Annotated in this window: 380 protein-coding genes, 3 tRNA genes and 2 pseudogenes; 195 read left to right on the forward strand and 190 right to left on the reverse strand. The window is 67.0% G+C overall.

Translation table 11 applies throughout. The annotated features are described in order from the left end of the window. The 21 genes and pseudogenes from OKA11_RS06210 to OKA11_RS06310 all read right to left on the reverse strand — a co-directional run. Window positions 1–306: pseudogene (locus OKA11_RS06210) on the reverse strand (hypothetical protein); the annotation flags it as partial. Window positions 307–423: 117 nt separating this feature from the next. After that, window positions 424–921: a chemotaxis protein CheW gene (locus OKA11_RS06215; protein ID WP_267219351.1), complete on the reverse strand. Its 498-nt coding sequence runs from the start codon at window positions 919–921 to the stop codon at window positions 424–426. Between the two features lie 5 nt (window positions 922–926). Beyond that, window positions 927–3,014 (reverse strand): chemotaxis protein CheA, encoded by a 2,088-nt coding sequence (locus OKA11_RS06220; RefSeq protein ID WP_267219352.1) that lies wholly within the window; start codon window positions 3,012–3,014, stop codon window positions 927–929. Next, window positions 3,011–3,376 (reverse strand): response regulator, encoded by a 366-nt coding sequence (locus OKA11_RS06225; protein ID WP_142636047.1) that lies wholly within the window; start codon window positions 3,374–3,376, stop codon window positions 3,011–3,013. The genes OKA11_RS06220 and OKA11_RS06225 overlap by 4 nt, the downstream gene beginning before the upstream one ends. Beyond that, complete coding sequence (locus tag OKA11_RS06230; RefSeq protein WP_267219353.1) at window positions 3,373–3,678, reverse strand: STAS domain-containing protein; 306 nt, start codon at window positions 3,676–3,678, stop codon at window positions 3,373–3,375. The genes OKA11_RS06225 and OKA11_RS06230 overlap by 4 nt, the downstream gene beginning before the upstream one ends. Window positions 3,679–3,749: 71 nt before the next feature. Further along, a complete protein-coding gene (locus tag OKA11_RS06235) occupies window positions 3,750–5,435 on the reverse strand; it encodes a chemotaxis protein CheW (protein ID WP_267219355.1) in 1,686 nt (561 codons plus the stop codon). Further along, complete coding sequence (locus tag OKA11_RS06240) at window positions 5,416–7,866, reverse strand: methyl-accepting chemotaxis protein (protein ID WP_267219356.1); 2,451 nt, start codon at window positions 7,864–7,866, stop codon at window positions 5,416–5,418. The genes OKA11_RS06235 and OKA11_RS06240 overlap by 20 nt, the downstream gene beginning before the upstream one ends. Before the next feature lie 173 nt (window positions 7,867–8,039). Continuing rightward, window positions 8,040–9,698 carry an arylsulfatase gene (locus tag OKA11_RS06245; protein WP_379489319.1) on the reverse strand — a complete coding sequence of 553 codons (1,659 nt, stop codon included), beginning with the start codon at window positions 9,696–9,698 and terminating at the stop codon, window positions 8,040–8,042. Between the two features lie 218 nt (window positions 9,699–9,916). Continuing rightward, window positions 9,917–10,870, reverse strand: coding sequence for a TauD/TfdA dioxygenase family protein (locus OKA11_RS06250; protein ID WP_267219358.1), 954 nt, complete (start codon window positions 10,868–10,870; stop codon window positions 9,917–9,919). A 38-nt stretch (window positions 10,871–10,908) separates the two neighbouring features. Then, window positions 10,909–12,309 (reverse strand): MFS transporter, encoded by a 1,401-nt coding sequence (locus OKA11_RS06255; RefSeq protein ID WP_267219359.1) that lies wholly within the window; start codon window positions 12,307–12,309, stop codon window positions 10,909–10,911. A 532-nt stretch (window positions 12,310–12,841) separates the two neighbouring features. Next, the gene (locus tag OKA11_RS06260; protein ID WP_267219360.1) at window positions 12,842–15,256 is read right to left on the reverse strand and encodes a TonB-dependent receptor; all 2,415 of its coding nucleotides are present in this window, start codon (window positions 15,254–15,256) and stop codon (window positions 12,842–12,844) included. After that, window positions 15,186–16,235 carry a FecR family protein gene (locus tag OKA11_RS06265; protein ID WP_267219361.1) on the reverse strand — a complete coding sequence of 350 codons (1,050 nt, stop codon included), beginning with the start codon at window positions 16,233–16,235 and terminating at the stop codon, window positions 15,186–15,188. Before OKA11_RS06265 ends, OKA11_RS06260 begins: the two co-directional genes overlap by 71 nt. Next, window positions 16,232–16,882 carry an RNA polymerase sigma factor gene (locus tag OKA11_RS06270; RefSeq protein ID WP_267219363.1) on the reverse strand — a complete coding sequence of 217 codons (651 nt, stop codon included), beginning with the start codon at window positions 16,880–16,882 and terminating at the stop codon, window positions 16,232–16,234. Before OKA11_RS06270 ends, OKA11_RS06265 begins: the two co-directional genes overlap by 4 nt. 251 nt (window positions 16,883–17,133) lie before the next feature. Beyond that, window positions 17,134–19,473 carry a GH92 family glycosyl hydrolase gene (locus OKA11_RS06275; RefSeq protein ID WP_267219365.1) on the reverse strand — a complete coding sequence of 780 codons (2,340 nt, stop codon included), beginning with the start codon at window positions 19,471–19,473 and terminating at the stop codon, window positions 17,134–17,136. Between the two features lie 57 nt (window positions 19,474–19,530). After that, window positions 19,531–20,217 (reverse strand): response regulator, encoded by a 687-nt coding sequence (locus OKA11_RS06280; RefSeq protein ID WP_267219366.1) that lies wholly within the window; start codon window positions 20,215–20,217, stop codon window positions 19,531–19,533. After that, window positions 20,214–22,889, reverse strand: a complete 2,676-nt coding sequence (locus tag OKA11_RS06285; RefSeq protein WP_267219367.1) for a sensor histidine kinase — start codon at window positions 22,887–22,889, stop codon at window positions 20,214–20,216. Before OKA11_RS06285 ends, OKA11_RS06280 begins: the two co-directional genes overlap by 4 nt. Further along, window positions 22,886–23,494 carry a potassium-transporting ATPase subunit KdpC gene (gene kdpC / locus OKA11_RS06290; RefSeq protein ID WP_267219369.1) on the reverse strand — a complete coding sequence of 203 codons (609 nt, stop codon included), beginning with the start codon at window positions 23,492–23,494 and terminating at the stop codon, window positions 22,886–22,888. Before kdpC ends, OKA11_RS06285 begins: the two co-directional genes overlap by 4 nt. A 13-nt stretch (window positions 23,495–23,507) precedes the next feature. Further along, entirely contained in the window at window positions 23,508–25,523 is a 2,016-nt protein-coding gene (kdpB, locus tag OKA11_RS06295; protein ID WP_267219370.1) for a potassium-transporting ATPase subunit KdpB, read from the reverse strand. Window positions 25,524–25,534: 11 nt separating this feature from the next. Continuing rightward, window positions 25,535–27,238 (reverse strand): potassium-transporting ATPase subunit KdpA, encoded by a 1,704-nt coding sequence (gene kdpA / locus OKA11_RS06300; RefSeq protein WP_267219715.1) that lies wholly within the window; start codon window positions 27,236–27,238, stop codon window positions 25,535–25,537. Window positions 27,239–27,260: 22 nt separating this feature from the next. Beyond that, entirely contained in the window at window positions 27,261–27,350 is a 90-nt protein-coding gene (gene kdpF / locus OKA11_RS06305; RefSeq protein ID WP_142636071.1) for a K(+)-transporting ATPase subunit F, read from the reverse strand. A gap of 135 nt (window positions 27,351–27,485) precedes the next feature. Then, on the reverse strand, window positions 27,486–27,770 hold the full coding sequence (locus OKA11_RS06310) for a hypothetical protein (protein ID WP_267219371.1): 285 nt from the start codon (window positions 27,768–27,770) through the stop codon (window positions 27,486–27,488). A 428-nt stretch (window positions 27,771–28,198) separates the two neighbouring features. On the opposite strand from OKA11_RS06310, the gene OKA11_RS06315 reads away from it, so the two are divergent. Next, a complete protein-coding gene (locus OKA11_RS06315) occupies window positions 28,199–30,082 on the forward strand; it encodes a potassium transporter Kup (RefSeq protein ID WP_267219372.1) in 1,884 nt (627 codons plus the stop codon). 10 nt (window positions 30,083–30,092) lie between these two features. On the opposite strand, the gene OKA11_RS06320 is transcribed toward OKA11_RS06315, so the two are convergent. Further along, window positions 30,093–31,115 carry an aldo/keto reductase gene (locus OKA11_RS06320; protein ID WP_267219373.1) on the reverse strand — a complete coding sequence of 341 codons (1,023 nt, stop codon included), beginning with the start codon at window positions 31,113–31,115 and terminating at the stop codon, window positions 30,093–30,095. Between the two features lie 411 nt (window positions 31,116–31,526). Between OKA11_RS06320 and OKA11_RS06325 the strand changes: the two genes are divergently transcribed. The 10 genes from OKA11_RS06325 to OKA11_RS06370 all read left to right on the forward strand — a co-directional run bounded on the left by OKA11_RS06325 (window position 31,527) and on the right by OKA11_RS06370 (window position 44,160). Continuing rightward, window positions 31,527–33,923 (forward strand): TonB-dependent receptor, encoded by a 2,397-nt coding sequence (locus OKA11_RS06325; RefSeq protein ID WP_267219374.1) that lies wholly within the window; start codon window positions 31,527–31,529, stop codon window positions 33,921–33,923. A gap of 398 nt (window positions 33,924–34,321) precedes the next feature. Then, window positions 34,322–34,507 carry a hypothetical protein gene (locus OKA11_RS06330; RefSeq protein ID WP_267219375.1) on the forward strand — a complete coding sequence of 62 codons (186 nt, stop codon included), beginning with the start codon at window positions 34,322–34,324 and terminating at the stop codon, window positions 34,505–34,507. A 213-nt stretch (window positions 34,508–34,720) separates the two neighbouring features. After that, the gene (locus OKA11_RS06335; protein ID WP_267219376.1) at window positions 34,721–36,010 is read left to right on the forward strand and encodes an MFS transporter; all 1,290 of its coding nucleotides are present in this window, start codon (window positions 34,721–34,723) and stop codon (window positions 36,008–36,010) included. Window positions 36,011–36,136: 126 nt separating this feature from the next. Further along, a complete protein-coding gene (locus OKA11_RS06340; protein ID WP_267219377.1) occupies window positions 36,137–37,351 on the forward strand; it encodes an aromatic ring-hydroxylating oxygenase subunit alpha in 1,215 nt (404 codons plus the stop codon). A gap of 279 nt (window positions 37,352–37,630) precedes the next feature. Further along, window positions 37,631–38,116 carry a VOC family protein gene (locus tag OKA11_RS06345; protein WP_267219378.1) on the forward strand — a complete coding sequence of 162 codons (486 nt, stop codon included), beginning with the start codon at window positions 37,631–37,633 and terminating at the stop codon, window positions 38,114–38,116. Window positions 38,117–38,240: 124 nt separating this feature from the next. Then, the gene (ygiD, locus tag OKA11_RS06350; protein WP_267219379.1) at window positions 38,241–39,023 is read left to right on the forward strand and encodes a 4,5-DOPA-extradiol-dioxygenase; all 783 of its coding nucleotides are present in this window, start codon (window positions 38,241–38,243) and stop codon (window positions 39,021–39,023) included. 40 nt (window positions 39,024–39,063) lie between these two features. After that, on the forward strand, window positions 39,064–40,176 hold the full coding sequence (locus tag OKA11_RS06355) for an acetamidase/formamidase family protein (RefSeq protein WP_267219380.1): 1,113 nt from the start codon (window positions 39,064–39,066) through the stop codon (window positions 40,174–40,176). 69 nt (window positions 40,177–40,245) lie between these two features. After that, window positions 40,246–41,058: a TauD/TfdA dioxygenase family protein gene (locus OKA11_RS06360; RefSeq protein WP_267219716.1), complete on the forward strand. Its 813-nt coding sequence runs from the start codon at window positions 40,246–40,248 to the stop codon at window positions 41,056–41,058. 53 nt (window positions 41,059–41,111) lie between these two features. Further along, window positions 41,112–42,329, forward strand: coding sequence for a serine hydrolase domain-containing protein (locus OKA11_RS06365; RefSeq protein WP_267219381.1), 1,218 nt, complete (start codon window positions 41,112–41,114; stop codon window positions 42,327–42,329). Window positions 42,330–42,393: 64 nt separating this feature from the next. Then, on the forward strand, window positions 42,394–44,160 hold the full coding sequence (locus OKA11_RS06370) for a bifunctional metallophosphatase/5'-nucleotidase (protein WP_267219382.1): 1,767 nt from the start codon (window positions 42,394–42,396) through the stop codon (window positions 44,158–44,160). A gap of 202 nt (window positions 44,161–44,362) precedes the next feature. On the opposite strand, the gene OKA11_RS06375 is transcribed toward OKA11_RS06370, so the two are convergent. From OKA11_RS06375 to lgt, 3 genes are read right to left on the reverse strand one after another with little or no spacing between them, the layout of a single operon-like run. Further along, window positions 44,363–44,872, reverse strand: coding sequence for a DUF2306 domain-containing protein (locus tag OKA11_RS06375; protein ID WP_267219383.1), 510 nt, complete (start codon window positions 44,870–44,872; stop codon window positions 44,363–44,365). 15 nt (window positions 44,873–44,887) lie between these two features. Then, window positions 44,888–45,940: a class I SAM-dependent methyltransferase gene (locus OKA11_RS06380; RefSeq protein ID WP_267219384.1), complete on the reverse strand. Its 1,053-nt coding sequence runs from the start codon at window positions 45,938–45,940 to the stop codon at window positions 44,888–44,890. Further along, window positions 45,937–46,848, reverse strand: a complete 912-nt coding sequence (gene lgt / locus OKA11_RS06385; RefSeq protein WP_267219385.1) for a prolipoprotein diacylglyceryl transferase — start codon at window positions 46,846–46,848, stop codon at window positions 45,937–45,939. Before lgt ends, OKA11_RS06380 begins: the two co-directional genes overlap by 4 nt. A 185-nt stretch (window positions 46,849–47,033) precedes the next feature. Between lgt and OKA11_RS06390 the strand changes: the two genes are divergently transcribed. The 3 genes from OKA11_RS06390 (at window position 47,034) to OKA11_RS06400 (ending at window position 51,945) form a co-directional block, all read left to right on the forward strand. After that, entirely contained in the window at window positions 47,034–49,784 is a 2,751-nt protein-coding gene (locus OKA11_RS06390; protein WP_267219386.1) for a [protein-PII] uridylyltransferase, read from the forward strand. A 170-nt stretch (window positions 49,785–49,954) separates the two neighbouring features. After that, on the forward strand, window positions 49,955–51,109 hold the full coding sequence (locus OKA11_RS06395) for a patatin-like phospholipase family protein (RefSeq protein WP_267219387.1): 1,155 nt from the start codon (window positions 49,955–49,957) through the stop codon (window positions 51,107–51,109). A 53-nt stretch (window positions 51,110–51,162) separates the two neighbouring features. Further along, the gene (locus OKA11_RS06400; protein ID WP_267219388.1) at window positions 51,163–51,945 is read left to right on the forward strand and encodes a 3-hydroxybutyrate dehydrogenase; all 783 of its coding nucleotides are present in this window, start codon (window positions 51,163–51,165) and stop codon (window positions 51,943–51,945) included. A 143-nt stretch (window positions 51,946–52,088) separates the two neighbouring features. Here the strand turns inward: OKA11_RS06400 and gltX are convergent, their stop codons facing one another. After that, window positions 52,089–53,420, reverse strand: coding sequence for a glutamate--tRNA ligase (gltX, locus tag OKA11_RS06405; protein WP_267219389.1), 1,332 nt, complete (start codon window positions 53,418–53,420; stop codon window positions 52,089–52,091). A 190-nt stretch (window positions 53,421–53,610) separates the two neighbouring features. Between gltX and OKA11_RS06410 the strand changes: the two genes are divergently transcribed. Together OKA11_RS06410 and OKA11_RS06415 are read left to right on the forward strand one after the other, a co-directional pair. Further along, window positions 53,611–55,176 (forward strand): S10 family peptidase, encoded by a 1,566-nt coding sequence (locus OKA11_RS06410; RefSeq protein ID WP_267219390.1) that lies wholly within the window; start codon window positions 53,611–53,613, stop codon window positions 55,174–55,176. 178 nt (window positions 55,177–55,354) lie between these two features. Continuing rightward, window positions 55,355–55,960, forward strand: coding sequence for a homogentisate 1,2-dioxygenase (locus OKA11_RS06415; RefSeq protein ID WP_267219391.1), 606 nt, complete (start codon window positions 55,355–55,357; stop codon window positions 55,958–55,960). Here OKA11_RS06415 and OKA11_RS06420 read toward each other — a convergent pair. The 3 genes from OKA11_RS06420 to OKA11_RS06430 all read right to left on the reverse strand — a co-directional run bounded on the left by OKA11_RS06420 (window position 55,957) and on the right by OKA11_RS06430 (window position 58,396). Continuing rightward, window positions 55,957–56,346, reverse strand: coding sequence for a winged helix-turn-helix domain-containing protein (locus tag OKA11_RS06420; protein WP_267219392.1), 390 nt, complete (start codon window positions 56,344–56,346; stop codon window positions 55,957–55,959). The genes OKA11_RS06415 and OKA11_RS06420 overlap by 4 nt on opposite strands. 16 nt (window positions 56,347–56,362) lie before the next feature. Next, window positions 56,363–58,018 carry an NAD+ synthase gene (locus tag OKA11_RS06425; RefSeq protein ID WP_267219393.1) on the reverse strand — a complete coding sequence of 552 codons (1,656 nt, stop codon included), beginning with the start codon at window positions 58,016–58,018 and terminating at the stop codon, window positions 56,363–56,365. Between the two features lie 201 nt (window positions 58,019–58,219). After that, window positions 58,220–58,396 (reverse strand): hypothetical protein, encoded by a 177-nt coding sequence (locus OKA11_RS06430; RefSeq protein ID WP_165912237.1) that lies wholly within the window; start codon window positions 58,394–58,396, stop codon window positions 58,220–58,222. A gap of 180 nt (window positions 58,397–58,576) precedes the next feature. Between OKA11_RS06430 and OKA11_RS06435 the strand changes: the two genes are divergently transcribed. The 5 genes from OKA11_RS06435 to metH are packed head-to-tail and all read left to right on the forward strand — an operon-like array spanning window position 58,577 to window position 64,778. Beyond that, on the forward strand, window positions 58,577–59,587 hold the full coding sequence (locus OKA11_RS06435; RefSeq protein ID WP_267219394.1) for an ArsR/SmtB family transcription factor: 1,011 nt from the start codon (window positions 58,577–58,579) through the stop codon (window positions 59,585–59,587). Continuing rightward, a complete protein-coding gene (gene metF / locus OKA11_RS06440) occupies window positions 59,584–60,501 on the forward strand; it encodes a methylenetetrahydrofolate reductase [NAD(P)H] (RefSeq protein WP_267219395.1) in 918 nt (305 codons plus the stop codon). The genes OKA11_RS06435 and metF overlap by 4 nt, the downstream gene beginning before the upstream one ends. Then, window positions 60,501–61,565: a homocysteine S-methyltransferase family protein gene (locus OKA11_RS06445; protein WP_267219396.1), complete on the forward strand. Its 1,065-nt coding sequence runs from the start codon at window positions 60,501–60,503 to the stop codon at window positions 61,563–61,565. Before metF ends, OKA11_RS06445 begins: the two co-directional genes overlap by 1 nt. 7 nt (window positions 61,566–61,572) lie before the next feature. Next, window positions 61,573–62,106 (forward strand): GNAT family N-acetyltransferase, encoded by a 534-nt coding sequence (locus tag OKA11_RS06450; protein WP_267219397.1) that lies wholly within the window; start codon window positions 61,573–61,575, stop codon window positions 62,104–62,106. A 20-nt stretch (window positions 62,107–62,126) separates the two neighbouring features. Next, window positions 62,127–64,778, forward strand: a complete 2,652-nt coding sequence (gene metH / locus OKA11_RS06455; RefSeq protein WP_267219398.1) for a methionine synthase — start codon at window positions 62,127–62,129, stop codon at window positions 64,776–64,778. Window positions 64,779–64,964: 186 nt separating this feature from the next. Here the strand turns inward: metH and OKA11_RS06460 are convergent, their stop codons facing one another. Beyond that, on the reverse strand, window positions 64,965–65,240 hold the full coding sequence (locus OKA11_RS06460; protein ID WP_267219399.1) for a hypothetical protein: 276 nt from the start codon (window positions 65,238–65,240) through the stop codon (window positions 64,965–64,967). Window positions 65,241–65,584: 344 nt separating this feature from the next. Here OKA11_RS06460 and OKA11_RS06465 point away from each other — a divergent pair, with 344 nt between their 5' ends. Further along, a complete protein-coding gene (locus OKA11_RS06465; RefSeq protein ID WP_267219400.1) occupies window positions 65,585–66,778 on the forward strand; it encodes a cation:proton antiporter in 1,194 nt (397 codons plus the stop codon). 85 nt (window positions 66,779–66,863) lie between these two features. On the opposite strand, the gene OKA11_RS06470 is transcribed toward OKA11_RS06465, so the two are convergent. After that, a complete protein-coding gene (locus tag OKA11_RS06470) occupies window positions 66,864–67,709 on the reverse strand; it encodes an SDR family NAD(P)-dependent oxidoreductase (RefSeq protein WP_267219402.1) in 846 nt (281 codons plus the stop codon). A gap of 148 nt (window positions 67,710–67,857) precedes the next feature. Between OKA11_RS06470 and recQ the strand changes: the two genes are divergently transcribed. Then, window positions 67,858–69,645, forward strand: a complete 1,788-nt coding sequence (recQ, locus tag OKA11_RS06475) for a DNA helicase RecQ (RefSeq protein ID WP_267219403.1) — start codon at window positions 67,858–67,860, stop codon at window positions 69,643–69,645. Between the two features lie 6 nt (window positions 69,646–69,651). Here the strand turns inward: recQ and OKA11_RS06480 are convergent, their stop codons facing one another. Beyond that, complete coding sequence (locus OKA11_RS06480) at window positions 69,652–70,341, reverse strand: glutathione S-transferase family protein (RefSeq protein WP_267219404.1); 690 nt, start codon at window positions 70,339–70,341, stop codon at window positions 69,652–69,654. 92 nt (window positions 70,342–70,433) lie between these two features. Here OKA11_RS06480 and OKA11_RS06485 point away from each other — a divergent pair, with 92 nt between their 5' ends. After that, window positions 70,434–70,904, forward strand: a complete 471-nt coding sequence (locus tag OKA11_RS06485; RefSeq protein WP_267219405.1) for a YaiI/YqxD family protein — start codon at window positions 70,434–70,436, stop codon at window positions 70,902–70,904. 702 nt (window positions 70,905–71,606) lie between these two features. Here OKA11_RS06485 and OKA11_RS06490 read toward each other — a convergent pair. Genes OKA11_RS06490 through OKA11_RS06500 form a run of 3 tightly spaced genes read right to left on the reverse strand, consistent with a single transcriptional unit; the run spans window position 71,607 to window position 74,226 of the window. After that, window positions 71,607–73,007, reverse strand: a complete 1,401-nt coding sequence (locus tag OKA11_RS06490) for a sensor histidine kinase (protein WP_267219406.1) — start codon at window positions 73,005–73,007, stop codon at window positions 71,607–71,609. Beyond that, window positions 73,004–73,690 (reverse strand): winged helix-turn-helix domain-containing protein, encoded by a 687-nt coding sequence (locus OKA11_RS06495; RefSeq protein WP_207080001.1) that lies wholly within the window; start codon window positions 73,688–73,690, stop codon window positions 73,004–73,006. The genes OKA11_RS06490 and OKA11_RS06495 overlap by 4 nt, the downstream gene beginning before the upstream one ends. A gap of 44 nt (window positions 73,691–73,734) precedes the next feature. Then, window positions 73,735–74,226: a PDZ domain-containing protein gene (locus OKA11_RS06500; RefSeq protein WP_267219407.1), complete on the reverse strand. Its 492-nt coding sequence runs from the start codon at window positions 74,224–74,226 to the stop codon at window positions 73,735–73,737. A gap of 176 nt (window positions 74,227–74,402) precedes the next feature. On the opposite strand from OKA11_RS06500, the gene OKA11_RS06505 reads away from it, so the two are divergent. From OKA11_RS06505 to mprF, 3 genes are read left to right on the forward strand one after another with little or no spacing between them, the layout of a single operon-like run. Then, a complete protein-coding gene (locus OKA11_RS06505) occupies window positions 74,403–75,230 on the forward strand; it encodes an AcvB/VirJ family lysyl-phosphatidylglycerol hydrolase (protein WP_267219408.1) in 828 nt (275 codons plus the stop codon). Beyond that, on the forward strand, window positions 75,227–75,697 hold the full coding sequence (locus OKA11_RS06510; protein WP_267219409.1) for a DUF2147 domain-containing protein: 471 nt from the start codon (window positions 75,227–75,229) through the stop codon (window positions 75,695–75,697). The genes OKA11_RS06505 and OKA11_RS06510 overlap by 4 nt, the downstream gene beginning before the upstream one ends. Then, window positions 75,694–78,270 (forward strand): bifunctional lysylphosphatidylglycerol flippase/synthetase MprF, encoded by a 2,577-nt coding sequence (gene mprF / locus OKA11_RS06515; protein WP_267219410.1) that lies wholly within the window; start codon window positions 75,694–75,696, stop codon window positions 78,268–78,270. Before OKA11_RS06510 ends, mprF begins: the two co-directional genes overlap by 4 nt. Window positions 78,271–78,420: 150 nt before the next feature. Here mprF and OKA11_RS06520 read toward each other — a convergent pair whose 3' ends face one another. Together OKA11_RS06520 and OKA11_RS06525 are read right to left on the reverse strand one after the other, a co-directional pair. Then, window positions 78,421–78,702: a hypothetical protein gene (locus OKA11_RS06520; RefSeq protein ID WP_267219411.1), complete on the reverse strand. Its 282-nt coding sequence runs from the start codon at window positions 78,700–78,702 to the stop codon at window positions 78,421–78,423. A 327-nt stretch (window positions 78,703–79,029) separates the two neighbouring features. After that, on the reverse strand, window positions 79,030–80,520 hold the full coding sequence (locus OKA11_RS06525) for a L,D-transpeptidase family protein (protein ID WP_267219412.1): 1,491 nt from the start codon (window positions 80,518–80,520) through the stop codon (window positions 79,030–79,032). A gap of 224 nt (window positions 80,521–80,744) precedes the next feature. On the opposite strand from OKA11_RS06525, the gene OKA11_RS06530 reads away from it, so the two are divergent. From OKA11_RS06530 to OKA11_RS06540, 3 genes are all read left to right on the forward strand, one after another. After that, window positions 80,745–81,635 carry a DMT family transporter gene (locus OKA11_RS06530; RefSeq protein ID WP_267219717.1) on the forward strand — a complete coding sequence of 297 codons (891 nt, stop codon included), beginning with the start codon at window positions 80,745–80,747 and terminating at the stop codon, window positions 81,633–81,635. Between the two features lie 174 nt (window positions 81,636–81,809). Continuing rightward, entirely contained in the window at window positions 81,810–84,482 is a 2,673-nt protein-coding gene (acnA, locus tag OKA11_RS06535) for an aconitate hydratase AcnA (RefSeq protein WP_267219413.1), read from the forward strand. Window positions 84,483–84,761: 279 nt separating this feature from the next. Next, window positions 84,762–85,544, forward strand: a complete 783-nt coding sequence (locus OKA11_RS06540) for a hypothetical protein (RefSeq protein ID WP_267219414.1) — start codon at window positions 84,762–84,764, stop codon at window positions 85,542–85,544. 503 nt (window positions 85,545–86,047) lie between these two features. Here the strand turns inward: OKA11_RS06540 and ruvB are convergent. The 3 genes from ruvB to ruvA are packed head-to-tail and all read right to left on the reverse strand — an operon-like array spanning window position 86,048 to window position 88,310. Beyond that, window positions 86,048–87,073, reverse strand: a complete 1,026-nt coding sequence (ruvB, locus tag OKA11_RS06545) for a Holliday junction branch migration DNA helicase RuvB (protein ID WP_267219415.1) — start codon at window positions 87,071–87,073, stop codon at window positions 86,048–86,050. Beyond that, on the reverse strand, window positions 87,070–87,705 hold the full coding sequence (locus tag OKA11_RS06550; protein WP_267219416.1) for an energy transducer TonB: 636 nt from the start codon (window positions 87,703–87,705) through the stop codon (window positions 87,070–87,072). The genes ruvB and OKA11_RS06550 overlap by 4 nt, the downstream gene beginning before the upstream one ends. Beyond that, entirely contained in the window at window positions 87,702–88,310 is a 609-nt protein-coding gene (gene ruvA / locus OKA11_RS06555; RefSeq protein ID WP_267219417.1) for a Holliday junction branch migration protein RuvA, read from the reverse strand. Before ruvA ends, OKA11_RS06550 begins: the two co-directional genes overlap by 4 nt. A 179-nt stretch (window positions 88,311–88,489) precedes the next feature. Between ruvA and OKA11_RS06560 the strand changes: the two genes are divergently transcribed. Further along, entirely contained in the window at window positions 88,490–89,965 is a 1,476-nt protein-coding gene (locus OKA11_RS06560) for a glycosyltransferase family protein (RefSeq protein WP_267219418.1), read from the forward strand. Window positions 89,966–90,069: 104 nt separating this feature from the next. Here the strand turns inward: OKA11_RS06560 and ruvC are convergent, their stop codons facing one another. The 3 genes from ruvC to OKA11_RS06575 are packed head-to-tail and all read right to left on the reverse strand — an operon-like array spanning window position 90,070 to window position 91,667. Further along, window positions 90,070–90,546, reverse strand: coding sequence for a crossover junction endodeoxyribonuclease RuvC (gene ruvC / locus OKA11_RS06565; RefSeq protein WP_086492366.1), 477 nt, complete (start codon window positions 90,544–90,546; stop codon window positions 90,070–90,072). A 4-nt stretch (window positions 90,547–90,550) separates the two neighbouring features. Beyond that, on the reverse strand, window positions 90,551–90,901 hold the full coding sequence (locus OKA11_RS06570; RefSeq protein WP_267219419.1) for a DUF3147 family protein: 351 nt from the start codon (window positions 90,899–90,901) through the stop codon (window positions 90,551–90,553). A gap of 1 nt (window position 90,902) precedes the next feature. Next, entirely contained in the window at window positions 90,903–91,667 is a 765-nt protein-coding gene (locus OKA11_RS06575; protein ID WP_142636163.1) for a YebC/PmpR family DNA-binding transcriptional regulator, read from the reverse strand. 211 nt (window positions 91,668–91,878) lie between these two features. Between OKA11_RS06575 and OKA11_RS06580 the strand changes: the two genes are divergently transcribed. Continuing rightward, window positions 91,879–92,658: a CPBP family glutamic-type intramembrane protease gene (locus tag OKA11_RS06580; RefSeq protein ID WP_267219421.1), complete on the forward strand. Its 780-nt coding sequence runs from the start codon at window positions 91,879–91,881 to the stop codon at window positions 92,656–92,658. A 56-nt stretch (window positions 92,659–92,714) separates the two neighbouring features. Here OKA11_RS06580 and OKA11_RS06585 read toward each other — a convergent pair whose 3' ends face one another. The 3 genes from OKA11_RS06585 to OKA11_RS06595 all read right to left on the reverse strand — a co-directional run bounded on the left by OKA11_RS06585 (window position 92,715) and on the right by OKA11_RS06595 (window position 94,838). After that, entirely contained in the window at window positions 92,715–92,951 is a 237-nt protein-coding gene (locus tag OKA11_RS06585; protein ID WP_142636167.1) for a DUF2312 domain-containing protein, read from the reverse strand. 139 nt (window positions 92,952–93,090) lie between these two features. Next, the gene (locus OKA11_RS06590) at window positions 93,091–94,350 is read right to left on the reverse strand and encodes a methyl-accepting chemotaxis protein (RefSeq protein WP_267219422.1); all 1,260 of its coding nucleotides are present in this window, start codon (window positions 94,348–94,350) and stop codon (window positions 93,091–93,093) included. Between the two features lie 176 nt (window positions 94,351–94,526). Next, window positions 94,527–94,838: a DUF1244 domain-containing protein gene (locus OKA11_RS06595; protein ID WP_267219423.1), complete on the reverse strand. Its 312-nt coding sequence runs from the start codon at window positions 94,836–94,838 to the stop codon at window positions 94,527–94,529. 77 nt (window positions 94,839–94,915) lie between these two features. On the opposite strand from OKA11_RS06595, the gene pyk reads away from it, so the two are divergent. Beyond that, window positions 94,916–96,391 carry a pyruvate kinase gene (gene pyk, locus OKA11_RS06600; protein WP_267219424.1) on the forward strand — a complete coding sequence of 492 codons (1,476 nt, stop codon included), beginning with the start codon at window positions 94,916–94,918 and terminating at the stop codon, window positions 96,389–96,391. Window positions 96,392–96,398: 7 nt separating this feature from the next. Continuing rightward, on the forward strand, window positions 96,399–97,028 hold the full coding sequence (locus tag OKA11_RS06605) for a LysE family translocator (RefSeq protein ID WP_267219426.1): 630 nt from the start codon (window positions 96,399–96,401) through the stop codon (window positions 97,026–97,028). Window positions 97,029–97,064: 36 nt separating this feature from the next. On the opposite strand, the gene OKA11_RS06610 is transcribed toward OKA11_RS06605, so the two are convergent. Further along, window positions 97,065–97,727, reverse strand: coding sequence for a YggS family pyridoxal phosphate-dependent enzyme (locus tag OKA11_RS06610; RefSeq protein WP_267219427.1), 663 nt, complete (start codon window positions 97,725–97,727; stop codon window positions 97,065–97,067). Here OKA11_RS06610 and OKA11_RS06615 point away from each other — a divergent pair. The 4 genes from OKA11_RS06615 (at window position 97,726) to OKA11_RS06630 (ending at window position 104,904) form a co-directional block, all read left to right on the forward strand. Beyond that, entirely contained in the window at window positions 97,726–98,301 is a 576-nt protein-coding gene (locus OKA11_RS06615) for a thiamine phosphate synthase (RefSeq protein WP_267219428.1), read from the forward strand. The two genes, OKA11_RS06610 and OKA11_RS06615, sit on opposite strands and share 2 nt — an antisense overlap. Window positions 98,302–98,387: 86 nt before the next feature. Next, a complete protein-coding gene (locus tag OKA11_RS06620) occupies window positions 98,388–100,835 on the forward strand; it encodes an FtsK/SpoIIIE family DNA translocase (RefSeq protein ID WP_267219429.1) in 2,448 nt (815 codons plus the stop codon). 248 nt (window positions 100,836–101,083) lie between these two features. Then, entirely contained in the window at window positions 101,084–102,838 is a 1,755-nt protein-coding gene (locus OKA11_RS06625) for a cation:proton antiporter domain-containing protein (RefSeq protein WP_267219430.1), read from the forward strand. Window positions 102,839–103,176: 338 nt separating this feature from the next. Next, on the forward strand, window positions 103,177–104,904 hold the full coding sequence (locus OKA11_RS06630) for a sensor domain-containing diguanylate cyclase (protein WP_267219431.1): 1,728 nt from the start codon (window positions 103,177–103,179) through the stop codon (window positions 104,902–104,904). On the opposite strand, the gene OKA11_RS06635 is transcribed toward OKA11_RS06630, so the two are convergent. Both OKA11_RS06635 and OKA11_RS06640 read right to left on the reverse strand, forming a co-directional pair. Next, window positions 104,891–105,289 (reverse strand): acyl-CoA thioesterase, encoded by a 399-nt coding sequence (locus tag OKA11_RS06635; protein ID WP_267219432.1) that lies wholly within the window; start codon window positions 105,287–105,289, stop codon window positions 104,891–104,893. The genes OKA11_RS06630 and OKA11_RS06635 overlap by 14 nt on opposite strands. Then, complete coding sequence (locus OKA11_RS06640; RefSeq protein ID WP_267219433.1) at window positions 105,286–107,382, reverse strand: S9 family peptidase; 2,097 nt, start codon at window positions 107,380–107,382, stop codon at window positions 105,286–105,288. The genes OKA11_RS06635 and OKA11_RS06640 overlap by 4 nt, the downstream gene beginning before the upstream one ends. Before the next feature lie 51 nt (window positions 107,383–107,433). Here OKA11_RS06640 and OKA11_RS06645 point away from each other — a divergent pair, with 51 nt between their 5' ends. From OKA11_RS06645 to OKA11_RS06680, 8 genes are all read left to right on the forward strand, one after another. Continuing rightward, window positions 107,434–109,293 (forward strand): aminopeptidase P family protein, encoded by a 1,860-nt coding sequence (locus tag OKA11_RS06645; protein ID WP_267219434.1) that lies wholly within the window; start codon window positions 107,434–107,436, stop codon window positions 109,291–109,293. A gap of 66 nt (window positions 109,294–109,359) precedes the next feature. After that, window positions 109,360–109,761, forward strand: coding sequence for a cupin domain-containing protein (locus tag OKA11_RS06650; RefSeq protein WP_267219435.1), 402 nt, complete (start codon window positions 109,360–109,362; stop codon window positions 109,759–109,761). 186 nt (window positions 109,762–109,947) lie between these two features. Next, window positions 109,948–110,727 carry an EF-hand domain-containing protein gene (locus tag OKA11_RS06655; protein WP_267219436.1) on the forward strand — a complete coding sequence of 260 codons (780 nt, stop codon included), beginning with the start codon at window positions 109,948–109,950 and terminating at the stop codon, window positions 110,725–110,727. Window positions 110,728–110,742: 15 nt separating this feature from the next. Further along, on the forward strand, window positions 110,743–111,486 hold the full coding sequence (locus tag OKA11_RS06660; protein WP_446686310.1) for a response regulator: 744 nt from the start codon (window positions 110,743–110,745) through the stop codon (window positions 111,484–111,486). A gap of 92 nt (window positions 111,487–111,578) precedes the next feature. Next, window positions 111,579–112,991 (forward strand): ATP-binding protein, encoded by a 1,413-nt coding sequence (locus tag OKA11_RS06665; RefSeq protein WP_267219718.1) that lies wholly within the window; start codon window positions 111,579–111,581, stop codon window positions 112,989–112,991. Window positions 112,992–113,351: 360 nt separating this feature from the next. Then, window positions 113,352–114,140, forward strand: a complete 789-nt coding sequence (locus OKA11_RS06670) for an ImuA family protein (protein WP_267219439.1) — start codon at window positions 113,352–113,354, stop codon at window positions 114,138–114,140. A 34-nt stretch (window positions 114,141–114,174) separates the two neighbouring features. Next, window positions 114,175–115,617 carry a Y-family DNA polymerase gene (locus OKA11_RS06675; RefSeq protein WP_407673428.1) on the forward strand — a complete coding sequence of 481 codons (1,443 nt, stop codon included), beginning with the start codon at window positions 114,175–114,177 and terminating at the stop codon, window positions 115,615–115,617. Then, on the forward strand, window positions 115,614–118,898 hold the full coding sequence (locus OKA11_RS06680) for an error-prone DNA polymerase (RefSeq protein ID WP_267219440.1): 3,285 nt from the start codon (window positions 115,614–115,616) through the stop codon (window positions 118,896–118,898). The genes OKA11_RS06675 and OKA11_RS06680 overlap by 4 nt, the downstream gene beginning before the upstream one ends. Window positions 118,899–119,116: 218 nt before the next feature. Here OKA11_RS06680 and OKA11_RS06685 read toward each other — a convergent pair whose 3' ends face one another. Both OKA11_RS06685 and OKA11_RS06690 read right to left on the reverse strand, forming a co-directional pair. Next, a complete protein-coding gene (locus OKA11_RS06685; protein ID WP_267219441.1) occupies window positions 119,117–121,801 on the reverse strand; it encodes a M1 family metallopeptidase in 2,685 nt (894 codons plus the stop codon). Between the two features lie 4 nt (window positions 121,802–121,805). Continuing rightward, window positions 121,806–123,404 (reverse strand): helicase HerA-like domain-containing protein, encoded by a 1,599-nt coding sequence (locus OKA11_RS06690; RefSeq protein WP_267219442.1) that lies wholly within the window; start codon window positions 123,402–123,404, stop codon window positions 121,806–121,808. A 176-nt stretch (window positions 123,405–123,580) separates the two neighbouring features. On the opposite strand from OKA11_RS06690, the gene pabB reads away from it, so the two are divergent. From pabB to arfB, 4 genes are read left to right on the forward strand one after another with little or no spacing between them, the layout of a single operon-like run. Continuing rightward, window positions 123,581–125,377 carry an aminodeoxychorismate synthase component I gene (gene pabB / locus OKA11_RS06695; RefSeq protein ID WP_267219443.1) on the forward strand — a complete coding sequence of 599 codons (1,797 nt, stop codon included), beginning with the start codon at window positions 123,581–123,583 and terminating at the stop codon, window positions 125,375–125,377. Continuing rightward, on the forward strand, window positions 125,377–126,546 hold the full coding sequence (locus tag OKA11_RS06700) for a pyridoxal phosphate-dependent aminotransferase (protein WP_267219444.1): 1,170 nt from the start codon (window positions 125,377–125,379) through the stop codon (window positions 126,544–126,546). Before pabB ends, OKA11_RS06700 begins: the two co-directional genes overlap by 1 nt. A gap of 1 nt (window position 126,547) precedes the next feature. Next, a complete protein-coding gene (locus tag OKA11_RS06705) occupies window positions 126,548–127,201 on the forward strand; it encodes an RluA family pseudouridine synthase (RefSeq protein ID WP_267219445.1) in 654 nt (217 codons plus the stop codon). Continuing rightward, complete coding sequence (gene arfB, locus OKA11_RS06710) at window positions 127,198–127,614, forward strand: alternative ribosome rescue aminoacyl-tRNA hydrolase ArfB (protein WP_267219446.1); 417 nt, start codon at window positions 127,198–127,200, stop codon at window positions 127,612–127,614. The genes OKA11_RS06705 and arfB overlap by 4 nt, the downstream gene beginning before the upstream one ends. Before the next feature lie 74 nt (window positions 127,615–127,688). Here the strand turns inward: arfB and OKA11_RS06715 are convergent, their stop codons facing one another. The 5 genes from OKA11_RS06715 to dksA form a co-directional block, all read right to left on the reverse strand. Continuing rightward, entirely contained in the window at window positions 127,689–127,859 is a 171-nt protein-coding gene (locus OKA11_RS06715; protein WP_267219447.1) for a hypothetical protein, read from the reverse strand. After that, window positions 127,859–128,248, reverse strand: coding sequence for a DUF4112 domain-containing protein (locus OKA11_RS06720; RefSeq protein ID WP_267219720.1), 390 nt, complete (start codon window positions 128,246–128,248; stop codon window positions 127,859–127,861). The genes OKA11_RS06715 and OKA11_RS06720 overlap by 1 nt, the downstream gene beginning before the upstream one ends. Before the next feature lie 69 nt (window positions 128,249–128,317). Further along, the gene (locus tag OKA11_RS06725; protein ID WP_267219448.1) at window positions 128,318–129,922 is read right to left on the reverse strand and encodes an ABC transporter substrate-binding protein; all 1,605 of its coding nucleotides are present in this window, start codon (window positions 129,920–129,922) and stop codon (window positions 128,318–128,320) included. A 77-nt stretch (window positions 129,923–129,999) separates the two neighbouring features. Further along, the gene (locus tag OKA11_RS06730; protein WP_267219449.1) at window positions 130,000–130,368 is read right to left on the reverse strand and encodes a PilZ domain-containing protein; all 369 of its coding nucleotides are present in this window, start codon (window positions 130,366–130,368) and stop codon (window positions 130,000–130,002) included. Between the two features lie 300 nt (window positions 130,369–130,668). Next, entirely contained in the window at window positions 130,669–131,127 is a 459-nt protein-coding gene (dksA, locus tag OKA11_RS06735; protein ID WP_142636217.1) for an RNA polymerase-binding protein DksA, read from the reverse strand. Window positions 131,128–131,430: 303 nt separating this feature from the next. Here dksA and OKA11_RS06740 point away from each other — a divergent pair, with 303 nt between their 5' ends. Then, complete coding sequence (locus tag OKA11_RS06740) at window positions 131,431–131,766, forward strand: hypothetical protein (protein WP_267219450.1); 336 nt, start codon at window positions 131,431–131,433, stop codon at window positions 131,764–131,766. A 46-nt stretch (window positions 131,767–131,812) separates the two neighbouring features. Here the strand turns inward: OKA11_RS06740 and OKA11_RS06745 are convergent, their stop codons facing one another. The 5 genes from OKA11_RS06745 to OKA11_RS06765 are packed head-to-tail and all read right to left on the reverse strand — an operon-like array spanning window position 131,813 to window position 135,108. Next, on the reverse strand, window positions 131,813–132,949 hold the full coding sequence (locus OKA11_RS06745) for a GNAT family N-acetyltransferase (protein ID WP_267219451.1): 1,137 nt from the start codon (window positions 132,947–132,949) through the stop codon (window positions 131,813–131,815). Further along, window positions 132,946–133,686 (reverse strand): glycerophosphodiester phosphodiesterase family protein, encoded by a 741-nt coding sequence (locus tag OKA11_RS06750; protein ID WP_379489312.1) that lies wholly within the window; start codon window positions 133,684–133,686, stop codon window positions 132,946–132,948. The genes OKA11_RS06745 and OKA11_RS06750 overlap by 4 nt, the downstream gene beginning before the upstream one ends. A gap of 10 nt (window positions 133,687–133,696) precedes the next feature. Next, entirely contained in the window at window positions 133,697–134,170 is a 474-nt protein-coding gene (locus tag OKA11_RS06755) for a RidA family protein (RefSeq protein WP_207079706.1), read from the reverse strand. Between the two features lie 27 nt (window positions 134,171–134,197). Next, the gene (locus tag OKA11_RS06760; protein ID WP_267219453.1) at window positions 134,198–134,830 is read right to left on the reverse strand and encodes an HAD family hydrolase; all 633 of its coding nucleotides are present in this window, start codon (window positions 134,828–134,830) and stop codon (window positions 134,198–134,200) included. Beyond that, window positions 134,827–135,108, reverse strand: coding sequence for a DUF3572 domain-containing protein (locus OKA11_RS06765; protein ID WP_323748308.1), 282 nt, complete (start codon window positions 135,106–135,108; stop codon window positions 134,827–134,829). Before OKA11_RS06765 ends, OKA11_RS06760 begins: the two co-directional genes overlap by 4 nt. A gap of 57 nt (window positions 135,109–135,165) precedes the next feature. Between OKA11_RS06765 and OKA11_RS06770 the strand changes: the two genes are divergently transcribed. From OKA11_RS06770 to OKA11_RS06785, 4 genes are all read left to right on the forward strand, one after another. Beyond that, a complete protein-coding gene (locus OKA11_RS06770) occupies window positions 135,166–135,528 on the forward strand; it encodes a response regulator (protein ID WP_142636230.1) in 363 nt (120 codons plus the stop codon). Between the two features lie 201 nt (window positions 135,529–135,729). Next, window positions 135,730–135,969, forward strand: coding sequence for an acyl carrier protein (locus tag OKA11_RS06775; RefSeq protein WP_142636232.1), 240 nt, complete (start codon window positions 135,730–135,732; stop codon window positions 135,967–135,969). 11 nt (window positions 135,970–135,980) lie between these two features. Further along, window positions 135,981–137,219, forward strand: coding sequence for a serine palmitoyltransferase (gene spt / locus OKA11_RS06780; RefSeq protein WP_267219454.1), 1,239 nt, complete (start codon window positions 135,981–135,983; stop codon window positions 137,217–137,219). A gap of 34 nt (window positions 137,220–137,253) precedes the next feature. Next, the gene (locus OKA11_RS06785; RefSeq protein WP_267219455.1) at window positions 137,254–138,027 is read left to right on the forward strand and encodes a GDSL-type esterase/lipase family protein; all 774 of its coding nucleotides are present in this window, start codon (window positions 137,254–137,256) and stop codon (window positions 138,025–138,027) included. 138 nt (window positions 138,028–138,165) lie between these two features. On the opposite strand, the gene OKA11_RS06790 is transcribed toward OKA11_RS06785, so the two are convergent. The 6 genes from OKA11_RS06790 to OKA11_RS06815 all read right to left on the reverse strand — a co-directional run bounded on the left by OKA11_RS06790 (window position 138,166) and on the right by OKA11_RS06815 (window position 144,335). Next, window positions 138,166–138,714, reverse strand: coding sequence for an NADPH-dependent FMN reductase (locus OKA11_RS06790; protein WP_267219456.1), 549 nt, complete (start codon window positions 138,712–138,714; stop codon window positions 138,166–138,168). A gap of 361 nt (window positions 138,715–139,075) precedes the next feature. Continuing rightward, window positions 139,076–140,158: a VOC family protein gene (locus OKA11_RS06795; protein WP_267219457.1), complete on the reverse strand. Its 1,083-nt coding sequence runs from the start codon at window positions 140,156–140,158 to the stop codon at window positions 139,076–139,078. A gap of 105 nt (window positions 140,159–140,263) precedes the next feature. Further along, window positions 140,264–141,535 carry an MFS transporter gene (locus OKA11_RS06800; RefSeq protein ID WP_267219458.1) on the reverse strand — a complete coding sequence of 424 codons (1,272 nt, stop codon included), beginning with the start codon at window positions 141,533–141,535 and terminating at the stop codon, window positions 140,264–140,266. 171 nt (window positions 141,536–141,706) lie between these two features. Continuing rightward, window positions 141,707–141,943 (reverse strand): hypothetical protein, encoded by a 237-nt coding sequence (locus tag OKA11_RS06805; RefSeq protein ID WP_267219459.1) that lies wholly within the window; start codon window positions 141,941–141,943, stop codon window positions 141,707–141,709. Next, window positions 141,943–143,526 (reverse strand): phytoene desaturase family protein, encoded by a 1,584-nt coding sequence (locus OKA11_RS06810; RefSeq protein ID WP_267219460.1) that lies wholly within the window; start codon window positions 143,524–143,526, stop codon window positions 141,943–141,945. The genes OKA11_RS06805 and OKA11_RS06810 overlap by 1 nt, the downstream gene beginning before the upstream one ends. Next, a complete protein-coding gene (locus OKA11_RS06815) occupies window positions 143,523–144,335 on the reverse strand; it encodes an SDR family NAD(P)-dependent oxidoreductase (protein ID WP_267219461.1) in 813 nt (270 codons plus the stop codon). The genes OKA11_RS06810 and OKA11_RS06815 overlap by 4 nt, the downstream gene beginning before the upstream one ends. A 96-nt stretch (window positions 144,336–144,431) precedes the next feature. Here OKA11_RS06815 and OKA11_RS06820 point away from each other — a divergent pair, with 96 nt between their 5' ends. After that, window positions 144,432–144,860 (forward strand): winged helix-turn-helix transcriptional regulator, encoded by a 429-nt coding sequence (locus tag OKA11_RS06820; RefSeq protein ID WP_267219462.1) that lies wholly within the window; start codon window positions 144,432–144,434, stop codon window positions 144,858–144,860. A 79-nt stretch (window positions 144,861–144,939) separates the two neighbouring features. Here OKA11_RS06820 and OKA11_RS06825 read toward each other — a convergent pair whose 3' ends face one another. The 4 genes from OKA11_RS06825 to OKA11_RS06840 form a co-directional block, all read right to left on the reverse strand. After that, the gene (locus tag OKA11_RS06825; RefSeq protein ID WP_267219463.1) at window positions 144,940–145,950 is read right to left on the reverse strand and encodes a LysR family transcriptional regulator; all 1,011 of its coding nucleotides are present in this window, start codon (window positions 145,948–145,950) and stop codon (window positions 144,940–144,942) included. 14 nt (window positions 145,951–145,964) lie between these two features. Then, entirely contained in the window at window positions 145,965–146,885 is a 921-nt protein-coding gene (locus tag OKA11_RS06830; protein ID WP_267219464.1) for an NAD-dependent epimerase/dehydratase family protein, read from the reverse strand. 113 nt (window positions 146,886–146,998) lie between these two features. Beyond that, on the reverse strand, window positions 146,999–148,405 hold the full coding sequence (locus tag OKA11_RS06835; protein WP_267219465.1) for a sulfatase-like hydrolase/transferase: 1,407 nt from the start codon (window positions 148,403–148,405) through the stop codon (window positions 146,999–147,001). 4 nt (window positions 148,406–148,409) lie between these two features. Then, the gene (locus OKA11_RS06840) at window positions 148,410–150,863 is read right to left on the reverse strand and encodes a TonB-dependent receptor (protein WP_267219466.1); all 2,454 of its coding nucleotides are present in this window, start codon (window positions 150,861–150,863) and stop codon (window positions 148,410–148,412) included. 137 nt (window positions 150,864–151,000) lie between these two features. On the opposite strand from OKA11_RS06840, the gene OKA11_RS06845 reads away from it, so the two are divergent. After that, window positions 151,001–152,140, forward strand: coding sequence for an FAD-dependent monooxygenase (locus OKA11_RS06845; RefSeq protein ID WP_267219467.1), 1,140 nt, complete (start codon window positions 151,001–151,003; stop codon window positions 152,138–152,140). A gap of 57 nt (window positions 152,141–152,197) precedes the next feature. Here OKA11_RS06845 and OKA11_RS06850 read toward each other — a convergent pair whose 3' ends face one another. From OKA11_RS06850 to OKA11_RS06860, 3 genes are all read right to left on the reverse strand, one after another. Continuing rightward, window positions 152,198–152,911 (reverse strand): SDR family NAD(P)-dependent oxidoreductase, encoded by a 714-nt coding sequence (locus OKA11_RS06850; RefSeq protein ID WP_267219468.1) that lies wholly within the window; start codon window positions 152,909–152,911, stop codon window positions 152,198–152,200. Continuing rightward, complete coding sequence (locus tag OKA11_RS06855; protein ID WP_267219470.1) at window positions 152,904–154,118, reverse strand: MFS transporter; 1,215 nt, start codon at window positions 154,116–154,118, stop codon at window positions 152,904–152,906. Before OKA11_RS06855 ends, OKA11_RS06850 begins: the two co-directional genes overlap by 8 nt. A gap of 641 nt (window positions 154,119–154,759) precedes the next feature. After that, window positions 154,760–156,787, reverse strand: coding sequence for a M3 family metallopeptidase (locus OKA11_RS06860; RefSeq protein ID WP_267219471.1), 2,028 nt, complete (start codon window positions 156,785–156,787; stop codon window positions 154,760–154,762). A 267-nt stretch (window positions 156,788–157,054) separates the two neighbouring features. Between OKA11_RS06860 and OKA11_RS06865 the strand changes: the two genes are divergently transcribed. Further along, window positions 157,055–157,384: a hypothetical protein gene (locus OKA11_RS06865; RefSeq protein WP_267219472.1), complete on the forward strand. Its 330-nt coding sequence runs from the start codon at window positions 157,055–157,057 to the stop codon at window positions 157,382–157,384. A gap of 52 nt (window positions 157,385–157,436) precedes the next feature. On the opposite strand, the gene OKA11_RS06870 is transcribed toward OKA11_RS06865, so the two are convergent. Beyond that, window positions 157,437–158,489, reverse strand: a complete 1,053-nt coding sequence (locus OKA11_RS06870) for a S66 peptidase family protein (RefSeq protein WP_267219473.1) — start codon at window positions 158,487–158,489, stop codon at window positions 157,437–157,439. A gap of 97 nt (window positions 158,490–158,586) precedes the next feature. On the opposite strand from OKA11_RS06870, the gene OKA11_RS06875 reads away from it, so the two are divergent. Both OKA11_RS06875 and OKA11_RS06880 read left to right on the forward strand, forming a co-directional pair. Beyond that, window positions 158,587–159,462, forward strand: coding sequence for an LOG family protein (locus tag OKA11_RS06875; protein ID WP_267219475.1), 876 nt, complete (start codon window positions 158,587–158,589; stop codon window positions 159,460–159,462). A gap of 8 nt (window positions 159,463–159,470) precedes the next feature. Beyond that, window positions 159,471–160,082, forward strand: coding sequence for a GNAT family N-acetyltransferase (locus tag OKA11_RS06880; protein WP_267219476.1), 612 nt, complete (start codon window positions 159,471–159,473; stop codon window positions 160,080–160,082). On the opposite strand, the gene thiD is transcribed toward OKA11_RS06880, so the two are convergent. The 3 genes from thiD to glmM form a co-directional block, all read right to left on the reverse strand. Then, entirely contained in the window at window positions 159,979–160,728 is a 750-nt protein-coding gene (gene thiD / locus OKA11_RS06885) for a bifunctional hydroxymethylpyrimidine kinase/phosphomethylpyrimidine kinase (RefSeq protein ID WP_267219722.1), read from the reverse strand. The genes OKA11_RS06880 and thiD overlap by 104 nt on opposite strands. Window positions 160,729–160,808: 80 nt before the next feature. Next, window positions 160,809–161,033 carry a DUF1272 domain-containing protein gene (locus tag OKA11_RS06890; protein WP_267219477.1) on the reverse strand — a complete coding sequence of 75 codons (225 nt, stop codon included), beginning with the start codon at window positions 161,031–161,033 and terminating at the stop codon, window positions 160,809–160,811. 35 nt (window positions 161,034–161,068) lie between these two features. Continuing rightward, window positions 161,069–162,409 (reverse strand): phosphoglucosamine mutase, encoded by a 1,341-nt coding sequence (gene glmM, locus OKA11_RS06895; protein ID WP_267219479.1) that lies wholly within the window; start codon window positions 162,407–162,409, stop codon window positions 161,069–161,071. A 133-nt stretch (window positions 162,410–162,542) separates the two neighbouring features. Here glmM and OKA11_RS06900 point away from each other — a divergent pair, with 133 nt between their 5' ends. After that, window positions 162,543–163,829, forward strand: coding sequence for a dicarboxylate/amino acid:cation symporter (locus OKA11_RS06900; RefSeq protein ID WP_267219480.1), 1,287 nt, complete (start codon window positions 162,543–162,545; stop codon window positions 163,827–163,829). A gap of 12 nt (window positions 163,830–163,841) precedes the next feature. Here OKA11_RS06900 and OKA11_RS06905 read toward each other — a convergent pair whose 3' ends face one another. Beyond that, window positions 163,842–164,450, reverse strand: a complete 609-nt coding sequence (locus OKA11_RS06905; RefSeq protein WP_142636274.1) for an HNH endonuclease — start codon at window positions 164,448–164,450, stop codon at window positions 163,842–163,844. Window positions 164,451–164,773: 323 nt separating this feature from the next. On the opposite strand from OKA11_RS06905, the gene gluQRS reads away from it, so the two are divergent. From gluQRS to OKA11_RS06930, 5 genes are all read left to right on the forward strand, one after another. Then, the gene (gene gluQRS, locus OKA11_RS06910; RefSeq protein WP_267219481.1) at window positions 164,774–165,619 is read left to right on the forward strand and encodes a tRNA glutamyl-Q(34) synthetase GluQRS; all 846 of its coding nucleotides are present in this window, start codon (window positions 164,774–164,776) and stop codon (window positions 165,617–165,619) included. Continuing rightward, a complete protein-coding gene (locus OKA11_RS06915; protein ID WP_207079688.1) occupies window positions 165,616–165,849 on the forward strand; it encodes an HIG1 domain-containing protein in 234 nt (77 codons plus the stop codon). Before gluQRS ends, OKA11_RS06915 begins: the two co-directional genes overlap by 4 nt. 59 nt (window positions 165,850–165,908) lie before the next feature. Then, on the forward strand, window positions 165,909–166,478 hold the full coding sequence (locus OKA11_RS06920) for a cob(I)yrinic acid a,c-diamide adenosyltransferase (protein ID WP_267219482.1): 570 nt from the start codon (window positions 165,909–165,911) through the stop codon (window positions 166,476–166,478). Window positions 166,479–166,512: 34 nt separating this feature from the next. Next, entirely contained in the window at window positions 166,513–167,382 is an 870-nt protein-coding gene (locus tag OKA11_RS06925) for a 3-hydroxyacyl-CoA dehydrogenase family protein (RefSeq protein WP_267219483.1), read from the forward strand. A gap of 100 nt (window positions 167,383–167,482) precedes the next feature. Then, complete coding sequence (locus OKA11_RS06930) at window positions 167,483–167,803, forward strand: hypothetical protein (RefSeq protein WP_267219484.1); 321 nt, start codon at window positions 167,483–167,485, stop codon at window positions 167,801–167,803. Window positions 167,804–168,094: 291 nt separating this feature from the next. Here OKA11_RS06930 and OKA11_RS06935 read toward each other — a convergent pair whose 3' ends face one another. Both OKA11_RS06935 and mutS read right to left on the reverse strand, forming a co-directional pair. After that, the gene (locus OKA11_RS06935; protein WP_267219485.1) at window positions 168,095–168,316 is read right to left on the reverse strand and encodes a hypothetical protein; all 222 of its coding nucleotides are present in this window, start codon (window positions 168,314–168,316) and stop codon (window positions 168,095–168,097) included. Between the two features lie 25 nt (window positions 168,317–168,341). Then, the gene (gene mutS / locus OKA11_RS06940; protein ID WP_456094059.1) at window positions 168,342–170,975 is read right to left on the reverse strand and encodes a DNA mismatch repair protein MutS; all 2,634 of its coding nucleotides are present in this window, start codon (window positions 170,973–170,975) and stop codon (window positions 168,342–168,344) included. A gap of 175 nt (window positions 170,976–171,150) precedes the next feature. Here mutS and OKA11_RS06945 point away from each other — a divergent pair, with 175 nt between their 5' ends. Continuing rightward, window positions 171,151–173,352: an NADP-dependent malic enzyme gene (locus OKA11_RS06945; RefSeq protein ID WP_379489317.1), complete on the forward strand. Its 2,202-nt coding sequence runs from the start codon at window positions 171,151–171,153 to the stop codon at window positions 173,350–173,352. A gap of 64 nt (window positions 173,353–173,416) precedes the next feature. Here OKA11_RS06945 and trmB read toward each other — a convergent pair whose 3' ends face one another. The 4 genes from trmB to OKA11_RS06965 all read right to left on the reverse strand — a co-directional run bounded on the left by trmB (window position 173,417) and on the right by OKA11_RS06965 (window position 176,816). Next, the gene (trmB, locus tag OKA11_RS06950) at window positions 173,417–174,133 is read right to left on the reverse strand and encodes a tRNA (guanine(46)-N(7))-methyltransferase TrmB (protein WP_142636290.1); all 717 of its coding nucleotides are present in this window, start codon (window positions 174,131–174,133) and stop codon (window positions 173,417–173,419) included. Between the two features lie 164 nt (window positions 174,134–174,297). Beyond that, on the reverse strand, window positions 174,298–174,993 hold the full coding sequence (gene ctrA / locus OKA11_RS06955) for a response regulator transcription factor CtrA (RefSeq protein WP_054441077.1): 696 nt from the start codon (window positions 174,991–174,993) through the stop codon (window positions 174,298–174,300). A 175-nt stretch (window positions 174,994–175,168) separates the two neighbouring features. Next, window positions 175,169–176,590 (reverse strand): putative O-glycosylation ligase, exosortase A system-associated, encoded by a 1,422-nt coding sequence (locus OKA11_RS06960; RefSeq protein ID WP_267219487.1) that lies wholly within the window; start codon window positions 176,588–176,590, stop codon window positions 175,169–175,171. After that, window positions 176,583–176,816: a hypothetical protein gene (locus tag OKA11_RS06965; RefSeq protein WP_267219488.1), complete on the reverse strand. Its 234-nt coding sequence runs from the start codon at window positions 176,814–176,816 to the stop codon at window positions 176,583–176,585. The genes OKA11_RS06960 and OKA11_RS06965 overlap by 8 nt, the downstream gene beginning before the upstream one ends. 66 nt (window positions 176,817–176,882) lie before the next feature. On the opposite strand from OKA11_RS06965, the gene OKA11_RS06970 reads away from it, so the two are divergent. From OKA11_RS06970 to OKA11_RS06995, 6 genes are all read left to right on the forward strand, one after another. Further along, on the forward strand, window positions 176,883–178,121 hold the full coding sequence (locus OKA11_RS06970) for a TIGR04063 family PEP-CTERM/XrtA system glycosyltransferase (protein WP_267219490.1): 1,239 nt from the start codon (window positions 176,883–176,885) through the stop codon (window positions 178,119–178,121). 30 nt (window positions 178,122–178,151) lie between these two features. Then, window positions 178,152–180,554 (forward strand): hypothetical protein, encoded by a 2,403-nt coding sequence (locus OKA11_RS06975; protein WP_456094060.1) that lies wholly within the window; start codon window positions 178,152–178,154, stop codon window positions 180,552–180,554. Window positions 180,555–180,819: 265 nt separating this feature from the next. Further along, window positions 180,820–185,457 (forward strand): glutamate synthase large subunit, encoded by a 4,638-nt coding sequence (gltB, locus tag OKA11_RS06980; protein WP_267219492.1) that lies wholly within the window; start codon window positions 180,820–180,822, stop codon window positions 185,455–185,457. 16 nt (window positions 185,458–185,473) lie between these two features. Further along, complete coding sequence (locus tag OKA11_RS06985) at window positions 185,474–186,907, forward strand: glutamate synthase subunit beta (RefSeq protein WP_267219493.1); 1,434 nt, start codon at window positions 185,474–185,476, stop codon at window positions 186,905–186,907. A gap of 226 nt (window positions 186,908–187,133) precedes the next feature. Continuing rightward, the gene (locus OKA11_RS06990; protein ID WP_267219494.1) at window positions 187,134–188,906 is read left to right on the forward strand and encodes a methyl-accepting chemotaxis protein; all 1,773 of its coding nucleotides are present in this window, start codon (window positions 187,134–187,136) and stop codon (window positions 188,904–188,906) included. An 82-nt stretch (window positions 188,907–188,988) separates the two neighbouring features. Further along, window positions 188,989–189,297, forward strand: coding sequence for an antibiotic biosynthesis monooxygenase family protein (locus OKA11_RS06995; protein ID WP_267219495.1), 309 nt, complete (start codon window positions 188,989–188,991; stop codon window positions 189,295–189,297). Here the strand turns inward: OKA11_RS06995 and ung are convergent. Then, window positions 189,289–190,008 carry a uracil-DNA glycosylase gene (ung, locus tag OKA11_RS07000; protein ID WP_267219496.1) on the reverse strand — a complete coding sequence of 240 codons (720 nt, stop codon included), beginning with the start codon at window positions 190,006–190,008 and terminating at the stop codon, window positions 189,289–189,291. The genes OKA11_RS06995 and ung overlap by 9 nt on opposite strands. 94 nt (window positions 190,009–190,102) lie before the next feature. On the opposite strand from ung, the gene OKA11_RS07005 reads away from it, so the two are divergent. From OKA11_RS07005 to OKA11_RS07025, 5 genes are all read left to right on the forward strand, one after another. Then, window positions 190,103–190,726: a ribonuclease D gene (locus OKA11_RS07005; protein WP_142636310.1), complete on the forward strand. Its 624-nt coding sequence runs from the start codon at window positions 190,103–190,105 to the stop codon at window positions 190,724–190,726. A 24-nt stretch (window positions 190,727–190,750) separates the two neighbouring features. Next, window positions 190,751–191,398 (forward strand): LPS export ABC transporter periplasmic protein LptC, encoded by a 648-nt coding sequence (lptC, locus tag OKA11_RS07010; RefSeq protein WP_267219497.1) that lies wholly within the window; start codon window positions 190,751–190,753, stop codon window positions 191,396–191,398. Then, complete coding sequence (locus tag OKA11_RS07015; protein WP_142636315.1) at window positions 191,395–191,904, forward strand: LptA/OstA family protein; 510 nt, start codon at window positions 191,395–191,397, stop codon at window positions 191,902–191,904. Before lptC ends, OKA11_RS07015 begins: the two co-directional genes overlap by 4 nt. Before the next feature lie 109 nt (window positions 191,905–192,013). Continuing rightward, window positions 192,014–192,445, forward strand: coding sequence for a hypothetical protein (locus OKA11_RS07020; RefSeq protein ID WP_267219498.1), 432 nt, complete (start codon window positions 192,014–192,016; stop codon window positions 192,443–192,445). A gap of 148 nt (window positions 192,446–192,593) precedes the next feature. After that, window positions 192,594–194,360, forward strand: a complete 1,767-nt coding sequence (locus OKA11_RS07025; protein ID WP_267219499.1) for a right-handed parallel beta-helix repeat-containing protein — start codon at window positions 192,594–192,596, stop codon at window positions 194,358–194,360. A gap of 50 nt (window positions 194,361–194,410) precedes the next feature. Here the strand turns inward: OKA11_RS07025 and OKA11_RS07030 are convergent. The 5 genes and pseudogenes from OKA11_RS07030 to OKA11_RS07050 all read right to left on the reverse strand — a co-directional run bounded on the left by OKA11_RS07030 (window position 194,411) and on the right by OKA11_RS07050 (window position 200,613). Continuing rightward, window positions 194,411–195,811 (reverse strand): annotated as a pseudogene (locus OKA11_RS07030) (sugar transferase). 141 nt (window positions 195,812–195,952) lie between these two features. After that, a complete protein-coding gene (holA, locus tag OKA11_RS07035; RefSeq protein ID WP_267219500.1) occupies window positions 195,953–197,011 on the reverse strand; it encodes a DNA polymerase III subunit delta in 1,059 nt (352 codons plus the stop codon). Window positions 197,012–197,035: 24 nt separating this feature from the next. Beyond that, a complete protein-coding gene (lptE, locus tag OKA11_RS07040) occupies window positions 197,036–197,530 on the reverse strand; it encodes an LPS assembly lipoprotein LptE (protein ID WP_267219501.1) in 495 nt (164 codons plus the stop codon). Beyond that, window positions 197,527–200,058 (reverse strand): leucine--tRNA ligase, encoded by a 2,532-nt coding sequence (gene leuS / locus OKA11_RS07045; protein WP_267219502.1) that lies wholly within the window; start codon window positions 200,056–200,058, stop codon window positions 197,527–197,529. The genes lptE and leuS overlap by 4 nt, the downstream gene beginning before the upstream one ends. 78 nt (window positions 200,059–200,136) lie before the next feature. Then, window positions 200,137–200,613: a DUF3576 domain-containing protein gene (locus tag OKA11_RS07050; RefSeq protein WP_267219503.1), complete on the reverse strand. Its 477-nt coding sequence runs from the start codon at window positions 200,611–200,613 to the stop codon at window positions 200,137–200,139. A gap of 230 nt (window positions 200,614–200,843) precedes the next feature. On the opposite strand from OKA11_RS07050, the gene OKA11_RS07055 reads away from it, so the two are divergent. Both OKA11_RS07055 and phbB read left to right on the forward strand, forming a co-directional pair. Further along, window positions 200,844–201,707 (forward strand): hypothetical protein, encoded by an 864-nt coding sequence (locus tag OKA11_RS07055; protein ID WP_267219504.1) that lies wholly within the window; start codon window positions 200,844–200,846, stop codon window positions 201,705–201,707. Window positions 201,708–201,906: 199 nt separating this feature from the next. Continuing rightward, window positions 201,907–202,629: an acetoacetyl-CoA reductase gene (phbB, locus tag OKA11_RS07060; RefSeq protein WP_142636332.1), complete on the forward strand. Its 723-nt coding sequence runs from the start codon at window positions 201,907–201,909 to the stop codon at window positions 202,627–202,629. A 52-nt stretch (window positions 202,630–202,681) separates the two neighbouring features. On the opposite strand, the gene OKA11_RS07065 is transcribed toward phbB, so the two are convergent. Together OKA11_RS07065 and OKA11_RS07070 are read right to left on the reverse strand one after the other, a co-directional pair. Further along, window positions 202,682–203,116, reverse strand: a complete 435-nt coding sequence (locus OKA11_RS07065) for an HIT family protein (protein ID WP_267219505.1) — start codon at window positions 203,114–203,116, stop codon at window positions 202,682–202,684. A 25-nt stretch (window positions 203,117–203,141) separates the two neighbouring features. Continuing rightward, a complete protein-coding gene (locus OKA11_RS07070; RefSeq protein WP_267219506.1) occupies window positions 203,142–204,302 on the reverse strand; it encodes a CDP-alcohol phosphatidyltransferase family protein in 1,161 nt (386 codons plus the stop codon). Window positions 204,303–204,518: 216 nt separating this feature from the next. On the opposite strand from OKA11_RS07070, the gene OKA11_RS07075 reads away from it, so the two are divergent. The 3 genes from OKA11_RS07075 to OKA11_RS07085 all read left to right on the forward strand — a co-directional run bounded on the left by OKA11_RS07075 (window position 204,519) and on the right by OKA11_RS07085 (window position 207,353). Beyond that, window positions 204,519–205,565 (forward strand): diacylglycerol/lipid kinase family protein, encoded by a 1,047-nt coding sequence (locus OKA11_RS07075; protein WP_267219507.1) that lies wholly within the window; start codon window positions 204,519–204,521, stop codon window positions 205,563–205,565. 106 nt (window positions 205,566–205,671) lie between these two features. Beyond that, a complete protein-coding gene (locus OKA11_RS07080; RefSeq protein WP_267219509.1) occupies window positions 205,672–206,586 on the forward strand; it encodes a hypothetical protein in 915 nt (304 codons plus the stop codon). Next, on the forward strand, window positions 206,583–207,353 hold the full coding sequence (locus OKA11_RS07085; RefSeq protein ID WP_267219511.1) for a nucleotidyltransferase family protein: 771 nt from the start codon (window positions 206,583–206,585) through the stop codon (window positions 207,351–207,353). The genes OKA11_RS07080 and OKA11_RS07085 overlap by 4 nt, the downstream gene beginning before the upstream one ends. Before the next feature lie 25 nt (window positions 207,354–207,378). On the opposite strand, the gene OKA11_RS07090 is transcribed toward OKA11_RS07085, so the two are convergent. Beyond that, a complete protein-coding gene (locus OKA11_RS07090) occupies window positions 207,379–207,903 on the reverse strand; it encodes a DUF2141 domain-containing protein (protein ID WP_267219512.1) in 525 nt (174 codons plus the stop codon). A gap of 324 nt (window positions 207,904–208,227) precedes the next feature. Here OKA11_RS07090 and rpe point away from each other — a divergent pair, with 324 nt between their 5' ends. From rpe to OKA11_RS07120, 6 genes are all read left to right on the forward strand, one after another. Beyond that, a complete protein-coding gene (gene rpe, locus OKA11_RS07095; RefSeq protein ID WP_142636345.1) occupies window positions 208,228–208,890 on the forward strand; it encodes a ribulose-phosphate 3-epimerase in 663 nt (220 codons plus the stop codon). Between the two features lie 135 nt (window positions 208,891–209,025). After that, window positions 209,026–210,882, forward strand: a complete 1,857-nt coding sequence (locus tag OKA11_RS07100) for a heparinase II/III family protein (RefSeq protein WP_267219513.1) — start codon at window positions 209,026–209,028, stop codon at window positions 210,880–210,882. 109 nt (window positions 210,883–210,991) lie between these two features. Continuing rightward, the gene (gene purH, locus OKA11_RS07105) at window positions 210,992–212,584 is read left to right on the forward strand and encodes a bifunctional phosphoribosylaminoimidazolecarboxamide formyltransferase/IMP cyclohydrolase (protein ID WP_267219514.1); all 1,593 of its coding nucleotides are present in this window, start codon (window positions 210,992–210,994) and stop codon (window positions 212,582–212,584) included. Window positions 212,585–212,606: 22 nt separating this feature from the next. Beyond that, a complete protein-coding gene (locus OKA11_RS07110; RefSeq protein ID WP_267219515.1) occupies window positions 212,607–212,816 on the forward strand; it encodes a hypothetical protein in 210 nt (69 codons plus the stop codon). 193 nt (window positions 212,817–213,009) lie between these two features. After that, on the forward strand, window positions 213,010–213,159 hold the full coding sequence (locus OKA11_RS07115) for a hypothetical protein (protein ID WP_267219516.1): 150 nt from the start codon (window positions 213,010–213,012) through the stop codon (window positions 213,157–213,159). 70 nt (window positions 213,160–213,229) lie between these two features. Continuing rightward, window positions 213,230–213,691, forward strand: a complete 462-nt coding sequence (locus tag OKA11_RS07120; protein ID WP_267219517.1) for a Fur family transcriptional regulator — start codon at window positions 213,230–213,232, stop codon at window positions 213,689–213,691. 46 nt (window positions 213,692–213,737) lie between these two features. Here OKA11_RS07120 and OKA11_RS07125 read toward each other — a convergent pair whose 3' ends face one another. Then, window positions 213,738–214,220, reverse strand: coding sequence for a GNAT family N-acetyltransferase (locus OKA11_RS07125; RefSeq protein ID WP_267219724.1), 483 nt, complete (start codon window positions 214,218–214,220; stop codon window positions 213,738–213,740). Window positions 214,221–214,622: 402 nt separating this feature from the next. On the opposite strand from OKA11_RS07125, the gene dxs reads away from it, so the two are divergent. The 3 genes from dxs to OKA11_RS07140 all read left to right on the forward strand — a co-directional run bounded on the left by dxs (window position 214,623) and on the right by OKA11_RS07140 (window position 218,721). Beyond that, window positions 214,623–216,545: a 1-deoxy-D-xylulose-5-phosphate synthase gene (dxs, locus tag OKA11_RS07130; RefSeq protein ID WP_267219518.1), complete on the forward strand. Its 1,923-nt coding sequence runs from the start codon at window positions 214,623–214,625 to the stop codon at window positions 216,543–216,545. A 92-nt stretch (window positions 216,546–216,637) separates the two neighbouring features. Then, entirely contained in the window at window positions 216,638–217,900 is a 1,263-nt protein-coding gene (locus OKA11_RS07135) for an MFS transporter (protein WP_267219725.1), read from the forward strand. 38 nt (window positions 217,901–217,938) lie between these two features. Beyond that, window positions 217,939–218,721, forward strand: coding sequence for an alpha/beta hydrolase (locus OKA11_RS07140; RefSeq protein WP_267219519.1), 783 nt, complete (start codon window positions 217,939–217,941; stop codon window positions 218,719–218,721). A gap of 39 nt (window positions 218,722–218,760) precedes the next feature. Here OKA11_RS07140 and OKA11_RS07145 read toward each other — a convergent pair whose 3' ends face one another. From OKA11_RS07145 to OKA11_RS07155, 3 genes are all read right to left on the reverse strand, one after another. Then, a complete protein-coding gene (locus OKA11_RS07145) occupies window positions 218,761–220,074 on the reverse strand; it encodes an amidohydrolase family protein (RefSeq protein ID WP_267219520.1) in 1,314 nt (437 codons plus the stop codon). Beyond that, window positions 220,071–221,456: an amidohydrolase gene (locus OKA11_RS07150; protein ID WP_267219521.1), complete on the reverse strand. Its 1,386-nt coding sequence runs from the start codon at window positions 221,454–221,456 to the stop codon at window positions 220,071–220,073. Before OKA11_RS07150 ends, OKA11_RS07145 begins: the two co-directional genes overlap by 4 nt. A gap of 63 nt (window positions 221,457–221,519) precedes the next feature. After that, a complete protein-coding gene (locus tag OKA11_RS07155) occupies window positions 221,520–223,142 on the reverse strand; it encodes a peptide MFS transporter (RefSeq protein ID WP_267219522.1) in 1,623 nt (540 codons plus the stop codon). Between the two features lie 293 nt (window positions 223,143–223,435). Between OKA11_RS07155 and OKA11_RS07160 the strand changes: the two genes are divergently transcribed. The 3 genes from OKA11_RS07160 (at window position 223,436) to OKA11_RS07170 (ending at window position 224,866) form a co-directional block, all read left to right on the forward strand. Further along, window positions 223,436–223,717, forward strand: a complete 282-nt coding sequence (locus tag OKA11_RS07160; protein WP_142636360.1) for an integration host factor subunit beta — start codon at window positions 223,436–223,438, stop codon at window positions 223,715–223,717. Window positions 223,718–223,907: 190 nt separating this feature from the next. Next, window positions 223,908–223,992: transfer RNA gene (locus tag OKA11_RS07165), tRNA-Leu, on the forward strand. A 208-nt stretch (window positions 223,993–224,200) separates the two neighbouring features. Continuing rightward, on the forward strand, window positions 224,201–224,866 hold the full coding sequence (locus OKA11_RS07170; protein ID WP_267219523.1) for a PilZ domain-containing protein: 666 nt from the start codon (window positions 224,201–224,203) through the stop codon (window positions 224,864–224,866). Window positions 224,867–224,873: 7 nt separating this feature from the next. Here the strand turns inward: OKA11_RS07170 and msrB are convergent, their stop codons facing one another. The 3 genes from msrB to OKA11_RS07185 are packed head-to-tail and all read right to left on the reverse strand — an operon-like array spanning window position 224,874 to window position 227,663. Then, window positions 224,874–225,362: a peptide-methionine (R)-S-oxide reductase MsrB gene (gene msrB / locus OKA11_RS07175; RefSeq protein WP_267219524.1), complete on the reverse strand. Its 489-nt coding sequence runs from the start codon at window positions 225,360–225,362 to the stop codon at window positions 224,874–224,876. 43 nt (window positions 225,363–225,405) lie between these two features. After that, window positions 225,406–226,659 carry an ABC transporter permease gene (locus OKA11_RS07180; protein WP_267219525.1) on the reverse strand — a complete coding sequence of 418 codons (1,254 nt, stop codon included), beginning with the start codon at window positions 226,657–226,659 and terminating at the stop codon, window positions 225,406–225,408. Further along, complete coding sequence (locus OKA11_RS07185) at window positions 226,656–227,663, reverse strand: ABC transporter ATP-binding protein (RefSeq protein WP_267219526.1); 1,008 nt, start codon at window positions 227,661–227,663, stop codon at window positions 226,656–226,658. Before OKA11_RS07185 ends, OKA11_RS07180 begins: the two co-directional genes overlap by 4 nt. Before the next feature lie 44 nt (window positions 227,664–227,707). Between OKA11_RS07185 and queG the strand changes: the two genes are divergently transcribed. Continuing rightward, complete coding sequence (queG, locus tag OKA11_RS07190; protein ID WP_267219527.1) at window positions 227,708–228,802, forward strand: tRNA epoxyqueuosine(34) reductase QueG; 1,095 nt, start codon at window positions 227,708–227,710, stop codon at window positions 228,800–228,802. Window positions 228,803–229,001: 199 nt separating this feature from the next. Here the strand turns inward: queG and OKA11_RS07195 are convergent, their stop codons facing one another. The 3 genes from OKA11_RS07195 to OKA11_RS07205 are packed head-to-tail and all read right to left on the reverse strand — an operon-like array spanning window position 229,002 to window position 231,652. Then, window positions 229,002–229,994: an LLM class flavin-dependent oxidoreductase gene (locus OKA11_RS07195; RefSeq protein WP_267219726.1), complete on the reverse strand. Its 993-nt coding sequence runs from the start codon at window positions 229,992–229,994 to the stop codon at window positions 229,002–229,004. Further along, the gene (locus tag OKA11_RS07200; protein WP_267219528.1) at window positions 229,994–230,881 is read right to left on the reverse strand and encodes a tetratricopeptide repeat protein; all 888 of its coding nucleotides are present in this window, start codon (window positions 230,879–230,881) and stop codon (window positions 229,994–229,996) included. Before OKA11_RS07200 ends, OKA11_RS07195 begins: the two co-directional genes overlap by 1 nt. Before the next feature lie 18 nt (window positions 230,882–230,899). Continuing rightward, window positions 230,900–231,652 (reverse strand): alpha/beta fold hydrolase, encoded by a 753-nt coding sequence (locus OKA11_RS07205; protein WP_267219529.1) that lies wholly within the window; start codon window positions 231,650–231,652, stop codon window positions 230,900–230,902. 370 nt (window positions 231,653–232,022) lie between these two features. On the opposite strand from OKA11_RS07205, the gene OKA11_RS07210 reads away from it, so the two are divergent. Further along, complete coding sequence (locus tag OKA11_RS07210; protein ID WP_267219530.1) at window positions 232,023–233,357, forward strand: glycosyl transferase; 1,335 nt, start codon at window positions 232,023–232,025, stop codon at window positions 233,355–233,357. A gap of 114 nt (window positions 233,358–233,471) precedes the next feature. Here OKA11_RS07210 and OKA11_RS07215 read toward each other — a convergent pair whose 3' ends face one another. Genes OKA11_RS07215 through OKA11_RS07225 form a run of 3 tightly spaced genes read right to left on the reverse strand, consistent with a single transcriptional unit; the run spans window position 233,472 to window position 234,277 of the window. Further along, window positions 233,472–233,609: a hypothetical protein gene (locus OKA11_RS07215; protein WP_267219531.1), complete on the reverse strand. Its 138-nt coding sequence runs from the start codon at window positions 233,607–233,609 to the stop codon at window positions 233,472–233,474. Window positions 233,610–233,666: 57 nt separating this feature from the next. After that, complete coding sequence (locus tag OKA11_RS07220; RefSeq protein ID WP_267219532.1) at window positions 233,667–233,858, reverse strand: helix-turn-helix transcriptional regulator; 192 nt, start codon at window positions 233,856–233,858, stop codon at window positions 233,667–233,669. Further along, window positions 233,855–234,277 carry a hypothetical protein gene (locus OKA11_RS07225; RefSeq protein ID WP_267219534.1) on the reverse strand — a complete coding sequence of 141 codons (423 nt, stop codon included), beginning with the start codon at window positions 234,275–234,277 and terminating at the stop codon, window positions 233,855–233,857. The genes OKA11_RS07220 and OKA11_RS07225 overlap by 4 nt, the downstream gene beginning before the upstream one ends. A gap of 373 nt (window positions 234,278–234,650) precedes the next feature. On the opposite strand from OKA11_RS07225, the gene thrS reads away from it, so the two are divergent. Next, complete coding sequence (thrS, locus tag OKA11_RS07230) at window positions 234,651–236,663, forward strand: threonine--tRNA ligase (RefSeq protein WP_267219535.1); 2,013 nt, start codon at window positions 234,651–234,653, stop codon at window positions 236,661–236,663. Continuing rightward, entirely contained in the window at window positions 236,660–237,334 is a 675-nt protein-coding gene (locus OKA11_RS07235) for a spermidine synthase (RefSeq protein WP_267219536.1), read from the forward strand. The genes thrS and OKA11_RS07235 overlap by 4 nt, the downstream gene beginning before the upstream one ends. Window positions 237,335–237,353: 19 nt before the next feature. Here OKA11_RS07235 and OKA11_RS07240 read toward each other — a convergent pair whose 3' ends face one another. The 7 genes from OKA11_RS07240 to OKA11_RS07270 form a co-directional block, all read right to left on the reverse strand. After that, window positions 237,354–237,572: a hypothetical protein gene (locus OKA11_RS07240; RefSeq protein WP_267219537.1), complete on the reverse strand. Its 219-nt coding sequence runs from the start codon at window positions 237,570–237,572 to the stop codon at window positions 237,354–237,356. A 30-nt stretch (window positions 237,573–237,602) separates the two neighbouring features. Further along, window positions 237,603–237,944: a hypothetical protein gene (locus tag OKA11_RS07245; protein ID WP_267219539.1), complete on the reverse strand. Its 342-nt coding sequence runs from the start codon at window positions 237,942–237,944 to the stop codon at window positions 237,603–237,605. A gap of 133 nt (window positions 237,945–238,077) precedes the next feature. After that, window positions 238,078–238,965 carry a bestrophin family protein gene (locus OKA11_RS07250; RefSeq protein WP_267219541.1) on the reverse strand — a complete coding sequence of 296 codons (888 nt, stop codon included), beginning with the start codon at window positions 238,963–238,965 and terminating at the stop codon, window positions 238,078–238,080. Next, window positions 238,962–239,189 carry a hypothetical protein gene (locus tag OKA11_RS07255; RefSeq protein WP_267219543.1) on the reverse strand — a complete coding sequence of 76 codons (228 nt, stop codon included), beginning with the start codon at window positions 239,187–239,189 and terminating at the stop codon, window positions 238,962–238,964. Before OKA11_RS07255 ends, OKA11_RS07250 begins: the two co-directional genes overlap by 4 nt. 209 nt (window positions 239,190–239,398) lie before the next feature. Continuing rightward, complete coding sequence (locus tag OKA11_RS07260; RefSeq protein ID WP_267219544.1) at window positions 239,399–239,524, reverse strand: hypothetical protein; 126 nt, start codon at window positions 239,522–239,524, stop codon at window positions 239,399–239,401. Window positions 239,525–239,597: 73 nt separating this feature from the next. After that, window positions 239,598–240,578, reverse strand: coding sequence for an agmatine deiminase family protein (locus OKA11_RS07265; protein WP_267219545.1), 981 nt, complete (start codon window positions 240,576–240,578; stop codon window positions 239,598–239,600). After that, window positions 240,575–242,296, reverse strand: a complete 1,722-nt coding sequence (locus OKA11_RS07270; protein ID WP_267219546.1) for a M28 family metallopeptidase — start codon at window positions 242,294–242,296, stop codon at window positions 240,575–240,577. Before OKA11_RS07270 ends, OKA11_RS07265 begins: the two co-directional genes overlap by 4 nt. Before the next feature lie 118 nt (window positions 242,297–242,414). Between OKA11_RS07270 and glnE the strand changes: the two genes are divergently transcribed. The 9 genes from glnE (at window position 242,415) to OKA11_RS07315 (ending at window position 252,177) form a co-directional block, all read left to right on the forward strand. Further along, window positions 242,415–245,135, forward strand: a complete 2,721-nt coding sequence (gene glnE / locus OKA11_RS07275) for a bifunctional [glutamate--ammonia ligase]-adenylyl-L-tyrosine phosphorylase/[glutamate--ammonia-ligase] adenylyltransferase (RefSeq protein ID WP_267219547.1) — start codon at window positions 242,415–242,417, stop codon at window positions 245,133–245,135. Then, window positions 245,135–245,608, forward strand: coding sequence for a peroxiredoxin (locus OKA11_RS07280; RefSeq protein WP_267219548.1), 474 nt, complete (start codon window positions 245,135–245,137; stop codon window positions 245,606–245,608). The genes glnE and OKA11_RS07280 overlap by 1 nt, the downstream gene beginning before the upstream one ends. Window positions 245,609–245,610: 2 nt before the next feature. Continuing rightward, entirely contained in the window at window positions 245,611–246,486 is an 876-nt protein-coding gene (locus OKA11_RS07285; RefSeq protein ID WP_267219549.1) for a ferritin-like domain-containing protein, read from the forward strand. Between the two features lie 92 nt (window positions 246,487–246,578). Next, window positions 246,579–247,289, forward strand: a complete 711-nt coding sequence (locus OKA11_RS07290) for a M23 family metallopeptidase (RefSeq protein WP_242526310.1) — start codon at window positions 246,579–246,581, stop codon at window positions 247,287–247,289. A 143-nt stretch (window positions 247,290–247,432) separates the two neighbouring features. Beyond that, window positions 247,433–247,660: a ribbon-helix-helix domain-containing protein gene (locus OKA11_RS07295; protein ID WP_267219550.1), complete on the forward strand. Its 228-nt coding sequence runs from the start codon at window positions 247,433–247,435 to the stop codon at window positions 247,658–247,660. A 137-nt stretch (window positions 247,661–247,797) separates the two neighbouring features. Then, a complete protein-coding gene (locus OKA11_RS07300; protein WP_267219552.1) occupies window positions 247,798–249,159 on the forward strand; it encodes a M48 family metalloprotease in 1,362 nt (453 codons plus the stop codon). Between the two features lie 114 nt (window positions 249,160–249,273). Further along, window positions 249,274–250,020: a DsbA family protein gene (locus OKA11_RS07305; RefSeq protein WP_267219553.1), complete on the forward strand. Its 747-nt coding sequence runs from the start codon at window positions 249,274–249,276 to the stop codon at window positions 250,018–250,020. 107 nt (window positions 250,021–250,127) lie between these two features. After that, window positions 250,128–251,291, forward strand: coding sequence for a sensor histidine kinase (locus tag OKA11_RS07310; protein WP_142636434.1), 1,164 nt, complete (start codon window positions 250,128–250,130; stop codon window positions 251,289–251,291). Between the two features lie 88 nt (window positions 251,292–251,379). Continuing rightward, on the forward strand, window positions 251,380–252,177 hold the full coding sequence (locus OKA11_RS07315; RefSeq protein ID WP_142636436.1) for a LytR/AlgR family response regulator transcription factor: 798 nt from the start codon (window positions 251,380–251,382) through the stop codon (window positions 252,175–252,177). Window positions 252,178–252,286: 109 nt separating this feature from the next. On the opposite strand, the gene OKA11_RS07320 is transcribed toward OKA11_RS07315, so the two are convergent. Then, entirely contained in the window at window positions 252,287–253,093 is an 807-nt protein-coding gene (locus OKA11_RS07320) for a 3'(2'),5'-bisphosphate nucleotidase CysQ (protein ID WP_267219554.1), read from the reverse strand. Window positions 253,094–253,282: 189 nt separating this feature from the next. Here OKA11_RS07320 and sucC point away from each other — a divergent pair, with 189 nt between their 5' ends. The 4 genes from sucC to OKA11_RS07340 all read left to right on the forward strand — a co-directional run bounded on the left by sucC (window position 253,283) and on the right by OKA11_RS07340 (window position 257,449). Further along, the gene (gene sucC / locus OKA11_RS07325; protein WP_142636440.1) at window positions 253,283–254,485 is read left to right on the forward strand and encodes an ADP-forming succinate--CoA ligase subunit beta; all 1,203 of its coding nucleotides are present in this window, start codon (window positions 253,283–253,285) and stop codon (window positions 254,483–254,485) included. 336 nt (window positions 254,486–254,821) lie between these two features. Further along, window positions 254,822–255,568 carry an electron transfer flavoprotein subunit beta/FixA family protein gene (locus tag OKA11_RS07330; protein WP_267219555.1) on the forward strand — a complete coding sequence of 249 codons (747 nt, stop codon included), beginning with the start codon at window positions 254,822–254,824 and terminating at the stop codon, window positions 255,566–255,568. Next, the gene (locus tag OKA11_RS07335) at window positions 255,568–256,497 is read left to right on the forward strand and encodes an electron transfer flavoprotein subunit alpha/FixB family protein (RefSeq protein WP_267219557.1); all 930 of its coding nucleotides are present in this window, start codon (window positions 255,568–255,570) and stop codon (window positions 256,495–256,497) included. The genes OKA11_RS07330 and OKA11_RS07335 overlap by 1 nt, the downstream gene beginning before the upstream one ends. Before the next feature lie 94 nt (window positions 256,498–256,591). Continuing rightward, complete coding sequence (locus OKA11_RS07340) at window positions 256,592–257,449, forward strand: energy transducer TonB (RefSeq protein ID WP_267219558.1); 858 nt, start codon at window positions 256,592–256,594, stop codon at window positions 257,447–257,449. A 42-nt stretch (window positions 257,450–257,491) separates the two neighbouring features. Here OKA11_RS07340 and OKA11_RS07345 read toward each other — a convergent pair whose 3' ends face one another. The 6 genes from OKA11_RS07345 to OKA11_RS07370 form a co-directional block, all read right to left on the reverse strand. Then, window positions 257,492–258,037, reverse strand: coding sequence for a GNAT family N-acetyltransferase (locus tag OKA11_RS07345; protein WP_267219559.1), 546 nt, complete (start codon window positions 258,035–258,037; stop codon window positions 257,492–257,494). After that, window positions 258,034–259,254 carry a DUF445 domain-containing protein gene (locus OKA11_RS07350; protein WP_267219560.1) on the reverse strand — a complete coding sequence of 407 codons (1,221 nt, stop codon included), beginning with the start codon at window positions 259,252–259,254 and terminating at the stop codon, window positions 258,034–258,036. Before OKA11_RS07350 ends, OKA11_RS07345 begins: the two co-directional genes overlap by 4 nt. Before the next feature lie 96 nt (window positions 259,255–259,350). Beyond that, window positions 259,351–262,800: an efflux RND transporter permease subunit gene (locus OKA11_RS07355; RefSeq protein WP_267219561.1), complete on the reverse strand. Its 3,450-nt coding sequence runs from the start codon at window positions 262,798–262,800 to the stop codon at window positions 259,351–259,353. 12 nt (window positions 262,801–262,812) lie between these two features. Beyond that, window positions 262,813–264,030 (reverse strand): efflux RND transporter periplasmic adaptor subunit, encoded by a 1,218-nt coding sequence (locus OKA11_RS07360; protein ID WP_267219562.1) that lies wholly within the window; start codon window positions 264,028–264,030, stop codon window positions 262,813–262,815. A 348-nt stretch (window positions 264,031–264,378) separates the two neighbouring features. Continuing rightward, on the reverse strand, window positions 264,379–264,678 hold the full coding sequence (gene sciP, locus OKA11_RS07365) for a CtrA inhibitor SciP (RefSeq protein ID WP_142636453.1): 300 nt from the start codon (window positions 264,676–264,678) through the stop codon (window positions 264,379–264,381). Further along, window positions 264,678–265,013 carry a hypothetical protein gene (locus tag OKA11_RS07370; protein WP_267219563.1) on the reverse strand — a complete coding sequence of 112 codons (336 nt, stop codon included), beginning with the start codon at window positions 265,011–265,013 and terminating at the stop codon, window positions 264,678–264,680. Before OKA11_RS07370 ends, sciP begins: the two co-directional genes overlap by 1 nt. Window positions 265,014–265,186: 173 nt before the next feature. Here OKA11_RS07370 and mnmA point away from each other — a divergent pair, with 173 nt between their 5' ends. Then, the gene (gene mnmA, locus OKA11_RS07375; protein ID WP_267219564.1) at window positions 265,187–266,371 is read left to right on the forward strand and encodes a tRNA 2-thiouridine(34) synthase MnmA; all 1,185 of its coding nucleotides are present in this window, start codon (window positions 265,187–265,189) and stop codon (window positions 266,369–266,371) included. Between the two features lie 46 nt (window positions 266,372–266,417). Here the strand turns inward: mnmA and OKA11_RS07380 are convergent, their stop codons facing one another. Next, entirely contained in the window at window positions 266,418–267,311 is an 894-nt protein-coding gene (locus OKA11_RS07380) for an SPFH domain-containing protein (protein ID WP_267219565.1), read from the reverse strand. Between the two features lie 427 nt (window positions 267,312–267,738). After that, complete coding sequence (locus OKA11_RS07385) at window positions 267,739–268,110, reverse strand: hypothetical protein (protein ID WP_267219566.1); 372 nt, start codon at window positions 268,108–268,110, stop codon at window positions 267,739–267,741. Between the two features lie 31 nt (window positions 268,111–268,141). Between OKA11_RS07385 and OKA11_RS07390 the strand changes: the two genes are divergently transcribed. Next, the gene (locus OKA11_RS07390) at window positions 268,142–269,323 is read left to right on the forward strand and encodes a serine hydrolase domain-containing protein (protein ID WP_267219567.1); all 1,182 of its coding nucleotides are present in this window, start codon (window positions 268,142–268,144) and stop codon (window positions 269,321–269,323) included. 443 nt (window positions 269,324–269,766) lie between these two features. On the opposite strand, the gene OKA11_RS07395 is transcribed toward OKA11_RS07390, so the two are convergent. Continuing rightward, window positions 269,767–270,696, reverse strand: a complete 930-nt coding sequence (locus OKA11_RS07395; RefSeq protein ID WP_267219568.1) for a cation diffusion facilitator family transporter — start codon at window positions 270,694–270,696, stop codon at window positions 269,767–269,769. A 10-nt stretch (window positions 270,697–270,706) separates the two neighbouring features. Continuing rightward, window positions 270,707–271,324 (reverse strand): pyridoxamine 5'-phosphate oxidase, encoded by a 618-nt coding sequence (pdxH, locus tag OKA11_RS07400; protein ID WP_267219569.1) that lies wholly within the window; start codon window positions 271,322–271,324, stop codon window positions 270,707–270,709. Between the two features lie 235 nt (window positions 271,325–271,559). Between pdxH and OKA11_RS07405 the strand changes: the two genes are divergently transcribed. From OKA11_RS07405 to OKA11_RS07420, 4 genes are all read left to right on the forward strand, one after another. Beyond that, complete coding sequence (locus tag OKA11_RS07405) at window positions 271,560–272,525, forward strand: DnaJ C-terminal domain-containing protein (protein ID WP_267219570.1); 966 nt, start codon at window positions 271,560–271,562, stop codon at window positions 272,523–272,525. Window positions 272,526–272,602: 77 nt separating this feature from the next. After that, complete coding sequence (gene ileS / locus OKA11_RS07410; RefSeq protein WP_267219571.1) at window positions 272,603–275,503, forward strand: isoleucine--tRNA ligase; 2,901 nt, start codon at window positions 272,603–272,605, stop codon at window positions 275,501–275,503. Next, window positions 275,500–276,036: a signal peptidase II gene (lspA, locus tag OKA11_RS07415; RefSeq protein WP_267219572.1), complete on the forward strand. Its 537-nt coding sequence runs from the start codon at window positions 275,500–275,502 to the stop codon at window positions 276,034–276,036. Before ileS ends, lspA begins: the two co-directional genes overlap by 4 nt. Before the next feature lie 4 nt (window positions 276,037–276,040). Beyond that, entirely contained in the window at window positions 276,041–276,457 is a 417-nt protein-coding gene (locus OKA11_RS07420; RefSeq protein ID WP_267219574.1) for a DUF3035 domain-containing protein, read from the forward strand. A gap of 129 nt (window positions 276,458–276,586) precedes the next feature. Here the strand turns inward: OKA11_RS07420 and OKA11_RS07425 are convergent, their stop codons facing one another. Next, complete coding sequence (locus tag OKA11_RS07425; protein ID WP_267219575.1) at window positions 276,587–277,921, reverse strand: hemolysin family protein; 1,335 nt, start codon at window positions 277,919–277,921, stop codon at window positions 276,587–276,589. A 247-nt stretch (window positions 277,922–278,168) separates the two neighbouring features. Here OKA11_RS07425 and OKA11_RS07430 point away from each other — a divergent pair, with 247 nt between their 5' ends. Next, on the forward strand, window positions 278,169–278,843 hold the full coding sequence (locus OKA11_RS07430; protein WP_267219577.1) for an OmpA family protein: 675 nt from the start codon (window positions 278,169–278,171) through the stop codon (window positions 278,841–278,843). Between the two features lie 154 nt (window positions 278,844–278,997). Next, window positions 278,998–279,858 (forward strand): carboxylating nicotinate-nucleotide diphosphorylase, encoded by an 861-nt coding sequence (gene nadC, locus OKA11_RS07435; protein ID WP_267219579.1) that lies wholly within the window; start codon window positions 278,998–279,000, stop codon window positions 279,856–279,858. Between the two features lie 7 nt (window positions 279,859–279,865). On the opposite strand, the gene OKA11_RS07440 is transcribed toward nadC, so the two are convergent. After that, entirely contained in the window at window positions 279,866–280,321 is a 456-nt protein-coding gene (locus tag OKA11_RS07440; protein WP_267219580.1) for a nucleoside deaminase, read from the reverse strand. Between the two features lie 116 nt (window positions 280,322–280,437). Here OKA11_RS07440 and rpmB point away from each other — a divergent pair, with 116 nt between their 5' ends. Beyond that, window positions 280,438–280,722 carry a 50S ribosomal protein L28 gene (rpmB, locus tag OKA11_RS07445; protein WP_267219581.1) on the forward strand — a complete coding sequence of 95 codons (285 nt, stop codon included), beginning with the start codon at window positions 280,438–280,440 and terminating at the stop codon, window positions 280,720–280,722. 242 nt (window positions 280,723–280,964) lie between these two features. Here rpmB and OKA11_RS07450 read toward each other — a convergent pair whose 3' ends face one another. The 4 genes from OKA11_RS07450 to xseA form a co-directional block, all read right to left on the reverse strand. Then, window positions 280,965–281,960, reverse strand: a complete 996-nt coding sequence (locus OKA11_RS07450) for an esterase-like activity of phytase family protein (protein ID WP_267219582.1) — start codon at window positions 281,958–281,960, stop codon at window positions 280,965–280,967. A gap of 63 nt (window positions 281,961–282,023) precedes the next feature. Continuing rightward, window positions 282,024–282,905: a M23 family metallopeptidase gene (locus OKA11_RS07455; protein WP_267219583.1), complete on the reverse strand. Its 882-nt coding sequence runs from the start codon at window positions 282,903–282,905 to the stop codon at window positions 282,024–282,026. Beyond that, window positions 282,902–283,105 carry a DUF2093 domain-containing protein gene (locus tag OKA11_RS07460; RefSeq protein WP_267219584.1) on the reverse strand — a complete coding sequence of 68 codons (204 nt, stop codon included), beginning with the start codon at window positions 283,103–283,105 and terminating at the stop codon, window positions 282,902–282,904. The genes OKA11_RS07455 and OKA11_RS07460 overlap by 4 nt, the downstream gene beginning before the upstream one ends. A 26-nt stretch (window positions 283,106–283,131) precedes the next feature. Further along, window positions 283,132–284,661, reverse strand: a complete 1,530-nt coding sequence (gene xseA / locus OKA11_RS07465; RefSeq protein WP_267219585.1) for an exodeoxyribonuclease VII large subunit — start codon at window positions 284,659–284,661, stop codon at window positions 283,132–283,134. A gap of 5 nt (window positions 284,662–284,666) precedes the next feature. Between xseA and purD the strand changes: the two genes are divergently transcribed. Together purD and OKA11_RS07475 are read left to right on the forward strand one after the other, a co-directional pair. Beyond that, a complete protein-coding gene (gene purD / locus OKA11_RS07470) occupies window positions 284,667–285,953 on the forward strand; it encodes a phosphoribosylamine--glycine ligase (RefSeq protein WP_267219586.1) in 1,287 nt (428 codons plus the stop codon). Window positions 285,954–285,957: 4 nt separating this feature from the next. After that, the gene (locus tag OKA11_RS07475; RefSeq protein WP_267219588.1) at window positions 285,958–286,509 is read left to right on the forward strand and encodes a hypothetical protein; all 552 of its coding nucleotides are present in this window, start codon (window positions 285,958–285,960) and stop codon (window positions 286,507–286,509) included. A gap of 15 nt (window positions 286,510–286,524) precedes the next feature. Here OKA11_RS07475 and OKA11_RS07480 read toward each other — a convergent pair whose 3' ends face one another. The 3 genes from OKA11_RS07480 to OKA11_RS07490 form a co-directional block, all read right to left on the reverse strand. Continuing rightward, window positions 286,525–286,929 carry a hypothetical protein gene (locus OKA11_RS07480; protein ID WP_267219589.1) on the reverse strand — a complete coding sequence of 135 codons (405 nt, stop codon included), beginning with the start codon at window positions 286,927–286,929 and terminating at the stop codon, window positions 286,525–286,527. Beyond that, complete coding sequence (locus OKA11_RS07485) at window positions 286,926–287,450, reverse strand: 3'-5' exonuclease (RefSeq protein WP_267219590.1); 525 nt, start codon at window positions 287,448–287,450, stop codon at window positions 286,926–286,928. The genes OKA11_RS07480 and OKA11_RS07485 overlap by 4 nt, the downstream gene beginning before the upstream one ends. A 73-nt stretch (window positions 287,451–287,523) precedes the next feature. Further along, window positions 287,524–288,531 carry an adenosine kinase gene (locus tag OKA11_RS07490; RefSeq protein WP_267219591.1) on the reverse strand — a complete coding sequence of 336 codons (1,008 nt, stop codon included), beginning with the start codon at window positions 288,529–288,531 and terminating at the stop codon, window positions 287,524–287,526. A 128-nt stretch (window positions 288,532–288,659) separates the two neighbouring features. Between OKA11_RS07490 and OKA11_RS07495 the strand changes: the two genes are divergently transcribed. The 3 genes from OKA11_RS07495 (at window position 288,660) to OKA11_RS07505 (ending at window position 291,371) form a co-directional block, all read left to right on the forward strand. Further along, on the forward strand, window positions 288,660–289,148 hold the full coding sequence (locus OKA11_RS07495) for a hypothetical protein (RefSeq protein ID WP_323748306.1): 489 nt from the start codon (window positions 288,660–288,662) through the stop codon (window positions 289,146–289,148). Window positions 289,149–289,288: 140 nt separating this feature from the next. Further along, complete coding sequence (locus OKA11_RS07500) at window positions 289,289–290,629, forward strand: sensor histidine kinase (protein ID WP_267219592.1); 1,341 nt, start codon at window positions 289,289–289,291, stop codon at window positions 290,627–290,629. Further along, window positions 290,622–291,371 (forward strand): LytR/AlgR family response regulator transcription factor, encoded by a 750-nt coding sequence (locus OKA11_RS07505; RefSeq protein WP_267219593.1) that lies wholly within the window; start codon window positions 290,622–290,624, stop codon window positions 291,369–291,371. Before OKA11_RS07500 ends, OKA11_RS07505 begins: the two co-directional genes overlap by 8 nt. A gap of 192 nt (window positions 291,372–291,563) precedes the next feature. On the opposite strand, the gene OKA11_RS07510 is transcribed toward OKA11_RS07505, so the two are convergent. Then, window positions 291,564–291,893 carry a UrcA family protein gene (locus OKA11_RS07510; RefSeq protein ID WP_267219594.1) on the reverse strand — a complete coding sequence of 110 codons (330 nt, stop codon included), beginning with the start codon at window positions 291,891–291,893 and terminating at the stop codon, window positions 291,564–291,566. Window positions 291,894–292,177: 284 nt separating this feature from the next. Between OKA11_RS07510 and OKA11_RS07515 the strand changes: the two genes are divergently transcribed. Genes OKA11_RS07515 through OKA11_RS07525 form a run of 3 tightly spaced genes read left to right on the forward strand, consistent with a single transcriptional unit; the run spans window position 292,178 to window position 294,249 of the window. Continuing rightward, window positions 292,178–292,444, forward strand: coding sequence for a hypothetical protein (locus OKA11_RS07515; RefSeq protein ID WP_267219595.1), 267 nt, complete (start codon window positions 292,178–292,180; stop codon window positions 292,442–292,444). 46 nt (window positions 292,445–292,490) lie between these two features. Then, on the forward strand, window positions 292,491–293,375 hold the full coding sequence (locus OKA11_RS07520; RefSeq protein WP_267219596.1) for a diacylglycerol kinase family protein: 885 nt from the start codon (window positions 292,491–292,493) through the stop codon (window positions 293,373–293,375). Continuing rightward, complete coding sequence (locus OKA11_RS07525) at window positions 293,365–294,249, forward strand: metallophosphoesterase family protein (RefSeq protein WP_267219597.1); 885 nt, start codon at window positions 293,365–293,367, stop codon at window positions 294,247–294,249. The genes OKA11_RS07520 and OKA11_RS07525 overlap by 11 nt, the downstream gene beginning before the upstream one ends. Before the next feature lie 152 nt (window positions 294,250–294,401). On the opposite strand, the gene OKA11_RS07530 is transcribed toward OKA11_RS07525, so the two are convergent. From OKA11_RS07530 to OKA11_RS07540, 3 genes are read right to left on the reverse strand one after another with little or no spacing between them, the layout of a single operon-like run. Beyond that, complete coding sequence (locus tag OKA11_RS07530; protein WP_267219598.1) at window positions 294,402–295,115, reverse strand: GIN domain-containing protein; 714 nt, start codon at window positions 295,113–295,115, stop codon at window positions 294,402–294,404. 28 nt (window positions 295,116–295,143) lie between these two features. Then, complete coding sequence (locus tag OKA11_RS07535) at window positions 295,144–295,710, reverse strand: DUF1700 domain-containing protein (RefSeq protein WP_267219599.1); 567 nt, start codon at window positions 295,708–295,710, stop codon at window positions 295,144–295,146. Continuing rightward, window positions 295,700–296,080, reverse strand: a complete 381-nt coding sequence (locus tag OKA11_RS07540; RefSeq protein WP_267219600.1) for a PadR family transcriptional regulator — start codon at window positions 296,078–296,080, stop codon at window positions 295,700–295,702. The genes OKA11_RS07535 and OKA11_RS07540 overlap by 11 nt, the downstream gene beginning before the upstream one ends. 226 nt (window positions 296,081–296,306) lie before the next feature. Between OKA11_RS07540 and OKA11_RS07545 the strand changes: the two genes are divergently transcribed. Next, window positions 296,307–297,017 carry a thermonuclease family protein gene (locus tag OKA11_RS07545; protein WP_267219601.1) on the forward strand — a complete coding sequence of 237 codons (711 nt, stop codon included), beginning with the start codon at window positions 296,307–296,309 and terminating at the stop codon, window positions 297,015–297,017. 150 nt (window positions 297,018–297,167) lie between these two features. Here the strand turns inward: OKA11_RS07545 and rpsI are convergent, their stop codons facing one another. From rpsI to OKA11_RS07565, 4 genes are all read right to left on the reverse strand, one after another. After that, complete coding sequence (gene rpsI, locus OKA11_RS07550) at window positions 297,168–297,686, reverse strand: 30S ribosomal protein S9 (protein ID WP_142636517.1); 519 nt, start codon at window positions 297,684–297,686, stop codon at window positions 297,168–297,170. Then, complete coding sequence (rplM, locus tag OKA11_RS07555; protein WP_142636519.1) at window positions 297,686–298,165, reverse strand: 50S ribosomal protein L13; 480 nt, start codon at window positions 298,163–298,165, stop codon at window positions 297,686–297,688. Before rplM ends, rpsI begins: the two co-directional genes overlap by 1 nt. Window positions 298,166–298,311: 146 nt before the next feature. Next, on the reverse strand, window positions 298,312–298,710 hold the full coding sequence (cutA, locus tag OKA11_RS07560; RefSeq protein ID WP_267219602.1) for a divalent-cation tolerance protein CutA: 399 nt from the start codon (window positions 298,708–298,710) through the stop codon (window positions 298,312–298,314). Further along, window positions 298,707–299,795, reverse strand: a complete 1,089-nt coding sequence (locus tag OKA11_RS07565) for a COX15/CtaA family protein (protein WP_267219603.1) — start codon at window positions 299,793–299,795, stop codon at window positions 298,707–298,709. The genes cutA and OKA11_RS07565 overlap by 4 nt, the downstream gene beginning before the upstream one ends. Window positions 299,796–299,949: 154 nt before the next feature. Here OKA11_RS07565 and OKA11_RS07570 point away from each other — a divergent pair, with 154 nt between their 5' ends. The 6 genes from OKA11_RS07570 (at window position 299,950) to OKA11_RS07595 (ending at window position 304,433) form a co-directional block, all read left to right on the forward strand. Next, window positions 299,950–300,336, forward strand: coding sequence for a MerC domain-containing protein (locus tag OKA11_RS07570; RefSeq protein ID WP_267219605.1), 387 nt, complete (start codon window positions 299,950–299,952; stop codon window positions 300,334–300,336). A 53-nt stretch (window positions 300,337–300,389) separates the two neighbouring features. Then, window positions 300,390–300,602: a sulfur carrier protein ThiS gene (gene thiS / locus OKA11_RS07575; RefSeq protein WP_142636526.1), complete on the forward strand. Its 213-nt coding sequence runs from the start codon at window positions 300,390–300,392 to the stop codon at window positions 300,600–300,602. A 48-nt stretch (window positions 300,603–300,650) separates the two neighbouring features. Next, a complete protein-coding gene (locus OKA11_RS07580) occupies window positions 300,651–301,442 on the forward strand; it encodes a thiazole synthase (RefSeq protein WP_267219606.1) in 792 nt (263 codons plus the stop codon). Between the two features lie 143 nt (window positions 301,443–301,585). Continuing rightward, window positions 301,586–302,113 (forward strand): hypothetical protein, encoded by a 528-nt coding sequence (locus OKA11_RS07585; RefSeq protein ID WP_267219608.1) that lies wholly within the window; start codon window positions 301,586–301,588, stop codon window positions 302,111–302,113. A 192-nt stretch (window positions 302,114–302,305) separates the two neighbouring features. After that, window positions 302,306–303,250, forward strand: a complete 945-nt coding sequence (locus OKA11_RS07590) for a hypothetical protein (RefSeq protein ID WP_267219609.1) — start codon at window positions 302,306–302,308, stop codon at window positions 303,248–303,250. An 85-nt stretch (window positions 303,251–303,335) separates the two neighbouring features. Then, a complete protein-coding gene (locus tag OKA11_RS07595) occupies window positions 303,336–304,433 on the forward strand; it encodes a calcium:proton antiporter (protein ID WP_267219610.1) in 1,098 nt (365 codons plus the stop codon). Window positions 304,434–304,559: 126 nt separating this feature from the next. On the opposite strand, the gene OKA11_RS07600 is transcribed toward OKA11_RS07595, so the two are convergent. Then, window positions 304,560–306,377 carry an AMP-dependent synthetase/ligase gene (locus OKA11_RS07600; protein WP_267219611.1) on the reverse strand — a complete coding sequence of 606 codons (1,818 nt, stop codon included), beginning with the start codon at window positions 306,375–306,377 and terminating at the stop codon, window positions 304,560–304,562. 154 nt (window positions 306,378–306,531) lie between these two features. Further along, complete coding sequence (locus OKA11_RS07605; protein WP_267219612.1) at window positions 306,532–307,590, reverse strand: quinone-dependent dihydroorotate dehydrogenase; 1,059 nt, start codon at window positions 307,588–307,590, stop codon at window positions 306,532–306,534. A gap of 384 nt (window positions 307,591–307,974) precedes the next feature. Here OKA11_RS07605 and OKA11_RS07610 point away from each other — a divergent pair, with 384 nt between their 5' ends. The 10 genes from OKA11_RS07610 (at window position 307,975) to OKA11_RS07655 (ending at window position 314,770) form a co-directional block, all read left to right on the forward strand. Further along, window positions 307,975–308,436 carry an RrF2 family transcriptional regulator gene (locus tag OKA11_RS07610; RefSeq protein WP_267219613.1) on the forward strand — a complete coding sequence of 154 codons (462 nt, stop codon included), beginning with the start codon at window positions 307,975–307,977 and terminating at the stop codon, window positions 308,434–308,436. Continuing rightward, a complete protein-coding gene (gene sufB / locus OKA11_RS07615) occupies window positions 308,437–309,945 on the forward strand; it encodes a Fe-S cluster assembly protein SufB (protein WP_267219614.1) in 1,509 nt (502 codons plus the stop codon). Window positions 309,946–310,053: 108 nt separating this feature from the next. Continuing rightward, the gene (locus OKA11_RS07620) at window positions 310,054–310,548 is read left to right on the forward strand and encodes an endonuclease domain-containing protein (protein WP_267219615.1); all 495 of its coding nucleotides are present in this window, start codon (window positions 310,054–310,056) and stop codon (window positions 310,546–310,548) included. A 2-nt stretch (window positions 310,549–310,550) separates the two neighbouring features. Further along, complete coding sequence (sufC, locus tag OKA11_RS07625) at window positions 310,551–311,294, forward strand: Fe-S cluster assembly ATPase SufC (protein WP_267219728.1); 744 nt, start codon at window positions 310,551–310,553, stop codon at window positions 311,292–311,294. Continuing rightward, a complete protein-coding gene (locus OKA11_RS07630; RefSeq protein ID WP_267219616.1) occupies window positions 311,291–311,488 on the forward strand; it encodes a hypothetical protein in 198 nt (65 codons plus the stop codon). The genes sufC and OKA11_RS07630 overlap by 4 nt, the downstream gene beginning before the upstream one ends. After that, window positions 311,481–312,218 (forward strand): SufD family Fe-S cluster assembly protein, encoded by a 738-nt coding sequence (locus OKA11_RS07635; protein ID WP_267219617.1) that lies wholly within the window; start codon window positions 311,481–311,483, stop codon window positions 312,216–312,218. The genes OKA11_RS07630 and OKA11_RS07635 overlap by 8 nt, the downstream gene beginning before the upstream one ends. A gap of 32 nt (window positions 312,219–312,250) precedes the next feature. Next, window positions 312,251–313,429, forward strand: coding sequence for an aminotransferase class V-fold PLP-dependent enzyme (locus tag OKA11_RS07640; RefSeq protein ID WP_267219729.1), 1,179 nt, complete (start codon window positions 312,251–312,253; stop codon window positions 313,427–313,429). Then, window positions 313,426–313,896 (forward strand): SUF system Fe-S cluster assembly protein, encoded by a 471-nt coding sequence (locus tag OKA11_RS07645; RefSeq protein WP_142636553.1) that lies wholly within the window; start codon window positions 313,426–313,428, stop codon window positions 313,894–313,896. Before OKA11_RS07640 ends, OKA11_RS07645 begins: the two co-directional genes overlap by 4 nt. Further along, entirely contained in the window at window positions 313,896–314,405 is a 510-nt protein-coding gene (locus OKA11_RS07650; protein WP_267219619.1) for a GNAT family N-acetyltransferase, read from the forward strand. The genes OKA11_RS07645 and OKA11_RS07650 overlap by 1 nt, the downstream gene beginning before the upstream one ends. Continuing rightward, the gene (locus OKA11_RS07655; RefSeq protein WP_267219620.1) at window positions 314,402–314,770 is read left to right on the forward strand and encodes a HesB/IscA family protein; all 369 of its coding nucleotides are present in this window, start codon (window positions 314,402–314,404) and stop codon (window positions 314,768–314,770) included. The genes OKA11_RS07650 and OKA11_RS07655 overlap by 4 nt, the downstream gene beginning before the upstream one ends. A 107-nt stretch (window positions 314,771–314,877) precedes the next feature. On the opposite strand, the gene OKA11_RS07660 is transcribed toward OKA11_RS07655, so the two are convergent. Further along, window positions 314,878–316,401 carry a fumarate hydratase gene (locus OKA11_RS07660; protein WP_267219621.1) on the reverse strand — a complete coding sequence of 508 codons (1,524 nt, stop codon included), beginning with the start codon at window positions 316,399–316,401 and terminating at the stop codon, window positions 314,878–314,880. Window positions 316,402–316,825: 424 nt separating this feature from the next. On the opposite strand from OKA11_RS07660, the gene OKA11_RS07665 reads away from it, so the two are divergent. From OKA11_RS07665 to OKA11_RS07685, 5 genes are all read left to right on the forward strand, one after another. Then, window positions 316,826–317,419, forward strand: a complete 594-nt coding sequence (locus OKA11_RS07665; RefSeq protein ID WP_267219623.1) for a protein-L-isoaspartate O-methyltransferase family protein — start codon at window positions 316,826–316,828, stop codon at window positions 317,417–317,419. A 2-nt stretch (window positions 317,420–317,421) separates the two neighbouring features. Beyond that, window positions 317,422–318,876, forward strand: coding sequence for a TolC family outer membrane protein (locus OKA11_RS07670; protein ID WP_267219624.1), 1,455 nt, complete (start codon window positions 317,422–317,424; stop codon window positions 318,874–318,876). 95 nt (window positions 318,877–318,971) lie between these two features. Further along, on the forward strand, window positions 318,972–319,436 hold the full coding sequence (locus OKA11_RS07675) for a DUF2497 domain-containing protein (RefSeq protein ID WP_267219625.1): 465 nt from the start codon (window positions 318,972–318,974) through the stop codon (window positions 319,434–319,436). 74 nt (window positions 319,437–319,510) lie between these two features. Beyond that, window positions 319,511–319,942 (forward strand): acyl-CoA thioesterase, encoded by a 432-nt coding sequence (locus tag OKA11_RS07680; protein ID WP_267219626.1) that lies wholly within the window; start codon window positions 319,511–319,513, stop codon window positions 319,940–319,942. Continuing rightward, window positions 319,924–320,313 (forward strand): (2Fe-2S) ferredoxin domain-containing protein, encoded by a 390-nt coding sequence (locus tag OKA11_RS07685; RefSeq protein WP_379489309.1) that lies wholly within the window; start codon window positions 319,924–319,926, stop codon window positions 320,311–320,313. Before OKA11_RS07680 ends, OKA11_RS07685 begins: the two co-directional genes overlap by 19 nt. 15 nt (window positions 320,314–320,328) lie before the next feature. Here OKA11_RS07685 and OKA11_RS07690 read toward each other — a convergent pair whose 3' ends face one another. Next, a complete protein-coding gene (locus tag OKA11_RS07690) occupies window positions 320,329–320,625 on the reverse strand; it encodes a hypothetical protein (RefSeq protein WP_267219731.1) in 297 nt (98 codons plus the stop codon). Window positions 320,626–320,890: 265 nt separating this feature from the next. Continuing rightward, window positions 320,891–321,235: a hypothetical protein gene (locus OKA11_RS07695; protein ID WP_267219627.1), complete on the reverse strand. Its 345-nt coding sequence runs from the start codon at window positions 321,233–321,235 to the stop codon at window positions 320,891–320,893. 171 nt (window positions 321,236–321,406) lie between these two features. On the opposite strand from OKA11_RS07695, the gene OKA11_RS07700 reads away from it, so the two are divergent. The 3 genes from OKA11_RS07700 (at window position 321,407) to xth (ending at window position 323,084) form a co-directional block, all read left to right on the forward strand. Then, a complete protein-coding gene (locus tag OKA11_RS07700; RefSeq protein ID WP_267219628.1) occupies window positions 321,407–321,832 on the forward strand; it encodes a CBS domain-containing protein in 426 nt (141 codons plus the stop codon). A 149-nt stretch (window positions 321,833–321,981) separates the two neighbouring features. Continuing rightward, window positions 321,982–322,311, forward strand: coding sequence for an iron-sulfur cluster insertion protein ErpA (gene erpA, locus OKA11_RS07705; protein ID WP_267219732.1), 330 nt, complete (start codon window positions 321,982–321,984; stop codon window positions 322,309–322,311). After that, window positions 322,308–323,084 carry an exodeoxyribonuclease III gene (xth, locus tag OKA11_RS07710; RefSeq protein ID WP_267219629.1) on the forward strand — a complete coding sequence of 259 codons (777 nt, stop codon included), beginning with the start codon at window positions 322,308–322,310 and terminating at the stop codon, window positions 323,082–323,084. Before erpA ends, xth begins: the two co-directional genes overlap by 4 nt. A gap of 176 nt (window positions 323,085–323,260) precedes the next feature. Here xth and OKA11_RS07715 read toward each other — a convergent pair whose 3' ends face one another. The 10 genes from OKA11_RS07715 to OKA11_RS07760 all read right to left on the reverse strand — a co-directional run bounded on the left by OKA11_RS07715 (window position 323,261) and on the right by OKA11_RS07760 (window position 329,829). Continuing rightward, a complete protein-coding gene (locus OKA11_RS07715) occupies window positions 323,261–323,908 on the reverse strand; it encodes a cell wall hydrolase (protein ID WP_267219630.1) in 648 nt (215 codons plus the stop codon). Window positions 323,909–324,098: 190 nt separating this feature from the next. Then, complete coding sequence (locus OKA11_RS07720; RefSeq protein WP_267219631.1) at window positions 324,099–324,431, reverse strand: DUF1491 family protein; 333 nt, start codon at window positions 324,429–324,431, stop codon at window positions 324,099–324,101. 3 nt (window positions 324,432–324,434) lie between these two features. Continuing rightward, window positions 324,435–324,953: a PaaI family thioesterase gene (locus OKA11_RS07725; protein WP_379489316.1), complete on the reverse strand. Its 519-nt coding sequence runs from the start codon at window positions 324,951–324,953 to the stop codon at window positions 324,435–324,437. Beyond that, window positions 324,943–325,404: a PTS sugar transporter subunit IIA gene (locus tag OKA11_RS07730; protein ID WP_267219633.1), complete on the reverse strand. Its 462-nt coding sequence runs from the start codon at window positions 325,402–325,404 to the stop codon at window positions 324,943–324,945. The genes OKA11_RS07725 and OKA11_RS07730 overlap by 11 nt, the downstream gene beginning before the upstream one ends. Before the next feature lie 126 nt (window positions 325,405–325,530). Next, window positions 325,531–326,103 (reverse strand): ribosome hibernation-promoting factor, HPF/YfiA family, encoded by a 573-nt coding sequence (gene hpf, locus OKA11_RS07735; RefSeq protein WP_142636581.1) that lies wholly within the window; start codon window positions 326,101–326,103, stop codon window positions 325,531–325,533. Between the two features lie 26 nt (window positions 326,104–326,129). Beyond that, on the reverse strand, window positions 326,130–326,813 hold the full coding sequence (gene dnaQ, locus OKA11_RS07740; RefSeq protein WP_267219634.1) for a DNA polymerase III subunit epsilon: 684 nt from the start codon (window positions 326,811–326,813) through the stop codon (window positions 326,130–326,132). Window positions 326,814–326,863: 50 nt separating this feature from the next. Then, window positions 326,864–327,475 carry a dephospho-CoA kinase gene (coaE, locus tag OKA11_RS07745; RefSeq protein ID WP_267219636.1) on the reverse strand — a complete coding sequence of 204 codons (612 nt, stop codon included), beginning with the start codon at window positions 327,473–327,475 and terminating at the stop codon, window positions 326,864–326,866. After that, a complete protein-coding gene (locus OKA11_RS07750) occupies window positions 327,472–328,362 on the reverse strand; it encodes a shikimate dehydrogenase family protein (RefSeq protein ID WP_267219637.1) in 891 nt (296 codons plus the stop codon). Before OKA11_RS07750 ends, coaE begins: the two co-directional genes overlap by 4 nt. Next, window positions 328,359–328,967 (reverse strand): Maf family protein, encoded by a 609-nt coding sequence (locus OKA11_RS07755; RefSeq protein ID WP_267219638.1) that lies wholly within the window; start codon window positions 328,965–328,967, stop codon window positions 328,359–328,361. The genes OKA11_RS07750 and OKA11_RS07755 overlap by 4 nt, the downstream gene beginning before the upstream one ends. Before the next feature lie 16 nt (window positions 328,968–328,983). Next, window positions 328,984–329,829: a pyruvate, water dikinase regulatory protein gene (locus tag OKA11_RS07760; protein ID WP_267219640.1), complete on the reverse strand. Its 846-nt coding sequence runs from the start codon at window positions 329,827–329,829 to the stop codon at window positions 328,984–328,986. A 346-nt stretch (window positions 329,830–330,175) separates the two neighbouring features. Between OKA11_RS07760 and hemE the strand changes: the two genes are divergently transcribed. The 4 genes from hemE to OKA11_RS07780 all read left to right on the forward strand — a co-directional run bounded on the left by hemE (window position 330,176) and on the right by OKA11_RS07780 (window position 333,997). Further along, a complete protein-coding gene (gene hemE, locus OKA11_RS07765; RefSeq protein ID WP_267219641.1) occupies window positions 330,176–331,201 on the forward strand; it encodes a uroporphyrinogen decarboxylase in 1,026 nt (341 codons plus the stop codon). Window positions 331,202–331,325: 124 nt separating this feature from the next. Continuing rightward, window positions 331,326–331,769, forward strand: a complete 444-nt coding sequence (locus OKA11_RS07770; RefSeq protein ID WP_267219643.1) for a CopD family protein — start codon at window positions 331,326–331,328, stop codon at window positions 331,767–331,769. Window positions 331,770–332,010: 241 nt separating this feature from the next. Continuing rightward, on the forward strand, window positions 332,011–333,267 hold the full coding sequence (rho, locus tag OKA11_RS07775; protein WP_207079598.1) for a transcription termination factor Rho: 1,257 nt from the start codon (window positions 332,011–332,013) through the stop codon (window positions 333,265–333,267). A 52-nt stretch (window positions 333,268–333,319) separates the two neighbouring features. After that, the gene (locus OKA11_RS07780; protein WP_267219733.1) at window positions 333,320–333,997 is read left to right on the forward strand and encodes a TerC family protein; all 678 of its coding nucleotides are present in this window, start codon (window positions 333,320–333,322) and stop codon (window positions 333,995–333,997) included. Window positions 333,998–334,049: 52 nt separating this feature from the next. On the opposite strand, the gene OKA11_RS07785 is transcribed toward OKA11_RS07780, so the two are convergent. Genes OKA11_RS07785 through OKA11_RS07795 form a run of 3 tightly spaced genes read right to left on the reverse strand, consistent with a single transcriptional unit; the run spans window position 334,050 to window position 337,321 of the window. After that, window positions 334,050–335,018 (reverse strand): quinone oxidoreductase family protein, encoded by a 969-nt coding sequence (locus OKA11_RS07785; RefSeq protein WP_267219644.1) that lies wholly within the window; start codon window positions 335,016–335,018, stop codon window positions 334,050–334,052. Between the two features lie 14 nt (window positions 335,019–335,032). Continuing rightward, window positions 335,033–336,619 carry an FMN-binding glutamate synthase family protein gene (locus OKA11_RS07790; RefSeq protein WP_267219646.1) on the reverse strand — a complete coding sequence of 529 codons (1,587 nt, stop codon included), beginning with the start codon at window positions 336,617–336,619 and terminating at the stop codon, window positions 335,033–335,035. Between the two features lie 6 nt (window positions 336,620–336,625). Then, window positions 336,626–337,321, reverse strand: a complete 696-nt coding sequence (locus tag OKA11_RS07795; RefSeq protein WP_267219647.1) for a dienelactone hydrolase family protein — start codon at window positions 337,319–337,321, stop codon at window positions 336,626–336,628. Between the two features lie 121 nt (window positions 337,322–337,442). On the opposite strand from OKA11_RS07795, the gene OKA11_RS07800 reads away from it, so the two are divergent. From OKA11_RS07800 to OKA11_RS07825, 6 genes are all read left to right on the forward strand, one after another. After that, the gene (locus OKA11_RS07800) at window positions 337,443–337,721 is read left to right on the forward strand and encodes a DUF6489 family protein (protein ID WP_142636605.1); all 279 of its coding nucleotides are present in this window, start codon (window positions 337,443–337,445) and stop codon (window positions 337,719–337,721) included. Window positions 337,722–337,759: 38 nt separating this feature from the next. Then, window positions 337,760–339,052, forward strand: a complete 1,293-nt coding sequence (mnmE, locus tag OKA11_RS07805) for a tRNA uridine-5-carboxymethylaminomethyl(34) synthesis GTPase MnmE (RefSeq protein WP_267219648.1) — start codon at window positions 337,760–337,762, stop codon at window positions 339,050–339,052. A 64-nt stretch (window positions 339,053–339,116) separates the two neighbouring features. Continuing rightward, a complete protein-coding gene (gene mnmG, locus OKA11_RS07810) occupies window positions 339,117–340,964 on the forward strand; it encodes a tRNA uridine-5-carboxymethylaminomethyl(34) synthesis enzyme MnmG (RefSeq protein WP_267219649.1) in 1,848 nt (615 codons plus the stop codon). Continuing rightward, window positions 340,961–341,602 carry a 16S rRNA (guanine(527)-N(7))-methyltransferase RsmG gene (gene rsmG, locus OKA11_RS07815; RefSeq protein WP_267219650.1) on the forward strand — a complete coding sequence of 214 codons (642 nt, stop codon included), beginning with the start codon at window positions 340,961–340,963 and terminating at the stop codon, window positions 341,600–341,602. The genes mnmG and rsmG overlap by 4 nt, the downstream gene beginning before the upstream one ends. After that, window positions 341,599–342,375, forward strand: coding sequence for a ParA family protein (locus OKA11_RS07820; protein WP_142636613.1), 777 nt, complete (start codon window positions 341,599–341,601; stop codon window positions 342,373–342,375). The genes rsmG and OKA11_RS07820 overlap by 4 nt, the downstream gene beginning before the upstream one ends. Continuing rightward, window positions 342,372–343,352, forward strand: a complete 981-nt coding sequence (locus OKA11_RS07825; RefSeq protein WP_267219651.1) for a ParB/RepB/Spo0J family partition protein — start codon at window positions 342,372–342,374, stop codon at window positions 343,350–343,352. Before OKA11_RS07820 ends, OKA11_RS07825 begins: the two co-directional genes overlap by 4 nt. A 333-nt stretch (window positions 343,353–343,685) precedes the next feature. Here OKA11_RS07825 and OKA11_RS07830 read toward each other — a convergent pair whose 3' ends face one another. After that, window positions 343,686–344,168, reverse strand: a complete 483-nt coding sequence (locus OKA11_RS07830) for a GAF domain-containing protein (RefSeq protein ID WP_267219653.1) — start codon at window positions 344,166–344,168, stop codon at window positions 343,686–343,688. Window positions 344,169–344,230: 62 nt separating this feature from the next. On the opposite strand from OKA11_RS07830, the gene OKA11_RS07835 reads away from it, so the two are divergent. Then, complete coding sequence (locus tag OKA11_RS07835) at window positions 344,231–345,712, forward strand: PQQ-dependent sugar dehydrogenase (RefSeq protein ID WP_267219654.1); 1,482 nt, start codon at window positions 344,231–344,233, stop codon at window positions 345,710–345,712. Window positions 345,713–345,767: 55 nt separating this feature from the next. Here OKA11_RS07835 and OKA11_RS07840 read toward each other — a convergent pair whose 3' ends face one another. Both OKA11_RS07840 and OKA11_RS07845 read right to left on the reverse strand, forming a co-directional pair. Continuing rightward, window positions 345,768–346,595, reverse strand: a complete 828-nt coding sequence (locus OKA11_RS07840) for a DUF815 domain-containing protein (protein ID WP_267219656.1) — start codon at window positions 346,593–346,595, stop codon at window positions 345,768–345,770. Beyond that, a complete protein-coding gene (locus OKA11_RS07845) occupies window positions 346,592–348,325 on the reverse strand; it encodes an acyl-CoA dehydrogenase (protein WP_267219658.1) in 1,734 nt (577 codons plus the stop codon). Before OKA11_RS07845 ends, OKA11_RS07840 begins: the two co-directional genes overlap by 4 nt. A 49-nt stretch (window positions 348,326–348,374) precedes the next feature. On the opposite strand from OKA11_RS07845, the gene OKA11_RS07850 reads away from it, so the two are divergent. Further along, on the forward strand, window positions 348,375–349,322 hold the full coding sequence (locus OKA11_RS07850) for an L-threonylcarbamoyladenylate synthase (protein WP_267219659.1): 948 nt from the start codon (window positions 348,375–348,377) through the stop codon (window positions 349,320–349,322). 6 nt (window positions 349,323–349,328) lie between these two features. Here the strand turns inward: OKA11_RS07850 and OKA11_RS07855 are convergent, their stop codons facing one another. The 5 genes from OKA11_RS07855 to OKA11_RS07875 all read right to left on the reverse strand — a co-directional run bounded on the left by OKA11_RS07855 (window position 349,329) and on the right by OKA11_RS07875 (window position 353,927). Beyond that, complete coding sequence (locus tag OKA11_RS07855; protein WP_267219660.1) at window positions 349,329–349,670, reverse strand: hypothetical protein; 342 nt, start codon at window positions 349,668–349,670, stop codon at window positions 349,329–349,331. A 132-nt stretch (window positions 349,671–349,802) separates the two neighbouring features. Next, a complete protein-coding gene (locus OKA11_RS07860; RefSeq protein WP_142636627.1) occupies window positions 349,803–350,336 on the reverse strand; it encodes a CarD family transcriptional regulator in 534 nt (177 codons plus the stop codon). 350 nt (window positions 350,337–350,686) lie between these two features. Further along, entirely contained in the window at window positions 350,687–351,025 is a 339-nt protein-coding gene (fdxA, locus tag OKA11_RS07865; protein ID WP_142636629.1) for a ferredoxin FdxA, read from the reverse strand. A 15-nt stretch (window positions 351,026–351,040) separates the two neighbouring features. Then, entirely contained in the window at window positions 351,041–351,337 is a 297-nt protein-coding gene (locus OKA11_RS07870; RefSeq protein ID WP_142636631.1) for an RNA-binding S4 domain-containing protein, read from the reverse strand. Between the two features lie 34 nt (window positions 351,338–351,371). Beyond that, the gene (locus tag OKA11_RS07875; RefSeq protein ID WP_267219661.1) at window positions 351,372–353,927 is read right to left on the reverse strand and encodes a helicase-related protein; all 2,556 of its coding nucleotides are present in this window, start codon (window positions 353,925–353,927) and stop codon (window positions 351,372–351,374) included. A gap of 272 nt (window positions 353,928–354,199) precedes the next feature. Here OKA11_RS07875 and OKA11_RS07880 point away from each other — a divergent pair, with 272 nt between their 5' ends. The 5 genes from OKA11_RS07880 (at window position 354,200) to OKA11_RS07900 (ending at window position 358,281) form a co-directional block, all read left to right on the forward strand. Continuing rightward, a complete protein-coding gene (locus tag OKA11_RS07880) occupies window positions 354,200–355,744 on the forward strand; it encodes a M23 family metallopeptidase (protein ID WP_267219663.1) in 1,545 nt (514 codons plus the stop codon). A gap of 100 nt (window positions 355,745–355,844) precedes the next feature. Further along, entirely contained in the window at window positions 355,845–356,840 is a 996-nt protein-coding gene (gene hemB, locus OKA11_RS07885; RefSeq protein ID WP_267219664.1) for a porphobilinogen synthase, read from the forward strand. Between the two features lie 4 nt (window positions 356,841–356,844). Next, the gene (locus OKA11_RS07890; RefSeq protein WP_267219665.1) at window positions 356,845–357,420 is read left to right on the forward strand and encodes a GNAT family N-acetyltransferase; all 576 of its coding nucleotides are present in this window, start codon (window positions 356,845–356,847) and stop codon (window positions 357,418–357,420) included. 22 nt (window positions 357,421–357,442) lie between these two features. Beyond that, window positions 357,443–358,000 carry a gamma carbonic anhydrase family protein gene (locus OKA11_RS07895; RefSeq protein ID WP_267219666.1) on the forward strand — a complete coding sequence of 186 codons (558 nt, stop codon included), beginning with the start codon at window positions 357,443–357,445 and terminating at the stop codon, window positions 357,998–358,000. After that, the gene (locus OKA11_RS07900; RefSeq protein WP_267219667.1) at window positions 358,000–358,281 is read left to right on the forward strand and encodes a DUF167 domain-containing protein; all 282 of its coding nucleotides are present in this window, start codon (window positions 358,000–358,002) and stop codon (window positions 358,279–358,281) included. Before OKA11_RS07895 ends, OKA11_RS07900 begins: the two co-directional genes overlap by 1 nt. On the opposite strand, the gene OKA11_RS07905 is transcribed toward OKA11_RS07900, so the two are convergent. The 6 genes from OKA11_RS07905 to OKA11_RS07930 form a co-directional block, all read right to left on the reverse strand. Beyond that, window positions 358,271–358,909, reverse strand: coding sequence for a YoaK family protein (locus tag OKA11_RS07905; protein WP_267219669.1), 639 nt, complete (start codon window positions 358,907–358,909; stop codon window positions 358,271–358,273). The genes OKA11_RS07900 and OKA11_RS07905 overlap by 11 nt on opposite strands. Window positions 358,910–358,937: 28 nt before the next feature. Continuing rightward, window positions 358,938–359,336 carry a group II truncated hemoglobin gene (locus tag OKA11_RS07910; protein ID WP_379489315.1) on the reverse strand — a complete coding sequence of 133 codons (399 nt, stop codon included), beginning with the start codon at window positions 359,334–359,336 and terminating at the stop codon, window positions 358,938–358,940. A 67-nt stretch (window positions 359,337–359,403) separates the two neighbouring features. Next, window positions 359,404–361,008: a cisplatin damage response ATP-dependent DNA ligase gene (locus tag OKA11_RS07915; RefSeq protein ID WP_267219672.1), complete on the reverse strand. Its 1,605-nt coding sequence runs from the start codon at window positions 361,006–361,008 to the stop codon at window positions 359,404–359,406. Then, window positions 361,009–362,013, reverse strand: a complete 1,005-nt coding sequence (locus OKA11_RS07920; protein WP_267219674.1) for a ligase-associated DNA damage response exonuclease — start codon at window positions 362,011–362,013, stop codon at window positions 361,009–361,011. Between the two features lie 67 nt (window positions 362,014–362,080). Beyond that, window positions 362,081–364,450, reverse strand: a complete 2,370-nt coding sequence (gene clpA / locus OKA11_RS07925; protein WP_267219675.1) for an ATP-dependent Clp protease ATP-binding subunit ClpA — start codon at window positions 364,448–364,450, stop codon at window positions 362,081–362,083. Window positions 364,451–364,663: 213 nt separating this feature from the next. Next, entirely contained in the window at window positions 364,664–364,882 is a 219-nt protein-coding gene (locus OKA11_RS07930) for a DUF1192 domain-containing protein (protein ID WP_267219676.1), read from the reverse strand. Window positions 364,883–364,995: 113 nt separating this feature from the next. Between OKA11_RS07930 and OKA11_RS07935 the strand changes: the two genes are divergently transcribed. After that, window positions 364,996–365,973, forward strand: coding sequence for an NAD(P)H-quinone oxidoreductase (locus OKA11_RS07935; protein WP_267219677.1), 978 nt, complete (start codon window positions 364,996–364,998; stop codon window positions 365,971–365,973). Between the two features lie 269 nt (window positions 365,974–366,242). Further along, window positions 366,243–366,950: a DUF1013 domain-containing protein gene (locus tag OKA11_RS07940; RefSeq protein WP_142636659.1), complete on the forward strand. Its 708-nt coding sequence runs from the start codon at window positions 366,243–366,245 to the stop codon at window positions 366,948–366,950. A 104-nt stretch (window positions 366,951–367,054) separates the two neighbouring features. On the opposite strand, the gene OKA11_RS07945 is transcribed toward OKA11_RS07940, so the two are convergent. Together OKA11_RS07945 and OKA11_RS07950 are read right to left on the reverse strand one after the other, a co-directional pair. Further along, window positions 367,055–367,465: a bactofilin family protein gene (locus OKA11_RS07945; RefSeq protein ID WP_267219679.1), complete on the reverse strand. Its 411-nt coding sequence runs from the start codon at window positions 367,463–367,465 to the stop codon at window positions 367,055–367,057. A 4-nt stretch (window positions 367,466–367,469) separates the two neighbouring features. Then, window positions 367,470–368,603 carry a M23 family metallopeptidase gene (locus OKA11_RS07950; protein WP_267219680.1) on the reverse strand — a complete coding sequence of 378 codons (1,134 nt, stop codon included), beginning with the start codon at window positions 368,601–368,603 and terminating at the stop codon, window positions 367,470–367,472. A 348-nt stretch (window positions 368,604–368,951) separates the two neighbouring features. Here OKA11_RS07950 and OKA11_RS07955 point away from each other — a divergent pair, with 348 nt between their 5' ends. From OKA11_RS07955 to OKA11_RS07990, 8 genes are all read left to right on the forward strand, one after another. Continuing rightward, window positions 368,952–370,253, forward strand: a complete 1,302-nt coding sequence (locus tag OKA11_RS07955) for a glutamate-5-semialdehyde dehydrogenase (protein ID WP_267219682.1) — start codon at window positions 368,952–368,954, stop codon at window positions 370,251–370,253. Window positions 370,254–370,264: 11 nt separating this feature from the next. Continuing rightward, window positions 370,265–370,933 (forward strand): nicotinate-nucleotide adenylyltransferase, encoded by a 669-nt coding sequence (locus tag OKA11_RS07960; protein ID WP_267219684.1) that lies wholly within the window; start codon window positions 370,265–370,267, stop codon window positions 370,931–370,933. Between the two features lie 113 nt (window positions 370,934–371,046). After that, entirely contained in the window at window positions 371,047–371,445 is a 399-nt protein-coding gene (gene rsfS, locus OKA11_RS07965) for a ribosome silencing factor (protein WP_142636665.1), read from the forward strand. 153 nt (window positions 371,446–371,598) lie between these two features. Then, entirely contained in the window at window positions 371,599–372,024 is a 426-nt protein-coding gene (locus tag OKA11_RS07970) for a 23S rRNA (pseudouridine(1915)-N(3))-methyltransferase RlmH (RefSeq protein ID WP_267219685.1), read from the forward strand. A gap of 84 nt (window positions 372,025–372,108) precedes the next feature. Further along, window positions 372,109–372,804, forward strand: coding sequence for a sterol desaturase family protein (locus OKA11_RS07975; RefSeq protein WP_267219734.1), 696 nt, complete (start codon window positions 372,109–372,111; stop codon window positions 372,802–372,804). Beyond that, the gene (locus tag OKA11_RS07980; protein WP_379489308.1) at window positions 372,771–373,229 is read left to right on the forward strand and encodes a DUF2141 domain-containing protein; all 459 of its coding nucleotides are present in this window, start codon (window positions 372,771–372,773) and stop codon (window positions 373,227–373,229) included. The genes OKA11_RS07975 and OKA11_RS07980 overlap by 34 nt, the downstream gene beginning before the upstream one ends. 51 nt (window positions 373,230–373,280) lie before the next feature. Then, window positions 373,281–374,582, forward strand: a complete 1,302-nt coding sequence (locus OKA11_RS07985) for an MFS transporter (protein WP_267219686.1) — start codon at window positions 373,281–373,283, stop codon at window positions 374,580–374,582. A 99-nt stretch (window positions 374,583–374,681) separates the two neighbouring features. Further along, window positions 374,682–376,115, forward strand: coding sequence for a PAS domain-containing protein (locus OKA11_RS07990; RefSeq protein ID WP_267219687.1), 1,434 nt, complete (start codon window positions 374,682–374,684; stop codon window positions 376,113–376,115). 145 nt (window positions 376,116–376,260) lie between these two features. On the opposite strand, the gene OKA11_RS07995 is transcribed toward OKA11_RS07990, so the two are convergent. Beyond that, window positions 376,261–376,491 (reverse strand): hypothetical protein, encoded by a 231-nt coding sequence (locus OKA11_RS07995; protein WP_267219689.1) that lies wholly within the window; start codon window positions 376,489–376,491, stop codon window positions 376,261–376,263. 92 nt (window positions 376,492–376,583) lie between these two features. After that, a complete protein-coding gene (murA, locus tag OKA11_RS08000) occupies window positions 376,584–377,867 on the reverse strand; it encodes a UDP-N-acetylglucosamine 1-carboxyvinyltransferase (RefSeq protein ID WP_267219690.1) in 1,284 nt (427 codons plus the stop codon). 127 nt (window positions 377,868–377,994) lie between these two features. Between murA and OKA11_RS08005 the strand changes: the two genes are divergently transcribed. Further along, on the forward strand, window positions 377,995–378,876 hold the full coding sequence (locus OKA11_RS08005) for a UTP--glucose-1-phosphate uridylyltransferase (RefSeq protein WP_267219691.1): 882 nt from the start codon (window positions 377,995–377,997) through the stop codon (window positions 378,874–378,876). 45 nt (window positions 378,877–378,921) lie between these two features. Here the strand turns inward: OKA11_RS08005 and OKA11_RS08010 are convergent, their stop codons facing one another. From OKA11_RS08010 to OKA11_RS08025, 4 genes are all read right to left on the reverse strand, one after another. Continuing rightward, window positions 378,922–379,575, reverse strand: coding sequence for a lytic transglycosylase domain-containing protein (locus OKA11_RS08010; protein ID WP_267219736.1), 654 nt, complete (start codon window positions 379,573–379,575; stop codon window positions 378,922–378,924). Window positions 379,576–379,756: 181 nt separating this feature from the next. Continuing rightward, the gene (locus OKA11_RS08015) at window positions 379,757–380,872 is read right to left on the reverse strand and encodes a phytase (RefSeq protein ID WP_267219692.1); all 1,116 of its coding nucleotides are present in this window, start codon (window positions 380,870–380,872) and stop codon (window positions 379,757–379,759) included. After that, window positions 380,872–383,661 carry a TonB-dependent receptor gene (locus OKA11_RS08020; RefSeq protein WP_267219694.1) on the reverse strand — a complete coding sequence of 930 codons (2,790 nt, stop codon included), beginning with the start codon at window positions 383,659–383,661 and terminating at the stop codon, window positions 380,872–380,874. The genes OKA11_RS08015 and OKA11_RS08020 overlap by 1 nt, the downstream gene beginning before the upstream one ends. Before the next feature lie 189 nt (window positions 383,662–383,850). Next, a tRNA-Thr gene (locus tag OKA11_RS08025) sits at window positions 383,851–383,925 on the reverse strand. A 70-nt stretch (window positions 383,926–383,995) separates the two neighbouring features. Here OKA11_RS08025 and OKA11_RS08030 point away from each other — a divergent pair. From OKA11_RS08030 to fabI, 8 genes are all read left to right on the forward strand, one after another. Next, complete coding sequence (locus tag OKA11_RS08030; protein WP_267219695.1) at window positions 383,996–384,331, forward strand: hypothetical protein; 336 nt, start codon at window positions 383,996–383,998, stop codon at window positions 384,329–384,331. A 77-nt stretch (window positions 384,332–384,408) separates the two neighbouring features. After that, complete coding sequence (gene gpmA / locus OKA11_RS08035) at window positions 384,409–385,095, forward strand: 2,3-diphosphoglycerate-dependent phosphoglycerate mutase (RefSeq protein ID WP_267219696.1); 687 nt, start codon at window positions 384,409–384,411, stop codon at window positions 385,093–385,095. Between the two features lies 1 nt (window position 385,096). Next, window positions 385,097–385,582: a 5-(carboxyamino)imidazole ribonucleotide mutase gene (purE, locus tag OKA11_RS08040; RefSeq protein ID WP_267219698.1), complete on the forward strand. Its 486-nt coding sequence runs from the start codon at window positions 385,097–385,099 to the stop codon at window positions 385,580–385,582. Between the two features lie 19 nt (window positions 385,583–385,601). Then, complete coding sequence (locus OKA11_RS08045) at window positions 385,602–386,666, forward strand: 5-(carboxyamino)imidazole ribonucleotide synthase (protein ID WP_267219700.1); 1,065 nt, start codon at window positions 385,602–385,604, stop codon at window positions 386,664–386,666. An 8-nt stretch (window positions 386,667–386,674) separates the two neighbouring features. Continuing rightward, on the forward strand, window positions 386,675–387,160 hold the full coding sequence (locus tag OKA11_RS08050; RefSeq protein ID WP_267219701.1) for a dihydrofolate reductase: 486 nt from the start codon (window positions 386,675–386,677) through the stop codon (window positions 387,158–387,160). A gap of 12 nt (window positions 387,161–387,172) precedes the next feature. Continuing rightward, window positions 387,173–388,105 carry a bifunctional riboflavin kinase/FAD synthetase gene (locus tag OKA11_RS08055; protein ID WP_267219702.1) on the forward strand — a complete coding sequence of 311 codons (933 nt, stop codon included), beginning with the start codon at window positions 387,173–387,175 and terminating at the stop codon, window positions 388,103–388,105. A gap of 271 nt (window positions 388,106–388,376) precedes the next feature. Then, window positions 388,377–389,267, forward strand: a complete 891-nt coding sequence (locus OKA11_RS08060; protein WP_267219703.1) for a YihY/virulence factor BrkB family protein — start codon at window positions 388,377–388,379, stop codon at window positions 389,265–389,267. Further along, window positions 389,264–390,067 (forward strand): enoyl-ACP reductase FabI, encoded by an 804-nt coding sequence (fabI, locus tag OKA11_RS08065; RefSeq protein ID WP_267219704.1) that lies wholly within the window; start codon window positions 389,264–389,266, stop codon window positions 390,065–390,067. The genes OKA11_RS08060 and fabI overlap by 4 nt, the downstream gene beginning before the upstream one ends. A 72-nt stretch (window positions 390,068–390,139) precedes the next feature. Here fabI and OKA11_RS08070 read toward each other — a convergent pair whose 3' ends face one another. From OKA11_RS08070 to OKA11_RS08105, 8 genes are all read right to left on the reverse strand, one after another. Beyond that, window positions 390,140–390,727 carry a hypothetical protein gene (locus OKA11_RS08070; RefSeq protein ID WP_267219705.1) on the reverse strand — a complete coding sequence of 196 codons (588 nt, stop codon included), beginning with the start codon at window positions 390,725–390,727 and terminating at the stop codon, window positions 390,140–390,142. Between the two features lie 150 nt (window positions 390,728–390,877). Then, window positions 390,878–391,390, reverse strand: a complete 513-nt coding sequence (locus tag OKA11_RS08075) for a demethoxyubiquinone hydroxylase family protein (RefSeq protein ID WP_267219706.1) — start codon at window positions 391,388–391,390, stop codon at window positions 390,878–390,880. A gap of 4 nt (window positions 391,391–391,394) precedes the next feature. Further along, a complete protein-coding gene (locus OKA11_RS08080) occupies window positions 391,395–391,886 on the reverse strand; it encodes a disulfide bond formation protein B (protein ID WP_267219707.1) in 492 nt (163 codons plus the stop codon). Between the two features lie 9 nt (window positions 391,887–391,895). Further along, window positions 391,896–393,293 (reverse strand): S41 family peptidase, encoded by a 1,398-nt coding sequence (locus OKA11_RS08085; RefSeq protein WP_185928639.1) that lies wholly within the window; start codon window positions 393,291–393,293, stop codon window positions 391,896–391,898. 184 nt (window positions 393,294–393,477) lie between these two features. Then, the gene (locus OKA11_RS08090; protein ID WP_267219708.1) at window positions 393,478–394,734 is read right to left on the reverse strand and encodes a murein hydrolase activator EnvC family protein; all 1,257 of its coding nucleotides are present in this window, start codon (window positions 394,732–394,734) and stop codon (window positions 393,478–393,480) included. A gap of 102 nt (window positions 394,735–394,836) precedes the next feature. Continuing rightward, entirely contained in the window at window positions 394,837–396,363 is a 1,527-nt protein-coding gene (locus OKA11_RS08095) for a DEAD/DEAH box helicase (RefSeq protein ID WP_267219709.1), read from the reverse strand. Window positions 396,364–396,677: 314 nt separating this feature from the next. Continuing rightward, window positions 396,678–397,223 carry an MmcB family DNA repair protein gene (locus OKA11_RS08100; protein ID WP_267219710.1) on the reverse strand — a complete coding sequence of 182 codons (546 nt, stop codon included), beginning with the start codon at window positions 397,221–397,223 and terminating at the stop codon, window positions 396,678–396,680. Between the two features lie 29 nt (window positions 397,224–397,252). After that, entirely contained in the window at window positions 397,253–397,804 is a 552-nt protein-coding gene (locus tag OKA11_RS08105) for a hypothetical protein (RefSeq protein WP_267219711.1), read from the reverse strand. A gap of 136 nt (window positions 397,805–397,940) precedes the next feature. Between OKA11_RS08105 and OKA11_RS08110 the strand changes: the two genes are divergently transcribed. From OKA11_RS08110 to OKA11_RS08130, 5 genes are all read left to right on the forward strand, one after another. Next, window positions 397,941–398,017: transfer RNA gene (locus OKA11_RS08110), tRNA-Arg, on the forward strand. A 257-nt stretch (window positions 398,018–398,274) separates the two neighbouring features. Continuing rightward, window positions 398,275–398,715, forward strand: a complete 441-nt coding sequence (locus OKA11_RS08115) for an RrF2 family transcriptional regulator (protein ID WP_142636716.1) — start codon at window positions 398,275–398,277, stop codon at window positions 398,713–398,715. A 240-nt stretch (window positions 398,716–398,955) separates the two neighbouring features. Continuing rightward, complete coding sequence (locus tag OKA11_RS08120; protein ID WP_267219712.1) at window positions 398,956–399,195, forward strand: YezD family protein; 240 nt, start codon at window positions 398,956–398,958, stop codon at window positions 399,193–399,195. A gap of 159 nt (window positions 399,196–399,354) precedes the next feature. Beyond that, entirely contained in the window at window positions 399,355–401,922 is a 2,568-nt protein-coding gene (locus tag OKA11_RS08125; protein ID WP_267219713.1) for a TonB-dependent receptor, read from the forward strand. 141 nt (window positions 401,923–402,063) lie between these two features. Beyond that, window positions 402,064–402,858, forward strand: coding sequence for a sulfite exporter TauE/SafE family protein (locus OKA11_RS08130; protein ID WP_267219714.1), 795 nt, complete (start codon window positions 402,064–402,066; stop codon window positions 402,856–402,858). The last annotated feature ends 278 nt before the right edge of the window (window positions 402,859–403,136 follow it).

Here is a 403,136-nt window from a genome sequence, read left to right on the forward strand (position 1 = left end):
CGTGTTCACCCCTTGCGCCATCACCGCGAGATCGCCGTGGAAGCCGCTGACCGGGATGACCACATCGATGTCACCGCGATCATGTTCGGCCGACATGCGCGCAATGCCCGAGGCCAGTTCGCCCACCGGCAGCAGCGCTGCATCGAGCAGCCGGTTGAAGGCGGCCAGCACTTCGGCGGTCTGGCGCGTCTGCCCGCCGGAATCGAGCCGCCGCGACAGGTCGCCGCGCGCAAAGGCGGCTTCGAGGCGCGAGACTTCATCGAGGATCGCTTCGCTGGACGGCTTCGAGAAAAGGGTCAGTGGCATGGCGTTTCCCTGTGGTGGCTGCGGTCTCTGGGGCTTTGATCGGCCTAAATTCGGGGTCGGGATTCGGGGCCTAAATTCGGGGCCCAAATTCGGGGTCTGAATTCCGGGCCCGGTTACTCAGTGCTGGAGCGTGCTCGCGGCGCCGGGCACGGCGCCGAAGATGTTCGCAAGGTCGGGGATGACAACGACGTCCTCGGCCAGCCGCACCAGTTCGCGCACGTACTGGCGGCGCCAGCGCATCCCCAGCACCGGCGGCTCCGAACTGCGCGCGCGTTCGAGGATCGTCACTTCATGGACCTTGTCGGTGCGCAGGCCGATCTGCGTCGCCTCGCCGTCCAGTTCGGTCTCGATCACGACGATGCGGTTGTCGGCCGTCGCCTCCTGGATCGGCATGCCGAAAGCGACCCTGAGGTCGGCGATGGGAATGATCTTGCCCCGGAAGTTGACGACGCTGGCGACCAGCGCCGCCGCCCCCGGCACCCGCGTCTCGGGCAGCAGGTCGAGGATCTCGCGGATGCTCACCGCCTCGATCGCCAGTCGCTCGTCGCCGATGTCGAAAGTCAGCACTTCCAGCTGGCCGCTGGCATCCCATTCGGTGGTGGATCGTTCGCTCATGGCCCTCACCCGGCGGCGCGCAGCCGCTCCTCCTGCTGCTGGCCCAGCGCGACCAGCTGGACGACATCGAGGATCAGCGCGACGCCGCCGTCCCCCAGGATCGTCGCGCCCGAGAAGCTGGGGATGCCCCGGTGCAGGCACGACATCGACTTGATCACCGTCTGGTGGCTGCCGATGATCTGGTCGACCACCAGCCCCACCCGCTCGCCGCCGGTGGCGATCACCACGATCTTCTGGAAGGCGTCGGGGCGGGTGCCGGTATCGAACAGCTCGCGCAGCCGCAGGAACGGCACCAGCTGTTCGCGCAGCTGGATCATCGAGCGCCCGCGCGAGCGGATGTCGTCCTCGAGGCTGAGCTCGATGCATTCCTCGACTGCGGCCAGCGGGATCACGTACTTGCCCTCGCCCACCCGCACCAGCAGCCCCTCGATGATCGCCAGGGTCAGCGGGATGCGCAGCGTCATCACCGAACCGCGCCCGGGCTGGCTGGTGACGTCGATGGTGCCGCGCAGCGCCTCGATGGTGCGCTTGACCACGTCCATGCCCACCCCGCGCCCGGAAAGGTTGGTGACCTGCGCGGCGGTGGAGAAGCCGGGCTGGAAGATCAGTTGCAGCAGTTCGCCATCGGCCAGCACCTGCCCCGGCTGGATCAGCCCGTTCGCCTCGGCCTTGGCGCGCACCCGCTCGCGGTCGATGCCGCGCCCGTCGTCGGCGATGGTGATGAGCACTTCGCCCCCTGCCTGCTCGGCGGCCAGCCGCAGCCGCCCGCCGGCCGGCTTGCCGGCGGCAACGCGCTCCTCGGGCGGTTCGAGGCCATGGTCGCAGGAGTTGCGGATGAGATGGACGATCGGATCGGCGAGGCGCTCCGACACGGTCTTGTCGATCTCGGTGCTCTCGCCGTCGGTGACCAGTTCGATCACCTTGCCGGTCTCGCGCGCGAGGTCGTGGACGAGGCGGCGGAACCGCCCGAACAGCGTGGCGATCGGCACCATGCGCAGGACCATCGTGGTATCGCGCAGTTCGCTGGCCAGCCGCTCGACTTCCTCCGAGATCGAGCGCAGCGCCAGTTCGCCCGCCGGGCCGTTGATGCCGCCGCTGGCAAGCTGGGCGAGGCGGCTCTGGACGATCACCAGTTCGCCGACGCGGTCCATCAGCACGTCGAGCCGCTCGGCCGGAACACGCACGCTTTCGCCCGTCGCCCTGGCCGCCCGTGCCGGGCCAGTTTCGGCCAGAGTCTGGGCCGGGGTCTGGGCCGGTCTGTCCGCAGGTGTCTGGGCCGGGGTCTCCGCAGGTGTCTGGGCGGCGGCGGGTAGCGGGGGCGCCAGCGGCGCGGCGGCGGTCAGCGGTTCGAGGCGCAAGTCCATGTCGTCCATCACGAAAATGAAGACATCCTCGATCGCCTCGCGCGTGGCCGGCCCGCGCAAGGTCACCTCCCAGCCGAGATGGCACTCCTGCGCCTCCAGGACATCGAGCGGCGGGATCGCGCCGGTCTGGGCAACAACCTCCGCCTCGCCAAGATCGCGCAGTTCGTCGAGCAGGATCAGCGGGTTGGTGCCATTGGCCATGGCATCGGCGGGCAAGCGGAAAGCGATGCGCCAGCCGCCTTGCGCTTCCCCGGCATCGCCGCCGTCGCTGTTGCCGGTCGCGGCATCGCGGGTTGTGGCAGGAGGCGGCGCGGCCGTGTCGCCGATCGCGGCGTGAAGCTGCGCGAGGATCGCCTCTCCCGCCGCCGCAATGCCCGCTGCCGCAAGGCCCGCCCCCGATGCCTGCCCCTGCACCTCGACCAGCGCGCGCATGTGGTCCATCGCCGAGAGCGTGACGGCCACCAGCTCCTGCGTCGCCGGGGCCAGTCCCTTGCGCACGCGGTCGAAGGCGGTCTCGCAGTGGTGGGTAAAGGCCGCGAGGGCATCAAAGCCGAACATCGCCCCCGAGCCCTTGAGCGTGTGCATGCCGCGAAAGACGGTATCGATCAGCTCGCGGCTGCCGAGGTCATGGGTGAGGTCGAGCAGCGCCTGCTCGGTGCCGTCGAGCAGGTCGGCCGCCTCGACGCGAAACGCTGCGACCGGATCCTGCCCTTCCCCCACCCCGCTCACTGCCCCAGCACCTTGCGCACGACCCGCAGCAGGTTCTCCGGCTCGAACGGCTTGACCAGCCAGCCAGTCGCCCCGGCGGCACGGGCCTGCTGCTTGAGCCCTTCGTCGGATTCGGTGGTGAGGAAGATGATCGGCGTGCCCGCCTGGACCGGCAGCTTGCGGATCTCGCGGATCATCTCCAGCCCGTTCATGTTGGGCATGTTGAGATCGGTGATGATGAGGTCGAACTTGGCATTGCCGGCGCTGGCAAGCCCCTGCACCCCGTCGCCCGCCTCCTGGACCGTGTGCCCGGCCCCGGACAGGGCGATGCGGATCGCCATGCGGATGCTGGAGGAATCGTCGACGGTGAGGATCGTGCTCATCGGCCCTGCTCCTCGCCCAGCCAGAACGCGCGGTCAGCCGGTGAAGGCGCGGTCAGGAAGCCGCCCCGGCGCAGCAAGGCCTCCAGCGCCGCATTGGCGGGGGCGCAAAGCGCGAAGCGGCGACCGGTGCGGGCGGCATGGACGCGCGCCGCCGCGACCAGCTGGATCAGGCTGAGATCCGCCTCGACCACGGCAGAGGCATCGAGTTCGACATCGCCGTGCTCGTCGAAGGCTGCAAGCAGGCTCTCACAGATCGTCTCCGCATTGCGGATGGTCGCAGATTCTCCAAGGGGAACAAGCATCTGCCCTCACCGGGAAAGGAATGGGATAGCCCTGCAATAGCGATCAAGGGTGAGCATATCATTCGGCCCCGCTAGCGGGGTTTACGGGGATCACCGGCTGCGGTTTGCTGACGGATCAGCGTGCCGAGGTCGATCACGGTGTAGACATGCTCGCCCCGCGAGATCGTGCGCGCCAGCAGCCCCGCCGACCCTGCGCCCTGCTTCTGCTGCAGCATCTGCACGGGCGCGCGTTCCACCGAGATCAGCTCGTCGACCTCAAAACCCATGCGGCGATCGCCATCGGACGAAATCACCGAGAACCCGCTTCCCGCCGCCGATCGGCCATGGCCGATCAGCCCCGCCAGCGAGACCAGCGGAATCGCGTGCCCGCGGTGGGTGATCAGCGCCTGTCGCAGCCCCTGCCCGGCCAGCGCGATGCGGCGGGCGCTGTGCGGCAGGATCTCCTCGATCTGCTCCAGCGGCAGGGCATGACGGGCGCTGCCCAGCCGCACGATCAGGAACGGCCGGCTGGCCGCGTAGCCCCCGGATGCCGGCGCGCCCTGCCGGGCGATACCGGCCGCTTCGGCCGCATCGGTTTCGCCCGCTTCCTCCAGTCCCGCGAGCGCCAGCAAGCCCGGCCATTGCCGCAGGGCCGCCGCATCGACGACCAGCCGCAGCACCCCGCCAAATTCGTGTACCCCGGCAAACAGGTCGCCATGGGCCAGCGCGCCGGACTGGAGCGGCAGGATCTCGCTGGTGCGAAGCTGGATCATGTCGTGCACCGCATCGATGCGCAGCGCCATCAGCCGCTCTTCCACCCCGACCCGCACGACCAGGCACGGCGCCATGCCGCAGGGCTGCGCCTGGCCCAGCCCGAACAGCCGCAAGGTATCGACCACCGGGATCCGCCGCCCCTTGTGCTGCAACATGCCGATCCACACCGGGTCCTGCACCGCGCAGGGCAGGATCGGCCGCTCGGGCACGGTCGCGTCGATCACTTCGGCGGCGAAGGCGAAACCATGCTCGCCGATGCTGACCAGCAGCTGCGGCTGTCCCTTGGCGAGGCTGTCGGCCGCCGCCTGCATCGAGGAGCGGGCGCTCGGCATGCCCTCCAGCGCCGCCAGCGCCGCCGCATCGACGATCACCCCGCTGCCGAGCGCGGTGACAAAGGCCGCAGGGGTTGTCACCGCCTGCACCGAACCGACGCGGCGCAGCGGCGTGATGCTGTCGGCATCCAGCCGCACCACGCCGCAGATCTCGGAGATCACGAGCCCGAAGACATGGCCGTCGTGGCGCACGATCAGGATGACCGGCGGGCCCTGCTCTGCCTGCGCTCCCTCACCCGGGGCCTCGCTGTCCTGGGCCTCGCTGTCCTGGGCCTCGCTGTCCTGGGACTCGCTGTCCTGGGCCAGGGCCTCGGGCACGCCGCCCTCCAGCTGCAGCAGCGCCCCGAGGTCGAGCACCGGCACCACCGAGCCGCGCAAGTCGAAGGCGCCGCGCAGCTCCGGGCGGGCATGGGGCCAGGCCAGCAGTTCGGGCGGATGCGGCACGACCTCGCGGATGCTCTCGATCGCGAAGGCCGCCTTGAGCCGCCCGGCGCGGATGATCCCGTAGAGACCCGGAACCTGCGGCGCGGTCACCGCTTCGCCCGCCACTTCGGCCGCCGGAGCGGTGACCGCAGTCGCGGCGCCTGCCGCCGCCTCCCGCCGCCGCCCGGACTTGCCCGCCGCGATCGCGTAAGTCCCGGCGGCGCGTGCCTCACTGCGGGCTGGCGGCATTCGTCAGCTTCTGGATCAGCGCGACGACCTCGTTCGAGACCTCGTCCTGCGTCTTGGCCGATCCGGCGATCGCCTCGATGGCATCGGCGGTCTGGTGCACCGAGTTCTCGATGTCCTCGAAGGCGTCCTTGGCCTCCTTCGAGCGCTCGGTGCCCTGGACGATGCAGCTCAGCGAATCCTCGATCAGCCGGCTGATGTCGCGCGCCGCCGTGCTGGAGCGCTCGGCCAGACGGCGGACCTCGCCGGCCACCACCGAGAAGCCGACGCCGTGCTCGCCCGCCCGCGCGGCCTCGATCTCGGCATTGAAGGCCAGCAAGTTGGTCTGCCCGGCGATCTCGCTGATCACCTTGACGATCTCGGCGATGCCCGAGGCCGATTTCTGGATCAGCTCGATGGTCTCGATCGCCCGGCCCAGCGCGGTATTGCCCGCCGTGGCATCCAGCCGCGTCTTGCCCGCAAGGCCATGGGCCAGCTCGGTGGAACTGTTGATCGCGCAGATCGACCCGGTCAGCCGCCCGACCAGCCCGTCGAGATCCTTGGCCCGCTCGGAAATCTGCCGGTGCAGCATGACCTCGTCGGTCACGTCGTGGGCGTACTTGATGATCCGCTCCGGCTCGCCGCGCAGGTTCAGCACCGGATTGTAGGTGGCCTGGATGAAGATGTCCCGGTCATACTTGCCGACGCGGTGGAAGGTCCCCGAATGCGGCTCGCCCTTGTTGAGGATCAGCCAGAAATCGCGGTAGTCCTGGCTGCGGATATAGTCCGGGGCGCAGAACATCGAATGGTGCTGGCCCTTGATCTCGCGCAGGCTGTAGCCGGTGATGCGCAGGAAATTGTCGTTGGCGGTGATGACCTTGCCGTCGAGATCGAACTCGATCACCGCCTGCGACTTGCTGATCGCCTCGATGCGCGAGCGGAAGTCGTTGGCCAGGCACTGCTGGTCGGTGACGTCGAGCGCGTACTTGATGACCTTGATCGGCTTGCCGTTGAGGTCGAACACCGGATTGTAGCTGGCGCTGATCCAGACGTCCTGCCCCCGGCTGTTGATGCGCCGGTATTCGCCGGTATCGCATTCGCCGCGGGCCAGCTTCTCCCAGAACGCGGCATAGGCCTCGCTCTGGACATGGGCCGGGTCGCAGAAGATGCGGTGATGGCGCCCGCGCACCTGATCCAGCGAATAGCCCATGAGTGCCAGGAAGTTGGCATTGGCGTCGAGGACGTTGCCCTTGAGATCGAACTCCACCACCGCCTGGGCCCGGTCGATCGCCCGGGTCCGCCCTTCGAGTTCGATGGTGCGCTGGTTCTGCGCGGTGACGTCCGAGGCGAACTTGACGACCTTGATCGGCCGCCCGTCGAGACCGAAGATCGGGTTGTAGGTGGCGGTGATCCACAGCTCGCGCCCGCCATTGGCGAGGCGCTTGAACTGGCCGCTGACGAATTCGCCGGCCCGCAGCCGGCGCCACAGGGCCTGGTACTCGTCGGTCTTCACATAGGCCTCGTCGCAGAACATGCGGTGATGCTGACCGACGATGGCGGCGCTTTCGTAGCCGAAGATCTTGAGGAAATTGTCGTTGGCCTTGAGCACCTTGCCCGTGAGGTCGAACTCGATGACGGCCTGCGCCCGGTCGATCGCGGCGGCATGGCCGCGCGCTTCCTGCGCGGCCATGCGCCGCTCGGTGACGTCGAGCGCGAGCTTGAGAATCTTGACCGGATTGCCGTCCTGATCGAACACCGGGTTGTAGCTGGCCTCGACCCAGACGTCCGAGCCGTCCTTGCGCCGCCGCCGGTATTCGCCCTGATCTAGCTCGCCGCGCCCCAGCCGTTCCCAGAACTGGCGATAGGCCGGGCTTGCGACGTAGTCGTCGTCGCAGAACATGCGGTGATGCTGGCCGACGAGGTCGGCGGCCTCGTACTGCATGAGGGCGAGGAAGTTCTCGTTGGCGCCGAGGATATTGCCGGCAAGGTCGAACTCGATGGTGGCAAAGCCGCGCCGCAGCGCCCGGCTGATCGATTCGGCGGCGGCCCTCTCGAACTCGCGGGCCGTGACCTCGCGGGCGTAGACCAGCACCGACAGCACCTCGCCCCGCTCGTCACGGGTCGGCACATAGGTTTCCTCGAGCGAGACGCGCGCGCCGTCGCGATGCGCGAAGGCGCGCAGGAAGGTCGTTTCCTCCGCCGCCAGCACCGCGCTCCAGACCGCCTCGGGCGCGTCCTCGCCGTGGTCGTAGAGGGCCGAAAACGGCTGGCCGACCAGCGCCGCCTCGTCCTTGCGGACATAGTCGCAGAAGCGCGGATTGGCATGGAGCAGCGCGCCGTCCGGCGAGAACTGGCAGATCGCGAAAGCATGGTTGATCGCATCGAAGCGATGTTCGAGCAGCGCGGTGTTGACGGCGACCCGGGACAAGTCGCGATCGAAGGAATGGTCGGCCATGGAGTGCTTTCGCCAGCAGGAAACCTGCCCTGGCCATAAGCGCAAGATCCCCAAGGCACTCACAATCGCCATCCTGGGAAGAATACCTGACCGGCCCCGTCCGCCGGGGACGGACGGGGCCGGATGCGTCAGGGCCCGACGTCTCAGAGCCCGGCGTCCCAGAACCGCGCGCCTCAGGGCCGGTAGGGTGCCTGGTCCGGCAGGATCACGTTGTTGGCCCGGGCGTAGGCATCCCAGTCTGCGGCCAGTTCGTCGCGCTTCTGGGGATACGTGTCCGAAAGATCGCGCGTCTCGCCGGGATCATGGGCAATGTCGAACAGCCGCCACTGGCCATCGCCGATGTCGGTCACCTTCCAGTCCCCCTTGCGCAAGGACCGGCTGCCGAACAGTTCGGTGCCGAGCGGCTCGTCGGCGCCGTGGACGGACCCGGCCCTGCCCTGCAGCCAGGCCTTCGCGCTCCTGCCGGTGACGGGCAGCACCGTGCGGCCCTCGAAGCTCGTTCCGGTGGCGGGAATGCCCGCGTAGTCGAGCAGGGTCGGGGCAATATCGGCCACGCCGACATAGGCGCCCTCGATGCGGCCGGGATGCGCCAGTCCCTTCCAGTTGACGAAAGCCACCGTGCGGGTGCCGCCTTCCGAGGCATAAGCCTTGGTCAGCCACGAGGGTGCGGTGCCCGCCTGCGCCCATTCGGGTCCGTAGGTGGCATAACTGGTGCCCTTGCCGAGATTGCCCAGGCTGTTGTCGGCACCGGCGGTATAGCGGGCCAGCATCTTCGCGCCGGTGGTCCTGGCGTCGAGCGCCTCGGCGCCGTTGTCGGCCAGGAACACGATCACCGTGTTGTCGAGCTCGCCGCTTTCCCGCAGCGCCGCGATCACCCGGCCGACGTTGGCATCCATGCGCGCGACCATCGCTGCGTAGATCTCCATTGTGCGCGCCGCCTCGCGCTTGTCGGCGGCCGAGAGGCTGTCCCAGCCGCCGCGCGGCGCGCGCGGGCTGTGGGCGGCAGTGCCCTTGGGCAAGAGGCCAAGCTGTTCCTGCCGGGCCAGGCGCGCGGCGCGGATCGCCTCGAACCCGGCGTCATAGCGGCCGCGCTGGCGGGCGATGTCCTCGTCCGGCGCCTGCATCGGCCAGTGCGGGGCGGTGAAGGTCAGCAGCGCGAAGAACGGCTTGTCCGGGGTGTCCCGGCGGCTGCGGTGCAGTTCGTAGATCAGGTTTGCGGCAAAACTGTCCGAGGAATAGAACCCCGGCTCCAGCGCGGGCAGCACCTTGCCGTCGCGGGTATAGACCGAACCCTTGGCGGGATCGGTGGCCTGGTCGAGCCCGAAATGGTTCGAGGCGCCTTGCAGCAGGGCATAGCTGTACTGGAAGCCGCGCGCATGGGGGTCCTGCTCGGGCCTCAGGCCAAGGTGCCACTTGCCGGAAATCAGCGTGCGGTAGCCACCGGCGGCGAGACGCTCGGCCAGCGTGGCGACATCGGGGCGCAAGTAGCCCTCGTAGCCTGCGTGATCCTTCTGGTTGGGCGCGGTCAGCTCGGCCATGTTGCCAAGCCCGGCCAGATGGTTGTCGGTGCCCGAGAGCAGCATCGAGCGGGTCGGCGAGCAGGTCGGCGCGGTGTGGAAGCCGGTGAGACGCAGGCCGCCGAGCGCCAGCCGGTCGAGGTTGGGGGTGGCGATCTCGCCGCCGAAGGCACCGAGGTCCGACCAGCCGAGATCGTCCGCCACGATCACCAGGAAGTTGGGACGCGCCGCCGCCGGAACCGGCGCAGAAGGCGGAGACGGGGCAGGCGCGACCTCAGACGGCGATGACGCAGCAGCAGCAGCGGGAACGGCCATCGCGCCGGCAGCAAGCAGCGCCGCGGCGACAGGCACGCCGGCAAGCGGGCCGGTCAGCGCCCTGCGCAGCGAACCCGGGAACGAGGAGGCACCCGCAAACAGGCGGGAACGGCGGCTGGTCGGCATCGGGAGATCCTTGGGGAATGGCAAAAAAGGCCCGCGCCGCACATCCTGTGCGCGGCGCGGGAAGGGTACGGCCTCAGCAGAGATCGGGTAGATCAGGCCGGTTCGTAAGTGGTTGCCTTCTCCTTGCGGGTGGTGCGGCTGCGGCGGCCGTCGATGGCCACCGGCACTTCCCCGGCGATGGTCGCGCGGCGCAGGGTGCGGCGCTGCAGGCCGAAGTCGGCGACGGCGCGGTGCTGGGTCGCCTGGTTGTCCCAGAACGCCACGTCTCCCGATTGCCAGCGCCATCGCACGACGTTCTCGGGCCGGGTGATATGCTCCTGCAGGATCGCGAAGATCCGCGCCGAATCCGCCTGGTTGAGCCCGACGATCCGCTTCACGAAGTGGCCCAGCAACAGGCTGCGCTGGCCCGAAACCGGGTGGACGCGGACGAGTGGATGCTCGGTTTCGTAGACGGTCGAGGCGAAGACGCTCTTGTGCTGCTTCACGCGCTCTTCGGTGGCTTCGCTGGCCTTGGGCGTATTGGCGAGGACTTGCGCATAGTCGTAATCGTTCGAGTGCACCGCCCAGAGCCCGTTGACCAGCTGGCGCAGGCTTTCCGGCAGGCCTTCGTAGGCGGTCTCGCCATTGGCCCAGACAGTGTCGCCGCCCGCTTCGGGAATGGTGATCGCGCGCAGGATCGATCCGGCCGGATAGGCATCGGTGAAGGTCACGTCGGTGTGCCAGCTGGAGGCGGCGTAGCCTTCCTTGCTGTCGAGTTCGAGCAGGTAGCGCGAGCCTTCCGCCACCGGCACCGTCGGGTGGGCGACCGGCGCGCCGAACAGCGAGGCGAAGGCTTCGTGGCGCTCATCGTCGAGTTCGTGCTGGCCGCGGAAGAACACCACCTTGTGGCGCACCAGCGCGTCCTTGATGTGCTGCACGGTCTCGCCGCCAAGATCGCCCGAGAGCGTGACGCCCCGGATCTCGGCGCCGATCGTGCCGGTGATCGGCACGATGTCGAGCGGGGAATGGGGGTCCTTGGCATTGGCGTAAGTGGCAATCGCGGTCATGGCATTTACTCCTTGTCGTGGATGGCTTTGGAAAAGGGTCATTCGGCCGGAACGAGAGTGGCGGCGTAGACATCGTCGCGGTTCTCGATCTGGCGGCGGATGCGGGCATGGCGCGCGGCATCGAGCGGGAAGCGCCAGACCAGCGAAGCGGCCACGGTATGGGCCAGCGCCGGGCCGAGCGCGAAGACCAGCAGCAGCGCGTTGAGGGCGGCGGGCGGGTTGCTCGCGGCCTTGGGATCGAAGCCGAAGGCGGCGACGAGCGGCAGCGCGATGCCCAGCGCCAGCGCCCCGCCCAGCTTCATCGAGACGCTGAACACCGAGTAGTAGAGGCCGACGCGGTCCTCGCCGGTTTCGGCGCGGTGAAGGTCGGCGATGTCCGCCACCATCGAGCGCAGCATCAGGTTGCCCGAGCCTTGCGACAGCCCCTGCAGCGCGGCGAGCAGCAGCATCAGGCCGAAGCGGTCGGGGGTGAGCAGCACCAGGCCGAAGTTGATCGCCGCCTGCACCAGTTCCGCCGCCACCGCCGCATGGCTCTTGCCGAGCGTGAGGCCGATGCGCTGCCAGATCGGTCCGGCCAGCACGCCGAAGGCATATTGGAACAGGAAGATGCCGGCCGCCCATTCCGGGCGCTGGAAATAGAAGGTGACGATGAACAGCATCAGCGAAGTGCGGATGCCCTGCCCGGTCAGCACCGCGGCATCGGCGGCCAGCACCCGCAGCAACAGACGGTTGCCGAAGACCGCGCCCAGCGTGCGCTTGAGGTGGAACGGCTCGCCATTGTCCGGCGCGGTGCGATCGGGCAGCGCGGTCAGCGTCAGCAGCAGGCCGGGAATGCCGGTCAGCACCACCAGCACGCCGAACAGGGTCAGACGCAGCGGACCATCGCTGGGGCGCAGCTGGTCGGCCAGTGCGGGCATCAGCAAGGTCAGCACCAGCGCGCTGGCCGAAAGCAGGGTGAACTGCGAGGCGATGCGGGTGCGCTCGTTGTAATTGCCGCTGACCTCGCCCGACCAGGCCAGCAGCGCGGTCTGCGCGGCCGAGGCGCCGCAGTAATAGAGCAGCACGCCCGCCGCGACCCAGCCGAGCCCGACGCCCTCAGGCGGGAAGAACAGCATGCTGGCGCCGATCAGGAACAGCACCCCGCCCCCCGCGATCCATGGGCGGCGGCGGCCAAAGCGGCTGCCGGTGCGGTCGCTCAGCGTGCCGATCACCGGGTCGAGCAGCGAATTGACGACTTGCCCGATCAGGTAGACGAGCCCGAGACCGGCAAGCGGGATGCCATAGTCGCGGGCAAGGATCGCGGGCACGAAAGCAATGACCGGCTGGGCGGCGGCATAGATCGGGATCGACAGCGCGGTGAAGCGCAGCAGGCGCAGCGTCTCGATCCCGGCGGGCGGTTCGGCCCGCTCGCGGCGCTGGGCGAAGGCGCGGTAATGCATGCTTTGGGTCCTTCCAGGGGGCCTTCCGGGGCTCGAAAGCGTGGAACGGGGCAGCGGAAAAGCGGACGGCAGCCATCGTCCACCGCAGCGGCGCGGTGGCGGTCGGCCTCCGATGGGGAGGTCCGGGCGGGGATGTCCGGGCGGGGAGGCCGGTGCCGGACGATACCGGCGGGCCGGTCAGGTGCCGGTCGGAATGGTCTGGATCATGTGCATCGTTTCACCTCATCACCAAGAGAGGGGAACACGAGACTTGGCGTTGTCGCCCGAGCATCGCGCGCTTTAGCGGTTGGTAACGCGGAGCAAGCTGCTTCCCGATCAAATGCCGCGGACCCGGTTGGCAGGATCATGCGCGGTCGGCCAGGTCATCCCGAGCCGCGCCCTGTCTTGTCTACCTATTAAGTTGAGAAACCAAGGTCAAGCGCAAGGTTTTCTGTTGCGGCCGAAGGACAAACTTGCACGCCAAGGCGATGCGCGCGGAGCGGGCCGGCGCCGAACCCCAATTCGCCCCACCGGCGAATTCTGCATCAGACCCTCACATCGCCAGCGCGGCGGAGAGGAACACCGTGGTCGGCGCTTGCGGCGTGTACTGGTCCATCGTGCGGTACCGCAGCGGATTGCCGAAAGCGAAGACGTTGCCCTTGTCGCCCAGCAGGTTCTGCGCGGTGAGCGCCAGTTGCCAGGGGCCATGCGCCAGGTGCAGTTCGAAACTGCTCTCGACATAGTCGCCCATGTGGCGGTCGAGATCGGGATCGAAACTCATCCGCGCCGGCCCGACGTAGCGCGCCGAAAGCCGCGCCCAGAGACTGAGCGCGCCCAGCGTGAAATCCCGCCGCAGCGCCGCGCGCGCGGTATATTCCGGCACGACCGGCAGGCGGCTGTCCTCCAGCTTGTAGCCGAGCGCGTTGCGGGTGAGATGGGCATCGGTGAAATTGCCGCCCAGTTCCGCCCGCCAGCGCGGCCCCAGCGGCAGGACCAGACTGCCCTCGATGCCGAAGATGCGGGCATCGCCGGCATTGGTCGTGGTGATGAGGCCGTTGTCTTCCAGCACGTCGCTCTGCACGCCGTCCCAGCGCGAATACCAGGTGCCGATGTCGATCTGGCCGCCGCCCGCCAGTTGCTCGCGCCAGCCCGCCTCCAGCGAGGCAAGCTCGTCGCCCTTGAGCGTCGCGGCCGTGCCGTCGGCGCCGATCTCGGTCCCGCCCTGGCGGAAGGCCGAGCCGTAGCGCAGATAGAGCAGCCGCCCGTCCCGCGGCTTCCAGATCACCGCCAGGCTGGGCGTGGCGCCCGACTTCTCCTGCTCGCGCGTGACCATGCCGCTGTCGAGCTTGCGCTGCTCGCGCGCCGAGGCGACGAACAGGCGCGCCCCGCCATCGAGCGACAGCGTAGCGGTGAGCGGCAGGGTCAGGTCGAAGTAGGCGGCGGTATCGTGACTGTCGCGGTGGTCGCGGTCGACCACCAGCGTCTCGCCGCCCGCGCCCTGCAAGCTGGCGGCGAATGCCTGGCGGGCATCGAGGTGCGACAGCCCGCCCAGCCACTCGAGGCTGCCGATCCTGCCGCGCAGACGCAGCTCGCTGTCCCAGGTCCGATAGGTGGTGCGATTGAACAGGAACATCGGATCGGCCAGCCCGAAGCTGCCTGCACCGATCGTCGCGTCCAGCCGGTCGTCCACGCCCTGCCAGGTCATCGCGCTGGCCAGCGTGACCTCGGTCCGGCCGATCGTGCCGGTCAGCCGTCCGGCAACGTGGGAGAGGTCGTTGTCGTGCGGCTCGGCCAGTTGGGAGGGGCGGCGGTAGCTGTGGCGGGCATAGACGTAACGGCTGTCGCGCGAATCGATCCATTGGCCGAGCCCGGTCAGGTCAAGCCGCCAGCCGCCGACCGGCTCCACCCCGAGCGTGCCGCGCAAGCCGACGACGCGGGTGGAATTGGCATCCTCGCGCGCGCCGGTATCGACCCAGCCCGGCTCCTCGGCGCCGTAGCCGACCAGCCGCAGCGCCGCGGTGTCCGGCAGCAGCGGCAGGTTGGCCACCACCGAGCCGGAATAGCCCATCTCCCCGTGGGTGGCGACGCTGCCGCCGCCGGTCACCGCAAGGCTGGTCTCGGCAAGGTCGGCCCGGTGCGAGACCATGCGGTAGATGCCGCCCAGCGCGCCGGTGCCGTAAAGCGAGCCCTGCGGCCCCTTGAGCACTTCCACCCGCTCGATGTCGACCAGCCGCAAGTCGGGATCGGGCGCGGCATAAGTCAGGCGCGCCTCGTCCAGCACGACGGCCACGGTCGACTGGCTCTCGCCGCCAAAGGCGCTGTCGGCCACGCCGCGCAGGAACATGCGGTTGCGCCCCGGGCCAAGCGCGGTCAGCGCCAGCCCTTCGACCTGCCCCGCCACCGCCATGCTGGAGCGGCGCGGATCGTCACGGCCGAGCCCCTCGCCCGTCAGGACCGAAACCGCGGCGGGGACTTGCGACAGCGCAAACGGCTGCTTGGTGGCGGTGACCACGATCGGCGCCGCGCCCACCGTTGTCGGCACCACCACATGGGCAGGCGCAGAGGCCGGGGCGGACGCCGCGCCGGATGGCGATCCCGCCCCCGGCGCACGCTCGATCCGCCAGGCCGTCGCGCCCACTTGCCGCGCGCGGTAGCCGCTGCCGGCCAGCAGCCGCGCCAGCGCCTCGCCCACCGCGATGTCGGCATGGATCGCGCGGGTCTTCAGCGGCGGCAGCGGGCCGTCGGTGCCGATCGAGACGCGAGCCTCGCGCGCAAGCTCGGTGATCGCATCGGGCAGCCGCGCTGCGGAAATGTCGAGGCGTGCCGAAGGCGTGTCCCGGCCCGCTTCACGGCCAGTCTCGCGGCCAGCCTCCCGGGTAGCCTCCCGGGCAAGGGCCTCAGGGCTGCTCCAGACGCCAAGCGCCAGCGTGACCGCCGAGGCGCAGCCCCATGAGCTGGACCAGATCACGCAGCGCCGCATCCCCACTATCGACAATCAGGGTCCCCGAAAAACGCCTCTCCCGCAAGGCGGGTGGAACATCCACCATGACCCCGGCATAACGATGCAAATCGCCCGCGACCAGTGCCAGCGGCGCGTTGTCATAAGTCAGGCGGCCGTCCTTCCACGATCCCACGTCGCCGGAATGGACCGGCCCGACGACCGCGGTGCGGGCGCCGCGATCGTAGGCGAGCCCGCTGCCGGCGGAAAGCTGCAGCGGCCCGTCCATCGCCTCGGCGCGCACGTCCACCTTGCCCTCGACCACCGCGACGCGCACCGCATCGTCGCCGGCCTGGACGTCGAAGCGGGTACCAATATCGCTGATCGCCAGATCCCCGGCAGTGATCTCCAGCCTGCGGCCGGGATCGTGGCGGATGTCGAAAAGCGCACCGCCCGACAGCGCGATGTGCTCCTGCCCGCGCCCGGCCACGGTGAGCCGGCTGCGCGGGGCGAGCAGCACCGTCGAACCATCGGCCAGCGTGACCTGCCGCGAGGCGGCATCGGTGGCATAGACCTCAGCGGGATCCGCCCCGAACTGGCCCATGAACCGGGGCACGGCCAGAACCGCGACCAGCGATGCGGCGATGGCAAGGCCGCCCCAGCGCCAGCCGCGCCCGCCCGCCCGGCGCCGCTGCTCCGCAGGCCGGGACACGTCCTGCGGAGCAGCGGGTACTGCTTCAGACGGGGCCTCAAACGGGGTTTCAAATGCAGCCTCGGGCGAGCTCCAGAGACTGGCGCGGTGTTCGGCGACCAGACGGTCGGCAAGGGCGATCTCGTCGAGCGCGCGGCGATGGCGCGGATCGGCCTCGAGCCAGCGCGTGAAGCCGTCCCAGTCCATGGCCTCGGCCATGGCGTCGTCCTCGCTCGCCAGATGCCAGCGCGCGGCCTGCGACAGGATGGCGTCGGGCAGCGGTTCGTCCGCCTGCGGAGGTTCGGTGTCCTGGTTCATTGTCCCTGTTCCATCTGCGGCTCTCTGCCGCCTCTTGCCCCCTTGCCCGAAGACGCCGCCGTCTCGAACGATCCGCAGCCGGTCAAGGCCGAGCGCAGCCGCTTCATCGCCAGCGCCAGATGCTTTTCCACGCCGCTGCGGCTGATTCCCATGACTTGCGCGATCTCGCTCTGGCCAAGGCCCTCGAACCGGTAGAGCCTGAGGGCCCGCCCCGCCCCTTCGGGCAACGCGGCGATCTCCCGGTGCAGCACCTCGGCTTCCTCGCGGCGCGCCAGCGCCTCGTCGGCCGCCTCGCCGGGATCGCGCCGGTCTTCCACCGCCACCGCGACCCCGCCGTTCTCGGCCTCCAGCCAGACCCGCTCGCGGCGCATCGCCCGCTGGCGCCCGCGCACCTGGTCCAGCACGAGATTGTTGGCCATGCGGAACAGGTAGGCGCGCGGCGCGGCGATCGGCCCGCGTGCCTGCGCACCGACCTTGAGCCAGAGTTCCTGGAGGAGATCCTGCGCCTCGTCCGCCGAACCGCAGCGCGCGGCGAGGAACTGCAACAAGGCGCGCCGGTTCGCTTCCAGCACTTGCGCCAGCCCCGAACTGCCGGGGTCTTGCGGGTCAGCCGCCTGCGCGGCCGGCCCCTGAGGCGACGATGTCATTCCCGTCTCCGCCTGGATCACGATCAGCACCGGCGAGCGACGGGGGCCGCGCGCCGACACCTCAGCACCCCTTCATGCACGGGGATCCGTGCCGCTGTAAACCCTGGGGCAAACCGTGATGCAAACCCCGGTCGGATCCTCGCGCCGCCATGGGCGAGCGTACATTCATCGTGTCCAGCTCCTCGTTCGAGGAGAAGACGCCGCAAGGCGCGGCTATCCGCAGCAGCGCCCGCGATTTTTCCGATCCCGCCTCACTCGCTGGCGGTCGACATCGAATAGGGCCGCGCCGAGCGGGCGGTGCCCCAGGCGCGGTTGGGGCTGGCCTGCATGGTGAAGCGCAGTTCGCCGCCCGCGCGGATCTCGCCATCGCGGATGAAGGTGCGGTCCAGCGGCGCGCCGTTCAGCATGACCGATCCGACATAGCGATTGGCGTCCGACAGTCCCTCGGCGACCACGGCAAAGCGCTTGCCATCCGGCAGGTTCAGCACCGCCCGGTTCACGAAAGGCCGCCCGATCACGTATTCGTTGGACCCCGGCGCGACGGGATAGAAACCGAGCGCGGTGAACACCAGCCAGGCCGACATCTGGCCTAGGTCGTCGTTACCGGCAAGGCCGTCGGGCGAGGGCTTGTACTGGCTCTGGACGATCTGGGCGAGCCGCTCCTGCGTGCGCCAGGGCGCCCCGGCGTACGTGTAGAGATAGGCGACGTGATGGCTCGGCTCGTTGCCGTGGATGTACTGGCCGATCAGCCCAGCGATGTCCTCGGCATGGCTGTAGTCGAGCTTCGCGTTGTCATAGTCGAACATCGCGTCGAGCTTGGCGATCGCCTTGGCATCGCCGCCCAGCACGCGGAACAGCGCCGCCTGATCCTGCGGCACGAACCACGAATATTGCCAGGCATTGCCCTCGGTATAGTCCGATCCGTAGTTGATCGCGGTGGGATCGAACGGCGTGCGGAACGCTCCGCTGGAAAGCCGCGCCCGCAGCCAGCCGGTCCTGGTATCGAAACTGTTGCGCCAGTTTCCGGCACGCCTTTCGAAACGCTCGGCAAGCTCGCGGTGCCCCATGGCGCGGGCCATGCGGGCGATGGTCCAGTCGTCGAAGGCATATTCGGCCGTTTTCGAGGCCGCCTCCGGCTCCTTGTCGATCGGCACGTAGCCGCGCGCGATATAGTCGCCAAGGCCGCCATAGGCCGCATGGTCGGCGCTTGCCACCATGGCCGCAAGCGCCGCCTCGGCATCGAAGCCGCGCATGCCCTTCAGGTAGGCATCGGCGATCACCGGCACCGCGTGATAGCCGATCATCGTCCAGGTTTCCCGGCCCGCGAACTGCCAGACGGGCAGGATGCCGTCGGGGCTGTGCTGCTGGCTGGCGACCAGCGAATTGACGACATCGGCGGTCACTTGCGGCGGCTGCACCAGCGTCAGCAACGGATGCTCGGCGCGGAAGGTATCCCACAGCGAGAAGGTGGAGCGGAACGTGAAGCCCTGCGCCTGATGGACCTGATCGTCCGGCCCGCGATAGCGCCCGTCGGCATCGCCCCACACGCTCGGCGCCAGCAGCGCGTGGTAGAGCGCGGTATAGACATTGCGGCGCATCGGCTCGGGTGCGTCGATCTCGACGGCGGACAGCGCCTGCCGCCATGCCGCCTCGGTCCGGGCGTGGATCGCATCGAACGTGCCGGGTTCGGCATCGAGATTGGCCAGCGCCGCATTCTCGTCGACGCCCGAAAGCGCGACTTTGACTTCCAGCGGCGCATCCAGCACCCCGAAGTCGAGCCGGGCTTCGAGCGCCTTGCCCAGCTTCTCAGCCCGCGCATCGGTGCCGCGACCGGGGCCCTGGAAGCCCTTGTAGGGAATGCTGGGGTCACGGTCGATCAAGGCATGCCCCGCCAGCGGCGCGGAAAAGCGCATGGCGAAGAACAGCTTGCGCCCGGCCGCCCAGCCGCGCGTCTCGCGAAAGCCGGTCAGCGTGCCGTCCGCGCGCACGTGCAGGCCGGACCACAGGATCTTGCCCGGATAGTCGTAGAGCGAGGTGCGCAGGTCGAGCAGCAGGTGCGCCGCCTGCCCCGCCGGGAAACGATAGCGGTGGACACCCACGCGCATGCCCGCCGTCAGTTCGGCGGCGATGCCGCTGCCTGCCCCCGTGCCCATGAGCCTGACCGCGTAATAGCCGGGTCGCGCCGTCTCGCTGGCATGGTCGAAGCGCGCGCGATAGCCCGAGCCGGCTTGCGCCGGATCACCGGGATCGAGCTTCACCGCATCGCCCGCCTGCGGCATGACGAGGATATCGCCCAGGTCCGAATGGCCCGCGCCCGAGAAATGGGTATGGCTGAACCCCTGGATCGTCGGGTCTTCATAGCGATAGCCCGCCGCGTGGCCGTAGCACTTGCGGATCTCGCAGGTCGCGTCGGTATCGGGCGACAGCTGGACCATGCCGAACGGCGCGGTGGCGCCGGGAAACGTGTGCCCCTCGCCGCCGGTGCCGATCATCGGATCGACCGCGGCAACCGGGTCAGGGCCCGGCCCCGCAGCGGTTTGCGCGGCCGCGGAGGTGGACAGCAGCAGGGCGGGCAGGATCAGGCGTCGCATGGGCGAACTATGACAGGCTTTTCAGGGGCCTGTCCACGCCGCTCAATCCTGGGCCGCTCAATCCTGGCTGACCAGCCGGTAGCCCACCCCCGGCTCATTGCGCAGCAGGCTGGGGCTGGCGGGATCATCCTCCAGCTTGCGGCGGATCCCGCGCGCGGCCACGCGCAAGTATTCGACGTCGCTCTCGTGCCCCGGCCCCCAGACCGTGCGCAGCAACTGCGCATGGGTGATGACCCGCCCGGCATTGCGCGCCAGTTCGGCCAGGAAGCCGTATTCCTTGGGCGTCAGATGCACTTCCGCGCCGCCCTTGCGCACCAGCCGCGCCGCCAGGTCGATCTCGACGTCGCCGCGCCGGACCGGGCGCTCGGCGGCCTCGGCGGGCACGCGGTGGCGCAGCGCGGTGCGGATGCGGGCCAGCACTTCCTCGCTGTCGAAGGGCTTGGCCACGTAGTCGTCGGCGCCCAGATCCAGCGCGGCGACTTTCTGGTCGGTCGCCTCGCGCGCGGAAACGACCAGGATCGCCGCCTGTCCGCGCATCAGCGGGATCAGTTCCAGCCCGTCGCGGTCGGGCAGGCCGAGGTCGAGCAGCACGACCTCGGGCTTGTCGATCGCCATGGCGTTCAAGGCCTCGCGCGCAGTGCCCGCCTCGACCACGGCATAGCCGGCGCGGCTGAGGCCGGCATGGAACAGGCGGCGGATCGCGGGCTCGTCATCGACGACGAGGATGGTGATGGGCTGTGTCATGCTTCGGGCCATTCCCTGAGATGGGCCTTGTCGAACCGGATGGTGAAACGCGCGCCCGGCCCGTCATCGCGATTGGCGGCCGAGACGACAAGGCCCATCGCATCGGCAAACCCCTTGACGATGGCAAGGCCGAGCCCGGTGCCGCCCTTGCGGTCGGACCCCTCGATCCGCGCAAAGGTCTCGAAGATGCGCTCCTCCTCGCCCGCCGGGATGCCGGGGCCGTGATCGCTGACGGTGAGCTCCAGCCCCCCTGTAACGCGCGATGCGGCAATGGCGATGGGGGCATCGGGATCGCCGTACTTGGCGGCATTCTCGATCAGGTTGGTCAGGCACTGGTGGAACAGGTTGGGGTCGACCATGACCATCGGCGCGTCCGGCGCGATGGCAGTCTCCACCGCGTGCCCGGCGAGCAGCGCGCCAAGCTGGTGCAGCGCCTCGCCCACCGCCTCGTCGAGATCGACCGGCTCGACCTTGCCGTGCAGCGCCCCGGCCTCGATCCGCGCCATGTCGAGCAGGTTGGTGACGAAGCGGTGCAGCCGCTCGGCCTCGCCCCGCGCCGCGGCGATGGGCACGGCCTGCTGCGGCTCGCGCGCCTCGATGGCGGCCAGCGTACCCATGATCGTGGTGAGCGGCGTGCGCAGGTCATGGCTGACCGAGGAGAGCAGCGCATGGCGCAGCCGGTCCCGCTCGCGCGCCTGCGACAGCTCCGCCATCTGCCCTTCGAGCGCCATGCGCTCCATCGCCAGGCCCGCCTGGTCGAGCAGGCTGAGCAGCAGCGGCAACTGGTCGGAGCGCACCGCCGAGCGGGCATCGCTGCGGGCAAGGCCGAAGACCCCCATCACCGCGCCGCGCGCCGCCAGCGGGTGGAACAGCCATTCGGATGCGGTGAGCGTGTCCGATCCCTGTCCGGCAGGCGTATTGTTGTCGAAAGCCCAGTTGGCGGCGGCAAGGTCCAGCGTTTCCAGCCGCGCGGCACGCGGCCAGCTCCAGCGGCGCGACAGCCCCTCCTCGCCCGGCATCAGCAGCACGGTATTGCCATCGAACAGCCGCCCCACTTCGCCGCAGAGTACATGGGCCAGTTCGTCGATCGTGCTGATCCCGGTAAGCTGGCGCGCGAAACCGGCCAGCGCGCTGTTCTGCGCGGCGCTCGCCTGCGCCTGCAGGGCATGTTCGCGCACCCGCGCCGCCAGCTGGCTGGAGACGATGGCCACGGTCAGCAACACCAGCACGGTGATGAAATTGCGCGGGTCCTCGATGGTCAGCGTATGCGTGGGCGGCAGGAAGAAGAAGTTGTAGGCGAGCGAGGAGGCCAGCCCCGCCGCCACCCCGGTGCGCAGGCCATAGCGGGTCGCCGCGACCATGACCGGCAGCAGGTAAAGCAGCCCGAGATCGGTGATGTTCCCGCTCGACAGGATCAGCGTGCCCAGCAGCGTGACGGCCGCCGTCAGCCCCAGCGAGACGAGATAACCGACCGGCGACCCCCACGCCCCGCCCGATCTGCCCGCGGGCCTGCGCCCCTCGCCGCGAACCGCCGCGCGGTCCTCCTGCGCTACGGTGGGCAGGACCTGGATCGACAGCCCGGGCATCTCGCGCACCAGCCGGTCGACGATGGAGCCGTGGCGCAGTTCGAACCAGCGGGAGCGGGCCGACTTGCCGACCAGCAGCTGGGTGGCGCGGGCCTGCGCGGTGACGTTCTTGAGCCCGTCCAGCACGGTTTCGGCCGGCACGCTCGCCACTTGCCCGCCAAGCTGGGTGGCCAGGTGCAGGGCATCGGCGAGCTGCGCGTTCTCGGCATCGGTGAAGCCCGCCGCGCGCGGGGTCTCGATATGCACCGCCGTCCACGGCGCCCGCAGGGCATCGGCCAGCCGCTTGGCCGCGCGCACCAGTTCCAGCGCGCCGGGCTGCTCGCTCACCGCCACGACCAGCCGGTCGCCCGCCCCCCACACCCCCTCGATGGCATGGGCGCGCACATAGTCGAGCATCTGCGCGTCCACCGTCTGCGCCGCGAAGCGCAGCGCCAGTTCGCGCAGGGCCGAAAGGTTCGACTTGGAAAAGAAATTGCCGAGCGCCCGGGTCGCCTCGTCGGGCACGTAGACCTTGCCCTGCCGCAGCCGCTCGATCAGTTCGTCGGGCGGAATGTCGACGACCTCGATCTCGGCATCGCCCAGCACCTTGTCGGGCAGCGTCTCGCGCACGCGGACCTTGGTGAAGGAGGCGACGACGTCGTTGAGGCTCTCGATGTGCTGGATGTTGAGCGTGGACCAGACGTCGATCCCGGCGTCGAGCAGTTCCTCGACGTCCTGCCAGCGCTTGTCGTGGCGGCTGCCGGGCGCATTGGTATGCGCGAGTTCGTCCACCAGCACCAGCGCCGGGCGGCGGGCGAGCACCGCGTCGATGTCCATCTCGTCGAGCGCGTGGCCCTGGTAGGCGACCGGCACCCGCGCGATCGTCTCCAGCCCGCGCAGCCGCGCCGCCGTCTCGCCGCGGCCATGGGTCTCGACCACGCCGACCACCACGTCCACCCCGGCTTCGCGCCGGGCCAGCCCCTCGCCCAGCATCTCGTATGTCTTGCCCACGCCCGGAGCCGCCCCAAGGAAAACCTTGAGGCGGCCACGGTGCTCGCGCGCGGCGGCGCGCAGCAGCGCTTCGGGATCGGGACGCGGGTCGTTCACGGCTGCGCTTGTGCGCTGCCGGCCGCCATGCTGTCGAGAGCGAGATTGAGTTCCAGCACGTTGACGCGCGGTTCACCCAGGAAGCCCAGCAAGGGACGCGCGACGTGCTGCTCCACCAGTGCCTTCACCCGCGCCGCTTCCAGTCCGCGCGCCCGGGCGACACGTCCCACCTGGAAAAGAGCCGCCTCGGGGCTGACGTCAGGGTCGAGCCCCGAGGCGGAAGTGGTCACCAGGTCGGAAGGAACTTGGGAACCTGGGATCCTGGGAAGGGCGGAAACGTCGGCCTTCACGCGGTCGGCCAGCGCCTGGCTGGTGGGGCCGAGGTTGGAACCGGACGAGGCCATCGCGTCGTAGCCCCCTTGGGCAGCGGCGCCCGCGGCCGAGGGGCGACCGTGGAAGTAGCGGTCCTGGGTGAAGGCCTGGCCGAGCAGCGCCGAGCCGACGACATGGCCATCGCGCTCGATCAGGCTGCCGCCGGCCTGGCGGGGGAACAGCAGCTCAGCGAGGCCGGTCAGCGCCAGCGGATAGGCCAGGCCGAGCAGCGCGGCGAACAGCAGCGTCAGGGTCAGCGCCGGGCGCAGCGAGGTGGAAATGTCCTTGAACATGGGAAATCGATCCTCAGACGAGGTGGAGCCCGGTGACCGCAAGGTCGATGAGCTTGATGCCGACGAACGGGGCGATCAGGCCGCCGAGGCCGTAGACCGCAAGGTTGCGGGCGAGCAGCGGCCCCGCCGCCATCGGCCTGTAGGTCACGCCCCGCAGCGCCAGCGGCACCAGCGCGGGAATGATCAGCGCGTTGAACACGATCGCCGAGAGGATCGCGCTTTCGGGCGAGGCCAGCCCCATCACGTTGAGCACGCCGAGCCCGGGGTAGAGCGCCACGAACATGGCGGGGATGATCGCGAAGTACTTGGCGACGTCGTTGGCGACCGAGAAGGTGGTCAGCGCCCCGCGCGTCATCAGCAGCTGCTTGCCGAGGCCGACGATCTCGATCAGCTTGGTCGGGTCGCTGTCGAGGTCGACCATGTTGCCCGCCTCGCGCGCGGCCTGGGTGCCGGTGTTCATCGCCACGCCGACATCGGCCTGCGCCAGCGCCGGGGCATCGTTGGTGCCGTCGCCGCACATGGCGACAAGCCTGCCGCCCTGCTGTTCGCGGCGGATCAGCGCCAGCTTGTCCTCGGGGGTGGCTTCGGCGAGGAAATCGTCGACCCCGGCCTCGGCGGCGATGGCGGCGGCAGTCAGCGGGTTGTCGCCGGTGATCATCACCGTGCGGATGCCCATGCGGCGCAGCTGGGCGAAGCGGTCGCGCACGCCCGCCTTGACCACGTCCTTGAGCGCGACGATGCCGAGCAGCCGCCCGTCGCGGGCGACCGCCAGCGGGGTCTGGCCGCAGCGCGCGATCTCCTCGGAGATGCGGCGCAGCTCGGCCGCCTGCGGCGCCGCTGCCGCCTGCGGATTGGCGCGCAGGATCGCATCGACCGCCCCCTTCTGGACCAGCCCGGCCGCGCTCCGCACGCCCGAAATGCGGGTCTGCGCGGTGAACGGGATCACCTCGGCGCCGGCCGGCAAGCCTTCGAGGCTGAGGCCGTGCGCCTCACGCGCCAGCACCACGACCGAACGGCCCTCGGGCGTCTCGTCGGCGAGGCTGGCGAGCAGCGCCGCTTCCGCCAGCATCCGCGCCTCGACACCGGCGACCGGACGGAACTCGGCGGCCTGGCGGTCGCCCACGGTGATCGTGCCGGTCTTGTCGAGCAGCAGCACGTCGATGTCGCCCGCCGCTTCCACCGCGCGGCCGGACTTGGCCAGCACGTTGAAGCGCACCAGGCGGTCCATGCCGGCGATGCCGATCGCCGAGAGCAGCGCGGCGATGGTGGTCGGGATCAGGGTGATGAGCAGCGCCGCCAGCACCGCCACCGGGATCGCCCCGCCGGCAAAGCGGGCAAAGGCGGGAATCGTGGCGACCGCGATCAGGAACACGATGGTCAGGCCGACCAGCAGGATGGTGAGCGCGATCTCGTTGGGGGTCTTCTGGCGCTCGGCGCCTTCGACCAGCGCGATCATGCGGTCGAGGAAGCCCTGCCCCGGCTCCTGGGTGACCCGCACGCGGATCTCGTCGGAGATGACGCGGGTGCCGGCGGTGACGGCGCTGCGGTCGCCGCCCGCCTCGCGGATCACCGGCGCGCTCTCGCCGGTGATCGCCGCCTCGTTGACCGAGGCGACACCGGCGATCACTTCGCCGTCGGCCGGGATGAGGTCGCCGGTGCGCACCACGACTTCGGCGCCCTTGCGCAATTGCGAGGCGGGAACCACGCGCCCGTCCGGAAGCCGCGCGGTGAGCTCGGACTTGGCGGCACGCAGCGAGGCGGCCTGCGCCCGCCCGCGGCCTTCGGCCAGCGCCTCGGCGAACGTGCCGAACAGCACGGTCAGCCAGAGCCAGGCGATCAGCTGGAGCTGGAACCCCAGCGGCAGCGGCTCGCGGCCTGCGACCAGCAGGACGCTCAGCAGCAGCGCGACCACCGCGGTGGTGAACAGCACGGGGTTCTTCACCAGCGCGCGCGGGGCCAGCTTGCGGAAGGCATCGCCGATCGCGGGCACGACCAGGCGGGCCGAGAACATGGAACTTGGTGTCGTCATGACAGGCGCTTTCAGAACAGCTGACCCGAGATCATCGCGAGATGATCGGCGATGGGCCCGAGCGCGAGGCTCGGCAGGAAGGTGAGGCCGCCCAGGACCAGGATCACCGCGATCAGGAGGCCGATCCACAAGGGGCCGGTGGTCGGGAACGACCCGGCGGTCTCCGGCGTGTGCTTCTTGGCGGCAAGGCTCCCGGCGATGGCCAGCACCGGCACGATCACGAAGAACCGGCCGATCCACATCGCCGCCGCCAGCAGGCCGTTGTAGAACGGCGTGCCTGCGGTGAGCCCGGCAAAGGCCGAACCGTTGTTGCCGGTGCCCGAGGCAAAGGCGTAGAGGATCTCGCTGAAGCCGTGCGGGCCCTTGTTGAGCGGCCCGGCGAGCCCCGCCGGCAGCACTGCCGAGAGCGCGGTGAGGCCAAGGATGCACAGCGGCAGCACCGCGACCGCCAGCACCGCCAGCTTCACTTCGCGCGCCTCGATCTTCTTGCCCAGATATTCGGGCGTGCGCCCGACCATCAGCCCCGCCACGAAGACCGCGAGCAGCGCGAACAGCAGGAAGCCGTAGATCCCGGCGCCGACGCCGCCGACCACCACTTCGCCCAGCTGCATGTTGACCAGCGGCACCATGCCGCCAAGCGCGGTGAAGCTGTCGTGCATGGCGTTGACCGCGCCGCACGAGGCTGCCGTCGTCACCACCGAGAACAATGCGCTGGCGGCGATCCCGAAGCGCACTTCCTTGCCCTCCATGTTGCCGCCCGCGACGCCGAGGTGATGAAGCACCGGATTGCCCGCCGCCTCCTGCCAGTAGGTGACCGTGGTGCCGACCAGGAACATCGCCAGCATCGCCGCCAGGATCGCCCAGCCCTGCCGGGTGTTGCCCACTGCCTTGCCGAAGCACCAGGTGAGGCCGGCGCCGAGCGCGAAGATCGAGAGCATCTGCACGAGGTTGGTCAGCGCCGTCGGGTTCTCGAAGGGATGCGCGGAATTGGCGTTGAAGAAGCCGCCGCCGTTGGTGCCCAGCATCTTGATCGCCTCCTGCGAGGCGACCGGGCCCAGCGCGATCGACTGGCGCAGGCCTTCGAGCGAGGTGGTCTGGGCCATGGCCGACAGCGTCTGCGGCACCCCGCTGGCGACCAGGAACAGCGCATAGACGAGGCAGGCGGGCAGCAGCAGGTAGAGCGTCACGCGCGTGCAGTCGGCCCAGAAGTTGCCCACCGTCTTCGCCTCGCGCCGCGCAAAGCCGCGGAACAGCGCGAAGGCGACGGCGATGCCGGTGGCGGCGGAGAGGAAGTTGTGGATGGTCAGGCCCAGCATCTGGCTGAGATTGCTCATCGCCGCTTCGCCCGAATACCATTGCCAGTTGGTGTTGGTGGTGAAGCTCACCGCCGTGTTCAGCGCCCCGTCGGCGCCGATCCCGGCAAGGCCGCGCGGGTTCAGCGGCAGCACCGCCTGCAGGCGCAGCACCGCATAAGTGAACAGCAGCAGGACGAGGTTGAACACCAGCATGTGCAGCGCGTAGCGGCGCCAGCCCTGCTCGGCGCCGGGATCGATCCCGGCGAGGCGGTAGAAGCCGGTTTCAAGCGGGCCCAGCACACGGTGGAGCGGCGTGCGCCGCCCCTCGTAGAGCGCGAAGAGCCAGGCCCCCATGGGCCGCGCGAGCGCCAGCACAAGCGCGGTGAAAACGAGGATCAGGGTCCAGCCCTGAAGGGTCATTCCGGTGGTCATCGGCAGTCCTTCAGAACCGCTCGGGCCGCAGCAGCGCGGCGACGAGGTAGATCAGCAGGAAGAGCGCGGTGAGCCCGGCGAGGAGGAGCGGGAATGTCATGGTGATGCGATCCTCAGGCCTTCTCGCATAGGCGAGCGAAGGCCAGCGTCAGGAGGAACAGGCCCGCCAGCACGGCAAGCCAGAACAGGTCGGTCATTGTCTTTGGTCCGTTGGAATGAGGGGGCAGAAATGGCGTCAGAAGTGGCCGGGAAGCTGGATCTCGCGCAGCAGCCGGGGCCCCCAGACGCTCAGCGACAGCCCGAGGCTGAGCAGCCCCACGAACAGCGCGCAGAGACCGAGATCGGCGGGCGTGGGATCGTGCAGCGCCGGGGTGATCGCCAGCCGGTGCTCGAACAGGATCACCCGCGCCGCCGCCGCCAGGCTGACGAGGCCGGCAGCGCGCAGCCCCACTTCGGCCGGCCACCAGCGCTGGCCGCGGCGCAGCGCGGCGAGGTGTTGCCGCCAGGAAATTCGGGCCATCACACAGGCCTCCCGTCAATGGATAACGGGGGCGAGATGGGCCTTCAGGCCATTAAGGTTCCACGGGGAATTGTGCCGGTCGCATAAAGAAAGCATAAAGCCGGTGGCGCCTTCGCGCGCGCGAGACTAGGCCGTAAACTCATAAACGGCACCATCGAGGTTTGAGGCAAAATGGCTCAGCGACAGGAGGGAAGGCGCTGGAATATTGTTATATTTCAAGACTTCCCGACGTAGCGCTGGGCCATTTTGGTCAAGCGAAGCTCACCGCAAGGTAAACCCCGTAGGGGCGCCCAAATGGCTTCCATCTCGAACCGAAGCTGCCTTGGACGGGCAACCAGCCCGCCCGGCGGCAACTTCGGCCCGATCTGTTCGCCATTTGGACGCCTCGATGGTGCCGTTTATAAGTTTACGACCTAGGCTCCCGATCCATGAGTGAAACGTCCGGGCATCACGCCCCCAATGAAAGCCTCGCGGCGCTGTCGATCGGCGCCATCGGCGTCGTCTTCGGCGATATCGGCACCTCGCCGCTCTACGCCCTGAAGGAGAGCTTCATCGGCCATCACCCGCTGGTGGTGGACCGGCTGCACATCTTCGGGGTGATCTCGCTGATGTTCTGGACGATGATGCTGATCGTCACCGTCAAGTACGTCTTCATCATCCTCAGGGCCGACAACAACGGCGAAGGCGGCAGCCTTGCCCTGCTGGCGCTGATCGGGCGCAAGCTGGGCAAGAGCCGCTGGACGCCGCTGATCGCCATGCTGGGCGTGGTGGCCACCGCGCTGTTCTATGGCGACGCGATCATCACCCCTGCCGTCTCGGTGCTCTCCGCGGTCGAGGGGCTGACCGTGGTGAACGAGGAATTCGCCGAGTTCGTGCTGCCCATCGCGGTGGTCATCCTGATCGGGCTGTTCTCGATCCAGTCGCACGGCACCGCGACGATGGGCAAGCTGTTCGGCCCGATCATGATCGTCTACTTCCTGGTGCTGGCCGGGCTTGGCCTGCACTCGATCGTCCAGGCCCCCGAAGTGATCTCGGCGCTGAGCCCGCATCATGCGCTGGAATTCTTCCTGATCAATCCCAAGCTCGCGTTCCTGGCGCTGGGCTCGGTGGTGCTGGCCGTCACCGGGGCCGAGGCGCTCTATGCCGACATGGGGCATTTCGGGCGCAAGGCGATCTCGATCTCGTGGCTCTACGTGGCCTTCCCGTGCCTGCTGCTGAACTACCTCGGGCAGGCCTCGCTGGTGCTGCGCCATCCCGATGCGATCCAGAACCCGTTCTTCTTCATGGCGCCGGACTGGGCCCGCCTGCCGCTGGTCGCGCTGGCGACGCTGGCGACGATCATCGCCAGCCAGGCGGTGATCTCGGGCGCCTTCTCGGTCTCGCAGCAGGCGGTGCAACTGGGCTTCCTGCCGCGCCTCAAGATCCTCCACACGAGCGCCAAGGCGGCGGGGCAGATCTACGTGCCGCTGGTCAACTGGGGCCTGCTGATCATGGTCGTGCTGCTGGTGTTCGGCTTCCGCAGTTCGGGCAACCTGGCCGCGGCCTACGGCATCGCCGTCACCGGCACGATGCTGATCACCGCCTGCATGCTCGGCGTGCTGACGTTCGCGGTGTGGAAGTGGCACCCGCTGGTGGCCGGCAGCGTCACCGCGGGCTTCCTGTTCATCGACGCGCTCTACTTCTTCTCGAACGTCACCAAGATCCCCGACGGCGGCTGGTTCCCGCTGCTGGTGGCCGCGGTGGTGTTCACCCTGCTGACGACCTGGGCGACCGGCCGCCAGCTGATGCGCGAGCGCCTGCAGGAAGATTCGATCCCCTTCGCCACCTTCATCCGCTCGGTGGGAGAGCGGGTGCGGCGCGTGAGCGGCACCTCGGTGTTCCTCGCCTCCAACGTGGAGGGGGTGCCGCCGGGGCTGCTGCACAACCTCAAGCACAACCACATCCTGCACGATCGCGTGGTGATCCTCACCGTCTCGGGCCAGGGCGTGCCGCATGTCGCGCCGGAGAACCGCGCGCTGGTCGAGGATCTCGGCCAGGGCTTCTACCGCGTGACCTTGCGCTACGGCTTCATGGACGAGATCGACATCCCCGCCGCGCTGGCCGTGGAAGACCGGGCCGGCGGCCCGTTCAAGGCGATGGATACCAGCTACTTCCTCTCGCGCCAGACGCTGATCCCCTCCAGCCGCCCCGGCATGGCGCTGTGGCGCGAGAAGCTCTTCGCGCTCATGGTGCGCAATGCCGAAAGCGCGATGGAGTTCTTCAAGCTGCCCACCAACCGCGTGATCGAACTGGGCAGCCAGCTGGAGATCTGAGGCGGCCGGTTCAGTCCGGAACCGGCCCCGAGCCCGCGCCGGTTTCGCGAAGGACGGCAGCGATCCCGGCGCGGTCCTCGTCGGTGAGGACGAGGTTCGCCCCCGCCACCCAGCCATCGACCTGCGCCGGGCTGCGCGCACCGACGATGGCGCCGGTCACGCCGGGCACCGCCAGGACCCAGGCCACCGCGACCGCCGCTTGCGAGACGCCGTGGCGCTCGGCCACCGGCTTCATCGCCGCCGCCACGGCAAGGTTGCGCGTCAAAGCCTCGCCGGTGAAATCGCCATGGCGCGAGCGCCAGTCGTCCGCCGCGAGGGCCGCCACCCGCGCGGCCGAGAAGGCGCCGGACAAGAGGCCCGACTGCATCGGGCTATAGACGATCACCCCGGTATCGTGGGCAAGGCACCAGGGCAGCTCGCGGGCGATGGCCCCGCGTTTCAGGGCCGAAAGCGGCGGTTGCAGCGTATCGACATGGCCCAGGGCTTCCGCCGCTTCGAGCTGATCCGCATTGTGGTTGGACAGCCCCACCGCCCGCACTTTGCCCGCCGCCTGCAGATCGAGCAGCGCGCCCCAGTATTCCTCGAGCGCGGTGCCGTCCTCGGCCGGCCAGTGCATCTGCAGCAGGTCGATGCGCTCCACCCGCAGGCGGCGCAGCGAGGCCTCGCACTCCGCGATGATCGATTCCCGGCGGCCAACGCGCCGTTTCGACTGGCGGTCGGCCGGATCCCAGACCTGCCCGCACTTGGTGAAGACGTAAGGTCGCTCGGCCTGCGGCATCTCGGCGAGCGCCTTGGCGACCACATCCTCCGAATGACCGAGGCCGTAGATCGCCGCCGTGTCGATCCAGTTGACCCCGCGCGCCACCGCGTGGCGGATGGCGCGCACCGAATCGGCGTCGTCCTGCGTCCCCCAGCCGACCGCCCAGTCCGCCCCGCCGATCGCCCAGGCGCCGAAGCCGACGCGGCTGATCTCCATGCCGGTGGTGCCCAGCGGGCGGGTCACGGGCGGCGTATCGGGCGCGGTCGCAGTCATGGGCGCATCCTTGCGAGGGGAAACGGAGGGAGGGCGGATCGCCCCGGTTGTGCCCCCATGGCAGCTGCGGCGGCAGCGGTCTTGTCGCTGGCAGCGCCGATGGCTTGACGCGGAGCGCCCGAAACGCCCATCCGGCCCCGCCACGTCCGCGCACCCTACGGCCCATGCGCTGGCCTGCAAAAGACCGGGCCACGACCGCGCCGGGTGGTTCTGCCGAAAAACGGCGGATTTGCGTGATCGCCGCATTGCGCTGCCCGACGGGGTGGGTAACAGCGGTCAACTACTTATTCGCAACTGCACAAGACCGGACTGTCATCGAACCGCCAAGTTCCCCTTCAAGCGGCCAACCCAGCAACAAGCATGAGCCGCAACACCCGGGAATCGATCTTACGACCTGTTCGGGGAGCTGACATGAGAACCAAGTCCACTTTCGCCTATGCCCTGGCCACGGGCATATCGCTGCTTGCCTTCACTTGCGCCACCGCGCACGCCGCCGAGGCCGAACCCGCAGCGGCCCCCGCAGCGGCCCCCTCAGCGGCTGACGGCCAGTCCGGCCTCACCGACATCGTGGTGACGGCGGAGCGCCGCGACGTCAGCCTCCAGCAGGCCCCGCTTTCGGTCAGCGCGATCACCAACGACACGCTGAAGGCCGGCAACATCACCGACATCACCGGGCTCAACGGCACCGTCCCGGGCCTTGTCATCGCCAAGAGCGGCGGCGGCGAGCGGGTCATCTCGATCCGCGGCATCGGTTCGGAAACGCCGGAGAACACCAATACCCAGCCGGGCGTCTCCTACCACATCGACGGCGTCTACATCTTCAACTCGATCGCCGCGAGCGCCGCCTTCATCGACGTCGCGCAAGTCGAGGTGCTGCGCGGACCGCAGGGCACGCTGTTCGGGCAGGGATCGACCGGCGGCACCATCAACGTCGTCTCGATCGAGCCCAGCACCGATGCGCTCAAGGGCAATGTCAGCGCCGGCATCGGCAACTACAACTACATGGAAGGCTCCGGCGCGCTCAACGTGCCGGTGACCGACACCCTCGCGGTGCGCGGCGCCTTCCAGTACACCAAGCATGACGGCTACGCCCACGCCACCGCCGTGACCGGCGTCAAGAGCTACGATCTCGACGATCAGGACGAGACCGGCTGGCGGCTCGGCGCCAAGTGGCAGCCGCTGTCGAACCTCTCGGTCACGCTGAACACGATCCAGTTCAATTCCAGCACCAATGGCCCGGCGCAGAAGAACATCCTCGACCCCAACCCCGATGCCCGCGAACTGACGCAGGACTATCCGGGCCGTTCGAAGGTGAAGACCCAGCTCTATACCGGCGTGGTCAAGTGGGACACCGCGTTCGCCACGATCAAGTCGATCACCGGCTACCAGAAGCTCCATTCGGAGCAGGCCTGGGATGCCGATGGCCTCGACGCCGCCACCTTCTTCGCCCAGACCTACAACCCGGTCAGCTACACCGGTGTCAGCTACGACCACGTGCCGCTCTGGCAGTCGGACACCAAGAGCTGGAGCCAGGAGCTCAACCTCACCTCGAACGGCAGCGGTCCGTTCCAGTGGGTGCTCGGCGGCGTCTACCTGCATTCGAAGAACAGCCAGTACATCAACGAGTACCGCGCCTCCGACCTCGACAACATCCTCAGCCCCGCGCTGCCCGAGGATACCGCCTGGAACGATCCGCTGGTCGGCAACCTGACCTATGCCGAACTCTCCTCGATCAAGCGCGAACTCTACGCCTTCTTCGCGCAGGGCACGTATGCGCTGACCGACAGCCTGAAGCTGACCGCCGGCGTGCGCTACAACCACGACAAGTCCTCGGGCATGTACGATTCGATGTCGGGCGGCGCCTCCGACCAGACCTCGGGCGCCTATCTCCAGCCCGGTTCGACCGGCTCGCGCAGCGACCATGCCTGGACCGGCAAGGTGGCGCTGGACTACCAGTTCACCCCCAGCAACATGCTCTACGCAAGCTGGACGCGCGGCTTCAAGCCGGGCGGCATCAACTCGGCCTCGGCATCGGGCGGCAGCTATTCGATCCTGCCCAGCTACAAGCAGGAAACCGTCGATTCCTTCGAGATCGGCTCGAAGAACCGCTTCCTGGGCGATACCCTGCAGCTCAACGCCTCGGCCTTCCTCTACAACTACAAGAACATGCAGTTCCTCGAGGAAGACCCGATCCTCTACGGCGAGGGGATCAGCAACGCCCCCAAGGCGCGGGTCTACGGTCTCGAACTCGAAAGCAGCTACGCGCCCACCACGCATCTGCGCTTCGACGCCTCGCTGTCGTGGCTGGAGGGCGAGTTCACCTCGCACTATCTGGCGCTCGACCCGACCAACGCCACCAATGCCCAGAACGCGGCCGGTTATCCCGACTACCTGTTCTGGACCAACTTCTACGCCGCCGTGCTGGCCCGCGACGCGGCCCGCGAGGACATCAAGGGCAACCGCATTCCCAAGCTGCCGCGCTGGCAGGGCAACATCGCCGCCACCTGGAACGGCGAAGTCGGCCCGGGCAAGCTGACCGCCCGCGCCCAGCTGATCTATCGCGGCCAGTACCAGTACCGCCTGTTCAACGAAGGCGCGGTGGACACCACCCCCTCGTACACCCAGGTCAACACGATGCTGAAGTACGAACCGGAAGGCACCAGCACCGACATCACCCTGCGCGTGATCAACCTGTTCGACAAGAACGGCATCAACTCGCGCTTCTCCGACCCCTATGGTTCGGCGCAGGTCATGGACACCTACATCCCGCCGCGTCAGGTGATCCTGTCCGTCGGGTACAAGTTCTAAGAGCTTCGAGAGGGAGCCAATCGGGTCGCACCGTTGGTTTTAAGGGAACGCGCCGGTCGCAAGACCGGCGCGTTTCGCCGTCTAGGCGGCGCGGACAAATTCGCACGGCCGGCTTCGCCCCTTAACCAGACCTCTCCCTCCCGCTCAGGCTGAGCTTGTCGAAGCCTCCGGCGGCGAGGCGCTGCGGGCCAACTGGCTGATGGTCCGGCGTTGCGGGCGGGCTTCGACAGGCTCAGCCTGAGCGGAGCTGGGGTCAAAACCCGGCAAGGATACGTGTGCTTCCCCAAAATCAGACGATCAGGTCGGCGTGGAATTTGTCCACGCCGCCTAGGTCGTAAACTCATACACGGCACCATCGAGGTTTGAGGCAAAATGGCTCAGCGACAGGAGGGAAGGCGATGGAATATGTCGATATTTCAAGACTTCCCGACGCAGCGCTGGGCCATTTTGGTCAAACCCCGAAGGGGCGCCCAAATGGCTTCCATCTCGAACCGAAGCTGCCTTGGACGGGCAACCAGCCCGCCCGGCGGAAACTTCGGCCCGATCTGTTCGCCATTTGGGCGCCTCGATGGTGCCGTTTATGAGTTTACGACCTAGGTCGTAAACTCATACACACCAGGCGCGAGACCCTGTGCAAAAGCCGCCCTTCAAGCCCGCATAGCCCAACTCGCTTGCCTCCGCGCCGCGATCAACTATTGAGTCGCGCACCATCAAGAGTGTGCAGGTGCAGCATGTCAGCCTGCAAGGCACGATGGTCCGGCGATTCCGCGTGGACCGTGATGCCCGCAGGAGTTGCCATGTCGTCCGGACTGTCCGAGCCCCGAAGCATAGCGCGCAGCGCCCTGGTCATGTTCGCGGCCTCGCTCGGCTTCTTCTTCGTGACCGCCACGACCTTCACCTCGCTCGGCTACGTGCTCTACACCATGGTGGCCGAACTCGGCTGGTCGAAGGCGGCGGCCGGTCTCAGCTTCTCGCTGCTGGGCCTTGCCTGCGGTCTCGCCAGCCCGCTGCCGCCGCTGCTGATGAAGGCGATCGGCACGCGGATGACGATCTTTTCGGGCTGTCTGGTTCTCGCCACCGGCTTCTTGATCGCCTCGCAGATCCATCATCTGGAACTGTTCTTCGCGGCAACGACGCTGATGGGCGTGGGCTTCTCGCTCGTCGCCCCCTCGCCCGCCGTCTACCTGCTGGCGACGTGGTTCCCGCGCACCTCCTCGCGGATGATCGGCTTCTACTTCATGGCCGGCGCGGCGGGCGGCATTGCCGGACCGCTGATCGTCGGCACCATCGTCGGCCTGACCGGCAGCTGGCGCCTGCACTGGATGGTCATGGCCGCCAGCGCGCTGGTGCTGGGCGTGATCTCGCTCATCTGCATCCGCGACGCGGTGAAAGTGGAGAGCGTCGATCAGGTCAAGGGTGCGGGCCACGAAAGCGACGGCCCCGCCGCCAGCGTCTGGACCGTGAGGCAGGCGCTGATGACGCCCAGCTTCGTGATCCTCGCGCTCGCCATGACCGTGGTGCAGACCGTGGTCACCACCACCCATTCGATCCTCGTCGCGCATATCGCCAATCTCGGCCAGGGCGCGGCGCCGGGCGCCATCGCGATGAGCCTGCTGGCCTTCGCGGGCACCGGCGCCAAGGGCGTGACCGGCAGCTTGTGCGAGCGGGTCGACCCGCGCCGCATCTTCATCGCCGGGCTGGCCGTGCAGGCACTGGCCATGGCGCTGCTGTGGACGGCCGGCCACGTGCTGGTCGCCACCGTCGCCGCCGCGCTGTTCGGGATGGGCTGGGGCATGGCCTGGCTCTCCGCGCATATCCTGCTGCTGCGCTACTTCGGCGCCGGGATTGCCGGGGACATGACCGCGATGGCCACCACCGTCACCACGCTCGCCGTATTCGGCCCGATCGGCGCCGGCCGGGTGGCCGACGTGACCGGCGGCTACGGCCCGGCGCTGCTCGTCGCTGCGCTGATGCTGGCGGGCGCGACGGCGATGTCGGTGCTGTTCCTGCGCGCGCCCGCCGCGCCGCCGGTCCGCGCCGGGGAACCGGAAGCGCTCGAAGGCGCAGAGCTGGTTCCCGCCGAATAGAAAGAGTTCGTTCGCCCAGCGCCAAGAGCCGGCCGCCAAGGCTCGCTAGGGTCCTCCTGTAACGAGGGATTGCCGCAAGGCGATCCGCAGTTTGCCCGGCTACGGGCACGACACGGGAAGCCAGCAATGACGATTCTCACCGACACGTTCATCGACAGTCTGGAAAGCTCCACGCTCGGCACGCTGGACGCCGAGACGCTGCCGGCGGAATGCTACGTCGACGAGGAATTCTACCGCTTCGAGAAAGCCGCGCTGTTCGAGCATGAATGGCTCTGCGTCGGCCGCGCCGAATGGCTGGAGAACCCGGGCGACTTCTTCACCGTCACCCGCGCGGACGAGCCGATGGTGATCGCCAAGACCCGCGACGGTTCGATCAAGGCGCTGTCCTCGGTCTGCCAGCACCGCGCGATGCTGGTCGCCGAAGGCCACGGCAATACCCGCGCCTTCGTGTGCCCCTATCACCACTGGACCTACGACCTCGACGGCACCCTGGTCGGCGCCCCGGCGATGAACCGGACCTGCAATTTCGACCGCAAGGCGGCCAGCCTGCCCGAGATCCGCCACGAGATCTGGCACGGCTTCATCTTCGTCAACTTCGATGCCGATGCCGCCCCGCTGACCCCGCGCCTTGCCGGGATCGAGGAGGTCGTCGCCAACTACGAATTCGAAAACCTGCGCGGCCCCCGTCCCGAGGAACCCACCGTGTTCCCGTGGAACTGGAAGGTCATGCTGGAAAACAACAACGACGGCTACCACGCCAGCCGCCTCCACGCCGGGCCGCTGCACGACTTCATCCCGAGCGGGCTGGCGAGCTTCCCCGATGTCCCCGCGGATTCGGCGGCCTATTACCGGCTCAACGGCACGCTCCACAAGAACGCCGCCTTCAACGCCACCCAGAAGGCGGTCTTCCCGGTCTTCCCCAAGCTGACCGAGGAAGAACAGAACCGCCTGCTCTTCGTGAACCTGCCGCCCAGCCTCTCGCTGGTGGTGCTCAACGATACCGTGCTCTACCTCATCATGGACCCGCGCGGAGCCCAGAGCCATGCCCTCACCATCGGCACGCTGATGGTGAGCGAGGCGATGGACGATCCGCTCTACGAGCTCAAGATGAAGATGAACGACAGCGCGGTCGAGGAGATCGTCGGTCAGGACTTCCACGTCGACGAACTGGTGCAGCAGGGCCTGCGTTCCAAGTATGCGCCGCGCGGACGCTATTCCTGGCAGGAAGGCGCCCAGCGGCTGCTCAACGTCTGGCTGGTCGAACGCTACCGCGCCGAGTGGGATCGCCGTCGCGGTCCGCAAAAAACCTTGGCCGCTCCGGTCACGCGTCTCCACGCCTGATTTTTCAAGTTTACCGTCACCCATTCCCGACGGCTGCGGCGTCCGACTTCGGTCGGGCGCCGCCTTTTTGTTGGGTGCGCCATTCGCATCCGCGAATGGCTTGCGGCCCCAGCCCGCTCCCGCCGAGAGGTCAGCTCGAATTTTCGCCTAGGTGTCGTTCTGCTGTGTCTAGGTGCATTTGTGCAAGGACGCTGCAAATCAAGGATTCGTGCGCCCCGTGCCGCGCATGCAAACGCCCTCAGGCTAGGCCTTGGTCAAACACCAAGGGAGCCTTCCGCAATGACCAACACGCTCATCTTCGTCGATTTCGCGACCGACGATCCCGCCAAAGCCGGCGAATTCTACGCCGAAGTCTTCGGCTGGGAGAACGATGCGCGGCCGCACGGGATCTACCACCGCATGGTTCCCGGCGGCTTCTTCCAGAACAAGGACGGCACCGACAGCCAGATCGGCAACCTCCACCTCGGCGTGTTCGACGCGAACAACGCCCGGCCCCATCCCAGCCCCGAAGGCGTAGAGCCGCGCACGCTTTCGGCCGAAGGCCGCAAGGCCCGCATCTGGGTGCTCGTCTCGGACGACGACAGCCACGAACGCATTCTCGAAACTGCCGAGAAACTGGGCGGAAAGGTGCTCTGGCGCGATCATTACTGGGCCGAGTTCAACGGCTACAACCATGCCTTTGCCGATCCCTGGGGCAACGAGATCATCCTCTGGGGCAAGGCCGGCGAGAATCCCGAGATTCCGGCGAGCTACACCAGGGAATAAGCGCGTTGGCGGGGCCGCCCAACGCATGGCGGCCCCGCCAACAAGTTCTTGTGCGCGTTCCCGCAAGACCATCCGCCCCCGCCCTCCCTAGCCTTGGCCCACAGAGCAACGGAGCAATACGCGAATGAGCCGTCTTCCGATCGTCTTCTACGGTCACGGCAGCCCGATGGTGGCGCTGGAAAAGAGCGACGTGACCAGAAGCTGGAACGCGATCGCCGGCCGCATCGGCAAGCCGCGCGCGATCCTGTGCATCTCCGCCCACTGGCAGACGCGCGGCACCGCCGTCACCGCCATGGCCCAGCCGCGCACGATCCACGATTTCGGCGCCTTCCCGCAGGCCCTGTTCGACGTGCAGTACCCCGCCCCCGGCGACCCCGACCTCGCCGAACGCGTGCGCGAACTGCTGGAACCGATGCCGGTGACGATGGACGCCAACTGGGGGCTCGACCACGGCACCTGGTCGGTGCTGGTCCACGCCTATCCGGAAGCCGACGTGCCGGTGATCCAGCTTGGCATGGACCTGGCCAAGAGCCCCGCCGAGCACTGGCTGGTCGGCCGCATGCTGCGCCCGCTGCGCGATGAGGGCGTGCTGATCATGGGCACCGGCAACATCGTCCACAACCTGCCGGCGATGGACTGGGCCAACCCGCTCGCCGCGCCCTACCCCTGGGCCGAGCAGTTCAATGGCGCCATGTGCAAGGCCATCGCCGAGGACGATCCCAAAGTGGTGATCGACTATGAGGCACTGGGCGACGCCGCCCGGCTTTCGGTGCCCAGCGCGGATCATTTCCTGCCGCTGCTCTACGTGCTGGGCGCCCGCCACGAGGGCGAGCCGGCCGAGTTCGCGCCCCACTTCATCCAGCACAAGTCGCTCAGCATGACGAGCGTGCTCATCGGCGCCGAATAAGCGCCGTTTTCCCAGATTTCCCTGCGTAACAGGAGTTTCGATGGCACTGATCAGCCTTAAGCCCGCGCTTGAAAAGGACCCCGTCCAACCCAGCGCGCTGCACCACCTTCGGGCCACGCCCGAGACGGTGCACTGGGGCTATTTCTCGCCCGAGATCAAGCCGGCGCTCACCGTGAAGAGCGGCGACCTGATCATGGCGCAGGCGGTCACCCATCATGCGGGCGACGATCCGGACCTGATGTTCGACGACGAGATCCGCCGCATCTTCACCGAGATCGATCCGGCCACCCGCGCGCCGGGCTGCCACATCATGACCGGGCCGATCTACGTCGAGGGCGCGGAGCCGGGCGACATGCTGGAAGTGCGCTATTTCCAGATGAAGCCGCGCTTCAACTACGGATCCAACCTCGCGGCCAACTGGGGCCATCTCTACGAGGAATTCGGCCAGACCGAGCGGGTGACGATCTACAAGCTCGATCCCACCGCCCAGACCGCCGCCGCGCTCTATGCCTATGACGTGGAGGAAAAGTACGTCGTCCCCGGTCGTATCACCCACTGCCCGGAATGCGACCGTTCGACCGCGCTGCCCGGCATCACCATCCCGGCGCGCCCGCATCTCGGCACCGCCGGAGTGGCGCCCGCCGTCAACGATCCGGTGAGCACGATTCCCCCGGGCCTCCACGGCGGCAATATCGACAACTGGCGCATCGGCGCCGGGGCGACGATGTACTACCCGGTGCAGGTCAAGGGCGGCCTGTTCTCGATCGGCGATCCCCACGTTTCGCAAGGCGACGGCGAGATCAGCGGCACCGCGATCGAGGCCTCGCTCGACGTGCTGTTCCAGATCGTGCTGCGCAAGGACTTTGCGTTCCCCTCGCCGCTGCTGGAAACGCCGGACTGCTGGATCGTCCATGGCTTCGGCGAAAATCTCGATGTCGCCATGAAGTCCGCATCGATGGACATGCTGCACCTGCTGACCGAGCATCAGGGCCTGTCGCGCAACGACGGCTATTCGCTGATGAGCGTCGCCGCCGACTTCGGCGTGACGCAAGTGGTGGACGGCACGCAGGGCATCCACTGCCGGATCGAGCGCCGCATCTTCCCGCACAAGGGCAGCGTGGCCGATCCGGTCGCCAGGAATTCCGAGGATTGAAACGGGCCTTCGTGCCGGACGGGATCGTCCGGCACGAACCCTATGAACGTTACACTGGAGCCGCCGGAAATGGCCTATGAACTGATCGACGTGCGCCCGATGACCAAGCGCATCGGTGCGGAAATCTTCGGGGTGGACCTGACCAGGCCGCTGGGCAATCAGGCCTTCGCCGAGATTCACGACGCGCTGATGAAGCACCAGGTGGTGTTCTTCCGCGACCAGCCCATGGACCATGACGCGCACAAGGCGCTGGGGCGCGCGTTCGGCCAGCTTGCCATCCACTCGGGCGTGGCCGGGCTGCCCGACCACCCCGAGATCGTCGCCATCCACGCCGACGAAAACTCGAAGTTCGTTGCAGGCGAGAACTGGCATTCGGACCTTTCCGCCGATGCCGAGCCGCCGATGGGATCGATCCTGACGCTGCACACCCTGCCCGAGGACGGCGGCGATACGCTGTTCGCCAGCATGTACGCGGCTTACGACGCGCTGTCCCCGGCGATGAAGGCCTTCCTCGATCCGCTGACCGCCGTGCATGACGCCAATCCCGTCTACAAGGCGATCTTCCCGGATTCGACCAAGACCTATCCCTGCAATTCGCACCCGGTGATCCGCACGCACCCGGTGACGGGACGCAAGCTGCTGTTCGTGAACTCGTCCTACACGACGAAGATCAACGAACTGTCCGGCCCCGAAAGCAAGGCCGTGCTCGATTTCCTGTTCGAGCATGTGAAGGACGCGAACTTCCAGGTTCGCTTCCGCTGGGAAAAGCACTCGGTGGCATTCTGGGATAATCGCTGCACCCAGCACTTCGCGGTCTGGGACTATTTCCCCGAAGTGCGGTCAGGTTTTCGCGTCACGGTTGCGGGCGATAAGCCATTCTGAAGCAATCCGCCCATCTGTTTGCCGCCACGGTGCTTGCCCTCACGAGCCCGGCGGTGGCATCCGCGCCTGTGTCGCCCCCCAGCAAGGCGGCACAGGCGCTCCAGTCCGAACTGGACGCCATGGTCGCGGCGGGCGAACTGCCGCAGGCGCTGGTGCTGATCGAGCAGCACGGCAAACCGCTGATCCGCCTTTCGGCCGGCTATGCCGACGTGGAAAGCCGCAAGCCCATCGCCGAAGATGCGATATTCCGGCTCTATTCGATGTCCAAGCCGATCACTTCTGTCGGCATCATGATGCTCATGGAGCAGGGCAAGCTCTCGCTTTCCGATCCGGTCGGCAAATACCTGCCCGAAATGGCGGACTTGCGCGTGTGGGACGGCAGCACGAACGATCCGGCAACGACAGTGCCCGCCGCGCGGCCCGTCACCATCGAGGACCTGCTACTCCACCGCTCCGGCCTTACGTACGAGTTCATGGGCGATACGCCCGTACAGCGCTGGTACCGCGAGAACGGCGTGGCCCGCGCCACCGCCGTCGCCCGCACGAAGCCGCAGATCGCGCCTGCCGCCACGCTGGGCCAGCTTGTCGAGCGGCTGGGCAAGGCCCCGCTAATGCACCAGCCGGGCGCGCGTTTCAGCTACGGTTTCTCGACCACGGTGCTGGGCGCGGTGATCGAGCGGGTGTCGGGCGAGAGCCTCGACCATTTCCTCAAGACCCGCATCCTCGATCCGCTGGAGATGAAGGACACAACCTTTGTCGTCAGCGCCCAGCAGGCCCCCCGCCTCGTCACCGGCTACCTCGCCACGGCGGCGGGGTTGCAGGCGGTGGACCGGCCCGAAACCTCCGAATACCGCGATCCCCGGCGCCTGCGTGATGGCGGCGGCGCGCTGGCGGGGACGCTGGAGGACTATCGCCACTTCGCGCAAATGCTGGCGGAGCGCGGCGCATGGCACGGCCGCCGGTTGCTGAAGGGCGAGACCGTCGATGCCATGTATACGCCCCGCTTGCGCACCGGCGGCGGCGATCATCTCGATGTGCCGTTCGGCTATGGCCTTGCCGTCGGCGATGCCGGCACCGAGGCGCGCGGCGGGCTGCCGGCAGGGGCGGGAAGCTGGTCGGGATCGGCCAATACCTACTTCTTCGCCGATCCGAAACACGGCCTGGTTGCCATCGTGATGACCAACGAACTGACACCCGGCACCTTCGAGGCACGCACCTGGAAACTGCGCGAGGCGCTCGACCGGGCGGCATTGGCCGTGGCCGCACGGTAAACCCCTTCGCGGATGCAAGAAAATGCCCTTGGCGCGTCATCCTTCGATCCGATAGAGCCGGGCCATGACCCGATTCCGCACCGCGCGCATCACGCCGCTCGTCGCCGCCCTTCTCGTTTCCGCCTGCGCTGCCCCGCAGGCCCAACACCAGGCAGCAGTTCCCGCCGCACAGGCCCCGATCGAGATCGGCGTGATCGCCATCAACGACTTCCACGGCGCCCTTGAACCGCCGAAGCAGACGGTGGACGCGCCCGACGGCAAGGGCAACGAAGTCTCGGTTCCCGCGGGCGGCGCGGCATGGCTGGCCTCGGCGGTGGACGCGCTGAAGGCGCAGCATCCCGAAAACGTCGTGGTGGCCGCAGGCGACCTCACCAGTGCCTCGCAGCTTGCCTCCTCGCTCTATCTCGACGAGCCTTCGGTGGGCGTGATGAACCGCATCGGCCTCGAATTCAACGCGGTGGGCAATCACGAGTTCGACCGCGGCTGGCAGGAACTGAAGCGCCTCCAGGACGGCGGCTGCGCGAAGAACACCCGCTTTGAGCCCTGCCAGCTCGAACGGTTCGAAGGCGCCCGCTACAAGTACCTCGCCGCCGCCACGGTGATGCCGGACGGTTCGACGCTGTTCCCCGGCACCGGGCTCAAGACCTTCGGCAGCGGCGAGCGCAAGATCACCATCGGCTTCGTCGGCCTCTCGCTCAAGTCGATCCCCACCCTCGTCGCGCCGGACCGCGTGGCGGGCCTCAAGTTCGAGGACGAGGCCGAGACCATCAACCGCGCCGTGCCCGCGCTGAAGGCGGCCGGGGCCGATGCCGTTGTCGTGCTGATCCATCAGGGCCTGCGCACCAAGGGCGCGGGCGATCCCAACGGATGCAACGAGGCCGCTGGCGACATCCAGCCGATCCTCGACCACCTGAACCCCGGCGTCGACGTGGTCGTCTCGGGCCACACCCACTGGGCCTATGTCTGCAACTATACCGGCAATGCCGCCGCCGGCCCGATCCTGCTGACCAGCGCGGGCGTCTATGGCAAGCTCGTCACCGACATCACTCTCGATTTCGACCCGGTCACGCACAAGCTGGTAAACCGCAAGGCGCACAACGTGATCGTCCAGTCGGAAGGCTATACCTCCGCCAAGGGGCCGGTGACGACCACCACGGCCTTCCCGCAGTTCCAGCCGCGCGCGGATGTCTCGGCCTATGTGAAGCGCTACAAGGACGCCTCGCTGCAACTGGTCGAACGCCCGGTCGGCCATGTCTCGGGCCCGATGGAGAAGGAGAGCGAAGGCGGCGTCGGCGCGGGCGGCTCGCTGGGCGCGCTGATCGCGGATTCGCAGCTGGCCGCCACCCGCCAGTACGGAGCGCAGATCGCCTTCGTGAACCCCTTCGGCATCCGCACCTCGCTGGTGCCCGCCGCCGACGGCACCGTGACCTTCGGCCAGATCTACGCCGTCACCCCGTTCAACAACCAGGTGGTGACAATGACGCTGACCGGCGCGCAGATCCGCGCCACCATCGAGCAAGGCCTCGACGACAGCGGCGACAAGCAGGTCCTCGCGCCCAGCGAGGGCATGAAGATCGCCTTCGACATGCACCGCCCGTCAGGTTCGCGCGTCACCGCGATCGCCCTCGACGGCAAGCCGCTCGATCCGGCGAAGCGCTACCGCGTCTCGGTGGTGAACTTCCTGGCCGAAGGCGGCGACGGCTTCGCGGGCTTCAAGGACGGCACCGAACGGGTGAACGGCCCGATCGACATCGAGGCTTTCGAGGACTGGCTGGCCGCCGTGCCGATGCGCAAGGTGCCTGCGGAAGATCGGACAACTCAGGCAAAGTAAGGGATAAGCAGGGGGTCAACACCCCCTGCACCCCCAGTACCGTCTCCCTGGTGCCCTGCGCTATCCCTTCCGCGCCCATGGCTGCGTCGGGAGACGTATTGGCTGCGCCGCTAGGAGCGCACTACGGATAGGCGAGGCGCAGCGAAGACGCTCCGAGGGGCTGGAGGATCTCCTGAGCTTGTCGCCTCAGAACTTCCTCCTTCTATCCGCCGAACAACCACCGCCCAAGCAATCGCCCGAAGGGAAACGTGAAGATCCCCGCGACCAGCAGCGCGCCAATGACAAGGCCCCGCACGGTCCGGCGATGACGGGCGACCCGGTGGCTGCGGGCCGAAAGCACCAGCACCGGAACCATCACGATCACGAAGGCCGAGAGCAGGTGGATCACGCTGAACTCGCCGTTCCTGCCGCGAATGAACAGGCTGTCGATCGCCGTCGCCATCATCGCCCCGCTCCACACGTAGCCGAGCACGCGGTGCCATCCATCGCCGCGCCGCCGCCAGAGCAGCATCGGCGTCAGCGCCAGCGCAGTCAGCATCGTTGCCAGATGGAGCCAGACGATGCCGGGGATCTGCGCCCATTGCGCCATGCCGCGCATGACGGCGACGAGGATCACTGCCAGCATCACCAGTGACAAGAGGCCCAACACCCGTTCGAGCCGGTCAGGGCCCTTGATCTGCTGTGCGGTTACGCCCCTGACCGTATCGTGCATGTGCCCCCAGTTATTTCAGAACCCGGCGCCCTCCGGCCAGCCGGGCCCGGCCAGTGCCATCACCTTGAACAGACTGCCCATCTGTTCATCGGAAACCAGCCGGTCCAATGCGGACTTGATAGCATCGCCATGCTGCGGTGCGGAAGCGGCAAGTTTCTCGGCGCGCATCGCGATGCCGAGCGCGCTCAGGAACGCGCCTTGGGTGATGGTGCCGAGCCAGCGAGCCCCGCTCGCCTCTGCCACTTCGGCCGCCGTCGCGAAGTCGACGAGACAGGTGAGATCGGCCTCGCCGGGGCACTCGAAAGGATCGACCTTCTCGTGCGCGCGCAGCGCCTGCAGCGTCGATCCGGTCTGCTTTTGGGTAAAGCCATAGTCGATCAGCAGCGCAGTGCCGCCCTGCGCGGCAAGCCGGTGACCGATTTCCTGCACCGCCGCCGCCGCGCCCGGACAGGTCTCGAGGATCGCGCCTTCGGCAGCGTCCTGCCATTCCTCCGGCACCGCGGCATCCATCGGCTTGTCACCGGCGACCGGGCGGAAGCGGTCCTCGGCCCAGTCGACCATGCGCTCGCGCCAGCCGCTTGCCGCCTTCACCAGCTGACGCACCGGCAGCGCATCGAGAAACTCGTTGCCGACCAGCAGCAGCGGCGCGTCAGCCGGCAGCGTGCCGAGATCGTCGTGGAACTGCGCTTGGGGCACAGCCTCGCGCTGGAGCGCGCGCAGGGCAGTGGAGCCCTCGACGAAATGGACCTCGGGCGTCAGCCCGAAACGCGCCATCGTGCGCAGCGCATCGCGCGCCAGCGTGCCGCGGCCGGGGCCAAGCTCGACGTAGTGGACCTTGGGACTGCCCGCCCGGCTCCACATGTCGGCCAGCCACAGGCCGATCAGCTCGCCGAACATCTGGCTGATCTCCGGCGCGGTGATGAAGTCGCCCGCGCTGCCGAGCGGGTCCTTGCCCGCATAGTAGCGCGCGTTGGACTCGCCCATGTAGTGCAGCAGCGAGATCGGTCCGTAGTTCTGGATCAGCCGCCGGAAGATCTCGCCCAGCGGCTCGCCGCGATGCTGCGTCACGCCGCAGCCGGACGGCCGCTGGCGAGCGCCGGGCGCATCAGCGCGCGGGCGATCAGCATCAGGCCCAGCACGATCAGCGGGATCGTCAGCCACTGGCCCATCGACAGGCCGGTATGCTCGGCAAATTCGCGCAGCTGGGCATCGGGCTCGCGGAAGAACTCGACGGTGAAGCGGGCCGCCGCGATGCCGGTGGTGAAGACGCCGACCAGCAGGCCCGGACGGAAGCGCGCACGCGTCTTCCAGTACAGCGTGAGCATGATGATCATCATCGCCAGGCCCTCAAGCCCGGCCTCGTAGAGCTGGCTGGGATGGCGCGGCAGCGGGCCGCCGTCGGGGAAGACCATCGCCCAGGGCAGGTCCGGATTGGTGACGACGCGGCCCCAGAGCTCGCCGTTGACGAAGTTGGCAAGGCGCCCGAACATCATGCCGAAGGGCACGCAGACCGAGACGTAGTCCGCCACGCGGATGAGGCTCAGCTTGCCGCGCCACGAGACCCAGGCCATCGCCAGCAGCACGCCGATCAGCCCGCCGTGGAAGCTCATGCCGCCGTTCCACAGCGACATCAGCGCCTTGGGGTCGGCCCAGAGGCTGGGAATGCCGGTATCGCCGCCGGTGTAGAACGTGGCGTAGCCAAGGCGTCCGCCCAGGATGATGCCGATCGTGCAGTAGAAGAACAGGTCGTCGGCATGGCGCTGGGCGAGCGGCGCGCCGGGCGCCTTGATCATCCGCGTGAGGTGCCAGTAGCCCAGCATGATCCCCGCCAGATAGGCCAGCGAGTAGTAGCGCAAGGTGAAGAAACCGAGATCGATCCCCTTCCGCAGTCCCAGATTGACCCAGTAGATCGGCTGGTGCGCCGGAGTGCCGGGCACGGCCTGCGCGGCATCGGCGAGAAGGGAAATCAGCGACAAGTGCTCGACCTCGTATCTTGTGGCGCGTTCGGCCAGGCGGCGCGAACGGGTGCATTGCCGCGCCTTCTGGCATAGCCTTGGAGCGGTTGGTAGGCTCGTTTTAGGAACTTGCCGGCAAAATCGACGCTTGCACCGCGCTGCGCTGCCTTTCCCTGCCCCTTTGGAACGACTAGATACCGCCTGACATGAGCGTGATCCGCATCCCTTCGCCCCGTTCCGTGATCGACCGCCGCGCGCTGGTCGAGGCCATCGAAGCCGTTGTTGCCAGCGACAGCGCCGCCAAGGGCCGCAAGCAGATCGTCGACCTGCTGCGCACCGCGCTGGAGGACGGGCGCGCCGAGATCGCCCGCCGCCTCGTCGCCAAGCCCTCGGCCGGGCACGAAGTGGCCGAGGCGCAGGCCTATCTGGTCGACCAGCTGCTGCGCATCATCCACGATCACGTCTCCACCCATGTCTATCCGGCGATGAACCGATCCACCGGCGAGCGCCTGACGATCATCGCCGTGGGCGGCTACGGGCGCGGCGAGATGGCGCCGCATTCGGACGTCGATCTCGCGTTCGTCACCCCGATCAAGCAGACCGCCTGGTGCGAGCAGATCATCGAGGCGATGCTCTATTTCCTGTGGGATCTGGGGCTCAAGATCGGCCACTCCAGCCGCTCGGTGGACGACATGGTGCGCATGAGCCGCTCGGACCTGACGATCCGCACCGCCATGCTCGAAGGCCGCTACGTCTGGGGCGACCAGCATCTCTACGAGGAAGTGCGCGCGCGCTTCTGGCGCGATGTCGTTGCCGGCACCGAGCGGCAGTTCGTGGTCGAGAAACTGGCCGAGCGCGAGGAACGCCACAAGCGCATGGGCGACAGCCGCTACGTGGTCGAGCCCAACGTCAAGGAAGGCAAGGGCGGCCTGCGCGACCTCCACACGCTCTACTGGATCGGCAAGTACATCCACAAGGTGCGCGATCCCTCCGAGCTGGTCGATGTCGGCCTGCTCACGCACAAGGAATACCGCGCGTTCCGCCGCGCCGAGAACTTCTTCTGGGCGGTGCGCTGCCACCTCCACACGATCACCCGCCGCGCCGAGGACCGGCTGACCTTCGACCTCCAGCGCGAAGTGGCGATGCGGATGAACTACGCCGATCGCCCCGGCAAGAGCGCGGTCGAGCGCTTCATGCAGATGTTCTTCCTGCAGGCGAAGATGGTCGGCACCCTGACCGGCGTGTTCCTGGCCCAGCTCGACGAGCAGATCGCGAAGAAGCAGCCGCGCGGCCTGCTGGCGGGGTTCCGGGCCCGGCCGCGCATGGTCAAGGGCTACAAGGTATTCGGCGGCCGCATCATGGCCCCGGCCGACAACTGGTTCGAGGCCGATCCGGTGCGCCTGATCGAGATCTTCGTGCTGGCTGACCGCGAGGGGCTGGAAATCCACCCCGAGACCATGCGCCTCGTCTCGCGCGATGCCGCCCTGATCAAGGACGAGGTCCGCCGCGACCCGCGCGCCAACGCGCTGTTCATGGAGCTGCTCACCAGCCGCAACAATCCCGAAACAGCGCTGCGTTCCTTCAACGAGGCAGGCGTGTTCGGCCGCTTCGTCACCGAATTCGGCCGCGTCAACGCGCAGATGCAGTTCGACATGTACCACCACTACACGGTGGACGAACACACGATCCGCGCCATCGGGCTGCTCTCGCGCATCGAGAAGGGCGAGCTCAAGCAGGACCATCCGCTCAGCCACGAGATCATCCACAAGGTCCGCTCGCGCCGCGCGCTCTATGCCGCGGTCCTGCTGCACGACATCGCCAAGGGCCGCGGCGGCGACCATTCCGAACTCGGCGCCGAGATCGCGCTCAAGCTGTGCCCGCGCTTCGGGCTGGACGAGGAGGAGACGGAACTCGTCTCCTGGCTGGTGCTGCGCCACCTGCTGGTCTCCGCCACCGCGTTCAAGCGCGACTTGTCGGACGCCAAGACGATCAGCGACTTCGTTGCCGTGGTGCAGTCGGTGGACCGGTTGCGCCAGCTGACGATCCTCACCATCGTCGACATCCGCGCGGTGGGGCCGGGCACCTGGAACTCATGGAAGCGCCAGCTCATCACCGAGCTCTACGGCGCCGCCGAAGAACGTCTGCGCCTCGGCCACGTGGAGTTCGGGCGCGAGAAGCGCGTCGCGGCGAAGAAGGCGATGGTGATCGCCCGCGACCCCGCCAACCAGGCCCTGATCGACGAGCTCGGCCCGCAGTTCGCCGATGCCTACTGGATCGCCGAGCCGGACGACGTGATCGCCCGCAACCTCGCCCAGTTCAGCGCCTCGCGCAACGAGCCGCTGTCGATCCTCAGCGAATACTACCCGGCGCGCGGCGCGACGCTGGTGACGGTAATCGCCTCGGACCATCCCGGCCTGTTCTACCGCATCGCCGGGGGCATCCACCTGGCCGGCGGCAACATCATCGACGCCCGCATCCACACGACGCGCACCGGCCGCGCGGTCGACAACTTCCTGATCCAGGACCCGCTCGGCCGCCCGTTCAGCGAGGATACCCAGCTCGCCCGCCTCAGCGCCTCGATCGAGAATGCGCTGGCCAACCGCATCAAGATCCTGCCCCAGCTGGTCGCCAAGCCCGATGCCCGGCCGCGCGCCGATGCCTTCGACGTGCGCCCGCGCGTGCTGGTGGACAACAAGGCCTCGAACCGGCTCACCGTGGTGGAAGTCAACGCCCGCGACCGCCCCGCGCTGCTCAACCGGCTGGCCCACGCCCTGTTCGAGAGCAAGCTGATGGTCCATTCGGCGCATATCGACACTTATGGCGAGCGCGCGGCGGATACCTTCTACGTGACCGACCTGCTGGGCGAGAAGCTGACCTCCACCAGCCGCATCAAGGCGCTGGAGCGGCGCCTGCTGGAAGCGGCGAGCGAAGGCAGCCTGACCGAAGTGGCTGCGTAATTCGAAAATCCGCTGACAGCGGATTTTGGCGGCACCGGCCTGCAAGGAAATGCCCGGATGGGCATTTTCGACCAGGCAACAGATTCTTCCTGCTTGAAAGGAACCGCGCCCGGGCCCACTTGTTGCCCAGCTTATTGCATCGCAACATCCCCATGCGCAGGACCCTGCCCATGAATGCCAGCAAGACCGCCTCCGCCTTCGACCATCTGGGTGACCACCAGTCGGTTCTCGTGTTGCAGGGAGGCGGGGCGCTGGGGGCCTATCAGGCCGGGGTCTACGAAGCCCTGAGCGAGGCCGGCCACGCGCCGGACTGGGTGGCGGGCATCTCCATCGGCGCCATCAACGCCGCGATCATCGCCGGCAATGCCCCGGCCGAGCGCGTCGCCCGGCTGCGCGCGTTCTGGCAGGGGGTCAGCCAGGAACTGCTCTACAAGCTCGACTGCGGCAACGGCTTCGCGCGCCGCGCCTTCAACGAGGCCTCCTCGGCCTGGGCCGCGACGTTCGGGGTTCCCGGCTTCTTCACCCCGCGCGTGCCCACACCGCTGCCGGAATGGCCGAACGAAATCGGCCGCCTCAGCTTCTACGACACCGCCCCGCTGCGCCAGACCCTGCTCGAGCTTGTCGATTTCGACCGCATCAATCACGGCGAAACCCGCTTCGCGGTCGGCGCCGTCAACATGATGACCGGCAACTTCATCTATTTCGACAACCGCAGCGAACGCCGGATCGGCCCCGAGCACGTGATGGCCAGCGGCGCCCTGCCCCCCGGTTTCCCGCCGGTGGAGATCGACGGCGAGTGGTACTGGGACGGCGGCCTCGTCTCCAATACTCCGCTGCAATACGTGCTCGACAACCGCTCCCCTTGCGAGATGACGGTGTTCCAGGTCGACCTGTTCCCCTCGCGCGGGGCAGTGCCCAAGACGATGGCCGACATCGCCCAGCGCGAGAAGGACATCCGCTTTTCCAGCCGCACCCGCATGAACACCGACTTGTCCAAGCAGCTCCAGAAGATGCGCGCCGCCGCCCAGCGCCTCGCCCGCAAGCTGCCCGAAGAGCTGCGGGACGATCCCGACCTTGCCCACCTGCTCGGCTGCCGCCCGGCCGGCGCGGTCGCGGTCATGCACCTGATCAACCGCCCGCGCGGCTACGAGACCATGTCGAAAGACTACGAATTTTCACGAATGACGTTTACCGAGCACTGGGAGGCGGGCAAGGCCGACGCGCTCTGGTCGCTGGACAAGCCGGACTGGACCGGGCGCCACCTCAAGCCCGACGAGATCATGACGTTCGACCTCGCGGCCGACCGTCCGGTCAACGGACACTGAACAAGAATGCCGAGGGTGCGACCCGAGCGCGCAATATCAAGGAGAAGAGGTCAATGAAGCTGAAGGACAAGTCCTGCATCGTCACCGGCGCCGCCAGCGGCATCGGCAATGCCATTGCCCACAAGTACGCATCGGCAGGCGGCAAGGTCGCCATCGCCGACCTCAATCTGGACGCCGCGCAAAAAGCCGCCGACGACATCAAGGCCAGGTACGGCACCGAGGCCTTGGCCGTCGCCATGGACGTGACCAGCGAGGATCAGGTGAACGCGGGCGTCGCCAAGGTGGTCGAGGCCTGGGGCACGGTGGACGTCCTCGTCTCCAACGCCGGCATCCAGATCGTCAACCCGGTGGAGCAGTTCGCCTTTTCCGACTGGAAGAAGATGCTGGCGATCCACCTCGACGGTGCCTTCCTCACCTCCAAGGCGGTGCTGCCGCACATGTATGCGCAGCAGTCGGGATCGATCATCTTCATGGGCTCGGTCCACTCGAAGGAAGCCAGCCCGCTGAAGTCCGCCTATGTCACTGCCAAGCACGGCCTGCTCGGCCTCAGCCGCGTGATCGCCAAGGAAGGCGGCAAGAAGGGCGTGCGCACCAACGTGATCTGCCCGGGCTTCGTGCGCACCCCGCTGGTGGACAAGCAGATCCCCGAACAGGCCAAGGAACTGGGCATTTCCGAAGCGGAAGTGGTGAGCCGGGTGATGCTCGGCCAGACCGTGGACGGCGAATTCACCACCGTGGAAGACATTGCCGAAGTGGCGCTGTTCTTCGCTGGCTTCGAGACAAATGCGCTGACGGGGCAGTCGCTGATCGCCTCGCACGGCTGGTTCATGGAGTAAGAGAGAAGGGATTGGAGCAGGGGAATATAGCCCCCTGCACCGCAGGGCGCGCGCTACGAGCAGCAGGGCGCAACGGAGCATTTTGAAGGGTCCGGGGGATCTCCTGAGCTTGTCGAAGGGCGCCAGGACTTCCCCCCTTTTCTTCACCCCGCCGAACGCAAGCGCTCCAAAGCCGCATCCCGCCCGATCAACGGCAGCAGCGCGCCCATGTCCGGCCCATGCTCCATCGCCGTCAGCGCCAGACGCAGCGGCAGGAACAGCGCCTTGCCCTTGCGCCCGGTCATGTCCTTGAGCGCGCCGGTCAGCGCCTTCCAGATGCCCTGATCCCATTCGAGCCCGGCCAGCACCTCGGCCGCCTGCACAAGATAGGCGCGGTCTTCCTCGCCGAGTTCAGGCACCGCGACCGGCCCGGTCACGACGCTCCACCAGTCCGCCGCCTCGTGCACATGGGCAAGGTTCGGACGCACCGCTTCCCAGCCCGCCGCATCCATGCCGCCGGGCAGACGCGCCGCCACCGCCTCGAACGGCAGGGCGTGGACGACAGCGGCATTGACCCGCTCCAGCTCCGCCTCGTCGAAACGGGCAGGCGCGCGGCCGAAGCGGGCAAGATCGAAGGCCGCCGCCAGTTCCTCGGCGCCCAGCGCAGGATCGATCGGATCGCTGGTGCCGAGGCGCCCGAGCAGCGCCACCACCGCCTGCGGCTCGATGCCCTGCTCGCGGAAATGGGCGACGCCCAGCGAACCGAGCCGCTTGGAGAGCTTGCCCTCGCTACCGACCAGCAGCGCCTCATGCGCGAAGGCGGGCACCGGCGCGCCGAGCGCGGTGAACATCTGTACCTGCGCGGCGGTGTTCGACACATGGTCCTCGCCGCGCAGGATCTGCGTCACGCCCATGTCCACGTCATCGATGGCCGAGGGCAACATGTAGAGCCACGAGCCGTCGGCGCGGCGGATCACCGGGTCGCTGATCTGCGCGGGATCGAACTTCTGGGGCCCACGGATACCGTCCTCCCAGACGATCGGCTCGGCATGGTCGAGCAGGAAACGCCAGTGCGGCAGGTCGCCGGCGGCGATTCTCGCGGCCTTTTCGTCCTCGCTCAGCGCCAGCGCGCCGCGATCGTAGATCGGCGGCAGCCCGCGCCCGAGCAGGACCTTGCGCTTCAGTTCCAGTTCCTGCGGCGTCTCCCAGCAGGGATAGACGCGGCCCGCAGCCTTCAGGCGCTCGAACTCGCGTTCGTAGAGGGCGAAACGGGCCGACTGGCGCTCCTCGCCCGCCCACGCGATGCCGAGCCAGGCCAGATCGGCGCGGATGCCGTCGACATATTCCTCTTTCGAGCGCGCCGCGTCGGTATCGTCGATGCGCAGCAGGAATGTGCCGCCCCCCTTGCGGGCGAGCAGCCAGTTGTGCAGCGCCGTGCGGATATTGCCGACATGAAGGTGCCCGGTGGGCGAGGGAGCGAAGCGCGTAACGGTCATGGCCAGCGCGATTACGGCGCAGCGTGGGCAAGGTCAATTTCCCGGCACCCGACAAGGCCCATGGCCGTCAGAAATGTATAACATATGCCTTGCAGCCCGGCGGCGATGCATTACCAATGCGTCCCGGTTCGCACCCTCCCGGTCGTTGGCGGCTCAGGCCATCGGCTCCCAAAAAATCAAAGGATTGTCCATGCGGCTCCCCGCAAAGCTGGCTTTCGCCTCCCTTCTCTCGCTGGCGCTCGTCCAGCCCGCCTTCGCCCAGAAGAGCGAGGCCCCCGACGCCGAAAAGCAGCACGCCGCCAAGGCCGCCGAAGCGGTTGCCAATGGCTGGGCCAGCGCCCCGGTCGAGGAACAGGCCAAGACCTCCAAGGGCTCGGTCACGGTCGACGGCAAGGCGATCGCCTACACCGCCACCGCCGGCACGCTGACCATCCGCGATGCGCAGGGCAAGCCCACCGCCAGCCTGTTCTACACCGCCTATACCGCGCCCGGTAAGCACCGCCCGCTGACCTTCTTCTACAATGGCGGCCCCGGCTCGGCGAGCCTGTGGCTGCGCATGGGCAGCTTCGGCCCCGAGCGCGTGCGCACCGCCGACCCGGTCGCCGTCGCGCCCGCGCCCTACGATGTCGGCCCCAATCCCGACAGCCTGATCGGCAGCACCGACATGGTGTTCATCGACGCGGTCGGCGCCGGTTACTCGCGCCCGCTCGGCGATGCCAAGCCCGCCGATTTCTACGGCGTCGACCAGGACGTCGATGCCTTTGCCAAGGCGATCTTCCGCTACGTGTCGAAGAACGGCCGCTGGGGCGATCCCAAGTACATCTTCGGCGAAAGCTACGGCACCACCCGCTCGGGCGCGCTGGCCTACCAGCTCGAGGATCGCGGCATGGCGCTGAACGGCGTGATCCTGCTCTCCTCGATCATGAACTACGGCGTGCGCCAGTCCGGCTACGACAACATCTACGTCGGCTACCTGCCGACTTATGCCGCCGTCGCCTGGTATCACAACCGCGTCGCCGATCGTCCCGCCACGGTCGAGGAATTCGTCGCCCAGGCCCGCGAATTCGCCAACGGCGCCTATGCCAGCGCGCTCGCCAAGGGGCAGGACATCACGCCGGCCGAACGCGATTCGGTGGCGCAGCAGCTCAGCCGCTTCACCGGCATCTCGGCGGACTACATCAAGCAGGCGAACCTGCGCCTCGACCTCCAGCGCTTCCGCAAGGAACTGCTGCGCGGCCAGCGCGAGACGGTGGGCCGCTTCGACGGTCGCTATCTCGGCGTCGATGCCGACGCGGCGGGCGAGGGACCGGAATTCGACGCCTCCGACACCGCGATCAGCGGCCTCTACATCGGCAGCTTCCTCGACCTTCTGGGCGGCAAGCTCGGCTACAAGACCGACCTCGACTACCGCCTCAGCGCGCGCGAGGGCGGCGCCTTCGACTGGGACTGGTCGCATGACGGGCCGGGCCGCGGCTATGGCAGCCACCAGAACGTCGCCGACGTGACGGTCGACCTGTCGAGCGCGATGCGCACCAACCCGCATCTGCGCGTGCTCTCGCTCAACGGCTACTACGACATGGCGACGCCGTTCTTTTCGACCGAGCGCGACCTCAAGCACATGATGCTGCCGGCCGAGCTGCAGAAGAACCTGGAGTTTCGCTACTACCCGGCCGGTCACATGGTCTACCTCAACCCCGAGGCGCTGCACCAGATGCGCCTCGACATGCAGCGCTACTACGCGCAGGGCGCGCGCTGACGGCGCTACGCCCCGGGGCGGACACGCTCTGCGGCGAAACATCGGGGGGCGGCTGCAAGGCCGCCCCCTTTTTTTGCGCTTCCGGCGCTGCGAAGGCACGCTATATTCGCTGAAATACAGTCATTCCACGAGGCAGACAGTGCAGCAGAACCAGCCCTTGATGGTAACGGTGCCGCGCGTGAGCGACGCAGGAGCGATGCTCGCCGCGCTGCTCGCGCTGGCGCTGCCCGGCAGCGCGGCAGCGCAGGATCACGCCGCGGCGGCGCAGGATCACGCCCCGGCGGACCACGGCGCGGCGGCAGGCGAGGTGCCCGCCATCGTGCCCTCACCGATCGCCTGCCCGGCCGTACCGGCGCCGCTGCCCGGAGAACTCGCGGCATGGAACCGCCGCGTGCCGCTCGCCGCTGCGCAGGATCCGGCCGCAGCGGCGCTGCTCGCGCCGGGCGTGGCCATCGACGCCGCCCTCATCCCCTCGCCGCAGGTCCGCTATGCACTGGCGCCGAAGAAGCCGGGTGCATCGGCCAGCTTCGGCGGCCTCTACCGCTTCTCCGTCGCGACCGCAGGCCACTACCGCGTCGCCCTCGGCGCGGCGGCGTGGATCGACGTGATCCCCGCGCCCGCAGCCAGCGCCGCGAGCCTGCCCTCGATCGCCCACGGCCATGGGCCGGATTGCTCAGGCATCCGCAAGATGGTCGACTTCGCGCTCGAACCGGGAGACTACCTGCTGCAGATCGCCGCCAGCCCCGACGCCACGCTGCCGCTGCTGGTGACCCCTCTGCCCTAACCGGCCGGATCCGGCGCCCCGGGGAGCGGCGCCGCCCGCACCCCGGAGCGCAGCAGCGCGTATTCGTCCGAGGCCTCCACCTCGGCGATTCGCGCCTGCAGTGCGCGGTACTGTGCCAGCACCGCCTGCCCGGTCGCGGAAAGCCGTGCGCCGCGATCCTTGCTGCCGCCCGCCACGGTTTCCACCAACGGCGAGCGCCAGCAGCGGTTCATTGCATCGACCAGCAGCCAGGCCCGCCGATAACTCATGCCCAACGCGCGCCCCGCCGCCGAGATCGAGCCTTCCTCCGCAATGGCGGCCAGCAGATCGGCCTTGCCCGGCCCCATGGCGATTTCCTCGCCGCAATAGATCCGCGCGCGCAGCTTGAGAGTGGGGGTGGCGGACATTGGCATCCCTGTCGTTTCAGCCGCTGCGGAAGGCATGGGTAATCGGATAGCGCCGGTCCCGCCCGAAATTGCGGGCAGTGAGCTTGACCCCCGGCGAGGCCTGGCGGCGCTTGTATTCGGCGCGGTGCAGCAAGCGCTCGACCGCCTGGACCGTCTCGCGCACGAAGCCTTCGCGGACCAGCTGGTCGACGCTCTTGTCGTGTTCGACCAGCCCGACGAGGATCGGGTCGAGCACGGCATAGTCGGGCAGACTGTCCGAATCGCGCTGGTCGGGGCGCAGTTCGGCGCTCGGCGCGCGGCTCAGCGTCGAATCGGGAATGACGGCGCCCGCCGGGCCGAGGCCGATGCGCGGGACCTGCCGGTTGCGCCAGCGGGCAAGCGCGAAGACGGTGGACTTGTAGGCGTCCTTGAGCGGATTGTAGCCGCCCGCCATGTCGCCATAGATCGTCGCGTAGCCCACGCTCATCTCGCTCTTGTTGCCGGTGGCCATCACCATCGGGCCGAACTTGTTCGACAGCGCCATCAACGCCGTGCCGCGAATCCGCGACTGGAGATTTTCCTCGGCGATGTCGCGATTGGTGCCCTCGAAACTCTCGCCCAGCATCGAATCGAACCCGGCGACCGCCTCGCCGATCGGCAGCACCGAATAGCGGATGCCCAGCGCATCGGCGCAGGCAGCGGCATCGTCGAGGCTCTGGCGGCTGGTGAAGCGCGAGGGCATCATCACCCCCCAGACCCGCTCCGCCCCCAGCGCATCGACGGCGATGGCCGCGCAGGTCGCCGAATCGATACCGCCCGACAGGCCCAGCACGACGCCGGGAAACCCGTTGCGCCGCACGTAGTCGCGCAGCGCCAGCACCATCGCGCAGTAGATGTCCTCCGGGTGGCCGGCGAGCGCCGCCTGCACCCCGCGATCGCAGCGCCAGCCCTGCGCAGTGCGGGTCCAGCGGGTCTCGGCGACCTGCTCCTCCCAGTCCGCCAGCTGGACGGCCAGGTTGCCATCGCCGTTGACCACGAAGCTGGCGCCGTCGAACACCAGTTCATCCTGCCCGCCGACGCGGTTGAGATAGGCCAGCGGCAATCCGGTATCGACCGCGCGGCGCTTGGCCACCCCCTCGATCCTGAGGGCGTCCTTGTTGATCTCGTATGGGCTGCCGTTGATGCAGATGAACATCTCGGCACCGAAGTCGGCAAGATGGCGGCAGACCTCGCTGCGCCAGATGTCCTCGCAGATCGGCACCCCGATCATCGTTCCGCGCAGCACCACCGGTTCGGGCAAGGGGCCGGGCTGGAACAGGCGCATCTCGTCGAACGTGCCGTAGTTGGGCAGTTCATGCTTCAACCGCACCGCCTGGACCTTGCCCTGGTCGAGCAGGGCAACCCCGTTGTGCAGCGCACCATCGAGCACGAAGGCCGAGCCCACCAGCATCGCCGGGCCGGGCGCCGCGCTCGCCTCCGCAAGCGACTGTAGCCGCGCTGCAGCACGCTCGATCAGCGCCGGCTTGAGGATCAGGTCTTCGGGCGGATAGCCGATCAGGTGAAGCTCGGGAAAGACGACGAGGTCGCAATCCCGTGCCTGCTTGCGTGCCGCGAGCACTCCTTCGGCATTGCCGTCGAGGTCGCCGACCGACTGGTTGAGCTGCGCCAGCGTGATCCTGAGCGTATCGGGCATGGTCCGATTGATGCCCCGCGCAGGCCCCGTGCGCAACTGCCGATGCGTCTGCGGCGGGCAATAAAAAACCCTCCCGGACGGGAGGGCTTTTTCCGTCTTGCGACGGACTTTCCGGATGTTTCCCAGATCGTTGCCGATCCAGGCCGGAAAGCAACTGGGGGCCGGCGCTTCGCCGAGGCGATCGCCGGGCCCCCGGCCGGATTACTCGGCAGCCGCGGTAGCAGCGTCGGTCGCACCGTCGGTGGTAGCGGCCATGGTTTCTTCAGGAACGGTTTCAACCGATTCCGAAGTGGCGTCAGCGGCGGGCTTGGTGCCACCGCAAGCAGCGAGCGACAGAGCGGCAGCCGACGCGAACGCGGCAAAAGCAATCTTCTTCATGCGAATCCCCTTGCATTGTTTGGCGCACAGGCCAACGCTTGCAGGCAAGCCTGCGGGGCCATTCTTTAGACGAGACGTTTGTGCAACGCAAATGGGAAGTAAGGGGGGCAAAACCGGCAGAAACCCTGAGGCTTGCACACATATAAAGATATCTTTATATGACTTGCCATGCAAATTCGCATGCAAATCGACCCCCTGCTGAGGGCTCTGTCCGAACCGACGCGGCTGCGCATGATGCGCCTGCTCGCGCATATGGAACTGGCCGTGGGGGAGCTTGCGCAAGTGCTCGGGCAGAGCCAGCCGCGTGTCTCGCGCCACATCCGCATCCTGTGCGAGGCAGGTCTCGCCACCCGCCGCAAGGAAGGCAGCTGGGTGTTCCTGCGCAGCGCGGTGAAGGACAATGCGGAGCCGCCGATGGGCGCCGCCGCCGCCCGCCTGCTCGACATTGCCGAGCGTGACGATCCGGCCTTTGCCGCCCGCTGCGCCGAGGATCGCCGCCAGCTCGCCGCCATTCGCGACGCGCGCGAAGCCAATGCCCAGGCCTATTTCGCCCGCCATGCCGAGGAATGGGACACGCTGCGCCAGCTGCACGGTGCGGACGGTCCGGTCGAGGCGGCGCTGCTCGCCGCGCTGGGACGCCGGAACCTCGGCGGCCTGCTCGATGTCGGCACCGGCACCGGCCGCATCGCCGAATTGCTGGCAGGCAAGTCCAGCCACGTCACCGCGCTCGACAAGAGCCCCGAGATGTTGCGCATAGCGCGCGCGCGCTTGCAGTCTTTGCCACCGGAACGCCTCTCGCTGGTGCAGGGCGACTTCACCGCCCTGCCCTTTGCCGCAGGCGCGTTCGACACCGTACTTTTCCACCAGGTTCTGCACTATGCGCAGGAACCCGCCACGGTTCTTGCCGAAGCCGCGCGCGTCACCCGGCCGGGCGGGCGAATCGCGGTGGTCGACCTGGCCGCGCACGAGCGCGAGGATTTGCGTGAGCGCCATGCCCACGCCCGCCTCGGCTTTGCCGACCCGCAGATGACCTCGCTGCTGGCCGAGGCCGGCTTCGCGCCCGACGCTCCGGTCACCCTGCCGGGCGACCCGCTCACCGTGAAGATCTGGACCGCGCGGCGCCTCGAAGCCGCGCCCCCGGCGCCTGCAAACGACACCGAATCCAACGACAGAAAGACCGCGATCCCATGACGTCCGCTCAACGACCGGCTCTTGCCCCCGCCCTCGGGTGCCTGCCGGGCGACATTTCCGTCTCCTTCGAATTCTTCCCGCCCAAGACGGAGAAGATGGAGGAGCAGCTGTGGGACGCGATCACCCAGCTTGCCCCGCTGGCTCCCTCGTTCGTCTCGGTGACCTACGGCGCCGGTGGCTCCACGCGCGAGCGTACCCATGCGACCGTCGCCCGCCTCGCGGCCGAGACGGACCTCGTGCCCGCCGCGCACCTCACGTGCGTGGGCGCCAGCAAGGGCGAGATCGACGAGATCGCCGACCAGTACTGGGAAGCGGGCGTGCGCCACATCGTCGCCCTGCGCGGCGATCCGCCGCCGAGCCAGGGCGGCGTATTCACGCCCCACCCGGAAGGCTATGCCAGCGCCGCCGACCTGGTGGCCGGGCTCAAGGCCCGCCACGATTTCGACATCTCGGTCGCCGCCTATCCCGAAGTGCACCCCGAGGCGGCGAGTGCCCAGAGCGATCTCGACAACCTCAAGCGCAAGATCGATGCCGGTGCCAACCGCGCGATCACGCAGTTCTTCTTCTCGGCCGAAGCCTACTTCCGCTTCCTCGACAAGACGCAAGCCGCGGGCATCACCGCGCCGATCCTGCCCGGCATCATGCCGGTGACCAGCTTCGCGGCGATCCGCCGCATGTCGGGCAACACCGAGATTCCGGTCTGGCTCGAAGCCATGTTCGAAGGCCTTGACGAGCGCCCCGGTCCGCGCGCACTGGTCGCCGCGGTTGCCGCAGCCGACTTGTGCCGAAACCTCTACGAAGGCGGCGTGCGCGACTTTCATTTCTACACCCTCAACCGTGCGGAGCAGGCCTATGCGATCTGCCAGCTGCTGGGGTTGAGGCCGAAGTTGCAAGAATTGCGGGAGAGCGCATGATGAGCGCGCGTACAAAGTTTCTCGAAGAGGCGGCCAAGCGCGTCCTCATCACCGACGGCGCCTTCGGCACCGAGATCCAGAACTGGAAGCTCTCGGAAGCCGACTATGCCGGCGATCTGGGCCTCAGCCACGACCAGAAGGGCAACAACGACATCCTCGCGCTGACCAAGCCCGAGGTGCCGGAATCGATCCACCGCGCCTATTTCGAGGCCGGGGCCGACATCGCCGAAACCAACACTTTCTCGGCCAACCGCATCAGCCAGGCCGATTACGGCGCCGAGCATCTGGTGCGCGAGATCAACGTCGAATCGGCAAAACTCGCCCGCCGCCTGGCGGATGAGTACGAAGCCAAGGACGCCCAAAATGGTATTAGCCGCCCCCGCTTCGTCGCCGGCGCCATCGGACCGACCAACAAGACGCTCTCGCTCAGCCCCGACGTCAACGATCCGGGCTACCGCGAGATCGACTGGGACACGCTGGTCGACGTCTACAAGGAACAGGCCGCCGCCCTCGTCGAAGGCGGCGCCGACTTCATCCTGATCGAGACGGTGTTCGACACCTTGAACGCCAAGGCCGGGATCATGGCGGTGCGCCAGCTCGAGGCGGACCTCGGCCGGGAAGTGCCGATCATGCTGTCGATGACGCTGACCGACCTTTCGGGCCGCAACCTCTCGGGCCACACGGTCGAGGCGTTCTGGTACGCGGTGCGCCATGCGAAGCCCGTGACGATCGGGCTCAACTGCTCGTTCGGCGCCACCCAGCTGCGCCCGCACGTCAAGACGCTGTCGGAAATCGCCGATACGCTGATCATGATCTATCCCAACGCCGGCCTGCCCAACGAACTGGGCGCCTACGACGAGATGCCCGAGACGACCGCGGGCTTCGTCGGCGAATGGGCGGTGGCAGGCCAGGTTAACGTGCTGGGCGGCTGCTGCGGCTCCACCCCGGCGCATATCGCCGCCATCGCGCAGAAGGTGACCGGCATGGCCCCGCGCCACATCCCGGACCTCAAGCCCGAGACCCGGCTGGCCGGACTTGAACCTTTCGCGGTCGCGGCAGACTGAGGCGCGCATGAACGACATCCCCCTCTGGCGCATCCGCCAAGCCGGTCCCGACGATGCCGAAGCGCTGGCGCTGATCGGCGCGGCGACGTTCCTCGAAGCCTTCGCCGGTTCGGTCGACGGGCGCGGCATCATCGAGCATTGCCGCACCGCGCATTCTGCCGAGACCTACCGCGGCTACTTCGCCAGGGGCGCGAAGGCCTGGCTGGCGGAAGTGAAGCCGGGCGACGCGCCGGTGGGCTACGCGATGATCTGCGCCCCCGAACTGGCCGAGGCGCAGGAGGGCGATATCGAACTCAAGCGCATCTACATCCTCACCCGCTTCCAGGGCTCGCTGATGGCGGGCACGCTGATGCGCACGGTGGTGGAGGCCTCGGAAGGCTGCCGCCGCCTGCTGCTGGGGGTCAAGGACGACAACCTGCGCGCGCTCGCCTTCTACGCCAAGCACGGCTTCGAACAGATCGGCACCCGCCAGTTCGACGTCGGCGGCCAGACTTATGACGACCTCGTGCTGGCGCGCTCGCTCGCGCCCGCACAGGCCTAATCACCAGAGAACCCAACCCCATGACCCAAGCATCCTCTGGCACGCCCTCGGGCGCCCGTTTCGTCAACATCGGCGAGCGCACCAACGTCACCGGCTCGGCCAGGTTCAAGAAGCTGATCATGGCGGGCGACTATCCCGCCGCGATCGAGGTGGCCCGCCAGCAGGTGGACAACGGCGCGCAGGTGATCGACGTCAACATGGACGAAGGCCTGCTCGACGCGGTCGCGGCCATGACCACCTACCTCAAGCTGATCGCCTCGGAACCGGACATCGCCCGCGTGCCGGTGATGGTCGATTCGTCGAAGTGGGAGGTCATCGAGGCCGGCCTCAAGTGCGTCTCCGGCAAGCCGATCGTCAATTCGATCTCGATGAAGGAAGGCGAGGAACCGTTCCTCGAACATGCCCGCAAGTGCATGGACTACGGCGCCGCCGTCGTCGTCATGGCCTTCGACGAAAAGGGCCAGGCCGACACGAAGGAGCGCAAGATCGAGATCTGCTGCCGCGCCTACACGCTGCTGACCGGCATCGGCTTCCCGCCCGAGGACATCATCTTCGACCCCAACGTCTTTGCCGTCGCCACCGGCATCGAGGAGCATGACCGCTACGGGCTCGACTTCATCGAGGCGGTGGCCGAGATCAAGGCGCGCTGCCCGCACGTCCACTTCTCGGGCGGCCTGTCCAACCTCTCGTTCTCGTTCCGCGGCAACGAGCCGGTGCGCCGGGCGATGCACTCGGTGTTCCTCTACCATGCGATCCCCGCCGGGCTCGACATGGCGATCGTCAATGCGGGGCAGCTCGACGTCTACGACCAGATCGACCCGGCGCTGCGCGAAGCCTGCGAGGACGTCATCATGATGCGCCGTCCGGGCGTGGGTGAGGACGGCAAGACCGCCACCGAGCGCCTGATCGAGCTGGCCGAAAGCTTCAAGGGCAAGGACGCCGTTGCCGAGAAGGCCGCCGAGGAATGGCGCGGCTGGGACGTGGTCAAGCGCATCGAACATGCGCTGGTGCGCGGCATCGACGCCCATGTCGTCGAGGATACCGAGGAAGCCCGCGCCGCGATCGCCGCGCGCGGCGGCCGCCCGATCGAGGTGATCGAGGGCCCGCTGATGGGCGGCATGAACGTCGTGGGGGACCTGTTCGGCTCGGGCAAGATGTTCCTGCCGCAAGTGGTCAAGTCCGCGCGCGTGATGAAAAAGGCGGTCGCCCACCTGATCCCCTTCATCGAGGCGGAAAAGGACGCCGGCACCAAGTCCAAGGGCCGCATCATCATGGCCACCGTCAAGGGCGACGTGCACGACATCGGCAAGAACATCGTCGGCGTCGTGCTCCAGTGCAACGGCTACGAAGTGATCGACCTGGGCGTCATGGTGCCCTGGAGCAAGATCCTCGAAGCCGCCGCCGAACATGATGCCGACATCATCGGCCTCTCGGGCCTCATCACCCCCTCGCTCGACGAGATGGTGACCGTGGCCGAGGAAATGCAGCGCGCCGGCCTGACCATTCCGCTGCTGATCGGCGGCGCCACCACCTCCAAGGTCCACACCGCGCTGCGCATCGACCCCGCCTACGAGGGCCCCGTGGTCCACGTGCTCGACGCCAGCCGCGCGGTCGGCGTCGCCTCGCAGCTGCTGTCGGACACCCAGTCCGTGCCCTTCGTTGAGGCCACCGCCGAGGAATACGAGAAGGTGCGCATTGCCCGCGAAGGCAAGGGCCAGAGCGAGCTGCTGCCCATCGCCGATGCCCGCGCCAATGCGTTCAAGCCGGACTTTGCGCTCAAGCCCGCCGCGCCGGTAGAGCCGGGTCTCCACGTCTTCGAGGAATGGGATCTGGCGGACCTTGCCGCCACGTTCGACTGGACGCCCTTCTTCCGCGCCTGGGAACTGGCGGGCAACTATCCGGCGATCCTCAACGACGACGTGGTGGGCGAAAGCGCCCGCAGCCTCTACGCCGATGCCCAGGCGATGCTCGCGAAGATCATCGACGAGAAGTGGCTGACCGCCCGGGGCGTCTGCGCCTTCTGGCCCGCCAGCCGCGAGGGCGACGACGTGCTGCTGGCCAATGGCACCCGCATCCCGATGCTGCGCCAGCAGGTGAAGAAGTCACGAGGGCCAAATGGACAAGGGCGCGCAAATTACTGCCTCGCCGACTTCATCGACACCGAAAACGACTGGCTGGGCGGCTTCGCGGTCGGCATCCACGGCATCGAACCGCATCTCGCCCGCTTCCAGGCGGCGCATGACGACTATTCGGACATCCTGCTGAAGGCGCTGGCGGACCGCTTCGCCGAAGCCTTTGCCGAACGCCTGCACAGCCATGTGCGCACCAGGCTCTGGGGTTATGCACCGGACGAGCAATTCACCAACGAAGCGCTGATCCGCGAAGAGTATCGCGGCATCCGCCCGGCGCCGGGATACCCCGCCTGCCCCGACCACTCGCTGAAGCCCATCCTGTTCGATCTGCTCAAGGCCTCGGACAACGCCGGGATCGTGCTGACCGAAAGCCAGGCGATGCTGCCGACGGCGGCGGTTTCGGGCTTCTATTTCGCCCACCCGGAAAGTTCCTACTTCGGCGTCGCCCGCATCGGCCGCGACCAGCTGGAAGACTACGCCGGACGGCGCGGGGTCGATCTGGCCACCGCCGAACGCTGGCTGCGCCCGAACCTCGACTGACGGGACCCCGCGCCGATACGGTCGCCGTGCCCGTCTCTCGTGACGGGCACGGCGTACTCGCGAACGGAAACGCTCAGAGCGTTTTTCGAACGGAGTGGAACACGCCGTGACTCGGAAAAACGCGGAAAACAAAGAATTTGGAGCAGTTTCCGAGCCATCAGGTGATTCCACCTGATTGGAAAACGCTCAGTGCACCCCCGGGCGGTTCATGCCGGCGCGCCAGCGGGCGCGGTGGCGCTGGTAGGCCTCGCTGGTGGCGGTCCGGTCGATACTGGACATCACCCCGAGCGCGGCGTCGAGGCCGTGCCGGGCAAGCTGGTCGATCACCGCGCGCTCGTCATGCCCGGCCTCGCGGGCAAGCGTCTTGAGCACCCGCGCGGTCTCGGCGAACTCGATCTCGCTGAGCATCGCGACGCGGCATTCGTTGTGCGAAGTCATGGCCTCACGCAGAAGACGACCCATCAGAATTCTCCCTTAGGTAGAGCGGCCGGCAAAACGCCGTAAATCGATTGCATCCGCCGTTGAGAGCCCTCTACCAGCCGCACATCGGCCCGGCGGCTAATGGCCGGCTCCGGACAAGCACGCAGGTTTTCGGCAAGGTGGATTAGCCATGACCGCCTGCCCTGCCGCCCTGCCCTCTCCAAAATCGCCTGCGCCCCGGAAAATCAGCCACATTTCTTCCCCGGCGAAGTGCCCCCGGCCCCATCGAGGCTGTTGCGATTCGGCAATTGTGCAGCCATGCATTGGCCCAAAGAACGAGCCGCCCCCAGGGCACGGGAAGGCGGGCGGCGGGGGAAGTTGAAACAATGGGCCTGACTGAAATCTACCTGATCGCGCTGAGTGTGATCCTTGCCGTGCCATACCTGGTCTGGCGCCTGCTGCGCACCGAGCACTGGGCCCCGCTGGTGGTCGTGCAAATCATCGGCGGCATCCTGCTGGGACCGGGCGTGCTCGGCCACTTCGCGCCGGACTTCCACGGCTTCGTGTTCACCCCGCAAGTCATGACCGCGCTCAACGGCGTGGCCTGGTGGGCGGTGATGATGTTCGTGTTTGTTGCCGGGGTGGAACTGGACCTGTCGGACGCCTGGAAGCATCGCGGCGAAACCAGCCTGACCGCCGCCTGCGCGCTGCTGACGCCGCTGCTGTCCGGCTCGCTCGCGGCTGCCTTGCTGCTGAAGACCCCCGGCTGGATCGGACCAAAGGGCACCTATCCGCAGGCCGTGCTGGGCATCGGCATGGCCTGCGCCGTCACCGCCCTGCCGATCCTTGTGCTGCTGATGGAAAAGCTCGGCATCTTCCGCGCCCCGCTCGGCCAGCGCCTGCTGCGCTACGCCAGCCTTGACGACATCGCCATCTGGGGTGTGCTGGCGCTGATCCTGGTCGACTGGGAGCGCGTGGGACGGCAGGGCCTGTTCCTTGCCGGCTTCGCGGTCGCCTCGATGATCGTGCGCGCCCTGTTCAAGCGCATCAACGAGCAGGACCGCTGGTATCTCTCGCTGATCTGGCTCGCAATGACCGGTTTCGCGGCCGACTGGTCGGGCCTGCACTTCATGGTCGGCGCGTTCCTGGCGGGCGTGGTGCTCGACGCCGGGTGGTTCACCCGCGAAAAGCTCGACACGTTCCGCGAATTCCTGCTGCTGACGGTCATGCCGGTGTTTTTCCTCAGCACGGGCCTGCGCACCAACTGGGGAATCGGCGGTGCGATGGTATTCGGCGCGGCCTTGCTGTTCCTCCTCGCCTCCGTCTCGGGCAAGCTGGCGGGCGTTCACCTCGCCGGCAGGCTGCTCGGCTGGAAGCAGGGCGAGGCCTCCGTGATCGGCTGGATGCTCCAGACCAAGGCGCTGATCATGATCATCTTCGTCAACGTCCTGCTCGACAAGCAGATCGTCACCGCGGAGACCTTCACCGCGCTGCTGCTGATGGCGGTGATGAGCACGATGCTCACCGTGCCGATGGTCAAGCCGCGTCTGGCGCGGCTCGGCATCGGCGAAGATCGATAAGGCGGCATCGCAACGACAGCACCGCAAAAGGCCGGGATCACCGCCCCGGCCTTTTTCGGCTTCAGGCGCCCGGTCTGTTTCGGCCTCAGGCGCCCGCCCTTCCGGCCAGCGCCTCCGCCGCCTGCCAGAACGCCTCGACGAAGTCGGCATCGCCAACCAGCGGATGGGGCTGGCGCGGCGCCCGCTCGTACCAGTAGCCGCCGCTCGACCGTCCCGGCTCTTGTGCCGAAGCCAGCCAGATCACCGTGTCCGCCCCCTGCGCGGGCGAAAGCTTGGGCGCATCGGCGTAAGCGGCCTGCACGCTGCCGGGCGTATGGGCGAAGAAATTGCTGCCTACCGTGCCGGGATGCACCGAATGGGCGACGATACCGTCCCCTGCAAGCCGCGCGGCCAGCGCCCGGGCATGGAGCACGTTGGCCAGCTTGCCACTGCAATAGGCCGCCCCCGGACTCCAGTTGCGAAGGTTCTGGAGATCGCCGAGATCGATCCCGGGGATCATCTCGCTGCCGTCCGAAGCCGTGTTGACGATCCGCACGCTGCCCGGCGGCGCATCGGCCGCCGCCGCTCGCATCAGCGGCAGGAGCCGCGCCGTCAGTACGAAGGGGCCGAGGAAATTGGCCGCGTAGTTCGCCTCGAAGCCTTCCACGGTCATCACCTGCTCGCGCGCCATGCCGCCCGCATTGTTGACCAGCACGTCGACACGGCCGGCCATATCCGCGACCGCGTCGGCCAGCCGGTCCGCCTCGGCCAGCAGCGACAGGTCGCCGCGCAGCATCTCCACGCCGGTGCCCAGTTCCGCCTGCGCCGCCGCGCAGCGCGCCGCATCGCGGCCGATCCCGACGACGCGAAACCCCTGCGCCGCCAGGGCCCGCGCCGTTTCCAGCCCGATCCCCGAACTGGCCCCCGTCACCACTGCCACGCGCTGCGTCATGTCTGCCTCTCCCTTCATCCGGCTTGCCGTGCGGCCGCGCGATCCTGGCGAGCGGCTGGGCAAAATCGCAAGCGGATGAGGCGGAATCGGAGGAAATCATCGGCCAAGCGGTTTTCAGCGCCCCCTTCCCTCTGCCATAAGCCCGGCCGTGCCCGACGCCGATCTTCTGCCTGATGCCCTTGCCGCGCTCCATGCGACCTTCGGGTTCTCCGCCTTTCGCGGCGTGCAGGAGCAAGTCGTCACCCGCGTGCTGGAGGGGCGCTCCACCCTGGCGGTGATGCCCACCGGCGCCGGCAAGTCCCTCACCTACCAGTTGCCCGCCGTCATGCGGGAGGGGACCTGCGTGGTCGTCTCGCCGCTGATCGCGCTGATGCACGACCAGTTGCGCTCGGCCACCGCCAACGGCATCCGCGCCGCCACCCTGACCAGCGCCGACGCCGATCGCGGGCAGACCATGGACCGCTTCCGCGCGGGCGAGCTGGACTTGCTCTACATCGCCCCGGAACGCGCCAGCCAGCCCTACTTCCGCGAACTGCTGGAACAGTCGCGCGTCGCCCTCTTCGCCATCGACGAGGCGCACTGCGTGTCCGAATGGGGCCACGATTTCCGGCCCGACTACCGGCTGCTCAAGCCGCTGCTCGATGCCTTCCCCACTGTCCCGCGCCTGGCGCTGACGGCGACGGCGGATCATCACACCCGGTCCGACATCCTTGCCCAGCTCGGCATCCCGGACGAAGGCCTGATCGTCGCCGGGTTCGACCGCCCGAACATCCGCTACGCCATCCGCCCGCGCGAAAATGCGATGCGGCAATTGAAGGCGGTGATGGACGAGAACCCCGGCCCGGGCATCGTCTATGCCCCCACCCGCGCCCGCGTGGAGCAGCTGGCCGAAACCCTCGCCTCCGCCACCGGACGCCGGGTGCTGCCCTATCACGCCGGGCTCGATCCCGACGTGCGCGCCCGCAACCAGGCCGCCTTCGTCGCCTCCGAAGACATGGTGATGGTGGCCACCGTCGCCTTCGGCATGGGCATCGACAAGCCCGACGTGCGGTTTGTCGCCCACGCCGGCATCCCCAAGTCGATCGAGGCCTATTACCAGGAAACCGGCCGCGCGGGCCGCGACGGCGACCCTTCGGTGGCGGTGATGTTCTGGGGCGCGGACGATTTCGCCCGCGCCCGCCAGCGCCTGTCCGAAGTCGACCCCAGCCGCCAGCAGAGCGAGCGCCAGCGCCTCGATTCGCTGGCCGCGCTGGTCGAAACCGCCGAGTGCCGCCGCGCCGTGCTGTTGCGCCACTTCGGCGAAACGCCCGCGCAGACCTGCGGCAATTGCGACAATTGCCTCGAACCGGCCGGCGTGGTCGACGTCACCGAACTGGCGCGCAAGCTGCTCTCGGCGGTCTATCGCACCGGGCAGAGCTACGGGCTCGGCCATCTCGAAAAGGTGCTTTGCGGCATCACCGACGACCGCGTGCTGCAACGCGGGCACGACCAGCTATCGGTCTTCGGCATCCTGACCGAAGACGAAAAGCCGCTGCTCAAATCGCTCGCCCGCGCGCTGCAGGCCCGCGGCAGCCTCTTGCCCACCGAGCACGGCGGGTTGTCGCTCGGCGGCGATGCCCGCGCGATCCTCAAGGGCGAGGCCGCCGTCGCCATCGTCGTACCGCCCAAGCGCGAGCGCAAGCGGCGCGGCGGCGGCAGCGATGCAAGCGCCAACCCGGTCGGCCATCCATTGTTCGAGGCGCTGCGCGCGCTGCGCCGCGATCTGGCCCAGCAGGCAGGCGTCCCGCCCTACGTCATCTTCCACGATGCCACCTTGCGCGAGATGGCCAATGCCCGCCCGGCAACGCTTGCCGAAATGGGCGAGATCGGCGGCGTCGGCACCCGCAAGCTGGAAGCCTATGGCGAGGAATTCCTGGCAGTGATCCGCCAGCACTGAGGCCCGTCAGCCTGCGCCCTCGTACACCGCGCGCTGGGCTGCAAAGGCCCGCTGGAACGCAGGCCGCGCCTCCCCCCGCGCGACATAGCCGAGCAGCGGGCGGTTGGCCGCCAGCAGGTCCGAGGCGCCCAGCCGCCGCAGGACCTGCACCATCATCAGGTCGCCCGCGCTGAAATCGCCGTCGAGCCATTCCGAAGAGCCGAGGCGCACCGCGAGCTCGTCCAGCCGCGCGGCGATGCGCTCCTCGATCGAGGCGAGGCGGGCGGCGAACCAGGGCCGCTCCTGCTCGAACAGCAGGACCTCGGAGCGCTGGACGATGACCGGCTCCACCGTGCTGAGCGCGGCAAACATCCACATCACCGCCCGCATCCGCGCGTCGGCGTCCAGCGGCAGCAAGCCGCCCTGACGCCCCACCTGGCGCCCCACCTCGCTCTGCGCCAGATGCAGCACGATGGCCCCGGATTCGAACAGCGCGAGATCGCCCTCTTCATACGTCGGGATCTGGCCGAACGGATTGCGGGAGCGATGCGCCGGCTGCTTCAGCTCCTCGAACGAGACGAGCCGCACGGTGTAGGGCCGGCCCACTTCCTCCAGCGCCCAGCGCACCGCCATGTCGCGCGCGAGCCCTCGGCCGCGATCCGGCGAGTGGGCAAAGGCGGTGATCGTCGGCGGCTGCGGCACGTTCGGCTGCGTCATCGGCGGCACTCCGGTTCCCCGGCATGATGCTCGGGAAGCGCAATTTCGGCAACCGCGTTCGTCATTTGCGCGAGACTGGGTTATGAGGCCGCATGATCCGCATATTGATCGATGCCGACGCCTGCCCGGTGAAGGACGAAACCTACCGCGTGGCCGAGCGCACCAAAGTGCCGGTGGTGGTCGTGAGCAACAGGGCGATCCGGGTGCCGCAGAGCCCGCTCATCACGCGCAAGGTGGTGAGCGACGCCTTCGATGCCGCCGACGACTGGATCGCCGGGAACACCGCGCCGGGCACCGTCGTCATCACCGCCGACATCCTGCTGGCCGACCGCTGCCTCAAGCTGGGGGCGGACGTCATCGCGCCCAACGGCAAGCCCTTCACCACCTCCTCGATCGGCGGCGCCATCGCCACCCGCGCGATTCTGGCGGACCTGCGCGCCGGCGGCGACGCGATCGGCGGACCGCCGCCGTTCAGCAAGGCGGATCGCTCGCGGTTCCTCTCCAGTCTCGATCAGGTGCTGGTAAAGCTGCTGCGGAAAGGCTGCGTGTCCCCCACAGCCTGAGCGCGTCGAAGAGCAGGCAACCGCGCGCCGCGCCCGCCGGGGGCTTCGACAGGCTCAGCCTGAGCGGGTGGGGAGGTCTGATTTGGGTGGTTAGCTGCCGTTCCGTGTTTTACGCAGTCTAGCATACCTTTCCGGCGTTGACTGTGAGCGGTAGCGCCCTCCCGGCCGGTAAGGCGGCAACAGATCGACTAGCCTGAACAGCGCCCGGATCATCAAGCGATGAAATAGAAAATCCGCAACTAGCAGCACGACCAGAACGCTCGCACCAATCGCGATTCCCGCCGTCATGCTCAAAGCTGCTATCCTCCTACCAATCTCTACATTCCGTCAGATCGTAACGACCGCAACGGGTGGTGAGCGGACATTCGCGGATTTTGAAGAAAAGGGAAGATTCCCGGGGCCCTTCGATAAACTCAGGAGATCCCCCGGACCCTCGGAATGTCAGCGTCGCGCGCGAATAGCCGTCAGCCTCCAATTGCGCCAAAGGCGCTTTTAAGCGTCTCCCGGCGCCAATCTTGCGCAAGGCGGTTGCGAGGCGCCACGTCGACATTTCCGGGGGTCAAGGGGGCCACAAGCCCCCTTGCTTCTCTCTTCCCTCTTCTGGATTCCCACCTTCGCGGGAATGCTGAGGGGGGAGGGGGAGGCGAACGGCCGCAATGGGGCGTATCCGGAACGGCTGGTTTCGACTTGGAAATCGCGCTCCTACCCTGCCCCCAGCACCAGCCGCACTTCCAGCCCGCCGCCCGGCGCGTCGGTCAGTTCGACGCGGCCGTCGTGCAGCTTGGCCACCGCTTCCGCCAGCGCCAGCCCGAGCCCGGTTCCCGCCACCGAACGCGTCGGGTCGAGGCGGCCGAAGCGTTGCAGCGCGGCTTCGCGCTGCTCTGCGGGAATGCCCGGCCCGTTGTCGCGCACGCCGAGCACGACCTGGCCGTTGTGCCTTGCCGCGAAAACCGCGATCGCATTGCCACCCTGCGCATACTTCACCGCATTGTCGACAAGGTTGCCCAGCGCCTGCCCCATCAGCTCGCGGTGGAGCCGCACGACCAGCCCCTCCGGCGCCTCGGCGGTGAGCGCGAAGCCCTCGTCCTCGGCATAAGGCTCGTAAAGCGCGGCAAGGTCTTCGAGGAAGGGGCCAAGCGCGGTCTGTTCGAAGCGCTCGCGGCCGATCCCCGCCTCGGCCCGGCCGATCTGGAGCGCGGTGGTGAGGATCCGGGTCAGCGTGTCGGCCTCGGCCAGGGCGCGGTTCATCGCCGCTTCCGCGGCCGGATCGCGCGCCTCTACCGCCGCCTGTTCCAGCGCCGAGCGCAGCCGCGTAACCGGGGAGCGCAAGTCGTGCGCCAGTCCTTCGGCCACCACCCGCAGTTCGCCCACCAGGGTCTCGATCCGCGCCAGCATCCCGTTGATCTCGCCCGCCAGCTCGTCGAAGGCATCGCCCGAACCGTCGAGCGGCACCCGCGCGTCGAAGGCCCCGGCGCCGACCCGGTGCGCGGTCTGCGCCATGTCGTGCACGCGGCGGCCGACGAGGCGCGAGGTCAGGAACGCCACCAGCATGGAAAGCGGCAGCGCCAGCAGCAGCGCCGCCAGCAGCGCCTGCTCGAAACTGCGCTGGAGCTTGAGGTCGCGCCCGGTCTCGACCCCCGCCAGCAGGGTGGAGCCGTCGGGCAGGCGCGCCTCCACCAGCGTCATCAGCTCGGGCTGGGAAAAGTCGCTGCGGTAGAGCGTGGTCGAGAACCAGTCGCCCTGCTGCCAGTCGCCCCGCACATCGCCGCGCGGCGGCAGCGCATCGAGATTGCCGGTCACGCGCCGCCCGTCCGGCCCGGCCAGCAGCATCACCGGGGCGCGGCGGCCCTCGGCGCGCAGGCGGGTGTCGATGGTGGTGCGCAGCCCCGCCATGCCGCCATCCTCGTAGGCGGCGAGCAGATCGTCGCGCAAGTCCTCGACCAGCGCGTGCTGCTCGTCGCGCACGCTCTGCTGGCTGGATATCCACACGAAGGCCAGCACCCCGCCGGTGGCGACCAGCTGAAACAGCACGACCGGGACAAACAGGCGGAACGAGGTCGAGCGCAGCAGCCGCGCCGCCCGCCGCCGGAGCTTTTCCCTCAAGCCGAAAGGCCCAGCCGGTAGCCCGCCCCGCGCACGGTGTGGAGCAGCGGCGCGGCGCCGTCCTCGTCGAGCTTGCGGCGCAACCGGCTGACGTGGACGTCGATCACGTTGGTGCCGGGGTCGAAATGATAGTCCCACACCGCCTCCAGCAGCATCGTGCGGGTCACCACTTCGTCGACATGGCGCAGGAAATACTCGAGCAGGCGAAACTCGCGCGGCTGCAGATCGATCGCGCGGCTGCCGCGCTTCACCTTGCGGGCGAGCAGGTCCATCTCGAGATCGCCGCAGGACAGCCGCGTCTCCACGGCGCTCTGGCTGGCGCCGCGCTTCACCAGGAGCCGCACGCGGGCGAGCAGTTCGGCAAAGGCGAAGGGCTTGGTGAGATAGTCGTCGGCGCCCGACGTCAGCCCGGTCACGCGGTCGTCGGTCGAGCCCATGGCCGAAAGCACGATCACCGGCGTCTCGATGCCGCCCGCGCGCAGCGCGCCGAGCACCGACATGCCGTCCATCTGCGGAATCATCCGGTCCAGCACGATGGCGTCATAGGTGCCGTCGCTGGCGAGGAACAGCGCGTCGCGCCCGTTGCCCGCCTTGTCGACCACAAAACCTTCCTCGGCGAACCCTTTCACGATGTAGGTCGCGGTGGCCTCGTCATCCTCGACCACCAGCAGCTTGTGCCCCATGCCTTGCCTTCCCGCCTCCGCCAGCATTTGCGTGCTCCGGCAGATCAGCGATTGCCGGGCTGCGGCGAACCGGCAAGGTCGATCCTGCGAACCGCCCCGAGATGCACCACATCGAGGTGCATAGGCCGTGCCCCGCGCTCAGACAACTCCTGCGCAAGGGTGGAAAACGAGCTGGCCTGCGCCCCGTCCACATCGACGATGCGGTCGCCCACCACCAGCCCGGCATGTTCGGCATGGCCGTCCGAGCGCACCGAGGTGACGACCAGCCCGGGTTTGCCGTCGGGCAGGTCGTCGGCGGTGAAGTCCAGCACCCGGCGGCTCGCCTCGTCCTGCGCGGCGGTCTCGTGCACGGCCGCGGCATCGGGCCCGACCAGCCCGAAGTGGTGCTGCGCCCACAAGTCGCCCCAGGTCAGCGCCCCGGTCACCGCCAGCAGCGCCCCCAGCATCGGCAGGAGGTCCAGCACGCGGCGCTTCGCGTCGTAGGGGAAGCCGGGATCGACCTCGCGGCCGGTACGGACATCGTCTGCGTCGGTCATCTCTCGTCCAGTTCACGCCAGAGAGGGAGCGGGGCACGCGATCGTCGGATGCGCGAACCTTCCGCTCAAGCACACCCTTGAGCCTGACTATCGCAGGGTGACGCGGCAAAGTCACATTAAGGAAATTCCATGTTCGCTCCACCCTGCGGCAAGCCGGAAAGGCGCAGGCACGCACCATGAAAAGGGCAGCCTATTCCCCCCGCCTGACTTCCAACCTGGGCGCCTCCAACCCGGGCCGGCGCCAGCGCCGCCGCCGGACCCGCCACGCGCTGGTTGCGGCGCTGGTGGCCGTGCTCGCCGTGCTCGGCTGGCTGGCCTGGCTCGGCGCCTTCGACGCCAGCCCCTTGCGCGCGCTGCCCCCGCGCGGCGACAGCGGCGACAGCCGCAAGGACTATGCCGCCGTGCTGATCTCGGGCGACATGGGCCCGCGCGCAGGGATGGGCGCCCCGGTGGCCCAGGGGCTTGCCGACCACGGCGTCGCCACCGTCTCGATCAATGCGCTGAACTACTTCCGCGTCCGCCGCAGCCCTGCCGAAGTGAGCGCGATCATGGCCCAGGCGATCCGCCGGGCGATGGCGCTGGGGCACGTCGACAAGGTGGTGGTGCTGGGCCAGTCGTTCGGCGCCGACATGGTCCATGTCGGGCTCGAGCACCTGCCGGCGGACCTGCGCGCCCACGTGGCGCTGGTGGTGCTGACAGTGCCCACGCGCACCGTGTTCCTGCGCGTCTCGCCGCTCGAATGGCTGGACCGGACCACGCCGGACGCCATGGCCATCACCAGCGCCCGCAAGCTCGACTGGGTGCCGGTGGTCTGCATTCGCGGCCAGCAGGAGACCGACAGCCTCTGCCCGCTGCTGCACCTGCCGCACCTGACCCAGCTGGCCCTGCCCGGCGACCACTACCTCGAACATGACGCCGACCGGGTGTTCACCACCATCCGCACGGTGATCGCCGCCCATTTCCAGCCCGCGCACCTGACCCGCCTTCCGGAGCCTGCCCGATGATCCGCCGCCTGCTGACGCACAGCCGCGCCCTCACGCTCAACCTCAGCCTCGGCCTGACGCTCGGCGTGATGGGCGCTCTCGCCGCGGCCTCGCCGGCCGACGCGGTGCCCGGCATGGCCGCGCAGCACCTGCTCAACCCCTATGGCCGCTGGCTCAACCCGGCGGGCGACGTCGAGGTTTCGGTCGCGCCTTGCGGCACGCTGCTGTGCGGCACGGTGACCTGGGTCGGCGGACAGGCGCTGGCCGACGCCGCCGATGCCGGGGTCTCCCACCTCGTCGGCACCCAGCTGCTGCAGGGCTACCGGCGGCAGGACGCGGGCAACTGGCAAGGGCAGGTCTTCGTGCCCGACATGGGCTCGACCTTCTTCTCGCGCATCCACCAGCCCGACGAGGGCCACCTCAAGATCAGCGGCTGCATCCTCCACGGCCTGCTCTGCAAGTCGCAGGTCTGGACGCGGCGACCGTGAACCGGCCCGCCCCCCTTTCACAGCTGAAACCGCTGGTCCATCGCCTGGCGGTTCCCGCCCAGCTGGCGCTGGCCGTGCTGGTGCTGGTGCTGGCGGGGATGAGCCTGCGCCACATGGCGATGCGGCTGGATCTCCACGCGGTGCTGCGCGATGCCCGCGCCCTGCCGGTCTGGCGGCTGGCGGCGGCATTGGGCTTCACCGCTGCAAGCTACCTGCTGCTGACGATCTACGATGTCATGGCCCTGCGCGCGATCGGCAAGCCGCTGCCCTGGCGCGCCGCCGCGCTGGCCTCGTTCACCAGCTATACGCTCAGCCACAATCTCGGCTTCGGCATCATCACCGGGGCCGCCGCGCGGCTGCGCGTCTATGGCGCGCGCGGCCTCTCGACCGGAGATGTCGCCCGCGTCACCGCGATCGCCGGGGTCACGTTCTGGAGCGGCGTGCTCGCCTCCGCCGCGCTGGCGCTGCTGGTCCACCGTCAGCCGCTGACGGTTCCGGGCCATGTCCTGTCGCTGGCCATGCAGCACGCGGCGGGCGCCGGGTTGCTGGTCCTGCTCGTTCTCGCCGCCCTGCTCGGCAAGCGCTGGCACCTGCCCGGCCCCGGCGGCATGGCGCGCATGACCGCAGCGGCGCTGGCCGACATCTCCGCCGCCTGCGCCGCGCTCTTCGTGCTGCTGCCGCACGCGGCCCCCGCGCTCTATGCCCCGCTGCTGCTGGCCTATGTGCTGGCCATCGTCGTCGCGCTGGTGAGCCACGTGCCCGGCGGCCTCGGCGTGTTCGAGGCGACCGTGGTCGCGCTCTGCCCGCAAGCGGCGCCGGGCATGCTGCTGTCCGCGCTGCTGGTCTACCGCATCGTCTATTACCTGCTGCCGCTCTGCGCCGCGCTGGTGCTGCTGGTGCACCACGAGCATGCCCGCTGGAAGCGCCCGGCGGGCCTGGCCCTCAAGGCGGGCGAGACGATGCTCACCGCGCTGGCGCCGCGCGCAGTCGCGCTGCTGGTGTTCCTGGGCGGCGGGATCCTGCTGCTCTCCGGCGCCACGCCTGCCCTGCCTGAGCGCATGGCGGCGATCCGGGGCCTCGTACCGCTGCCCTTCGTCGAGGCCTCGCAGATCGCCGCCAGCCTCGTGGGCACCCTGCTGCTGGTCCTGGCCCCGGCGCTTTACCGCCGCCTCGACGCCGCCTTCCTGCTCACCCGCGCGCTGCTCGTGGCGGGCGCGGCGTTCTCGCTGGCCAAGGGCCTCGACTATGAAGAGGCCGTGACCCTGCTCGCCGTCGCGGGCGTGCTGCAACTGGCGCGGCGCGGCTTCTGGCGGCGTACCGCGCTCACCACCGACGTGATGAGCGCCAACTGGATCCTCGCCATGGTGGCGACGATCACGCTGGTCATCGTGATCGGCTATTTCACCCAGACCTTCCCGGCCTATCGCGGCAGCCTCTGGTGGAAGTTCGCCTGGTCGGGCGATGCCTCGCGCTACATGCGGGCGAGCTTTGCCGTCGCCGTGGCGACCGGCGCCTTCGTGGTGCTGGCGCTGCTGCGCCCCTCGCGCCACTGCGGCCTGCCCGATGAAGGCCCGGTGGACGTCGACGAGGCCCTCACCCACGCCGTCCGCTCGGAATCGATGCTGGCGCTGACCGGGGACAAGCTGTTCCTGGCCGGGCCCGGCAACCGCAGCCTGCTGATGTACCAGGTGCGCGGCCATTCCTGGATCGTCATGGGCGATCCGGTGGGCGAACCGGCGGACTGGCCCGAACTGCTCTGGCGCCTGCGCGAACGGGCCGACGCCAATCAGGGCCGGGTGCTGCTCTATCAGGTCACCCCCGCCGTGCTGCCCATCGCCATCGACATGGGCCTGCAACTGATGAAATACGGCGAGGAAGCCCGCGTCGACCTCGCCCGGTTCTCGCTCGACGGCCCCGCCGCCCGCCCGCTGCGCCACGCCGTGCGCCGCGCCGAGCGCGAGGGCGCCGAGTTCTCCATCGTCCCCGCCGCCCGCGCCGGCGCGATCATGGGCGAACTGCGGCTGGTCTCGGACGATTGGCTGCGCGCCAAGGGCCAGCGCGAGAAAGCCTTCAGCGTCGGCCGCTTCGACGAAGCCTATATCGCCCGCTGCGACATCGCCGTGGTGCGCAAGCAAGGCGCGATTGTCGCCTTCGCCAACTTGTGGAAGACGGCGGGGCGCGAGGAACTCTCGGTAGACCTCATGCGCCACCGCGCCGAGGTGCCTTATGGCTGCATGGACTTCCTGTTCACGCGTCTGATGCTCTGGGGCCGGCAGGAAGGGTATGCGTGGTTCAACCTTGGCCTCGCGCCGCTGTCGGGCATCGAGGCCCGCCGCCTCGCCCCGACATGGGCGCGCGCGGCCGGCATGCTGTTCCGCCACGGCGCCGCGTTCTACGGCTTCGAGGGCCTGCGCAACTACAAGGAGAAGTTCGCGCCCTTGTGGGAACCCCGCTTCATCGCCTGCCACGGCGGCGTCGCGACCGGCCGCGCCCTGCTCGACCTGCAAGCCCTGATCGGCGACGGGCGGAGTGCGGGGAGATTGCGCGCAGGGCAGCGCAAGACGGCTTCGTAAGCGCGGCTCCACCCACCACCCACCACCCACCCCGCTCATGCCGAGCGTGTCGAACCATGGGGAACCGCAGCGCCCGGCCCCGGGGCCTTCGACAAGCTGAGGCCGGGCGGGACGGGAAGGTCCGCAGCGGCGGCGCAACCCGAACGCCTGCTACCCCTCGCGCCGCTCGAACGAGACCGGCACCGCCAGCCGGAACGGCAGGTCGGGCGAGGCGATGCGCGATTCGCTGCCGTTGTCGTGGATCAGCACCGCACGGCCGACGCCCGGCGTTGCCACCACGGCCACCACGCTATCGACCCATTCGTGCAGCAGTGCCTTGGCGCGGGCCAGTTCGGCCTCGGCACGGGTGGTGGTGCCCGAGGCTTCGAGTTCGGCTTCGAGTTCGACGATCCGCGCGGTGGCCTCGCCGATGCGGTCGGTGTTCTCGCTCATGATCGGGGTTCCTCGGCAAACATCGTTCGCCTAGGTGGCCACCGCCGAGGCACGAGGCAAGGCCCCGGCAATCGCTCTCGCGTTGAGTGTACTGCGGGTGCGCCAGTCGCATCCGCGAATGGCTTGCGGCACCGGCCCTCTCCCACTCCCGACCACCCATAGGGTAGGATCGCCGCGAGGTCGGCGGGTGCCGCCAAAATCCGCACGAGGCGGATTTTCGAGCCTTAGAGCAGTTTCCGATCCGACTGCATCGGATCAACTGCTCTAAGATTTTGGTTTTACGCGTTTTCCGAGTCATCAGGTGATACCACCTGATTGGAAAACGCTTTAAAGCGGGTTATCCAGCTTGATGACTTCTTCCTCGCTCGCGCGCTGGGTGGTCTTGAGCTGGCGCGGGGCGACGAAGCTGTCGAGCACCGGCTTGTCGCGCGCATAGAGGTCGTTGAACGCCTTCAGTTCGCCGTCGATCGCGCGGGCGAAGGTGAAGTAGGTGAGGTAGACCGGGAAGGTCCGCGTCATCGACACCTTGGTATATTCGCCCGAGCGCGAGATCTCCGCGGCTTCGGCGGCGGTCTTCTGGGCGCCGAGGATCGCCATCGTCATGCCCAGTTCCACCGCGCGCTCGGTGCGGATGCAGCCGTGGCTGAAGGCGCGCACGTCGGCGTTGAAGTACTGCTTCGAGGGCGTGTCGTGCAGGTAGATCGCGTGCGGGTTGGGCATGTCGATCTTCATCAGGCCCAGCGAATTGGTCGGCCCCGGCTGCTGGACGACGGTGATCACGCCGTCCGCGCTCTTGGTCGCCTTGTAGCCGGCGCGCTTCGCCCAGGCCGGGTTGCCCAGCACCTTGGCGCCCAGCCCCTCACCCTTGACGATCGACTGCGGCACCGTCCAGGTCGGGTTGAAGACGACGGCGCTGACCGTCTCGGCGAGCTGCGGCGTCGCGGTGCGGCCGGGCTTGCCGACCACCGTCTTGTAGCTGCGGATGATCCGGTTCTTCACCACGAGGCGCAGCTGGAACTCGGGAATGTTGGTCATCAGGTAGACATCGCCGAGGTCGCGGGCGAGCCAGCGCCAGCGGTCCATGTTCGCCTGGATCAGCGCGCGGCGCGCCTTGTCGGCCACCGGCGTCGCATTGTAGGCGGCCTTGAGCGCGGCATAGTCCGGGTTGGTCGGCGCCAGTTCGTCGACGACGCCGGCGACATCGTGGTTCGAGAGCGCCTGCGCCATGATCTGCGCGGTGGGCATCACGTCCTGGTCGGGGTCGACCGCGAACCACTGCACGCGCTGCGTCATCGGCGTGCGGCCATCGCGCAAGTCCTCGATCAGCCAGCCGAACACCCGGCTCGCCAGCTGGTCGAGCGCATCGCCCTCACCCGCGGCGATCGCCGCCTTGAGCGCGGCGGGCTGGTAGTCGGCCGGGATCAGACCTTCCTTGCCGATATAGCCGATGGTCTGCAGCAGCGCCTTGGCATCGGCCAGCGACCACGACATCACCGGCTCGGCCAGCAAGGCATCGGACTTGCCCGGTGCCGGCGCCGCGAGCGGCACCACGGGAGCGCCCGGGCTCGTCGCGGCCGGCACCGCGGCAGGAGCGGCGGACGCGGCCACCCGCGGGGACGGGGTCTTCGCTGCCGCAGGCGCGGTGCCGGTGGCCTGCGCGGCGGGCAGGATCGAGGTCGGCGTCGAAAGCTTCTTCGCCTTCTGGCTGCTCTGGCCGGCGGCCGTGTCGGCCTTCTGCGCCGCTACCGGCTGCGCGAGGACGCCCGTCGCCGCGACAACCGCCAGAACGCTGCAACCGAACCGCTTGAAACTCGCCATCTTGTCCTGAACCTGCCTGTCGTGATGAACCCCGGGGGGACGGGGTGGGAAAGCGGTCCGCCAAGACCGCGTCAGAAATATCGCTTTGCCCCCAACTGACCCCATGTTCAAGGATTTCGCCTGACCCTGCGATGAATTGAGCGATGAATGGCGCAACGGAACAGGCTCGCCGGACGGCATGGGACTTGCGCCCGCCCCGGCATGCGGCGAGAGGCAAGGACGTGATGCACGCGCCCGCCCCTGCCCCCCGCTCCCAGTTGATGCCCGTGCTGGCGGTCGTCGCCGGGATCGCCACGTTCAGCATGATGGACGCCGCCATCAAGGGCGCCTCGCTGGCGGTCGGCGTCTATAGCGCGCTGCTGTTCCGCAATCTTTTCGGCGCCTTGATGACGTTCCCGCTCTGGCTCGCGGCCGGCCGGCCCATCCCCAGCCGCCAGGTCCTCAAGGTCCATGCCCTGCGCGCAGCGATAACTTCGGCGATGGCCGCACTCTTTTTCTATGGCCTTGCACGAATTCCTATGGCCGAGGGAATCGCGCTTTCGTTCGTCTCGCCGATCATCGCGCTCTACTTCGCGGCGCTGCTGCTGGGCGAGACGATCCGCCGGCGGGCCATTCTCGCCTCGCTGCTCGGGGTCGGCGGCGTCGTCGTGATTCTCGGCGGGAAGCTGGGCGGCGGCGCCTATTCGGACGAGGCCCTGGCGGGAACGCTGGCGGTGCTGGCCTCCTCGGTGTTCTATGCCGCGAACCTCGTCCTCCAGCGCAAGCAGGCGCTGCTGGCCGGCCCGGTCGAGGTGGCGATGGCACAGAACCTCATCGTCACACTGATTTTCCTGGTTTTCTCGCCGTGGTTCGCGGTCCTGCCCGAAGTCCGCAGTCTTGGCCTGATCGCCGCCGGCGCCGCCCTTGCCACCGCCGCCCTGCTGTTCCTCGCCTGGGGCTATGCACGCGCCGAGACCCAGGTGCTGCTGCCGATCGAATATACCGGCTTCCTCTGGGCCGCGCTGCTCGGCTGGCTGATGTTCGACGAGACGCTGGGTTTCGCCACGGTTGCGGGCACGTTGCTGATCGTTGTCGGCTGCTGGATTGGTGCAAGAAACGCAACGACCTCGACGTAGGTCTGCACCCAGCCCCCCTTGACCTCCGGCCCCGGAACGCGCATCGGCGGGGCCGCAGACTCCGCTTTGTCGCGATGCAGCACGGCACTCCTTTTCGGGACCTGGCCAGTTCGGTTCCGTCGAGGGGCCGCGCTATTGGCGACAGGCTTCATACAGAAGGGGATAAGACCCAAAATGACCCAGGTCGGACAGGATACGCTCGGTACCCGCAGCACCATGACGGTCGGCGACAAGCAGGTCGCCTACTACTCTCTCAAGAAGGCTTCCGAGAAGCTGGGCGACATCAGCCGCCTGCCGTTCTCGATGAAGGTGCTGCTGGAAAACCTGCTGCGCTTCGAAGACGGCGGCTTCACCGTCTCGACCGACCACGTCCAGGCGGTGGTCGACTGGCAGAAGAACCCCGTCACCGGTGAGGAAATCCAGTACCGCCCGGCGCGCGTTCTGCTTCAGGACTTCACCGGCGTGCCCTGCGTGGTCGACCTTGCCGCGATGCGCGACGCGATCGCCAAGCTCGGCGGCGACACCAGCAAGATCAACCCGCTGGTCCCCGTCAACCTCGTGATCGACCACTCGGTCATGGTCGACGAATTCGGTCACCCCAAGGCGTTCGAAGAGAACGTGGAGATCGAATACCAGCGCAACATGGAGCGTTACGACTTCCTCAAGTGGGGCTCCAAGTCGCTCGCCAACTTCTACGCGGTTCCCCCGGGCACCGGCATCTGCCACCAGGTGAACCTGGAAAACATCGCCAAGTCGGTGTGGACCAGCGAAGACCAGAACGGTGAAACGGTTGCCTATCCCGACACCTGCGTCGGCACCGACAGCCACACCACCATGGTCAACGGCCTGGGCGTGCTGGGCTGGGGCGTCGGCGGCATCGAGGCGGAAGCCGCGATGCTCGGCCAGCCGGTCTCGATGCTGATCCCCGAAGTCGTCGGCTTCAAGTTCACCGGCGAGCTGAAGGAAGGCGTCACCGCCACCGACCTCGTGCTGACCTGCACCGCGATGCTGCGCAAGCACGGCGTGGTCGGCCGCTTCGTCGAATACTTCGGCCCCGGCCTCGCCTCGCTGTCGCTGGCCGACCGCGCGACGCTCGCCAACATGGCCCCCGAATACGGCGCCACCTGCGGCTTCTTCGGCATCGACGACAAGACGCTCGACTACCTGCGCCTCACCGGCCGCGAGGAAGAGCAGATCGCGCTTGTCGAAGCCTATGCCAAGGAACAGGGCTTCTGGATGGAAGCCGGCGCTGCCGACCCGATCTTCTCGTCCACCCTCGAACTCGACATCTCGACCGTCGTGCCCTCGCTGGCCGGTCCGAAGCGTCCGCAGGACTGGGTTGCCCTTCCCGACGTCGACGACGTGTTCAACAAGGACATGGCCGAGACCTACAAGAAGTCGGCCACCCGCGTCCCCGTCGAAGGCAAGGACTTCGACATCGGTGACGGCGACGTCATGATCGCCGCCATCACCAGCTGCACCAACACCTCGAACCCGAGCGTGCTGGTCGCCGCCGGTCTCGTCGCCAAGAAGGCCGACGAGCTGGGCCTGAAGCCTAAGCCCTGGGTCAAGACCTCGCTCGCCCCCGGTTCGCAGGTCGTCACCGACTACCTCAACAAGGCCGGCCTGCAGTCGCACCTCGACAACATCGGCTTCAACCTGGTCGGCTACGGCTGCACCACCTGCATCGGCAACTCGGGCCCGCTCGCCGAACCGATCTCGAAGGCGATCAACGAGAACGGCCTGGTCGCCAGCGCCGTGATCTCGGGCAACCGCAACTTCGAAGGCCGCGTCTCGCCCGACGTGCGCGCCAACTTCCTGGCCTCGCCGCCGCTGGTCGTTGCATACGCCCTGAAGGGCACCGTGGTGGAAGACTTCACCACCACCCCGATCGGCGTCAGCAAGGACGGCACCGACGTGTTCCTCAAGGACATCTGGCCGACCAACAACGAAGTGGCCGAAACCATGGCCACCTGCATGGACCGCCCGATGTTCCAGGCCCGCTATGCCGACGTCTACAAGGGCGACAAGCACTGGCAGGCGATCAACGTCACCGGTTCGGAAACCTACTCGTGGCGCGCCGGTTCGACCTACGTCGCCAACCCGCCGTACTTCGAAGGCCTGGAAATGACCCCGGCGCCGGTGAACGACATCATCGAGGCGAAGCCGCTGCTGATCCTCGGCGATTCGATCACCACCGACCACATCTCGCCGGCCGGTTCGATCAAGGCCGACAGCCCGGCGGGCCAGTGGCTGATGGAGCACCAGGTCGCCAAGGCGGACTTCAACTCCTACGGTTCGCGCCGTGGCCACCACGAAGTCATGATGCGCGGCACCTTCGCCAACATCCGCATCCGCAACGAAATGGTCCCCGGCATCGAAGGCGGCATGAGCCGCTTCGGTGAAGAGGTTCTGCCGGTCTACGACGTCGCGCAGAAGTATAAGGAGCAGGGCACGCCGATGGTGGTCGTGGCCGGCAAGGAGTACGGCACCGGTTCGTCGCGCGACTGGGCGGCCAAGGGCACCAACCTTCTCGGCGTCCGCGCCGTGATCGTCGAGAGCTTCGAGCGCATCCACCGTTCGAACCTGGTCGGCATGGGCGTGCTGCCGCTTCAGTTCAAGGATGGCGACACCCGCCAGACCCTGGGCCTGACCGGCGATGACGCCTTCACGATCAAGGGCGTTGCCAGCCTCAAGCCGCGCCAGGACGTGGAAGTCGAAGTGACCCGTCCGGACGGTTCGACCTTCACCTTCACCGCGCTGTGCCGCATCGATACCGCCAACGAAGTGGAATACTTCAACAACGGCGGCATCCTGCAGTACGTGCTGCGCAAGCTGGCCGCCTAAGCCGCCAGCCGCCTTACCGGCTCAAGAAGGAAACCCCGTCCCGCGTTCGCGCGGGGCGGGTTTTTTTCGTGGCGCCCGACCGCCTGCCGAGAGCGGCCGCCTTGCCGAGAGCGGCCGCCTTGCCGAGACCGGCCGTACGCAGCGGGCACAAAAAAGGGAGAAGCGCCCCCCGACGCTTCCCCCTTCTTCCAGACCCCGCCCCCGGTCTTGCGGGGCCGCGATCCGGGCCGGCCCGTCGCAGCGGCGGCCGGATGATCTCCTGGCGGCGCTCAGCCCGCCTTGCGTCCCGCCAGCCGCTGGCGCGCCACCAGCGCGGCGGCGGCGGCGCCGAACAGCACCAGCATCGGCGGCGCCGGCACGTCGGTCGGCGGCGGCGGGCTGTCGCCCGGCGGCGGGCCGCCGCTGGTCGTCGTGGTCGTGCCGCTGCTGCCCGACGAGGACCCCGAGGTCGAACTCGAAGAGGAGGTCGACGAAGACGTCGACGAGGACGTCGAAGAGGACCCCGAACTGGAGCCGCTCGAAGATCCCGAGGACGATCCCGAAGAGGACCCCGAGGAGGAACCGGACGAGGAGGAACCGGACGAGGAGGAACCGGACGAGGAACTGGAGCTGGAACTCGACGACGACGAACTGGACGAGGAACTCGACGACGACGAGCTGGTCGTCGAGGTCACGTTGCCCGAGGTCGTCGTGGTGGTCGAAGTGACATTGCCAGAGGTCGAAGTGGTGGTGCTGACGCCGCCGGTCGTGGTGGTGGTCGTGGTCGTCGTCGAGCCGCTGGAGGTCTGGCCGTTCTGGGTATCGGTGGGCACGCCCGAAGTAGTGCCGGACGTGGTGCCCGAGGAACTGCTCGAACTCGAGGTCGTGCCGGACGAAGTCGAAGTGGACGTCGAACCGGTGGTGGTCGAACTGATCACGACATTGCCGCCGCTCGACCCGCTGCCGCCGAAGAAACCGCCGAAGAAGCCGCCGCCGAAACCGCCGCCGCTCGATCCGCCGCCGATCACCACCGGAGTGCCGCCGCAGCAGCCGGAAACCGGCGGCGCGGCGGGGGGCACGTAACTCGGCAAAGGGGCCATGTCGTAACGGGGGATCTCGCGGCGCGCGGTCAGCACCGGTTCGGGGCGCGGGATCACGCGGCGCGCCCTGCGGGGAATCGTCCGCTTGGCGGGGCGGGCGACTTTCGCCTGCTTGAGCTTGTGGTATTCGACGCCGCTCGCCTGCGTCTCAGCGACGTGGACAGCCCCGCCGCCGATGATCGCGCAGCCCGCCGCACAGGCAGACAGCTTCGCCAAGGCCATTCGAACCGACATAGCTTTCTCTCTTCGCTCCCTCCGGACCCGCCGACCGCGACCATATGTCGTGAAGGTCCGTTAGCGCCTACCAAGCGCAGATAGAGGTTAAGGGAACAATGGCATTCTCGCGAAATCGTGTCCCGGCCTGCGATAAACTCGGTTAGTTTTTGCGGTTGACAGCCATAGTGTGCCGTTGCGGGACTGTTGCCGCCGTTTTCCGTAAGCTTTGCCGAAGCTTTTCACGGATCTGCAAAATCGCCGGACTCCGGCTCAGTCCCCCTGCGAATCGAACAGGCCGCCCTGCTGCGGCGGAACCAGCCCGAGATGCTGCCAGCCCCGATCGTTGAGGCAGCGCCCGCGGGCGGTGCGGGCGATCAGGCCGAGCTGGATGAGATAGGGCTCGATCACTTCCTCGATGGTGTCGCGCGGCTCGGAGAGACCCGCCGCCAGCGTTTCCACCCCCACCGGGCCGCCCTTGTAGATGTCGGCGATCATATGCAGGTAGCGCCGGTCCTGGGCGTCGAGGCCGATCGAATCGACTTCCAGCCGGGTCAGCGCATCATCGGCGATCGCGCGGGTGATCACGTCCGACCCGGCGACATGGGCAAAGTCGCGCACGCGGCGCATCAGCCGTCCGGCCACGCGCGGCGTGCCCCGCGCCCGGCGGGCGATCTCGGTCGCCCCGCCCTTGTCCATGCCGATGCCGAGCAGCCCGGCGCCGCGCGTGACGACCTTTTCCAGTTCCTCGACGGTGTAGAACTGCAGCCTTACGGGAATGCCGAAACGGTCGCGCAGCGGGGTCTGCAGCAGGCCCTGCCGGGTCGTCGCGCCGACCAGCGTGAAGGGCGGCAGGTCGATCCGCACCGAACGCGCCGAGGGGCCCTCGCCGATGATGAGGTCGAGCGCGCGGTCCTCCATCGCCGGGTAGAGCACTTCCTCGACCACCGGATTGAGGCGGTGGATCTCGTCGATGAACAGCACGTCGCCGTGCTCGAGATTGGTCAGCAGCGCGGCAAGGTCGCCCGCCTTGGCGATCACCGGGCCGCTGGTGGCGCGGAAACCGACGCCCAGCTCGCGCGCGACGATCTGCGCCAGCGTCGTCTTGCCGAGGCCCGGCGGGCCGAAGAACAGCGTATGGTCCATCGCCTCGCGCCGCGACTTGGCGCTCTCGATGAAGACGCGCAGATTGTCCTTCGCCGCCGCCTGCCCGACGAATTCGGCAAGCGTCTTGGGCCTGAGCGCCGCATCGGCGTCCTCCGGCTGGCGGGACGAGGTGAGGATGGGGTTATCGGTCACAACGATTTGCGCCAAATATCACTAAAATTGGTCTTCGGATTTTTGCGACAAGATTCGATAAGATCGTTCCAATTCTTATCAAAATCAAATTTACTCAATGATGCCGCGCCACCCCTTCGGAGTGCAGACGCAACGAACATTCCCCGGAGCGTTTTATATATACGCAATTCCTCTCGTCGAGAAAGCCCCCTTTCGGAATCAAACCAATCCGAGTCTATAACAAATTGGCGACAACTATATTTCTCGGAAAATGCCTGAGTGTATTCGACATTTAGCTTTATCACTGTTCGAACTGCTTTGCCGGATTCATCAAGCGCAGGCGTCAACTTCCAGTTCTTCACTGCATCCACAGCCGCTTGATCCAAGATAACCGAACCGCTTGACTGCTTTACGCTAGCATCTTCAACCAGCCCAGCCTCGGTTATCACGGCACTAACCAAGACAGTCCCATTATGACCAGCCAACTTCGCATCCGCCGGAAATTCTTGAGGACCATCAATAACGGTTGGCGACTTGGCCACCTCTGCACGCGTATCGGCTGGCGGCTGCGCCGAGCTAATACTCGACAGGCCCAAAGCCGCTGCGGCGAGAACGCCTCGACAATGAAATCCCCGCATTTTCATCACCATCATCCCGCCGCCTTCTTCAGCGCCACGCGAACAAGGTCATTGAGCCCCGCATCCTCGCCCAGTTCCTCCATCGCCTTGCCGACCGCCATCGCCGCGACCGCCGGCTTGAAGCCGAGGTTCTGCAGCGCCGAGACGGCATCCGCACCGGCATCGCCCGCTGGCGCCGCCGCAGCGGCGAGGCCCGGCGCGCCGGGCACGGTGGGCATGCCGCCCGCCTTGTCCTTGAGTTCGTTGACGATGCGGCTGGCGAGCTTGGGGCCGACGCCGTTGGCGCGCGCCACCATGGCGCTGTCGCCCCCGGCACAGGCGCGCTGCAGTTCCTCGGTGGTGAGCGCCGAGAGGATCGCCAGCGCGACCTTGGAGCCCACCCCCTGAACCGCCGTCAGCAGGCGGAACCAGTTGCGCTCCGCCCCGCTGGTGAAACCGATCAGACGCTGGTCGGTCTCGGACACCTGCATCTCGGTGTGGACGACGACCTTGTCGCCCCGGATGCCGAGATGGTCGAGCGTGCGCGCCGAACAGTGGACGAGATAGCCCACCCCGTTCACGTCGATGATCGCCCAGTCGGGGCCGGTATCGTCGAGCAGGCCAGTCAGCTTTGCGATCATGGTTTGTTCCCCATGAGGCTCCTATGGCCGATGCCCGCCCGCGCGGCAAGCACGATCAGCAGCGCAATCGCCGCCCGCCCCATGACAGCGCGAATCGCCCATGCTAACCCGCCGCCATGGGGAAAGACGCCGGGGCCGCGCGGGCGGGAAATCGTTGGTCGTGGCCGGTTCTGGCGGCCTTGCCGGTTACACTCGCCGCGGTGGGACTGCGGATCGCCCATTTCTCGCCGTTCGAGATCATGCACGCCGATGAGCTGATGCAATATCTCGAACAGGGCAATCGCCTTGCCACCGGGCGAGGCTTGGTCCCCTGGGAAGCGCATTTCGGCTTGCGCAGCGCCGTGATCGAACAAGGCCTCGCCCTGTTCCTGTGGCTGGGCCACCTGCTGTCGGACCAGCAGCTTTTTGCGGTCCGCCTTGCCCGGGCCGCCTTCGGCGCACTGACCTTGCTGACCCTTCCCGCCGCCTGGCGGCTGGGCGCGCTATCCTCGCGCCGTCACGCGCTGGTCGCGCTGTTCGTCGCCTCGGTGTGGTGGGAAGCGGTGCTGTTCAGCGACCTCCTGCTTTCGGAAAGCCTGGCCAGCGCCCTGATCCTGCTCGCCGCCGCGCCGTTGCTGGCCGATGGCGACCGCTCCGCGAACGGCCGGGCGAGCGACCTGTCCCTGCTGACAAGCGGCTTGCTGCTTGGCCTCGGCGTGTTGGCGCGGCTGCAATACGCGCCCTTCGTCGCGGTGCTGGCGCTCGGCGCGCTGCGGCTGGACTGGCGGCGCTGGCGGCCGGTGATGCTGGGCGGGCTTGCCGCTGCTCTGCTGGGCGCGGCCAGCGATCTGGCCATGGGCCGCGTTCCGTTCGCGTGGGTTATGGTCAATGTCGCGATGAACATCGGCCATGGGATCGCCTCCCGCTTCGGTGTTTCGGGGCCGTTTGCCTACCTGATCGGGCTCTACACGCATCTGGCGCCGATCATGGTGCCGCTCGTGGTCGCCGCCTTGCTGGCCGGGCGGCGCTACTGGCCGCTGATGGCCGCCGCCACGGTCAACGTGCTGGTCCACAGCCTGATCGCCCACAAGGAGTACCGGTTCATCTGGCTGTCCACGCTGACCGTGCTGATCCTGGCGGCGATTGCCACGGTGCGGCTCGCGGACCGCCTGGCAGAGCGCCGGGGCGGCATTGCCGGACCGGCGGGTATTGCCGGACCGGCGGGCATTGCGATCGTCTGCCTTGCCTGGCTGGGCGCGTCGTTCGCGTCCGAATACAAGAGCGGGGGCTATCCGGCCTTTCGCGGCGGCGGCGCAGTACCGCGACTGGCGCTGCGGGCGCTGGACGATCCCAGCGCCTGCGCGATCGCGCTGGACTTCGAAATCAAGGCGCATCTCGTGCCGGCGCTGCTGCCCCGGCCGGTACCGATCCTGCTCGTCCCCACCGGCGACAGGCCGCTGTCCGGCACTCTGCCGCCGGGACTGGCACAGGGCGCCAATGCGCTGATCCTCGCCACGCCGGATAGCGCCTTACCCGGATGGCACCGCGAGGCGTGCGAGGCCATGGGCGACCAGCAGGCCTGCCTGTTCCGCCGCGAAGGGACCTGCGCCCCGGCCCCGGAATGGTCCTATCAGCGGATGATCGACGTCGATGCGGGGCTGGCGAGGCGGCCCTGACGCCGCTTAGGCCAAGCCCCTGCGGAATCCGCCTGGCGGAGTGATTGTGACATTCGCATCCGCTGGCGGATGGGATGGGTTTGCGAAATGTCGGAATCGAACCGCTAGCGATGGCTCCCAAGCATGTTCGCGTGGGTGATGGCAACGGCAAGCGCATCCGACGCGTCCTCGCCCGCCAGCTTCACGCCGGGGAGCAGCACTTTCAGCATGTGCTGGATCTGCTTCTTGTCGGCGCCGCCGGTGCCGACCAGCGCCTTCTTGATGACCTTGGTGGAATATTCCGCCACCGGCAGCCCCGCGCGCGCGATCGACAGCATGGCGACGCCGCGCGCCTGCCCCAGCTTCAGCGTCGACTGCGGGTTCACGTTGACGAAGACTTCCTCCACCGCGCCGGCATCGGGCCGGTGATGGAGGATCACGTCGGTCAGCGCCGCGTCGAGCTCGACCAGGCGCTCGGCCATGCCGGCCTTGGCATCGGTGCGGATCTGCCCGTTGGCGACATGGCTGAGGCGGCTGCCGCTCTTGGCGACGATGCCCCAGCCGGTGCAGGTGAGCCCCGGATCGAGGCCGATGATGATCATGGGATCAGACCTTGAGGCCGAGGCGCGGGCCGAGATGCACCATCAACAGGTAGAGCAGGACGGTCAGCACGCAGCCCGCCAGCAGCGAGAGCCAGAAGCCGATCCCGTGGCGCAGCAGCACCGGGATCAGCAGGAACATCGGCAGCGAGGGCAGCACGTACCAGAAGGTCGCCTGTGCATGCACCGCCATGTTCTCGGCATCGGGCCGGGCATGCCACAGGAGCATCATGCCCAGCACCGAGACCAGGGGAAGCGAGGCGACAAGCGCGCCCATCGCGGGCAGGCGCTTGCCGATCTCGGCGATCGCCACGATCATCGCGCCGGAGATCAGCGCACGGGCGATCAGGGCCAGCATGTCAGGCGAGTTTCGCCATGACCTCGTCGGAGATCTCGTAGTTGCCCCAGACGGTCTGGACGTCGTCGTCGTCTTCCAGCGTGTCGACCAGCTTCATCAGCGTGCCGGCAGTGTCGGCATCGACATCGACCGAGAGGTTGGGCTTCCAGGCGAGCTTCACGCCCTCGGCCTCGCCCAGCACCTTTTCCAGTTCGCGGGCGACTTCGTGCAGCGAATCGACCGAGACCCAGATCGAGTGGCTGCCCGGGTTCTCGTCGCCGTCGCCCATGTCGCTCTGGACGTCCTCGGCGCCGGCTTCGATGGCGGCCTCGAGGACCTTCTCCTCGTCACCCACCGAGGCGGGGTACTCGATCAGGCCGAGACGTTCGAAACCGTGCGAAACCGCGCCGGAGGCACCGAGGTTGCCGCCGTTCTTGGAGAACGCCGTGCGCACGTTGGTGGCGGTGCGATTGCGGTTGTCGGTCAGCGCCTCGACGATGAGGGCGACGCCGCCGGGGCCGTAACCCTCGTAGCGCACTTCCTCGTAGTTCTCGGCATCGCCCTTGCTGGCCTTGTCGATCGCGCGCTGGATGTTGTCCTTGGGCATCGACTGCGCCTTGGCGGCGTTGACGGCGGCGCGCAGGCGCGGGTTCATGTCCGGGTCGGGCATGCCCATCTTGGCAGCCACGGTGATTTCGCGGCTGAGCTTGCTGAACTGCGCCGAGCGCTTCTTGTCCTGCGCACCCTTGCGATGCATGATGTTCTTGAATTTGGAATGGCCTGCCATGGGGTCCGCTCTTGCTTCGCTCACCTGCCTGCCTGCTTGCGGCGATAACCGCGAGGGCCGGGCAGCGAGGTCCGTTGAATGATGTGTGCCAGATGACGCAGGGCGCGCCTTACAACAGGCCGGCACCCAAGGGCAACCGCCCGTTCCGCTTGCCTGCCCGAACAGCAACGGGCCAAAGGATTTGGCAAGAAAACTCCGCTAGCAGATCGCCATGGCCACCCGGACCCCGACTTCCGCCGCTTCCCCCCAGCCTGCGCAGGCAGAGCCCAGCGCACCGGTGCCTGCACCGATAGCTGCGCCTGCAGGCCCGCTGGCGCTGCTGCGCGAAGTGCCCGCCTTCCTGAAAAGGCCCGCGATCCTCAAGCCGATGGGCCTGCGGGCGGGCGCGGGCTGGGCCGCGCTGGGAGTGCTGAGCGGGCTCCATGTCGCGGTGCTGCTGCTGGTCGTGCTGCCGCTGATCGGCCTGTGGCAGCAGGCCATGCACCTGCCCGCACCCGATGCCTTCGACAGGCTCCCCACAGGCTGGCTGCTGCCGATCACGGTGCTGATCGCACCGATCGCCGAAGAGACGGTCTTCCGGGGCTGGCAGAGCGGACGCCCGCGCGCCTTGTGGCTGCTGCTCTGCGGCGTGCTGTTCGCCGGCCTTGCCGTCTCGGCAAGGGCGCTGGCACCGCTGGCGCTGCTGGGCGCGCTGGTGGCGCTCGCGCTCGCCGCGCTCGGCGGCTGGCTCGTGCTGCGCAGGCGGCAAGCGGCGGCGGTCTGCCGCGCGGCCTTTCCGATGATTTTCTGGATCGCGGCGCTGGTCTTCGCCGCCTTTCACCTGATGAACTACCCGCGCGTCTCGGCGGCAATGCTGCCGATGGTGCTGCCGCAGCTCTGGGCCGGACTGATGCTGGGTTTCACCCGCCAGCGCATCGGCCTGCCGGCCGCGATGCTCCAGCACATGGCCGCCAATGCGGCGACCATGGTGCTGGTGCAACTGGGCGGCTGATCGCGGACCCGCGCGCGGCGGATCCTGCCGCTTCCGGGCCGAAGCCCGGACACCCGTCAGTCGATGCCGAGCGCGGTCTTGTAGGTGTCGAGCAGCATGTCCATCTCGCGGCGGTCGTCCGGCTTCATCTTACGGATGCGGACGATCTGGCGCATGATCTTGACGTCGTAGCCGACCGCCTTGGCTTCGTTGTAGACGTCGCGGATATCGTCGCCGATGCCCTTCTTTTCTTCTTCGAGGCGCTCGACGCGCTCGATCAGCAGGCGCAGGCGATCGTCGGTGGTTTCGGCCATGGGGTTCGTGCTCCGGAACTAGGATGAATCGATTTGGCGGGGCTGATAGCGGCTGCGCGGGATTCGGGCAAAGCGCCGGCCTGTGGAAATCGCGCAAAGACTCCGCCGGCGGGACAATGCCCGCCGGCGGCAGGGCCCGTCACGCCAGCCGGAACTCGCCCGCCTGGGCGCTGAGGCGCGAGATCTCGCTGTCGAGATTGAGCGCGGCGGCCGACGTCTGCTCGACCATCGAGGCGTTGTACTGCGTCGTGCGTTCCATCTCGCCGATAGCGGTGGTCACCTGGGTGATGGCGGCGGACTGCTCGCGGTTGTCGGTGGTCATGCGCGCCAGCAGCCGGTGGACCTTGCCCACCCCCTCGACGATCTCGACCAGCGCCGAATCGACCGAATTGACCGCCTCCACCGCACTGGCGACTTCCGACTGGGTGACGCCAAGCTGCTCGCGGGCATTGCGCGCCTCTTCCTCGGCCCGCATGGCAAGCGCCGAGACAAGATCGGCCACAACCGCGAAACCGCGCCCGGCCTCGCCCGCGCGGCCGGCCTCGACCGCCGCGTTCATCGCCAGCACCCGGGTCTGGAAGGCGATCTTGTCGACCCCCTCGATCACCGTGTCGATGCCCTTGGCGCAGCCCGAGACGCGGCCCATCGTCTCCACCGTCTCACCGGCAACCGCGCGGCCCTTGCCGACCAGCGCGATCACCCCGTCGGCACTCTCCAGCGTCTGCCCGGCAGCGACCGCGGTGCTCCGGAGGCGATCCTCCATCGAGACGATCGCGGCCGAGGTCTGCTCGAGGCTCGCGGCATTGGCCTCGGTACGGCGCGCGAGGTCGTCGGAGGCCTGGGAGATCTCGCTCGAACCGGTGCGGATCGCCTGCGCGCGCACCTGCACCGCGCCGACGAGATCGCGCAGCCGCCCGATCGCCTCGTTGAAATGGCTCTTGAGCTGGCTGAACTCGCCGGTGAACTCGGCCGTCACCTGGGCGGTGAGATCGCCGCGCGCCAGCTTTTCCAGCTGGGCGGTGAACTGTTCGACCATCGCGGCCTGATCGCGCGCGGTGATCCGCTGCTGGCGCGCGGTCTCGCGGAAGGTGAACATCGCCTGGGTCATGCGGCCCACGCAGTCGCGGTAATCGGTATAGTCCACCGGGCTGTCGAGGTCGCCCGCGGCCACCCCCTCCATGCGCACGACGGTGGAGACATAAGGCACGCAGATGCCCTCGCGGCAGGCCATGCCGAAGAGCCAGGCGCCCAGCGTCAGCGCCAGGCCCAGCGGCAGGCCGTACACCCGCGGCAGCAGCGCCGCGCAGAGCACCGCCACCAGCATCGCGGCGGCCATGAGGGAGAAGGCGAGGAAGGTTTTCTGCCGGATAGGGGCATGTTTGACGAACCAGTCGACCATCGGACGTTTCTCGCTTCAGGGGGATAGCTAGAAGTATGCCTAACTCGCATTATCGTACTTATAGGCCAGAACCCCGAAAACGCGGGGCTTCCCTCTGATTTTTGGAGAAAGTTTCGTTAGACTCGCCTTATCGCCGCCCCATCGGCAGCAGACCCGTTCCTCGCGGGCCGCCCTCCTCAGTGCCCGGGGGCGTTCTTCTTCAGGCTCTCCTCCATCCGCGCCAGCTGCGCGGCGGTGGCCTCGCCCTGGTACTTGTCCTTCCATTCGCCGAACGGCATGCCGTGGATCACTTCGCGCGCGGCGGCCTTGTCGCCGGCAAAACCGGCGTCGCGGATCCAGTCGGCCAGGCAATTGCGGCAAAATCCGGCGAGCCCCATCAGCTCGATGTTCTCGGCATCGTGACGCTGCTGCAAGTGCTTGACGAGACGGCGGAAAGCCGCTGCCGCAACCGCGTCATCAAGAGCGTCTATGGAGTTGTTTTCGTGCATGGCGCGTCGCTTGGTCCTTGGTTTGTCAGACAAGCTTTGCCATAGATCGCCCCGATACAGGAAGAGGCACACTGACCTTGGCAACCACTCCACCATTCCGTCGCTCGCCCCACCACCGCGGCATCAAGCGCCAGCGCAAGGTCAAGATCCTTGCCACGCTCGGCCCGGCGAGCCGTGACCGGGAAACCATCGAGAAGCTGCTGAAAGCCGGCGCCGATGCGTTCCGCGTCAACATGAGCCACGGCGATCACGACACCCACCGCGAGACCATCGCCAACATCCGCGCGGTGGAAAAGGACGCGATGCGCCCGATCGCCGTGCTCTGCGACCTGCAGGGCCCGAAGCTGCGCGTCGGCACGTTTGCCGAGGGCAAGGCCTTCATCCGCCACGGCGCCCACTTCACGCTGGACCGCGACCCCACCCCGGGTGACGACAACCGCGTCTGCCTGCCGCATCCCGAACTGTTCGGCATCCTCGAGAAGGGCCAGCGCCTGCTGATCGACGACGGCAAGCTGCGCCTCGTGGTGATCCGCGCCGAAGCCGATTCGATCCTGTGCTCGGCCGAAGTCGGCGGCGCGATCTCCGACCGCAAGGGCGTGAACGTGCCCGACGCGATCGTCCCGGTGCCGGCGCTGACCGACAAGGACCGCCGCGACCTTGCTTTCGCGGTCGAGCAGGGCGCCGACTGGATCGGCCTCTCCTTCGTGCAGCGCCCCGAAGACGTCGCCGAGGCCCGCCGCCTGATCGGCGGGGCCTGCGCGCTGATGTCGAAGATCGAGAAGCCTGCCGCAGTGCAGTCGATCGACGGGATCATCGAGCTGTCGGACGGCATCATGGTCGCGCGCGGCGACCTCGGCGTCGAACTGCTGCCCGAACAGGTGCCGCCGATCCAGAAGCACATCGTCGCCAAGACCCGCGCCAGCGGCAAGCCGGTGGTGGTGGCCACGCAGATGCTGGAATCGATGATCAGCAGCCCCTCGCCGACCCGCGCCGAAGTCTCCGACGTCGCCAACGCGGTCTACGACGGCGCCGACGCGGTGATGCTCTCGGCCGAAACCGCCGCCGGCCAGTGGCCGGTCGAGGCGGTGACGATCATGGACCGCATCGCCGTCTCGGTCGAACACGATTCGACCTACCGCGAGCGTATCCACCTCGCCTCGACCCCGCCCGATCCGACCACCGCCGACGCGCTTTCCGCCTCCTGCGCGACGATTGCCGATACCCTGCCGATCGAGGGCATCATCGTCTTCACCGGCTCGGGCGGTTCGGCCCGCCGCGTCGCGCGTGAGCGTCCCGCCGCGCCGATGCTGGTGCTCACCCCGACGCTCGCCACCGCCCGCCGCCTGGCGCTGCTGTGGGGCGCGCATACGGTGACCACCAAGGACATCGGCAGCTTCGAGGAGATGATCGCCAAGGGCAAGCGCATGGCCCTGCGCCACGGTTTCGGCGCCGCCGGCACCCGCCTCGTGGCGCTGGCGGGCGTGCCGTTCGGCGTGCCGGGCTCGACCAACCTGCTCCACGTCGTCACCCTCACCGGCAACGAACTGGACTGACCCGGCCATGGCGCTTCACACCCTGTGGATCTACGCCGTCGCGGTCTTCCTGCTGAGCGCGACGCCGGGTCCCAACATGCTCCACGTGCTCTCGCGCAGCGTGGAACTGGGCGTGAAGCGCACCCTTGCCACCATGGCGGGCTGCCTCCTGGGTCTTGTCACCCTGCTGGCCGCCTCCGCCGTGGGGTTGGGGGCGCTGCTCCATGCGCTGCCCGGCACTTTCACCGCGCTGCGCATCGCGGGCGCGGGCTATCTGCTGTTCCTGGCGGTCAAGGCCTGGCGCGCGCCGGTGAGCGAAGACGATGACGTGGCGCAGACGGTGCGCCCCGCAATCTCGGGGCTGGCCCTGTTTCGCGGCGGCTATGCGATCGCGATCAGCAATCCCAAGGCCATCGTCTTCGCGGCGGCCTTCCTGCCGCAGTTCATCGATCCCGCCCGCCCGCAGGCCTCGCAGTTCGCCATCCTGGTGGCGGTCTTCGCGGTGATCGAGGCGTTCTGGTACGCGGTCTACGCGTTCAGCGGCCGCGCGCTCTCGCGCCATCTGGGTCGTGCCGGCGTCAAGCGCGTGTTCAACCGGCTGACCGGCGGGCTGTTCGCCGGCTTCGGCCTCTCGCTGCTGGCCTTCCGCGCCGCCTGACGGAAGCTGCCCTCCCCGCGGATGGGGAGGGCTCGCTTACCCCCGCGCCCCGAACAGCGCGCTGCCCACGCGCACATGCGTGGCGCCCAGCATGATCGCGGTCTCGAAGTCCTCGCTCATGCCCATCGACAGGCCGGAAACCCCGTTATCCGCCGCGAGCTTGGCAAGCAGGGCAAAGAACGGCGCCGCCTCGATGCCGGCCGGCGGCACGCACATCAGCCCCGCAAGCGGAATATCCGCACTGCGCACTTCGGCGAGCAGGGCGGGCAGATCGGCAATCGGGCAACCGCCCTTCTGCTCTTCCGCGCCGATGTTCACCTGCACGAAGCACGGCACCCGGCGGCCCAGCTTGTCCATCGCCTTGGCCAGCGCCGAGACCAGCGAGGGCCGGTCGAGCGCGTGGATGCAGTCGAACAGCGCGACCGCGTCCTCGGCCTTGTTGGACTGGAGCTGGCCGACGAGGTGCAAAACCACGTCGGGATGGGCCTCGCGCAGCGCCGGCCACTTGGCCTCGGCTTCCTGCACGCGGTTTTCCCCGAAGACGCGCTGCCCCTCGGCGAGGAGCGGCAGGATCGCCTCGGCGGGGTGGGTCTTGGCGATGGCGACGAGTTCGATGGCCTGAGGTTCGCGTCCGGCAATGGTGGCGGCGTGGGCGATCCGGGCGCGAACGGCCTGGAGAGGAGAAGCTGGCTGATCCATGGCGCGCTGCTATAGCGTCCCCGTGCCGAACCGCCAGTCACCTCTTGCGCCCGACATCTGGCCCGACATCTGGCTCGTCAGCGACGCCCGCAACGATGCCGCGCTCGAAACCGCGCTCGCGCGCCTGCCGCGCGGATCGGGGCTGGTGCTGCGCCACTACCACCTGCCGTCTGCCGAACGCCGCGCCCGCTTCGCGGTTCTGAAGCGCGTAGCCCGCCGTTTCGGCCACCGCATTGTCCTGTCCGGCAGCGCCCGCGAAGCTCGGCAATGGGGCGCCGATGGGGCTTATGGCGCGGCGGACAGACTAGTCCGAGGCCCCGCCACGCTGCGCCTCGTCACCGTCCATTCGCTGCGCGAACTCGCGCATGCCCACCGCGCCCGCGCCGCCATGGCCGTGCTCTCGCCGGTCTTCGCCACCCGCTCGCACCCCGGCGGCAAGACGCTGGGGCCGACGCGGTTTCGCCTCCTGGCGGCGCGCTCGAAGGTGCCCGTGATCGCCCTTGGCGGCATGACGCCACATCGCGCCCGCACGCTACCTGCCCGCAAATGGGCGGCGATTCAGGCGTTTATCTGACCGCCCACAACCTTGTTCCCGATCCATTCTTGACGGCGAGTCCCCCGCCGACGCATTATATCGGGCCGAAATCAAGGGAATTTCCAATGGCGACACGGCCCCTCGCACCCGGACGGCGAATCGCCAAGCCGGACTGGCGCGCAGTGCTCAAGCGGTCCTTGCGCCGCGCGGGCGAGCTGGGCGGCGCCCTGCTGCTGTTCGCGGCGATGGCCTTCCTCACCCTCGCGCTGCTCAGCTACCACCAGACCGATCCTTCCGCCTCGACCGCCGCCGGCGGCCCGGCGGAGAACTGGATGGGCCCGGTCGGCGCCTGGGTGGCGGAGCGGGTGCTGCTGCTGTTCGGCCCGGTTTCCGCGCTGTTCGTGCCGCTGCTCTATGTCTTCGCGCGCAAGCTCTGGCTGCTGGTCGAGGAAGAGGACGGCGAGATCGAGCCTTCCAACCAGCGCTGGTGGCGCCCGGTCTTCGTGCTGGCGCTGGCGATGGTGCTGATCGCCACGGTGCTCAGCCTCGCCTTCCCGCAGGCCGGTGCCACCGGCACCCTGCTCGGCCTCACCTATGTCCAGCCCGGCGGCACCCTGCCTGCCTCGATGGGCGGCATTTCCGGCCTGCTCGGCGCCTGGGTGATCGAGACGCTGACCGGCTTCCTGCCCGGCGTCTTTGCCTCCTGGGCGGCCTTTGCCATTTCCGTGCTCTGCCTTGGCGGCGGCCTGCTGCTGGCGGGCAGCGTGTTCGCCTGGGACTGGGGCCGCCTGCTGACCCTGCCCGGCCGCATCGGCCGCGCTTCCGCCCCCGGCGAGGCATCGCCCCGCAGCGCCGAGAAGGAAAAGACCCGCGAGAAGGCGCCGAAGATCCAGTCCGCGCCGTTCATGGACGACGACTCCGGCGACACTCCGGTGGCTGCGGCAACCGCCCGCGAGCCCGCCGCCAAGCCGCGCAAGGCGCCGGAAATCAGCGATCCCAAGGCCGCCGCCACCCCGGCGCAGCTCAATATCGGCAACCGCCAGAAGGACATGTTCGACAAGTTCGCGCTGCCCGGGCTCGACCTGCTCAACGATCCGCCGCCCAATTCGCAGCCCAAGATCGACAAGCTCAGCCTCGAACGCAACGCCCGCCTGCTCGAAACCGTGCTCGACGACTTCAACGTCAAGGGCGAGATCACCGCGGTGCGCACCGGCCCGGTCGTCACCATGTACGAACTGGAGCCCGCCCCCGGCATCAAGGCCAGCCGCGTGATCGGCCTTGCCGACGACATCGCCCGCAACATGTCGGCGATCTCGGCCCGCGTCTCCTCGATTCCCGGCCGCACCGTCATGGGCATCGAACTGCCCAATGCCGACCGCCAGATGGTCTCGTTCAAGGAGATGGTCGCCTCCGAGGCCTTCGCCAGCCACAAGGGCATGCTGCCGATCATCCTGGGCAAGGACATCGCCGGCGAGCCGGTGGTGGCGGACCTGGCGACGATGCCGCACCTGCTGGTCGCCGGTACCACCGGTTCGGGCAAGTCGGTGGGTCTCAACACCATCCTGCTCTCGCTGCTCTACCGCCTGACGCCGGCGCAGTGCCGCCTGATCCTCGTCGATCCCAAGGTGCTGGAACTCAAGAGCTACGACGACATCCCGCACTTGCTTTCGCCCGTCGTCACCGAGCCGCCCAAGGCGGTGCGCGCGCTGAAGTGGGCGGTCGAGGAAATGGAGCGCCGCTACCGCCAGATGAGCGAGATCTCGGTGCGCAACCTCGCCAGCTTCAACGAGAAGGTCCGCGCCGCCGCCGCCAAGGGCAAGCCGCTCGGCCGCCGCATCCAGATCGGCTTCGACCCGGAGACCGGCGAGGAGCTGTATGAAGATCGCCAGCTCGACTACGAGACGCTGCCGCAGATCGTGCTCATCGTCGACGAACTCGCCGACCTCATGGTCACCGTCGGCAAGGAAATCGAAGTGCTGATCCAGCGCCTCTCGCAGAAGAGCCGCGCGGCAGGCATCCACCTCATCATGGCGACCCAGCGCCCCTCGGTCGACGTCATCACCGGCGTCATCAAGGCCAACCTGCCGACCCGCGTGTCGTTTGCCGTCACCAGCCGCATCGACAGCCGCACGATCCTGGGCGAACAGGGCGCCGAGCAGCTGCTGGGCAAGGGCGACATGCTCTACAAGCCCAGTTCCGACCCGGTGAAGCGCGTCCACGGCCCCTTCGTCTCGGACGAGGAAGTCGAACACGTCGCCGATCACTGGCGCGCGCAGGGCAAGCCCGACTACGTCGATGCCGTCACCAACGAGCCGGAGGAAGGCTCGTTCGGCTTCGACGACCTCGACGCCACGGCCTCGGACCAGCCGGAAGAGCGCAAGTACCGGCAGGTCTGCCAGCTGGTGTTCGAGAACCAGAAGGTCTCGGTCTCCTGGCTGCAGCGCCAGATGGGCGTGGGCTACAACACCGCCGCCAAGTGGGTGGAGCGCATGGAGCAGGACGGCTACGTCGGCCCGGCCAACCACGTCGGCCGCCGCGACATCTACCGCGACGAGAACGGCGCGCCGCTGTAGGCGCGCCCCTTCTCTCCAAAAAAACGGGGCCCTAAAAACAGGGCCCTAAAAACAAGGGCGCCCTGCGCCCGCCTGCTTCTCGTCCGCGCGCGGGCATCGTTGAAACGGTGCGGCTCCCGATGGCGCGCGGACAGCGGGATGGGCGGGCAAGGTCACGCTATACCAACGGCAACCTACCAATTGCCCGCCAATAGCCCTACCCTGCCGCTTTGACGGCACCCCCGCGTCCCTGCCCCCGAAAGGCCCCGATGCAAGATCATTCCCAGGCATTCCTGCTGCGAGACGGCTTCCTGCTGCTCGGCACCGCGCTTGCCTTCGTCCTCCTGTTCCGCCGCCTCGGGCTGGGTGCCACGCTGGGCTACCTGCTCGCAGGCGCGATCCTGGGGCCCTACATGCTCGGCCTTGTCGGCGATCCCGAGAACAAGCTGGGCATCGCGGAACTGGGCATCACCTTCCTGCTGTTCATCGTCGGCCTCGAACTGGCGCCGCGGCGCCTGTGGCGGATGCGCAGCGAGATCTTCGGGCTGGGGCTGCTGCAAGTGACGCTCTGCGGCCTCGCGGTCTCGGCGGTGATCTATTTCACCACCGGCTTCAGCGTCGCCGCCTCGCTGGCGCTGGGCCTGCCGCTCGGCCTTTCCTCCACCGCGCAGGTGCTGCCGATGCTGCAGGGCGCCGGCCGCCTGCATACGCCGTTCGGCGAGCGCTCCTTCGCGATCCTGCTGTTCCAGGATCTCTCGATCATCCCGCTGATCACGATCATCGCGGCGATGAACCGCAACCCGCATCTGCCCGAAGGCCCTCCCGGCTGGATCCTGGTGCTGGAGACGCTGGCCGCCATCGCCGGGCTGATCCTGGCGGGCCGCTTCGTGATCCGTCCGCTGTTCCGCCTGATCGGCAACCTCGGCGAGCGCGAGATGTTCGTGTTCGCCGCGCTGTTCACGGTGATCGCCTCGGCGGCGCTGATGCAGGCGCTCGGCCTCTCCACCGCGCTCGGCGCCTTCATCGCCGGGGTCATGCTGGCAGACACCCCCTACCGCCACGAGCTGGAGGCCGACGTCGAGCCGTTCCGCACGCTGCTGCTGGGGCTGTTCTTCATGTCGGTGGGCATGATGCTCGACCTCTCGGCGATCGCCGAGCGGCCGCTGTTCGTCGCCGCCATGGCGCTGGCGCTGATCGCGGTGAAGAGCGGGGTGATCTTCCTGCTGGGCCTGGCCTTCCGGATGAACTGGCGCAGCGCGCTGGCGCTCGGCCTGCTGCTCAGCCAGGGCGGCGAATTCGGCTTCGTGCTGTTCGCCCAGGCCAAGGACGCCTGGCTGGTCGACCCCAGCGCCGCCAGCCTGTTCAGCGCCATCGTCACTCTCTCGATGGTCACCACCCCGTTCCTGATGATGGCCACCGCCCGCATCCGCGAGATGCCCACGTCCAAGGAAACCCGCGAAGGCCCGCGCCGCGACGGCGCCCGCGCGCTGGTGGTGGGCTATGGCCGCTTCGGCCAGACCGTGGCCCAGGTGCTGATCGCCGCCGAGATCGAGGTGACGCTGATCGACACCGACATCGAGATGATCGACGTGGCCGGCGGGTTCGGCGCCAAGGTCTGGTTCGGCGACGGCACCCGCATCGACCTCCTGCGCCAGGCCGGTGCGGGCGAGGCGCAGATGATCGTGTTCTGCATCGACGGCGACCAGCTTTCCGAAAGCTTCCTGCAGAACGTCCACCAGGCCTTCCCCGATGCCCGCATCCTCGCCCGCGTCTACGACCGGCGCACGATGATCCGGCTGATGGAAGCGCCCGTCGCCTTCATGGTGCGCGAGGTGATGGAATCGGCGGTAGCAATGGCGCGCGAGGCGCTGGACGACCTCGGCCTCTCGCTCCAGCAGATCGACGCGGCAGAAAGCACCTACCGCGCCAGCGACAAGGAGCGCCTCTCGATCCAGTACGAGACCGGCGACATCCGCGCCGCCCGCGACCGCATCATCACCCAGAGCCTGCGCGACGCCCACTGATACCGACCGTTAAGCTTGACCGATCGCAGATCGGTCAAGCCCGCGCGGCGCCGGAGCATTCCAAGCTGCCGATGCGTCAGCATCACTGCAGCTTGGCATGAGGCGTGGGCAAATGGTCCGAATGGCATCTTGAGGGCAGCACCAGCCCGCTCCCTCACCCGGCGGCCCGCAGGATGCTGCCGCAGAACGATCGGGTGGGAACGATCGGATGAATCGATAGCGGCTTGCGCCAGTCCGCCCTGTCCGGCTGCGATTTCGTCGGTTTCCGGCAAGATTGCGGAGAGCCGATCTGTCAGTATGTTAACCATATCTTGATCGAGATCGGCGATTGAACAGCCATGTTCCCGGGGGCCCTTTCCTATCTGTTCGGCGTGTGGGCCGCGGCCCTGGCCTTGCTGGCCGTGCCCGCTGCCGCTCATACGCATCCCGCCTTTGCCCCGGGCTCGGTCTGCACCGCGCTTGCCGATAGCGGCGAATCGGCGGCCGCGCTTGCCCGCGATCCGGCGCGCTGGGATTGCAGCGGCAGGACCTGGCCGATCGCCGGCGGCAGGGCGAGCTTCGTGCGGATCGACATGAGCGCCCGCCCGCCGGTCCCCGGCGCAGCGCTCCATACCCGGCTCACCCGCTTCACCGCGCTGTCGATCACCGCGCTCGGCGCCGGGGGAGACAGCGCCGAACGCACGATCACCCCGCACGACCTGCACCTCGCCTCGACCTCGTGGACGATGCTGGCGCCACTGCCGCGCCTCGCCGCGGGGGAGCCTCCCCGCGCCTATGTGCTCAAGGTGGTGAGCCCGCGCCACAAGGGGCTGCTGTCCGACGCCAGAATCGCGCCGCCGGCCGACGCGCGCGCGGTCGGCAACGACGCGCTGATCCTCGCCGCGCTCTGCGGGCTGATGATCATGCCGCTGGTGCTCAACTTCGCGATCTTCCGCGTGCTGCGCCAGCCTTTCGCGCTCTGGCATGCACTGGGCGTCTTTGCGATGCTCATGCAGACGGCGGTGGGCAGCGGCCTCATCAACCGCTTCGTCTCGCTCTCGGTCACCCAGATCTGCGCGCTCTCCTCGCTGAGCTGGAGCCTGATCATCATCGGCGCCTCGCGCTTCTTCGACGACCTGCTCGAACCCGGCATGCTCGACCGGCGGCACAAGCGGCTGCTGCTGGCGGCGATCCCCTGGGTGCTGTTCTGGGCGCTCTACTACAACCTCGCCTCCGGCCCGCTGCTGGCCAGCGCGGCGACCGCCTACTACGCCTCGTTCCTGCCGTTCATCCTGCTGCTCGGCTGGACGATGACCACCGCGGTCCGGCGCGGCAGCCGCACCGTGTGGTTCCAGATCGTCGGCTGGGCCCTGCTGATCGTCATGGGGCTGATCCGCATCGTCTCGATGCTGGGGGCCACCGATGCGCCGCTGGGGCTGATGACGCTGCAGCACTTCTCCATCGCCTTCGAGGTGCTGGTGACCACGCTGGGCGCCGCCGACCGCTTCATGGCGCTCAAGGACCAGCGCGACCGCGCGGTGACGCAGGCGCGCGTGCTGGAGAGCCTGGCCGAACGCGATCCGCTGACCGGGCTCTACAACCGCCGCGGCTTCGAGGAGCGCTATTCCCGCCTCGTGCTCGAAGGCTTCGATACGATGGCGCTGCTCGATCTCGACCATTTCAAGGCGATCAACGACACCCGCGGCCATGCGACAGGCGATGCCGTGCTGCGTGCGGTGGCGGTGGCGCTGATGCCGGATGAGGATACCGTGGTGGTGCGCATCGGCGGCGAGGAATTCCTGCTCCTGCTGCGCGGCACCAATGCCGCCGAGCGGGCCGAGCGCCGCCGCCAGGCGATCCCGGCGCGGGTCGCGGCCGAAGTGCCGCTGCTCGACCGGCCGGTGACCGCCAGCATGGGACTGGTGTCAGAAGCCCCGGCGATGCGCTTCAACGACCTCTACCGCCAGTGCGACCGCCTGCTCTACGAAGCCAAGGCGGCGGGGCGAAACCGCACCGTGAGCAAGAGTTTCGCGGCGATCGCGCAGTCGCCCTCGCTGCTCGAACAGACCGTCGTCAGCCTGCACTGAACCGTTCGGCCACCTCGACCGGCACCCGCATGATGCGGCCGCTCGCCTTGTCGATCATCGCCCAGGTGGTCCTCGCCGCGACGATGACCTTGCCCGCCTGATTGCGGAACTCGACGCGCCGCTCGAAGCGGGCGCCGCTGGGGCCTTCGGGAATGAAGGTAAGCGCCGCCACGCTCTCGCCCTCGCGGATGTTGCCGCGATAGTCGATCTCGTGCCGGGTCACGACCCAGACGTACTTCTCGACCTGCTCGGGGGTGGCGTCGGCCTCCCAGTGCGAGGTGGCGATGGCCTCCATCCACTGCACCCAGACGGCATTGTTGACGTGGCCCATGACGTCGATGTCATGGGCCGTCGCCGTGAAGGTCATGGCAAAGCGGTCGCTCAATTTTCCACGCCAAGCTGCCAGAGGATGAAGGCGAATTCCTCCGCCGTTTCCTTCAGGCTCTCGAACCGGCCCGACTTGCCGCCGTGGCCCGCGCCCATGTTGGTCTTGAGGATCAGCTCATGGTCGCCCGTCTTCACCTCGCGCAGCTTCGCCACCCACTTGGCGGGCTCCCAGTAGGTCACGCGCGGGTCGTTGAGCCCCGCGGTCACCATCAGCGGCGGATAGGCCTGCGCCTTGACCTGGTCGTAGGGCGAGTAGCTGCGGATCTGCTCGAAGGCGGCCTTGTCCTCGATCGGATTGCCCCATTCCGGCCATTCGCCCGGCGTCAGGGGCAGCGAATCGTCGAGCATGGTGTTGAGCACGTCGACGAAAGGCACATGCGCCACCACCGCGCCGAACAGCGCGGGGTCCGAGTTGATCACCGCGCCCATCAGTTCGCCGCCCGCCGAACCGCCCGAGATCGAGATCCTGCTCGCCTCGGTAAAGCCGCGCGCGATGAGGCCGCGCGCGCAATCGACGAAGTCGTTGAAGGTATTGGTGCGCTTCTCCAGCTTGCCCGCCTTGTACCAGGCCCGGCCAAGGTCGTCGCCGCCGCGGATATGGGCGATGGCATAAGCGAAGCCGCGATCGACGAGGCTGAGCCGGGTGGTCGAGAAGCCCGGGTCGATCGAGATGCCGTAAGCGCCGTAGCCGTAGAGATGCAGCGGTCCGGGACCGGCGCGGTCGCGGCGGTAGACCACCGAGACCGGCACCATGGTGCCGTCACGCGCCGCGATCTCCAGCCGTTCGGTGGCGTAGAGCGAGGCGTCGTAGCCCGAGGGGATTTCCTGGACCTTGAGCACGTCCAGCGTGCGCGCGGCGACGTCGTAGTCGAAGACGCTGGAGGGGCTGACCATCGATTCGTAGGTCAGCCGCAGGCGCGTGACGTGCCATTCGGGATTGTTGGCGAGGCCCGCCGAATAGCTCGCCTCGGGGAACACGATCGGCTCGACGCGGGCGGGATCGTCGTAGTAGCGCACCTCGATGCGGTCGAGCCCGGCCCCGGCACCAACCGTCTTGCGGCCCTCGGTGACGTAGAAATCGCGGAACAGCTCGGCGCCGGTCAGGTAGAATTCGTCAGTGCCCGCGATCAGCGTCGTCCACGTGCCGGGATCGGCGAGCGGCGCGGTGGCGAGGCGGAAGTTCTCGTGGGTGTCGTTGGTGTGGATGTAGAGCACGCCGCCGCGCTCATCGACATCGTACTCGACGCCCTTCTCGCGCGGCTTCACCAGGATCTGCGCGCCCAGCGGATCGGCGGCGCGGACCATGCGGCATTCGCTGGTCTCGTGGTCGCTGGTGCCGATCAGCAGCCATTCCTCGTTCGACGAGAGCGAGGAACCGACGCGGAAACCCTCGTCGTCCTCGTGGTAGAGCTCGACGTCGCTGTCGAGCGGCTGGCCCAGCCAGTGCAGGCGGGCGTTGTCCGTCCGCCACTGCTCGTTGGCGAGCGAGTAGACGAGCGCCTTGTCGTTCGCGACCCAGACCAATGCCGAAAGGGTGCCGGGAATCTCGTCCGCCAGCAGTTCGCCGGTGGTCAGGTCCTTGATCCGCGCGGTGAAGCGTTCGGAGCCGTTGTCGTCCACCGAATAGGCCAGCAGCCTGCCGTCGGCGCTGGTGGAGATGGCGCCGAGGTTGAAGTAGTCCTTGCCCGCGGCGAGCGCCACTTCGTCGAGGATCAGCTCGTCGGCAGAACCGTCATCCCCGGCCGAAACGGGCCTGCGCCACCACTTCTTGTACTCGGCGCCTTCCTCGAACTCGATCCAGTAGAGATAGTCGCCGTCCTTCTGCGGCACCGACTTGTCGGCTTCCTTGATGCGCGCGCGCATTTCCTGGAACAGCGCGTCGATCTTGCCCTGCTGGCCGGCCATGCGCTGTTCGAACCAGCGGTTCTCGGCCTCGAGATGCGCCAGCACGTCCGTGTCGGTGACTTCGGGATAGCCGGCATCGCGCAGCCATGCGTAATCGTCCTCGACGGTCACGCCGTGGTGGGTGAAGCTGTGCGGCTTCTTCGCCGCCTGTGGAGGACCCGAGAGGGTCTGGGTGGAATCTGCCATGCGCCCGATCTATGGTGCCTGCATGACCCCCGCAAGCCGGATACCCCGAACATGTTGATGAATACCCACGAGGCGCGGCTCGATGCCCTGCGCCAGGAACTGAAATCGCGCGGCCTCGACGGTTTCGTCATCCCGATTTCCGACGAGCACATGAGCGAATATGTCGGCGCCTATGCCCAGCGCCTGGCCTGGCTGACCGGCTTCGGCGGTTCGGCCGGTACGGCGGTGGTGCTTACCGACGCCTCGCTGCCCTCGGCCGCCGCGATGTTCGTCGACGGACGCTACACCCTGCAAGTGCGCGAGCAGGTGAACGGCCAGTTCTACGCCTATGAAAGCGTGCCGCAGACCAGCCCCGCGCGCTGGCTGGGCGAGAATGCCCCCAAGGGCGCGAAGATCGGCTACGACGCCTGGCTCCACGGTTCCAAGTGGGTGGAAGCCGCCAGCGCCGCGCTGGCCGCGCGCGGCGCCACGCTCGTCGCCGTCGAGGGCAATCCCATCGACGCGATCTGGCAGGACCAGCCCGAACCCTCGCCCGCGCCGGCCGAAGTGCATGACGACGCCTTCGCCGGCGAATCGAGCAAGGCCAAGCGCGCCGCCGTGTCCGAATGGCTGACCGCCCAGGGCCTTGACGCGACGGTGATCTCCGCGCTCGATTCGATCGCCTGGCTGCTCAACTTGCGCGGCACCGACGTGGAGCGCACGCCGGTCGCGCTGTCCTACGTCGTCGCCCATGCCGACGGTACCACCGACCTCTACATCGCCGAGGAGAAAGTGACGCCCGAACTGCGCCATCACCTCGGCAATGCCGTCACCGTGCGCCCGCGCGCCGACTTCGTGGCGGGCCTCAAGGCGCTTGGCGGCAAGCGCGTCGCGGTCGATCCCGACAATGCCGTGGCCGCGATCTTCGAGACGCTGAAGGGCGCAGGCGCCACCGTCGCCGAACACCGCGATCCCACCATCCTGCCCAAGGCGGTGAAGAACCCGGTCGAGCAGCAGGGCCAGCGCGCCGCCCAGGCGATCGACGGCGTGGCGGTCACGCGTTTCCTCCACTGGCTCGCGGTCGAAGGCCCCAAGGGCGAAGTGACCGAGATGAGCGCGGCGGCCAAGCTGCTGGAATTCCGCCAGCGCTGCGGGGACCTGCGCGACCTCTCGTTCGACACGATCTCGGGCGCGGGCCCCAATGCGGCCAGCCCGCACTACCGCGTGTCCGAGGAATCGAGCCTGACGCTGGAGCCGGAAAGCGTCTACCTCGTCGATTCGGGCGGCCAGTACCCCTGCGGCACCACCGACATCACCCGCACCGTGTGGATCGGGACGATGGAGCACCTTGGGGAACAGCCCGGCAAGCCCTCGCTCCACGAAGTGAAGGACCGCTTCACCCGCGTGCTCAAGGGCACCATCGCCATCGACCGCGCGGTGTTCCCCAAGGGCACCAACGGCAGCCAGCTCGATACGCTGGCGCGCCAGTTCCTGTGGTCGGTCGGGCTCGACTATGCCCACGGCACCGGCCACGGCGTCGGCAGCTTCCTCTCGGTCCACGAAGGCCCGCAGCGCATCGCCAAGGCGGCGGGCGGTCAGGCCGGGACGATGCAGGAACTGCTTCCCGGCATGATCCTCAGCGACGAGCCGGGCTACTACAAGGCCGGCGAATACGGCATCCGCATCGAGAACCTCGTGCTGGTCGAGAAGCGCGCGTTCGAGGGTTCGGACGGCGAATACCTCGGTTTCGAGACGCTGACGCTCGCCCCGATCGAGCGCCGCCTGGTCGATACCGCGCTGCTCAGCGCCGAGGAGACGGCCTGGTGGAACGCCTATCACGCCCGCGTGTTGCAGGTGATCGGCCCGCAGCTTTCCGCGCCCGAGGATGCGGCAACGCTGGCCTGGCTCAAGGTGCAGTGCGCGCCTCTGTGATCTTGTAGCACGCAACACTCAGCGGTAGCGTCCTTCCGGCAAGCGTTTTGCCGGAAGGACGCGCCGATGACCGATCAGCCTCCAGACCTCAGGACCTGCCCCGTCCACCTCGGCCTCGGCGCCAGGGCCGAGCAGCAGCCCGCCTTCACCGGCATGGAATGGTACGCCGCCTACGCCGCCCGCACTGCCGCCGACGGCGCCGAAGGGCGGCTCGTCTCGCTGCACGACTTTGCCGAAAGCTGGACCTCGTGGGAAATGCACCCCGTGGGTGACGAATTGGTCGTGTGCCTTGCGGGCGCGATGACGCTGCATCAGGAACTGCGCGATGGCACGCAGCGCTCCGTGACGATTGCGGCAGGGCAATATGCGATCAACCCGGCAGGCGCCTGGCATACCGCCGATGTTTCCGGCCCGGCCAGCGCGCTGTTCGTCACCGCCGGCCAAGGCACCGAGCACCGCCCCAGATAGACTTGCATCCTGCGGCACAGGCAGCCAGACTTGTGACAATTGACGACAATATATCCGTGAAGCGGCACAACTGCGCGACAAGGCCCGGGTAGAACGAGGCTCAGAAAGCCGCGGGGCAGTTCTTCCCCCTCCCTTCCCCGCCCCGTGGCTTTCGCCGGAATCGCTTGCAGGAGTGAGAGAGCAGCCATGACGCGCCACCTGACCAAGTTTGCCATCGGCCTCTCCGCCGCCGCGCTCGCCATGGGTGGCATTGCCCTTGCTCAGGCCCCCGATGGACCGCCTCCGCCGCCCGAAGACGGCGTCCCCATGGATGCCAACGGTGCCGGCAGCAGGGGTGGCACGGTAACCCGCGCCGAAGCGCAGGCCGCTGCCGAAGCCCTGTTCGCCCGGCTCGACGTCAACAAGGACGGCAAGCTCGACAAGGCCGACCGCGAAGCCCGCCGCGCCCAGATGCGCGAGGAGATGTTCAAGCGCCTCGACACCAATGGCGACGGCGTGATCTCGAAGGCGGAATTCCTCGCCGATCGCGGCCCGGAAGGGCGCGGCCCCGGTGGCAAGGGCCCGATGGGTGGTCCCGAAGGCCGCCCCGACATGCCGCCCCCGCCGCCGGAAGGCGGCCCTGACATGGCCCCGCCGCCGGAAGGCGGTCCGGACGCACAGGCCGCGCCCGGCAAGGACGGCCCGCGCGGTCACGGTCCTCGCCGTCATGGCCCCGGCTCCGGCGGTCCCGGTTCGATGAGGGGCCCGATGAGCCGCATGGGCGACGGCGACAAGGACGGCACCGTCACCAAGGCCGAATTCATCGCCGCCGCCCTGAAACGCTTCGACACGGCGGACACCAATCACGACGGCAAGGTCACGCAGGAAGAGCGCCAGGCCGCCCGCCGCGCGATGCGCGACGAACGCCGCGGCCCGCCCGAGGGCGATGGCCCGCCGCCGCCTCCCGCCCCGAACCCGGCCAGATAAGCGCCGCCCGAACGGATGGAAATGACGACCGATACCGCAACTGCCCGCCTGCTTCTCGTCGACGACGAGGCTGCCCTTCGCGAACCCCTGGCCGAGTACCTCTCGCGTCAGGGGTTTGCCGTAAGACAGGCCCAGAGCGCCGCCGAGGCCCGCAATCTGCTGCGCGACGAGAAACCCGACCTCGTCCTGCTCGACATCATGATGCCCGGCGAGGACGGCCTTTCGCTGTGCCGCCACCTCGTCGAGGCGCAGGACGTGCCGGTGATCTTCCTCACCGCGCGCGGCGAGGCGACCGACCGCATCGTCGGCCTCGAGATCGGCGCGGACGACTACGTGGTGAAACCGTTCGAACCGCGCGAGCTGGTCGCCCGCATCCGCTCGGTGCTGCGCCGCGCCGCGCGCATCGCCGCGCCGGTGCCCGAGAACGAGATCTTTGCCTTCGAGACCTGGCAACTCGATCCGCTCAAGCGCCGCCTCACCGATGCCGAAGGCGCCTCGGTGGCGATCTCCTCGGTCGAGTTCCGCCTGCTCATGGCCTTCCTCGAACACCCCCGCCAGGTGCTCAACCGCGACCGCCTGCTCGACATGGTGCAGGGCCGCGAGGCGCATCTGTTCGACCGTGCGGTGGACAACCAGGTCAGCCGCCTGCGCCGCAAGATCGAGGTCGATTCGCGCAATCCCCAGCTGATCCAGACGGTCTGGGGCGGCGGCTACATGCTCGCCGCCGACGTGCGCCGCATGCCCGCCCCGGCGGAATGAGCACGCCCCCCGTGCCCCCATCCCCCGCAATCCCGTCTCCCGTGATCCCGTCCCGGCTGAAGGTCCTGCGCCCGCACAGCCTGATGGGCCAGATGCTGCTCGCCGTCGCCGCGGCGCTGCTGCTGGTGCAGGGGCTCGGCGCCTTCCTCGTCTACCGCGCCCAGCGCGAAGGCTACGAGGCGGGCATGAACAACGCCGCGGTGTTCCGCCTGATCATGGAGACGCGCGGCCCCCGCGGGCTGGTGCGCCGCCAGAACGGCCGCCCCGGCGACGCCCCGGGGGGGCCGCTCTCCGGGCCGCCGCCCAAGGGCTACCACCTCGAATACAGCACCCGCTCCCCGGTCCTGCCCGGCGAGGCGCGCGACCGCGACGCCGAGAGCGAACTGACGCGGATCCTCGCCGACCAGGACTTCACCGTGCGCGAGGTGGTGGTCGTCCACCGCGCCGCCGGGCAGGACCGCTATGCCCGGCGCGGCCTGCTGCGCCGCGCCGCCAGCTTCGGCCTGCCGCCCGACGAGGTCTCCGGCCTGCTGCGCTCCAACCTCATGGTGGTGGGCGTCCGCACCAGCGACGAGGGCAGCTGGATCATCGCCCGCGTGCGCGGCCCGCGCCCGGAAAACGTGCTGCTGAAGCCGATCCTGATCCAGACGATCAGCATCTACGTGGTGCTGATGATGGCGGTCGCGCTGATCCTGCGCCGTATCACCCGCCCGCTCGCCGCGCTCACCCGCCGGCTCGAACGCTTCGCCGCCACGCAGGACCTCGACGGCCAGCTGCCGCCCTCCGGCCCCGAGGACATGCAGCGCCTGATCGTGGCCCACAACGCCATGGAATCGCGCATCGCCGCCCTGCTCGACGAGAAGGACGTGATGCTCGGCGCCATCGGCCACGACCTCAAGACCCCGCTGGCGGCCTTGCGCGTGCGCATCGAATCGGTCTCCGACGATGTCGAGCGCGGCCGCATGGCCAGCACCATCGAGGACATCGTGCGCACCCTCGACGACATCCTCTCGCTCGCCCGCGTCGGCCGCCCGAGCGACCCGCTGGAACGCACCGAACTCTCGGCGCTGATGTTCGCGGTGATCGAGGAATACGAGGACATGGGCGAGCCGGTCGAAGTGGGCGAGACCGAGCGCATCGCGCTGGAACTGCGCCCGACCTGGATCCGCCGCGCGCTGCGCAACCTGATCGGCAACGCCCTGCGCTACGGCCAGCGCGCCCGCGTCTCGCTTTCGCGCGAAACCACGCCGGGGGGCCGCAGCGCGGTGATCGTGATCGACGACGACGGCCCGGGCATCCCCGAGGACCAGATCCACGCGATGATGAACCCCTTCACCCGCGGCGACCCCTCGCGCAACAGCGCCACCGGCGGCGCCGGCCTCGGCCTCGCCCTCGCCCGCGCGATCGCCGAACAGCACGGCGGCGCGCTGGTACTGGCGAACCGACTGGCGGCAGACGGCACGGTCGAAGGCCTGCGCGCCAAAGTCGAACTGCCGGTGGGGTGAGAGGCAGTCCTGGGGCCCTTCGACAAGCTCAGGAGATCCCCAGACCCGCAAATGGCTACGCCGCGCGCGCAGCAACGCCGTACACGCCTTGCGAGAAAGTGCGATAGACCACTTGGGGCCGGTAAGCGACTGTCGGGTTTGGAGAAGGCACTTGGTGATAGCTGCCGTTGGCGCGCGTCGCGTGCCACCCCTTTAAAGACGCTCAAAGGCCAAACTCCGATCTCAGGTCCTGAACGGCTACTATCCCTGCAGGTGTAGACCAGACATAGTCGTCCAGCGCAGTTCCGTGCAATCAGACTGGGCTGGAACAAGCTCCCTTATGCTCTTGATGGAACCAGAAATAGAACATAATAAGAACATATGCGAATCGTCGATGCTCTTTCTGTGTCTGCCGCCTTGGGCGAGGCTGAGCCTTGGGCGAGCCACATCGCTTCGCTGGACGAGGCGCTTGGGGGCGGGCTTGGCTATGGGCAGGTTCACGAAATCTACGCAGCCGAACCGGACGATGCCAGTTCAACTGCGAGCTTCGCGATGGCTGTCGCCATGGGCATGTGCCAGCGAGCCGACCGCCCGAAACAGACGGTGCTCTGGTTGCGGGAGCGGCGCTGGCTCAAGTCTGCGGGTATTCTACAAGCCAATGGCTGGGCCGAACTGGGCGGCGCGCCCGAGCAGGGGCTGGTGGGTGTCGTCCCCGATACGCTCTCCCTGCTGCGCGCCGCAGCCGAGGCTCTGCATTGTGGCAGGTTGGGGGCCATCATCCTCGAAGGCTGGGGAAAGATGCCCGCGCTTGACCTGACCGCCAGTCGCCGGCTGGTGTTGGCGGCGGAGAAATCGGGTGTGCCCCTGCTCCTGTTGCGCATCGATGCCACGCCCGCGTCCAGTGCCGCGCGCACCCGCTGGCAGGTGGCATCCGCGCCTTCGCGGGCCCTGCCGGGTAACGCCCCGGGCCTGCCGACCTTCGACTTGACCCTGTTGCGCCAGCGCTCCGGCCCTTCCGGCCTGCACTGGCGTCTGGAGTGGGACCGTGATCGACACAATTTCCGTGAAGCGCCGCTATCTGGCGCTGTGGTTTCCGCTCCTCTCGACCGACCGCTGGCGGATCGGGAAAATGCGCCGCAGCAGACAGGAGGCAGGCGCCACGCAGCCTGAGGGGGCAAGCGATATCTCGCTGCCGCCGCTGGCGATGGTCGCCAAGGTCAGAGGCGCGCTCAGGCTTGCGGCGGTGGATGCCAGAGCACAGGCGCTGGGAATTGTGCCTGGCATGACTCTGGCTGACGCCCGCGCTCTGGAGCCGGAGCTTGTCGTGACCGAAATGGATGAAGGCGCGGATCGCCAGTGGCTTGAGCGCCTTGCGCGCGATTGCCGTGACTGGTCGCCGCGCGTCACGCTGGCCGCGCCGGACGGAATCACGCTCGATATCGCGGGCGTGGATCACCTCTTCGGCGGGGAAACCGGGTTATGCACGCAGATCGAGGAGACGATGGCGGCCATCGGCATGACGCTGCGCCATGCCATTGCCTCCACCCCGGAAGCGGCACAGGCGCTGGCGCGTCATGGCGCCCCGTCCATCCGTGACGAGCGGGCAGCGATCCGCGCGCTTCCGGTTCTGGCGCTGGGGCTGGATGCAGATTCCACGCTGGCACTCAACCGCGCGGGGATCAGGCAGATCGGCGATCTGACGGTGCGGCCATCCGCCACCATTGCGGCCCGTTTCGGTGCAGGCGCGATCCACGCGCTTTACCGCCTGATGGGCGAGGAACAGGCCCCGATCGATGTGCTGCGGGACCCCGAACCGCTCCATTTCGAGCGCCGGTTTGCCGAACCCGTCGCACTGCAAGCCACTATCGCGACAGTGTTCATGGCATTGTTGCAGGAGGCCGCAACCGTCTTGGCCGAACGTGATCTGGGAGGGCACCGATTTGTCCTGACGCTCTATCGAACCGATGGAGCGCGCCACCGGCTGGCCATCGAGACGGGGCGAGCCACCCGCGATCCCGCGCTAGTCCTGCGCCTGTTCGACGAGCGGATCGCCAGCCTTGCCGACCCGCTCGACCCCGGCTTTGGCTACGATCGCATCGGCCTGTTTCTGCCCGCGACCGACCCTCTGCCCACCAGCCAGCCGAGCCTTGACGGCAGGGAAAAGGATGAGGCTGAACTGGCAGAACTGATCGAGCGGCTCAGCACGCGGTTGGGGCCGGGCTGCCTGCTGCGCCTTGCGCCGCGCGACAGCCATTTGCCGGAGCAGGCACAACTCGCCCTGCCGGCGATGGATGTGCGCCCGCCGGTTCCTTGGCCGCAGCCGCCCGAAGGCGGGCCGCCGATGCGTCCGCTGTTTCTGTTCGACCCACCCCAGCGCGTCGAAGTGCTGGCCGAAGTCCCCGATGGCCCACCCCATCGCTTTCGCTGGCGGCGCAAGCTGCACGAAGTGCGGCTTTATGAGGGGCCGGAAAGGATCGCCAACGAATGGTGGCGGCACAAGGGCGGGGAATGTGCAGGCCAAGGAGGCCTGACCCGCGACTATTACCGGGTCGAAGATGTGCAGGGGCGACGGTACTGGATCTTCCGGCACGGGCTATATGAAGAGAAGCCCGACCCACAGTGGTATCTGCACGGGCTGTTCGCATGAAGGAAACTGGCGCTCGTCGGGGCGAGCCGGCTTTCGCGGAACTACTGGCCGCCAGCAATTACAGTTTCCTGCGCGGTGCCTCGCATCCGGGCGAGATGCTGGCGCGGGCCTGGAACCTCGGGATGGCGGGCATCGGCATTGCCGACCGCAATACGGTGGCCGGGGTGGTGCGTGCGCATATGGCCTGGCGCCAGATCGGCGGTGCGGCAAGCGGATTCCGGCTGGTCGTGGGAGCACGGCTGGTATTCTCGCCCGATCCCGAGGACGGGCATACGCCGCCCGATATCGTCGCCTATCCGAGGACACGGCATGGCTGGGGGCGACTGACCCGTCTGCTGACGCTGGGCAACCGGCGAGCGAGCAAGGGCGCGTGCACGCTCCACCTGCGCGACCTGCTGGACCATGCGCAGGATATGGCCCTGATCGTCACGCAGCCGGACCGGGCAACGCTGCACGCCTTGCGCGATGCGTGTCCGGGGCGGGTCTGGCTGGCGGCGACGATGCTGCGGGCAGGTGCCGACGCGCGCAGGCTATCCGAGTTGCGCGCCATCTCGGCCGCTCTCAAGGTGCCGCTGATTGCCACCAACGATGCGCTTTATACCGATGCCGATGCCCGGCCTTTGCACGACATCCTCACCTGCATTCGCGAGGGCGCGACCATCGAGACCGCAGGCAGGCGCCTCGCGGCCAATGCCGAGCGACACCTGAAGCCGCCTGCCGAAATGGCGCGCCTGTTCCGCGCCTGCCCGGAAGCGATTACGGCCACTACCGACTTTCTGGCGTGCATTACTTTCACACTCGACGACCTGCGCTATGAATATCCCCACGAGCCCGTTCCCGAAGGTTGGGAGCCGCAAGGCTGGCTGGAAAAACTCGCCCAAGAAGGCGCGCGAGCCTTGTTCCCCGATGGCCTGCCTGAAAACTACCGCACCGTGCTGGCCGAGGAGTTCAGTCTGATCCGCCAGCGCGGCTATGCCTGCTATTTCCTCACCGTACATGACATCGTGCGCCATGCCCGCAGCCTCGATCCGCCGATCCTGTGCCAGGGGCGCGGTAGCGCGGCCAATTCGCTGGTCTGCTTTTTCCTGGGTATCACATCGGTCGATCCGGTGCGCGAGAAGCTCCTGTTCTCGCGCTTCCTGTCCGAAGAGCGCGACGAGCCCCCCGACATCGACGTCGATTTCGAGCATGAACGCCGCGAGGAAATCATGCAGTACGTCTATGCCCGCTATGGGCGTGAGCGTGCGGGCATCGCTGCCACCGTCATCCATTACCGCCCGCGCAGCACCTTGCGCGAAGTGGGCAAGGCGCTGGGGCTGAGCGAAGATGTGACGGCGCGGCTATCCTCCACGATTTGGGGAAACTGGGGCGATGACGTCCCCGAAAGCCGCGTGACGCAAGCCGGGTTCGATATCGGCAATCCGCAGATCGCCCGCCTCAAGACGCTGGTCGACCGGCTGCTGGGTTTTCCCCGACATCTTTCGCAGCATGTCGGCGGCTTCGTGCTGACCGAAGGGCGGCTCGACGAACTGGTGCCGATCCACAATGCCGCCATGCCGGATCGCACCTTCATCGAGTGGGACAAGGACGATATCGACGCGCTCGGCCTGATGAAGGTCGACGTGCTCGCGCTGGGCATGCTGACCTGCATCCGCAAGAGTTTCGATCTGATGCGCCAGCATGGCCTTGGCGATCTGGCCCTCGCCACGGTCCCGCTTGAAGACGCGGAAACCTATCGGATGCTGCAGCGTGCGGACAGTATCGGCACCTTTCAGGTCGAAAGCCGCGCGCAGATGGCGATGCTGCCACGCATGAAGCCGAAAGAGCTTTACGATCTGGTGATCCAGGTGGCGATCGTGCGACCGGGGCCGATCCAGGGCGGAATGGTCCATCCCTATTTGCGCCGCCGCAACGGGGAAGAGAAAGTCCTCTTCCCTCGACCTGCACCGCCGCACGATCCCGATGAACTGCGCGAGGTGCTGGGCAAGACGCTGGGTGTCCCGCTGTTTCAAGAGCAGGCGATGAAACTGGCCATCGTCGCCGCCGAATTCACCCCGGCGCAGGCCGATGGTCTGCGCCGGGCCATGGCAACCTTCCGCAATCGCGGCACGGTCGATCATTATCGCGACCTGTTGGTCGGCGGCATGGTCCGGCGCGGCTATGACGAGGACTTCGCCGAGCGCTGCTTCGAGCAAATCCGCGGCTTCGGCGAATATGGCTTCCCCGAAAGCCATGCGCAGGCCTTTGCCTGGCTGGCCTATGTCTCCTCATGGCTCAAGTGCCATCACCCGGCGGTGTTCGCCGCTGCCCTGCTCAACAGCCAGCCCATGGGTTTCTACGCCCCGGCGCAACTCGTGCGCGATGCCCGCGATCACGGGGTCGAGGTGCGCACCATCGATGTCAACGCCAGCGAATGGGACTGCACGCTCGAAAACGATGAGGGCCGAGATGGAACGCTGTCGCTGCGCCTCGGCTTTTCCCGCCTCGACGGATTTCGTCCACAGTGGGCGGAGGCGATCGTGGCGGCGCGGCAATCCTGCCGCTTCATCTCGGTGGAAGATCTGGCGGCGCGCGGCGATCTTCCTCCAGCCGCCCTGCGCAAATTGGCCGACGCGGATGCCTTGGGATCGCTCGGCCTCACCCGGCGCGAGGCCTTGTGGGACGCGCGGCGCACGCCGCCTGCACAGCTTCCGCTCTTCGCCGCCACACAGGCGCCTGAACTGGGCAAAGAGCCGGATGCGGACCTGCCCGCCATGACCCATGCCGAGGAGATCGTGGCCGATTATCAGACCACCCGGCTCTCGCTGAAAGGCCATCCGATGCAGTTCCTGCGCAGCGCGTTGGACCGCGAAGGCGTGATTCCCTGCGCGGAGGCGAACCGCGCCAGAGACGGTCGCAAAGTGCGCGTGGCCGGTGTCGTGCTGATCCGCCAGCGCCCCGGCAAAGGCAACGCGGTGTTCATCACCATCGAGGACGAGACCGGCATCGTCAACGCGCTGCTGTGGTCGCGCGACATGGAGAAGCAGCGCCGTGCCGCGATGGCCGCCAGGCTGATGGTGATCGAGGGCGAAATCCAGCACAGCAAGGAAGGCGTGGTTCACCTCATGGCCAGCCGGATCATCGATCGCAGCGCGATGCTGCGCGCCCTCGACGATCACACGCAAGACATGGCAACTCTCACGTCAGCCGGCGACGAAATCCATCGCCCGCAAGTCCCTCGCGAACTGCGCAAGCACCCGCGCGATGTCCGCATCCTACCGAAGTCGCGGGATTTCCATTGAGGCCGGGCGAAAGAGGCATGGCAAAGAATAGCAGTTGCAAGAGTGCTGGCTCCACGAACGGCCGGTTTCGACGGGACCAGACATCTCCAGTTGCGGCAGCGGCCGGCAGGAATGTCCCACACCATGTCAGATCTGGATGTCGGCTCTGGGGCTCGAGAAAATTGTTCTCGAACGGCGAGGATGGGCGCCAAACCGACCTCCCTTGCAAGTCGCGCACCCTACTTCATCGCCGTGAAGTCCGCATCGATCTGGCTGCCGACCAGATCGTCCAGCAGCCCGCAATTGCGCACCCGCTCGCTGGCGCGCGCGAGTTCCAGCGCGCCCGACGTTCCCGCAAGGCTCGGGGCGAAGTCGCGGGTGATCTCTGCGGCCTTGGCCACCGAGCAGTAGCGGCCCAGCAGCTGCGGCAGGCGGGTGGCGAAGAACGGGCCGCCGCTGGCGCTCACCAGATCGTCGAGATGGGCGAGCGCCCACTGATAGCCGATGTCGCGCGTGGCGCTGCGGGCCATGATGCCGTCGAGGAAACTCAACCGCTCGCCTTCGCGCAGGCGCGGGTCCTTGAGGTCCAGCAGCCATGACGCCAGCTTCCCGTCACCGGTACGCGCCGAGGCCGCCAATGCAGCCGGGCGGAACACCGGGTCGTCCGACGACAGGGCCCGCTCGACCAGATCGCGCGCGGCATCGGCGCCCGCCTTGTCGGCCGCCCGCTGGAACAGGTAGACGTCCAGCGCATGGTCCATCCAGGCCGGGTCCAGCGCGGCGCTGTCCCCCTTGAGGTAGGCTGCCATCGCCTGCCCCATCGCCTCGCGCAGCGCCCCGCCCCGGCTGGTCGCCAGCAGCGCCTCCACCACCTGCACCCGGCGCTGGATGCGGGCGGGGGCTTCCTGCGCATACATGCCCGCGCGCGGATCGAAGCCGTAGTCCTTGAGCAGCGGCACATAGAGCCGCTCGCGCAGCACATTGAACCCCAGCCGCCCGCGCCCGGTGACCAGCCCCTGCATGACATAGCGCGACAGCGCCTCGAACGGCGCATCGGCGGCATGGGGATCGGGATGACGGATCAGCGCGCGGGCCAGCAGTGCCATCTCGGCAATGTTACCGCGCCCGCCCCGGATCGAGGCGTCGAGCGAATCGACCAGCGACAGCGCCTCGCCCGCGGGCAGGCTACCGGCGCCGGCGATCAGCGACTGCCAGTGCCCGGCGGTCAGTTCGAAGCGGTAGTATCCGGCGCCCCCCGCATTGGGGAACACCGGGCCGCTCCCGGGTACGGTGAAGGACTGGTTCTGCCGGTCCATGATCGTGCAAGTGGTCTGCGCGCCCCGGCGCAAGCACAAGGGGATGATCCACGTGCCCGGCGGCGGGGCGATGCCCGCGGTGGTGTAGCGCAGCTGGGTCACCGCCACATGGTCGCCCTGCTGCCTGATCGCCAGCAGGGGCACGCCCTGCTGCTGCACGAAGCTGCGCAAGGCGGGCACCAGCCGGGGATCGCCCGCGACTTCGGCCAAGGCGGCAAAAAAGTCGTCGCTGGTGGCATTGCCGCCCCGGTGCGCGGCGATGTAGCGGCGCACCCCCTCGCGAAAGCGATCCTCGCCCAGCCAGGCGGCAATCATCGCGACGACCTGCCCGCCCTTGCCGTAAGTGATGGCATCGAAGGCGGAATCGATCTGGTCGCTGGTTGCGATCGCCTGCCGAACCGGGCGCCCCGCCACCAGCGCATCGGTCTCCATCGCCGCGAACCCGGCTTGCAGGGCGTCACCGGCAATGCCGAGGTCTGGCCGCCAGGCATCGCCCATGCGGTAGCCGATCCAGTTGGCGAAACTCTCGTTCAGCCAGATGTCGTCCCACCAGGCCGGAGTGACGAGGTCCCCGAACCACTGGTGTCCCAGTTCATGGCCGACGATGGTGCCGAACTGGCGCTGCTGCGCAACCGGGGCGGCGCCGTCCATGACGAGGATGTCGTCGCGGTAGAGGTCGGCGCCGGGGTTCTCCATGGCGCCGGGCAGCACCGGGCTGGTGATCTGGTCGAGCTTGGGAAAGGGGAACGGGGCGCCGAAAAAGTCCTCCAGCTGGCGCACGATTCGCGCGCTGCCATCCCGCGCAAAGGCCAGCTTTCCGGCGTTCTGGCGGGTGGAGACGATCCGCAGCGGCAGCGGTGCCGCCCGCTCGGCGCTGGCCGGGACCGAACCCTCCAGCACGGCGAACGGCCCCGCCATCACCGCCAGCAGATAAGTCGGCAACGGCAGGCTGGGCGCGAAGCGGTGCACGGCAAGGCCGTTCTCGATCGTGGGCGCGCCCAGCTCGGGCGCATTGCTGACCGCGGTGAGGCCGGGCGGCGTGCGCAGGGTCAGCGTGAAGGGTGTCTTGAAGCCGGGCTGGTCGAACCCTGGGAAGGCGGCACGGGCATCGATAGACTGGAACTGGCTCCAGACGTACCAGTCGCCCTCGACGTTGACACGGAACAGGCCGGAAGGCCCATCGGCAAAAGCCGCGCCGTACGTGAACGTGAGCGTCAGGGGGCCGGCGGGCAGGTCACGGTCAAAAGAGACCTCGGCCAGACCGGTGGCATCGAGCTGGCGCCAGTGGCCGCTCAGCGTTTCACCGCCGATCCGCGCGGTGACCGCGGTGACATCCAGGTCGCGGCCGTGCAGGTACAGTCTAGGTGCGTTTCTGGTCACCTTCAGGTCGATCTCAACCCGGCCTGAAAAACGCGGTTTTCCCGGATCCAGCGACAGATCGAGGCGGTAGGCGGTCGGCTGCGCACTGTCGCCGAGCCGCCCGAACGGCAGGTCCGGCGCGGCCTGCGAAACGATCGGCCCCACCTCCTGCGCCCCCTCCTGCGCCCAGCCCTGCCCCGGCGCCAGAAGCAGCGCGGAGAGCAGGGCCGGGCAGCGGAAAAATTTCATCAAATCAACGCATAAGCCCGCCGATCAGGTTGCGCGCAAAGCGCCCGAGGCCGGGGAATCCGATCGCCTTGCCAAGCGCATCGCCCACCGTTCCCGCCGCCGCGCTGGCCGCCGAAGCCTGCGGATTCGCGCGGCTTTTCTTGCCCTGCATCGACTGCGCAAGGATCGAACCCGCGCTCGCCGCCGCCGCGCCCGCCGCCGCCTTGGCCACCTTGCCGCCAAGCCCGTCCCACAGGCTGGGGCTCCTGCGTTCCTGCTTGCCGACCTCGGCAGCCCCTTTTTCCGCCACTTCCTGCGCCGTTGCAGCCGCATCGGCGGCCTTGGCGGCCAGCACTTCCTCGGCGCTCTCACGGTTCACGGGCGTATCGTACTTGCCCTGACAGGGGCTGATCGACTGGATGATCGCCCGCTCCTTCGGTTCCACCGGCCCCAGCCGCGAGCGCGGCGGCGCGATCAGCGTGCGTTGGACCACGGTGGGCGCGCCCTGATCGTCGAGCGTGGAAACCAGCGCTTCGCCGACCTTGAGCTCGGTGATCGCTTCGACGACGTCGAGCGCCGGATTGATGCGGAACGTATCCGCCGCCGCCTTGATCGCCTTCTGGTCGCGCGGGGTAAAGGCCCGCAAGGCGTGCTGCACGCGGTTGCCCAGCTGACCGGCGATTTCCTCGGGAATATCGATGGGATTCTGCGAGATGAAGTAGACGCCCACGCCCTTCGAGCGGACGAGGCGCACCACCTGCTCCACCTTGTCCTGCAGCGCCTTGGGCGCATCGTCGAACAGCAGGTGCGCCTCATCGAAGAAGAACACCAGCTTCGGCTTTTCGGGATCGCCGACCTCGGGCAGCACTTCGAACAGTTCGGACAGCAGCCAGAGCAGGAAGGTGGCGTAGAGCTTGGGGCTGCGCATCAGCTTGTCGGCAGCCAGAATGTTGATGTAGCCGCGCCCCTTGTCGTCGCAGCGGATGAAATCGGCGATTTCCAGCGCCGGTTCGCCGAAGAACTGCGCCGCGCCCTGGCTGTCGAGCGCCAGAAGCTGGCGCTGGATCGTGCCGACGCTGGCCTTGGTGATATTGCCGTATCTGGCGGAAAGCGCCGAAGCATTCTCGGCGGCATGGGCCAGCATCGCCTGCAGGTCGGGCAGGTCGAGCAAGAGCAGGCCCTGCTCGTCAGCATAGCGGAAGACGACGTTGAGCACGCCTTCCTGGGTGTCGTTGAGATCCATCAGCCGCGCCAGCAGCAGCGGCCCCATCTCGGAGATCGTGGTGCGGACGGGGTGGCCCTGCTCCCCATAGATGTCCCAGAAAATCGCCGGATTGTCGGAATATCCATAGTCCGTCAGGCCGATTTCCCTGGCCCGCGATTCCAGCACGGCTGCATTCTTGAACTGCGGGCTGCCGGACATCGAGATGCCGGAAAGATCGCCCTTCACGTCGGCCAGGAACACCGGCACGCCGGCGGCGGAAAACTGTTCGGCGATGGTCTGGAGTGTCACCGTCTTGCCCGTGCCCGTGGCCCCGGCAATCAACCCATGGCGATTGGCACGCCCAAGGCGCAGGACCTGCCGTTCGCCATTGGCACCGAGCCCCAGGAAAATCTCTTCCATTCATGCCTCCTTGCACCGATCGAGAGTGATAGAGCGCGCCTTGCACAAGGGCGAGAGGGATTTTGGGCGCGCCGCCACTTGATCGCCGGGAGGGATCGCCGGGAGGGAAGGCGGCGCTTGCGAGAAAGCGCACTGGTGCCGCCGGTGCCGGGACGCTAAAGGGCGCAGTCTGAGCCATGCCCCAGCCCTTCATCCTTTTTGACGACGCCCGCCCGGAAGGCGCGGCCGATGCGCGCATCTACCGCAATGCGGTGGAAATCGTCGTCGCGCATACCGAACAGGACGTGCTGCCCGCGCTCGCCCGGATCGAGGCACTGGCAGCCGAAGGACTCCATCTGGCCGGCTACCTTGCCTACGAGGCAGGACAGGCGCTGGAACCGCGCCTTGCCGGCCTGCGCAAGACCGAAGGCCCGCTGGTCTGGTTCGGTGCCTTCGAGGACTTCGAAACCGTTCCCGCCGAAGGCATCGCGCGCTGGCTGGCCGAAAACGCCGCACCCGGCCCGGTAGGCATCGGCCCACTCGATCCGCTGATCTCCACGGGCGACTACATCCGCGCCTTCGAGACGATTCACGGCGCCATCGAGGCGGGGGACATCTATCAGGCCAACCTGACCATGCCGCTGGAAGGGCCATGGCACGGCGATCCGCTGGCGCTCTACGCCGCGATCCGTCCCGCTGCCGCGGCCGGATATGGCGCGGTGATCTGCGACGGATCCGGGTGGCTGCTCAGCTTCTCGCCCGAACTGTTCTTTGCGCTCGACGATCGCACCGTGACGGTCCGCCCGATGAAAGGCACGCGCCCGCGCGGGCAGGATGCTGCCGAGGACTCATTGCTGCGCGAGGAACTGGCCACCAGCACCAAGGATCGCGCGGAAAACCTGATGATCCTCGACCTCATGCGCAACGACCTGTCGCGCGTGGCGGAAGCAGGCAGCGTCCGCGTGGAGCGCCCCTTCGCGATCGAGACCTACCCGACCGTCCACCAGATGGTCTCCACCGTCCATGCCCGCCTCTCGCCGGACAAGGGCGCCGTCGATCTGCTGCGGGCGCTGTTCCCCTGCGGATCGATCACCGGCGCGCCCAAGATCCGGGCGATGGAACTGATCGCCGAGGTCGAACGCCACGCACGCGGGCCGTACTGCGGCTCGATCGGTTTCATCGAACCCTCTGGCGATGCCGCGTTCAATGTGGCAATCCGCAGCTTGCGTCTGTCACCGGATGCCAAGGGCACTTCGGGCCGGGCCACGCTCGGCGTCGGTTCGGCGGTGGTCGCCGATTCACAAGCGCTTCCCGAATGGCGGGAATGCCTGGTCAAAGGGGGGTTCGTGCGAGATTCGGCAGGGGCGCGTTCGCCCGCCAGTTTCGATCTTGTCGAGACGATGCGTTTCACGCCCGAAGAGGGCATCCCGCTGCTGGAACTCCATCTGGAGCGGGTCCGTACCAGTGCCGAGGCGCTGGGCTTCGGTTTTGACCGCCATGCCGTGCGCAATGCGATCCAGGCGCTCTGCTTCGATGCCGATGCGCCTGCCAAGCTGCGCCTGGTCACCGCCCGCAGCGGCGCCTATGCGCTGGAACTGGCCGAATTGCCGGAAACCTTCGAAGGGCCGGTAGCCGTCGGCGTGCTGCCGCTGCCGGTCGACAGCGGCGACTGGCGCCTGCGCCACAAGACCAGCGACCGGGGCTTCTACAATTCCGGCCTGGCCATCGGGAAGCAGGCGGGGGCACAGGAAGTGCTGTTCCTGCGCGACGACGGCCTCGTCACCGAAGGCAGCTTCACCAGCCTCTTTGTCGAGCGCGATGGCATGCTGCTGACGCCGCCCGCCGCGCTCGGCCTGCTGCCCGGCGTGCTGCGCCGCTCGCTGATCGAGCAAGGCCGCGCGGTCGAAGCGGACCTGACGCTGGACGACCTCGCGGACGGCTTCCTGATCGGCAATGCCCTGCGCGGCCTGATGCCGGCCCGGCTGCTCACCTGATGCATAGCTCCACCGCCCTCGCCCGCATCGCCCCCTCGGGGACAACGGCAATGACCGACCGCGCGATCGAATTGCGCGAAGCCGGCATCGACGTGATCTCGCTTTCGGTCGGCGAACCTGATTTCGATACCCCGCCCCACGTGATCGAGGCTGCCAAGGCAGCGCTTGACGGCGGGCAGACCAAGTACACCGCGGTCGGTGGCACCTCGCAGCTCAAGCATGCTGCCGCGCTGCACTTCCGGCGCGACCTCGGCATCGAGGTTGTGCCGTCGCAGGTCACGGTCAGCGCCGGCGGCAAGCAGGCGATCTTCCACGCGATGCTGGCCACCGTGAGCGAAGGCGACGAGGTGATCGTGCCCTCGCCCTGGTGGGTCAGCTATCCCGAGATCGTGCGTTTCGCGGGCGGCAAGGTCGTGCCGCTGCGCACCTCGGCCAAGGACAACTTCCGCTTCACCCCCGCCGACCTCGAAGCGCAGATCGGCCCGCGTACGCTCTGGGTACTGCTCAACAGTCCCGGCAATCCGACCGGCGCCTATTATCCCGAGGACATGCTGCGCGGCATCGGCGAAGTGCTGCGCCGCAACCCGCGCGTGATGGTGCTGTCCGACGATATCTACGCGCCCATCAACTATACCGGCCGCCCGCATGTCACCCTGGCAAATCTCTGCCCGGATCTGGCCGACCGCATCCTGACCGTCTCCGGCGTGTCCAAAAGCCACGCGATGACCGGGTTCCGCATCGGCGTCGCCGCCGGGCCACAGTGGCTCATCAAGGCGATGGAGAAGCTCCAGTCGCACTCCTCGGGCAATCCCTGCTCGATCAGCCAGGCCGCCGCCGTCGCCGCCTTTGCCGGGCCGCAGGACTTCCTGGCTGCATGGCGCGAACGGTTCCGCCAGCGGCGCGACATGGTCGTAACCGCCATCAACGCAATTCCGGGCCTGTCGACGCCCTCGCCCGATGGCGCGTTCTACTGCATGATCGACGCCGCTCCGCTGATGGACCGTTTCGACGGTGACGACGTGAAGCTGGCGCTGCACCTGCTGGAGCACGGCGTGGCGCTGGTCCCGGCCTCGGCGTTCGGCGGCCAGAACGGTTTCCGCATCAGTTTCGCCGCGGATGACGCGCGGCTCGAAGAAGCGCTCCGGCGCATAGAGAAAGCATTGACGTAACATGGAACTGGAAATCCTCTTCGAGGACGGCGAAGCGCTGGTCATCGACAAGCCCGGCGGCCTGCCGCTCGATACGCCGCGTGCCGGCGGGCCGAGCCTCGAAGACCGGCTGGACGAGCTGAAGCTGGGCTTCCACCGCCACCCCGCGCCGGTGCACCGGCTGGACCGCGACACTTCGGGCTGCCTGTTGCTGGCCCGCAACCCCAAGGCCCTGAAGCGCTTTTCCGCCGCTTTCGAGGAAAAGCAGGTCCAGAAGCGCTACCTCGGCATCGTCGCCGGCACGCTGGCGGAGATGGAAGGCACGATCGCGCTGAACCTCTCCAAGGTCAGCACGGCCAAGGATGGCTGGCGCATGATCCCGGCCAAGAAGGGCAAGCCCGCCGTGACCCACTGGCGCAAGCTGGACGAGAAGAACGGGTTGACCCTCGTGGAATTCCGCCCCGAAACCGGCCGCACCCACCAGATCCGCGTCCACGCCGCATCCGGCCTTGGCCACGCGCTGTTGGGCGATCCGGTCTATGGTTCCAGCAAGGGCGCGCCGCGCACCATGCTCCACGCAGCCGGCCTCACGGTGCCGCGCGGCGACAAGGAGCCGATCGTGGCCGTGGCGCCGCTGCCCAAGGACTTCGCCGCGCTCGGCTTCAGCGATGAATGAGCGAGGTTGAAGCCACGATAGACCGCGCCCAGGCCCTGGCGAGCGAGAGCTTCATCGCCGCTTCCGGGCCGGGCGGGCAGAACGTCAACAAGGTGGCGACGGCGGTCCAGCTTCGGATCAACGTCTATACCCTGCGCCTGAGCCCGCCTGTCTTCGCGCGGCTGAAGGAACTCGCCGGCAGCCGCATGACTTCGGGCGGGGAACTGATGTTCACCGCTCGCCGCTTCCGGACCCAGGAAGCCAACCGCGCCGACGCCCGCGAACGGCTCGCGGAAATGCTGCGCGATGCCCATAAGCTCCCCGAAAAGCGCGCCAAGAGCCGCCTCAACCGGGTGGGCAAGGAACAGCGCCTGAAGGGCAAGAAGCTGCGCGGCTCGGTCAAGGCCGGGCGCGGCAAGGTCAGCTTCGACTAGAGCGTTTTCCAATCAGGTGGAATCGCCTGATGACTCGAAAAACGCGGAAAACCAAAATCGCAGAGCAGTGAAATCTAAGGGGTGGCCTCATCGGAGGGCGCCTCGGAAGGCCGCGTGTCGAACATCTCGGCCGCCTGATCGAGGGCAGTGGCCTCGTCCGAGGTCACCGGGGCCGGGACCGGATCCGGCGATCCGCAGCCGGCCAGAGGCAACAGCAGCGCCGCAAGCCAGAGACGCGCGCGCATCAGCCCTCGATCACCCGGGCATGCGGGTGATGCCTGGCGATGTGCTTGCGGATGATCTTCAGGTTGCGAGTGTTCGACCGGAACAGGAAGTCAAAAGCGTCACCCACCACCGGGATCGCGCCGAGCAGCGTATCGGCACCGACATTGGCGGTCATGCGCGCCAGTTGCCACTTCGACATACCGAGGTTGCGCGCCTCCCAGACGAGGTACATGCCCAGCAGGGCCGAAACCACATCGCCCGCCACCGGCACCAGTCCAACCACTGCGTCGAGCCCGACCTTGCGGCGCAGGCCGGGGATGGTGAAGGCGTTTTCAAGCACACGCTCGAGCATTTCGACACGGCGGGTGACGGAAACCGGATCGTTCCCAAGCGGGAACTCCAGGTCCATGCGGCGGGCAGAAGTCTGTCCAGTCGCCAAAGCTTTCGCACTCCTCGAACGGCAACAGCGCCGTCAGACTTATTTGGGAACCCAGGCCAGCGGCATCAAGGGGTGCCAGCCCCAGGTGTTGGGCGCGAAGCCATCGACGCTGCCGCGCACCAGCGACCAGCGGATCGGCGTTCCGAACGGAATGAAGACGTTGGCAGCCGTCAACTCCGCTTCGGCCTCGGTCAGCAGCGCCGCGCGGTCCTGCGGCGTCGCGGCCCTGGCGGCCTCGACAGCCCGTGCATCGGCTTCGGCCGAACAGAGCCCTCGCCGTTCGGCGCAGGACAGCCGGTTGAGGAACCAAGCCGCGCGGGGATAACGCGCCACGTCATCGATCAGCACGAGGTCGGCATCGCGCGCATCCCTGTCGCCGCTGCGCACCAGGCGCAGCCCGATTGCGGACAAATCGGCGGTCAGACGCTCGAACACAGTATCGCTGCCCTCGCCCTGCGGCAGCCAGATCACCAGACCCGGCGCATGCTCGGAAAGCGCCGCCGGTTGCGGCGCATTGCCGCCGCGTGAAAGCAGTCGTTGCAAGGGCCGCTTGGGTGCATCGGCCTTCGGCGACGAGACCGGCGCAGCAGACTGGCCACCTTGCTGCGCCTGCCAGCGCCTGACCCGCGCCGCCGCGACAGCGCGGCGCTCGTCAAGCGACTGGTTGCCCCACCGCTCGCCGATGGTGCCGAGATCGCCATCGAGGCTGGGGCTCACCACCCGGGTCGTCGGCGACCAGCCCCCCAGGCTGAACGGGGCGATCAAAGCCTCGCGGTCGATCGCCATGGCGATGGCCTCGCGATTGGCGGGATCGGCAAGGAAGCCGTGATTGTTCATCACCTGCAATCCGAACAGCCCCACTACCGGATCGACCTGGATGGTGCCGCGCAGGATGCCCACCGAACGGGTGAGCGGAAAGTCCTGGATCTCGCCGCCCATGACGATGTCGACGGCACCGTCATTGAAAGCGGCAACGGCTTCGGGGCCGGACACCGCGCGCAAGTCCACGCGGCGGGTTCGCTGCGCCCAGTTCTCGATGGCGGGCAGCCCGAGATGCGCCGGATCGATCGGCGTGAGCCGCGCTACGCCCCGATCCCGCTCCAGCTTCATCGGCCCGGCCCCGCGCTGCTTGTGCACGAGCCCGAGTTCGGGCTGCGCCAGCAGTTGCAGGAGATAGGGCATCGGCCGGGCAAGGCGGATCTCGATAACGCGCCCGGCCATCGCCCGCACTTCATCGATCCCGCCAAGATCGAGCGCGAACGGCGTATCGCGCGTGTCGTCCAGCGCCTTTTCGATCGCCTGCTTGGCCGATGCGGCGGTCAGCGGGTCGCCCGAGAGCCAGTTGCCGTCGCGCAGGCGGAAAATATAGCTCAGGCCATCGTCGGTGACGATCCAGCGATCGGCCAGCGCCGGAATGACGCGCCCCTTCTCGTCGAACGAGACCAGCCCTTCGCTGGTCGAGGCGCGCACCAGCTGCTCGGCCAGCGGCGCGCTGCGCCCGGTGCTGAAAGGGTCCGCCGGATCGCCGATAGCAGCCACGCCGAGCGCCGAATTGCTGGCCGATCCACACCCGGCAAGCGCCAGCACCGCCGCAAGGACGCCTGCCTGGATGCCTCTTCGCGATGAAATATTGTCAGCCGGCATGATTATGGGCCTAGTCGATTTCCCCGGGCCGGCAAATGGCAGGCACCACCATTACGGCAAAAACCGCGATCGGCCTGTCAGATCTTGCGCAGCGCGCCGGTTTCAGGGGAATAGCGGGCCTCGTGGTTGCGCACGAAACGCGGCGTGGCATCTTCCGCGGCGGCCACCGTCACGCGGGCGAGCTTGGGATCGATCTCGCTGCTGAAGGCCACCCCGAAGCGATTGTCCTGCACCCAGGCGACCGCTCCTTCGACCCAGCCGATATTGCGGATGTTCACTTTCACGAGCGTGCCGCGAACCACCCGGACGCTGCCTTCGCCCATCATGCCGCCGGGAGAAAGGTTGCGAACCTTGATCCGCGCTTCGCCGTCCAAGCCATCGACGCGCAGGTCAGCCATGAGGAACAGGCTGTCGCGTGCGATCTGTCGATTTTCAGCTTCGCTCATCTACTCTCGTCCGGTAATCGAGGCGGCCGTCGAACGTCGTGCAAAACGCGGCGGACGCAAATACCCGGCGAGCCTAACACGAATGTTCGCTCGTTCTAAGGGGCAGTCACCAAGAAAGCCTTAATGATGCGGATCGATCTCTGGCCCGCGACGCGCCCCCAGACCGGGAACCACGCGGATCCGAACCGCGCAGACACGGTTAAAAGTGGTTCATCCGCCATAGGCGGCACCGCGCAAGCGGCCCTGGATCGGCGGATGGCCCGCAGCCGGAGGCAGCGGGTCATCGGCCGATCAGGCGGCTCAATCGTCGCGCGAAACCTTTTCGCGGCGCTCGTGCGCTTCCTGGGCTTCCACCGTCATCGTCGCGATCGGGCGCGCTTCCAGACGGCCGAGGCCGATCGGTTCGCCCGTCACTTCGCAGTACCCGTACTCACCTTCCTCGATCCGGCGCAGTGCCGAGTCGATCTTGGCGATCAGCTTGCGCTGACGGTCGCGGGTGCGCAGCTCGATACCCCAGTCGGTCTCGCTCGATGCGCGATCGTTGAGGTCGGGCTCCCGGATCGGACCGTCCTGAAGCTGGGCCAGGGTGCCGGCCGATGCATCGAGGATCGATTTTTTCCAGGCGAGCAGCAGGCGCCGGAAGTAGTCCTGCTGGGAATCGCACATGTACGATTCATTCTCGGCAGGAATATAGGAACCGCCAAGCATGCGCTTGGCCTTGGCGAGGACATCAATTTCGTCAGATAGGGCCGTTGCCATCCAGAGAATCTCCGCACGAATCGCCCCGGCCCGCCTACGCCCTGCGGCCCCGGATTTTTCCAGTGACCTCCCGGCAAACCGTGGTGGGGCGGCCTATAGGGCCGGTATTCTACCGGCACAAGGACATAACCCGAGCCGTCCACAAAAAACCTGAACGGCCGTTCGATAACAGAGCGCAATCTACCAGAACCGGACGAGCAAGGTTTTTCGATTTATCGTTAACGCTTTGTTGACCATGAATCGGTCAGCTTGACCTCATCGGAAGACCGGACCGCGGTCGGACGGCAATGGGGGTAACGGACGATGGGCACTGTCTGGATCGATTCACTGGGTTTCGCCGCCTGCGAGGCGGACATCGCCGCCGAAAGCCTGCTGCTGGCCGATAGCCTGGCCGCCGCGGCGGAGGGGGACACCTCGGCCTATTTCGACCTGGGTGTCGCATACTCGACCGGCAGCCACGGCGCCGGCTGCGACCTCGTCGAAGCCCACAAGTGGTTCAACCTCGCCGCCGTCGCCGGCCACGAGGACGCCCCGGCCTGCCGCGCGGAAGTCGCCGACGAAATGACCGCGCGCGAAATCGCCGAGGCGCAGCGCCGCGCCCGCCAGTGGCTTTCCGCGACCCTGCGCAAGGCCGCCTAGAGCGTTTGGGGAACGCAGCAGAACCCCAAGTGACCCGGAAACCGCTTCAGGTCTTTCGGAACGGCGTGCGATCGCCCAGCCAGATCTGGTCCTGCGCAATGCCCGCCCGTTCCTGCTCGAGATAGTCGGCAATCGCCGCGCGCAGGCCTTCATGGACGATGTAGTGCGCCGAGACCGTGCGCACCGGTTCATAACCGCGCGCCAGCTTGTGGCCGCCCTGGGCGCCGGCCTCGACCCGCGAGAGGCCCAGCGCAATGGCGGCATCGATCGCCTGATAGTAGCACAGTTCGAAGTGCAGGAACGGCCTCTCCACCAGCGCGCCCCAGTAGCGGCCGTAAAGCGCCTCCTCGCCGATGAAGTTCAGCGCTCCCGCCACGGCCTTGCCCTCGATATAGGCCATGACCAACAGGATGCGGTCCGCCATCGTTTCGCTTAGCCGCGAAAACGCCGCACGCGTCAGATAGGGCTGGCCCCACTTGCGGGCGCCGGTATCCTGATAGAAGGCCCAGAAGGCATCCCAGTGCTCTTCGCCGAGCTGTTCACCTGTCAGCCTGCGGATCTCGACGCCTTCCCGGGCCTTCTCGCGCTCCTTGCGGATGTCCTTGCGCTTGCGGGAAGAGAGTTCGCCAAGGAAGTCTTCAAAGCGCGCATACCCGCGATTTTCCCAGTGAAACTGGATGTCCTCGCGCAGCAGCCAGCCCGCCGTCTCGAAAGCGGCGACCTGATCCGGCTCGATGAAAGTCGCATGGGCGGAAGAGAGTCCGTGCTGCCGGCACAGCGTTTCGGCAGCGCGCAGCAGCGGCAGGTGCAGTTCGGGATGGCGCGTCAGCAGGCGCGGCCCGGTCGCCGGGGTGAAGGGCACCGCGATCTGCAGCTTGGGATAATAGGCACCGCCCGCCCGGTGCCAGGCATCGGCCCAGGCATGGTCAAAGACATATTCGCCCTGGCTATGTTCCTTGAGGTAGGCGGGCAGTGCCGCGACCAGGCGGCCGTCCGGCCCTTCGATGGTGATCGGCACCGGACTCCAGCCACTGCCTTCCCCGACACTGCCGGAAACCTCCAGCGCCGAGAGGAATGCGTGGCTGACGAAGGGATTGCCGCCGCCTGCAAGGGCGTCCCACGCGTCCGCAGGCAGCGCGGAGATACTGCCGCTGATCTGAGCGGTGAAATCGCCTTCGCTCACGCCGGGGTCTCCTCGCCCTGCTCGAAGATCGCGGCATCGGCGTGGTGGCGAACCCGCTCCTGATGTTCGGGGCTGCGCACGGTCCAACTCGCCACCGGCAAGCCGCGGTCGCGCTGAGCGCGGGCAAAGCGGCTCGGCAGGTCGTGGATGTCATAGGCCAGGAAATCGGGCCGCGCCTGCCAAAAGGCCAGATGGCGGCGGATCTTGCCGGGCAAGGCGCGGTCCTCGCCCTCGCTGACGATCAGCCCCCGCACGGTCAGCGGTGAATGGATGCGAAACCAGCGCGAAACGCGGGGGTCGAAGCTCATCACCGCACAGTCGCCGGCATAGCCCTCGAGCACCCGCCGCACCGCCAGACACAGCGCCGCGATCCGCCCTCCGGGACTGGACTTTATCTCGATAAGGACCGGAACCCGTCCGCCCACCCGGTCGAGCACGCGCCGCAGGGTGGGGACCGTCTCCTCGCTGCCGGTCAGCGTGACCGCGCCGAGCTGGGCGGCACTGCGCCGCGAAACCGGCCCACTCTCGCCGGTCAGGCGGTCGAGCGTGGCATCGTGGAACACCACCGGGGTTCCATCACCCGCCCGCTGCACGTCCAGTTCGATGCCAAACTGGCCGCGCAGCGCCGCATCGAATGCGGCAAGCGAGTTTTCCGGGATACCCGCGCCGTGCAGGCCCCGGTGCGCATAGTCGCGTGCGCCGATCCACCCGACCCGCCGGGGGTCGGGGGCCGGCACCAGCCATCGATCAATCGAGGCGAGCAGCACGAAGCGTCACGATGGCGTCCACTTCGACGGCGGCGCCGAGCGGCAGCACCGGTACGCCGACGGCGCTGCGGGCATGCTTGCCGGCATCGCCGAATACCGAGACCATCAGTTCCGAAGCGCCGTTGGCGATCTTGGGCTGGTCGGTGAAATCGCCGGTCGAGTTGACGAAGGCGCCCAGCTTGACCACGCGCTCCACGCGGTCGAGCGATCCGAGCGCGGCCTTGAGCTGGGCCAGGATCATCAGCGCGCAGGCCTGCGCCGCCTCGACGCCGGCTTCCAGGCTGACGTCCTCGCCCAGACGGCCGGTGACGAGCTTGCCGCCGACGAAGGGAAGCTGGCCCGAGACATAGGCGGTGTCGCCGGCGATCACCACCGGCACATAGGCGGCAACCGGAGCGGCGGCTTCGGGCAGCGTCAGGCCCAGGGCGGCAAGGCGGGTTTCGGCTTCAGTCATGATGAAACGGTTTCCTGTCAGTTTGGATCAGTGGGAGGTGTTGTCGGTCAGCCAGTCGAGCAGCCACGGGCCAGCGCTCTTCCAGTCGTCGATTCGCGCATGGGCGTGTCCCGCCGCATGGGCGCAGGCGATATGCGGGGCGAGCAGTGGCTCCGCGCAAAGGTGGAGCCGGCCGATCTGCGGGGCGAACTCGGCCACCGAGCCGTGATGCTGGGCCAGATCGTCGATGAACACCGCGCGGCTGGGCGCATACTCCTCGAGGATCGCCTTGAGTGCCGGGCCTTTCGGCCCTTGGTTCGTGTAGACCCTGAGGTGGACGCCGTGCTCGGCCAGCTGGCGCTGGCGGGCTTCCTGCCGGAAATCCATGAGATTGGTGAGCACCACCACATCGGCATGTTCACCGATCGCGCGAATCGCGTCCATCGCGCCTTCCACGGCGGTCTGCCGGTGCATCTGGCCATCGAAGAACTTGTTGAGCAGCGACCACATCTCGGCCTGTTCGAGCAGCTCGCCCGAAGCCGTGCGGCGCATCGCGCTGGAAAAGTCCCCGCGCGACATGTCGAAGGTCACGCCCTCGTCCTCGGCCAGCCAGTCGCGAAAATGGCTGACCATGTAGAGCAGCACTTCGTCGCAGTCGGTGATCAGCAGGGGACGGCTCATCGGCCGATCCTCCGGCGGGCGGCAGCCAGTTCCTCGGGCTTTACGCCCAGCACGTCGGCGGCGGCGACAAGGTCCGGCTCGTGCGCGCAGAGAAAATCGAGCACCGCCGTCAGCGTGCCGATCTCGCCCAGCGAGGTGCGCAGATGATCGGGCGTCAGGCCGGTCAGCGCCAGGAAACGCTCGGCACGATCGCCGTCGCCCAGCACCCAGCCCAGCGCGTGGAGCGCCAGCGTTTCGGCATCCTGCGATGAGGAAGGGGAACTTCCGAGAATTGTCAGCCTCGCTTGCCTGTCCTAGAGCGGCGGTTCAGCCACTAGATGGGGTTCAGGCGCGGAATGGCAAAGCGAATCCTTGTTGTCGAGGACAACGACCTTAACCGGAAGCTCTTTTGCGATGTTCTCACGAGTCAGGGCTTCTCGGTGGAGCCGGTCGCCGACGGGCTCCACGCGCTCGACAGGGCGCGCGAATTCGTTCCCAACCTCGTCATCATGGACATCCAGTTGCCCAATGTCTCGGGGCTGGACCTGATCGAGGCGGCCAAGAAGGACGCAGTCCTGCGCACGATCCCGGTGCTGGCCGTCACGGCCTATGCCGGCAAGGGCGACGAGGAGCGCATCCGCGAGGCGGGGGCCGAAGGCTATCTCGCCAAGCCGGTCTCGATCGGTCCCTTCATGCAGGCCGTCCGGGCGCTGGTTTGACCCTTCCCGCACGCGTTCCGGGCGCTGGCTTGGCCCTTCCCGCACGCGTTCCGGGCGCTGGCCTAGCCCTTCCCGCACGCGTTCCGGGCGCTGGTTTGCCCCTTCCCGACTCGCGCGTGCTTGACTTTACCCCCCGCCGCCGCTTTTGCGCCGCAATTATCGGCCAGAGCGCCGACCGAAATTACCGGAGTTGAAATGACCATGGACCGCGCAGAGACCTCGGCCCGCATCGCCGCGCTGATCGAACCCTTCAACAAGAAGGGCATCGAGATTACCGACGCGACCCGCTTCACCGACGATCTCGAATTCGACAGCCTGACGGTGATGGACTTCGTGGCCGAAATCGAAGACGGCTTCGACATCATCATCTCGATGAACCAGCAGGCCGAGATCGAGAACTACGGCCAGCTCGTCGACGCCGTGGTCAAGCTCCAGGGCTGAAGGATTCTGCGATGACCGACATGCTCAGCGATAACGAGACGCAAGGCGCAACCGACCTGTTCAGCAAGTTCGATCCGCTGATCGAGATGCGCAAGGGCCTGCTCTCCACCGGCGTGACCGATCCGTTCGGCCTCGTCATGGAAAAGGTGATCTCGCCCACCGTCGCGATGTGCAACGGGCGCGAGACGATCCTGCTCGGCACCTACAACTACATGGGCATGACCTTCGACCCGGACGTGATCGCGGCGGGCAAGCAGGCGCTGGACGACTTCGGCGCCGGCACCACCGGTAGCCGCGTGCTGAACGGCACCTACGCGGGGCACAAGGCGGTAGAAGAAGCGCTATGCGACTTCTACGACATGAAGCACGCCATGGTGTTCTCGACGGGCTACCAGGCCAACCTCGGGATCATCTCGACCATCGCCGGCAAGGGCGATTACATCGTGCTCGACATCGACAGCCACGCCTCGATCTGGGACGGCTGCAAGATGGGCGACGCCGAAGTCGTGCCGTTCAAGCACAACGACATCGAAGCGATGGAAAAGCGCCTGCGCCGCATTCCCGAAGGCGCGGGCAAGCTGGTCGTGCTGGAAGGCGTCTACTCGATGCTGGGCGACATCGCCCCGCTCAAGGAGATGATCGCGGTCGCCAAGAAGTACGGCGCCATGGTCCTGGTGGACGAAGCGCACTCGATGGGCTTCATCGGCCCCAACGGCCGCGGCGTGGCCGAGGATCAAGGCTGCCTTGACGATGTCGACTTCGTGATCGGCACGTTCTCCAAGTCGGTCGGCACCGTCGGCGGCTTCTGCGTCTCGAACCACCCCAAGTTCGAGATCATGCGCCTGGTCTGCCGTCCTTACGTCTTCACCGCCAGCCTGCCGCCCAGCGTCGTCGCCACCGCCGCGACTTCGGTGCGCAAGCTGATGCACGCCGCCGACAAGCGCGCGCACCTCTGGGAAAACTCCAAGGTCCTGCACAAGGGCCTGACCGATGCCGGCTTCCAGCTCGGCACCGAGGAACCGCAGAGCGCGATCATCGCCGTGATCATGCCCGACCTCGAACGCGGCGCGATGATGTGGGAAGCGCTGCTGCACGAAGGGCTTTACGTGAACCTCGCGCGTCCGCCGGCAACCCCTGCCAACATGACGCTGCTGCGCTGCTCGCTCTGCGCCGAACACTCGGCGGAACAGGTCCAGCAGATCATCGGCATGTTCACGCGTGCGGGCAAGACGGCCGGCATTCTCGGCTAAGCCGCGCTTGAGCGATCCAGGCAAAGGCCCGGGCATGACGGTGCGGCTGCGCATCGTCGTGCTCGGGCTTTTGCTTGTCGGGCTGGGGCTGGGGCTGGTCGGCCACAGTGTCTGGAAGGACCAGCGCCGCGCCCGTCTTGTCGGGCTGACCGACAGCGCTTGCAGTCCGGCCGGCCGCTCGATCACCGGCAGCGACTACGACGACTGGGGCGGCCTGTGCTTCTACCGCGCCGCCAACACCGCCCTGCGGCGCGAGGGCCTGCATCCCGAAGTGGTGATGATCGGCGATTCGATCACGATGGGCTGGCCGACGCTGGGCACGCAAGTGGTCAATCGCGGCGTCGGCGGCCAGACCAGCAGCCAGATCCTGCTGCGTTTCCGGCAGGACGCGCTGGACCTCGGCCCGCGCGTCATCCACCTCATGCTCGGCAGCAACGACGTGTTCGGCCTGACCGGCCCGGTCACGCTGGACCAGATCGACGGCAATATCCGCAGCATGGCCGATCAGGCGCGGCTGCACGGCGCGGTGCTGATCCTCGGCACGCTGCCGCCCTCGAAAGGTTTCGGCGGCCTGTTCGAGCCCGACCCAAGCCCCGCCATCGCCCGGGTCAACGCGCGCCTGAGGCTCCTCGCCCGGCAGGAAGGGCTGGTCCTTGCCGACTACCACGCCGCCCTCGCGCATCCCGACGGATCGATCCGCGAAGAGCTGTTCACCGACGGCATCCACCCCAACGCGGCGGGATATGCGGCGATGCAGCCGGTCTACCGCGCCGCGCTTTCGGAGGCGGAACGGCGCCGCGGACGGTGAAAGTCCGTTTAAAAATCCGCCTAAGGCGGATGTGGCGGCCCCCGCCCACTCCCGTCCCGAAGACCCCAAAAAGGTCCGGTTGGGGACTGGGCTGGTGCCGCTTCGAAAATGCCCTCCGGGCATTTTCCAAACAGCCTCCTAGCCCTTGTGGCGGTCCACCAGCTTGAGGAAGTTCTCCAGCCAGCCGCCGACGAAGCCTGCCGACTGCTCGCCGATGGTGCCGTCCGGCGTGATCAGCCCGTCCTTCCACTGGATGAACGCCTCGGGCGCGCCGAGCGTGGGCATGTCGAGATAGGCCAGCACGTTGCGCAAGTGCTGCTGGGCCAGCGCCGAGCCGATGGCCCCGATCGAAACACCGATCACACCCGCCGGCTTGCCCGCCCAGACGCTCTGCCCATAAGGGCGCGAGGCATGGTCGATGGCGTTCTTGAGCACGCCCGGGAACGACCGGTTGTATTCCGGCGTCACGAAGATCACGCCGTCCGAACCGGCGATGAGCCCCTTGAGCGCCTTGACCGGCTCGGCCTGATCGGCATCGTCGTCCTGATCGTAGAGCGGCAGCGAGCCGATGTCGGCAAAGGTGAATTCGTGGCCTTCGCCCGCGGGCAGGCGGATCAGCGCCTCGGCGAACTGGCGGTTGAACGATCCTGCACGCAGGCTTCCCACGACAACGGCGATCTTCGACATGACGACTCCTCACGGCTACTGGCTGCCTTGCGGCACTATCCGTGCAAACGGTGTCAGTTGGAAGTCCCCGTGACAAAAGGAAGATACTGGGCAGCGTGGACAAATTCGCACGTCCGGCATCGCCCCTTAACCCGGCCTCTCCCTCCCGCTCAGGCTGAGCTTGTCGAAGCCCCCGGCGGCCAGGCGCTGCGGGCCAACTGGCTGATGGTCTGGCGCTGCGGGCGGGCTTCGACAGGCTCAACCTGAGCGGAGCTGGGGTCACAACCCGGCAAGGATACGTGCGCTTTCCCCAAAGTCAGACGATCAGGGCGGCGTGGAAATTGTCCACGCCGCCCTGATCGTGAAGTCATGAACGGCGCCATCAGATCGCGTGTTCGTCGTCCTCGGTCAGTTCGCCCAGCTTGCCCCCGACGGGCTGCTTGCCGGGCTGCTTGCCGGGCTGGTGCTTGCGGTACGCCTCGAAGCTGGCGCGGTCGGCATCGAACGTCATGTCCCAGGGAATGTTGTCGCCCCGGAAGATCGGCGGGGCATTGTTCGCCCACAGCAGCGAGCCGAAGCGGAAGTCCCAGGCGCGCGGCACCCAGTTCTCATCCAGATAGTCGGTATCGGCGTGATACTCGGCCTCGCCCGCCTTGCCGGGCATGTCGCAGTAATAATAGATCGCGCTGGAAATGCGGTGGCGCGAGATGCCGCCCGAGCTGTTCATGCTCTCGTTCTTCCAGCCCTTCGCCTCCATGATGTTGGCGCCGAGCATGACTTCGTCGATGTCGTCCATGCCGAAGGCGATGTGCATGAACTTGAAGTGGTCGGGGGCGATGGGAAGGTCGCAGTTCACCCAGAAGATCGAGTGGTGCTCATAGGTGCCGCCCGCGCGCGCGAAGATGCCCACGCCCTTCGAATGGTCGACATAGTGGAAACCGAAGTGGCGCTCGTAGAACTCGAAGCTGCCGACGTAATCGGGCGAGAAGAACACCACGTGGTTGATCGTCTTGGGCACCGCCCGCTGGCGCCAGATGCGGTGCTGGTTGAAGCGCGGATAGCTGGCGGGGGTGTTGACCGGGCTCGCTTGCGAATGGAACGCCCGCTTGGCCCAGACCCGCAGCGCAATCGGCTGCCCATCGGGACAGACGGCGTGGACGGTGCCATCGGCATCGCGCGTCACCGCCACTTCCGAGGCGAGGCTGGCGGCGATGGCCTCAAGGTTCTCGGCGCTGTCGACGCCCCAGACGGTTTCCTTGAGGCCGTCGCCGGGGAACGGGTCGGGGCTCGGCAGGCGGGCGTCGCCGTGGCGCAGCACGATCACCCGGCTGCCCGAGGCAAGGCGGAACACCGCCTCGTCCTCATCCAGGCGTTCCACCGGCAGGCCGAAATCGGTCCAGAACCGTGCGTGCTCGGCCACGTCGGCAACGCCGAACAGGACGCTCTCTACTCCCAGAATGCTCATGCTTGTCTCGATCCTGACTTTTCCAGAACTCGGTTATGACCGGCAGGAAGAGCCAGGAAAAACGCATGGAATCGGATCGCAGCTATCGAGCGCGCCGAATTGGCCTCAGCCGGAGAACGCCGCCTCGGTATGGCGCGGCACCCAGAGCAGGCCGACCAGGCTGAGCACGGCGGCGAGCGAGATATAGAGGCCGACGAACAGCACCCCGCCCTTGTCCACCAGTCCCTGCGCCACGGCCGGGGCAAAGCCGCCGCCGAGAATGCCGCCGACGTTGAAGGCGATCGACGAGCCGGTGTAGCGCACCCGCGCGTCGAACAGCTGCGGCAGCAGCGAGGCGAGCGGGCCATAGACGAAGCCCATCGTGAACAGGCCGAGCGACAGGAAGGCGGCGATGGCGGTGAGCGATCCGGCCGCGAACATCGGGCCCATCAGCAGACCGACGACGATGGCGCCCGCGCTGCCCGCGATCAGCACCGTGCGCGAGGTCCAGCGGTCCGCCGCATAACCGGCCAGCACGATGCCCACGGCCATGAACAGGATCGCGAAAAGCTGCACGCCCAGGAACGCCTGACGGTCGTAGCCGAGCGTCGTGGTGCCATAGCCCAGCGCAAAGGCGGTCGTAAGGTAATAGATCGCGAAGCAGGCGACGACCGCGAAAGTGCCCGCCAGCGTCTGGCGCATGTGGGTGCGGAACAGCTCGACGATCGGGATCGATTTCGGCGCCTCGCCGTGCATCGCCGCAAAAGAAGGCGTTTCGGCCAGGCGGAAGCGGATCCACAGGCCAAGGCCGACCAGCACCGAACTCAGCAGGAACGGGATGCGCCAGCCCCAGCGCACGAAATCGCTTTCGGACAGCGTGAGGCTGAGCACGAGGAACAGGCCATTCGCGGCGATGAAGCCCACCGGCGCCCCCAGCTGCGGGAACATGCCGAAGCGGGCACGCCAGCCCGGCGGGGCATTCTCCACCGCCAGCAGCGCCGCGCCGCCCCATTCGCCGCCAAGGCCAAGGCCCTGGGCAAAGCGCATCAGGCAGAGCAGGAACGGCGCGATCCAGCCCGCGCTCTCGTACGTCGGCAGCAGGCCGATGGCGACCGTCGCCCCGCCCATCAGCAGCAGCGAGGCGACCAGCGTCGACTTGCGGCCGATCCGGTCCCCGAAGTGGCCGAACAGCGTCGCGCCGACCGGGCGGGCGACGAAGGCCACGCCGAAGCTGGCATAGGCCGCCAGTTGCTGGATCGAGGCGGAATGGGCCGGGAAGAACAGCGGCCCGAACACCAGCGCGGCGGCGGTGGCGTAGACGTAGAAGTCATAGAACTCGACCGCGGTGCCGACGAGACTGGCGGTCAGGATACGCGCATTGCGACGGTATGCGTTCACCGGCCCGCGCCTTCAACCACGCGGTTGCCCCGATCTGCCGTCACTTGCGCTGTCCTTTTCGAAAATTGCGAATCGAAGCGGACTTACGGCAATTGTTGCAGGAGTACACCCGCGCCCGCGCATTTTTCGCAGGATGTAGAGGCGGAAGCGCGCAGCCCCCGCCTTCCGGTTTCAACCTCGCTTGCGGAACAGCAGGCTGAGGATGAACAGGATCGTCCTGGCATCCAGCAGCTTGAGCGCCGCGCGCGCTTCTTCCGGCGTCACCTTGGCGACCATCGGCATCGCCCCGAAGATCTTGCCGCGAATGACCAGATTGTCGCCGTCCCGCTCGATCCGGCGCACCGCCATCAGTTCCTTGTCCTGCGCATCGAGGATGCGCATCACCGGAGCCTTCTTCTTCTCCGCCATCACACCGCTCCTGCGCAGACTTTGTCGAATTCGATGTCGAGGTCGTCCATCATCTGGATCGCCGTCGCCCGGCCCGCGCCGAACACGCCGCCGCCCGGGTGCATGAACGGCCCGACGAGGTAGAGCCCCTCGATCTGCGGCACCCGCAGCGAGCCGAGGTCCGGCGTCGGTCGGTGCCCGGCCGACTGGTAGAAGAACGGCGCGCAGCCGTGGATGTCGCCCTTGAGGAAGCTGGCCGGGCTGTCCCGCTCGTGATCGAGGGGGGAGCGGATCAGGCGGCCGGTGATGTTGGCGTCATCGAGGTTCGCGTAGAACTTGCGGTACTGCGCCAGCGCCTTGTCGGCGATCTCCTCCTTGCGATGGTCCCACGAACCCGGCCCGCCGGGCCAGAGGTCGTACGGGGCAAAGTTCACGCCGTAGAACACGCCCGCGCCTTCGGGCGCCCGGCTGGGGTCGAAGATCGTGTTGTCGCCGCCGGCGATCAGCCGTTCGGACACTTCGCCGCGCCGCAGCTTGTCGTACTCCAGCAGCATGTCGCGCATGGTGTAGAAGTCCATCAGCTCGGTCATCATCGCATTGGTTTCATTGCCGACCTTGAGCCTGAGGCGCTCCTTCAGGGTCAGGTGCGTGAGGTTGATCGAGAAGGTCGACTGCGTCACCCGCTCCGCGCGCTGGAGCACCGGCTCGGGGGTTTCGGCCACGAACTTGCGCAGGACATGCGGGTGGATCGCGCCGATCACGCCGTCCTTCGCCATGAAGGTCTCGCCATCCACCAGTTCGAGGCCGGTGGCTTTGCCGCCCGCGACGATCACCCGGCGCACTTCGGCATTGCAGCGCACTTCGCCGCCGAAATGCTCGATGGCGCGGACCAGGGAATGGGATAGCTGGCCGGAGCCGCCCCTGGGCATCGAGCAGCCATAGGCGTGGATGATCCCCGGCATCAGGAAAGCGCCCATGCCGGTGCCCAGTTCGTCGGGCATCTGCAGGTTCTCTGTCACCATGCGCACGATGTGGAGACGCAGCAGGTCGCTCTCGAAATACTGGTTCACCACGTCGAGCGCCGAGCGCTGCATGACATCGAGCAGGAAGCGCCCTTCGTCGGACTGGTCCATCATCGCCACGAAGGCGCCCATCGGGAACGGCGGGGCGTAGAGGCCGGACATGAACATCGGCAGTGCCGCCATCGAAGCGGTCGCAAACTTGCGATAGGCTTCGGCATCCTTGGGCGAGAAGCCGGCGATTTCCTCGCAGGTGCGGTCCAGATCGCGCCAGGAGCGCACCATCGTCCCGTCATCCCAGATCGAGGCGTGGGGCAATTCGGGGTAGATGTATTCGAGGCCGAACTTGCCGAGCAGGCCCAGCTCGTCCTCGCGCAGCATCGGGTTGCCCTGGATCATGATGTGCACATTGGAATGCTCGTCATGCCAGAAGCCGGGCTGGATCAGTTCACGCGTGGAAACGCCGCCGCCGTAGTGGGGCTTGCGCTCCAGCACGATCACCTTCTTGCCCGCCTTGGCCATGTAGGCGGCGGCGACAAGGCCGTTGTGCCCCCCGCCCATGACGACAACGTCGTACTGGCTCATGCATGCTCTCCCGAAAAGAAGGCCCGGAACCGTGCGATTCCGGGAACGTGGCTGGCGCAGCCGCCATCGGCGACCAGCACCTGGCCGGTGATGTTGCGGGCCGCGCCGGAGGCAAGAAAGGCCACCGCTTCGGCAATGTCCTCCGGCGCGCCGAGGCGGTCGCGCAGGGTTTCCTCCTCCACCGCCTGACGCAGCACCGGCGGGAAAGCCTCGCGCAGCGCCGGGGTCATCGTCATGCCGGGGGCGACGGCGTTGCAGCGCACGCCATGAATGCCGTGGCTGGCGGCGATGGCGCGGGTCATCTGAATCACCGCCGCCTTGGAGGAGGAATAGGCCGCCTGGATCATGTGGCCCTGCAATGCGAGGTTACTGACGGTGTTGACGATATTGCCACCGCTTGCCCGCAAGTGCGGCAGGGCCGCGCGGCACGCGATCATCGTGCCGCGCACGTTCACCGCGTAAGTCCGGTCCCACAGGACCGTAGCCATGTGCTCCACGTCCCCGTCATCGCGCGCGATGTCCGGCCCGAGCAGTGCCGCATTGTTGTGCAGCACGTCGAGCCTTCCGAACTGGGCCACTGTCCGTGCGATCATCGCCTCTATCGAGGTTTCCTGCTCCAGATCGAGGTGCACCGCGATGGCATCGGGCAATGTCGCGGCCAGTTCCTCGGCTGCGGAAAGGGCGATATCGGCGATCACCACTTTCGCGCCGCGCGCGCTCAGCAACCGGGCGGTGGCGCCGCCGATCCCGCCAGCGCCGCCGGTGATGACGGCAACCTTGCCATCCATTCTCGTCGCATCTGCGACCATCGCTCTCTCCCGGAATTGACCTTGTTTGATCCCGGCATAAAGTGCCTCCCGATGGATGGAAGACGGCACTTTTTTGTGCCCATTGCGGGGTAATGCGTGGAACCGCTGGACCTGCCGGGGCTGCGCGCCCTGGCCAATGAAATGGCGCGCTATGGCCATGAGCGGGAGGCGCCCGCGCGCGCGGTCATGGCCATGCTGGGGGACCGCTGGACCACCCTGATCCTGCTGGTGCTGGGCGAGGGCGAGATGCGCCATGCCGACCTCAAGCGCGTGATCGCGCAGCTATCGTCCGAACAGGCGATTTCGCAGCGGGTGCTGACGCTGAAACTGCGCGCGCTGGAACGCGACGGCTTCGTGCTGCGCAGCGTCAGCGCGGACGTGCCGCCCAAGGTCGCCTACCGGCTGTCAGGGCTGGGCGAAGGCCTCTTTGCCGGGGCGCGCGGGATGATCGACTGGATCAACGCCCGCTCAGAGGCCATCCACGCGGCCCGCGAGCGGTATGACCGGGAGCACGCGGGGGATTGATCCCCCTTCTGCGTGATCAGGACGGCGGGGCCCGTCCATGCGTTCACGGCCCAGGCGGCTTGGACACATTCCGCAACGCCTAGAGACTCTTGTTGTTCATCCGATAGGCATATTCGATCCGCTCGCGCTCGCTGTCCTCGCGCGGGATTGTGCCGATGGGCACGACGTTGCCGCCTGCCCCGGTGCGCTGGGCCATGGCACCGAGCTTCTCGACCACCCAGCGCAGCCCGGCATCGTTGTTGTTCGAAAGATGCCACTGGATCGCCTCGCGGATGCGCGGGAAGCTGAAGGGCATCTCGCGCATGACCAGCGGCAGGCTGCGCACGAAGACTTCGGCCATGCGGCGGTGCACCGTGGCAATGCGGTTGCTGTTCATCACCAGCCCGCCGATCGACAGGAAGCTGGGCGCCACCACTTCCACCCGGCGCTGCTGCTTCTGGCGGCGCATGAACCAGTCCTCGAAGGCGGCGACTCGGGCCTTGCCGAAGCGGGCGGTGACATGACCCAGTTCGAAATAGAGTTCCCGGGTCATCGGCTGGTGCATCGCCGGATTGCCCTCCCAGCCAAGCACCACATAGTCTTCCTCGAACAGGATCTGGCTGGGGTGATCGGTGGAGATGGCGTAATCGATGGTGAGCAGCAGATCGATGTAGCCGCGCTCCAGCGCATCGATCGGGGTATCGTGCATCGGCTGGACCTCGAAGCGGAAACCGGGCGCCTCGTGCGCGATCTCGGCGATCGTGTCGGCCAGCAGAACCTGCGTCGAGTAGTCCGAGGCCATGATGCGGATCTGGCGTTCCGCGGTGGCCGGATCGAACGGCGGGGCAACGGTGATGGTCGCGCGGATCTGCTCGAGCACCGCGCGCACCGGCTCGATCAGTTCCTCGGCGCGGGCGGTGAGGATCATGTGGCGGCCCTTCACCACCAGCAGCTCGTCCCCGAAGTATTCGCGCAGGCGCCCCAGCGCGCTGGATGTGGCGGATTGCGAGAGGCACAGCTTGTCCGCCGCCAGCGACACACTGCGCTCGGTCAGCAGCGCATCGAGGGCCACCAATAGATTGAGATCGAGCCGACCGAACCGCATTGCCATCTCCCGCGCGCTCCTTACGAAAGGGTTCGCAGGGCGCTTTGGGCGAGCATAGCAAGATCGCCGTCATGCGCAAAACCAGCCGTTTCCGCCGCCGGGGTGGAGAGCGGCGGCTGCGCGGCAAAGGCCGCCTCCAGCGCGGCATCGGGCTCGTAGCGGACCAGATCGGGCGAGACGCCGCACTGCCGCGCGATCTCGGCGGCCAGATCGCCCATCGTCACGCGCAGCGCGGGCAAAGTCACCGCGCGGGTCGGCGGCAGCAGCGCGGTGTCGAGCCTCAAGGCATGGACGAAGTTGCGGGCCACGCATTCCAGCGATTCCGCCCAGATCGTGCCAGTAGCCGAGACCGGGCAGGTGAACGCCTCGCCCGCCTTCAGGGCGTGGAACAGGTTCGACATGAAGGCGGACTTCATGCCCGAAGGGCCCTTGGGCCGTGCAAGAATGCCGGGCAGGCGCACCGTCACCCCGTCGATCAGCCCGCGATTGGAGAACATGGCCACGGCATGTTCCATCATCGCCTTGTGCCCGCCGTAGATCATCCTGGGCGAAAGCGGCGTGGCATCGTCCACCGCGGCGGGCAGCGGATCGCCGTAGACCGCGATGGAGCTGGCATAGGCGACCCGCAGGCCCGGCGTGAGCGCGCTCGCCTCCAGCAGCAGGTCGTACATCGCATCCACGTTGATCCGGCGCGAGGCCACCGGATCGGCCTCCGCCGCGCCGCCGGGAACCGTGGCGAGATGGACCAGCGCATCGCAGCCATCGCCCAGCGCCTCGGCCCGGACCGAGGACGCGCCCAGATCACCCTCAACCGCCCGCGCGCCCTCAGGAATACCGCCGCCATGGCTGTCGACCCCGACGACTTCATGTCCGGCATCGAGCAGGCCATGGACGAGTTGCCGACCGACGAAACCGCCGGCTCCGGTCACGAGCACTTTCACATCGATCTCCCTAGAGCGTTTTCTAATCAGGTGGAATCACCTGATGACTCAGAAAACACGTAAAAACAAAATCTTAGAGCATTTTATCCAATGCAGTCGGATCGGAAACTGCTCTAATATCGGTCAGAGTAGGCCTTGCGCACATCTTCGGAGTATCCGTCGACGCGGTACGGCAGCATCCGGGCGTTCCAGCCGTCCCACAGGGCCTTCAGTTCGGCCAGTCTTGCGGGCTGCGCGGCGGCGCGCTCGGCCCGTTCGTGCTCGTCTTCGGCAAGGTTGTAGAGATGCTCCTTCTCGCCGATCTTCACGTATTTCCAGTCACCCTGCCGCACCGCCGCCTGCTCGTTCGCCTTGAAGCGCCAGAACAGGGTGCGCGGAACCGGGGCGGCCTTGCCGGTCAGTTGCGCCGAGAGATCGATGCCATCGAACGTGCCCGCCCTGGCGACATTGCCGCCTGCCATCGTCAGGAACGTCGGCAGGAAGTCCATCGAGGCCATGACCTGATCGGACAGCGTGCCCGGCGCGATATGGCCCGGCCAGCGCATCAGGATCGGCACGCGGATGCCGCCTTCCAGCACTTCGCCCTTGTGACCGATGAAGGGCCATGTCTGCGAGAACCGCTCGCCGCCGTTGTCGCTGGTGAAGACGACGATGGTGTTATGCGCCTTGCCGGTACGGTCCAGCGCCGCCAGCACTTTGGCGACGTTCTGGTCCATCGCCTCCACCATTTCCTTGTACTTGGCGAGGTTGCCGCCTTCGTAGTGGAAGGAGTTGGGCAGAGTCTTGGCCGCCGCCGCATCCTCGCGCCCTTCCCAGGGCCAGTGCGGGGCGTTGAAGTGGAGCGAGAGGAAGAACGGCCTGTCGCCCGCGCTCTCGATGGTGCGCACCGCCTCGTCCCCGAACAGGTCGGTGAGGTAGCCGTCGCGCTGTTCGGGCGCGTTGTCCTGGGCAAGGCCGATGCCCTGCTCCTTGCCGCCCATCACCATGTGGTGCCGGAAATAATCCGCCGCGCCTTCGACCACGCCGAGGAACTCGTCGTATCCGTGTTGAAGCGGGCCATGCTCGGGCGGTTCGCCCAGATGCCACTTGCCGATCAGCTTGGTGTGATACCCCTGATCGCGCAGGACCGAGGCGATGGTCGGCCGGTCCAGCGGCACGCCGATATGCGGCGGCGCGCCGGGGCCGAGCGGTTCCTCGATACCGATGGCGAAGCGCTGGGCATAGCAGCCGGTCAGCAGCGCCGTGCGGGTGGGCGAGCAGATCGGCGTGCTGGCATAGCCCTGCGTCAGCCGCACGCCGTCGCGGCCGAGGCTGTCGATCGCGGGCGTTCGGATCGCGTGCGAGCCGGTTACGGAAAGGTCCGCATAGCCGAGGTCGTCAGCCATGATGTAGACGATGTTCGGCCGGCCCGAAGGGAGAGCCGGGCGGGCAAGCGCCCTGCCCGGCCCCGCAAGCGCGACGAGTGCGGTCGTCGCGCCCAGCCACCCCAGCGCTCTGCGGCGGTCGGTAGCTACGCCCATACCCTCAGAATTCCGCCGAGAGACGCAGCCCATACGTGCGCGGCGCGGTATAGCGCGCCACCGCGAAGCCGATCGGCGAGGATTGCGGCGTCGCGATCCGGCGCTTGTTCTCGATGTTCTGGATGAAGCCGCCGATGGAGAGGCCGCCGTCCGTCAGGCGCACGGCCAGGTTGGCGTCGGTCAGCCAGTACGAACGGATCTTCTCGAAATCGAGATACTCGAATGCGCCATACTGCGACGAACGCCACGAGGTGTTCACCCCGGCGACCAGTTCGTAGCTGTCGCCAAGCGGCACGATCTGCTCGACGCCCAGATTCACCGTCCACTTCGGCGAATAGAGCAGCGGGCGGCCCGAACAGTCGAACGCCAGGATCGGGGTGACGCCGTCGCTGAGGTAGCTGCCGGTCGCGCTCGACGGGCAGTTGATGTTGTTGCGCGGCGAGGCGGTGGTCAGCGTCAGCTGCTTGTACTCGGTATCGAGGTACTGGACCTTGGCCGAAAGCGTGGTGTTGTGCATGGGCTTGGCCATGAAATCGACATCGAAGCCCTTGATGTCGGCCTTGCCCGCATTGTCGATCGTGTTGATCAGCACCGAATCCGGCGAGACGGTGAAGTAGTTGATCTGCTGGTCCTTGTACTTCCAGTAGAACGCCTCGACGTTGAGCTGGATCTTGTTGTTGAAGAAGCGGTTCTTCGACCCGATCGTGTAGGCGGTGATGAATTCCGGCTTGTAGCTGGGATTGCCCTCGGAAAGCTGGAAACCGCCCGCGCGGTAGCCGCTCTCGACCGTGGCGTAGAGCAGCGAATCCGGCGCCACGTCGTACTCGGCGCCCGCCTTCCACGTCACCCGGCTGTAGCTGCCCGATTCGACCACCGGGTAATAGGTCTTCTGGATGATGCCGACGCCGTTGGTCAGGTTGTAGAACTGGGCATTGGGCTCGTCGGTGCTGCTGGAAGCGATGAAGCCGTTGGCGATCAGCCAGTTCACCGTGTCGCCGGTGGAGGTGAAGTTCGGGAAGTGCGGCAGCGCGCCGGGAGCGGCGCAACCGGCCGCGAACGAGGCTGGCGGCGTCGTCGGCGGCAGGCCGCCGCAATAGACGATGAAGTTGTTGATGATCCCGTCGATCGACTTGTGGTCATGCGTGTAGCGCAGGCCGCCGATCAGGCGGAACGCGTCGGTCAGGTGCGCGGTCAGCTGGCCGAAGGCCGCCCAGGATTCGGTCTTGTGGGTATAATGCTGGATCGGCAGCACGAATTCCTGGTTGTACTCGCCGGTGTTCTGGATCTTCTCGTTGAAATAGAAACCGCCGACCACGTAGTCGAACATGCCCACTTTGCCCGCCAGACGGGTTTCGAGGCTGGCCTGACGGTCATGCTCGTCGGTGTAGGCAGTGTTGAACGCCGGGCCGTAGAAGAAGCTGGTGGCATCGGCCTCGCGATAGGCCGGCAGCACCGTCAGCGTGCCGATGCCGGTATCGAGCGTGATCTCGGCATTGGCGCCCCAATAGGTGTTGTCAGTCATCTGCTGGCGGTTCATCGCATCGAGGAAACCGAAGCCCGGCGCGCCCAGCGAGGTCTGGCGGAAGGCATTGGCCGCATCGGTGTTGAAGCCCTCCGAATTGCCGAGGCCCGATGCCGTGAAGGTGAAGCCCGATGCCCCCGGCGTGAACGAGCCGATATAGCTGCCGCCCGCGCCGACACCGCCGACGTGGGTGTAGTCGCCGCCCACGCGCACGCTCAAGCTGTCGGTCGGCTCCCACAGGAGCTGCGCACGAACGCCGGTACGGTCGAGATCGTCGCTGCCGTCCTTGTTGTAGCCATCGTGGTACTGGCGGGTGCCGGCAACGCGCAGCGCGGCATTCTGACCGATGGCGAGGTTGGCATAGCCCTCGACGCTCACCGCGTCGTAATTGCCGGCCGAGAGCGTGAAGCCGCCCTTGTTCTGGCCCAATTGCGGGCGGTTGGGAATGATGTTGACCGCGCCGCCAGTGGCATTGCGGCCATAGAGAATGCCCTGCGGCCCCTTCAGCACTTCGACGCGGGCCAGATCATAGAACGCCGCCCCGAACGCGCCCGCCGCGCGCCCCAGCACGACGCCGTCATAGCTCGGCGTCACCGCGGGATCGTTGTAGCTGGAGTTGGTGACGTTGCCGACGCCGCGCAGGAAGATCGAGGTGTTGGAACCGCCGCCATTGGTGACGGTCAGCGCGGGAACGACCTTGTTCAGCGCATCGGCCTGGGTGACGCCCGACTGGATCAGGTCGTCTCCCCCCACCGCGTCGATGGCGATGCCCGCGCGCTGCATCGATTCCGAGCGGCGCTGGGCGGTGACGATGATGTCGCCGATGCCGCCATTGTCGGTGCTGGCCTGCGGCGCTGCCGCGCCATCCTGCGCCATGGCCGGCGCCGCCAGGACAATGGCGGACAGGCAGACGGATTCCAGAAGCCCTTTGCGCACGATGATCCTCCCAAATATGCTGTGTTCTTGGCATCGGGCTAGCCAAGCTGCGCTCCGGCGTCACACCGATTGTATCGATAGGCACGCATCCACAGTTCGGATTTGTCTGAAGCCGCCGCCTCGCTAGTCCTCGATGCATGACACGGGAGAGCATCAGCAGCATCGCCACGGCACTTGTCGTGGGCGGAGGGATCGGCGGCATGGCGACGGCCATCAGCCTTGCGGAGCGCGGCGTCAGGGTGGACCTGATCGACCTCGATCCGGATTGGCGGGTCTACGGCGCCGGCATAACCATCACCGGGCCGACCTTGCGCGCCTATCGGCGGCTCGGCCTGCTGGACGAGATCAAGCAGGCCGGCGCGATCACCACCAAGACGCGGCTCTATCGCTACGACGGCACGCTGATGCAGGTGCTGGACGAGCCGGTGATCGAGGAAGGCCTGCCCGCCACCGGCGGCATCATGCGCCCGGTGCTGCACCGGATCATGCAGACCCGCGTGAAGGCGCTGGACATCCCGGTGCGCCTTGGCGTGACCGTAACCGCACTCGAAAGCGACGATCAGGGTGTCGACGCGACCTTTTCCGATGGTTCCACCGGCCGCTACGATCTGGTGATCGGCGCCGACAGCGTCTTTTCCGCCGTGCGCGAACTGGCCTTCCCGCACATGGCCCCCGCCCAGCCGACCGGACAAGGCTGCTGGCGCATCTCGATCCGCAAGCCGCCCGGCCTCAGCGAGAGCGAATTCTTCCTCGGGACCGATACCCCTTGCGGGATCACCGCATGCAGTCCCGACAACGTCTATATGTGGATGCTCACTGCCCATGAGGAGCGCGAGCGCTTCATGGACGAAGAGGAACTCTACACCACCCTCAAGGAACTGCTCGCCCCGTTCGGCGGCAATGCCGGCTGGATTCGCGACAATATGACGCGGGAGGACTGGATCAACTACCGTCCGCTGGCCGCCGCATTGCAGCCGCGTCCGTGGTCGAGCGGGCGAGTGGTGCTGCTGGGCGATGCCGTCCATGCGACGACGCCCCATCTCGCCTCGGGCGCGGGCATGGCGGTGGAAAGCGCCATCGTGCTGGCGGAGGAACTCGCCGCTGCCGACAGCGTGGGCAAGGCCCTCGCCGCCTATGAAGAGCGCCGCTTCGACCGCTGCCGCTTCATCATCGAGAGCAGCATCGGCATCGGCCGCCTGCAGATGGAGCATCGCCCGCCGCAGGAACATGCCGCCCTGCTGGAAACCGCACTGGCCCGCCTGAACGAGCCGTTCTGATGCCAAAAGGAAGGCGGGGAAAGTCCCCGCCTTCTTCGTGTCACGATGGTGTCGATCTCACCACGCCGTCGCCCCCGCATCGATGGGAATATCGGCCCCGGTGACATAGCGCGCCTCTGCGCTCGCCAGCCAGCAGGCGGCCCAGGCGATGTCCTCCGGCTCACCGAGCCGCTTGAGCATGTTCTTGGCGAGCACCTGCTGCTCGAAGCCCGGATCGGCGGCGAGGTGGCGCGCGGTGGCCGCCGTCCTGATGAAGCCCGGCGCGATGGTATTGGCGCGGATGCCGTGCGGGGCGCCCTCCATCGCCAGTTGCCGCGTCATCGCCAGAACCCCGCCCTTGCCCGCGCAGTGCGCCAGCGCCGGCGAGCCTTCCAGTGCATGGCGGGCATTGGCCGAGGCGAAGTTGATGACGCTGGCCGAACCGCTCGCCCTTAGCCAAGGCCAGGCTGCGCGAGTGGCGAGGTAGACGATGTCCAGTTCCCCGGTGAGCGTCTTCTTCCAATCGGCATAGGAAAGCGCTTCTATCCAGCCGAACACCGCGAAGGCAGCGGCGTTGACCAGCACGTCGATGCGGCCATGCTCGGCGCCGATGCGGGCGAACAGCGCCTGCGTCTGCGCCTCGTCTGTGAGGTCGCAGGTCTCGTCGGCGCCCGACAGGTCGACGCCGATCACTATCGCGCCTTCCTGCCGGAAGATCCGCGCGACCCCCTCGCCGATGCCGTTGCCCGCTCCGGTGACGACCGCCACGCGGCCCTTGAGGCGATCAGCCATGGGCCATCTCCAGCTTGTGGTTTCCATGCATGCGCGAGGCGATCAGGGCGATGACCACCCCGCCCAGCGCCGCGACGGACAGCGTCATGAACGCGCCCAGCAACCCGCCGGTACGCTGTCCGGCAAAGGTCACCACCAGCGGCGAGAGGAACTGGCCGAGCGCAAAGGCCGATTGCCAGAACCCGGTGCCGCGCCCGCGGATTTCGAACGAGAGGATCGACATCGACCACACCAGAAGCGTCGGCAGCAGCAGGCCCGCGCCGATCTGGTTGATGAAGCAGCCGACCAGGAAGCCCGGTACGGTGCCTGCCTTGCCCATCAGCGCAAAGCCCAGCGAGAGCAGCGCGAACTCGGCCAGCAGCAACCGCCCGACCGGCCACTTCGGCCCGATCCGCGAATAGAGGAACGTGCCCAGCGGCACCCCGATAGAGGCAATGGACGTCAGGAACCCGCGCTCCGCCGGGCTCGTCAGCCCCAGCGCGGCAAGCCCGCTCGGCGCCTGGATCTGCACGGTATAGAAGAATACCGAACCGTAGATCGTGATCGCCGCGATCATTGCCATCCTGGCCCAGGGAAAGCCCGCCCACGAAAGATTGCGCGGCGCCGCATCGGCCTCGTCATCGGGGTGGGCTGCGCTTGCTGGCTCCCATGTGAACTTGAAGACCAGCGCGAACATGACCAGCGCCGAGGCATAGGCCCAGAACGGCGTGCGCCAGCCGCTCTCGCCCATCGCGCCGCCGAGGTTGAAGAACAGCAGCGCCGACATCGAGGCAAAGGCGGTCTGCGCCGCCAGCCAGCGGTCGCGCGCGGCGCCCTTGTAGTAATCGCCGATCATCGTGGTCGAGAGCACGTAGATCAGCGCCTCGGCCAGCCCCACGCCCACGCGCGAGATCAGGATATGGGTAAGGTCGTGCAGGAACACCGGCAGGACCCCGACCACGGCATAGAGCAGGAAGGAAAACAGCAGCAGGCGGCGGCGCCCGAAGTAGTCGCCCAGGATCCCCGCCACCGGACACAGCAGCGCCACGCAGAGCGAGGGCAGCGTCAGGATCATCGGCACCCAGTATTCGTGGTTCGGAACCGAGGAAAACTGCTTCATCAGATCCGGCACGATCGGCGTCAGCAGCACGATCGCCATCGTCGTCAGCGTGATCGGTAAAAGCAGCGATATGCCGGTCATCCAGCCGGCCTGGTGATGTCGAACCATTCTCTCCCTTTCCGCGCCCTTGTTCCTGGCCCGTTACTGTCGGGTCCTGAAGGCATCCCGCGCCGTACATGACGCGGAATTTGGACCTGGCCGTTGTCGGCTGCCGGGCCGCCAAGTCCAATCGATTATGCGGGAGGGTAGGTATTCGCAGCGTGGTTAGGCGGGGTAGGGCAAGTTTGGCCGAGCAATCGACTTCTCGCCGGCAACGGACATTCCGGTATCGCCCCAAAACAGACCAAATCCGCTCAGCCTGAGCTTGTCGAAGGCCCCGAAGCGGGGCGCTGAGTCCCCCATGCTTCGACAAGCTCAGCATGAGCGGGGTGGTTGGGGCAGCGTCCGCTTGGCACCCAAAACAGACCAAACCCGCTCAGCCTGAGCTTGTCGAAGGCCCCGAAGCGGGGCGCTGAGCCTCCCATGCTTCGACAAGCTCAGCATGAGCGGGGTGGTTGGTGCGATGGCCGCTTCACCTGACATTTCGGCCTAAACAGCCGTCTCGGTCACCGCATGGCCGCAGGCCCTTGCGCGTCCACCTTGCCATGGACGCGCCACGTTCAGGCGGCGCGCAAGGTGGACGCTCCGAGGCTCCGGGGGATCTCCTGAGTTTATCGCAGGCCCCCGGAATCTTCCCTTTTCTGGCCCCCTCAGGCCAGCAGCCCGCGCCGCTCCAGCAGCGCGGTGACGTCCGCGTCGCGTCCACGGAAGGCGCGGAAGCTGTCGGCCGCCGGGCGGGTGGCGCCGCGCGAGAGGACTTCCTCGCGCAAGGCGTCGCCCGTCGCGCGGTCCACCACGCCGGCTTCCACGAACTTGCCGAAGCCGTCCGCCGCCAGCACTTCGGCCCAGAGGTAGCTGTAGTAGCCCGCAGCATAACCGCCCGCGAAGACGTGGCTGAAGGCGTGGGGGAAGCGGTGCCATTCGGGCGGGTGGACGACGGCCACTTCCTCGCGCACCGCCTCGATCACTTCCATCGGGTCGCTGCCCATGGTGCCGAGGTGGAGCAGGAGGTCGAACAGGCCGAACTCGATCTGGCGCAGCACGAAGAGGCCCGACTGGAAGCGGCGGGCGGCCAGCATCTTCTCGAAGAGGTCTGCGGGCAGCGGCGCGCCGCTGCGGTAGTGGCCGGACATGCCGGTGAGCACTTCGCGGTCCCAGGCGAAGTCCTCCATCAGCTGGCTGGGCAGTTCGATGGCGTCCCACTCGAAACCGCTGGTGCCCGCCACGCTCGGCCGGTCGACGCGGGTGAAGAGGTGGTGGAGGCAGTGCCCCGTCTCGTGCAGCAGCGTCTCCACTTCGGTGTGGGCCAGCAGCGAGGGCGTGTCGCCGCCCCTGGGCGCGAAGTTGCAGGTGAGATAGGCCACCGGCACGCGTGCGGTGTTGCCTTCGGACAGGCGCGGGCGGGCCTGCGCCATCCAGGCGCCGCCCTGCTTGCCCTGGCGGGCGTGGAGATCGAGGTAGAGCCCGGCGATCACCGCGCCCTGCTCGTCCGCCACATCGTAATAGCGGGCATCGGCGTGCCAGAGCGACACGTCGGCCCGCTCGACCAGGGTGATGCCGAAGAGGCGGCCGAGCAGCACCTGCCAGCCCGCCAGCACGCGCTCGACCGGGAAGTAGGCGCGCACTTCCTGCTCGTCGACGGCAAAGCGCGCCAGCTTGATGCGGTTGGCGACGAAGGTCAGATCCCAGGGCTGGAGATCGTCGATGGCGAGTTCCTGCGCGGCGAATTCGCGCGCGGCGGCAAGGTCGCGCTCGGCACCGGGGCGGGCGCGGGCGGCAAGATCGCGTAGGAAGTGCAGCACTTCGCCCGCATTGGGGGCCATCTTGGTGGCGAGCGAGAGTTCCACCGGATCGGCAAAGCCCAGCAAGGTGGCCGCCTCGCGCCGCAGTTCGAGAATGCGGGCGATACGCTGCGTGTTGTCGAACTGCCCCGCATTGGGGCCCTGATCGGAGGCGCGGGTGCCGAAGGCGGTATAGACACGCTCCCTGAGGCCGCGATCCTCGGCAAAAGTCAGCACCGCGTTGACGCTGGGCCACTGGAGCGTGACCACCCAGCCTTCCAGCCCCTTGGCCGCGGCATTGGCGGCAAACATCTCCATCGCCGCCTCGGGAATGCCGGCCAGGACGGCGGCATCGGTAGCGTGCTCGCTCCAGGCATCGGTGGCGTCGAGGACGGCGGCGGAAAAGGCATTGGAAAGGCCCGCCAGCTCCATCGAGATCTCGGCAAAGCGCGCGCGCTGCCCGGCTGGCAGGGCGACGCCGGAGAGGCGGAAGCTGCGCAGCATGTGCTCGACCGCGGCGCGGTCGGCGGCGGAACGCTGCGCGAAACCGGGGCTGGCCTCCAGCGCGGCGATCACTTCGTAGAGGTCGTGGTCCTGGAAAACCGCCGTCATCACTTCGACGATGCGCTGCTGGCCGGCGGCATGGGCCTCGCGCAGTTCAGGGGTATTGGCCACCGACTTGAGGTGCGAAACCGCCGACCACAGCGCGTCCAGCGCGGTATCGGCCGCCTCGAGCGGTAGCCAGGCCGAATCGAAATCGCCCGGCTTGTCCGCCACGATCCGCGCCGCTGCCGCCTGCATGTCCGCCAGCGCGGTTTCCAGCGCGGAGGCAATCGCCTCGCCGGTCAGCGCGGCATAGTCGGGAAGGGTAAGGGGATCGAGCAGCGAACGGGCCATCAGGTCTTTTCCGGTTGTCATGGGGGAGAGGAATCTAGGGACACCGGCGCCGCGGTTAAACCCCTTTGGTGCAGCAACCTTCCCGGCGCCTGCGCGTTCCCCCGGAAGACTGCCTAGGCGCCCGGAAGCGGGGGCGAAGGAAAGCGGGTCTATTCTTGCCCGCTACACGCAGCATCAACACGCGCGAGGTCGGATCGCATGGAGGAGTACCGGACACCGCACAGCCCGCAGTCGCCCCTCGACCAGGACCCCTTGGACCAGGAGCCCTTGGACCAGGAGCGCCGCAATACGCGGGCCGCCGTGGAGATCATGGCGACCTTCCGCCATGCCCTCACCAGTTCCACCGTCGTGCTCAAGGACCTCACCCGCTTCGGCGCGCGGGTCGAGGGCATCGGCCCATTGAAGACCGATGAAGCGGTCAGCCTGGGATTGCCCGGTTGCCGCCCGGCGCTGGCTTTCGTGGCCTGGACCGAAGGACTTTCCGCCGGGCTCGAATTCGCCGAACCGCTGAGCGAGGCGGTCCATGCCGACCTCGTTTCGCGCTATGGCCTCGGCAGCCTGACCAACCCGGCGCTGGGACGCCACTTCATCAACTGAGGCACCGATCAATGAAGCGCCGAGGGCACATGCGGCACCGCCCTGGCCTGCATCAGGCGACCGCCGGCTCCAGCAGGCGCATGGTGCCGGCATCGGCGTCAATCTCCACCGACAGCCCCACGGGCACGCTGTCCTGCGCGGCGATATGACCGATCTGCAGCCCCTGGAACGAAGGCACCTTGAGGCCGCCGAACTGGCGATCGAGCACTTCGTAGATGGTGAAGTTGGAAAAGCCGCCGTCGGGGTTGGTGCAATGGGTGCACTGGCCGAAGACAATGCCCGCCACCTTGTCGAACACCCCTGCCAGCGCCAGCTGGGTCAGCATGCGGTCGATGCGATATTCGGATTCGTTGGTATCCTCGAGGAACAGCACCGCGCCGGTGAAATCGGGCAGGTAGGGCGTGCCGACCAGTGCCGAGAGCACCGAGAGATTGCCGCCCAGCAGCTTTCCGCGCGCCTTGCCGCCACGGAAGGTGCGCAAGTCCTTGCCGCGCCCGGCCAGGTTGAGGCCGGCGCCCACGGGCACCTGCCAGGTCGGCGTCGCCCCCTCGAAAGCGAGCGCGTGGAAGTTCGCCCAGGCTGCCGGCGGCCAGGAGGCCGAGGCGTTGGGGCCATGAATGCTCGCCACCCCGGTGCGGGCCGCAAAGGCGAGGTGCAGCGCGGTATTGTCGCTGAATCCGACGAACAGCTTGGGGGTCCTCGCGATCTTCGCATAGTCGAGCAGCGGCAGGATCCGCGCGCAGCCCCAGCCACCGCGCACCGACATCACCCCGCGCACTTGCGGGTCGGCAAACATCGCCATCAGGTCATCGGCGCGCGTCCGATCCGAACCGGCCAGATAGCCCTCGCGCTCCAGCATGTGCGGCGCGGGCCGGGGCACCAGCCCCATGGCGCGCACGCTGGCCATGACCTCCTCCAGCCCGAAACGGTCGCCGATGAACCCGGCAGGGGCGACCAGCCCCAGCACGTCGCCCTCGCGCAGGCGCGGCGGCTTGACCAAAGCGGGCGCGGGGGCTGCGGAAAACGCGGGCCACGCGGACAGGGCTGCCGCCATGACGCCAAGGCCGCCCAGTGCGGCGCGGCGGGTAAGGATCGAATTCACCATGGAAACCAGACTAGGCGCGCCAATCTCTTGCATGCAACCGCAAGCGGCCTAGATATTTGTGCTTTCTCCCGCCGCGTCCTGCGGCCAAGGTACCCTGATGAGCGATACTGAAGACACCAAAGTCACCAAGCGCCGGTTCTACAAGGCCGAGCAGGAAGCCTCCTTCGCCGATGCGCAGGAAGGCACGCTGCAGACGCAGAACCCCTCCTACCGCCTCGCCTTCCAGGACACCGAGTTCCTGCTGCGCGACGAGCTGCGCCCGGTCCGCTTCCAGCTTGAACTGCTCAAGCCCGAGATGCTGCTGGAAGAGGCCAACATCGGCTCCACCCTGGTGATGTACGGCTCCGCCCGCATCCCCTCGCCCGAACAGAGCGATGCCGTGCTGGCCCGCGCCACCACCGACGAAGAAAAGAAGGTGGCCGAGCGCCTCGTCGCCAAGGCCAAGTATTATGAAGTGGCGCGCGAACTCGCGCAGATCGCCAGCAAGTGCGCGGTCGTGGAAAAGGGCATGCGCCAGTTCGTGGTCTGCTCGGGCGGCGGCCCCTCGATCATGGAAGCGGCCAATCGCGGCGCGCGCGAAGTCGGCGCCGAGACGCTGGCGCTCAACATCGTGCTGCCGCATGAGCAGGCGCCCAATCCCTACGTGACGCCGCGCCTCTCGTTCCAGTTCCACTACTTCGCGCTGCGCAAGATGCACTTCCTGCTGCGCGCCCGCGCGGTGGCGGTGTTCCCCGGCGGTTTCGGCACCTTCGACGAATTCTTCGAACTGCTGACGCTGATCCAGACCGGCAAGATGAAGCCGATGCCGATCCTGCTCTATGGCCGCGAATTCTGGGAACGCGTGGTCAATTTCGAGGCGCTGGCCGAGGAAGGCGTGATCAACAAGAGCGACCTCAAGCTGTTCCACTGGTGCGAAACCGCCGAGGAAGGCTGGAAGGTCGTGCGCGACTTCTACGACCTCGACTGCGGATAAGATCCCGCATGGGGGCGCAGCTTCGCACCGAAAGGCTGCTGCTGCGCCCTGCCCTTGCCGGCGATGCCGAGGCGCTCCACGCGATCTTCGTGCAGCCCGAGGCCATGGCCTACTGGTCGCGCCCGCCCCACACCAACATCGCCCAGACGCAGGACTGGCTGGCCGGCATGATCGCCATCCCGCCGGGCGAGGGCGAGGACTTCATCATCTCGCTGGAAGGCCGGGTGATCGGCAAGGCCGGGCTCTGGCGCTTTCCCGAGATCGGCTTCATCCTCGATCCCGCGTTCTGGGGGCAGGGCTATGCCCGCGAGGCGCTGCAGGCCGTCACGGACCGTGCCTTCGCCGTGCACCGGCTGCCCCACGTGACGGCCGATGTGGACCCGCGCAACCGGCGGTCACTGGCCTTGCTCACGGGCTTGGGTTTTCGCGAAACCGGCCGCGCGGCACGCACCTGGCAAGTCGGGGAGACCTGGTGCGACAGCGTCTACTTGCGGCTGAACGCGCCCGGATACCCCCTCAAGCCATCGCGTGATGGCCCAGCGGGCCATGCCCGGCGCCGAAGCCCGGCGCGGCCAGCAGGGCGCCGCGCACGAAGTCCCGGGCCTGCGCGATCGCCGTGACGAGGTCCTCGCCGCGTCCCATGCAGGTGGCGATGGCGCTGGAGAACGTGCAGCCGGTGCCATGGCTGTGGCGCGTCTCGATGCGCGGCGCGCTCCAGGTCAGCGCCTCCCTGCCGGGACGCACGAGGCGGTCCTCGACCAGCGGGCCATCGGCATCGCCGCCCTTGGCGATATACGTCACCCCGCGCGCCGCCATGCCTTCGTCACCGCCCAGCACGGCCAGTTCGGGAACATTGGGCGTCGTCAGCGTGGCCAGCGCCATCAACCGCTCGAACCCGGCGATGGTCGCCTTGTCGGCGAGGATCGAGCCGCTGGTGGCGATCATCACCGGGTCGAAGATCACCGGCACCGCCAGCGCTTCCAAACGCTCGGCCACGACATGCGCGATCTCGGGGCTGCCGAGCATGCCGATCTTCACCGCGTCGACACCGACGTCGCTGACGCAGGCATCGATCTGCGCCGCCACCATCTGCGGCGAAAGCGCCACCACATCGGTCACGCCGCAGGTGTTCTGCGCGGTGATCGCGGTGATCGCGGTCATCGCATACCCGCCCAGCACGGTGATCGTCTTGATGTCGGCCTGAATGCCCGCCCCGCCCGACGAATCGGAACCGGCGATGGACAGGATGCGGGCCGGCGGCGTCATGAGCGGTGTGGTCATGGCCAAGGCTGATGGCAGCACCGGCGCGCTTCGACAAGTTCTGCCGCTGGCGCGCCGCTACAGCATCAGCCCTTGAAGCGCCGTTCCTTGGAAGGCGGCGCGGAATCGAAGTGCTGCTTCGCCCGCGTCGGCCGGTCTACCAGTTCGCCGCCGCAGTTGGGGCACAGGTCGTCCAGGGCATCGGCGCATTCGACGCAGTAAGTGCATTCGAAGCTGCAGATGAAGGCGCCGGGGGCATCGGCCGGAAGGTCGGTGCCGCAGCGTTCGCAATCGGGGCGCATTTCAAGCATTCAAAATCTCCGCTCATCCTGAGCCTGTCGAAGGATCAGGCAGCAGCCTCTTCCACGGCGGCACAGATCGATGCGACCGCCGCCTCGACCTCACCGGCATCGTCCCCTTCCGCCATAACGCGGATCACCGGCTCGGTGCCCGAAGCACGGATCACCAGACGGCCCTTGCCCGCGAGCGCGGCCTCGGCCTCGGCGATCACCGCCTTCACGCGGTCCGCCTCCAGCGGCTTTCCACCTGCAAAGCGCACGTTGCGCAGCAGCTGCGGCACCGGATCGAACAGGTGGAGCATCTCGCTCGCCGGCTTGCCCGACTGCACGAGCGCGGCCAGCACCTGCAGAGCCGCCACGGTGCCGTCGCCGGTGGTCGCATGGTCGAGCAGGATCATGTGGCCAGACTGTTCGCCGCCGACATTGAAACCGCCCGCGCGCATCCGCTCCAGCACATGGCGGTCGCCCACCTTGGTGCGCTCCAGCGTCAGGCCCTGGCCGTTCAGGTAGCGCTCGAGACCGAGGTTCGACATGACCGTCGCCACCACGCCGCCCCCACGCAGCGCGCCGCGCGCGGCCAGCTGGGTGCCGATCAGCGCCATGATCTGGTCGCCGTCGACCGTCTGGCCCTTCTCGTCGACCACGATCAGGCGGTCGGCGTCGCCATCGAGCGCAATGCCGATGTCGGCGCCCGAGGAAACCACCGTCTCCTGCAGCGCCTCGACATGGGTGGAGCCGCACTTGGCATTGATGTTCTTGCCGTTGGGGGTGACGCCGATCGGCACGACTTCGGCGCCGAGTTCCCAGAATGCGGAAGGCGCCACCTGGTAGGCCGCGCCATTGGCGCAATCGACCGCGATCTTGAGACCGTCGAGACGGATCGCCTCGGGCAGCGAGCGCTTGACGGCGTGGATGTAACGGCCACGCGCGTCGTCGATGCGGCGGGCCCGGCCGATGTCCTCGGACGGGGCCAGCGCGATGTCCTGCGCCAGCATCGCCTCGATCGCCAGCTCATCTTCGTCGGAGAGCTTGAAGCCGTCGGGACCGAACAGCTTGATGCCGTTATCCTCGTAAGGGTTGTGGCTGGCCGAGATCATCACGCCGACATCGGCGCGCAGTTCGCGGGTCAGCAGGGCGACCGCAGGCGTCGGCATCGGGCCGAGCAGGACCACGTCCATCCCGACGCTGGTGAAACCGGCGACCATCGCGTTTTCCAGCATGTAACCCGACAGGCGGGTATCCTTGCCGATCACCACGCGGTGCTTGTGGGTCCCGCGCAGGAAGCGGGTTCCGGCGGCCTGGCCGACCTTCATGGCAATGGCGGCGGTCATCGCGCCCTGGTTGGTGCGACCGCGGATACCGTCGGTGCCGAAGAACTGTCTGCTCATGACCTGCCCTCTTGGAGACCATTTCGTGAATGGGGTATGACGCGGGCTCATACCCAAGCCTTGGGCAAATTGCCATGCGCCCCCGTCATCAGTATGAACAACCAGACGAAGGTCGCAAATTCCCAGGAGCCCGATGCATAGCCCCAGCCCCAAGGCCGCCGAAAGCAGTGCCTCTCGCATCCCCGAGATCCGCGTTCCCGGCACCCTGACGCTGATCGGCCTTGTCGCCGGGCTGGTGCTTGGCCTCGTGCTGGCCGGCAATCCCATGGCGGTGCCGATCCTTGAAGTGGCCGGGCCGATCGGCTCGCTGTGGCTGCAGGGCTTGCAGATGACCATCCTGCCGCTGGTGGCGGGACTGCTGTTCACCGGCATCGTCGAGACCATCGCGGTGGCGAGCGCGGGCGCCATGGCCCGCCGCACGCTCGGCACCATCATCGGTTTCCTCGCCCTGAGCGCGACGCTGGGTGCGGTGCTGATGCCGATCCTGCTGAAATTCTTCCCGATTCCCGCCGGCGTGCAGTTCGCCCACCCCGAAGACCCCGGCAAGGTTCCCGGGATTGCCGATTTCCTTTCCTCGCTGATGCCGGAGAACGTGATCTCGGCCGCCGCCGCCGATGCGATGCTGCCGGTGATCGTCTTTGTTGCCCTCTTTGCCATCGCCTCCACGAGACTGGCCGATGAACCGCGCCGCCTGCTGGCAGTGCTGTTCGAAGGGCTTGCCGGGGCGATGATGGTGGTGATCGGCTGGGTGCTGAGGCTGGCGCCGATCGGCGTCTTCGCGCTGGGCTTCGGCCTCGGCGTGCGCAGCGGCGGCGCCGCGCTCGGGGCGCTGGCCCACTACATCATCCTGGTGGTGACGGTCGGCAGCGTGATGATGATCGCGGGCTACCTGATCGCGGTGTTTGCGGGGCGGCGCTCGCTGCCGGCTTTCGCCGTCGCCATCCTGCCCGCGCAGATCGTCGCGATCTCGACCCAGTCCTCGATCGCCACGGTCCCGGCGATGCTGGCATCCAGCCGCAAGCTCGGCGTCTCGGCCACCACCGCGGAATTCGTGCTGCCGCTCGCCGTCACCCTGTTCCGCGCGACCGGCCCGGCAATGAACATGGCGGTGGCCGTCTACGCCGCCAAGCTGGCGGGCGTCGAACTCACCGGCGGCGCGCTGGTCGCCGGCGCGCTGGTGGCCTTTGCGACCACGTTCGGCGCGGTCTCGCTGCCGGGCACGATCAGCTTCGTCTCCTCGATCGGGCCGATCGCGGCCGCCATGGGGGTGCCGCTCTGGCCGCTCGGCGTGCTGGTGGCGGTGGAAGTCCTGCCCGACCTCATGCGCACGGTGGGCAATGTGACGATGGACGTGGCGCTGACGACTGCGGTCGATTCCAGCGTCGATGCCGACAGGGAAGAGGCCGAGACCCTGCACTGAGGAAAACCCGCGTCAGGCTTCCAGTTCGATGTCCCAGTAAAGCCAGTCCCGCCAGGTTTCGTGCAGATAGTTGGGCGGGAAGGCGCGGCCGCGTTCCTGCAATTGCCAGCTGGTCGGGCGGATCGGTGCGACCAGCGGCGGCATGTTCGCCTGCCTGGGCGTGCGCCCGCCCTTCTTGAGGTTGCAGGGGGAGCAGGCGGTGAGGATGTTTTCCCAGCTGGTCCGGCCGCCAAGACGGCGCGGGATCACGTGGTCGAACGTGAGCTGATGGGGAGAGCCGCAGTACTGGCAGCTGAACCGGTCGCGCAGGAATAGGTTGAAACGGGTGAAGGCCGGAAATTCGGAAGGCTTCACATATTGCCTGAGGGCGATCACCGAGGGAATCTGCATCGACCAGCTGGGTGAGTGGACCACCCGGTCATAGCTGGAGACGATATCCACCCGTTCGAGACAGATCGCCTTGATCGCGGTCTGCCAGGGCCAGAGGCTGAGCGGATAGTAGGAAAGCGGCGTGTAGTCCGCATTGAGCACCAGCGCAGGGCAGTCCGAAAGACTTCGGGAGGGATCTTCCTCCGCGCTGCGGAACCGGGCCGCGCGCTCCATCAGCTCCGATCTGAGCATGGCCTCCTGTCGCAGGCTGTCATTGCGGTTTCATGGCAACGCATGGGTTTCTTTGCAGCATTATCGCGAGTCGGCGTCAAGCCGCCTCGGGGCTGGCCCCATACAACAATCCACAGCTTCACCACAAGGATTCCACAGACAACCCACAAGCTGCCAACAAGCTGCCCACACTTCACGCACATCTTCCCCCACGGTTATCCACAAGCCTGCAAGGCCTTGCGGAGCCATGCCCAGCGGCTAGGGGTTCGATTGCGACATCGGCAAACCCATCCCGTCCGCCAGGGGGATGCACATGTCAAAATCAATCCACTAGGCCGTAAACAATGATCCGCACCCGCTTTGCCCCCAGCCCCAACGGCCCGCTGCACCTTGGCCATGCCTATGCCGCCATGGTCGCGCACGATCTTGCCCGCGCCCAGGGCGGCGAATTCCGGCTGCGGATCGAGGATATCGACGGCGAACGCAGCCGCCCGGAATTCACCGAGGAATTTTTCCGCGACCTCGAATGGCTCGGCCTTGGCTGGGACGGCGAGGCCGGTTTCCAGTCCCGGCGCCTTCACCTCTACGTCGAGGCCGCAGAGCGCCTCAAAGCCATGGGCCTGCTCTACCCCTGCCGCTGCACCCGCGCCGAGATCGCCGCTGCCGCCACCCGGATGGGCCCAGACGGCCCGGTCTATCCCGGAACCTGTCGCCACCAGGCGGTCGATCCCCAAGGCGCCGCATGGCGGCTTGACGTCGCCCGCGCGCTGGACCTTGCCGGCCCGCTCGAATGGCGCGACGAACGCGCCGGTCCGCAGCCCGCCGCGCCCGCAATTTTCGGCGATGTCGTGCTGCTGAGGAAAGAGCTGCCCGCCAGCTACCACCTTGCCGCCACGCTCGACGACGCGGCGGACGGCATCACCCTCGTCACGCGCGGCATGGACCTGTTTCCGGCCAGCCACGTCCACCGCCTGCTGCAAGCCCTGCTCGGCCTGCCGGTGCCGGTCTGGCACCATCACCCGCTGCTGGTGGAGCCCGACGGGCGCAAGCTGGCCAAGCGGCGCGGTTCCCCCTCGCTGGGCGATCGCCGGCGCGCGGGCGAGGACGGCAAAGCCATCGTGGAGGCGCTCCGGCAAGGGCGCTTCCCGGCTGGCATTTCGCTCGGCACGGGCGTAGACCTGTCGGCATGAGCACCATTCTCGTCCCCATCATCATCCTGCTGGTGATCATGGTTGTCGTCAGCCTCGTGCGCGGCATCGTCGCTTTCATGCAAGGCACGAAGGAAGACCTCAATCGCGATCCCGGCGCCACCGGCCCGACCGCAAACCAGCTTCTGCAGAACAAGATGATGTTCAACCGCATCAAGTACCAGGCCGCCGCCGTGCTGGTCTGCGCGATCCTGCTGGCGATGGCGCGCTAGACCGCACTCGGTTTTTGCCGCCCGAATCCGCCTGCCTGCGGATTTCAAAGGACCTCACCTTGGTAAAGCTCAACAAGATCTACACCCGCACCGGCGACGACGGCACCACGGGCCTTGTCGACGGTTCCCGCCTGCCCAAGCATGCCGCGCGCATGGAAGCGATCGGCGCGGTGGACGAGGTCAACTGCGCCATCGGCCTTGCCGTCTGCGCGTTGACGGAAACGCCGCACGCCGCCGTGCTCACCCGTATCCAGAACGACCTGTTCGACCTGGGCGCCGACCTTGCCACCCCCGGTGACGACTTCACCCCCGGCGAGATGACGCTGCGCGTGGTCTTCCCGCAGGTCACCTGGCTGGAGGGCGAGATCGACGCGATCAACGCCCATCTCCAGCCGCTCAGGAGCTTCATCCTGCCCGGCGGCAGCGAGGCCGCCGCACGCGTCCACATCGCCCGCGCCTCGGCCCGCAAGGCAGAGCGCGCCGCCGTCGCCATGGGCGCCGAAGTGCCCGCCAATCCGGCGGCGCTGTGCTACCTCAATCGCCTCAGCGACTATCTTTTCGTCCTCGCCCGGGCGGTGAATGCCAATGGCGCGGACGACGTGCTTTGGGTGCCCGGCCAGAACCGCTAGGCGCCCGTTCCATAACAACGTGAGGAGTTTGGCAGTGCGCAAAGTCGGAATCATCGGCGCGGGTATCATGGGCTCGGGCATCGCCCAGACCGTGGCGGGCAAGGGCATGGACGTGATCCTCTCCGATATCTCGGTCGAGAACGCCGAGAAGGGCAAGGCCGGCATCGCCAGGGGCCTCGCCCGGCTGGTGGCGAAGGAAAAGATCGCCCAGGCCGAAGTCGATGCACTGCTGCCCCGCATCACCACTGCGGGCGACTATTCCGGCATGGGCGAGTGCGACCTCATCATCGAGGCCGCCACCGAGCGCGAAGACATCAAGCTGAAGATCTTTGCTGCCGTGGGCGAAGTGCTGGGCGCCGATGCCATTCTCGCCTCGAACACCAGCTCGATCCCGATCACCCGCATGGCCGCCAGTTCGCCCGACGCCGCGCGCTTCTGCGGCCTCCACTTCTTCAACCCGGTGCCGGTCATGGGCCTGGTCGAGGTGATCCCCGGCCTCGCGACCTCGCCCGAAACGACCGCGCGGATGAAGGCCTTCGGCGAGGCGCTGGGCAAGACCGTGGTCCTGGCGGGCGATGCCCCGGGCTTCGTGGTCAACCGCATCCTCTGCCCGCTGCTCAACGAGGCGATCTTCGTGCTGGGCGAGGGACTCGCCTCGGTCGAGGATATCGACGCGGGCATGCGGCTGGGCGCCAACCATCCGATGGGTCCGCTCACGCTGGCCGATTTCGTGGGCCTCGATACCCTCTACGAGATCATGAAGGTGTTCCTCGCCACCACCGGCGATCCCAAGTACCGCCCCGCGCCGCTGCTCCAGAAGTACGTCGAGGCGGGCTGGTACGGCCGCAAGTCGGGCCGGGGGTTCTACGACTATTCGGGCGAAGTGCCGGTGCCCACGCGCTGACGCAAGTCTTTGCGACGCAAAGCCACGCTTTGCGTCGCAAAGGTCCAAGACCGGAACCGGGGCGATCCCTTAGCCGTTTAACCGGCAAAGGAGACTCGCCATGATCGACCGTTCCGACGATTCCGCACCCGAAACCTTCAATCCCGAACAGGATGACGAGGAAGCGCAGGCCCAGTCGGTCGCCGAACAGGCACAGGATCGCGCCACCGACCCATTTGGGCTGGAGGATAGCGAGAAGGTGAAAGGCGGCATCGACGACGAGGATGACGTAGAGGACCTCGTCGATCACATGAACCAGATGGACTCGAGCGGCGTCATCGACATGTCCGCCTATCGCGGCGAAGAGACCATGGACGACCTCGAAGACCGCTACGGCAAGCAAAATGCCGCCGATGAGGATTTTGCGGACGACGACAGCTAGGCCGTAAACTCATAAACGGCACCATCGAGGTTTGAGGCAAAATGGCTCAGCGACAGGAGGGAAGGCGATGGAATATGTCGATATTTCAAGACTTCCCGACGCAGCGCTGGGCCATTTTGGTCAAGCGAAGCTCACCGCAAGGTAAACCCCGAAGGGGCGCCCAAATGGCTTCCATCTCGAACCGAAGCTGCCTTGGACGGGCAACCAGCCCGCCCGGCGGCAACTTCGGCCCGATCTGTTCGCCATTTGGGCGCCTCGATGGTGCCGTTTATGAGTTTACGACCTAGGCGATCAGTTCGGCGCCGGGTCTTTCGCCCAGGGGTTCTTGTGCCCGGCCTGCTGCTGCGCCCCCGCACGCGCCGCAACGCTCTCGGCGAACTGCGTCACCGAATCGTCGCTGTCGTCGCCATCGGGCGAGGGCACCGTGCAATAGGCGGTCGTCAGGATGCTGGCCGCCCAGAACAGCGCGTGCCAGCGGCTCTTGAAGACATTCCTGATCTTGGGCCCGAACATGCGCGCGAACCTAGCCCCGGGGTGGTTAAGACTCCGTGCCTGCCTCGCGCTTGAGATCGTAGAGGATTTCCAGCGCATCGCGCGGGCTCAGTGCATCGACGTCCATCTCGCGCAGCTTGTCGCGCAGGACGTCGCCCTGTTCCTCATGGGTGTCCTGCGCCGCCGCGAAGAGCGGAAGGTCGCCGAGGCCAGCGGCAAGCCCCCCGGTTTCCGCACGGCCCTTTTCCAGCTTTTCCAGCACCGACTTGGCGCGGCTGATGACTTTGGGCGGCACCCCGGCAAGGCGCGCGACGGCAAGGCCATAGCTGCGATCGGCCGGCCCCTCCGCCAGTTCGTGGAGCAGCACCAGATCGCCCTTCCACTCGCGCGCGCGGACGTGATGAAGTGACAGCGCCTCGCAGGTTTCGCCGAGCCGCGCCATCTCGTGGTAGTGCGTGGCGAAAAGGCAGCGGCAACGGTTGGTCTCGTGGACGGCTTCGGCCACCGCCCAGGCCAGCGCCAGGCCGTCATAGGTCGAGGTGCCGCGCCCGACCTCGTCGAGGATGACGAAGCTGCGGTCGGTCGCCTGCGCGAGGATAGCCGCGGTTTCCACCATCTCGACCATGAAGGTCGAACGCCCGCGCGCGAGGTTGTCCGACGCGCCGACGCGGCTGAACAGGCGGTCCACCATGCCGATCCGCGCCGACCTGGCAGGCACGAAGCCCCCCGCCTGCGCCAGCAGCACGATCAGCGCGTTCTGGCGCAGGAAGGTCGACTTACCGCCCATGTTGGGGCCGCCGATCAGCCAGAGCCGGTCATGGCTGGCAAGGCGGCAATCGTTGGCGACAAAACGCTCGCCCTGCACCTTCAACGCCGCCTCGACCACTGGGTGGCGGCCGCCTTCGATCTCGAGCGAAAGGCCGTCGACCACCTCGGGGCGGGCCCAGCCGCCCTCGGCCGCGCGCTCGGCCTGTCCCGCCGCCACGTCGAAACGGGCAAGCGCTGCGGCGGTACGGGCGATGGCGTGGCGGGCGGCGACGGCCTCGGCCACCAGTTCCTCGAAATGCGCTTCTTCGGCGGCAAGCGCATGCGCGCCCGCCTCGGTGATGCGGCTCGCCTCTTCATGCAGCGCCAGCGCGTTGAAACGCATCGCCCCGGCCATCGTCTGGCGGTGCGTGAAGCCGCTGTCCGGCTCCAGCAGCTTGTCGGCATGACGCTGCGGCACTTCGATGAAGTAGCCGAGCACGTTGTTGTGCTTGATCTTCAGCGCGGCGACGCCGGTTTCCTCGCGGTACTTTGCCTCCAGCGCGGCAATCGCGCGGCGCGCGTTGCCCGAGGTGACGCGCAGCTCGTCGAGGGCGGCATCGTAGCCACTGGCGATATAGCCGCCCTGCCCGCGCTCGGTCGGCGGGGTTTCCACCAGCGCCTGCGCGAAGTGATCGACGAGCCCCGCATGACCGCCGAGTTCAGGCATCAGCCGGTCCAAAAGCACCGGCAACCCGGCGATCTGCGCCAGTCGCTCGCCGATGCGCCGCGCGCCGGCAAGACCGTCGCGCAGCTGGCCCAGATCGCGCGGAGAACCGCGCCCCGCCACCACGCGCCCCAGCGCGCGGCCCACGTCGGGCAGCGCCCGCAGCGCCGCGCGCATGTCCTCGCGCAGCAGGGCATCGTCATGCAGCCACTCGACCATTTCGAGACGCTCGGCAATCGCATGGCGGTCAGTCAGCGGGGCGGAAAGGTCTTCGGCGAGCTGGCGCGCACCGGCGCCGGTGACGCAGCGATCGATCGCCTCGACCAGACTGCCCTTGCGGCCACCTTGCGACGATTCGAGAATTTCGAGACTGGCGCGGGTCGCCTCGTCCATCGCCAGCGCGCCGTCGCTGCTGCGCGCCTCGGGCGGCAGCAGCAGCGGCAGCTTGCCCCGGCCCACATGGTCGAGATAGGCGATCAGCCCGCCCGCCGCCGCCAGCATGGCGCGGGTGAATGCGCCGAACCCGTCAATCGTGGCGACGCCGTGGACCAGCTTCAGCCGCTCCTCGCCGCCGTCGGAAGAAAACTCGTGCGCGGACCGGCGGATCGCGCCTTCCGGCGCCGGTTCCCAACCATCCGGCACAACCAGTTCGCGCGCACCAAGACGCGCCAGCGCCGCGCCCAGCCGGTCGGGCAAGCACTCTTCCAGTTCCATGCGCCCGGTCGAGATGTCGCAGGCCGCGATGCCCACCAGCCCGCGCACCTCGCAGGCCGCCGCCAGCACGTTGGCGCGGCGCGGTTCCAGCAGCGATTCTTCGGTCAGCGTGCCAGCCGTGACGAAACGCACGATGTCACGCCGGACCAGAGCCTTGGATGCCCGGCCTTCCTTGCGGGCGCGCTCCTTGGCCTCGGCGGGCGTCTCGGTCTGCTCGGCAATCGCCACACGGCAACCTGCCTTGATCAGACGGGCAAGGTAGCCCTCCGCCGCATGGACCGGCACGCCGCACATCGGAATCGGCGCACCGCCATGTTCGCCGCGGGTGGTGAGTGCGATATCGAGAACCTGGCTTGCGGTTTTCGCATCGTCGAAGAACAATTCGAAGAAATCGCCCATCCGATAGAACAGCAGACAGTCGCCCGCCACCTCTCGCAAGGCGAGGTACTGCGCCATCATCGGGGTCGCGGCGGCGGTATCGGTCGTGCTGCTCATGGCCATGAGCGTTAGCGCCGCGCCTTGCCCCTTGTGAAGCGGCGCAAACACGCCTTTCCCCTATCGCGTGGCGCAAACATTCGATAGGGCCCGTGCCAAATCCGGGAGAAACCGCTTGTCCGAGAAGCCCAAGATCCAGTTCACCGAGCGTGAGGCTCTGTTCTATCACAGCACGATGCGCCCCGGTAAGATCGAGATTGTTGCGTCCAAACCCATGGCCACGCAACGCGACCTCTCGCTTGCCTATTCGCCGGGCGTCGCCGTGCCGGTCCAGGCAATCGCCGACAACCCCGCCACCGCCTATGACTATACCGCCAAGGGCAACCTCGTTGCGGTGATCTCGAACGGCACCGCGATCCTGGGCATGGGCAACCTCGGCGCCCTCGCCTCGAAGCCGGTGATGGAGGGCAAGGCCGTCCTCTTCAAGCGCTTCGCCGACGTCGATTCCATCGACATCGAACTCGCCAGCGAGGACACCGACGCGCTGATCGAGGCCATCGCGATGATGGAACCCAGCTTCGGCGGCATCAACCTCGAGGACATCAAGGCGCCCGAGTGCTTCATCATCGAGCAGGCCCTGCGCGAACGGATGAACATCCCGGTCATGCACGATGACCAGCACGGCACCGCGATCATCGCCGCCGCCGGTCTCATCAACGCCTGCCTCATCACCGGCCGCAAGCTCGACGAAGTCAAGGTCGTGGTGAACGGCGCCGGCGCCTCGGCGCTGGCCTGCACCGCGCTGATCAAGTCGATGGGCGTGCGCCACGAGAACGTGCTGGTCTGCGACACCAAGGGCGTGATCTATCCGGGCCGCGAACGGGTGGACCAGTTCAAGTCCGCCCACGCGGTCAAGACCGACAAGCGCACGCTGACCGAGGCCCTGGTCGGCGCCGACGTCGTTCTCGGCCTCTCGGCCAAGGGCGCGATCACGCCCGACATGGTCAAGTCCATGGCGCCCCAGCCGATCATCTTCGCGATGGCCAACCCGGACCCGGAAATCACCCCGCCCGAAGCCAAGGCGGTGCGCCCCGACGCCATCGTCGCCACCGGCCGTTCGGACTATCCGAACCAAGTCAACAACGTGCTCGGCTTCCCCTTCATCTTCCGCGGCGCGCTCGACGTTTCGGCCACCGCGATCAACGAAGAGATGAAGATCGCCGCTGCCAAGGCCATTGCCGAACTGGCGCGCGAGCAGGTCCATGAGGACGTTGCCGCCGCCTACGGCGAAGCGCAGCAGTTCGGCCGCGACTACATCATCCCCGCCCCGTTCGACCCGCGCCTGATGGAAGTGGTGTCGATGGCGGTCGCCAAGGCGGCGATGGATTCGGGTGTCGCCACCCGTCCGATCGAGGACTTCGAAGCCTATCGCCACCAGCTCAAGGCGCGCCTCAACCCGACCACTTCGGTGCTGACCCGCGTCTACGAGCAGGTCAAGGCCAACCCCAAGCGCATGATCTTTGCCGAAGCCGACAACGAAGTCGTGCTGCGCGCGGCGATCCAGTACCGCGATTTCGGCTATGGCGAACCGATCCTGGTCGGCCGGACCCAGGTCATCCTCGACAAGATGGCCGAATTGGGCGTGCCCGATCCGGACAGCTTCCGCATCGAGAACTCGATGGTGTCCGAGCATGTCGCGCCGATGGTGGAGATGCTCTACGAGCGCCTCAAGCGCCGCGGCTTCCTGCAGCGCGACGTGCAGCGCATGGTCAATACCGATCGCAACATCTTCGCCTCCGGCCTGCTCAAGCTGGGCGTGGGCGATGCCATGATCACCGGCATGACCCGCCCCTTCGCGCAGACCATCAAGGAAGTGCGCCGGGTACTGGATCCCGCCCCGGGGAAGCTGGCCTTCGGCATCCACATGCTGGTCGGCAAGAACCACACCGTGTTCATGGCCGACACCACGATCAACGAGCGTCCGAGCGCCGAGGAACTGGCGGTTATCGCCAAGGAAACCGCTGCCGTCGCCCGCCGCCTCGGCCACGAACCGCGCGTCGCCTTCCTCAGCTACTCGACCTTCGGCAACCCCTCGGGCAAGTGGCTGGAGCAGACCCGCGAGGCGATCCGCATCCTCGACGAGGAGCAGGTCGACTTCGAGTACGAGGGCGAAATGGCCCCCGACGCGGCGCTCAATCCGAAGATCATGGCGCTCTATCCCTTCAGCCGCCTTTCGGCGCCGGCCAACGTGCTGATCATGCCGGGCCTGCAGTCGGCCAACATCTCGGCCAAGCTGCTCAAGGAAATCGGCGGCACCACCTCGATCGGGCCGATGCTGATCGGCGCCGAGAAACCGGTACAGATCGTGCCGATGACGGCGATCGCGCCCGATGTGCTGACATTGGCAGCGCTCGCCGCCGCCGGAATCACCGGATAAGAAAAAAGGGGCTCCGCAACCGGAGCCCCTTTTCACGTCAGGTCGGCATCGACGCCGGGCCGCCTCACTTGCGGCGGTAGCGGAAGTACCAGATCTCGTGCCCGTAGACCGTGCGCGCCTTGACCGCGTAGCGCGTTTCCGGCCAGCCGCCGGGACGCACCTGGAAGTCGCCCGGCTTCTCGCAGAGCCATTCGAACTGGTCGGTATGGCGCTGCATGACCATCAGCGCATGACGCACGTAGACGGCGTGATCGGTGCCGAAGCGGAACTCGCCGCCGGGCTTGAGCTTGGCCGCGAACATGTCGACCGGGCCGTCGTTCATCATGCGGCGCTTGGCATGGCGGGCCTTGGGCCAGGGGTCGGGATGCAGCAGGTAGAGCATCGAAAGCGAACCGTCGGGAATGCGGGACAGCACTTCCAGCGCATCGCCGTGGTGGATCCGCACGTTGCCGATCGGCGGATGGGCGCCATTGTCGCCGGCCACATGGGTCAGCGCCTGGGCAACACCGTTGATGAACGGCTCGGCACCGATGAAGCCATGGTCGGGCAGCATGTCGGCGCGCTCTGCCATGTGCTCGCCGCCGCCGAAGCCGATCTCGAAATGGAGCGGCCGCTCGTCGCCGAACAGCAGCGCCGAGGTCACCGGACCTTCGAGGGGCACCGCGATGCGCGGCAGCAGATTGTCGACCAGGGCCTGCTGGCCGGCGCGCAGGGGCTTGCCCTTGGCGCGGCCGTAGAGGCGGTTGAGCGTGGTCGGATCGCCGGATTTGTGAGCCGTCATGGCGCGGCGCACTGACACCGATGCGCTTCAAGGTCAACGCCGGTAACGCTGGCGCCGTGGCGGTTCGGGGTGCTGGAAACCGAAACGGCCCGCCCCGAGGGGCAGGCCGTTCCATTCTTCATGCTTGGGGAAAGCAGAAACAGGTGCGAACGTCCGGCGCCCGGTCAGGCAACGTCCTGAAGCTCGTCCGGATCGCGCAGCACGTAGCCGCGGCCCCAGACGGTCTCGATGTAGTTCGCGCCTCCGCAGGCATGCGCGAGCTTCTTGCGCAGCTTGCAGATGAACACGTCGATGATCTTGAGTTCGGGTTCGTCCATGCCGCCGTAAAGGTGGTTGAGGAACATTTCCTTGGTCAGCGTGGTGCCCTTGCGGAGCGAAAGCAGCTCCAGCATCGCATATTCCTTGCCGGTCAGATGCACGCGGGCGCTGTCGACCTCGACCGTCTTGGCGTCGAGGTTGACCACCAGCTTGCCGGTGCGAATGACCGACTGCGAGTGCCCCTTGGAGCGGCGGACAACGGCGTGAATACGCGCGATCAGCTCTTCGCGGTGGAACGGCTTGGTCACGTAATCGTCGGCACCGAAGCCGAACGAGCGGACCTTGGAATCCATTTCCGAAATGCCCGAGAGGATCAGCACCGGCGTCTGCACTTTGGCAACGCGCAGCTTCTTGAGCACGTCGTACCCGTGCATGTCGGGTAGATTGAGGTCGAGCAGGATGATGTCGTAATCGTAGAGCTTGCCGAGATCGAGGCCTTCTTCACCCAGGTCGGTGGAATAGACGTTGAAGCCTTCGGCGGTCAGCATGAGTTCGATGGCCCGCGCGGTGGTGGGTTCGTCCTCGATCAACAGCACTCGCATGGGATGCCCCCCTAAGTTGCCCGTCAGCCCGTCGGCGTAAACCCGGCCTAAACGGACATTGCCGCGTATTAACCATATGAGCAATGAAGGTTAAAGGTTAATTTGCCGTTAATGGCAAGCCTTGCGCCGAAGCGGATCGACTCTAGCGAGAATCCTTTAGGGGCGGAGCCGTGGATTACGGCGCCAGAGGCTCCGAAACGGGGGCTTCCCGGCCGGTTTTCATCGGCACGCCGCCGTGACGCGAGTCGCCCGGCGCGACAAGCGGCGCCCGCCGCCGCGCCCGTCCGCGCGTTTCCTCGATTCGCCGCAGATAGCTCCACAGGCCGCACTGCAGGCCGACCAGCATCAGGATGAACGGCTGGAACGCGATACCGACGAAGAGCGAGCCGATCAGATAGACGATCTGCGCCAGTTGCAGCGCCACCGCCAGCGGCGCCGCCCAGGCCTCGTCCGGCCCCGTGCGATCCTTCCAGCGGCGGCGGATCAGTTCCATCTGTACCAGGCCGGAAAGCTGCAGCGCGATCCACAGGAAGAAGCCCGGGAAACCCTGTTCGCCCAACATCTCGAAATAGCTCGAATGGAAGGCGCGTCCCTGCTCGGTCACCCGTGTGCGGGTGACCGTCGTGGTCGCGCCCACCGTATTTGCTGCAACCGTATCGTACTCGACCTTGCTGGCGATGTTGACCACGAAGCCACCGCCCGTCGGATGGTGCTTCACATAATCCCAGGTCCATTTCCACACGCCGATCCGCGTACCGGCGGACTGGTCGGACTGGTGGTTCTCGATCGTGCCCATGCGGGCCATGAACGACTGCGGCAGGAACGGCACCGCCACCACCACCGCCAGCGCCATGCCCGCACCGATCAGCAGCTTGTGCCGGGCAGTGCGCAAGTAGAACAGGCATAGCACGCCGAGACAAACCAGTCCCGTGCGCGCCTGGGTGCCGACCGGGATCAGCGCGCAGGCAAAGATCAGCGCCGCCGCGAAGAGCCTGACCCGCCAGTCGGGCGGAAAGATCGTGCCGTAGCGGGTCAGCCAGAGGATCAGCGGGATGATCGCGATCGCCACGCTCGACAGGATCGAGCCTTCGTAGAGCCCGGTGTTATTCTCGACAAAGATCCTGAGCGCGCCGTAACCGCCGCCGCCCATCGCCGTCTTGATGCCGCCGTCGATGATCAGCGCGCTCGCCGCAAGTACCATGACCAGCGCCACCGCCTCGATCCTGAGGCGCGTGCGCAAGGTGAGCGGCAGAAAGATCGCGAAGACCAGCGCCTTCCACACCCAGGCCCACTTCTCCTGCGCCGCCTCGGGATAGACCGCGGTGAAGGTGGTGAGTGCACAGTAGACCAGGAGCGCCAGCAGCAGCCCCTGCCGCAGCGTGAAGCGCATGTCGCGCTTGTCGTCGAACAGCAGCCAGCCGCCGAACGCCGCGCCGAACGCCATCAGCGAGACCGGCAGATGCGCCAGGATCCCCCAGGAAATGATCTGCGGAGAGACGATGTCGACATAGAGATAGCAAAGCACCCAGAGAAACGGGCGCCGGAAGCCGAGAGCCAGGAAAATGAAGAGAAAGCCGGTGAGGCCGAGATCAAGCATGCCCGCCCCCGCCTGCAGGATCGGGCCCGCCCGCGGGATCGTGCCCGCCTGCCGAATCGCTCCTGCCGTTCGCAGCCGGCCACCGCATGGCCCGGCGCCGCGGCGGCCCGGCGCCAATCCGCTCCTGCCCGCTGCCTTCCTGATCGAGCTCCCGCCGCCACAACAGCCGCCAGGCCGCCAGCGCCAGCAGGCCATGGGCCAGAACAAGAGCAAAAATGTCGACCATCGGCTCGAAGCCCTATCATCAGCGGGTTGACGCGGCGTTAAGCGTTATGTGCTAGGTATTCCGCGCATGACCAGGATTCTCCACGTCCTCGACCATTCGCTGCCGCTGCACAGCGGCTACACCTTCCGCACCCGTGCGATCCTGAAGGCGCAGGAAGCCATGGGCTGGGAAGTGCGAGGGGTAACCGGATTGCGCCACACCGCCAAGGGCGCGGACCTGGAAGAGGCCGATGGACTGCTGTTCCATCGCAGTACGGGCGATGCCGGCACCCTGCCGCTCTGGCGCGAATGGCGCGAGATCGGCGTGCTGGAACGGGGCATCGAGGCTGCAATCAGTGTCTGGCGCCCGGACGTGATCCATGCCCATTCACCCGCCTTGTGCGGGGCGGCAGCCGTGCGGGTGGCGAAGCGCCACGGCATCCGCTGCGTCTACGAGATTCGCGCGTTCTGGGAAGATGCCGCGGTCGGCAACGGCACCGGCAGCGGAGGCTCGCTCAAGTACCGCCTCACCCGCGCGCTCGAAAACCGGGTGGTCGCCAGCGCCGATGCGGTGGTGACGATCTGCGAAGGGCTGCGCGCCGACCTCGTCGCACGCGGCACGCCCGCAGCGAAGATCACCGTCGCGCCCAACGGCGTCGACCTCTCGCTGTTCGGCGAACCAGCGGCGCGGGATGCGCACCTCGCCCGCGAACTCGGCTTCGAGATCGACGGCCGCGCCTGCCCGGTGATCGGCTTCATCGGCAGTTTCTACGATTACGAAGGGCTGGACGACCTCATCGCCGCCATGCCCCTGCTGCTGGCCCGCCAGCCGGATGCCCGGCTGCTGATGGTGGGCGGCGGCCCGCGCGAGGCCCATTTGCGCGCCCAGGCCCAAGCCTCGCCGGCGGCCCATGCCATCCGTTTCATCGGCCGCGTTCCGCATCACGAGGTGGAGCGCTATTACGCGCTCTGCGATGTCATGGCCTATCCGCGCAAGCAGAGCCGGCTGACCGACCTTGTCACCCCGCTCAAGCCGCTCGAAGCCATGGCGCAGGGCAAACTGGTCGCAGCCAGCGCGGTCGGCGGTCACCGCGAACTGGTCGAGCACGAGCGGACCGGCATCCTGTTCCCGCCCGACGATCCGGCCGCCTGCGCGCAGGCGCTGGCCGATCTGCTGGCCGCGCCCGAGAGCTGGGAGCGCCTGCGCAGGGCCGGGCTCGATCATGTCCGCAGCGGACACGACTGGGCTTGCAATGTCGCCCGTTATCGAGACGTTTACCAAATCCTGCCACTCGAAAGGACTCGAAGCGGGCTCGCCGTTGCCTGAGCGACGGGACGAAAGCGGAATTTGCACGGGATGATCAAGGTGGCGAAGCAAGAACGTAAGTCACAGGGCGCGGGAAACCAGCCGATCACGCGCCACCCGCTGTTTCCGGCCATCGCCGCGCTTTGGGTGGCCGCGCTGTTCGGGCTTGGCAGCATGGCGCTGAGCCCCGCCACGATCGAACGGCTGGTCGGCGCGACCGGGCTGTCCTCGCTCGTTCCCATGGCTGCTCCTCCCCTGGGCGTGACCGCCCGGCTGCTGGTCGCCCTGGCGCTGACCGGCCTCGGCGCGCTGGTCGGCGTGGTCATCGGCCTGAGGCTGGCGCGCGGCGGCAGCGATGAGGGCAACGCCTTGGTCGACACTTCGGCGGAAACGGCGGCCGAAACTGAGGATGCCGCTCCAGGACGCCTGGCCTCGTTGACCGGGCGTCGGCGCGGCCCCGAAACCATGCGCGAAGCGGAACCGGCGCCGACGCCGATCAGCCCGGCAAGCGACATGACCGCGCCGCAGATCCTGCAACTGGCCGAGTTCGATCTCGATGGGCTGCCTCCCCCGGTCGAGGTCGAGGTCGAGGCCGAGGTCGAGGTCGAGGTCGAGGTCGAGGTCGACGCGGACGATACCGACTACCAGGCTCTCCCCGCAGAACCGGCCGGCCACCGCGTGCCCGACCTTGAAGACACGGACGTCGCGCCAGTCGATGCCGCCACCGTGCCGCTTGCGGAACAAGGTCCCGAGGCGGAAGCGCCGCTGACCGGACCGGCGCCTTCCCTGACAGACGCGGTCGAAACACCTGCCCCCCGTGCCCCAGCGTTCTCGCCCTCGGCATGGGCGGACAGCCGCCACGACGCGGACGATCAGGCCAATTTCACGCCCCTCTCCGCGCCGCTGACGGCATCGCCGCTGTTCGAAACCTATCTTCACAACGAAACCGCGCCGCAGGGCACACCCGCCCACGAAGCGGACCCGCAAGACACGGCCCTTCCCGAGCCGGAGCCGGAACCCACACCCGCGCCCACGCCTGACCAGACCCTGACGGCGAGCGCGGCAGAACGCATCTCCAAGGCTCCGCTCGACGCGCTGAGTCAGGTCGAACTGCTCGAACGCCTGGCACTGGCGATGGAGGAGCAGCGCCGCAAGCTCTCGCTGACCCCGCCAGCGCCGCTGACGGTCGTGGCTCCCGCCATTGCCGACGTCCCGCCCGCCGGCCGCGAGCCCCTTGCGCCAGGCCCCCTTGCGCAAGGTCACCTTGCCCCCGATCCCCTGGCAGGCCTCACGGCGCCGAACGTCCCGGCGGCTACCGACAGCGCCGCTGACGCCGGGCCGGCCAACGGCTACGCCCCTGATGACGCGCCCTCGGCTCCCACGGGCCCCACACCGCCTTACGGCCCTTCGGGTGCGCGCCTGGCCGCGATCAGCGCCGCCATGGGCCTGAGCACGAATCCCGATGCGGAACTGAACGGCGACCTGCCCCAGAGCCCCGCGGCAGCCCCCTTCGCGCCGCCGCCGTTTGCCCGCACGCCGTTTTCCGGACCGGGCCTTGCAGCCCGCACCGAAGCACTGACAGGCCGCATCGAGGCGGCGCAACCGCTGGAAGACGACTTCCCCCTCGGCGACGCGCCGGAGGCCGCGGCCAGCGTCGGTGGCTGGCAGGCCGTGACCGGCACTGAAGCGGAAGCCGAACTCGAAGCTTATGCCGCCGAGATTGCGGACGGCGGCTCTCTCCTCGGCGAAACTGCCGACGATGCTGCCGGCAGTGTCGTTGCGCCGCTGTTCCCCTCGGCAAGGATCACGCCGATCCCAGCCAAGCTGCGTCCGGTCAGGCTCGCCTCCTTCGACGAGCATGACGAGGACGATGTTCTTCCCGGCTACATCCCTCCGCGGCACATTGCCCTGGCCCCGCAGACGGTTGCCACGCCGCTGGAAGCGGCCATTACCACGCCGGTGGAAGCGGCAATTGCCTCCGCGCTCGAGGAGCGGCCGATGGCCGGCCTCGCCGCAGGCCATGACTTTGCCCCGGCCCCGGACGACGATGAGGATGAAGAGGAAGGCGCCGCGCTGGCCTTTGGCGAGAACGAGGACTTTGCCGAGGATGGCGCCGACATCGTCGAGGATGACGTGCTCGAAGAAGGCTACTCCTCGCTGCTGAGCATGCAGCGCCGCATCGAACCACGCCCGGGTTTCATCGCCCTGGACGAGGAAAGTGAAAACGAGGGCGAAAGCGGGGCCGGTCACCCGGGCCTGCGCCCGGCCGAAGCCGTGAACGAAACCGCCACTGCAACAACCGCCGCCCACGTCGACGCGGTACCGGCCTTCACCGCTCCCGCGCTGCCCGGCGCCCGCCTGTTCGACCCGCCCGCTCGCCCCGACCCCGCCGAAACCGAAAAGGCGCTGCGGGCAGCGCTCGCGACGTTGCAGCGCATGAGCGGCTCGCACTGAAAGCCAGTCCCGGCGGACGGCCGCCCCCGTCCGCAAACGTTTTCAGCGCGAGCGCTTATCCAACCGCACAACAAAATTCCCTTTTTTACCGTGTCAACGCACTAAATCTGCGCGAGGACGTTCGTTCGCAGTTGCAAATGCCGTCCGTAATCGTCATGGGGGCGCTTAGGGGACACCACGGCGAATTTTGGCCGCGCGCGATTCGCGCGTGTCGAAGCGAGGCGCTCGGTGTGAACCCCGGACAACGACAGGATGGGTTTTATCGATGGGATTTCCTAAGCCCCAGGGCCTTTATGATGCGCGTAATGAACATGATGCCTGTGGTGTGGGTTTTGTTGCCCATATCAAAGGGAACAAAAGCCACGCCATTATTACCCAGGCACTGGAAATCCTTAAAAATATCGATCACCGCGGGGCGGTAGGCGCCGACCCGCTGCTGGGTGACGGTGCCGGCATCCTCACGCAGCTCCCCGACCAGCTGTTCCGCAGCTGGGCCGCCGCCACCGGCGTCGAGCTGCCCAAGGCGGGCGACTATGCCGTCGCCATGTGCTTCCTGCCGCAGGACGAGGCCTGCCGTGACCTGATCACGCAGACCTTCGAGAAGTTCATCGCCAAGGAAGGCCAGTCGCTGATCGGCTGGCGCGACGTGCCGGTGACGCTCGACGGCCTTGGCAAGACCGTGCTCGAATCGATGCCGGTGATCCGCCAGTGCTTCGTCGGCCGCGGCGAGAACTGCGCCGACCAGGATGCCTTCGAACGCAAGATCCTGGCGATCCGCAAGCAGACCCAGAACCCGCTGACGGCAATGGCCGAAAAGCATGACATGCCCGGGCTCACCGAGCTCTACATGCCCAGCTTCTCGACCCGCACGATCGTCTACAAGGGCCTGCTGCTGGCGACCCAGGTCGGCTCGTTCTACGACGATCTGCGCAATCCCGAGTTCGTCTCGGCGCTCGGCCTCGTCCACCAGCGGTTCTCGACCAACACCTTCCCGAGCTGGAAGCTGGCGCACCCGTTCCGCTTCATGGCGCACAACGGCGAGATCAACACCGTTCGCGGCAACGTGAACTGGATGAACGCGCGCCGCCGCACCATGGAATCGGAGCTGCTGGGCGCCGATCTCGACAAGATGTGGCCGCTGATCCCGCACGGCCAGTCGGACACCGCGTGCCTCGACAACGCGCTGGAACTGCTGCTGGCCGGTGGTTACTCGCTCAGCCACGCGATGATGATGCTGATCCCCGAGGCATGGGCGGGCAACCCGCTGATGACCCCGGAACGCCGCGCGTTCTACGAGTATCACGCCGCCCTCATGGAGCCGTGGGACGGCCCGGCCGCCGTGGCCTTCACCGATGGCCGCCAGATCGGCGCCACGCTGGACCGCAACGGCCTGCGCCCCGCGCGCTTCCTCGTCACCGACGATGACCTGTGCGTGATGGCGTCTGAATCGGGCGTGCTTCCGATCAAGGAAGACAACATCGTGCGCAAGTGGCGTCTCCAGCCCGGCCGCATGCTGCTGATCGACTTCGAGCAGGGTCGCATCATCGAGGACGAGGAAATCAAGAACCAGCTCGCGGGCGAGGAGCCCTACGAGAAGTGGCTCGAGATGGCGCAGTACAACCTCGCCGACCTCGACGTGATCGAGCCCGAACTGGCCCAGATCCCCGAACCGACCGGCACGCTGCTCGATCGCCAGCAGGCCTTCGGCTACACCCAGGAAGACACCTCGCGCTTCCTCGAGCCGATGGCCGTTTCGGCCGACGATCCGCTCGGCTCGATGGGCACCGACACCCCGATCCCGGTGCTGTCGAACCGTTCGCGCCTGCTCTACGACTACTTCAAGCAGAACTTCGCGCAGGTCACCAACCCGCCGATCGACCCGATCCGCGAGGAACTGGTCATGAGCCTCGTCTCGATGATCGGCCCGCGCCCGAACCTGCTGGGTCATGACGCCGGTGCGCACAAGCGCCTCGAAGTCAGCCAGCCGATCCTCACCGACGAGGACCTCGCCAAGATCCGCTCGGTCGAGGCTGCGCTGGACGGCGCCTTCCGCACCGAGACCATCGACATGACCTGGGACGCCTCGACCGGCGCCACCGGCCTCGAGATGGCGATCAAGGAAATGTGCTGGGCGGCCACCGAGGCGGTGCTGGCGGACAAGAACATCCTCGTCCTGTCCGACCGTGCCCAGGGCCCGGACCGCATCCCGATGCCGGCGCTGCTGGCGACGGCTGCCGTCCACCACCACCTCGTCCGTCAGGGCCTGCGCATGCAGACCGGCCTCGTCGTGGAAACCGGCGAAGCGCGTGAAGTCCACCACTTCTGCGTGCTCGCGGGCTTCGGTGCGGAAGCGATCAACCCTTACGTCGCGTTCGAGACGATCGAGGACATCCGCACCCGCAAGAACCTGCCGGTGAGCGCCGAACAGGCGCGCAAGAACTACATCTACGCGATCGGCAAGGGCATCCGTAAGGTCATGTCCAAGATGGGCATCTCGACCTACCAGTCGTACTGCGGCGCGCAGATCTTCGACGCGGTCGGCCTGTCGAGCGCCTTCGTGGAGAAGTACTTCACCGGCACCGCCACCACCATCGAAGGCGCCGGCCTGACCGAGATCGCCGAAGAGACCGTCCGCCGCCACGCTTCGGCCTATGGCGACGATCCGGTCTACGCGAACATGCTCGACGTCGGCGGCATCTACGGTTCGCGCGTGCGCGGCGAGGAACATGCGTGGACGTCCGAGAACATCGGCGCGCTCCAGCACGCGGTGCGCGGCAACGTGCCCGAAAAGTACCGCGAGTTCGCGCAGTCGATCAACGACCAGTCCAGCCGCCTGCTGACCATCCGCGGGCTGATGGACTTCGTGCCCGGTGCCTCGGTGCCGCTCGACGAAGTCGAACCGGCCAGCGAAATCGTCCGGCGCTTCGCCACCGGCGCGATGAGCTACGGCTCGATCTCGTGGGAGGCGCATACCACGCTGGCGCTCGCCATGAACCGCATCGGCGGCAAGTCGAACACCGGTGAGGGCGGCGAGGATCCCAGCCGCTTCAAGCCGCTGCCCAACGGCGATTCGATGCGTTCGTCGATCAAGCAGGTCGCCTCGGGCCGCTTCGGCGTCACCACCGAGTACCTGGTCAACGCCGACGACATCCAGATCAAGATGGCCCAGGGCGCCAAGCCCGGCGAAGGCGGCCAGCTGCCCGGCGACAAGGTCGACAAGACGATCGGCGCGACGCGTCACTCGACGCCGGGCGTCGGCCTGATCTCGCCGCCGCCGCACCACGACATCTATTCGATCGAGGACATCGCGCAGCTCATCCACGACCTCAAGAACGTGAACCCCACGTCGCGAGTCTCGGTCAAGCTGGTGTCCGAAGTCGGTGTCGGCACGGTCGCCGCCGGTGTCTCCAAGGCCCGCGCCGACCACATCACGATCTCGGGCTACGAAGGCGGCACCGGCGCTTCGCCGCTGACCTCGCTGACCCACGCGGGTTCGCCCTGGGAAATCGGCCTTGCCGAAACCCAGCAGACGCTGCTGCTCAACAACCTGCGCAGCCGCGTCGTGGTTCAGGCCGACGGCGGCCTGCGCACCGGACGGGACGTGGCCATCGCGGCGCTGCTCGGCGCCGACGAGTTCGGCTTTGCCACCGCCCCGCTGATCGCGGCCGGCTGCATCATGATGCGCAAGTGCCACCTCAACACCTGCCCGGTCGGCGTTGCCACCCAGAACCCGGTGCTGCGCGCGCGCTTCACCGGTCAGCCGGAACACGTGATCAACTACTTCTTCTTCGTGGCCGAAGAGCTGCGCGCGATCATGGCGGAGCTGGGCTTCCGCACGCTCGCGGAGATGGTCGGCCGCGTCGACCGTCTCGACATGAAGAAGGCGATCACCCACTGGAAGGCCAAGGGCGTCGACCTGTCCAAGGTGCTCTACCAGGCCCCGCTGGGCGACAGCCCGTCGCTCAACTGGAGCCAGACGCAGGATCACGGCCTCGAGCACGCTCTCGACAACGTGCTGATCGAAGCCGCCGCCGACGCGCTGGACAAGCGTGAGCCGGTGCGGATCGAAAAGCCGGTGATCAACGTCAACCGCACCGTCGGTGCCATGCTTTCGGGCGAGGTTGCCCGTCGCTACGGTCATGCCGGTCTGCCGGACAACACGATCAACGTGAAGCTCACCGGTGTCGCCGGACAGAGCTTCGGCGCCTGGCTTGCCCACGGCGTCACGCTCGATCTGACCGGTGACGGCAACGACTATGTCGGCAAGGGTCTGTCGGGCGGCCGCGTGATCGTGCGCCAGCCGGGTCACGTGAACCGCGATCCGCTGCAGAACATCATCGTCGGCAACACCGTGCTCTACGGCGCGATCTCGGGCGAGGCGTTCTTCAACGGCGTCGCCGGCGAACGCTTCGCGGTGCGCAACTCGGGCGCCGTCACGGTGGTCGAAGGCTGCGGCGATCATGGCTGCGAGTACATGACCGGCGGCGTGGTGACCGTGCTAGGCAAGACCGGCCGCAACTTCGCGGCGGGCATGTCGGGCGGCGTCGCCTACGTCTATGACGAGGACGGCCAGTTCGAGAAGCTGTGCAATCCCGCCATGGTCGATCTCGTGAAGTTCTCGGCCGAAGCCGACGAGGAAGACGGTGCCGGCCGTCCGCAGCAGCGGACCAACGGCGTCCACGACCTCGGCATGGGCGACATGCTGCGCCACGATGCGGAACGCCTGCGCGTATTGCTCGAACGGCACCACCTGCACACCGGCTCCAAGCGGGCCCGTGCGCTGCTCGACGACTGGGCGACCACTGTGTCGAAGTTCGTCAAGGTGATGCCGCGCGACTACGCCAAGGCTCTCCGCCAACTCGAGGCCGAGCGGCTTGAAGCCGCTTCGGTGGCCGCAGAATAATTCGAAGGTAATAGAAATGGGCAAGGAAACCGGCTTCCTCGAACTGGACCGCCAGGATCGCACCTATGGCGACAAGGCCGAGCGTCTGACGAACTACAAGGAGTTCGTCGTTCCGCTCTCGGCCGAGACGCTCAAGAACCAGGCCTCGCGCTGCATGAACTGCGGCGTGCCGCACTGCCATACCGGCTGTCCGGTCAACAACATCATCCCCGACTGGAACCACCTGGTCTACGAGGACGACTTCAGGAACGCGCTGGAAGTCCTCCACTCGACCAACAACTTCCCCGAGTTCACCGGCCGCATCTGCCCCGCCCCGTGCGAGGCGGCATGCACGCTGAACATCATCGACCAGCCGGTCACCATCAAGTCGATCGAATGCGCGATCGTCGACAAGGGCTGGGCCGAGGGCTGGATCACGCCCAAGGTCGCGGCCAAGCGTACCGGCAAGTCGGTAGCGGTCGTGGGTTCGGGCCCGGCAGGTCTGGCCGCCGCGCAGCAGCTGGCCCGTGCCGGCCACTCGGTGACGGTGTTCGAGAAGAACGACCGCGTCGGCGGGCTGATGCGCTACGGCATTCCCGACTTCAAGATGGAGAAGCACCTCATCAACCGCCGCATGGTGCAGATGATGGCCGAAGGCGTGGAGTTCCGCACCTCGGTCGAAGTCGGCGTGACGGTTTCGGTGGCTTCGCTCAAGGAAAACTTCGACGCCGTGGTCTTTGCCGGCGGCGCCGAGGATCCCCGTCCGCTGAACATCCCCGGCTTCGAACTGCCGGGCGTGCGCTTCGCGATGGAATTCCTGACCCAGCAGAACAAGCGCAACGCAGGTGACGACGAAATGCGCGCCGCCCCGCGCGGCACGCTTTCGGCCACCGGCAAGCACGTCATCGTCATCGGCGGCGGCGACACCGGCTCGGACTGCGTGGGCACCTCCAACCGTCAGGGCGCGGCCTCGGTCACGCAGCTGGAAATCATGCCCAAGCCGCCACTGCACGAGAACAAGGCGATGTCCTGGCCGAACTGGCCGCTCAAGCTGCGCACCTCGTCGAGCCACGAGGAAGGCTGCGAGCGTGACTGGGCGGTTCTGGCCAAGCGCGTGATCGGCGACAACGACGTCACCGGCCTCGAATGCGTCCGCGTCGAGTGGAAGGACGGCAAGATGCAGGAAGTGGAAGGCAGCGAATTCACGCTCCAGGCCGACCTGATCTTCCTCGCCATGGGCTTCGTCGGCCCGCGCAAGGCCGGCATGCTCGACCAGTCGGGCGTCGACCTCGACGCGCGCGGCAACGTCAAGGCGACCATGGCCGACTACCGCACCAGCGACCCTGCCATCTGGTCGTGCGGCGACATGCGTCGCGGTCAGTCGCTGGTGGTCTGGGCGATCCGCGAAGGCCGCCAGTGCGCCCGCGCGGTGGACGAGGCGCTGATGGGCGTATCCGAACTGCCGCGCTGAGCGGGGCAGCCAACACGCCGATCCTGCCATCGATCATGAAAAAGGGGCGCTCCTGCAGGAGCGCCCCTTTTTTTGCGCATGCGTGTCAGGCTTGCGCCCCCCTCTCTCCGGCGCTGATCTGCAGCGCCGCCCTACTGCCATTCCCCTAGGTTCGCGAAAGCGCCCGATTCACCCGGAAAGTCTACTTTCGGTGTCCTTGCCGAGGCTGTCTAGGGCAGACGAAACGATGATAAGGGACCAGTCCGTCCGGATTGGCCGGCTGCTTGTGGGGCTGGTCGCACTGGCCATCGTCATCGCCGGCTTCACCACCTACAAGATCCGCTTCGGCGGCCCGATCCAGGCCAAACACGCGCTTCAGGACGAGATGCTCGCCGATATCCTGCCGCCGCCCGCCTACGTGGTGGAGCCCTATCTCGACGCCACCCTCGCGGTGAACGAACCGACCGAGGCAGCGCGCCGCCTTGACGACATGGCCAGGCTTCAGACCGAGTTCCGCCAAAGGCAGGCCTATTGGCGCGATGCTCCGCTGCCCGGCGAAGTCGCCCCCCAGATGACGCGTGTCATCGCCACCGCCGCGACGTTCTGGGAGGCGGTGGACCGGCAGTTCGTACCAGCCGTGCGCGCCCGCGACGAGGAGGCCATGCAGCGCGTGCACCGGAGCGTCCTCACCCCGCTCTACCACCGCCAGCACGAGGACGTGGTCAAGCTGGTGGAGACCTCGCGCGCCTATTCGGCCCGCGAACTGCAGCGCGACATGCTGCTGACCAGCGCCTCCCTGACTCTCAGCGCGCTGATCGCGATCGGCGTTGCAGTGGCAATCGGCTGGACCGCGGCGCAGGCGCAATCCCGTGTCGTCCGGCCGCTCGAAGATGCGAGGCTGGCCTTCGGAGAGCTGGCGGCGGGAAGGCTGGAAACCGCGATTCCCGGCCTCGATCGAACCGACGAACTGGGCGCGATGGCCCGGGCGATGGATGTGTTCCGCCGTAGCGGTCTCGACAATCGCGAGGCGGAATCAGCGCAGCACGATCTCGTCGAGGCGCTGTCGAGCGGCCTGCGCAAGCTTGCGGACAAGGACCTGGAAGCAAAGATTCATGACCGCTTCCCCGCCGATTACGAGCAGGTGCGCAGGAACTTCAACGCGGCCGTCGAGGCGCTGGCCGCGGCCATGACCACCGTCGGCACGGGATCGGGCAATCTCTCCCGCACGATCGGCGAAATCCGCATGGCAACCGACGACCTCTCCGCACGCAACCAGCAACAGGCCGCCAATCTCGAGGAGACCGCAGCCTCGATGCAACTCGTCAGCAACCGGGTGCGCGAGAGCGCGGCGACGGCGACGCGCGCGCGCAGCGCCGTCACCCTGGCCCATGCCGAGACCGGCGAAAGCGCCGAGGTCGTCCAGCAGGCGGTGACCGCCATGGCGGCAATCGAATCGTCCGCGCAGGAAATCGGCACCATCGTCGACGTGATCGATGCGATCGCCTTCCAGACCAACCTCCTCGCCCTCAACGCCGGAGTCGAGGCGGCTCGTGCGGGCGATGCGGGCAAGGGTTTCGCGGTCGTCGCCGCCGAAGTGCGTGCCCTTGCCCAGCGTTCTGCCGATGCCGCGCAGAACATCAAGCTCCTCATCGCCAGAAGTGCCGAACAAGTGGGGGAAGGGGTCGCGCTCGTTTCCGAAAGCGGCTCACGGCTGGGCGAGATCGCCGCGCGCATTGCCGAACTGAACGACATGATTGCCGCCATGGCCCAATCGGCCATGGATCAGTCGACCGAGCTGGACCAGGTCAGCACCGCCATCAGCGAACTCGACAGGGTTACCCAGCGCAACGCCGCGATGGTCGAGCAGACGACCGCCGCAACCCGCGAACTGGAAAGCGAAGCGCATACGCTGACCGCGCTGATGGCGCAGTTCCGCACCCAGCGCGGCATTGGCCATGCCGGATCGCTGCCCGCGCCCGACTCGCGCACCGAAGTCCGCAGGCTGCAACCGGCGGCCTGAATCCGTCCCGGCGTTTCCTGCCGCGCAGGCTTGACCCACCCGCCAAGCAGACCGATTCTCCAGCAGTTACGGAGACGAGGCCATGCTTCTCGAAATTGCAGAAATCGACGTCCGCCCGGGATCGGAACCCGCGTTTGCCCAGGCCATGCGCGGGGAAGGGGTCGGCCTGCTGGCCAGCTGCGACGGCGTGATCTCGGTGCAATTCGGCCAGGGCGTCGAACATGCGTCGCGCTTCGCCTTTAACGTCGTGTGGACCTCGCTCGCGGCGCACGAAGCGGCTCGCAAACTGGAAGCCTTCGCCCGCTTCCGCAGCCTGTTCGGCGATCTCGCCATCGGCGGGACCATGCACCACTTCGAGATGGATGCGCCGGTGGCCGGCACTTCAGCCTGAACGGGCGGCGTCTACCGGCACTTGCCAGTCGATCCGGCCCCGTCCGTGGGCTTCGAGAAAGGCATTGGCCTGACTGAAATGGCCGCATCCGAAAAAGCCCGCATAAGCCGAAAGCGGGCTCGGGTGCGGCGCGGTCAGGACGAGGTGATGGCTCGAGCCCAGTCCCGCCACGCGCATCGCCTTTTTCCGGGCATGGCTGCCCCAGAGCAGGAACACGCAAGGCTCCGCCCGGGCGGCGACTGCCGCGACCGCCGCATCGGTGATCGCCTCCCAGCCGCGTTTCTGGTGTGAACCGGGCTGCCCGGCCTCGACGGTGAGCGCATTGTTGAGCAGCAGCACGCCCTGGCGTGCCCAATGCTCCAGACTGCCGTGCCCAGGCGCGATCACGCCGCAATCGCTTGCCAGTTCCTTGTAGATGTTGACCAGCGAAGGAGGCACTTTAACCCCCTCCATCACCGAGAACGCCAGGCCATGCGCCTGCCCGGGGCCATGATAGGGATCCTGCCCCAGGATCACGACCCGCACCTCGTCCAGCGCCGTGAGTTCCAATGCCCGCAGCCACTGCCCGGCGGGGGGATAGATGGTCTTGCCGGCCCGCGCCTCGGCCGCGAGCCAGCCGGCCAGCCGCTGCGACTCGGGACCGTCCAGCACCGGCGCCAGCGCATCCGCCCAGGACGCAGGCACCCCTTGCATGGCCTCGGCTGCTTCCATCGCTGCGCTCCTCCCGATTTGTCCGCATCTGACCGTTCACAAGGACATCCGGCCATTGCGAAAACCCGGCCCAGTCCCTAAGCATTTCCGGACTATGGCTGTCTATCTCCACGAAGAAGATCTCCCCGAAGGCGTGCTCGCGCCCGGGCCCGTTGCCGTCGACACCGAAACGATGGGACTGATCACCCCGCGCGACCGGCTTTGCGTGGTCCAGATTTCCGATGGCAAGGGTGACGAACATCTCGTCCGCTTCGCCCCGGACAGCGCCTATGACGCGCCGAATCTCAAGGCCGTACTGGCCGATCCGGCCCGCCTGAAGCTCTACCACTTCGCCCGTTTCGACCTCGCCGCGATCGAACACTACCTCGGCGTCGTCGCCGCTCCGGTGTTCTGCACGAAGATCGCCAGCAAGCTGACCCGCACCTACACCGACCGTCACGGTCTCAAGGATCTGGTGCGCGAGCTGCTGGGCAAGGAAGTCTCCAAGCAGCAGCAGTCGAGCGACTGGGGCGCGGCAGAGCTGACCGACGCGCAGAAGGACTATGCCGCCTCGGACGTGCGCTACCTCCACGCCATGCATGAGATCCTCGTCGTGCGTCTCGCGCGCGAGCATCGCACCGAGATCGCGCAGGCCTGCTTCGACTTCCTGCCCGCTCGCGCAAAGCTCGACCTTGCCGGCTGGCCCGACCACGACATCTTCAGCCACGAAGCCGCCTGAGCCTGAGCCGGAGAGCACGCGCGCATGTCCGAAGACGCCATCCAGATCCGCAACCGCCGGCGGCACTTTGCCGCTCCCGGTGGCTCGCATGATCGCCTGGTGGGCTTCCTGGCCAAGGCGCTGCCCACCGGCATTGGTCTGATCGCCGCCGTGATGATCCTGGTACCGCTCTCGCCGCGCGGCGAGATCAGCTTCCTGCTCGATCGCAACAAGGTGGCGGTCACCGGCCAGCGCGTGGCCGTGTCCAACGCCGCCTACCGCGGGCAGGACAAGGCCGGACGGGACTTTCTGGTCACGGCCGGGACCGCGGTGCAGCACGCGCCCGACGTCCCCGTGGTCGAAATGCTCGACCTCGTCGCCAAGATGAACATGAAGGATGGCCCCGCCAACATCGCCGCACCGCGCGGGGCCTACAACTTCGATGCCGATACCATGAAGGTCGACGGCCCCGTCAATTTCCAGGGCGCGGGCGGCTACAACATGACCACCAGCCAGGTGAACATCGACATCAAGCAAAAGACCGCGGTGGCAACCGGCGGCGTTTCGGGAGCCGTTCCCAACGGCACCTTCACCGCCCAGACCATGCACGCCGACCTCGACAACCGCGTCGTTACGCTCGAAGGCAATGCCCGGATGCGCATGACGCCCGGCAAGCTCAGGATCCCGCAATGAACTTCCGCTCCGGCCTTTTCCGTACCGCGATCGCCGTGCCGGTCCTCGGCCTGGCCGCTCTTGCCGCCTCGCAGCAACTCGGCGCCCAGGTCTTCTCCGGCCACGACACCAATGCCCCCGTCGATTTCGGTGCCGACCGGATCGAGATGCAGGACAAGCAGAACCGCGTGATCCTGACCGGCAACGTCGACATCAAGCAGACCGACTTGCGCATCCGCGCCGCCCGCACGGTGATCGACCTTGCCGATGCCAAGCAGCTCAAGGTCAATCGCATGACCGCCAGCGGCAGCGTCGTGGTGACGCGCAATGACGAGACCGCGACCGGTGACAACGCGATCTACGATTTCAACCAGCGGATCATCACCATGGTCGGCAATGCCACGCTCAAGCGCGCCGGCGGCGATACGCTGCGCGGGGGGCGCTTCGTGATCGATCTCAAGAGCGGCGTATCCTCCGCTTCCGGCGGCCGCGTCACCGGCACGTTCAACGTTCCCAAGAAAAAGTAAGTTCGTCGTTGCCGGACGAAAGTCCGGCATCACGAAAGAATTTTCCTACACGCATCGATCTGCGTATCTGGATTCGGGCCTTCTTCTCTTCCCTTGGAAAGGAGTCCCGATGTCCAGCAATCCCATTACCGTGCCCAGCGGATACGCCACTGCCTTCGCGATCGGCTTTGCCGATGCCGCGAGCGGAAATCTGTCGATCGTCGACAGCGGCCGTCCGCTCCCCGTCTCCCCCGTTCGTGCCGCCGCCGCCGCCCCGCTGACCGGCAGCACCGCGGCCTCCGGCACGTTCGGTCCGTTCACACCCATAGCGCAGCGTCCGGTCTTCATCACTCTGGGTGGCACCTGGCAAGGCACGGTCTCTCTGCGGCGTTCGCTCGACGGGGGGCAGACCCTGCTGCCGCTCACTCTCGGCGGTCAGGCCTGGGCCACCTTCAGCTCCAATGCCTGCGAGCCGCTCTGGGAAGAGCACGAAGACGGGGCCACGTTGTTCCTCGCCGTCACGCTGGCCAGCGGCACAGTGAGTTACCGCCTCTCGCAGTAATGCCAACCTGCGTTGAGCGTGACTCATCGCAGGTTGGTCAAGCCCACGCGGCGCCTGAGCGTTCCAAGCTGCTGATGCGTCAGCATCACTGCAGCTTGGTATAAGCAGAGGCGCGCCCCCTCCCCATCTCCCAGATCCGGAGACACGCATGTCCCAAGATTTCCTTGCCCGCGGCATGGCTGCGGCGCAGCGCCGCGACCTTGCCTCGACTCAAGCCGGTCAGGGTGCCGCGCTGATCGGCACCGAGGATGGCCGCACGGTCACCGCCTGCCTCGCCGACCTCAAGGGAGCCCTGACGCTCAAGGCGTTTGGCGCCCGGGGCGACGGCACCACATCCGACCATGCCGCCCTGCTCTCGCTGTCGAACCGCTCGGACACCATCATCGTCCCGCCCGGCAACTACCTCATCGACAACAGCACCCTCCGCCAGATCAACTACTTTCGCGGCAAGCTGATCTGCTCGCCGGGCGTAACGTTCACGTTCACCGACAAGAGCCAGCGCGGCCTTCACTTCTATGGCGGATCGCCCAAGCTGTCCGGACTGCGGCTCACCACCCGCGATGTGCCGCTCGGCCGCGAACTCAACGCACCGATGCTTTGCATCGACGAGGCCAGCGACGTCGTGATCGACGATCTCGAGATCGTGCGCTCCGCCGGTGCGGGTGCGCTGTTCCGCCTGTGCTCCGGCTTCCAGGGAACAAACATCCGCATCCGCAACACGCTGGCCGACGGCATGGACTTCTTCAATTCGAGCAAGGTCGCGCTGACCAATTTCCTTTCGGAAAACACCGGTGACGACGGCCTGGCGTTCCTTTCCTACACGTCGCTGGCGCAGTCCTACGACATCGTCGCCCGCAACATCATCGTCAAGAACAGCGATACCCGGGGCATCAGCGTGGTTGGCCCGGAGCGTGTGATCATCGATGGTTTCACGGTGGAATCGACGCGCGGGACGGGGGTGATCGTCTACCAGGACACCGCGAACGGCCTGCGTCAGCCGGGCAACGTGAAGATCTCGAACGGCATCATCAAGGATGCCGGACAGCGGCTCGTGTCCGGCACCTACAGCGGCAATCGTTACGGGATCGAGATCGCCAATTGCGGCGATGCCGACTTCCTCAACATCCATATCGAGAATTGCGCCGCGACCGGCTTCGTCTCGTCCAACACGCAGCCGTCCGTGCTCACCAGCCGCAACGTCCGGGTCAAGACAAGCGGCGACAAGGGATTCCTCGTTTCGGTGCCAGGCGGCGGAGCCTGGCACCATGATGGTTGCGAAACGATCGACACGCAGGGACACGGCTTCAATTCGACGGTCGCCGTGGGCGGCATCATGACTTTCGGCACCCGCATCGTCCGGCAAGCCGCAATGGCCGGGGGCGGCAACGGCGTCAACAATCGCGCCATATCCGACAGCATCGGCGGCGCGGTGGCTGGGCGATCGACCGTGATCATCGACAACCAGGCGGCCAACACCGGCTACGTCTACTACAACGATGGCAATGGCAACGGCAGCGTGGGCGACTTCGACTTCACCACCTCGAGCGGCTATTACATCTTCCAGCAGAATGCCAACAACATAGCGGTCCAGGGCATCCGGCGCAGCAAGCGCAGCAACCAGATCACGCAAGTGTCGGGCAGCATCGCGCTGAGCGGCACGCGCGGCGAACAGGACTACTTCACGACCGCAGCCCTGACCGGCGCGCTCGACATCGTGCTGCCCACCTTCGGCCTCTGGCACAACGCCGAGTTCTCGCTATCCCGCTTCGACACGAGCGGAAGCTATGCGGTCACCTTCAAGTCGGGAAGCACCACGATTGCCGCGATCGAAGCCGGCGGCAATCCGGCAAAGATGGTGGTGCGCTACGACAGCGTGAACAACCTGTGGCGCAAGGCCGGTCGATACGATCTGTGAAAACAGGCAGGAACCAGTGCGCCCCGGCAATGGGCGCACTGTACCCGCCGTCAGAATGCGCGATCGTGCACAAGCACGCGCAGCGTGAGGAACACGATCTGGATATCCCGCAGGATGGTCCAGCCCTCGAGATATTCGAGGTCCGATTGCAGGCGATTGACGAGATCGGATTCGCGGTCGGTAGCGCCGCGATAGCCGCGCACCTGGGCCAGACCCGAAAGTCCGGGCTTCAGCGAATGGCGCTGCCAGTAGCGAAGATCCACTTCCCAGAACAGCTTGTTGCCGGCCAGCGATCCGGTGGCGTGAGGGCGCGGCCCGACCACGCTCATGTCGCCCAGCAGGACATTGAGCAGCTGCGGCAGTTCGTCGATGCTGGTCCGGCGGATGAAACGGCCGACAGCGGTGATCCGCTGGTCGTCCTTCGAGGCCGACTGATTGCCATCCCGGTCGCACAGGGCCTGCGTCATCGAGCGGAACTTGTACATGTTGAAGAAACGGTTGCCGCGCCCCATGCGGCGCTGGGTGAAGAACACCGGCCCGCCGTCCTGCAGCTTCACCGCCAGGGCAACCGCGATCATCAGCGGCGAGAGCGCCAGAACGGCGATGCCCGCGAAAGTGACGTCGAACAGGCGCTTGATCGCCCGCTCACGCAGGCCCAGCGGCCCTGCCGATACCAGCAGCAACCCGTGGTTGGCGGTGACGCGCGCGCCCTGGGCGCCAAGGCGGGCCACTTCATCATCCAGCACTTCACCGTCGACATTGGCGCCCTTGAGGATCATCGCCCATTCCATCCGGCGATCCGCCGGGCAGCTGATGATGACCCTGTCGATGTTGCGCAGCGCCAGCCCGAGCCGGTCGAGCGCATGAGGATCGGTAAGGTCGGCACGCAAGCCCATGGCTGCCGCCGAAATCCGGATCGCGCCGGGCAGACGCAACTGCGGGCCGCCGTCATCGATGATCAGTTCGTTGATGACGTTCGATCCGCAGCGCCAGGTGACGAAACTGCGCAGTTGCAGCCGGGACCAGGCCATCAGGACCAGCGCCAGGATCGCCCCGCCGCTGAAGGCGCCGCGCGAGGCCTCGCTCGACGATTTCATCAGGAACTGCACAAAGACGACCACCGCCAGCGCAACAAGCATCGCCACTTATGCCCGCAGCACCCCGCGCCAGCCTTCGCGCAAGGAGAGGGTCGAATAGGAACCGTTGTACAGCGCCAGGGTCAGGAAGATCGGCAGCAGCACCTGGGCGTATACCAGCGAACGCGAGGCGCCCTCGGCGGTATCGTAGAGCAGGCCGGCCAGCCCGAATCCGACCAGCACCGCCGCCATGTCACCGACGATCAGCGCCAGATAGCATTGCAGGCGTCGCCGCTCGAGGGAGGGGGCAACCAGAAGGTCATCGGCTTCGGACCGCTGCCCTGCTTGTTGCGTCACTGAAAAAGGCGCGTTCACCCGTTCAACACTCCCCATTGCCGAACCTACGCTGTCCGCTTTGCCAAAGTTCTGCCTCAGCCGCTGCGAACCATGCCCTGTTGCAGCGCAATACGTATATTACCTTAGTGCCAGGACAGGCAATGGGAAAAGGCCTTAGGGCTAAGACGTTCTATTTGTCCGATGTTCAACATCGAGACACGCGATTCTGGCGATTTCGAGCAATCCGCGTGCAAGAAGAAGTTCTGCGTCCTGACTATTGGCAAGAAGTGTTTGATGCAATGCAACAAGTCGGGCCACCAGACGTTCGAGTCTCGGGCCGCGCCATATGCGCAATTGCACCGTCAACACCGGCTTATCTTTCCAGAACACGCGCCGCGCGGCCGATTCTGCTTCGAGCAGGGCGCCGACATCGCCCCCCCGGCCGAGACGGGCGTTGAGACCGGCAAGCTGCGCGGCTCGCCGCTCGAATGCCAGCAGAAGGCCGACCGGATTGATGCTCATGTCATGCAAGCGCTTCAGTTCGGGCCCGATCGCGCTGCGTTTGCCCCCCAGCACGGCGTCGACCAGCGGCGCGAAGTCGTCGTCCTCGGTGGAAGCGCCGATGGCGTCGAGATCGGCCGAAGTGACCGGCCGAGGCGTTTCGGCGCTGGCATCGAGGTAGAGCGCAAGCTTGTTGACTTCCGAACGCGCCAGCCGGGTATCGAGGCCCGAGGCCCGCGCGATCCGCTCGGCCAGTTCGCCCCCCATCTTGAGACCGGCCCCGTTGGCCATCGTGCGCACCGCGCCGGTGACCGTGCCGAGATCGGGGGCGTGGAACATCACCGCCAGCCCGTCATTACGCGCGGCCAGCAACTTGGCGGTGCGGGACTTGTCGGTGGCGCCGGTCGAGACGATCACCACAGGATAGGATTCGACCGGGTTCTCGATAAGGATCTGCACGGCATCGTGCGCCTCGTCGCCTTGCGCGCGGACCCAGATGTGCCGGGCAGTGCCGCCGAACAGCGAATTCGAGCGCGCCTCATCGCCCAGCCGGACCGGATCCTTGCGCAGTTCCGCGCCCGCCATCTCGACACGCTCGCCGGGATCGGCGAGCAGCGAAACGATCTTTTCCGCCGCATCGGTTGCCCCGGCTTCGTCGGGGCCGCAGAAGAAGAAGACCCTGGCCTGCTGCGCAGCGCGCGCCGCCATGCCCGCAAAGTCCTTGCGCGTGGCCTTCACGAAAGAGCCGCCATCAGCAGCGCGTCATTGCCGCGTATCGCCCCGCAGCCGCAGCGCGACCCCGGTAACGATGCGCGTGGCGACGTCCTTGGAAAGATTCTCCAGCGCGGTCTGTTCCGCCGCGATCGTCGCATAGTCCGACGAAACGACGTCGATGCCCGCATCCGAAGCCGCCGTCGCATCGAGCACGACCTCGCCGGTGGAAGTATCCACCAACTGATAACGCGCGCGCAGGGTCCGGCGTTCGCGCCCGATCGTATCGTCCGAAAGCAGCGCGAAGCCTTCCAGCTTGTCGTCGAGGCGGACGTCAAGCCGGTACCTCGAGGTGGCGCCCTTGTCGGAGCCGAGCTTGTCGACCAGCGCATTGCGCACCAGCCAGCCGGCCCGCCCCTCGATCGCGGCGACCTGCACGTCGGCAAGACCGCGCGCGACACTGCCGCTGCCTCCTCCCGCATACATCGGGGTGAGGCCGCAGCCGGAGAGCAGCAGGGCTCCGAAAAGGACGCTCAGACGCTTCACGCGACGAGATTCACCAGACGGTCGGGTACGACGATCACTTTCCTCACCTCGGCGCCATCGAGTGCACGCTGCACCTTCTCGCTGGCAAGGGCAAGCGCTTCAAGCTCTTCCCTGGACGTACCCTTGGCCACGGTCAGGGTGTCGCGCAGCTTGCCCTTCACCTGGACGGCCACGGTCACCTCGTCCTCGACCAGCAGCGCCGGATCGACTTCGGGCCATGCAGCCTGCGCCACGAGACCTTCCCCGAAAGTCGCGAAGGCTTCTTCGGCGAGGTGCGGCATCATCGGCGAGACAAGCAGCAGAACCGTGCGGATCGCGTTCGAACGGCTGGCCGAAGGGGCTGCCTTCTCGACCGTGCCGGTCAGTTCGTAGATGCGCGCCACGGCCTTGTTGAAGCCCAGCGATTCGATGTCCGAGGCGACCGCGGCCACCGTCTGGTGAACCTTGCGGTCGATCGCCTTGTCTGCGCCCTCGGCCGAAGCGTCATACTGGGCGAACAGACGCCACAGGCGCTGGACGAAGCGGCCACAGCCCTCGATGCCGGCTTCCGACCAGGGCAGGTCGCGCTCGGGCGGGCTGTCGGACAGCATGAACCAGCGGATCGCGTCGGCGCCGTACGTCGCGACGATCTCGTCGGGGTCGACGACGTTCTTCTTCGACTTCGACATCTTGATGACGCGGCCGACCTCGACGGCAGCCCCGTCAGCCTTGAGCGTCGCGCCATCGGAACCGCGCTCGACTTCGCTCGGAGCGAAGTAGATCGGCTGGCCGTTGACCTCGTTGACGCGCGAATACGTCTCGTGCGTCACCATGCCCTGCGTGAACAGGCTGGCGAAGGGCTCCTTCACCTCGACCTTGCCGATGCGGGCCAGCGCGCGCGTCCAGAAGCGGGCATAGAGCAAGTGCAGGATCGCATGCTCGATGCCGCCGATGTACTGCTCCACCGGCAGCCATTCGGCGATCTTCGCCGGATCGAACGGACGATCCTCGGGCTGGCTGGCGAAGCGCAGGAAGTACCACGAGGAATCGACAAAGGTGTCGAGCGTGTCGGTCTCACGGCGGGCGGCGTGGCCACACTGCGGACAATCGACATGCTTCCAGGTCGGGTGGCGCACCAGCGGATTGCCGGGCGTCGAGAAATCGACGTCTTCGGGCAACGTGACCGGCAGGTGCTTCTTGGGCACCGGCACCACGCCGCAGACCTCGCAGTGGATGAACGGGATCGGCGTGCCCCAGTAGCGCTGGCGCGAGACGCCCCAGTCGCGCAGGCGCCACACGGTCTTGCCCTCGCCCCAGCCTTCCGCCTCGGCGCGCGCGATGACCGCGGCCTTGGCGTCCTTCACGGTCATGCCGTTGAGGAAGTCGGAATGGACGCAGACGCCGTCACCGGCCTCGGATTCGCCTTCGAAGGGCTTGTCGGCATCGGCCTCGCTCGCCGCGACGACGCGCAGGATCGGCAGGCTGTACTTGGTGGCGAACTCGAAGTCGCGCTGGTCGTGGCCGGGAACCGCCATGACCGCGCCGGTGCCGTAGTCCATCAGCACGAAGTTGGCGATGTAGACCGGCAGATCGGCGCCGGTGAACGGATGCCTGGCCTTGATGCCGGTATCGAAACCCAGCTTCTCCGCGGTTTCCAGTTCGGCCGCGGTCGTCCCGCCCTGCTTGCACAGGGCGATGAAGTCCTCGACCTCGGGACGGCCGACGGCAGCCGCCTGGGCGATCGGGTGATCGGCCGCGACGGCGACAAAGCTGGCGCCGAAGATCGTGTCCGGACGGGTCGAGTAGACTTCCACCGAACCGATGCCGCCGATTTCTGCGGTCAGGTCGAACTTGAACTGCAGGCCCTGCGACTTGCCGATCCAGTTTTCCTGCATCGTGCGGACCTTCTCGGGCCACTTGTCGAGGGTGGAGAGGCCTTCCAGCAGTTCGTCGGCAAAGTCGGTGATCTTGAGGAACCACTGGGAGAGCTTGCGCTTCTCTACCAGCGCGCCCGAGCGCCAGCCGCGCCCGTCGATCACCTGCTCGTTGGCGAGCACGGTCTGGTCGACCGGATCCCAGTTGACCGCCGATTCCTTGCGGTAGACCAGGCCGCTTTCATAAAGATCGATGAACAGCGCCTGCTCGTGGCCATAGTATTCCGGCTCGCAGGTGGCGATCTCGCGGCTCCAGTCCAGCGCGAAGCCGAGACGCTTGAGCTGCGCCTTCATGTTCGCGATGTTCTCGCGCGTCCAGCCGCCCGGGTGCACGCCCTTTTCCATGGCCGCGTTCTCGGCGGGCATGCCGAAGGCGTCCCAGCCCATCGGGTGGAGCACTTCGTGGCCGGTCATGCGCTTGTAGCGCGCCAGCACGTCGCCCATTGTGTAGTTGCGCACGTGGCCGATATGGATGCGCCCCGAGGGATAGGGGAACATCTCAAGCACGAAGCTGCGGGGCTTGGACGAAGTATCGTCGGCCTTGAAGCACTGGGCTTCGTCCCACGCAGCCTGCCAGCGCGTGTCCGCCTGAGCCGGGTCGAACCGCTCGGTCATTTCTATCAGGTCTCCTGCGGGCCGATGCCGCCCGCGCAAATGGACCCGCGGGCCGGACCGGCCCGCAGGAAAAACAATTTAGCCGCCGATGGAATCGCGGCGCAGGTCACGGGCGCGGGTGAGGATGATGTCCTCGAGCTTCTGCACGGTCGCGGCCTGGACCGGTGCCGGCGCCCAGGCACCGCCCGTCGCGACTTCGCGCTGCGCGGTCACCCGCAGGGCATCGGCGCGCAGGTCCTTGTCGAGGATCATGACGGTGACCTTGACGCGCTCGTTCGGTTCCTTGGGATTGGTGTACCAGTCGGTGACGATCACGCCGCCGGCGCTATCCGACTGGAGCAGCGGCATGAACGAGAGCGAATCGAGGCTGGCGCGCCACAGGTAGGAATTGACACCGATGGTGGTCACCATCGAGGGTGCGGACGAGGCAGACTTCGCCTGCTTCTGCTTCCGGCCGCCACCGCAACCGACCAGCGCAAGCGCCGCCACGGCGCAGAAGCCCGCGGTCGCCAGCGATCGAGCGGTGAAGAGGCCCTTGTCGGTGCTGCCTGTCATTGTCGGTTCCCAGTTCCTGTCTTGGCGTAGAGCGGCCGGACGTTCCGGCGATTTGCCATCCATCGCCTCTATAGCCGCCGTTGCCGGGGCGGCAAGTGCGGCCGCATCGGCTCGGCACGCTAAACTGCACGCCGGCTAAACGCTGCATGAACACCGACATGCCCCCATGCCGCCCCCGGCGCACGCCCCCTCTCCCTTGGTCCATCATCCTGTGTTAAGGTAAGGCAGTGATGATGACCACGACTGCCGATCGAGTTTCCAGCCCCTCCCTGCAGAAGGAGGAGATGCACGTTCTCTCGGCACGGTCACGGAAGGGCATCGAGGGTAGCACGATGGAAATGCAGCGCACACGCTCGTCGAAAGGCAGCATGAAAGCCGGCATCATGCTGGCTGGCTGCGTCGGTGTGCTGGCACTGCCCAGCGCAGTCCTGGCCTTTTCCACCTCGTTCAAGGGTATCGGCGGGCGCAACCCGGCGGTCGATTCGCTCGACCCCGACACCTCGTCGGAAAACCTCTCGCGGGTGATCGCGATGCGCTCGCTGGGCAAGGAACAGCCGTTCCCGTTCACCCCGGCCGGCACGCCCAATCGGCCGGACCGTGCCGTTACCGTGGCCGTGCGTGTCGATTCCGAGGCGGCCAAGTCGATCATCGTCGTGCACAACCGCCTGCAAGTGGCGCAAGCGGACAATGACGTCGGCCGCCTCAGGATCGCGCCGGCCGCCTTCAACCTCGGCGTCTCGCGCGGTTACCAGAATTTCTCGGCGGACACCGCACAGCAGCAGCCGGTCGGCCACGGCATCGCCGACGCGCCCGAACTGCGCAAGTTCAGCCTTGCGGCCGGCTCCGCCGACAGGAACGATTCCCGCTTCAGCACCCGCATCTCGATCGACGAGAAACGGGCCGCCGGGCGCGCCCCGCACACCTTCACGAGCGAGGCAGGCGAAGTTGACCTCGGCGGCGCCTATCGCCTCACCAAGAACATCGATGTCACCGCCGGCCTGCGCTACTCGCAGGACCGCGAGCGCCTTGTCCCGCTGACCGATGGCAAGCAGGATTCCCAGGCAATCTACGTGGGCACCCAGTTCAAGTTCTGACCCCGTCGCGGCCGGGCGCCAAGAGCCGGCTTGCCGCGCGCCCCTTGGCGCCCGCCGATTGAGCGTCATGCAATCGCGATTGCGCTTGTATCAATCATTTCGGCGCAAATTCCGCACCCGGGTGGCAGGCGCCGACTTGCCCTCGTCATGTGCATTTCATAGCCTGCCCCTGGTGGATGCACTAAGCGAAAGGCTTGATATGGCGCGTGTTGCGATCGTTACCGGCGGAACCAGGGGTATCGGCGAGGCAATTTCCCTCGCCCTCAAGGAACGTGGACATACCGTAGTTGCAAATTACGCCGGCAATGAAGAGAAGGCCAAGGCCTTCACCGAACGCACTGGCATCCCCGCCTACAAATGGGACGTTGGCGATCACGAAGCCGTTCTCGCGGGCGTAGCCGAAGTGACGGAAACGCACGGCCCGGTCGATATCGTCATCAACAACGCCGGCATCACCCGCGACGGCGTACTGCACCGCATGACGTTCGACGACTGGAACGACGTCATGCGGATCAACTTGGGCGGTTGCTTCAACATGGCCAAGGCCACTTTCCCCGGCATGCGCGAGCGCGGCTGGGGCCGCATCGTCAACATCGGCTCGATCAACGGCCAGGCCGGCCAGTACGGTCAGGTCAACTATGCCGCGGCGAAGTCCGGCATCCACGGCTTCACCAAGGCTCTCGCCCAGGAAGGCGCCAAGTACGGCGTCACCGTGAACGCCATCGCGCCCGGCTACATCGATACCGACATGGTCGCTGCGGTGCCGGCACCGGTGCTGGAGAAGATCGTCGCCAAGATCCCGGTCGGCCGCCTCGGCACCGCATACGAGATCGCCCGCGGCTGCGCCTTCCTCTGCTCCGAGAACGCCGCCTTCGTCACCGGATCGACACTGTCGATCAACGGCGGGCAGCACATGTACTGAGGAAGCCGGACCGGCGCGCGCCACCAGCGCGCGCCGGTCCGCTCCATCCGGCTCAGGCTGCCGCGAAGGCCTGCCCGAGCCATGCGGCCAGTGCGGCCAGATCGTCGCCCTCAAGGGCCACTGCGTGACCAAGGTCAGGCACCTTGGGCCAGCCGCAATCGACGAACTCCCGCCCCTGCCACTCGCGCGCACCCTCGTAGCGGGGAATCACGTGGAAGTGGACGTGGGGGTCCACCATCATCAGCATCAGGTAATTGAGCCGGGCGTAATCGACGGCGCCAGCCAGCGCCGCCTCGATCGCAGTGCTCACCCGCTTGAGTTCGGCATGCGCCTCGACCGGCAGGTCGCCAAACGCGGTCGCCTCGGACCTGGCTGCCAGCACCAGCGAACCCAGCGTCGGCTGGGCCGGGCGGGCCAGCACCAGCCAATGCTCGAACTCGGCCACCAGGCTGGCCGGATAGCCGAACTTCTCGATCGTCGCGTTCATGATTGCCGTCTCCGTGTCGGGCCGCTCAGGCGTCTGCAAGCCAGGAGGTGATCCTGCCGCCGCGCGCCCGCACAATCCATGCCTGTACCAGCCGTACCGCGTGGATCAGACAGGAAATCGCCGTCCACCAGGCCACCGCGACAAGGCCAAGGTCGGGGCGCGCGAAAACCATCGCCACGAACAGGATCACCATGTTGGGATTGCGGCGCGCGGTGATCAGCCGGAACTGGCTGTCGAAGCGCTGCCAGACGTGGATGTGCATCGTCCCGTTCTGGCGCATGAATACGCCCTCGATCAGGCGCTGGACGACATAACCGCCCTGGATCGCCCCCTGGACCCACCAGAAGGTCGCCGTGTCATAGGCCAGCCCCCAGGTCCCCAGGCCGGTCGCCCAGAACCACCACCAGAACGGAGGATGGACGAGGTCCATGCCGTGGTCGAACACGTTGCCCCAGGCCGACGAGGTGATGGTGCAGCGCGCCAGCTTGCCGTCGACAGTATCGAGCACCATGAACACGAGGCCGAGCGCCATGCCCAGCCAGTAGTGGCCATAGGCAAACAGCACCGTGGCGACGACGCAGAACACGGCGCCCACCGAAGTCACCATGTTCGGCGTGATGTGCAGCTTCGCGCAAATCCGCGTCAGCACCAGCGCCCATTCCGGCCAGAGGTACTTGGTCAGCACGTCGGTCACGCCCTTGTAGGCGCCGAAGTAGCTGGCCCGCTCGATCGGACGCACGGTCTCGCCCGTCAGCGCCATCAGGAACGGCGTCTCGCGCTTGCGCAGTTGCTTGTTCTCGATCGTCGGACCGCTTTCGAACGCAACGACATCGAGCCCGGCCGAATCGATGAGCACCGAACCGGTGCGCATCGCCTGCTCGATTCGCGCGGCCTGCTCGCCATCGGCAGCATGGGCGAGCGCGGGAACGCCGCCCAGCGTCAGCACCATGCCGGGTTTGGCAGAAATGTGGCGGAACCATGCCGGGTCCCAGGCGAAGGCCGCGTTCGACAGCACAGCAGGGCCATTGCCGAGACTGCCGGCAGCCGCATCCGCGGTGGCGAAACCGTTCGCGCGGGCAATCCGCCCGACCCGTTCGGCCATGCTAAGTCCCCATAGTTTCACGGGGTTATCGCCGATCGTGACAACGACCGGCGCGATTTGTGGGGTAGAAGACGTGGAAACCATGTCGCTGGCGTTAGTCTTTAAGCGGTGATTTGGGAATGCGCTAATGCGCCCCGCGCTTCCGGCCCGGCTTTCGCGACCTGCCAGATGCTTGCAGGAAATGCGCAACGAGTTGCTTCGATTTCAACTCCTCATAAAACCGCCATGGAACTGTAACTTGAATGTGTCATGGAATGTTTCTTGTTGATTTCCGGGGCAGGCAGCACTACATAGGGCCCCGTGTACGGAACCATCTACGAATTCGAGACGCTGCCGCAGGTCGGTGAGCAAGGCCCGCGCAGGATCGCACGCCCCGGACGACAGGCTCGTCGCGGGCGGTCGGTTCCGCTCGTCGGCATCATCCGCAATCCCCGCAGCCACCGCAACAAGGGCCATGCGCCCGAGATGGCGGATTGCTCCAACATCCTGACCGAGACGCCGCGCACGCGCAGTGCGCTCTACAGCGTGCTCGAAGGCTTTGCCCAGCGCGGCATCGACTACCTCGTGGTCGACGGCGGCGATGGCACCGTGCGCGACGTGCTGACCTGCGGCGCCGAGATCTTCGGTGACCAGTGGCCCACGTTCATCGTCCTGCCCAAGGGCAAGACCAATGCGCTGGCGATCGACCTCGGCCTGCCCAACCACTGGTCGCTGGCCGAAGCCCTGGCCGCCGCCCACAAGGGCCATACGCTGTCCCGCCGGCCGCTGCGCATTTCCTCGCGCGATGGCAGCAACGGCTGCGTGCAGGGCTTCATCCTGGGCACCGGCGCCTTTGCGCTGGCCACCGAGGCCGGGCAGGAAGCGCACCGCCGCGGTGCCTTCAACAGCTTTGCGGTCGGCCTGACCGTGCTCTGGGGCATCATCCAGACCCTGTTCGGCCGCACCGGCAATCCCTGGCGTTCGTGCACACCGACCCGCCTGATCGACCACCACACCGGCACCGACCTGCCTTACGACGGCCCGGGTGATCCTCATGAGCGGTTCATGACCGTGGCCACCACGTTCGAGCAGTTCCCGCTCGGCGCGCGGCCGTTCGGCCGCCACGTCGCCCCCGGCATGAAGATGGCGGTGATCGACTGGCCGGTGCGCTGGGTGGTGGCACTGCTGCCGCTGATCATGATGTTCGGCCTGGCCGGGCGTTTCCTCGAGAAGCGCGGCACCCACCGCTTCGCCACCAGCGCAGTCGATCTCGACATCGGCGGCCCGTTCATCCTCGACGGCGAGGCTTTCCCCTCGGGCGACTACGTGCTCGAGGAAGGGCCGCAGATCACCTTCGTGGTGCCCTGAACTCCACGCGAAAGACGATTCACCCGCAACCGGCCCGCGCTTTCGGGCCGGTTTGTTTTTCGCCCCCCGTTGATTTCAGGACCATCCTGTCCGAGAGCGTGAAGCCATGAGCGAAGATCTCGAAGGACGCGTGCGCGGCGCGCTGGAACGGCAGGTCGTGCCCGAGGTCCGCGCCTTTGCCCGAAAGCTCGCCGAAGCGGCGCCGGGCACTGCCGCGGTACTGTTCTACGGCTCGAACCTGCGCACCGGCTCGCTCGAAGGCGTGCTGGACTTCTACGTGCTTGTCGATGGCCCGCAGGTCGAGAAGATCTGGCCCCGCGTCAGCTATCATGAGTGGGACCGCGACGGTGTGACCCTGCGCGCCAAGGTGGCGACGATGGCGCTGGAAACGTTCCGCGCCGCCGCTGCCGGCGAACTGGTTGACACCACGATCTGGGCTCGCTTCGTCCAGCCCAGCGCGCTGGCCTGGCAGCGCGGCCCCGCCGCCGCCGAAGCCGTGGCAGACGCGGTGGCTGGCGCCGCCCGCACCGCCGCCCGCCTTGCCGTCGCGCTCGGTCCCGAGAAAGGCACCGCCGAAGATTACTGGCGCGCCCTGTTCCGGGCGACGTATGCCGCCGAATTCCGGGTCGAGAAGGCCGGCCGCGAAGATTCGATCCTCTCGGTCAACCAGGGCCATTTCGACGGTCTACTGCCGCTCGCCCTGACCGCCGAGGACATCCGCTTCGAACGCCAGAGCGACGGCACGATCCGGCCCGACCTGCCCCGCCCCCGGCGCGAGGCGCTGCTGCGCTGGTGGGCACATCGCCGCCGCATGGGCAAGCCCTACAATGTCATGCGCCTGCTCAAGGCCTCGACCACGTTCGACGGCGCCGCGCGCTATGCCGCGTGGAAGATCGAGCGCCATACCGGCGTACCGGTGCCGGTCACGCCCTGGCGCGAACGCCATCCGGTCCTCGCCGCCCCCGGCGTGCTCTGGCATGTCTGGCGGGCAAAACGAGCCATGGAGCGCAAGTCCGCATGATCTCTCCCGCCCCCGTCCTCCCGGCCGCGCTGATTCTCGCCGGATCACGCCCCGGCGCCCCCGATCCGGTCGCTGCCGCCGAGGGTCTGAGCCACAAGGCGCTGGTCGGGATTGCCGGGAAACCCATGCTTGCCCATGTCGCCGCCGCCTTGCGCGATGCCGGGGCCGCGCGAATTGCCGTGGTCGCCAACGACCCTGCGGTGATCGCGCTGGCCGAAAGCCTGGGCTGCGAAGTCCTGCCTGCCGCGGCGGGGCCGAGCGCGAGTGTCGCCGCCGGCTTTGCCGCGCTTGGGGCACCGATGCTGGTCACCACCTCGGACCATGCGCTCCTGCGCGGCGAATGGGTGCGCGACTTCCTGCAGGACACCCCCGAAGATGCCGACGTCGCCGTGCTGCTGGCCGAACGCGACCGGATCGAGGAGGCCATGCCCGGCTCGAAGCGCACTTACTTGCGCTTTGCCGATGGCCAGTGGTCGGGCTGCAACCTGTTCCTGCTGAAAACGGCACAGGCCGGCAAGGCGATCGAGACCTGGAAGCTGGTCGAGGCGGACCGCAAGCGTCCCTGGCGGATTGCCGCCAGGCTGGGGATCGGCATCCTGCTCGGTTATGCGCTGGGCCGCCTGACACTGGCCGCGGCCCTTGCCCGGCTCGGTTCGAAGATCGGCGTGAAGGCCCGCCTCGTCGCCGCCCGCGACGGTCTGGCTGCGGTCGACGTCGACAAGCCTTCCGATCTTGTCGACGCCCGCGCCATCCTCGGCCGCAGGTGAAGGCGAACCCGCGGCAATCCATCGGTTACATGTAGCGCATCTGCACCCGGATCGACTTCACCTCGTCGCCCACCGCCACGCCGACCTTGGTGTAGCTCGGCTTGCCGAGGTTGAAGATGCTGATCGAGGGGTTGTTCGACATCGCCCCGCCATCGGTGCTGATGTCGGTCTTGCCATTGCCGTTGACGTCATGACGCACCGCAACGCCGTAAGTGCCGCCGGACGGCAGCGGCAGGCAGAACGTCATCGTCCCGGCGCGCGCGGGCACCTCGATGCGCGAGATCCACTTGCCCGACTGCAACCACTCCGCCGAGGTCGCCCGGTAGCTCTGGACCCGAACCGTCCCCTGCGAGGCCTTGATACCGTCAACCGTGACGAGCATGGCCGGCCCGGCACCGGCCCGGCACTTGCTCATGTCGTTGCGAATCTCCTCGTGACCGCGCACGGCTGCCCCGGCCGAGACCGCCAGGCCCAGCACGCCCAGTGCCGCAGCGGCAACCGGGAGACGGCGCACCCAGCGGCGCGCGAGCAGCGAAGACTTCACGTTCATAACTGGCCTCATCACATATCACGATGCGCCTGCGCCGGTTCCGGTCGCCATGCGACCGCCCGGACCTTGCGCCATTTCACGCCGCGAATTGGCGCCAAGGCCGTGAATGCACTCTGAATTGCCAATTCACAATCGGTGAAGCCCGCAAGCCCGGCGGCCGCGATTCCCCTCGAGATTGCCCGCTAAAGCGCAATCTCGCCTTTCCCGCGCGGCCTTCCCGATCTATGGGGCCGCTCCATATCGCGTGTGGAAAACGGCCCGCCGCCTTCTTGTCGCCACTAGATGTGGTGTCTTATTCATTGTTGCCGAGGAGTTCCCGTTTCCATGACCGTGCCGCTGATTTCGCCTTCGATCCTCTCCGCCGACTTTGCCCGCCTGGGCGAGGAAGTCCGCGCGATCGACGAGGCCGGTGCCGACTGGATCCATGTCGACGTGATGGACGGCCACTTCGTGCCCAACATCACCATCGGCCCCGCCGTCGTGAAGGCGCTGCGCCCGCACTCGGCCAAGGTCTTCGACGTCCACCTGATGATCTCGCCGGTCGACAGCTATCTAGAAGCCTTCGCCGATGCCGGCGCGGACTACATCACCGTCCATCCCGAAGCCGGTCCGCACATCCATCGCACCGTGCAGACGATCAAGAACCTCGGCAAGAAGGCCGGTGTCTCGCTCAACCCGGCAACGCCCGCCAAGATGCTGGACTACCTGATCGACGATATCGACCTCGTCCTGATCATGAGCGTCAACCCCGGCTTCGGCGGCCAGAGCTTCATTTCCAGCCAGCTTCGCAAGATCGAGGCCGTGCGCAAGATGATCGACAAGTCGGGCCGCGACATCCGCCTCGAAGTCGACGGCGGCGTCGATGCCAGAACCGCGCCGCTCTGCGTGGCCGCTGGTGCCGACGTGCTGGTCGCCGGTTCCGCCACCTTCCGCGGCGGCCCCGGCCAATATGCCGCCAATATCCGGACGCTCAAGGGACTGGACTGACCATTGGCCACACGCTCCCATCCGCGCGGCAAAACCGGACATCCGGGCGCGGAGGGGAGCAACCGGCTGGCCACAGGCGCGTTGTCGGGGAGCCCGGAATCGGCGGGACGGGAGGAAAGTGCAGTGGACAGGGGTATGACATCGACCGTCTCGCTGGCTGACGACGCTCTGACTGACGGCGCGCTGGCTGACGGCGCGCTGGCCTCAGGCACCGCCGCCGTTCGTCCCGCGAGCCCCTTCGACGCGGCCGAGGCGCAGCCCCGCTACGAGACAGGGCGCCAGTTGGCGCTCGCCGATTTTTCGACGCCCGCCGCGGGCGCCGCCGACCGCTTCATCCGCTTCGCCTACCGCCTTGGCATTCCCGCGACGATGCTGACCTCGCCGATCGGCCGCAAGCCACGCACCCGCCTGCTGGCCACCGTCAACAACACCGTGCCCGGCAACGGCGCGGCGGGGACGGCGCTGCGGGCCGGTCACTTCCTGATCCACGGTGCCAGGACACCGATCGCCCAGGTCGATTATGCGGGCGCGGCGCGTGTCACCCCGCCGCTCGAACGCGTGGTCCACAGCTTTGCCTGGCTCTCCGACCTCGAGGCCTGCGCCCCGCGGGAACAATGCACGGCCGTGGCCGAGCGCATCCTCACCGCCTGGCTCCAGGCCAATCCCGCCCCGCCGGCCAAGCCGGGCAAGGGGCCGGCATGGGCCGTGGGCAATACCGGCATGCGGCTGATGAACTGGATGGTGCATGCGCCGCTCATCCTTTCCGGCGACAAGGCCCTGCGCAACCGCACCCTCGCCCACATCGCCGCCACCGCGCGCTGGCTCGACCGGCGCGTCCACAATGCCGAGGACGGGCTTGCCGCCGTCGCCGGCTGGTGCGCGATCATCGCCGCCGGCCTGCTGCTGCCGGACGGCCGTCCGCGCCGTCTCTACGGCGAGGCGGGGCTGATCAAGGCGCTGGGCGATCTGATGGGCGACGATGGCGGCGTGCTGTCGCGCAGCCCGCTCGCGCAGATGGAGGCGATCGCCCTGCTGGTGCGCCTGCGCAACTGCTATCACGCGACCCGCAAGGACCCGCCGCCGACGGTCGAGCGCGTGGTCGAGATGCTGGTCCCGCCGCTCCTGGCACTCACCCACGGCGACGGTTCACTGGGATCGTGGCAGGGCGGCTGGGCGGTCAGCGCCGAGGACGTGGAAGGACTGGTTCAGGCCAGCGGCGTGCGCACGCGCCCGCTGCGCGACGTGCGCCAGTGGGGCTACCAGCGCGTCTCCGCGCACAAGGCGATCCTCCAGTTCGATACCGCGCCGCCGCCGCTGCCCGGCCATGCCCGCCATGGCTGCGCCTCGACGCTGGCTTTCGAACTGTCGCAGGGCAAGCATCGGTTGATTGTCAACTGTGGCGGCGCCGCCAGCGGCGGCGGGCTTGTTCCCGTGCGGCTGGAGCAGGCCCTGCGCGCCACCGCGGCGCACTCCACGCTCACCCTCGACGATGCCAATTCCACCGCGATCCTCATCAACGGCGCGATCGGCTCGGGCGTCAGCGAGGTCGATGTCGACCGCAAGTCGCTGGTGCAGGAAAACGGCGGCAATGCCACCCGCCTCGAAGCCAGCCACAACGGTTATGCCGCCCGCCACGGCCTCACCCACCGCCGCATCCTGATCCTGCGCGACGACGGCAGCGAACTGCGCGGCGAAGACGTGCTGCTTCCGGCGGGACGCAAGGGCAAGCGCGGCAAGGTCGGCTTCTCGATCCGCTTCCACCTGGGACCCGAGGTCGAGGTGGCGCCCACCGCCGACGGCCAGGGCGCGGCACTGACCCTGCCCGACGGCAGCTACTGGCAGTTCCGCAGCACGGCAGGCGACGTTGCCATCGAGGATTCGCTCTGGGTCGACGGCATGGGGCGCCCGCAAGCCACCCAGCAACTGGTGATCCAGGGCATGGTATCGCGCGGCGGCGGAAACTTCGGTTGGCTTCTCAAGAAAATGCGGTAGTTTCGGCCGAGATACGCCACCCGTTGTGGCTTACCCACCTTGCGGCCTTGCGCCTCTGGACCTAGAGGGCGCGCAAATCTTTGCCCGCTCCATTCGCAAGAGGCCCCAGATGACCGATATCGTTCCGATCCGCCGCGCTTTGCTTTCGGTTTCCGACAAGACCGGCCTCGCCGATCTCGGCAAGGCCCTTGCCGCACGCGGGGTGGAGCTGGTTTCGACCGGCGGCACCGCCAAGGCGCTGCGCGACGCCGGCCTTGAGGTGAAGGACATTTCGGACCTCACCAATTTCCCCGAAATGATGGACGGCCGCGTCAAGACGCTGCACCCCAAGGTCCACGGCGGCCTGCTGGCGGTGCGCGACAATCCGGAACACGCCAAGGCCATGGCCGATCACGCAATCGGCGCGATCGACCTCGTCGTCGTCAATCTCTATCCCTTCGAAGCGACCGTCGCCAAGGGCGCCGACCGTGACGAGATCATCGAGAACATCGACATCGGCGGCCCATCGATGGTGCGTTCGGCCGCGAAGAACCATGCTTTCGTCGCCATCGTCACCGATCCCAAGGACTATGCCGGGCTGCTGACCGAGCTGGAAACGACCGAGGGCGGCACCACCCTGTCGTTCCGCAAGCTGCTGGCCGCGCGCGCCTATGCGCAGACCGCCGCGTACGATTCGATGATCAGCCAGTGGTTCGCCTTCGCCGATCAGGGCCTTGAGTTCCCCGAGATGCTCAGCGTCAACGGCCGTCTGGCCACCACGCTGCGCTATGGCGAGAACCCGCACCAGAAGGCCGCGCTCTACACGCCGGTCGGCCCCTTCACCAAGGGTCTGGCCCAGGGCGAGCAGGTGCAGGGCAAGGAACTGTCCTACAACAACTACAACGACGCCGATGCCGCCTTCGAACTCGCTGCCGAGTTCAAGGGCCAGGACCCGGCGGTGGTCATCGTCAAGCACGCCAACCCCTGCGGCGTGGCACAGGGTTCCAGCCTGCTCGAAGCCTGGCAGGGCGCGCTGGCCTGTGACGACGTTTCGGCATTCGGCGGCATCGTTGCCGTGAACACCACGCTCGACGGCCCGACCGCCGAAGCGATCTGCCAGATCTTCACCGAAGTCGTCGTCGCGCCTGACGCCGACGAGGAAGCCCGCGCCTTCTTCGCCAAGAAGAAGAACCTGCGCCTGCTGCTGACCGGCGGCTTGCCCGATCCGCGCCGCCCCGGCCTGACCGTGAAGCCGATCACCGGCGGTCTGCTCGTTCAGGGCCGCGATGCCGGTGCCATCGGCCTTGATGACCTCAAGGTCGTGACCAAGCGCGCGCCGACCGAGCAGGAACTCAAGGACTGCCTGTTCGCCTGGACCGTGGCCCGCCACGTCAAGTCGAACGCGATCGTCTATGCCAAGGACGGCGTCACCGCCGGCATTGGCGCGGGCCAGATGAACCGCCGCGATTCCTCGCGCATCGCCGCGATGAAGGCCGCCGAAGCCGCCGAGAAGTTCGGCTGGGCCCAGGCGCGCACGGTCGGCTCGGCGGTCGCATCCGACGCGTTCTTCCCCTTCGCCGACGGCCTGCTGGCCGCCGCCGAGGCGGGCGCAACGGCGGTGATCCAGCCGGGCGGCTCGATCCGTGACGAGGAAGTCATCGCCGCTGCCGACGAGGCTGGACTGGCGATGGTCTTCACCGGCATGCGCCACTTCAAGCACTGACAGGACCGGGAGGAAGGCGCGTATGGGGGTAGACTGGCTCGGACCGCTGGTTGCCCTCGCCTTCCTCGTCGGCATGGCCGCATCGGCCGTGCTGGTGCGGCTGGGCAAGGTGCGCCGCCCCCCCCAGATCATGCTGGCGCTGGCGCTGCCGTTCGGCTGCGCCGTCCTGCCGATCACGATGCTCGTGCTGGCTTCGCTCGGCTGGGGCGCGATCGGTGCGTTGCTGCGCTGAAGCCGGCGCAAAGATCCGCCCCGATTGCCCGAGAAGCGTGACGGTTATGGGGCGGTTCCCGCCATTCACCGCGCCCGCCAAACCGTTCATCGCACAAAGCCGCACGGATCGTCGATATTCACTCGACGGAAAGGCGAATCGGGCCAAGGGGCGTCACGCAATTTTCGTGAACCACTGGATAGCTGAACCGATCATGGGACTTTTCAAGGCCGACTTCTACCGCTTCTTCGCACTCGGCTTTGCCGGCGGCGCGCTGCTGGTGTTCGGCGCCATGGGGATCGGCAACCACGCGCTCAGCGAAAGCCTCGTGCCCCCGGCCCAGGCGGCATCGCCCCAGCACTGAGGCGGCCGGGAGCGTCCGCGCGGACGTTCTTGCGATTGCGCCGAGGCCTGCAAGCCCCCATATGGGCGTCATGGCAAGTGCGCACAAACATCACGAACACTCGGGCGAAGGCCTGATCGAAGAGGCCCGCTCGGTCCTACTCGCCGCCGGCGAACAGTGGACGGAAATGCGTGCCGACGTGTTCGGTGCCCTTGCCCAGCGCGAACGCCCGGCCTCGGCCTACGACCTGGCCGAAAGCGTCTCGGCGCTGCGCGGCAAGCGGGTGGCCCCCAACAGCGTCTACCGCATCCTCGACCTCTTCGTGCGCACCAACCTCGCGCGGCGGGTCGAAAGCGCCAATGCCTACCTCGCCAACAGCCATCCCGGCTGCCAGCACGACTGCATCTTCCTGATCTGCGATGTCTGCGGCCAGGCGGTCCACATCGACGACGACACCCTGACCGGAGCGCTGGTCGCCGCCGCGAGGCAGGCCGGTTTTGCCGACGTGCGCCCGGTGGTGGAACTGCGCGGGACCTGCGCGGCCTGCAGCTGACCGCGCGGGGGCCGAAGCAAAGCCCCACCCCCGCATATTGCCTAAGTCAAAGCGCCTTGCGCATCCGGGCCAGCGGCACCGGTGCACCGCCGCGATCGTCCTCGATCCGCTCGATCACGGCATACCCTGCGACTTCGTAAAGCGGCTCGCCCGAGCGCGTGCCCATCAGTTCACAGCTGGCAAACCCTTCCTTGCGCGCCTGCGCCTCGCAGTGCGCCAGCAGCGCCCGGCCGATGCCGCGCCGTGCAAAGGCAGGGTCGGTGTACATCGCCCGCACCCGCGCCGCCTCGCTGGCCGGGTCGAGCAGACGCGGCTCGCGCAGGCCCGCGCTGTGATCGCCGCCATAAAGCGTCGCGCGCCGGCTCCAGCCGCCGCAGCCGACGATCTCGCCATCGAGTTCGGCCGCAAAATACGTGCCATCATCCACCAGTTGCCGGTCGAGCCCCATGACCGCGCGGCTTGATTCGATCTGCGCCGGATCGAGAAACCCCTGCTGCAAGGTGCCGATCGCGGCATCCATGATCGCCATGAGCCGCGGCAGGTCGTCGCGGGTCGCAGGGCGGATCGAAAGGGTCGTCGAGGACGAAGTCGTGACCGACAAGATGAAGCTCCGTGGTGCTATGGGGGGAACTGCTGCATGGCAGCTTTGCCAGCCCCGTGCCAGCGTCCTCTGCCGTTCGTCGCCCCTCCCGCCGCGCCTCCCGCTGTTCGGCCCGCCGCTCCACGCCATCCCGGCGTTCTCCCGGCGAAAGATTTCCGCAAAAATCGCGGGAAAATCACAGGTCCGCTTGCCCCCAGCGGCGAGAGTGCAGGCTGCCGTCCCGACGAAATCAGCGCGACCTGCGGCGCATAATCCTGTATCTTGGTCCGTTCGCAGCCTATGGCGCAGCGAAAATTCGACACCACAACCACTCCCGTGTACACGACACCCATGACAGCCAACCCGGCAACACCGCTTCTCGATACCGTCGATACGCCTGACGACCTGCGCAAGCTGAAGCCCGCGCAACTTCGCCAGTTGGCCGACGAACTGCGCACCGAAATGATCTCTGCCGTCGGCCAGACGGGCGGACACCTTGGCTCGGGCCTTGGCGTGGTCGAATTGACCGTCGCCATCCACTACGTGTTCGACACGCCGGTGGACCGCCTGATCTGGGACGTGGGCCATCAGGCCTATCCGCACAAGATCCTCACCGGACGGCGCGATCGCATCCGCACGCTGCGCCAGGGCGGCGGGCTTTCGGGCTTCACCAAGCGCAGCGAAAGCGAATACGACCCCTTCGGCACCGCGCATAGCTCCACCTCGATCTCGGCCGCGCTCGGCTTTGCCGTCGCCAACAAGATCAAGGGTGCCCCCGGCCGCGGTATCGCCGTGATCGGCGACGGCGCGATGAGTGCGGGCATGGCCTACGAAGCCATGAACAACGCCGAGCAGGCCGGCAACCGCCTGGTCGTGATCCTCAACGACAACGACATGTCGATCGCGCCGCCGGTGGGCGGGCTTTCGGCCTATCTGGCCCGCCTCGTCTCCTCGGGCCGGTTCCTCGGCCTGCGCGAACTGGCGCGCAAGTTTGCCCGCCGCCTGCCACGCCCGCTGCACATGGCTGCGAAAAAGACCGACGAATTCGCCCGTGGCATGGCCATGGGCGGCACCCTGTTCGAGGAACTGGGCTTCTATTACGTCGGCCCGATCGACGGGCACGACCTCGACGCGCTGATTCCGGTTCTGGAAAACGTGCGCGATGCCGGTGAAGGCCCGATCCTGGTCCATGTCGTGACGCAGAAGGGCAAGGGCTATGCCCCGGCCGAGGAAGCGGCCGACAAGTACCACGGCGTGCAGAAATTCAACGTCGTCACCGGCGAGCAGGCCAAGGCGCCCGCCGGTCCGCCGAGCTATACCGGCGTCTTCGCCAAGGCTCTGGTGGCCGAGGCGGAGCGCGATCCCACAATCTGTTCGATCACCGCCGCCATGCCCTCGGGCACCGGGCTCGACAAGTTTGCCCAGCAATTCCCGGACCGCAGCTTCGATGTCGGCATTGCCGAACAGCACGCGGTTACGTTCGCCGCCGGGCTGGCCGCCGAAGGCATGCGCCCGTTCTGCGCGATCTATTCCACCTTCCTGCAGCGCGCCTTCGATCAGGTGGTGCATGACGTCGCCATCCAGAACCTGCCGGTACGCTTCGCAATCGACCGCGCCGGTCTGGTCGGCGCCGATGGTGCCACGCACGCGGGCTCGTTCGACATCACCTATCTGGCGACCTTGCCGAACATGGTGGTGATGGCCGCCGCCGATGAGGCGGAGCTGGTCCACATGACGCACACCGCCGCGCTTCATGATGCCGGCCCGATCGCCTTCCGCTATCCGCGCGGCAATGGCGAAGGCGTGGCGCTGCCCGAAGTTGCGCAGCAGCTGGAAATCGGCAAGGGCCGCATCGTGCGAGAAGGCAGCAAGGTTGCCCTGCTCTCGCTCGGCACCCGCCTCGGCGAAGCGCTGAAAGCGGCCGACACGCTGGAGACCAAGGGGCTTTCCACGACCGTCGCCGACCTGCGGTTTGCCAAGCCGCTCGACACCGATCTGATCCGCAAGCTGATGCTCAGCCACGAAGTGGTCGTCACGGTCGAGGAAGGGGCCATCGGCGGCCTCGGCGCGCATGTGCTGACCATGGCAAGCGACGAAGGGCTGACCGATGCGGGCCTCAAGATCCGCACCATGCGCCTGCCCGACGTGTTCCAGGACCACGACAAGCCCGAGGCGCAGTATGACGAGGCGGGCCTCAACGCTCCGCAGATCGTCGATACCGTGCTCAAGGCGCTGCGGCATAACAGCGCCGGCGTGAACGAAGCGCGCGCCTGAGCGTGGATAGCGGCGCTGTCGTCCCTCCGGCGGCAGCGCCGGACACCGGTTTCATAACCGGTTCTGCCTCCGGTTCGGGCATCAGCGACGCGATGCGGCTGCGCGCGATCCTGGCGGGATCGGCGGGCAACCTCATCGAGTGGTACGACTTCTACATCTACGCCTTCACCGCGCTGTATTTCTCGCCCGCGTTTTTCCCGAAAAGCGATCCGCTGGTCCAGTTGATGGCAACCAGCGCGATCTTCGCAGTGGGTTTCCTGCTGCGCCCGATCGGCGGCTGGTTCTTCGGTCGTTATGCCGATCGCCACGGCCGGCAGAGCGCCATGGTGCTCTCGGTCATGATGATGGGCGGCGGCGCGCTCTTGATCGCCGTGCTGCCGACTTTCGCGCAAGTGGGCATTCTTGCCCCGATCCTGCTGCTGATCGGCCGGATGGTGCAGGGCTTCTCCACCGGCGGGCAATACGGCACCGCCGCGACGTATCTCAGCGAGATCGCCGGGCGCAAGCGCCGGGGCTTCTGGTCCTCGTTCCAGTACGTCACGCTGGTCGGCGGGCAGCTCTGCGCGACGGTGGTGATCGTGCTGCTCCAGCAAGTGCTGACCGAGGCCGAGATGGCCGCATGGGGCTGGCGGGTGGGCTTCGTGATCGGCGCGGTGGGCGCGCTCGCCATCGTCCTGTTCCGCCATCACATGCACGAGACTTCCAGCGCCGAGGACCGCGCCGGCGAAAAGGCCGGAAGCCTTGCCGAACTGTTCCGCGTGGCGACGCGCCCGTTCCTGATCGTGGTCGCACTGACGGCGGGCGGCAGCCTCTCGTTCTATGGTTTCACCACCTACATGCAGAAGTATCTGGTGCTGACGGTGGGGCTTTCCAAGGAAGTCGCGACCAGCCTGATGCTGGGCGAACTGGCGCTGTTCATGGTGCTGCAACCGCTGATGGGCCTGCTCTCCGACCGGATCGGCCGGCGCAACAACATCCTGATCTTCGCCGCACTGGCGACCGTTTGCACGGTGCCGATCTTCACCGCGCTGGCGGGTGCCAAGGCCGTGGGGCCCGCCTTCCTGCTGGTCCTGGCTGGGCTGGTCATCAACAGCTTCTACACCTCGGTCAGCGGGTTGTTCAAAGCCGAGATGTTCCCGACCCACGTGCGGGCGCTGGGCGTCGGCCTTGCTTATGGCGTCGGCAATGCGCTGTTCGGCGGCACCGCCGAGAACGTCGCGCTGGCGTTCAAGTCGGCGGGGCATGAGAGCCTGTTCTACTGGTACGTCTCGGCCATCGGCGCGGTTTCGCTGGTTGCCGCTTTCCTGCTGAAAGACAGCCGCCGCGATAACGTGCTCGACCGGCTGGCGGTGTGACGACAGCAGGCGCGCGCGCAAACCTCCGGAGCAAGCGCGTGCTGGCGGCACTGTTGGTGATCCTCGGCCTTTACGCCGCCGTCGTGCTGGCGCTGTTCGTGATGCAGCGGGCGATCCTCTATCCCGCCCCCAAAGGCCCTTCACAAATCCCGAGCGGATTCGAAAAAGCCGCGCTGCATACAAGCGACGGGCTTGCTCTCACCGCCGCATGGCATCCCGCCCCGCAGGGCAAACCCACGGTGCTGTTCTTTCACGGCAACGGTGACAGCCTACCCGGCGGCGCCGTGGCCACACGGGCACTGAAGGAAGCCGGCTACGGCCTCCTGCTTGCCGACTATCGCGGTTATGCAGGCAATCCCGGAAAGCCCACCGAAGCCGGCCTGATCGCGGACGGACATGCCGCGCTGGCTTTCCTCGCAGAGAGGGGTATCCCCGCGCGTTCGCTCGTCTTTATGGGCGCATCGCTCGGCACCGGAGTCGCCACCCGGCTGGCCAGCGAGACACCGCCCGCCGCCCTGGTGCTGGTATCCCCCTTCACCAGCCTTCCGGATGCGGGAGTTGCAGCATTGCCATGGGCCCCCGCGCGCCTGCTGATGCGCGACCGGTTCGACAGCATCGGAAGCATGCCGGAGGTGAAAGCCCCTGTCCTGGTACTCCACGCGCGGGATGACCGGGTGATCCCGTTTCTGCAAGGGGAGGCTTTGGAGCGGGCAGCCCGCGATGGCCACCTGATCCCGTTCGACACTTACGGCCATCAATTGCAGTTCACACCGCCAGCACAGGGTGCCGTGCTGGACTGGCTGACCAGCAAAGGTCTTTGAAGCCCCCGGACCGCAGCACGCGGCCCGGGGACGTCCATCTTACCAGTCGTAAGCCTTGGGCAGATAAGTGCGATCGAGGCTCTTGTAGCGCTGGCGCAGGCGGCTCTGGTGGTTGTCGAGCGGCTGCTTGACGCCGTCGATGAACACTTCGAGCGGGGCCGAGGACAGTTCCAGCGGATCGCCGTCCCAGATCACCACGTCGCCCACTGCGCCGGGCGCCAGAACACCGGCCCGAACTCCGCCATTCCTGCCGCCCATGCCGCTGATCTCGGCAGGCACCGAGGTGATCGCGGCAAAGGCCTCGCCCCAGGTCAGCCCGGCCGCGCCCGGCAACTTGCCGAGAGCGACGAGGTTGCCCGCTTCCTGCGGTGCATAGCGCGGCTGGTTGGAGGTATTGAACATGCCGATGGCGACCTTCACGCCCGCCTTCTTCATGCGCCCGACGTTGAACTGCGTCGCCGCCAGCGCCTCGAACGCAGAGGGCAGGTCGCGCAGCGGCATCGTGATCACCGGCACCTTGGCCGCAGCGATGTCGCCCGCCACCAGCCACCCCTCGGTCGCGCCGACCAGCACGAGGTCGAGCCTCGGGAACTCGGTCTTGAGCGCCAGCACGCTGCGGATGTCGGACGCGCGTTCGACGCCGACGTAGAGCGGCTGCCGGCCGTCGATCACCTGGGCCAGCGCCGCAGCGTCGGCACGGGTCAGCAGCGCATCCGGGCTGCGCGCGGCATTGGGCGAAGCGGCCAGCTCGCGTGCTTCGCGCAAGGCATTGCGCAGCGCGACATGGGCGGCCACGCGGCTGCCACCAGCCAGCCTGGCGCCCTGCTCGCCCAGTTGCACGAACTGGAAGGCCCTCGCTCTCGTCACCGCATCGGGATCGGCGCCAAGGTCGATCACCGCGCCCTGCCCCGCAAAGATCGAATGGCCGTTGTAAGGCGAGACCGTCGCGCGGGTAACGCCGCCTTCACGGCTGACGGCGATATGCTCGCTGTCCGGATTGACCGCCGGGCTGACGTCAAGCGCGGCATTGAACGGACTCTCGTCCGCCTCGCTATCGTTGCTGTCCTTGACGCCCTCGACATCGAGCAGGCCAAGATCGGTAACGGCGGCGAAGAGGCCGGGGGTCACCCACTTGCCAGTGCCGTCGATGCTCTGGACACCGGCAGGAACGGCCACGCCCGCACCGGCGGCAACGACCTTACCGCCGCGCACGACGACAGTGCCGTTCGCGATCGGCGCGGAGCCGTCACCGGTGGCGACAGTGGCGTTGGTGATCGCGAAGTCCTGCGCAAAGGCAGCGGGCGAGAAGGCGGCAGCGGCGAGCGCGGCCGCGAGGATGGCGCGGCGGCTCATTTCACGTCTCCTTCACCGGGCTGGCCCAACTCGAAATCGCTGACCGGGCGGCGCTTGGGGTCCATCGCGTCGAACAGCAGGGCGCCGTCCACCCAGACCTTCTCGGGGCGGGAGTAGACCGAGAGCGGATTGCCGTTCCACAGCACCACGTCGGTCATCTTGCCCGATTCGAGGCTGCCGGTCCTGTCGCCGATGCCCATGGCCTTGGCGGCGTTGTAGGTGAACCAGCTCACCACCTTGGCGTCGGGGATGTCGATGCCGATGCGGCGGCCGTCGGCCTGCGCCTTGGCGGCTTCCTGGTTGAGACGCTGGATGCCGTTCTCGTCGTCCGAGTGGATCACCACGCACGTGCCGGCATTGGCCAGCAGCGCGGCATTCTCGGGAATGCCGTCGTAGGCTTCCATCTTGAAGCCGTACCAGTCGGCCCAGACGGCGGCGCAGATGTCGTTCTCGCGCAGCAGGTCGGCGATCTTGTAGGCTTCGACCGCATGGTGGAAGGCGGTGACCTTGTAGCCCATCTCCTTGGACATATCGATCACCTGCGCCATCTCGTCGGCGCGGTAGCAGTGGTTCTGGACAAGGATCTCGCCCTTCAGCACGCCTTCCAGCGTGTCCTTGCCGAGATCGCGGTCGGCATGGTCGCCGTCCATGTACTTGCGCGCATCGATCCAGGCCTGACGGTCGACCGAGAAGTTGCCCATGCGGGTCGAGGGCTTCTGCCCCTTGCCGCCATAGACCCGCTTGGGGTTCTCGCCGCAGGCCATCTTGAGCGCATAGGGCGCGCCGGGGAACTTCATGCCCTGCACGGTGATCGAGGGCACGTTCTTGAGCGTCACCGCACGGCCGCCGATGAGGTTGCCCGAACCCGGGAGGATCTCCAGCGTGGTGACGCCGCCATTGGCCAGCGCGCGGGTGAAGCCGGGGTCCTGCGGCCAGACCGAATGCTCGGCCCAGACGTCGGGCGTGGTCGGGCTGGTCATCTCGTTGCCGTCGGACAGCGCGTCGACGCCGGGCGAGGGATAGACGCCGAGGTGCGAATGGATGTCGATCACCCCCGGGGTCACGAACTTGCCGGCAGCGTCGATCTTCGTGAAACCGTCGGGGATCGCCATGTCGGCGCCGCCAATGCCGACCAGCTTGCCGTCCTTGAACAGCACCACCCCGTTATCGATCCGGCCGCCGCGCCCGTCATAGACGGTGGCGCCGACAAGGGCCGTGGGCGTGCCCGGATAGGGCTTGTAGGTGGACGGATAAGGATTGGCGGCGATCAGAGCCGGCTTCTTGTCCTCTTTCTTCGCATCGGCGCTGTTCGCGCTCAGGGTGAGCGCGGTGCCCAGCACGAGCAGCGACGCCCAACGCCGTAATCCCGGCGATCTGGTCATGATGATTTCCCCTGTTGTGAAACCGGCCCGGAAACGTGGTGTTTCCGGGCCGGGTTGGAAGTGTCAGTTGGTCTTGAGCGTTGGATGGGCGCCGGCTTCCTGCGCCTCGAGCCCGATCTCGGAGGATCCCTCCAGCTCGATGTCCTTGAGCGTGTCCACGTGCATCCAGCGCTTCACCAGCCGCGCGACGAGGATGACGGCGACGCCGATCCCCACGACCCACCAGCCGATGGTGCCATAGATCGCGACAGTGCCCTCGCGCGTCATCGCGCCATGCTCGCCGCCGGTCGCCTGGCCGATCATGCCGGCCACGAAGTTGCCGCCGGCCGTGGCGAAGAACCAGGCGCCCATGATGAAGCTGGCAAGGTGACGGGGGGCAAGGCGGTTCATCGCGCTGAGGCCCACCGGCGAGAGGCAGAGTTCGCCCAGCGTGTGGAACCAGTAGATCAGGAAGATGAAGAACACGCCGACCTTGGCGCCCTGACCGGCGACCGCATCGCCCCAGACCAGCGACACGAAGCCGAGGCCGACCAGCACGAGGCCGAAGCCGAACTTGGCAGGTGCCGATGGTTCCACCTGCTTGCGGCCAAGCGCACGCCACAGCCACGCCAGGATCGGTGCGAAAGTGACGATGAAGATCGGGTTGACCGCCTGGAACAGCGAGGTCGGCACGCCGCCACGCTCCACGAAGCGGTCGGTGAACAGCGAGAGCGAACCGCCGGCCTGCTCGAACAGACCCCAGAAGATCGGCTGGAAGGCCAGCAGGAAGATGATCGCGAAGATGCGTTCACGCGGTTCCTTGGGCATGCGGAAGGCTTCGACCAGCAGGTAGCCGAGCAGCGCCACGGCCGAGATCAGCAGCAGCGTGCCGACGATCGCCTGGAACTGGATCAGCAGCCAGAGCACCACTACCGAAGCCGTGCCCAGCGCATAGAGCGTCCATTCGCGGTTCTTCGAAAGCGGCCCCGGCGCCTCGCCCTTGCCGTTGAGCGCCGGCTTGCCGATGATGAAGATGATGAGGCCCAGCACCATGCCGATACCGGCGAGGCCGAAGCCATAGCCCCAGCCGATCGTCTCGCCGAGGTAGCCGACCAGGATCGTGCCGAGCGCGGCGCCGGTGTTGATGCCCATGTAGAACAGCGAATAGGCACCGTCACGGCGCTCGTCGGTGAGCTTGTAGAGCTGGCCGACGATCACCGAGATGTTCGCCTTGAGGAAACCCGAGCCGACGATGATGAAGGCGAGCGCCAGCCAGAACACGTTGATCGTGGGATCGCTCTGCCCGCCGGTGCCCTCGAACGCCATCAGCACGTGACCGAAAGCCAGCAGTACGCCGCCGAACAGCACCGCCTTGCGCTGGCCGAGGTAACGGTCGGCGAGATAGCCGCCGAGCACCGGGGTAATGTAGACGAGGCTGGTATAGGCGCCGTAGATCAGGTTCGCCTTGCCGTCATCAAACAGCCAATGTTTGGTGAGATAGAGGATGAGCAGCGCGCGCATCCCGTAGTACGAGAAGCGTTCCCACATCTCCGTGTAGAACAGCACGAACAGGCCGCGCGGGTGGCCGACCACTTCCTGGCTCTTGCGCGAGGCAATGACGCCGCCGATGGCCAAAATGGCGAACAGCAGGACCGCGCCGATCGCGCCGACCCAGTCCCCCTCATTCCAGGTTCCGATATCCTTCATGCGCCCTCTTGTGCATCTTTCACGGCCGCCCGTAGCGGCAAAGAGCGCGACGTTAGCGGGCAAATCCGCGCTGTAAATGGGCGAAAGCGCGTCCCGCACCGCGCCGTCCCGGCCAATGTCCCCGAGTCGCGAGCCGATCCGGACTCATCCTGTCGTAGCATTGCGCGAAATGGCCGGTGATGGCATTTTCTCGAACAAGCTTGCCCAAGTCACACGAAATATTGTGATTCGAGCGTGGCCTGCGGATTTTTTCCGGCGGAAATTCCTCCCGCTGGCTCTAGGGAAGGTGCGCAATGATCAGATCCGAACTGCTGCAAGCCCTGTCCAAGGAAAATCCCGAACTGCGCGGGGAAGACGTCGAACGTGCGGTCGATACCTTCTTCGACGAGATCGCCCAGCGCCTTGCCGATGGCGGCCGGGTGGAACTGCGCGGCTTCGGCGCCTTCTCGACCCGTCATCGCGACAGCCGCAAGGGCCGCAACCCGCGCACCGGCGAAAGCGTGGAAGTGCCCGAAAAGCGGGTGCCCTACTTCAAGCCGGGCAAGGAAATGCGCGCGCGCCTCAACGTGGACTGAACGGCACCTGGAGGCACCTGAAACGCACCTGAGCGGGACATGGAATGGGCCGCCAGCCATTGATGTCCGTTTCACGCGCAGATTCCCAAGGGCTATCCTCACGATAGCCCTTCGCCACTGTTGCCCCTGCCGCTTCAATCTGTCAGATCGCCCCTCACATGCGCGGCAGAGTGCGTGAACGATGCGCTGTGCGGGCGTGGCGGAATGGTAGACGCCGGGGACTTAAAATCCCCTGATCCTTGATCGTGCGGGTTCGAGTCCCGCCGCCCGCACCAGTTCTCCCCATACCGCCCTTCCCATAGTGGCCCTTCCCGTGCTGGCCCTTCCCGCCGCCCTTTACGCTTCGGTAACGTTCCTGCCGGTACGCAGGAGGTCGACCGCTTAGCTCCTTCTGATACCGATTCCCGGCCCTGGCGGTTCGGCGATGCTGGTTTGCGCCCCAGCCGGATCTCCGGCCCGGGCAGAAAAAGGGTGCCTCGCGACATGATTTCCGCAGATCGCCAGCCGGATGATGGCCCGCCCCCGGCAGATAGCCCGGGTTCCGGCGATTTCGCCCCGGAGCAGCGCGTCCAGCCGCGGTTTGCACTGCTGCTGCGGCAAGCCAAGCTGCTGGCCGACGGCTGCGAATACCTGTGCATCGTGCGCGACGTCTCGGAAAGCGGGGTCAAGCTGAGGCTGTTCCATCCGCTGCCGCCGCTGCGGCCCGGCAGCAGCGGCTTTGCGCTGGAAATCACCACCGGGGAGAGCTTCCCGATCGAATCCGTCTGGGAACAGGAAGGCGAGGCGGGCTTCCGCTTCACCGCCCCGGTCGACCTCCTGCGCTTCATCGCCGAGGCCGGTCCTTTCCCCAAGCGCCCGGTGCGCCTCAAGGTCGAGCATCCCGCGCTGATCGCCTTTGGCGGCCAGGAACACTTCGCGATGATTCAGGACCTGTCCCGGCAAGGCGCCGGGATCGAAACCGAACAGCTGCTCGCCATCGGCCAGAAGCTGCGCTTCAGCGCCCGCGAACTGCCGCATTTCGACGCCACCGTGTGCTGGCGCCAGCATCCTGCCTATGGACTGGTCTTCGACCAGTTGCTGAGCCTCGAACAGCTCGCCTTGCGCACTTATCGCATCCAGCATCCGCTCGCCCCGCTGGCGGGCGAGTGACCCGCGCTCACCCGGCCCGGAACGTCATCGCCGCGCCGTTCATGCAGTAGCGCCTGCCGGTCGGCGGCGGGCCGTCGTCGAAGACATGGCCAAGGTGCCCGCCGCAGCGCGCGCAGTGGACTTCGGTGCGCGGCACGCCGATCGCGTAGTCCGTCGCGGTCTCGATCCCGCCGGGCAGCGGCTTCCAGAAACTGGGCCAGCCGGTATGGCTGCCGTACTTGGTGGCCGAGGAAAACAGCGGATTGACGTCCGCCGCGCAGAGGAACGTGCCCTTGCGGTGCTCGGCATTGAGCGGCGAGGAGAACGCGCGTTCGGTCCCCTGCTCGCGCAGCACGTGGAACTGCGCCGGAGTCAGCCGCCGCCGCCATTCGGCGGTGCTGAAGCGCACCGGATAGTCCTTTGCCTCCGCCGCGCTGCCGCAGGCCGAAAGCACCGGCAGCGCCGCCCCCGCTCCCAGCCAGCCGAGCATCTGACGGCGAGTAGACCGCAGCATCATCGCGCCCATCTCCCGAAACATCCACCAAACGGTGTGGATGCTATCAGTTCGCTTCGGCCAGCTGTCCGGTTACACGCCTGCGCCCCCAGCGCCGCTTGCGCCGGCGCGCCGGGCCCGACTTCATCACCCGCGTGCGGAACAGCCGCGCGCCGATGCGCACCAGGATCAGCACCCAGAGCGCCTGCCAGCCGATCGCCAGCACATGCGGCATCAGCGCCGGGTCCTGCGCGGCGCGCGCCAGCATCGCGAAGGGCGAGCTGAACGGGAACAGCATCGCCGCCCGTTCCATCAGGCCGCCGGGCTGGGTCATCGCGAAGCTGGCGAAGAAGAACACCATCAGCTGCAGCATCGTCACCGGCATCGACAGCGTCTGCACCTCGCGCACCGTCGAGGCCATCGAGCCGATCGAGAGGAACACCGATCCCAGCAGGAGATAGGCCATGGCGAAATAGACCACGCCCAGCGCCACCAGCAGCGGCCAGCCGACCGCCGGTTCCGGCAAGGCCTGGAACAGCGGCCCATGCGCCAGATAGAGCAGTCCCGCCGCCCCGGTCCAGGTGGCGATGCCGACCAGCGAGACTCCCAGCATGGCAAAGAGCTTGCCGAAGAACACCGAATCCATCGGGATCGCGGCGGCCAGCACTTCGATGATCTTGTTGCCCTTTTCCTCGACGAGGTTGGACAGCACCATGCCCGCCAGCATCATCGTCAGCAGGAACAGCATCGTCTGCGCGCTCTGCGCGGTGGTCAGCCGTCCGCGCCGCTCGCTGGCGGCGCTGGTGGCGGCGGCCTTGAGGGCGACTTCGGGATAGGCCTCCGGCTTGCCCGAGCGCGCCTCTGCCGCCAGCATCGAGACCGACCCGCGCCAGTCGCGGATCAGGCCTTCCGGCCCGGTCAGCACCGGCATCGCCAGGTTGCCCGAGAGCACGGCGGCGACATTGCCCTTCCTGGCCGCCAGTTCGCGCGCGGTATCGACCGTTTCGTTATGGCCGAGCCGCCGCAGCACCACCAGCCCCGGCAAGGCATCGCCCGCCACCGGCGCCAGCCGCGCGCGCGCCGCGAGGAGCGCATCGATGTCCGCCCCGCGCATGACGACCCCGAGCTGCGGCTGCTCCGCGCTCGCCTGCACCCGCGCGCCGACACTGCCCGCCAGGGCGCCGACGATCACCGGGAACAGCGGCCCCAGCAGGAAAAAGAAGAAGCTGCGGCTGAACAGGATCGCCGTGAAATCACGCCGCGCCACCACCCAGGCCGCCGCCAGCACCGAAAGTCGGCCGGTACGGATCTGCTCGCTCATCGGCCCTGCTCCTGCTCCGGGGTTTCCTCCAGCGCCCGCGCCGCCGCCGCACCGGCGATGGCGACAAAGGCATCGTGCAGCCCGGCCCGCTCGATCGAGAGCGAGAGGATGCCCGCATCGCCCTCGATCAGCGCGCGCAGCAGCGGCTCGACCCCGGTCTCGGGCAGCGAGAAGGTCCAGAACGCGCCTTCGCTGCGGGCATCGGCAGGCAGCGCGGCCCGCCATGCCCCCTCGCGCGCACGGGTTTCCAGCCGCACCTGCGGGCGAATCCGGTCGCGGGCGACATCGACCGGCCCCGCGAAGGGCACCCTGCCGCCGGCGATGATCGCCACATCGTCGCACAGGCGCTCGGCATGGGCGATGACGTGGGTGGAGAAGATCACCGTTGTCCCGTCTTCGGCAAGGCCGCGCATCATCCGCTCCAGCTTGCCCTGGTTGAGCGCGTCGAGCCCGGAAAACGGCTCATCGAAGATCACCAGCTTCGGACGGTGCACGAGCGTGCCCAGGATCTGCACCTGCTGCGCCATGCCCTTGGAAAGCTGCCGGATCTGCCGCTCCGCCGCATAGCCGAGGCCGTGGCGTTCGAGCAGTTCGTGCGCGCGGCGGCGCCCTTCCTTCAGCGGCAATCCGCGCAGCGCGCCCAGAAAGGCGATCGCCTCGGTGGCCTTCATCGCCGGGTAGAGCCCGCGCTCCTCGGGCAGATAGCCGATGGCATGGGCCACGTCATGCGGTCGCTCCGCCCCCAGGATGCGCCGCGAGCCCGCGTCCGGGTCGATGATGCCGAGGAGCATGCGCAGCGTCGTCGTCTTGCCCGCGCCGTTGGGCCCGAGTATTCCGTAGACCGCGCCAACCGGCACCCGCAGGTCGACGCCGTCGACGGCCGTGAACCCGTCGAAGCGCTTGACCAGCCCGCTCGCCTCGATCGCAAGGGGGCGCGGATCGACGTGCGCCGGATCGGCTCCCGCATTGCTGGCCACCGGCCAATCTCCTAGTGCGATGTTCATCAAGGCCGTCTACCCCCATCCCGTGAACCGGAGCATCCGCAAGCTTGGTTAACAACCCTCTAAGTGAACTGACAAAGAATCTGGAAGCGCAGGCCCGCGCATTGGGCTTCTGCGCCTTCGGAATCGCGTCCGCCGAAGAGGATCCCGACCGCGCCGCCCGGCTCGATTCGTGGCTGGAGGCGGGCATGTACGGGTCGATGGAATGGATGGCCGATCGCGCCCACCATCGCCGCTCGCCGCAGGGGCTCTGGCCCGAGGCCCGCCGCGTCATTGCGCTGGGCATGAGCTATGCCCCGGCGTGCGACCCGCTGCAGCTTGCCGAAGTGCCCGATGTGGGCCGCATCTCGGTCTATTCGCAGGGCGCCGACTATCACGACGTGGTGAAGAAGGCGCTCAAGCACCTCGCCCGCTGGCTGGTCGAGGAAGCGCGCAGGCACGGTCTGGGCGAGGCCGGGGTCAAGGTCTTCACCGATACCGCCCCGGTCATGGAAAAGCCCCTCGCCGCCGCCGCCGGGCTCGGCTGGCAGGGCAAGCACACCAATGTGGTCAGCCGCGAGCATGGCTCCTGGCTGTTCCTCGGCGAAATCTACACGACGCTGGAACTGCCGCTCTCCACACCGGCGCGCGACCGCTGCGGATCGTGCCGCGCCTGCCAGGATGCCTGCCCCACCGCCGCCTTCCCGGCGCCCTACCGCCTCGATGCGCGGCGCTGCGTCAGCTACCTCACCATCGAGCACAAGGGGCCGGTGCCGGAGGAATTCCGCGAGGCGCTGGGCAATCGCATCTACGGCTGCGACGACTGCCTTGCGGTCTGCCCGTGGAACAAGTTTGCCGAGACCGCGCACACCATCAAGGCCTTCCTCCCCCGCGCCGAACTGACCGCGCCGCAGCTCGGCGATCTGCTCACGCTGGACGACGCGGGCTTCCGCAAGCTGTTCTCCGGCTCGCCGATCAAGCGGATCGGGCGGAACCGCTTCGTGCGGAACTGTCTCTATGCCGCGGGGAACAGCGGGCGGGCGGAGCTGCTGCCGCTGGTTGAGGCGCTGTGTTCGGATGAGGATGAAGGGGTGGCGGATGCAGCCTTGTGGGCTTTGGAGAGGTTGAAGGAAGACAAGGGAAGTCCTGGGGCCCTTCGATAAACTCAGGAGATCCCCCAGACCCGCATAATGTCTTCGTTGCGCCCAGCCTATCCATAGTGCGCTCCATGCGGCGCAGCCAACAAGTCTCCCGACGCCGCCATGGGTGCGCAACGCAACTGGTCCGCGCGACCTAGACGGTAATGGGGGTGCAGGGGGGCTATGCTCCCCTGCTTAATCCTTCTTCTTCAGGCCTTCTTCTTCAGGCCTTGATGCCTTCCATGGCCCCCATCGCCAGTTCCAGCGAGCGCACTTGCGCATCGGGATCGAACATCGCGCCGGAGACGATCAGCTCGTCCGCCTGCGTGCGCGCCTGGAAGGCGAGGATTTCGTCGCGCACTTTGGCCGGGGTGCCAATCGCGCTGACCGAGCGGACTTGTGCCAGCATCGCGCGGGCCGAGCCGGGCAGGCTTTCGCGGTAGTCGCGGATCGGCGGCGGCATCTTGCCGGGGGTGCCGGTGCGCAGCGCGACGAAGCTCTGGTCGGTGGAGGAGGCGAGGTAGTGGGCTTCCTCGTCGCTGTCGGCGGCGTAGACGTTGATGGCGACCATGAAGTGCGGCTTGTCGAGCACTTTGCCGGGCTGGAAGCGTTCGCGGTAGATGCGGGCGGCTTCGTCGAGCATGGCGGGAGCGAAGTGCGAGGCGAAGGCGTAGGGCAGGCCCAGCATCGCGGCGAGCTGCGCGCCGAAGGTGCTGGAGCCCAGGATCCACATCTCGACATCGGCGCCGACCGCCTGCGGCGAGGAGACCCCGCCCACCGCCTGTCCGGCAAAGCGGGCCTGCAGTTCCGCCACGTCCTGCGGGAAGTGCTGCGAGGCGCCGACGATGTCCTTGCGCAGCGCATTGGCGAGGCGGCCATCGGCCCCTGCGGCGCGGCCCAGGCCAAGGTCGACGCGGCCGGGGAACAGCGCTGCCAGCGTGCCGAACTGCTCGGCGATCACGTAAGGGGTGTGGTTGGGCAGCATGATGCCGCCCGCGCCGATGCGGATGCTCTCGGTCGCCGCGCCGATGTGGGCGAGCACGACCGATGTGGCACCGCCCGCGATCCCGTCCATGCCGTGGTGTTCGGCCACCCAGAAGCGTTTGTAGCCGGCCTTTTCGGCGACTTGCGCGGTGCGGGCGGAGATCGCCAGCGCCTGCGAGACAGTACCGCCTTCGCGGACGGGAACGAGATCGAGAACGGAGAGTGGGAGCATCATCGGGCCTTTGCGGGGGGCGCCTTGGCGTCGGAACCGAGTTGGGTGAGGTAGCCCTTGGCGGTAGCCGCCTGCGGGCTGTCCGGGCTGGTGGCGACGACCGAGGCCCAGCTGCGCCGCGCCGCGTCGTTGCGGCCCGCGAGCACCGCGATGACACCGGCTTCGAGGCCCACTTCGGGATCCTGCGGGGCCAGCGTCGCGGCCTGCTCGATCTGGGTCTGCGCCTCGATCAGCTTGTTCTGGCGGCGCGAGAGCGTGGCGGAGAGCAGCCAGGCCTGGGCGTTGGCGGGATCGGCGGCACGGGCTTCGGCCAGCGCGTTGCCCGCCTCGTCCGGCTGGCTGAGCGCCACCAGCGCGCGGGCGCGATCCAGCGCGATCGAGGCCAGCAGTTCCTTGTCCTCGGTCTGGCGGGCATCGGCCGCGGCAGGGGCGAGCAGCGAGAGCGCATCGCCCGGCTTGCCGTCGGCCAGCGCCGCGCTGCCCGCCATCGCGCCGAGGCGCGCGCGGCTGGGATGGTCTTCGAGATCGGCGGCGTCGCGCGCCTGGACAAAGGCGGTGCGCGCCTCGCCCCAGCGGTCAAGCTGGGAGAGCGCGGCGCCCAGGCAGAGCCCGGCGCGCACGCGGGCGCGGCCCTGCGCCTCGGCCATGGCCTTGCGGGCGATCTCGGCGGAACCGGCGGGATCGGATTCGACCGCCAGCATGCAGCCGGTGTTCGATTCGGGGATGGCGGGCCCTGCGGCCTGCGCCGCCTGCTCGGCACGGCGCTTGCGCTCCTCCTCCATCTTCTTCTCGACGATCTCCTTGGGGAGCTGCGAGGCGTAAGGGCTGGCGATGCCCGCCGCATCGACATTGGCTTGCATCAGGAGGAGGGGAAGCAGCAGGGGCATGGGGGGATGGTCTCCGGGTCAGGCCGCCGGGGTGCGGGCGAGGACCAGCTCGGCCACGCTGCGCAGGAGCAGGTGGATGTCGGCATCGCGCGAGAGGCGGTGGTCGCCGTCCTTGATGAGAGTCACCTGCACCTCGGATGAACGCAGCTTTTCCGCCAGCCGCACCGCGATTTCCCACGGCACGTCATCGTCGCGCTGGCCGTGCAGCAGGCGCACCGGGCCGTCGAAGGGAATGCCCTTGTCCAGCATGAGGTTGGCCTGCCCGTCGGCCCAGAAACCGGGGTGGGTGGGGGTGGGTTCGGGGCCGTAGGGATTGTCTTCCCAGATCGTCTCGCCATCGGCGAGCACGTTCTTGTCCATCTGGGCGATGCCCCATTCGGTGAAGTCCGGCGCGGCGGCCACGCCGACCATGCCCTTCACGCGGTCGCCCAGCTTCTCGGCGACCATCAGCATCAGCCAGCCGCCCATCGACGAGCCGACCAGCAGCACGTCGCGCAAGTTCGCCGCCTCGATCAGCGCGATCACCTCGTCCCGCCAGCGGCTGAGGGTGCCGTCCTCGAAAGCGCCGGGGCTCTGGCCGCAGCCCGAATAGTCGAGCAGCATGCAGGCGCGCCCGCTGGCCACCGCCATGTCGAACAGGGCAGCAGCCTTGCTGCCGGTCATGTCGGACATGTAGCCGGGCAGGAACACGATCGTCGGGCCGAGGCCGGGCGTGAAACGATGGGCGATCTGACGCCCGTCGGGCATCTCGTGGAAACGAAGTTCGGTCATGCGCGCGATAGTTGGGGGCATGGGCCGGCGGGGGCAAGGGGCAGGACGGGAAAGAACGGCGGATGCGCGTGGCTGCTTTCACAGGGCGACCTGGCTGCACTGGAGCGGGAGCCGTGGTTGGCAGGGTACTGACCCATTCGAATTAACCTCTCCTCTCCTCTCCTCTCCTCTCCTCTCCTCTCCGCCCCGCTCAGGCTGAGCTTGTCGAAGCCCCCGAGACGTAGCGCAAGACGTCCCGTCCTTCGACAAGCTCAGGATGAGCGGAGTGGGCGGGGCAAGGTCCACCTCCGGCCTGTTCCAGTGGTTGCCCCCGACGCGCCGAACCGCGTAAGGCGATGTTAAAGCACCTCCCTCAGGATGCCGCAGCATCATGTCCGCGCAGATTCTCGATTTTCCCACACGTCCCGGCCGGCTGGCCCTGCGGCTCGAATGGTTCGCCACCGAGCGGTCGGTGCTGCTGGCGATCTGGGCGCTCTATTTCGCGCTGCGGGTGGCGGTGCTGTTCATCGACCTGGTGCCGACTTCGGATGCCGAGTGGTATTTTTCCCGTGCGGCAAGCCTTGCCGCCGGGCGCGGGTATCTCGACAATGGCGGGGCGCCGACCGCGTTCTGGCCGGTCGGCTGGCCGGCGGTGCTGGGTTTGGCGTTCAGCCGGTTCGGTGCCTCGGCGGTGACGCTGGGCGTGTTCAACCTCGTCTCCTCGCTGCTGATCGGCGGGCTGACGCTGGCGCTGGGGCGCCGCCTGTTCGCCAGCGAGGCGGCGGCGCGGCTGGCGCTGCTGCTGCTCGCGGTCTATCCCAATGCCATCGGCTACGTGCCGCTGGCGCTGACCGAGGTGTTCTACACGCTGCTGCTGATGGCGGGGTGCTGGGCGGTGATCGTGCGGGAGAACCGCTGGCAGCTGGTCGGCGCCGGGCTGGTGTTCGGCCTCGCCACGCTGGTCAAGGCGCAGACGCTGGTGGTGGTGCCGCTGCTTTTCGCGATCGACTGGCTGCGGATGAAGCCGATGGGCAAGCGCCTGCCCGGCCTCGTGCTCGACGCTCTGGTGGTGCTGGCCGCCGCCGCCGTGGTGATCGCGCCCTGGACGGTGCGCAACCGGGTGGAGCTGGGGCACTGGGTCATGGTCTCGACCAATGGCGGCTACACCCTGCTGACCGGCAACCACGACCGCGCCAATGGCGACTATTCCCCCGATGCGCCGGTGGTGGACCGCCTCATGGCGCGCGGCGATCTCGACGAGGTTGCCCGCGACGGCGAGGCACGGCGGCTGGGCATGGCCTGGATCAGGCAGAACCCCGAAAAGTTCCTCGCGCTGGCCCCACGCAAGCTGGCGCGGCTCTGGCTGCCCGATGGCGAGGCGGAATGGGCCTATCAGGGCGGCGCGCCGGGGTATGCCGGGGCCGAGGGGGTCTACCGCGCGGTGCGCTGGATCAACCAGGGCTATTACGGGTTGCTGATGCTGGGCTTTGCGCTGGCCCTCGTGGTGATGACCCTGCGCCGCCGTCATGACCGCATGCGCTGGGCGGGCTGGTGGCTGCTGCCCTATGGGCTGGCGCTCTATCCGACCGCGATCTGCCTGGTGTTCTCGGGCCAGTCGCGCTTCCACTATCCGGTCATGCCGTTCGTGTGCATGGCGGCGGCATGGGTGGTGGTGGCAGCGCTGGAACGGCTGGCCTGGCGCAGGCGCCGCGTGACGCTTCACTGAGCGCGTGATGGGAACTTCGCAAACGGCGAATCATGCGGCACCAGGCCAAGCCTGACCCACGCCGCAGGCGGCTTGAACAAATTCCACGCCGCAGGCGGCTTGGACAAATGCCGCCTAGAGCAGAACGGGTCCGATCACGCGAACGATGATGGTGGTGCCGGTGGGCGCGCCGCGCTCCGCCTTCTCATGACGGGCGGACAGGCTTTCGTGCAGCGCACCGAGGCCAAGCCCGAGCGCCGCCACGATCGCCATCCACGCGCCAATCCTGCGCCCGCGTCCAGACAGGCCCGCCCGCCCGTTCATCGTCCATCACCCCTTCTGGAATATGTCCTCGATCCTCATACCAAAGATCTCGGCAATGCGAAATGCCAGAGGCAAGGAGGGATCGTAACGCCCCGTCTCGATGGCATTGACGCTCTGGCGGCTGACCTCCAGCCGCTCGGCGAGATCCTGCTGGCTCCAGCCGCGCCGGGCGCGCAGGTCCTTGAGGTGGTTCTTCATGCCGGGCAGTGGGCGCCCATGGTCAGGCGATTGAACAGCATCCCGACAAACAGCCCCAGCGCCCAGAGCGGGAAGACGAAGAACAGCGCCAGCTTGGGCACCGTGGGGGCAAACAGTTCGAGCAGCCCCCAGACACTGCAGACGGCCAGGGTGAACGCGGTCGCCACCAGGAACTTGCGAATTTCCAGCATCCGCAGGTACTCGTCCTCAAGCTCGACCAGCAAGCGCCCCATCGCCCAGACCCAGCCGACAACCGCCAGCCCCGGCAGCAGGGCCAGGCCGATCGTGCGGGCATCGGCCGGCGCATGATCGGGAATCAGCCGCACCGCAAGCGCAATCGCCCCGACATAGAGCAGGCTCAGCGGCAGCATCCGGCGAAGATAGCGGCGATAGGCGGGGTTCATGCGAAAGGTCGTCATGTCGAAAACCACTCCGGTCCGCGCCGGAGCAGTCCGGCGGTCATGTAAAGCAAACTTGTCATCCAGCCGCGCCGAAGTCAAGTACCCTTTACATTCACAATGACGGGATGACATCCCGGCCCGCAATCGCTACATTCACGGCGATGACCAAGCTGTGCACCACCACTGGCACGACCACTACCACCACCCGGCGCTCCCGGGGACGGTGGGTCGCGGCCTGAGCAGGCAGCCACCGTCGCCCGGGGTTCGGGCGAGCGGCGTCTCTTTCCCGAATCGAGCGAATTTCTAAGGCGCAAAAGCTTCACCCGCGCGCGCGCCTGTGCCATTGGGCCACAAAATCGGCGCGCAGCCGGAAACCGGAAAGACGAGTTCGATGTCCGAGATGTTCAAGATCAGCCTGCCCGACGGTTCGGTTCGCGAAATGCCCGAAGGCTCCACCCCTGCCGATGTCGCCGCCGCCATCGGCCCCGGCCTTGCCAAGGCCGCGCTTGCCGCGAAGATCGACGGCGAACTGGTGGACCTCAGCCGCCCCTTCACCGGCGATGCCAGCCTCGCGCTCGTCACCAGCCGCGATGAGGACGAGGCGCTCGACCTTGCCCGTCACGACTTTGCCCACGTCATGGCCGAAGCGGTGCAGGCGCTGTTCCCCGGCACCCAGATCACCTTCGGCCCTTCGACGGCGGACGGTTTCTACTACGACTTCGCGCCCAATCCCGAGCGCGGGCCCTTCACCGACGAGGACCTGCCGGCGATCGAGGCGGAGATGCGCAAGATCATCGCCGCCGACAAGCCGCTGCGCCGCGAGGTCTGGGACCGCGAGACGCTGATCAGCCGCTGGAAGCAGCAGGGCGAAAACTTCAAGGCCGAATGGGCCGCCGAACTGCCGGGCGACGAGCCGCTGAGCGTCTACTGGTCGGGCGAGGACTGGCTGGACATGTGCCGCGGCCCGCACCTGCCGTCCACCGGCAAGCTGGACCCGGCCGCCTTCAAGCTGACCCGCGTCTCGGGCGCCTACTGGCGCGGCGACCAGAACAACGCGATGCTCAGCCGCATCTACGGCACCGGCTGGCTCAACAAGAAGCAGCTCGCGGCGCACCTGACGCGCCTCGAGGAAGCCGCCAAGCGCGACCACCGCAAGCTCGGCAACGAGATGGACCTGTTCCACCTCCAGGCCGAAGCGCACGGTTCGGTGTTCTGGCACCCCAAGGGCTACGTGATCTATCGCGCGCTCGAGGACTACATGCGCCGCGCCGTCAGCCAGGCCGACTGCAAGGAAGTGAAGACGCCGCAGGTCATGGACGCGCGGCAGTGGGAAGCCTCGGGCCACTGGGGCAAGTACCGCGAGAACATGTTCGTCATCCCTGACGAAGTGCCCAACACCGAGGATGACGGCCCGATCATCTCCAACGACGCGCAGTGGATGGCCTTGAAGCCGATGAACTGCCCGGCGCACGTGCTGATCTTCAAGCAGGGCATCAAGTCCTACCGCGACCTGCCGCTGCGCATCGTCGAGAACGGCTGCTGCCACCGCAACGAGCCGCACGGCGCGCTGCACGGGCTGATGCGCGTGCGCCAGTTCACGCAGGACGACGGCCACATCTTCTGCCGCGAAGACCAGATCGTCAGCGAAGTGCAGGCCTTCTGCGAGATGGCGGACCGCGTCTACAAGGACTTCGGCTTCACTTATGCGATCAAGCTGGCACTGCGCCCGGACAACCGCATCGGCACCGAGGAGCAGTGGGACAAGGCCGAGGCCGAACTGCGCGACGCCGTCGTGCGCGCCGGCCTTGCCACCGAGGAATACGGCTGGGAAGAACTGCCCGGCGAAGGCGCGTTCTATGCGCCCAAGCTGGAATGGCACCTGACCGACGCGATCGGCCGCACCTGGCAGGTCGGCACGATCCAGTCCGACCGCATGCTGCCCGAACGCCTCGACGCCCACTACATCGGCGAGGACGGCGAGAAGCACCGCCCGGTCATGCTGCACCGCGCGATCTTCGGGTCCTATGAGCGTTTCATCGGCATCCTGATCGAGCACTTCGCCGGCAAGCTGCCGGTCTGGCTCGCCCCGGTCCAGGCGGTCGTCACCACCATCGTCTCCGATGCCGACAGCTATGCGCAGGACGTCTCGCAGAAGCTGAAGGCCGCGGGCGTGCGGGTCGAGACCGACCTCAGGAACGAGAAGATCAACTACAAGGTGCGCGACCACTCGCTGAAGAAGGTTCCGCATCTGGTGGTGGTCGGCAAGCGCGAGGCCGAGGAAGGCACCGTCGCCATCCGCACGCTGGGCGCCGAGCACCAGAAGGTCATGACGCTGGACGAGGCCATCGCCATGCTCAGGACCGAATCCACCGCGCCGGACCTGCTTGGAGGTCTTCCGGCATGATCCGCCGCGAGCTGATCGACACCGCGTGGATTCCCGATGGGGAGAAGCTGGAGCTCTACAAGCACGATTCCGACTACATGATCGTGCTGGGGCACAACGAGCTGATGTCCACGCGCAAGTGGGGCAGCGAGGAAGCCCTCGCCACGATGGCCTACGAGCGCATCAAGGGCATCACCAAGCGCCCCCACTTCCTGATCGGCGGCTACGGCATGGGCTTCACGCTGCGCGCCGCGCTGCGCACGCTGCCCGAGGATTCGAAGATCACCGTGGTCGAACTGGTGCCCGAGATCATCGAATGGGCGCGCGGGCCGATGGCGGACCTCGCTGCGGGCTGCCTCGACAATCCGCGCGTCAATCTGGTGATGGGCGATGTGGCGCACGTGATCGACGGATCGCGTGCCGCCTACGACGCGATCCTGCTCGACGTCGACAATGGTCCTGACGGGTTGGTGCGCGAGGACAACAACGTCATCTATTCCAAGGCCGGCCTGCGCGCGGCGCGCAATGCGCTGACGCCCGACGGCGTGCTGGCGGTGTGGTCGGCGGGCGCCGATCCGGCCTTCACCCGCCGTCTGGAACGCGCAGGGTTCAAGGTGGACGAAGTGAAGGTGCCCTCGCGCAGCAACGGCAAGGGGCCCAAGCACGTGATCTGGTTCGCCACGCCGGAGTAAGCCGGGCACTGCGACGGCTTCAGCGCGGCAGGGTGCGATCCCCGCGCGCTTGAATCCGTCGCGCCTTGGCTCGTCCAGCCGCTGCCACCAGAACGCTGCTGCTCAGCAAGATACCCGAGACGAGCAGGCCCACCGCGACGAGCCCGGGCGGGCTGAAATCGGTGCGGGCATCAAGTTCCACCCACTTGCCCAGCCGTATGCTGGCACGGGCGGTCTGGCGATCCTTGGAAAGACGCATCACGGCTCCTTGGCGGGAATTGCGTGAAGGTTAGCCTTCCTGCGCCAGTCGATCCAGCCACGCCTGCGCCTGCTTGGGCTCGCCCACGGCATGCGACTGCACCGGCCCGCGCGCGGCGAGGAATTCCGCGTGGAGTGCAAACGGCTCCATGTCGAGCTGGTCGCGCAGCTGGTCGATCTCGTCGGCCAGTTCGGCAAGGCCGTCCACCAGCGGCGCGGCCTTGGCGCGGGCCTGCTTGTCCTTGTTGTGGCCGAACAGTCCCCACTGCCCCGCGGCCGTGACCCTGAGCGCTGCGACCAGCGCGGCGCGGTATTCGCTTTCGAGTTCGGCGCGGCGGGTGTCCATGCGCTCAAGACGGTCTATTTTGGCCATGGACCGCCTCTAGAGCATTTTCCGATCTGATTGAATCAGATCGGGCTCTCCAGAGTCTTTGTTTTCCGCGTTTTTCCGAGTCACTGCGTGTTCCACTCCGTTCGAAAAACGCTCTAGAGCGTTTTGGCAGCAATCACCACAGGATGCCGTGCTTGTCCGGCAGCACCGGCGGCGGGGCTTCCTCGCCGATGGACTGGAGCAGGTCGATCTCGATGGTGCGGCACATCGCGTTGAGCGGCAGGTCGTGCACGGTATTGGCGAAGGGATCGACCAGATCGTCGCCGATCGCCAGCACCGCCAGGAACATCACCCCCGCCAGCGTCGAGCCCAGCGGCGTCGCCACGCCCAGCGTCTCGACCAGGCCGATCGGCAGCAGGATGCAGAACATGTGCGTGAAGACGGTGGGGAAGAAGCGGTACTGGTAGGGCAGCGGCGTGTTCTTCAGCCGCTCCATGCCGCCCTGGGCATTGGCGATGTCCACCAGCACGGCTTCCATCTGGGTCTGCTGGATGGTGTCGATCCAGCCCTTGCGACGCGCCTCGTCGATGCGGCGGCCGGTATCGTCGAGAATGCCGTTGGCGATGTTGGTGCGCTCCAGCGAGGCATCGGCATCCCCGCGCGAGAGCATGCGCAGCACTTCGGCATCGGGCTTGATGCGGCGCAGCTGGCAGCGCAGCGCGTTGACGTAGGCGATCTGGCGCAGCACCACCCGGCGCTTCAGCTCGGCCGCGTCCGGGTCGGGCATGAAATTGCGCGCGGCACGGGCGATGTTGCGGCTGGCATTGATCATCAGCCCCCAGAGGCCGCGCCCTTCCCACCAGCGCTGATAGGCCGAATTGCTGCGGAAGCCGAGGAACAGCGCCAGCGCCGAGCCGAACAGCGTCACCGGCAGTTCGGGCGCATGGAACGGCAGCATGAAGTACGTCACCGTGACGATGACGTCCCAGACGAACAGCAGGGTAATCGGCTTCCAGATCTCGCGCAGGATCTGGACGGGTTGCAGCGAAGGGGTAACGATCATCGCTTGATGGATTCCTCCGGACGCAGGGCCCCGGCGTCAGCCTTGCCGGTGGCGGCATGAGAGAGCGCGACCGAAGTTCCCGAAACCGGCCGCAGGGTGAACCATTCGGCCCTGTCGACGGCTACCAGGAAGCCCAGCACGCCCAGGCCGAACAGCAATAGCAGAAAATTCCCGATCAGCGATTGGCGAAGACGCGCCCGCTCGGCTTCGGTCGTGGGTTGCATGGGGTATCTCCAGTTCAAATCGCGTGAACGCTTAGATTGGGAGACGATGATTTCGGTTGCATCGACCGATCGTGACAATTCGTTGCTGCGATGCAGCAGACACGATGTGCAGTGCAGCAGAAACGATAAGACGAAATCGGGTGCGGCAAACGTTTTGAAACAGAATGAAAAATATGCGGCCTTATGTGCCTTCGGCACGGATGCCGGGCTCAGAAGGGCAGTTCGGCCCTGGCGAGAATGAGCGCCAGTGCGCAGCCGCACACGACCATGGCGCGCAGAATCTCTGCCGGAACGGCAGGGCGGGCGATGGGGGCGAGGGCGATAAGGCGGGCCATGAAAGCAGTCATGCGCCGGACGAGGTTGCCAATCGGTTAAAGAGGCGGGGAGCGCGTGGCTCCCCGCTACTCCTTACTTCGAGGGCATCTGCTGGCTGGAGCAGTGGAACGAACCGCCACCGGCCAGAACCGCGTCAGCCATCACGCCCACGGTGTCGCGGTCGGGGAACAGCTCGGCGATGGCGGCGATGCCGTCCGCGTCATGCTCGGTGCCGTAGATCGGCACGACCACCAGCTTCGAGGTGATCGCGAAGTTCATGTAGCTGGCCGGCTCGATCCGGCCGTCCGACTCGACGCGGCCCGGCGAGGGCACTTCGCGCACGACAACCCCCATCGCCTCGGCGCGGGCCTTGGCATCGGCGTAGATCGCGGCGTTGGGATCATTCACCCCGGTCGCGCGCGGCAGCGCCAGCACGTTGGGCGCCACGAACCGCGCCAAGTTGTCGACATGGCCGTCGGTATGGTCGTTGATCAGGCCCTCGCCCAGCCACAGCACGCGGTCGTACCCCAGATCGCGCTTCAGCCGCATTTCCAGATCATCGCGGCTCAGGTGCGGGTTGCGGTTGGGGTTGAGCAGGCACTGCTCGGTGGTGGCGACAAGGCCGGTGCCGTCGCCGTCCAGCGCGCCGCCTTCCAGGATCCAGTCCGAAGTTTCCACCTCCAGCCCGGCATCCTGCGCCAGTTCCGCGCCGATTTCCTGGTCCCCGTCCATCAGGTACTTGCCGCCCCAGCCGTTGAAGCCGAAGCGCATGGCTTTCAGCGCACCCGTGCCGTCGGCACAGACCAGCGGCCCGGTATCGCGCAGCCAGACGTCGCCGTAGCGGCGCACTTCCAGCTTTACCCTGGCGGAGACCAGCGAGGCCGCGCGCGCACGGTTGGCCTCGTCGCGCACGATCAGGCGCACTTCCTGCCCCGATTCGGCCACGGCCGAGGCGAACTCGGCCATCTGCACTTGCGCGGCTTCCAGAAAGCCCGGCCATTCCACCGGGTCATGCGGGAAGCCGATCCAGATCCAGTCCTGCGGATGCCATTCGGGGGGAAGGGCGAAAGTCACTTGTGGCAGCCTCCTTGAGCCGCCGCGCAAGCCTTGTCGCGGATCGCGCGGAATTCGTCGGTTTCGTGCCAGTTCGGCCAGAGGTCCGAATCGGCAAGCGTGCGGCCGAGCCGATAGTAGAGCCCTGCGGTCTGGGCAATGCCGTCCCAGTTCCAGCTTTCCGAGTATTCGTCCTTGGGGCCGTGGTAGCGGTTCGAGTTGTAGTCCTCGCTGGCCGCATCGCCGGCCGCCTTGCCGCCGTCCACCCAGTCGGTGCTGGCGGCAATGTCGAACATCGGCACGCCGCGCTTGGCCATCGAGAAGTGGTCGGAGCGGTAGTAGTAGCCGCGCTCGGTGTGTTCCTCGGCCGCTTCGGTCAGGCCCTCGTCCACCAGTTCATCGCGGAAGATCGCGGTGAGGTCGGACTTGTCGCCCCCGGTCATCGCATAGGAGCGCGTGCGGCTGCCCGGCATCAGCGCGTCCATGTTGACGCCGCCGACCGTGTGGTCGAACGGATAGACCGGGTTGGCGGCGTAGAATTCGGAACCGAGCAGGCCCGATTCCTCCAGCGTCACCGCCACGAAGACCTGGCTGCGCGCCGCCGGATGTCCGTCAGCATTGGCCTTGCTGTTCGCCTCGGCGATCGCGGCCAGCGCGGCGACGCCGGTGGCATTGTCGACCGCGCCGTTGCAGATGCCGTCGCCGGTCTTGTCCGGCGTGCAGTGGCCAAGGTGGTCCCAGTGCGCCGAATAGAGCACGTATTCATCCGGGCGCAGCTTGCCCGGCAGCACGCCGACGACGTTGTGCGAGGTGGAGCGGCGGATGGCGTTGTCGAAGCCGAAGCTGACCTTGAGGCCCAGCGGCACCGGCTTGAAGCCCTTGTGCCTTGCAGCCGCCGACAGCGCGGCGAGATCCTGGCCCGAGGCCTTGAGGATCGCCTCGGCAACCGGCTTCTGGATCCAGCCATTGGCGGCGGTCTGGTCCATGTCGTCGTTCGGGGTGGCGACGCGGTACTGCGCGCCGGTCCAGCTCGAATTGACGACGTTCCAGCCATAGGCGGCGGGGAAGGTGTCATGCACGATCAGCGCGGCGGTCGCCCCCTGACGCGCGGCTTCCTCGAACTTGTAGGTCCAGCGGCCGTAATAGGTCATGCGGCGACCCTTGAACGGGCCTTCCTCGGTGGCGGCGTCATAGTCGGCATCGTTGACCAGGATGACCGCGGTCTTCCCGTGCATGTCGATCCCGGCATAGTCGTTCCAGCCCAGTTCCGGCGCATTGATGCCGTAGCCGACGAAGACCAGTTCGCTGTCCTTGATGCGGGTCTGCGGCGTCACGCGGTAGCTGGCGGCCACATAATCGTCGCCGAACCGGAACGAGAGCGGCAGCTTGCTGCCCGTCACCGTCAACGCGGAATGGTTGCTGCCGGTGATCTCCACGGTGGGCACGTCCTGCAGCCACTGGCCCTTGTTGCCCGGCTGGAGCCCGGCCTTCTTGAACGCGGCGATAATGGTGTCCAGCACCTTGGGCTCCGCACTGGTGCTGGGCGCGCGGCCTTCGAAGTCGTCCGAAGACAGCGTCTTCACCAGCCCCTTCATCGTGTCCACCGAAAGCTGCGGTGCCGGCTCGGCGGTCATCGGCGGCGGCGGCAGGGCGGTGCCCTTGGGTAGCTTGGGCGCGGCGACGGCGGCCGTGCCGAGGCACAGCGCAGCAGTGGCAAGCAGGGAAGCGGTGCGTTTCATTGTCTGTGCGGACCTGTTGTATTTTGGGATGACCGGCCTCGTGCCAGAGGCAGGCGGCAGGCACAAGGCGAAGCCGACACGCTTGCCCTCACGCTCGCGCTTGGGCAGGAACCCCGGCATGGATGCCCAACTGCAAGCCGACTGGACCGGCGCGATCGAACGCGCCCGCGCCCACGCCCCTTACCTCGCCTCGCTGCTGAACCGGCATCCGGATCTCGCCGCGCTGCTGGCCGAGGGCAAGGGCGAGGAAGCGCTGGCCTTCGCCCGCACTATCGGCAGCGGCACCGACGATGTCGGGATCGCGCTGCGGCGCGAGAAACAGGCCATGGCGCTCGCCCTCGGCATCGGCGACCTGGCCGGAGCCTTCCCCCTGCTGCGCGTCACCGGCGAGCTTTCGGCGCTGGCCGACCGCGCGCTCGATGGCGCCATTGCCGAAGGTATCCGCCGCCGCGTGCCCGATGCGGAGCCTGCCGGTTTCCTGGCCCTTGCGCTCGGCAAGCACGGCGCGGGCGAGCTCAACTACAGTTCGGACATCGATCCGATCCTGCTGTTCGATCCCGAACTGCTCCCCCGCCGCGAGCGGGACGAACCGGGCGAGGCCGCCCAGCGCGTCGCCCGCGCGGTGGTGGAAACGCTCGGCAAGGTCACCGACCACGGCTACGTCTTCCGCATCGACTTGCGCCTGCGCCCGGCCTCCGAAGTCAGCCCGTTGGCGATCTCGATCAACGGCGCGCTCAGCCATTACGAATCCTCCGCGCTGGCGTGGGAACGCGCCGCCTTCATCCGCGCCCGCGCCTGTTCGGGCGACATCGCCGCGGGCGAGGCCTTCCTTTCCGCGATCCGCCCCTTCGTCTGGCGCAAGAGCCTGGACTTCGGCGCGATCGCCGAGATCGGCCGCCTCACCGCGCAGATCCGCGCCAATACGCGCGGCAGCGCCACGGTCGGCCCCGGCTTCGACCTCAAGAAAGGGCGCGGCGGCATTCGCGAGGTGGAGTTCTACGCGCAGACCCACCAACTGATTCACGGCGGCCGCAACCCCGCGCTGCGCCTGCGCGGCACCCGCGCCACGCTGAGTGCCCTCGCCGAAGCCGGACTGGTCCCCGCCGAGGACGCCCGCCTGCTCGGTGAAAGCTACGACCGCCTGCGCACCATCGAGCACCGCCTGCAGATGGTGCAGGACCAGCAGACCCATGCCCTGCCGATGCGGCCCGAGGCGCTGGACGCCGTGGCCCGGCTCGACGGGTTGCCCGATGGCGAGACCCTGCTCGGCGAACTGCGCGCGATCACCGATGCCGTGGGCGAGCGCTACGATGCGCTGGTCATGGCCCAGACCCCGCTCGGCCCCACCACGCAAGTCGCCATGCCCGCGCAGGATGACCTGCGCGACGAACTGGCCGGACTCGGGCTTGCCGATGCCGAGACGATGGCCCAGCGCGTCGAAGGCTGGCTTTCCGGCGGCATGCGGGCGCTGCGTTCGGACGCGGCGCGTGCCGCCTTCGCCGCCGTGCGCGCCGATCTCTTCGCCGCGCTGGCCGCCGCCCCCGAACCCGAGCGCGCCTTTGCCCGCTTCGAGAAGCTGCTCAACAACCTGCCTTCCGCGATCAACCTGTTCCGCCTGCTGGAAGCGCGGCCCGCGCTGCTGGAGCGGCTGGCGCGCATCCTCAGCCTCGCGCCCACGCTGGCCGACGCCCTGGCCCGGCGCGCCGACCTGCTCGACCCGCTGATCGACGCCAGCGCCTTCGACCTGCCCGGTGCGGTGGAGGAACTGGTGGCCGAGTTCAGCCAGTTCGAGGCCGGGGCCGACTACGAACAGAAGCTGGGCACCGTGCGCCGCAAGGTCGGCGATCGCCGCTTTGCCCTCGGCGTCCAGCTGATCGAGGGCGCCAACGACCCGCTCGACATCGGCCATGCCCTCGCCCGCATCGCCGAGGCCGCGCTGGTGGTGCTGACCGAGGCGGCGCTGGCGGAATTCCGCGAGGTCCACGGGCACGTCGCCGGCAGCGAACTGGTGGTGCTAGGGCTTGGAAGGATGGGGGGCGGGGTGCTTACCCATGCCTCCGACCTTGACCTCATCTACCTGTTCACCGGCGAATTCGCGGGCGAATCGGACGGGCGGCGGCCCTTGGGCGCCACGCTCTACTACAACCGCCTGTCACAGCGGGTGACCGCCGCGCTGTCGGTGCCGACCGCCGAGGGCGCGCTCTACGAAGTCGACACCCGGCTGCGCCCCTCGGGCGAGCAGGGACCGCCCGCCGCCAGCCTCGACAGCTTCACCCGCTACCAGCAGGAACAGGCCTGGACCTGGGAACACATGGCATTGTGCCGGGCCCGCGCGCTTTACGGCTCGGCGCCGGCGCGCGGCGAACTCGGCGCGGTGATCCGCGGCGTGCTTGCCGCCCCGCGCGACGTGGCCAAGCTGAAGACCGACGTGCTGGACATGCGCGCGAAGATGGCCGGGCACAAACCCGCCAAGGGCCCGCTCGACGTCAAGCTCATGCGCGGCGGGCTGGTCGACCTCGAATTCCTCGTCCACTTCATCCAGCTCGGCACCGGGCGCGGCCTCGATCCCGATCTCGGCGCGGCGCTGCAGTTGCTGGTGGCGGACGGCCTGCTGCCGGCCTCCCTGGTGGAAGCGCACGACGTGATGACGCGCCTGCTGGTGGCCGGACGGCTGTTCGCCCCCGATACCCAGGTGCCGGGCAAACCCTCCTGCATGGCGCTGGAACGCGCCTGCGGCTATGGCACCTGGCAAGACCTTGAAGCCGCCCTTGCCCTCTCCCGCGCGCACGTCGCCGCGAGCTGGCGCGAGACCTTCGGCGAAACACTGGAGATCCTTTGATGAGCACCCGTCCCGCCGCCGGCGACCCGTTCCCCGACATCGCCATGGAAACGCCCGATGGCGGCAGCGTGAAGGCTTCAGACTTCGCCGGCCGCAAGCTGGTGGTGTTCTTCTACCCCAAGGACAACACCCCCGGCTGCACCACCGAGAATCTCGATTTCTCGGCCCTGAAGGGGGAATTCGATGCGGCCGGAGTGGCGCTGCTGGGCGTCAGCAAGGATACGGCAAAGAAGCACCAGAACTTCATCGCCAAGCACGACCTCAAGGCCCCGCTCGCCAGCGATGCCGAGGAAGGCGGCCTGTCCGACGCGCTCGGCATCTGGACCGAGAAGCAGAACTATGGCCGCACCTATATGGGCATGGTCCGCACCACCTACCTGATCGGACCGGACGGCACGATCGCCCGCATCTGGGACAAGGTGAAAGTGAAGGACCACGCCGCGCAAGTGCTCGAGGCCGCGAAAGCGCTCTGACCATGTCGCCGACAATACCCAATGTTGCCGTACCCAGTGTTGCCGCAGCCATCCGCGAAGTGCTGCTCGAATCCGACCCCCGCGCCAAGGTCATGGCCACCCGCAAGGTCGCCCGCGACTGGCGGCTGGGCCGGCTCGCCTATGCCTTCGATGTCGCCATGCCCGACGAACCGGGCCGCCCGGACGCGCCCGAACTGCTGCCGCCGGGCCGCATGCCCAAGCGCGGCAAGGGCGGTTCGGAGCGCGGGCGGATCGCGCTGTGGCACGCCCTGGCGCATATCGAATTTGTCGCCATCGACCTCGCGCTCGACATGGCCGGGCGCTTCGGCGGCGAGATGAACCCCGGTTTTGTCGGCGATTTCCTCTCGGTCGCGGCCGACGAGGCGCTGCACTTCGCGCTGATCGACCGGCACTTGCGCACGATGGGCAGCCACTACGGCGCGCTCCCGGCGCACAGCGGACTGTGGGAAGCGGCCGGCAACACCCGGCACGATGTCGCCGCGCGGCTCGCAGTGGTGCCGATGGTGCTCGAAGCGCGCGGGCTCGACGTCACTCCGGCTACGCTCGAACGGGTCCGCAACCTCGGCGACGAACGCGGCGCACGCATCCTCGAGAGAATCCTTGACGACGAAATCCGGCACGTCCGTTTCCGATCAACACATTTCGCCGCATGGGCCGAAACGATGAATGGAGAGCCTGCCGACCTCTGGAAAACCCTTGTTTCCCGCCATTTTGGCGGCGCCGTTAAGCCACCGTTCAACGACTCGGCGCGCCTCGCTGCCGGTTTATCGCGGGATTTCTACCTTGGGGTTGTCTGTCAGCAATCGATCGGCATAACTCCAACTCGCGAGACGGCGGGGGGTTCCGACCATCTCTAAAACTAGGGTTCGCGGCGCGCCTCACGGTGCGCCAGTGATAAATACAAGCGTCGTGTCCTTTGCGGATTTCGGCGGATAACAAGGTATTACGAGTGGTCGTCACGAAACTCATTGCCAAGTTCCGCACGGTAACCGCCACGGTTGCGTTCGCGGGTCTTTCCCTGGCAGCCCATCCCGCCATGGCCAACAGCGCCGCCGCCGACATCTCGGGCCCGCAACGCGCCGCCCAGTCGGCCAGCCAGTCCGCCAGCGGCGGTGAGGACGAACAGTTCCGCACCCTCTTCAGCTCCTGGCAGAACTACGAGGAAACCGGTCTTGCCGCCGCCAAGGCCAAGCCCGCGATCCCCGGCACCGCCCGCCTTTCGGGCGTCGCGGTTCCCTCGCGCACCCCGCTGGAAGGCCTGAAGCTCACCAGCAGCTTCGGCATGCGCGAACACCCCATTTTCGGCGGTCGCCGCGCCCACAAGGGCATCGACCTTGCCGCTCCCATCGGCACCCCGATCTACGCAACCGCTGACGGCGTCGTCGGCAAGGCTTCGTGGTTCGGCGGCTACGGCCTGTTTGTTGAACTGGAGCATGGCGGCGATCTCGAGACCCGCTACGGCCACATGTCGCGCCTTGCCGTTGCCGAAGGCCAGATGGTCCACAAGGGCGAGGTGATCGGCTACGTCGGCACCACCGGCAACTCGACCGGCCCGCACCTCCACTACGAAGTCCGCGTCGACGGTCAGGCCGTGAACCCGATCCCCTACATGCAGGGCGATCGCATGGCCGCTGCCGACAAGACCGAAATCGGCGGCTGATCACACAGGTTTCAAACCGGCCAGAGACTGCGGGAGAGACAGTCCGGTCAACGGGTTTGGAGAGGAGGGAAGAGGCGGCTTCACGGCCGCCTTTTCTTATGGCGGTTTCCCGGACCGTGGTTCCGCGCTAGCGTGCTCCGGCAATGAGTTCGCCTTACCACCCCCCGATCAAGCGTTCGGTCGAGATCGCCGGGCACAAGACCTCGATCAGCCTCGAACCGGTGTTCTGGGACATGCTGCGCGCCGCCGCCAGCGAAGCGGGGGTGCCGGTCAACGCGCTCGTCGCGCGAATCGATGCCGAACGCCTCGAGGCCGAAGTGCCGCCGGGCCTCGCCGGGGCGATCCGCGTCTGGCTGGTGTCGCAGCGCTGAGGCCCACCTTCAACCTGCGTTGCTGGCCCCGCTTGCAGGGCAACCGCGGCGTTGCGGAATGTGGCCACGCCGCCTAGGGTGCCTGCGATCCCCGGTGCTTCACGCCCGGTTCAGCGCGAGAGGTTTCAACAGCTTCCATGTCCCCCGCGCGTCTTGCCGCACTGGTCCTGAGCCTGCTTGCCCTGCTGAGCTGGTCCGCCACCCCGGCGGCCGCCCAATCGATCCTGCGCGATGCCGAGACCGAGGCCCTGCTCAAGGACATGGCCCGCCCGCTGATCGTCGCCGCCGGGCTCGATCCCGCCCATGTCGACATCGTCCTCGTCAACGATCCCTCGGTGAACGCCTTTGTCGCCGGCGGGCAGGCCGTCTACGTCAATTCGGGCCTCATCAACGAGGCCGACAAGGCCGCCCAGGTGCAAGGCGTGATCGCCCACGAACTGGGCCACGTCACCGGCGGCCATGCCGTGCTCAACCAGGGCGCGAAAAGCGCGACCAGCATCTCGCTGCTCTCGCTGCTGCTGGGCGCGGCCGCGGCCGCCGCCGGCGGCGGCGAGGCGGCGATGGGCGTCATCATGGCCGGCCAGTCCGCCGCCATGGGCAAGTACCTGGCCTATACCCGCTCGCAGGAAGCCTCGGCGGACGCCGCCGGCGCGCAGTATCTTTCGGCGGCCGGGATCAGCGGGCGCGGCTCGCTGGAGTTCTTCCAGAAGCTCCAGAACCTCGAATTCCGCTACGGCTACCGCCCGCAGGACGGCGACGAGTTCTACTCCACCCACCCTCTCACCGGCGACCGTATCCAGACCCTGCAGGACACCTACGAAAAGGATCCGGCCTGGACCAAGCCCGACGATCCCAGGATCCAGGCCCGCTACCTGCGCATGAAGGCCAAGCTGTTCGGCTATCTCGCCGAGCCGCGCGACGTGCTGCGGGTCTATCCGCTGACCGACAATTCGGTGCCCGCGCACTACGCCCGCGCTTATGCCTGGCACCGCCAGTCGGAAATGGACCGCGCCACCGCCGAGGCCGACGCCCTGCTGATGACCGATCCCGACGATCCCTATTTCCTCGAGCTCAAGGGCCAGATCCTGCTCGAATCCGGCCAGCCGAACGAAGCGCTGGTCCCCTTGCGCAAGGCCACCGAACTGACCGGCTACCAGCCGCTGATCGCCACCCTGTTCGGCCACGCCCTGATCGCGACCGAAGATCCCCAGCACTTCAAGGAAGCCGAGACGGTGCTGCGCAACGCCGCCGCGCGCGACCGCGAGAATCCCTTCACCTGGTACCAGCTCGGCACCATCTACGCCGCCAACGGCGACATGCCCCGCGCCCGCCTCGCCAGTGCCGAGCAGCAGTCGCTGTCCGGCCAGATGGACGCCGCGCTGATGAACGCGCAGGCCGCCGAAGCCGGGCTCAAGCAGGGCACGCCCGACTGGCTGCGCGCGCAGGACATCGAGATGGAAGCGCGCGGGGCACTGGAACGCGACAAGAAGCGCCGCTAGAGGCTTTGAACTGGCATTCGCGGCGCGCGAATTCCGCCGCACCGGCTCTCTCCCCGCCCGGCCACCTGCAAGCATGCCCTGACGGGTAATCGGGTGGGAGAGAGGGCCGATGCAATGACCGACACAGATCTGACGGGAATGACGAAAACGATGGGTATTGGCACCAGGATCGCCGCAACGCTGGCCGGCCTTGCAGTGGTGGGCGCAGTGGTGGGCGGCGGCGTGTGGTTCGCCGGTCCGACGATCGCCGGGCACGTGATTCACGACTATCTCGTCACCAATCCCGAAGTGCTGAACGAGGCGATGGACGCCCTCCAGCGCAAGCAGGCCAAGGCCCAGCTGGCAGGGGTCAGGCAGAGCGTGGAGACGCCCTTCCCCGGCGCCGTGCTGGGCAATCCCAACGGCACGGTAACCCTGGTCGAGTTCACCGACTATGCCTGCGGCTACTGCCGCCGCAGCCTGCCCGACGTGGCCCAGCTGCTGGCCAAGAACCCGGACCTGCGCATCGTCGTGCGCGAACTGCCGATCATCAGCCAGCACAGCGCCGCCGCGGCGCGCATGGCGCTCGCCGCGGCCGAGCAGGGCAAGTACCATCCCTTCCACGACGCCATGTTTGCCGCCGGCCAGCTCGATCCCGAATCGATCGAGGCCGCGGCCCGGCAGGCCGGTCTCGACATGGAGCGCGCCCGCAAGGTCGCCGCCAGCCCGGTGGTCGAGCAGGAACTCAGCCGCAATGTCGACGTGGCGGGCCGCCTCGGCTTCTCGGGCACCCCGAGCTGGATCGCGGGCGACCGCATGATCTCCGGCGCGGTCGGCTTCGAACAGCTGTCGCAGGCGGTGAACGAAGCGCGCGGCAGCTAGCCTGGCGGTCATCCGCTGGATTCGCGCAGGAGCGTATTTCGCATCAGCCCCGGCATCATATCTTAGGCGGATTTACGCTGCGGGCGCTTTTCGTCTAGAAAGCCCGCATGTCCGTCTTGCCGATCCAGCCCATCCCCTTCTTTGCCGACAAGGACAAGGCGTTCTGGCGCCTTCAGGCCGTGGGCTGGAGCGGGGCGATGCTGCTGCGCACGATGTCGGCAATCGCCAACAACCAGCCGATCGCCTTCCTCGTGCTGGTGCTGATCGCGACGATCACCGGCTTCTCGATCTCGCTGGTGCTCTCGGTCATCTACCGCGCGCTGTTCCGCAAGCGCGCGCTGGTCACCTGGGGCCTGACGTTCCTCGCGCTGTCGATCGCGGTCGGCCTGCATTCGTTCATCGACGCCTGGGTGGTCTCGCTGTGGCGCGCCGATGGCGACACCAATTTCACCGGCCTGTTCCTTGGCGTGTTCTACCTCGATGCGACGCTGCTGGGAGCCTGGACCGCGCTCTATTACATGGTCAACTTCTACCTCCAGGTGGAAGAGCAGAACGACCAGCTGATCCAGCTGGAGAACCAGGCGACGCAGGCCCAGCTGGCCATGCTGCGCTACCAGCTCAACCCGCATTTCCTGTTCAACACGCTGAACTCGATCTCCACCCTGGTGCTGCTCAAGCAGACCGAACCGGCCAATGCGATGCTCAGCCGCCTCTCCTCGTTCCTGCGCTACACGCTGATCAACAAGCCCTCGGCGCGGGTGACGGTGGCGACCGAGGTGGAGACGCTCAAGCTCTATCTCGACATCGAGTTGATGCGCTTCGAGGAGCGCCTGCGCACCACCTTCCAGATCGATCCCGCGACCGAGACCTGCCTGCTGCCCTCGCTGCTGCTCCAGCCGCTGGTCGAAAATGCCATCAAGTATGCCGTGACCCCGCAGGAGACCGGAGCCGAGATCACGGTGGCCACGCAACTCGTCGGGCCGATGCTTCGCATCACCGTCTCGGACACCGGGCCGGGCTTGCAAACGCCGACGACCGACAACAGGTTGTCTGGCATGACCTATGATGGAGGGGAGCCGGTATCCACCGGCGTCGGCCTGTCGAACATCCGCGATCGCCTCAGCCAAGCCTACGGCGAGAACCACCGCTTCGAGACGGTGGAGCCCGTCGAAGGCGGCTTTGCCGTGCTGATCGAGTTTCCCGCGGAACGCCAGCCCTCCCTCGAGGACATTGCAGAACCCCTGCGCCAGCCCGCTCTCGTGGGGCGATGATACGCCGGGCGATGAATCAAGGTCCGATCTCGTCGGGCGTGAAACAATTTTGGTCCCCATGCGTTTGCGGGGCCGGAGAACGTAACACATGACCATTCGCACTATCCTCGTCGATGACGAGAAACTCGCGATCCAGGGCCTTCAGATCCGTCTGGAGAAGTATCCGGACGTCGAGATCATCGACACCTGTTCCAATGGCCGCGAAGCCATCCGCAAGATCAAGACCGAAAAGCCCGACCTCGTCTTCCTCGACATCCAGATGCCCGGTTTCGACGGCTTCTCGGTGGTCAAGGGCGTCATGGAAATCGAACCGCCGCTGTTCGTCTTCGTCACCGCCTACCAGGAACACGCCGTGCGCGCCTTCGAGGCGAACGCCGTCAACTACCTGATGAAGCCGGTGGACGAGGCCAAGCTCGACGACACCCTCGCCCGCGTGCGCCAGCGCCTGGCCGAAAAGCGCTCGGCCGATGAGGCGGAAAAGCTCAAGACCGTGCTCGCCGAAGTCGCCCCCGACGCGGTCGACGCGATCCCCGAGGAAACCGACCCCAACGCGGACCGCTACGAAAAGCTCATCAACATCAAGGATCGCGGCCAGATCTTCCGGATCGACGTCGATTCGATCGAGCATATCGAAGCCGCGGGCGACTACATGTGCATCCGCACCGCCGACAACTCGCTGATCCTGCGCGAGACGATGAAGGACCTCGAACGCCGCCTCGACCCGCGCGTGTTCCAGCGCGTCCACCGCTCGACCATCGTCAACCTCAACCAGGTCCGCCAGGTGAAGCCGCATACCAACGGCGAGTGCTTCCTCGTGCTCGATTCGGGCGCCCAGGTGAAAGTCAGCCGCTCCTACCGCGACGTGATCGCACGCTTCGTGCACTGAAGTTTCGCGCGGACACGATTCCTTACAAACCACGTCGCCATCCCGCTTTCGCGGAAATGACGGCTCAGGATGTTTTCCGATGCGACGCGCCTTCGTTGAGGCGCGTCGTTCAGCCCTTCGGGCCGGCCGAGAACCGCGCGGCCCGGTCCGCCAGCCGCGCCACCGCAGCGCCGTGGATCGCCCGCGAGGTGCACAGCACCCCGAATGCGCGCGGGTCGTGCTTGTTGTAGTTGAGCGGCTGCCCGAAGGCGTCGGTCACTTCCGCCCCGGCCTCGCGCGCGATCAGGCCGGCGGCGGCGATGTCCCATTCGAACCCCCAGCGCAGCGTGGCGAGGATGTCCGCCTCGTCGGCACCGACCATCGCCATGCGCAGCGCGATCGAGTTGGGCTGGTCGACCAGCACGAGGTCCGCATCCTCCGCCGCCAGCTTCTTTGCCGGAACCCGCGCGCCGGGCAGCCTCTCGCGCTGGCTGGCGCGCAGCCGCACGCCGTTGCGCCAGGCGCCCTTGCCCGCCTCGGCGAACCAGAACTCGCCGCCGGCCTCGCGCGCCCGCGCCGGGGCGTAGAGATAACCAAGCAGCGGCCGCCGCGTATTCACCAGCGCCACCGAGATCGCCCAGCCGGGCCGACCGGCAATGAAATCGCGGGTGCCGTCGATCGGATCGACCAGCCAGACCAGTTCGTGCGCGGTACGGTGGTGCGAGTCGGTGGTTTCCTCGGAGAGCCAGCCCGCCGAAGGCAGCAACGCGGAGAGTTCTCGGCGCAGGAATTCGTCCACCGCCAGATCCAGCGTGCAGACCGGGCTTCCGGGGTCTTTTTCCCAGTGTTCAAGCACATGCCCGTCTCCCGGCCAGCCTGCCAGGGCGATGCGGCCTGCCTCGCGGACGATGGCTTCAAGTCTGTCGCGGTCGATCATGCACCAGCCTGCGGCTTCGGGACGGACGGTTCGGGATGCGCGGTCAGCGGGATTGCAGCCCTCGCAACGGTGTCCTTGCGCGAGGCAACGGGACTTTTCAAGCGGGCGGGGATGTGCTTATGCGGCCCGTAAAGTTCGGGGCTCCCCGCGCCGTTTCCACGGACACTCCAGCAGAAAGCGATTTCAGCGATGAACATTCACGAATACCAGGCGAAGGAACTGCTTGCGAAGTTCGGCGTCGGCATCCCGGCCGGCATCCCCGCGCTCACCGTTGAAGAAGCGGTTGCCGCCGCCAAGCAGCTGCCCGGACCGCTCTATGTCGTGAAGGCCCAGATCCACGCCGGCGGGCGCGGCAAGGGCAAGTTCAAGGAACTCGGCCCCGACGCCAAGGGCGGCGTGCGCCTCGCCAAGTCGGTTGAGGAAGTCGAGGAATTCGCCAAGGAAATGCTCGGCAACACCCTCGTCACCGTGCAGACCGGCGAAGCCGGCAAGCAGGTGAACCGCCTCTACGTGACCGACGGCGTCGACATCGCCAACGAATACTACCTGTCGATGGTCGTCGACCGCGCTTCGAGCCGCGTCGCCATGATCGTCTCGACCGAAGGCGGCATGGACATCGAGGATGTTGCCCACAACACCCCCGAGAAGATCACCACCGTCACCATCGACACCGCTGCCGGCTTCCAGGCCCACCACGGCCGTGCCGTTGCCTTCGCCCTCAAGCTCTCGGGCGAACTCAACAAGCAGGCGCAGAAGATCGCCAAGCAGCTCTACGAAGCCTTCGTCGCGCTTGACTGCGACATGCTCGAAATCAACCCGCTGGTGGAAACCAAGGACGGCAACCTGCTCGTCCTCGACACCAAGATGAGCTTCGATTCGAACGCGCTCTACCGTCACCCCGACGTGCAGGCCCTGCGCGACGAGACCGAGGAAGATCCGGCGGAAGTCGAAGCCTCGAAGTACGACCTGGCCTACATCAAGCTCGATGGCGACATCGGCTGCATGGTCAACGGCGCCGGCCTCGCCATGGCGACGATGGACATCATCAAGCTCAACGGTTCGTTCCCGGCCAACTTCCTTGACGTTGGCGGCGGCGCCACCAAGGAAAAGGTGACCGCGGCGTTCAAGATCATCCTGCGCGATCCCAACGTGAAGGGCATCCTCGTCAACATCTTCGGCGGCATCATGAAGTGCGACGTCATCGCCGACGGCATCGTCGCCGCCGCGAAGGAAGTGAACCTCTCGGTTCCGCTCGTGGTTCGCCTCGAAGGCACCAACGTCCAGCAGGGCAAGGACATCCTGGCCAACTCCGGCCTGCCGATCGTCCCCGCCAACGACCTGGGCGATGCGGCCAAGAAGATCGTGGCCGAGGTCAAGAACGTCGCCGCCTGATCGGCGTCGGTTCTTGGATCTTTCGCGATCCCGTATCGGATAATGCAGCGGCGGGGGTTTTCGGGCCCCCGCCGTTTTGCGTTTGATCGCTAGATGCCGCGGTTTCGCGTGAAGCCGATCTTTGCGGCATCATAGTAATTCTCAGGCACTGATTTCTGCCGGGGCGATGCGCATTTTCGCGGATTTGCGCTATGGCACACGCCGTGATCCCACCCTGGGCTCATCTCGTCGCCGGCGGGGCTTGACGTATACGTCAATTGCCTATTAGGCGTGCCTTGAGTGGATTTAATCGAGCGGCTAAACAGGCCGCGCCTGAAACTGAGAGGACCCGATCAGATGAAGATCCTCGTGCCCGTCAAGCGGGTGATCGACTATAACGTTAAGCCGCGCGTGAAGGCGGATGGCACGGGCGTTGACCTGGCCAACGTCAAGATGAGCATGAACCCGTTCGACGAGATCGCGGTCGAAGAAGCCATCCGCATCAAGGAAGCGGGCAAGGCGGAAGAGATCGTCGCCGTCTCGGTCGGCCCGGCCAAGGCGCAGGACACGCTGCGCACCGCGCTCGCCATGGGCGCCGACCGCGCGATCCTGATCGAGACCGATGCCGAGATCGAGCCGCTGGCCGTCGCCAAGATCCTCAAGGCGATCGTCGCCGAAGAGAATCCCGGCCTCGTGATCCTGGGCAAGCAGGCGATCGACGACGATTCGAACCAGACCGGCCAGATGCTCGCCGCGCTGCTGGGCCGCCCGCAGGGCACCTTCGCCAGCAAGGTCGAGATCGACGGTGATCACGTTGCCGTGACCCGCGAAGTCGATGGCGGTCTGGAGACCGTGAAGCTGGCGCTGCCCGCGATCGTCACCACCGACCTGCGCCTCAACGAGCCGCGCTACGCTTCGCTGCCGAACATCATGAAGGCGAAGAAGAAGCCGCTCGATGTGAAGACCTCCGCCGATTACGGCGTCGACGTGGCCCCGCGCCTCAAGACCCTCAAGGTCTCCGAGCCGCCCGTCCGCTCGGCCGGTGTCAAGGTTGCCGATGTCGATGCGCTTGTCGCCAAGCTCAAGGAACTGGGAGTAGCCTGATGAAGACGCTCGTTTGGGTCGAACACGACAATGCGTCGATCAAGGACGCAACGCTCCACACCGTCACCGCCGCTGCCAAGCTGGGTGAAGTCCACCTGCTGGTCGCAGGCGCAGGCTGCCGTGCCGCCGCCGAAGCCGCCGCGAAGATCGCCGGCGTCGCCAAGGTGCACCTGGCCGACAACGCCGCCTACGAACACGCGCTGGCCGAGAACGTCGCGCCGCTGATCGTGGAACTGATGGGCCACCACGACGCATTCCTGGCGCCCGCCACCACCACCGGCAAGAACGTCGCCCCGCGCGTCGCCGCGCTGCTCGACGTGATGCAGCTGTCGGACATCCTCTCGGTCGAGGGCGAGAAGACCTTCACCCGCCCGATCTACGCGGGCAACGCCATCGCCACCGTGGAATCGAGCGATGCCAAGCTGGTCATCACCGTGCGCGGCACCGCCTTCGAGAAGGCCGCTGCCGAGGGCGGTTCGGCTGCCATCGAAGACGTCGCCGGTGCCGGTGACGCGGGCCTCTCCAGCTTCGTGGGTGCCGAACTCGCCAAGTCGGAACGCCCGGAACTGACCAGCGCCAAGGTGATCGTCTCCGGCGGCCGCGCGCTGAAGGACTCGGAAACCTTCGAACAGGTCATCATGCCGCTGGCCGACAAGCTCGGCGCCGCCGTTGGCGCCTCGCGCGCGGCGGTCGACGCGGGCTACGTACCGAACGACTATCAGGTCGGCCAGACCGGCAAGATCGTGGCTCCGGAAGTCTACATCGCGGTCGGCATCTCGGGCGCGATCCAGCACCTTGCCGGCATGAAGGACTCCAAGACCATCATCGCCATCAACAAGGACGAGGACGCCCCGATCTTCCAGGTCGCCGACGTCGGCCTGGTGGCAGACCTGTTCACCGCTGTGCCGGAACTTACCGGCAAGCTCTGAGCGGCGTTAAAGAATTGAAATAACGAAGTCCCGGACCCGTTAGTCCGGGACTTTTCGTTGTACGCAACGATCCTGCAAGTTACCTCGTCGCAGCATGTTGAATCGCGTATTTAAAGCCTTTACGGCCCTTTCCTGTCTGAGCCTGATTTCCATGCTCACGGCACGCCCCGCAATTGCGGAAGAACCTGTCGAACTTGCTCCGCAAACGCCTTGGAACGTGGAATGGGCTGAGAATCATTGCACCCTTCAACGGGTCTTCGGCCCTGTCGATTCTCCATTCAGCCTGCGTCTGAACCTTTACGCACCCGCGGATAACTATGAGGTTCTGATGGTCGGCAAACAGTTGCGGCCGCTTCATCCTGCGATCGCAACCACCTTGGTACTGGATACCGGCATGCGTCCGCCGATGCGCATTTCCCGATGGCAAAATCCGGTAAGCGACAATCAGGAACCCGCCATACTCTTGACCCTGGAACGGGAAAACACCCAGGCCAAACGCCCCCAAGCCGTTGCTGTGGGAGCGGAATTTGGACGCACGACGCGGTTGAGGCTGGAGAGTGACGGGAAAGTTATCGTGCTGAACACAGGCCCCATGGCGCAAGTTCTGAACGCGCTGGACACATGTTCCATCGACTTGGTGGCGGAGTGGGGGCTCGATCCTGAGATTCAGAAATCGCTAAGCCGCCACGTAAAGATAAAAGGGATAGATCCGCTCAACTATCCTCTCAACAGCATGCGCAAGGGAAGCGAAGCGCGTGTGAGCATGCACATGCTCATCGATGCCGAAGGCAAACCAACGAAATGCGAGATTGCGCAGAGCTATAGCACCAAGCTGTTCGAACAGGAAGTCTGCGCCAAGATGCTGGGAACCAGATTTGAACCTGCCCTTGATGCAAACGGAATCCCCGTAGCATCGTATTTCGCAACGACGATCTCATTCGTCCTACCCTGACAAAATCCGTCAAGGTCCAACAAAGTCAATGCGCGGGCCGTGCTATCCGCCGGTCATCGAAACGCGCTCGAAAAGGTTGATCGCGCTGCCACGGCCGTCATCGGGTTCGTGGCGGCCATAACGCACGAAGCCCAGCGCCTTGGCGACGCGCTCGGAGGCTGCGTTGCCTTCCTCGATCATGCAGGCGATGCGGCGCGGGCCGTGAGTCTCGTCGAACCAGGCGATCGCGGCGCGCATGACTTCCTGCGCCAGCCCCTGCCCCCAGCAATCCTGACGGACGATCCAGCCGGCTTCCGGCGTATCGTCCATGCCCTTGCCGAAGCCGCGCCAGCTATGGAACACACCGCAGTTGGCGATGAGGTCGCGCTCGCCGGGACGGCGGACGTAGAACGTGCCGTAGCCATAGAGCGACCAGCTACCCGCATTGCGACCGAGCCGGTTGAACTGTTCCATCGGATCGGGGCTGGCGGGGCCGAGGAAGCGGCGCATGTCCTCATGGGCGAGCAGCTTGCAAAGCCCCTCCAGATCGTCCGGAGCGGGCGTCCACAGCTCGAAACGCGCGGTCTTGAGGAAAGGGCCCTGCGTCACAGCAACTGCTCCACGCCGTGGATGCACAGGCCGAACAGGCCGCCGACCAGCGTGCCGTTGATGCGGATGAACTGGAGGTCGCGGCCGACGGCACCTTCGATGCGATCGGTCACGGTGCGGGCATCCCAGCGCTTCACGGTTTCCGACACCAGCCGCACGATCTCACTCCCATAACGCGAGGCAACGCCGACCAGGGTGCGGCGCGCAAAGCGGTTGACCATGTATTGCAGCTTGCGATCCTCGCCAAGCGCCTCTCCCAGCTGGGAAAGGCTCTCGCCCAGGGCCCCGGACAGAGCCTTGTCGGGATTGCGCACGGCTTTCAGCAGCCCGGCCCGGGCGCGTTCCCACATGCCGTCGATCCACGCGCCCATCGCCGGGTTTTCGAGCAGGTCGGTCTTGATGCGCGCCACCCGCGCCTGCATCTGCGGATCGTGCCGCAGGTCCTGCGCCAGCTTCACCAGCGCCTCGTCGACCTTGGCGCGCAGCGGATGGTCGGGCTGGACGATCACTTCGGCAAGCAGCCGGTAGGCCCCGTCGAGCACGCCATTGGCAAGCCGCTCGTCCAGCCCGGTCCAGCGCATGATGGAATTGGCGCGCTGGTGGATCATCTCGCGGATCATCGGCTCATTGGCCTCGATGGCCTCGCCGATCTTGCGCAGCACGCTTTCGAGGACCGGCAGGTGCCGCCCTTCGGCGATCGCGTTCTCCAGCATCTGGCCCAGCAGCGGCGCCGCGTCGATCTTCTCGATCTGGCGGCGCAGCCCGGCTTTCACCATGCCGCCCATTTCCTCGGGATCGAGCGATTCGAGCACGTCGCCCACGAGTTGCGCCGCCCCGGCGCGGATGCGCGACTGTTCCTCGCGGCGCGGGTCGGCGAGGAAGCCGCCCAGGCTAGCGGCGATGTTGAAGCCGTTGAGCCGGCGGGCGACGACTTGCGGGGTCAGGAAATTGTCGCGCAGGAACGCCGCCATCGAATCGGCGATGCGGTCCTTGTTCTCGGGAATGATCGCGGTGTGCGGGATCGGCAGGCCCAGCGGATGGCGGAACAGCGCCGTCACCGCGAACCAGTCCGCCAGCCCGCCGACCATCGCCGCCTCGGTGAATGCGATCGCATAACCCAATGGCCCGCCCCATTCGGGGTGGTCCATCAGCAGCCGCTTCAGCACGACAAAGGCCGCCGCCATGAACAGCAGCAGCCCCGTCGCGAACAAGCGCATGCGCCGCGCCTTGTCCGCCCGATCAAGGTCTCGCCTTACCACTCGAATGCTACGCATGGGCAGCGGCAAGGTTCCTCCCCGCAATCAGGTTTGCGCTCATTCGGCAGCGATCGGCTGCGGCAGGGGATCGTGGCCATGGTCCAGTCCGTGCCCGGCGGCGTGCGCGTGGTGGGGCTCGAAGGTCAGCAGCTTGCGCCGCAGCCACGGCCCGATCCGCTTTTCGAAACCATCGGCCAGACTGAAGGCCGCCGGCACGATGACCAGCGTCAGCATCGTCGAAAGCACCAGGCCGCCGATCACCACCAGTCCCATCGGCGCGCGGAACGCCCCGTCGCCCGAAAGCGAGAGTGCGGTCGGGATCATGCCGGCGGTCATCGCGACGGTGGTCATGATGATCGGCTGCGCACGCTTGTGCCCGGCGTCCATGATCGCCGCGAGCTTGTCGACCCCCTTCTCCATCTCCTCGATGGCAAAGTCGATCAGCAGGATCGAGTTCTTGGCAACGATGCCGAGCAGCATCAGGATGCCGATATAGACCGGCATCGAGATCGGCTGCCCCACCGCCGCCAGCGCCAGCAGGCCGCCCAGCGGCGCCAGCAGGAGCGAGGCCATGTTCACCAGCGGCGAGACGAAGCGCTTGTAGAGCAGCACCAGCACCGCAAAGACCAGCATGATGCCGCTGATCACCGCGATGATGAAGTTCATGATCATCTCGCCCTGCCACTTGTCCTCGCCCACCGGCGCGTTCGAGACGCCCAGCGGCAGGTTCTTCATGATCGGCAGGTTCTGGATCTTCTCCATGATCGGGCCCTTGACCTGGCCTTCGCCAAGGTCGGCACCCACGAAGATGCGGCGCGACTGGTTGTAGCGCTGGATCTGCGTCGGCCCGGCGCCGAAGCGGATTTCGGCGACCCGCTTGAGCGGTACCGAGCCGCCGCTGGCGGTCGTGACGGGCAGGTTCTCGATCGTCGAGAAGTCACGGCGATCGGCACGGCCCAGGATCACGCGGATCGGCACCTGGCGGTCCGATAGCGAGAACTTGGCCGCATTCTGGTCGATCTCGCCCAGCGTGGCGATCCGGATCGTCTGGCTGAGCGCGGCCGTGGTGACGCCGAGTTGCGCGGCAAGGTCCGTCCGCGGCACGATCACCAGTTCCGGACGCTGGAGGTCGGCGGCGATGCGCGGGGCGACAACGCCGGGGACCGTGCGCATCTGCTCCACCAGCGTCTGCGCGGTCTTGTTGAGCAGCACCGAATCGCTGCCCGAGAGCATGACCGAGATGTCGCGGCCGCTGCCGAAGCCGCCCGACTGGGTGGCAAAGCTGACGCGGGCGTCGGGGAAGGCCTGGAGCACCGGCGCCATGCGGCGTTCGAACTCGATGCTGCTGGCCTCGCGCTCCTCGGCCGGCTTGAGCGCGATGTAGAGCGTTGCCCTCGCCTCGCGCGATGCCTCGAGGATGTGCTTCACCTCGCTCTGGCCTTCGAGCAGCCGGGTCACGCGGTGCGCGACCTTGGCGGTATCCTCGATCGTCGTGCCGGGGACCAGCTCGATGTTGACGCGGCTGGTATCGTTGTTGGTGTTGGGATTGAACTGCTGCGGCAGCCCCGCCAGCAGCGCGAACGTGACGACCAGCGCATAGATGCCCATGCAGAAGGCATAGAAGCGGTGATCGTGCATGCGCGCGATCACGCGGTTGGTGAAATAGCGATACCAGCGGCCGAAAGCGCCCACGAACCCCGCCACCCGGCGCAGCACGAAGCCGAGGGCAAAGATCGCCACGGGAATGCCCAGCGGAGCGGCCACCGCGGCCAGCACAAAGGCCGCCCCCTTGAGACCAAGCGCCTCCAGGCCCTTCTGCACGCCCATGAAGACCGCCACCGCCAGCCCGCCGCCGCCCCCAAGCAGCACCGCGAAGGCCAGCGTAGCGCCGATCGGATACCACCAGCGCAGCGGCTGGCGCACCAGAGCGGCCTTGCGGCGATGCGCCTCGCGGCTGTCGAGCGTCCAGGCGAGGACCTTCATGTAGAAGTCCATGGCCTTGCCGCCGCCATGCTCGGCATGGCCGTGCGCCTTGAGGAAGTAGGCCGCGACCATCGGCGTGATGAGACGCGCGACGGCAAGGCTCATCAGCACCGCCACCACCACGGTGAAGCCGAAGGGCTTGAAGAACTGGCCCGAGATGCCCGGCATCAGGCCCACCGGCAGGAACACCGCGACGATCGAGAACGTGGTGGCGACGACCGCCAGCCCGATCTCGTCGGCGGCGTCGATCGAGGCCTGGTAGGCCGACTTGCCCATGCGCATGTGGCGCACGATGTTCTCGATCTCGACGATCGCGTCATCGACCAGCACCCCTGCCACCAGGCTCAGCGCCAGCAGCGAGAGGAAGTTCAGCGTGAAGCCGAGCATGTCCATGAACCAGAACGTCGGGATCGCCGAAAGCGGGATCGCGATCGCCGAAACCAGCGTGGCCCGCCAGTCGCGCAGGAAGAAGAAGACGATGATGATCGCCAGCACCGCGCCCTCGACCAGCGCCTCCATCGAGCTGGTGTACTGGCCCTTGGTATAGTCGACGTCGGAGAACAGCCGGGTGATGTGGATGCCCGGGTTGTCCTTCTTGATCTTGTCGATCGCCTTCATCGCCTCGTTGTAGACGGTGAGGTCCGAGGCGCCGAGCGAGCGGCTGAACCCGAAGGTCACCACTTCGCGCCCGTTCAGGCGGGCGATGCGGGTGGGTTCGGAATAGCCGTCATAGACATGGGCGATGTCGGCCAGCTTGATCTGGCGGCCGCTGCCGAGGTTGATGCGGGTCTGCGAAAGGGCATAGGCATTGCGCGCATTGCCGAGCACGCGGACCGACTGGCGCGAACCGGCGATCTCCGCCTGGCCGCCCGCCGCATCGGTGTTGACCTGGCGCAGCACGGTGTTGACGTCGCTCGCCGTGACACCCAGCGCGACCATGCGCTGCGGATCGACGACGACGCGCATCTCGCGGTCGACACCGCCGTTACGCTCGACAGACGCCATGCCCTCGATCGCCAGCAGGCGCTTGGCGATGGTATCGTCGACGAACCAGGAGAGCTGCTCCATGGTCATGTCGTCGGCGCTCACCGAGAAGTAGGCGAGTTCGGTGCTGTTGGCCTCGACCTTGGTCACCACCGGTTCGAGGATGCCTTGCGGCAACTGGCCGCGCACCTGGTCCACCGCGTTCTTGATCTGGTTGGTGGCGACGTCGGGATCGGTGCCGATCGAGAACAGCACCACGGTCAGCGAATTGCCTTCCGAGGCGGTGGACTGGATCTCCTCCACCCCCGGGACCGAACGTACCGCCCCCTCGACGATCTGGGTGATCTGCGTCTCGATCTCGGTCGGGGCCGCGCCCGGCTGCGAGATGCTGACCCGCACGCCCGGGAACTGGATGTCGGGCATGTTGTTGACGTCCATGCGCATGAACGCAACGACGCCCGCGATCATCACCGCGATGAAGAAGACGATGGGAATGATCGGATTGCGGATCGACCAGGCCGAGACATTGCGAAGGCTCATCGCGCGATCCCGTCAGTCGGCCTTGGCGGCAGAGACAAGCTGGGGCTTGACCTTGTCGCCGTCGTTGAGGAACCCGCCGGCGCGCAGCACGACCTTCTCGCTGCCCTGCAGGCCCGACTTCACGACGATCCCCCTGGGGGTGACGATGCCGGTCTGCACCGGCTGGCGGTGCACCACGTTCTTGGCATCGACGATATAGACGAACGAGCCCTTGTCGTCGTTCTGGATCGCCGATTCGGGAAGCAGGGGCGCGTCCACCGCGCCGCTGCCGATGGATGCGCTGGCAAAGCCGCCGGGGCGCAGCGCCGGATTGTAGGCCAGCAGGATGCGCGCGACGCCCTGGCGGTTGCTCGGATCGATCACCGGCGAGACCTGCCAGACATGGCCGATGAAGGTATCCTTCGAGCCGACCGGCGTCACCCGCGCTTCGGCGCCGACGCCGATGCGCGAAAGGTCATCCTCGCTGAGCTGGGCGAGCAGTTCCATCTCGCCTTCCTTGGCGAGGCGGAACAGCACCGCGCTGCCGCCGCCGACCACCTGACCCTGCTCGACGTTGCGTTCGAGCACGAGACCGGCCGCGGGGGCGACGATGTTGAGCCGCGCGGCCTGCGCCTGAAGCTGGCCGAGCTGGGCACGGGCGACACGCACCTGCGCATTGGCGGAATCGCGCGTCGCGGTCAGACGGTCGATGTCCGCTGCCGAGATGAAGCCGCGATCGACCAGCTTGAGCGCGCGGTCGAGGTTGGCCTGGGCGAGACGGGCATCGGCCTGGGCCACCGAGATCTGCGCGGACTGCCCGGCCTGCTGCTGGGTCTGCACCGAACGATCGACCACCGCGAGAACCTGGCCCTGGCGCACCCAGTCACCCGGCTCGACCAGGACCGAGCGCACCTGCCCGCCCTCGCCGACCGAGCCGATCGGCATGTCGCGGCGTGCCGCCAGCGAGCCGGTGACGGAAATCTCGCCCTGCACCGGCACCCGTCCGGGCACCACCACGGTCACCGCCGGGGTCTGCGCATCGGCGTCCTTGGGGGTATCGCCCTCACCGCCCTTGTGCACCGCGAACCAGATGCCGATCACCGCCACGGCGGCGGCAACGATGATCCAGAGCCACTTGCGCGAGGGACGCTCCTGTTCGGCATCGCCCGTCGGCGGCCCTGCCTCCAACCTGCTGTCGGACATGGCCACCTGCGCGTTCTCCCCGGAATCAATTCTGCTGTCGTAATTCATCTTCACCGCAAGCCCTGCGACCGCCCCCTGAACACGCTCCGATCTGCCGCCATGGAATAGCCCCCATGCCTCACCCCTCGAACCGTGCCGCCGCACCGGCGCGAGGCACCAAACCACGCACCGCCCAGCGACGGAAAAAACATGCGAAACGACATATACCTGCGACAGAAGCGAGGCAATCGACTGTCGGCCTGCGGCTAACCATGATCGACCAGCGTCGAGCGCCCAGTCACCGGCGGGAAGGGCCCGGCGGTTTTAGGGAAGCGGCGGAAGTAAAACGCAAAACGGCGGCGAACCGGAGTTCGCCGCCGTTTTGCATGGGCTGAGGGAGCCTGGTCAGCGCCCGGATCAGTACTTCTGCTGACGCTCGTAAAGATCGCGGTAGTGTTGAATACGCGTGACGCGCAGCCCCTGCATGCCCGAACGGTCGACCGCGCGCTGCCAGGAAGCGAACTCCTCGAGGGTAAGCTTGTAGCGCTCGCACACTTCATCGATCGTGAGCAGGCCGCCGTTGACGGCCGCGACGACTTCCGCCTTGCGGCGCACTACCCAGCGCGTGGTGTTCGGCGGCGGCAGCGAGTCGAGCGTCAGCGGCTCTCCAAGCGGCCCGATCACCTGCGCGGGACGTATCTTCTGGTTCTCGATCATCAACACCCTCGTGCACCGGTGCTGCGTCCGCCGGTGACGGATGCGAAACTGACTACCCTGGACTTGCGAATGGTTAAATCATTTGGGTTAATGGTTGGTTCCCCGCCATCATAAGCATGAATCACATTTGCCGCGGGCTTGGCAAAGCTGCCGCAACCCGGGACACGTGCCGCCGAAGGCTCGGCGTCGAGCACCGCACGCAGATCGTGTGCAGCGAAAAGTCGGGAACGCAAGGCAAACCAGTCGATCGGAACGAAAGCCGGGATGAACTCCTCGCCGTCGCGACCAGACGCATGCCCTGCTATGCAGGTTTCATGTTCAAAAGCGATGTTCATGCGCCCTGCTTACAACAGGGGTAGTCAAAGGACGGTAAAAGCCCTCTTTACCGATTCTTTACCTTGATTAACCGTCGCACGCGTCGCTTCGTCCCGCCGCGGCATTTCCTCGCCGCCACCTCGCCGTGCAAGAACGGTAGGATTCTCGGGCATCTCGCTGTATGGGGCAGGCCATGACCGCCCTTTCCGATCTTGCCGGACTGGTGGCCGGCCTCGACCCCGCCGACCTGTTCCAGCTCCCCGCGCCCGTTAACCTTCGGCGTATCGTCGTCGCCATGTCCGGCGGCGTCGACAGTTCCGTCGTCGCCGCGCTGGCCGCCGCCACCGGCGCCGAGACCATCGGCGTCACGCTCCAGCTCTACGACTATGGCGCCGCCACCGGCCGCAAGGGCGCCTGCTGCGCCGGCGACGACATCCGCGACGCCCGCGCCGTCGCCGACAGCCTCGGCATCGCCCATTACGTCTTCGACCACGAGAGCCAGTTCCGCGAGGAAGTGGTCGAGCGGTTTGCCGACGACTACATGGCCGGCCGCACGCCGATCCCCTGCATCCGCTGCAACATGGGGCCCAAGTTCACCGACCTGCTGACGATGGCGCGCGACCTCGGCGCCGACTGCCTTGCCACCGGCCACTACGTGCGCCGGGTGATGGGGCCGGCCGGGGCGGAACTGCACCGCGCCACCGATCCGGCACGCGACCAGAGCTATTTCCTCTACGGCACCACCGAAGCCCAGCTCGATTTCCTGCGCTTCCCGCTGGGCGGCCTGCCCAAGACCGAGACGCGCCGCCTTGCCGAAGCCGCCGGCCTGCGCAACGCCGCCAAGCCCGACAGCCAGGACATCTGCTTCGTCCCGGATGACGATTATGCCAAAGTCGTCACCAAGGTCCGCCCCGAAGGCAATGCCCCGGGCCCGATCGTCCATGCCCTGACCGGCGAGGAACTGGGTACTCACCGCGGCATCATCCACTACACTGTCGGCCAGCGCCGCGGCATCGAGATCGGCGGCCAGCCCGAGCCGCTCTACGTCACCCGGATCGAGGCCGAGGGCCGCCGCGTCGTGGTCGGCCCGCGCCGCCTGCTCGGCGTCGCCGCCGCGCGCATCACCGAGACCAACCGCATCGGCCCGCTGCCCGAAGGGCCGCTGACCGCCAAGGTCCGCTCGCTGGCCAAGCCGGTGCCGATCACGCTCGACGGGCCGCTGGGCGAAGGCGCGGACACGACGATCCGCTTCCACGATCCCGAATACGGCGTTGCCCCCGGACAGGCGGCGGTGATCTATGCGGGCGACCGCGTGGTCGGCGGCGGCTGGATCGAGGGCACCACCCCGGTGGAGAGCCCCGAGGACGCGGCCGCCTGAGGGACACCGGCGATGCGCGGGGTTTCCCGCGCATCGCCGTCCGGCGTTACTGCACGCCCAGGAACGGCACCGGGCCGGAACCGCTGTAAGTCGGCAGCTTGCCGTCCCACTTCTCGACCGCGCGCATCCGCACGATCTCGGGGTTGGTGCGGATCGCCTCGGCCTCGACCTGGATCGCCTTCGCATCGCCTTCGGCCTTGGCGATTCGCGCTTCGGCATCGGCGCGGGCGGTGGCGACATTGGCCTGCGCGGCGAGCGCGGCCTGTTCATTGGCGATCTTGGCGTTGATCTGCTCGAGCACGCGGTCGGGCACGCCGATGTTGCCCGCCCAGTAGACCTGCTCGACCTCGAGCCCCACCGGCGCGAAGAACGCCTGGACCCGGCGCTGCGCGGTCTGGATCAGCTCCGCCTTGTGGTCGCCGTAGATCTGCTCGACGCCCAGCTGCGCCGCGCGCTCGACGATGGCATTGCGAATCGCGTTGCGCATCGGCCCTGCAATGATCTGGTCCATGTCGGTGCGGTAGCGCTGGAACAGGATCGGCGCCTTGCGCGGATCGATATGATAGCTCACCGCCACGTCGGCCTTGAGCGAGAGCCCGTTCTTGTCCTGGAAATTGAAGCTCTCGTCGGTCGGGCTCTGCTCGGTGGCATTGCCCGTCCAGGTATAAGTCCGCGTGAACACCGGATACTCGTAGATATGCGTGCCGGGAGGCGCGATGTACCAGCCCACGCCCAGCGCATCGGGCGAAACCCCGCCGGCTATGTTGTTGACGCGGATGCCGACATTGCCCGGTTGCACCCGCGCCATGCTGGACGACACCACCAGCCCCGCCGCGATCACGCCGACCACCAGGCCGCCGCGCCCGGCAAGGCTGCGCAAGGCGCGCCCCAGCCCCCTCAGGCGGCGCATGCTGTCCTGTTCACTGTCGAGATAACCCATCTATCTTCTCCTTGCGGGAAGAACCGCTCCCCTGTCGTTGCCGACCGACGGCAAGCAGGCAGGGCGCTGCGACGAATGAGCCGGTGCCAGCCGGGCAGGACGCGGGAACCGCCTTGCGGCGGGGCGCCTGTTCCGGCGGCGATCGTTTGTCGGGTGGGTTCGGGGTCGACGGATGCGCGGGAACTGCCCGAAGGCAGCGCGCGCAGGCGAGGACGACGAAAGCAACAGCCAAAAATCGCTGCGTGCCATGGATGCGGGAACATCCTGCACTGGACCTAAAGCTCAAGCCGTAACGCCGCTACACCTGCTCCTTCATGGAAATTGCCGTTTCGACGGACGTGAATCTATCGCAACCGCAGCCGCCCGCAAGTGAATCCGGATGGCGATGATTGCATTCGGTGCAACCAGGTTGCACGTCTTGCATGCGTCAGTGCGTCCAGGGTTCCAGCTGGCACCCGCGATCGGACGCGAAAGTGGCGGTCTGGCTGGCAAGAAGCGGTACGCTGGCCTTCACGCTATGGCTCTGCGGATCCTCGGAGAGCGAGACCAGTCCGGCCACGCGCCCCAGCTTCGCCGCCGCCAGATCGCCCTTGCAGGAGCCGAGATCCCGCTCCGACACGAATCGGCAGATGCACCCGGTGCGCGCCGCGAAGGACGTGGCGACGATCGCCTGCCCGCGCAGGCCCGGCCAGGCCATGCCCAGCAGGACAACCAGCACCAATGCCGCCAGCAACAGGGCATAGCGCAGCCACCGTGAAAACGGCCTGTCCCCGACCCTGTATGTTCCGGCTGTTGCCATCCGTTCGCGCCTCGCACATCACACCCGCGTCATGCCGGTGCGCCGCCCTCCCCATATCCTCGCCCTCTTCCTCGTGCCAGCCCTGCTGGCGCCGCTCTCGGGCTGCGGAAAGTCTGAACCGGACGGCCCGCCCCCGCCAAGCGCGGAATCGCAGGCCGCCATTCACGACGATGGCGGCGCCCCGCGCGAATCGCTCGGCCGCGCGATCGACGGCCTGTTCGACGAGACCGAAGTGGGCCGCACCGATGCCCTGCTGATTTTCAAGCGCGGCTCGATCGCGGTCGAGCGCTATGGCGCCGGAATCAAGCGCGATACCCGCCTGCAGGGCTGGGGCATGGGCCAGTGCGTGACCGCGCTGATGATCGGCCAGCTGGTCAGCGACGGCCGGTTGCGGCTCGACGAATCGGCGCCGATCCCCGAATGGCAGCGCCCCGGCGACCCACGCGGCGAGGTTACCTTGCGCCAGCTCCTGCAGATGCGCTCCGGTCTGCGCCACGAGGAAAGCGGCCTGCCTGCATCCGAGCGCGCCTCCGAAATCGCCCGCCAGTCCGACCGCATGCGCATGCTGTTCCTCGACGGGCGCGACGACATGGCCGCCTATGCCGAGGCGCAGCCGCTCGAAGCCCGGGCCGGCACGGTGTTCGAGAACAGCGCGGCGACGCCGGTGATTCTCTCCGATCTTGCCGCCCGCGTGCTCTCGCCCGATCCCACGCCCGACCGCCGCCGCGTGGCGGTGGGCGAATACCTCCGCAACCGGGTGCTGCTGCCGCTCGGCATGAATTCGACGCTGGTGGGGTACGATCTCAAGGGCACGATGATCGGCTCGGCCATGGTCCATGCCTCGGCGCGCGACTGGGGCAAGCTGGGCGAGTTCCTGCGCCACACCGGATCGGTGCAGGGCGCGCAGGTGCTGCCGCGCCGCTGGGTGCAGTTCATGCTCAGCCCCTCCCCGCGCAATACCGCCTATGGCGCCGGGGTCTGGCTCAACCGCGCCAAGGCTAGCGAGGCCAAGGGCGAAGGCGGCGCAACGCTGTTCCCCGGCATGGCGCCGGCCAATGCCTTCGCCTGCGTGGGCGAATATGGCCAATACGTGATCGGCTCGCCCGACCAGTTGCTGACGGTCGTGCGCCTCGGCGAAAGCGACCGCGCGCAGGAAACCGAACTGCACGACCGGCTGGGCAAGCTGCTGGCGATGTTCCCCGGCGGGGTCTGAGATTCTCTAGAGCAGTTTCCGATCCGATTGCATCGGATCAACTGCTCTAGGATTTTGGTTTTTCGCGTTTTCCGAGTCATCAGGTGATTCCACCTGATTAGAAAACGCTCCAATTGCGCAAATGCCCCTGGGGCATTTTGCCGCACACCTCGATGGTGCGGCTTACGCGTTTACGGCCGAGGTCGTAAACTCATAAACGGAACCATCGAGGCGCCCAAATGGCGAACAGATCGGGCCGAAGTTGCCGCCGGGCGGGCTGGTTGCCCGTCCAAGGCAGCTTCGGTGCGAGATGGAAGCCATTTGGGCGCCCCTTCGGGGTTTGACCAAAATGGCCCAGCGCTGCGTCGGGAAGTCTTGAAATATCGACATATTCCAGCGCCTTCCCTCCTATCGCTGAGCCATTTTGCCTCAAACCTCGATGGTGCCGTTTATGAGTTTACGACCTAGTCCATCGTCACGCGAATCGGCGGCAACACGTCCTTGCCCGCCGGACCGATCTCGTCGACCAGCCCTTCCGGATCGGGGTGGATCAGGATCTCGAGATCCGGGAACACCGCGTGGAGCCGGTCCTCGATCGTGTCCATGACCTTGTGCGCCTCGCGCACGGTCATCTCGGCATCGACCCAGACGTGGAACTGCACGAAGTCCCTGTTACCCGAAGTGCGCGTGCGCAAGTCGTGAACGCCGGTGATGTCCGGGTTCTGCGCCAGCACTTCGAGGAAACGCTGCTTCTTCTCGGCCGGCCACTCGTGATCCATCAGCTGGTCGAGCACGGCCTGCGACGCGCCCCATGCCCCCCAGGCCAGCCACGCGGCGATGCCCAGCCCGAACAGCGCATCCGCCCCCGCCAGCCCCGCGTAGTTCTCCAGCACCAGGGCGACGATCACCGCGATGTTGAGCAGAAGGTCGGACTGGTAATGCACGCTGTCGGTATGAATGGCGATGCTGCGCGTGCGGCGGATCACGTGGCGCTGCCAGGCGACCAGCGCCAAGGTCACCCCGATCGCCACCGCCGAGACGGCGATGCCGCCCTCGGCCCCTTTCACCTCATGCCCGGAAACCCACTGTTCGACCGCGCGGCTGGCGATGCCCAGCGCCGAGATCGAGATCAGCACGATCTGAAACAGCGCCGCGATCGCCTCCGCCTTGCCGTGGCCGAAGCGGTGCTTGTCGTCCGCCGGCTGCGCCGCGATCCACACGCCGAGCAGCGTGCCGAGGCTGGCGACGAGGTCGAGCGTGGTGTCGGCCAGGCTGCCGAGCATCGCGGTCGATCCCGTGCTCCAGGCCGCCCAGGCCTTGAGCGCGAGCAGCACGGCAGCCGCGCCGATGCTGGCCAAGGCAGCGCTGCGGGTGAGGAAGGCGTGCTCGCTCATATCGGGCCGCTCACGGATAGAGCAGCGAGCTGGTCCAGCCCGCCGCAGCCGCCTCGTCGCGCACGAAACGGCGGCGTTCGTGGAGGCGGAAATCGCGGTCGTGCCAGAACTCGATGGCCGAGGGGACCACGCGGTATCCGGTCCAGTGGCGCGGGCGCTCCACCGTGCCGCCTTCGAAACGCTCGCGAGCCTCTTCGTAGCGGGCCAGGAAGGTCTCGCGGCTGTCGAGCGGGGCCGACTGGTCGGAAGCCACCGCGCCGAGCTGCGAATCGCGGGCGCGCGAATGGAAATAGCTATCCGCCTCGGCATCGCTCACCGGCGAGAGCACGCCCTCGATGCGGATCTGGCGGCGCAGGCTCTTCCAGTGGAACAGCAGCGCGACATGGGGGTTCTGGGCGATCTCGCGGCCCTTGCGGCTATGGCCATTGGTGTAGAACACGAAGCCGTCCGGGCCGTGGCCCTTGAGCAGCACCATGCGCACCGAAGGCAGTCCGTCCGCCGTCGCCGTCGCCAGCGCCATCGCGTTCGAATCGTTGGGTTCGCTCGCCCGTGCCTCGTCGTACCAGGTCTGGAACAGCGCAAAGGGATCGCCGTGGGGAATGACCTCGTGCGCCTGCTGGGATTCCATCTGCAATTCCTGAATTGGTGCGGGCCGCTCCACACGGGAACGGCAGGCACGGTCTACACGCTTCGGCCGGAGAAATCCCGCCGATCGCCACACTCCTGCCCGCCCTCGCCCGGACCTGCCTTGATCCTCGGCAAATCCCGTTCGGGGGGAAGCACATGCGCCTCGCCATAGCTGCGGTGAAAGAACTAGGAAAGCATCGCTTGCCGAGCGGCGCGCACGATCCTAGCTAGGGCCCATGGCAGCAGACCCTTATTCCACCCTTGGCGTATCGCGCACGGCCAGCGAGAAGGACATCAAGTCGGCTTATCGCAAGCTGGCCAAGGAACTCCATCCCGATACCAACAAGGACAACCCGAAGGCGGCCGAACGCTTCTCCGAAGTGACCGCGGCCTACGACCTGCTTTCCGACAAGGACAAGCGGGCCAAGTTCGATCGCGGCGAGATCGATGCCGACGGCAATCCGATGGGCTTTGGCGGATTCGGCGGCGGCGGTCAGGGCGGTTTTGGCGGCGCGGGCTTCGGCGGCGGCGGGCAGCGCGGCTTTTCGGGCGGCTTCGGCGGCAATGACGGGATCGACCTCGAAGACCTGTTCGGCGGCATCTTCGGCGGCGCGGGACAGCGCGGCGGCGGCGGATTCGGCGGCATGGGCAGCGGCGGTGCAGGCAGGGGCCGGGCAGCCCCGCGCGGCGCCAACGTGACCTACCGGCTCTCGGTTCCCCTGCTCGACGCGGCGGAACTCAAGCCGCAGCGGATCACCCTGTCGGACGGCAAGACCATCGACCTCAAGCTGCCGCTCGGCCTCGAGGACGGCACCCAGATGCGGCTTGCCGGCAAGGGCGAACACGGCCCCGGCGGCACCGGCGATGCCATCATCACCCTGCAGATCCAGCCGCACAGCCATTTCCATCAGGACGGCGACGACTTGCGGCTCGACCTGCCGGTCACGCTCGACGAGGCGCTGCACGGCGCCAAGGTGAAGACCCCGACGCCTTCGGGCGCGGTGATGCTCTCGGTCCCGGCGGGCGCCAGCTCGGGCAAGGTCATGCGCCTCAAGGGGCGCGGCATGACCCGCAAGGACGGCTCTCGCGGCGACCTCCTGATCAGCCTCCAGATCACCCTGCCCGAAGGCGATGCGGACCTGCTGAAGCGCCTCGAAGGCTGGAAGGATGCGCGCGACGTGCGCGCCAAGCTGGGGGTCTGATCGAAATCCGGCGAAAGCCGGATTTGGCAGCCCCGGCCCTTCCAACGGGCCCGCAATTGCTCTAGTGCGCAGCGGTTATGACCGAACAGCGTGACTATCGCAGCACCGTCTTCCTGCCGAAGACCGATTTCCCCATGAAGGCCGGGCTCCCCCAGAAGGAGCCGGGTATTCTTGCGCGCTGGCAGGAACAGGACATTTACGCCAAGACCCGCGAAGCCCGCGCGGGCCGCGAAAAGTTCGTGCTGCATGACGGCCCGCCCTACGCGAATGGCGACATGCACATCGGCCACGCGCTGAACCACATCCTCAAGGACATGGTCGTGCGCACCCAGACCCTCTTGGGCAAGAACGCACCCTACGTCCCCGGCTGGGACTGCCACGGCCTGCCCATCGAGTGGAAGGTCGAGGAAGAGTACCGCAAGAAGAAGAAGAACAAGGACGAGGTTCCGGCCGAGGAATTCCGCGCCGAATGCCGCGCCTATGCCCAGAACTGGGTGAACGTGCAGCGCGAGCAGCTCAAGCGCCTCGGCGTCAACGGTGACTGGGACAAGCCCTACCTCACCATGGACTTCCAGGCGGAAGCCACCATCGTCACCGAACTCTTGAAGTTCGCCGAGCATGACATGCTATATCGCGGCGCCAAGCCGGTGATGTGGAGCCCGGTCGAAAAGACCGCGCTGGCCGAAGCCGAGGTCGAGTACGAGGACATCGTCTCGACCCAGATCGACGTGGCCTTCGAGATCACCGAATCCGCGATCCCGGAACTGGTCGGCGCCTATGCCGTGATCTGGACGACCACGCCGTGGACGATCCCGACCAACCAGGCGCTCGCCTATGGGCCTGAGGTTGAGTACCACCACTACCGCGCGCATGACGGCCGCCGTTTCCTGATCGCCGTGCCGCTGCTGGAAGCGTTCTTCACGCGCAGCGGGCTAGGCCCGGTTGCCGAGAGCGTGACCGGCGAGGCCGATCTTTCCGAATACGCGCTGGGCACCTATCGCGGCGCCGAACTCGCAGGCACCCTCGCCCGCCACCCGATGCACGCGCTGGGCGGCTTCTTCGCCGAGCCGCGTCCGCTGCTCGCGGGCGATTTCGTCACCACCGAGAGCGGCACCGGCCTCGTCCACATGGCGCCCGACCATGGCGAGGACGACTTCCTGCTCTGCAAGGCCAACGGCATCGGCCCCAAGTTCGTGGTCGAAGCCGACGGCAAGTACCGTGAGGACTGGGGCTGGCTCGGCGGCCAGGGTTCGGTCATCAACCCCAAGTTCAACGCGCCGGACGGCCCGATCTGCTCGGCCCTCGCTGAGGCAGGCGCGCTGCTGGCGGCTTCGGCCGACTACAAGCATAGCTACCCGCACTCGTGGCGTTCGAAGGCCAAGGTGATCTTCCGCTGCACCCCGCAGTGGTTCGTGCCGATGGACAAGGTTCTCGGCCACCTGCCTTCCAAGACCCGCGCCGAGCGCCGCTGGGAAGGTGAGGGCGGCGCCATCGATCCGCAGGACGAGACCGCCGAAGCCTCGCCCACCCTGCGCCAGGCCGCGCTGGATGCCATCGCCGAAACGCGCTTCGTGCCCGAAAAGGGCCGCAACCGCATCGGCGCCATGGTCGAAGGCCGCCCGGACTGGGTGCTCTCGCGCCAGCGCGCCTGGGGCGTGCCGATCACGCTGTTCGTGAACCGCAAATCTGGCGAATACCTCGTCGATGCCGAAGTGAACGCCCGCATCATCGCCGCCATCCGCGAGATCGGCGTCGATGCCTGGTCGGACGCGCGCGCGCAGGAATACCTCGGCGACAGCTATAGCGCCGATGACTACGAGCGCGTGGTCGACATTCTCGACGTCTGGTTCGATTCCGGCTCGACCCACGCCTTCGTGCTCGAATCCGGTCGCTGGCCCGAACTGGTGCCCGCAGAGGATCACACCGGCCCGACTGCCGATCTCTACCTCGAAGGCAGCGACCAGCATCGCGGCTGGTTCCAGTCCTCGCTGCTCGAGAGCTGCGCCACGCGCGGCCATGCGCCGTACAAGGCAGTGCTGACCCACGGCTTCACGATGGATGCCAAGGGCTTCAAGATGTCGAAGTCGCTCGGCAACACCATCAGCCCGATCAAGGTGATGGAGACCAACGGCGCCGACATCATCCGTCTCTGGGCGCTCTCGGTCGACTATACCGAGGATCACCGCATCGGCGACGAGATCCTGAAGGGCGTGGCCGACCAGTACCGCAAGCTGCGCAACACCATGCGCTACCTGCTGGGCGCGCTCGACGGCTTCTCGGATGAAGAGACGCTGCCTGTGGCGGAGATGCCCGAGCTGGAGCGCTACGTGCTCTCGCTGCTGGCCGGCGTCGATGCCACGCTGCGCCAGGCGGTCGCCGACTTCGACTTCAACACTTACGTGCGCACCCTGCTGGACTTCTGCAACGAAGACCTCTCGGCCTTCTTCTTCGATATCCGCAAGGACTGCCTCTACTGCGACGCGCCTTCGGACCCGAAGCGCCGCGCCTATCGCACCGTGCTGGACACGCTGTTCCACGCGCTGGTGCGCTATGCCGCGCCGGTCACCGTCTTCACCGCCGAGGAAGTCTGGCAGAGCCGCTTCCCGGGCAGCGAGAGCGTGCACCTGCTCGAATGGCCGGAGGTTCCGGCCGTGGAGGCCGATGCCGCCCGCTGGGCAGAGCTGCGCGCCCTGCGCGTGAAGGTGACGGAAGCCATCGAACCGCTGCGCCGCGAGAAGATCGTCGGCTCCAGCCTTGCCGCGACCGTGACGGTTCCCGCGAATGCCCCGGAAGGCGACCTCGCCGAACTGTTCATCACCGCGAAAGTCGAGCGCGGGCAGGGCGATGAAGTGACTGTCTCGCCCTCCTCCGACCACAAGTGCGGCCGCTGCTGGCGCCACCTTCCGGAAGTCTCGGAAGACGGCGCCCTGTGCGAGCGCTGCGACGACGTGGTCGGCGCGCTGGAGACGCCGGCATGAACCTGTGGCGCAACCGCCTGATCGGGCTGCTGGTCGCGGCTGCGGTCTTCGTGGTCGACCAGGCGGTGAAGCTGTGGATGATCGGCAACCTCAAGACCCTGCCCACGGTGGAACGGGTGATCGAGATCCTGCCCATCTTCAACTTCCGCTGGACCGAGAACTACGGCGTCTCGCTCGGCCTGTTCACCGCCGGCTCGCCCGAGGGCCGCTGGGCGCTTGTCGCCATGACCGGCCTGATCGCCATCTTTGTGCTGGTCTGGCTGCTGCGCGAGCGCAAGATGACGGAAATCGCCGCGCTTTCGCTGGTTCTCGGCGGCGCGCTGGGCAATATCCGCGACCGTTTCAGCTACGGCTATGTCGTCGATTATGCCGACCTGCACTTCGGCGAATTCCGTCCTTTCCTCGTTTTCAACATCGCGGATGCCGCCATCACCATCGGCGTCCTGATTATCCTTGCCCGTTCACTGCTTTCGCGCGACAAGCCGGACACGAACGGCGGTCACGACACGGCTGATGCCGCCCCGGAGATTTGAGTTGATGCCCATGAAGAAGACCGGAGCCCTGATCCTCGTCGCCGCCGGCGCGGCGCTCGTGTCCGGCTGTGGAACCACCAGCATGTTCAATCACGCCGGTCCCGACGAATTCGCCGTCCAGCGCCAGACGCCGCTGGTCGTGCCGCCCGATTTCGCGCTGACCCCGCCCAAGGAAGGCCAGCCGCGCCCGAGCGACGACACCATCCAGCAGCAGACGCTCGATGCCCTGTTCGGCGGCCCGCAGGCCCGCAGCGACGTCGAGAAGTCGACGCTCAACCTCGCCGGCCCGGCCGACCCCGCGATCCGCTCGACCGTGGGCGATCCGGGCACCTACACCGTCGCCAAGGGCCAGGTGACCCGCGCGATCCTCGCCGCCCCCGAAGGCGACGGCCAGAGCGCGCAGACCGCCATCGGCGGCTGAGGTTCTCGAACCCCGATGCGAAAAGAGCCGGAAAGCGGGTCCGCTTTCCGGCTCTTTTCGCATCGGGAGCGCGGCCTCCACCCTGCGGGATCCCCCGCTGGGATCAGCCGCCCAGATCAGCCGCTCTGATCAGCCTTCTCCGGCGACCCCGTCCTCTCCCGCTTCATCGTCGATCCGCTCCACCAGCAGCTTGTCGATCTTGAGGCCGTCCATGTCGACCACCTCGAAGCGCCAGCCCTGCTCGGTGAAGTGCTCGCCCTCCTTGGGCACTTTCTTGAGCACCGCCAGCACGAAGCCCGCCGCCGTCGCATATTCGCGGTCGTCGGGCAGGGTGACGCCGAGCCGGTCGGCCAGCCCATCGGCCGGCATCAGCCCCGAGACCAGCAGCGAGCCATCCTCGCGCGCGACCAGCAGCGGGCTATCACCTTCGTCCTGGTGGCTCACGAAGCTGCCCGCCAGCGCCTCCAGCATGTCGGAGGTGGTGACGATGCCTTCGAGGTGGCCGTACTCGTCGTGGACCACCGCCATCGGCACTTCGGACTGCTGCAGCTTGCGCAGCGCATCCATCGCATCGAGCTGGTCGGGGATCACTTCCGCCTTCTTCATCAAGGCCGCGATCTCGACCGGGCGGCCTGCCACCAGCGCGGCAAGCACTTCGCGCAGCTTGAGGATGCCGAGGACCGTATCGGGCGCGCTTTCCCGCGCGACCGGCAGCAGCGAGTGCGGCGAGGATTCGATCTTGGCGCGCAGCGTCTCGATGTCGGCATCGATGTCGATCCAGTCGACCTGGTTGCGCGGGGTCATCACCTCGCGCACCGGGCGGTCGGCCAGACGCATCACGCCGGTCATGATCGCGCGGTCTTCCTCCTCGATCACGCCGGAACGCGTGGCCTCGGCAAAGATCATCTGGAGTTCTTCCGCGGTGATCTGCTCGTCACCGCCGCGGCGTACGCCGATCAGGCGCAGGATCAGGCCCGAGGAGCGATCCAGCAACCAGACGAACGGCGCCATCGCCTTGGACAGCCAGACCATCGGCTGCGCCATCACCAGCGCCACCGCTTCCGCCGAACGCAGCGCCAGTTGCTTGGGCACCAGTTCGCCGACGACGAGGCTGGCGTACGTCGTCACGATGATGACCAGCGTGAAGGCGCTCTCGTGCGAGAAGCGCGCCGGCACGCCCCAGGCTTCGAGCCGCTCGGACACCGGCTGCTCCATGCTGGCACCCGAATAGGCGCCGGCGATGATGCCGATCAGGGTGATGCCGATCTGCACGGTGCTGAGGAACTTGCCGGGGTCCGCCGCCAGGTCGAGCGCGGTCTTCGCGGCCCGGCTACCCTTGTCGGCGGATATCTTCAGACGCGCCGCGCGCGCCGAGACAATGGCCAGTTCGGACATGGAGAACAGGCCATTGATCAGGATCAGGCCGGCGATGATGAGGAGGTCAGTCCAGGGAAAGGGCGTCACAATGAATCCGCGCTAGCAGAAATAGCGGCCGGTGCGAAGAGCATGTTGCAAATGCAGCATTCCATCACACACCGGAAACACCATCGGGCCGGAAACACCAACAACCGATGCAGCCAAGGTGCTGATTGCAACGGCTTGTGCGGGAACTCGCGGGCATCCCACTCGTTCCTGCGGCATTATCCATATGCTATTCATGTGCACGACTGCACATAGTCGCCGGAAGAACTCGCTGAGGAAGGGCAAGAATATGATGAAATCCCGCCTGCTGACGTCGGCTGTCGCCGCGATCTCGCTCGTGGCCGTCTCGGGCTGCGTCACCGATCCCAATACCGGCGAAAAGAAGGCCTCGCGCACCGCGATCGGCGCGGGCGCGGGCGCGGGCCTGGGCTATCTGCTGGGCAGCGTGATCGGCGGCCGCAGCGCCCGCATCGTCGGCGCCGGCATCGGCGGCGTGGCCGGTGCGGTGGTCGGCAACCAGATGGACAAGCAGATCAAGGAACTGAAGGAACAGACCGCCGGTTCGGGCATCGACGTGACCCAGGAAGGCGACGGCATCCTCGTCAACCTGCCGGACGTGACCTTCGGCTTCAACTCCACCGAGATCACCCCCTCGTTCCAGCAGGCGCTGAACAAGGTGGCGGATTCGATGAAGCAGTATCCGAACAGCCTCATCGACGTCTACGGCCATACCGATTCGGTCGGCTCGGACGCCTACAACCTCGATCTCTCGAAGCGCCGCGCCGATTCGGTGGCCCGCTACCTGATCATGCAGGGCGTCTCCTCGGCCCGCATCCAGACGCAGGGCATGGGCAAGAACTACCCGGTCGCCGACAATGGCACCGAGGAAGGCCGCGCCAAGAACCGCCGCGTCGAGATCAAGATCACCCCGGTCACCACCGACCAGGCCCAGGCCGCACGGTAACGGGGCACTGGCCCGGTTGCCCGCGAAAGCGAAACATCGGGATGGGGCCGGACAGGATGTCCGGCCCCTTTTTGCTGTGTCGGGCGGGCAAAGCATCCCGGCGGCGCCCGAGCAATCTCGACATTGCGCTCCGAACGCGCGAAAGACCGGCGCCATGACCAGCTTCGCGATCCCCGGTTTCGACCTCGCCACCTTTGTCGATGCAACCCTGGCCGAGGATCTCGGCGTGGGCCTTCCCGGCGGCGGCCACGATGTCACCAGCGAAAGCGTGATCGCGGCCGAGGCCCGGTTTTCCGGGGTGATGGATTCGCGTGATGCGATCACCGTTGCCGGCCTGCCGATCGCCGCCGCCTTCTTCCGCACCCTCGATCCGGTGATGGAGATCGAGATTCTGGTCGAGGAAGGCGCGCGCGTCGCCCCCGGCACCAAGCTGATGCGCCTTTCCGGCAATGCCCGCGCCATGCTCACGGGCGAGCGCTCCGCGCTCAATACCGTGCAGCACCTCTCCGGCATCGCAACGATGACACGGGCCTACGTCGATGCGATGGAGGGCCGCGCCACCCTGCTGGATACCCGCAAGACCATCCCCGGCCTGCGCCACCTCGAAAAGTACGCGACCCGCATGGGCGGGGCCCAAAATCACCGCATGGGCCTGTGGGATGCCGCCATGATCAAGGACAACCACGTTCTTGTCGCCGGCGGCGTCGGCCCGGCCGTGGCGCGCGCCAGGGCGGCGGGCGTTGCCCAGATCATCTGCGAGGTCGATCACCTCGACCAGATCGAACCGGCCATCGCCGCGGGCGCACATCACCTGCTGCTCGACAACATGGGGCCGGACATGCTGCGCGAGGCGGTAGCGCTGGTGGAGGGCCGGGTGCCCACCGAAGCCTCCGGCGGCGTCCATCTCGCCACCATCGGCGCCATCGCCGCTTCGGGGGTAACCTACGTCTCGGTCGGCCGCCTCACCCAGAGCGCCCCGGCGGCGGACATCGGGCTGGACTTCACCCCGCTCTGAACCGCCCTCAGCGCCGCGCCCTGAAGAAGCTGCGGAGCATCTCGGCAGCTTCGGTTTCGCCGATTCCGGCGTAGACCTCGGGCCGGTGCAGGCACTGGTCATGCTCGAACACCCGCGCGCCATGTTCGACCGCGCCGCCCTTGGGGTCCGATGCCCCGTAATAGAGCCGCGCGATGCGCGCGTGGGAGATCGCGCCCGCACACATCGCGCACGGTTCCAGCGTCACCCAGAGCTCGCAGCCTTCGAGTCGCTCATTGCCGAGAATCGCCGCCGCCGCGCGAATCGCCTCGATCTCGGCATGGCTGGTGGGGTCGTGCCGCTCGCGCGGGCCATTGCGCGCAGCGGCGATGACGGCGCCGTCCTTCACCACCACCGCACCGATCGGCACTTCGCCGCAGTCCGCGGCTTCCCGCGCTTGCGCGAGAGCGAGTTGCATGTATGCGGGTAGCGGCCATCGGGTCATTCCCAAGCGCTAGCGGCTGAAAAAGCTGTGCGCAACTTGACCATCGCGGGGGGAATCGCTAAGGGCGCGCCTTCCCGTACTTAACGGCAACAGATTTTTTCGAGCGAGAGTTAGACATGTCCCGCATCTGCGAACTGACCGGCAAGGCCCGCCAGGTCGGCTGCAACGTCAGCCACGCCAACAACAAGACCAAGCGCATCTTCCTTCCCAACCTGCAGAACGTCACGCTTCTGTCGGACGGTCTGGAGCGCAGCTTCAAGTTCCGCGTTTCGACCCACGGTCTGCGTTCGGTCGAGCATAACGGCGGTCTCGACAACTGGCTGCTCAAGGCTTCGGACGAAAAGCTCAGCACGCGCGCCCTCAAGGTGAAGCGCGAGCTCAAGAAGAAGCTGGCCGCCTGATTCTCGCACGCTTCCTTCGGGAGGCGTGATTTTCAGGACATGCAACAAGGGCGTGCAGGCATTGTGCCATGCGCGCCTTTTTGCATGTCCGGATTCCGGACAGCGCCCCTCCGAGCGGCTTCAACGCATTGGCCCTGAGAGTCTGTTTGAAAAATGCCTGAAAGGGCATTTTTGGGCCGGGGCCGGACCGGTGGCGCGAAAGGTGCCGCGAAATTCGCTTTTCGCGAATTTCCGAACGGTCTCTAAGGCAAGTCCGCCGGATCGACACGCATCTTCCAGAGCAGCGTGCGCTGGAGCGGCGAATAGTTGTCGTCGGAGATCACCCAGACGGTCAACTGGCCGTCGGCGCGCGGCACCACCGCCAGCCCCTCGAAATTGTCGACCGGGAGGTCCGAGGACAGCTGTGCCACTTCCGTCACCCGCCAGGCCTGGCCGGCCCGAATCGCCTTGGGATCGCCAATGGCGATGCGTCCGGCAAAACGCTGGTGCATCGGCCATATCAGCCGCCGCATCAGCACGAGCAGCCGCCCGTCGGGCAATTGCACCATGTCGGTGGGGCTGAAGCCGGCCGGTCCGTCGAACGTGAAACGCTCCGCTTGCGGATTCTCGGTGGGATCGCCCGCAAAGACCACGGCCGGATGGAGGCGATCACTCCAGGGCGAAAATCCTTCACGCAGCAGGACGAATCGACCGTCAGCGAGACGGGTCATCGCCTCCGGCCCGGTGTTCACGCCCCAATCGCGCATCGATGAAGGGCTGACCCGCCGGTCGACCTGCAAGTCCGCGACTTCGAGTCCGGGAGTCATCCGGAAGATCGCATTGCGCCCTTCCAGCCCCAGCCAGATCGTGCCGGCCGCATCCTGCGTGGCCGACTCGACGTCGCGCGACGATTTCGAATCGTCATCGGAAAGCGGCAATTCCCCGATCCCGCTGTCCTGCTGCGATTCTCCGGGCGCCCGAAAACGCAGGTAATTACCCGAATCGCTGAGTGCCAGAAGCTCTCCGCCCGGGCGGATCAGCAGAGCCGAATAGCTGCCGAAACGATGGGTTCGACTGCGCAATTCCCAGATTCGTTCGAGATGGAACGGCCCCAGATGCGCCGCCATCCGATCGGGCGAGGGGAGGGCAACCGGTGTGAACCCGAGTTCGAACCTGTCCGTCAGGGCCGGGATCGGCGTACGTGCCCAGGTCAGCGGCAAAAGCGCCAGCACGGCGGAGAGGGCGATGACGCGGCGCACAAGAAGCGGGATAGGGAATCGTGCCGGGGCCGCAAGCAGCTTTGTGCGATTATCCCGCGCAAATCATGGCATTGGCCCCGTGAACAGGATCGGATCGAGCCGCGCATCGTTCCACTTGATCGACCAGTGCAGATGCGGCCCGGTCGCCCGGCCCGTCATGCCGATCCGCCCGATCACCTGCCCCTGCTTCACGTGATCGCCTTCTTTCACGAGAATCTGCGAACTGTGCAGGAAAGCGCTGTTGAGCCCCATACCGTGGTCGATCATCAGGAGGTTGCCCTCCAGCGAAAAAGGCCGTTCCGCGGCAAGGATCACCACCCCGTCGGCCGGAGCGACATAGGGCGTGCCGCTGGTGCCGGTCGCCATGTCGAGCCCCGAATGATAGGCGCCCGGCTCACCCTGATAGACGCGCTGCGAGCCGAATCGGCCGGAAATGCGCCCCTTCACCGGCCAGATGAAGTGCTGGCGCCAACCTTGCGCATCGGTCACCCGCGCGCGGGCGGCATTGATCCGGTCCAGTTCTGGCTGGCGGATCTTCATGAAAGCCGCGCTCGGACCGCCGGGCTTGCGGGGAATGTTGATATTCTCGATCCGCCAGGCACGCGGGGAGACGGGGATCGTCCGGGACACCGTGCGACCATCGGCGAGCGTGGCGACCAGGGTCTCGCTGGACCTGGCATCCCGATCGAATGCCGCGAACCAGGCGCCGTCCGGGGCGATCTTCACCGCTCCGCCATCGAGGGTGAGGGAACGCGTGCCTTGCGGCACCTTGCCGCGGATCCAGCCGCCCTGCGTCACTTCGCCGGAATAGGTAATGCCCGAAGGGCTGGTCTCGGCGCCGGTCACGCGGCTTGTCGCGGCCGGCGAAGCGCCGCCCAGCACGACAAGGCCGGCAACGGCGAGAGCGCCGCCGCCCAGCAGCGCGCCCCTGACTCTGCGGGTCATGCCTTTCCGAGCAGGCGCTTGGTCGCGATCTCGGCGGTGGCGTAAGGTTCCTGAAGCTCGGCGCTCCAGTACCGCAGCTCCTCGAGCGGGATTTTCTCACCGGTCACGGCACAGAGCACAAAATGGCCGCCGCTCAGCACGCGGAAACCATTGGGGCCGTATTGAAGCTTGGCGGGACGATCGGCGGAAGACATCAGCATGGGCAAATCCTAGCAGGTCGTGCTGGTCAAAACAAATCACCCTGCCTGGGTTCTTCAGGTTTCTGGCGCACCGGGCGCTTGGCAATCGCACCCTCGACCGGACCTGATGACACGGCCGCAGCCGCTGCAGGCGGGGTCGGATCAATAGAGCCCGCGCCACCTGAACCGGGCGTGACTTCCAGCGTACCATCGCGGAATCGCAGCAGAAGTGCGGCCTCCTGCGCGGCCTTGTCGCGCGTGGTCAGGGTGCGGCCATCGCGCGCGGTGACGCGGGCAAACCCCCGGTCCAGTGGCTTGTCGGGATCGAGCTGCGGCAGAACGCGGGCCATCGGCGCCAGCGAATCGCGCGCCATCGCCCAGCGGCGCTGGAGCAGGCGCGGATGCAGGCCCGCGCGCTCGATCCGCTCGCCCGAAACCTGCACGCGGTGGCGCAGCAGCGGGAGCGAGAGCTTTGCGGCAACGCGACCAAGCTGTTCGCGCTTGGCCCCGGCTTCATCGCGCAGGCCCCGGCGCAGGCGATCGGAGAGTTCGTCCAGCTTCTGTGCCTTGGCCGCGAGAATCGCCTCGGGCCGGGGCAGGCGCTGTACCCGCGCTTCCAGCCGCTCGCGCCCCAGAGTGACCGGGCGGAGCACGCAGCGGCGCATGCGATAGGCCAGTTCGTCAAGCGTCGCGGCCAGTTCCGCGCGCACCGGCACCGCCATTTCAGCGGCGGCGGTCGGCGTCGGCGCGCGGCGGTCGGCGGCATAGTCGCAGAGCGTCGTGTCGGTCTCGTGGCCCACCGCCGAGATCACCGGGATCGCCGATTCGGCCACCGCGCGCACGACCATTTCCTCGTTGAACGACCACAAGTCCTCGATCGAGCCGCCCCCGCGCGCCACGATCACCAGATCGGGGCGCGGCACCGCTCCGCCGGGCGGGATCGCCGAGAAGCCGCGCACGGCATTGGCAATCTGCTGCGCGGCGCCATCGCCCTGCACCAGCACCGGCCAGACCAGCACGCGGCTGGGGAAACGGTCGGCCAGACGGTGCAGGATGTCGCGGATAACCGCGCCGGTGGGGGACGTCACGACGCCGATGACCTGCGGCAGGAAGGGCAGGGCGCGCTTGCGTTCAGGCGCGAACAGGCCTTCAGCGGCGAGGCGGGCGCGCAGCTTTTCGAGCAGCGCCAGCAAAGCGCCTTCGCCGGCGATCTCCATCGTTTCGATGACGATCTGGTATTTCGAACGGCCGGGATACGTCGTCAGCTTGCCGGTGGCGATCACTTCCACGCCGTCTTCCGGGCGGAACGCCAGGCGCTGGGCACCGCCGCGCCACATGACGCCGTCGATCACCGCCTTGTCGTCCTTCAGCGCACAATAAAGGTGGCCCGACGCCGCCCGCTTCACGCCCGACAGCTCGCCCCGCAGGCGCACGAAGCCGAAGCGGTCCTCCACCGTGCGCTTCAGCAGATTCGAAATCTCGCTGATCGAGAGCGGCGCAGCGTTGTCCCCGGCCGCTTGCTTCGCTACCAGCCCACCGGAACGACCATCATCGAATTCGTCGTCATCGAAAGGCACGGGCAATGAATATCCTTCTTCTGGGCTCTGGCGGCCGCGAACATGCGCTGGCCTGGAAGCTGGCGCAATCCCCGCTCTGCGAGACGCTCTGGGCCGCCCCCGGTAATCCCGGGATCGCCGAGGTGGCAAGCTGCATCGACCTTGATGTCACCGATCATGCGGCGGTCATCGCCTTCTGCGAGACCAACGTGGTCGGCCTCGTGGTGATCGGCCCCGAGGCGCCGCTGGTCGACGGCCTTGGCGATTCGCTGCGCGCAGAGGGCTTTTCGGTGTTCGGCCCGAACCGGCAGCCGGCCCAGCTGGAAGGCTCCAAGGGCTTCACCAAGGACCTGTGCGAACGGGCCGGGATCCCCACCGCCGGTTACGAGCGCGTTTCCAGCGAAGCGGCGGCGATGGCCGCGCTCGCCAGGTTCGGCGCCCCGGTCGTCATCAAGGCCGACGGGCTTGCCGCCGGCAAGGGCGTGACCGTGGCGATGACCATGGACGAGGCCGAGGACGCCGTGCGCGAGATCTTCTCGGGCCGCTTCGGAGACGCCGGCGCCGAGGCGGTGATCGAGGAATTCATGGAAGGCGAGGAAGCCAGCTTCTTCGCGCTGACCGACGGCTCCACCATCGTCCCCTTCGCCTCGGCGCAGGACCACAAGCGCGTGGGCGACGGCGACACCGGCCCCAACACCGGCGGCATGGGCGCCTACAGCCCCGCCCCGGTACTGACGCCGGCGCTGGAAGCCGAAGTGCTGGAACGCATCATCGCGCCCACCGTGCGCACGCTGGAGAACGAGGGCATTCCCTATTCGGGCGTGCTGTTCCTGGGGGTGATGCTCACCGCGCAGGGCCCCAAGCTCATCGAATACAACTGCCGCTTCGGGGATCCGGAGTGCCAGGTGATGATGATGCGGCTTGAATCGGACCTCGTCGAACTGCTTCACGCCTGTGCCGACAATCGCCTCGCCGCGATCCAGCCGCCCCGCTTCAGCCCGGATACCGCGCTGACCGTGGTGATGGCGGCAGACGGCTATCCGGGTACGCCCGCCAAGGGCGGCGCCATCCACGGCATCGACAAGGCCGATGCGCTGGGCGCCAAGGTCTTCCACGCCGGCACCGCGCTCAAGGACGGCGCGCTGGTCGCAAGCGGTGGCCGCGTGCTCAACGTGACCGCACGCGGCGCTTCGGTGACGCAAGCCCAGGCCGGGGCCTATGCCGCCGTCGACGCCATCGATTTCCCCACCGGCTTCTGCCGCCGCGACATCGGCTGGCGCGAAGTGGCGCGCGAGAAGGCAGCCGGCGAGTAAGACGATGACAAGCAAGGCCGACACGGTTCTCAAGCTCTCGCTGGCGGCGGCCGTGCTGATCGCGGGAACCGGCGTGGGCTGGTACTACGGGGTCGTCCTGCCCGGCCAGGCCGCGCGCGAGGAAGCCCGGGTGGAGGCCCGCGAAGCGGCCGAGCGCGAGGCCGAACAGGCGCGGCGGAAGGCCGCCCAGCGGGCCGAGGCGGAAGCCCGGCAGCGGCAGGAATCGGCGCAGCTGGAATACCAGGACTGCCTCAACTTCGCGGAACTCTCCTACAAGGAGCGCTGGACCGCCAGTTGCCGGGCCCAACACGATGCCGACGTTGCCGCCTTCGAGGATTGCGCCGACGGCCTGTTCGCCACCGAGGAAGGCTGCCGCGCCCGCCGCCCCATCCGCCCGGACCGCGACTGTGCACTGCCCGGCCAGACCGCGCAGAGCTATGCGGACGCGCGTGCGCAGCGCAAGAACGAGTGCGCGGCCCGGTTGCAGGCGGCGCAGGGCGGGCAAGGACAGGCGGTGCCGCAGCAGGTTCCGCCGGCCCAGTCCAACGGGTTCTGAACGGACTCCCGGCCCTCAGCGCACTGCCATCCGCACCGGCACAATCTCGATGACCGGCACTTCCCAGGGGTGAATCGCGAGAATCCGGTCCAGTGCGGTAGCCAAGGCCGTATCCTGCGGCGGGCAGGGCGCATGAACGGCCACGATCGCCGTGGGCGAAAGCGTCATGTGTCCCGCTTCGCCCAGCGTCGGCCGGGCATCCGCCCCGGGCTGAAAGCTCTCCCACCCCGGACCGAGTTCGAACACGCCTTTGTAAAGACCGAAGTCGCCCAGCGGATTGTCCTCCCGGATCACCGCGAGAACGGCGGCCAGCACGGGATCACGCTCGGCAGCAGCGCCGTCCCCCGCCAGCATGGCGGCCAGCGTTTCGGCAGCGACCGGCACATGGATCCGCACCAGGGTCGCGTCACGGGTCTTCATGCAGTCTCGCTTTCCATCAGCAGGCGCACGACCATGGCCAGCCGCTTGGCGTCCTCGCGCGCCAGATGTTCCTTGGGCAGCCGGGTCTTGGCTTCTTCCAGTGCGGCGACGACTTGCGGGCGGGTGAACCCGTGCTCGACCATCCATTCGCCGAGATAACGGATCGGGAAGGGCAGGGCGGCGGCGAGCCCCTGGCACAGCACTTCCAGCCAGTATTCGTCGAGCTCGGCATCGGAATAGACCGCGCAGTCGCCGACGAATTCGATCATCTCCGCAAGGACCTGCGATGCCGGCAGGCCGTCGCAGTCCAGCATCGCGCGGCTGATGCCGTGGAGCGCCTCGGCCTCCTGCGACCAGTCCCAGTGCTCCCAGGCCCGCAGCGGACGGATCAGCCAGGCACGGTTCTCGCCGTCGATCCGGGCGACCGCCACTTCGATGGGATAGGACTGCCCATGCTCGGGCAGACAACTCGCCTCGAAATCGATGACGGCCAGCGCGCCGGCCGGATTCCCATTCGCCATGCTACCTCCGGGAGACCTAGGGTAATGTACCAAGGTCTCCCGGAGCGCATGACGCGTCAATGGTGCGGGAGAATTATCCCAGAACCGACGCGGTGAGCGCCTTGAGGTCCGCTTCGGGGCGGGCGCCGTAGTGCGAGATGATCTCGCAGGCACAGATCGCGCCGAGCTTGAGGCACTGCTCGAGGCTCTTGCCGCGCACGTGGCCGAACAGGAAGCCGGCAGCGAAGAGGTCGCCCGCGCCGGTGGTGTCGACCACGCGGTCGATCGCCTCGGCGCCGATTTCGACGCGCTGGCCGTCCGACAGGGCAACCGCGCCTTCGGCACCGCGCGTCACGACCAGCACCGGGATCTTCGCCGCCAGTTCGGCCACGCCCTTCTCGAAATCGTCATGGCCGACGAGGGCCGCCATCTCGTGCTCGTTGCAGAACAGCACGTCGATCTTGCCGGTCTCGATCAGGTCGAGGAAGTCGGCGCGGTGACGGTCGATCACGAAGCATTCCGAAGGCGTGAAGGCGATCTTGCGACCGGCCGAGCGGGCCGCGTCGATGGCCTTGCGCATCGCAGCGCGCGGCTCTTCCGGATCCCAGAGATAGCCTTCGAGGTAAAGCACGGCGGCACTGGCGATCGCGCTTTCGTCAAGCGCTTCGGCCGGCAGGTAGTGCGAGGCGCCGAGGAAGGTGTTCATCGTGCGCTGGCCGTCGGGCGTCACGAAGATCAGGCAGCGCGCGGTCGGCGGGTTGCCGGGGCGGGCGGGCACGTCGAAAGCGATGCCGCCGGCGCGGATGTCGTGGGTGAAGACTTCGCCCAGCTGGTCTTCGGCAACCTGGCCGATGAACGCGCACTTGGCGCCCAGCGCGGCAAGCCCCGCCAGCGTGTTGGCAGCCGAACCGCCCGAGATTTCGCGGGCGGGGCCCATGGCTTCGTAAAGGCTCGTGGCCTGGTCGGCGTCGATCAGCATCATGCCGCCGCGCGACAGGCCGAGTTCCTCGATCAGCGCGTCGTTGCAGTTGGCGATCACGTCGATGATGGCATTGCCGATGGCGATGACATCAAGAGTGGGCGGCACGGTGGGCTGGGCCATGCGGAAAGCGTCCTTAAAATGATCTGGAAATGTTCGGGAGTTGCCACCGCGAGTAGCGCGCGGCCGGCCGCTTCGCAAGCGCGGCGCGGTTGACAGCCGTTTTCCCGCGCGCGATGCGGGGGGCAATCATGATCCAGACGCGCAAGAACCCGGCCATCCTTCCCGACAATTGCCGAAACGGCCCGAACCGGCGCCTGATCGGGGCGCTGTCGGCCGCCGCGCTGGCCATGATGGTCTCCGCCTGCGGCGGCGGCACGGTGCAGAGCACGCCCCCGCCCACCCGCACGCCGCACCGCACCCCGGGCCGGGTGCCCGACGTGCGCCAGCCCAGCCACGTCAACCGCGCGCCCACGCTCCAGGCGATTCCCGGTGTGGCGGGCGTGATCGGTGCCGACCGGGCGCAACTGGTGCGCCAGTTCGGCGAGCCCCGTCTCGACGTGTGGGAAGGCGATGCGCGCAAGCTGCAGTTCACCGGCACCGCCTGCCTGCTCGACGTCTATCTCTATCCCCCCGCCGGATCGAAGGAGCCGGTCGCGACTTATGTGGACGCCCGGCGCGGGTCCGACGGGCAGGACGTGGACCGCGCCGCCTGCATCGCCGCTTTGCGCAAGCGCTGAACGTCCGTTCGAAAATTCGCTGCAGGCGAGTTTTGCGGCACCGGCCCGCTGCCGGCGCCCGTAATCTTTCGACCAAGGTCGATTCCCGTCCGATTTGCGAACTGGCGCGCCGGGGAGCTTTCGCGCTATCGCGGTAGACCATGTCGGATGTCGCCAATCAGCCGCGCGTACCTGCGCGGGTCGTTCTGCTCTCGCTTGCCGCGCTCTGGGCCTGTTATTTCCTCGTCGCGACGCTGCGCGGGGCGATCATGGGCTACGAATTCGTATGGGCCATCTTCTCGCGCCGGCTGACGATCTGCATTCTCTCGATGCTGGTCATGGCGGCGGTCTGGCCGCTGCTGCAGATGCTGGAGCGCAAGTCCGGCGGCGTGCGGCTGGCGATCGTGCTGATCGGCGCCCTGCCGCTGGCGTTCCTGCTCAGCGTCATCAACGAGACGGTGTTTTCCGACATCGAGATGAGCCCCGCCTACGGCAGCGAGGAAGAGGCCGAGGCGGTCAAATCGGGCAATGTCCGGATCAGCCGCGACGATGCCGGAAACATTCTCCTCGATCTGCCCACGCCGGTCACCCAGCCCGCCCCGCGGCTGCCCGGCACGCCGACCGACGATGCCAGCGCCCCCGCGGCTCCCGTTCCGCCCGAGCCGACCACCACCAGCGACAACAAGGCCCACTCCATCACCATCCACACCAACAAGACTTTGGGTGAGGAATACGGCCGCTGGGCCACGGTGACGGACTATGCCTTCACCCGCTACTTCCTCGTGCTGGCCTGGGCGGCGCTCTATTTCGCGCTGGCCAAGGCGGAGGAAGCCCGCGTGGCGGAGCGCCGCGAGGGCGAGCATCGCCGCGCCGCAGCCGCTGCGGAACTGCGTTCGCTGCGCTATCAGGTCAATCCGCACTTCCTGTTCAATACGCTGAACTCGCTTTCGGCACTGGTCATGACCGGCAAGCAGGACGATGCCGAAACGATGATCCAGACGCTCTCGACGTTCTATCGCCGGACGCTATCCGGGGATCCGACAAGCGACCTCAAGCTTGTCGATGAGATCGAACTTCAGAAACTCTATTTCGACATCGAGGCGGTTCGTTTCCCAAATCGCCTGGTTACGACGATAGATATTGACGATGCCGTTTCCGATGCGATGGTGCCGGGCATGATCCTGCAGCCGCTTGTCGAGAATTCGGTGAAGTACGCCGTTGCCGCCACCCAGCGCCCGGTGACGATCGCCATCCGCGCGCAAGCGGAGGGCGAGACACTGGTAATCTCCGTCAGCGACGATGGCCCCGGCGGCAAGGTCAAGGGCGTGCAGGGCTTCGGCATCGGCCTTGGCAATGTGCGCGACCGGTTGCGGGCCCGCTACGGCAATGCCGCGCAGATCACCTTCGGTCGGCGCGAGGAAGGCGGTTTTGCCACGGTCCTGCACCTGCCGCTGAACTATGGGTCCCCCTCTGCGGGCCCGCTGGAGCATTCTCGTGGCTGAACCCGTACAAAGTCTGGACACCGCGCCGCTGCGCGCGCTGATCGTCGACGACGAGCCGCTGGCGGTGGAGCGCATGCAGGTGATCTGCGCGCGGATCGACACGATTTCGGTGATCGGCACCGCGAGCGACGGCGAGGCGGCGTTGCGGCTGATCGAGGCGCTCTCGCCCGACCTGGTGCTGCTGGACCTGACAATGCCGGAAACCGACGGTCTCACCGTCGCCCGGCGCCTTGGCGGCCTGCCCGAGGCACCGGCGGTGATCTTCGTGACCGCGCATGACGAATTCGCGGTGGAAGCCTTCGATCTCGATGCGGTCGACTACGTGCTGAAGCCGGTCGCCCCGGAACGGCTGGAACGCGCGATCTCGCGCGTCGGCGCGCGGCGCGGCGAACGCACCGTGCCCACCGGCAAGTGGCTGGAGGAATTCTGGGTGCCGCACCGCTCCGAACTGGTGCGTGTGCCCGCCGGCGATGTCGAGCGGATCGATGCCGAGCGCGACTATGTGCGCCTCCATGTGCGGGGCGCCAGCTACCTGCTGCTGCAGACGATCACCAGCCTCGAACAGCGGCTCGATCCCGAACAGTTCATCCGCATCCACCGCAGTTGCATCCTGCGCCGCGATCATGTGACCGGCCTGCGGCACGAGGGCCTGGGCGTCTGGTCGGTCGAGACCGCCGATGGCGAAGCCTTGCGGATTGGCCGGACTTACCTGCCTTCGGTCAAGAAAATGGCGGGCCGCTAGGGCCCGCCAGTCTGCATCCGATTATTTTTTAGGGACTTCGTTGGGCGTCCTCTGGAAGATCCGCCCGGGATCTTCCGGCACCGGCGTCCTCCCCCACCCGACCATGCAGTGAACTGCCGCCGGGTGATCGAGTCAGGGAGAAGGCCGGTGCCGCTCAGGCAGCGCTCGGGCTGCGCATCCCCGGCCGCCGCTTCAGTTGGCGGCGGCGACGCGGGCGCGACCGGCACGTTCAACGGCCATCGCCATGTGGTCCTGCGACTGGGCACGGGCCTTCTTGTAGCAGGCGACGGCCTGGGGATCGCGGATGCGCGTGCCGGTCGAGAGCTGGTCGTAGGTGCAGGCGTTGCGGGCGGCGGCATCGAGGCGGCGGGCGAGCGTCTTCTGGCCTTCAACGGTCGTCAGGTTGAGGTCCGCGTAGCTGACCGTGACGTCCTTGGCCTGGGCCGGGGCGGCAACCGAAAAGGTCAGGCCGGTCAGTACGAGCGCTGCCGCGGCAGCGGCGATGGAAGTGGTCTTGATCATCGTGTTTTCCTCCTGGTGGTGGGCTTTTTGCGGGAAGTCCCCGTTTCGGCCCGGTGAGTTTCTTCTGCCCCGGCCGGCCCCGCGATTCACGCGGACCTCGACCGCAGCGGCCCGCCTGTCGACGAAAGCGCAGTAGAGAGGACGAACGACATGGGCGCTCGACGAAGGACGTCAGCTCAAGTCCTTCCCGTTATTGGACGATGCTGGAAATGCGGTGCGAATCGCCGGTGATTCGCCGCTGAGCTGGCAAGAACCGGCCCATCCATGTACAGTCGCCGGCAGCCATGGGACTTGTCGTCATCTTCTGTCTTGGCGTGCTCAACTTCGCAGCGCACAAGGCGGTGCTCGAATCGGGGCATTCCCTGCTTGGCCAGGTCCCCTGGCTGATCCAGCCGCTCGGCGGACGGCTGAGCCTGGTGGTCGAATTCGCCATGCTGCTCGGCGCCATGGTCATGGTCGCCGCCGGATCGACCGGATGGGCCTGGCTCTACGCCCTCTATTCGATCGTCAACGGCATCGCCGCCTGGCTGATCTTCTCCGGCCGGGCGTGACGCAAGCAACCGGGAACCGCTTGCGGTTCTGGCCGGTTGTGAGGCCATGACGAGCCAAACCTCCCCATCCGCCCCGCGCTGCTGGCTGGTGTGCAACGCTGCAAGCGGCAGCAACGACGATGCCGCCGTGGCCGAAGTCGAGGCCGCCCTGACGGCAGTCGGATTCGTGCTCGAACGCCGTATCGGCTTTCCCGGCGAATCCGCTCCCGAGGCCCCGGAACTGGCGAAGAGCGGCATTGCCCTGCTCGCCATATTCGGCGGCGACGGGACGACCCATTCCGCAGTGGCGGCCGCGCATGGCTGGGACGGCCCGGTGCTGGTTCTGCCCGGCGGCACCATGAACATGCTGGCCAAGCGCCTCCACGGCGACGTGCCCGCAGCCGAGATCATCGCGCGGCTTGCCCCGGACCGGCTGCCGACGAGCCGGCCCACGGTCATTTCCACCCGCCACGGCATCGCGCTGACCGGGATCCTGGCAGGTCCCGGAACGGTATGGAACGAAGTGCGCGAGGCGATGCGCGCGGGCAATGTCCTCGATTTCGTGGCCGCCACCCGCGATGCCATCGCCTGGTCGGTCAATGGTCCCAAGGTCGTTTGCATGCAAGGCAGTGGCAGCAAGGTCGACGGCGCGCGCGAGGACGGCTATGCCGCCATCACCGTGACTCCCGCCGCCAATGGACTTGAAGCGAAAGGCTACTACGCCGAGACGCCCGGCGATTTTGCCGGACAGGGCATTGCCCTGCTCAACCGCGAGTTTCGCGACGGCCCGCACGACCGCCTCGGCCGGCACGAACAGCTCCGGCTGGTCTGCCCTGAAGGCGAACCGATGGGCCTGCTGATCGACGGCGAACCATTCGACGGGGGAACGCAAGAGCATTTCCTTCCCACGACCAGCGAGGTCGATCTGGTGACGACGATCGATGAATCCTGAGGTTTCCGACCATTCCCGCCCCTTGCGGCTGTTCCATCTGAGCGATGTGCATTTCGGGCTCGAAGATCCCGCCGCCATCGCCTGGGCCGAGCAGGCCATCGCCCGCGAAAAGCCCGATGCCGTCGCCATTACCGGCGACCTGACGATGCGCGCGCGGCATCACGAATTCGATGCCGCCTGCGCGTGGATCAAGGGGCTGAAAGCGCCGGTTACCGTGGAAATCGGCAACCATGATATTCCCTATTTCAACCTCTACCAGCGCTTCTTCGATCCCTATCGCCGGTTCCGCGCGATCGAGCGCCAGGTCGAGGCGCAGCTCGATCTTCCGGGCCTTGCCATCGTCCCCTTGCGGACCACGACCCGTGCCCAGTGGCAGCGGTTTCCCTGGTCCAACGGCTGGGTGACCGACGCCGCGCTGCGCGAGACGCTCGCCGCCATCGATGCGCTGCCCCAGGGCACCCGGGTGCTGGTGGCCGCCCATCATCCCCTGCTGGAGCGGCGGGCCCGGGACAACAAGCTGCTGACCATCAACGGCAGCCGCACGATGGAGATCCTCGCCGGCCGCAAGGTCATGGCGGTGCTGTCCGGCCATATCCACGATGCCTTTGATATAACAGAACAAACTCCGTCGGGTCCGCTCAGGATGATCGGTGCCGGAACACTGTCGCGGCGGATCCGCTCGACCCCGCCGAGCTTCAACGAGATCACCATCACCGGCGAGGAGATCCATGTCGTCGCGCGCAATCTCGAGCATGTGCCGACCGCCGCGATGCAGATCGACGAAGTGCCCGAAAACGCCCTGCCGCCGCGCCAGCCGGGCGAGCCGGTGGCTCCGGTCGGCGCGGTTCCGCCGGTCGATCCGCCCGTGCATTGAGAGGCGGCCCTGAAACTGCACTGAAACGCCGCTGAACGACACCTAAGCGGTACTGAAAACACCAAAAAAGGCCGCAGCATCCTGGGTGGATGCTGCGGCCCTGTTCGTTCCGGCTACCGCGGGGCGATGTGCCCCGCCGCAGTCCGTTCCCGTCACTGATAGTCGCGGTCGACCTTGCCGAGACCGTTGATGTCGGTCTGCAGGTGGGCGGGCTTGCGCACCAGCCTGACCGAGCCGATGCCGTTGATCGAGACCGAGACGTCACCCGTCGCGCCGATCGTCACGTTGCCGACCCCGTCGACGCCGACCTTGGCGTCCTGCACTTGCAGCTTGGCGAGATCGAGGTTGCTGGCGCCTTCGGTCTGCACGTCGAGCTTGCGGACCCTGCCCGAGGCATCGAGGTTAATCGCGCCGTCGGCCTTCAGCGTCAGGCTGTCCTGGTCGAGGCCGGTCAGCGTCACATCGCCGGGGGCATCGAAGTCGAAACTTTCGATCTCGGGGGCGGTGATGCGCACCTTGAGGCCCTTGCGCATGTGGATGTCGCCGACGTCGAGCTTGCCGTCCACGAAAGTCAGCTTGTCGACCAGCTTCTGCGGGCCGCTGACGACCATCTCGGCCTTGTCGCCCCTGGTGAAGACCAGCTGCACCGGAACGTTCATCGCCAGGTGGCTGCCGGGCTGCAGCGCGAAAGTACGGGTCTTGTCGGGGCCCTGGTCCTTCTCGTCGTCGCCGAACTCGAAGTTCCAGCCGCCGTTGGCCTCAACATCGCTGCGGATGCGGTCCCCGCCGATCACCCAGGCGGCGCCGAAGGCGACGACCGAGAGGATCACGCCGCTGGCGAATACGATGAGCAGCTTCCTGAACATCTCTTGGTTCCTTTCTCTCTCGTGCCGATCAGGCTTCGGGGTGGATGGCGGGTTCGATCACGCGGTAGTGCAGGCGGCCGAACCACATGAGGGCATTGATGATCCAGATGCTCACCAGCGTGAGCAGCGCGCCGACCGCGACCGCGGCGCTCATCGTGCCGAGACCGCCGAGGAGGGCGACCAGGGCGCCGCCGGGAAAGCCGCTGAACGGCCCGGCAATGAGCACGAAGCCGCCGACGAAGAACATCACCAGCGTCGCCACGAAGAGGCCGAACATCACCCCCAGCACCGGCAGCACGATCGGCAGCAGGATCAGGATGTCGATGGTGGCCAGGCCCATGAAGGCCAGGATCGCACCCCAGGCCGAGGAAGGCGAACGGTCGCTTTCCCAGTTCTTGAAGCCCGCCTCGAAGCGCAGTTCGCGCGCCAGCCGGGCCGGGTTTCCAAGGGCTGCGGCGACGTCTTCCTCGCTGCGGCCTTCGGCGGCGCCGGCTTCGAAGTGCTCTTCGTAGTCGGCGACGATGTCGGCGATGACGTCCTGCGGCACACCCTTGAGACCGGCCTTCAGGCGCCGGATGAATTCGTTACGCGTCATGGCTCTGCTCCCCTTGTGCAACGGGCGCCGAAGCCGTCTCGACCGGCTCTGCCGCGCCTGCGATCAGGCCGTCGACGGCCGCGGTGAAGCCGCGCCATTCGGCAACCTGTTCGGCCAGCCGCGAACGGCCGGTCTCGGTGATGCGGTAATACTTGCGGGGGGGGCCGGAGGGCGATTCCTCGAGGTAGGTCACCACGAGGCCATCGCTCTGCATCCGGCGCATCAGCGGGTAGATCGTGCCTTCGCCCATGTCGACCGCGTCGGCCATGCGGCTGGCGATCTCGTAGGCGTAGCTGTCACCCCGCGAAAGCAGCGCCAGGACACAGAGCCCCAGCACCCCCTTCTTCAACTGGATCTCGATTTCGGACATCGAATCATCTCCTGCGGATAAGGAGTGTATATAACCAGCTACTGTGTAACGCAAGATACCTTGCATGAGAAAATACAGGGCACGGCAAGATACCTTGTTATGACGAGGTATCTTGCCTTGTGATGGGTCGTGCGATCGCGCCGGGCCAGAGAAGGAATTGGCAGGAATTCGCGGTTATGACGGGCATTCCGCAAGATCGCTGCCCGCCGAAAGACCGAACTGCCCCATGCACCGCACCCTCGTCGCTGCACTCCTGATCTGCTCCGGCCTCGCAGCCCTGCCTGCCCATGCGCAAGTCTATTCCGGGCCGGTCGTGGCGGTGGACGGCGATTCGCTGGACATGACCGGGGCGCGGATCCGCCTGTTCGGCATCGATGCGGTGGAGAAGGACCAGACCTGCCAGCGGGGCGGGACCAGCTGGTCCTGCGGTGTCGATGCCCGGCAGGCGCTGGCGGGGCTGGTCGCGGGCCGCGAGGCCGTCTGCACGCAGCAGGATACCGACGACTATGGCCGGATCGTGGCGATCTGCCGGGTGGGCGACATCGATCTGTCGGACGCGGTGGTGCGCATGGGATATGCCGCCGCGCTGCCCCGCTTCACGCCGGCCTATGTGCCCGCCGAAGCCGATGCCCGCGCGCGCAAGGCCGGAATCTGGGCCGGGACGTTCGACCCGCCGGCCGACTACCGCAAGGCCCATCCGCGCGCGCTAGACGCGTCTCGGCCAACCTCTGGGCCAGCCTCTGGGCCAAGATCTCAGGCGGCGCCCCAGCGTGCTCCTGCGCACGCTGCAACCACGCCCGGTGCCGTCTATTTCCGCAATTGCCGCGAGGCATGGGCGGCCGGGCGCGCGCCGCTCCATGTCGGCCAGCCGGGGTACCGGCGCGAGATGGACGGCGATGGCGACGGCGTGGCCTGCGAACCTTTCCGCCGCCGATAGGACGCCCCGGCGTTCGCCCGGCAGTCAGCGGGTCAGGCTGGCAATTCAGGCAGCCAACTCAGGCAGGCAACTCAGGCAAGCAGGCAACAAAAAAGGGCCGCGGTTTCCCGCGACCCCTTTTCGTAAAGCCGTAGCTCTCGAAAAAGCGGATTAACGCTTCGAGAACTGGAAGCTACGACGTGCCTTGGCGCGGCCGTACTTCTTACGCTCGACCACGCGGCTGTCGCGGGTGAGGAAGCCAGCTGCCTTGACGGCGGCGCGCAGGGCGGGCTCGTACTTCGACAGGGCCTGGGCAATGCCGTGCTTCACAGCGCCGGCCTGACCCGAGAGACCGCCGCCCTTGACGGTGGCGATCACGTCGTACTGGCCGTCACGACCAGCAACCTGGAAGGTCTGGTTGATCACGAGGCGCAGGGTCGGACGTGCAAAGTACACTTCCTGGTCGCGGCCGTTGATGATCACCTTGCCGGTGCCGGGCTTGACCCACACGCGGGCCACGGCGTCCTTGCGGCGGCCGGTGGCGTAGGCGCGGCCCTGGGCGTCGATTTCCTGGGCGCGGAGCGGGGCGTTCGAGACGACCGGAGCGATCGTTTCAGCCGAATCGGCCACGGCGACTTCGCCGAGGTCCTTGAGGTCGGCCAGGCTCTGAACGGTTTCGGTATCAGACATTACGCGCCAACCTTGTTCTTGCGGTTCATGGAAGCAACGTCGAGTGCTTCGGGCTGGGTGCCACCGTGCGGGTGCTCGGTGCCGGCGTAGAGGTGCAGGGCACGCATCTGGTCACGGCCGAGCGGGCCGCGCGGGATCATGCGCTCAACAGCCTTTTCAAGCACGCGCTCGGGGAAACGACCGGCGAGAACCTTGTCCGCGGTCACTTCCTTGATGCCGCCGGCGTAGCCGGTGTGCTTGTAGTAGGTCTGCTGCTTGAGCTTGTTGCCGGTGAACTTCACCTTCTCGGCGTTGATCACGACGACGTGGTCGCCGCAATCGACGTGCGGGGTGAAGCTCGGCTTGTGCTTGCCGCGCAGGAGGTCGGCGATGACGACCGCGAGACGGCCAACCACCAGACCCTCGGCATCGATCAGATGCCACTTCTTTTCCACCTCGGCCGGCTTGATCGACCGGGTGACCTTCGTAAGCGCCTTCATGGCTGGTCTATCCCTAATGTTAGGTCGCGGAGGCCGAATCGATCGCTTGCACGAATCTTCACCCTCTGCGGGAAGGCGGCCAAATCGTCGAAATGGCCCTGCAAGTCAAGCAGACCGGGGCTTTTCAGAGAGGTAAAATAATACCGTCAGGATTCCGGGGTGCCGGAAGCCTCCTCCAAGGGCGCTATCGACGCCAGCCAGGCCAGCGTGCCCGGCGCGCCGGTTTCGCAGCGCCAGCCCAGGACCGCGGGTTCCTCGTAAGGGTGCATCTCGGTGAGCCGGGCGACGGCGGCATCGAGCAGGGCGGCATTGGTCTTCACCATCAGGCCGAGTTCGTGCGCAGTGTCCTTCTCGCCGTTCCAGACGAACACCGATGTCATGCCCGGCATCAGGTTGCCGCAGGCGGCCAGGCCTTCGTCGAGCAGGGCGTGGATCACGGCAAGGGCACTGTCCTGATCGGGAAACGGGCTCCAGATCAGCGCGGGCCCGGTCTCGTTTGGCATGGTCTCGTTGGGCCCCGTCTCGTTCAGCTTGGTCTCGCTCACATGCCGATCCCGACCTGGTCGCGGCGGCCGAGGCCATGTGCGCCCCAAGCCGTCGCCGCCACCAGCAGCGCGCCGCCGAGTTGGTGCGCAACCGCCAGCCACAGCGCCACGCCCGACCATACGGTGCAGATGCCGAGGATCACCTGAATCCCGAAGGCACTGTGGATGCCGATGGAAATCTTGCGCAGGCGCAGCGCCTTGAGGCGCCGGGCCATCACGATCAGCACCGCAACGACCGCCCAGGCCCACCAGCGATGGACGAAGTGGGTCAGGAACGGATCGTTGACGAGGGCATGCAGCGTGCCTTGCGCCCACTCGACGCCCTCGGGGAAGAAGGTGCCCTGCATCAGCGGCCAGGCGTCCATGCTGAACCAGCCGGCACCGGCAACGTAGCCCGCGCGTAGGCCCGCCACCATCGCGCCCATGAACAGCTGGAAGAACAGCATCGCCAGCGCCAGTGCGCCAAGCCGGGTCATGCGGGCCGGGGCCTGTCCGCGCGCCAGTTCCCGCAAGTCGAGCGCGGTCCAGACGAGGCCGCCCAGCGTCGTCAGCGCCACCAAGAGGTGCGCGGCGAGGCGGAAGTGACTCACCCGGTCGGCCGCCTCGGCGGTGAGGCCCGAGGAGACCATCCACCAGCCGACCACGCCCTGCAGACCGCCCAGCGCCAGCAGCGCCACGAGGCGCGGCTTGTAGCCCAGCGGAATCGTGCGCTTGAACCAGAACCACGCCAGCGGCAGCGCGAAGGCCATGCCGATCAGCCGCGCCAGCAGGCGGTGGACCCATTCCCAGAAGTAGATGAACTTGTACTGCGCCAGCGTCATGCCCGCCGGGCCGTTGACGTCGATATACTGCGGGATCTGCTTGTAGTGATCGAACTCGGCCTGCCACTGCGCCTGGGTGAGCGGCGGGATGGCGCCGGTGAGCGGCTTCCACTCGGTGATCGACAGGCCGGACTCGGTGAGGCGGGTGATCCCCCCCACCGCCACGATCATCACCACCAGCGCGGCGACAAATAGCAGCCAGCGGACCATGGGGACGATATCGTCGGAAGTTCCGAGCAGCGGGCGACCGTCAGTATGTGTCATGGCCGAAGTCCCTGCGATCTTGCGCGGATTTTCGCAAGGTTAACCTTTGCGCCGGAACCGAAACTTTTGCGTCGGATCGTGCGGGGCGGGCCGGGAGGACATTTATTCCGGGCCGCCCCTTGCATGATGATACAACATCACATAGATGGTGGCCATGCGCAGCACCCTGACAGCGATTCGCAACCGGATGGACCGGGCCGGCATCCTTCTCAGCGGGCTTTGCGCGGTCCACTGCGTCCTCGGCATCGTGCTGGTCGGCTTCCTCGGCCTGGGCGGCGACATCATCGGCGGGCAGGTCCTGCTCTCGCCCGAGATCCACCGCGTCGGGCTGATGCTGGCGGTCGTGGTCGGCGTCATCTCGCTCGGTTTCGGCGTTGCCCGGCACGGACGGGTCGCGCCGCTGGTGATCGGCGGCCTCGGCCTCACGCTGATGGCGGCGGCGATTTTGGTCGGCCACGGCACCGCCGAGTCGGTGCTGACCATCATCGGCGTCTCGCTCGTCGCCTTCGCGCATATCCGGAACATGCGCCACACGCATTGAGCAAGGGTACGATCGGCCCTTTCCAAATCCGTTCCCGGCGCTATCTGCGGCGCATGGCTGCAGACATCTCCCTCACCGTCAACGGCGAGCCGCGCCGCACCGCGTCCGGCTCCAGCATTGCCGACCTTGTCGCCGAAATCGGCCTCGACCCCAGGAAGGTCGCGGTGGAGCATAACGGCGAGATCGCCCCGCGCTCCACGCTCGGCGATGTCATGCTCTCCGACGGCGACGTGCTGGAGATCGTCCACTTCGTCGGCGGCGGCTGACGCGCCGCTCACTTTTCCGAATCCCCTGACTCCCGCTCCCCCGAAAGGATGCGCACCTTGACCGATATTTCTGCTGACACCTGGACCGTCGCCGGCCGCACGTTCACCTCGCGCCTGATCGTGGGCACCGGCAAGTACAAGGACTTCGAGCAGAACGCGGCGGCGGTGGCGGCCTCGGGCGCGGAAATCGTCACGGTCGCGGTGCGCCGCGTCAACGTGTCGGACCCCAAGGCGCCGATGCTGACCGACTACATCGACCCGAAGAAGATCACCTACCTGCCCAACACCGCCGGCTGCTTCACCGCCGACGACGCCATCCGCACCCTGCGCCTGGCGCGCGAGGCGGGCGGCTGGGACCTCGTCAAGCTGGAAGTGCTGGGCGAGGCGCGCACGCTCTATCCCGACATGCGCGAGACGCTGAAGGCCACCGAGATCCTCGCCAAGGAAGGTTTCCTGCCGATGGTCTACTGCGTCGACGATCCGATCGCGGCAAAGCAGCTCGAGGACTGCGGCGCGGTTGCAGTGATGCCGCTGGGCGCGCCGATCGGCTCGGGCCTCGGCATCCAGAACAAGGTGACGGTGCGCCTGATCGTCGAGGGCGCCAAAGTGCCGGTGCTGGTCGACGCCGGGGTCGGCACTGCCTCCGAAGCGGCGGTGGCGATGGAGCTGGGCTGCGACGGCGTGCTGATGAACACCGCCATCGCCGAGGCGAAGGATCCGGTGCGCATGGCCCGCGCGATGAAGTACGCGGTCATGGCCGGACGCGACGCATACCTTTCCGGCCGCATGGCGCAAAGGCGCTACGCCGACCCTTCGAGCCCGCTTGCCGGCCTGATCTAATGGTTAACGGAAGTCTTTAGATCTGCTTCCGCGACTGGTCGTAAGCAAACGATTGCATCGTTAAGCCGTTTGAAAGCTGGACTGCGCAAAAATGATTCTCGTGAGGAAGGCGTGAACCTTCCGCGAATCACGGGAGCCAGGACATGAGCACCATCGGTACGGCCACTGTCACGATCAGCGAACTGCGCGAATTCGCCAGCTTCACGGCGTGCGAGCAGCGCTACATCCGGCGCAGCCTCGATGTCGGGCTTGGCCGGCAGGACGCCTTCAAGCTCTGGGCGCGCGACGCGGCCGAGGCGGGCTCGATCCGCCAGCAGTACGCCGCCTATGGCGCGCTCAAGGTGCTGCGCAAGCTGCGCCCGGACGACAGCGGTTTCGACGATCTCGAAAGCGTGATGGGCAAGCTGATGTCCATGGCCGCCTTCGATCTGGCGCAGGACAGCATCGGTTCGTTCTCGGCGTTCCGTTTCCTCTACGAACGCCTGCTCGGCGCCTGGGTCCGCCCCTGGCTGCCCGGCGCCTTCTGCGGCGCCGCCGCGCTGCCGCAGATTCACCCGGAACGCCGCAAGCTGCTGCTCCACTCGATCAGCGAAGCCGGCGCCACCGCCCAGGGCTGGTCCGAACGCGAGCCCAGCTTCTATCCCGAGTGGATCGAGAAAGAGGCCGCCTGAACCGATTCACGCATTCCTTCCGGAGAGCCTTCCGGGTCGCAAGGGAACGGCAGCGAACGACTGTCAGTAACAAACCAGTTGCCTGCTGGAGAACGCGCCGGGTGGAAACATCCGGCGCGTTTTGTTTGAGCGGGCATTAAACGTTCGCAGCCACCATTGCCGATACTGTGCGGGCGTGGCAGCTTCCCGCTTATGGTTCAGCCTCTTGCGTTCGTCATCGCTGCCGCCGCCTCGGTGCTGGCCCCGGACTTGTCAGACACCATGGCGGGCACCTGGGACATGAAGGCCGGAGACACCACCATCTTCCGCCTGCAAATCTCGGAAAACGCCAAAGAGACGACGGCGGCATGGGAGCGGCCCGAGCACTTCGAGACCGATGGAGAGAATTTCTCCAGCATCCGGGGGCCGCTTGTACGCCGACCAGCGAGCAGCGTTCGTGTGGACAAAGGCGACATCGAACTGCGTTTCGACGATCCGGCACCGCATTCCCGGCCTGACGTTTTCCGGCTGCACCGCGTCGATGCCACCCATCTACGGGTGACTTACGAAAATTTCGAGCCGTTCGATTTCGTCAGATCCGCTCCCGGAACCGAAACAATTGGCCCTTGGGATCAGGGGCGTACCTATGTTCGCCTCATTGCCCGTTCGACCAGTGCGGAAATGACCGCGATCTTCGAAGCCGACCAGAACGACCGCAAGGCCGAGAAGATCGACTGGTCGCAAGTCAGCGCGGCAGACGAGCGGCGGCGGACCCGCACGCAGGAACTGCTCGACTCCGACGCTTTGCAAAGCGGCGAAGACTTCTATCACGCCGCCTTCGTGTTCCAGCACGGCGACCTTGCCGACGATATCCTCAAAGCACACGTTCTGGCCACGATTGCCGTGGCACGCGGCAAACCCGCGGCCGTCTGGATCGCATCGGCCACTCTCGACAGGTATCTGCACAGGATCGGCAAACCGCAGGTGCTCGGTACCCAGTACAAGCTCTCGCAAGGCGAACCGGTGACTCAGGAGCCTTACAACAAGACTCTCGTTTCGGACTCTGTCCGCAAGGCTCTTCACGTTCCTGGCCTTGCGGAACAGGAACAGCAGCGGCTTCGATTACAGGCCCGCAATGGCGGAGCAAAACAACCCTAGTCCATTGAGGCAAGAACGCGCCGCCGAAATACTAGTCCGCCCTATCCAACTGGCCGACACGGCAATTTTGCCTATAGTGGCCGCCATGAGTGCCGCCCAATCCGCAGCCCCTCGTTTTCCTACCTTCGGGCTTTCGCCTTGGTCGATCGTGGTGCCGTTTCTGGCGCTGGCGGCAATCCTCATCGGCAAACCCGGCGGGATCGTGATGACGGCGGCAGTCGCCGCCGCTCTCGGCGGGGCGGTGATGGCGGCAGTCTACCATGCCGAAGTCATCGCCCACCGCGTCGGCGAGCCGTTCGGCACGCTGATCCTCGCCTTCGCGGTGACGGTGATCGAAACCTCGCTGATCGTCTCGATCATGCTGAGCGAGGGACACGGCGCCCAGTCGCTCGCCCGCGATACGGTGATCGCGGCGGTGATGATCACCATCAACGGCATCGTCGGCGTCTGCCTGCTGCTCGGCGGCGGGCGCCATCACGAGCAGGGCTATACCCAATCCGGGGTCAACCACGGCCTCGCGATTCTCGCCACGCTCTCGGTGCTGACGCTGGTCCTGCCCAATTACACCACCAGCAGCGCCGGGCCCTTCTACACCGACAACCAGCTGATCTTCATCGCCTTCGACGCGCTGATTCTCTACGGCGTCTTTGTCGTGGCCCAGACCATCTGGCACCGCGACCACTTCCTCTATCCCGACAAGGACGAGGCCCCGCACGAGACGGTGCCCACCGCCAAGGCCATCGCCGCGGCGGCGATGCTGCCGCTGGCCCTCATCGCGGTGGTGCTGCTGGCCAAGGCGCTGTCCCCCTCGATCGAGGCAGGGGTGGCGGCGATGGGCGCGCCGCCGGCGATGGTGGGCATCATCATCGCCGCGCTGGTGCTGGCGCCCGAGAGCCTTGCCGCGCTATCCGCCGCGCGCGCCAACCGGGTGCAGACCAGCCTCAACCTCGCCATCGGCTCGGCGCTCGCCACCATCGGCCTCACCATCCCGGCGGTGGCCATCGCCGCGATGGCAATGGGACTGGACCTCGAACTGGGGCTCTCGGCCAAGTCGACCGTGCTGCTCGGCCTCACCCTGCTGGTGGCGACGATGACGCTCAGCACCGGCCGCACCACCATGGTGCAGGGCATGGTGCACCTGGTGATCTTCGCGAGCTACCTGTTCACCACCCTGGTGCCTTAGTCTGAAAATCCGGCGTGGCCGGATTTTTGCGGCACCGGCCCTCTCCCCCACCCGGCCACCCACGAGTGTATCCTGATGGGTGGCCGGGTGGGGGAGAGGGCCGGTGCCGCGACAAGAATGCCCCGCTCAGCTGCGATAGAGCGCATCCAGCCGCTCGCCATACCGCTCCTTCAGCTTGTGGCGGCGGATCTTGAGGCTGGGGGTCATTTCCTCGTTCTCGATCGAGAACGGCTCGTCGGCGAACGTGTACTGGCGCACCTTCTCGATCACCGAGAGGTCGGTGTTCACCCGGTCGACCGCCGCGCGGATCGCGGTGCGGAAGGCGGGCAGGTTCTGCAGCGCCCTGAAGTCGAACTTCTCGTCGTTGGCCTTGGCCCATTCGAGCGCCCAGTCGGCATCGGGCACGACCAGCCCGACCACATAGGGCCGCCGGTCGCCATGGACCATGGCCTGCGCGATTTCCGGCTGAAGGGTGAGCATCGATTCGATCTTCTGGGGCGAGACGTTGTCGCCCTTGTCGTTGACGATCATGTCCTTCTTGCGGTCGGTGATCCTGATCCGCCCGCGTTCGTCGACATGGCCGATGTCGCCGGTGTGCAGCCAGGCACCTTCGCCCGAATCGACCAGCACCGCCCGGGTCGCCGCATCGTTCTGCCAGTAGCCCTGCATGACCAGTTCGCCGCGCACCAGGATCTCGCCGTCCTCGGCGATCCTGAGGTCGACCCCGCGCAGCGGCGGACCGACGGTGGCATGGTCGATGCCGGCGGAGGGCCGGTTGCAGCTGATGATAGGGCCGGCCTCGGTCTGGCCGTAGCCTTGCAGCAGGGTCAGCCCCATCGAATCGAAGAACACCCCGATCTCGGGATTGAGCGGCGCCCCGCCCGAGACCAGCGCCTTGATCCGGCCGCCGAACCTGGCGCGGACCTTGGGGCGCAGGGTGTGTTCGAGCACCAGGTTCATCGCCTTGTCGCCGAAGCGCCAGCGGCCCTGCTGGCGCCGGTCGCCGAGGCCCATCGCCAGTTCCATCAGCTTGGCGGCAACCGCGCCCTGCTTCTCGATCTGCTTCATGATGCGCGTGCGCAGCACTTCGAACAGGCGGGGCACCACGACCATGATCGTCGGGCGCACTTCCTCGATGTTCGAGGCCAGCTTGTCGAGCCCTTCGGCATAGTAGATCTGCCCGCCGACGCCGATCGGCAGGAACTGGCCGCCGGTATGCTCGTAGGCATGGCTGAGCGGCAGGAACGAGAGGAAGGTCTCGCTGCGGTCCAGCCCGAAGTCCTCCATGACGATCTGCGCCGCGCCCGCGACATTGGTCAGCAGCATGCCGTGGTGCTGGCGCACCCCGCGCGGGGCGCCGCCGGTGCCGCTGGTGTAGATGATGCAGGCCAGGTCCTCGCGGCCCACGCCGACCAGCTGCGCCTCGACTTCGGCGCGCGCGGCCACCGGATCGCCGGTGAAGAAGCCGTCCCAGTCATGCGTCTCGAACGTGCCGCCCTGCAGCGCGGGCAGCTTCTCCATGCCGATCACGTGGCGGCACAGGTCGGTCTGGACGATGGCCGGCAGCAGCGCCTTGCCGAGCTTGGCCGAGGACACGATCGCGGCGCTTGCGCCCGAGTTCTCGAGGATGTGGATGTGATCGCGGGTGGTGTTGGTGGTGTAGGTCGGCACCGTCACGCAGCCCGCCGCCATGATCGCGAGATCGGCGATGCACCACTCCGGCCGGTTTTCCGAGACGATCAGCACCCGGTCGCCCGCGCGCAGGCCCATGCGCCGCAGCCCGGCCGCCATCAGGCAGACCCGCCGCGCGACTTCGGCCCAGGTGATCGGCTGCCAGGCGCCGCCCTGCTTGGACCACAGCATCGCAGTTTCGCCGAGGGCATCCGCGCGCTTCAGGAACAGCGAGACGACGTTGGGGCTGCTGTCGAAGTCAACAAGGTCCATGTTGACCGGTATCCTCTCGTAAAATGGCGGCACTTGCGTGAATGCCGAAGGGCCGTCCGCATGACGACGTTAGGGCAACGTTTAGGCGCGGGCACAGGTTGCGACAAGCGCAGCCCGTACCGTGCACGGAAACGTCAGGTGAGGAAGACGAAGGCTATTCGCGGCCCACGGCGTCGGCGATGGAGCCGAATCCATCACGCTTCATGAGCGATGTCAGACCCTTGCAGATCCTGCGGGCGATGTTCGGGCCCTCGTAGACCATGGCGCTGTAGACCTGCACGAGGCTGGCACCGGCACGGATGCGGGCCCAGGCGTCTTCGGCCGTGGCGATGCCGCCGACACCGACGAGCGGAATCGCCCCGCCGGTCGCCTTGCGGAAATCGCGCAGGCGCTGCAGCGCCAGGTCGCGCAGCGGCGCGCCGGAAAGCCCGCCGGTCTCGCCCGCATGAGGCGAGGCGAGGGCCGGGCGCGAGATCGTGGTGTTGGAGACGATCAGCGCGCCGAGCTTGCGGTCGATGGCGATGCGGGCGATCGCGTCGATGTCGGCCGCTTCGAGATCGGGCGCGACTTTCAGGAACACCGGCGGACGGCGGGACGAACCGCAGGCCTCGTCGCGCGCGGCGATCACCGCGTCGAGCAGGCCGGTCAGCGCCGATTCGTCCTGCAACGCCCGCAGGCCCGGGGTGTTGGGGCTGGAGATGTTGACCGCAAGGTAGGTGGCATGCGGCGCCATCATCCGCGCCATCGTCGCATAATCGGCGACACGGTCGTGCGAATCCTTGTTGGCGCCGATATTGATGCCGACCACGCCCGGCCGGTCGCGCCGGGCCGCAAGACGCGCCAGCGCCGCCTCGCCGCCCTTGTTGTTGAAGCCCATGCGGTTGATCACCGCGCGGTCCTCGACCAGCCGGAACAGGCGCGGCTTGGGATTGCCGGCCTGGGGCAGCGGGGTGATCGAACCGACTTCGGCAAACCCGAATCCGAGCGCCAGCAGGGCATCGGGCACTTCGCCGTCCTTGTCGAAGCCGGCGGCCATGCCGACCGGATTGGGGAAGGCGATTCCCGCCACTTCGCTGGCCAGCGAAGCCGGACAGGCAGGGGCGCGGCCCGGGCCGGCCAGCTTGAGCCCGGCAAGGGCAAGACCATGGGCAGACTCGGCATCGAGTCGGAACAGAGCGGGGCGGATCAGGGAATACAGCACGACCGCGCGCATAAACCGGACCGCCGTCCGGCTCAAACCCTTCTTGCGCGCCGTCACCGCGTGCCGGGAACGGCGAAATTCCGCCATCGCGGTGGGATTCGAGCCACGCCGTGTCGCAATTATACAATAAATCGGCGGTGCCCTTGCATACAGGGGAGATGCGACCCGAAGGGCTCGTAGCGGGATGCGCACGAGTTCTTTATTACCTAAGGGCGGTTTCCGGCTTGCCGGGAACCGCCTTTTTTTCGCCCTTGCACGAGCGACTTAGGCAAGCACCGTGGCATTTTCGCAACAAGGTGCGCGCGAATGGGCATTGAAAGCCCGGGGTTCCTGCACTAGGTGCAAATCGGAAGAAATCGATCCACTTTGCCCGCGGGTCCCGAAAGCTCCGAATCGATGCGTTTATCGAGCATGGCGGATTATGCCGTCGTCATCATGTCTGCTGCCGCCCGGCATTGCGGCGGGTGTCCGCTCGTGGCGGGCGATTCGAAGCATGGGCGAGTCTCGGCCGCGCAACTGGCCGAGGAAACCCGGCTTCCCGCACCCACGGTGCAGAAGCTGGTGAGCAAGCTGACCGCAGCAGGCCTGCTGATCTCGTCGCGCGGGGTGGGCGGCGGCCTCAAGCTGGCCCGCTCGCCCGAGTCGATTTCGGTTGCGGATATCGTCGAGGCAGTCGAAGGGCCCATCGCGCTGACGGCCTGTCTCGAAAAGGGCAAGTCCGGCGGGAATTCCGCCGACCAGCCAGATTGCCAGATCGAGGGTGGCTGCCATGTGCGCCCGCATTGGCCGCAAGTGAATGCGGCGCTGCGCGGCGCTCTGGCGCAAGTGGCCCTGACCCAGCTCGTCGAGGAAGTTTGAATGACCGAAGAAACCGCTCCCGCCTTAGGCACTGACGCGCCCGAACTGCGCGACCAGGCCGCGCGTGAGGCTGCGGCCCGCGTGGCGGAGTACGAGCACGGCTGGGTCGCCGACATCGAGCAGGAATATGGCCCCAAGGGCCTGTCCGAAGACACTGTCCGCTTCATCTCGGCCAAGAAGGACGAGCCGGAGTGGATGCTGGAATGGCGCCTCAAGGCCTATCGCCGCTGGCTGGACATGCCGATGCCCGACTGGGCCAAGCTCAATGTCCCGCCGATCGACTATCAGGATGCCTACTATTGGGCCGCGCCCAAGAAGAAGCCGACGCTGAACAGCCTCGACGAGGTCGATCCCGAGATCCTGCGCGTCTACGAGAAGCTGGGCATTCCGCTGGAGGAGCAGAAAGTGCTCGCCGGGGTCGAGGGTTCGCGCAAGATCGCAGTGGACGCCGTGTTCGATTCGGTTTCGGTCGCCACCACCTTCCGCAAGGAGCTGGAGCAGGCGGGCGTGATCTTCCGCTCGATCTCCGAGGCGATCCGCGAATACCCCGAACTCGTCAAGAAGTGGCTCGGCAAGGTCGTGCCGGTCCAGGACAACTACTTCGCCGCGCTCAACTGCGCGGTCTTCTCGGACGGCACCTTCGTCTACATCCCCGAGGGCGTGCGCTGCCCCATGGAGCTCTCCACCTATTTCCGCATCAACGCGGAGAATACCGGCCAGTTCGAACGCACCCTGATCGTGGCCGAGAAGGGCAGCTACGTCTCCTATCTCGAAGGCTGCACCGCGCCGATGCGCGATGAGAACCAGCTTCACGCCGCCGTGGTCGAACTGGTCGCGCTGGACGATGCCGAGATCAAGTACTCGACCGTGCAGAACTGGTATCCCGGCGATGCGAACGGCAAGGGCGGCATCTACAACTTCGTGACCAAGCGCGGCCTGTGCCAGGGCGCCCGCTCGAAGATCTCGTGGACCCAGGTGGAAACCGGCTCGGCGATCACCTGGAAGTATCCCAGCTGCGTCCTCAACGGCGAGGATTCGGTGGGCGAGTTCTACTCGGTGGCGGTCACCAACAATTACCAGCAGGCCGATACCGGCACCAAGATGATCCACAACGGCAAGGGCAGCCGCTCGACGATCATCTCCAAGGGCATCTCGGCCGGCAAGAGCAACAACACTTATCGCGGCCTTGTGCGCGTGGCCGCGAATGCCGAGGGCGTGCGCAACTTCACCCAGTGCGATTCGCTGCTGCTGGGCAAGGACTGCGGCGCCCACACCGTGCCCTATATCGAGGTGCGCAACCCCAGCGCCCAGATCGAGCACGAGGCGACCACCAGCAAGATCAGCGACGACCAGATGTTCTACGCGCAGCAGCGCGGGCTCGATACCGAGCAGGCAGTGGCGCTGATCGTCAACGGCTTCGCCAAGGAAGTGCTGCAGCAGCTGCCGATGGAGTTCGCCGTCGAAGCGCAGAAGCTGCTGGGCATCAGCCTTGAAGGAAGCGTGGGGTGACTTGCGCCATTCCCGCTCCCCTCTCCCCTGTGAGTGCGGCGGCCAAGGCCAGTTGGCCGCTGGATCGCACCCATGGGAACAAAGACAAAAGACACGAAGGACCAATCCATGACCGCCGCCCGTAAAACCCTCGGCATCAGCAAGGACGCCGCGCCGAAGGCGGACGCCAAGGCCAGCTTCAACGTCACCGGCGCGCGCCTCGAAACGCTGAAGGAGCGGGCCAAGGAAATGCGCCGCAACCCCAGCGAGGCGCAGAAGGCGCTCTGGGCGGAGCTTTCGGGCTCGAAGCTGGGCGGCGTGAAGTTCACCCGCCAGTCGGTGGTCGGCTCGACCATCGTCGATTTCGCCTGCCCCTCGCGCTGGATCGTCGTGCAGCTCAGCGCCGAGGACTCCAACCCCGACGTCAACGAGCTGCAGGACCGCAAGCTCATCGAAGTCGGCATCCGCGTGCTGCGCTTCTCCGAGGACGAAGTGCTGGAGCGCATCGAGGGCGTCGTGCGCGAGATCACCACCGAACTCAACGTGCCGTTCGACAAGCGCTCCGCGCGCCGCAAGGCCGGTGCCACTGCCGCCCCCCGTTTCGACGAGGGAGCCGAAGGATGACCATGCTCAAGATCGATAACCTTCAGGCCAATGTTGCCGACAAGCAGATTCTCAAGGGTCTCTCGCTGACGATCAATCCGGGCGAGATTCACGCGATCATGGGGCCGAACGGCGCGGGCAAGTCGACGCTGGGCTACACGCTGGGCGGCCGTCCGGGCTATGAGGTGACCGGCGGTTCGGTGGACTTCAACGGCCAGGACCTGCTCGAACTGGAACCGCATGAGCGTGCCGCCGCCGGCCTGTTCCTCGGCTTCCAGTATCCGGTCGAGATTCCCGGCGTCTCCTTCGTCCAGTTCCTGCGCGAGGCGGCCAATGCCCAGCGCAAGGGCCGCGGCGAGGAACCGCTTTCGGGCGGCGAATTCCTGAAGCTCGCGCGCGAAAAGGCGGGCCTGCTGCGCATGGACATGGACATGCTGAAGCGCCCGGTGAACGTCGGCTTCTCCGGCGGCGAGAAGAAGCGCGCCGAGATGGTGCAGATGGGCATCCTCGACCCGAAGCTGGCGATCCTCGACGAGACCGACTCCGGCCTCGACATCGACGCGCTGCGCATCTGCGGCGAGGGCATCAACGCGATCATGCGCGCGCCCGACAAGGCGGTGCTGCTGATCACCCACTACCAGCGCCTGCTGGACTATGTGAAGCCGGACTTCGTGCACGTTCTGGCCGCTGGCCGGATCGTCAGGTCGGGCGGCCCCGAACTCGCGCTCCAGCTGGAGGAAGAGGGCTACGAGGCCGTCGTCGCATGACCATGGTCTACTTCCTCTGGCACGACAACGATCCGGCGATCGAAGAGGGCGAACTTGTGGGGGTCTATGGCTCGCAGGCGGAAGCCGCCTCGGCCATCGCCCGTTCGGCCCGCCATCCGCAGGGTTTCTCGATCGACGCCCATGTGCTGAGCGGCCGCGTCGCCGCCCTGATCGGGAGCGCGGCCAATGACTGACGCCCTCACGCTGCCCACCCGCAAGGACGAGGACTTCCGCTATTCCGACCTCACCGCGCTGGCCGGCCTCTGGCCGATCGTGCGCGAAGAGATCGTGGTACCCGCCGATGCCGAGCAATCGCTGCAGATCGTCGAGGACGGCGCCGCCGCCGTCGCCCGCCATCTGGTGATCACGCTGGGCGAGCGCGCGAAGTTCGACCTTCGCGTGCTGGCCGCAGGGCCGGTCTATGGCCGCGTGGCGGTGGACGTGCGGCTGGCCGAAGGCGCCGACTTCACGCTGGGCGCAGCGCAGCTCGCCACCGGCAGCGAGACGCTGGAAGTGGTCACCAAGGTGGTCCACGCCGGGCTCAACGCCACCTCCAGCCAGATCGTGCGCACGGTGCTGGCGGGCCACTCGGTCGGCTCCTACCTCGGCTGCATCGGCGTCGAGCGCGGGGCGGACGGCACCGATGCCGAACAGTCGGTCCGCGCCATGCTGCTCGACCGCACGGCGACCGCCAATGCCCGGCCGGAGCTGGAAATCTACGCCGATGACGTCAAGGCGGCACACGGCTGCGCGGTGGGTGAACTCGATGCCAATGGCCTGTTCTACCTGATGAGCCGCGGCCTCACCCCGCCCGAGGCCAAGCGCCTGATGCTGCAGGCCTTCGTCGCCGAAGCCTTCACCGGCGCGCCGGACGAAGACGCGCTGAACGCGGCCGCGATCGCGCGTCTGGAGGCGATCCTGTGAGCCCGGACTCTGCAAACACTGGTACGCTTGTCCTGAAGGACCAGTTCCCCGGGCTTGCGGGCAACTGGCACTACCTCGACACCGGCGCCACCGCGCAGAAGCCGCAGGCGGTGATCGACGCCACCGTCGATGCGCTGGGCCGAGACTATGCGACCGTGCATCGCGGCGTCTATGCCCGCTCCGCCGAGATGACGCTGGCCTTCGAGGCGGCGCGCCGCAAGGTCGCCGCGTTCCTCGGCGGCCACGAGGACGAGGTGGTCTTCACCCGCGGCGCGACCGAGGCGATCAACCTCGTCGCCCAGACCTGGGGCGTGCAGAACCTCAAGGCGGGCGACCGCGTGCTGCTTTCGGTGCTGGAGCATCACTCCAACATCGTGCCCTGGCAGCTCCTGCGCGAGCGTACCGGCGTCGAGATCGACGTCTGCCCGCTGACCGAAGACGGTCAAATCGACCTGGAAGCGGCCGAGCGCATCCTCACCCCCGCGCACAAGCTGGTGGCCTTTGCGCACGTTTCCAACGTGCTCGGCTCCGTGCTCCACGTGGAACATGCGGCCAGGCTGGCCCATGCGGTGGGCGCGAAGCTGCTGATCGACGGCTGCCAGGCCGCACCGCGCATCGCCCTCGACGTGGCGGCGATGCACTGCGATTTCTACGTCTTCTCCGCGCACAAGCTCTACGGCCCCACCGGGATCGGCGCGCTCTGGGCGAGGAAGGCGCTGCTCGATGCCATGCCGCCGTGGCAGGGCGGCGGCTCGATGATCGACCGCGTCACCTTCGAGAAGACCACTTATGCCCCGGCGCCGCAGCGCTTCGAGGCGGGCACGCCGATGATCGTCGAGGCGCTGGGCCTTGCCGCCGCCATCGACTGGCTGACCGCGCTAGGGCTCGACCGTGCCGAGCGCCACGAGCGCGATCTCGCCGCGCGCCTGCGCGCCGAACTGGGCAAGCGCAACGACATCACCCTGTTCGGCCCGGCCGATTCGGTCGGCATCGTCTCTTTCGCGATGGACGGGGTGCATCCGCACGACCTCGGCACCATATTGGATGAAGAGGGCGTTGCGATCCGTGCCGGCCACCACTGTGCACAGCCGCTGATGGACCACCTGGGCGTTCCCGCCACGGCCCGCGCCAGCTTCGGCATCTACAGCGACGACAGCGACATCGAGGCGCTCATCAAGGGTATCGAGCGCACCCGGAGAATTTTTGGATGAGTGACGAGAAGCCCACATTCACCGTCGAGGAAGTCGATTCGGTAGCCCCCGCGCCCCGCGCGCGGGTCGAGGACGTGCCTGTCCCCCCGGCCGAGCGCAAGCGCGACTATCTGGACGGATTCCTGGCCGAAAAGCCGCAGGGAATCGACCCCGGCCAGCCGGGCGGATCGATCTACGACGGCGTGATCGACGCGCTGAAGGAAATCTTCGATCCCGAGATTCCGGTGAACATCTACGACCTCGGCCTGATCTACGGCGTCGAAGTCTCGCCCGAGGCTTCGGTGGCGGTGACGATGACGCTGACCACGCCGCATTGCCCGGTGGCCGAATCGATGCCCGGCGAAGTCGAGATGCGCGTGTCTGCCGTGCCCGGCGTGCGCGATGCCGAGGTCCATCTCGTCTGGGATCCGCCATGGGACATGGCCAAGATGTCCGACGAGGCCAAGCTCGAACTGGGCATGCTCTGATGACGACGCTTGCCCCTGCCGTCACCGCCAAGATCGCTGTGCGCCTGGCCGACTATGCCGACGCGGCCGATGCCGCGCGCATGGTCGCGCTGCTCGACAGCTATGCGCGCGATCCGATGGGTGGGGGCAAGCCGCTGTCCGACGACGTGCGCGCGCGGCTGGTCCCCGGCCTCGCCGCGCACCCCGGCGCCTTCTCGCTGCTGGCCTTCGCCGGTGACGAGGCGCTCGGACTGGCCAACTGCATCACCGGATTCTCGACCTTCGCGGCGCGTCCGCTGGTCAACATCCACGACATGGCCGTGCTGCCCGAGGCACGCGGGCGCGGCGTGGGCAAAGCGCTGATGCTGGCGGTCGAGGACGAGGCCTGTGCGCGCGGCGCCTGCAAGATCACGCTCGAAGTGCTGAGCGGCAATGACACGGCCAAGGGGCTCTACGCCGCGCTCGGCTACGGAGACTATGCGCTGGACCCTGAGGCGGGCACCGCGCTGTTCTGGGAAAAGAAGCTATGACCACCACCACCCAAGCCAAGCCTGCGCGCCAGCGCCCGGCTGCCGTGATCCTCACGCCCAATGCCGAAGCGCGGATCGCCAAGCTGATGGGCGAAGCGCCCGAAGGCACCATCGGCGTGCGCCTCTCCACCCCGCGCCGGGGCTGCTCCGGTCTCGCCTATTCGGTGGACTACGTTGCCGAGGAAAAGGCCTTCGACGAGAAGATCGAGACGCCCGGCGGCCTGTTCTACATCGACGGCGCCTCGGTGCTCTACCTGATCGGCAGCACCATGGACTGGGTGGAGGACGACTTCACCGCCGGCTTCGTGTTCGCCAATCCCAACGCCAAGGGTTCGTGCGGCTGCGGCGAGAGCTTCACGGTTTAATCCCGAAGTCCCCCCAGGGGGGGAGGTATTTCTGCCCCCGCACACAACAAAGGGGCCGATCCCGCCTTGGGATCGGCCCCTTCGTCATTTCACATCCCGCGAAAGGATCACGCCGGCAGCAGGTGCTCCTTGGCGATCTTGTCCTTCCACACCAGCGGGGCGAGCTGGTGGACGTTCTTGCCTTCGGAATCGACCGCCACGGTCACCGGCATGTCCTTGACGGTGAATTCGTAGATCGCCTCCATGCCGAGGTCGGCAAAGCCGACGACCTTGGCTTCCTTGATCGCGCGGGCGACGAGGTAGGCGGCGCCGCCGACGGCCATCAGGTAGGCCGACTTGTGCTGGGCAATGGACTCGGTGGCAGCGGGGCCGCGTTCCGACTTGCCGATGCTGGCGAGCAGGCCCTGGCCCAGCATCATGTCCATGAACTTGTCCATGCGCGTCGCGGTGGTCGGACCGGCCGGGCCGACGACTTCCTCGCGCACCGGATCGACCGGGCCGACGTAGTAGATCACCCGGCCCTTGAACTCGACCGGCAGTTCCTCGCCCTTGGCGAGCATGTCGGAGATGCGCTTGTGCGCGGCGTCGCGGCCGGTGAGCATCTTGCCGTTCAGCAGCAGGCGGTCGCCCTGCTTCCAGCTCTGGACGATCTCGGGGGTGAGGGTGTCGAGGTCGACGCGCTTGGCGCCGGCGTCGGGGGCCCATTCCACCTTCGGCCAGTCGTCGAGGTTCGGCGCCTCGAGGAAGCTCGGGCCCGAACCGTCGAGCGTGAAGTGCGCGTGGCGGGTGGCGGCGCAGTTCGGGATCATGGCGACCGGCTTGCCCGCGGCGTGGCACGGCCAGTCCATGATCTTGACGTCGAGGATGGTGGCAAGACCGCCCAGGCCCTGCGCGCCGATGCCCAGCGCGTTGACCTTGTCGAAGATCTCGATGCGCAGCGCCTCGATGTCGTTCTGGGGCCCGCGTGCCTTGAGCTGTGCCATGTCGATCGGCTCCATCAGGCTCTGCTTGGCAAGCTTGACGCAGTGCTCGGCGGTGCCGCCGATGCCGATGCCCAGCATGCCCGGCGGGCACCAGCCGGCACCCATCTGCGGCAGCATCTCGATCACCCAGTCGACGATGGAATCGCTGGGATTCATCATCTTGAACTTCGACTTGTTCTCCGAGCCGCCGCCCTTGGCGGCGACGTCCACCGAGACCTTGGAGCCCGGGACCATGCTGACCGAGAGCACCGAAGGCGTGTTGTCCTTGGTGTTGCGGCGGGTGAAGGCGGGGTCTGCCAGCACCGAGGCGCGCAGCTTGTTCTCGGCGTTGTTGTAGGCGCGGCGGACGCCTTCATCGACCACTTCCTGCAGCGACTTCTCGGATTCGAGGCGGCAGTTCTGGCCCCATTCGATGAAGACGTTGACGATGCCGGTGTCCTGGCAGATCGGCCGGTGGCCTTCCGCGCACATGCGGCTGTTGGTCAGGATCTGGGCGATGGCATCCTTGGCGGCGGGGCCTTGCTCCGCCTCGTAGGCGTCGCCCAGCGCGCGGATATAGTCCATCGGGTGGAAGTAGCTGATGTACTGGAGGGCGTCGGCAACACTCTCGATGAGGTCGTCTTCGCGGATCGTCACCATTTCGGCCATGGAAGGGCGCTCCCGGTTTCCTGTCGGTTCACGTGATTTTGCGGGCTCCTTGAGCCTCTTTGAAAATACGCGCAAGCGCGCATTTTGAGCGGCACAGGCTTACGCCCCCACCCGACCTCCCTTCAGGGTACACTCGGGGAGGTCGGGTGGGGGCGTGGGCCGGTGCCGCTCGAACAGGCTTACGGCCCGTTCGCCTGCCAAGGAAGCGCGTTTTCGGCGCGTTTCGCGTCAAAAATCGCAAGTGCCCTATGCAAGTGCCTGTGCCATCGTCCAAACGTCGCGATAGATCGACCAAGGACTTGCAAATGGCTTGGCCTCATTCGCGGCTTGGCCTAGTAAGGCCGCCATCACGTCCGTCTTTGCGGGGGCTGGAGGCGCATATCGCCCCGGACCTGCTCGCAACAGCATGAGGAATGGGACCCAAATGACCTTGACCGAGGATCGGTCCGCCAGCGCGGTTGCCCGCCAGGCCATGATCGTCAGCCAGCTGCGCACCAGCGGCGTCAACGAGCACTGGGTGCTCGAAGCCATGGCCGGCGTTGCCCGTGAGGACTTCGTCCCCGCCGGCATGCGCGATGCCGCCTATATCGACCGCGCCATCGCGCTCGAGAACGGCCGCCAGCTCGCTGCCCCGCTGTTCTACGGCCGCCTGCTGGCCGAAGCCGCCCCGACCAGGGACGACAAGGTCCTGCTGGTGGGCGAAGCCGATGGCTACCTCGCCGCGCTGCTGCGCCCGCTGGTCGGCTCGCTCGACGTGGTCGAACCGGCCGGCGCCAAGGACGTGACCAGCACCGGCCACACCCTGCTGGTGGTCGACGGCGCTGCCGAGGAACTGCCCGAGGCGCTGACCGCCTCGCTCGCCGAAGGGGGCCGCGTGGTCACCGGCCTCGTCGTGCGCAAGGTTGCCCGCCTTGCCACCGGCACCAAGACCGGCGGCGCGCTCGCGCTGCTGCCGCTCGCCGAAATGGGGATTCCGGTCTTGCCGGAGCTTGCCGCTCCCAAACGCTGGAGCTTCTGAGCATGGCCCGGTTCGCGCTGCGTGCCGGGCTACTCACGGGGGGATGTCTGATACTGGCAACGGCCAGCGCACCGGCGCTGGCCGATACCCTCCGCGACGCGCTAGTCCTGGCCTATCAGACCAACCCCACTCTCGAGGCCGCCCGCGCCCAGCAGCGTGCGACCGATGAGGGCGTTCCCATCGCCAAGGCCGCGGGCCGTCCCTCGCTGAGCGCGACCGGGACTTACACCGAATTCGTCCAGCAGAGCAGCAACGCCTACACCGCGCCCGACCGCGTGGTGACCGGGGCGGCCGATCTCGGCGTGCCGATCTATTCGGGCGGCGCCGTGCGCAGCCGCGTTGCGGCTGCCAAGATCCGCGTCGCTGCCGGACAGGCGGACCTCAGAGGATCGGAGAGCGCGCTGTTCTCCTCGGTGGTCGCCGCCTACATGGACGTGATGCGCACCGAGGCGATCGTCGGCCTCAACCGCAAGAACGTGAACGTGCTGCAGGTCAACCTGCAGGCCACCAGCGACCGTTTCGAGATCGGCGAACTGACCCGCACCGACGTCGCCCAGTCGCAGTCCCGCCTCGCGACCGCGCGCAGCGACTTGCGCACCGCCGAGGCCAACCTCGCCGCCGCGCGCGAGACCTATATCCGCCTGATCGGCAAGGCGCCCGAGACGCTCGACACCCCGCCGCCGCTGCCCAACCTGCCGGCCAATGCCGAAGAGGCGGTGCAGAGCGCGCTCGATGCCAATCCCGACATCCTCGCCTCGCGTGAGCGCAGCAAGGCGGCGGAAAAGGACATCGACGTCGCCGGTGCCGGCCGCCTGCCGACCGTCTCGCTCTACACCTCGGGCACCTACAACAACTATCTCGGCACGCTGGGCGGCATCAACCATGCCGCGACCCCGCAGACCGACCGTTCGGCCACCGCCGGCGCGCGGATCTCGATCCCGATCTTCCAGGGCGGCCTTCCCGCCGCCCAGCGCCGCCAGGCCCAGGCCACCGCCTCGGCCACGCTGGAACAGGAAATCGCCACCGAGCGCGACGTGATCGCGCAGGTTCGCTCCGCCTATACCGCCTGGATCGCCTCGAAGGACCTGATCGTCTCGACCCAGACCGCGGTCGACGCCGCCGCGCTCAGCCTCGAGGGCGTGCGCGCGGAGAACTCGGTGGGCAACCGCACGATCCTCGACATTCTCAACGCCGAGCAGGAACTGCTCGATGCGCAGGTCCAGCTCGTCACCGCCCAGCGCAACGCCTATGTCGCCGGGTTCAGCCTGCTCGCCGCGATGGGCCGGGCCGAGGCCCGCGACCTCAACCTCGACGGCGGCACGCTCTACGACCCGGCGGTCAATTACGACCGCGTGAAGGGCAAGTTCCTCGACTGGCAGAGCGACCCGGCGCCGGTGGCCAAGTCCACCCGCACCGTTGACACGCCGGTGCAGGACGGCGAAATTCGCGGGGAGTAACTCTCTCTTAACCGTGATTCGCGGACAAGCATGGGGTGCGCGCCGCAGGGATGGTCCCGGCGGCGCGAAACGGGGCGCAAGGTGGGGCCTGGGCAATGCGGCAGAATGGTGAACCCTCGGTCGAGGAGATCCTCCAGTCGATCAAGCAGGTGATCGCGCGCGACAACCGGGCGATGGCCCGCAGCGAACGCCAGCGCCGCGCCGGCGAACCCGCGCGCCCGCACACGCATGCCGCCCTCTACGAGGACGATGTCTTCGAACTGCCCGAGGCCGCCGAACTCGATCCGGCCGATGACGCCGACGACATGGCCGCCGAGGAACCGGCGCTGCTCGACGACGATGCCCGCGTGTCGATGCGCGAATCGCTGGCAGCCCTCGCCATGCTGTCGGAGCCCGGGGTGCCGCCGCAGATCGTCCGCTCGGGCGAAACCTCGCTCGAAGGGCTGACCCGCGAACTGCTGCGCCCGGCGCTGGCCGAATGGCTCGACAAGAACCTGCCGCCGATGGTGGAGCGCCTCGTCGCCGCCGAAATCGCCCGCATCGTCGGCAAGAAGCTCTGATATACCGGATCCGGGGCTGACCGCTGAAACCGGGGGGGCTGGACCTGGACGCCCCGGCTTCCTAACTCGGTCCCATGGCAAGACCCGATCCAGCGCTGCTCGACACCGCGCGTTACCCGTTTTCGTGCGCGATTGAGCCGCGCTTCAGCGATCTCGACCTCAATCACCACATCAACAACGTGGCCATGGCGGGCATGCTCGAGGACGGGCGCGTGCGCTTCTACCGCGCCGCCAGCGGCCAGGAAGACTTCGCGGGACTGGCGACGATGGTCGCCAGCATCGCCATCGAATACCTCGGCGAAACCCACTACCCGGAAACGCTGACCATCCACGGCGCCATCGAGAAGCTGGGGCAAAGCAGCCAGCAGGTCGTCCAGATCGTCACCCAGGGCGGCAAGCCGGTGGTCTTTGCCCGCACGGTGATCGTCATGGTCGGCCCGCAAGGCCCGGCGCCGCTGCCCGAGGCCTATCGCGCCCGCGCCGCCGAGTGGTCGCTGCGCCCGTGACGGCCTCGCAGCACGAGATCGCCAAGGCGCAGGATGCCCTCGCCAAGGCCGGCGGCGACCAGATCCAGCGCCACATCTTCCTTTGCGCCGAACCGCAGAAAGGCGAATGCTGCTCGCCGGAAAAGGGCGCAGCGGCCTGGAAATACCTCAAGAAACGGCTCAAGCAGCTTGGCCTCGACGGTAACGGGGGAATCGCCCGCAGCAAGGCGGACTGCCTGCGCATCTGCTTTGCAGGGCCGGTGGCGGTCGTCTGGCCCGACGGCGTCTGGTATCACTCCTGCACCGAAGACGTGCTGGAACGGATCATCCAGCAGCACCTGATCGGTGGCGAACCGGTCGAGGAATTCCGTCTCCGCAGCGGTCCGGCCTGACGCCTGCCCCCCGCGTTACTTCTCCTGTGGCTCGTCCTCGAAAGGGTCGACGATCGATTCGTCGTGCCCGGTCCCGCTCGACAGGAAGGCCAGCCCCATCAGCGCCGAGGCCAGCAGCATCGAGAAGCCCACGCCGACGGCGGTGGCGATGTAGAAGTGGACCGAAACCGTTCCGTTCGAACGGTAAAGCAGGATCACCGAGGCCAGCACCAGCCCCACGGTGACGATCATCATGTAGGCCATGATCCGGCGATAGCGCGCCCAGGCATGGGCGGCCTTTTCGGGATCCTCGAGAGGCGAACGCGGGAACATCCGGCCCATGTGGCGCTTCCCGAGGCCGCGAGCAAGCGAATCCCGCAGGCAATCCGGATGCGGGCCCAGGCGGCGTGGAAACATTCAGCGGGGAGCGGAGCGACCGAGTTGGGTGGCTGGCGGACGCTTCCCCAACCACCCCGCTCATGCTGAGCTTGTCGAAGCATGGGAGACGTGGTGCCCTGCCTCGCGGGCCTTCGACAGGCTCAGGCTGAGCGGGTGGAGAGGTCTGCTTAGGGTGGGAAGCGGACTTCTACCTTAAGGGCTAATTCGATTTTTCAGATCCCCAGTAGGCCAGATAATGTTCATGCTCTCCAAAAATCTGTGAGAATTCTGGATAAGGGATACCAATAATATCCACCTCGATCTCACCAAGAATTGGACAATCATGGATGCAGATTGCGATGCACTCAAGACCAATGGCATTCTGCAATTCTATCCGAAGCCCAACCCCGTGATCGGTAATGTATTCTCCGTCCACAATGTTTGCATGGCGACTGATACAGTAAGCAGGCGTTGGCTCAAATTTAGCATTCACCACCCCCATTGGCGGGTCGAGCGCCACAACTTTGGCATTTCCGATTAACGTACCTGCCTCGAAAATTTTCATCTGCATCCAGCGAATGAAGCACAGTTCTATGATTTCCGAAAAGGGGCGTAAACGACCGCTCGAATTTTTCCACGCCGCCTAGGCAAACGGACGAAGTGGCGGCGCCCCTGCGGCTGTGATAATCTCGAGTCCGCGAACCGTACAACGGGGGCGAGAGGAGAGACGCGAACAATGACGATTGCGCGCATTATCGAGGGCCGGGGGCCCGTCCAGACCTGCCAGATCGATACCGTCGTCAGCGAGGCCGCCGGGATTCTGGCGCAGCGACGCATCGGTGCCCTGCCGATCATGGACGGCGACACGCTCGTCGGCATCTTTTCCGAACGCGACGTGCTCTACCGCCTGCATGACAGCGGCCCGGACATGCTGCAAAAGCCCGTTGCCGAAGTGATGACCTCGCCGCCGGTGACGGTCGAACCTGCCACCCCGGTGCTGAGCGCGCTGGCGCTGATGACCCGGCGCCGCATCCGCCACCTGCCGGTGGTCCAGGACGGGCGCATGGTCGGCTTCGTCTCGATCGGTGATCTGGTGAAATACCGCATCGACAAGGTGGAATCCGAAGCCGCCGCGATGCGCGACTATATCCAGATGGCCTGAGTCGGTTCAAAAATCCGCCTTCGGCGAATTTTGCGGCACCGGCCGGCCTCAGGATACACGCGCAAGTGGTCGTGGGGGTAGTCGTGGGGGAGGGGCCGGTGCCGCCTCTAAACCTTGTCGGAACGCGCCGCGAGGCTTACATCGCGGCCATGGACCAGACCGTAACACTCAGCCACTCGGCAGCGGCGCGCGTCGCCGCGATCGCCGAAAAGCAGGGCAAGCCCGCGATCCTTCGCCTCTCGGTGGAAGGCGGCGGCTGCTCGGGCTTCCAGTACAAGTTCGGCCTCGCCGAAGCGCCCGAAGCCGACGATGCGGTGGCCGAGACCGATGGCGTGCGCCTCGTTGTCGATTCCGTCAGCCTCGACCTCGTCAGTGGCTGCGTGGTCGATTACGTGGAATCGCTTGGCGGCGCCGCGTTCCGGGTCGAGAATCCCCAGGCCGCCGCCGGCTGCGGGTGCGGGTCCAGCTTCTCCGTATGAAAAAGATCGCCACGTTCAACATCAACGGGGTCAAGGCCCGCCTGCCCCGCCTGCTCGAATGGCTGGAGGAAACCCGCCCCTCCGTCGCCTGCCTGCAGGAGATCAAGAGCCAGGACGAGGGCTTCCCGATCGCCGAGTTCGAGAAGATCGGCTATCACGGCATCTGGCACGGCCAGAAGGGCTTCAACGGCGTCGCCATCCTCGCCGACGGCGAAAAGCCGGTCGAGATCCAGCGCGGGCTGGAGGGCGAACCCGAAGACGACCATTCGCGCTATCTCGAGGCGGACGTGTTCGGCCTGCGGGTAGTGTGTATCTACCTGCCCAACGGCAACCCGGTGCCCGGCCCCAAGTTCGACTACAAGCTGCGCTGGATGGAGCGCCTGCGCCGCCGCATGGCCGCGATCCGGGCCGAGGAAGTGCCCGCGATCATCACCGGCGACTACAACGTGATCCCGACCGATCAGGACATCTGGTCGCCGTCTGCGATGGCCGCCGACGCGCTGATGCAGCCGGAATCGCGTGATGCCTATTTCCGCCTGCTCGGTGACGGCTGGACCGACGCCGTGGCCACGCACAACCCGCGCGGCGGCATGTGGACCTTCTGGGATTACCAGGCGGGCGCCTGGCAGCGCGACCACGGCTTCCGCATCGACCATGCGCTGCTCTCGCCCGAACTGGCCGACCGGCTGCACGCCTGCGGCATCGACAAGGCCTATCGCGGCCGCGAGAAGGCCAGCGACCATACCCCGGTCTGGGTGCAGCTCCGCGACTGATCCCGAGGGAGAGGGGTTGTTTGTGAATCCGCCGTGGGCGGATTTGCGGCACCGGCCCTCTCCCCAAATACCCGCACGGGCATTTTTCAAACACGCAAACGAGAACGGGCCCGGAAGCAATGTGCTTCCGGGCCCGTTCTCTTCTGGAGGCGGGGATAAGCCCGCGATCCGCTGTCTCAGCGATAGAAGATGTGATCGTCGACCTGGGCGATCTTGGTCAGGCGCCACTTGGGCGAGACGCGCTTGGCGTGGAAGAACAGGGCGTCGTCCGCCTCGCTCTTCCAGCTTTCTTCCACTGCGATACGGGCGATGGCCAGGGCTTCGCGCCAGTCGGCCGACGACTCGCGGATGCTGGGCATGTGCTTGCCCTGCACGAACGAGAACTGGCCCGGCTGATAGACCACGCCGCAGTAGCTGGCGGGGAAACGACCGGATTCGGCGCGGTTGATGACCACGCGGCCCACGGCAAGCTGGCCTTCCAGCGTTTCGCCGCGTGCTTCGAAATAGATGGCGCCGGCAAGGCAGCGCGTCTGGCGATCGACCGAACCGCCGCTGGGCTGCATGGCAACCAGTTCGGCAAGGGAATCGGCGTCCTGCGGATCGCTTTGGGTGGCATCTTCGGCCTGGCTGTCCGTCACGGCTGCCCCGTCGGTGGGGAGGGACTGGACGACCGGCGTCGAAACGAATGCCGTCTGGGTTTCCGATTTAGCTGCAACCAGAACCGGCTGGTTTGCGGCAGCGCCCGAACCCTGTGCGCTGAAGAGGGCGGTCATAACCGTTGCAGCAAGCGCGACCACGCTTGCCCACTGCACTTTGCTTCGCATTTATTCTTGTTCAAAGGCGGTGAACCAGTCCGACGCAGGCGGGAACGAAAGGCTCTTTAGAGCGTTATCGTTCGCAAATCCTGCCGACGATTCCCCGTCTGCGTGCTAGCCAGGCGGACCGAATTGTTGCCCAAGCCGCATTCGCGTGTGAAGGGCCACTTAACTTGCGAGCCGTGCAAGTCAACCTGAATTAGCCGCCGATGCCGATGAGTCGTTCGGGCCTTGCGACGTCCAGTTCGACGATCCAGAGGTCCGGGTCCTGCGCCCCGCGCTTCTCGACATAGTTCGAAAAGTCCCGCGAATCGGGCGTTTCCTGCCGTTTCGAACAGGTCCAGGCCCGGCTGCCGTCGTGCTGCGGCATGCGTTCGTAAGCCCTTGCATCGCGACCGTTTTCGAGCAGCACGAGCATGATCGTCCCGGCGTCGCGTTCACCCTTTTGCATAACCATGCCAAACCCGCCGGCACTTTCAGCGGCACGGATCAGGGCACCGACCTCGAGGTGCGCGGGCAGGCGGGCATCCATGGGTCAGGCGACCCCGGCGTAGCCGCGCAGGCCCGAAAGCGCGATGCGCGAACGCATGAACGTGCCGGTCCCGCGCCCCACTTCGTCCCCGGATTCATCGATCAGCCGGGATTCGGCGACCAGCACGCGGCGGCGGCCACTGACCCAGCGCCCTTCGGCGACGATCGAACCGCCCTTGATGGGCTTGCTCAGCAAGAGGTTGAACGAGGTGGTCAGCAGGAAACGGTCCGTGACCAACGTATTGGCCGCATAGAAGGCGGCATCGTCGAGCATCTTGAAATAGATCGTGCCATGCGCGGCGCCCGCCGCGTGGAAGCACGCAGGATCGACATCGAACCGGATCCGCGCCAGCCCCTCACCGGGAACCTCCAGCCGCGAGGTGAACAGCGCGTTGATCGGTGCCGAGGCATAAAGGCCTTCGAGCGCCCGCCAGTGCAGGGCCGCACCGCTGGCGTCGGCTCCGCTGACTTCGGGGTCGATCCCAGACACTGTGGAACCGACCTCAGAGTCCTCAGGCGGCATCGCGGTCGATGACATTGCTGATGAGGCTGTAGATCGCCTCGGTGCCGGGCGCATCGATCAGTGCCTCGTGCATGCGTTCATCGCGCATCATGCGCGAGATCGCGGCCAGGGCATGGAGATGGGCAGCGCCCGCCGCTTCGGGCGAGAGCAGGCCGAACACGATGTCGATCGGCATGCCGTCGGCCGCTTCGAATTCCACGGGCGAATCGAGCCGGATAAACACCGCGACGGGACGGGTGATGCCGCTCATGCGGGCGTGGGGAATGGCAATTCGACGACCGAATCCGGTGCTGCCGAGCGCCTCGCGTTCGAGAATGCGGGTCAGCACCATCTCGCGGTCGAGCCCGTAGACGGTGTGGAATACGTCGGCAAGGCGGCCCAGGATGGACGCCTTGGTGTCTGCGCTGGCCGTGGTCACGGCATCGGGCAACAGAGTGAAAAGACTGCTCATTTTCGGTTCTGATTCTGATTCAAGATCGGTTGCTAATGGTTAAACGTCCACAACCCCCGGGGGTACCGGGGGCTGCTTCCTCTCCTCCGATCAGAAGTGCAGGCGCCGGGAGACGCTGTGGTCGCGTCAGTGCGGCTCGACCCAGCCAATCGAACCGTCGCCGCGGCGGTAAACCATATTATGACGGCCAGTGCCAGCGTTTTTGAACAGCAATGCCGTAGTATTACGCAGGTCCAGCATCATCACCGCGTCCGAAACCGTGGCCTCGGGAACGTCCACGCGGGTCTCGGCAATGACGACGGGGGCGTCCTCGACCTCGGCCTCGTGATCGTCTTCGACAAGCGTGTCTTCAAAGATCGTGTAGGCGGCTTCCTCGGCGGCCACGGCAAAGGCGGTCTGCTCGTGCCGGTCCTTGATGCGGCGCTTGTAGCGGCGCAGCTGCTTGTCGATCTTCTCCGATGCCTGGTCGAGCGCGACATGGGCGTCCTGGGCAAGGCCAGTGCCCTTCAGCACGAGATTCTGCATCACGTGCATGATGATATCGCAGCGGAAAGCCCCGGCGGGCGCACGACCGAATGTGACATGCGACGACAGCGCGCGGCTGAAGTACTTGTCGATGATCGTCGTCAGTCGTTCGCTGGTGTGGATCTGCAGGGCCTCGCCAGTTTCAACCTGGTGACCAGAGACGCGGATGTCCATGAGCGAATACTCCTTCTGCTATGATATCATTCACCCCAGAGCGGGGTATCGACCGACTTGAGAAACTCCCCGTGAAGAGAAAGTTCCGCTTCGGTAGCCGCGTGGGGACGCGGCTGGCGGAAGGGGCGGTCCTTGCGCACAAGGACTTTGGCTTCCGCCACGATTTCAGTGGTTTCGGCCCCCAGTTCGAGACCGATCTGGCGACCACCGCGCAGTTCAACGTAGACCTGCGCCAGCAGTTCCGCGTCTAGAAGCGCGCCGTGCTTGGTACGATGACTTCGATCAATTCCGTAGCGCGTGCAAAGCGCGTCGAGCGAAAGCTTGGCGCCCGGGTGACGCACCTTGGCCAGCGCCACCGTATCGACCATGCGCGCACGGTCGACCTTGGGCAGGCCGATCCGCTCCAGTTCGTGATCGATGAAGTTGAAGTCGAACGCGGCATTGTGCGCGATCATCGGGCTGTCCTCGATGAAGTCGAGGAAATCCTGCGCGCCTTGCGCGAACAGCGGCTTGTCGGCGAGGAAGGCGTCGGACAGCCCGTGCACCGCCTCGGCCTCGGCCGGCATCGTGCGTTCGGGGTTGAAATAGGCGTGGTAGCTACGCCCGGTCAGCACCCGGTTGACCATCTCGATGCAGCCGATTTCGACCAGTCGGTCCCCGTTCTTGGGGTCGAATCCCGTGGTTTCGGTATCGAAGATGATCTCTCGCATCTGTTCTCATATCTGCCTGCCGGGACGGCTTCGCAAGGCCCCGGGAACGATTATTCCGGTTGACCCAACGCGCGCAGGATGCGCTCCACCTCTTCCCGTGTTCCTGCATGCGACAGGCCGGTGTCGATGACATGGTCGGCACGCCTGCGTTTTTCCGCATCCGGCACCTGAAGTGCCAGAATTTGTTCGAATTTCTCCTCGGTCATGCCGGGCCTTGCCAGCACGCGGGCGCGCTGCACATCGGCCGGGGCGGAGACCACGGCCACGGCGTCGAGCCCTTCGTGGCCGCCTTTTTCGTAGAGCAGCGGAATATCGAAAACCACTAGGGGCGCATCGGCATTTTCCCTTAGGAAAATCTGCCGTTTGACCGCGACCGCGGGGTGGACGATCGATTCGAGTCGCGCCATCGCCTCGCGGTTGCCGAACACTGCCGCGCCCAGCCGGGCGCGGTCGACCCCCTGCGGCCCGGTGGTGCCGGGAAAGGCCGCCTCGATCGCGCCGAGCAAGGCCCCTTGCGGACCTTGCAGTTCATGCACCGCCGCATCGGCGTCGAAGACCGGAACCCCCAGTTCGCGCATCATCGCCGCCACGGTCGACTTGCCCATGCCGATCGAGCCGGTGAGGCCGAGGATCTTCGGGCCGGCTCTGTCGCTGCCGGTCACGCTTCCAGCCGGCGGCGCAGCTCTTCGTCGCTCGCCGCATCGCGCGGCGGCTTCACGCCGAAGAAGTGAGAGAAGGCGACGTCGGCCTGGCCGATCAGCATCGCCAGGCCATCGACCGTGGCGAATCCCGCCGCGCGCGCCGCCTGCAGGAAGGCCGTGTCGCGCGGGCTGGTGACGATGTCGTAGACCACGCTGCCCGGAGGCGCGTGGGTGAAATCGAAGGGCAGGGCCTCCTGCCCGGTCATGCCGAGCGGGCTGGCATTGACGACGAGGTCGAAACACTGCGCGCGGTCGTCAAAGGCAAAATCGGTAGGCGCGGCGAAGTGGCCGAGGTGAATCGCGTGATGGTCCTTCTGAGCGGTGAGCTCGTCCAGCATCGCGCGGGCCTTGTCCGGGTCGCGCCCGGCCAGCACCACGACAAAACCGCGCTCGGCCAGCGCCGCGACGATCGCCCGCGAGGCGCCGCCGGTGCCCAGCACCCGCGCCATGCGGAACAGGTGCGTCTCGGCAAGGCGCGATTCCAGCGGCTCGAGGAAGCCCGGCGCATCGGTGTTGTAACCGGTCAGCGTGCCGTCCGCCTCGCGCACCACGGTATTGACCGCGCCGATCCGGGCCGCCAGCGGATCGAGCCGGTCGAGCAGCGGCACGATCGCCAGCTTGTGCGGCATCGTCACGTTGCAACCGCGCCAGTCCGGATCGGTGCGGCGGGCGGCGAGATAGGCGGCCAGCCCTTCGGCGGTGACGAGGCAGCGCGCGTAGCGGGCCGCGATGCCCAGCTGCTCCAGCCAGAATCCGTGGATCACCGGCGACTTCGACTGGGCGATGGGATCGCCGATCACTTCGGCATAAGGGGTGCCGGGCTCCGGCGCGTTCCCGCTTACGGTCATTGTTCGATCTCTCCGAGACGGCGCAGCGCCGCCTGCACTTTCAGCAGCGGCATGCCGAGGATGGTGAAATAATCGCCTTCGATCTTCTCGAACAGCTGCACGCCGCGCGCCTCGATGCGAAACACGCCGACGCAGCCGGCCACTTCGGGCCATTCGGCATCGAGGTAATGCTCGATGAAACGATTCGACATGGGGATGACGTGAAGTGACGCCACGGCGTCTTGCGCCCAGACGATCTCGCCGCCGCGTGCCAGCGCCGCGGCGCTGTGGAGATTCATCGTCTTGCCCGAGAAGAACCGCAGATGCTCGGCCGCCGCCTCGCGGCTGGCCGGTTTGTCGAACCGGCGGCCGCCGCATTCGACCAGGGAATCGCTGCCCAGAACCAGTTCGCCGGAACCGGCTGTGGACATCTGCCCGGCAAGGGCAGTGGATACCGCCAAGGCCTTGGCTTTGGCCAGTTCCAGCGCCACTTCGGCCGGGCTGGCCCCCGCCAATCCCGATTCTATCCACCGCTCATCCACATCGGCAGGCTGGGTCCGGAAGGCGATGCCTGCCGCTTCGAGCATGGCACGGCGCGAGGCGCTCTGGGAGGCGAGTACGATCATCGCTGGTTCCTGGAAATCAGACCGGGCCGCCGATGTCGCGCGCCTGTGCGTCCTCGGCCTTCCGTTCGTTGTAGATATTGATGATTGCCGCCGCGGTTTCCTCGATCGAGCGACGGGTCACGTCGATCACCGGCCAGGAATTGTCCGCGAACATGCGCCGGGCATACTTCAGTTCGTCCTCGACCCTATCGCTCTTCACGTAGTCGGTGTCGGGCGACTGGCTGAGCGAGAGCAGGCGGTTGCGGCGGATCTGGATCAGGCGCTCGGGCGCGGTGGTGAGGCCGACGACCAGCGGCCGCTTCAGCCCGTAGAGCAGCGGCGGCGGCGGGCTTTCCACGACGATGGGGATATTCGCGACCTTGTAGCCGCGATTGGCGAGGTAGATCGAGGTCGGCGTCTTGCTGGTCCGCGATACCCCGGCCAGCACGATGTCGGCCTCTTCCCAGTCCTCCCAGGCAATGCCGTCGTCATGGGCAATGGTGAACTGGATCGCGTCGACCCGCGCGAAGTAGGCATCGTCGAGCCGGTGCTGGCGGCCCGGACGGCCCTTGGCTTCCTGCCCGAGCAGGGCTTCGAGCGCGTCGGTCACCCCGTCGAGCACCGCGATCGCCGGCAGGCCGAGCTGCTGGCAGCGCTCCTCCAGCCGCCCGCGGGTTTCCTCGTTGACCAGGGTGAAGAACACCAGGCCGGGATTGGCGGCGATCTCGCCCATGATCCTGTCGAGGTGCTGCTGCGAGCGGACCATCGGCCAGAAGTGGCGAAGGACATCGGAATCGTCGAACTGGGCGAGCGCGGCCTTGGCGATCATTTCCAGCGTTTCGCCGGTGGAATCCGAAAGAAGGTGAAGGTGGAAACGCGCCATTTTCGGCCTTTTTCGCGGTTTTCAGGGGGTCCACAGAGGCTCTGTGGATATGTCCCGGCATAAACCACGGGATGGATACGGTGACAACTCGCGAGGCCGTTTTCCTCCCCGTTGAACCGATTCAATGGGGTGAGTCTTAAACAAGATTCAAAACCGGCCCACAGCCTGTGGGAAACCGGGATAAAGAATCTTTGACTCAGACTCTACGGAGAGTCGCGGATGACTCTTGAACCTGTTCAGCCCGGGATAAATCGGGCAGGGTTCAGCCGTCCCCGATATCCACAGGACCAACAGACTCTATCATCCTTTTAAGAATCTTATTTTTTTGGACTGGACCTGAATCTCGATGCCTGGCCTTCTTCTCGACACCCTGCGCAAAACGAACCCGGGCAAGCGCCCGATCTGGCTCATGCGCCAGGCGGGTCGCTACCTTCCCGAGTACCGCGCCCTGCGCGCCGACAAGGGCGGATTCCTCGCGCTCGTCTATGACACCGACGCTGCGGCCGAGATCACGCTCCAGCCGATCCGCCGTTTCGGATTCGACGGTGCGATCCTGTTCTCCGACATCCTCATCGTGCCCTACGCGATGGGCCAGGACCTTCAGTTCCTCGCCGGCGAAGGCCCCAAGCTCTCGCCGCGCCTGGTCGACAGCGCCCTCGGCGGCCTTTCCGCCGTGCCCGAGCGGCTGACTCCGATCTACGAGACCGTGCGCAAGGTTCGCGCCGCCCTCGATGCCGACAAGACGATGCTCGGCTTTGCAGGAAGCCCCTGGACGGTCGCTACGTACATGTGCGCGGGCGAAGGCAGCCGGGACCAGCATGAGACCCGCGCCATGGCCTATCGCGACCCTACGGCCTTTGCGGAGATCATTCAGGCTATCGTGGGGGTGACTGTCGAATATCTCAGAGGCCAGATCGAGGCCGGGGCTGAGGCCGTGCAGTTGTTCGATTCATGGGCAGGCTCGCTTTCGCCCGCGCAGTTCGAGCAATGGGTGATCGCGCCCAATGCCGCCATCGTCGCCGCGATCAAGGCGCGCCATCCCGAGACTCCGATCATCGGCTTCCCCAAGGGGGCCGGCGAAAAATTGCCCGCCTATGCCCGCGAGACCGGGGTGGACGCGGTCGGAATCGACGAGACGATCGACCCCGTCTGGGCTGCGCGCGCATTGCCGCAGGGCATGCCGGTGCAGGGCAATCTCGATCCGCTGCTGCTGCTGGCGGGCGGCGAGGACCTCGAGACCGGCGCGCGCCGCGTGCTCGATGCCTTTGCCGACCGGCCGCACGTGTTCAATCTCGGGCACGGAATCGGTCAGTTCACGCCGATCGAGAACGTCGAGGCCTTGCTGCGCATCGTGCGCGGCTGGTCGCGCTGAGCGAGGCCCTCCCGCGTCAGGGAGGGCTTCAACCCACTGGAATCACCTTGAACCGCGCGGGGCGAGGGTGCAGGAGAGGCGCGATCGCCCTCCCACTGCCGCTCCAACGAGACTCCGCGCGCCGATGCAGGAAACGCTCTCCATGCTCTATCTCTGGCTGAAAGCCGGACATGTCATCTTCGTGATCTTCTGGATGGCCGGTCTGTTCATGCTGCCGCGCTATTTCGTCTATCACCAGGAAGCCGAGCCGGGTTCGGCGGAAGCGGCGCGCTGGATCGACCGCGAGGCGAAGCTGCGCAAGATCATCCTGACGCCCTCGCTGATCATGGTGTGGATCTTCGGCCTGGCCACGGCCTTCTCGATCGGTGCCTGGAGCCAGGGCTGGCTGCATGCCAAGCTGCTGTTCGTGCTGGGTCTTTCCGGCTACCACGGCTGGCTGGTCGGCTATGCGAAGAAGCTGGCCAAGGGCGAACGGGTACTGACCGGCAAGCAGCTGCGCCTGCTCAACGAGATTCCCGGCCTCGCCGCCGTGGTCATCGTCATTCTCGCGGTGGTCAAACCCTTCTGACCCCTGCGCCCGCGCCGAAGGCGGCGCGGGACCGTCGACCGGGGCGCGCCGCGCGCGATCCATTGGGCGCAGACGCCGTCCGCCCTGTGGATCGCGCGTTGACCCAAAGCCGTATAATCCCTATTCGAGCGCTGTCCCGGCACAGGGCGGCGAGCCCATTCTCCTGCCCGGATCCGCTTTCCCCAAGCCCATCCGATCCGCCGGCCGACCTCCATACATTTTCCATTCGGAAACCAGAAAAATGCATCTCAAGGAACTCAAGAAGAAATCGTCGGCCGAACTGGTCGAAATGGCAGAGGAACTGGGCGTGGAAGGCGCATCGACGCTGCGCCGCCAGGACCTGATGTTCGCCATTCTCAAGGAAGTGGCCGAGGACGGTGAGGAAATCATCGGGCAGGGCACGATCGAAGTGCTGCCGGACGGCTTCGGCTTCCTGCGCAGCCCCGAGGCGAATTACCTTGCCGGTCCCGACGACATCTACGTCTCGCCCAACCAGGTCCGCAAATGGGGCCTGCGCACGGGTGACACCGTCGAAGGCGAAATCCGCGCCCCCAAGGACGGCGAGCGCTATTTCGCGATCACCAAGCTCATCAGCGTCAACTTCGACAATCCCGACGTGGTGCGCCACCGCGTCAACTTCGACAACCTGACGCCGCTCTATCCCGACCAGCGCCTGAAGCTCGACACCTCGGACCCGACGGTCAAGGACAAGTCGGCCCGCGTGATCGATCTCATCAGCCCGCAGGGCAAGGGCCAGCGCGCCCTGATCGTGGCGCCGCCGCGCACCGGCAAGACCGTGCTGCTGCAGAACATCGCCAAGGCCATCACCGACAACCATCCGGAAGTCTTCCTGCTGGTGCTGCTCGTCGACGAGCGCCCGGAAGAAGTCACCGACATGCAGCGCAGCGTGAAGGGCGAGGTGATCTCCTCGACCTTCGACGAACCCGCCCAGCGCCACGTCCAGGTCGCCGAAATGGTGATCGAGAAGGCCAAGCGCCTCGTGGAACACAAGCGTGACGTCGTGATCCTGCTGGACTCGATCACCCGTCTCGGCCGCGCCTACAACACCGTGGTGCCAAGCTCGGGCAAGGTGCTGACCGGCGGTGTCGACGCCAACGCCCTGCAGCGCCCCAAGCGCTTCTTCGGTGCCGCGCGCAACATCGAGGAAGGCGGTTCGCTCTCGATCATCGCCACCGCGCTGATCGACACCGGGAGCCGCATGGACGAAGTCATCTTCGAAGAGTTCAAGGGCACCGGTAACTCGGAAATCGTCCTCGACCGCAAGGTGGCGGACAAGCGCATCTTCCCGGCGCTCGATGTCGGCAAGTCGGGCACGCGCAAGGAAGAACTGCTGGTTCCCAAGGACCAGCTCACCAAGATGTGGGTCCTGCGCCGTATCCTCATGCAGATGGGCACGGTCGACGCGATGGAGTTCCTGCTCGACAAGATGAAGGACTCCAAGACCAACGAGGACTTCTTCTCGACGATGAACCAGTAAGCGAGGATCGGGGGGCGTGAGCATTCTCGATACTCTTGCCGCGACCGCCGCGATGGGCGGTCCGGCGGGGATCTGGCACCATATCGTCACCGATTTCTCGAACCTGGGGACGCCGGCAGCGATGTCGGCGTTCCTGCAGGTGCTGATGATCGACGTGGTGCTGGCGGGCGACAATGCCATCGTCGTCGGCGCCCTGGCCGCGGGACTGCCGGCAGAGCAGCGCAAGAAGGTGATCGCCATCGGTGTGATCGCGGCGCTGGTCATGCGCATCGGCTTTGCGCTGGTGGTGACCTGGCTGCTGGGCATCGTCGGCCTGGTCTTCGCGGGCGGACTGCTGCTCTTGTGGGTGGCGTGGAAGATGTTCCGCGAGATCCGCGGCGGCGAGCATTCGCAGGGTTCCCCCGAGATCGAGGGGGACGAGCATTCCGGCGTCAATCCGGCCAAGAGTTTTGCCGGAGCGGCGATTTCCGTTGCCGTGGCCGACATCTCGATGTCGATCGACAACGTGCTGGGCGTGGCAGGGGCGGCGCGCGATCATCCCGGAATCCTGATCGTCGGCCTGATCGTGGCGGTGGCGCTGATGGGCGTCGCGGCCAATTTCATCGCCCGGTACATCGAGCGTTACCGCTGGATCGCCTGGATCGGCCTGGTGGTGATCCTCTACGTGGCGGTGAAGATGATCTACGAAGGCTGGATCGATCCGCAGCTGGGCATCATCACCCTGATGTGATCCAGAAACAGGGAAGGGCCCGGGAGCAAGACTCCCGGGCCCTTTTTGGTGTTCAGGGAACGAGGACGGTGGACCCCGTCGTCGCCCGCGCCTCCAGGGCCCGGTGGGCCTCGGCGGCATCCTCGAGCCGGAAGGTCTGCCCGATCCGGGGCGACAGGACGCCATTGGCGATCCGGTCGAACAGTTTTTTCGCGCTCACCGCCAGTTCCTCGGGCGTGGCGACATAATCGGCGAGAGTCGGGCGGGTGAGATAGAGCGAACCGGCGCGCATGAGGTCGAGCGGGGGCAGCGGCGCTACCGGGCCCGAGGCATTGCCATAAGTCACCATGAGCCCGCGCCGACGCAGCGAGGCGATCGAGGCGTTCCACGAAGACGCGCCGACCCCGTCGTAGACGACATGGCACATCGCGCCGGACGTGATTTCGCGGACCTTCTCAGGCAAATCATTGAAATCGCAGGACAGCGAATGCTCGCCGGGGACTCCTGCGGCCTTTTGCGGCGAACCGCTATGGGCGATCACGGTGACGCCCTTGTCGAGCAGCCAGGGCACCAGCAGCGAACCGACACCGCCCGCGGCCGAATGCACCAGTGCGATATGGCCGGCGGTGGCGGGGAAGGTATCTTCGGCAAGATAACAGGCCGTCAGGCCCTTGAGCATGACGGCAGCGGCGATCTCGGGGGCGATTCCCTCCGGGATGCGCATGGCCTTGTCCGCCTTCAGCAACCGGTGCGTGGCATAGGCGCCGCCGGCGCTGGTGGTGCCGATCCGGTCGCCGATGGCGAAGTCCGCAATGCCGTCACCCAGCGCAATGATCCGCCCGACGCTTTCGGAGCCGAGGCTGATCGGCAAGGGATCGGGATAGAGGCCCTTGCGGTAATAGGTATCGATGAAGTTGAGGCCGACGGCTTCGGTCTCGATGACGATCTCGCCGATGCCGGGGGCGGGCACGGTGAAGTCTTCGCGTTCGATCACGTCGGGGCCGCCATGCTGGCGGGCGATCATCCGGTATCCGGTAGTCATCAGATTGGGGTCCTTCAGAACACGCGGCGGAAGGTATCCGCCCGCGCCACCTTCCACGCGCGTGCGTAAGGCGTGGAGTCGGGATCGGCGAGGAGCTCGCCGGGCTTGAGAAAGGGATAGACCTCATCGAGCGGACCGGCCTTGGCACTGTCGATGCGCTGGTACATGTCGTGCTGGTTGAGGTCCCAGGGACTGTCGTAACCCATCGAGACGACGATCTCGCGCAGGGCTTTGAGCGTTTCCTTCTGGAAGCGGGCGACACGCTGGGCCTTGTCCTCGACCACCAGGCCGCGCTGGCGCCACAGCGACTGGGTGGCGACCCCGGTCGGACAGGCGCCGGTATGGCACTTCATCGATTGCACGCAGCCCAGCGCGAACATGAAGCCGCGCGCGGCATTGCACCAGTCGGCGCCCAGCGCGAAGGCGCGGGCCATGCCGGCGCCGGAATGAATCTTGCCCGATGCACCGATCCGCACCCGGTCCTTCAGGTTGGCGCCGACGAGGGCATTGCGCACCAGCATCAGCCCTTCGCGCAGCGGCATGCCGACATTGTCGGTCAGTTCCTGCGGCGCCGCACCGGTGCCGCCCTCGGCACCGTCGACGACGATGAAGTCCGGGGTGATTCCGGTTTCGATCATCGCTTTTACCAGCGCCATGATCTCGTGCGGCTGGCCGACGCAGAGCTTCATGCCGGCGGGCTTGCCGCCCGACAGGGTGCGCAGCTGCACAATCCATTCGAGCAGTTCGATCGGTGTCGAGAAGGCCGAGTGCGCGGCGGGGGAGAGGCAGTCCTTGCCGGCTTCCACCTTGCGTGTCTCGGCGATTTCCTGCGTGACCTTGGGGCCGGGCAGGACACCGCCGTGGCCGGGCTTGGCACCCTGGCTGAGCTTGATCTCGACCATCTTCACCTGATCGCTCTCAGCCTGCCGGGCAAAGAGGTCGGGATCGAAAGTGCCGTCCGGGTGGCGGCAGCCGAAATAGCCGCTGCCCAGTTCCCAGATCAGATCGCCTCCATACGTGCGGTGATAGGGGCTGATCGAACCTTCGCCGGTGTCATGTGCGAATCCGCCCAGGGCCGCACCCTTGTTGAGCGCCTCGATCGCATTGGCGGAGAGCGAGCCGAAGCTCATCGCCGAGATGTTGAGCAGGGCGCTTTCGTAAGGCTTGCTGCAATGCTCGCCGCCGATCTTCACGCGCCAGTCCCGGGCGGCATTCTCGTTCGGGGCGATCGAATGGCCGAGCCATTCGTATTCGTCGGAATAGACGTCGAGCTCGGTACCCATCGGATGCGAGTCGTTCTCGCCCTTCGAGCGGGCATAGACGAGGCTGCGTTCCTCGACGGTGAAGGGGCGGCCTTCGCGGTCACCCTCGACGATATAGGCGCGCAGGTAGGGGCGCAGGTCTTCGAAGAGCCATCGCATACGGGCGATGAGCGGATAGTTGCGCCTCAATGCGTGGCGGCCCTGCACGAAGTCCCAGAGGGTCAGCAGTAGGACCGGCACCATGAGCCACAGGGCCCCGCGCCACCATGGAAGGAACCAGCAGGCGGCTGTGAGAGACACGACCACGAGCGGGACGGCGTAGCGCGGGGCAAGGGTCATCGCGGTTTAGCCGATATGCTCCGCAAAGAACGCCTCGGTTCGGCCATCCGCCAGGGCAGCGCCGGCTTCGTCGCGGCGGGCGCCGATCTCGGCGGCAAAGCCGTGGTCGAGCCCTTCGTAGTCCCAGAGGGTGACCCGGGCATGGTCATCGAGCCCGTCGTGGATCGCCTTCTGTGCGGCGGTGTCGACAAAGTGATCGGCGGTGGGAATGTGCAGCATCAGCGGACGGGCGATCGCGTGCTTCTCGTTCAGCATCTGGTCGATCATCACGCCGTAATAGCCAACCGAGGCATCGATGTCGGTGCGCGCGGCGACCATGTAGGCGATCCGGCCGCCCATGCAGAAGCCGACGAGGCCGACCTTGGCCACATCCTGGTCGCGGCGGATCCAGTGAATCACCGCCTCGAGATCGCGAATGCCGAGATCGAAGTCATGGCCCATCATGTAGTCGATCGCCTGCTTGAACTCGCCTTCGTCATAAGGGCTGAGTTCGACACCGGGCTTCTGGCGCCAGAAGGTGTCGGGGGCGACCGCGAGATACCCCTTGGCGGCCCAGCCATCGGCCTTCTGGCGAATACCGGCATCGACGCCGAAGATCTCCTGCTGGACGATGATCGCGCCGCGCGGGGTGCCTTCGGGGCGGGCGACGTAAGCGGGAATCAGGCCCTTGCCGTCGAGCGTGGGGATTTCGGTGTTGGTCATGGGGAGTCTCCTGAGAACCTTCGGGTCTTTGGAACCGTTTGTCGGAGGTAGGCCCGGGCGATGGACTTTGCCAGCGCACTGTGCCAGCTATGATGCAGAAATTCCAAGCGGGAGCGCGGTGATGAAGGTCAATGTCGAGGTAGAATGCTCGCCCGAAGAGGCCCGCCGCTTCCTTGGCCTGCCCGATGTGACCAAGGCCAACGAGGTCTATGTCGATGCGCTGAGCAAGGCGATGCAGGGCGTCGGCAGCGTCGATCAGCTTCAGGAACTGACCAAGCAGGTCGCGCCGATGGGCGAATTCGGGCTGAAGCTGTTTCAGCAGCTGATGGAAAGCGGTGCCGCCATGGCGCTGAGCGGCGTGCTCAATCCGCAGGGTGGCAAGCCCAAGAAGGACAACTGAGCCTTCACGAGCGGAGCCGCTCGGGCTAGGCGGGGTCCATGTCTGACACCGTCTCCGCCTCCACCATCTTTGCCTTGTCGAGCGGTGCACCGCCGGCTGCCATTGCCATCATTCGTGTGAGCGGCCCCGAGGCCGGGGCTGCCCTGTCCGCTCTGGCGGGGGCGCTGCCCGAACCCCGCCGGGCGCGCTACCGCGTGCTGCGGGACCGCGAAGGGGCCGTGCTCGACCAGGCGCTGGTGCTGTGGTTCCCGGGACCGGCGACGGCCACCGGCGAGGACCTGGCCGAATTTCATCTTCATGGCGGCAGGGCGGTGGTCACCGCCGTCGAGGCGGAACTGGCCCAACTGCCGAAGTTGCGCCGCGCAACTCCGGGTGAATTCACCCGCCGCGCCTTCGCCAATGGCCGGATCGATCTCGCCGAGGCCGAGGGCCTGGCGGACTTGCTCTCCGCCGAGACCGAACTGCAGCGCCGGTCGGCGCTGGCGATGGCGGGCGGCGCCTTCTCGCGGCAGGTCGAGCAATGGCGCGACCGGGTGCTGCGCGCTTCGGCTTCGGTCGAGGCGGTGCTCGACTTTGGCGACGAGGATGACGTTGCCGATCTGCCTGCGGACTTCATCGCCCAGCTTGCCGATCTGCGCGGAGAACTTTCGGCCTGGCTCGACCGGCCGCGAGCCGAGGCGCTGCGCGAGGGCTACCGGGTGGTGCTGGCGGGGCCGCCCAACGCGGGCAAGAGCACTCTGTTCAATGCGCTGGTGGAGGACGAGGCGGCGATCACGTCTCCGCTTGCCGGCACCACACGCGATGTGCTGACGCGCGCCGTCTCGATTGGCGGCGTGCCGTTCCTGTTCGGGGATACGGCCGGGCTGCGGGACGAGACGGGTGACGTGATCGAGGCCATCGGCATCTCGCGCGCCCGCGATGCGCTGGACCGGGCGGACCTCGTACTCTGGCTCGGGCCGGAAGGGGAGGGGCCGGAGGCGGCGTGGGAGATCGCCGCTCAGGCCGATGTGTTCCACGTGGAACACAAGGCTGAGGCGCGCCACCGGATCTCGGCGGTGACCGGTGAGGGCATGGACGCTCTGCGCACTGATCTTGTCGAGACGGCACGCAAGGCGATGCCGCGTCCCGGCGACGCGGCTTTGAATGCGCGTCAGCATGCTCTTGTCGGCGAAGCGGAACGGGCGCTCGCCGCAGCGGGACGGGAGAGTGATCCGCTGCTGGTGGCCGAGGCGCTGCGTCTGGCGCGTGTGGCGTTCGATGCGCTGATCGGCCGGGCGACCACCGAGGACATGCTCGATGCCCTGTTCGGACGGTTCTGCATCGGCAAGTGAATGCAGTGTGTTCCACGTGGAACACACCTTTGACCTGATTCCCGCTTTCGAGTAAGCGCGTTGGATGCATTCCTTCGACGTGATCGTGATCGGCGGCGGCCATGCCGGCTGCGAGGCAGCGGCCGTGGCCGCTCGCATGGGCGCGCGCGTGGCGCTTGTCAGCTTCGACATCGACGCCGTCGGCGCGATGAGCTGCAATCCTGCCATCGGCGGATTGGGCAAGGGCCACCTCGTGCGCGAGGTCGATGCCTTTGACGGACTCATCGGCCGGGCGGCCGATGCGGCGGCGATTCACTATCGCATGCTCAATCGCTCGAAGGGCAGCGCGGTGCAGGGCCCGCGTGTCCAGGCCGACCGCAAGCTGTTCAAGGCGGCGATCCACCGGATGCTGAAAGAGCAGGGGGATCTGACTCTGGTCGCGGGCGAAGCCGCCGCGCTGGTGATGGAGCAGGGCAGGGTGGTCGGCATCGATCTGGCCGATGGCTCTCGCCTCGATGCGCGCGCGGTCGTGCTCTGCACCGGCACCTTCCTTGGCGGGACTCTGTTCCGGGGCGAGGAACGCATGGTCGGTGGCCGGATCGGCGAAAGCTCGGCGCAGAAGCTGGCGGCGCAATTGCGCGAGGCCAAGCTGCCGATGGCCCGCCTTAAGACGGGGACGCCGCCGCGTCTCGATGGTCGCACGATCGACTGGGCGCGGCTGGGCGAGCAGCCCTCCGATGTCGATCCCTGGACGATGTCGGCCATGGGGCAGCGCCGCGAAGTGCCGCAGGTGTTCTGTGCGATCACGCGGACGAACCCGCGCACGCATGAAGTGATCCGCTCCAACCTCCATCGCTCGCCGTTGTTCTCGGGCGCGATCGGGGCACAGGGACCGCGTTATTGCCCTTCGATCGAAGACAAGATTCACCGCTTTGCCGACCGTGACGGCCACCAGATTTTCCTTGAGCCCGAGGGCCTCGACAATCCGCTGGTCTATCCCAACGGCGTGAGTACCTCGCTGCCCGCCGACGTTCAGCTGGACATGCTGCGCACGATGGAAGGGCTGGAACGGGTGGAGATGGTCGTCCCCGGTTATGCGGTCGAGTACGATCACATCGATCCCAGGGCGCTGCGCACGAGTCTGGAACTGCGCGAGATGGCCGGTCTCTATTGTGCCGGTCAGATCAATGGCACGACCGGATACGAGGAAGCCGCGGCGCAAGGGCTGGTCGCCGGCATGCATGCAGCCGCTGCGGTCCTGGGCCGAGAGCCTGCTCCGCTGGACCGGGCCAACAGCTACATGGCGGTGATGATCGACGATCTCACCCTGCACGGTGTGAGCGAGCCCTATCGCATGCTCACCGCGCGCGCCGAGTACCGTCTGCGCCTTCGCGCCAACAATGCCACCACCCGGCTGACACCGCTGGCTATCGATGCCGGCGCGGTCGGCCCGGCTCGACGGGAATGGTTCGCCCGCCGCCTGGAAGCGCGCGCCGAACTGGAAGCGGCTTTTGATGCGCCCGTAGCCTCTGCCGAAATGGCGCAGGCGGGCCTGCCGGTCCGTCCCGACGCCGGCCGTCTGCCCATTCGCGAGTGGTTGCGGTTCGGCGGTGTCGATCTGGCCGGGCTCTCGCCATGGATCGCCAGCGCGCATCTCGCCGATTCCGCACTGGCGGAAGAACTGGCCGAGGATGCAGCCTATGCGCCTTACCTTGACCGGCAGGAACGCGAGCTGCGCGATCTGCGTGCGAGCGAATCCCTGCCGCTCCCCGACGATTTTCCCTATGCCGAGATTCCCGGCCTCTCGCGCGAGATGGTCGAGCGACTGACCAGGGCGCGACCGGAAACGCTCGCCGCCGCTGGTCGGATTCCCGGAATCACTCCCGCAGCGCTTGCCGCGCTGCTTGTCCATGCCCGCAAGGAAGCAGCGTGATTTCCACTGAAGACGAAGCGCGTGACTGGCTGCGCGCTCTGCCCGAATACGACCAGGCCGCGCAGGAGCGGCTGGAGATTCTGGTCCGCATGCTGGCCGAAGAGAACACCCGGCAGAATCTGGTATCGGCCGCCAGCCTCGATCAGGTCTGGCTGCGACACATCGTCGACAGTGCCCAGCTGCTGCCGCATGTTCCACGTGGAACATCGTCGCCCTGGATCGACCTCGGCACCGGCGCGGGTTTCCCCGGTCTGGTGATCGCGGCGCTGCGTCCCGAGTGCGAAGTGCTGATGGTCGAATCGCGCGCGCGGCGAATCGAGTGGCTCGATCGCGCCCGACTGGCGATGGGGCTCGACAAGGCGAGGGTGCTTGGCCAGCGTCTGGAACTGGTAGAAACACGTGAGGCGCGCGTGATCTCGGCGCGCGCTTTTGCGCCGCTGGAAAAACTCCTCACCTTATCCGCGCGGTTTTCCACAAGCGACACGGTCTGGCTGTTGCCCAAAGGGCGGTCCGCACAGCAAGAATTGGACGACCTTCGCAAATGGCGGCATGTGTTCCACGTGGAACAGTCCCTGACGGATCCGCAAGCGGGCATCATTGTCGGCACGCTGGCCGGCGGGAAGGGTAAGACCAAGTGATCCGTATCGCGATTGCCAACCAGAAGGGCGGTGTCGGCAAGACCACGACGGCGATCAACATCGCCACCGCGCTCGCCGCCACTGGCTGGAAAACGCTGCTGATCGACCTCGACCCGCAAGGCAACGCTTCGACGGGGATCGGCATTTCCGCAGCGGAACGAACCGCCTCATCCTATGACGTGCTGGTCGATCGCGCCCGGGTTGCCGAATGCGTGATGGAAACCAAGATTCCCGGCCTCGACCTGCTGCCGGCGACGGTGGACCTCTCGGGCGCCGAGATCGAACTGGTCAACGCCGAAGACCGCGCCAATCGCCTGCGCACGCAGCTGCGCCCCGATCTGGGCTATGACGTCTGCCTGATCGATTGCCCGCCTTCGCTGGGCCTGCTGACGCTCAACGCGCTGACGGCGGCGGATACCCTGCTGGTGCCGCTGCAGTGCGAATTCTTCGCGCTCGAAGGTTTGAGCCAGCTGCTGCAGACCGTCGAGCGGGTGCAGCAGCGCTTCAACCCCGATCTTGGCATCATCGGCATCGCGCTCACCATGTTCGACCGCCGCAACCGCCTGACCGACCAGGTCTCCGAAGACGTGCGTTCGGTGCTGGGCTCGCTGGTGTTCGAAACCACGATCCCGCGCAACGTGCGCCTGTCGGAAGCGCCGAGCCACGGCGTGCCGGCTCTCATCTATGACCACACCTGTGCCGGCAGCCGCGCCTACATGGCGCTTGCCCGCGAACTGATCACCCGACTGCCCGAGAAGAGGAAAGCGGCATGAGCGAAGAATCCATCGTCGGCGTCCCCCAGCAGGACGCTGTAGCTGCGGAAAAGCCATCGCCGGTCCGTCAGAAGCCCAAGGGGCTGGGGCGCGGCCTGGGGGCGTTGCTCGGTGAAACCCGGCGCGAGGAACCGCTTTCGGCGGGCGGCGAGAGCGCTGGTGCGCCCGCGACGCGGGCGGGTGGGCTTGCTGTCCTGGCGATTTCCGACATCACCCCGCATCCCGATCAGCCGCGCCGGATCTTCGACGAGGAAGCGCTGGAGGAACTTGCCGCCTCGATCGCGCATCGCGGGGTCATTCAGCCGATCATCGTGCGGCCGATGCCGCGGGGCGGCTATCAGCTCGTTGCCGGTGAACGCCGCTGGCGGGCCGCGCAGAAGGCGCAGCTGCACGAGATTCCAGCGCTGGTGCGTGAGCTCACCGAGCGTGAGGTCATGGCGCTGGCGCTGATCGAGAACCTCCAGCGCGAGGATCTCAACCCCATCGAAGAGGCGCGCGCCTACAACCGCCTGGCCGAATTCGAAGGCATGACCCAGGCCGAGATCGCCCGCATGGTCGACAAGAGCCGCAGTCATATCGCCAACTTCCAGCGCCTGCTGGCACTGCCTGACGGCGTGATCGCGAAAGTCGAGAATGGCAGCCTGTCGATGGGGCACGCGCGTGCCCTGATCGGCTGCGACGATGCCGAGGAAATCGCCGAGGCCGCGATCGGCAAGCAGATGTCGGTGCGCGACGTCGAGAAGCTGGTGCGCAAGAAGCTGCGCGGCGACGTGGCACCGCGCCGGGCGCGTACGGCGCGCAGCGCCACCGAGGACGCCGACATCGCCGCCGTGCAGAACCACCTCGAGGAATTCCTCGGCATGCCGGTGAAGATCAGCGCCGATGCCGATCCCAAGTCGGGGACGGTGACGATCCGTTACGCGACGCTCGATCAGCTCGATCTGGTGTGTCAGCGTCTGACCGGCGGCGCCATTTAGAGCGTTTTCTAATCAGGTGGAATCACCTGATGACTCGGAAAACGCGTAAAACTAAAATCTTAGAGCATTTGATCCGATGCAATCGGATCGGAAACTGCTCTAAGAAAAGAGGATGATTCTGGGGCCATCGGCCCCAGACCCCATTACCGTCTTCGTCGCGTCTCGCACGATCGGTTGAGCTTGAATTGCAGCGCTTGGTCATTGAACGCCCTGGGGGCGCCAGTCTCTGCAATGGGCTGCGCCACCGATAGGCGAGGCGCGACGAAGACGGTAAGGGGGGGGCAGGGGGTGTTGACCCCCTGCGTCATTCTTCAAAACATTGATCGAATTGAATTAAATCGCCTCGGCAACCGCCGCCGCGAAACGCTCGATCCCCGCAGCATCCTCAGCGTCGAAACGGCCGGGCAGGGGGCTGTCGAGGTCGATCACCGCGATCACCTTGCCCTCGCGCAGCACCGGCACCACCAGTTCCGAGCGGCTTGCCGCATCGCAGGCGATATGGCCGGGGAAGGCGTGGACGTCGGGCACGACCTGGGTCTCGCCGCTTTGTGCCGCCGTGCCGCAGACGCCCTGGCCGAAGGGGATGCGGATGCAGGCAGGCTTGCCGATGAAGGGCCCGAGCACCAGTTCGCCTTCGACGTTGCGGTAGAAGCCGGACCAGTTGAGGTCGGGCAGGTACTGCCAGAGCAGTGCGGCGAGGTTGGACATGTTGGCGACCGGGTCGGGCTCGCCGGCGACCAGTGCCTGCGCTGCCTCGGCAAGTTCGCCATAGAGTTCGGGCTTGGGCGTGCCGCCCTTGGGTGCGAAGTCGTACATGACGCCGGGGTTACTCCAAGTCCTTGTTGCCGCCTAGCCGGTGCAGGCTTATTCCATGCGCCATGCGCTCGATACTCATCAAAGTCGCCGTCGTCCTGCTGCTGATCGTCCTCGCCGTTGTCGGGGTGATTGCTTGGGCGCAGTATTCCAACACGTCCGACCTGCCGCTCGACGCGACGACGGGCAAGGACCCGAAGCTGGTCGAGGCCGATCCGCAGACCATTCCCAGCGTCAAGCTGGTGAGTACGGTGGGCTGGGCTCAGGGCGAGAAGCCCACGGCGGCGCCGGGTCTGGCCGTCAGCCGCTTCGCCGAAGGCCTGGACCATCCCCGCACGATGCTGACCCTGCCCAATGGCGACGTGCTGGTGGCCGAGGCCAATGCGCCTGCCGGAAACAAGCCCAGCGGCATCACCGGCATGGTGATGGGCTGGATGTTCAGCCAGGTCGGTGCCGACGTGCCGTCGCCCGACAAGATCGTGCTGCTGCGCGATGCCGATGGTGACGGCAAGGCCGAGACCCGCGCGGACTTCCGCACCGCGGACATGCATTCGCCTTCGGGCATGGCCTACCGCGACGACAAGCTCTACATCGCCAACCATGACGCCGTGCTCGAATTCGCCTTCACCCCCGGCGAGACCAAGCTGGTCGGCAAACCGCTGCGCAAGATGATGGACCTGCCGGCGGCCGGCAATCACTGGATGCGCAACCTGCTCATGAGCGAGGACGGCGAGCATCTCTACGTTGCCGTCGGTTCGGCCACCAACATCGCCGACAACGGCATGGAGGCCGAGTCCGGCCGTGCGGCGATCTGGGAGATCGACGTCGCGACCGCCAAGGTCCGCCAGTTCGCGGCCGGCATGCGCAATCCCAACGGCATGGGCTGGAATCCCTCGACGGGAGAACTCTGGGCCACCGTGCAGGAGCGCGACATACTCGGCCCCGATCTGGTGCCGGATTATCTGACCAGCGTTCCGGTCGGCTCGCAGTATGGCTGGCCGTGGATCTACTGGAAGACCACCTTCGACGACCGCGTCCAGTGGCCGATGCAGACCTACATGCTCGAATATACCCGCAAGCCCGAATACGCGATGGGTGCCCATGCGGCGGTGCTGGGCATGGTCTTTGCCAAGGGCGGCATCGTGCTGGGCGACACGTATGCCAACGGTGCCTTCGTGGCACGCCACGGTTCGTGGAACCGCCGCCCGGCGGTGGGCTACGACGTGGTCTTCGTGCCCTTCGACAAGAACGGCAATCCCAAGGACGTAAAGCCGATTCCGGTGCTCTCGGGCTTCCTCAAGGACGCCTCGCACACGCGCGGCCGCCCGACCTGGCTGGCCTTCGACAAGACCGGCAGCCTGCTGGTCAGCGACGATACGGCGGGCATGATCTGGCGCGTCAATGCGCCGGGGGCCAAGCCGGCCGCCGCGATCACGGCGGTCGAGACCGAGCACATGAAGCCGCTCAAGGAACTGAAGGATCCCACGGTTCCTGGCGTCGACACGATCGCCGGTTTCAAGAAGGGACCGGACCGCGTGCTGCCCTGACCGGCAGACCTGCATGGAAATGACAACGGGGGGCCATCGGCCCCCCGTTTTCGATTCAGACGACCTTGCCCGTGCGCCCTGCCAGTTCGGTGACATATTGCCAGGCCACGCGCCCCGAGCGGGCCCCGCGCCGACGCGACCATTCCAGCGCGTCGCTTTCCTCGAATTCCAGCCCGTACTGTTCGGCATAGCCGTGGATGATCGCGAGATAGGAAGGCTGGTCGCAGTTGTGATAGCCAATCGACAGGCCGAAGCGGTCGGCCAGGGCGAGGCGGTCGTCCACCACGTCGCGGGTGTTGATCGGATCGTCCTGCTCGCTCATCGTGCGGCCGACGATGGCGCGGCGGTTCGAGGTCACGGCAAGGCGGACATTGGCCGGACGCGCCTCGACGCCGCCTTCCAGCCACGAACGCAGCAGGCGCGGGCCGGTGCCGTCGCCTTCCTCGAAGCCGAGATCGTCGATGTAGACGAGGAACTGGCGGTCCACCCGCGCCAGCAGCGCAAACAGCGCGGTGACGCCGTGGAGCGCTTCCTGCGCGACCTGCACCAGCGCGATGCGGCCCGGATGCAGGTCCTGCGCCGCGCGGATGGCGGCGCGGATCACCGCCGACTTGCCCATCCCGCGCGAGCCCCAGAGCAGCATGTCGTGGGCGGCGTGGCCCTGGGCGAGCCGTTCGACATTGGTGACGACACGTTCCTTCTGGGCATCGATGCCGCGCAGCATGGTGAGCGCCGGGGCTTCCAGCACCGGTACCGCGCGGGCCTCGCTGCCGGTCCAGACATAGGCCGGATGGGCCAGCCAGTCGGCGGCGGGGGCGGGGGGCGGCGCCAGGCGTTCGAGAGCGGCGGCAATACGGGTCAGGACGTCGATCTGGTCGGTCACGCAGTCAGTTCCTCGCTGGTGAGGTCATAGAGCAGGTCCGCGCCTCTGGCGGCCTGTGCGAGTGCGCCCATGGCTGCCGGCACGATGTGCTGGGCAAAATAGCGGGCCACCACCTGCTTGCGCTTGGTGAAGCTGGCGGAGAGGTCCAGCGCGGGCAGCGCCGCGACCTGGCGTTCGAGCTGCCAGCCCGCCACCGCCACGGCGCAGGCTTCGAGGAAGGGGACGCTGGCGGCCAGACGGTCGTCGAGCGAACCGGCGATGAAGCGTTCAGCCGTGGCCTTGCAGCCCTGTGCGAGGTCCTGCAGCGGGGCGGAGCCCTCGGCGGCGATCTCGTCCATCAGGGCGAAGAGCACGCCGCCCTGTTCCATGCCGAGCTTGCGGGTGACGAGGTCGGCGGCCTGGATGCCGTTGGTGCCTTCGTAGATCGGGGCGATGCGGGCATCGCGGTAGTGCTGTGCGGCGCCGGTCTCCTCGATGAAACCCATGCCGCCGTGGACCTGGATGCCGAGGCTGGCCACTTCCACGCCCAGGTCGGTGCACCAGGCCTTGACCAGCGGCACCAGCAGTTCGGCGCGCTGCTGGGCGGCACTGTCACCCATGCCGCCGCGGTCGAGCTGGCCGGTGGCGTAGTAGAGCAGGGCGCGGCCGCCCTCGGTCAGCGCGCGCATGCGCAGCAGGGTGCGGCGCACGTCGGGATGCTCGACGATGGCGACGGGGGCCTTGTCGGCCGAGCCCGCGCGGGCGGACTGCACGCGCTCGTTAGCGTAGGCCATCGCCTGCTGCATGGCCCGTTCGGCGATCTGCACACCCTGGGCACCGACATTGATGCGGGCGTTGTTCATCATCGTGAACATGCAGCGCATGCCCTCGTTTTCCGCGCCGACCAGTTCGCCGATACACTCGCCGTTGTCGCCGTAGCTCATCACGCAAGTCGGCGAGGCGTGGATGCCGAGCTTGTGTTCGAGGCTGACGACCTTGAGGTCATTGCGGGCGCCGGGCGTGCCGTCGGCCTCGACATGGTACTTGGGCACCACGAAAAGCGAGATCCCGCGTGATCCTGCCGGCGCGCCGGGGGTGCGTGCCAGCACCAGGTGGACGATGTTTTCGGCAAGGTCATGCTCGCCCCAGGTGATGAAGATCTTCTGCCCGGCAATGCGGTACTTGCCGGCGTGCGGGCCTTCGGTGACCGGCACGGCCGTGCTGCGCAGCGCGCCGACGTCGGAACCGGCCTGAGGTTCGGTGAGATTCATCGTGCCGGACCATTCGCCGCTGACGATCCTGGCCAGATAGGTCGCCTGCTGGCTTTCGCTGCCGTGGTGAATCAGCGCCTCGATCGCGCCCACGGTCAGCATCGGCAGCAGCGAGAAGGCCATGTTGGCGGTGCCCATGCATTCCATCACCGCGACGGCGAGCGACTGCGGCAGGTCCTGTCCGCCGAATGCCTCGGGCGCGGAAATGGAATTCCAGCCGGCTTCCACGAAGTCGCTATAGGCCTTGGCGAAACCTTCCGGCAGCACCACCTTGCCATCGACGAGGCGTGCGCCTTCGGTGTCCCCCAGGCGATTGAGCGGGGCCCATTCGCCCGCCGCGAACTGTCCGGCGCCTTCGACCACGGCTTCGACCACGTCGGGGCTGGCGGCGGCAAAGCGCTCGGTTTCGGCAAGCGCGTCAAGCCCGGCGTTGACGCGCAGGGCAAGAACCTGATCGATGCTGGGGGGATTAAAGCTCATTTTCGCGGTTTTCCTTGGCTTTCCTCGCGACGCGCTATAGCGCCGGGGCATGGAGCGCACCAGTCGACCCGAACGCCTCGCCGCCGATTCCGCAGGGCTTGCCCGCGCCGCCGAACTGCTGCGGGCGAGCGGGCTTGTCGCGATTCCGACCGAGACGGTCTATGGCCTATGCGCCAGGGCGGATCGGGACGAATCCGTTGCCGCGATCTACCGCGCCAAGGGGCGGCCGAGCTTCAATCCGCTGATCGTCCACGTCGCCGACATCGAGGGCGCGCGCGCCGTTGCCCGCTTCGATCCACGCGCCGAGGCGTTGGCTGCGGCGTTCTGGCCCGGGGCGCTGACGATGGTGCTGCCGCTGGCAGAGGGGGCGGCGATCGCGCCTGCGGTGACCGCGGGGCTGCCCACGGTGGCGCTGCGCTGTCCGGCCCATCCGGTGATGCGCGAGGTGATCGCGCGCTGCGGTTTGCCGCTGGCCGGGCCTTCGGCCAATCGCAGCGGCGGCGTCAGTCCGACCACGGCGGAGCATGTCGTTTCCTCGCTTGGGGAGCGGGTGGATGCGGTGGTCGATGGCGGTGCCTGCGAGGCAGGGCTGGAATCGACCATCGTCGCCTTGCGCGGGGATGGGCGCTGGCAGGTGCTGCGCCCCGGTCCGATCCCGCAAGCGCGGATTCGTGCGATTCTCGGCACCGATCCTGACGCCGTGACGTCACAGGAAATCGAGGCGCCGGGGCAACTCGCCAGCCATTACGCGCCCGGCAAACCGGTGCGTCTCGATGCGCTGGACGCCGAGGCGGACGAGTTTCACATCGGTTTCGGCGCGGTGGCTGGTCATGCTTCGCTCTCCGCTTCGGGCGACCTCGCCGAAGCGGCCTCGCGGCTCTATGCGCTGCTGCACGAAGGCGCCGCCGCCGATTTCCCGCGCATCGCGGTGGCACCGGTGCCGGAAGGCGGAATCGGTGCCGCGATCAACGACCGCCTGCGCCGCGCCGCGGCCTGAATCGGGTCAGCGCCGCGGCGGGGTACGCGGGGTGGCGGCCGGCGTCAGATACTGGATTTCGGCGTAGTCGTCGCGGGCCTTGGTGCAGGCATCGCGGTCGCCGCGATCACATTCCTTGAGGTGGCGCTGGTACTGGCGCTCGAGCTTGCCAAGCTTCTCGTCCCGCTTGCGCATGGCGCGACCGCGTTTCTCGTCGGCTTCGGACTGGCTGGTGGTGGCCATGTCGACCGCCGATCCGGCGATGCGAACCGGCGCCGTCACCACGGCGCCCACAGTGCTGACGCAGCCGCCCAGCGGCAGCGCGAGGAGGGCGAGCGGGATCAACGGGGTGCGCAAGGAGCGGGTCATGGCGGCGAACCTGTCACGTCGCGGCTGACAGGACAATGAATACCAGCGCCGGGGCTGGGGGCAAAAGGAAGGGCCGCCCCCTTGCGGGAGCGGCCCTTCCTGAAATCGAGCGATGCCCGTTCCGATCGAGGATCAGACGGCTTCGGCGCTCTCGTAGTACTTGGGAGCATACTCGTTGAGGATCGCGAGGATCTTCTTGAGCGCGCCCTGTTCGTCGGTCTTTTCCATGGCCGCCAGTTCGCGCGCGAGGCGCGAGGAAGCGGCCTCGAAGATCTGGCGTTCGGAATAGCTCTGCTCGGGCTGGTCGTCGGCACGGAACAGGTCACGGGTCACTTCGGCGATCGACACGAGGTCGCCCGAATTGATCTTGGCTTCATATTCCTGGGCGCGGCGCGACCACATGGTGCGCTTGACCTTGGGTTTACCCTTGAGCGTGTCGAGTGCTTCGCGCAGAGTCTTGTCCGAAGACAGCTTGCGCATCCCGATGGCTTCGACCTTGTTCATGGGAACGCGCAGAGTCATGCGTTCCTTTTCGAACCGAAGCACATAAAGCTCGAGCTGCATCCCGGCAATTTCCTGCTTCTGGAGCTCGATAACACGGCCCACGCCGTGCTTGGGATAAACGACGTAATCTCCAACATCGAAGGCATCGGCCTTGGTTGCCATTTATCGTCCTTTCACCTGCAGGTTCTTTGCCTTACCTACGGCCTGGGAGAAACCCGGGGGGTGCGACAATGGAGACAATAGTCTCCGCCGCCCGGTCAGATCACTCTCCCAACCGTCTGCTTTCGAACCCTGCCTCGCAATGAAAACGGCTGCCAAAACGGGCGGGGAGCCCGGGCAGTCGAACGATTATATAGCACCGATGTGATAAAATTACCAGAGCCGTACGCAGAATTAACCCTGCACCACGCGGGGATACCCATGCGCGGTACAGGATCTGGTCGCAAGTGCCTCTGGTCAGAAGGAAACCGCGAGGATTCCGGTCTCCTCCAGGACGCCAGAGCGGGGTAAGATCAGTCGCCCTCGCCGGGTTCGGGCGAAAAATACTTTTCGAGCTTGTTCTCTTCGCCGCGCATGGCGTCGGCATCGGCCGGCGCGTCCTTCTTGGTGGTCAGGTTCGGCCACTCGGCGGAATACTTGGCGTTGAGTTCGAGCCACTGCTCGAGGCCGCTCTCGGTATCGGGCAGGATCGCTTCGGCGGGGCACTCAGGCTCGCAGACGCCGCAGTCGATGCACTCGCTGGGATTGATCACCAGCATGTTCTCGCCCTCGTAGAAGCAGTCCACCGGACAGACTTCGACGCAATCCATGTACTTGCACCGGATGCAATTGTCGGTGACGACATAGGTCATGGCTGCGTATTCCTCTTAGACGGCCTCGTTGCGGTTGGCCGCTGCTATGGGATCAGCGGGCCCCGCGTCAAGCACTCTATAGCAGGACTGCGCCTCGGGGGCAGGGCCGCGGCGTTCGGGAAGCGATAGGATTTCTATCACCCTTGCACCCTGCGCTGTCGGCAGGGTGAGGATATCGCCGCAGACGACCTTCTGGTGGGCCCGCTCGATCCGCTTGCCGTTGATTCGCAGATGGCCGGATTCGGCGAGGCTCTGGGCAAGCGGCCGGGTCTTGGTGAGGCGCAGGAACCAGAGCAGCTTGTCGATCCTCAAGCGCCTGCCTCCGTTCCCGTGCCCGCGGTGCCCATCAGCGGGAGATCAGTTCGCCCAGCGCCGCGAAGGCGCTGTCCTTGCGGATGGGCTGCGGGCGCTGTTCCTCGGCCTGCCGCCGTGGCGGCCGCCAGCGCCAGCGCACCGGGGCCGGGGGACCGTGGGCATCCTCGGCCAGCGGGCGGGGCATGACCGGCTGGAAACCGGCCATGCGCAGCAGGCGGGCATAACTGGCGGTGGTCAGCCCCATCGACACGGCGCGCGCCGGATCGAGCGCGAAATCGCGCGATGCGGCGCCGCTGCCGCGGGCCTCGTGGGCTTCGCGCAGCAGCTTCTCGGCCATGTCGAGGCGGATCAGCTGCTTGCCGAGATTGCGGTAGCCGGGCGCGCGCTGGCGCTTGGCGGCATCCATGGCGGGCGGCATCGCCGCGTCGGGCTCGCCGCCCGGGGCCGGTTTTCCGGCGATCCGGGCAAGCTGGCGCCACAGCGCGATCGGGCCGGGTTTCAGCATGGCGGGAACGAACAGGTCGAGCGCGCCGACCCGCACGCCGAGCCTGGCGAGCATGGTACGGCGCTGCTTGTCGAGCCGGTCGACCCCGGTTTCCTCCCGCGCGCAAAGGCCGCCGCATTCGACCAGCGCGATCAGCAGGGCGCGCAGGTCCGGTCCGGCATCCTCGGTGCGGCTGGCCTCGTCGAGCTTCGCCAGCGGCGCGAGCGGCGCCAGCGCGGTGTCCAGCCAGGCTTCGAGCGCGGCCACCAGGGCCTTGCGCGAAGGGCCGGGCACGGCATCGAGCACGCGGTCGGGCACCAGGGAGGGCGTCAGCAGCGACCGGCCGGGCCCGAGCGCGGCGATTTTCTCGCCTTCCCAGCGGATCTGGCCGGCATCCAGGGTCAGCTCCGCGCTGCCGTCGTGAATCGCGGCGGCCAGGGCATCGGCGCGGCGCTGGAGCAGGGCGGGCAAGTGGCGCTCGGCCGCCGCCAGCAGCAGCTTGCGGTCGGTGAGGCGGGTGCCGGGATCGACCTGGAAGGCGAAACCGCGCAGCGAGCCGATATGCTCGCCTTCGACCAGCACTTCCTCGTCTTCGAGGCGGACCGAGAGCAGTCCGGCGTCGGGGCCGAGTTTCTTCATGAGCACGGCAGTCCTGCGATTGATGAAACGTTCGGTAAGCTTGCCATGAAGCGCATCGGAGAGCCGCGCCTCGACCGCCCGGGCACGCGCCGCCATTTCCTCGCGGGCGAGCACCCAGTCGGGGCGCTGGGCGATATAGGCCCAGGACCGGATCGCGGCAATCCGGCCCTGCAGGGTGTCGATGTCGCCGCCGGTGCGGTCGAGCTGGGCGATCTGCTGGGCCATGTAGTCGGCGCCGAGCTGGCCGTGGCGCAGGTCCTGCCAGAGCCGGGCGACAAAGCGGGAATGGGTCTCCGCACCCTGCTGGCGGAAATCGGGCAGGCGGCAGACGTCCCAGAACCGGGCGACCTGGGCATGGCCGCGCACCGAGGCGGCAATCTCGCCGTCCTCGGAGAGGCGCTTGAGCACGGCCAGGTCGATCGCTTCGGGGGCCGGCGCCAGTTCGGCGCGATCGGGCGGGGTTTCGAGATCGCCGATCAGCGCGGCGATGCTGTCGAAGCGCGGTTCGGGCTCGCGCCAGAACAGCTTGGTCAGCGGCGGGAAGCGGTGCTCCTCGATCGCGTAGATCTCTTCCGGCTCGAATTCGGAATCGTGCCCGCCCGAACCGGTGAGGGTGCCGAAGCTGCCGTCGGTCTGGTGGCGCCCGGCGCGTCCGGCGATCTGCGCCATTTCCGAGGTGGTCAGGCGGCGATGGCGGCGCCCGTCGTATTTCGAGAGCCCGGCAAAGGCGACATGCTGGACATCGAGGTTGAGCCCCATGCCGATGGCATCGGTGGCGACGAGATAGTCGACTTCGCCCGACTGGTAGAGCTCGACCTGCGCATTGCGCGTCTGCGGGCTGAGCGCGCCCATGACCACGGCGGCGCCGCCGCGAAAGCGCCGCAGCATTTCGGCGATGGCGTAGACCTGCTCGGTCGAGAAGGCGACGATGGCACTGCGTGGCGGGATCCGGCTGAGCTTCTTCGCGCCGATATGCGAGAGCGTGGAGAAGCGCGGGCGGGTGATCACCTCGACGCCGGGCACCAGTGCCTTCACCAGCGGCTCGATGGTGGAAGAGCCCAGGATCATCGTCTCCTCGCGCCCGCGGGCGTGGAGCAGGCGGTCGGTGAAGACATGGCCGCGCTCGCGGTCGGCACCGATCTGGGCCTCGTCGATGGCCACGAAGGCAAGGCTGCGGTCGGTCACCGGCATCGCTTCGGCGGTGCAGAGCAGGTAGCGCGCGTTCTTCGGCTCGATCCGCTCCTCGCCGGTGATCAGCGCGACGTTGGCCTCGCCCTTGATCTTGCAGACGCGGTCGTAGACCTCGCGGGCGAGCAGGCGCAGGGGGAAGCCGATGGCACCGCTGGAATGGGCGCAGAGCCGCTCGATGGCGAGGTGGGTCTTGCCGGTGTTCGTTGGTCCGAGCACCGCCTTGACCCCGCTGGGAGCGTCGTTTCGCGACGAAGCATGCGGCTTGTAAGGCATTACCCGCCTGATTTGGCATTCGCGCCGGGCGCCCGCAAGACTCGGTTCGCCGAAAAACGGGTCAGAAATCCACAGCGTTAGGTGGCAATTAACCTTGTTGGCGCAGAAGGCAGGGCCAAGCCCTTCGTCGGGCGCGCGATTTTTGAAGCCCCAGGCTTCGCAACAAGGACGGGCATCTGTTCAAGGATCTTGGACATGGCGGGGGGCTGGAAGAGCGCCTCGAAGCGGGGCAGGGCGGCGCGCAGGCTGCCGTGCTGTCGCATGCGCAAGTCGTGCCCGAATCCCTGGTTGCACCGTCTCCCGCCGCCCCGTCGGACGCCGCCGCCAGACCGCGTCTGGCGCAGCGGATCGGCGCCTGGAAGCATGGCATCGAGCACTGGTGCCAGCGCATCGAGATCGCCCCAGACCTTGCCTGCGACATCGGCAGCCGCCGCTGGCTGCGCGGGATGGCGACGATGCTGGGTCTGTCGGTGGCCGCGATCGCGCTGTGGCCCGATTTTTCGTCGGTCGAGGCGGCCACCGCCGTGCCGCTCAAGGCGCGCGAGCGCGACGAGTTCCGCAGCCAGACGATCGCGCCGCTGGCGCTCGGCGCCGATGCCGGGCGGCACATGGGGGCCAGCCCGCTGGTCCGCCCGCTTGACAGCGTGCCGGAACGGCCGAGTGTCGATCTGGTCGCCACCTTGGGCCGGGGCGACAGTTTTGCCCGGATGCTCGAACGGGTCGGGGTCAGCGATGACGATGCCGGGCGCATCGGCGCGCTGGTCGGACAGGCGGTGCCGCTCGACCAGATCGAACCGGGCACGCAGTTCGATGTGACGCTGGGCGCCCGGCCTGCCCCCGGCGCTCCGCGGGCCCTGACCGCGATGAACTTCCGCGCGCGCTTCGACATGGACCTGACGGTCCAGCGGGGCGGCGGCGGCTTGTCGCTGGTGCGCCATCCGATTCATGTGGATGAGACGCCGCTGCGGATTCGCGGCACGGTCGGCTCCAGCCTCTATCGCTCGGCGCGCAATGCCGGGGCTCCGATCGCGGCGATCCAGGCTTACCTTCAGGCCATCGACAAGTATGTCAGCCTTGAAAGCGATATCCGCGGCAACGACGAATTCGACATCGTCATGGCCTACAAGCGCTCGGCCAAGGGCGAGCGGCAGGTGGGCAATCTGCTCTACGCGGGCCTTGAACATGACGGCAAACCCCGCCTGCAATTGCTGCGCTGGGGACAGGATGGCGAGATGGTGGCCGCTGCCGGCCTTGCGGAATCGCGCAGCACGGCGGCGGGCATGCCGGTGGCCGGGCACCAGACTTCGCCCTACGGTATGCGCCGCCACCCGATTCTGGGCTACGTTCGCATGCACGCCGGGATCGACTATGGCGCGGCCTATGGCTCGCCGATCTATGCCGTTGCCGACGGTGTGGTGAGTTTCTCGGGCCGTCATGGCGGCCACGGCAACTATGTCCGTCTCGAGCATGGCGGCGGCCTTGGTACCGGCTACGGCCACATGAGCCGCATCGCGGTTTCCGCCGGAACCCGCGTCCGCGCCGGGCAGGTGATCGGTTATGTCGGGTCCTCGGGGCTTTCGACCGGGCCGCATCTCCACTTCGAAGCCTATCGCGGCGGACAGACGATCAATCCGGCGGGTCTGCGCTTCGTGTCGGGGCCGCGCATCGACGGCAAGGAGAAGAACGCGTTTGACGCGCGCATGAAGGCGCTGCTCAACGTGCAGCCGGGCGAGGCGCTGAGTTCGGTCGCGCCGGCGCTCAATGCCTCACCGGGCGCCCGGCGCGAGATCGACCGGCTGGAGCCCAAGACCTTCTGATCCGTTCGGTTTCCGGCATGCGCGCGGCGCAAGCGGGTTTGCGCCCTTGGACAGTCCGTCTCATTGAACCGGCCGGCATTTTGCGGCTAACACGGCGGTCATGACTGGAGCCTATCCCCACACCCGCCTGCGCCGCCCGCGCGCCAAGGCCTGGAGCCGCGCCATGTACCGCGAGACGGTGCTCACCCCCGCAGATCTGATCTGGCCGGTCTTCGTGACCGAGGGTGAGGGCGTGGAGCAGCCGATCCCCTCGCTTCCCGGCGTTTCGCGCTGGTCGGTGGACCTTCTGGTCGAACGCGCGAGGGAAGCGGCGGACCTTGGCATCCCGTGCCTGGCCCTGTTCCCCGATACCCAGCCCGAACGCCGCAGCGACGACGGCGCCGAGGCGCTCAATCCTGACAACCTGATGTGCCGTGCCCTGCGTGCCATTCGCGCGGAACTGGGCGAGCGGATCGGCCTGCTGACCGACGTGGCGCTCGATCCTTATACCAGCCACGGACAGGATGGTCTGCTGGGCGAGGACGGCTATGTCCTCAACGACGAGACGATCGCGGTGCTGGTCGGCCAGTCGCTCAATCAGGCGCGGGCCGGTGCCGACATCATTGCGCCCTCGGACATGATGGACGGCCGCATCGGCGCGATCCGCGACGCGCTGGAGGACGAGGGCTTCGTCAACGTCCAGATCATGAGCTATGCCGCCAAGTATGCCTCGGCCTTCTACGGCCCGTTCCGCGATGCGGTGAACACGCGCGGGCTGCTCAAGGGCGACAAGAAGACCTACCAGATGGACCCGGCCAACAGCGAGGAAGCGCTGCGCGAGGTCGAGATGGATCTGGCCGAGGGCGCCGACAGCGTCATGGTCAAGCCGGGTCTGCCCTATCTCGATATCGTGCGGCGGGTGAAGGAGACCTTCGAGGTTCCCGTCTTCGCCTACCAGGTCTCCGGCGAATACGCGATGATCGAGGCGGCGGTGGCGGCAGGGGCTGCGGACCGCGACGCGATGGTGCTGGAAACCCTGCTGGCCTTCAAGCGCGCGGGTGCTTCGGGCGTGCTGACCTATCATGCCGTCCACGCGGCGCGGCTCCTGCAGAAGTGACGTCATGACGGACTTCCGCCTCGAAACCGACCGGCTGGTGCTGCGTAGCTGGCAGCGCGGCGACATCGCGCGTTTTGCCGAGGTGACCAACAATCCCGAGGTCATGCGCTGGCTGGGCGGGGTGATGGACGCGGAGCGGCTGGCCCAGTCGGAAGCCCGGATGATCGGTTTTCACGAGAGCTATGGGCACACGTTCTGGCTGGTCGAGCGCAAGGCGGATCATGGCGATCTCTCGGGCGAGCTGCTGGGATTCTGCGGGCTCAAGAAGATCGACGCGCCGGGGGCCTCGTTCCCCGGCGCGTTCGAGATCGGCTGGCGGATGCGCACTGACGCTCATGGCAAGGGCTATGCCAAGGAAGCGGCGATCGCCTCGCTCGATGCCGGGTTCGCAATGTTCGGCGCGGAGGAGATCTATGCGCTGACGGTGATCGAGAACGAGGCCAGTTGGGGTCTGATGCGAAGGCTGGGCATGCGCCGCCGCGAGGAGCTCGATTACGACGATCCGCGCTTCGACATGCCGCTGCGCCGGACGATCGTCCATTCGATCACGCAGGCCGAATGGGCCGCGCAGCCGCGCTGATCCTGGCGGGGAGGGAACGACAATGAATCGCACCGACGTGACTGTGGCTGCCTTCAATGGCAAGGCGCCGCGCATCCATTCCAGCGCCTTCATCGCGCCGGGCTGCCGGATCATCGGCGATGTCGAGATCGGGCCGGACGTCAGCATCTGGTACAACTGCGTGATCCGCGCCGATGTGAATCGCGTGGTGATCGGTGCGCGGAGCAATGTGCAGGACGGCACGGTGATTCACTGCGACAGTCCCAAGCCCTCGCGGCCCGAAGGGTATCCGACGCTGATCGGTGAGGACGTGCTGATCGGGCATATGGCGATGGTCCATGGCTGTACGCTCGAGGATCGCGCCTTTGTGGGCCTTGGTGCCATCGTCATGGACGGTAGCCATATCGAATCCGACGGGATGCTGGCGGCGGGCGGGCAGCTTACCGGCAAGCGCATCGGCGCGCGGCAGCTCTGGATGGGGCGTCCGGCCAAGTATCTGCGCGATCTCGACGAGGCGGCGATTGCCGGCAACCAGGCGGGCGTGCAGGCCTATGTCGAGCGCGGCCGCCAGCATGCCGAGGCGCTGGGCCTCACCCGCTGATGGCCAAGCCCAAGCTGGCGCTTCCTGCCGCCGAAGCGGTGCGGGCCTTGATCGATTCCGAGCAGCGGCTGGCCGTGCGGGTGACACCCGGCGCCAAGGTCGAGGCATTGGAGATCGCCGACGGGCGGATTCAGGTGAAAGTCCGCGCCAAGCCCGAAGACGGCAAGGCGAACGAGGCCGTGCGCGCGATTCTGGCGGCGGCGCTGGATCTGGCACCCTCGCGCATTGCCTTGTTGCGCGGCGCAACTTCGCGCGAGAAGCAGTTTTCCATCACACTGTAGTGCGCGCGATGCGCAAGCCGGCGAAGGTAACGGCCAGACCGCAGGCCACCGCCAGCACCAGGCAGGCCGGTCCATAGGCAAGGAACAGGCTGGCGCCGCAGGCGGCCCCGCAGGCGAGCGCCAGCCACAGGGCGATGAACGAAGCCAACCCTTCTTCGCGCCGTCCGGTGACAAGCCCGCCAAGCCCCAGTCCGATCCGCACCAGCGCGCCGGTCAGATAAGTGAGCGCGATCGGCGTCTCACCCTGACGCAAGGCGGTGTTGAGCGCCCCCATCGCCAGCACCAGCGCGGCCATCATCGGCGCCCGCTGTCCGGCCAGGGCAAGGGCGTAACCGATCGCCAGCAGGGCGCTCACCAGCCCGAGCACTGCAGGCTTGCGCCAGATGCCCGCCCGATCGGCGGCGATATGACCGAGCGCCACTCCCAGTACGAAACCAAGGATCAGCAGGGCGGGAATCACTGCGCGCGGCGTGTCGGCGATCAGTTCGGTCGCCAGCCGGGTCGTGTTGCCCGACATGAACGAGACGAAATAACGGTCCGCAGAGAGGAAACCCACGGCGTCGACATAACCGGCCAGCCCGGCAAGGGCGGCGGCCAAGAGGCGGCGGGGACGATCGAGCCGGTTCACATCGCGACGATAGCGGCAGATCTGCGCTTTAGCGACCCATGCCGCGCGCCATGCGGGACAGTACGTCGGTCATGGCCTGCGCGATGGTTTCGGGCTGCGGCGCGACATCGGCGATGGCCCGGGTCATCGCCTCGGCCCATTGTCCGGCGGTCTGGCGGTCGATGGGGAAGTCGCGGTGCATGCTCATCATGCATTTGCCGGGATTGGCCTCGAACCAGTCGCGCGGACCGCCCGCCCAGCCAGCGAGGAAGCGCGGCAGGCTCCGGCGCATCGGCTCAAGGTCCGGGGCATGCATCGCGCGCAGTTCGGCATAGGCCGGGTCCTGCTCCATCAGGTCGTAGAAGCGGTTGGCGATGGCGTCGAACACGGGGGCGCCGCCGATCTGGTCGTGCGGGGATTGGGTCGTTTCGGTGGTCACGGGGCAGATCTCTCCGGCGCGCAAGGGGTGATGCTGATCGAATAGACCAGACGTTCCACGTGGAACTTGATCCGCGTCAATCGCGCACCAATGCCCGCAAGGTTTCGATACGATCTGCCTCGTGCGCGGGCTTGTCGGCGCGGATGCGGTGGATGCGGGGGAAGCGCATGGCGAGGCCGGACTTGTGGCGCTTGCTGTGGTGGACCGAATCGAAGGCGACTTCCAGCACCAGCGACTTGTCGGTCTCCCGCACCGGGCCGAAGCGATTCACCGTGTGACCCCGCACATGGCGATCGAGCCATTTCAGTTCCTCGTCGGTGAATCCGAAGTAGGCCTTGCCGACCGGTAGCAACTGCGCGCCGCCGTTCGCCGGATCATCGGGATCGCCGTCCCAGCAGCCGAAGGTGAAGTCGGAATAGAACGAGGACCGCTTGCCGCTGCCGCGCTGGGCATACATCAGCACGCAGTCGATCAGCAGCGGATCACGCTTCCACTTGTACCAGAGCCCGGTCTTGCGCCCTGCGACATAGGCACTGTCGCGGCGCTTGAGCATGACTCCCTCGATCGCATCCTCGCGCGCCTTTTCCCGTATCGTGGCGAGCTCGGCGAAGGTCGCAGCCGGAATCACCATGCTGAGGTCGAAATGGTCGGGATCGAGGCGCGGGATCAGCGCTTCCAATCGGGCGCGGCGTTCGCTCCAGGGCAGGGGGCGCAAGTCCTCGCGCTCCAGGATCAGCACATCGTAGAGGCGCACGAAGGCCGGGTATTCGGCCAGCATCGTCTTCGAGACGGTCTTGCGGCCAAGGCGCTGCTGCAAGGCGTTGAAGCTGGCGGCGCCGCCTTCCTCGCGCCCCTGATGCGCGCCGCGCACCAGCAGTTCGCCATCCAGCACGGCATCGACATCGAGGGCTTCGGCGATCTCCGGAAAGCTCCCCGAGATATCGTCGCCCGAGCGCGAATAGACGCGGGTTTCGCCATTGACCCGCACCACCTGTACGCGAATCCCGTCCCACTTCCATTCGGCAGCATAGTCGGAAAGATCGAGTTCGGCCGCTTCCAGAGGATGCGCCAGCATGAAGGGGCGGAACAGCGGCAGGTCTTCGCAGGACGGCGGCGCGGCCCCGCGCGCGGCCCAATCGAACAGTGCGGCATAAGGCGGCTGCTGACCGTGCCAGTGTTCCTCCACGTCCTCCACCGCCACGTCGAAAGCCTGTGCGAAGGCCGTCTTGGCGAGCCTTGCGGAAATGCCGATCCGCATGGCGCCGGTGGCCAGCTTGAGCAGGGCATAGCGCTGGTCGGCATCGAGCCGGTCGAGCAGGCGCGGCAGTTCGGTCATGACATTGGCGCGAGTCATGCGGGACAGCGTGTCGACGGCTTCGCTGACCGTCGGCGGGTCTTCGGCGATGTCCGGGCCCGGCCAGAGCAGGCTGGCGGTTTCCGCCGTATCGCCCACGTAGTCGCGGCTGAGCGACCAGAGCACCGGATCGACGCGCACGGTCATCAGGTTGCGGATCGTCGAACTTTTCACGGCCGGAAAGTCGAGCCCGTCGGTCAGTGCGGCCAGCGCCCAGCCGCGATCGGGATCGGGGATGTCGCGCAAGTAATCCGCCAGCAGCTTCAGCTTCGCATTGCGGCTGCGCGTATAGACCAGCGCGTCGAGCAGGGCGGCGAAGCGCTTCACTCAATCGTCCTCGTCTTCATAGCCGACAAGGGCGAGCGCCCGCGCGCGGCGCTGATTCAACGCGCACCAGTGCAGCAAGGCGTCTTCGCGCCCGTGGGTGATCCAGGTCTCGCCCGGATTCACGTCGGTCACGGTCTGCGTGAGTTCGTCCCAATCGGCGTGGTCGGAGATGACCAGCGGCAGTTCCACCATTCGCTGCCGTGCCCGTTGGCGCACGCGCATCCAGCCAGAGGCCATGGCGGTGATCGGATCGGGCAGGCGGCGGCTCCAGCGGTCGTTCAGCGCGGAGGGCGGGGCGAGCACGATGCTACCCGCCAGATCCGGCGTCTTGACGTCACCCACCAGCCGCAGGTCACCCAGATCGACACCGAATCTCTCGTAGAGCCGGCACATGGCCTCCATTGCCCCGTGCAGATAGATCGGCTGCAGATGCCCGGCGCGCCGCAATTCGGCGATCAGGCGCTGCGCCTTGCCGAGCGCATAGGCACCGACCAGAACGCAGCGGTCGGGATTGGCGCAAAGCGCCGCAAGAAGCTTGGCAATCTCGTGCTCGACGGGCGGGTGGCGGAACACGGGGAGTGCGAAAGTCGCCTCGGTCACCAGCACTTCGCAGGGCACGACTTCGAAGGGGAGGCAGGTCGGATCGGGGCGGCGCTTGAAATCGCCGGTGACCACGACGCGCTCGCCCGCATGTTCGAGCAGGATCTGCGCCGATCCCAGCACATGCCCAGCTGGCACGAACGTGGCGGAAACGCCTCCCGCCAGGCGCAGGGTTTCGCCGTAGGCCACCGGCACCGCGCCCTCGCGGGTGGCGTAGCGCAGTTCCATGATTGCCAGAGTCGCGGGCGTGGCCACCGTCTCGCCGTGCCCACCGCGCGCGTGATCGGCATGGCCATGCGTCACCAAGGCGCGGGCGACGGGATGCGAGGGATCTATCCAGCAGTCGGCGGGGACGACATGGATGCCGTGGGGTTCGGGTCTGATCCAGGCGAAATCGCGGGCCATGAAAGGAAAATGGGGCGGAAACCGCGTGGTTCCCACCCCATTTCTTCTTGAGTCGGATCAGGCCCGATCAGTCGTCGGCATTGGCTTCCGGATGGGTGCCGGGCTTCTTGGCCGTCTTCTTCGCGGGGGCCTTCTTCTTGGCCTTGACCACCTTCGGCGCGGCGGGCGTCAGTTCGAAGCTGAGCGCGTCCTCCTTGACCGAGACATGGACTTCGCCGCCCTGCGCCAGCTTGCCGAACAGCAGTTCCTCCGCCAGCGGCTGCTTGACCTTCTCCTGGATGACGCGGGCCATCGGCCGCGCCCCGTAGAGCTTGTCGTAGCCGCGATGGCCCAGCCATTCGCGGGCGTCGGAGTCGAACTGGATGTGGACGTTCTGGTCGGCCAGCTGCAGTTCCAGCTGGAGGATGAACTTGTCCACCACCCGGCTGATCGTTTCCTTGGCGAGGTAGGCGAAGGGCACGATGGCATCGAGACGGTTGCGGAATTCCGGCGTGAAGAGCTGCTTCACGGCCTCGTCGCCGGCATCCTGCTTGGAGACGTCGCCAAAGCCGATGCCCTGGCGGGCCATGTCCGAGGCGCCCGCATTGGTGGTCATGATCAGCACCACGTTGCGGAAGTCCACGGTCTTGCCGTGGTGATCGGTCAGCTTGCCGTTGTCCATCACCTGCAGGAGGATGTTGAACAGGTCCGGGTGCGCCTTCTCGATCTCGTCGAGCAGGAGCACGCAGTGCGGCTGCTGGTCCACCGCATCGGTGAGCAACCCGCCCTGATCGAAGCCGACATAGCCCGGAGGGGCACCGATCAGGCGGCTGACCGAATGACGCTCCATGTATTCGGACATGTCGAAGCGCTGCATCGGGATGCCCATGATCTGGGCCAGCTGCTTGGCGACTTCGGTCTTGCCGACGCCGGTGGGGCCGGAGAACAGGAACGAGCCGATCGGCTTGTCCGGATCGCGCAGGCCCGCGCGGCTCAGCTTCATCGCGGTGGAGAGCACCTCGATGGCCTTGTCCTGGCCGAACACCACGCGCTTCAGATCGCGTTCGAGATTCTCGAGCGCCTTCTTGTCGTCCGAGCTGACCGACTTGGGCGGGATGCGCGCCATCGTCGCGATCACCTGCTCGATCTCGCGGGCGGTGATCGTCTTCTTGCGGCGGCTGGGGGGCACCAGCATCTGCATCGCGCCCACTTCGTCGATCACGTCGATCGCCTTGTCGGGCAGCTTGCGGTCATTGATGTAGCGCGCCGAAAGCTCGACCGCGGTCTTGATCGCATCGGGGGTGTACTTGACCTTGTGGTGTTCCTCGAAGGCCGAGCGCAGCCCGCGCAGGATCTTGATGGTGTCTTCCACGGTGGGTTCGTTCACGTCGATCTTCTGGAACCGGCGCAGCAGCGCGCGGTCCTTCTCGAAGTGGTTGCGGAACTCCTTGTAGGTGGTCGAACCGATGCAGCGGATCGTGCCGCCCGACAGCGCGGGCTTGAGCAGGTTCGAGGCATCCATCGCGCCGCCGCTGGTGGCGCCGGCGCCAATCACCGTGTGGATCTCGTCGATGAACAGGATCGCGTGCGGCATCTTCTCGAGTTCGGAGACGACCTGCTTCAACCGTTCCTCGAAGTCGCCGCGATAGCGTGTGCCCGCCAGCAGCGAGCCCATGTCGAGCGAGTAGATCACCGCCTCGTTGAGCACCTCGGGCACTTCGCCTTCGACGATCTTGCGCGCGAGACCCTCGGCGATGGCGGTCTTGCCGACGCCGGGATCGCCCACGTAGAGCGGATTGTTCTTCGAACGGCGGCAGAGGATCTGGATCGTGCGGTCCACTTCGGGGCCGCGGCCGATCAGCGGGTCGACCTTGCCCAGCAGCGCCTTCTCGTTGAGATTGACGGTGAACTGGTCAAGCGCCGAATCCTTCTTGCTGGCGCTCTTGGTCTCGGTCTTCTCGTCGGGCGTCGGGGCCTGGTCCTCGGCGCCCTTGGGCGAACGCTCCTCGACGCGCTTGCCGCCCTTGCCGATGCCGTGGCTGATGTAGCTGACGGCGTCGAGGCGGCTCATGTCCTGCTGCTGCAGGAAATAGACGGCATAGGAATCGCGCTCGGAGAACAGCGCGACCAGCACGTTGGCGCCGGTGACGGTGTCCTTGCCCGAGGACTGGACGTGCAGGATTGCGCGCTGGATCACCCGCTGGAAACCGGCGGTGGGGGCAGGGTCGCCCTTTTCCTCGGTCTTCAGCGACTGGTATTCCTGGTCGAGATACTGGCGCACGACGTCGCCAAGGTCGCCGAGATCCACGCCGCATGCCTGCATGACCTGTGCCGCGTCCGGATCGTCGATCAGGGCGAGCAGCAGGTGCTCGAGCGTGGCGTACTCATGGCTACGCTCCGATGCGTGCGAGAGCGCGGCGTGCAGGGTCTTTTCTAGGCTTTGCGCGAAGCTGGGCATCTAGGAAACTTCCTTGTGGGAGGGAAACGTCCCTTGTCGGGCCTTGTCAGGGAGTCCGGGGCGTTCGGGGCGGGAAGGCAGGAGGCGGCGCTGGAGGGATGGGAGCGGGGGCGGAAGGAAAATATGCGCCCGGGCGGGTTACATGTTCCATATAGGCACACTCAGGACGGTTGCGAGGGGGAGGATTCAAACTGGTTTCCCGCCTCGCGCCGATCATGAGGTCTTGGGCCGGAACAGGGCGTCGGCCGCGAGGCGGTGGGCCTGGGCCGCGCGGTGATGGGCGCGGATTCGCGTGATTTCGGCGTCAAGGAGTGCGACGCGTGCGTCGAGTTCATCCAGAGAAAAGCGCTCCAGGCTTTCGCTGGCGAGAAGGCTGGCGGCTCCGAGGGAACCCTCGGGCGACCGCCGCCGCGGTCGATCATCATCGTCCATTGCATCGCAGCATCGGACTGTCATTGCGCGCTGTCAATGGCCTCAAAGTATGTTCCCTTGTATAGGGCCTCTGTGGCATCAGGATGAATATGTTAGTTAACGCAGTTAAGCAGATGACCGCGGTCGGCTTCGATGCGCCCGGCGGTCCCGATGTGCTCAGGCCCGTGACCGTCCCGGTTCCCCGGCCGGGGCCGGGCGAAGTGCTGGTCAAGGTCGCCTTCGCCGGGGTCAATCGTCCCGACGTCGTGCAGCGCCAGGGCAAGTACCCGCCGCCGCCGGGCGCCTCGCCGATTCCGGGCCTGGAGATTTCCGGGCGTGTCGCCGTGCTGGGCGAGGGGGTGACCGAGTTCCTGCCGGGCCAGGCGGTCTGCGCACTGGTCAGCGGCGGCGGCTATGCCGAATATTGCCTTGCCAAGGCGGCGCACTGCCTGCCGGTGCCCGAGGGCCTGGGGCTCGACGAGGCGGCGGCGCTGCCCGAGACGCTGTTCACCGTCTGGCACAACGTGTTCGAGCGCGGTTATGCGCGCGACGGCGAGACGCTGCTGGTCCATGGCGGCACCAGCGGCATCGGCACGATGGCGGCCATGCTCGGCAAGCATTTCGGGCTAACCGTGATCGTCACCTGCGGCTCGGGCGAGAAGTGCGCGCGGGCGCTCGAGATCGGCGCGGCCCATGCGATCGACTACAAGGCCTGCGACTTTGTCGAGGAAGTGGCGCGGATCACCGGCGGCCGCGGCGTCGACATCGTGCTCGACATGGTCGGTGGCGACTATGTGGCGCGCAATCTCAAGTGCCTTGCCCCCGACGGCCGGCACGTGACCATCGCCGTGCAGGGCGGCGCCAAGGCCGAGATCAACATGGCGGTGGTGATGACCCGTCGCTACACCCTGACCGGATCGACCCTGAGGGCCCGCTCCGATGCCTTCAAGGGCCTGCTGGCGCAGGAGATCCTCGCCAATGCCTGGCCGCTGGTCGAGGAGGGCGAGCTGCGCCCGGTGATGGACGCGCGCTTTGCGCTCGGCGAGGCGGCGGCCGCCCATGCGCGGATGGAAGCGGGCGATCATGTGGGCAAGATCGTGCTGGAGATCTGATCGCGGCAATCTGATCGTTGCAATCTGATCGTTGGGGGGGGCAGGCCGGTCTCCTGCGGAAAATGCGTGGCGGCGCATTTTCATTGCGCACGCCGGCAAGTCTTCCGGCGATCGTGGCCGGTTTTTGCCAAGTCGTTTCAAATTCGCGCGCGATCGAAGGGATGAAACCAAGCCTTTTGCTTGCCCAAAGCGCAAAGTTTCCCTAAATCGGGCCCGTACGGCCGCTCCGCAAAGGGGCGGCCCTTATTGTTTCCGCCGGAGATAGAGACATGAGCCAGCCCACTCCGCTGATGCCGCACGCGACCGCCTCCTGGCTGGTCGACAGCACCGCGTTGACCTTTGAGCAGATCGCCGAGTTCTGCGGCCTGCACATGCTCGAAGTGCAGGCGATGGCCGACGATCTGGCATCCAGCAAGTATACCGGACGCGATCCCGTGCGTTCGGGCGAACTGACCATGGAAGAGATCGAGAAGGGTCAGGCAAACCCGGAGTACAAGCTCCGCATGCACAAGATCCCGGTCACCTCCAACCGTACCAAGGGCCCGCGCTATACGCCGGTGTCGAAGCGCCAGGACAAGCCGGACGGCATCGCCTGGATCCTGCGCAACCACCCCGAGGTGTCGGACGCGCAGATCGGCAAGCTGATCGGCACGACCCGCAACACCATCGCCGCGATCCGCGACCGTTCGCACTGGAACATCGCCAACATCACGCCGAAGGACCCGGTCACGCTGGGCCTGTGCTCGCAGCGCGAACTCGACTTCATCGTGTTCAAGGCCGCCAAGAAGGCTGGTATCGAGGACGATGGCCGCAACGACGAGCGTCTGACCGACGATCGCGAAGCGCTGATCGAGGAACTGCGCGCCGAGCGTGACGCTGCCTCGCGCGCCGCTTCGGAAGCCGCGCAGGAAGCCGAAGTGGCCGCCTGGCTCCAGGCCAAGCGCGCTGCCGAAGCCGCGGAAGAGCAGGGCGAGTAAACGCGCCCCACTCCCACGCGGCTCCCACGCTGCCACATACAAAAAGCCCCGCGACGAGGAATCGTCGCGGGGCTTTTTGTTTGTCCGATGTCTGGTCGGGAGGATTACTCCGCCGGTTCCAGCGCGCTCTTGTCGGTGATCTGCGGGACGGCCGGCGGGGTGTGGCCGCCGTTCGGGTTGAGCCGGCCTTCGAGCCGGGCGCCCTGCTCGATGGTGAGCGCGTCGTAGGCGACGTCGCCCTCGATGCGGGCCGTGCGCAGGATCACCACCTCGCGGGCGGTGATGGTGCCGCGCACGGTACCGGCGATGCGCACGCTTTCGGCGCTGATGCCGCCGGCGATCTCGCTGGCGTCCCCCTGGATGAGCGCCTTGCAGGCGATGTCGCCGGTGACGCGGCCTTCGACGTGAAGGTCGACGGTGGCTTCGATGTTGCCGGTGATGGCGGTATCCGCGCCGAGCACCGAAAAGCTGCTGGAGCCGGTGCGGGCGGTCGTGGTCGAAAAGGTCTTGGCCATGGCGTTATCGGGCTTCTTGCTGAACATTATGGGCGGCCTCGAGGAATGTGCGCGGGTTCATGGGCCGGTTGTTGTTGCGCACCTCGAAGTGGAGATGCGGTCCGGTTGACCGGCCGGTCGAGCCCATTGCGGCGATGCGGGTTCCGCCGTCGACGAGCTGGCCGGGGCGGACGTTGAAGCCAGAGAGATGGCCGTAGCGGGTCATCAGACCGTTGCCGTGGCTGATCTCCACGCAGTTGCCGTAACCCTGGCGCTGACCGACGAAGGTCACGCGCCCCTTGGCGGCGGCATAGATCGGCGAGCCCATCGGGCCGGGGAAGTCCAGCCCGGCGTGGAAGGCGGCGCCTCCGGTGAAGGGATCGGCGCGGTAGCCGAAGCTCGACGAGACATAGGCGACGTGCGCGGGGCTGACCTGCGGGATCGAGGCAAGGCCGTTCTCCAGCGAATCCATGCGCGCAAGGCTCTGGCCGAGGCGCTGGAAACGCGGATCGATCGAACCGTCGGCAGCGGTTGCCAGCTTTTCGAGCGGACCACCTTCGCCGCCGCGGGCATTGGCCATGGCGCTCGGATTGAGGCCGAGCTTGCGGATGGCCTGGGCGGCGCTGGCGGCGCGGCGGTCGGCATAGCGGGTCAGGCGTTCGACGAAGGCCAGCTGTTCGGCTTCCACCCCGGCCAGCTTGCCGGCCTCGGGCACGGCCGCGCTGACCTTCTTCACCGTCTCGGCGGCTTCGCTGGCGCTGTCGGTCACGGTTTCGCCGGCCTGCTTGTCGTCGGGCAGGTCGCCGATGTGGGCTTCGACCACGGTCTCGATGAACTTCTGGCGGCGGGCAAGATCATCCACGGTGCCGTCGAGATTGTCGCGGTACTGCTGCACGCGGCTCTCGGCCGTGGCGACCTTGGCCTCGCGCAGGCGCAGCAGGGCATGGTCGCTGGTGGCGCTGAACTGCGACACGGCGACTGCGCCCATCGACACGCACCATGCGCCGAGCAGCGCGGCACACGTGCCGGCAGCCACTTTCTGCATGCGCGACGAAATACGGATGAAGCGGACCTGTCCCTGCGAGCGCATGATGAACTCGCGTTCGGGAAAGGCCGCCTGGAGACGCGATTTCAGCGTCCCGGCAGAGATGAACTTCAAAACGACCCCGCTTTGGAAATTTTTTTTCTGACCCCGGGCGGCCGGGTAGCAGGGGAGGGGGCCCAAGGCGAATCGACTCGCCCCGATTGGTTGCAAAAACAGGATGAGTCGGACCTTCCCTGCGATGAACCGAGGGAACGAATTCGATTTCGAGAATCGCAGGCCTGTGGAAATCGCCCCGATTCGCAGGCGCAACTGGCTGATTTCATACGTAAGTTTGAATGAATCCAGGCTGAATGCAGTGGCTGACCTTGCCGTGACGGTTGCGTGACGTGCATCGAAACCGCCTCCGGCGCATCGTTCGGTCCGGTCGGTGACAGCATGGCGCAACAATGCTAGGCGGCTGCCATGACCGAGCAGACTATTCTTGCCGCCGACCAGATCGGCGCGCGTGCCGCCGAGACGCCCGAGGCCCTTGTCGCCCGGCTCGCGCAGGCCGGCCGGGCGGCCCAGCGCGAACTGGCCAGGACCAGCGACGGGCAGAAGGCCGCTGCCCTGCGTGCCGCCGCTGCCGAACTGCGCCAGGCGGAACCGGCGATTCTTGCTGCCAACGCCCTCGACATCGCCGCAGGTGAGGCGAAGGGGCTGAGCGGGGCGATGCTCGACCGACTGCGGCTCGATTCCGGCCGCCTTGCCGGGATCGCTGACGCGGTGGAACAGGTCGCCGGTCTCGCCGATCCGGTGGGCGAGGTGATCTCCACCAGCGAGCGGCCCAACGGCCTCCAGCTCTCGCGCGTGCGCATTCCCATCGGGCTGATCGGCATCATCTACGAGAGCCGCCCGAACGTGACGGCCGATGCCGCCGCGCTCTGCCTGCGCTCGGGCAATGCCGCGCTGCTGCGGGGCGGCAGCGAAGCGCTCCATTCGAACCGGGCGATCATGGCGGCGATGACCGCGGGGCTGACCTCTGCCGGGATTCCCGCAGCGGCGATCCAGCTCCTGCCGACCCAGGACCGCGCCGCGGTGGGGGCGATGCTGACGGCGGCGGGGCTGATCGACATGATCGTGCCGCGCGGCGGCAAGAGCCTGGTCGCGCGCGTGCAAGCCGATGCGCGGGTGCCGGTGCTCGCTCACCTCGACGGCATCTGCCATACCTACGTCCATGCTGCTGCCGATCCCGCGATGGCGGCACGGCTGGCGCTCAATGCCAAGATGCGGCGCACCGGCGTCTGCGGCTCGATGGAGACGCTGCTGCTCGACACGCAGTTCCCGGCCTCTGCCGAGGTCGTGCGCGGCCTGCTCGATGCCGGGTGCGAACTGCGCGGCGATGCCCGTGCGCGGGCGCTCGATCCGCGAGTCCTGATCGCCAGCGACGAGGACTGGGATACCGAGTACCTCGACGCGGTGCTGTCGGTGGCCGTGGTTGACGGGCTCGATGCCGCGCTCGACCACATCGCGGCGCATTCCTCGCACCACACCGATGCGATCGTCACCGGGGATGCGGCGGCGGCCGAGCGGTTCCTTGCCGAAGTCGACAGCGCGATCGTGATGGTCAATGCCTCCAGCCAGTTCGCCGATGGCGGCGAGTTCGGGCTCGGCGCCGAGATCGGCATCGCCACGGGTCGTCTCCACGCGCGCGGTCCGGTCGCGCTGGAAGGGCTGACCACCTACAAGTGGCTGGTACGCGGCACGGGGCAGGCGCGGCCCTGACGGGACCCGTCGTGCGCGGTTCGGGCCCGATTACCGGGCTGCTGGGGGGCAGTTTCAATCCGGCCCACGGCGGCCACCGGCGCATCAGCCTGTTCACGGCCGAGGCGCTGGGGCTGGATGAGGTCTGGTGGCTGGTTTCCCCCGGCAATCCGCTGAAGCCGAAAGCGGGCATGGCGCCGCTTGCCGCGCGGGTGGCATCGGCCAGGCGGCAGGCGCGGCGTGCGCGAATCCGGGTGACCGCGATCGAGCGGGAACTGGGGACCCGCTACACCGTCGATACCCTGCGCGCACTGGTCCGGCGCTATCCGCACCGGCGCTTCGTGTGGCTGATGGGGGCGGACAATCTGGCGCAATTCCACCGCTGGAAGGACTGGCGGACGATCGCCCGACTCATGCCGATTGCGGTAATTGCCCGTCCGGGGTATGATGGTGCCGCTATCGCGAGCCCCGCGATGGCCTGGCTGGGAAGATTCCGGAGGTCCCAGTCCAGCTTTCGCAGTCCGGAAAGGTGGAGCGCACCTGCGCTGGTGACATTGCGATTCGACCCCGATGCGCGGTCGGCCACGGCTATTCGCCAGGCCGATCCGGAGTGGGCCCGCAAGTCGATGGAACGACTTTCGCGAGCTGACTTCATTCGAGATGGTGTCACGTACCACCGCATCCCCGGACATGCAGCGTGAGCAGGCGTTTCGCCCTTCTCTCGCACGTCCGCATATCAAAAGTGAGATCGCAACTGACGGGGTGCCCGCACCCTGTCATGCGTGATCGTGAGAAAGGAGCAGTAACCCTCTAGATGCCACAGGCACAGATACAGCCGGAACAAACCGGCGCTACGCCCCCGGCCACTGTCGAGTCCGATGACCCGCAATTGGCCCTCGTCCTGCAGAGCCTTGACGATGATCAGGCGCAGGACATCGTGACCATCGACCTCGAAGGCAAGTCGAGCATCGCCGAATACATGGTGATCGCCTCGGGCCGTTCGACCCGCCAGGTGGCGGCGATGGCGCAGAAGCTTGGCGAACGTCTCAAGCACGGCGGTTTCGGCCATGCCCGCGTCGAAGGCCTGCCGGCTGCCGACTGGGTGCTGGTGGATGCCGGCGGCGTCGTCGTGCACCTGTTCCGCCCGGAAGTGCGCAGCTTCTACAACCTCGAGCGCATGTGGGGCTTCGACGGTCCTTCGGGCGCCGCCTGATTCGTCGTCCGGATCTGTTCCGACGGTGAATCCGCAACCCGGCCGCGACGGTGGCCGGGGCATTGAAACGGTACTGGCGCACCTGCTCCGCGCCAGCCGGTCGCGCGCCGGGAAGGGCTTGCGCGACCCGCTTCGGAGGGCGATGGAGGAGAGATGCTTCTCCATGTCATCGCCCGCGGCAAGATCGCCCGCTCGCCCGAGGCCGAGCTGCTCGATCGCTATGCCAAGCGCATCACCTGGCCTTTCAAGCACAGCGAACTGCCCGACGTCGGCGGCAAAGTGCCGCCGCCCGTGCAGACGCCGGTGCGCGAGGTCCTGCTCGACGAACGCGGCAAGCTGATGAGTTCGGAGGAATTTGCCGAACTGCTCGGCCGCTGGCGCGATGAAGGCGTGCGTGAATGCCGCTTCCTGATCGGTGCGGCGGACGGGCACGGCGACGAAGCCCGCGCCAGGGCCGACCATTTGCTCTGTTTCGGCCGCATGACCTGGCCGCACCTGATGGTGCGCGCCATGCTGGCCGAGCAGCTCTGGCGCGCCACCGCGATCCTGGCGGGCCATCCCTATCATCGTTCCGGGTGAGGCGGCGGGCACGTGATCTCCGGTCCCGATCCCGGTTCTGGTCTTGGCCCCGGCCTCTGGGCTCTGTGCGGTTCGGCGGTCGTCATGACCGCGATCGTCGGCCTGCGCTATCTGGCGACCTCCGGGATCTTCGCCTGGATCACCGGCAGAATGCGGCCGGGTCTCTATCACGGCAGGACGCGCCAGATCCGCAGCGAGATCGGCTGGTCGCTGGCGTCTTGCGCGATCTACGGGATTCCTTCGGGCGTGGTCGCCTGGGGCTGGCAGGCCCACGGCTGGACGCGGATCTACGGCGATGCCGGGCACGCAAATGCGGCGACCCATCCGCTCTGGTGGATGCCGGTCTCGCTGTTCCTCTACCTGTTCCTGCACGACACCTGGTTCTACTGGACCCACCGCTGGATGCACCGTCCCCGCGTGTTTCGCCTCATGCATGCGGTCCACCACGCCAGCCGCCCGCCGACCGCCTGGGCGGCGATGAGCTTTCATCCGCTGGAGGCGCTGAGCGGTGCTTTCGTGATCCCGGTGCTGGTGTTCCTCATCCCGATTCACGTCGCCATGCTGGCCATGGTGCTGACGATCATGACCGTCATGGGAATCGCCAATCACATGGGCTGGGAGATGTTCCCCCGCCGCCTGGTCGAATCCCGCTTCGGCCACTGGCTCATCACCGCCAGCCACCACCACCGCCATCACGAGAACTATCGATGCAATTACGGTCTCTACTTCCGGTTCTGGGATCATCTGTGCGGAACCGACCGGGGGCTGTCGCGGCCCTGATCGGCGGCGCGGTGCTGGCCTGCGGGGCCGCGGCGGGACCGACGCAAGTCGGCGTCACCGTGACCGGCCTGCGTTCGCACAAGGGGCAGATCCTGGCCTGCCTCACCACCAACCCGCGCGCCTTTCCCGACTGCAGCAAGGATCCGCAGGCCCGAAAGCTGACCGTAGCCCTGTCGGGTAGCGGGGAGACGGGACCGGTTCGCCTCGATTTCGGCGCGGTGCCGCAGGGACGCTACGCCATTTCGCTGATTCACGACGAGAATGGCAATGGCCGCCTCGACACCACGATGGCGATCCCGCGCGAGGGCTATGGGTTTTCGCGCGATGCGCCGGTGCGGATGGGGCCGCCGCGATTCGACAAGGCGGCCTTCGATCTGGGTGCGGCGGCCCAGAACCTGGATATCCGCATGCGATATCTGCTGTGATCCACCGCGCCGCTCTTGCCGTCGCTGTCCACGCCGCCTAGCGCTGGAGCCGTGACCAAGGCGCACGACACCATCGAGGAACTGGTCGGGGAGGTCGTCGATTCGGCAACCGCCGGATTGGTGCCGCCGCCTGCCAACGGGACGTTTTCGCCGTTCCGCTACCCGGTTTTCCGCGCGATCTGGATCGCCAACCTGTTCTCGAACCTCGGCTCCACCCTGCAGAGTGTCGGCGCGGCCTGGTTGATGACCGAACTGACGCCCTCGCACCAACTGGTCGCGCTGGTCCAGGCCTCTGCGACGGTTCCGATCATGCTGCTGGGCGTCTTTGCCGGAGCGATTGCCGACAACTACGACCGCCGGGTGGTCATGCTGGTGTCGCAGGTGGCGATGCTGGTGGTTTCCGCGCTGCTGGCGGTCATGGCCTATGCCGGGTGGCTGACGCCGCTGCTGCTGCTGACCTTCACGCTGGGGGTGGGCACCGGTACCGCGCTCAATTCGCCCGCCTGGCAGGCCTCGGTGCGCCAGCAGGTCGATCATCAGCAACTGCCGCAGGCGATCGCGCTCAACTCGATCTCGTTCAACATCGCCCGCTCGATCGGCCCGGCGCTGGGCGGGCTGCTGATCTCGATCTGGAATCCGGCCTTTGCCTTCGCGATCAACGCGGTGAGTTACGTCGGCTTGATCGCCGTGCTGCTGTGGTGGCGGCCCGAGCCGCGCAAGATCGATGCCCGGCCGATCCTGCCCGCAGTCGCTGCGGGCATGGCGTTCTGCGCGCGTTCGGTGCCCTTGCGGCGCATCCTCATCCGCGGTTTCGCCCTGGGCTTCTGCCTGGCGACGTTCCAGTCGCTGCTGCCCGGCGTGGTGCACGAATCGCTGCATGGGCGGGAGGTCGACTATGGCATCATGCTGGGCCTGTTCGGCATCGGTTCGATCCTGGCGGCACCGTCGATCGGGCCGATCCGGCGAAGGCTGGGGCTGGAGGGCATCCTCATGCTGGGATCGGCTCTCTACATCACCGCCCTGCTGGTCGCCGCAGCCGCACAGAGCCTGGTCGCGGCCATGCCTTCGGCGTTCCTCGCCGGAATCAGCTGGGTGCTGATCCTGACCACGATCAACACGGCCGTGCAGATGCGTTCGCCCGACGCGGTGCTGGGGCGCTGCCTGTCGATCTACCAGGCGGTGACGTTTGGCGGCATGGCGCTGGGCGCCTGGACCTGGGGCTCGCTGGCCGACGGCAGGGGCATTCCCTTTGCTCTCCACGGCGGCGCCGCAACGCTGTTCGTCTCGTTCGTGCTCCTGCGCTTCCTGGCGCCGATGCCTCGCCCCGGGGAAGGGGTCTTGCGCCCGCGTTGAGGCGGAAGGAATCACCCTTCATGCCCCGGGCGCCATCTTAAATATTGATTCACCACGTTGAGGCACAATCGGAAGCCTTGGAAATGGGGTATTCCGACGATGGACACGGTGCGTGGCGATTTCGCCACTTCGGACGGAGCGGACAGCGCCTACGGTTCGGTGGGGGCGGACAGCGGCTATGAAACCCGCTCGGCGGTGGTGCCGGGGGACGAGCGGCGCATGCAGGTGCGGGCCTACAATTTCTGGGCCAGCCTGCTGGGTGAGCGCCAGTTCCCCGACGTTTCCAGCCTGCGTCCCGAGCAGCACCCCGATTTTGGTCCCTACAGCGTCCTGCTGGACTTCTCGGCCGGCATCGACAATCCGAAGATCGGCTGGCTCGGGGGGCTACTCGCCGAGGAATGCGGTGTCGAACAGTCGATTCGCAGTCTGGCCGAGGTGCCCAGCCGCTCGCTGCTTTCGCGTATCACCGACCATTACATGCAGATTCTCGCCAATCAGGCGCCGATCGGATTCGAGGCGGAATTCGTCAATCTGCGCGGGGTGACGATCCTCTATCGCGGCATCCTGCTGCCGTTCTCGCAAGATGATGCGCAGATCGACTGCATCTACGGCGTCATCAACTGGAAGGAGATGGCCGACCAGGCGAGCACCGATGCGCTGCTGCGCCAGGTCGACGAGACTCTCGGCCTGCGCATGCCGCTGCGGGCGCCGCCGCCGCGCGGGGCCTGGGCGGACGGTCCGGCCAATGGCCGGGGCGGGGAACGATCGCTGGCGGAATCGGCCGGGCTGCCGGCGGTGGCTTTTGGCGAGGTGGACACCGCGCTGGACACCGATGCCACGATCGATGCCGGAATGATGCCGCTCGATGCCTACATGGTCACTGACGAACAGGACGCCCGTTTCGACGAATCGGACATCTTCGAACTGACCGCCGATATGGAACTGGCCGACTGGCTCGCGTCCGCGCGCGAACTGGCGCAGGCGGCGATGGGCTGCGAGGACCGCTCGCGCCAGGCGCTCTACGCCGCGATCGGCCGGGCCTACGACTTCGTGCTGGCGGCGGCCGACGCGCCGGAAGAACTGGCCGAACTGCTGGAGGATGCCGGCCTCAAGGTGCAGGAACGCGCGCCGCTGGTGCCTTTGGTCAAGCTGGTGTTCGGCGTCGATTACGACAAGACGCGGCTCACCGAGTTTGCTTCGGTGATTGCCCATGGCCAGCGGCTGGGGCTGGAGCGCGGCGCCTTGACGTCATTTCTCACCGCGCAGCCCGGCGGCATCAAGGCGGTGGTGCGCGACGAGCGCCGCCAGCGCCGCGAGGAGACCGAGCGCGCCGAGCAAGGCGAGACTCGCCGCGAGCGCATGGCCAAGGGGCTGCGTGCGCTTTCGCCCAAGGCCTTGAGCGAAGTCGGCAAGGACAGCGAGTTCAGCATTCTCGTCGCCCGCCGCGACGAGGCGGGGCAGGTCATCCTGCTCGGCGAAGTCACGGACGACGAAGTGCTGCTGGACCGCGCCGCCCGCCACCTGCTGGGCTGATCCGGCCGGAGCGGCTTATGCGCCGACCGTATCGGCAAGGCGGCTTCGGTTCGCCGGCCTTCGCGTTCCGGTAGCCCCCTTCCCACGAAAAAGGGCGGCCAGCCAGCCGGCTGGTCGCCCTTTTTCGTGGGAAGGGGGAAGCGGATCAGTACGTCGCCGGGGGATCGCTGGCCGGGAAGCTTTCGTCGATCGCCTCGTCTGTCTTCGACCAGCGCTTGGGCTGCGTCTTCATGCTTTCCGGGCCGGCATCGCGCACCGGATGGGCGGCGTCCTGTCCGCCGGCGGTGGCTGCCAGCGGTTCGTCCTGATCGCGCGTCGCGTACTTGTAGAGCGCGTAGCCGGCGGCACCGGCAACGGCCATCTTGATGAGTCCCATCGGTCCTGCTCCTCTTGGTGGCGGCGCGCCTGCCGGAAGGGCGGCGCGCCATGTTCCACGTGGAGCAACGTCAAGATCCGGGGACGGTTGCCTCAGTCTCCGCCGACCCGTTCGATCTGCGCGCCGACCAGAGCCAGCTTTTCCTCAAGCCGCTCATAACCGCGGTCGAGGTGATAGAGGCGATGGACCTGGGTTTCGCCTTCGGCGGCAAGCCCGGCGATCACCAGGCTCATCGAGGCGCGAAGGTCGGTCGCCATGACTTCGGCGCCGGTCAGCTTGGGAACGCCGTGAACGATCGCGGTGCGGCCCTTGGTCTCGATATGCGCGCCCATGCGGTTGAGCTCGGGAACGTGCATGTAGCGGTTCTCGAAGATCGTCTCGGTCAGCACGCTGGAACCTTCGGCGCGGCACAGCAGGGCCATGAGCTGGGCCTGCATGTCGGTGGCGAAGCCCGGGTAGGGCGCGGTCGAGAGAGTGACGGGCTTCAGCGGGCCATCGGCGGCGACGTGAAGACCGGCAGCGGTCGCCTCGACATGGACACCGGCGTCGCGCAGGGCCTGCACGGTGGCTTCCATCTCCTCGATGCGGGCACCCTTGAGCGTGACTTCACCGCCGGTGATGGCCGCCGCGCAGGCATAGGAGCCCGCTTCGATGCGGTCGGGCATCACCATGTAGGTGGCGCCGTGCAGGCGTTCGACCCCGTGGATGGTGATGTCCGAGGTGCCGATGCCCTCGATCTGGGCGCCCATGGCGACCAGCAGGTTGCACAAGTCGACGATCTCGGGCTCGCGCGCGGCGTTGTGCAGGGTGGACTTGCCCTTGCACAGCACGGCGGTCATCAGCGCGTTCTCGGTCGCGCCGACGGATACCACCGGGAACGAATAACGCCCGCCGGGCAGGCCGCCGTCAGGGGCAATGGCGCGGACGTAGCCGGCGGCCAGTTCGATCTGCGCGCCGAGCGCTTCAAGCGCCTTCAGGTGCAGGTCGATCGGGCGGTTGCCGATCGCGCAGCCGCCGGGCAGCGAGACGGTTGCCTCGCCCATGCGGGCGAGCATGGGGCCCAGCACGAGGATCGAGGCGCGCATCTTGCGCACCAGGTCGTAGGGCGCCACCGAACTGGTGATGCGGGTCGCCTGCAGCGTCATCACCCGGCCGAAGTCTTCCGGGCGGCTGCCGGCGATCATCGTCGAGATGCCGAACTGGTTCATCAGGTGCTGGAACCCGTCGATGTCCGCCAGACGCGGCAGGTTGCGCAGCGTCAGCGGCTCTTCGGTGAGCAACGCGCAGGGCAGCAGCGTCAGCGCCGCGTTCTTGGCGCCGGAAACGGGGATGGTGCCGGAGAGGCGCTTGCCGCCTTCGATGATGATCTTGTCCATTGCCTGCTCTTTAAAGGGATTTGGCCGCGCAGCAAGCACGGCTCGGAGAAAGCAGGATGGACTGTTGCGCTGCAACTGCGAAGCGGCTTTAATAGCAATGTAACCAAATGGAGTCAGACCATAAACCATGTCTGCGCCTCAGTTTAAAAAACCCGTCCGCAAAGCCGTGTTTCCCGTTGCCGGTCTCGGCACGCGCTTTCTTCCTGCAACCAAGGCCATTCCGAAGGAACTTCTGCCGGTCGTCGACCGTCCGCTGATTCAATACGCGGTGGACGAGGCGCGCGAGGCGGGAATCGAGGAGTTCGTCTTCGTGACGGGGCGCGGCAAGACCGCGATAGTCGAACATTTCGATACGGCTTACGAGCTCGAGGCGACGATGACCGCGCGCGGCAAGTCGCTCGATCCGCTCGAACCGACCCGGATCCAGCCGGGCAATCTGGTGACCGTGCGCCAGCAGGTGCCGCTCGGCCTTGGCCATGCGGTCTGGTGCGCGCGGGCGGTCATCGGCGACGAGCCTTTCGCGATCTTCCTGCCCGATGAACTCATGTACGGCTCGCCCGGTTGCATGGCGCAGATGGTCGAGGCCTACAACGAAGTGGGCGGCAACCTTGTCTCGGTGCTGGAAGTGCCGATGGAGGAAGTGTCGAGCTACGGCGTGATCGCACCGGGCGAATGCCGCGGTGCGCTGACCGAAGTGAAGGGGCTGGTCGAAAAGCCCAAGGTGGCGGAAGCCCCCTCGAACAAGATCGTCTCGGGCCGCTACATCCTCCAGCCCGAAGTGATGGACCTGCTCGCCAATCAGGGCAAGGGCGCGGGCGGCGAGATCCAGCTGACCGATTCGATGGCCAAGCTGATCGGCGTCCAGCCGTTCCATGCCGTCACCTTCCAGGGCCAGCGGTTCGACTGCGGTTCGAAGGTCGGATTCGTCGAAGCCACGCTCGCCATCGCGCTCGACCGCGCGGACATGGGCGAGGACGTGCGCAAGATCGCCAGCCGGTTGCTGGGCTGATCTGGGGCATTCGGGGCGCCCCCTGGCGGGCGCCTCGCCCCCCTGCTACTGGCGGACCGGTTCCGCCAGCCGCGCCATGATCGAGGCGACATAGGCGCGGGTTTCGCGGATGTTGGGAATGCCGCCGGCCTTCTGCACGCGGCCGGGGCCCGCATTGTAGGCGGCCAGCGCCTTTTCGATATCACCGCCGAAGGCATCGAGCTGCATGCGCAGGTACCGCGCGCCGCCTTCGAGATTGGCCATCGGATCGCCGGCATTCACCCCCATCTGCGCCGCGGTGCCGGGCATCAGCTGCGTGAGGCCGCGCGCGCCGACCGGCGACACCGCCAGTTCGTTCCAGCGGCTTTCCTGCCAGACGACCGCTTCGAGCAGGCTCGGGCTGATGTCGTACTTGGCGGCAAGCTGGGCGACCCGCAGGCGCCAGCGGGTAGGGCCTGCGGCATCGAGTGCATCGGTGATCGAGAGCGGGTGGAGCGTGGCGGCTTCCACGTCGGTCGGCGGGCCGGCGTTGGCGGACGCGCCATCGGCAAATTCCACCGTCGTGACGCCATCCGGATTGGCGGCGGAAGCGGCGCCCGGGTTGAGGGAGGCACCGGGATTGAGCGGATCGGCGGAGCTGCGGGCGGGGCCGCCGGCCACCCACTGGTAATCGCCGCCGGAGCCGATCTGCAGGACGTCGGCCCGGGCAAGACCGGGCATGCCCGTCGCGGCCAGGACCAGCACAGCCGGGGTCAGCGCGGCCAAGACCAGCGCGGTCGGGGCCGACGCCCGATTCGTACGATTCGATTTCCGTACCATCATTGGCCGTTTACCCCGGATCACCGCCGAGTCTCAAGCCGGTCGCGCGGCTTGCACGCGACCGGCCAGGATCGAACAGGGGTCAGTCGAGCGCCAGGGCACTGCGGATCGCGCGCCACGAGAGCAGCTTGAAGTTCTGCGCATGGGGGGCGTTGTCGCCGTCCTGCGCCATCATCAGGCCCTCGGGATAGGCAGGGCCAAAATCGCCGAGCGCGACCTCGATGCCGTCGGTATCGCTGGTGCCGCCAAGGGCGCCGCCATCGATGCGGAAGCGTCCGGCAGGCTTGCCGGTGCCGAGGTCGAACAGGGCATAGGCACTGTCGCCCTGGCTCGATGCGACCAGCCATGCCCGCCCGCCGTCTTCGCGGGCAACCGCAAGACCTTCGACGTCGGCGACGAGACCGTCCGCTGCCCCGACTTTGGCGAAGGCTTCGGGGACCAGCCTGTCCCCGGCGAGGGGAACCTTCCAGATGCCGACGTCCTCCTCGGCAACGAACAGCACCTTGCCGGCATCGTCGACCACGCAGCCTTCCGATTGCGTCGCGAACTTCACGAGGCGCACGTAGTCCGCCGCGATGCGGCCCTCGCGTTCGATCAGGCGGCTTTCAGCGACTGAACCGTCCTTGAGCACGACATAAGCGCGCGCGAGTTCGCCCGAAGCCAGTGCGCTGCCCATGCAGAAGCCATAAGCCTCGGCAGGGGCATGTCCGGCGGGCAGGAAGGTTTCCGCGCCCAGCGGGGTGAGCTTGCCGCTGGCGCCATCGAGCGCGAACAGGGCGATGCGCGGTTCGGCGCGGTCGGTACGGTCGCTGGCACCGACGAGGATCGTCGTGACGCCGCCGCGGCGCACTTCGCGCAGGTCCACGTTGTTGAGCGCGCCTGCCGCCGCGAAATCGCGCACCTTGCCGTCGAGCCCGTAGACATAGAGCCCGGCCTTCTTGTCGGTGCCGAGAATCAGGCTGGCGGCGGGATTGGCGGCATTGCGCCAGATTGCCGGATCGTCGGCGGCATCGACATTGGCCGTGCCGACAGGGGTGGTTTCACCGGCAGCAGGCACGTCGATGGCAGGAAGGCGGATCGCCGGGGCCGTGGCGGTGGTGGCGCAGCCGCCCAGGATAGTCGAAAGCACGAGGGCCGGGAGCAATGCTCCCGACCCCAACTTCACGACACTGGCGATGTGCGTGAGCGCGGCCTTCATCAGAAGGTCACCCGCGCGCCGAACTTCACGGTCGAGCCATATTCCTCGTACTGCAGCACGCGCTTGGCACCGGCGAGGTTCTGGTAGGCGAAGTACTTGGCGTTGTTGACGTTCACCCAGTCCGCGAAGAGGCGGATGTTGTCGGTCAGCTTGTACTTGGCCGAAAGATCCAGCTGGAAGTGCTGGTTGACGGTACGGTCGGTCTCGTAGGAATCACCCACTTCGTCGAGGTACTTGTCGCGGAAGGTACCGGCAGCGCGCAGGCTGATCGGGCCCTTCTCGTAGCCGAGCACGGCGTTGAAGGTGTTCTTCGAGGCATTGGGCAGCGAGATGCGGCGGGCAATCTGCACGCCGTCGTCATCCGAGAACACCGTGCCGCGGGCGTAAGTGTAGGTGTAGTTGAGCTGGGTCAGCAGGCCGTCGAAGGGCGAGGGCAGCATCGTGAAGGCCTGGCTGAAGCTGACTTCCACACCGGCGATCTCGGCGGTGTCGCCGTTCATCGGAATGGTGATCTCGTCATAGGCGATGCCGTTGTAGGTGCCGGATTCCTTCGAGTTCAGCGAGTAGGTGTAGTCCTTGATCGACTTGTAGAACCCGCCGACGGTGAGGGCGCCGTTGTTCGCGAAGTAGTATTCGAACCCGGCGTCGAAGTTCCAGGCCTGGTAAGGCTTGAGTTCGGGGTTGCCGACCACCAGCTCGAGGTCGTCGTTGATCGTGTTGCGCGGAGCCATGTCCGACAGCTTCGGGCGCACCACCGTCTTGTAGCCGGCGAGGCGGGCGACGAGGTTGGGCTGCGGGCTGTAACGCAGGGTCAGGCTGGGCAGCCAGTTGGTGTAGTTGCGCTTGTAGCTCTGCGGATCGACGGTGAAGGTATCGTCGCCGTTGTCGGTGACGAGGCTGCCGTTGAGTGCGTTGTGGGTGTGCTCCATGCGCACGCCGCCGATCACGCGCAGGGTGGCGCTGTCCCAGCGGGCGAGGGCATAACCGGCCATGATGTCCTCACGCACCGAGTAGTCGCTGATCGCCGAGTTGTAGCCGCTCTCGAAATCGTTGATCACGAACGAGTCCGGGTTGGCCAGCAGGTAGGCGGCGGGGCCGCCCTTGCTGGCGACCGGGCCCATGTCGGTCAGGCGGTAGGTCTGCTTGCCCAGCACGTCGGCCAGCGTGTAGTCGGCATCGTCGGCGAGGTCATAGTAGGTCATGTTGAAGTCGTAGGACTTCTTGCGCCAGCGGGCCTTGCCGCCGGCCTGCACCGTGAAGTCGCCGCTGTCGCCGGCGAACGTGCGGGCGAGGTCGGCCTTGATCGCCCATTCCTGATCCTGGCTGTCGGACAGGGTGGTCAGTTCGGTCTTGTTGAATGCGTACTGCGAGGCGTCGTTGAACGTATCGGCGCCTTCGCTGACCGAGTAGGTCGGGTAGTAGGTGTTCGAGTAGTCCATATCGACCACGGTGCCGCTCTTGAAGCGGGCGCGGAAACGGGTCGGGTCGACCGAGAAGGTCTCCTTCTCGGTGGACTTGGCGTAGCTCGCCATCCAGTTGAACTTCCAGATCCCGGTGTCGGTGTCGCTGCCGAGCGAGACCGAGCGGATGCGCTGGCGCTCGAAGCGGTCCTTGAGGTCGCGCTGGACGGTGATGCGCTCGTCCGAACCGTCGAACGTGGCGCTGCTGTCGGTGCTGGCGCTGGGGTTATCGAAATCGCCGAAGTCGAGCGTTGTGCGGCGGCGGTATTCGTGGTCGTCGAACTGTGCCCAGTTGCCGCGGATATAGGCCTTGGTGGTGTCCGAGACGCGCCAGTCGGCCGAGAGCGCCGCGTTGATGCGGGTGCGCTCGACGTCATAGTCACGGTATTCGACCGATTCGGCCCAGGCGTTGCCGTTGTCGTCGACGTTCCAGCCGCCGGTCTCGACGTTGTCGGTCTCGAACTTGCGCTTGTAGTAGCTGACCGAGCCGGCGATGCCGAAGTCGTCGCCCAGCTTCTGGGTGAAGTCGAAGGCGCCCTTGGGGGTGACCTTGCCCGAATAGTCGTTCCAGCTGCCTTCGGCGCTCAGCGAATAGCGGTTCTTCTTCGAATCGAAGGCGCTGGTGGTGTTCACCTCGATCGAGGCGCCGATGAAGTCGCCGTCCATGTCGGGGGTGAAGCTCTTCTTCACTTCGATCGACTGGATGGTGTCCGACGAGATCACGTCGAGCGCGACCGAGCGCACGTCCGATTCAGGCGCAGGCAGGCGCACACCGTTGACCGAGGTGCCGTTGAGTTCGGGGTCGAGGCCGCGCACCGAGACGTAGCGGCCTTCGCCCTGGTCGTTGAGGATGTTGACGCCGGGCAGGCGGCGCAGCGATTCGGCCACGTTCTGGTCGGGGAACTGGCCGACCGCGTCGCGGGTGAGGACCGAGACGACCCCGTCCGCGGCCTTCTGGCGCGACAGGGCGCTGGTCATGTTGGCGGTGAGGCCGGTGACGAGAATGTCGCCGCCGCCGATCGCGGCGAGGTCGAAGTTGCCGTCCACGCGGCCGGTGGCGGGCACCGTGACCGACCGGGTCGTCACTTCCGCGCCGACGTAGCGGGCTTCCAGCGTGTAGGTGCCGGCGGGAACGTCGCCGAAGATGTACTGGCCCGAACGGTCGGTCTCGACACTGCGGTCGAGCTCGACGATGCGCACGCTGGCCGACTGCAGGGAGCGGGCGCCGGTGGCGTCATGAACGCTGCCGGCAACTTCGCCTGCGTGCGCGATGGTGGCGAAGGAGGCCGAGGCGAGCAGCCCCGCGAGGAGGCGCATGGAGGACGTCATTTTGAGGCAAACCCCTGTTGCTTCGAAGAAGTTGGGGCGGCCTCTAAGTCCGTTCGATGACGGTTTTGTGCTGATGGTATGGCAGTTTTATGACCCTGCCGCAGTGCAGCAATTCGGCCACAGTATACGATCGGCAAACGTCAGCCTGTCCGAAAAGGCACCAGTTCCGACGATGTAGGGGAAGGGGAATGGTGCTGCTGGGGAGGATTGAACTCCCGACCTCGTCATTACCAATGACGCGCTCTACCACTGAGCTACAGCAGCGCCTGATCCGAAGGCCTTGCGGCCAGCGCTTCAGCGCTTGCCCACGGTCACCCGGGGCAGGGGCGCGCTAATGTCCGTGACCGAGGCAATTGTCAAGCGGTGCTTGCGCATTCTTTTTCGCAAGGCCATTCCGGGGGCGACGGAACGGGCCCCGAAAGAACCATTTACCATGACGCAGACCCAGCAATCCCGCGAGGAACGGCTCGCTGCCAAGCTTCGCGAAAATCTTCGTCGCCGCAAGGTGCAGGCGCGTGCTTTCGGTGCTGCGACGCAGGATGAGCAAGCGGCGATGGCCGAATCCGATTCGCCGGATGGAGAGGCCGATACGACGGCTGCCGAAAAAGTCGCCGCTGCTGGAGGTGAAATCGAATCGGGCGCTCTTTCCAAATCGCCCCCGGAAAGCTAGGGGCTGCGCCCAGACATATCGTCAGTCTGCCAAGAGGCGTTCCCCGCCGGAGCGCCGATGAGACCCGGGAGTATGCCTTGCCTCGCCTGATCCTCGTCCGCCACGGCCAGAGCCAATGGAACCTTGAAAACCGCTTCACCGGCTGGTGGGATGTCGACCTGACCCCGCTGGGCGAGGACGAAGCCCGCGCCGCCGGCACGCTGCTCAAGGAAAAGGGCATTGCCCCCACCGTTGCTTTCACCTCGCTGCAGACGCGGGCGATCCGCACCCTGCACCTGGCGCTGGAAGCGGCCGGGCTGCTGTGGATTCCCGAGACCAAGGACTGGCGCCTCAACGAGCGTCACTACGGCGGCCTTACCGGTCTCAACAAGGCCGAGACCGCTGCCAGGCACGGCGAGGACCAGGTGAAGATCTGGCGCCGCAGCTTCGACACGCCGCCGCCGGTGCTGGAAAAGGGCAGCGAGTTCGATCTCTCGACCGACGCCCGCTACGCCGGGATCGACGTGCCGCAGACCGAAAGCCTCAAGGACACCATCGCGCGTGTCCTGCCTTATTACGAAGGCTCGATCGTGCCGCACCTCAAGGCCGGTGCCGACGTGCTGGTCTCGGCCCACGGCAATTCGCTGCGCGCGCTGGTGAAGCATCTCTCCAACATCTCGGACGACGAGATCACCGGTCTGGAAATCCCGACCGGCCAGCCGATCGTCTACGAGCTGTCCGACGATCTCGCGGTGCTCGACCGCTATTATCTCTCGGAGCGCTGAGATGAGCGCCGTGGTGCCGGTCGCCATCATCATGGGCAGCCAGTCCGACTGGCCGACCATGGGCAAGGCTGCCGAGATGCTCGACAAGCTGGGCGTCGCCTATGATGCCCGCATCGTCTCCGCCCACCGCACGCCCGAGCGCATGGTGGATTTCGCCAAGGGTGCGGCCGACGAAGGCTTCAAGGTGGTGATCGCCGGTGCCGGCGGCGCCGCGCATCTGCCGGGCATGGTCGCCGCGCTCACGCACTTGCCGGTGCTGGGCGTGCCGGTGCAGTCCAAGGCGCTGTCGGGGCAGGACAGCCTGCTCTCGATCGTGCAGATGCCAGCGGGCATTCCGGTCGGCACGCTGGCCATCGGCGAAGCGGGTGCCGCCAATGCCGGCCTGCTCGCCGCCGCGATCCTTGCCACCACCGACGAAGGCCTTGCCGAACGGCTCAAGGCCTTCCGCGCCGCGCAGACCGAAAGCGTGGCCATCCGTCCTTCCTGATAGATCGAGTAACGGCGTCATGATTCCCCCCGGCGAAACCATCGGCATTCTCGGCGGCGGCCAGCTTGGCCGGATGATCGCGATGGCGGCAGCGCAGCTTGGCTACCGCTGCCACATCTATGCGCCGGAGGCCGATTCGATCGCCGCCGAAGTCAGCGCGGCCTTCACCTGCGCCGCCTGGGACGATGGCGAGGCGATGGCGAAGTTCGCCGCCGACTGCGCCGTCGTCACCTACGAGTTCGAGAACGTGCCGGTCGCCCCGCTGGCGGCGCTGGGGGCGACTCCGCTGCTGGCTGGCCCCCTCGCGCTCGAAACCGCGCAGGACCGGCTGAACGAGAAGCGCTTCGTCACCGAGCTTGGCGGCACGCCCGCGCCGTTCTTCCCGGTCGACGATGCCGCTGATCTGGCCGCGGCGATGGCCGAGATCGGCACCCCCGGCATCCTCAAGACCCGCCGCGACGGCTATGACGGCAAGGGCCAGTGGCGGATCATGAAGCCCGAGGACGCCGAGGGCCTCGAGCTTCCGGCGCAGGCGCTGATCTACGAAGGTTTCGTCACCTTCTTCGCCGAGTTCTCGGTGATCCTGTGCCGCGGCGCCGACGGAGACATCCGCTATTTCGATTCGGCCGAGAACGTCCATGAGAGCGGTATTCTCGCGCTCAGCACGGTGCCGGCGCCTGCCGCGATCCTCGAACAGGTGCCCGCCGCCCGCGCGCTCGCCGCCAAGGTGGCCGAGGCGCTGGGCTACGTCGGTGTGCTCACGCTCGAATTCTTCGCCACCGCAAACGGTCCGGTGTTCAACGAGATGGCGCCGCGCGTGCACAATTCGGGTCACTGGACCATCGAGGGCGCCGTCACCTCGCAGTTCGAGAACCACGTCCGCGCCATTTGCGGTCTGCCGCTGGGCAGCACCGCGCTGGCCGCCGATGCGGTCGAAATGCGCAACCTGATCGGGGACGAGGCGCACGATTGGCCGACGATCCTTGCCGATCCGGCCAATCACCTCCACCTCTACGGCAAGGGTGCGGCGCGCCCCGGGCGCAAGATGGGGCACGTCACGCGCCTCTCCTTCGGGCAGGACTGATCGGCAACTTGGTGCAGGATATCTTCCTTATCTACGCACGCGCCGAAAACGGCACGATCGGGCGCGACGGGGCCTTGCCCTGGCGCCTTCCGGCCGACCTCAAGCGGTTCAAGGCGCTGACCATGGACAAGCCCATGATCATGGGCCGCAAGACTTTCGACAGTTTCCCTTCGCCGCTGCCCGGCCGCCGCCACATCGTGCTGACCCGCGACACCGCCTGGCGCGCCGAAGGTGCCGAAGTGGCGCATGACGCGCACGAAGCGCTGGAACTGGCAGGCGAGGGCGAGGTCGCGGTGATCGGCGGCGCGGAAATCTACGGCCTCTTTGCAGGCCTGGCGAACCGCATCGAACTGACCGAGATTCACGGGGACTATGAAGGCGATACCTTCATGCCCCGTCCCGGCAGCGAATGGCGCGAGATCGCGCGCGAAGAGCATGGTGCGGACGGCGATCGCCCCGCCCATGCTTTCGTGACGCTCGAGCGCGACTTATAGGCCCGAAACGACATGATTCGCCTCGACAACCGTGAGCCCTTTCCCGAAGACATGCGCGGCGCCGTGCTGGCGCTGGGCAATTTCGACGGATTCCACCTCGGCCATCAGGCCGTTGTCGGCGAGGCGATCCGCTGGGCGCGCGCCGAAGGCCGCAAGGCGATCGTCGCCACGTTCGATCCGCATCCCGTCCGCCACTTCCAGCCCGAGGCCGAACCTTTTCGCCTGACCACGCTGGACCAGCGGCAGGAACTGTTCGGCGAAGCGGGCGCGGACGCCATGCTGGTGTTCCATTTCGACGGCGCCATGGCCGGCATGCATGCCGAGCAGTGGATCGAGCAGATCCTTGCCGGGCAGCTTGGCGTCGCCGGTGTCGTCACCGGCGACGATTTCACCTTCGGCAAGGCGCGTAGCGGCAATCCCGGCGTGCTCGAGGACGTCGGCGGCAGGTTCGGAATCGCCGCGCGTGCGGTCGGCGCGGTACTCGACGGCGGCCTGCCGGTCTCGTCCAGCCGCATTCGCGAGGCGCTGCAGGCGGGTGACTGCGAAACCGCCGCGCGCCTGCTGACGCGTCCCTTTGCCATTCGCGGCCATGTCCAGCATGGCGACAAGCGCGGCCGGGTGATCGGATTCCCGACCGCCAATCTCGACATGGCGAACTACTTGCGCCCGCGTTACGGCATTTATGCCATCACCGGCCATCTGCCCGGCGGGCGCACGGTGATCGGCGCGGCGAACATGGGCATCCGGCCGACCTTCGATCCGCCCAAGGAACTGCTGGAGCCGCATTTCTTCGATTTTTCCGGCGATCTCTACGAGCAGGAAATCGAGGTGGCCTTCCACCACTATCTGCGCGGCGAAGCCAAGTTCGATTCCATCGAGGCGCTCAAGGCGCAGATGGCGCTCGACTGCGACAGGGCCCGCGAACTGCTCGCTGATCGGGCCTGAGAACGCGCGGGCCGCGGCGCAAATCCTTATCGGATTTGAATAACCCGGCTCGAACGACTATCTCGAAGCGGTGCAGGTCGATCCGCCGAACCCGCCCCCGACGGCGATTTCCGTGACGTCTTCAATGGCGTCCCCGGTGACGTCTCCAACGACGTCCCCCGTGTCGTCTCCAACGACACCGGAAGCGCGGCGGCGGGCCGCCTTGCTCTGGCGCGAAGGGCGAGGGCCGCGTGTCCCGCGTCCCAACCTGACCGCGCGTCCGTTCGTCATCATGCGCCGGGTGATCGAGGGGACCTGGGAGGACGGGTTCATCCACGCCGGCAACCTTGCCTACATGACCATCGTTGCGCTGTTTCCCTTCTGCATCGCGGTCGCCGCGATCTATTCGGCGCTGGGCGAGCAGGGCCAGCTCGATCGTTCGATTTCGGCGCTGCTGGCGGCGCTGCCGCTGCGCGTGCGCGAGGCCCTCGCCCCGGTTGCCCACGATGCGGTGCGGGCGCGGCACGGCTGGCTGCTCTGGGTCGGCGGCGCGCTCGGGGTGTGGACCGCCACCAGCCTGATCGAGACCATCCGCGACATTCTCTACCGCGCCTACGGCATCACCAAGAAGCGCGGGTTCTGGCGCAACCGGCTGGTGTCCAGCGGCGTGATCTTCGGCGCGGTGCTGCTGATGTTGCTTTCTTTGTCCTCGCAAGTGCTGATTTCGCTGATCGAGGACATGCTGCTCGACCTGTTTCCCGGGCTCGGGCGCTTCGATTACCAGTTGGCCCTGTCGCGGGGGGTGACCGCGGGCACGCTGTTCGGTTCGCTTTATGCGCTGTTTTACCTGCTCACGCCCTCCCAATACCAAGGGAAGGGCTTCCCGAAATGGCCGGGGGCGCTATTGGTGGTCCTGTGGTGGCTCACTACCGCCTGGGCGCTCCCCAGAGTGTTGCGCAATTTCATCGCTTACGATCTGACTTACGGAAGTCTGGCCGGAGTGATGATCGCGCTTTTCTTTTTCTGGTTTGTCGGACTAGGGATGGTTGCGGGCGCCGAACTCAACGCGGCCCTCACCGTCAGTCGCGAGGAGCAGGAGATGCTCGCGGGGCAAAAGGGCGGCAACGGCGGAATCCTGGACAGGGCCGCCGAGAACAACGAAGCACAGGAAGAACACGAATGACCGGTCTGATGCAGGGAAAACGCGGCCTGATCATGGGCCTTGCCAATGACAAGTCCCTGGCCTGGGGCATCGCGAAGAAACTGCACGAACAGGGCGCCGAGCTGGCTTTCTCCTATCAGGGTGATGCGCTGGCCAAGCGGGTGAAGCCGCTGGCGGAAAGCCTCGGCAGCGATTTCCTCATCGATTGCGACGTTTCGGACATGACGGCGCTCGACGCCGCGTTCGAGACGCTGAAGGCGCGCTGGGAGACGATCGACTTCGTCGTCCACGCCATCGGCTTCTCGGACAAGAACGAACTGCGCGGCAAGTATGTCGATACCAGCCTCGACAACTTCCTGATGACGATGAACATCTCGGCCTACAGCCTGGTTGCCGTCACCAAGCGTGCGGAGCCGATGATGCGCGAGGGTGGCTCGATCCTGACGCTGACCTATTACGGCGCCGAGAAGGTCGTGCCGCACTACAACGTCATGGGCGTTGCCAAGGCGGCGCTGGAAACCTCGGTGAAGTATCTCGCCAATGACCTTGGCCCGCAGAACATCCGCGTCAACGCCATCTCGGCAGGCCCGGTGAAGACGCTGGCCGCCAGCGGCATCGGCGACTTCCGCTACATCCTCAAGTGGAACGAGCTCAATTCGCCGCTGCGCCGCAACACCACGATCGAGGATGTCGGCGGCTCGGCCCTCTACTTCCTGTCGGAGCTGTCCGCGGGCGTGACCGGTGAAGTCCACCATGTCGATTCGGGCTATCACCTCGTCGGCATGAAGCAGGAAGACGCACCGGACATCGCGCTCAGCTGAGCACGATCCGGGCATGAAAAGGGCCGGAAGGAGCGATCCTTCCGGCCCTTTTCATTTGGGGGCAGCGGCCGATTACTTGGGCCGGGGCAGCGGGGTGTCGGTCTTGGCCGCATCGGCGGCGGCATCGGCCTGCGCCTGCTGGCGGCGCTGCTGCTCGAAATAGGCCTTTTCGGCTTCCTCGACGCGCTTCTGCTCGTCGGCGGCGGTGGCGTCGATGGTCGAGAGGCGCTTCTGGCGCTCCGCGGCGATCAGTTCGCCGAACTTGACGTCGGTGCCATTGGCCTTTTCCGCATAGGCCTTGTCGATCAGCTTCTGGGTGCAGCCCGAAGCGCCGCCAGGGCCCACCGGCGAGCAGCTCATGTTGCCGAAGGCGCCCACGGTTTCATAGGCCTGTACCTTGTTGGTCCAGGCGTCGGACTTGGGCGAATCGATGCCGCGCAGCGGTTCGGGGATGCGGTAACGCTCCGATTCGGCCTTGCGTGCGCAGACCGTGATCTCGTGGTCGGAGGAAACCGGGCAGGGATCGTCGCCGTAGATGATCAGCTGGTTGACCTTCTCGTCACCGGCGGAGGCTTCCTGCGCCGAAGCCGGCAGCGCGCCGAGAGTTAGGCCGAGCCCGAGGGTGGCAAGCGCCGTGGCGCAGGTCAGGAGGCGCGTCATCGAAAATTGCTCCAGTCAGAGAGTATGTCGCAGCCCGGATATAGGGGCGGCGACCCTTGAACGGTAGCTTAAGCGTGCCGCGCCACCATGGCCTGTATCAAAATCCGTATCAACTGGCGGATCGGGCGGCGGATCGGGCCGGAGTGAAAATCAGATCCGTTCCGAAAGCTTGATGGCGGCCTTGCAGCCGAGGCGGATGGCGTGGAACAGCAGCGGATAGGCCGGGGCGCGCTCGGCGCCCGCGGCCAGCGCGGCGTCGCGGTGCTCGCGCTCCTCGTCACGGAACTGGGCGATCACGGTGCCGAGTTCCGGGTCCTCGTCGCCAAGGTCTTCCAGCTGCTGCGTGTAATGACGGTCGATTTCGGTCTCGATCGCGGCGGTGCAGGCCATCGCCGCTTCCGGGCCGATCAGCGCGGTCGCTGCGCCCAGCGCGAAGCCGGCAACCGACCAGACCGGCTGCAGCAGGGTGGGACGCACCCCGCGTTCGGCGATCAGGCGGTCGAAGCGCGCCTTGTGCTCGGCTTCCTGCTCGGCCATGCCGGCGATCTCGGTCGAATGCGGCGCGCGGGCGCCCATCACCGCCATCTGCCCGGCATAGATGCGCACCGCGCCATATTCGCCTGCGTGGTCGACACGGATCATGCGGTCGGTCTTCGAAGTCATGACGTCAGCCCTTTGCAACCGGAGCGCCGCGGCCGAGAAGCGCAAAGATGGCGAGCGCGCCCAGCGTGGAGAGCAGGAAGTTGAAACCGGCCAGCGAGATGCCGCCCAGCGTCCAGGGGGCGACATCGCAGCGGATCAGCGGCGCCGCCATGATCGCGTCCATCGGGTTGACCCCCGGTGCAAAGGTGCTGGAAGTGCAGGCGGTGAAGCCGCTCCACCAGCCGTATTCGACGCCGGCGTGGAAGCCGCCGATGAGGCCCGAGCTGAGGATGCCGAGCGCCGCCACCGCCACCAGCGGGCGCACCGGCCGCCAGAAGAACGCGAGCAGGGCAAAGGGCAGCGCGAACATCTGGCCGTAGCGCTGCCACCAGCACATTTCGCAAGGGTGCAGGCCAAAGCCGTACTGGCTGACATAGGCGCCGCCGAGCGCGATTACAGGAATCGCCAGGGCAAGCAGACGGGCGCTGCGCAGGGGGGCTGCGACGGATACGGTCATGTCGGGTCTTCAGTCCTTGCGGGCGACGGAGCCGGGGGTGGCCGGAGTGGCGGCGGTGGCCAGCGCGGGCTTGCCGGCGGTGCGGCGCAGCGTGTCGATCGCGTAGCTGAGCTGGAAGTCGGTGACGCCGCGCTTCTTGAGTTCCTCGGCGCTGACCTTGAAGCGCGGATCGTCCGCCTTGTCGGTCTCGAGTTCCTTGTCGTCGATCGAGGCCTCGTTGATGAGGTGGCTGCGCAGGTCGGATTCGCGCACGGCCCGCTCGGCCCTGGCGCGGGCGTCGGGGTCGGACAGCTGCGGCACCTTGATGTCCGGCAGGATGCCGCCTTCCTGCACCGAGTGGCCCGAGGGGGTGAAGTAGCGCGCGGTGGTGAGCTTGACCGCACTGTTCTTGTCGAGCGGGATATAGGACTGCACCGAGCCCTTGCCGAAGGTGCGGTCGCCCATGATCACCGCGCGGTGCAGGTCCTGCAGCGCGCCGGCGACGATCTCGGAGGCCGAGGCCGAGCCGGCATCGACCAGCACGACCAGCGGCATGCCCTTGACGACATCGCCCTTGAATACGGTTTCGGCGCGGTAATACTGGTTCTCGCTGGCGATGCGGCCGCGCTGCGAGACGATCGTGCCATGGTCGAGGAACAGGTCCGACAGGGCCACCGCCTCGTCCAGCGAACCGCCCGGATTGGAGCGCAGGTCGAGCACGAGGCCGTCCAGCCTGGTCCCCTTCCTGGCCGCCTGCATCTTGAGGTCGGCAATGCCCTTGTTCACGAAGTTGCCGACATCGCGCGAGAACTCGTTGACCGAGATGACGCCGACGTCGTCCTTGAGTTCCCAGGTCACCGGTTCAAGCTCGATGACGCCGCGTGCCACTGTCACGTCGAACGGTTCGGTGCGGCCGGGACGGAAGATCGTCAGCTTGATCGAGGTGCCGGCGGGGCCGCGCATCTTCTCGACCGCCTCGTCGAGATCGCGCTCGTAATAGAGCACGCCGTCGAGATGGGTGATGTAGTCGCCCGCCTTGATCCCCGCCTTGTCGGCCGGGCTGCCCTTGAACGGCGAGACCACCTTCACGGCGCCGTCATCCTCGACCACGGACAGGCCGAGGCCGGTGTAATTGCCGTCGATCATCGTCTCGAGCCGCTGCTTGGCGGGGCCGTCGAGATAGTTCGAATGGGGGTCGAGGCTGGCGAGCATGCCATCGATCGCCCCCTTGAGCAGCTTGTTGTCGTCCACCGGGTCGACGTAGTTGGCCTTGATCAGCTCGTAGATGGTGAAGAGCTTCTGGAATTCGCGGCCCGCATTGCTGTCGACGGCGGCAAGGCCGGAAGTCGCGGCGGGCAGGACGGCGACGGCGGAAACCAGCAGGGTCGCGCGGAGAAGGGAAACGAACTTGGTAGGGCCAAACTTCATCGGGCTATATTTCATCCGGCTGGGTCGCCTCTCGTGAATCGCATCCGGCAGGGACCGTGGTCGTCGACTGTCGCATCGCACGTGTCAGTCAGCCGTGCATACTATCGGGGCGCTGCGGCAATTGCCAGCGGGGACATCTGTCCGCGCGTGTTTAGGGCGATTCGCGCAAGGGGGCTCCGGCGGGTCAAAGCGAGCGCACATATTGCAGCGGGTTCACCGGGGTACCGGCGCGGCGCAGTTCCACCTGCACACGGGGATCGCCGGGGCCGGTCTCGCCAAGCGGCGCGCCGGTGACGACGCTGTCGCCCACCGTGACGTCGAGCCGGGCAAGGCCGGTGACCAGCGAGGTCCAGCCGCCGTCGTGCTCGATGATGACGATCCGGCCATAGCCGTTGTAGGAGCCGGCATAGGCGATCCTCCCCGGCGCCGGCGCCACGATCTGGGCATTGCCGCGGGTGGCGAGCGACAACCCGCGCGCGGGGCTTTGCCCCGGCAGCACTTCGCCGAAGCCGGTGACCAGCCGTCCGGCGACCGGCAGGATGTAGCTGGGCAGGCCTTCGGGCGGGGCGTCGAACCGCGAGGCCTCGATCACCCTGGCGGATTCGGGCCGGTCGGGGCGCATGACCGGGCCGGGCAGGGCGGAAAGCTGCGCGCGCAGCGCGCCCTGCCTGCCCACCGCGTCGACCAGGTCGGACAGGTCTCGGGCCTTTTCGGCCAGCGCCAGGGCATGTTCGCTCTCGCGCGCGGCAATGCCGCTGGCCTGCCGTCCGGCGAGGCGCTGGCGGGTTTCCAGCACCGCGAGGCGATTGCGCTGGTCCTGCATCTGCACGTGCGAGGCGGCCAGTTCGCTGCGTGCCGCCCGCGCCTGGCGTTCGAGCGCGCGGCCGCGTTCGATCTCGGCGCGCAGTCCGGCGGTGCGGCGCTGCACTTCGGGTAGCATCGTGTCGAGCAGGGCGCGCATATAGACCGCGTCCTGCAGCGAGCCGGGGCGGAACATCGCCAGCACCGGCGGGCGGCGGGTGAGGCGCTGGAGTGAGCCGGTCAGCCGCACGAGCGGGGCCTGGCGCCGCGCCAGCCGCTCGCGCAGGGCGGTCCTCTGGAGGCCGAGCAGCTCGATCTTGGCTTGCTGGGCCGTGATACCGGCTTCGGTTTCCTGGATGCGGGCGGCCAGCGCTGCGGCATCGCGGGCGGTCTTCTCGGCCTGCTCGGTAACACCCCGGGCCTTGCGTTCGAGCACTTCGGCGCGGCGGCGGGCGCGTTCGCCGTCCGCACGGGCGGCGATCATCTCCTGCTGGGTCCGGGTGGCGTCAACCGCGGGGTCGAGCACGGCGAAGGCGCCGGTCTGGCCGAATCCGGAACCGGCAAGCAGCCCGAAAAGCACGACAGCACCCGCCGCAAGAGCGGTGGATGCTGCCAGGATCGTGCGTTTTTTCGGGCTCACGCGGGTCTGACTAGATCAGCGCGAGACCGGCGGGAAGGGGGCGGAGCAAGAACCGGAGGAAACTGGCTCCGCAACGCGCTCCGCGACCCTTCCTGCATCAGTTCAGCCGGTGCGGCGAACGGCGCCCTTGTGCGAGCCGACGCTCTTGGGGCCGCGCGGACGGAAGTTGCGCTTGCGCTCACCCTGTTCCTCGCCGCCTTCGCGGCGTTCGCCATGATGCGCACCGCGCGGTGCGTCCTGGCGCGGACGATCGTCGCGGCGGCGCTCGTCACGGCGTCCGTCATGGCCGCGCTGGCCTTCACTGCGCTGACCGTCACGGCGCTCGCCACGCGGCTGCTGGCTGCGGTTGCCGCCATTGCCGCGGCCGTTGCCACGACCACCCTGACCGCCGCTGCGGCCATTGCCCTGCGGCGCGGAAGGCGCGCTGCGGGCAGGCGCGGGCAGGCGCGAGGCCTGCTTCTGGAAGTCTTCGGGCAGGCCGAGTGTGGTCAGCTTGACGCGGGTCAGCTTCTCGATGTCGCGGATATAGGGCTTCTCGTCCGGCGCGACGTAACTGACCGCGACACCGTCGGCACCCGCACGCGCGGTGCGGCCGATGCGGTGGACGTACTGTTCGGCCACGTTCGGGATTTCGAAGTTGTAGACGTGGCTCACGCCCGAGACGTCGATGCCGCGTGCGGCGATGTCGGTCGCCACGAGGATGCGGATCGTGCCCTGGCGGAAGCCGCCGAGCGCGGCGGTGCGCTGGGCCTGGCTCTTGTTGCCGTGGATCGCGGCGGCCGGGATGCCGGCAGCGACGAGGTGGCGGACCACGCGGTCAGCGCCGTGCTTGGTGCGGGTGAACACCAGCGCACGGTCGATGGCGCCGTGCTCGGCCTTCTCGGCGGCGTCTTCGGCAAGGCCGGCGCGCAGGCTGAGCGTCAGCAATGCCTGCTTTTCGGCCTGGTTGATGAAGGTGGCGTACTGTTCGACACGTTCGGCCGTGGTCGACTGTGGCGCCACTTCGACACGCACCGGATCATTGATGAACTGGCGGCCGAGTTCGGCGATCGCCTGCGGCATCGTGGCCGAGAAGAACAGGCTCTGGCGCGACTTGGGCAGCAGCGCGGCGACGCGCTTGAGCGGCTGGATGAAGCCGAGATCCATCATCTGGTCGGCTTCGTCGAGCACGAAGATCTCGACATGGCGCAGCGTCAGCGCGCGGCTGTCGATCAGGTCGAGCAGGCGACCGGGGGTGGCGACAAGGATGTCGGTCCCGCGTTCGAGTGCGCGCGCCTGCTTGCCGGCGGGCACGCCGCCGAAGATGCACTGGACCGAAAGGTTCAGGAACTTGGCGTAGCCGCGCATGTTCTCGGCGATCTGGGCCGCGAGTTCGCGGGTCGGCGACAGCACGAGCATCCGGCAGCCGGCGTTCTGGCGCGGCTTGGGATCACCCGCGAGCCGGTGCAGCGAGGGCAGCGAGAAAGCGGCGGTCTTGCCGGTGCCGGTCTGGGCGATGCCAAGCAGGTCACGGCCTTCGAGCAGCGCCGGAATCGACTGGCGCTGGATCGGCGAGGGATCGGTGTAACCCTTGGCGGTGAGCGCACGGAGAATCGGCTCGGCCAGACCAAGTTCGGAGAAATAGGACATCAAGTCACTTTCACAAGCAGCCCGGGCGCGCCGACAGAAAGGGGCGCGCGGAGCTAGGTGTCGTTTCGGGCGACCCTGCGTGAAGAAGGAAGCTGGTTCAGGGGCAACCGCTCGTCCGGGCCGGTTCTGGCGATGGACGCCGGAAACCTCACGCTGCTCTCGGATTGCGGTGGGAAATGGAGCCCACACGCCGGTTGCTTGGCGTGCATTTAGGACAGGGCTGGGGAAAACGCAAGAAAATTGCGTTTTCGGGGAATGCAGTCTGGCGCGAATCGCTGATTCGCCTCGACGTGCTCCCGCGAAATCGCGAAATCCTATCCTTCCTTGCCCCATTGCAGGGTCTGCGGATCGCCCTGGGTGACCAGCCGCCGCAAGGCGGCGCGGGCGAGGCGTTCGGTCTCCACCTTGCGGTGAGCGGCGGCCAACTGGTGCAGCGGGGCGGGCCGCAGGATCTCGGCGTCGTAGCCGTCGGCCGCGATCACGCCGCAGCGTTCGGGGAGAAACGCGTCGGATTCCAGTGGCGCACGGTCCAGCGTGGGCGGCAGGGCCCAGTAGAACCGGTCGCAATAGTCCAGATAGTCGGTCCATTTGCCGTCACCCAGCAGGTCGGCCCGGCTCACCTTGATCTCGACGATGATGACGTGGCCTTTGGCATCGACGCCCATCAGGTCCGCCCGCCGTCCACAGCGCAGCGGCATCTCCGGCAGGCACCAGATGTCGTTGCGTGCAAACAGCCGTCCGACGCCGCGGGCGACGTCCAGGGCGGTGATCGGCGCTGGTGTGGCCGGTATCGGACTGTTCGGTATCGGACTGCTCGAAATCGGGCTGATTGGCGAAAAGGGAGAATCGATGTCGGCCATGCCGCATCATAAGAACAGAATGGGAACTTTCAACCCGCCAGGCGGCGTGATTCGCCGCGGGAATGTTCGGTCGGAAGAAGCGCCTCGCTCGGAGCCAGGGCGACCACGGCATCGCGCGCGGTTACGAATTCCTCCCAGAGCGAACGCGCCGCGGCGCGCGGGTCGGCCCCGCGGTCGAGGGCGCAGAGCAGGGCGCAGAGGCCGGCTTCCATGATTGCGGTGAGGTCGTCGATGCCCTGTTCTGCCAGACGGCACTGCCAGCCGCCGACTTCCCGGATGATCGCGGGAAAGGCGCGGACGTTGAGGCCGGTGTTGTGGTCATCGGTTCCGGCGATCGCGGCGACGACTTGCGCGGCCTGGTGCAGGGCGGCCCACTTGATGGCGATAGCGCCCATGGCCGTGGGCGCGGCCGCCTGTGAGGGCTGCGGCCAGGAGGCGACGTAGTCGTCAGCGCAGTTGTGGGCGCCGTTGCCAACCATGTCATTGCGATTGGGGTGATGATGGGGATTGACGATATCGGTCACGACCCAGCCATCGGCTGTCGTCCAGTCATTGTCCGAAGGAGAACCGGTCGCGTCCATGGGCGAATCGATAGCCCAGAGGCGGTTGCGAATTTGCTAACCCGGCATCCGCACCACATTTTCCGGTGGACTACGGGGCGATCGCGACATTTGTCTCTGGCAAGGCGGCTCATGCTCTGCTAGTCGCCCCGGCACTGCACCCGTAGCTCAGCTGGATAGAGCGCTGCCCTCCGAAGGCAGAGGCCACAGGTTCGAATCCTGTCGGGTGCGCCAATCTCACAAAATCGTCGGAAAATTGGTATCTTGAGGATAATCCGTCCTCAGGGTGTAGCACGGCAGTGCATCACAAGCGGCTTTCCGGCTTGTGGCGTCGAGGCGGTGTTCATCAGTTCCGGGTGCGCGTCCCTGCGGACCTTCCGGCGGGCGCGGAGGCAGCTTTCCACCGAATTCCCAACCTTGCAGGGGAAGAAAGCCCGAATCATACTCTTGACCACCTTGAGAGGCGCCCGGCCTTGCGGCATGAGGACAGGGTGCTTTCGCAGAAAACCCGCTATGCCATCCGTGCCATGCAGCACCTTGCCGACAACTTCGGACAAGGCCCTGTCCAACTGGCGCAGATCGCCGAGGCACAGAATATCCCTGCCAAGTTCCTGACGACGATCCTTTCGGAACTCACCCGTTTCGGCATCGTCGATTCCCAGCGCGGCAAGGACGGCGGGTACTGGCTGGCGGTGCCGCCGATCGACATCACTTATGGCGACCTCATCCGCATCATGCGCGGATCGCTGGCGCTGGTGCCCTGTGCCAGCCGGTTCGCGCACGAGAAGTGCAAGAACTGCCTCGAGGAAGGCGATTGCCGGACCCGCGCGCTGATGCTCGAAGTGCGGGACCGCACCGCCGATCTGCTCGACGGTGTGCGCCTTTCGGACAAGATCGAGCTGGTTCCCGCACAGGCCGACGAAGAGGCCTGACGGCGTCCCTCCCGGTGCGCGGCAGCCCGTCGCCGCCGGTTTTCCCGCGCGGCGGCACCCTTTTGCTCACGATCTTCCGGCGGTTGGCTCCGGCTGCAGGCAAGTATCGCTTCGGCGTAAATAGATTTTGCTTGGGCGCGAAAACGAGAACCTTGTCTCCTTGCCTATTGTCTACTTTTTAAGTTGAGAATATGCAGGGCGCGGCGGCAAGGAAAGGCCGCGCTCGGAGGAAGATTCGCAATGGCTCAACCGTCAACGGATACCCAGCGATCGGGATCGAACCTGTCCCGGGACACCGCTCACACCGGCAGTGCCGTCCAGTCCCATGCCACCCAGCCCCACGCCGGACACGCCAAGCCGGCACCGCTGCAGGTGGTGGCCGATGCGCTTGGACGGATGCGCTACGGCGTGATCCAGATGACCGTTCACGACGGCAAGCTGGTCCAGCTCGATATCACCGAACGCAAGCGCTTCGCCTGAGGCGTGATTGCATAAGCGCACCCTGACGCTGCGACGGCGCGGCTGCGTACACGATTTTCTGTTTTTGCCGAACAGACCGGACCCCCGGATGCCAGGCTCCAGGCCCAAATAGCAAAACCATACGACGTCACGTCATTTGGACTCATCAAGGGGGATTTCATGAGACGCCATTTCAGCGGGCCGCTTCCGGCCCCGCTTCCACTCGCCTGCCTGACGTTCACGCTGCTGGCTGCGGCGCCCTTAACGCCCGCGTTGGCCGCCGAAACCGCTGCCGAAACCGCCGCCCTAACCAACGGCGCGACCTCGGCCGATGCCGGACAGGAATCGCCCACGTCGGTCGGCACCGGCGCGCACGACCGCGGCGGCGAGATTCTCGTCACGGCGCGCCGCCGGCAGGAGTCGAGCCAGAGCGTGCCGCTGGCGATCTCGGTCGTGGGCGGCGAGCATCTCGATTCCACCGGCGCCTTCAACGTCGGCCGTCTCCAGCAGCTGACGCCCACGCTTCAGTTCTATTCGTCGAACCCGCGCAACACCGCGGTCAACATCCGCGGCCTCGGCGTGCCGTTCGGCCTCACCAACGACGGCATCGAGCAGGGCGTGGGCATCTACATCGACGATGTCTACAACGCGCGTGTCGCCTCGGCCACGTTCGACTTCCTCGACGTTGCCCAGATCGAGGTGCTGCGTGGCCCGCAGGGTACGCTTTACGGCAAGAACACCACGGCCGGCGCCATCAACATCACCACCAACCAGCCGACGTTCGACTTCCAGGGCAAGGCTGAGGTGTCGATCGGCAACTACAACTTCAAGCAGGCCAAGGTCGCCGTCTCCGGCCCGCTGTCCGATACCGTGGCGATCCGTCTCGCGGCCTCGACCACCGATCGCCGCGGCACGATCTACAACGTGACGACCAGCCAGTGGATCCAGAGCCAGGACAATATCGGCCTGCGCGGCCAGCTGCTCTGGAAACCCGCCGATGCGCTCTCGATCACGCTGGCGGGGGACTACAGCACGCAGGACGCCAATTGCTGCGGCTCGGTCTACGTCGGTTACGGCCCGACCCAGCGTGCCGCCAACCGCCAGTTCCCGGCGCTTGCCGCCGCGCTCGGCTATACGCCGGTCAGCACCAATCCATTTGACCGCCTGACCGATCTCGACACCCCGCTGCGCGCCAAGAACAAGATCGGCGGCGCCTCGGTGCGGGTGAAGTGGGACCTCGGGCCGGGCACGCTGACCTCGATCTCGGCCTGGCGCTTCTGGGACTGGGATCCGTCGAACGACCGCGATTTCACCGGGCTGCCGATCGTCGCGCTTTCGCAGAATCCCTCGCAGCAGGACCAGTACACGCAGGAGCTGCGCTACAATTACAGCGGCAAGCACTTCGACTTCGTGGTCGGCGCCTTCGGCTTCTACCAGCGCATCGATACCCAGGGCACCGAATCGCAGGGCTCGGCGGCAAGCCGCTGGAACATCAATCCCGGCACGAACGCGCAGGTTCCGCCCGGTTCCTCGGGCTGCGGCCCCACTGCCTCGAACAAGCTGGCCTGCGATCCTGCGGTGCTTGACGGGCTGGTTGCCTACAATACCCAGTATCTCAAGAACACCAGCGCCGCGCTGTTCGGCCAGCTGAGCTGGCACGTCACCCCGGAACTGACGGTGCAGCCGGGCGTGCGCCTCAACTACGACAAGAAGGAAGGCTATTACCAGCGCCGCGTGTTCGACGGACAGGGCGACGAACTGCTGCTTGGCCAGAGTTCCTATACCCCCACACAGACCGCGCAGCTGGCGATCTACACGCCGCAGGAAATCTCGCCCGAGTTCAGCGACTGGAACTTCAGCTACGATTTCAACGTCAGCTACAAGGTCGCACCGGACGTGCTGGTCTATGCGACTTATGCCAAGAGCTTCAAGTCGGGCGGCATCAACCAGAACGGCGTGCCGGTCGACAGTGCGAACAACCCGATCCTCGCGGCCCAGACGGTGAAGCCGGAATCGGTGCACAACTACGAGGCCGGCATCAAGACCCAGTTCTGGGACCGCCGCGCGACCTTCAACCTGTCGATCTTCCGCACCGACGTCGGCAATTACCAGGCCAATGTCAGCAACGGCCAGTACGGCGTGCTGCGCGGTTATCTCGCCAATGCGCAGAAGGTGCGCTCGCAGGGGGTAGAATGGGACTTCTCGGTCCGCCCGAGCGAGCGATTCAATGCCTACGTCAACGGCTCCTACACCGACGCCACCTACCGCAAGTTCACCGACGCGCCGTGCCCGCCGGAACTGTCGGGTGGCACAGTGGCCACCGGTACCCAGACGCCGGGCGCGGCGGGCACGCCGAACAGCCTCAGCCCTGCCAATTGCGACATTTCCGGCCAGCGGTTGCCGGGCGTGTCGAAGTGGACTCTCTCGTTCGGCTTCGAGGCGAATACCCCGGTCACCCTGCTGAAGCAGGAAGGCGAAGTCTACTTCGGCTATGACGGCAGCTATCGTTCGAACTTCTCGTCGAACCCGTCGCCTTCTGCCTATACCTGGGTGGACGGTTATAGCCTCTCGAACTTCCGTCTGGGCTTCCGTACCGATAATGGATTCGATATCTACGGTTGGGTACGTAATGCCTTTGATCAGAATTACTTCGACCAGCTTTTTGTCGGGCCGAGCAATACCGGCCTGATCGCTGGTCTTCCGGGTGACCCGCGCACCTGGGGCGGCACCATCCGCTACAACTTCTGATCTTCAGCAGGAGCCGCCGGTCCGCGCCCATCTTTGCGGCGTACCGGCGGCTCCCCGGTCTTGTCGGCCGCATCTTCCGCGCGGTCACCCAAAGGCCTGCCCGGCGCGAAAGTGCCCCTGCGGAACAAGGAGGACCACCTCATGTTCGATCTCGGTATCGCCCCCGGAATGGGCCTCGATGACTTCCTGCCTTTCGTGCTTGTCGGTTTTGCGGCGCAAGTCATCGACGGCGCGCTCGGCATGGCCTTCGGGGTGATTTCCCAGACGATGCTGGTCAGCGTGCTCGGCCTGGCGCCTGCGGCGGCGTCGGCCAGCACCCACCTTGTCGAGATCTTCACGACCGGGGCCTCGGGGGCGAGCCACATCGTCCACCGCAATGTCGACTGGGGCCTGTTCAGGCGGCTGGTTCCTTTCGGCGTGGTGGGGGGAATCCTCGGCGCCTACGTGCTGTCGAACATCGATGCCTCGCTCGCCCGGCCCTATATCATGCTCTACCTCACCGGCATCGGTTTCTACCTGCTGGTAAAGGCCCTGCGCATGAGCAAGCCGCGCTTCGAGGATCCGCGCATGACCCGTCCGTTGGCGACGCTCGGCGGTTTCCTCGATGCGGCGGGCGGCGGCGGCTGGGGGCCGGTGGTAACGTCGAACCTGCTGGTTCAGGGCGGCGACCCCGCCAAGGTGATCGGCACCGTCAACACCGCCGAGTTCCTGCTGGCGCTGACGATCTCGATCTCGTTCATTGCGACACTCGGCATCGGTGCCTTCAGCGTGGCGACCGTCGGCATGATCGTCGGCGGCGTGATCGCCGCCCCGTTCGGTGCCTATCTCGCCAAACGGATCGCGCCGCGTGTCCTGCTGCTGGCGGTATCCTTTGTCCTGATCGCCACCAGCCTGTTCAGCATAGCCAAGGCCTGGCACCTCATCCCGGGGCTGTGAAACCGCGCTACGGCCGCGTTCCTGCAAGGGCAGGGCGGCGATCCCGTTTGACGCTCCTTCCGGGCAAGACCCGTGAAACCCGCAGAAATCCGCCATTCCGAAAGAAAATGTCGTTTTTTTGAAATTAGTGTTTGACCGAATCGCGGGCGGGACTTAGAGGGCCTCTCACCGCAGCGGACCACACGGTTTTGCTGAGGTCGCCAACAGAGACGGGCAACATGCTCCCCCATCGCAAGAAGCGGGGATGACTGGTTGTCCGGGTTTTTCGTCGGCGGGGT

Origin of the sequence: Novosphingobium clariflavum (assembly GCF_026420865.1) — a bacterium.
Lineage (GTDB): Bacteria > Pseudomonadota > Alphaproteobacteria > Sphingomonadales > Sphingomonadaceae > Novosphingobium > Novosphingobium clariflavum.

Coding starts and splice junctions, on each gene's coding strand:
- OKA11_RS06215 (WP_267219351.1), bottom strand. CDS start 921: ATGAGCGAACGATCCACCACCGAATGGGATGCCAGCGGCCAGCTGGAA.
- OKA11_RS06225 (WP_142636047.1), bottom strand. CDS start 3,376: ATGAGCACGATCCTCACCGTCGACGATTCCTCCAGCATCCGCATGGCG.
- OKA11_RS06230 (WP_267219353.1), bottom strand. CDS start 3,678: ATGCTTGTTCCCCTTGGAGAATCTGCGACCATCCGCAATGCGGAGACG.
- OKA11_RS06235 (WP_267219355.1), bottom strand. CDS start 5,435: ATGCCGCCAGCCCGCAGTGAGGCACGCGCCGCCGGGACTTACGCGATC.
- OKA11_RS06240 (WP_267219356.1), bottom strand. CDS start 7,866: ATGGCCGACCATTCCTTCGATCGCGACTTGTCCCGGGTCGCCGTCAAC.
- OKA11_RS06245 (WP_379489319.1), bottom strand. CDS start 9,698: ATGGCCGTTCCCGCTGCTGCTGCTGCGTCATCGCCGTCTGAGGTCGCG.
- OKA11_RS06250 (WP_267219358.1), bottom strand. CDS start 10,870: ATGACCGCGATTGCCACTTACGCCAATGCCAAGGACCCCCATTCCCCG.
- OKA11_RS06255 (WP_267219359.1), bottom strand. CDS start 12,309: ATGCATTACCGCGCCTTCGCCCAGCGCCGCGAGCGGGCCGAACCGCCC.
- OKA11_RS06265 (WP_267219361.1), bottom strand. CDS start 16,235: ATGAACCAGGACACCGAACCTCCGCAGGCGGACGAACCGCTGCCCGAC.
- OKA11_RS06270 (WP_267219363.1), bottom strand. CDS start 16,882: ATGACATCGTCGCCTCAGGGGCCGGCCGCGCAGGCGGCTGACCCGCAA.
- OKA11_RS06275 (WP_267219365.1), bottom strand. CDS start 19,473: ATGCGACGCCTGATCCTGCCCGCCCTGCTGCTGTCCACCTCCGCGGCC.
- OKA11_RS06280 (WP_267219366.1), bottom strand. CDS start 20,217: ATGACACAGCCCATCACCATCCTCGTCGTCGATGACGAGCCCGCGATC.
- kdpC (WP_267219369.1), bottom strand. CDS start 23,494: ATGTTCAAGGACATTTCCACCTCGCTGCGCCCGGCGCTGACCCTGACG.
- kdpB (WP_267219370.1), bottom strand. CDS start 25,523: ATGACGACACCAAGTTCCATGTTCTCGGCCCGCCTGGTCGTGCCCGCG.
- kdpA (WP_267219715.1), bottom strand. CDS start 27,238: ATGACCCTTCAGGGCTGGACCCTGATCCTCGTTTTCACCGCGCTTGTG.
- kdpF (WP_142636071.1), bottom strand. CDS start 27,350: ATGACATTCCCGCTCCTCCTCGCCGGGCTCACCGCGCTCTTCCTGCTG.
- OKA11_RS06310 (WP_267219371.1), bottom strand. CDS start 27,770: ATGGCCCGAATTTCCTGGCGGCAACACCTCGCCGCGCTGCGCCGCGGC.
- OKA11_RS06315 (WP_267219372.1), top strand. CDS start 28,199: ATGAGTGAAACGTCCGGGCATCACGCCCCCAATGAAAGCCTCGCGGCG.
- OKA11_RS06320 (WP_267219373.1), bottom strand. CDS start 31,115: ATGACTGCGACCGCGCCCGATACGCCGCCCGTGACCCGCCCGCTGGGC.
- OKA11_RS06325 (WP_267219374.1), top strand. CDS start 31,527: ATGAGAACCAAGTCCACTTTCGCCTATGCCCTGGCCACGGGCATATCG.
- OKA11_RS06330 (WP_267219375.1), top strand. CDS start 34,322: ATGGAATATGTCGATATTTCAAGACTTCCCGACGCAGCGCTGGGCCAT.
- OKA11_RS06335 (WP_267219376.1), top strand. CDS start 34,721: ATGTCGTCCGGACTGTCCGAGCCCCGAAGCATAGCGCGCAGCGCCCTG.
- OKA11_RS06340 (WP_267219377.1), top strand. CDS start 36,137: ATGACGATTCTCACCGACACGTTCATCGACAGTCTGGAAAGCTCCACG.
- OKA11_RS06345 (WP_267219378.1), top strand. CDS start 37,631: ATGACCAACACGCTCATCTTCGTCGATTTCGCGACCGACGATCCCGCC.
- ygiD (WP_267219379.1), top strand. CDS start 38,241: ATGAGCCGTCTTCCGATCGTCTTCTACGGTCACGGCAGCCCGATGGTG.
- OKA11_RS06355 (WP_267219380.1), top strand. CDS start 39,064: ATGGCACTGATCAGCCTTAAGCCCGCGCTTGAAAAGGACCCCGTCCAA.
- OKA11_RS06360 (WP_267219716.1), top strand. CDS start 40,246: ATGGCCTATGAACTGATCGACGTGCGCCCGATGACCAAGCGCATCGGT.
- OKA11_RS06370 (WP_267219382.1), top strand. CDS start 42,394: ATGACCCGATTCCGCACCGCGCGCATCACGCCGCTCGTCGCCGCCCTT.
- OKA11_RS06375 (WP_267219383.1), bottom strand. CDS start 44,872: ATGCACGATACGGTCAGGGGCGTAACCGCACAGCAGATCAAGGGCCCT.
- OKA11_RS06390 (WP_267219386.1), top strand. CDS start 47,034: ATGAGCGTGATCCGCATCCCTTCGCCCCGTTCCGTGATCGACCGCCGC.
- OKA11_RS06395 (WP_267219387.1), top strand. CDS start 49,955: ATGAATGCCAGCAAGACCGCCTCCGCCTTCGACCATCTGGGTGACCAC.
- OKA11_RS06400 (WP_267219388.1), top strand. CDS start 51,163: ATGAAGCTGAAGGACAAGTCCTGCATCGTCACCGGCGCCGCCAGCGGC.
- gltX (WP_267219389.1), bottom strand. CDS start 53,420: ATGACCGTTACGCGCTTCGCTCCCTCGCCCACCGGGCACCTTCATGTC.
- OKA11_RS06410 (WP_267219390.1), top strand. CDS start 53,611: ATGCGGCTCCCCGCAAAGCTGGCTTTCGCCTCCCTTCTCTCGCTGGCG.
- OKA11_RS06420 (WP_267219392.1), bottom strand. CDS start 56,346: ATGTCCGCCACCCCCACTCTCAAGCTGCGCGCGCGGATCTATTGCGGC.
- OKA11_RS06425 (WP_267219393.1), bottom strand. CDS start 58,018: ATGCCCGATACGCTCAGGATCACGCTGGCGCAGCTCAACCAGTCGGTC.
- OKA11_RS06430 (WP_165912237.1), bottom strand. CDS start 58,396: ATGAAGAAGATTGCTTTTGCCGCGTTCGCGTCGGCTGCCGCTCTGTCG.
- OKA11_RS06435 (WP_267219394.1), top strand. CDS start 58,577: ATGCAAATCGACCCCCTGCTGAGGGCTCTGTCCGAACCGACGCGGCTG.
- metF (WP_267219395.1), top strand. CDS start 59,584: ATGACGTCCGCTCAACGACCGGCTCTTGCCCCCGCCCTCGGGTGCCTG.
- OKA11_RS06445 (WP_267219396.1), top strand. CDS start 60,501: ATGAGCGCGCGTACAAAGTTTCTCGAAGAGGCGGCCAAGCGCGTCCTC.
- OKA11_RS06450 (WP_267219397.1), top strand. CDS start 61,573: ATGAACGACATCCCCCTCTGGCGCATCCGCCAAGCCGGTCCCGACGAT.
- metH (WP_267219398.1), top strand. CDS start 62,127: ATGACCCAAGCATCCTCTGGCACGCCCTCGGGCGCCCGTTTCGTCAAC.
- OKA11_RS06460 (WP_267219399.1), bottom strand. CDS start 65,240: ATGGGTCGTCTTCTGCGTGAGGCCATGACTTCGCACAACGAATGCCGC.
- OKA11_RS06465 (WP_267219400.1), top strand. CDS start 65,585: ATGGGCCTGACTGAAATCTACCTGATCGCGCTGAGTGTGATCCTTGCC.
- OKA11_RS06470 (WP_267219402.1), bottom strand. CDS start 67,709: ATGACGCAGCGCGTGGCAGTGGTGACGGGGGCCAGTTCGGGGATCGGG.
- OKA11_RS06480 (WP_267219404.1), bottom strand. CDS start 70,341: ATGACGCAGCCGAACGTGCCGCAGCCGCCGACGATCACCGCCTTTGCC.
- OKA11_RS06485 (WP_267219405.1), top strand. CDS start 70,434: ATGATCCGCATATTGATCGATGCCGACGCCTGCCCGGTGAAGGACGAA.
- OKA11_RS06495 (WP_207080001.1), bottom strand. CDS start 73,690: ATGGGGCACAAGCTGCTGGTGGTCGAGGATGACGAGGCCACCGCGACC.
- OKA11_RS06500 (WP_267219407.1), bottom strand. CDS start 74,226: ATGACCGACGCAGACGATGTCCGTACCGGCCGCGAGGTCGATCCCGGC.
- OKA11_RS06505 (WP_267219408.1), top strand. CDS start 74,403: ATGAAAAGGGCAGCCTATTCCCCCCGCCTGACTTCCAACCTGGGCGCC.
- OKA11_RS06510 (WP_267219409.1), top strand. CDS start 75,227: ATGATCCGCCGCCTGCTGACGCACAGCCGCGCCCTCACGCTCAACCTC.
- OKA11_RS06520 (WP_267219411.1), bottom strand. CDS start 78,702: ATGAGCGAGAACACCGACCGCATCGGCGAGGCCACCGCGCGGATCGTC.
- OKA11_RS06525 (WP_267219412.1), bottom strand. CDS start 80,520: ATGGCGAGTTTCAAGCGGTTCGGTTGCAGCGTTCTGGCGGTTGTCGCG.
- OKA11_RS06530 (WP_267219717.1), top strand. CDS start 80,745: ATGCACGCGCCCGCCCCTGCCCCCCGCTCCCAGTTGATGCCCGTGCTG.
- acnA (WP_267219413.1), top strand. CDS start 81,810: ATGACCCAGGTCGGACAGGATACGCTCGGTACCCGCAGCACCATGACG.
- OKA11_RS06550 (WP_267219416.1), bottom strand. CDS start 87,705: ATGATGGTGATGAAAATGCGGGGATTTCATTGTCGAGGCGTTCTCGCC.
- ruvA (WP_267219417.1), bottom strand. CDS start 88,310: ATGATCGCAAAGCTGACTGGCCTGCTCGACGATACCGGCCCCGACTGG.
- ruvC (WP_086492366.1), bottom strand. CDS start 90,546: ATGATCATCATCGGCCTCGATCCGGGGCTCACCTGCACCGGCTGGGGC.
- OKA11_RS06570 (WP_267219419.1), bottom strand. CDS start 90,901: ATGCTGGCCCTGATCGCCCGTGCGCTGATCTCCGGCGCGATGATCGTG.
- OKA11_RS06575 (WP_142636163.1), bottom strand. CDS start 91,667: ATGGCAGGCCATTCCAAATTCAAGAACATCATGCATCGCAAGGGTGCG.
- OKA11_RS06580 (WP_267219421.1), top strand. CDS start 91,879: ATGGCCACCCGGACCCCGACTTCCGCCGCTTCCCCCCAGCCTGCGCAG.
- OKA11_RS06585 (WP_142636167.1), bottom strand. CDS start 92,951: ATGGCCGAAACCACCGACGATCGCCTGCGCCTGCTGATCGAGCGCGTC.
- OKA11_RS06590 (WP_267219422.1), bottom strand. CDS start 94,350: ATGGTCGACTGGTTCGTCAAACATGCCCCTATCCGGCAGAAAACCTTC.
- OKA11_RS06595 (WP_267219423.1), bottom strand. CDS start 94,838: ATGCACGAAAACAACTCCATAGACGCTCTTGATGACGCGGTTGCGGCA.
- OKA11_RS06605 (WP_267219426.1), top strand. CDS start 96,399: ATGGCGCTTCACACCCTGTGGATCTACGCCGTCGCGGTCTTCCTGCTG.
- OKA11_RS06615 (WP_267219428.1), top strand. CDS start 97,726: ATGGCGCGCTGCTATAGCGTCCCCGTGCCGAACCGCCAGTCACCTCTT.
- OKA11_RS06610 (WP_267219427.1), bottom strand. CDS start 97,727: ATGGATCAGCCAGCTTCTCCTCTCCAGGCCGTTCGCGCCCGGATCGCC.
- OKA11_RS06620 (WP_267219429.1), top strand. CDS start 98,388: ATGGCGACACGGCCCCTCGCACCCGGACGGCGAATCGCCAAGCCGGAC.
- OKA11_RS06625 (WP_267219430.1), top strand. CDS start 101,084: ATGCAAGATCATTCCCAGGCATTCCTGCTGCGAGACGGCTTCCTGCTG.
- OKA11_RS06630 (WP_267219431.1), top strand. CDS start 103,177: ATGTTCCCGGGGGCCCTTTCCTATCTGTTCGGCGTGTGGGCCGCGGCC.
- OKA11_RS06640 (WP_267219433.1), bottom strand. CDS start 107,382: ATGGCAGATTCCACCCAGACCCTCTCGGGTCCTCCACAGGCGGCGAAG.
- OKA11_RS06645 (WP_267219434.1), top strand. CDS start 107,434: ATGTTGATGAATACCCACGAGGCGCGGCTCGATGCCCTGCGCCAGGAA.
- OKA11_RS06650 (WP_267219435.1), top strand. CDS start 109,360: ATGACCGATCAGCCTCCAGACCTCAGGACCTGCCCCGTCCACCTCGGC.
- OKA11_RS06655 (WP_267219436.1), top strand. CDS start 109,948: ATGACGCGCCACCTGACCAAGTTTGCCATCGGCCTCTCCGCCGCCGCG.
- OKA11_RS06660 (WP_446686310.1), top strand. CDS start 110,743: ATGGAAATGACGACCGATACCGCAACTGCCCGCCTGCTTCTCGTCGAC.
- OKA11_RS06665 (WP_267219718.1), top strand. CDS start 111,579: ATGCTGCTCGCCGTCGCCGCGGCGCTGCTGCTGGTGCAGGGGCTCGGC.
- OKA11_RS06670 (WP_267219439.1), top strand. CDS start 113,352: ATGCGAATCGTCGATGCTCTTTCTGTGTCTGCCGCCTTGGGCGAGGCT.
- OKA11_RS06675 (WP_407673428.1), top strand. CDS start 114,175: ATGGTCGCCAAGGTCAGAGGCGCGCTCAGGCTTGCGGCGGTGGATGCC.
- OKA11_RS06680 (WP_267219440.1), top strand. CDS start 115,614: ATGAAGGAAACTGGCGCTCGTCGGGGCGAGCCGGCTTTCGCGGAACTA.
- OKA11_RS06685 (WP_267219441.1), bottom strand. CDS start 121,801: ATGAAATTTTTCCGCTGCCCGGCCCTGCTCTCCGCGCTGCTTCTGGCG.
- OKA11_RS06690 (WP_267219442.1), bottom strand. CDS start 123,404: ATGGAAGAGATTTTCCTGGGGCTCGGTGCCAATGGCGAACGGCAGGTC.
- pabB (WP_267219443.1), top strand. CDS start 123,581: ATGCCCCAGCCCTTCATCCTTTTTGACGACGCCCGCCCGGAAGGCGCG.
- OKA11_RS06700 (WP_267219444.1), top strand. CDS start 125,377: ATGCATAGCTCCACCGCCCTCGCCCGCATCGCCCCCTCGGGGACAACG.
- OKA11_RS06705 (WP_267219445.1), top strand. CDS start 126,548: ATGGAACTGGAAATCCTCTTCGAGGACGGCGAAGCGCTGGTCATCGAC.
- arfB (WP_267219446.1), top strand. CDS start 127,198: ATGAGCGAGGTTGAAGCCACGATAGACCGCGCCCAGGCCCTGGCGAGC.
- OKA11_RS06715 (WP_267219447.1), bottom strand. CDS start 127,859: ATGCGCGCGCGTCTCTGGCTTGCGGCGCTGCTGTTGCCTCTGGCCGGC.
- OKA11_RS06720 (WP_267219720.1), bottom strand. CDS start 128,248: ATGGACCTGGAGTTCCCGCTTGGGAACGATCCGGTTTCCGTCACCCGC.
- OKA11_RS06725 (WP_267219448.1), bottom strand. CDS start 129,922: ATGCCGGCTGACAATATTTCATCGCGAAGAGGCATCCAGGCAGGCGTC.
- OKA11_RS06730 (WP_267219449.1), bottom strand. CDS start 130,368: ATGAGCGAAGCTGAAAATCGACAGATCGCACGCGACAGCCTGTTCCTC.
- dksA (WP_142636217.1), bottom strand. CDS start 131,127: ATGGCAACGGCCCTATCTGACGAAATTGATGTCCTCGCCAAGGCCAAG.
- OKA11_RS06740 (WP_267219450.1), top strand. CDS start 131,431: ATGGGCACTGTCTGGATCGATTCACTGGGTTTCGCCGCCTGCGAGGCG.
- OKA11_RS06755 (WP_207079706.1), bottom strand. CDS start 134,170: ATGACTGAAGCCGAAACCCGCCTTGCCGCCCTGGGCCTGACGCTGCCC.
- OKA11_RS06760 (WP_267219453.1), bottom strand. CDS start 134,830: ATGAGCCGTCCCCTGCTGATCACCGACTGCGACGAAGTGCTGCTCTAC.
- OKA11_RS06770 (WP_142636230.1), top strand. CDS start 135,166: ATGGCAAAGCGAATCCTTGTTGTCGAGGACAACGACCTTAACCGGAAG.
- OKA11_RS06775 (WP_142636232.1), top strand. CDS start 135,730: ATGGACCGCGCAGAGACCTCGGCCCGCATCGCCGCGCTGATCGAACCC.
- spt (WP_267219454.1), top strand. CDS start 135,981: ATGACCGACATGCTCAGCGATAACGAGACGCAAGGCGCAACCGACCTG.
- OKA11_RS06785 (WP_267219455.1), top strand. CDS start 137,254: ATGACGGTGCGGCTGCGCATCGTCGTGCTCGGGCTTTTGCTTGTCGGG.
- OKA11_RS06790 (WP_267219456.1), bottom strand. CDS start 138,714: ATGTCGAAGATCGCCGTTGTCGTGGGAAGCCTGCGTGCAGGATCGTTC.
- OKA11_RS06795 (WP_267219457.1), bottom strand. CDS start 140,158: ATGAGCATTCTGGGAGTAGAGAGCGTCCTGTTCGGCGTTGCCGACGTG.
- OKA11_RS06805 (WP_267219459.1), bottom strand. CDS start 141,943: ATGGCGGAGAAGAAGAAGGCTCCGGTGATGCGCATCCTCGATGCGCAG.
- OKA11_RS06810 (WP_267219460.1), bottom strand. CDS start 143,526: ATGAGCCAGTACGACGTTGTCGTCATGGGCGGGGGGCACAACGGCCTT.
- OKA11_RS06815 (WP_267219461.1), bottom strand. CDS start 144,335: ATGGTCGCAGATGCGACGAGAATGGATGGCAAGGTTGCCGTCATCACC.
- OKA11_RS06825 (WP_267219463.1), bottom strand. CDS start 145,950: ATGGCAATGCGGTTCGGTCGGCTCGATCTCAATCTATTGGTGGCCCTC.
- OKA11_RS06835 (WP_267219465.1), bottom strand. CDS start 148,405: ATGGGCGTAGCTACCGACCGCCGCAGAGCGCTGGGGTGGCTGGGCGCG.
- OKA11_RS06845 (WP_267219467.1), top strand. CDS start 151,001: ATGACACGGGAGAGCATCAGCAGCATCGCCACGGCACTTGTCGTGGGC.
- OKA11_RS06850 (WP_267219468.1), bottom strand. CDS start 152,911: ATGGCTGATCGCCTCAAGGGCCGCGTGGCGGTCGTCACCGGAGCGGGC.
- OKA11_RS06855 (WP_267219470.1), bottom strand. CDS start 154,118: ATGGTTCGACATCACCAGGCCGGCTGGATGACCGGCATATCGCTGCTT.
- OKA11_RS06860 (WP_267219471.1), bottom strand. CDS start 156,787: ATGGCCCGTTCGCTGCTCGATCCCCTTACCCTTCCCGACTATGCCGCG.
- OKA11_RS06870 (WP_267219473.1), bottom strand. CDS start 158,489: ATGGTGAATTCGATCCTTACCCGCCGCGCCGCACTGGGCGGCCTTGGC.
- OKA11_RS06875 (WP_267219475.1), top strand. CDS start 158,587: ATGAGCGATACTGAAGACACCAAAGTCACCAAGCGCCGGTTCTACAAG.
- OKA11_RS06880 (WP_267219476.1), top strand. CDS start 159,471: ATGGGGGCGCAGCTTCGCACCGAAAGGCTGCTGCTGCGCCCTGCCCTT.
- thiD (WP_267219722.1), bottom strand. CDS start 160,728: ATGACGCCGCCGGCCCGCATCCTGTCCATCGCCGGTTCCGATTCGTCG.
- OKA11_RS06890 (WP_267219477.1), bottom strand. CDS start 161,033: ATGCTTGAAATGCGCCCCGATTGCGAACGCTGCGGCACCGACCTTCCG.
- glmM (WP_267219479.1), bottom strand. CDS start 162,409: ATGAGCAGACAGTTCTTCGGCACCGACGGTATCCGCGGTCGCACCAAC.
- OKA11_RS06900 (WP_267219480.1), top strand. CDS start 162,543: ATGCATAGCCCCAGCCCCAAGGCCGCCGAAAGCAGTGCCTCTCGCATC.
- OKA11_RS06905 (WP_142636274.1), bottom strand. CDS start 164,450: ATGCTCAGATCGGAGCTGATGGAGCGCGCGGCCCGGTTCCGCAGCGCG.
- gluQRS (WP_267219481.1), top strand. CDS start 164,774: ATGATCCGCACCCGCTTTGCCCCCAGCCCCAACGGCCCGCTGCACCTT.
- OKA11_RS06915 (WP_207079688.1), top strand. CDS start 165,616: ATGAGCACCATTCTCGTCCCCATCATCATCCTGCTGGTGATCATGGTT.
- OKA11_RS06930 (WP_267219484.1), top strand. CDS start 167,483: ATGATCGACCGTTCCGACGATTCCGCACCCGAAACCTTCAATCCCGAA.
- OKA11_RS06935 (WP_267219485.1), bottom strand. CDS start 168,316: ATGTTCGGGCCCAAGATCAGGAATGTCTTCAAGAGCCGCTGGCACGCG.
- mutS (WP_456094059.1), bottom strand. CDS start 170,975: ATGAGCAGCACGACCGATACCGCCGCCGCGACCCCGATGATGGCGCAG.
- OKA11_RS06945 (WP_379489317.1), top strand. CDS start 171,151: ATGCGCCCCGGTAAGATCGAGATTGTTGCGTCCAAACCCATGGCCACG.
- trmB (WP_142636290.1), bottom strand. CDS start 174,133: ATGACGGCTCACAAATCCGGCGATCCGACCACGCTCAACCGCCTCTAC.
- ctrA (WP_054441077.1), bottom strand. CDS start 174,993: ATGCGAGTGCTGTTGATCGAGGACGAACCCACCACCGCGCGGGCCATC.
- OKA11_RS06960 (WP_267219487.1), bottom strand. CDS start 176,590: ATGCTTGATCTCGGCCTCACCGGCTTTCTCTTCATTTTCCTGGCTCTC.
- OKA11_RS06965 (WP_267219488.1), bottom strand. CDS start 176,816: ATGGTCGACATTTTTGCTCTTGTTCTGGCCCATGGCCTGCTGGCGCTG.
- OKA11_RS06970 (WP_267219490.1), top strand. CDS start 176,883: ATGACCAGGATTCTCCACGTCCTCGACCATTCGCTGCCGCTGCACAGC.
- OKA11_RS06975 (WP_456094060.1), top strand. CDS start 178,152: ATGATCAAGGTGGCGAAGCAAGAACGTAAGTCACAGGGCGCGGGAAAC.
- gltB (WP_267219492.1), top strand. CDS start 180,820: ATGGGATTTCCTAAGCCCCAGGGCCTTTATGATGCGCGTAATGAACAT.
- OKA11_RS06985 (WP_267219493.1), top strand. CDS start 185,474: ATGGGCAAGGAAACCGGCTTCCTCGAACTGGACCGCCAGGATCGCACC.
- OKA11_RS06990 (WP_267219494.1), top strand. CDS start 187,134: ATGATAAGGGACCAGTCCGTCCGGATTGGCCGGCTGCTTGTGGGGCTG.
- OKA11_RS06995 (WP_267219495.1), top strand. CDS start 188,989: ATGCTTCTCGAAATTGCAGAAATCGACGTCCGCCCGGGATCGGAACCC.
- ung (WP_267219496.1), bottom strand. CDS start 190,008: ATGGAAGCAGCCGAGGCCATGCAAGGGGTGCCTGCGTCCTGGGCGGAT.
- OKA11_RS07005 (WP_142636310.1), top strand. CDS start 190,103: ATGGCTGTCTATCTCCACGAAGAAGATCTCCCCGAAGGCGTGCTCGCG.
- lptC (WP_267219497.1), top strand. CDS start 190,751: ATGTCCGAAGACGCCATCCAGATCCGCAACCGCCGGCGGCACTTTGCC.
- OKA11_RS07015 (WP_142636315.1), top strand. CDS start 191,395: ATGAACTTCCGCTCCGGCCTTTTCCGTACCGCGATCGCCGTGCCGGTC.
- OKA11_RS07020 (WP_267219498.1), top strand. CDS start 192,014: ATGTCCAGCAATCCCATTACCGTGCCCAGCGGATACGCCACTGCCTTC.
- OKA11_RS07025 (WP_267219499.1), top strand. CDS start 192,594: ATGTCCCAAGATTTCCTTGCCCGCGGCATGGCTGCGGCGCAGCGCCGC.
- leuS (WP_267219502.1), bottom strand. CDS start 200,058: ATGACCGAGCGGTTCGACCCGGCTCAGGCGGACACGCGCTGGCAGGCT.
- OKA11_RS07050 (WP_267219503.1), bottom strand. CDS start 200,613: ATGACAGGCAGCACCGACAAGGGCCTCTTCACCGCTCGATCGCTGGCG.
- OKA11_RS07055 (WP_267219504.1), top strand. CDS start 200,844: ATGATGACCACGACTGCCGATCGAGTTTCCAGCCCCTCCCTGCAGAAG.
- phbB (WP_142636332.1), top strand. CDS start 201,907: ATGGCGCGTGTTGCGATCGTTACCGGCGGAACCAGGGGTATCGGCGAG.
- OKA11_RS07065 (WP_267219505.1), bottom strand. CDS start 203,116: ATGAACGCGACGATCGAGAAGTTCGGCTATCCGGCCAGCCTGGTGGCC.
- OKA11_RS07070 (WP_267219506.1), bottom strand. CDS start 204,302: ATGGTTTCCACGTCTTCTACCCCACAAATCGCGCCGGTCGTTGTCACG.
- OKA11_RS07080 (WP_267219509.1), top strand. CDS start 205,672: ATGAGCGAAGATCTCGAAGGACGCGTGCGCGGCGCGCTGGAACGGCAG.
- OKA11_RS07085 (WP_267219511.1), top strand. CDS start 206,583: ATGATCTCTCCCGCCCCCGTCCTCCCGGCCGCGCTGATTCTCGCCGGA.
- OKA11_RS07090 (WP_267219512.1), bottom strand. CDS start 207,903: ATGAACGTGAAGTCTTCGCTGCTCGCGCGCCGCTGGGTGCGCCGTCTC.
- rpe (WP_142636345.1), top strand. CDS start 208,228: ATGACCGTGCCGCTGATTTCGCCTTCGATCCTCTCCGCCGACTTTGCC.
- OKA11_RS07100 (WP_267219513.1), top strand. CDS start 209,026: ATGACATCGACCGTCTCGCTGGCTGACGACGCTCTGACTGACGGCGCG.
- purH (WP_267219514.1), top strand. CDS start 210,992: ATGACCGATATCGTTCCGATCCGCCGCGCTTTGCTTTCGGTTTCCGAC.
- OKA11_RS07110 (WP_267219515.1), top strand. CDS start 212,607: ATGGGGGTAGACTGGCTCGGACCGCTGGTTGCCCTCGCCTTCCTCGTC.
- OKA11_RS07115 (WP_267219516.1), top strand. CDS start 213,010: ATGGGACTTTTCAAGGCCGACTTCTACCGCTTCTTCGCACTCGGCTTT.
- OKA11_RS07120 (WP_267219517.1), top strand. CDS start 213,230: ATGGCAAGTGCGCACAAACATCACGAACACTCGGGCGAAGGCCTGATC.
- OKA11_RS07125 (WP_267219724.1), bottom strand. CDS start 214,220: ATGGCGATCATGGATGCCGCGATCGGCACCTTGCAGCAGGGGTTTCTC.
- dxs (WP_267219518.1), top strand. CDS start 214,623: ATGACAGCCAACCCGGCAACACCGCTTCTCGATACCGTCGATACGCCT.
- OKA11_RS07135 (WP_267219725.1), top strand. CDS start 216,638: ATGCGGCTGCGCGCGATCCTGGCGGGATCGGCGGGCAACCTCATCGAG.
- OKA11_RS07145 (WP_267219520.1), bottom strand. CDS start 220,074: ATGAGCCGCCGCGCCATCCTCGCGGCCGCGCTCGCCGCTGCCGCCTTC.
- OKA11_RS07150 (WP_267219521.1), bottom strand. CDS start 221,456: ATGACCAGATCGCCGGGATTACGGCGTTGGGCGTCGCTGCTCGTGCTG.
- OKA11_RS07155 (WP_267219522.1), bottom strand. CDS start 223,142: ATGAAGGATATCGGAACCTGGAATGAGGGGGACTGGGTCGGCGCGATC.
- OKA11_RS07160 (WP_142636360.1), top strand. CDS start 223,436: ATGATCAGATCCGAACTGCTGCAAGCCCTGTCCAAGGAAAATCCCGAA.
- OKA11_RS07170 (WP_267219523.1), top strand. CDS start 224,201: ATGATTTCCGCAGATCGCCAGCCGGATGATGGCCCGCCCCCGGCAGAT.
- msrB (WP_267219524.1), bottom strand. CDS start 225,362: ATGATGCTGCGGTCTACTCGCCGTCAGATGCTCGGCTGGCTGGGAGCG.
- OKA11_RS07180 (WP_267219525.1), bottom strand. CDS start 226,659: ATGAGCGAGCAGATCCGTACCGGCCGACTTTCGGTGCTGGCGGCGGCC.
- OKA11_RS07185 (WP_267219526.1), bottom strand. CDS start 227,663: ATGAACATCGCACTAGGAGATTGGCCGGTGGCCAGCAATGCGGGAGCC.
- OKA11_RS07195 (WP_267219726.1), bottom strand. CDS start 229,994: ATGCTCCCACTCTCCGTTCTCGATCTCGTTCCCGTCCGCGAAGGCGGT.
- OKA11_RS07200 (WP_267219528.1), bottom strand. CDS start 230,881: ATGCCCCTGCTGCTTCCCCTCCTCCTGATGCAAGCCAATGTCGATGCG.
- OKA11_RS07205 (WP_267219529.1), bottom strand. CDS start 231,652: ATGACCGAACTTCGTTTCCACGAGATGCCCGACGGGCGTCAGATCGCC.
- OKA11_RS07210 (WP_267219530.1), top strand. CDS start 232,023: ATGTCCGCGCAGATTCTCGATTTTCCCACACGTCCCGGCCGGCTGGCC.
- OKA11_RS07215 (WP_267219531.1), bottom strand. CDS start 233,609: ATGGCGATCGTGGCGGCGCTCGGGCTTGGCCTCGGTGCGCTGCACGAA.
- OKA11_RS07220 (WP_267219532.1), bottom strand. CDS start 233,858: ATGAAGAACCACCTCAAGGACCTGCGCGCCCGGCGCGGCTGGAGCCAG.
- OKA11_RS07225 (WP_267219534.1), bottom strand. CDS start 234,277: ATGACGACCTTTCGCATGAACCCCGCCTATCGCCGCTATCTTCGCCGG.
- thrS (WP_267219535.1), top strand. CDS start 234,651: ATGTCCGAGATGTTCAAGATCAGCCTGCCCGACGGTTCGGTTCGCGAA.
- OKA11_RS07235 (WP_267219536.1), top strand. CDS start 236,660: ATGATCCGCCGCGAGCTGATCGACACCGCGTGGATTCCCGATGGGGAG.
- OKA11_RS07240 (WP_267219537.1), bottom strand. CDS start 237,572: ATGCGTCTTTCCAAGGATCGCCAGACCGCCCGTGCCAGCATACGGCTG.
- OKA11_RS07245 (WP_267219539.1), bottom strand. CDS start 237,944: ATGGCCAAAATAGACCGTCTTGAGCGCATGGACACCCGCCGCGCCGAA.
- OKA11_RS07250 (WP_267219541.1), bottom strand. CDS start 238,965: ATGATCGTTACCCCTTCGCTGCAACCCGTCCAGATCCTGCGCGAGATC.
- OKA11_RS07255 (WP_267219543.1), bottom strand. CDS start 239,189: ATGCAACCCACGACCGAAGCCGAGCGGGCGCGTCTTCGCCAATCGCTG.
- OKA11_RS07260 (WP_267219544.1), bottom strand. CDS start 239,524: ATGGCCCGCCTTATCGCCCTCGCCCCCATCGCCCGCCCTGCCGTTCCG.
- OKA11_RS07270 (WP_267219546.1), bottom strand. CDS start 242,296: ATGAAACGCACCGCTTCCCTGCTTGCCACTGCTGCGCTGTGCCTCGGC.
- glnE (WP_267219547.1), top strand. CDS start 242,415: ATGGATGCCCAACTGCAAGCCGACTGGACCGGCGCGATCGAACGCGCC.
- OKA11_RS07280 (WP_267219548.1), top strand. CDS start 245,135: ATGAGCACCCGTCCCGCCGCCGGCGACCCGTTCCCCGACATCGCCATG.
- OKA11_RS07285 (WP_267219549.1), top strand. CDS start 245,611: ATGTCGCCGACAATACCCAATGTTGCCGTACCCAGTGTTGCCGCAGCC.
- OKA11_RS07295 (WP_267219550.1), top strand. CDS start 247,433: ATGAGTTCGCCTTACCACCCCCCGATCAAGCGTTCGGTCGAGATCGCC.
- OKA11_RS07300 (WP_267219552.1), top strand. CDS start 247,798: ATGTCCCCCGCGCGTCTTGCCGCACTGGTCCTGAGCCTGCTTGCCCTG.
- OKA11_RS07305 (WP_267219553.1), top strand. CDS start 249,274: ATGACCGACACAGATCTGACGGGAATGACGAAAACGATGGGTATTGGC.
- OKA11_RS07310 (WP_142636434.1), top strand. CDS start 250,128: ATGTCCGTCTTGCCGATCCAGCCCATCCCCTTCTTTGCCGACAAGGAC.
- OKA11_RS07315 (WP_142636436.1), top strand. CDS start 251,380: ATGACCATTCGCACTATCCTCGTCGATGACGAGAAACTCGCGATCCAG.
- OKA11_RS07320 (WP_267219554.1), bottom strand. CDS start 253,093: ATGATCGACCGCGACAGACTTGAAGCCATCGTCCGCGAGGCAGGCCGC.
- sucC (WP_142636440.1), top strand. CDS start 253,283: ATGAACATTCACGAATACCAGGCGAAGGAACTGCTTGCGAAGTTCGGC.
- OKA11_RS07330 (WP_267219555.1), top strand. CDS start 254,822: ATGAAGATCCTCGTGCCCGTCAAGCGGGTGATCGACTATAACGTTAAG.
- OKA11_RS07335 (WP_267219557.1), top strand. CDS start 255,568: ATGAAGACGCTCGTTTGGGTCGAACACGACAATGCGTCGATCAAGGAC.
- OKA11_RS07340 (WP_267219558.1), top strand. CDS start 256,592: ATGTTGAATCGCGTATTTAAAGCCTTTACGGCCCTTTCCTGTCTGAGC.
- OKA11_RS07350 (WP_267219560.1), bottom strand. CDS start 259,254: ATGCGCTTGTTCGCGACGGGGCTGCTGCTGTTCATGGCGGCGGCCTTT.
- OKA11_RS07355 (WP_267219561.1), bottom strand. CDS start 262,800: ATGAGCCTTCGCAATGTCTCGGCCTGGTCGATCCGCAATCCGATCATT.
- OKA11_RS07360 (WP_267219562.1), bottom strand. CDS start 264,030: ATGAATTACGACAGCAGAATTGATTCCGGGGAGAACGCGCAGGTGGCC.
- sciP (WP_142636453.1), bottom strand. CDS start 264,678: ATGATCGAGAACCAGAAGATACGTCCCGCGCAGGTGATCGGGCCGCTT.
- OKA11_RS07370 (WP_267219563.1), bottom strand. CDS start 265,013: ATGAACATCGCTTTTGAACATGAAACCTGCATAGCAGGGCATGCGTCT.
- mnmA (WP_267219564.1), top strand. CDS start 265,187: ATGACCGCCCTTTCCGATCTTGCCGGACTGGTGGCCGGCCTCGACCCC.
- OKA11_RS07380 (WP_267219565.1), bottom strand. CDS start 267,311: ATGGGTTATCTCGACAGTGAACAGGACAGCATGCGCCGCCTGAGGGGG.
- OKA11_RS07385 (WP_267219566.1), bottom strand. CDS start 268,110: ATGGCAACAGCCGGAACATACAGGGTCGGGGACAGGCCGTTTTCACGG.
- OKA11_RS07390 (WP_267219567.1), top strand. CDS start 268,142: ATGCCGGTGCGCCGCCCTCCCCATATCCTCGCCCTCTTCCTCGTGCCA.
- OKA11_RS07395 (WP_267219568.1), bottom strand. CDS start 270,696: ATGAGCGAGCACGCCTTCCTCACCCGCAGCGCTGCCTTGGCCAGCATC.
- pdxH (WP_267219569.1), bottom strand. CDS start 271,324: ATGGAATCCCAGCAGGCGCACGAGGTCATTCCCCACGGCGATCCCTTT.
- OKA11_RS07405 (WP_267219570.1), top strand. CDS start 271,560: ATGGCAGCAGACCCTTATTCCACCCTTGGCGTATCGCGCACGGCCAGC.
- ileS (WP_267219571.1), top strand. CDS start 272,603: ATGACCGAACAGCGTGACTATCGCAGCACCGTCTTCCTGCCGAAGACC.
- lspA (WP_267219572.1), top strand. CDS start 275,500: ATGAACCTGTGGCGCAACCGCCTGATCGGGCTGCTGGTCGCGGCTGCG.
- OKA11_RS07420 (WP_267219574.1), top strand. CDS start 276,041: ATGCCCATGAAGAAGACCGGAGCCCTGATCCTCGTCGCCGCCGGCGCG.
- OKA11_RS07430 (WP_267219577.1), top strand. CDS start 278,169: ATGATGAAATCCCGCCTGCTGACGTCGGCTGTCGCCGCGATCTCGCTC.
- nadC (WP_267219579.1), top strand. CDS start 278,998: ATGACCAGCTTCGCGATCCCCGGTTTCGACCTCGCCACCTTTGTCGAT.
- OKA11_RS07440 (WP_267219580.1), bottom strand. CDS start 280,321: ATGACCCGATGGCCGCTACCCGCATACATGCAACTCGCTCTCGCGCAA.
- rpmB (WP_267219581.1), top strand. CDS start 280,438: ATGTCCCGCATCTGCGAACTGACCGGCAAGGCCCGCCAGGTCGGCTGC.
- OKA11_RS07455 (WP_267219583.1), bottom strand. CDS start 282,905: ATGACCCGCAGAGTCAGGGGCGCGCTGCTGGGCGGCGGCGCTCTCGCC.
- OKA11_RS07460 (WP_267219584.1), bottom strand. CDS start 283,105: ATGCTGATGTCTTCCGCCGATCGTCCCGCCAAGCTTCAATACGGCCCC.
- purD (WP_267219586.1), top strand. CDS start 284,667: ATGAATATCCTTCTTCTGGGCTCTGGCGGCCGCGAACATGCGCTGGCC.
- OKA11_RS07475 (WP_267219588.1), top strand. CDS start 285,958: ATGACAAGCAAGGCCGACACGGTTCTCAAGCTCTCGCTGGCGGCGGCC.
- OKA11_RS07480 (WP_267219589.1), bottom strand. CDS start 286,929: ATGAAGACCCGTGACGCGACCCTGGTGCGGATCCATGTGCCGGTCGCT.
- OKA11_RS07485 (WP_267219590.1), bottom strand. CDS start 287,450: ATGGCGAATGGGAATCCGGCCGGCGCGCTGGCCGTCATCGATTTCGAG.
- OKA11_RS07490 (WP_267219591.1), bottom strand. CDS start 288,531: ATGGCCCAGCCCACCGTGCCGCCCACTCTTGATGTCATCGCCATCGGC.
- OKA11_RS07495 (WP_323748306.1), top strand. CDS start 288,660: ATGATCCAGACGCGCAAGAACCCGGCCATCCTTCCCGACAATTGCCGA.
- OKA11_RS07500 (WP_267219592.1), top strand. CDS start 289,289: ATGTCGGATGTCGCCAATCAGCCGCGCGTACCTGCGCGGGTCGTTCTG.
- OKA11_RS07510 (WP_267219594.1), bottom strand. CDS start 291,893: ATGATCAAGACCACTTCCATCGCCGCTGCCGCGGCAGCGCTCGTACTG.
- OKA11_RS07515 (WP_267219595.1), top strand. CDS start 292,178: ATGGGACTTGTCGTCATCTTCTGTCTTGGCGTGCTCAACTTCGCAGCG.
- OKA11_RS07520 (WP_267219596.1), top strand. CDS start 292,491: ATGACGAGCCAAACCTCCCCATCCGCCCCGCGCTGCTGGCTGGTGTGC.
- OKA11_RS07525 (WP_267219597.1), top strand. CDS start 293,365: ATGAATCCTGAGGTTTCCGACCATTCCCGCCCCTTGCGGCTGTTCCAT.
- OKA11_RS07530 (WP_267219598.1), bottom strand. CDS start 295,115: ATGTTCAGGAAGCTGCTCATCGTATTCGCCAGCGGCGTGATCCTCTCG.
- OKA11_RS07535 (WP_267219599.1), bottom strand. CDS start 295,710: ATGACGCGTAACGAATTCATCCGGCGCCTGAAGGCCGGTCTCAAGGGT.
- OKA11_RS07540 (WP_267219600.1), bottom strand. CDS start 296,080: ATGTCCGAAATCGAGATCCAGTTGAAGAAGGGGGTGCTGGGGCTCTGT.
- OKA11_RS07545 (WP_267219601.1), top strand. CDS start 296,307: ATGCACCGCACCCTCGTCGCTGCACTCCTGATCTGCTCCGGCCTCGCA.
- rpsI (WP_142636517.1), bottom strand. CDS start 297,686: ATGTCTGATACCGAAACCGTTCAGAGCCTGGCCGACCTCAAGGACCTC.
- rplM (WP_142636519.1), bottom strand. CDS start 298,165: ATGAAGGCGCTTACGAAGGTCACCCGGTCGATCAAGCCGGCCGAGGTG.
- OKA11_RS07565 (WP_267219603.1), bottom strand. CDS start 299,795: ATGACACATACTGACGGTCGCCCGCTGCTCGGAACTTCCGACGATATC.
- OKA11_RS07570 (WP_267219605.1), top strand. CDS start 299,950: ATGCGCAGCACCCTGACAGCGATTCGCAACCGGATGGACCGGGCCGGC.
- thiS (WP_142636526.1), top strand. CDS start 300,390: ATGGCTGCAGACATCTCCCTCACCGTCAACGGCGAGCCGCGCCGCACC.
- OKA11_RS07580 (WP_267219606.1), top strand. CDS start 300,651: ATGCGCACCTTGACCGATATTTCTGCTGACACCTGGACCGTCGCCGGC.
- OKA11_RS07585 (WP_267219608.1), top strand. CDS start 301,586: ATGAGCACCATCGGTACGGCCACTGTCACGATCAGCGAACTGCGCGAA.
- OKA11_RS07590 (WP_267219609.1), top strand. CDS start 302,306: ATGGTTCAGCCTCTTGCGTTCGTCATCGCTGCCGCCGCCTCGGTGCTG.
- OKA11_RS07595 (WP_267219610.1), top strand. CDS start 303,336: ATGAGTGCCGCCCAATCCGCAGCCCCTCGTTTTCCTACCTTCGGGCTT.
- OKA11_RS07600 (WP_267219611.1), bottom strand. CDS start 306,377: ATGGACCTTGTTGACTTCGACAGCAGCCCCAACGTCGTCTCGCTGTTC.
- OKA11_RS07605 (WP_267219612.1), bottom strand. CDS start 307,590: ATGCGCGCGGTCGTGCTGTATTCCCTGATCCGCCCCGCTCTGTTCCGA.
- OKA11_RS07610 (WP_267219613.1), top strand. CDS start 307,975: ATGCGTTTATCGAGCATGGCGGATTATGCCGTCGTCATCATGTCTGCT.
- sufB (WP_267219614.1), top strand. CDS start 308,437: ATGACCGAAGAAACCGCTCCCGCCTTAGGCACTGACGCGCCCGAACTG.
- OKA11_RS07620 (WP_267219615.1), top strand. CDS start 310,054: ATGACCGCCGCCCGTAAAACCCTCGGCATCAGCAAGGACGCCGCGCCG.
- sufC (WP_267219728.1), top strand. CDS start 310,551: ATGCTCAAGATCGATAACCTTCAGGCCAATGTTGCCGACAAGCAGATT.
- OKA11_RS07630 (WP_267219616.1), top strand. CDS start 311,291: ATGACCATGGTCTACTTCCTCTGGCACGACAACGATCCGGCGATCGAA.
- OKA11_RS07635 (WP_267219617.1), top strand. CDS start 311,481: ATGACTGACGCCCTCACGCTGCCCACCCGCAAGGACGAGGACTTCCGC.
- OKA11_RS07645 (WP_142636553.1), top strand. CDS start 313,426: ATGAGTGACGAGAAGCCCACATTCACCGTCGAGGAAGTCGATTCGGTA.
- OKA11_RS07650 (WP_267219619.1), top strand. CDS start 313,896: ATGACGACGCTTGCCCCTGCCGTCACCGCCAAGATCGCTGTGCGCCTG.
- OKA11_RS07655 (WP_267219620.1), top strand. CDS start 314,402: ATGACCACCACCACCCAAGCCAAGCCTGCGCGCCAGCGCCCGGCTGCC.
- OKA11_RS07660 (WP_267219621.1), bottom strand. CDS start 316,401: ATGGCCGAAATGGTGACGATCCGCGAAGACGACCTCATCGAGAGTGTT.
- OKA11_RS07665 (WP_267219623.1), top strand. CDS start 316,826: ATGACCTTGACCGAGGATCGGTCCGCCAGCGCGGTTGCCCGCCAGGCC.
- OKA11_RS07670 (WP_267219624.1), top strand. CDS start 317,422: ATGGCCCGGTTCGCGCTGCGTGCCGGGCTACTCACGGGGGGATGTCTG.
- OKA11_RS07675 (WP_267219625.1), top strand. CDS start 318,972: ATGCGGCAGAATGGTGAACCCTCGGTCGAGGAGATCCTCCAGTCGATC.
- OKA11_RS07680 (WP_267219626.1), top strand. CDS start 319,511: ATGGCAAGACCCGATCCAGCGCTGCTCGACACCGCGCGTTACCCGTTT.
- OKA11_RS07690 (WP_267219731.1), bottom strand. CDS start 320,625: ATGTTCCCGCGTTCGCCTCTCGAGGATCCCGAAAAGGCCGCCCATGCC.
- OKA11_RS07695 (WP_267219627.1), bottom strand. CDS start 321,235: ATGAAAATTTTCGAGGCAGGTACGTTAATCGGAAATGCCAAAGTTGTG.
- OKA11_RS07700 (WP_267219628.1), top strand. CDS start 321,407: ATGACGATTGCGCGCATTATCGAGGGCCGGGGGCCCGTCCAGACCTGC.
- erpA (WP_267219732.1), top strand. CDS start 321,982: ATGGACCAGACCGTAACACTCAGCCACTCGGCAGCGGCGCGCGTCGCC.
- xth (WP_267219629.1), top strand. CDS start 322,308: ATGAAAAAGATCGCCACGTTCAACATCAACGGGGTCAAGGCCCGCCTG.
- OKA11_RS07715 (WP_267219630.1), bottom strand. CDS start 323,908: ATGCGAAGCAAAGTGCAGTGGGCAAGCGTGGTCGCGCTTGCTGCAACG.
- OKA11_RS07720 (WP_267219631.1), bottom strand. CDS start 324,431: ATGGATGCCCGCCTGCCCGCGCACCTCGAGGTCGGTGCCCTGATCCGT.
- OKA11_RS07725 (WP_379489316.1), bottom strand. CDS start 324,953: ATGCCGCCTGAGGACTCTGAGGTCGGTTCCACAGTGTCTGGGATCGAC.
- OKA11_RS07730 (WP_267219633.1), bottom strand. CDS start 325,404: ATGAGCAGTCTTTTCACTCTGTTGCCCGATGCCGTGACCACGGCCAGC.
- hpf (WP_142636581.1), bottom strand. CDS start 326,103: ATGGACATCCGCGTCTCTGGTCACCAGGTTGAAACTGGCGAGGCCCTG.
- dnaQ (WP_267219634.1), bottom strand. CDS start 326,813: ATGCGAGAGATCATCTTCGATACCGAAACCACGGGATTCGACCCCAAG.
- OKA11_RS07750 (WP_267219637.1), bottom strand. CDS start 328,362: ATGACCGTAAGCGGGAACGCGCCGGAGCCCGGCACCCCTTATGCCGAA.
- OKA11_RS07755 (WP_267219638.1), bottom strand. CDS start 328,967: ATGATCGTACTCGCCTCCCAGAGCGCCTCGCGCCGTGCCATGCTCGAA.
- OKA11_RS07760 (WP_267219640.1), bottom strand. CDS start 329,829: ATGGCGCGTTTCCACCTTCACCTTCTTTCGGATTCCACCGGCGAAACG.
- hemE (WP_267219641.1), top strand. CDS start 330,176: ATGCCTGGCCTTCTTCTCGACACCCTGCGCAAAACGAACCCGGGCAAG.
- OKA11_RS07770 (WP_267219643.1), top strand. CDS start 331,326: ATGCAGGAAACGCTCTCCATGCTCTATCTCTGGCTGAAAGCCGGACAT.
- rho (WP_207079598.1), top strand. CDS start 332,011: ATGCATCTCAAGGAACTCAAGAAGAAATCGTCGGCCGAACTGGTCGAA.
- OKA11_RS07780 (WP_267219733.1), top strand. CDS start 333,320: ATGGGCGGTCCGGCGGGGATCTGGCACCATATCGTCACCGATTTCTCG.
- OKA11_RS07785 (WP_267219644.1), bottom strand. CDS start 335,018: ATGACTACCGGATACCGGATGATCGCCCGCCAGCATGGCGGCCCCGAC.
- OKA11_RS07790 (WP_267219646.1), bottom strand. CDS start 336,619: ATGACCCTTGCCCCGCGCTACGCCGTCCCGCTCGTGGTCGTGTCTCTC.
- OKA11_RS07795 (WP_267219647.1), bottom strand. CDS start 337,321: ATGACCAACACCGAAATCCCCACGCTCGACGGCAAGGGCCTGATTCCC.
- OKA11_RS07800 (WP_142636605.1), top strand. CDS start 337,443: ATGAAGGTCAATGTCGAGGTAGAATGCTCGCCCGAAGAGGCCCGCCGC.
- mnmE (WP_267219648.1), top strand. CDS start 337,760: ATGTCTGACACCGTCTCCGCCTCCACCATCTTTGCCTTGTCGAGCGGT.
- mnmG (WP_267219649.1), top strand. CDS start 339,117: ATGCATTCCTTCGACGTGATCGTGATCGGCGGCGGCCATGCCGGCTGC.
- OKA11_RS07825 (WP_267219651.1), top strand. CDS start 342,372: ATGAGCGAAGAATCCATCGTCGGCGTCCCCCAGCAGGACGCTGTAGCT.
- OKA11_RS07830 (WP_267219653.1), bottom strand. CDS start 344,168: ATGTACGACTTCGCACCCAAGGGCGGCACGCCCAAGCCCGAACTCTAT.
- OKA11_RS07835 (WP_267219654.1), top strand. CDS start 344,231: ATGCGCTCGATACTCATCAAAGTCGCCGTCGTCCTGCTGCTGATCGTC.
- OKA11_RS07845 (WP_267219658.1), bottom strand. CDS start 348,325: ATGAGCTTTAATCCCCCCAGCATCGATCAGGTTCTTGCCCTGCGCGTC.
- OKA11_RS07850 (WP_267219659.1), top strand. CDS start 348,375: ATGGAGCGCACCAGTCGACCCGAACGCCTCGCCGCCGATTCCGCAGGG.
- OKA11_RS07855 (WP_267219660.1), bottom strand. CDS start 349,670: ATGACCCGCTCCTTGCGCACCCCGTTGATCCCGCTCGCCCTCCTCGCG.
- OKA11_RS07860 (WP_142636627.1), bottom strand. CDS start 350,336: ATGGCAACCAAGGCCGATGCCTTCGATGTTGGAGATTACGTCGTTTAT.
- fdxA (WP_142636629.1), bottom strand. CDS start 351,025: ATGACCTATGTCGTCACCGACAATTGCATCCGGTGCAAGTACATGGAT.
- OKA11_RS07875 (WP_267219661.1), bottom strand. CDS start 353,927: ATGCCTTACAAGCCGCATGCTTCGTCGCGAAACGACGCTCCCAGCGGG.
- hemB (WP_267219664.1), top strand. CDS start 355,845: ATGACTGGAGCCTATCCCCACACCCGCCTGCGCCGCCCGCGCGCCAAG.
- OKA11_RS07890 (WP_267219665.1), top strand. CDS start 356,845: ATGACGGACTTCCGCCTCGAAACCGACCGGCTGGTGCTGCGTAGCTGG.
- OKA11_RS07895 (WP_267219666.1), top strand. CDS start 357,443: ATGAATCGCACCGACGTGACTGTGGCTGCCTTCAATGGCAAGGCGCCG.
- OKA11_RS07900 (WP_267219667.1), top strand. CDS start 358,000: ATGGCCAAGCCCAAGCTGGCGCTTCCTGCCGCCGAAGCGGTGCGGGCC.
- OKA11_RS07920 (WP_267219674.1), bottom strand. CDS start 362,013: ATGGCCCGCGATTTCGCCTGGATCAGACCCGAACCCCACGGCATCCAT.
- clpA (WP_267219675.1), bottom strand. CDS start 364,450: ATGCCCAGCTTCGCGCAAAGCCTAGAAAAGACCCTGCACGCCGCGCTC.
- OKA11_RS07930 (WP_267219676.1), bottom strand. CDS start 364,882: ATGGACGATGATGATCGACCGCGGCGGCGGTCGCCCGAGGGTTCCCTC.
- OKA11_RS07935 (WP_267219677.1), top strand. CDS start 364,996: ATGACCGCGGTCGGCTTCGATGCGCCCGGCGGTCCCGATGTGCTCAGG.
- OKA11_RS07940 (WP_142636659.1), top strand. CDS start 366,243: ATGAGCCAGCCCACTCCGCTGATGCCGCACGCGACCGCCTCCTGGCTG.
- OKA11_RS07945 (WP_267219679.1), bottom strand. CDS start 367,465: ATGGCCAAGACCTTTTCGACCACGACCGCCCGCACCGGCTCCAGCAGC.
- OKA11_RS07955 (WP_267219682.1), top strand. CDS start 368,952: ATGACCGAGCAGACTATTCTTGCCGCCGACCAGATCGGCGCGCGTGCC.
- rsfS (WP_142636665.1), top strand. CDS start 371,047: ATGCCACAGGCACAGATACAGCCGGAACAAACCGGCGCTACGCCCCCG.
- OKA11_RS07970 (WP_267219685.1), top strand. CDS start 371,599: ATGCTTCTCCATGTCATCGCCCGCGGCAAGATCGCCCGCTCGCCCGAG.
- OKA11_RS07975 (WP_267219734.1), top strand. CDS start 372,109: ATGACCGCGATCGTCGGCCTGCGCTATCTGGCGACCTCCGGGATCTTC.
- OKA11_RS07990 (WP_267219687.1), top strand. CDS start 374,682: ATGGACACGGTGCGTGGCGATTTCGCCACTTCGGACGGAGCGGACAGC.
- OKA11_RS07995 (WP_267219689.1), bottom strand. CDS start 376,491: ATGGGACTCATCAAGATGGCCGTTGCCGGTGCCGCCGGCTACGCGCTC.
- murA (WP_267219690.1), bottom strand. CDS start 377,867: ATGGACAAGATCATCATCGAAGGCGGCAAGCGCCTCTCCGGCACCATC.
- OKA11_RS08005 (WP_267219691.1), top strand. CDS start 377,995: ATGTCTGCGCCTCAGTTTAAAAAACCCGTCCGCAAAGCCGTGTTTCCC.
- OKA11_RS08010 (WP_267219736.1), bottom strand. CDS start 379,575: ATGCCCGGTCTTGCCCGGGCCGACGTCCTGCAGATCGGCTCCGGCGGC.
- OKA11_RS08015 (WP_267219692.1), bottom strand. CDS start 380,872: ATGAAGGCCGCGCTCACGCACATCGCCAGTGTCGTGAAGTTGGGGTCG.
- OKA11_RS08020 (WP_267219694.1), bottom strand. CDS start 383,661: ATGACGTCCTCCATGCGCCTCCTCGCGGGGCTGCTCGCCTCGGCCTCC.
- OKA11_RS08030 (WP_267219695.1), top strand. CDS start 383,996: ATGTCCGTGACCGAGGCAATTGTCAAGCGGTGCTTGCGCATTCTTTTT.
- purE (WP_267219698.1), top strand. CDS start 385,097: ATGAGCGCCGTGGTGCCGGTCGCCATCATCATGGGCAGCCAGTCCGAC.
- OKA11_RS08045 (WP_267219700.1), top strand. CDS start 385,602: ATGATTCCCCCCGGCGAAACCATCGGCATTCTCGGCGGCGGCCAGCTT.
- OKA11_RS08055 (WP_267219702.1), top strand. CDS start 387,173: ATGATTCGCCTCGACAACCGTGAGCCCTTTCCCGAAGACATGCGCGGC.
- OKA11_RS08060 (WP_267219703.1), top strand. CDS start 388,377: ATGCGCCGGGTGATCGAGGGGACCTGGGAGGACGGGTTCATCCACGCC.
- fabI (WP_267219704.1), top strand. CDS start 389,264: ATGACCGGTCTGATGCAGGGAAAACGCGGCCTGATCATGGGCCTTGCC.
- OKA11_RS08070 (WP_267219705.1), bottom strand. CDS start 390,727: ATGACGCGCCTCCTGACCTGCGCCACGGCGCTTGCCACCCTCGGGCTC.
- OKA11_RS08075 (WP_267219706.1), bottom strand. CDS start 391,390: ATGACTTCGAAGACCGACCGCATGATCCGTGTCGACCACGCAGGCGAA.
- OKA11_RS08080 (WP_267219707.1), bottom strand. CDS start 391,886: ATGACCGTATCCGTCGCAGCCCCCCTGCGCAGCGCCCGTCTGCTTGCC.
- OKA11_RS08085 (WP_185928639.1), bottom strand. CDS start 393,293: ATGAAGTTTGGCCCTACCAAGTTCGTTTCCCTTCTCCGCGCGACCCTG.
- OKA11_RS08095 (WP_267219709.1), bottom strand. CDS start 396,363: ATGTCCTATTTCTCCGAACTTGGTCTGGCCGAGCCGATTCTCCGTGCG.
- OKA11_RS08100 (WP_267219710.1), bottom strand. CDS start 397,223: ATGGCCGACATCGATTCTCCCTTTTCGCCAATCAGCCCGATTTCGAGC.
- OKA11_RS08105 (WP_267219711.1), bottom strand. CDS start 397,804: ATGGACGCGACCGGTTCTCCTTCGGACAATGACTGGACGACAGCCGAT.
- OKA11_RS08120 (WP_267219712.1), top strand. CDS start 398,956: ATGGCTCAACCGTCAACGGATACCCAGCGATCGGGATCGAACCTGTCC.
- OKA11_RS08125 (WP_267219713.1), top strand. CDS start 399,355: ATGAGACGCCATTTCAGCGGGCCGCTTCCGGCCCCGCTTCCACTCGCC.
- OKA11_RS08130 (WP_267219714.1), top strand. CDS start 402,064: ATGTTCGATCTCGGTATCGCCCCCGGAATGGGCCTCGATGACTTCCTG.